At 68.9% G+C, this 454,230-nt stretch carries 418 protein-coding genes, 13 tRNA genes, 1 other RNA gene and 1 riboswitch (1 of these 433 only partly in view); of the genes, 157 read left to right on the forward strand and 275 right to left on the reverse strand.

The window, feature by feature from the left end:
* From AC4PMY_RS00005 to AC4PMY_RS00020, 4 genes are all read right to left on the reverse strand, one after another.
* Window positions 1–1,040, reverse strand: a 1,040-nt coding sequence (locus AC4PMY_RS00005; protein ID WP_491621697.1) for an alpha-amylase family glycosyl hydrolase, incomplete at its 3' end; no start/stop codon positions are given.
* Window positions 1,041–1,105: 65 nt separating this feature from the next.
* Complete coding sequence (locus tag AC4PMY_RS00010) at window positions 1,106–1,999, reverse strand: carbohydrate ABC transporter permease (protein ID WP_064293707.1); 894 nt, start codon at window positions 1,997–1,999, stop codon at window positions 1,106–1,108.
* On the reverse strand, window positions 1,999–2,910 hold the full coding sequence (locus AC4PMY_RS00015) for a carbohydrate ABC transporter permease (protein WP_079002413.1): 912 nt from the start codon (window positions 2,908–2,910) through the stop codon (window positions 1,999–2,001). The genes AC4PMY_RS00010 and AC4PMY_RS00015 overlap by 1 nt, the downstream gene beginning before the upstream one ends.
* Window positions 2,907–4,205, reverse strand: coding sequence for an extracellular solute-binding protein (locus AC4PMY_RS00020; protein WP_064293872.1), 1,299 nt, complete (start codon window positions 4,203–4,205; stop codon window positions 2,907–2,909). Before AC4PMY_RS00020 ends, AC4PMY_RS00015 begins: the two co-directional genes overlap by 4 nt.
* A gap of 226 nt (window positions 4,206–4,431) precedes the next feature.
* On the opposite strand from AC4PMY_RS00020, the gene AC4PMY_RS00025 reads away from it, so the two are divergent.
* The 3 genes from AC4PMY_RS00025 (at window position 4,432) to AC4PMY_RS00035 (ending at window position 7,138) form a co-directional block, all read left to right on the forward strand.
* The gene (locus AC4PMY_RS00025; protein ID WP_491621698.1) at window positions 4,432–5,637 is read left to right on the forward strand and encodes an ROK family protein; all 1,206 of its coding nucleotides are present in this window, start codon (window positions 4,432–4,434) and stop codon (window positions 5,635–5,637) included.
* Between the two features lie 26 nt (window positions 5,638–5,663).
* Window positions 5,664–6,560, forward strand: a complete 897-nt coding sequence (locus AC4PMY_RS00030) for an esterase/lipase family protein (RefSeq protein WP_491621699.1) — start codon at window positions 5,664–5,666, stop codon at window positions 6,558–6,560.
* Window positions 6,561–6,652: 92 nt separating this feature from the next.
* Entirely contained in the window at window positions 6,653–7,138 is a 486-nt protein-coding gene (locus tag AC4PMY_RS00035) for a DUF4396 domain-containing protein (protein WP_491621700.1), read from the forward strand.
* 21 nt (window positions 7,139–7,159) lie between these two features.
* On the opposite strand, the gene AC4PMY_RS00040 is transcribed toward AC4PMY_RS00035, so the two are convergent.
* From AC4PMY_RS00040 to AC4PMY_RS00055, 4 genes are all read right to left on the reverse strand, one after another.
* Window positions 7,160–8,392 (reverse strand): allantoate amidohydrolase, encoded by a 1,233-nt coding sequence (locus tag AC4PMY_RS00040; RefSeq protein WP_491621701.1) that lies wholly within the window; start codon window positions 8,390–8,392, stop codon window positions 7,160–7,162.
* Window positions 8,389–9,543, reverse strand: a complete 1,155-nt coding sequence (locus AC4PMY_RS00045; RefSeq protein WP_491621702.1) for an FAD-dependent oxidoreductase — start codon at window positions 9,541–9,543, stop codon at window positions 8,389–8,391. The genes AC4PMY_RS00040 and AC4PMY_RS00045 overlap by 4 nt, the downstream gene beginning before the upstream one ends.
* Window positions 9,540–10,799, reverse strand: a complete 1,260-nt coding sequence (locus AC4PMY_RS00050; RefSeq protein WP_491621703.1) for an ammonium transporter — start codon at window positions 10,797–10,799, stop codon at window positions 9,540–9,542. Before AC4PMY_RS00050 ends, AC4PMY_RS00045 begins: the two co-directional genes overlap by 4 nt.
* Window positions 10,800–10,885: 86 nt before the next feature.
* Window positions 10,886–12,040, reverse strand: a complete 1,155-nt coding sequence (locus tag AC4PMY_RS00055; RefSeq protein ID WP_491621704.1) for a tyramine oxidase subunit B — start codon at window positions 12,038–12,040, stop codon at window positions 10,886–10,888.
* A 149-nt stretch (window positions 12,041–12,189) separates the two neighbouring features.
* On the opposite strand from AC4PMY_RS00055, the gene AC4PMY_RS00060 reads away from it, so the two are divergent.
* Window positions 12,190–13,095 (forward strand): LysR family transcriptional regulator, encoded by a 906-nt coding sequence (locus tag AC4PMY_RS00060; RefSeq protein ID WP_491621705.1) that lies wholly within the window; start codon window positions 12,190–12,192, stop codon window positions 13,093–13,095.
* A 104-nt stretch (window positions 13,096–13,199) separates the two neighbouring features.
* Window positions 13,200–14,144, forward strand: coding sequence for a GNAT family N-acetyltransferase (locus AC4PMY_RS00065; RefSeq protein WP_491621706.1), 945 nt, complete (start codon window positions 13,200–13,202; stop codon window positions 14,142–14,144).
* 66 nt (window positions 14,145–14,210) lie between these two features.
* Here AC4PMY_RS00065 and AC4PMY_RS00070 read toward each other — a convergent pair whose 3' ends face one another.
* The 10 genes from AC4PMY_RS00070 to AC4PMY_RS00115 form a co-directional block, all read right to left on the reverse strand.
* Window positions 14,211–14,909, reverse strand: a complete 699-nt coding sequence (locus tag AC4PMY_RS00070) for a hypothetical protein (RefSeq protein WP_491621707.1) — start codon at window positions 14,907–14,909, stop codon at window positions 14,211–14,213.
* Between the two features lie 175 nt (window positions 14,910–15,084).
* Window positions 15,085–16,632: a GMC oxidoreductase gene (locus AC4PMY_RS00075; protein ID WP_491621708.1), complete on the reverse strand. Its 1,548-nt coding sequence runs from the start codon at window positions 16,630–16,632 to the stop codon at window positions 15,085–15,087.
* The gene (locus AC4PMY_RS00080; RefSeq protein ID WP_491621709.1) at window positions 16,629–18,023 is read right to left on the reverse strand and encodes an alpha/beta fold hydrolase; all 1,395 of its coding nucleotides are present in this window, start codon (window positions 18,021–18,023) and stop codon (window positions 16,629–16,631) included. Before AC4PMY_RS00080 ends, AC4PMY_RS00075 begins: the two co-directional genes overlap by 4 nt.
* On the reverse strand, window positions 18,020–18,919 hold the full coding sequence (locus tag AC4PMY_RS00085) for an SDR family oxidoreductase (RefSeq protein ID WP_491621710.1): 900 nt from the start codon (window positions 18,917–18,919) through the stop codon (window positions 18,020–18,022). The genes AC4PMY_RS00080 and AC4PMY_RS00085 overlap by 4 nt, the downstream gene beginning before the upstream one ends.
* A gap of 111 nt (window positions 18,920–19,030) precedes the next feature.
* On the reverse strand, window positions 19,031–20,341 hold the full coding sequence (locus tag AC4PMY_RS00090; protein WP_491621711.1) for a glycosyltransferase family 2 protein: 1,311 nt from the start codon (window positions 20,339–20,341) through the stop codon (window positions 19,031–19,033).
* Window positions 20,338–21,267, reverse strand: a complete 930-nt coding sequence (locus tag AC4PMY_RS00095) for a WcbI family polysaccharide biosynthesis putative acetyltransferase (protein ID WP_491621712.1) — start codon at window positions 21,265–21,267, stop codon at window positions 20,338–20,340. The genes AC4PMY_RS00090 and AC4PMY_RS00095 overlap by 4 nt, the downstream gene beginning before the upstream one ends.
* 37 nt (window positions 21,268–21,304) lie before the next feature.
* Complete coding sequence (locus AC4PMY_RS00100) at window positions 21,305–22,333, reverse strand: Gfo/Idh/MocA family protein (RefSeq protein ID WP_491621713.1); 1,029 nt, start codon at window positions 22,331–22,333, stop codon at window positions 21,305–21,307.
* Complete coding sequence (locus AC4PMY_RS00105) at window positions 22,330–23,352, reverse strand: Gfo/Idh/MocA family protein (RefSeq protein ID WP_491621714.1); 1,023 nt, start codon at window positions 23,350–23,352, stop codon at window positions 22,330–22,332. The genes AC4PMY_RS00100 and AC4PMY_RS00105 overlap by 4 nt, the downstream gene beginning before the upstream one ends.
* Window positions 23,349–25,370: a beta-N-acetylglucosaminidase domain-containing protein gene (locus AC4PMY_RS00110; RefSeq protein ID WP_491621715.1), complete on the reverse strand. Its 2,022-nt coding sequence runs from the start codon at window positions 25,368–25,370 to the stop codon at window positions 23,349–23,351. The genes AC4PMY_RS00105 and AC4PMY_RS00110 overlap by 4 nt, the downstream gene beginning before the upstream one ends.
* Window positions 25,371–25,426: 56 nt before the next feature.
* On the reverse strand, window positions 25,427–26,212 hold the full coding sequence (locus AC4PMY_RS00115) for a DeoR/GlpR family DNA-binding transcription regulator (protein ID WP_491621716.1): 786 nt from the start codon (window positions 26,210–26,212) through the stop codon (window positions 25,427–25,429).
* 86 nt (window positions 26,213–26,298) lie between these two features.
* Here AC4PMY_RS00115 and AC4PMY_RS00120 point away from each other — a divergent pair, with 86 nt between their 5' ends.
* The 8 genes from AC4PMY_RS00120 to AC4PMY_RS00155 all read left to right on the forward strand — a co-directional run bounded on the left by AC4PMY_RS00120 (window position 26,299) and on the right by AC4PMY_RS00155 (window position 37,448).
* Window positions 26,299–27,819: an FGGY family carbohydrate kinase gene (locus AC4PMY_RS00120; RefSeq protein WP_491621717.1), complete on the forward strand. Its 1,521-nt coding sequence runs from the start codon at window positions 26,299–26,301 to the stop codon at window positions 27,817–27,819.
* A complete protein-coding gene (locus AC4PMY_RS00125; RefSeq protein ID WP_491621718.1) occupies window positions 27,816–28,730 on the forward strand; it encodes a hypothetical protein in 915 nt (304 codons plus the stop codon). Before AC4PMY_RS00120 ends, AC4PMY_RS00125 begins: the two co-directional genes overlap by 4 nt.
* Window positions 28,730–29,398: an aspartate/glutamate racemase family protein gene (locus AC4PMY_RS00130; RefSeq protein WP_491621719.1), complete on the forward strand. Its 669-nt coding sequence runs from the start codon at window positions 28,730–28,732 to the stop codon at window positions 29,396–29,398. The genes AC4PMY_RS00125 and AC4PMY_RS00130 overlap by 1 nt, the downstream gene beginning before the upstream one ends.
* An 8-nt stretch (window positions 29,399–29,406) precedes the next feature.
* Window positions 29,407–31,290 (forward strand): alpha-galactosidase, encoded by a 1,884-nt coding sequence (locus AC4PMY_RS00135; RefSeq protein ID WP_491621720.1) that lies wholly within the window; start codon window positions 29,407–29,409, stop codon window positions 31,288–31,290.
* Window positions 31,287–33,167 carry an MBL fold metallo-hydrolase gene (locus AC4PMY_RS00140; RefSeq protein WP_491621721.1) on the forward strand — a complete coding sequence of 627 codons (1,881 nt, stop codon included), beginning with the start codon at window positions 31,287–31,289 and terminating at the stop codon, window positions 33,165–33,167. Before AC4PMY_RS00135 ends, AC4PMY_RS00140 begins: the two co-directional genes overlap by 4 nt.
* 93 nt (window positions 33,168–33,260) lie before the next feature.
* Window positions 33,261–34,253, forward strand: coding sequence for an ROK family protein (locus tag AC4PMY_RS00145; RefSeq protein WP_491621722.1), 993 nt, complete (start codon window positions 33,261–33,263; stop codon window positions 34,251–34,253).
* Window positions 34,246–34,827: a D-sedoheptulose-7-phosphate isomerase gene (locus AC4PMY_RS00150; RefSeq protein ID WP_491621723.1), complete on the forward strand. Its 582-nt coding sequence runs from the start codon at window positions 34,246–34,248 to the stop codon at window positions 34,825–34,827. Before AC4PMY_RS00145 ends, AC4PMY_RS00150 begins: the two co-directional genes overlap by 8 nt.
* Window positions 34,824–37,448 carry an alpha-mannosidase gene (locus AC4PMY_RS00155; protein ID WP_491621724.1) on the forward strand — a complete coding sequence of 875 codons (2,625 nt, stop codon included), beginning with the start codon at window positions 34,824–34,826 and terminating at the stop codon, window positions 37,446–37,448. The genes AC4PMY_RS00150 and AC4PMY_RS00155 overlap by 4 nt, the downstream gene beginning before the upstream one ends.
* Before the next feature lie 52 nt (window positions 37,449–37,500).
* Here the strand turns inward: AC4PMY_RS00155 and AC4PMY_RS00160 are convergent, their stop codons facing one another.
* Window positions 37,501–40,020 (reverse strand): glycoside hydrolase family 38 N-terminal domain-containing protein, encoded by a 2,520-nt coding sequence (locus AC4PMY_RS00160; RefSeq protein WP_491621725.1) that lies wholly within the window; start codon window positions 40,018–40,020, stop codon window positions 37,501–37,503.
* Between the two features lie 239 nt (window positions 40,021–40,259).
* Between AC4PMY_RS00160 and AC4PMY_RS00165 the strand changes: the two genes are divergently transcribed.
* Window positions 40,260–41,633 carry an ABC transporter substrate-binding protein gene (locus AC4PMY_RS00165; RefSeq protein ID WP_491621726.1) on the forward strand — a complete coding sequence of 458 codons (1,374 nt, stop codon included), beginning with the start codon at window positions 40,260–40,262 and terminating at the stop codon, window positions 41,631–41,633.
* 269 nt (window positions 41,634–41,902) lie between these two features.
* Here AC4PMY_RS00165 and AC4PMY_RS00170 read toward each other — a convergent pair whose 3' ends face one another.
* Window positions 41,903–42,850 (reverse strand): carbohydrate ABC transporter permease, encoded by a 948-nt coding sequence (locus AC4PMY_RS00170; protein ID WP_491621727.1) that lies wholly within the window; start codon window positions 42,848–42,850, stop codon window positions 41,903–41,905.
* Window positions 42,850–43,815 (reverse strand): carbohydrate ABC transporter permease, encoded by a 966-nt coding sequence (locus tag AC4PMY_RS00175; RefSeq protein ID WP_491621728.1) that lies wholly within the window; start codon window positions 43,813–43,815, stop codon window positions 42,850–42,852. The genes AC4PMY_RS00170 and AC4PMY_RS00175 overlap by 1 nt, the downstream gene beginning before the upstream one ends.
* 244 nt (window positions 43,816–44,059) lie before the next feature.
* On the opposite strand from AC4PMY_RS00175, the gene AC4PMY_RS00180 reads away from it, so the two are divergent.
* From AC4PMY_RS00180 to AC4PMY_RS00190, 3 genes are all read left to right on the forward strand, one after another.
* Window positions 44,060–45,100 carry a LacI family DNA-binding transcriptional regulator gene (locus AC4PMY_RS00180; protein ID WP_491621729.1) on the forward strand — a complete coding sequence of 347 codons (1,041 nt, stop codon included), beginning with the start codon at window positions 44,060–44,062 and terminating at the stop codon, window positions 45,098–45,100.
* Window positions 45,101–45,219: 119 nt separating this feature from the next.
* Window positions 45,220–46,401: an ROK family transcriptional regulator gene (locus AC4PMY_RS00185; protein ID WP_491621730.1), complete on the forward strand. Its 1,182-nt coding sequence runs from the start codon at window positions 45,220–45,222 to the stop codon at window positions 46,399–46,401.
* Between the two features lie 68 nt (window positions 46,402–46,469).
* On the forward strand, window positions 46,470–47,471 hold the full coding sequence (locus AC4PMY_RS00190; RefSeq protein ID WP_491621731.1) for a glycosyl hydrolase family 18 protein: 1,002 nt from the start codon (window positions 46,470–46,472) through the stop codon (window positions 47,469–47,471).
* Window positions 47,472–47,640: 169 nt separating this feature from the next.
* Here the strand turns inward: AC4PMY_RS00190 and AC4PMY_RS00195 are convergent, their stop codons facing one another.
* Entirely contained in the window at window positions 47,641–48,459 is an 819-nt protein-coding gene (locus tag AC4PMY_RS00195; RefSeq protein WP_491621732.1) for a helix-turn-helix domain-containing protein, read from the reverse strand.
* 111 nt (window positions 48,460–48,570) lie between these two features.
* On the opposite strand from AC4PMY_RS00195, the gene AC4PMY_RS00200 reads away from it, so the two are divergent.
* The 5 genes from AC4PMY_RS00200 to AC4PMY_RS00220 all read left to right on the forward strand — a co-directional run bounded on the left by AC4PMY_RS00200 (window position 48,571) and on the right by AC4PMY_RS00220 (window position 54,125).
* Window positions 48,571–49,638, forward strand: a complete 1,068-nt coding sequence (locus tag AC4PMY_RS00200) for an ABC transporter substrate-binding protein (protein WP_491621733.1) — start codon at window positions 48,571–48,573, stop codon at window positions 49,636–49,638.
* A gap of 7 nt (window positions 49,639–49,645) precedes the next feature.
* Window positions 49,646–50,653: an iron chelate uptake ABC transporter family permease subunit gene (locus tag AC4PMY_RS00205; protein ID WP_491621734.1), complete on the forward strand. Its 1,008-nt coding sequence runs from the start codon at window positions 49,646–49,648 to the stop codon at window positions 50,651–50,653.
* Complete coding sequence (locus tag AC4PMY_RS00210) at window positions 50,650–51,702, forward strand: FecCD family ABC transporter permease (RefSeq protein ID WP_491621735.1); 1,053 nt, start codon at window positions 50,650–50,652, stop codon at window positions 51,700–51,702. Before AC4PMY_RS00205 ends, AC4PMY_RS00210 begins: the two co-directional genes overlap by 4 nt.
* A gap of 109 nt (window positions 51,703–51,811) precedes the next feature.
* Window positions 51,812–52,036 carry a hypothetical protein gene (locus tag AC4PMY_RS00215; RefSeq protein ID WP_071259931.1) on the forward strand — a complete coding sequence of 75 codons (225 nt, stop codon included), beginning with the start codon at window positions 51,812–51,814 and terminating at the stop codon, window positions 52,034–52,036.
* 187 nt (window positions 52,037–52,223) lie between these two features.
* Entirely contained in the window at window positions 52,224–54,125 is a 1,902-nt protein-coding gene (locus AC4PMY_RS00220; protein ID WP_491621736.1) for an ABC transporter ATP-binding protein, read from the forward strand.
* Between the two features lie 36 nt (window positions 54,126–54,161).
* Here the strand turns inward: AC4PMY_RS00220 and AC4PMY_RS00225 are convergent, their stop codons facing one another.
* The gene (locus AC4PMY_RS00225; RefSeq protein WP_491621737.1) at window positions 54,162–54,893 is read right to left on the reverse strand and encodes a hypothetical protein; all 732 of its coding nucleotides are present in this window, start codon (window positions 54,891–54,893) and stop codon (window positions 54,162–54,164) included.
* A 178-nt stretch (window positions 54,894–55,071) separates the two neighbouring features.
* Between AC4PMY_RS00225 and AC4PMY_RS00230 the strand changes: the two genes are divergently transcribed.
* Window positions 55,072–56,811: a PHP domain-containing protein gene (locus AC4PMY_RS00230; RefSeq protein WP_491621738.1), complete on the forward strand. Its 1,740-nt coding sequence runs from the start codon at window positions 55,072–55,074 to the stop codon at window positions 56,809–56,811.
* A 395-nt stretch (window positions 56,812–57,206) separates the two neighbouring features.
* Here AC4PMY_RS00230 and AC4PMY_RS00235 read toward each other — a convergent pair whose 3' ends face one another.
* Entirely contained in the window at window positions 57,207–58,064 is an 858-nt protein-coding gene (locus tag AC4PMY_RS00235; protein WP_064293671.1) for an alpha/beta fold hydrolase, read from the reverse strand.
* A 52-nt stretch (window positions 58,065–58,116) separates the two neighbouring features.
* On the opposite strand from AC4PMY_RS00235, the gene AC4PMY_RS00240 reads away from it, so the two are divergent.
* Window positions 58,117–58,536, forward strand: a complete 420-nt coding sequence (locus AC4PMY_RS00240) for a winged helix-turn-helix transcriptional regulator (RefSeq protein ID WP_491621739.1) — start codon at window positions 58,117–58,119, stop codon at window positions 58,534–58,536.
* A 283-nt stretch (window positions 58,537–58,819) separates the two neighbouring features.
* Here the strand turns inward: AC4PMY_RS00240 and AC4PMY_RS00245 are convergent, their stop codons facing one another.
* Entirely contained in the window at window positions 58,820–60,229 is a 1,410-nt protein-coding gene (locus AC4PMY_RS00245) for a cation:proton antiporter domain-containing protein (protein ID WP_491622673.1), read from the reverse strand.
* Here AC4PMY_RS00245 and AC4PMY_RS00250 point away from each other — a divergent pair.
* A complete protein-coding gene (locus AC4PMY_RS00250; RefSeq protein WP_491621740.1) occupies window positions 60,117–61,097 on the forward strand; it encodes an IS481 family transposase in 981 nt (326 codons plus the stop codon). The two genes, AC4PMY_RS00245 and AC4PMY_RS00250, sit on opposite strands and share 113 nt — an antisense overlap.
* Here the strand turns inward: AC4PMY_RS00250 and AC4PMY_RS00255 are convergent.
* From AC4PMY_RS00255 to AC4PMY_RS00275, 5 genes are all read right to left on the reverse strand, one after another.
* Window positions 61,043–61,201, reverse strand: a complete 159-nt coding sequence (locus AC4PMY_RS00255; RefSeq protein ID WP_491621741.1) for a Pycsar system effector family protein — start codon at window positions 61,199–61,201, stop codon at window positions 61,043–61,045. The two genes, AC4PMY_RS00250 and AC4PMY_RS00255, sit on opposite strands and share 55 nt — an antisense overlap.
* A gap of 435 nt (window positions 61,202–61,636) precedes the next feature.
* On the reverse strand, window positions 61,637–62,677 hold the full coding sequence (locus AC4PMY_RS00260; protein WP_491621742.1) for an ankyrin repeat domain-containing protein: 1,041 nt from the start codon (window positions 62,675–62,677) through the stop codon (window positions 61,637–61,639).
* On the reverse strand, window positions 62,677–63,678 hold the full coding sequence (locus tag AC4PMY_RS00265) for an alpha/beta fold hydrolase (RefSeq protein ID WP_491621743.1): 1,002 nt from the start codon (window positions 63,676–63,678) through the stop codon (window positions 62,677–62,679). The genes AC4PMY_RS00260 and AC4PMY_RS00265 overlap by 1 nt, the downstream gene beginning before the upstream one ends.
* Before the next feature lie 256 nt (window positions 63,679–63,934).
* The gene (locus AC4PMY_RS00270; RefSeq protein ID WP_491621744.1) at window positions 63,935–64,594 is read right to left on the reverse strand and encodes a hypothetical protein; all 660 of its coding nucleotides are present in this window, start codon (window positions 64,592–64,594) and stop codon (window positions 63,935–63,937) included.
* A gap of 85 nt (window positions 64,595–64,679) precedes the next feature.
* Window positions 64,680–64,925, reverse strand: a complete 246-nt coding sequence (locus tag AC4PMY_RS00275; RefSeq protein ID WP_491621745.1) for a hypothetical protein — start codon at window positions 64,923–64,925, stop codon at window positions 64,680–64,682.
* A 107-nt stretch (window positions 64,926–65,032) separates the two neighbouring features.
* On the opposite strand from AC4PMY_RS00275, the gene AC4PMY_RS00280 reads away from it, so the two are divergent.
* The 5 genes from AC4PMY_RS00280 to AC4PMY_RS00300 all read left to right on the forward strand — a co-directional run bounded on the left by AC4PMY_RS00280 (window position 65,033) and on the right by AC4PMY_RS00300 (window position 69,729).
* Window positions 65,033–65,770: a MerR family transcriptional regulator gene (locus AC4PMY_RS00280; protein ID WP_491621746.1), complete on the forward strand. Its 738-nt coding sequence runs from the start codon at window positions 65,033–65,035 to the stop codon at window positions 65,768–65,770.
* Window positions 65,771–65,833: 63 nt separating this feature from the next.
* Window positions 65,834–66,532: a CPBP family intramembrane glutamic endopeptidase gene (locus AC4PMY_RS00285; protein ID WP_491621747.1), complete on the forward strand. Its 699-nt coding sequence runs from the start codon at window positions 65,834–65,836 to the stop codon at window positions 66,530–66,532.
* 101 nt (window positions 66,533–66,633) lie between these two features.
* Complete coding sequence (gene bla / locus AC4PMY_RS00290) at window positions 66,634–67,560, forward strand: class A beta-lactamase (protein WP_491621748.1); 927 nt, start codon at window positions 66,634–66,636, stop codon at window positions 67,558–67,560.
* A 107-nt stretch (window positions 67,561–67,667) separates the two neighbouring features.
* On the forward strand, window positions 67,668–68,705 hold the full coding sequence (locus AC4PMY_RS00295) for a DUF418 domain-containing protein (protein ID WP_491621749.1): 1,038 nt from the start codon (window positions 67,668–67,670) through the stop codon (window positions 68,703–68,705).
* Between the two features lie 232 nt (window positions 68,706–68,937).
* Window positions 68,938–69,729 (forward strand): CPBP family intramembrane glutamic endopeptidase, encoded by a 792-nt coding sequence (locus tag AC4PMY_RS00300; protein WP_491621750.1) that lies wholly within the window; start codon window positions 68,938–68,940, stop codon window positions 69,727–69,729.
* Between the two features lie 638 nt (window positions 69,730–70,367).
* On the opposite strand, the gene AC4PMY_RS00305 is transcribed toward AC4PMY_RS00300, so the two are convergent.
* Window positions 70,368–70,443, reverse strand: a tRNA-Val gene (locus tag AC4PMY_RS00305).
* Between the two features lie 153 nt (window positions 70,444–70,596).
* Here AC4PMY_RS00305 and AC4PMY_RS00310 point away from each other — a divergent pair.
* Both AC4PMY_RS00310 and AC4PMY_RS00315 read left to right on the forward strand, forming a co-directional pair.
* Window positions 70,597–71,406: a thymidylate synthase gene (locus AC4PMY_RS00310; RefSeq protein ID WP_064293658.1), complete on the forward strand. Its 810-nt coding sequence runs from the start codon at window positions 70,597–70,599 to the stop codon at window positions 71,404–71,406.
* Window positions 71,403–71,927, forward strand: a complete 525-nt coding sequence (locus tag AC4PMY_RS00315; protein ID WP_071260775.1) for a dihydrofolate reductase — start codon at window positions 71,403–71,405, stop codon at window positions 71,925–71,927. Before AC4PMY_RS00310 ends, AC4PMY_RS00315 begins: the two co-directional genes overlap by 4 nt.
* A 39-nt stretch (window positions 71,928–71,966) precedes the next feature.
* Here the strand turns inward: AC4PMY_RS00315 and AC4PMY_RS00320 are convergent, their stop codons facing one another.
* Entirely contained in the window at window positions 71,967–72,437 is a 471-nt protein-coding gene (locus AC4PMY_RS00320) for a peroxiredoxin (RefSeq protein ID WP_064293656.1), read from the reverse strand.
* 241 nt (window positions 72,438–72,678) lie between these two features.
* Between AC4PMY_RS00320 and aceE the strand changes: the two genes are divergently transcribed.
* The 6 genes from aceE to AC4PMY_RS00350 all read left to right on the forward strand — a co-directional run bounded on the left by aceE (window position 72,679) and on the right by AC4PMY_RS00350 (window position 80,413).
* Window positions 72,679–75,405, forward strand: a complete 2,727-nt coding sequence (aceE, locus tag AC4PMY_RS00325; RefSeq protein ID WP_491621751.1) for a pyruvate dehydrogenase (acetyl-transferring), homodimeric type — start codon at window positions 72,679–72,681, stop codon at window positions 75,403–75,405.
* Window positions 75,406–75,421: 16 nt separating this feature from the next.
* Window positions 75,422–76,666, forward strand: a complete 1,245-nt coding sequence (locus AC4PMY_RS00330) for a PucR family transcriptional regulator (protein WP_197478985.1) — start codon at window positions 75,422–75,424, stop codon at window positions 76,664–76,666.
* 112 nt (window positions 76,667–76,778) lie between these two features.
* The gene (locus AC4PMY_RS00335) at window positions 76,779–77,702 is read left to right on the forward strand and encodes an ACP S-malonyltransferase (RefSeq protein WP_491621752.1); all 924 of its coding nucleotides are present in this window, start codon (window positions 76,779–76,781) and stop codon (window positions 77,700–77,702) included.
* Between the two features lie 20 nt (window positions 77,703–77,722).
* Window positions 77,723–78,727 carry a beta-ketoacyl-ACP synthase III gene (locus AC4PMY_RS00340; RefSeq protein WP_064293652.1) on the forward strand — a complete coding sequence of 335 codons (1,005 nt, stop codon included), beginning with the start codon at window positions 77,723–77,725 and terminating at the stop codon, window positions 78,725–78,727.
* Window positions 78,728–78,786: 59 nt separating this feature from the next.
* Window positions 78,787–79,035 (forward strand): acyl carrier protein, encoded by a 249-nt coding sequence (locus tag AC4PMY_RS00345; protein ID WP_056006457.1) that lies wholly within the window; start codon window positions 78,787–78,789, stop codon window positions 79,033–79,035.
* Window positions 79,036–79,174: 139 nt separating this feature from the next.
* Window positions 79,175–80,413 carry a beta-ketoacyl-[acyl-carrier-protein] synthase family protein gene (locus AC4PMY_RS00350; protein ID WP_491621753.1) on the forward strand — a complete coding sequence of 413 codons (1,239 nt, stop codon included), beginning with the start codon at window positions 79,175–79,177 and terminating at the stop codon, window positions 80,411–80,413.
* A gap of 199 nt (window positions 80,414–80,612) precedes the next feature.
* Here AC4PMY_RS00350 and AC4PMY_RS00355 read toward each other — a convergent pair whose 3' ends face one another.
* Entirely contained in the window at window positions 80,613–81,116 is a 504-nt protein-coding gene (locus AC4PMY_RS00355; RefSeq protein ID WP_491621754.1) for a DUF3145 domain-containing protein, read from the reverse strand.
* Between the two features lie 216 nt (window positions 81,117–81,332).
* Here AC4PMY_RS00355 and AC4PMY_RS00360 point away from each other — a divergent pair, with 216 nt between their 5' ends.
* Window positions 81,333–82,235, forward strand: a complete 903-nt coding sequence (locus tag AC4PMY_RS00360) for an ROK family protein (protein ID WP_491622674.1) — start codon at window positions 81,333–81,335, stop codon at window positions 82,233–82,235.
* A gap of 149 nt (window positions 82,236–82,384) precedes the next feature.
* Here AC4PMY_RS00360 and AC4PMY_RS00365 read toward each other — a convergent pair.
* The 3 genes from AC4PMY_RS00365 to AC4PMY_RS00375 form a co-directional block, all read right to left on the reverse strand.
* Window positions 82,385–82,459 (reverse strand) — tRNA-Ile (locus tag AC4PMY_RS00365).
* Window positions 82,460–82,499: 40 nt separating this feature from the next.
* Window positions 82,500–83,780: a glycosyltransferase gene (locus AC4PMY_RS00370; protein WP_491621755.1), complete on the reverse strand. Its 1,281-nt coding sequence runs from the start codon at window positions 83,778–83,780 to the stop codon at window positions 82,500–82,502.
* A 123-nt stretch (window positions 83,781–83,903) separates the two neighbouring features.
* Window positions 83,904–84,884, reverse strand: a complete 981-nt coding sequence (locus AC4PMY_RS00375; RefSeq protein WP_064293648.1) for a DMT family transporter — start codon at window positions 84,882–84,884, stop codon at window positions 83,904–83,906.
* 70 nt (window positions 84,885–84,954) lie between these two features.
* On the opposite strand from AC4PMY_RS00375, the gene def reads away from it, so the two are divergent.
* Window positions 84,955–85,521, forward strand: a complete 567-nt coding sequence (gene def / locus AC4PMY_RS00380; RefSeq protein ID WP_064293647.1) for a peptide deformylase — start codon at window positions 84,955–84,957, stop codon at window positions 85,519–85,521.
* Between the two features lie 201 nt (window positions 85,522–85,722).
* Here def and AC4PMY_RS00385 read toward each other — a convergent pair.
* The 5 genes from AC4PMY_RS00385 to dusB all read right to left on the reverse strand — a co-directional run bounded on the left by AC4PMY_RS00385 (window position 85,723) and on the right by dusB (window position 91,236).
* Window positions 85,723–85,795, reverse strand: a tRNA-Asn gene (locus AC4PMY_RS00385).
* Window positions 85,796–85,889: 94 nt separating this feature from the next.
* Complete coding sequence (locus tag AC4PMY_RS00390) at window positions 85,890–86,738, reverse strand: ATP-binding cassette domain-containing protein (protein ID WP_064293646.1); 849 nt, start codon at window positions 86,736–86,738, stop codon at window positions 85,890–85,892.
* 101 nt (window positions 86,739–86,839) lie between these two features.
* On the reverse strand, window positions 86,840–88,714 hold the full coding sequence (dnaG, locus tag AC4PMY_RS00395) for a DNA primase (protein ID WP_491621756.1): 1,875 nt from the start codon (window positions 88,712–88,714) through the stop codon (window positions 86,840–86,842).
* 88 nt (window positions 88,715–88,802) lie between these two features.
* The gene (locus AC4PMY_RS00400; protein ID WP_082915832.1) at window positions 88,803–90,050 is read right to left on the reverse strand and encodes a deoxyguanosinetriphosphate triphosphohydrolase; all 1,248 of its coding nucleotides are present in this window, start codon (window positions 90,048–90,050) and stop codon (window positions 88,803–88,805) included.
* Window positions 90,051–90,075: 25 nt separating this feature from the next.
* Complete coding sequence (gene dusB / locus AC4PMY_RS00405; RefSeq protein ID WP_071260799.1) at window positions 90,076–91,236, reverse strand: tRNA dihydrouridine synthase DusB; 1,161 nt, start codon at window positions 91,234–91,236, stop codon at window positions 90,076–90,078.
* A gap of 51 nt (window positions 91,237–91,287) precedes the next feature.
* On the opposite strand from dusB, the gene AC4PMY_RS00410 reads away from it, so the two are divergent.
* On the forward strand, window positions 91,288–91,806 hold the full coding sequence (locus tag AC4PMY_RS00410) for an aminoacyl-tRNA deacylase (protein WP_071261197.1): 519 nt from the start codon (window positions 91,288–91,290) through the stop codon (window positions 91,804–91,806).
* Here the strand turns inward: AC4PMY_RS00410 and AC4PMY_RS00415 are convergent.
* From AC4PMY_RS00415 to recO, 4 genes are read right to left on the reverse strand one after another with little or no spacing between them, the layout of a single operon-like run.
* The gene (locus AC4PMY_RS00415) at window positions 91,797–91,946 is read right to left on the reverse strand and encodes a hypothetical protein (RefSeq protein WP_157583269.1); all 150 of its coding nucleotides are present in this window, start codon (window positions 91,944–91,946) and stop codon (window positions 91,797–91,799) included. The genes AC4PMY_RS00410 and AC4PMY_RS00415 overlap by 10 nt on opposite strands.
* The gene (locus AC4PMY_RS00420) at window positions 91,943–92,623 is read right to left on the reverse strand and encodes a DsbA family oxidoreductase (RefSeq protein WP_085510728.1); all 681 of its coding nucleotides are present in this window, start codon (window positions 92,621–92,623) and stop codon (window positions 91,943–91,945) included. The genes AC4PMY_RS00415 and AC4PMY_RS00420 overlap by 4 nt, the downstream gene beginning before the upstream one ends.
* Before the next feature lie 28 nt (window positions 92,624–92,651).
* Window positions 92,652–93,473 (reverse strand): isoprenyl transferase, encoded by an 822-nt coding sequence (locus AC4PMY_RS00425; protein ID WP_064293641.1) that lies wholly within the window; start codon window positions 93,471–93,473, stop codon window positions 92,652–92,654.
* Complete coding sequence (gene recO / locus AC4PMY_RS00430) at window positions 93,470–94,207, reverse strand: DNA repair protein RecO (RefSeq protein WP_064293640.1); 738 nt, start codon at window positions 94,205–94,207, stop codon at window positions 93,470–93,472. Before recO ends, AC4PMY_RS00425 begins: the two co-directional genes overlap by 4 nt.
* Window positions 94,208–94,290: 83 nt before the next feature.
* Here recO and AC4PMY_RS00435 point away from each other — a divergent pair, with 83 nt between their 5' ends.
* On the forward strand, window positions 94,291–94,959 hold the full coding sequence (locus AC4PMY_RS00435; protein ID WP_064293639.1) for a trimeric intracellular cation channel family protein: 669 nt from the start codon (window positions 94,291–94,293) through the stop codon (window positions 94,957–94,959).
* 6 nt (window positions 94,960–94,965) lie between these two features.
* On the opposite strand, the gene AC4PMY_RS00440 is transcribed toward AC4PMY_RS00435, so the two are convergent.
* The 15 genes from AC4PMY_RS00440 to hrcA form a co-directional block, all read right to left on the reverse strand.
* Window positions 94,966–96,378: an ABC transporter permease gene (locus AC4PMY_RS00440; protein WP_064293638.1), complete on the reverse strand. Its 1,413-nt coding sequence runs from the start codon at window positions 96,376–96,378 to the stop codon at window positions 94,966–94,968.
* Window positions 96,375–97,133 (reverse strand): ABC transporter ATP-binding protein, encoded by a 759-nt coding sequence (locus tag AC4PMY_RS00445; RefSeq protein ID WP_064293637.1) that lies wholly within the window; start codon window positions 97,131–97,133, stop codon window positions 96,375–96,377. The genes AC4PMY_RS00440 and AC4PMY_RS00445 overlap by 4 nt, the downstream gene beginning before the upstream one ends.
* A gap of 109 nt (window positions 97,134–97,242) precedes the next feature.
* A complete protein-coding gene (locus tag AC4PMY_RS00450; RefSeq protein ID WP_071260804.1) occupies window positions 97,243–97,932 on the reverse strand; it encodes a response regulator in 690 nt (229 codons plus the stop codon).
* Complete coding sequence (locus AC4PMY_RS00455; protein WP_064293859.1) at window positions 97,929–99,113, reverse strand: sensor histidine kinase; 1,185 nt, start codon at window positions 99,111–99,113, stop codon at window positions 97,929–97,931. The genes AC4PMY_RS00450 and AC4PMY_RS00455 overlap by 4 nt, the downstream gene beginning before the upstream one ends.
* A 128-nt stretch (window positions 99,114–99,241) precedes the next feature.
* Complete coding sequence (gene leuA / locus AC4PMY_RS00460; RefSeq protein WP_071260806.1) at window positions 99,242–101,002, reverse strand: 2-isopropylmalate synthase; 1,761 nt, start codon at window positions 101,000–101,002, stop codon at window positions 99,242–99,244.
* 146 nt (window positions 101,003–101,148) lie between these two features.
* A complete protein-coding gene (locus tag AC4PMY_RS00465) occupies window positions 101,149–103,674 on the reverse strand; it encodes a bifunctional lysylphosphatidylglycerol flippase/synthetase MprF (protein ID WP_491621757.1) in 2,526 nt (841 codons plus the stop codon).
* A complete protein-coding gene (locus tag AC4PMY_RS00470; RefSeq protein ID WP_082915803.1) occupies window positions 103,674–104,945 on the reverse strand; it encodes an alpha/beta hydrolase in 1,272 nt (423 codons plus the stop codon). The genes AC4PMY_RS00465 and AC4PMY_RS00470 overlap by 1 nt, the downstream gene beginning before the upstream one ends.
* 176 nt (window positions 104,946–105,121) lie before the next feature.
* Window positions 105,122–106,030 carry a GTPase Era gene (gene era / locus AC4PMY_RS00475; RefSeq protein ID WP_064293633.1) on the reverse strand — a complete coding sequence of 303 codons (909 nt, stop codon included), beginning with the start codon at window positions 106,028–106,030 and terminating at the stop codon, window positions 105,122–105,124.
* Window positions 106,027–107,331: a hemolysin family protein gene (locus tag AC4PMY_RS00480; RefSeq protein WP_064293632.1), complete on the reverse strand. Its 1,305-nt coding sequence runs from the start codon at window positions 107,329–107,331 to the stop codon at window positions 106,027–106,029. The genes era and AC4PMY_RS00480 overlap by 4 nt, the downstream gene beginning before the upstream one ends.
* Window positions 107,331–107,798, reverse strand: a complete 468-nt coding sequence (gene ybeY / locus AC4PMY_RS00485; RefSeq protein ID WP_064293631.1) for an rRNA maturation RNase YbeY — start codon at window positions 107,796–107,798, stop codon at window positions 107,331–107,333. Before ybeY ends, AC4PMY_RS00480 begins: the two co-directional genes overlap by 1 nt.
* Window positions 107,795–108,808 carry a PhoH family protein gene (locus AC4PMY_RS00490; protein ID WP_354295170.1) on the reverse strand — a complete coding sequence of 338 codons (1,014 nt, stop codon included), beginning with the start codon at window positions 108,806–108,808 and terminating at the stop codon, window positions 107,795–107,797. Before AC4PMY_RS00490 ends, ybeY begins: the two co-directional genes overlap by 4 nt.
* Window positions 108,809–108,884: 76 nt before the next feature.
* Window positions 108,885–109,238: an HIT domain-containing protein gene (locus AC4PMY_RS00495; RefSeq protein WP_491621758.1), complete on the reverse strand. Its 354-nt coding sequence runs from the start codon at window positions 109,236–109,238 to the stop codon at window positions 108,885–108,887.
* Between the two features lie 50 nt (window positions 109,239–109,288).
* Window positions 109,289–110,026 carry a 16S rRNA (uracil(1498)-N(3))-methyltransferase gene (locus AC4PMY_RS00500; protein WP_491621759.1) on the reverse strand — a complete coding sequence of 246 codons (738 nt, stop codon included), beginning with the start codon at window positions 110,024–110,026 and terminating at the stop codon, window positions 109,289–109,291.
* A 1-nt stretch (window position 110,027) separates the two neighbouring features.
* On the reverse strand, window positions 110,028–111,149 hold the full coding sequence (gene dnaJ, locus AC4PMY_RS00505) for a molecular chaperone DnaJ (RefSeq protein WP_064293629.1): 1,122 nt from the start codon (window positions 111,147–111,149) through the stop codon (window positions 110,028–110,030).
* 54 nt (window positions 111,150–111,203) lie between these two features.
* A complete protein-coding gene (gene hrcA, locus AC4PMY_RS00510; RefSeq protein ID WP_064293628.1) occupies window positions 111,204–112,226 on the reverse strand; it encodes a heat-inducible transcriptional repressor HrcA in 1,023 nt (340 codons plus the stop codon).
* A 216-nt stretch (window positions 112,227–112,442) separates the two neighbouring features.
* Here hrcA and AC4PMY_RS00515 point away from each other — a divergent pair, with 216 nt between their 5' ends.
* Window positions 112,443–113,000: a DUF4870 domain-containing protein gene (locus AC4PMY_RS00515; protein WP_234993956.1), complete on the forward strand. Its 558-nt coding sequence runs from the start codon at window positions 112,443–112,445 to the stop codon at window positions 112,998–113,000.
* Between the two features lie 69 nt (window positions 113,001–113,069).
* Here AC4PMY_RS00515 and hemW read toward each other — a convergent pair whose 3' ends face one another.
* Genes hemW through lepA form a run of 3 tightly spaced genes read right to left on the reverse strand, consistent with a single transcriptional unit; the run spans window position 113,070 to window position 116,798 of the window.
* Window positions 113,070–114,296, reverse strand: coding sequence for a radical SAM family heme chaperone HemW (hemW, locus tag AC4PMY_RS00520; protein WP_064295568.1), 1,227 nt, complete (start codon window positions 114,294–114,296; stop codon window positions 113,070–113,072).
* A 10-nt stretch (window positions 114,297–114,306) separates the two neighbouring features.
* Window positions 114,307–114,951: a DUF1990 domain-containing protein gene (locus AC4PMY_RS00525; RefSeq protein ID WP_064295569.1), complete on the reverse strand. Its 645-nt coding sequence runs from the start codon at window positions 114,949–114,951 to the stop codon at window positions 114,307–114,309.
* Window positions 114,948–116,798, reverse strand: coding sequence for a translation elongation factor 4 (gene lepA, locus AC4PMY_RS00530; protein ID WP_064295570.1), 1,851 nt, complete (start codon window positions 116,796–116,798; stop codon window positions 114,948–114,950). The genes AC4PMY_RS00525 and lepA overlap by 4 nt, the downstream gene beginning before the upstream one ends.
* A gap of 219 nt (window positions 116,799–117,017) precedes the next feature.
* On the opposite strand from lepA, the gene rpsT reads away from it, so the two are divergent.
* Window positions 117,018–117,278, forward strand: coding sequence for a 30S ribosomal protein S20 (rpsT, locus tag AC4PMY_RS00535; protein WP_064295571.1), 261 nt, complete (start codon window positions 117,018–117,020; stop codon window positions 117,276–117,278).
* 208 nt (window positions 117,279–117,486) lie between these two features.
* On the opposite strand, the gene holA is transcribed toward rpsT, so the two are convergent.
* From holA to AC4PMY_RS00585, 10 genes are all read right to left on the reverse strand, one after another.
* Window positions 117,487–118,542 carry a DNA polymerase III subunit delta gene (gene holA, locus AC4PMY_RS00540; RefSeq protein WP_491621760.1) on the reverse strand — a complete coding sequence of 352 codons (1,056 nt, stop codon included), beginning with the start codon at window positions 118,540–118,542 and terminating at the stop codon, window positions 117,487–117,489.
* A gap of 65 nt (window positions 118,543–118,607) precedes the next feature.
* Complete coding sequence (locus AC4PMY_RS00545; protein ID WP_491621761.1) at window positions 118,608–121,025, reverse strand: ComEC/Rec2 family competence protein; 2,418 nt, start codon at window positions 121,023–121,025, stop codon at window positions 118,608–118,610.
* A gap of 2 nt (window positions 121,026–121,027) precedes the next feature.
* Window positions 121,028–121,729, reverse strand: coding sequence for a ComEA family DNA-binding protein (locus AC4PMY_RS00550; RefSeq protein ID WP_083397264.1), 702 nt, complete (start codon window positions 121,727–121,729; stop codon window positions 121,028–121,030).
* A gap of 165 nt (window positions 121,730–121,894) precedes the next feature.
* Window positions 121,895–122,314 carry a hypothetical protein gene (locus tag AC4PMY_RS00555; RefSeq protein WP_491621762.1) on the reverse strand — a complete coding sequence of 140 codons (420 nt, stop codon included), beginning with the start codon at window positions 122,312–122,314 and terminating at the stop codon, window positions 121,895–121,897.
* A 151-nt stretch (window positions 122,315–122,465) separates the two neighbouring features.
* Entirely contained in the window at window positions 122,466–125,027 is a 2,562-nt protein-coding gene (gene leuS, locus AC4PMY_RS00560; RefSeq protein WP_071260817.1) for a leucine--tRNA ligase, read from the reverse strand.
* A 116-nt stretch (window positions 125,028–125,143) separates the two neighbouring features.
* Window positions 125,144–126,496, reverse strand: a complete 1,353-nt coding sequence (locus AC4PMY_RS00565) for an anthranilate synthase component I family protein (protein WP_079002341.1) — start codon at window positions 126,494–126,496, stop codon at window positions 125,144–125,146.
* The gene (gene cydC / locus AC4PMY_RS00570) at window positions 126,496–128,166 is read right to left on the reverse strand and encodes a thiol reductant ABC exporter subunit CydC (RefSeq protein WP_079002340.1); all 1,671 of its coding nucleotides are present in this window, start codon (window positions 128,164–128,166) and stop codon (window positions 126,496–126,498) included. The genes AC4PMY_RS00565 and cydC overlap by 1 nt, the downstream gene beginning before the upstream one ends.
* A complete protein-coding gene (cydD, locus tag AC4PMY_RS00575; RefSeq protein WP_079002339.1) occupies window positions 128,159–129,865 on the reverse strand; it encodes a thiol reductant ABC exporter subunit CydD in 1,707 nt (568 codons plus the stop codon). Before cydD ends, cydC begins: the two co-directional genes overlap by 8 nt.
* Before the next feature lie 9 nt (window positions 129,866–129,874).
* Window positions 129,875–130,879 (reverse strand): cytochrome d ubiquinol oxidase subunit II, encoded by a 1,005-nt coding sequence (gene cydB / locus AC4PMY_RS00580; RefSeq protein ID WP_064295578.1) that lies wholly within the window; start codon window positions 130,877–130,879, stop codon window positions 129,875–129,877.
* A 9-nt stretch (window positions 130,880–130,888) separates the two neighbouring features.
* On the reverse strand, window positions 130,889–132,310 hold the full coding sequence (locus AC4PMY_RS00585; RefSeq protein ID WP_079003899.1) for a cytochrome ubiquinol oxidase subunit I: 1,422 nt from the start codon (window positions 132,308–132,310) through the stop codon (window positions 130,889–130,891).
* Window positions 132,311–132,511: 201 nt separating this feature from the next.
* On the opposite strand from AC4PMY_RS00585, the gene AC4PMY_RS00590 reads away from it, so the two are divergent.
* The 3 genes from AC4PMY_RS00590 (at window position 132,512) to AC4PMY_RS00600 (ending at window position 135,340) form a co-directional block, all read left to right on the forward strand.
* On the forward strand, window positions 132,512–133,192 hold the full coding sequence (locus AC4PMY_RS00590) for a DedA family protein (RefSeq protein ID WP_079002338.1): 681 nt from the start codon (window positions 132,512–132,514) through the stop codon (window positions 133,190–133,192).
* A 133-nt stretch (window positions 133,193–133,325) separates the two neighbouring features.
* Window positions 133,326–134,291, forward strand: coding sequence for an App1 family protein phosphatidate phosphatase (locus tag AC4PMY_RS00595; RefSeq protein WP_079003898.1), 966 nt, complete (start codon window positions 133,326–133,328; stop codon window positions 134,289–134,291).
* A gap of 8 nt (window positions 134,292–134,299) precedes the next feature.
* Window positions 134,300–135,340 carry an FUSC family protein gene (locus AC4PMY_RS00600; protein ID WP_491621763.1) on the forward strand — a complete coding sequence of 347 codons (1,041 nt, stop codon included), beginning with the start codon at window positions 134,300–134,302 and terminating at the stop codon, window positions 135,338–135,340.
* A 62-nt stretch (window positions 135,341–135,402) separates the two neighbouring features.
* On the opposite strand, the gene AC4PMY_RS00605 is transcribed toward AC4PMY_RS00600, so the two are convergent.
* Together AC4PMY_RS00605 and AC4PMY_RS00610 are read right to left on the reverse strand one after the other, a co-directional pair.
* On the reverse strand, window positions 135,403–135,957 hold the full coding sequence (locus AC4PMY_RS00605) for a YceI family protein (RefSeq protein WP_064295582.1): 555 nt from the start codon (window positions 135,955–135,957) through the stop codon (window positions 135,403–135,405).
* 104 nt (window positions 135,958–136,061) lie between these two features.
* Entirely contained in the window at window positions 136,062–137,234 is a 1,173-nt protein-coding gene (locus AC4PMY_RS00610; RefSeq protein ID WP_491621764.1) for a glycoside hydrolase family 3 N-terminal domain-containing protein, read from the reverse strand.
* A gap of 116 nt (window positions 137,235–137,350) precedes the next feature.
* Between AC4PMY_RS00610 and AC4PMY_RS00615 the strand changes: the two genes are divergently transcribed.
* The gene (locus tag AC4PMY_RS00615; protein WP_491621765.1) at window positions 137,351–138,520 is read left to right on the forward strand and encodes an aggregation-promoting factor C-terminal-like domain-containing protein; all 1,170 of its coding nucleotides are present in this window, start codon (window positions 137,351–137,353) and stop codon (window positions 138,518–138,520) included.
* 9 nt (window positions 138,521–138,529) lie between these two features.
* Here AC4PMY_RS00615 and AC4PMY_RS00620 read toward each other — a convergent pair whose 3' ends face one another.
* On the reverse strand, window positions 138,530–139,387 hold the full coding sequence (locus AC4PMY_RS00620) for a UbiA family prenyltransferase (RefSeq protein ID WP_491622675.1): 858 nt from the start codon (window positions 139,385–139,387) through the stop codon (window positions 138,530–138,532).
* Window positions 139,388–139,442: 55 nt separating this feature from the next.
* On the opposite strand from AC4PMY_RS00620, the gene AC4PMY_RS00625 reads away from it, so the two are divergent.
* Genes AC4PMY_RS00625 through AC4PMY_RS00635 form a run of 3 tightly spaced genes read left to right on the forward strand, consistent with a single transcriptional unit; the run spans window position 139,443 to window position 142,440 of the window.
* Complete coding sequence (locus AC4PMY_RS00625) at window positions 139,443–140,570, forward strand: type III polyketide synthase (protein ID WP_491621766.1); 1,128 nt, start codon at window positions 139,443–139,445, stop codon at window positions 140,568–140,570.
* The gene (locus AC4PMY_RS00630) at window positions 140,570–141,286 is read left to right on the forward strand and encodes a class I SAM-dependent methyltransferase (protein WP_491621767.1); all 717 of its coding nucleotides are present in this window, start codon (window positions 140,570–140,572) and stop codon (window positions 141,284–141,286) included. The genes AC4PMY_RS00625 and AC4PMY_RS00630 overlap by 1 nt, the downstream gene beginning before the upstream one ends.
* Window positions 141,283–142,440, forward strand: a complete 1,158-nt coding sequence (locus AC4PMY_RS00635; protein ID WP_491621768.1) for an FAD-dependent oxidoreductase — start codon at window positions 141,283–141,285, stop codon at window positions 142,438–142,440. The genes AC4PMY_RS00630 and AC4PMY_RS00635 overlap by 4 nt, the downstream gene beginning before the upstream one ends.
* 21 nt (window positions 142,441–142,461) lie before the next feature.
* Here AC4PMY_RS00635 and AC4PMY_RS00640 read toward each other — a convergent pair whose 3' ends face one another.
* The gene (locus tag AC4PMY_RS00640) at window positions 142,462–143,952 is read right to left on the reverse strand and encodes a DHA2 family efflux MFS transporter permease subunit (protein WP_064295589.1); all 1,491 of its coding nucleotides are present in this window, start codon (window positions 143,950–143,952) and stop codon (window positions 142,462–142,464) included.
* Window positions 143,953–144,114: 162 nt separating this feature from the next.
* Between AC4PMY_RS00640 and AC4PMY_RS00645 the strand changes: the two genes are divergently transcribed.
* Window positions 144,115–144,942: an aldo/keto reductase gene (locus tag AC4PMY_RS00645; RefSeq protein WP_491621769.1), complete on the forward strand. Its 828-nt coding sequence runs from the start codon at window positions 144,115–144,117 to the stop codon at window positions 144,940–144,942.
* Window positions 144,943–145,028: 86 nt separating this feature from the next.
* Here AC4PMY_RS00645 and AC4PMY_RS00650 read toward each other — a convergent pair.
* From AC4PMY_RS00650 to rplU, 10 genes are all read right to left on the reverse strand, one after another.
* Window positions 145,029–145,101, reverse strand: a tRNA-Ala gene (locus tag AC4PMY_RS00650).
* Between the two features lie 107 nt (window positions 145,102–145,208).
* Window positions 145,209–145,586: a ribosome silencing factor gene (gene rsfS / locus AC4PMY_RS00655; protein WP_064295591.1), complete on the reverse strand. Its 378-nt coding sequence runs from the start codon at window positions 145,584–145,586 to the stop codon at window positions 145,209–145,211.
* Between the two features lie 55 nt (window positions 145,587–145,641).
* Window positions 145,642–146,934, reverse strand: coding sequence for a hypothetical protein (locus AC4PMY_RS00660; protein WP_491621770.1), 1,293 nt, complete (start codon window positions 146,932–146,934; stop codon window positions 145,642–145,644).
* A complete protein-coding gene (gene nadD / locus AC4PMY_RS00665) occupies window positions 146,931–147,548 on the reverse strand; it encodes a nicotinate-nucleotide adenylyltransferase (RefSeq protein WP_491621771.1) in 618 nt (205 codons plus the stop codon). Before nadD ends, AC4PMY_RS00660 begins: the two co-directional genes overlap by 4 nt.
* A gap of 10 nt (window positions 147,549–147,558) precedes the next feature.
* Window positions 147,559–147,768 carry a hypothetical protein gene (locus AC4PMY_RS00670; RefSeq protein ID WP_064295593.1) on the reverse strand — a complete coding sequence of 70 codons (210 nt, stop codon included), beginning with the start codon at window positions 147,766–147,768 and terminating at the stop codon, window positions 147,559–147,561.
* 49 nt (window positions 147,769–147,817) lie between these two features.
* Complete coding sequence (locus AC4PMY_RS00675) at window positions 147,818–149,086, reverse strand: glutamate-5-semialdehyde dehydrogenase (RefSeq protein ID WP_064295594.1); 1,269 nt, start codon at window positions 149,084–149,086, stop codon at window positions 147,818–147,820.
* Window positions 149,087–149,128: 42 nt separating this feature from the next.
* The gene (proB, locus tag AC4PMY_RS00680; protein WP_079002325.1) at window positions 149,129–149,908 is read right to left on the reverse strand and encodes a glutamate 5-kinase; all 780 of its coding nucleotides are present in this window, start codon (window positions 149,906–149,908) and stop codon (window positions 149,129–149,131) included.
* Entirely contained in the window at window positions 149,905–151,479 is a 1,575-nt protein-coding gene (obgE, locus tag AC4PMY_RS00685; RefSeq protein ID WP_071260832.1) for a GTPase ObgE, read from the reverse strand. The genes proB and obgE overlap by 4 nt, the downstream gene beginning before the upstream one ends.
* Window positions 151,480–151,570: 91 nt before the next feature.
* Complete coding sequence (rpmA, locus tag AC4PMY_RS00690; RefSeq protein ID WP_056006626.1) at window positions 151,571–151,828, reverse strand: 50S ribosomal protein L27; 258 nt, start codon at window positions 151,826–151,828, stop codon at window positions 151,571–151,573.
* A gap of 20 nt (window positions 151,829–151,848) precedes the next feature.
* A complete protein-coding gene (rplU, locus tag AC4PMY_RS00695; protein WP_079002324.1) occupies window positions 151,849–152,157 on the reverse strand; it encodes a 50S ribosomal protein L21 in 309 nt (102 codons plus the stop codon).
* Between the two features lie 335 nt (window positions 152,158–152,492).
* Between rplU and AC4PMY_RS00700 the strand changes: the two genes are divergently transcribed.
* Entirely contained in the window at window positions 152,493–152,783 is a 291-nt protein-coding gene (locus AC4PMY_RS00700) for a DUF4031 domain-containing protein (protein WP_071260834.1), read from the forward strand.
* 10 nt (window positions 152,784–152,793) lie between these two features.
* Here AC4PMY_RS00700 and AC4PMY_RS00705 read toward each other — a convergent pair whose 3' ends face one another.
* Window positions 152,794–155,208, reverse strand: a complete 2,415-nt coding sequence (locus AC4PMY_RS00705) for an Rne/Rng family ribonuclease (RefSeq protein ID WP_491621772.1) — start codon at window positions 155,206–155,208, stop codon at window positions 152,794–152,796.
* Between the two features lie 312 nt (window positions 155,209–155,520).
* Here AC4PMY_RS00705 and AC4PMY_RS00710 point away from each other — a divergent pair, with 312 nt between their 5' ends.
* Complete coding sequence (locus tag AC4PMY_RS00710) at window positions 155,521–156,120, forward strand: vitamin K epoxide reductase family protein (protein ID WP_064295599.1); 600 nt, start codon at window positions 155,521–155,523, stop codon at window positions 156,118–156,120.
* 87 nt (window positions 156,121–156,207) lie between these two features.
* Here the strand turns inward: AC4PMY_RS00710 and ndk are convergent, their stop codons facing one another.
* The 5 genes from ndk to AC4PMY_RS00735 all read right to left on the reverse strand — a co-directional run bounded on the left by ndk (window position 156,208) and on the right by AC4PMY_RS00735 (window position 162,626).
* Entirely contained in the window at window positions 156,208–156,624 is a 417-nt protein-coding gene (gene ndk / locus AC4PMY_RS00715; protein ID WP_064295600.1) for a nucleoside-diphosphate kinase, read from the reverse strand.
* A 2-nt stretch (window positions 156,625–156,626) separates the two neighbouring features.
* Window positions 156,627–157,001, reverse strand: coding sequence for a DUF4233 domain-containing protein (locus tag AC4PMY_RS00720; protein ID WP_064295611.1), 375 nt, complete (start codon window positions 156,999–157,001; stop codon window positions 156,627–156,629).
* Entirely contained in the window at window positions 156,998–158,377 is a 1,380-nt protein-coding gene (locus tag AC4PMY_RS00725; protein WP_491621773.1) for a bifunctional folylpolyglutamate synthase/dihydrofolate synthase, read from the reverse strand. The genes AC4PMY_RS00720 and AC4PMY_RS00725 overlap by 4 nt, the downstream gene beginning before the upstream one ends.
* Window positions 158,367–161,735 carry an isoleucine--tRNA ligase gene (ileS, locus tag AC4PMY_RS00730; protein WP_064295602.1) on the reverse strand — a complete coding sequence of 1,123 codons (3,369 nt, stop codon included), beginning with the start codon at window positions 161,733–161,735 and terminating at the stop codon, window positions 158,367–158,369. Before ileS ends, AC4PMY_RS00725 begins: the two co-directional genes overlap by 11 nt.
* 240 nt (window positions 161,736–161,975) lie before the next feature.
* The gene (locus AC4PMY_RS00735) at window positions 161,976–162,626 is read right to left on the reverse strand and encodes a TetR/AcrR family transcriptional regulator (RefSeq protein ID WP_064295603.1); all 651 of its coding nucleotides are present in this window, start codon (window positions 162,624–162,626) and stop codon (window positions 161,976–161,978) included.
* A 208-nt stretch (window positions 162,627–162,834) separates the two neighbouring features.
* Here AC4PMY_RS00735 and AC4PMY_RS00740 point away from each other — a divergent pair, with 208 nt between their 5' ends.
* The 4 genes from AC4PMY_RS00740 to AC4PMY_RS00755 are packed head-to-tail and all read left to right on the forward strand — an operon-like array spanning window position 162,835 to window position 167,973.
* Window positions 162,835–164,454, forward strand: coding sequence for an ABC transporter substrate-binding protein (locus AC4PMY_RS00740; RefSeq protein ID WP_491621774.1), 1,620 nt, complete (start codon window positions 162,835–162,837; stop codon window positions 164,452–164,454).
* Complete coding sequence (locus AC4PMY_RS00745; RefSeq protein ID WP_491621775.1) at window positions 164,451–165,425, forward strand: ABC transporter permease; 975 nt, start codon at window positions 164,451–164,453, stop codon at window positions 165,423–165,425. Before AC4PMY_RS00740 ends, AC4PMY_RS00745 begins: the two co-directional genes overlap by 4 nt.
* Window positions 165,425–166,303 carry an ABC transporter permease gene (locus AC4PMY_RS00750; protein ID WP_064295605.1) on the forward strand — a complete coding sequence of 293 codons (879 nt, stop codon included), beginning with the start codon at window positions 165,425–165,427 and terminating at the stop codon, window positions 166,301–166,303. The genes AC4PMY_RS00745 and AC4PMY_RS00750 overlap by 1 nt, the downstream gene beginning before the upstream one ends.
* Window positions 166,300–167,973 (forward strand): dipeptide ABC transporter ATP-binding protein, encoded by a 1,674-nt coding sequence (locus AC4PMY_RS00755; protein ID WP_071260841.1) that lies wholly within the window; start codon window positions 166,300–166,302, stop codon window positions 167,971–167,973. The genes AC4PMY_RS00750 and AC4PMY_RS00755 overlap by 4 nt, the downstream gene beginning before the upstream one ends.
* Here AC4PMY_RS00755 and AC4PMY_RS00760 read toward each other — a convergent pair.
* Window positions 167,953–170,157, reverse strand: a complete 2,205-nt coding sequence (locus tag AC4PMY_RS00760) for an acyltransferase family protein (RefSeq protein WP_491621776.1) — start codon at window positions 170,155–170,157, stop codon at window positions 167,953–167,955. The genes AC4PMY_RS00755 and AC4PMY_RS00760 overlap by 21 nt on opposite strands.
* 132 nt (window positions 170,158–170,289) lie before the next feature.
* Here AC4PMY_RS00760 and valS point away from each other — a divergent pair, with 132 nt between their 5' ends.
* From valS to AC4PMY_RS00780, 4 genes are read left to right on the forward strand one after another with little or no spacing between them, the layout of a single operon-like run.
* Complete coding sequence (gene valS, locus AC4PMY_RS00765) at window positions 170,290–172,887, forward strand: valine--tRNA ligase (protein ID WP_491621777.1); 2,598 nt, start codon at window positions 170,290–170,292, stop codon at window positions 172,885–172,887.
* Window positions 172,884–173,330: a GNAT family N-acetyltransferase gene (locus AC4PMY_RS00770; RefSeq protein ID WP_064295157.1), complete on the forward strand. Its 447-nt coding sequence runs from the start codon at window positions 172,884–172,886 to the stop codon at window positions 173,328–173,330. Before valS ends, AC4PMY_RS00770 begins: the two co-directional genes overlap by 4 nt.
* Complete coding sequence (locus AC4PMY_RS00775) at window positions 173,330–173,587, forward strand: hypothetical protein (RefSeq protein ID WP_064295156.1); 258 nt, start codon at window positions 173,330–173,332, stop codon at window positions 173,585–173,587. Before AC4PMY_RS00770 ends, AC4PMY_RS00775 begins: the two co-directional genes overlap by 1 nt.
* A gap of 33 nt (window positions 173,588–173,620) precedes the next feature.
* On the forward strand, window positions 173,621–175,654 hold the full coding sequence (locus AC4PMY_RS00780) for a M3 family metallopeptidase (RefSeq protein WP_491621778.1): 2,034 nt from the start codon (window positions 173,621–173,623) through the stop codon (window positions 175,652–175,654).
* 72 nt (window positions 175,655–175,726) lie between these two features.
* On the opposite strand, the gene clpX is transcribed toward AC4PMY_RS00780, so the two are convergent.
* The 6 genes from clpX to AC4PMY_RS00810 all read right to left on the reverse strand — a co-directional run bounded on the left by clpX (window position 175,727) and on the right by AC4PMY_RS00810 (window position 180,740).
* A complete protein-coding gene (gene clpX / locus AC4PMY_RS00785; protein ID WP_064295154.1) occupies window positions 175,727–177,004 on the reverse strand; it encodes an ATP-dependent Clp protease ATP-binding subunit ClpX in 1,278 nt (425 codons plus the stop codon).
* Between the two features lie 111 nt (window positions 177,005–177,115).
* The gene (locus AC4PMY_RS00790; protein ID WP_071260849.1) at window positions 177,116–177,784 is read right to left on the reverse strand and encodes an ATP-dependent Clp protease proteolytic subunit; all 669 of its coding nucleotides are present in this window, start codon (window positions 177,782–177,784) and stop codon (window positions 177,116–177,118) included.
* A gap of 30 nt (window positions 177,785–177,814) precedes the next feature.
* The gene (locus tag AC4PMY_RS00795; RefSeq protein WP_056006680.1) at window positions 177,815–178,408 is read right to left on the reverse strand and encodes an ATP-dependent Clp protease proteolytic subunit; all 594 of its coding nucleotides are present in this window, start codon (window positions 178,406–178,408) and stop codon (window positions 177,815–177,817) included.
* A gap of 144 nt (window positions 178,409–178,552) precedes the next feature.
* The gene (locus AC4PMY_RS00800; protein ID WP_314138654.1) at window positions 178,553–179,059 is read right to left on the reverse strand and encodes a tetratricopeptide repeat protein; all 507 of its coding nucleotides are present in this window, start codon (window positions 179,057–179,059) and stop codon (window positions 178,553–178,555) included.
* A gap of 85 nt (window positions 179,060–179,144) precedes the next feature.
* Window positions 179,145–180,611, reverse strand: a complete 1,467-nt coding sequence (tig, locus tag AC4PMY_RS00805; protein ID WP_491621779.1) for a trigger factor — start codon at window positions 180,609–180,611, stop codon at window positions 179,145–179,147.
* Window positions 180,612–180,666: 55 nt separating this feature from the next.
* Window positions 180,667–180,740: transfer RNA gene (locus tag AC4PMY_RS00810), tRNA-Pro, on the reverse strand.
* A 193-nt stretch (window positions 180,741–180,933) separates the two neighbouring features.
* On the opposite strand from AC4PMY_RS00810, the gene AC4PMY_RS00815 reads away from it, so the two are divergent.
* Window positions 180,934–181,004 (forward strand) — tRNA-Gly (locus AC4PMY_RS00815).
* 198 nt (window positions 181,005–181,202) lie between these two features.
* On the opposite strand, the gene AC4PMY_RS00820 is transcribed toward AC4PMY_RS00815, so the two are convergent.
* On the reverse strand, window positions 181,203–182,474 hold the full coding sequence (locus tag AC4PMY_RS00820; RefSeq protein ID WP_491621780.1) for an HNH endonuclease signature motif containing protein: 1,272 nt from the start codon (window positions 182,472–182,474) through the stop codon (window positions 181,203–181,205).
* Window positions 182,475–182,820: 346 nt separating this feature from the next.
* Between AC4PMY_RS00820 and AC4PMY_RS00825 the strand changes: the two genes are divergently transcribed.
* A complete protein-coding gene (locus tag AC4PMY_RS00825; RefSeq protein WP_064295151.1) occupies window positions 182,821–183,012 on the forward strand; it encodes a hypothetical protein in 192 nt (63 codons plus the stop codon).
* Here AC4PMY_RS00825 and AC4PMY_RS00830 read toward each other — a convergent pair.
* Window positions 183,009–183,545, reverse strand: a complete 537-nt coding sequence (locus AC4PMY_RS00830; RefSeq protein ID WP_071260853.1) for a gamma carbonic anhydrase family protein — start codon at window positions 183,543–183,545, stop codon at window positions 183,009–183,011. The two genes, AC4PMY_RS00825 and AC4PMY_RS00830, sit on opposite strands and share 4 nt — an antisense overlap.
* A 215-nt stretch (window positions 183,546–183,760) precedes the next feature.
* Between AC4PMY_RS00830 and AC4PMY_RS00835 the strand changes: the two genes are divergently transcribed.
* Window positions 183,761–184,249, forward strand: a complete 489-nt coding sequence (locus AC4PMY_RS00835; protein ID WP_064295149.1) for a Dps family protein — start codon at window positions 183,761–183,763, stop codon at window positions 184,247–184,249.
* A 90-nt stretch (window positions 184,250–184,339) separates the two neighbouring features.
* On the opposite strand, the gene AC4PMY_RS00840 is transcribed toward AC4PMY_RS00835, so the two are convergent.
* From AC4PMY_RS00840 to AC4PMY_RS00855, 4 genes are all read right to left on the reverse strand, one after another.
* Window positions 184,340–185,890, reverse strand: a complete 1,551-nt coding sequence (locus AC4PMY_RS00840) for an amidohydrolase (RefSeq protein WP_491621781.1) — start codon at window positions 185,888–185,890, stop codon at window positions 184,340–184,342.
* Between the two features lie 37 nt (window positions 185,891–185,927).
* Window positions 185,928–186,929, reverse strand: a complete 1,002-nt coding sequence (locus tag AC4PMY_RS00845; RefSeq protein WP_064295148.1) for an Fpg/Nei family DNA glycosylase — start codon at window positions 186,927–186,929, stop codon at window positions 185,928–185,930.
* A 62-nt stretch (window positions 186,930–186,991) separates the two neighbouring features.
* Window positions 186,992–187,480: a ribose-5-phosphate isomerase gene (locus tag AC4PMY_RS00850; protein WP_064295147.1), complete on the reverse strand. Its 489-nt coding sequence runs from the start codon at window positions 187,478–187,480 to the stop codon at window positions 186,992–186,994.
* A gap of 35 nt (window positions 187,481–187,515) precedes the next feature.
* The gene (locus AC4PMY_RS00855; RefSeq protein ID WP_491621782.1) at window positions 187,516–188,139 is read right to left on the reverse strand and encodes a mycothiol-dependent nitroreductase Rv2466c family protein; all 624 of its coding nucleotides are present in this window, start codon (window positions 188,137–188,139) and stop codon (window positions 187,516–187,518) included.
* Between the two features lie 142 nt (window positions 188,140–188,281).
* Here AC4PMY_RS00855 and pepN point away from each other — a divergent pair, with 142 nt between their 5' ends.
* From pepN to AC4PMY_RS00885, 6 genes are all read left to right on the forward strand, one after another.
* Window positions 188,282–190,825: an aminopeptidase N gene (gene pepN / locus AC4PMY_RS00860; protein WP_491621783.1), complete on the forward strand. Its 2,544-nt coding sequence runs from the start codon at window positions 188,282–188,284 to the stop codon at window positions 190,823–190,825.
* 144 nt (window positions 190,826–190,969) lie between these two features.
* A complete protein-coding gene (locus AC4PMY_RS00865; RefSeq protein WP_491621784.1) occupies window positions 190,970–192,259 on the forward strand; it encodes a sensor histidine kinase in 1,290 nt (429 codons plus the stop codon).
* Window positions 192,256–192,930, forward strand: a complete 675-nt coding sequence (locus AC4PMY_RS00870) for a response regulator (RefSeq protein ID WP_064295144.1) — start codon at window positions 192,256–192,258, stop codon at window positions 192,928–192,930. The genes AC4PMY_RS00865 and AC4PMY_RS00870 overlap by 4 nt, the downstream gene beginning before the upstream one ends.
* Window positions 192,931–193,011: 81 nt before the next feature.
* A complete protein-coding gene (locus AC4PMY_RS00875) occupies window positions 193,012–194,019 on the forward strand; it encodes a mechanosensitive ion channel family protein (RefSeq protein ID WP_491621785.1) in 1,008 nt (335 codons plus the stop codon).
* Complete coding sequence (locus AC4PMY_RS00880) at window positions 194,016–194,444, forward strand: globin (protein WP_491621786.1); 429 nt, start codon at window positions 194,016–194,018, stop codon at window positions 194,442–194,444. The genes AC4PMY_RS00875 and AC4PMY_RS00880 overlap by 4 nt, the downstream gene beginning before the upstream one ends.
* A gap of 55 nt (window positions 194,445–194,499) precedes the next feature.
* Window positions 194,500–196,182, forward strand: coding sequence for an FAD-binding dehydrogenase (locus AC4PMY_RS00885; protein WP_491621787.1), 1,683 nt, complete (start codon window positions 194,500–194,502; stop codon window positions 196,180–196,182).
* A gap of 3 nt (window positions 196,183–196,185) precedes the next feature.
* On the opposite strand, the gene AC4PMY_RS00890 is transcribed toward AC4PMY_RS00885, so the two are convergent.
* Window positions 196,186–196,866 carry a DUF8185 domain-containing protein gene (locus tag AC4PMY_RS00890; RefSeq protein WP_064295140.1) on the reverse strand — a complete coding sequence of 227 codons (681 nt, stop codon included), beginning with the start codon at window positions 196,864–196,866 and terminating at the stop codon, window positions 196,186–196,188.
* A gap of 125 nt (window positions 196,867–196,991) precedes the next feature.
* Here AC4PMY_RS00890 and AC4PMY_RS00895 point away from each other — a divergent pair, with 125 nt between their 5' ends.
* On the forward strand, window positions 196,992–197,864 hold the full coding sequence (locus tag AC4PMY_RS00895; RefSeq protein WP_064295139.1) for an acyl-CoA thioesterase: 873 nt from the start codon (window positions 196,992–196,994) through the stop codon (window positions 197,862–197,864).
* Window positions 197,865–197,874: 10 nt separating this feature from the next.
* Here the strand turns inward: AC4PMY_RS00895 and AC4PMY_RS00900 are convergent, their stop codons facing one another.
* From AC4PMY_RS00900 to AC4PMY_RS00920, 5 genes are all read right to left on the reverse strand, one after another.
* On the reverse strand, window positions 197,875–198,348 hold the full coding sequence (locus AC4PMY_RS00900) for an acyl-CoA thioesterase (RefSeq protein WP_064295138.1): 474 nt from the start codon (window positions 198,346–198,348) through the stop codon (window positions 197,875–197,877).
* 87 nt (window positions 198,349–198,435) lie between these two features.
* Window positions 198,436–200,118, reverse strand: coding sequence for an energy-dependent translational throttle protein EttA (gene ettA / locus AC4PMY_RS00905; protein ID WP_064295137.1), 1,683 nt, complete (start codon window positions 200,116–200,118; stop codon window positions 198,436–198,438).
* Window positions 200,119–200,131: 13 nt separating this feature from the next.
* Entirely contained in the window at window positions 200,132–201,577 is a 1,446-nt protein-coding gene (locus AC4PMY_RS00910; RefSeq protein WP_082916015.1) for an amino acid permease, read from the reverse strand.
* Window positions 201,578–201,682: 105 nt separating this feature from the next.
* Window positions 201,683–202,207 carry a DUF6993 domain-containing protein gene (locus AC4PMY_RS00915; protein WP_231884329.1) on the reverse strand — a complete coding sequence of 175 codons (525 nt, stop codon included), beginning with the start codon at window positions 202,205–202,207 and terminating at the stop codon, window positions 201,683–201,685.
* A 22-nt stretch (window positions 202,208–202,229) separates the two neighbouring features.
* Window positions 202,230–202,682, reverse strand: a complete 453-nt coding sequence (locus AC4PMY_RS00920) for a single-stranded DNA-binding protein (protein WP_064295163.1) — start codon at window positions 202,680–202,682, stop codon at window positions 202,230–202,232.
* A gap of 282 nt (window positions 202,683–202,964) precedes the next feature.
* On the opposite strand from AC4PMY_RS00920, the gene AC4PMY_RS00925 reads away from it, so the two are divergent.
* Together AC4PMY_RS00925 and AC4PMY_RS00930 are read left to right on the forward strand one after the other, a co-directional pair.
* Window positions 202,965–203,165: a hypothetical protein gene (locus AC4PMY_RS00925; protein WP_064295136.1), complete on the forward strand. Its 201-nt coding sequence runs from the start codon at window positions 202,965–202,967 to the stop codon at window positions 203,163–203,165.
* Window positions 203,166–203,244: 79 nt separating this feature from the next.
* A complete protein-coding gene (locus AC4PMY_RS00930; RefSeq protein ID WP_121290279.1) occupies window positions 203,245–203,961 on the forward strand; it encodes a hypothetical protein in 717 nt (238 codons plus the stop codon).
* Window positions 203,962–204,029: 68 nt separating this feature from the next.
* Here the strand turns inward: AC4PMY_RS00930 and nadE are convergent, their stop codons facing one another.
* From nadE to orn, 4 genes are all read right to left on the reverse strand, one after another.
* Window positions 204,030–204,851 carry an NAD(+) synthase gene (gene nadE, locus AC4PMY_RS00935; protein WP_064295134.1) on the reverse strand — a complete coding sequence of 274 codons (822 nt, stop codon included), beginning with the start codon at window positions 204,849–204,851 and terminating at the stop codon, window positions 204,030–204,032.
* Window positions 204,852–204,942: 91 nt separating this feature from the next.
* Window positions 204,943–205,293 carry a metallopeptidase family protein gene (locus AC4PMY_RS00940; protein WP_064295133.1) on the reverse strand — a complete coding sequence of 117 codons (351 nt, stop codon included), beginning with the start codon at window positions 205,291–205,293 and terminating at the stop codon, window positions 204,943–204,945.
* A 55-nt stretch (window positions 205,294–205,348) separates the two neighbouring features.
* Window positions 205,349–205,424: transfer RNA gene (locus AC4PMY_RS00945), tRNA-His, on the reverse strand.
* A 50-nt stretch (window positions 205,425–205,474) separates the two neighbouring features.
* Entirely contained in the window at window positions 205,475–206,095 is a 621-nt protein-coding gene (gene orn, locus AC4PMY_RS00950) for an oligoribonuclease (RefSeq protein ID WP_064295132.1), read from the reverse strand.
* A 52-nt stretch (window positions 206,096–206,147) separates the two neighbouring features.
* Between orn and AC4PMY_RS00955 the strand changes: the two genes are divergently transcribed.
* Together AC4PMY_RS00955 and AC4PMY_RS00960 are read left to right on the forward strand one after the other, a co-directional pair.
* On the forward strand, window positions 206,148–206,372 hold the full coding sequence (locus AC4PMY_RS00955; RefSeq protein ID WP_064295131.1) for an SCO4848 family membrane protein: 225 nt from the start codon (window positions 206,148–206,150) through the stop codon (window positions 206,370–206,372).
* Between the two features lie 30 nt (window positions 206,373–206,402).
* A tRNA-Arg gene (locus AC4PMY_RS00960) sits at window positions 206,403–206,475 on the forward strand.
* A gap of 209 nt (window positions 206,476–206,684) precedes the next feature.
* Here AC4PMY_RS00960 and AC4PMY_RS00965 read toward each other — a convergent pair.
* From AC4PMY_RS00965 to dinB, 6 genes are all read right to left on the reverse strand, one after another.
* Window positions 206,685–207,257: a nucleoside/nucleotide kinase family protein gene (locus tag AC4PMY_RS00965; protein WP_354294729.1), complete on the reverse strand. Its 573-nt coding sequence runs from the start codon at window positions 207,255–207,257 to the stop codon at window positions 206,685–206,687.
* Window positions 207,254–208,054: an energy-coupling factor transporter transmembrane component T family protein gene (locus AC4PMY_RS00970; RefSeq protein ID WP_491621788.1), complete on the reverse strand. Its 801-nt coding sequence runs from the start codon at window positions 208,052–208,054 to the stop codon at window positions 207,254–207,256. The genes AC4PMY_RS00965 and AC4PMY_RS00970 overlap by 4 nt, the downstream gene beginning before the upstream one ends.
* Window positions 208,051–209,448 (reverse strand): ABC transporter ATP-binding protein, encoded by a 1,398-nt coding sequence (locus AC4PMY_RS00975; protein WP_491621789.1) that lies wholly within the window; start codon window positions 209,446–209,448, stop codon window positions 208,051–208,053. Before AC4PMY_RS00975 ends, AC4PMY_RS00970 begins: the two co-directional genes overlap by 4 nt.
* A gap of 86 nt (window positions 209,449–209,534) precedes the next feature.
* Window positions 209,535–210,125 carry an ECF transporter S component gene (locus tag AC4PMY_RS00980; protein ID WP_064295127.1) on the reverse strand — a complete coding sequence of 197 codons (591 nt, stop codon included), beginning with the start codon at window positions 210,123–210,125 and terminating at the stop codon, window positions 209,535–209,537.
* 75 nt (window positions 210,126–210,200) lie between these two features.
* A riboswitch (TPP riboswitch) is annotated at window positions 210,201–210,309 on the reverse strand.
* Between the two features lie 50 nt (window positions 210,310–210,359).
* Window positions 210,360–210,689: a hypothetical protein gene (locus AC4PMY_RS00985; RefSeq protein WP_064295126.1), complete on the reverse strand. Its 330-nt coding sequence runs from the start codon at window positions 210,687–210,689 to the stop codon at window positions 210,360–210,362.
* Between the two features lie 9 nt (window positions 210,690–210,698).
* Entirely contained in the window at window positions 210,699–211,997 is a 1,299-nt protein-coding gene (gene dinB / locus AC4PMY_RS00990) for a DNA polymerase IV (protein WP_064295125.1), read from the reverse strand.
* Between the two features lie 82 nt (window positions 211,998–212,079).
* Here dinB and AC4PMY_RS00995 point away from each other — a divergent pair, with 82 nt between their 5' ends.
* On the forward strand, window positions 212,080–213,405 hold the full coding sequence (locus tag AC4PMY_RS00995; RefSeq protein WP_064295124.1) for an acyltransferase family protein: 1,326 nt from the start codon (window positions 212,080–212,082) through the stop codon (window positions 213,403–213,405).
* Here the strand turns inward: AC4PMY_RS00995 and AC4PMY_RS01000 are convergent.
* The 4 genes from AC4PMY_RS01000 to gatC form a co-directional block, all read right to left on the reverse strand.
* The gene (locus AC4PMY_RS01000; protein WP_064295123.1) at window positions 213,376–213,972 is read right to left on the reverse strand and encodes a hypothetical protein; all 597 of its coding nucleotides are present in this window, start codon (window positions 213,970–213,972) and stop codon (window positions 213,376–213,378) included. The genes AC4PMY_RS00995 and AC4PMY_RS01000 overlap by 30 nt on opposite strands.
* 115 nt (window positions 213,973–214,087) lie before the next feature.
* A complete protein-coding gene (gatB, locus tag AC4PMY_RS01005) occupies window positions 214,088–215,587 on the reverse strand; it encodes an Asp-tRNA(Asn)/Glu-tRNA(Gln) amidotransferase subunit GatB (protein ID WP_064295122.1) in 1,500 nt (499 codons plus the stop codon).
* A 3-nt stretch (window positions 215,588–215,590) separates the two neighbouring features.
* Window positions 215,591–217,102, reverse strand: coding sequence for an Asp-tRNA(Asn)/Glu-tRNA(Gln) amidotransferase subunit GatA (gatA, locus tag AC4PMY_RS01010; RefSeq protein ID WP_491621790.1), 1,512 nt, complete (start codon window positions 217,100–217,102; stop codon window positions 215,591–215,593).
* Complete coding sequence (gatC, locus tag AC4PMY_RS01015; protein WP_064295120.1) at window positions 217,099–217,398, reverse strand: Asp-tRNA(Asn)/Glu-tRNA(Gln) amidotransferase subunit GatC; 300 nt, start codon at window positions 217,396–217,398, stop codon at window positions 217,099–217,101. Before gatC ends, gatA begins: the two co-directional genes overlap by 4 nt.
* A gap of 90 nt (window positions 217,399–217,488) precedes the next feature.
* On the opposite strand from gatC, the gene AC4PMY_RS01020 reads away from it, so the two are divergent.
* Window positions 217,489–219,210 carry a long-chain-fatty-acid--CoA ligase gene (locus AC4PMY_RS01020; protein ID WP_064295119.1) on the forward strand — a complete coding sequence of 574 codons (1,722 nt, stop codon included), beginning with the start codon at window positions 217,489–217,491 and terminating at the stop codon, window positions 219,208–219,210.
* A gap of 2 nt (window positions 219,211–219,212) precedes the next feature.
* On the opposite strand, the gene ligA is transcribed toward AC4PMY_RS01020, so the two are convergent.
* A complete protein-coding gene (gene ligA, locus AC4PMY_RS01025; RefSeq protein ID WP_157583391.1) occupies window positions 219,213–221,540 on the reverse strand; it encodes an NAD-dependent DNA ligase LigA in 2,328 nt (775 codons plus the stop codon).
* Window positions 221,541–221,691: 151 nt separating this feature from the next.
* On the opposite strand from ligA, the gene AC4PMY_RS01030 reads away from it, so the two are divergent.
* On the forward strand, window positions 221,692–223,170 hold the full coding sequence (locus AC4PMY_RS01030; protein ID WP_064295118.1) for a sugar porter family MFS transporter: 1,479 nt from the start codon (window positions 221,692–221,694) through the stop codon (window positions 223,168–223,170).
* A 59-nt stretch (window positions 223,171–223,229) separates the two neighbouring features.
* Here AC4PMY_RS01030 and mnmA read toward each other — a convergent pair whose 3' ends face one another.
* Window positions 223,230–224,348, reverse strand: coding sequence for a tRNA 2-thiouridine(34) synthase MnmA (mnmA, locus tag AC4PMY_RS01035; protein ID WP_231884327.1), 1,119 nt, complete (start codon window positions 224,346–224,348; stop codon window positions 223,230–223,232).
* Window positions 224,349–224,408: 60 nt separating this feature from the next.
* The gene (locus AC4PMY_RS01040; protein WP_064295116.1) at window positions 224,409–225,632 is read right to left on the reverse strand and encodes a cysteine desulfurase family protein; all 1,224 of its coding nucleotides are present in this window, start codon (window positions 225,630–225,632) and stop codon (window positions 224,409–224,411) included.
* 68 nt (window positions 225,633–225,700) lie between these two features.
* Between AC4PMY_RS01040 and glgX the strand changes: the two genes are divergently transcribed.
* Complete coding sequence (gene glgX, locus AC4PMY_RS01045; RefSeq protein ID WP_064295115.1) at window positions 225,701–227,743, forward strand: glycogen debranching protein GlgX; 2,043 nt, start codon at window positions 225,701–225,703, stop codon at window positions 227,741–227,743.
* 2 nt (window positions 227,744–227,745) lie between these two features.
* Window positions 227,746–228,237 (forward strand): Cys-tRNA(Pro) deacylase, encoded by a 492-nt coding sequence (ybaK, locus tag AC4PMY_RS01050; protein ID WP_071260869.1) that lies wholly within the window; start codon window positions 227,746–227,748, stop codon window positions 228,235–228,237.
* A 57-nt stretch (window positions 228,238–228,294) separates the two neighbouring features.
* Here ybaK and glgP read toward each other — a convergent pair whose 3' ends face one another.
* Window positions 228,295–230,868 carry an alpha-glucan family phosphorylase gene (gene glgP / locus AC4PMY_RS01055; RefSeq protein WP_064295113.1) on the reverse strand — a complete coding sequence of 858 codons (2,574 nt, stop codon included), beginning with the start codon at window positions 230,866–230,868 and terminating at the stop codon, window positions 228,295–228,297.
* 149 nt (window positions 230,869–231,017) lie between these two features.
* Between glgP and AC4PMY_RS01060 the strand changes: the two genes are divergently transcribed.
* Together AC4PMY_RS01060 and glgB are read left to right on the forward strand one after the other, a co-directional pair.
* Entirely contained in the window at window positions 231,018–233,072 is a 2,055-nt protein-coding gene (locus tag AC4PMY_RS01060) for an alpha-1,4-glucan--maltose-1-phosphate maltosyltransferase (RefSeq protein WP_083397272.1), read from the forward strand.
* 65 nt (window positions 233,073–233,137) lie between these two features.
* Window positions 233,138–235,360 (forward strand): 1,4-alpha-glucan branching protein GlgB, encoded by a 2,223-nt coding sequence (gene glgB / locus AC4PMY_RS01065; protein WP_491622676.1) that lies wholly within the window; start codon window positions 233,138–233,140, stop codon window positions 235,358–235,360.
* Window positions 235,361–235,438: 78 nt separating this feature from the next.
* Here glgB and AC4PMY_RS01070 read toward each other — a convergent pair whose 3' ends face one another.
* The 11 genes from AC4PMY_RS01070 to rpsB form a co-directional block, all read right to left on the reverse strand.
* Window positions 235,439–236,419 (reverse strand): tetratricopeptide repeat protein, encoded by a 981-nt coding sequence (locus AC4PMY_RS01070; protein ID WP_071260873.1) that lies wholly within the window; start codon window positions 236,417–236,419, stop codon window positions 235,439–235,441.
* Window positions 236,416–238,281: a DUF8094 domain-containing protein gene (locus AC4PMY_RS01075; RefSeq protein WP_491621791.1), complete on the reverse strand. Its 1,866-nt coding sequence runs from the start codon at window positions 238,279–238,281 to the stop codon at window positions 236,416–236,418. Before AC4PMY_RS01075 ends, AC4PMY_RS01070 begins: the two co-directional genes overlap by 4 nt.
* Before the next feature lie 118 nt (window positions 238,282–238,399).
* Entirely contained in the window at window positions 238,400–239,143 is a 744-nt protein-coding gene (locus AC4PMY_RS01080; RefSeq protein ID WP_071260876.1) for an alpha/beta hydrolase, read from the reverse strand.
* Window positions 239,144–239,195: 52 nt separating this feature from the next.
* The gene (locus AC4PMY_RS01085) at window positions 239,196–239,486 is read right to left on the reverse strand and encodes an Rv1322 family protein (RefSeq protein WP_071260877.1); all 291 of its coding nucleotides are present in this window, start codon (window positions 239,484–239,486) and stop codon (window positions 239,196–239,198) included.
* 50 nt (window positions 239,487–239,536) lie between these two features.
* Complete coding sequence (locus AC4PMY_RS01090; protein WP_240043904.1) at window positions 239,537–240,205, reverse strand: aggregation-promoting factor C-terminal-like domain-containing protein; 669 nt, start codon at window positions 240,203–240,205, stop codon at window positions 239,537–239,539.
* A gap of 75 nt (window positions 240,206–240,280) precedes the next feature.
* Complete coding sequence (locus tag AC4PMY_RS01095; RefSeq protein ID WP_491621792.1) at window positions 240,281–240,838, reverse strand: DivIVA domain-containing protein; 558 nt, start codon at window positions 240,836–240,838, stop codon at window positions 240,281–240,283.
* Window positions 240,839–240,893: 55 nt separating this feature from the next.
* Window positions 240,894–241,940 carry a phosphatidate cytidylyltransferase gene (locus AC4PMY_RS01100; protein ID WP_491621793.1) on the reverse strand — a complete coding sequence of 349 codons (1,047 nt, stop codon included), beginning with the start codon at window positions 241,938–241,940 and terminating at the stop codon, window positions 240,894–240,896.
* A gap of 71 nt (window positions 241,941–242,011) precedes the next feature.
* The gene (gene frr, locus AC4PMY_RS01105) at window positions 242,012–242,566 is read right to left on the reverse strand and encodes a ribosome recycling factor (RefSeq protein WP_064295107.1); all 555 of its coding nucleotides are present in this window, start codon (window positions 242,564–242,566) and stop codon (window positions 242,012–242,014) included.
* A gap of 72 nt (window positions 242,567–242,638) precedes the next feature.
* Window positions 242,639–243,352 carry a UMP kinase gene (gene pyrH / locus AC4PMY_RS01110; protein WP_056006822.1) on the reverse strand — a complete coding sequence of 238 codons (714 nt, stop codon included), beginning with the start codon at window positions 243,350–243,352 and terminating at the stop codon, window positions 242,639–242,641.
* Window positions 243,353–243,521: 169 nt separating this feature from the next.
* Window positions 243,522–244,349: a translation elongation factor Ts gene (tsf, locus tag AC4PMY_RS01115; protein WP_064295106.1), complete on the reverse strand. Its 828-nt coding sequence runs from the start codon at window positions 244,347–244,349 to the stop codon at window positions 243,522–243,524.
* 18 nt (window positions 244,350–244,367) lie between these two features.
* Window positions 244,368–245,291 (reverse strand): 30S ribosomal protein S2, encoded by a 924-nt coding sequence (gene rpsB, locus AC4PMY_RS01120; protein WP_064295105.1) that lies wholly within the window; start codon window positions 245,289–245,291, stop codon window positions 244,368–244,370.
* A gap of 313 nt (window positions 245,292–245,604) precedes the next feature.
* Between rpsB and AC4PMY_RS01125 the strand changes: the two genes are divergently transcribed.
* Complete coding sequence (locus AC4PMY_RS01125) at window positions 245,605–246,129, forward strand: murein hydrolase activator EnvC family protein (protein ID WP_083397273.1); 525 nt, start codon at window positions 245,605–245,607, stop codon at window positions 246,127–246,129.
* On the opposite strand, the gene AC4PMY_RS01130 is transcribed toward AC4PMY_RS01125, so the two are convergent.
* Together AC4PMY_RS01130 and AC4PMY_RS01135 are read right to left on the reverse strand one after the other, a co-directional pair.
* On the reverse strand, window positions 246,102–247,031 hold the full coding sequence (locus AC4PMY_RS01130) for a tyrosine recombinase XerC (protein ID WP_491621794.1): 930 nt from the start codon (window positions 247,029–247,031) through the stop codon (window positions 246,102–246,104). The genes AC4PMY_RS01125 and AC4PMY_RS01130 overlap by 28 nt on opposite strands.
* Before the next feature lie 57 nt (window positions 247,032–247,088).
* Window positions 247,089–247,370, reverse strand: a complete 282-nt coding sequence (locus AC4PMY_RS01135) for a DprA-like winged helix domain-containing protein (protein WP_491621795.1) — start codon at window positions 247,368–247,370, stop codon at window positions 247,089–247,091.
* Between the two features lie 82 nt (window positions 247,371–247,452).
* Between AC4PMY_RS01135 and AC4PMY_RS01140 the strand changes: the two genes are divergently transcribed.
* Both AC4PMY_RS01140 and AC4PMY_RS01145 read left to right on the forward strand, forming a co-directional pair.
* Window positions 247,453–247,800: a hypothetical protein gene (locus tag AC4PMY_RS01140; protein ID WP_491621796.1), complete on the forward strand. Its 348-nt coding sequence runs from the start codon at window positions 247,453–247,455 to the stop codon at window positions 247,798–247,800.
* Between the two features lie 206 nt (window positions 247,801–248,006).
* Entirely contained in the window at window positions 248,007–248,516 is a 510-nt protein-coding gene (locus AC4PMY_RS01145; RefSeq protein WP_491621797.1) for a hypothetical protein, read from the forward strand.
* Between the two features lie 79 nt (window positions 248,517–248,595).
* On the opposite strand, the gene AC4PMY_RS01150 is transcribed toward AC4PMY_RS01145, so the two are convergent.
* The 3 genes from AC4PMY_RS01150 to AC4PMY_RS01160 all read right to left on the reverse strand — a co-directional run bounded on the left by AC4PMY_RS01150 (window position 248,596) and on the right by AC4PMY_RS01160 (window position 250,325).
* A complete protein-coding gene (locus tag AC4PMY_RS01150; protein WP_491621798.1) occupies window positions 248,596–249,060 on the reverse strand; it encodes a hypothetical protein in 465 nt (154 codons plus the stop codon).
* Between the two features lie 56 nt (window positions 249,061–249,116).
* Window positions 249,117–249,686 carry a hypothetical protein gene (locus AC4PMY_RS01155; RefSeq protein ID WP_491621799.1) on the reverse strand — a complete coding sequence of 190 codons (570 nt, stop codon included), beginning with the start codon at window positions 249,684–249,686 and terminating at the stop codon, window positions 249,117–249,119.
* Between the two features lie 87 nt (window positions 249,687–249,773).
* On the reverse strand, window positions 249,774–250,325 hold the full coding sequence (locus tag AC4PMY_RS01160) for a hypothetical protein (RefSeq protein WP_491621800.1): 552 nt from the start codon (window positions 250,323–250,325) through the stop codon (window positions 249,774–249,776).
* A gap of 39 nt (window positions 250,326–250,364) precedes the next feature.
* On the opposite strand from AC4PMY_RS01160, the gene AC4PMY_RS01165 reads away from it, so the two are divergent.
* Both AC4PMY_RS01165 and AC4PMY_RS01170 read left to right on the forward strand, forming a co-directional pair.
* A complete protein-coding gene (locus tag AC4PMY_RS01165) occupies window positions 250,365–250,790 on the forward strand; it encodes a hypothetical protein (RefSeq protein WP_491621801.1) in 426 nt (141 codons plus the stop codon).
* A 2,355-nt stretch (window positions 250,791–253,145) separates the two neighbouring features.
* Entirely contained in the window at window positions 253,146–253,886 is a 741-nt protein-coding gene (locus AC4PMY_RS01170; protein ID WP_491621802.1) for an SDR family oxidoreductase, read from the forward strand.
* A 58-nt stretch (window positions 253,887–253,944) separates the two neighbouring features.
* On the opposite strand, the gene AC4PMY_RS01175 is transcribed toward AC4PMY_RS01170, so the two are convergent.
* Both AC4PMY_RS01175 and AC4PMY_RS01180 read right to left on the reverse strand, forming a co-directional pair.
* Window positions 253,945–254,487 carry a sigma-70 family RNA polymerase sigma factor family protein gene (locus tag AC4PMY_RS01175; protein ID WP_491621803.1) on the reverse strand — a complete coding sequence of 181 codons (543 nt, stop codon included), beginning with the start codon at window positions 254,485–254,487 and terminating at the stop codon, window positions 253,945–253,947.
* A 151-nt stretch (window positions 254,488–254,638) separates the two neighbouring features.
* Window positions 254,639–255,541, reverse strand: a complete 903-nt coding sequence (locus AC4PMY_RS01180; protein WP_491621804.1) for a sigma-70 family RNA polymerase sigma factor — start codon at window positions 255,539–255,541, stop codon at window positions 254,639–254,641.
* Window positions 255,542–255,729: 188 nt separating this feature from the next.
* Between AC4PMY_RS01180 and AC4PMY_RS01185 the strand changes: the two genes are divergently transcribed.
* The 4 genes from AC4PMY_RS01185 (at window position 255,730) to AC4PMY_RS01200 (ending at window position 261,594) form a co-directional block, all read left to right on the forward strand.
* On the forward strand, window positions 255,730–257,196 hold the full coding sequence (locus AC4PMY_RS01185; protein ID WP_491621805.1) for an NAD(P)/FAD-dependent oxidoreductase: 1,467 nt from the start codon (window positions 255,730–255,732) through the stop codon (window positions 257,194–257,196).
* Window positions 257,193–258,809: a peptide ABC transporter substrate-binding protein gene (locus AC4PMY_RS01190; RefSeq protein ID WP_491621806.1), complete on the forward strand. Its 1,617-nt coding sequence runs from the start codon at window positions 257,193–257,195 to the stop codon at window positions 258,807–258,809. The genes AC4PMY_RS01185 and AC4PMY_RS01190 overlap by 4 nt, the downstream gene beginning before the upstream one ends.
* A gap of 112 nt (window positions 258,810–258,921) precedes the next feature.
* Window positions 258,922–260,568 (forward strand): cytochrome bc1 complex cytochrome b subunit, encoded by a 1,647-nt coding sequence (qcrB, locus tag AC4PMY_RS01195; RefSeq protein ID WP_491621807.1) that lies wholly within the window; start codon window positions 258,922–258,924, stop codon window positions 260,566–260,568.
* A gap of 126 nt (window positions 260,569–260,694) precedes the next feature.
* Window positions 260,695–261,594, forward strand: a complete 900-nt coding sequence (locus AC4PMY_RS01200) for an RNA polymerase sigma-70 factor (protein ID WP_491621808.1) — start codon at window positions 260,695–260,697, stop codon at window positions 261,592–261,594.
* 99 nt (window positions 261,595–261,693) lie between these two features.
* Here AC4PMY_RS01200 and AC4PMY_RS01205 read toward each other — a convergent pair whose 3' ends face one another.
* Window positions 261,694–262,443 carry an SDR family oxidoreductase gene (locus tag AC4PMY_RS01205; protein WP_491621809.1) on the reverse strand — a complete coding sequence of 250 codons (750 nt, stop codon included), beginning with the start codon at window positions 262,441–262,443 and terminating at the stop codon, window positions 261,694–261,696.
* Between the two features lie 259 nt (window positions 262,444–262,702).
* On the opposite strand from AC4PMY_RS01205, the gene AC4PMY_RS01210 reads away from it, so the two are divergent.
* On the forward strand, window positions 262,703–263,143 hold the full coding sequence (locus AC4PMY_RS01210; RefSeq protein WP_491621810.1) for a GNAT family N-acetyltransferase: 441 nt from the start codon (window positions 262,703–262,705) through the stop codon (window positions 263,141–263,143).
* Window positions 263,140–264,144, forward strand: a complete 1,005-nt coding sequence (locus tag AC4PMY_RS01215) for a type I glyceraldehyde-3-phosphate dehydrogenase (protein WP_491621811.1) — start codon at window positions 263,140–263,142, stop codon at window positions 264,142–264,144. The genes AC4PMY_RS01210 and AC4PMY_RS01215 overlap by 4 nt, the downstream gene beginning before the upstream one ends.
* 57 nt (window positions 264,145–264,201) lie before the next feature.
* On the opposite strand, the gene AC4PMY_RS01220 is transcribed toward AC4PMY_RS01215, so the two are convergent.
* From AC4PMY_RS01220 to AC4PMY_RS01245, 6 genes are all read right to left on the reverse strand, one after another.
* Window positions 264,202–264,921 (reverse strand): flavodoxin family protein, encoded by a 720-nt coding sequence (locus tag AC4PMY_RS01220; RefSeq protein WP_491621812.1) that lies wholly within the window; start codon window positions 264,919–264,921, stop codon window positions 264,202–264,204.
* Window positions 264,918–265,652 carry a sigma-70 family RNA polymerase sigma factor gene (locus AC4PMY_RS01225; protein ID WP_491621813.1) on the reverse strand — a complete coding sequence of 245 codons (735 nt, stop codon included), beginning with the start codon at window positions 265,650–265,652 and terminating at the stop codon, window positions 264,918–264,920. Before AC4PMY_RS01225 ends, AC4PMY_RS01220 begins: the two co-directional genes overlap by 4 nt.
* A 108-nt stretch (window positions 265,653–265,760) precedes the next feature.
* Window positions 265,761–266,582, reverse strand: a complete 822-nt coding sequence (locus tag AC4PMY_RS01230) for an alpha/beta fold hydrolase (RefSeq protein WP_491621814.1) — start codon at window positions 266,580–266,582, stop codon at window positions 265,761–265,763.
* Between the two features lie 37 nt (window positions 266,583–266,619).
* Window positions 266,620–267,474: an alpha/beta fold hydrolase gene (locus tag AC4PMY_RS01235; RefSeq protein WP_491621815.1), complete on the reverse strand. Its 855-nt coding sequence runs from the start codon at window positions 267,472–267,474 to the stop codon at window positions 266,620–266,622.
* A 201-nt stretch (window positions 267,475–267,675) separates the two neighbouring features.
* Window positions 267,676–269,982 carry a helix-turn-helix domain-containing protein gene (locus AC4PMY_RS01240; RefSeq protein WP_491621816.1) on the reverse strand — a complete coding sequence of 769 codons (2,307 nt, stop codon included), beginning with the start codon at window positions 269,980–269,982 and terminating at the stop codon, window positions 267,676–267,678.
* Window positions 269,979–270,794 (reverse strand): SDR family oxidoreductase, encoded by an 816-nt coding sequence (locus AC4PMY_RS01245; protein WP_491621817.1) that lies wholly within the window; start codon window positions 270,792–270,794, stop codon window positions 269,979–269,981. Before AC4PMY_RS01245 ends, AC4PMY_RS01240 begins: the two co-directional genes overlap by 4 nt.
* Window positions 270,795–270,978: 184 nt before the next feature.
* Between AC4PMY_RS01245 and AC4PMY_RS01250 the strand changes: the two genes are divergently transcribed.
* From AC4PMY_RS01250 to AC4PMY_RS01285, 8 genes are all read left to right on the forward strand, one after another.
* A complete protein-coding gene (locus AC4PMY_RS01250) occupies window positions 270,979–271,737 on the forward strand; it encodes an SDR family oxidoreductase (RefSeq protein WP_491621818.1) in 759 nt (252 codons plus the stop codon).
* 17 nt (window positions 271,738–271,754) lie between these two features.
* A complete protein-coding gene (locus AC4PMY_RS01255; protein WP_491622677.1) occupies window positions 271,755–272,096 on the forward strand; it encodes a hypothetical protein in 342 nt (113 codons plus the stop codon).
* 4 nt (window positions 272,097–272,100) lie between these two features.
* Window positions 272,101–272,535: a MerR family transcriptional regulator gene (locus AC4PMY_RS01260; RefSeq protein WP_491621819.1), complete on the forward strand. Its 435-nt coding sequence runs from the start codon at window positions 272,101–272,103 to the stop codon at window positions 272,533–272,535.
* Between the two features lie 11 nt (window positions 272,536–272,546).
* Window positions 272,547–273,545 carry an aldo/keto reductase gene (locus tag AC4PMY_RS01265; protein ID WP_491621820.1) on the forward strand — a complete coding sequence of 333 codons (999 nt, stop codon included), beginning with the start codon at window positions 272,547–272,549 and terminating at the stop codon, window positions 273,543–273,545.
* An 87-nt stretch (window positions 273,546–273,632) separates the two neighbouring features.
* Window positions 273,633–273,887: a hexameric tyrosine-coordinated heme protein gene (locus tag AC4PMY_RS01270; protein WP_491621821.1), complete on the forward strand. Its 255-nt coding sequence runs from the start codon at window positions 273,633–273,635 to the stop codon at window positions 273,885–273,887.
* Between the two features lie 216 nt (window positions 273,888–274,103).
* The gene (locus tag AC4PMY_RS01275; protein ID WP_491621822.1) at window positions 274,104–274,868 is read left to right on the forward strand and encodes an SDR family oxidoreductase; all 765 of its coding nucleotides are present in this window, start codon (window positions 274,104–274,106) and stop codon (window positions 274,866–274,868) included.
* Window positions 274,869–274,876: 8 nt separating this feature from the next.
* The gene (locus tag AC4PMY_RS01280; protein WP_491621823.1) at window positions 274,877–275,341 is read left to right on the forward strand and encodes a carboxymuconolactone decarboxylase family protein; all 465 of its coding nucleotides are present in this window, start codon (window positions 274,877–274,879) and stop codon (window positions 275,339–275,341) included.
* Between the two features lie 52 nt (window positions 275,342–275,393).
* On the forward strand, window positions 275,394–276,647 hold the full coding sequence (locus AC4PMY_RS01285; protein ID WP_491621824.1) for an NAD(P)/FAD-dependent oxidoreductase: 1,254 nt from the start codon (window positions 275,394–275,396) through the stop codon (window positions 276,645–276,647).
* 250 nt (window positions 276,648–276,897) lie between these two features.
* Here AC4PMY_RS01285 and AC4PMY_RS01290 read toward each other — a convergent pair whose 3' ends face one another.
* The 12 genes from AC4PMY_RS01290 to AC4PMY_RS01345 all read right to left on the reverse strand — a co-directional run bounded on the left by AC4PMY_RS01290 (window position 276,898) and on the right by AC4PMY_RS01345 (window position 286,833).
* Window positions 276,898–277,608: a hypothetical protein gene (locus AC4PMY_RS01290; protein WP_491621825.1), complete on the reverse strand. Its 711-nt coding sequence runs from the start codon at window positions 277,606–277,608 to the stop codon at window positions 276,898–276,900.
* Window positions 277,609–278,367: 759 nt separating this feature from the next.
* On the reverse strand, window positions 278,368–278,628 hold the full coding sequence (locus AC4PMY_RS01295; protein WP_491621826.1) for a hypothetical protein: 261 nt from the start codon (window positions 278,626–278,628) through the stop codon (window positions 278,368–278,370).
* 1 nt (window position 278,629) lies between these two features.
* Window positions 278,630–279,970 (reverse strand): DNA-processing protein DprA, encoded by a 1,341-nt coding sequence (dprA, locus tag AC4PMY_RS01300; protein WP_491621827.1) that lies wholly within the window; start codon window positions 279,968–279,970, stop codon window positions 278,630–278,632.
* Entirely contained in the window at window positions 279,967–281,496 is a 1,530-nt protein-coding gene (locus tag AC4PMY_RS01305; protein WP_491621828.1) for a YifB family Mg chelatase-like AAA ATPase, read from the reverse strand. The genes dprA and AC4PMY_RS01305 overlap by 4 nt, the downstream gene beginning before the upstream one ends.
* Complete coding sequence (locus AC4PMY_RS01310; protein WP_138946827.1) at window positions 281,496–281,852, reverse strand: YraN family protein; 357 nt, start codon at window positions 281,850–281,852, stop codon at window positions 281,496–281,498. The genes AC4PMY_RS01305 and AC4PMY_RS01310 overlap by 1 nt, the downstream gene beginning before the upstream one ends.
* 122 nt (window positions 281,853–281,974) lie before the next feature.
* Complete coding sequence (locus tag AC4PMY_RS01315; protein ID WP_071260887.1) at window positions 281,975–282,298, reverse strand: DUF2469 domain-containing protein; 324 nt, start codon at window positions 282,296–282,298, stop codon at window positions 281,975–281,977.
* A gap of 12 nt (window positions 282,299–282,310) precedes the next feature.
* Window positions 282,311–282,955, reverse strand: coding sequence for a ribonuclease HII (gene rnhB / locus AC4PMY_RS01320; protein WP_071260888.1), 645 nt, complete (start codon window positions 282,953–282,955; stop codon window positions 282,311–282,313).
* Window positions 282,955–283,704 (reverse strand): signal peptidase I, encoded by a 750-nt coding sequence (lepB, locus tag AC4PMY_RS01325; RefSeq protein ID WP_064296320.1) that lies wholly within the window; start codon window positions 283,702–283,704, stop codon window positions 282,955–282,957. Before lepB ends, rnhB begins: the two co-directional genes overlap by 1 nt.
* Window positions 283,705–283,780: 76 nt before the next feature.
* Entirely contained in the window at window positions 283,781–284,128 is a 348-nt protein-coding gene (gene rplS / locus AC4PMY_RS01330) for a 50S ribosomal protein L19 (protein ID WP_056006851.1), read from the reverse strand.
* 186 nt (window positions 284,129–284,314) lie between these two features.
* Window positions 284,315–284,845: a hypothetical protein gene (locus AC4PMY_RS01335; RefSeq protein WP_121290224.1), complete on the reverse strand. Its 531-nt coding sequence runs from the start codon at window positions 284,843–284,845 to the stop codon at window positions 284,315–284,317.
* 78 nt (window positions 284,846–284,923) lie between these two features.
* Window positions 284,924–285,583, reverse strand: a complete 660-nt coding sequence (locus AC4PMY_RS01340) for a LuxR C-terminal-related transcriptional regulator (protein ID WP_491621829.1) — start codon at window positions 285,581–285,583, stop codon at window positions 284,924–284,926.
* On the reverse strand, window positions 285,580–286,833 hold the full coding sequence (locus AC4PMY_RS01345; protein ID WP_491621830.1) for an ATP-binding protein: 1,254 nt from the start codon (window positions 286,831–286,833) through the stop codon (window positions 285,580–285,582). The genes AC4PMY_RS01340 and AC4PMY_RS01345 overlap by 4 nt, the downstream gene beginning before the upstream one ends.
* A gap of 112 nt (window positions 286,834–286,945) precedes the next feature.
* Between AC4PMY_RS01345 and AC4PMY_RS01350 the strand changes: the two genes are divergently transcribed.
* Entirely contained in the window at window positions 286,946–288,451 is a 1,506-nt protein-coding gene (locus AC4PMY_RS01350; RefSeq protein WP_491621831.1) for a PspC domain-containing protein, read from the forward strand.
* Window positions 288,448–288,831: a hypothetical protein gene (locus AC4PMY_RS01355; RefSeq protein ID WP_491621832.1), complete on the forward strand. Its 384-nt coding sequence runs from the start codon at window positions 288,448–288,450 to the stop codon at window positions 288,829–288,831. Before AC4PMY_RS01350 ends, AC4PMY_RS01355 begins: the two co-directional genes overlap by 4 nt.
* A 29-nt stretch (window positions 288,832–288,860) precedes the next feature.
* Here the strand turns inward: AC4PMY_RS01355 and trmD are convergent, their stop codons facing one another.
* The 4 genes from trmD to rpsP all read right to left on the reverse strand — a co-directional run bounded on the left by trmD (window position 288,861) and on the right by rpsP (window position 291,037).
* Entirely contained in the window at window positions 288,861–289,568 is a 708-nt protein-coding gene (gene trmD, locus AC4PMY_RS01360; protein WP_285027701.1) for a tRNA (guanosine(37)-N1)-methyltransferase TrmD, read from the reverse strand.
* A 141-nt stretch (window positions 289,569–289,709) separates the two neighbouring features.
* Complete coding sequence (rimM, locus tag AC4PMY_RS01365) at window positions 289,710–290,357, reverse strand: ribosome maturation factor RimM (protein WP_071260900.1); 648 nt, start codon at window positions 290,355–290,357, stop codon at window positions 289,710–289,712.
* Complete coding sequence (locus AC4PMY_RS01370) at window positions 290,358–290,609, reverse strand: RNA-binding protein (RefSeq protein WP_064296312.1); 252 nt, start codon at window positions 290,607–290,609, stop codon at window positions 290,358–290,360. It abuts the gene before it with no gap.
* A gap of 2 nt (window positions 290,610–290,611) precedes the next feature.
* Window positions 290,612–291,037 (reverse strand): 30S ribosomal protein S16, encoded by a 426-nt coding sequence (rpsP, locus tag AC4PMY_RS01375; RefSeq protein WP_064296311.1) that lies wholly within the window; start codon window positions 291,035–291,037, stop codon window positions 290,612–290,614.
* A gap of 251 nt (window positions 291,038–291,288) precedes the next feature.
* Between rpsP and AC4PMY_RS01380 the strand changes: the two genes are divergently transcribed.
* On the forward strand, window positions 291,289–292,431 hold the full coding sequence (locus AC4PMY_RS01380; RefSeq protein ID WP_064296310.1) for a glutamate--cysteine ligase: 1,143 nt from the start codon (window positions 291,289–291,291) through the stop codon (window positions 292,429–292,431).
* Window positions 292,432–292,441: 10 nt separating this feature from the next.
* Here the strand turns inward: AC4PMY_RS01380 and AC4PMY_RS01385 are convergent, their stop codons facing one another.
* Both AC4PMY_RS01385 and ffh read right to left on the reverse strand, forming a co-directional pair.
* Window positions 292,442–292,822: an META domain-containing protein gene (locus tag AC4PMY_RS01385; protein ID WP_491621833.1), complete on the reverse strand. Its 381-nt coding sequence runs from the start codon at window positions 292,820–292,822 to the stop codon at window positions 292,442–292,444.
* A 16-nt stretch (window positions 292,823–292,838) separates the two neighbouring features.
* Entirely contained in the window at window positions 292,839–294,392 is a 1,554-nt protein-coding gene (gene ffh, locus AC4PMY_RS01390; protein WP_491621834.1) for a signal recognition particle protein, read from the reverse strand.
* A 103-nt stretch (window positions 294,393–294,495) separates the two neighbouring features.
* Here ffh and lipB point away from each other — a divergent pair, with 103 nt between their 5' ends.
* Together lipB and lipA are read left to right on the forward strand one after the other, a co-directional pair.
* A complete protein-coding gene (gene lipB, locus AC4PMY_RS01395; RefSeq protein ID WP_079002240.1) occupies window positions 294,496–295,170 on the forward strand; it encodes a lipoyl(octanoyl) transferase LipB in 675 nt (224 codons plus the stop codon).
* Window positions 295,167–296,183 carry a lipoyl synthase gene (gene lipA / locus AC4PMY_RS01400; RefSeq protein ID WP_491621835.1) on the forward strand — a complete coding sequence of 339 codons (1,017 nt, stop codon included), beginning with the start codon at window positions 295,167–295,169 and terminating at the stop codon, window positions 296,181–296,183. The genes lipB and lipA overlap by 4 nt, the downstream gene beginning before the upstream one ends.
* Window positions 296,184–296,207: 24 nt before the next feature.
* Here the strand turns inward: lipA and AC4PMY_RS01405 are convergent, their stop codons facing one another.
* Genes AC4PMY_RS01405 through AC4PMY_RS01415 form a run of 3 tightly spaced genes read right to left on the reverse strand, consistent with a single transcriptional unit; the run spans window position 296,208 to window position 301,312 of the window.
* Window positions 296,208–296,708, reverse strand: a complete 501-nt coding sequence (locus tag AC4PMY_RS01405; protein ID WP_491621836.1) for a DUF2004 domain-containing protein — start codon at window positions 296,706–296,708, stop codon at window positions 296,208–296,210.
* Window positions 296,708–297,586: a signal recognition particle-docking protein FtsY gene (gene ftsY / locus AC4PMY_RS01410; protein WP_064296361.1), complete on the reverse strand. Its 879-nt coding sequence runs from the start codon at window positions 297,584–297,586 to the stop codon at window positions 296,708–296,710. The genes AC4PMY_RS01405 and ftsY overlap by 1 nt, the downstream gene beginning before the upstream one ends.
* Window positions 297,587–297,640: 54 nt before the next feature.
* Window positions 297,641–301,312 carry a chromosome segregation SMC family protein gene (locus tag AC4PMY_RS01415; protein ID WP_491621837.1) on the reverse strand — a complete coding sequence of 1,224 codons (3,672 nt, stop codon included), beginning with the start codon at window positions 301,310–301,312 and terminating at the stop codon, window positions 297,641–297,643.
* A gap of 149 nt (window positions 301,313–301,461) precedes the next feature.
* On the opposite strand from AC4PMY_RS01415, the gene AC4PMY_RS01420 reads away from it, so the two are divergent.
* Window positions 301,462–302,544, forward strand: coding sequence for a GNAT family N-acetyltransferase (locus AC4PMY_RS01420; RefSeq protein ID WP_491621838.1), 1,083 nt, complete (start codon window positions 301,462–301,464; stop codon window positions 302,542–302,544).
* 3 nt (window positions 302,545–302,547) lie between these two features.
* On the opposite strand, the gene mutM is transcribed toward AC4PMY_RS01420, so the two are convergent.
* The 6 genes from mutM to AC4PMY_RS01450 all read right to left on the reverse strand — a co-directional run bounded on the left by mutM (window position 302,548) and on the right by AC4PMY_RS01450 (window position 307,698).
* Window positions 302,548–303,438: a bifunctional DNA-formamidopyrimidine glycosylase/DNA-(apurinic or apyrimidinic site) lyase gene (gene mutM / locus AC4PMY_RS01425; protein WP_491621839.1), complete on the reverse strand. Its 891-nt coding sequence runs from the start codon at window positions 303,436–303,438 to the stop codon at window positions 302,548–302,550.
* Window positions 303,422–304,099, reverse strand: coding sequence for a ribonuclease III (gene rnc, locus AC4PMY_RS01430; protein WP_491621840.1), 678 nt, complete (start codon window positions 304,097–304,099; stop codon window positions 303,422–303,424). Before rnc ends, mutM begins: the two co-directional genes overlap by 17 nt.
* A gap of 91 nt (window positions 304,100–304,190) precedes the next feature.
* Window positions 304,191–304,400, reverse strand: a complete 210-nt coding sequence (rpmF, locus tag AC4PMY_RS01435; RefSeq protein ID WP_056006932.1) for a 50S ribosomal protein L32 — start codon at window positions 304,398–304,400, stop codon at window positions 304,191–304,193.
* A gap of 3 nt (window positions 304,401–304,403) precedes the next feature.
* Window positions 304,404–304,916, reverse strand: a complete 513-nt coding sequence (locus AC4PMY_RS01440) for a YceD family protein (protein WP_071261222.1) — start codon at window positions 304,914–304,916, stop codon at window positions 304,404–304,406.
* Between the two features lie 111 nt (window positions 304,917–305,027).
* Window positions 305,028–305,510: a pantetheine-phosphate adenylyltransferase gene (coaD, locus tag AC4PMY_RS01445; RefSeq protein ID WP_064296302.1), complete on the reverse strand. Its 483-nt coding sequence runs from the start codon at window positions 305,508–305,510 to the stop codon at window positions 305,028–305,030.
* A gap of 19 nt (window positions 305,511–305,529) precedes the next feature.
* On the reverse strand, window positions 305,530–307,698 hold the full coding sequence (locus AC4PMY_RS01450) for an ATP-dependent DNA helicase RecG (protein ID WP_064296301.1): 2,169 nt from the start codon (window positions 307,696–307,698) through the stop codon (window positions 305,530–305,532).
* Between the two features lie 71 nt (window positions 307,699–307,769).
* On the opposite strand from AC4PMY_RS01450, the gene AC4PMY_RS01455 reads away from it, so the two are divergent.
* Window positions 307,770–308,342, forward strand: coding sequence for an RsmD family RNA methyltransferase (locus tag AC4PMY_RS01455; protein WP_491621841.1), 573 nt, complete (start codon window positions 307,770–307,772; stop codon window positions 308,340–308,342).
* 64 nt (window positions 308,343–308,406) lie between these two features.
* On the opposite strand, the gene thiL is transcribed toward AC4PMY_RS01455, so the two are convergent.
* The gene (gene thiL / locus AC4PMY_RS01460; protein WP_491621842.1) at window positions 308,407–309,423 is read right to left on the reverse strand and encodes a thiamine-phosphate kinase; all 1,017 of its coding nucleotides are present in this window, start codon (window positions 309,421–309,423) and stop codon (window positions 308,407–308,409) included.
* A 25-nt stretch (window positions 309,424–309,448) separates the two neighbouring features.
* Between thiL and AC4PMY_RS01465 the strand changes: the two genes are divergently transcribed.
* The gene (locus tag AC4PMY_RS01465) at window positions 309,449–309,940 is read left to right on the forward strand and encodes a DUF3515 family protein (RefSeq protein WP_079002232.1); all 492 of its coding nucleotides are present in this window, start codon (window positions 309,449–309,451) and stop codon (window positions 309,938–309,940) included.
* Window positions 309,941–309,961: 21 nt separating this feature from the next.
* Here AC4PMY_RS01465 and AC4PMY_RS01470 read toward each other — a convergent pair whose 3' ends face one another.
* From AC4PMY_RS01470 to AC4PMY_RS01520, 11 genes are all read right to left on the reverse strand, one after another.
* Entirely contained in the window at window positions 309,962–311,053 is a 1,092-nt protein-coding gene (locus tag AC4PMY_RS01470) for a D-alanine--D-alanine ligase family protein (RefSeq protein WP_314139468.1), read from the reverse strand.
* The gene (locus AC4PMY_RS01475) at window positions 310,956–312,047 is read right to left on the reverse strand and encodes an NAD(P)H-dependent glycerol-3-phosphate dehydrogenase (protein ID WP_491621843.1); all 1,092 of its coding nucleotides are present in this window, start codon (window positions 312,045–312,047) and stop codon (window positions 310,956–310,958) included. Before AC4PMY_RS01475 ends, AC4PMY_RS01470 begins: the two co-directional genes overlap by 98 nt.
* Before the next feature lie 37 nt (window positions 312,048–312,084).
* Window positions 312,085–312,825, reverse strand: a complete 741-nt coding sequence (locus AC4PMY_RS01480; protein WP_491621844.1) for a lysophospholipid acyltransferase family protein — start codon at window positions 312,823–312,825, stop codon at window positions 312,085–312,087.
* 6 nt (window positions 312,826–312,831) lie between these two features.
* Window positions 312,832–314,202, reverse strand: coding sequence for a UDP-N-acetylglucosamine 1-carboxyvinyltransferase (gene murA / locus AC4PMY_RS01485; RefSeq protein WP_491621845.1), 1,371 nt, complete (start codon window positions 314,200–314,202; stop codon window positions 312,832–312,834).
* Between the two features lie 19 nt (window positions 314,203–314,221).
* The gene (leuD, locus tag AC4PMY_RS01490) at window positions 314,222–314,818 is read right to left on the reverse strand and encodes a 3-isopropylmalate dehydratase small subunit (protein WP_064296293.1); all 597 of its coding nucleotides are present in this window, start codon (window positions 314,816–314,818) and stop codon (window positions 314,222–314,224) included.
* Window positions 314,818–316,314: a 3-isopropylmalate dehydratase large subunit gene (gene leuC, locus AC4PMY_RS01495; RefSeq protein ID WP_491621846.1), complete on the reverse strand. Its 1,497-nt coding sequence runs from the start codon at window positions 316,312–316,314 to the stop codon at window positions 314,818–314,820. The genes leuD and leuC overlap by 1 nt, the downstream gene beginning before the upstream one ends.
* Window positions 316,315–316,504: 190 nt before the next feature.
* Window positions 316,505–316,804 carry a DUF4333 domain-containing protein gene (locus tag AC4PMY_RS01500; RefSeq protein WP_079705634.1) on the reverse strand — a complete coding sequence of 100 codons (300 nt, stop codon included), beginning with the start codon at window positions 316,802–316,804 and terminating at the stop codon, window positions 316,505–316,507.
* Between the two features lie 818 nt (window positions 316,805–317,622).
* The gene (locus tag AC4PMY_RS01505; protein ID WP_064296291.1) at window positions 317,623–318,549 is read right to left on the reverse strand and encodes a hypothetical protein; all 927 of its coding nucleotides are present in this window, start codon (window positions 318,547–318,549) and stop codon (window positions 317,623–317,625) included.
* Window positions 318,546–319,601, reverse strand: coding sequence for a trypsin-like serine peptidase (locus AC4PMY_RS01510; protein WP_064296290.1), 1,056 nt, complete (start codon window positions 319,599–319,601; stop codon window positions 318,546–318,548). The genes AC4PMY_RS01505 and AC4PMY_RS01510 overlap by 4 nt, the downstream gene beginning before the upstream one ends.
* 164 nt (window positions 319,602–319,765) lie before the next feature.
* A tRNA-Glu gene (locus AC4PMY_RS01515) sits at window positions 319,766–319,838 on the reverse strand.
* A 108-nt stretch (window positions 319,839–319,946) separates the two neighbouring features.
* On the reverse strand, window positions 319,947–320,849 hold the full coding sequence (locus tag AC4PMY_RS01520) for a diacylglycerol/lipid kinase family protein (protein WP_491621847.1): 903 nt from the start codon (window positions 320,847–320,849) through the stop codon (window positions 319,947–319,949).
* A gap of 83 nt (window positions 320,850–320,932) precedes the next feature.
* Between AC4PMY_RS01520 and AC4PMY_RS01525 the strand changes: the two genes are divergently transcribed.
* Window positions 320,933–321,571 carry an MBL fold metallo-hydrolase gene (locus AC4PMY_RS01525; RefSeq protein WP_491621848.1) on the forward strand — a complete coding sequence of 213 codons (639 nt, stop codon included), beginning with the start codon at window positions 320,933–320,935 and terminating at the stop codon, window positions 321,569–321,571.
* Between the two features lie 10 nt (window positions 321,572–321,581).
* Here the strand turns inward: AC4PMY_RS01525 and AC4PMY_RS01530 are convergent, their stop codons facing one another.
* On the reverse strand, window positions 321,582–322,676 hold the full coding sequence (locus AC4PMY_RS01530) for a fatty acid desaturase family protein (protein ID WP_064296287.1): 1,095 nt from the start codon (window positions 322,674–322,676) through the stop codon (window positions 321,582–321,584).
* Window positions 322,677–323,048: 372 nt separating this feature from the next.
* Between AC4PMY_RS01530 and AC4PMY_RS01535 the strand changes: the two genes are divergently transcribed.
* Window positions 323,049–323,252: a cold-shock protein gene (locus AC4PMY_RS01535; protein ID WP_056006986.1), complete on the forward strand. Its 204-nt coding sequence runs from the start codon at window positions 323,049–323,051 to the stop codon at window positions 323,250–323,252.
* Window positions 323,253–323,424: 172 nt separating this feature from the next.
* Here the strand turns inward: AC4PMY_RS01535 and AC4PMY_RS01540 are convergent, their stop codons facing one another.
* Entirely contained in the window at window positions 323,425–324,126 is a 702-nt protein-coding gene (locus tag AC4PMY_RS01540) for an SOS response-associated peptidase (protein ID WP_064296286.1), read from the reverse strand.
* Window positions 324,127–324,267: 141 nt separating this feature from the next.
* Here AC4PMY_RS01540 and imuA' point away from each other — a divergent pair, with 141 nt between their 5' ends.
* The 6 genes from imuA' (at window position 324,268) to AC4PMY_RS01570 (ending at window position 332,817) form a co-directional block, all read left to right on the forward strand.
* Window positions 324,268–325,005, forward strand: coding sequence for a DnaE2-dependent mutagenesis accessory factor ImuA' (imuA', locus tag AC4PMY_RS01545; protein WP_064296285.1), 738 nt, complete (start codon window positions 324,268–324,270; stop codon window positions 325,003–325,005).
* Window positions 325,002–326,597, forward strand: a complete 1,596-nt coding sequence (locus tag AC4PMY_RS01550; RefSeq protein ID WP_064296284.1) for a DNA polymerase Y family protein — start codon at window positions 325,002–325,004, stop codon at window positions 326,595–326,597. Before imuA' ends, AC4PMY_RS01550 begins: the two co-directional genes overlap by 4 nt.
* 44 nt (window positions 326,598–326,641) lie before the next feature.
* Complete coding sequence (locus AC4PMY_RS01555) at window positions 326,642–330,064, forward strand: error-prone DNA polymerase (protein WP_491621849.1); 3,423 nt, start codon at window positions 326,642–326,644, stop codon at window positions 330,062–330,064.
* 154 nt (window positions 330,065–330,218) lie between these two features.
* The gene (locus tag AC4PMY_RS01560) at window positions 330,219–330,695 is read left to right on the forward strand and encodes a DapH/DapD/GlmU-related protein (protein ID WP_079002213.1); all 477 of its coding nucleotides are present in this window, start codon (window positions 330,219–330,221) and stop codon (window positions 330,693–330,695) included.
* A 107-nt stretch (window positions 330,696–330,802) separates the two neighbouring features.
* The gene (locus AC4PMY_RS01565) at window positions 330,803–332,209 is read left to right on the forward strand and encodes a tyrosine-protein kinase domain-containing protein (protein WP_491621850.1); all 1,407 of its coding nucleotides are present in this window, start codon (window positions 330,803–330,805) and stop codon (window positions 332,207–332,209) included.
* The gene (locus AC4PMY_RS01570; protein ID WP_491621851.1) at window positions 332,206–332,817 is read left to right on the forward strand and encodes an arsenate reductase/protein-tyrosine-phosphatase family protein; all 612 of its coding nucleotides are present in this window, start codon (window positions 332,206–332,208) and stop codon (window positions 332,815–332,817) included. Before AC4PMY_RS01565 ends, AC4PMY_RS01570 begins: the two co-directional genes overlap by 4 nt.
* Window positions 332,818–332,922: 105 nt before the next feature.
* On the opposite strand, the gene AC4PMY_RS01575 is transcribed toward AC4PMY_RS01570, so the two are convergent.
* The 4 genes from AC4PMY_RS01575 to AC4PMY_RS01590 form a co-directional block, all read right to left on the reverse strand.
* Window positions 332,923–332,997, reverse strand: a tRNA-Gln gene (locus tag AC4PMY_RS01575).
* A 91-nt stretch (window positions 332,998–333,088) separates the two neighbouring features.
* The gene (locus AC4PMY_RS01580) at window positions 333,089–334,009 is read right to left on the reverse strand and encodes an NAD(P)/FAD-dependent oxidoreductase (RefSeq protein WP_071260917.1); all 921 of its coding nucleotides are present in this window, start codon (window positions 334,007–334,009) and stop codon (window positions 333,089–333,091) included.
* A complete protein-coding gene (gene gltX, locus AC4PMY_RS01585; protein WP_064296263.1) occupies window positions 334,006–335,526 on the reverse strand; it encodes a glutamate--tRNA ligase in 1,521 nt (506 codons plus the stop codon). Before gltX ends, AC4PMY_RS01580 begins: the two co-directional genes overlap by 4 nt.
* Window positions 335,519–336,481 (reverse strand): LysR family transcriptional regulator, encoded by a 963-nt coding sequence (locus tag AC4PMY_RS01590; protein WP_491621852.1) that lies wholly within the window; start codon window positions 336,479–336,481, stop codon window positions 335,519–335,521. Before AC4PMY_RS01590 ends, gltX begins: the two co-directional genes overlap by 8 nt.
* A gap of 81 nt (window positions 336,482–336,562) precedes the next feature.
* Between AC4PMY_RS01590 and AC4PMY_RS01595 the strand changes: the two genes are divergently transcribed.
* On the forward strand, window positions 336,563–337,636 hold the full coding sequence (locus AC4PMY_RS01595) for an aminotransferase class V-fold PLP-dependent enzyme (protein ID WP_491621853.1): 1,074 nt from the start codon (window positions 336,563–336,565) through the stop codon (window positions 337,634–337,636).
* Between the two features lie 6 nt (window positions 337,637–337,642).
* On the opposite strand, the gene AC4PMY_RS01600 is transcribed toward AC4PMY_RS01595, so the two are convergent.
* The 4 genes from AC4PMY_RS01600 to AC4PMY_RS01615 form a co-directional block, all read right to left on the reverse strand.
* Window positions 337,643–338,407: a fumarylacetoacetate hydrolase family protein gene (locus tag AC4PMY_RS01600; RefSeq protein WP_491621854.1), complete on the reverse strand. Its 765-nt coding sequence runs from the start codon at window positions 338,405–338,407 to the stop codon at window positions 337,643–337,645.
* 78 nt (window positions 338,408–338,485) lie between these two features.
* Complete coding sequence (locus AC4PMY_RS01605; protein ID WP_079002206.1) at window positions 338,486–339,601, reverse strand: branched-chain amino acid aminotransferase; 1,116 nt, start codon at window positions 339,599–339,601, stop codon at window positions 338,486–338,488.
* Window positions 339,602–339,641: 40 nt separating this feature from the next.
* Window positions 339,642–340,697 carry a 3-isopropylmalate dehydrogenase gene (locus tag AC4PMY_RS01610; RefSeq protein ID WP_121290153.1) on the reverse strand — a complete coding sequence of 352 codons (1,056 nt, stop codon included), beginning with the start codon at window positions 340,695–340,697 and terminating at the stop codon, window positions 339,642–339,644.
* A gap of 100 nt (window positions 340,698–340,797) precedes the next feature.
* A complete protein-coding gene (locus tag AC4PMY_RS01615; protein WP_491621855.1) occupies window positions 340,798–342,321 on the reverse strand; it encodes an MFS transporter in 1,524 nt (507 codons plus the stop codon).
* A 114-nt stretch (window positions 342,322–342,435) separates the two neighbouring features.
* Between AC4PMY_RS01615 and AC4PMY_RS01620 the strand changes: the two genes are divergently transcribed.
* Window positions 342,436–342,993, forward strand: coding sequence for a TetR/AcrR family transcriptional regulator (locus tag AC4PMY_RS01620; RefSeq protein WP_194601452.1), 558 nt, complete (start codon window positions 342,436–342,438; stop codon window positions 342,991–342,993).
* Between the two features lie 114 nt (window positions 342,994–343,107).
* Here the strand turns inward: AC4PMY_RS01620 and serA are convergent, their stop codons facing one another.
* The 3 genes from serA to AC4PMY_RS01635 all read right to left on the reverse strand — a co-directional run bounded on the left by serA (window position 343,108) and on the right by AC4PMY_RS01635 (window position 345,741).
* Complete coding sequence (gene serA, locus AC4PMY_RS01625) at window positions 343,108–344,700, reverse strand: phosphoglycerate dehydrogenase (protein ID WP_071260923.1); 1,593 nt, start codon at window positions 344,698–344,700, stop codon at window positions 343,108–343,110.
* Window positions 344,701–344,815: 115 nt separating this feature from the next.
* Entirely contained in the window at window positions 344,816–345,187 is a 372-nt protein-coding gene (locus tag AC4PMY_RS01630; RefSeq protein WP_491621856.1) for a bacitracin resistance protein, read from the reverse strand.
* Window positions 345,188–345,192: 5 nt separating this feature from the next.
* Window positions 345,193–345,741: a hypothetical protein gene (locus tag AC4PMY_RS01635; protein ID WP_491621857.1), complete on the reverse strand. Its 549-nt coding sequence runs from the start codon at window positions 345,739–345,741 to the stop codon at window positions 345,193–345,195.
* Window positions 345,742–345,812: 71 nt separating this feature from the next.
* On the opposite strand from AC4PMY_RS01635, the gene AC4PMY_RS01640 reads away from it, so the two are divergent.
* Window positions 345,813–346,199: a DoxX family protein gene (locus AC4PMY_RS01640; RefSeq protein WP_491621858.1), complete on the forward strand. Its 387-nt coding sequence runs from the start codon at window positions 345,813–345,815 to the stop codon at window positions 346,197–346,199.
* Between the two features lie 45 nt (window positions 346,200–346,244).
* Here AC4PMY_RS01640 and AC4PMY_RS01645 read toward each other — a convergent pair whose 3' ends face one another.
* The 6 genes from AC4PMY_RS01645 to AC4PMY_RS01670 form a co-directional block, all read right to left on the reverse strand.
* The gene (locus AC4PMY_RS01645) at window positions 346,245–347,000 is read right to left on the reverse strand and encodes a copper homeostasis protein CutC (RefSeq protein WP_491621859.1); all 756 of its coding nucleotides are present in this window, start codon (window positions 346,998–347,000) and stop codon (window positions 346,245–346,247) included.
* Between the two features lie 53 nt (window positions 347,001–347,053).
* Window positions 347,054–347,965: a carbohydrate ABC transporter permease gene (locus AC4PMY_RS01650; protein WP_064296254.1), complete on the reverse strand. Its 912-nt coding sequence runs from the start codon at window positions 347,963–347,965 to the stop codon at window positions 347,054–347,056.
* Window positions 347,962–348,966, reverse strand: coding sequence for a carbohydrate ABC transporter permease (locus AC4PMY_RS01655; protein ID WP_491621860.1), 1,005 nt, complete (start codon window positions 348,964–348,966; stop codon window positions 347,962–347,964). The genes AC4PMY_RS01650 and AC4PMY_RS01655 overlap by 4 nt, the downstream gene beginning before the upstream one ends.
* Entirely contained in the window at window positions 348,963–350,369 is a 1,407-nt protein-coding gene (ngcE, locus tag AC4PMY_RS01660; protein ID WP_064296252.1) for an N-acetylglucosamine/diacetylchitobiose ABC transporter substrate-binding protein, read from the reverse strand. The genes AC4PMY_RS01655 and ngcE overlap by 4 nt, the downstream gene beginning before the upstream one ends.
* A gap of 95 nt (window positions 350,370–350,464) precedes the next feature.
* Entirely contained in the window at window positions 350,465–351,244 is a 780-nt protein-coding gene (locus AC4PMY_RS01665; RefSeq protein WP_491621861.1) for a sugar isomerase domain-containing protein, read from the reverse strand.
* A gap of 10 nt (window positions 351,245–351,254) precedes the next feature.
* A complete protein-coding gene (locus tag AC4PMY_RS01670) occupies window positions 351,255–352,202 on the reverse strand; it encodes a MurR/RpiR family transcriptional regulator (RefSeq protein ID WP_079002196.1) in 948 nt (315 codons plus the stop codon).
* 93 nt (window positions 352,203–352,295) lie between these two features.
* On the opposite strand from AC4PMY_RS01670, the gene AC4PMY_RS01675 reads away from it, so the two are divergent.
* The 3 genes from AC4PMY_RS01675 to AC4PMY_RS01685 all read left to right on the forward strand — a co-directional run bounded on the left by AC4PMY_RS01675 (window position 352,296) and on the right by AC4PMY_RS01685 (window position 355,766).
* Window positions 352,296–353,321, forward strand: a complete 1,026-nt coding sequence (locus AC4PMY_RS01675) for an N-acetylglucosamine kinase (protein ID WP_491621862.1) — start codon at window positions 352,296–352,298, stop codon at window positions 353,319–353,321.
* Entirely contained in the window at window positions 353,318–354,319 is a 1,002-nt protein-coding gene (locus AC4PMY_RS01680; protein WP_491621863.1) for a Gfo/Idh/MocA family protein, read from the forward strand. Before AC4PMY_RS01675 ends, AC4PMY_RS01680 begins: the two co-directional genes overlap by 4 nt.
* Window positions 354,320–354,443: 124 nt before the next feature.
* On the forward strand, window positions 354,444–355,766 hold the full coding sequence (locus AC4PMY_RS01685) for an alpha-L-fucosidase (RefSeq protein WP_254773604.1): 1,323 nt from the start codon (window positions 354,444–354,446) through the stop codon (window positions 355,764–355,766).
* A gap of 88 nt (window positions 355,767–355,854) precedes the next feature.
* Here AC4PMY_RS01685 and ilvC read toward each other — a convergent pair whose 3' ends face one another.
* Genes ilvC through otsA form a run of 6 tightly spaced genes read right to left on the reverse strand, consistent with a single transcriptional unit; the run spans window position 355,855 to window position 363,389 of the window.
* Window positions 355,855–356,883, reverse strand: coding sequence for a ketol-acid reductoisomerase (gene ilvC, locus AC4PMY_RS01690; RefSeq protein WP_064296249.1), 1,029 nt, complete (start codon window positions 356,881–356,883; stop codon window positions 355,855–355,857).
* Window positions 356,884–356,931: 48 nt separating this feature from the next.
* A complete protein-coding gene (ilvN, locus tag AC4PMY_RS01695; RefSeq protein ID WP_064296248.1) occupies window positions 356,932–357,441 on the reverse strand; it encodes an acetolactate synthase small subunit in 510 nt (169 codons plus the stop codon).
* A 2-nt stretch (window positions 357,442–357,443) separates the two neighbouring features.
* Window positions 357,444–359,249: an acetolactate synthase large subunit gene (locus AC4PMY_RS01700; RefSeq protein WP_064296247.1), complete on the reverse strand. Its 1,806-nt coding sequence runs from the start codon at window positions 359,247–359,249 to the stop codon at window positions 357,444–357,446.
* Between the two features lie 42 nt (window positions 359,250–359,291).
* Window positions 359,292–360,986, reverse strand: coding sequence for a dihydroxy-acid dehydratase (gene ilvD / locus AC4PMY_RS01705; RefSeq protein ID WP_064296246.1), 1,695 nt, complete (start codon window positions 360,984–360,986; stop codon window positions 359,292–359,294).
* A 1-nt stretch (window position 360,987) separates the two neighbouring features.
* Window positions 360,988–361,809: a trehalose-phosphatase gene (gene otsB / locus AC4PMY_RS01710; RefSeq protein WP_064296245.1), complete on the reverse strand. Its 822-nt coding sequence runs from the start codon at window positions 361,807–361,809 to the stop codon at window positions 360,988–360,990.
* On the reverse strand, window positions 361,806–363,389 hold the full coding sequence (otsA, locus tag AC4PMY_RS01715; RefSeq protein ID WP_079002193.1) for an alpha,alpha-trehalose-phosphate synthase (UDP-forming): 1,584 nt from the start codon (window positions 363,387–363,389) through the stop codon (window positions 361,806–361,808). The genes otsB and otsA overlap by 4 nt, the downstream gene beginning before the upstream one ends.
* 57 nt (window positions 363,390–363,446) lie before the next feature.
* On the opposite strand from otsA, the gene AC4PMY_RS01720 reads away from it, so the two are divergent.
* The 3 genes from AC4PMY_RS01720 (at window position 363,447) to AC4PMY_RS01730 (ending at window position 365,191) form a co-directional block, all read left to right on the forward strand.
* Window positions 363,447–364,280 carry a TIM barrel protein gene (locus AC4PMY_RS01720; RefSeq protein WP_083397282.1) on the forward strand — a complete coding sequence of 278 codons (834 nt, stop codon included), beginning with the start codon at window positions 363,447–363,449 and terminating at the stop codon, window positions 364,278–364,280.
* Between the two features lie 4 nt (window positions 364,281–364,284).
* The gene (locus AC4PMY_RS01725) at window positions 364,285–364,473 is read left to right on the forward strand and encodes a hypothetical protein (protein WP_071260933.1); all 189 of its coding nucleotides are present in this window, start codon (window positions 364,285–364,287) and stop codon (window positions 364,471–364,473) included.
* Between the two features lie 148 nt (window positions 364,474–364,621).
* Window positions 364,622–365,191: a hypothetical protein gene (locus AC4PMY_RS01730; RefSeq protein ID WP_491621864.1), complete on the forward strand. Its 570-nt coding sequence runs from the start codon at window positions 364,622–364,624 to the stop codon at window positions 365,189–365,191.
* 383 nt (window positions 365,192–365,574) lie between these two features.
* Here the strand turns inward: AC4PMY_RS01730 and AC4PMY_RS01735 are convergent.
* Window positions 365,575–365,650 (reverse strand) — tRNA-Lys (locus AC4PMY_RS01735).
* A gap of 147 nt (window positions 365,651–365,797) precedes the next feature.
* Here AC4PMY_RS01735 and AC4PMY_RS01740 point away from each other — a divergent pair.
* A complete protein-coding gene (locus tag AC4PMY_RS01740) occupies window positions 365,798–366,601 on the forward strand; it encodes an inositol monophosphatase family protein (RefSeq protein ID WP_491621865.1) in 804 nt (267 codons plus the stop codon).
* Between the two features lie 63 nt (window positions 366,602–366,664).
* Window positions 366,665–367,648: a DNA topoisomerase IB gene (locus tag AC4PMY_RS01745; protein ID WP_079002190.1), complete on the forward strand. Its 984-nt coding sequence runs from the start codon at window positions 366,665–366,667 to the stop codon at window positions 367,646–367,648.
* Here AC4PMY_RS01745 and AC4PMY_RS01750 read toward each other — a convergent pair.
* The 12 genes from AC4PMY_RS01750 to prfB form a co-directional block, all read right to left on the reverse strand.
* The gene (locus AC4PMY_RS01750; RefSeq protein ID WP_079002189.1) at window positions 367,645–368,013 is read right to left on the reverse strand and encodes a DUF7882 family protein; all 369 of its coding nucleotides are present in this window, start codon (window positions 368,011–368,013) and stop codon (window positions 367,645–367,647) included. The two genes, AC4PMY_RS01745 and AC4PMY_RS01750, sit on opposite strands and share 4 nt — an antisense overlap.
* A 15-nt stretch (window positions 368,014–368,028) precedes the next feature.
* On the reverse strand, window positions 368,029–368,406 hold the full coding sequence (mnhG, locus tag AC4PMY_RS01755; protein ID WP_064296238.1) for a monovalent cation/H(+) antiporter subunit G: 378 nt from the start codon (window positions 368,404–368,406) through the stop codon (window positions 368,029–368,031).
* Entirely contained in the window at window positions 368,403–368,666 is a 264-nt protein-coding gene (locus AC4PMY_RS01760) for an MrpF/PhaF family protein (protein WP_064296237.1), read from the reverse strand. The genes mnhG and AC4PMY_RS01760 overlap by 4 nt, the downstream gene beginning before the upstream one ends.
* Window positions 368,666–369,235, reverse strand: a complete 570-nt coding sequence (locus AC4PMY_RS01765; RefSeq protein WP_064296236.1) for a Na+/H+ antiporter subunit E — start codon at window positions 369,233–369,235, stop codon at window positions 368,666–368,668. Before AC4PMY_RS01765 ends, AC4PMY_RS01760 begins: the two co-directional genes overlap by 1 nt.
* Window positions 369,235–370,803, reverse strand: a complete 1,569-nt coding sequence (locus tag AC4PMY_RS01770) for a Na+/H+ antiporter subunit D (RefSeq protein WP_079002188.1) — start codon at window positions 370,801–370,803, stop codon at window positions 369,235–369,237. The genes AC4PMY_RS01765 and AC4PMY_RS01770 overlap by 1 nt, the downstream gene beginning before the upstream one ends.
* Window positions 370,800–371,279, reverse strand: coding sequence for an NADH-quinone oxidoreductase subunit K (locus tag AC4PMY_RS01775; protein WP_137241919.1), 480 nt, complete (start codon window positions 371,277–371,279; stop codon window positions 370,800–370,802). The genes AC4PMY_RS01770 and AC4PMY_RS01775 overlap by 4 nt, the downstream gene beginning before the upstream one ends.
* The gene (locus AC4PMY_RS01780) at window positions 371,276–374,206 is read right to left on the reverse strand and encodes a Na+/H+ antiporter subunit A (RefSeq protein ID WP_491621866.1); all 2,931 of its coding nucleotides are present in this window, start codon (window positions 374,204–374,206) and stop codon (window positions 371,276–371,278) included. The genes AC4PMY_RS01775 and AC4PMY_RS01780 overlap by 4 nt, the downstream gene beginning before the upstream one ends.
* 137 nt (window positions 374,207–374,343) lie before the next feature.
* Window positions 374,344–374,712, reverse strand: a transfer-messenger RNA (tmRNA) gene (ssrA, locus tag AC4PMY_RS01785).
* Window positions 374,713–374,849: 137 nt separating this feature from the next.
* Window positions 374,850–375,326 carry an SsrA-binding protein SmpB gene (smpB, locus tag AC4PMY_RS01790; protein WP_056007115.1) on the reverse strand — a complete coding sequence of 159 codons (477 nt, stop codon included), beginning with the start codon at window positions 375,324–375,326 and terminating at the stop codon, window positions 374,850–374,852.
* Window positions 375,327–375,437: 111 nt separating this feature from the next.
* Entirely contained in the window at window positions 375,438–376,352 is a 915-nt protein-coding gene (ftsX, locus tag AC4PMY_RS01795; protein WP_064296231.1) for a permease-like cell division protein FtsX, read from the reverse strand.
* Complete coding sequence (gene ftsE / locus AC4PMY_RS01800; RefSeq protein WP_079002186.1) at window positions 376,349–377,659, reverse strand: cell division ATP-binding protein FtsE; 1,311 nt, start codon at window positions 377,657–377,659, stop codon at window positions 376,349–376,351. The genes ftsX and ftsE overlap by 4 nt, the downstream gene beginning before the upstream one ends.
* 99 nt (window positions 377,660–377,758) lie before the next feature.
* Window positions 377,759–378,868: a peptide chain release factor 2 gene (gene prfB, locus AC4PMY_RS01805; RefSeq protein WP_079002185.1), complete on the reverse strand. Its 1,110-nt coding sequence runs from the start codon at window positions 378,866–378,868 to the stop codon at window positions 377,759–377,761.
* 46 nt (window positions 378,869–378,914) lie between these two features.
* Between prfB and AC4PMY_RS01810 the strand changes: the two genes are divergently transcribed.
* On the forward strand, window positions 378,915–380,183 hold the full coding sequence (locus AC4PMY_RS01810; protein ID WP_314139436.1) for an MFS transporter: 1,269 nt from the start codon (window positions 378,915–378,917) through the stop codon (window positions 380,181–380,183).
* A 22-nt stretch (window positions 380,184–380,205) separates the two neighbouring features.
* Here AC4PMY_RS01810 and AC4PMY_RS01815 read toward each other — a convergent pair whose 3' ends face one another.
* From AC4PMY_RS01815 to AC4PMY_RS01845, 7 genes are read right to left on the reverse strand one after another with little or no spacing between them, the layout of a single operon-like run.
* On the reverse strand, window positions 380,206–380,610 hold the full coding sequence (locus AC4PMY_RS01815) for a hypothetical protein (RefSeq protein ID WP_071260948.1): 405 nt from the start codon (window positions 380,608–380,610) through the stop codon (window positions 380,206–380,208).
* A 53-nt stretch (window positions 380,611–380,663) separates the two neighbouring features.
* Window positions 380,664–381,152: a hypothetical protein gene (locus AC4PMY_RS01820; RefSeq protein WP_071260951.1), complete on the reverse strand. Its 489-nt coding sequence runs from the start codon at window positions 381,150–381,152 to the stop codon at window positions 380,664–380,666.
* Window positions 381,127–381,552 (reverse strand): TadE family protein, encoded by a 426-nt coding sequence (locus AC4PMY_RS01825; protein ID WP_254773605.1) that lies wholly within the window; start codon window positions 381,550–381,552, stop codon window positions 381,127–381,129. The genes AC4PMY_RS01820 and AC4PMY_RS01825 overlap by 26 nt, the downstream gene beginning before the upstream one ends.
* Window positions 381,536–381,730, reverse strand: a complete 195-nt coding sequence (locus AC4PMY_RS01830) for a hypothetical protein (protein WP_071260955.1) — start codon at window positions 381,728–381,730, stop codon at window positions 381,536–381,538. Before AC4PMY_RS01830 ends, AC4PMY_RS01825 begins: the two co-directional genes overlap by 17 nt.
* 13 nt (window positions 381,731–381,743) lie before the next feature.
* Window positions 381,744–382,682: a type II secretion system F family protein gene (locus tag AC4PMY_RS01835; RefSeq protein WP_071260957.1), complete on the reverse strand. Its 939-nt coding sequence runs from the start codon at window positions 382,680–382,682 to the stop codon at window positions 381,744–381,746.
* The gene (locus AC4PMY_RS01840; RefSeq protein WP_064296212.1) at window positions 382,679–383,548 is read right to left on the reverse strand and encodes a type II secretion system F family protein; all 870 of its coding nucleotides are present in this window, start codon (window positions 383,546–383,548) and stop codon (window positions 382,679–382,681) included. The genes AC4PMY_RS01835 and AC4PMY_RS01840 overlap by 4 nt, the downstream gene beginning before the upstream one ends.
* The gene (locus AC4PMY_RS01845) at window positions 383,545–384,774 is read right to left on the reverse strand and encodes a TadA family conjugal transfer-associated ATPase (RefSeq protein ID WP_491621867.1); all 1,230 of its coding nucleotides are present in this window, start codon (window positions 384,772–384,774) and stop codon (window positions 383,545–383,547) included. The genes AC4PMY_RS01840 and AC4PMY_RS01845 overlap by 4 nt, the downstream gene beginning before the upstream one ends.
* Before the next feature lie 96 nt (window positions 384,775–384,870).
* Between AC4PMY_RS01845 and AC4PMY_RS01850 the strand changes: the two genes are divergently transcribed.
* Both AC4PMY_RS01850 and AC4PMY_RS01855 read left to right on the forward strand, forming a co-directional pair.
* A complete protein-coding gene (locus tag AC4PMY_RS01850) occupies window positions 384,871–385,080 on the forward strand; it encodes a barstar family protein (RefSeq protein WP_071260960.1) in 210 nt (69 codons plus the stop codon).
* Window positions 385,081–385,227: 147 nt separating this feature from the next.
* A complete protein-coding gene (locus AC4PMY_RS01855) occupies window positions 385,228–386,040 on the forward strand; it encodes a hypothetical protein (RefSeq protein WP_491621868.1) in 813 nt (270 codons plus the stop codon).
* Between the two features lie 558 nt (window positions 386,041–386,598).
* On the opposite strand, the gene AC4PMY_RS01860 is transcribed toward AC4PMY_RS01855, so the two are convergent.
* The 3 genes from AC4PMY_RS01860 to AC4PMY_RS01870 all read right to left on the reverse strand — a co-directional run bounded on the left by AC4PMY_RS01860 (window position 386,599) and on the right by AC4PMY_RS01870 (window position 389,022).
* A complete protein-coding gene (locus AC4PMY_RS01860) occupies window positions 386,599–386,802 on the reverse strand; it encodes a hypothetical protein (RefSeq protein WP_071260963.1) in 204 nt (67 codons plus the stop codon).
* Between the two features lie 44 nt (window positions 386,803–386,846).
* Window positions 386,847–387,551: a hypothetical protein gene (locus tag AC4PMY_RS01865; protein WP_491621869.1), complete on the reverse strand. Its 705-nt coding sequence runs from the start codon at window positions 387,549–387,551 to the stop codon at window positions 386,847–386,849.
* 139 nt (window positions 387,552–387,690) lie between these two features.
* On the reverse strand, window positions 387,691–389,022 hold the full coding sequence (locus AC4PMY_RS01870) for an AAA family ATPase (protein ID WP_083397283.1): 1,332 nt from the start codon (window positions 389,020–389,022) through the stop codon (window positions 387,691–387,693).
* Window positions 389,023–389,263: 241 nt separating this feature from the next.
* Between AC4PMY_RS01870 and AC4PMY_RS01875 the strand changes: the two genes are divergently transcribed.
* Window positions 389,264–389,656 (forward strand): barstar family protein, encoded by a 393-nt coding sequence (locus AC4PMY_RS01875; RefSeq protein ID WP_175484376.1) that lies wholly within the window; start codon window positions 389,264–389,266, stop codon window positions 389,654–389,656.
* Window positions 389,657–389,741: 85 nt separating this feature from the next.
* Entirely contained in the window at window positions 389,742–390,485 is a 744-nt protein-coding gene (locus AC4PMY_RS01880; RefSeq protein WP_254773606.1) for an NAD(P)H-hydrate epimerase, read from the forward strand.
* Between the two features lie 68 nt (window positions 390,486–390,553).
* On the opposite strand, the gene AC4PMY_RS01885 is transcribed toward AC4PMY_RS01880, so the two are convergent.
* A complete protein-coding gene (locus AC4PMY_RS01885; protein ID WP_071260969.1) occupies window positions 390,554–392,467 on the reverse strand; it encodes an anthranilate synthase family protein in 1,914 nt (637 codons plus the stop codon).
* A 242-nt stretch (window positions 392,468–392,709) separates the two neighbouring features.
* Between AC4PMY_RS01885 and AC4PMY_RS01890 the strand changes: the two genes are divergently transcribed.
* Both AC4PMY_RS01890 and AC4PMY_RS01895 read left to right on the forward strand, forming a co-directional pair.
* Window positions 392,710–392,791, forward strand: a tRNA-Leu gene (locus AC4PMY_RS01890).
* 52 nt (window positions 392,792–392,843) lie between these two features.
* Window positions 392,844–393,590: a DedA family protein gene (locus tag AC4PMY_RS01895; protein ID WP_071260971.1), complete on the forward strand. Its 747-nt coding sequence runs from the start codon at window positions 392,844–392,846 to the stop codon at window positions 393,588–393,590.
* 54 nt (window positions 393,591–393,644) lie between these two features.
* Here AC4PMY_RS01895 and AC4PMY_RS01900 read toward each other — a convergent pair whose 3' ends face one another.
* The 4 genes from AC4PMY_RS01900 to murI all read right to left on the reverse strand — a co-directional run bounded on the left by AC4PMY_RS01900 (window position 393,645) and on the right by murI (window position 396,841).
* Window positions 393,645–394,556 (reverse strand): cation diffusion facilitator family transporter, encoded by a 912-nt coding sequence (locus tag AC4PMY_RS01900; RefSeq protein WP_071260973.1) that lies wholly within the window; start codon window positions 394,554–394,556, stop codon window positions 393,645–393,647.
* Window positions 394,557–394,633: 77 nt separating this feature from the next.
* Window positions 394,634–395,269, reverse strand: coding sequence for an RdgB/HAM1 family non-canonical purine NTP pyrophosphatase (rdgB, locus tag AC4PMY_RS01905; protein ID WP_071260975.1), 636 nt, complete (start codon window positions 395,267–395,269; stop codon window positions 394,634–394,636).
* On the reverse strand, window positions 395,269–396,003 hold the full coding sequence (gene rph, locus AC4PMY_RS01910) for a ribonuclease PH (protein WP_064296204.1): 735 nt from the start codon (window positions 396,001–396,003) through the stop codon (window positions 395,269–395,271). Before rph ends, rdgB begins: the two co-directional genes overlap by 1 nt.
* Window positions 395,996–396,841 (reverse strand): glutamate racemase, encoded by an 846-nt coding sequence (gene murI, locus AC4PMY_RS01915; RefSeq protein ID WP_071260977.1) that lies wholly within the window; start codon window positions 396,839–396,841, stop codon window positions 395,996–395,998. The genes rph and murI overlap by 8 nt, the downstream gene beginning before the upstream one ends.
* Before the next feature lie 87 nt (window positions 396,842–396,928).
* On the opposite strand from murI, the gene AC4PMY_RS01920 reads away from it, so the two are divergent.
* Window positions 396,929–398,257, forward strand: coding sequence for a nicotinate phosphoribosyltransferase (locus AC4PMY_RS01920; RefSeq protein WP_083397284.1), 1,329 nt, complete (start codon window positions 396,929–396,931; stop codon window positions 398,255–398,257).
* A gap of 43 nt (window positions 398,258–398,300) precedes the next feature.
* Here AC4PMY_RS01920 and AC4PMY_RS01925 read toward each other — a convergent pair whose 3' ends face one another.
* The 3 genes from AC4PMY_RS01925 to AC4PMY_RS01935 form a co-directional block, all read right to left on the reverse strand.
* Window positions 398,301–398,576, reverse strand: coding sequence for a DUF3039 domain-containing protein (locus AC4PMY_RS01925; RefSeq protein ID WP_064296346.1), 276 nt, complete (start codon window positions 398,574–398,576; stop codon window positions 398,301–398,303).
* A gap of 95 nt (window positions 398,577–398,671) precedes the next feature.
* Complete coding sequence (locus AC4PMY_RS01930) at window positions 398,672–400,243, reverse strand: hypothetical protein (protein ID WP_071260979.1); 1,572 nt, start codon at window positions 400,241–400,243, stop codon at window positions 398,672–398,674.
* Entirely contained in the window at window positions 400,219–401,991 is a 1,773-nt protein-coding gene (locus AC4PMY_RS01935) for an ABC transporter ATP-binding protein (protein WP_491621870.1), read from the reverse strand. The genes AC4PMY_RS01930 and AC4PMY_RS01935 overlap by 25 nt, the downstream gene beginning before the upstream one ends.
* 271 nt (window positions 401,992–402,262) lie before the next feature.
* On the opposite strand from AC4PMY_RS01935, the gene AC4PMY_RS01940 reads away from it, so the two are divergent.
* From AC4PMY_RS01940 to AC4PMY_RS01960, 5 genes are all read left to right on the forward strand, one after another.
* On the forward strand, window positions 402,263–402,955 hold the full coding sequence (locus AC4PMY_RS01940; protein WP_064296200.1) for a phosphocholine cytidylyltransferase family protein: 693 nt from the start codon (window positions 402,263–402,265) through the stop codon (window positions 402,953–402,955).
* A 117-nt stretch (window positions 402,956–403,072) separates the two neighbouring features.
* Window positions 403,073–403,840, forward strand: coding sequence for an ABC transporter permease (locus AC4PMY_RS01945; RefSeq protein WP_064296199.1), 768 nt, complete (start codon window positions 403,073–403,075; stop codon window positions 403,838–403,840).
* Window positions 403,840–404,598 (forward strand): ABC transporter ATP-binding protein, encoded by a 759-nt coding sequence (locus tag AC4PMY_RS01950; RefSeq protein WP_064296198.1) that lies wholly within the window; start codon window positions 403,840–403,842, stop codon window positions 404,596–404,598. The genes AC4PMY_RS01945 and AC4PMY_RS01950 overlap by 1 nt, the downstream gene beginning before the upstream one ends.
* A 74-nt stretch (window positions 404,599–404,672) precedes the next feature.
* The gene (locus AC4PMY_RS01955) at window positions 404,673–405,554 is read left to right on the forward strand and encodes a hypothetical protein (protein WP_491621871.1); all 882 of its coding nucleotides are present in this window, start codon (window positions 404,673–404,675) and stop codon (window positions 405,552–405,554) included.
* A gap of 84 nt (window positions 405,555–405,638) precedes the next feature.
* Window positions 405,639–407,114 carry a glycosyltransferase gene (locus AC4PMY_RS01960; protein ID WP_491621872.1) on the forward strand — a complete coding sequence of 492 codons (1,476 nt, stop codon included), beginning with the start codon at window positions 405,639–405,641 and terminating at the stop codon, window positions 407,112–407,114.
* On the opposite strand, the gene AC4PMY_RS01965 is transcribed toward AC4PMY_RS01960, so the two are convergent.
* From AC4PMY_RS01965 to AC4PMY_RS01990, 6 genes are all read right to left on the reverse strand, one after another.
* A complete protein-coding gene (locus AC4PMY_RS01965; RefSeq protein WP_064296195.1) occupies window positions 407,035–408,243 on the reverse strand; it encodes an acyltransferase family protein in 1,209 nt (402 codons plus the stop codon). The genes AC4PMY_RS01960 and AC4PMY_RS01965 overlap by 80 nt on opposite strands.
* A gap of 53 nt (window positions 408,244–408,296) precedes the next feature.
* Complete coding sequence (locus AC4PMY_RS01970) at window positions 408,297–409,598, reverse strand: CDP-glycerol glycerophosphotransferase family protein (protein ID WP_491621873.1); 1,302 nt, start codon at window positions 409,596–409,598, stop codon at window positions 408,297–408,299.
* A gap of 68 nt (window positions 409,599–409,666) precedes the next feature.
* Window positions 409,667–410,551: a glycosyltransferase family 2 protein gene (locus tag AC4PMY_RS01975; protein WP_491621874.1), complete on the reverse strand. Its 885-nt coding sequence runs from the start codon at window positions 410,549–410,551 to the stop codon at window positions 409,667–409,669.
* Window positions 410,551–411,378, reverse strand: coding sequence for a CDP-alcohol phosphatidyltransferase family protein (locus AC4PMY_RS01980; protein ID WP_491621875.1), 828 nt, complete (start codon window positions 411,376–411,378; stop codon window positions 410,551–410,553). The genes AC4PMY_RS01975 and AC4PMY_RS01980 overlap by 1 nt, the downstream gene beginning before the upstream one ends.
* Window positions 411,379–412,446, reverse strand: a complete 1,068-nt coding sequence (locus tag AC4PMY_RS01985) for a glycosyltransferase family 2 protein (RefSeq protein WP_079002155.1) — start codon at window positions 412,444–412,446, stop codon at window positions 411,379–411,381.
* A gap of 121 nt (window positions 412,447–412,567) precedes the next feature.
* On the reverse strand, window positions 412,568–414,229 hold the full coding sequence (locus AC4PMY_RS01990; protein WP_064296190.1) for a trypsin-like peptidase domain-containing protein: 1,662 nt from the start codon (window positions 414,227–414,229) through the stop codon (window positions 412,568–412,570).
* Window positions 414,230–414,387: 158 nt separating this feature from the next.
* Between AC4PMY_RS01990 and AC4PMY_RS01995 the strand changes: the two genes are divergently transcribed.
* Entirely contained in the window at window positions 414,388–415,584 is a 1,197-nt protein-coding gene (locus tag AC4PMY_RS01995) for an aminotransferase class I/II-fold pyridoxal phosphate-dependent enzyme (RefSeq protein WP_491621876.1), read from the forward strand.
* A 62-nt stretch (window positions 415,585–415,646) separates the two neighbouring features.
* Here the strand turns inward: AC4PMY_RS01995 and AC4PMY_RS02000 are convergent, their stop codons facing one another.
* The 4 genes from AC4PMY_RS02000 to AC4PMY_RS02015 all read right to left on the reverse strand — a co-directional run bounded on the left by AC4PMY_RS02000 (window position 415,647) and on the right by AC4PMY_RS02015 (window position 419,861).
* Window positions 415,647–416,543: a glycine betaine ABC transporter substrate-binding protein gene (locus AC4PMY_RS02000; RefSeq protein WP_064296188.1), complete on the reverse strand. Its 897-nt coding sequence runs from the start codon at window positions 416,541–416,543 to the stop codon at window positions 415,647–415,649.
* Window positions 416,544–416,615: 72 nt separating this feature from the next.
* Entirely contained in the window at window positions 416,616–417,623 is a 1,008-nt protein-coding gene (locus AC4PMY_RS02005) for an ABC transporter permease (RefSeq protein WP_064296187.1), read from the reverse strand.
* On the reverse strand, window positions 417,620–418,981 hold the full coding sequence (locus AC4PMY_RS02010) for a quaternary amine ABC transporter ATP-binding protein (protein WP_083397285.1): 1,362 nt from the start codon (window positions 418,979–418,981) through the stop codon (window positions 417,620–417,622). Before AC4PMY_RS02010 ends, AC4PMY_RS02005 begins: the two co-directional genes overlap by 4 nt.
* A gap of 397 nt (window positions 418,982–419,378) precedes the next feature.
* Entirely contained in the window at window positions 419,379–419,861 is a 483-nt protein-coding gene (locus tag AC4PMY_RS02015; RefSeq protein WP_064296186.1) for an Lrp/AsnC family transcriptional regulator, read from the reverse strand.
* A gap of 169 nt (window positions 419,862–420,030) precedes the next feature.
* Between AC4PMY_RS02015 and ald the strand changes: the two genes are divergently transcribed.
* Entirely contained in the window at window positions 420,031–421,134 is a 1,104-nt protein-coding gene (gene ald, locus AC4PMY_RS02020; RefSeq protein WP_491621877.1) for an alanine dehydrogenase, read from the forward strand.
* Window positions 421,135–421,293: 159 nt separating this feature from the next.
* Here the strand turns inward: ald and AC4PMY_RS02025 are convergent.
* The 3 genes from AC4PMY_RS02025 to AC4PMY_RS02035 form a co-directional block, all read right to left on the reverse strand.
* Window positions 421,294–421,367, reverse strand: a tRNA-Met gene (locus tag AC4PMY_RS02025).
* 144 nt (window positions 421,368–421,511) lie between these two features.
* Window positions 421,512–424,436, reverse strand: a complete 2,925-nt coding sequence (locus AC4PMY_RS02030; RefSeq protein ID WP_254773608.1) for a UPF0182 family membrane protein — start codon at window positions 424,434–424,436, stop codon at window positions 421,512–421,514.
* A 71-nt stretch (window positions 424,437–424,507) separates the two neighbouring features.
* Window positions 424,508–425,638, reverse strand: a complete 1,131-nt coding sequence (locus AC4PMY_RS02035; RefSeq protein WP_491621878.1) for a YlbL family protein — start codon at window positions 425,636–425,638, stop codon at window positions 424,508–424,510.
* 165 nt (window positions 425,639–425,803) lie between these two features.
* Between AC4PMY_RS02035 and AC4PMY_RS02040 the strand changes: the two genes are divergently transcribed.
* Together AC4PMY_RS02040 and AC4PMY_RS02045 are read left to right on the forward strand one after the other, a co-directional pair.
* Window positions 425,804–427,156: a zinc-dependent metalloprotease gene (locus AC4PMY_RS02040; protein ID WP_082916189.1), complete on the forward strand. Its 1,353-nt coding sequence runs from the start codon at window positions 425,804–425,806 to the stop codon at window positions 427,154–427,156.
* A gap of 87 nt (window positions 427,157–427,243) precedes the next feature.
* Window positions 427,244–428,113, forward strand: a complete 870-nt coding sequence (locus AC4PMY_RS02045; RefSeq protein WP_491621879.1) for a TOMM precursor leader peptide-binding protein — start codon at window positions 427,244–427,246, stop codon at window positions 428,111–428,113.
* Here the strand turns inward: AC4PMY_RS02045 and AC4PMY_RS02050 are convergent.
* On the reverse strand, window positions 428,001–429,734 hold the full coding sequence (locus AC4PMY_RS02050; RefSeq protein WP_491621880.1) for an ATP-dependent helicase: 1,734 nt from the start codon (window positions 429,732–429,734) through the stop codon (window positions 428,001–428,003). The genes AC4PMY_RS02045 and AC4PMY_RS02050 overlap by 113 nt on opposite strands.
* Before the next feature lie 25 nt (window positions 429,735–429,759).
* The gene (gene nudC, locus AC4PMY_RS02055; protein ID WP_491621881.1) at window positions 429,760–430,698 is read right to left on the reverse strand and encodes an NAD(+) diphosphatase; all 939 of its coding nucleotides are present in this window, start codon (window positions 430,696–430,698) and stop codon (window positions 429,760–429,762) included.
* A 63-nt stretch (window positions 430,699–430,761) separates the two neighbouring features.
* Here nudC and AC4PMY_RS02060 point away from each other — a divergent pair, with 63 nt between their 5' ends.
* Window positions 430,762–432,021 (forward strand): phosphotransferase, encoded by a 1,260-nt coding sequence (locus tag AC4PMY_RS02060; protein WP_079002135.1) that lies wholly within the window; start codon window positions 430,762–430,764, stop codon window positions 432,019–432,021.
* Here AC4PMY_RS02060 and AC4PMY_RS02065 read toward each other — a convergent pair.
* On the reverse strand, window positions 431,931–435,206 hold the full coding sequence (locus AC4PMY_RS02065; RefSeq protein ID WP_491621882.1) for an ATP-dependent helicase: 3,276 nt from the start codon (window positions 435,204–435,206) through the stop codon (window positions 431,931–431,933). The two genes, AC4PMY_RS02060 and AC4PMY_RS02065, sit on opposite strands and share 91 nt — an antisense overlap.
* Complete coding sequence (locus AC4PMY_RS02070; protein WP_491621883.1) at window positions 435,203–438,388, reverse strand: PD-(D/E)XK nuclease family protein; 3,186 nt, start codon at window positions 438,386–438,388, stop codon at window positions 435,203–435,205. The genes AC4PMY_RS02065 and AC4PMY_RS02070 overlap by 4 nt, the downstream gene beginning before the upstream one ends.
* 141 nt (window positions 438,389–438,529) lie before the next feature.
* Here AC4PMY_RS02070 and AC4PMY_RS02075 point away from each other — a divergent pair, with 141 nt between their 5' ends.
* Both AC4PMY_RS02075 and AC4PMY_RS02080 read left to right on the forward strand, forming a co-directional pair.
* Entirely contained in the window at window positions 438,530–438,754 is a 225-nt protein-coding gene (locus tag AC4PMY_RS02075; protein ID WP_491621884.1) for a DUF3107 domain-containing protein, read from the forward strand.
* Window positions 438,755–438,756: 2 nt separating this feature from the next.
* Window positions 438,757–439,056 (forward strand): hypothetical protein, encoded by a 300-nt coding sequence (locus tag AC4PMY_RS02080; RefSeq protein ID WP_079705552.1) that lies wholly within the window; start codon window positions 438,757–438,759, stop codon window positions 439,054–439,056.
* 75 nt (window positions 439,057–439,131) lie between these two features.
* On the opposite strand, the gene AC4PMY_RS02085 is transcribed toward AC4PMY_RS02080, so the two are convergent.
* Window positions 439,132–439,851: a ferritin-like fold-containing protein gene (locus tag AC4PMY_RS02085; RefSeq protein ID WP_491621885.1), complete on the reverse strand. Its 720-nt coding sequence runs from the start codon at window positions 439,849–439,851 to the stop codon at window positions 439,132–439,134.
* Between the two features lie 136 nt (window positions 439,852–439,987).
* Between AC4PMY_RS02085 and AC4PMY_RS02090 the strand changes: the two genes are divergently transcribed.
* Window positions 439,988–441,547 (forward strand): DEAD/DEAH box helicase, encoded by a 1,560-nt coding sequence (locus AC4PMY_RS02090; protein WP_399542920.1) that lies wholly within the window; start codon window positions 439,988–439,990, stop codon window positions 441,545–441,547.
* Between the two features lie 146 nt (window positions 441,548–441,693).
* Here the strand turns inward: AC4PMY_RS02090 and AC4PMY_RS02095 are convergent, their stop codons facing one another.
* Window positions 441,694–442,548, reverse strand: coding sequence for a PHP domain-containing protein (locus AC4PMY_RS02095; RefSeq protein WP_314139490.1), 855 nt, complete (start codon window positions 442,546–442,548; stop codon window positions 441,694–441,696).
* Window positions 442,549–442,630: 82 nt separating this feature from the next.
* Between AC4PMY_RS02095 and AC4PMY_RS02100 the strand changes: the two genes are divergently transcribed.
* On the forward strand, window positions 442,631–443,668 hold the full coding sequence (locus AC4PMY_RS02100; RefSeq protein ID WP_071261019.1) for an endonuclease/exonuclease/phosphatase family protein: 1,038 nt from the start codon (window positions 442,631–442,633) through the stop codon (window positions 443,666–443,668).
* A gap of 41 nt (window positions 443,669–443,709) precedes the next feature.
* Window positions 443,710–445,107 (forward strand): aminopeptidase P family protein, encoded by a 1,398-nt coding sequence (locus AC4PMY_RS02105; RefSeq protein WP_064296173.1) that lies wholly within the window; start codon window positions 443,710–443,712, stop codon window positions 445,105–445,107.
* A gap of 42 nt (window positions 445,108–445,149) precedes the next feature.
* Here the strand turns inward: AC4PMY_RS02105 and AC4PMY_RS02110 are convergent, their stop codons facing one another.
* Window positions 445,150–445,653, reverse strand: a complete 504-nt coding sequence (locus tag AC4PMY_RS02110) for a YflT domain-containing protein (protein ID WP_079705546.1) — start codon at window positions 445,651–445,653, stop codon at window positions 445,150–445,152.
* A 68-nt stretch (window positions 445,654–445,721) separates the two neighbouring features.
* Between AC4PMY_RS02110 and AC4PMY_RS02115 the strand changes: the two genes are divergently transcribed.
* Genes AC4PMY_RS02115 through AC4PMY_RS02125 form a run of 3 tightly spaced genes read left to right on the forward strand, consistent with a single transcriptional unit; the run spans window position 445,722 to window position 448,723 of the window.
* Entirely contained in the window at window positions 445,722–447,035 is a 1,314-nt protein-coding gene (locus tag AC4PMY_RS02115) for a magnesium transporter MgtE N-terminal domain-containing protein (RefSeq protein ID WP_064296171.1), read from the forward strand.
* Complete coding sequence (locus tag AC4PMY_RS02120; protein ID WP_121290016.1) at window positions 447,013–447,555, forward strand: DUF1003 domain-containing protein; 543 nt, start codon at window positions 447,013–447,015, stop codon at window positions 447,553–447,555. The genes AC4PMY_RS02115 and AC4PMY_RS02120 overlap by 23 nt, the downstream gene beginning before the upstream one ends.
* Complete coding sequence (locus tag AC4PMY_RS02125) at window positions 447,548–448,723, forward strand: Mrp/NBP35 family ATP-binding protein (protein WP_491621886.1); 1,176 nt, start codon at window positions 447,548–447,550, stop codon at window positions 448,721–448,723. The genes AC4PMY_RS02120 and AC4PMY_RS02125 overlap by 8 nt, the downstream gene beginning before the upstream one ends.
* 35 nt (window positions 448,724–448,758) lie before the next feature.
* Here the strand turns inward: AC4PMY_RS02125 and AC4PMY_RS02130 are convergent, their stop codons facing one another.
* A complete protein-coding gene (locus tag AC4PMY_RS02130) occupies window positions 448,759–449,193 on the reverse strand; it encodes a twin-arginine translocase TatA/TatE family subunit (RefSeq protein ID WP_064296168.1) in 435 nt (144 codons plus the stop codon).
* A gap of 71 nt (window positions 449,194–449,264) precedes the next feature.
* Between AC4PMY_RS02130 and AC4PMY_RS02135 the strand changes: the two genes are divergently transcribed.
* Window positions 449,265–449,897 (forward strand): O-methyltransferase, encoded by a 633-nt coding sequence (locus AC4PMY_RS02135; RefSeq protein WP_064296167.1) that lies wholly within the window; start codon window positions 449,265–449,267, stop codon window positions 449,895–449,897.
* Window positions 449,898–449,992: 95 nt separating this feature from the next.
* Here AC4PMY_RS02135 and AC4PMY_RS02140 read toward each other — a convergent pair whose 3' ends face one another.
* From AC4PMY_RS02140 to dapE, 3 genes are all read right to left on the reverse strand, one after another.
* A complete protein-coding gene (locus AC4PMY_RS02140) occupies window positions 449,993–450,166 on the reverse strand; it encodes a DUF3117 domain-containing protein (RefSeq protein WP_079002123.1) in 174 nt (57 codons plus the stop codon).
* A gap of 103 nt (window positions 450,167–450,269) precedes the next feature.
* The gene (locus AC4PMY_RS02145; RefSeq protein ID WP_254773609.1) at window positions 450,270–451,493 is read right to left on the reverse strand and encodes a hypothetical protein; all 1,224 of its coding nucleotides are present in this window, start codon (window positions 451,491–451,493) and stop codon (window positions 450,270–450,272) included.
* On the reverse strand, window positions 451,483–452,580 hold the full coding sequence (gene dapE, locus AC4PMY_RS02150) for a succinyl-diaminopimelate desuccinylase (protein ID WP_491621887.1): 1,098 nt from the start codon (window positions 452,578–452,580) through the stop codon (window positions 451,483–451,485). The genes AC4PMY_RS02145 and dapE overlap by 11 nt, the downstream gene beginning before the upstream one ends.
* Before the next feature lie 51 nt (window positions 452,581–452,631).
* On the opposite strand from dapE, the gene dapD reads away from it, so the two are divergent.
* On the forward strand, window positions 452,632–453,609 hold the full coding sequence (gene dapD, locus AC4PMY_RS02155) for a 2,3,4,5-tetrahydropyridine-2,6-dicarboxylate N-succinyltransferase (RefSeq protein WP_491621888.1): 978 nt from the start codon (window positions 452,632–452,634) through the stop codon (window positions 453,607–453,609).
* Between the two features lie 105 nt (window positions 453,610–453,714).
* Here the strand turns inward: dapD and AC4PMY_RS02160 are convergent, their stop codons facing one another.
* Window positions 453,715–454,230, reverse strand: the final stretch of a protein-coding gene (locus AC4PMY_RS02160) for a citrate synthase (RefSeq protein ID WP_064296340.1). It continues 744 nt past the right edge of the window; 516 of the gene's 1,260 nt are visible here — the last part of the coding sequence; the start codon falls outside the window, past its right edge; it ends in the stop codon at window positions 453,715–453,717.

Here is a 454,230-nt window from a genome sequence, read left to right on the forward strand (position 1 = left end):
GGGATGAAGCCGGCCTCGGCGACACCCAGGAGGAAGCGCATGAGGTAGAACATCCCCTGCGCCAGGTTGTCGGTGATGACCGTGCGGAACTCGGCGGCTTCGAAGTCCGCCTCGAGCAGGTCGAAGTTGAAGGCCTGGCCGAGCCCGTCCGCCGATGCGTACTTCGCCCGACGCTCGGGCGAACCCACCCACGCTTCGGCGACGGCGGTGCGCGGCGGGTCGTACTCCTCGAACACCCGCCGCCACTCGGCGTACACCTCGTGCACGTCGTCGCGGTCGAGCAGCGGATGATTGCCGTCCTGTGGCATGAGATCCAGTTCAGCACGACTCGGCAGCGGCTCGGAGAGATCCTTCGTGAGCATGTGTGCGACGTCGATCCGGAAACCGTCCACGCCGCGATCCGACCAGAACCGCAGGGTCTTCAGGAAGTCGGCGCGGACCTCGGGGTGGTCCCAGTTGAGGTCCGGCTGCTCGGTGGCGAAGTTGTGGAAATACCACTGGCCGTCCTCGACCCGCTCCCAGGCGGGGCCGCCGAAGACCGACTCCCAGTCGGTGGGCGGTTCCTCGCCTGATGCGCCCTTCCCCTCGCGGAAGACGTACCGGTCGCGAGCCACCGACCCGCGACCGGCGGTGAGCGCCTCCTGGAACCACGCGTGCAGATCCGAGGTGTGGTTCGGCACGATGTCGACGATGACCCGGATACCGCGCTCGTGCAGTGCGGCGATGAGTTCGTCGAAGTCCTCCAGTGTGCCGAGCCGCGGGTCGACGTCGCGGTAGTCCGCGACGTCGTACCCGCCGTCGGACAGCGCCGAGGGATAGAACGGACTGAGCCAGATCGCGTCGATCCCGAGCTCGGCGAGGTAGTCGACCCGGGAGCGGATGCCCGGCAGGTCGCCGAGACCGTCCCCGTCCGCGTCGGCGAAGCTCCGCGGGTAGATCTGGTACACGGCGGCCTGACGCCACCAGGTGGCGTCGGCCGTCCGCCGGGCGTCGGCGGACTCGGTGTCGGTGTCGGTGTCGACGAGTAGTGCGTTGGTCATGACGGCGTGGTCCTCGGGCTTTCTCGTGGTGGATGGGTCCGGTGTCTGTCGGTCGGTCGGACGGGTCACCCCTTGACGGCACCCTGGGTGACGCCCGACATCACCCAACGCTGCGCGAACAGGTAGGCGATGATCGCGGGGGCCATCGCCATCAGGTACGAGGCGAAGGCGACGTTGTAGTTGCTGCTGAACTGGGTCTGGAAGAGGTTCTGTCGCACCGGGAGGGTCTGGAGTCCCGCGTCCGAGATGATGAGCGACGGCATCATGAAATCGTTCCAGGCGTAGAGGAACGCGAAGATGCCGACCGTGGCACTCATGGGAGCCAGGAGCGGGAAGATCAGCTTCCAGAACGTCTGCCAGGTGCTCGCACCGTCGATGCGCGCACTCTCCTCGAGTTCGATCGGGATCGACCGCAGGAACGCCGTGAAGAGCAGCACGCTGAAACTCAGCTGGAACATCGTGGCGAGGATGATCACCCCGAACGGGTTGTCGAGTCCGACACGACCGGTCAGCTGGATCTGCGGTAGGGCGACGACCGGGAACGGGATGAACATCGCGGCGAGCAGGTAGAAGAACGAGAAGCGGAACAGTCGGCGATCCCAGTTGCGCACGATCGCGTACGCGGCGAAGGAGGCCAGGATGATCGTCGCGACCACGGTCCCTGCGGTGACGAGGAGCGACATCGCGAAGCCGACCGGGAACTTCGTGAGCGTCCACGCCTGGACGAAGCCGTCGATGCTGAACGGTGCCGGGAGCGAGAAGGCGTTGCCGTCGACCGACTGGGTGTCGGTCTTGAACGCCATCGAGATCGTCACGTAGAGCGGCAGCAGGACGGTCACAGCGCAGAGCAGCAGGATGATCGTCGTCGACCAGCTCACCCGCTCTCCCCTGGTCCGCTGCTTCGGGGTGGCGTTCGCCGTGGTGATGGACTGGGTGCTGAGCACGGTTGGCGTGGCCATCAGAGTGCGTTCCTTCCGCGCGTCGCCGAGAGTTGCACGAGGGCGATGATGATCGTGATGATGAAGAACAGGGTGGCCGTGGCCATCTGGTAGGCGTAATCACCGGTCTGGAACCCGCGGATGATCGTCATCGAGATGCTCCGTGTGGAGGTGCCCGGGCCACCGTTGGTCAGGCCGACGATGATGTCGTAGGCGTTCAGGTAGTTCTTGAAGCCGAGGATCACGTTGATCACGACGTATCCCATCACCAGCGGCAGGGTGATCCGCAGCAGCTGCTGGCGCTTGTTCGCGCCGTCGAGCGACGCCGCCTCGTAGACGTCACCGGGGACCGCGAGCAGACCTGCGATGTAGATGAGCAGCGTGCCGGGGATCGACTGCCAGGCGGTCACGATCACGATGCCGAGCCAAGCGAGGTCCGGGTTCGAGAGGATGCTCGTCTCGAGGAACGGGATCCCGAGCGCCGAGCCGGCGGCCGGCACCGAGTTCATGAAGAGGAACTGGAACACGTAGGCGATGATGATGCCCGAGATGACCATCGGGATGACGAAGATCCCGCGAAGTCCCATCTTGAAGCGGATCTTCGCGGTCAGGCCGACCGCGAGCAGGAACGCGATGACGTTCACCGCGATGACCGTCACGAGCGAGAACCCGAAGGTGAAGAGGAAGCTCGTGAGGATGGCCGGATCGCTGAACGCGGCGATGTAGTTCGTGAAGCCGATGAACTCCCAGTCGCCGATCCCGATGGAGTCGGTGAAGCTGAAAAAGATGCCGACGACGCCGGGCAGCGTGATCGCGAGCGTGAACAGGATGACGGCTGGGAACAGGAAGAAGTAGTAGATCGGTTCGACCCGTTTGGTGCTGCGTCGGACCTTCGGGTTGCCCCCGGTCACGATCGATGTGGTGGCGCTCATTCGGAACCCTCCTTGCTCGCGACGGGCGGCTGTCGGAACGCGAGTCGCGCCCAGTCCGCGTCCATGGTGCGGAGCATCGACGCCGCGTTGGTGCCGAGGACCAGCGACTGCGCGTAGTTCTCGGTCGGGATGGCGCGGGGGTTGAGCACGCCCGGGCCCTGGTAGAACGCGCCGGCGTCGTAGTACGGGATCATGCCTGCGACTCGCGGGTCGTCGGGAGCCTTGCCGTCGTCCGTCGGGACGAACCCGAGCTGCGATTCGTTGTAGGCCTGGATGACCTCCGGCTGGAAGAGGTACTCGAGGAAGTCGCGGGCACCCTCGGGGTTCTTCGCCTCCTCGGGGATGATGGTGACGAGGTCGAGGTTCACCCGGACCTTGAGGTCCTTCGGGTCTTCGGTCATCGGCAGCGGGAAGGTCCCGAGGTCGAGGTCCGGTGCGGTGAGTGCGATCTGGCTGAACGCCCACGGGCCCTGCAGGTACATGGCGCCCTTGCCCTCGGCGAAGGCGACGTTACCGGCGTCGTAGGTGCGACTCGGCGCATCGGCCTGCGTGTACTCCTTGGCCAGCAACTGCATCTTCTCGACGGGCTCCAGGAAGTCCTTTTCGAAGGAGACCGGAGCATCCGGTCCGACCTCGGTGCCTTCCTCCGCGAGCCGGTCGTAGAAGTCCGGGATGTCGACGGCGCCGCCGACCGAGTAGTCGAACCAGCCCTGGTTGGCGGTCCAGGCATCGGCGAACGTCGCGTAGAACGGCGCAACGCCGGCCGCCTTCAGCGTGTCGGAAACGGCGATCAGTTCACTCCACGTCGTCGGCACCTCGAGGCCGTACTCGGCGAAGATCGTCTTGTTGTAGATGACGGAGGCGGCCATCACCGAGTAGGGCAACGCGCTCGTGCGTCCCTCGCAGACGCCGTACTGGTCGAGCAACGGCTGGAGGTCGTCGCGGATGGACGCTGCCGCCGTGGTGTCGGACAGGTCGGAGAGCGCGCACCGTTCGACGAAACGCGACACCTCGTGGTTGTAGTTCGAGAGCATGAGGTCCGGCGGGTTGCCACGGACGAAGCTCGCCGCGAGCGGATCGGGCCCCGAGGTGTCCATGACGACCTCGTACTGCTGCTGCGAGGCGTTGTAGTCCGCGACGGCCTGATTCATGAAGGTGAACGCCTCACGCTTGCTGAACGTGAAATGGATGGTCTCCCGGCCATCACTCGAGCAACCGACGAGGACGCTGGCCAGGAGCGCCACACCCGCCACTCCGGCCGTGGCGCGTATCGCGCGTTTCAGTGGGTTCGACATCATTGTCCTTCCGCGGAGCCCTCGATGGATCCGCTGACTAAATACAGAGAGTAAATCAACTGATGACGGAAACTCTGCCATCCGTTCGACGTCTGGTCAAGCACCGGTTCCGTCACGACAGCCACGGGTCCGACACCGTGATCGTTCACGGTTCTGCGCGCCGTGCCGCTCTCCCCCGGCTCGGCATCCGCGCGCGACCGGCGGATCGTGGATATCGTTGTCGGTCATGGAAGCGACGACGACGGAGCGGGCAGTGGAGCCGCGCTCCTCCAGCATCACCGCCGTCCTCGATCACGCCTGGGCGTCGTCCGCGTTCACCGCAGCCGACGTCATCTCCGCCACCGGCTTGTCACGATCGACGGCGATCACGCTCTCCGACGAACTCATCGGACTGGGTTGGCTGACGGAGCTCGATGACGCGCGTCAGGCCGGTGCCGCCTATCGGAAAGGTCGACCCGCCCGTCGCTACGAGCTGCGCATCGATGCCGGGATCGTCGTCGGTGTCGACGCCGGAGCCCACTCCATCACCGCCATCGCCGCAGACCTGCGCGGTCGGGAACTCGCGAGGTCGCACCACACCGTCGATCCGGCGGCCACCGCTGAGGCCCGGGTCGACGCCGTCGACGCGGCGATCGATGAGGCCGTGCGGCAGTGCGGCACGAAGCCGCCGCTCTGCATCGTGCTCGGCGTCCCGGCCCCCATCGACGCGCTCGGGCGGTCCCCCGAGGGCAACGTCTTCTGGGATCGGATGAACCCTCGGCTCGGTGAGCGCATCCGCGACCGTGGCTGCGCGGTCGTCACCGACAACGACGCGAACCTCGCCGCCGTCGCCGAGGGCGCGATCGGTGCCGGCGTCGGCGTCGACTCCTACATCACGGTGGTCACGGGCGAGCGGCTCGGCGCCGGATACGTCGTCGACGGTCGCCTCGTCCGCGGTCGCGGCCGGGCGGGCGAGCTGCACCTCCTCGATCTCGTCGACGGCGTCGGCTCATCGCGAGGCATCGCCGCGCTCCTGCGCGATTGGGGTCGCGAGTACCGCGAGAGCGGCGGGCTTCCGGAGAGCAGCCCACTCAGCCGCATACCGGTCGCGCAGGTGGATGCGCAGTCGGTCCTCGCTGCGGCGGACCAGGGCGACACGGTCGCGCTCGAGCTGGTGCGCCGGATGGGTGATCGCATCGCGCGGATGAGCGCCATCCTGGGCGGATTGCTCGACGTGGAGCGCATCGTGTTCGCCGGTGGGATCTCCCCGTCGATGTCGCAGCTGCTCGCGGTCGCGTCGGAGCGTATCCCCGGCTACATGAGCGCTGAACCACCCCAGCTCGTCGCGTCGGAACTCGGCGCCGACATGGTGGCGCAGGGCGCGGTCGCGACCGCGATCGACGACGTGCGTCGCAACGCACTGCGGATCGACCTCGCCCGACCAGTACGCTGACGTCGTAGCCAGCCGGAAGGAGCACCATGGCCGATGCGATCGTCCTCGTGTCAGGGGGTGCGGCCGTGACCCCGTTCACGAGTCCGGACCATGCCGCCGGCTCCGGCCTCGCCGCCGGGAACACCCTCACCGCGCTGCGTGCCCACCTGCTCGGGCGGGAGGTTCCGGTCTTCACCGCACCGGCACGTATCGGTGCCGGGGAGGTGCACGAGGACACGGGTTGGCAGGGGTTCGCCGACGTCCCGATCGTACTTCCCGCCGCGGTGACCGTCAACGCCGTCGGTGGGATCGACGCCGGCGGGACGAGCCTGGGCGCGTTCCTGCGGTGGCTGTCCGAGGAACACGGCTTCGCGAGCGTCGACCTCGTCGCCCACTCCATGGGCGGTCTCTTCTCTCGTGCCGCGATCCGCGAGCTGCGCGACTCCGGCCCGTCGATCGGCCGGCTCGTCACCCTCGGCACCCCCTGGGAGGGATCGCTCCTCGGCGACGTGCTCACCGGCGAGGTCTCGGTCCACGACGCCCACGGCGATGCGGGGACCACGACGATCCTCGAGCGGTCGAGGGACTATGCCGCCGAGAATTCACAGGGCGCTGCCGACGAGGTCTCACGCCGGTTCCTGCGCGATTGGAACACGACGCAGCTCGGGTTCCTCGACGACGTCGCCGTCACGGCAGTCGGTGCGGGTCACTTCCACACGGCAGCCGAACCGCGACAGCTGTGGCCACACGACGGTCTGGTGGCCCTGCGAAGCGCTCGAGCCGACGACGTCCCGGTCGACGTCCTCCCCCGCGTGGTCCGCCGTTCCTTCGAGGACGACGTCCACAGCATCTTCTTCGCCGACGCCTTCGACCTCCCATGGGAGCGCGCGCTCACCTGGGATCCCGAGGTCTTCGCCGTGGTCGACGAGGCGCTCGCGTCCTGAGCCGGCATCGACGTCCTCGCAGTGAGTCAGACGTCGGGAATATACCCCGGAGGGGTACTGTTCAGGCTGATGAACGAACCGGAGGAGTGCTCATGAGCGACCAGGCCCACCACCACCACCACGGCCAAGCATCCGACAATGCGACCTCCTGGCGGATGGCGGCCACCGCCACCCTCCACTGCCTCACCGGTTGTGCCATCGGCGAGGTGCTGGGCATGGTGATCGGCACCGGCCTCGGACTGCACAATCTCGGGACCGTGGTGCTCTCGATCGCACTGGCGTTCGTCTTCGGTTACGCGCTCACGATGCGCGGCGTGCTCCGCGCGGGCCTGTCCTGGCGCGCCGCCATCGGTGTCGCCCTGGCGGCGGACACCGTGTCGATCGCGGTCATGGAGATCATCGACAACACCGCGATGCTCGCCATCCCCGGAGCGATGGACGCCGGCCTCACCAGCGGCCTCTTCTGGAGCTCCCTGGTCGCCGCTCTCGCCCTGGCCTTCGTCGTCACCACACCGGTCAACCGTTGGTTGATCAGCCGCGGCAAGGGGCACGCCGTCGTCCACGAACTCCACCACTGACGTCCCTCGGCTTGTCGGCCATCAGGTGGTCCCGACGCCGACCGCCAGTCCCTCCAGGACGTCCGCGAGTGCCACGGCACCGGCCTCGGCGTCGGCGTCCTCGGCGTACTCCTCCGGCGAATGGGAGACGCCGGTCGGGTTCCGGACGAAGAGCATCGCGGACGGTGCGTGGGACGCGAGCACTCCGGCGTCGTGCCCCGCGCCGGTACCGAGCACGGGCGCCTCCGGCAGCATCCGTTCGAGGCGCCCGCGGAGGAACGGGTCGAAGTCGGTCGTGGCGCTGAACGACTCCTCGGTGATCGCGGCCATGCATCCTTCCTCCGCTGCGATGAGCGACAGGCGATCGGTGATCGCCGCCACGATCGCGGCGGTCACGGTGTCGTCGGGATTGCGGACGTCGATCCAGAAGTCCACGCTCGACGCGATCACGTTCGTGCCTCCCGGCAACGGGAGCACCCGGCCGACGGTCGCCCGAGCGTCAGGCGTCGCCAGTCCGATCGTGCGGATCTCGGTGATCATCCGCGCAGCCGCGAGGAGCGGGTCCCGTCGATCCTGCATGAGCGTCGTCCCCGCATGATTTCCTTCACCGCGGATCGACACCCGCCACCGTCCATGCCCCAGGATGCTCGAGCCGATCGCGACCGGGCGATCGAGGTCGACCAGTGCCCGCCCCTGCTCGACGTGGAGCTCGACGAACGCGTCGATCGCTCCGAGCCCGGCCGGATCGGGCCCCACACCCCGCGGATCGACACCATTGCGTGCGAGGACCTCGGCGAACGTGTCGCCCTCCACGTCGCGCAGGGCCAGGGCCCGCTCCGGACTGATCGCACCGGTGAGGAGCCGCGAGCCGAGGCAAGCGACGCCGAAGCGCGAGCCTTCCTCCTCCGGGAAGACCGTGACGACGATCGGCTTGGCCGGCTCGAAGCCACGCGAGCGCAGGTGATCGATCGCGACCAACGCCGATGCGACCCCGAGTGGTCCGTCGTAGGCGCCACCGCCGGGGACCGAGTCGAGATGGCTCCCGGTGACCACCGCACCCGCCGTCGAACGGGACGGCACATGCCACCAGGCGCGGACGACCCCGTTCCCGTCGATGTCCACGTCGAGGCCACGGCGCTCGGCCTGACCGACGAACCACTCCCGCAGCTCGAGTTCGGCCGTGGAGTAGACGGGCCGCGAGTAGCCTCCCCGACGCGCATCCAGACCGATCCCCGCGATCTCGTCCAGGAGGGAGACCACGGTGTCGCGGTTCACCGGACCGCTGCCAGGCTCGGTCGGAACATCGCCGGCACAGTGTCTCGGCCCTCGACCAGAGCGAGGGCGTATTCGCCGATGAGCGGGGCGAACTTGGCACCGTGGCCGGAGCAGGGCGCCAGGACCGTGATCCCGTCGACCCGGTCGATGACGAAGTCCTCCGTCGGGGTGTTCGTGAACAGGCAGGTCGTCTCCGCATACGGTTCCGGGACGAGGCTCGGGAGGAACTCGCGGACGTAGGCGACGACCCGTCGGCGGTTCGCGTCGTCGACGACGCCGTCATGATCGGCGGCCGAGGGGATGCGCCTGCCGCCGTTGTACTCGGCGACCTTCTGTCCACGCCACTCGGCGTCGCGGCCTCCGGGGAGCCCGTAGACCTGCGTCCGCTCGGACTTGTGGATGAAGGTGGGCCACACGGCTCCGGATCGTGCCGGGCCTTCCGCGTCGACGCCGATCCGGTCCCGATACGGGAAGTGATACGCCTGCTCCTGACGGACCTCGAGGGCCGGGAACGCGTCGAGGAACCCTCCCGGCAGCGCGAGGTCGCCGAGCAGGTCCAGAAGCCAGCCCCCGGCTGCGACCACCACCTGCTCCGCATCGAACGCCCTCCCCCCATACCCGAGCACCCGATACCCGGTGGCAGTCCGCTCGACCCGCTCGACCGGCCAGTCGTTCAGGACCGTGGCCCCGGCGCGGACGGCGGATTCGAGCATCGCCATCACCGCCTGCTCCGCGTCGATCACGCCGGCTCCCGGATGCCACAGGGTGGGCGTGTCGAAGCCGATGTCCCAACGGGCACTGGCCTCGTCTCGGGAGACCAGCTCATGATCGATGCCGTGCTCCGCCAGCACCGACGCGAGGTGCTCCGGGCGACGGGTCGTCCCGAAGTCGAGCGCACCCGTCCGCGTGATCAGTGGACGCCCGTGCTCCAGGCCGAGCTCGTCCCACCCTGATGCCGCCGCGAGGACGAGACGGGTGTAGGACGCCTCCGGGTAGGCGTAGCGGAAGATCCGGGCCGATCCGTGGGACGATCCCCACTCGTTGGCCGGACGACTCCGCTCGAGGACGGTGACGTCGTGCCCGGCCTGGGCGAGGCGCCAGGCCGCCGCAGCACCGGCGAGCCCGGCTCCGACGACGATGACGCTGGTCATGCGCGTGCTTCCAGGTCTTCGTCCTCGTAGGCGCGCTCGGCGTGGGCGTGCTCGTCGATCCCGGCGACCTCGTGCTCCTCGGGGATCCGCAGACCGATGGTGATCTGGATCAGCTTCGCGATCACCCAGGTGACGATGAACGAGTAGGCGAGGACCGAGACGGTCGCGATCGTCTGCACGCCGAGCAGTTCGAACCCGCCGCCGTAGAGCAGACCGGAGCGTCCGTTCGGAGCCGCATCCGTCGCGAACACCCCGATGAGGAGCGTCCCGATGATGCCCCCGACGAGGTGGACCCCGACGACGTCGAGGGAGTCGTCGAACCCGAGCCGGAACTTCCACTCGATGGCGAGGCAGCAGACGACGCCCGCGATGGCCCCGATGATGATCGCACCGATGGGCGAGACGGCGCCGCAGGCGGGGGTGATCGCCACGAGGGCGGCGATGATCCCCGATGCGCTGCCGAGGCTCGTGACCGCTCCGTGGCGGAGTCGGTCGACGATGGACCAGCCGATGAGGCCGGCACAGGCCGCGACGGTGGTGTTGAGGAACACGACGCTCGCCGCATTGCCGGCTGCCAGCGCCGAGCCGGCGTTGAAGCCGTACCAACCGATCCAGAGCAACCCGGCGCCGACGAGGACGAGCGGGCGGTTGTGCGGGCGGAGTTTGCCACCCCAGTCCTTGCTCTTGCCGAGCACCAGGGCCAGTGCGAGCGCCGCGACGCCGGCGTTCATGTGCACGGCCGTCCCACCGGCGAAGTCGACGGCACCGAGGGTGTTCGCGATCCATCCACCGGTCGCCGTGTCGTTCGAGAAGGCGAACACCCAGTGCGCGACCGGGAAGTACACGAGCGTCGCCCAGAGCCCGGCGAACAACAACCACGCGCCGTACTTCATGCGGCCGGCGGCGGCACCCGCGACGAGTGCCGTCGTCACCCCCGCGAACAGCAGTTGGAACGCCGCGAAGAGTGCGAGCGGGATGCCGGCATCGGGGTCGTCGGCGAGTGCCTGGTCGAGCCCCGCGAACTCGAACGGGTTCCCGATGAGTCCGAGCCCGCCGACGGAGTCACCGAAGACGAGCGAGTACCCGAAGGCCACCCAGAGCAACGCGACGAGGCTGGCCCCGCCGAAGCACATGATCATCATGTTGAGGATGCGGCGGGACGAGACCATCCCGCCGTAGAACAGAGCCAGGGCCGGGATCATGAGGGCGACGAGCGCCGAGCTCGTCAGGATCCAGGCGACGTTTCCAGCGTCCACAAATCACTCCATCGTTCGAGGTGCACAGCGGCCGGGCGGCCACAGCGTCGGGTTCGGGCGGAACAGGTGTCGGTGCCGGTCGGCGGTCAGGCCAGATCGGGGGCTTCCCAGAGGTTGAGCTTCGTGCCGATCCCCTGCTCAACGGCGTTCTCGTAGATCGTCTTCGCCCACGCGACGTCCTCGACGCCCATCCCACCGACGCTGAAGAGGACCGGCTGCTCGGGGAACTCGCGCCCGACGGCGTTCCCGTCGAAGACGTCTCCGATGTTGACCACGCGGGACTCGTCGAGCTCGCCGGTCGCGATGAGGTCCTGCCAGTGGAGGCCGATCATCCCGAACGCGGTCTCGTGCGACGGCGCAGGGTACTCCTCGGCCCACGCCTCGTAGATCTTCTTCGCGTCGGCGATGAGGCGCGCCTTGCCGGAGAGGGTGTACTCCTTGTCCATGCGCAGATTGGCGGGCAGGCTGAGGAACGCGCCGGGCTTGATCCAGTCGCCGTCGATGAACGGGTAGTTCTCCGAGCCGACCAGGCCGGTGACGGCTTCGGAGACGATGTCCGAGTCACGCACGGCGGCCTCGACCGTCTCGGCGATCTCGATCGTGGTGAACTGCGGGTAGTGCGCGCGGACGTAGTCGGCGAACGCCTCGGAGGTCGACCGGCGGCGCCCGTGGATGCGGATGGTGTCGAGCGAGGGACGGGCGGTGGTCATGGCGTGCAGGGCGCTCTTGTTCATGGCGCCGGGCCCGATGACGCCGAGCGACTTCGCGTCCACCGGTGCCAGGAGCTTCGCGGCGGCTCCCGGCACAGCAGCGGTGCGGTAGGCGCTCTCGAGGTTGCCGGACATGATCGCGTAGGGCGCGCCGGTGTCCTTGTCGTTGAGCACGATGAGGTGGATGGAGCGCGGGAGGCCCCGCTCGCGGTTGTCGACGTTCGACCCGTACCATTTGACGCCGGCGGTGTCGAAGCGTCCGCCGAGGTAGGCGGGCATCGCCATGAACCGGCGGTCGGCGGCGTCGAGCGGCATGCCGGGGAACGTTGAGGTGGCGGGGAACCCGATCGGTGCTCCGTGCGAGTTGGCGGTCGGGCCGGCCATCCGGTAGTCACCCTTCGCGACGAGCACCAACACCTCCTCCATGACCTCCATGCAGTGGGCCATGTCCTTCATGCCGGCGGCGATGACCTCCGGTTCGCTCAGGTAGAGCATGTCGATCCGGGTGTTCGGGGAAGCGTCTGCGGTCACGGGTGGTCCTCCAGGTCGGGGTGTGTGGTCCTCAGCGAACACGGTCGCGATCGTCCTGGTCAAATACCGATTCGAACCTCGATTGAGAGCGTTTCGCTCGCAATCTAGACGAAACAGCGCGGTAATACGCGGGTCGTATCGTCGATGGGATGGAGCTCCGCCAGCTGCGCTACTTCCTCGCCATCGCCGAGGAGCTCCATTTCGGTCGTGCCGCCCGACGGCTGCACATGTCGCAGCCACCGCTGAGCGTCCAGGTCGCACGACTCGAGCAGGAGGTCGGCACCGCGCTGTTCGACCGTTCGACGAGGCGGGTGGCGCTGACCCCCGCCGGACGACACCTCCAGGCGCGGGCGCGACACATCGTCGAGGAGCTCGACACGGTCCGGAGTGAGATGCGCGACTTCGTCGACGGTCTCGCCGGGGAGCTCACCGCAGGGTTCGTGAGTTCGGCCAACTACACGGTCCTCCCCGGCGTCGTGCAGCTGTTCCGGGCGAGCCGCCCCGGGGTGACGCTGCGCCTGGTGCCGTTGACCTCAGGAGAGCAGTTCGACCGGCTCCGCGACGGCACCCTCGACGTCGGGATCGTCCGTGACGAGGTCCCGCAGGCGCCGTCCGACAGCTCCCCCGCGCTCACGACCGAGGTCGTCTTCGAGGAGCGTCTCGTGGCATGCCTCCCGGTCGGTCACCCGTTGGCAGGGCGACCCGAGGTCACCGCGGAGGAGCTCATGGAGGTCCCGATGATCTCCTACCCGCGGACGCTCATGCCGGGATTCGTGGACCGCGTCGCGGAGGTCCTCGGCACGTCGAGTCGGACCCAGGTGGTCGAGGAGGTCGTCCATCAGGAGACCGCCCTCGGATTCGTCGCGGCCGGCGTCGGTACGACGATCCTGCCCGAGTCGGTGCGGCAGCTGGTGCCGCCGTCGATCGTCGTCGTGCCGCTCGCCGGGTCGCCGACGACACGCCTGCTGGCCGCTCGTCAGGAACGGACGGACGACAGCCCGGTCCACGACGCGTTCATCGCCTGTCTCCGCGACGCGGCCGCACAGCTCGGGTGAAGGCCCACTCGAACACCGCGCGTCCGCTTCCCGTCTCGACGGCGTAGCCCCGGTGTTCCTGTCCGACCTGGACAAACGAGTCGACCCTGTCCAAGCTGGAACCGATGACCGACACCCGCGACGACTTCACCATCCGACGAGCCACTCCGGACGACGTCCCCCTCCTGCGAGCGTGGAGCTGCGACGAATCCGTCGCCTGGATCGACCCGGAACGGCTGACCGCCGAACTCGCGAGTCGGAACTATCGACCGGAGTGGTCGTGGATCGCCGAGCAGGACGGTCGACCGATGGCACGAGCACTCTGGTGGGGCCAGGCGGATGCGAACCGGCCCGCCACGCTCGACTGCCTCACCACCACGGTCGAAGTCGCGGAGCCCGAACGTGTCGGCGCTGCGCTCATCCGCGCCGGACTGGACGCCTTCGGCGCTGGACCGGCACTGGAGTTCAACGTCGACGTCTCCCCTGCCTGGGCGGATGACGCTGCGAGCGTGGAGGCGGTGCGGTGGCGCCACGAGGCTGCACGCGCCGGTGGGTTCTCGCGCACGACCGAGCGGGTCAGTTTCGCGAGGTCCACCTCCGATCCGGTGCCGGCACGATCACAGCGCCTTCGTTTCGTCGCCGCCGCGGACGACGCGTTCCACGAGCTGTTCGCCCTGGTCGCGACCGGCACCCTCGATGCGCACACGCAGGACATGGTCGCGCGCGGAGGACTCGAGGCGCTCGCGGACGACGACCTGGCGTTCTACCGATCGCTCCCCGGCGAACGGGACGCCTGGCGGGTCGCAGAGCTGCCTGATGGGACGACCGTCGGGTTCATCATCCCGACCAGGACGGCGTACGACGCGAGCATCAGCTATCTGGGCGTGTTGCCCGAGCACCGCGGACACGGGTACGTGCACGACCTCCTGGCGGAGATGGTCCACGTGCACCATGGGTCGGGGCAGGACCGGATCGTCGGCACCACGGACGCCGCGAACACCCCGATGCGCGGCGCCTTCGATCGAGCCGGTTTCTCGGTCAAGCGCGTTCGGATCGTTCACGAGCAGTAGGTTCGCCCCGGGCTCGGTTCCGACCGAGTCAGCTGAGCACCGCGACACGGTCGACCGTCGCGCTCGTCAGACCCGCGACGACCGCAGTACGCGGACGACCCCGGCGCAGACCGCGAGCCAGATGATCGCTTGCAGGACCGCAGCGACGACGAGTGGCAGCACGAACGACCCGCCTTCGGCGGAGGACAGCCAGAAGGCTTCACCGACCGTGCAGGCGATCCCGACCCCCGAGACCGTCAGGAAGAGGGCGCGCAACGCCACCGATTCCCGACGATCGACGGCGTCCGCCACTTTGGTAGGGGCCTCCGGCTTGCCGGCGGTCTGCGGTGTCGCACCGGACCACGCCGCGATGGAACGGGTCATTCGGTACCCGGAGACCTGCAGCAGGAGCAAAACGATGGCGCTCGGCAACACGAAGACCAGTCCGATGAAAAGCACGATACCCAGGCTGCCAGCCCCTGCCTCCGCCGAGTACGAATTCAAGACCGTCACGGTCGCCACGGACAGGGTGGCGGAAACGACGAACGTCACGGCGGCGGCGAGGCCGAGGAGCAAGCGCGCAGGTCGCTCGTACTCCCGGAGCAGGACCTCCAGTGCGACGTCGGAGACTTCGGGCTGTCGTCGTCCTTGTTCCGAGGCACCGATCCACGCCCTCGCCTCGGCTCGAAGCAGGGAGGCGTTCCAGGCTGCCGCCGTGGATGACGCGGCCGGCGGCCTCGATGGTGCTCGCCGCCCGGCCGGCTGGCGGCTTCGCTCGGGGTGCATAAGCCGACCTTACGCCGACCGCGGGCCAGGGGAAGGCGACACGGCCGCCCAGAACCGTCCGCACGGCCTCATCTCACTGCGCATCGATGAAGGTGCGAAGCGCCTCGGCCCACTGCTGCTGTGCGTCACGGCGCCACAGCACGGTCCGACTCCTCGCCGAGCCGTGCTGTGGCCGTCACCGTGCCGCGAGCATCCGGTCGGCGGTGCGCAGCGACAACGCCATCTGTGCAAGACCCGGGTTCGCGGAGAGCGCGCTCGGGAACGTGGAGTTGTCACAGATCCACAGGTTGTCGATGTCGTGCGATCGCCCATCCCCGTCGACCACGCCGTCACTCGGATCGTCGCTCATCCGGCACGTGCCGAGCGTGTGCGCCGTCCGCGCGAGCACCCTGGTGCTCCGCGCCCCGGCCGCCGTGAGGATGTCCGTCATCGTGCGGATGGCGTGCTGGTCGATGGCCTGCTCGTTGTCGCCGGGCGAGAACGAGATGGTCGCGCGCGGGAGACCCCACTCGTCCTCCTCCGACGACAGCTCGAGCCGGTTGCCGTCGGCGGGCAGACACTCGGCGTTCATCCCGATGCCGGCGTTGTACCGAGACGCGTCGAGTTCGTCGACCAGCTCGGAGCCCCAGAGGCCGCCGCCGCGGACGAGGGTCGTCGCATAGTTGAAGGGCATGACGCCGAGGCTCTGCAACAGGTAGCCTCCGGCGAAGTCCGCGCCCTCAGGGCGGACGAAGTCCTCGGTGATGAGCGCCGACGGGTAGCCGCGGTAGCCGCGGATCTGCTCGTCGAACCGTCCCCACACCTGCACCGCGCCATGGGCCAGGAAGTTGCGTCCGACCTGCCCGCTCGCGTTCGCGAGGTCGTTGTGCAGCAGGAGCCGAGGGGTCTCCACCCCGCCACCGGCCAGGACGAGCACCTCGCAGCGCTGCCGACGGTCGACTCCGTCCTGGCGGTAGACGACGCCGGTCACCCGACCGTGGACATCACGCTCGATGGTGTGCACGACGGCGTCCGGGCGGATCTCCGCCCCCGCCGCGACCGCAGCCGGCAGGTAGGTGATGGCGGTCGTCGCCTTCGCACCGTGGCGCTCCCCCTGGTGGATCGAGCCGACGTTCGTCGTGGCGCGCCGCAGCCCGTGGTGCGGTTGATCGCGGTCCCGCGTGATGATCGCCGCCGGAGCGTCGGTCGCCCGGATGCCGAGTGCCTCGGCGCCCTTCGCCATGAGGTCCGCCGGAGCGTTGCGCTTCGGCGGCGCGTACAGATAGGTGCGCGCCGGGTCCCAGGGGTACGGCGTCGGGCCGGAGACGCCGATGGTCGCCTCGACCTCCTCGACGTAGCGGATGAACTCCGCATGGTCGACGGGCCAGTCGCGGCCGAGCCCGGTCTCACTGCGCAGACGCAGATCACGGGCGTCCGGACGGGGGGTGAACGCGCCCCAGTGGACGGTGCCACCGCCGACGCCGAAACCGCTGTTGTTCGGGCCGAACGCCGTCGGAGCATCCCCACCACTGAACCGGCTGGACATCCAGTTGATCGTCGTCGCGTCGACCTCGTCCGGCGTGGACTCGGCAGGATCGTGGTTCGGCCCCGCTTCGAGGGCGACGACGCGCAGTCCCGCCGCAGCGAGTCGCGCGAGCAGTGGTGCACCGCCCGCGCCGGTACCGACCACGACGACGTCGACGCTGTCGTCGAGGTCGTAGGTCTTCATGGTGTCCAGGTTCACGCAGCATCCTCCTGCTTCTCAGCGGGTGCGGCGCCGACGCCGAGGTCGGAGGGCTCCCAATCATCTCGGGTGCCGGCACCCAGTTCGTGGTAGCCGGCGAAGTCGACGTCCTCGGCCCCGGTCGCGAATCCGTCGTACCCGACTCGCGCCAACGACGCGGGATGGATGAGCCACTCGCGGGCGACGTCCACGCGGAGGTCCTCGAACCAGCGGCGCAGATCGTCCGGGTCGATGCTGCCTCCGGCGACGCCTCGCCCGTCGATCACGGCGCCGATGAACGCATCCTGGTCGTCGGGCGACTGCGGCCAGGCGGTTCCGAGGTCGTCCAGTCCGACGCGGTAGGCCTCGTCGTCCGTGAGCCCTCCCACCGGGCGCCACCCGTCGCCACCGCCCGCGGCGAGGTCGGCGTCGACCCGTGCAGCGAGGTCGATCCGCCCGCCTGCGGGCTGCGGGACGAGGCGGTCCGCGACGGCGCGGAGCAGGTTCAGCTGGTCCTCGTTCAGCACGCGGGGTCGGTACCGCGGGTCGTCTGGCAGTGCGCGTCGTGCCAACGCACTCCGCACCCGCGGCGTGGTCCGCGGGGACGCGATGACGCGCCCCCACTCGGCCGGGACGATCGCGCTGTGCGCGACGATCTCGTCCCACAGCTCGGAGAGCGCCCGAGCGACCTCGACGGGGCGCTCGAAGGAGAGCAGATGCCCCGCGCCGGCGAGCGGCACGAATCGTGCGCGGGGGTAGACGCCCGAGAGTAACTCGGGCTGCGCAGCGGCTCCGAGCGCCTCGTCCTCCTCCCCTACCAGCACGACGCACGGCAGGTCGAGGGTCCCGATCGACGAGGAGAGGTCCTCCAGACTGCCCTGCTCCAGCCATCGTCGCCACGCGACGGGCGACATCGTCTGCACGGACGCCACCGCGACCGCCTGCAGTTCGGCCGGAAGGGGCGCGCCCACGTTGTCGTCGACGAAGGTCCGAGCGTCCGCCTCGGAGATGAGTCCGTCCTCGACCCAGCCGAGCATCTGGTGGCGCTTCGCGTCGGGCATCGGCTCAGGGGTGGCCGGCGACGGCGCCAGGAGCACGACTCCGAGGAGGCCGAAGACCGGCACGTCGCCGTCGCGGATCCGGGCGGCGATCCCGGCCGCGACCTTGCCGCCCATGCTGTGCGCACACAGCATCCAGGGCCCGCCGTCGGCCTGCTCCGCGATCACGGCGAGTGCCGCGTCGACTTGGGACGCGACCGATCCGTCCGTCGCATCGACCGTGTCACCCTGGCCGGGCAACTCGACCGGGATCACCCGGAACCGCTCGTCGAGTGCTCGGGCCACGGGTGCGACCGCGGTCGCGTCGAGGCCCAGCCCGGGGAGGAAGAAGACCGTGCAGTCAGCCGCCGTCACGGGGTGACCATGCCGCCGTTGACGTTCAACGTGGCTCCGGAGACGTAGCCGGACTCGGCCGATGCGAGGTAGACGTAGGCCGGAGCGAGCTCGGCGGGCTGGCCAGCGCGCTGGTAGGTGTTCTCGTCGTCGAAGTTCGTCATCTGCTCGTCGGAGACGCCGTCGGAGACCTGCAACGCGGTCCACACCGGGCCGGGGGCGACGACGTTCACGCGGATGCCCCGGGAGGCGAGCTGCAGCGCGAGCCCCTTCGAGAGGTTGTTGATCGCGGCCTTCGTCGCTGCGTAGTCGAGGCGGTCCGGTGACGGCTTGTACGCCTCGAGCGACGCGGTGTTGACGATGCTCGACCCCTCGCCCAGGTGAGCGAGTGCCGCCTTGGTGATCCAGAAGTTCGCGAAGACGTTCGTGCGGAACGTCTCCTCGAACTGTTCGTCGCTGAGGTCCTCCACCCGGTCGACGGCGATCTGCTTGCCGGCGTTGTTGACCAGGATGTCGAGGCCGCCGAGGAACTCGGCGGCCTCTGACACGAGCCGGCGGCACTGGTCGGGCTGCGAGACGTCGGCGACGACCGCCTTGCCCCGGCGCCCGGCGTCGGCGATGAGCGAGAGGACGTGCTCGGCGTCCTCCTCTTCGCCGGGGAGATGGACGATGACGACGTCCGCGCCCTCGCGGGCGAACGCGATCGCGGTGGCCGCGCCGATGCCGGAGTCGCCCCCGGTGATCAGCGCCTTGCGGCCGGTGAGGCGTCCACTCCCCCGGTAGCTCGCCTCTCCGAGGTCGGGCACGGGGGTCATCTTGGCTTGCACGCCGGGCTCCGGCTGATGCTGCAGCGGTGGCTCGACCCGGTCGTACTGGGTCACGGGGTTGGTCACTTCATACTGGTCGCGCGGAGACATGACGACCACGCTAAACGAGACGCAGGCCGGAACCGGTGGGGTTGCACTCAGCACGGCAGGTGGTGCAGTGGTTGGGCGGAAACCGGTCCGGACCGTAACGACGCGACCGCTTCAGCTGAAGGACGTGGGTCCGCCCCAGCCGCCGACCCACGCCGCGACCCGGGGATCGGGCCGGAGGGGGAGGATGCCGTCGGCGACGACCCGCTGCGTCTCGAAGGCGTCGGGCGTGCCCCAGCGCGATGCTCGACGCATGGCACGCCGAGCACGCAGGCGGCCGAGCGAGGAGCCATCGCTGTCGACGAGGTCGACGGTGCCGACGTCGCCGCTGCCGAGCCGGTCGACGAGGTCGACGATCCACGTCGAGTCCAGGATCACGACCGGGTGGTCGAGCTCCCAGATCACGCGGGAGTCCACGACGCTCCCCCGTCCGAGCAGCCGTGGATCTCCACCGAACTCGTCCGCCCCGCCCTCCTCGAGCACGACCCGAGCCCGAGGGAAGGCGGTGAGGATCGAGTCCGCAGCCACGAACCGCGCTGCCGCGGGGTGGGTCCCCCGCAGGCTCACGACGAGATCGACCGCGTCCGTCCAGAGTGCCCGCGGCGCGGAACCCGATACCGGGATCGACGAGAGCAACCGCATGGTCTGGGCGTTCGCCCGCTCCATACCCGAACCGTCGCGCTCCGCCCACTCGGGACCGTCGTGCCAGGCCACAGCCGCCGGCACGTGCGCGAAGACCGCACCCGCCTGCCACATGCGGTGCGCCCACTCCCAGTCCTCGCCGCCGTACGAGGTGAAGGACTCGTCGAACCCGCCGGCCTCGTCGAACAGCTTCCGCGAGCACGCGATGACCGCGCCGATCATCAGCCGGTAGGAGCGGTCGTCGGCATCCCGCAGGTCACGGCTCCGCTCGTACTCCTCGGCCAGCCACGCCGGCTCGGCCAGTCCACGTCCGAAGGCGGCCTCCGCGACCGGCGTCTCCGGCGAGGTCCCGGAGAAGTCGGCGTGGCGCCGACGTCCCACCGTGACGGCATCCGGGAGCAGGGCGGGGAGGCGGGTGAGTTCGCGCACGTACCCGGGCTCCGGCGAGGTGTCCGCGTCCAGGAAGCACAACACGTCGCCGGTGCTCGCCCGCACACCGAGGTTGCGGACGGCGGCCAGCCGGAAGCCGTGGTCCTCCTGGCGGACGAGGACCACGTCCTCAGGCACCGAGACGTCGCCCGGTGACCCGTCGTCGGCGACGATCACCTCGAGGAGTTCGCGCGGGTAGTCCTGCGCGGCGAGGGCGTGCAGGGTCCGTCGGAGCTCGCCAGGCTGGTCGTAGTGCGCGACGATCACGGACACGCGCGGCAACGGGTCGGGCCGGACGCCGTCGAGGGTGTCCCATCGGTTCCCGACGACCCAGGGGCGAGGTGCGGCGGTCACGATTGGCGCCAGACGGCGAGGAGGGGCGCGAGCCGCTCCACGGCGGCGGCGACGAATTCGGGGTGGGACCGGTACCAGCGGGAGTGCGCTGCTCGGACCTCATCATCGGCGACCTCGAAACCGTCCACGATCCACTGGTCGCGAGGCACCGCGGTGAGCGACCACGCCTCGACGACCTCCGGCAGCAGCGGCGCGTGCACCCCGTTGAGCAGCGGGCGCCCGGGATCGCTCACACCACCGGTGGCACCCAGGAGGTCGAGGACCCGGGCACCGAGCGGGAGCCAGATCGCGTTCCCCGGATGGTTGACGGTCCGTGCGTGGTCGGCGGTGACCGAGTCGAAGAGGTCGGACACGGGGATGTCCGTGGCCGCCTCACGCCTGCGCAACTCGTCGACGGAGGCGCCGCCGACCGCCCGGACCGCGTCCGGGGACAGCGCCGAGGCGATCGGAAGCCCGGCAGCGGCTGCGAGTGTCCGAACGTCGTGATAGTCGACGATCGGCAGGTTCACCTCGAACGCCGGTAGGCGGATGGCTGCCTGGTACGGATGCAGACCGCCGAAGCGCACCGGAGTCACCGTGAGCACACGCCCGCTCGTGGACGCCGTCACCTGACGCGTGCCGAGCGGCAGACCGTGGTAGTCGTCCCGGATCGGCTGTGACACCACGGTGTGGGCGGCACCGACCACCTCGTGCAGTCGCTCCGCGTCCTCGGCGGTCATCTCGTGCACGGCCGGGACGCGCACGAACCGGCGATCCGGAGCATCCATCACCGTCCGGAGCGATTCCGCCTGGCAGTTGCCGAGCACCACACCGAACGCCGTCGGCAGGGGTGCGAGGCCGTAGAACTCCGCGTAGTGCCTGCGGCGTGCCTCGATCGGCGACCCGGCGGGCGCAGCGGTCGTGCCCGGTTCCAGGGTGTGGGTCATGCTTCGACCGTATACCGTCCCCGGTATGCACGAGCGCTCAGGCGCTGCTGCCGGCCCCCGATCGCGCCAGGGTCGGGACCTCCGCGGTCGTCCCCGTCGCCGCGGACTCGTACGCCGACAGGATGAGGGCCAGCACCTCCGTCCCCTCCTGTTCCGTCTGGATCGGGCGGGTCCCCTCGAGCACACTCCTCGCGAAGTGGGCGACCTCCGCCTGGAACTCGTGGACGGGTTCGAACGCGAGGACCGTGTCCTCGGCGTCCCCGCGCCGTCGGTAGCTGAGGGTCGTCCCGTCACTCGTCAGTGAGCCGAGCTCGCCGACGACCGAGAACCGTTCGGTCCCCGCCGCCGGCTCGTACGCCCAGCTCGTCGTCAGACTCCCGACCACCCCGTTGTCGAAACGCACGAGGACGTTCGCGGAATCCTCTCCCTGCATGAAGGAGAGGCGATGGGTCGAGAGCATGGCGGTGACCTCCGCCGGGGATCCTCCGGCCAGGTGCAGCATGAGGTAGCTCGGGTGGTAGCCCGTGTCGATCAACTCCCCGCCTCCGCTCGTGCGGGCGACCCCGCGCCAGCCCATGGACTCCGGATCGAAGTCGTTGAAGAACGAATCTGTGGTGCGCACTTCGAACAGCCGGCCGAGGACGCCCTCGTCGATGAGCTCCCGCGCCTTCGCGACGGCCGGCAGGAAGAGCTGGTTGTGGGCGCACATCAGCGTGATGCCGGACTCGCGGACGGCTCGGTCGACATCGGCGGCCTCCTCCATGGTCAGGCACAGGGGCTTCTCGCACAGCACGTGTTTGCCCGCACGGGCCGCCGCGACGATCGCGTCGCGATGGAGGTGGTGCGGGAGGCAGATGTCCACCGCGTCGACGTCGTCCTGGCGGAGGAGCTCGTCGTAGTCGGCGTAGATGCGGGCCGACGTCCCCTCCGCGCGCTTCAGGGCGTTGGCGGCGACGGGGTCCGCGACGGCGACGAATTCGACGAGGTCCGGATTGCGGCGATAGCCCGCCACGTGGGCTCCGGCGATGCCGCCGGCTCCGATGAGACCGATCCTGAGCTTGGTCATGCGAGTGCTCCTTCTGTGGTGAGAACGGTCTCGAGCGGGACGGAGACGCCCGTCGAGGCCGAACGGTTGGCGGCTTCGACCACGCGGGTCACTGCCGTCGCGGTGGTGAGATGCTCCGGATCGCGTGTCCCGAGTCGGATCTGCTCGACCCAGGCCGCGAACGGTGTCGGCTCATCGGGTGGCAGGACCACCTCGGTCCAGGCCTCCGGGTCGTATCCGGTGCCCTTCGCGAGGAGACCGCCACCCCCGAAGCCGAAGACGAGCGAGCCCTCGGTCCCGCGCAGTTCGAACGCGTAGGCACCCGGCGTCGTGACGAAACTCGACTCCATCACGCCGATCGCTCCGTCACCGTAATCGGCGGTCACGACCGCGTTGTCCTCGAGGGCTCGTCCGGTGAACCGCTGGTAGGTGGCCTGCACGCTGACGGGGTCGGCACCGTGGAAGAGACGCGTGAGGTAGACGGCGTGGCACCCGAGGTCGGCGAGGGCGCCTCCGACGGCGTCCTCCGCCACGGCGAACCGTTCGGGCAAGAACCCGCTGATCCATCCGTCGTGGGCGAGCCGGACCCGGGAGTACGTCAGTGAGCCGAGCGCGCCTGAGGCGAGCTCGCGTTCGGCGGCGAGCGTCGCGGCCTCGTTCAGCCGTGGGAGGGACACGACGAGGGCCACTCCGGCGGCCTCGGCGGCGGCGATGAGCCGCTCGCACTCCTCGACCGTCGGCGCCAGGAGCTTCTCGGTGAAGACGTGCTTGCCCGCGGCGATGGCTCGGGAGATCACGTCGACATGCGCCGTCGTCGCGGTGGTCACCGTGATGCCGTCGAGGTCGTCTCTCGCCAGGAGGGCGTCGAGGTCGGTGACGGCCTCGACGGCCCAGCGTTCCGCGGCCGCCTCCGCCACCTCGGGATCCGGGTCGTAGACCGCCGTGATCGTCGTCTGCGGATGCGCGACGATCTCGGCGGCGTAATCGTCGGCGTGCACATGCCAGAAGCCGACGACGGCGATGGAGAGGGGTGTACTCATGCTCGTTCTTTCTCTGGAGGATGGACCGGGTTGGAAGGGTGGGCGAGGTGTGAGACGGCAGCGTCCACGAGCGCTCTCGTCTGCGGGGAGACGAGCCACGGCGCGAACCCGTCGGCGCCGAGGAAGAACGAGACCCGGGCCGCAGGGGCCGGGCGTCCGTCGGAACGGGGTTCGCCGGCCGCCAACCGGCTGATGACGGGGTGACCCCCGCCCGCCTCGCGCGCGACCACCACCGCGGAGCCTTCGGGCTCGCACCAGGTGAGTTTGGCCGGCCCGCGATAGACCGCGACCCGCCCCTCCAGGCCCGCCGCGAGCGGATCGTCGGCGTCGACGATGTCGATCGATTCCGCGGCGAGGAGGACGGCGGAATCGGAGCCCAGACCGAGGGCGACGAGGTGGCCCCACGCGATGAGGGGGACCGGAGCCTCACGGAGTGACGCGGCGGCGGACTCCGAGGCGGTTCTGGCGACGACGACCACGTCGGCCGCGGCGACCTCGGTGCCGTCGGGATCCGCCAACACCGTCACGGCGTGACCTCGGGCTCCGAGATGCTCGGCGAGCTCGCGGTCCCCGGGCGTCGGGCCGGCTCCGGAGACGAGGAGGACACGCAGCCCGTCGACCGCGCCGGAGCAGGCCGGTTCGGTGAGGCCGACCGTCCGTCGAGCCGTCTCCACGAGGGCGCCGATGGACGAGCGCAGTACGTCCGGGTAGTGCGAGGTCGCCCGGGACCACAGCGTCGAAAGCCGCCCGGCCGACGCACTGCGGCGCCGCTCCGTCGCGCCGTCGTCGCTGTTCCTCGTCGACTGGACGAGGTCGAGGAGATCGCACGCAGCGAGCCCGGCCGCGGCGCCGTCACGTGCGGCGATGGTCCAGGGTCGGAGTGCCGCCGCCAGGTCGTCTGGCGCGTCGGCCGTGTCGGTCGCGGCCAGCGCGGACAGGACCTCCCGGATCACGGTGCGCGACGCAGGATCGTCCGCTGTGTCGACTGCACGGGAAAGCCGCGGGTGGCGGTCGGCGGATGGTGGCCAGGTCGAGCACGCTTCGACGAACGCTCGGAGACCGTCGGTAGCGCCTCCCGCGACGCGGTGAAGGGCCCGTTCCGCCGAACGGTCCGGATCGTAGCCGAGGGGGTCCGAACCCCAGTCGGCGACCGAGGCGAGCGAGAACCGGGAGGCGGCCGCCTCCACAAGCGGGTTGGACAGCAGTCCGACGAGTCGGTCGGAGCCGGTCGCGCGTGGGCGGTTCCGCAGCGGGCCGAGGAAGAGTCTGGAGCGATCGAAGTCGTTCACGGGGAAGTTGTCCCAGATCATGACGGGACGACCGTAACTCCGCGACGCCGCTTCCGTCTCCGCTTCCGTGATGGAGCCGACGACGATGTCGGATCCCGTCCAGAGGACGACGGCGTCGCCGGGGAGGGTCTTCCGCAGCGCGTCGCGGTAGGCACTGTCGGCCGTTCCGGCGTAATCCGTCGGGCAGACCAACACCGACCCGGTGGCGTGCTCGCGGATCACCGCCGAACCGGCGAATCGACGAACCGTCGAGCCGTGCGCTGCACCCAACCCGCCACCCCCGGTGCCGAACTCGATCGCGTCGTCCGCATCGTCGATCCCCATGGGGACGTCGTCGAAGAGGAGCGCGACGTCTTGAACGCCGCAGGCGATGAGCGACGACGCCTTCGCGACGAGCGCACGATGCTCGCCGTCGTCGGAGTACCGCATGTCCAGTCCCGGCGATAGTCCGTAGACGAACCGCACCCCGACGGACCGGGCGCGGTCCGCGAGGAGCCCGAGACGGGCGGCCGCCTCGGGTGGGTACGGCTCACGCCAGCGATCACGATGGAACGGATCGGATTTGGGTGCATAGAGGTACAGTCGGCCACCGGTCGATGCGAGGAAGTCGATCGCCGCAAGCCGCTCGTCGTGCGTCCACTGGTCGCCGTAGAAGCCCTCGACGATCCCGGTCGGGAGGTCAGGGTCCGACGCGTCGGTCTGCTCGGCCGACCTGGTGCTTCGTGACACGATGGACCTTCGTCTCCTGATTGATGATGACGGTTGACGCGGGACGGAGGACCCCGTCAGGCGAGCACGCCGCCGGCGTCGAGTTCGGCGAGGACGACGCGCACACCCGTGTCCTGCAGCATCCGGACGGCATCCGAGGACGCGGGTGAATCGGTGATGACGACGTCGATCATGTCCAGGGGGCCGACCCGGATCGGGGCCCGCGCGCCGAGCTTCGTGTGGTCGACGACCAGCACCGTCGTGCCGGCGATGGACGCCATGGCCTGCTTGATCTCGGCGTCGAAGGTGTTGGCGCAGAGCACCCCCGATCCGTCGACGGCCGTGGCGGACAGGACGGCGACATCGACGGACAGGGAGGCGAAGGCCGAGCGGGCGATGCTCCCCGCGAAGCTCCGGGTGTCACGCCGGTAGCTTCCGCCGATGGCGATCAGGTCGACGTCCTCGCGAGTGGTGCAGTCGGTGATCACCGGCGCCGAATGACTGACGATCGTGACGCCGGCGGGGAGGAGCGGCAGGATCGCCGCCACGCTCGTGCCGGCGTCGAGGGCGATCGTGGAGGCCCCGGCCAGCTCGGCGGCACAGGCACGAGCGATGGCGAGCTTCTCGGCGACGCCGGCTCGGTCACGTTCCTCGAAGGGCGCGCCGGTGCTTCCGACGGGAGCGGTCGCCCCGCCGGGCACCCGACGGGCGAGCCCTTCGAGCGTGAGCTGGCGGAGGTCGCGGCGGACCGTCATCTCGGACACGCCCAGCTCGTCGGCGACGGCCGCGGAGGACACGTAGCCTTCGTCGGCGAGGCGGCGGAGGAGTTCGACCCGACGGGCGGGGGCTTCGGTGTATCGCACGGGACAATCCAATCTTCTGCTCCCCTACAATGTCAACATTCAAACAAATCTTGACGATGATGTCCGAAAGCGGACAGACTTGCCCCGTGACCTCACGTCCCGTCTTCCTCGGCATCGACGTCGGAACGAGCAACACCAAGCTCGCGACGGTGGCCGTCGACGACGGTGTCGTACGCGAACTCGCTGTGACGTCGACGCCGACCCCCGATACGGGCGATGAGCTCCTCGACCGCCTCACCGAGTCGATCGCCCGCATCCGGTCGGATGCGGATCACGTCGCCGCTGTCGGTATCGCCTCGATGGCGGAGACCGGGGTGCTGCAACGCTCCGACGGCGCGACGCTCGGCGCCCTGTTGCGCTGGGACGCCGCGACGGAACCCGCCCACCGTGCGGATGCCGAGCTGGTCGCGTCCGAACTCGACGCGTCGGGACTGCGCGAACGCACCGGGGCCCCCCACACGCACAAGGCCCCCCTCTCGACGTGGGCCGTCCTCCAGTGCGGCCGCGACGAACGGTGGCTGGAGTCCGCGTCCTGGAACGGTGTCGCGGATTTCGTCGGGCGGGCGCTCACCGGGCGGAACGCCATGGATCACACCCTCGCCGCCCGGACCATGGCCTTCGTCCTCGATCCGACCGGGCCGCCGGAAGGGCGGCTCGACCCGGACATCCTCGCCGGCTGGGGTCTCGACGCCTCCAGATTCCCTCGGGTGCTTCCGCCGGGTGCGCCGCTCGGCGTGGTGCATGCGGCGGCGGCACGCCGATTCGGCCTGCCGGCAGGGGCGTCGGTGTCCGTCGCCGGCCACGACCATGCCGTCGCCGCGTGGGCTGCCGGGCTACGGACACCCGGCCGCAGTGTCGACTCGGTCGGCACCGCGGAGGCGGTCGTCGGCCTCGTCCGGTCGGATCGCGTCGACACCGACCTCCGGAGACGCGCGATCGACGCGGGCGTCGGGCTGTCGCTCGCCGTCGACGGCACGGAGGTCGCGGTCACGGCCGGTTCCGCTGCGTCAGGCGGTCTCGTCCGCCTGCTCCTGTCTGAGTCCCCCGCAGAGCGGCGTGCAGCAATCCTCGAGGAGGCCTCCCGCCTGGCGGTCGAGCCGGGTCCGATCGCCCGTCCGTACCCACGCGGCCGACAGTCGCCGGCACCGGACCGGTACGCCGTGCTGGACATCCCCGGTTCGCTCGGTGGCGATGTCGACCGGCTCGCGGCGGTGCTCCGCGGGCTCGCCCATCACGCACGGTGGATGTTCGACACCGTCGACGCGCTCGCACCGGCCACCCGGGCCACGGTCGTCGCCGGAGGTCCGGCGGTGGCCTCCCCGTCCTGGCGGTCGCTCCGGGCCCAGGTGTTCGAACACGAGCTCGAGCGGCTGACGGTGCGCGAACCGGTCGCGGTCGGCGCGGCGGTCCTCGCAGCGGTGCGTTCCGGCTCGACCGCTCCCCCGCCAGCGCTCCCGACCGTGCCGATCGACGCCGCATCGGCGGCCGCCCGCGGATCGACGGCGCAGCACCGACGCCGACACGACGACTTCGTCCGCAGCGCCTCCCTGCGCTCCGGACACCCCCAGGGCGGTTCGACGACGCCAGCAGAGACCGGAGGATCATGACCGACCGAACCGATTCGTCCATCCGGACGCCGAGCCTCGACGCGATCGCGCGACCAGGCGGTGGTTTCGCGATGGTCGCCATGGACCAACGCGAGAGCCTGCGGGCCATGTTCGACCTCGCCGGGGCCGGCCGCCCCGCCGACGACGTCCTGACCGCCTTCAAGCTGGACGTGGCGCGGGAACTCGCCCCGGCGGCCTCCGGGTTCCTCATCGACCGCCAGTACGGGTTCGACGCCGTCCGGGACGCCGGGTCGGTCCCCCCGACGACGGGACTGATCCTGGCGGTGGACGCGCTCACCCAGGAGGACGGAGAGCCGGTCGAGGAGACGGCGCTCGACCTGGACGTCCTCAGCGACGAACGAGGCCTCGCCTCCGTCGCCGGGATCAAGTTGCTCATCATCTGGCGCCGCGATGCCCGCCGGGAAGACCGGGTGGCCCTCGCACACGAGTTCACGGCGACCGCCAGGCGGCTCGGGGTGCTCTCGGTCCTGGAACCGGTCGTCAGGGCGACGCCCGAAGAACTGCAGGACGGCAGCTGGGACATGGACGAGGCGATCCTCGAAGCCGCTGCCGAGCTCTCGACCGTCGGTCAGAGCCTCTACAAGGCACAGGTCCCGCTCGCAGGCGAGGGAACGCCGGACGAGCAACGGCGCGCGAGCGCAGCGCTCGACGCCGCGACCACCGGGCCGTGGGTCGTCCTCTCCCAGGGGGTGCGACACGAGCGCTTCCTCCCCGCCGTCGAGGCCGCGTGTCGCGAGGGGGCCAGCGGGTTCCTCGCCGGTCGCGCACTGTGGAGCGACGTCGTCGGCGACGACGACGTCGCGACCCGCCTCCGCGACGTGGCACGGCCTCGGCTCGACGCGCTCGTCGAGGTCGTCGACCGTCACGCTCGACCGTGGAGGGACGCCTGATGCTCGCCGGATTCCTGCACACCGTCCCCGCGCTCACACCGGTCTTCGACGCCGCGGTCGTCGACCGCGGGGTGGGACGACTGCACATCGCCGATCCCTGGCTCCTCGAGGAGGCCCGACGCGTCGGTCCGACGACGGAGATGGCCGAGCGGATCGCCGCACACCTGTTGAGCCTCGAAGTCGCCGGGGCGGGAGCCGTCCTGGTGACCTGCTCGTCCATCGGCGAGGTCGTCGACGCGGTCGCCGACCGCGTCGCCATCCCCGTCGTGCGGGTGGATGCCCCGATGGCGGCTGCAGCCGTGCGACTCGCCACGGAACCCGGAGCCCAGGGCAGGATCGTGGTCCTCGCCACCCTCGAGGCCACGCTCGGGCCCACGTCTCGACTGATCCGCGGGTCGCTCGACACGAGCCGGGGACGGACGATCGTGGTCGACGCCCAGATCGTGGACGGCGCGGCGGCGGCGCGGGAAGCCGGGGACACGGCGGAACACGATGCACTCGTCCGGGCGGCTGTCGCGGCTCTGGAACCGTGCGACGTCGTGGTCCTCGCGCAGGCGTCGATGGCCGCGGCCCTCGAGGACGTCGGGACGGGCACCCCGGTCTTGACCTCGCCGGCCGGAGGGACCGCCGCCCTGCTGGCGGCCCTCGGCGCGGCACCTGCGGAGTGAGACCGTCCATGACCGCTCCACGGCAGACCCAGGGTGGACCGCGCCTTCGAGTGGAGCGCGACGGCGCCGCCGCCGTCATCCGGACGGACGCCTACCGGCTCGCGTTCACAGACCACCAACCACGTGCCCTCCTGTCCGCCGCGGACGGAACCCGCTGGTCCGAGCTGTCCCTGCTGACGAGCGTCGACCGCCTCGGCGAGCCTGACGAGTCCGCAGGTCCGACGGTCGTGCACATCGCGGAGCAGCACGGTGACCGCGTCGTCGTCACGGTGACGACCGCGTCGAGTGCGTGGGAGCACCGGACGCTGCGCTTGGACTGCCGAGCGGGCGAGATCCGCGCGACCGTGCGGGTCACCGGGGCGGGTCGACTCGGCGACGTCACGATCCTCGGAGGTCGTGCCGTGCTGGAATCCGGTGCCGCCGGCGTCTTCCGGTCGTCGATCGACTTCGCATCGGTGTTCGTGCCGACGCCGACCGAGCCCGTGGCCGTCGTGCGGAGTTCGGCGATCCCGGCTCAGCTGGGCGTCGTCGGGGACGCCGAACCCGGGAGGTTGCACGCGGTCTTCTCTCCCCCACCCCTCGCCTTCGGATTCGGTCGCGCGCCCGCGACCTCGGCGACCGACACCCCGGACGGTGCCTGGTTCGGGGTGTCGGTCGTCGGGCCCGTCGAGACGCTCGGCTTCACGAGCTGTTCCTACGAACCGCTCGACGGCGGCTTCCTGCTGCGTCTGGCCTACGAGGGTCACACCACGGTCGAGGCGGACGGATGGACGTCGCCCGAGGTCGTGCTGCGGCCGGCCGACTCGGCGCTCGACGTCGTCCGCCAGTACCGCACGGATCTCCAGACCTCGGGCTGGGCCCCCGACCCGGCTCCGTCCCCCTCGTGGCATCGGGAACCGATCTTCTGCGGGTGGGGCGCGCAGTGCGCCCTCGCCGTCGCCTCACGAGACGAGACCGTCGACGACGGCGGCCCCGAGGGCCCGGACGGCCCCGACGGCTTCGTGCTCCCTGCTGGCGCGGCCCGGGCGCCGGAGCTGGCGCGGCAGGACCTCTACGACCACTGGTTGCGGCGTCTGGGCGAAGCCGACATCGTCCCCGGGACGATCGTCATCGATGATCGTTGGCAGCTCGACTACGGGACGAACACGGTGGACGAGTCGAAATGGCCGGATCTGCGGACCTGGATCGCGGACCGCCATCGTGACGGGCAGCGTGTCCTGCTCTGGTTCAAAGCCTGGGACCCATCCGGCCTCCCGGCGGACTGGTGCGTCACCACCCGCACGGGCTCCGTGGTGTCGGTCGATCCCTCCCATCCCGACTACCGGGCCGATCTGGCGCGCCGCATCGCGTTCCTGTTGTCACCCGACGGCCTCGACGCCGACGGGCTGAAGGTCGACTTCACCCAGCGCGCACCGTCCGGCGCCTCGTTGACGGCGCACGCGGACGGCGTGTGGGGCATCGCCGCCCTCCACCTCCTCCTCGCCGAGGTGCACGCGGCGGCACGGCGGGCCAAGCCCGACGCACTCATCGTCACGCACACCGTCCATCCGTCGTTCGGTGATGTGAGCGACATGATCCGGCTGAACGACGTCCTCGAGCGCGGCGTCGACGGCGAACGCGTGCCCGTCACCGAACAGTTGCGATTCCGGGCCGCGGTCGCCGGCGCAGCCCTCCCGCTGCACCTGATCGACACCGATCAGTGGCCCATGCCGGACCGGGCCGCGTGGCTCGACTACACCGAGGCGCAACCGGACGTCGGTGTACCGGCGCTGTACTACGTGGAATCGATCGACAACAGCGGCGAACGCATCGGCGCTGAACACCTGTCCGTCGTCGCCCGGGAGTGGGGGCGCTACCGGGCGGGCATCGCCGGACGAGGCGCGCCCGCGTGAGTGCGGTGACGACGATCGCCCCCGGGGTGTTCCGCATCGAGGACACCTGCGCCGTATACGTCGTCACGGCGGAGCACGGTGCCTCCGATCGAGGGATCGCCATCGACTTCGGCTCGGGTCGTGTCCTGGACCACCTGCAGGAGATGGGCCTGACCGGGCTCGACGCCGTCCTCATGACCCATCACCACCGCGATCAGGGCGAAGGCCTCCCGAGGGCGGTGGCGGCCGGCATCCCGATCATCGTGCCGCCCGTCGAGCGTGAGCTGTTCGACGACGTCGAGGAGATGTGGGCGACGAGGACCCTGGCCAACGACTACAACCTCCGACAGGACCGGTTCTCCCTGCTGTCGTCCGTCCCGGTCGATCATGTGGCCGCGGAGTACCGGACCGAGGTCATCGCCGGGATCGGGGTGTACACGATGCCGACCCCCGGCCACACGATGGGTTCCGTCAGCTACCTCGTCCACCGCGGCGACCGCACCTTCGCCTTCACCGGCGATCTGATCCATTCGCCCGGTCGGGTGTGGTCCCTGGCCGCGACACAGTGGTCGTACACCGAGAGCGAGGGTCCCGCCATGGTCATCCTCAGCTGTCTGATCCTCGGACAGGCGGGTGTCGACGTGCTGCTGCCGTCGCACGGGGAGGTTATCGCCGACGCTCCTGCCGCACTCGCCCTCCTGGCCGAACGCATGCAGGCCTACGTGGACTCGCGACGGATCGAGCCGTGGGACCTCCGCGACCGGTTGGAACGACCGTACGTGCGGCTCACCGAGCATCTGCTCGTCAACCGTACGTCGAACGCCTGCAGCTACGTCCTCTTGTCCGGAACCGGCGAGGCCCTCGTGATCGACTACGGGTACGACCTCTCGACCGGGTGGCCGAGCGGGACGGACCGCGCGGCGAGGCGACCCTGGCTCGCCTCGCTCCCCGCACTCCGGCGCGACTTCGGGGTGCGGAGCATCGAGGTCGCGCTCGCCACGCACTACCACGACGACCACGTCGCGGGTCTGCCGCTGCTCCGCGAGGTGGAGGGAACGGAGATCTGGGTCCCCGAACACGTGGCCCGCATCATGGAGGATCCGCTCCGGACGGACCTCCCCTGCCAATGGTTCGACCCGATCACGGCGGATCGGGAACTGGTGCTCGGCGGGACGGTCGAATGGCGTGGCCATGCGATCACCACCCACGACCTCCCGGGCCACACGCTCTACGCGGCGGCGTTCGAGTTCGAGGTCGACGGCGTGCGCGTCCTCGTCACGGGCGACCAACAGACCGCAGGAGCGAGCGACGACGGCAGGGAGGTGCTCAACTACCAGTACCGGAACCGGTTCCGCCGGGCCGACTATCGCGCCAGTGCAGCCCTCTACCGGCGCATCGCTCCGCAGCTCCTGCTCACCGGCCACTGGCAGGGTGCCTGGGTGGACGACCGGACGTTCGACGTCCTCGCCGAGCAGGGTCGGCGCCTGGAGGAGTTGCACGACGACCTCCTCCCGTACGGCTCGGACGCCCCACCGACGGATGGGAACCTTCTCCTACTGGAGCCGTTCCACCGACGACTCCGGCCGGGCGAGCACGTCACGTACACGGCCCGCGTCAGCAATCCGAGCCTGAGCCCGCGCGACGTCCGGGTCACCGTCGTGGTGCCCGACGGCTGGGCCTGTCTGACACCCACCCACGGTGTCGTCGTCTATCCCGGTGCCGAGGCGGTACTCCGGTTCCGCGTGATCACGGGTGACGACCCGGGTCGACGGCAGGTGGTCGGGGCCTCGCTGATGATCGACGGGCACGACTACGGGATGCAGGCCGACGCCGTCGTCGATGTCGTCGAACCTCGCTCCTCTCGGAGGGTCCCGGCGGTTGACCCTGCAGGAAGCTGACCCCTAGGATTTGTGGGAACGATGCCACATCCGCGTGCTCAGCGACGAGTTCCCGCGCCGTCTCGAGCCGTGATCATCCGCGAAAGGGTCACCATGCCGCACGATCGCAGCCCCGTCCTGTCCCTCGACATCGGCGGCACGAAGCTCGCCGTCGCCGTCGCGACCCGTGATGGTCGCACCGCGGGCCGTCTCGTCGAGCCGACCCGTCGTGAGGAAGGTCCCGATCGCATCCTCGCCCGACTGTTCGAGATGGGTCACCGCTCCATCCGGGCGGCGGGCCTCGGCGAGGTGATGGCCGTCGGGATCTCCTGCGGCGGACCGCTCGACGCCGACGCAGGGGTGCTCATCGGCCCCCTGCACCTCCCCGGCTGGATCGACCTGCCGATCGTCTCGCTCGTCGAGCGGGAGTTCGGCGTACCGGCCGTCCTCGAGAACGACGCGACAGCGGGGGCACTGGGCGAGTTCCGCTACGGAGCGGCCAGAGGCACCCGGACCATGGTCTACCTGACGCTCTCCACCGGCGTCGGGGGCGGCGCGGTCGTCGACGGCCGTCTGAACCGCGGAGCCGCCGGCAACGGTGGGGAGTTCGGTCACCTCCTGGTGCGGACGGATGGCCGGCCCTGTCTCTGCGGTCGGCGCGGCTGCCTCGAGGGGTACGCCTCCGGGACCTCCATCGCGCTGCGGGCCCGGGAGGCCGTCGGGTCAGGGGCGATCTCGACCCTGGCCGGGCTCGAACCCATCAGGGCCGAGGACGTCGTCGCCGCAGCACGTGCCGGTGACGACGTCGCCTCCTCGATCTGGGAGGAGACGCTGGACGTCCTCGCCACCGCCGTCACGGACCTCGTGAACGTCTTCGAACCGGACGCGATCGTCCTGGGCGGTGGGGTGACCAGAGCGGGAGGCGCACTCCTGCTCCCGATCCGCGAACGGGTCGGCCTCGACGCAATGCCACCGGCCGCCGAGGCCGCCCGGATCATGCTGGCCGGCCTCGGGGACGAGGTCTGCGTCGTCGGCGCGGCGGCGGCCGCATTCGACCACGTCGATGCGAGACGCGAGACCGTCGACTCGGAGGCGAGCCATGTCTGACGGCATGCGGGGACAGCTCGACGATCACGTCCGCACCGCCCTCGCCGCGGACGTCCTCCTGCCCGAGATCGGACGGGTGGGAGCGCTGCTGTGCGAGCGGTTCGCACAGGGCCACATCCTGTACACCTTCGGCAACGGCGGCAGCGCGGCGGACGCCCAGCACTTCACCGGCGAGGTGATCGGGCACTACAAGCGCGACCGGCGACCGCTCGGCGCGGTCACCCTCAGCACGGATCCGACGACGATGACCTGCATCGCCAACGACTACTCCTTCGACGACGTCTTCGCCCGCCAGGTCACCGGCCTCGCGCGGCCAGGCGACGTGGTCGCCGCCTTCACGACGAGCGGTCGTTCCGCCAACGTCGTCACCGCACTGGCGGCTGCTCGAGACGCCGGTGCGACCACGGTGCTGTTCGGTGGCGGTGACGGAGGCCCGGCCCGCGCGCACGCCGACTACGCGCTCCTCGCTCCGTCGACCGCCACCCCGCGCATTCAGGAGCTGCACACCTTCATGCTCCACGCGATCTCTGAGATGGTTGACGCCTGGGCGGCGGACGAGGAGGTCGAAGCATGACCACGCATGGACGACACGAGGACACGAATCCGATGCGGCGGGCTCCCGTGTCGAACGCGCCGGCCGGCCCACAACCGCCCGGGCTTCCCACCGAGGACCGTCCGGTCGCGGCACCCGGCCGGACCGTCCACATGATCGGGAACGCCCACCTCGACCCCGTGTGGCTCTGGCCGTGGCAGGAGGGGTATCAGGAGGCTCGAGCGACGTTCTGGTCCGCCATCCACCGGATGGACGAGTACGAGGACTTCGTCTTCACCTGCGATCAGGTGGTCCTGCTCAGCTGGGTGGAGGAGCACGATCGTGAGCTCTTCGACCGGATCCGTGAACGCGTGGAGGAAGGCCGCTGGGTCAACACCGGAGGGTGGTGGGTCGAGCCCGACTGCAACATGCCGATGGGCGAGAGTTTCGCACGCCAGGGCCTCTACGGCCAACGGTTCCTCGAGAGCCGTTTCGGCCGTCCGGCCACGGTCGGCATGAACGTCGACCCCTTCGGGCACAACGTGATGCTGCCGCAGATCCTCCGACTGCAGGGGATGGACTCCTACACCTTCCTGCGTCCGGGCCCGCACGAGAGCGATCTGGACCACTCCCTCTTCTGGTGGGAGTCGCCCGACGGCAGCCGGGTCCTGGCCTATCGCATCCCCTTCGAGTACTGCAGCCCCGCCGGCTCGGTGGACGGGCAGACCGAGAAGTCGTTGGCGGCGCTGGATCGCGGCGTCGGGGACCTCATGGTGTTCTACGGGGTCGGCAACCACGGCGGTGGGCCGACCAGAGCCAACATCGAGTCGATCCACCGCTACGACCGCATGGGTTCCTTCGGGAGGATGACGATGTCGTCACCACGACGCTACTTCGACGAGGTCCTCGCCGGCGGGCAGGAGGCGTTGACCGCACTGCCCGTCCGCACCGACGACCTCCAGCATCACGCTCCCGGTTGCTACTCCGCGCATTCCGGCATCAAGGCCTGGCAACGGCGCGCGCAGCACGCGCTCCTCTCCGCGGAACGCTGGGCGGCGGTCGTCGCCGTGCGTGACGGCGTCGCGTACCCGAGGGAGGCGCTCGAGACCGCGTGGAAGCAGGTGCTGTTCAACCAGTTCCACGACATCCTCCCGGGGAGCGCGATCGAATCGGCCTACGAGGACGCGCGCGACCAGCTCGGAGAGGCCGTGTCCATCTCCAAGCGGATCATCACGACGGCCCAGAACGTGATCGCGCGACAGGTCGACGTACCCTTCGAAACGGACACCCAACCCGTCCTCGTCTTCAATCCACACCCGTGGCCCGTCGTCACCGACGTGCCCTTCCACCTCGGCGCGCAGCGCGGCGGGGTCCACGTCGTCGACGAGGACGGCCGGGTCGTGCGGTCACAGTCGACCCAGTCGACCGCCACGACCGACGACCAGAGCCGCGGGGCGCTGCTGTTCCGAGCCGAAGTCCCCGCGCTCGGATACCGGCTCTACCGGCTCCGGCCGGGCCGCATCGCAGCCGAGCCGTCGGAGCTCTCCGTCAGCGAGGAGGCCGACGGAGGCGTGGTGCTCGAGAACGCGTCCGTGCGCGTGCACCTCGACCCACGGACCGGCTGGATCGACTCCTACCGGCTCGCAGGGACCGGTGTCGACATCATGGCGGACGTCGACGGGACACGACACACGCAGGTGTGCGAGGATCCGACCGACACCTGGGGACACCGCGTCGTCTCCTATGCCTGGCCTGGCGATCCGATGGAACTCGTCCGCATCGTCGTCCGCGAACGTGGACCGGTCCGGACGCGGGTGCGGGTCGAACGCCGGTGGAACCGGTCGCTCCTCGTCGAGGAGTTCCTGCTCGACCACGACTCGACCACGCTGCGTGTCGACGTCACCCTCGACTGGCGCGAGGAGGCGCATCTCCTCAAGCTGCGGTTCCCGACGGTCCTCGACGATCCGGAGGCCCGGTACGAGGTGCCGTACGGATCGATCGAGCGACCTGTCGACGGCGCTGAGGAACCGGCCCAGTCCTGGGTCGATCTGAGCGGCACCGTCGACGGGACGCGGGCCGGATTGACCGTCGTCACGACGACCAAGCACGGCTTCGACGTCTCTCCGGGTGAGGAGCCGAGTATCGGGATCACCGCCGTCCGCAGCCCCGTGTACTCCTGGCACGATCCACGACTCCTCGACCCGTCCGGGGTCTACAGCTACCAGGATCAGGGCACGCAACGGTTCAGCTACGAGCTCATCCCCCACGCCGGCGACTGGAGGAGGGCGGCACCCACGAGGCGCGCGGCTCTGCTCGGCTCCCCCGTGCGAGCGATGCAGGAGTCGTCCCACGCCGGTGTGCTGCCGGCGGCCCACTCCTTCGCCGACGACGGAGGCGGGTCCGTCATCGTCACGGCGATCAAGGGGTCGGAGGACGTGGTCGACGCCGCGGGCGGAGCCGAGGTGATCGTCCGCGCGGTCGAGTCCCAGCACCGGGCGACGAACGCGCGGATCGAGCTGCCCTTCCTCGACCGGGTGGTCGAAGCCCACTTCGCGCCCTCGCAGATCCGGACCTTCCGCGTCCCGCTCGACCCGGAGGCGCCGGTGGTCGAGGTCGACCTCGTCGAGCGCGATCTGGAGCCCGGTCCGACCGGTCCGAGCTGAGCGACGGCAGCGGTCCGAGTCTTGCGTGGGACCACGGCGGCTCCGCCGGCGCTCAGCGGCCCGGGCGGTCCAGCACGAGGTCGGTGACGGCGAGCGACCCGAGCGTCACGGCGTGTCGCGTGTCGGCCAGTGTGACGCCGACGTCGACCGTCCGCTCCCGGGTGTTCCGCAGTCTGGCGCGGATCCGGCGTCCGGGCATCGGGCGCAACTCGACCAGCACGTCGTCGGCCGGCTCCACTCGGAACCCGGCCGGCCCGGGCAGCTCACCGGCCCAGCGTCGGGCCTGGAGGGGCAGCGCGAGCTCCTCGCCGAACCGGCGCACGTCCTCCCGGAGCACGCGCCGGCCGAGCGGTCGGAACCGATAACGGAACCGGCTGGTACCACCCTGACTCGCCTGGAAGTTCGTGAAGTGCAGGTTGTTCATCAGCCAGCTGTTGACCTGCCCGCCGTCGGCCACGAGGTCTCGAGCCCACCGGCCGGTGTGGAACCCGCCGAGCTGCACGAGCGGCGCGTCGAAGGTGCCCCACAGCAGGCCGTGCTCGTCGTCCGTGACCGCCGTGGCGTGCTGGATGGAGAACCAGTCCTTGCTGGTGTCGGGGAGCTGCTCGGTTCCGGCTGCGTACACGGCGCCCGCGGTCTCGAGGAGGAACTCCGGTTCGGCGACGGCGAAGGGGAAGGCGACGAAGACGCTCTCCGGTTCGAGGACCGCCGGCTTGGCGACCGTCACGGTGAGGTCGACGTCGTCGCCGTCCTCGTCGACCACCAGCGTGTGCTTGGCGGTGAGCCCGCCGTCGGTCGCCGACGTCCACGTGATCGACGACCAGCCGGCGGTACGGACGACCCGGGGTGGCTCCTCGTCGACCGCGATCCGCTGGACGAAGACGGGGCCGGGGTGCTCCGGGCTGAAGGCTTTCGGATCGTCGACGATCATCGGATGCCGAGACCCCACCTCGACCTCCTCGCTGACCACCGCACCGAGACCGTGTCCGTGCCGTGGATCGACGAGTTCGCGTCCGCTCTCGCGGTGGACCAGCGACACCACACCCCCGCGCGACGGGTCGACCTCCACGCGGTAGCGTCGGGTCTCGAGGACGGCGCCCGGTGTCGACGGGGGCTCCGCTTCTGGCACCGGCACGAGGACGGCACCGAAGCCGGGCACGGTCGCCCGCACCCGGGAGCGCTGCGTCTTGGTGATCTCGACCTCGACCGACTCCGTCCGTTCCCGCGGCGTCGGGTTGAGGAGGAGCACCTCGTCCGCCGAGTCCGACCCGCTCCCCGCGGTGACCGCGACGGGGACGCCGGTGTCGGCCTCGACCGCGGCACGGCGATGGAACGCCTCCACCGCGAGGTCACGGGCGTGGTCGTACGCGGCGTACGCGAACCCCGCCTTCGCGTTCCAGTGCGAATGGCTCAGCATCGAGTGCGGCTTCGAGTAGCTCTCCCAGGATCCCCAGGTGTGCTCCGCGAACAGCAGGGACTGCTCGTCCACCTCGCGGATGGTGTCGACGACGTCCTGGTCGCTGCGCAGGAAGGCCGGACCTCGACGGTACCCGAGGACGGTGGCCGGACGTGGCGTCGGGTCGCCCGCGAGCAGGGCCAGCGACAGGAGGTTCTCACCGGCGCGCGCGAACGTCCGGGCCTCCCGATAGGCGGCGACCTCGCGTGCCGTCGAGCCGTGCCCGTGCGCCCACCAGTCGGACCACTCCCCCCGGTACACGGGCAGGTCGCCCGGCGACGAGGCGCCGTCGACCGCCGGGGCGGTCACCTGCTCCATGAGCCGATCGAGCGCATCGTCCATCGTCGCCGTCCGCATGGGGACCTCGGGGTGCCGGTGGTTCCAGTACCGCACGACGTCCAGGAAGTCGGCCGTCGGCCACCGGTTGTCGTTGGCGGCGTGCACGACCGCGGTGTCGAACGGGTAGTCGTCGCGGGATCCGAGTCGGCTCACGAACTCGGCGATCCGCCGTTCCGCCAACTCCACGTCCCCGTCGACGATCCCCCACTCCTCCCCGAAGCCGTAGTGCGTCGACAACCAGACGAACGCGCGTCTCCCGCTCGGCGACTCCCAGGCGAAGGCGCTCGGCTGTTCGAACGGTGGTCGACCGTGGTCCGGGTTCAGCGCCATGACCAGCCGGTCGAGTCCCGCGCGCGCCATGGCGTCGATGTTGCCCCAGGCGATGCCGTTCACATCGCCGTGTTGCACCGACCGGACCGTGAGGCCGGCGTCCCGCAGCGTCGCTACGGCGTCGTACGCCGTGTCCACTTCGAAGGCCGACGGCAATTGGGTGAGGTTGAGTGGCCCGCCCGTCACCGAGATGCGGCCCGACGCGTTGGCCGACCGCAGTCGCTCCCGGTCACGAGGCGATGCGTGCTCGAGGAAGGCGAGGACAGGACGACTCACCTCGAACGTCCATCGGAAGTCGTCCGGCCCGGTCGAGGCGTGGCGATCGGCGAGGTCGAGCACCTCGGACACGATCCGCGCGTGCTGCGGGTCGATGATCCGAGGGCTGTTCGTGTACCCGACGTCGTGGTGAGTGTGTCCGACGAGCAGGATACGGTCGATGGTCGGCATGGGAACCCTTCGCAATGTGGCATCGTTGCCACACTGAGCCTAGCCAGGGTGCCATCACGACTCAAGCACCCTGGATGATTCCCACCGAAGATGCCCGAGATGCCGCGCGCTAGCCCTTGTGTGACGTGGGTAGCGTCGACTAGCTTCCCAGTGTGGTAAGGATTCCAGAGTTCTCAGGAGTTGTGGAACGAACGTGACCGGCAACGATGCCGCTCACGACGACACCGAAGGGAAGACACATGAAGAAGAGGCAGAGGACGCTGACCGTCGCGGCCCTCGCGGCGTCGACCGTGATGCTCGCGGGGTGCAGCTTCGGAGGCGGTGGTGGCACGGCCGCCACCACGTCCTTCACCGACAAGGCCACCGGTGCGCTGAGTGCCTGGGGGTTCGAGAACGCCGACGACGTGGGCACCTCGCGTCTGGACTACGCCGCGGCACAGTTGCCCGACGTCGACGTCAAGATCGACCAGACCGCGTTCGACGCGCAGAAGTTCACGACGAGAGTGGCAGGCGGGAACGCTCCGGACGTCGTCCAGATGGACCGCCGGTACATCGGCACCTACGCGGCACAGGGGCTCATCACGCCGCTGTCCGAGTGCTTCTCCGTGCACGACGTCGACCCGGCCTCGCAGTACTACCCGTCCGTGGTGGCGGACATCACGTACGACGGTGACGTGTACGCGGTGCCGCAGTTCTACCAGCCGCCGGCGATCATCCTCAACGATCGAGTGCTCGCGGCGGCCGGCGTCGACCCGTCCGAGATCGACACCTCGAAGCCCGACGTCCTCCTCGCCGCCATCAAGAAGGTCTACCAGGAGAGCGGCGGCAATCCGACCGTCCTGGGCTTCGACCCGGTGGCCGCAGGACAGGCGGGCCTGTGGGTGCTCGGCAACGGGGGTCAGATCATCGACAAGGACGGCGTGCCGACCTTGGACGACGAGTCGAACCGTGCCGGCCTCGACTACCTCAAGAAGATCTACGACGCACAGGGCGGCTACGCGAAGGTGAAGAGTTTCACCGACGCGTTCGACACCTTCGGCGACGGCAACCAGTACGTCACCGACAAGGTGGGCGCGCAGGTCAACATGCAGTGGTACGTCAACGTCCTCACGCCTTACGTCGACCAGGTGGACATCTCGGCCGTCCCCTTCCTCGACCAGGACGGCAAGCCGTTCACCGTCGCCAGTGGGACGGCCTTCGTCATCCCCGCCGGGGCGAAGAACAAGGACGCCGCGTGTGCGTGGGCGTTGGACCTGACGAGCATGGACGCGTGGAAGGCCGCCGGTGAGGCCCGGTCGAAGACCATCGCCGCCAAGCCCGGTGCGATCAACACCGGACTGTTCACGGGCTCCCCGGAGGCCGACACCGCCATCCGCGACGCGTACGTCAAGGAGAGTGGGAACGCCGGGTTCGACCAGACGATCGGGACGTACTACGACGCGGTCTCCGAGGGGCAGACCTTCGGGGTCTCGCCGGCAGGGCAGCAGATCGAGACCGAGTTGAACAACGCGGTGCAGTCGGTCCTCCTCGGCGACAAGACCGCTGAGGAGGCGCTCGCCGACGCCCAGAAGGCGGCTCAACTCGCCTACGACCAGGCGACGGCAGCCGGCTGATCGGATCCCACAACCGCTGACGACGACGGCCCCCTCCTCCGGGAGGGGGCCGTCGTCGTGCGTCCGCTGCTCCGCATCGTCGGTCGGCCGGAGACGACGCAGGGAGACGGAACTCCGTCCGGCGACCGGTGACCCTGGACGCCGGACGGCGGTGTCCTGGACAGCACCGGCGACCTGACTCGGGGTGGAAGACGGTACGACGAGAGCGGTGGTCTCCCAGGGAGACCACCGCTCTCGTCACTCGTCCCGGCGCACGACGCCGGGGCGGTTCAGCCCTTCCGCCCCTGGGTCGCGACGCCCTCGATGAAGTACTTCTGTCCGAACGCGAACAGGATGAGCATCGGGAGCGTCACGACGAGTGCGGCGACCATGACGAACTGGTAGTCGCCGTGCCCGCCGTTCGTCGGGCTGAAGGCGGTCATGGCGTAGGAGATCCCCAGCGGGACCGTGAACCCGTCCACGCTGCCGGCGTTCAGGTAGATCAGGCCCGCCTGCAGGTTGTTCCAACTCGCCTGGAACTCGAAGAGGAACACGATGATGAACGAGGGGATCGACAGGGGCATGGCGATGCGGCGGAACAGGCCGAAGTAGCTCGCGCCGTCGAGGCGAGCGGCCTCGAAGAGTTCGCGAGGGAGCCCGAGGAAGAACTGGCGCTGCAGGAAGATGTAGAACGCCGACCCGAACAGGTTGAGCGCGAAGAGCGGCAACCAGGTCCCGAGCACACCCAGGTTCTTCCAGATCAGGTACTGCGGCACCATGGTCACCGCGCCCGGCAACATCATCGTGGCCAGGACGAGCCCGAAGAGGAGATTGCGGCCGGGGAACTTGAAGTAGGCGAAGCCGAACGCCACGAGCGAGCTCGAGATCGCCACGAGGCCCGCGGCGAGCAGGGCGATCACGATGCTGTTGGTCATCCACGACAACAGCGGAAGCTGCTGCCACACGTCCGCATAGTTCTGCGGGGTGAATGTCTCCGGGATCAGCTTGTTGTCGAAGACCTCGCCTCGCGGTTTGAGACTCGCGGCGAGCAACCACACGAACGGGTAGAGGAACAACAGCGAGAAGCCGGTCAGGAGGATCCACAGGACGGTCTTCCCGATCACCCGGCGCACACGGTAGTCACGCTGACCGACCGCTCCACGCGGCGGGTTCGGCGACGCGGCGGCCCTCTCGTCGACCTCTCCGACCGGAGGGACCTGGTTCTGGACGGTCGTCATCAGTCGTCTCCTTCGTAGAACACGAATCGATTGCTGAGCTTCATCTGGATGAGGGTGATCACGAGGATGATCACGAACAGGAGCCAGGCCATGGCGGCCGCGAAGCCGAAGTTGAACTGGCGGAACGCCTGTTGGAACAGGTACACGCCGTAGAAGAGCGAGGACTCCGGCGAGGCGTTCGTCTGATCACGCCAGAACAGGAGGTACGCCTGGTCGAAGACCTGGAGGGCCGCGATCGTCAACACGATGACGTTGAAGAAGATCGCCCCCGAGATCATCGGGACGGTGATCGAGAAGAACTGGCGGACGGGACCGGCTCCGTCGAGCGACGCCACCTCGTAGAGTTCCCGCGGGACGTTCTTCAGGGCGGCCAGGAAGATCACCATCGTCCCGCTCACCCCCCACAGGGTCATCAGGACGATCGACGGCTTCACCCAGTTCGGGTCGATGAGCCACTGCGGGCCGTCGATGCCGAAGAGCCCGAGGAAACTGTTGACGGCGCCGGTGTTGCCGTTCAGCAGCAGGAGGAAGACGGAGGCCGTGGCGACCGCCGGAGTCATCTTCGGGAGGTAATACAGGGTGCGGAAGAAGCCGGCGCCGCGCCCGACCCGGTTCAGCAACGTCGCGAGGAAGAGCGCGAAGACGATCTCGAGCGGGACGGCGAGCACCGCGTAGAACAGGGTGTTCCCGAGCGACAGTGCGACCTTCGGGTCGGCGAAGAGGTTCTCGTAGTTCGTCAGTCCGACGGGCGTCGCGAGGTTGGTCGCCAGGTTGTAGTTGCTGAAGGAGATGACCAGGCTGTAGCCCATCGCGCCGGCGGTGAACACCAGGAACCCGATGATCCACGGGCTGATGAAGAGGTAGCCGGCGATGGCCTCGCGTCGGTTGTACTTGCGCACCTTGCGACCGCCGACCGATGGAGACGGCGTCCGGCGATCGCGCCGAGGACGGGTGGTCGTGGTCACGGGCGCCTCCCGATCGGTCCTTCGTCGCGTCCGGTGATCGTCTCCATGGCCACCCTCTGGCTTTCCGTCGATCCCAATCGGGATGTGGCATCGTTACCACATGCGACCGACTATAGGCGAGGTCGCGCGGCCCTGGCAAGAGGTGGCGGCGGGCGGCTGACTCGTGTCTGCGACACCCCGGGGGCTAGGGTGGAGGCGCCGAGCAGCGGGCGATGGCATCACCTGAGTGGAGGGACTGCAGACGATGGTCGACCGGTCAACGCGCCCCGAGCCACCCCGTCGTGCGACGCTCAAGGACGTCGCTCAGGCGGCCGGTGTCTCGCAGTCCACGACCTCGCGAGCCCTGAGTGGCGAGGGGTACGTCGCCGCGGCCGTGAAGGAACGGGTCGCCGCGGCGGCCGACGAGCTCGGGTACGTCCCGCACGCGATGGCCCGCAGCCTCCGCACCCAGCACAGCCACGCGATCGGCGTCCTCGTCTCGGATCTCCGGAACACCTTCTATGCCGATTTCGCCGCCGGGGTCGCAGCCCGCGCTCGTGAGCTCGGGTACACGATGATGCTCGTCGACGACCAGGGCTCGGTCGAGGCTGAGATGGACGCGGCCCGCGCCTTCGTCGCGACACGCGTGGCCGGCGTCATCGTGACCCCCCTGTCGAAGGATGTCTCCGACTACCTGGTGAAACAGCGGATCCCGGTCGTCGAGGCGGATCGGCAGTTCTCCGACGGTCGGTGCGACGGGGTCGCCATCGACAACGCCGACATCGCTCGACGGGTGACCGAGCATCTCCTCGAGCTCGGCCACCGACGCATCGCCCTGCTCACGGACGAGACCGTCTGGACGACCGGTTCCGAGCGACTGTCCGGCTACGAACGGGCGCTCCGGGAGGCGGGGATCGAGACCGACCCGTCCCTGCTCGTCACCGCGGGCTGGGAAGCGGACGCGGCTCGGAACGCCGCCGTCGACCTCCTCGCCCGACGCGGGCACCCGACCGCCGTCTTCGCCGCGAACAACCTCATCGCCGAGGGCGTCTGGAGGGCGGCATCGGACCTCGGGCTCCGCATCCCCGACGACCTGAGCATCGTCTCCTTCGACGATTCCCGGTGGATGAGCATGGTCTCCCCAGGCGTGACGGCCGTCGCACAGGATGCCGACGAACTCGGCGAGGCGGCACTCGATCGACTGGTCGGCCGCATCGCGAACCCCGACGCCGACACCGTGCTCACCACCATCGAGGCGCGGTTGCTCCCGCGCGGGTCCACCGCGGCCCCGCGTCCGGCCGCCTGAGCCCGAACGACGCCTGGCATCGCTCCCGCATCCCGACCGGATGACGCCCACATCGGTCTTGATAGTTAAGAGTCTTATCAGTTACGGTCTCCCCATCGGATCACCGGCGAGGAGGCACCATGACCGACACCGTCGCCGGCACGCCGGCCCTGATGCGGGCGATCAACGACCGCGCCGCCCTCGCCGTCCTCCTCGAGCGCCAGCCGCTGTCCCGCAACCAGCTGAGCGAGCTGTCTGACGTCTCGAAACCCACGGCCTCCCAGATCGTCCGACGCCTCGAGGGCGCCGGCCTCATCGAATCTGTCGGACACATCGCCGGGACGTCCGGGCCGGCGACCGCCCTGTACGGGGTCCGGGCTCGCCGCGTCCTCGGGGTCGCGATCGATGTGCAGTCCGACGGCGTGCGCTCCGTCCCGGTCGACGCCGTCGGTGGTGCGTACACGGTCGCCGAGACGCGTCGACCGAGCGGTGGCGGCGCCCGTACCGCCGCCGACGAGGTGCGACAGGCCGTCGAGCTCGCCTGCGCGACGAACGGGATCGAGGTCGGGGCGGTCGCCGCCGTCGTCGTCGGCCTCCAGGCCTCGGTCTCGCCCCGTACCGACGAACTCCTCCTCCCCTACGCCCTCCCCGGCTGGCCGACCCGCGGGACCCGTGCATCGCTCGAGACCCTGCTGCCGTGGAGTGTCGAGCTCGCCAACGACGCGAACCTCGCCGCCGTGGCCGAGCGGGTCACCGGAGCAGGCCGCTCGGCCCAGAGCTTCGCACTCCTGTGGCTGGGGATCGGTCTCGGCTTCGCGGTGGACGTCGACGGCGCCCTGCTCCACGGGGCCCGTGGTGCTGCGGGCGAGATCGGCACCCTGACCGTGTCCACCCACTCCCTCCTCGACGGTCCGTCCGTGGCACGGCTCGACGACCTCCTCGACTGGAACGTCCTCGAGGACCTCGCGGCACGCCACGGCATCACGGGGTTCTCGATCGACGACGCAGCCCGGACGCTCGCGACCCACCCGAGCCGCGACGCGTTCTTCGCCGATCTGGCTCCGCGCGTCGCCCTGGCCGTTCCGCCGGCGATCGCGATCCTGGACCCCGAACGCGTCATCCTCGGCGGGCCGATCGGGACCGCCGGAGGAGACCGGCTCGCGAGCCTCGTCCGCGACCTGCTCCCTGGGCGTGCGACGACCACCGAGATCGTCGGTGCGACCGTCACCGCGGAGCCGGTCCTCACCGGCGCACGGCACAGGCTCGCCACCACCATCCGATCACGACTTCTGGACGAAGCGTTCGCTTCCGCCCACCGCTAGCGGCGTCGAGGCCGTGGTCACCGCCGCCGCCTCGAGTGTTCCGCGATCGAATACAGAAGGAATCAGGCATGCACACACCACGGAACATCCGGAACGTCCTGGTCGCGATGGGGGTCGCCGCCGCCGCGGTCCCCCTGCTCGTCTCCTCCCCCGCCACCGCGGCGGGTCTCCCGATCGAGGGGTACCTCATGACCGGGTCCGGATCGCAGTACATCGCCCCGAGTGCCTCGGCACTCTCGCTCGTCGGCATCGACGGCGTCAACCTGACGTCCACCGGCGCGGCGGTCACGGCGACGCCGCCGGAGGCCGCGGGCATGGTGACCACGGCGAAGGGTCACGGCCTCAAGACCGAACTCCTCTTCGGCAACTTCGACGAATCGATCGGTGACTTCTCGCCGACCATCGCCACCAAGCTCCTGAGCAGCACCGCGAACCGGAAGGCCGTGGTCACCTCACTCGTCTCCAAGGTCGCGCAGGGTGGTTTCAACGGCGTGCAGGTCGACCTCGAGTCGCTGAACAGCACCCACAAGGCCGGTCTCACGAAGTTCCTCGCCGAACTGCGTGCCGCACTGCCGTCAGCGTCGACCATCTCGATAGCGCTCATGGCCACCGACAGCGCCGCGGGCTACGCCGACGAGGGGTACGACATGAGTGCGCTGAACACGTCCGTGGGGCGGTTCGTGTTGATGGCCTACGACCAGCACGGACCGACCTGGACCGATGCGGGCCCCGTCGGCGGCACGCCCTGGGTCAAGAGCGTGCTGACGGCATTCATTGCGACCGGTGTCCCGAAGAGCAAGATCGACCTCGGTGTCGCCGAATACGCGTACACCTGGCCGGGTGACGGGACCGACGGCGTGCAGCTGACCGTCGCCGAGGCGAGAGCGAAAGCAGGCAATCGTGCGACGTGGGACGCGACGCAGCAGGAGTGGACGGCGACACTCGCGGACGGCACGGTCATCTGGTGGTCCGACGCCAAGACCCTCGGTCTCCGGAAGACCTACGCCACCCGACAGGGTGTGCACGGCCTCGCCGTGTGGGAGCTGAGTCTCGGTGATCCGATCAGCTGAGTCGCGCCAGCCTCGAGCCCGTCGAACGCCGCGTCGGAATCGGTTCAGGCGGTGGGTGGGCGGATCCAGGCAGTGACGGCCCGCGAATGGCTCGGTTTCTCCGGGGCCGGCCAGACCGACGGAGACGGTCGGTCTGCTCAGAGCGCCTGAAGCCGCACCCGTCTTCGGATCAGATGAGGTCCGCCGTCCGACTGCGCGCGGCGTAGACAGCGGGGGTCACGGAGAACCGGGTGCGGAACGCCCCGATGAAGCTGCTCACCGACTCGTAACCGACCGCGGGTGCGACCTCCTGCACGGCGACACCCCGACCGAGCATTCCCGCCGCTGCATGCAGGCGCACGCGGACCCGCCACTCACGGAAGGTGCATCCCGTGCCGTCCACGAACGCCCGGCCGATCGTCTTCGAGCTGACGCCCGCCGCCGAGGCCCAATCGTCGAGCCCACGCGGGTCGGCGGGGTCGGCCATCAGGGCCGACGCGATGGCACGCGCGCGCGGTTCACGGGGCATGGCCAACGCCTCATCGTCGCGAGCCGCCGCCGACAGCAGGTCGATCAGGAGCGACCAGCATCGCCATCGCCGGCGCCCGGCCGGGTCGGCGTCGAGCAGGTGCGCCAGCAGCGCTCCCGAGAGGTCGTCGACCCGGACGGTCCGTGCACCGTTCCAACGGCCGCCCTGTGGGCGCAGCATCGGGTCGGCATAGACGCTGATGAGCTCTCCGGGCTCGCTGAAGCTCATCTCGTGCACCATCCCCGCGGGGATCCAGGCGAGGTGCTCTCGCCGCAGTCGCCGCCGATCGCCGAGGACCGACACCTCCATCGCGCCGGAGCTCATCCACGCGAGTTGGTCCTCGCGGTGCGAGTGCTCGTCGAACCGTGTCGTCGCATCGACCCGCGAGCGGGAGACCCGGAACTCGCCCGATGTCCCTTCGGCGTCATCCAGTGGGCCGAGGAGCTTGATCCCGCCGTCCGCGTGATCGCGACCAGACATCCAGCTGTCTCCATTCGACAAGTCCTGTCCACTCAGCGCGATAGCGCGAAGCGATTAGGCAAGGCTAACCTGACTGTCGCCATCCCGCCAGCCGAACCGATGAAGGACCCCATGATCGTTCCGAAGCACCACCGCGCCCCGAGCGCGAGGACCGCTCGCCTGCTTGCCGCGGTGAGCGCGCTCGCCCTCGTCGGTGTCGCGCTCTCCGCCTGCTCGAGCGCCTCCTCGACGACCGCCGAGAACCCGAACTACACGACCGAGCCGAGCGACTCGTTCCCGGTGACGATCGAGCACGAGTACGGCGAGACGGTCATCCCCTCGGAGCCACAGCGGATCGTCGTGGTCGGACTGACCGAGCAGGACATCCTCCTCGAACTCGGTGTCACACCGATCGCGACGACGGAATGGTACGGCGAGCAGCCGTATGCGGTGTGGCCGTGGGCGACGGAGCTCCTGGGCGATGCCGAGCCGACCGTCCTCACCACGACCGACGGGTTCGAGTACGAGAAGATCGCGTCGCTGCGGCCGGACCTGATCATCGGGACGAACGCCGGCATGACCGAGGAGAACTACGCGAAGCTCGCGGAGATCGCGCCGACCGTGACCAATGAGGAGGGTGCGGGACTCTACTTCGCGGATTGGCGGGACCAGACCAGGATGGTCGCCCAAGCCGTGGGTCGCTCAGCGGAGGGCGAGGCGCTCATCACGGGCGTCGACGAGGCCTACGCTGCGGCCGCGGCAGCGCACCCGGAGTTCGCGGGCCTCACGGCGACCTTCTCTCAGGGTGGGCCGTGGGACGGCAACCTGTGGGTCTACCCCGACGGCCTCAACACCGATTTTCTGACGGATCTCGGGTTCACGATCACGCCCGGGTTGCAGCAGTACGTCCCGAGCGAGGGCGGACAGGCGCAGATCGCCGCCGAGAACGTCGGTGTCATCGACGCTGACGTGATCGTCTTCGCGACGGAGTCCACGGATGCCGTTCAGGAGGTGCTGGGCTTCGGCACCACCTCGAGTCTGGACGCCGTGACCGGCGGACACGCGGTCTTCACCGACGGCGAGCTCGCCGGTGCGATCTACTTCCTCACCCCGCTCAGCCAGAAGTACGTCCTCGAACAGCTGGTGCCGCGCCTGGTCGACGCCGTCGCCGGCACAGCTCCGCAGAGCGTCGACGGCTGACCCGTCGGTGACCTCGCGCACCCCTCGCGGGCGCCGTTCGCTGGGGCTCGGGATCGCGGTCGCGGCACTCGTGACCGCGATCCTGCTCAGCATCCTCGTGGGGTCCCACCCCGTGGGCCCGACCGACGTCTGGCGGGCACTCACGAGGCCCGATGGCTCCGTCACCGATCTGGTCGTCCTCGATCTGCGGATCCCCCGCACCATGGCCGGACTCGTCGTCGGTGTCGGGCTCGGCGTCTCGGGCGCACTCATCCAGGGCCTCACCCGAAACCCCCTCGGTGATCCGGGGATCCTCGGTGTGGACGCGGGCGCGGCGCTCTTCGTCGCGATCGGTGTCCTGCTCGGCGCGCGCACGCCCGTGCAGTATCTGCCGTTCGCGTTCCTGGGAGCCCTGGTCGTGACAGCACTCGTCTACGTGATCGGCTCGGCAGGACGTGGTGGTGCGGATCCGGTCCGGCTGACCCTCGCCGGCGTCGCCCTTGCTGCGGTGCTCAGCGGCATCACGACCGCGATGATGCTCCTCGACCCGGTCACGTTCAGGCAGCTCCGCGGGTGGAACGCCGGGTCCTTCGTCGAGCGGGGCCTCGACGTCATCATGCCCGCACTCCCCTTCGTCCTCGCGGGCGTCGTCATCGCGCTGTTCAGTGCGCGATCGCTGAACGCCCTCGCGCTGGGCGACGATCTCGCCGCCTCACTCGGCACCCGCCTCGCGACCACCCGTGTGCTCGCCGTCGTCGCGATCACCCTGCTGGCGGGAGGGGCGACCGCGATCGCCGGACCGGTCGGCTTCGTGGGGCTCATGGTGCCGCACATCGCGCGGTGGATCGTCGGTCCCGACCAGCGGTGGATCTTGGCGTACTCGATCCTGATCGCGCCGGCTGTGCTGCTCACCTCTGACGTGATCGGTCGCGTGATCCTCTGGCCGAGTGACGTCCCTGTCGGGATCGTCACGGCGTTCATCGGTGCGCCCGTGTTGATCCACCTCGTGCGGCGCGCGAAGGCGAGCGCACTGTGAGTGGGGCCGAGACCGGACCGCGCACGGTCGTGTGGCGGAGGCGATCGCTCTCCGTCCGCGTCCGGCTGCGCACGATCGTGGTGTGCGGGGTGCTCGGTGTGGTCGCGCTCGCGTTGGTGTTGCTCGCGCTGTGTCTCGGCGACCTGCCGCTCTCGGTCGGTGAGGTCGCGTCGGCGTTCCTCGGCGGGCCAGGCGGTCTGGTGCAGACGGTGGTGCTCGAGTGGCGCCTCCCGCGAGTCCTCGCCGCGCTGCTCTTCGGCGCCGCCCTCGGACTCTCCGGCGCGATCTTCCAGTCCCTCACCCGGAACCCGCTCGCGAGCCCCGACATCATCGGGCTCACCGCGGGATCGTACGCGGGCGGTCTCATCGTGATCATCGTGATCGGTGCGGGCGCCGGCTCGGCCGCTGTCGCGGGCGGTGCCGTCGGTGGCGGGCTGATCGCCACGGCGCTGGTCTCCCTCCTCAGCTACCGTCGAGGCATCCAGGGCTTCCGCCTCATCGTCGTGGGCATCGGCGTCTCGGCCATGCTCGAGGCGCTCAGTTCCTACCTCGTGCTGCGCGCGAAGCTCGAGGTCGCGATGCTCGCCACGGTCTGGGGCGCAGGCTCGCTGAACGCCGTCGGATGGGCCCAGCTGCTCCCGGCCGCCGTCGTCATCCTGGCCGTCACCATCGTCCTCGGGCCACTCGGCGGCTCGCTCCGCCAAATCGAGCTCGGCGACGACGCGGCGAAGGCGCTGGGATCGCGGGTCGAACCCTCACGGCTCGGTCTCGTGGCGTGCGCCGTCGCGCTCACGGCTGTCGTCACGGGCGCAGCCGGACCCATCGCGTTCGTCGCCCTCGCCGCCCCGCAGATCGCGCAGCGGATCACCCGCACCGCCGGCATCGCGCTGGTGCCGTCCGCCCTGCTCGGGGCCCTCGTGTTGCTGGCATCCGATATCGTCGCGCAGCACCTGCTGCCGACGTCGCTCCCGGTGGGGGTCGTCACCGTGATCGTGGGTGGCGGCTACCTCGTCTGGCTCCTCGTCCACGAGATCCGCAGACGCTCGTGACCGTTCTGTCGTGAGGACCGGGGATACCCCCTCACCGCATCGATCGGCGGCCCTCTAGCCTGATGCCGAAGAGCCGAAGCAGACGACGCGACGGCGGAAACGAGACACGATGTCGCTCCCTCCCGCTCCCGATCCCACCAGGACCGCCAAGCGCTTCATCCTCGCCGTCTTCAGCTTCGTCGGGCTGATGGCGTCCGGTGTCGGGGTGGTCTCGTGCTCGATCGGGCTCGCCGACACCGGTCACCCCGCCATGATCGTCGGGCTCGCCGGAAGCGTACTCGGCATCGCCGCCGCCTTCGTCGTGATGTGGACGGCCCTGCGCTCCGAACGCTGATCACGCCAGGCACCTCGGCTGGTCTCCTCCGTTGGACGGCGGTCGCCCGGACCGACGGTGCCGCCGGAACGTTCAGGTCGGGAACAGCGAGGCTGATACGCTCTCGCAGGTCTGCGTTCGCGTCGCCACCCGGATCGTGACCGGGGTCAGGGACGTGCTCATGCGCAGCGGGGCGTGAGGAATCGCAATGAGCATGGAAAGCGCGGCCTGGAGCTCGCTGTACAAGATCTCGAGCGCCAAGGACGGCAAGCACGGGATCTCCCGCGCGTCCGTACGTCGGATCATGACCTTCGCGGTGCCCTACCGCGCCAAGCTGCTGGTCTTCATCGCACTCTCCGTCGCGGGAGCGTTCCTCGCGGTGGCGACGCCGGTCCTCGCCGGGCAGGTGGTCGACGTCATCGTCGCCCGGGGCGAGGTGGCCACGATCGTCCGGCTCGCGGTCGTCATCGCCCTCGTGGCCGTGGCGGACGCCGCCGTGTCCTTGCTGACGCGATGGTATTCGGCTCGGATCGGCGAGGGGGTGATCCTCGACCTGCGCACAGCCGTGTTCAACCACGTCCAGAAGATGCCGATCGCCTTCTTCACCCGGACCCGGACGGGCGCCCTCGTGAGTCGCCTCAACAACGACGTGATCGGCGCTCAGCAGGCCTTCAGCGGCACCCTGTCCGGCGTGATCACGAACCTCGTCGCCCTGATCCTCACCCTGATCGTCATGCTCAGCACCTCCTGGCTCGTGACGGTCCTCGCGGTGGTGATGCTCCCCGTCTTCCTGGTGCCCGCGCGCCGTATGGGTGGCCGCCTTGCAGCGCTGCGTCGCGAAGCCGCCGACCACAACTCGGCCATGAGCACGCAGATGACCGAGCGCTTCTCGGCTCCCGGCGCCACGCTCGTCAAGCTGTTCGGCCGACCGGATCAGGAGGCCGAGGAGTTCCGTGTCCGCGCCGCCCGCGTCCGCGACATCGGTGTCCGGACGGCGATGCTGCAGTTCGTCTTCTTCACCGCGCTGATGCTCGTCTCCGCCCTCGCGCTCGCCCTCGTCTACGGCCTCGGCGGCTCCCTCGCCCTCGCCGGGCAGCTGGACACCGGTGAGGTGGTCACCCTGGCGCTCCTGCTCACCCGCCTCTACGCACCGCTGACCGGCCTCGCGAACGCCCGGGTGGAGATCATGAGCGCGGTGGTCAGCTTCGAGCGCGTGTTCGAGGTGCTCGACCTCGAACCGCTCATCCGGGAGAAACCCGACGCCGTCACCGTCGCCGATGGTCCGGTGTCCGTCGAGTTCGACGACGTCCACTTCGCCTACCCGTCGGCGGACAAGGTGTCCCTCGCCTCTCTGGAAGAGGTTTCGATGCTGGACACCCGCGGCGGCGAGGAGGTGCTGCACGGCGTCTCCTTCCGGATCGAACCAGGGCAGACCGTCGCCCTCGTCGGCTCGTCAGGAGCGGGTAAGTCCACGATCGCGCAGCTGCTGTCGCGGCTGTATGACGTCGACGAGGGCGCCGTACGTCTCGCGGGGACGGACGTCCGCGATGTCGCCTTCGCCTCCATCCGGCACACCCTGGGCATGGTGACGCAGGACGGCCACCTGTTCCATGAGACCATCCGCTCCAATCTGCGCCTCGCGCGTCCGGAGGCGTCCGAGGACGAGGTGTGGGACGCCGTCCGCCGCGCGCGGCTCGAACCGCTCATCCGGTCCCTGCCGGACCAGCTGGACACCATGGTGGGCGAGCGTGGCTACCGACTCTCCGGTGGTGAGCGCCAACGGATGACCATCGCACGACTGCTCCTCGCCCAGCCGCGCGTCGTCATCCTCGATGAGGCGACAGCGGCGCTGGACTCGACCTCAGAGGCAGCGGTGCAGGCGGCGCTCAGCGAGGCGCTCGAGGGCCGGACGGCGATGGTCATCGCGCACCGGCTCTCGACCATCCGCAGTGCGGACCTGATCCTCGTGGTCGAGGACGGCTCGATCGTGGAGCGGGGCACGCACGACGAGCTGCTGGCTGCCGGCGGCCGGTACGAAGAGTTGCACCGCACGCAGTTCGCCGTCCAGAAGAACCTGGCAGCGGATGAGGAGACACCGAGCGCGACCTGACCGCGGTCGCTCCGTTGGAGCCTCCGTGCCGATGGGCTACCGCAGACGCCTGCGCAGGAGCAGGAAGGCTCCGCCCGCGAGCAGGCCGGCGGCGACGACGCCGACCCCGCCGAGCTGCCAGCCCGTCAACGCCAGGTCTCCGTCAGCGGAGGGTCGTGCTGCGACCGACGGGCTCGGCGACGCGATCGCCCCTGCTCCAGGACCTCCCGAAGGCGGCGCAGCGGTCGGCGTGGCCGTCGGAGGGACGGGCTCGACCTGGGCGCCGGGCACCGACCAGGTTCCCGCGGCGAACGTGACGGGCAGGGTCGCCGCCGTGACCACCGACGACGGGATGCCCGACTCGAGGACGAGGCACTCGAGCGCGAGGGTCGCATCTCCCTGTTCGACGCCGCCGTCCACGACCTCCTGGAACGAGATGGCCATCGGCACCTCGACCGGCTGCCCGGCGGCCACCGCGACGGTCGGAGAGGTGACGACGGTGCTCCCTCCCGCTGTCACGGAGAGTCGGGCGGCGTCGTCCGCATCGGCTGGGCAGCCCGCGGCGAGCACCGCGGAGCCGAACGACGGGACGGCGCGCGCGTCACCTGAGGTGACCGCGGCGCCGGCGGTGTCGCGCAGCGTGAGCGGTGCCGGTGCCGAGGCGGCGACGGCAGCACCGGCGCCGGCGAGGCAGAGGACCGCGCTGGCGCTGAGCGCTGCCGTGACGAGCAGGGCGCGCCCTGCGGCACGGAACGGAGAACGGTGGATGACGGGGACAGTGGAAGACATCGGGACCTTTGGTGGGTGCGGTGAGCCTCCGGGACGGGGATACCCGGCGACGCCAGGACTCTCGCCGACGCAGATTAATGGGTCGTGAACGCCGGGCGTCACTCATGGCACCGGCCGTTGGGCCGAGGTTCACCTCCGCTGCCTACGATCGGCGCGTCCGTCCGATGAAAGTGATGCCATGCCCTTCGATCCCCGCCCCGAGCAGCCCGCGCCCACCGGTGGCGCATCCTCCGTGCCTGAGGAGGAGCGGGGCGCATCGGCCCGGTACGGCCTCTCCCGCCGGTCCTTCCTGGGGGCATCCGTCGCTGCGACGGTCGCAGTGGGAGCGACCGCCCAAGGGCTCGGGAGCGCGGCCTCCGCCCAGGCCGCGCCGCTACCGTCCGCGTCGGCAGTCGTCGACCCGGACGCAATCTCCTGGCTGGTGTTCGACCACCACGTGCACTCGGTCTACTCGCACGACGCCAAGTACCCGATGACGACGATCCTCGACCAGGCGCAGCGTTTCGCGGTCGACGCGATCGCCTTCACCGAACACAGCAACAAAGGACATGCCAACGTTGGCGGGGTGTTCAACGCGGCACGCGAGATCGACACCGCGCGGGCGGCTCGCCCCGACATGCTCGTGCTGCAGGGGCTCGAGTGGTACATCCCGGGAGCCGAGCACGCGACCGTGCTGATCGCGCCCGGGCCCCAGACGACCCTCGTGTTACGCCGCTTCGAACTCGACCACGACGGCAAGCTCAACGGATGGGAGAAACCGCGCCCCGGCACCGAAGACGCCGCCGAGTGGCTCGTGCACGCGACCGACGGGATAGCCTGGCTCGGCGCCCAGAAGCGTGCCGGCGTCATCGACGACGTGATCGTCCTCGCGAACCACCCGAGCCGCCTCGGCATCGACTCGCCCGGAGAACTCCGTGCCTGGCAGGACGCCGACCCGGAGGTGTTCGTCGGTATGGAGGGCGCTCCCGGCGCTCAGGCCGGAGCGATCGCCGCGAACGCGACCGAACGCTCGCGGCGCGGCGAATACGAGAACGCCCCCAGCGAGTTCTCGTTCCCCGGCTACCCCGCGGAGGCCTATCTGACTCACGGCGGCTTCGACTGGACGACGGCTGTCGTCGGCGGTGTGTGGGACTCGCTGCTGAGCGAGGGGCGGCGCTGGTGGATCACCACGAACAGCGATCTGCACCTCAAGGAGTCCGACGCCACACGCGTCGGCGACTTCCCGACCGGGCCGGACTGGGAGGCCGGGGCAACCCTCGCGAACTTCAACCGCGCCGGCCGTCGACCCGACCCGATCGCCACGGACACACCCCAGAACGGCGCCGACTTCTGGCCGGGCGAGTTCAGTCGGACGCACGTCGGGGCCGTCGACCGGTCGTCCGCCTCCCTCCTCGACGCGATCCGCGCCGGCCGTGTCTGGGTCGACCACGGACACCTCGTCGCCGGACTCTCCGTCGTGCTCCGTGCCACCGACCAGCCGGAGACCGGCGTTACCCTGGGCGGGACCCTCACCGTCGCAAGCGGCACCGCCCTCGAGCTCGTGGTCGACGTCACGCCCACCACGACGCCCACCTCGCGGGGCACGACGCCGAGACTCGCGCACCTCGACCTGATCCGCGGGCGTGTCACCGGGCCCGTCGCCGACCGTGACGAACAGCGCGCACCCGGCACCCGAGTCGTCGAAATGCTCGACGTCACCGACCGTAGCGATTCCCCGTTCCGTGTCGTGGTGCCGCTCGAGCCGGCCGCTGAGGACGGCTATGTCCGCCTTCGTGGCAGCGATGGCCAGGTGCACGGGGTCGGTCCGCTCGGCGCCGAGATCGACTCGCGGGCACCCCAGCCGTACCCGGTCTCCCCAGCTGACCCCTGGGCCGACATCTGGCTGTACACGAATCCGATCTTCATCAGCGTGACCTGAGACCGGTCGGAACCCGCCTGTGCTGGCGGCGCTGGGTCGACGGGTCCGGTGCTCGGCGAATACGCGAACGAGCTGCACGGCTTCACGAGGCAGTCCGAGAAACCCCTGACGTCTGGGACACGGCTCTTCGGTGGGCTCGCCGGGGTCGAACCGACGACATCCACGGTGTAAAGACTCCTGGATCGGACGGTTCCCCGTGTTTCCGGCCCTCAGCGCTTGCCCTGCTGAGCGCATCCGCGCGGCCCGCCCGGTCCCCCTCGATGTCCTCCGCGGTGGCGTTGCTGGTGAGGTCGTCTTGGTCGAGATCCACGGTGAGGACACAGAGCCTGGCGAGCACCGCGCGGCGTACGTGCTGGGACAACGTTGTGCTCCTGCCGACGCTCGCCACGGTCGTCTCAGCCAGAACGACGCAGGTCGCCCTGTCCGCCCAGGAACGGATGCAGAAGCTCGAGCAGCTCGCGCGGGCGATCGAGCGGGATGATGTGGCCGCTGTCCGGAAGGAGCCGCGCCTCCAGGTGATCCGTCAGCGGCTCGAGCTGAGCAGCCGTCGCTCCGGCCACGGTCCTGCCCCCGATGGCAAGTGTCGGCACCCGGAGCCGACGCGTTCTGACGGCTTGGGCAACTTGCGCCGCGTTGGCGGCGAGAGCGCGGTAGTGCTCGAAGGCGCTGCGGAGGGAGTGGCGTCCGCGATAGGCCTCGATGAAGGCGTCGCGGATCTCAGGCTCCACTCCGCGACCGTCATGGGTCCCCGTGCGGAGGAAGTACTCGATGTACTCGGACTCGTGTCCTTCGAGAACCGTCTCGGCGAGATCCGGGACAGCGTGGAAGCCGAACCACCACGGAGGGCCGCCTGGCACGAAGGCCTCGGCTCCTGGTAGGGCGCCGATCATGCCCTCCATGAGCACAAGACGATCCACCCGATCGGGGTTCTCGAGCGCGAGCATGAACGCAGGAGTCACAGCCGCGTCGATCGCGACCACCGCCGCATGGTCGACGTCGAGGGCGTCGAGGATGCAGAGCGCATCTCCCGCGAGGCTCCGCGCATCGTATCCGGACACCGCTCGCTCACTGTCGCCGAGCCCGCGCAGGTCGGGAGCGATCACGCGGTGCGTCTCGGCCAGAGTCGGGATGACCGCGCTCCAGACACGCCAAGTGTGCGGGAACCCATGGAGCAGCAGTACAGCCGGTCCCTCGCCTTCCGTGATCACGTGGAGGCGCGCTCCATCGGACTCGACTGTGGTGGACGTAGTCATGACACCTCATCTAGGTTTCTGTTGGAGACCACTTCACGATAGGAACATCTTCATGTCACCGGAAGACGGCACTCTTCGCTCACCTGGTTCCCCCGAGGGAACCGACCCGCTCGGCAGCCGAGGGGATCTCTTCGACCCCGCATGCCCCACCCGTCGGCTCCTGGACCGGATCGGCAGCAAGTGGACTGCGATGATCGTGATCCAGCTCCACGACGCCTCGCCAGAGGAGCTGCGCTTCTCCGAGTTGAAACGCCGAGCCGCCGGTGTCTCGCAAAAGATGCTGGCCCAGACCCTTCGATCGCTCGAGCAGGACACACTCGTCTCACGTCGTGTTAAGGCAACCACTCCGCCGCGGGTCCACTACCGTTTGACCGAGCTCGGCGAGTCTCTCTACCCGCCGATCGCGGCGCTCCGCGAGTGGGCCGAGTCGAACATGAGAACTATCGACAGGCCTGACGTCCGAGATCGTTGAGACCGACTTCGGTGGGCCGTTCAGCTCTCCATGTTGGCGTCATAGTCTTCGCCAGGGTGTCGAGCTTCGGATGTGGATTCATCATGCTTCCAGTTGTCTGCCCCCAGCCAGTCCTCGCACGCTGCCCGCAACGGTTGGCACCAGGACCAGCCGTCGCCCGCGCACTGGTGAGGTTGGTCGCGGCGTGTGCCGAGTAGCGACCATGAGTGATCTGCAGGTACGGCAAGCCCGAGACGACGAACACCGGTGTTTGGCTTCCGAGAGCGGGTGGATGCTGCCAGCATCAGGGCCGGCGACGCAGTCGATTGTCGGTATTCCCGTAGAAGCGGCTGATCAGGAGCGTCCCACCGGCGCCGTGCACGATGATGCTCCCGAGCACGACCAGGCACGCGGCGGCCAGCACGGGATACCCCTGATCGAGTGGGAGAGCGTTGAAGGCGATCAGTCCGAACACAATCGACGCCGCACCCCGGGGGCCCATGGTCGCGATGAAGAGCCGGTCGCGGGGCCGCAGTCGCGTGCCGAGTAGTGATACCCATACCGGAATGAAACGGCCGACCGTCAACGCGAAGAACGCGAGGAGCAGCGTGGGCCACCAGGTGTACGTCGCGCTGACAAGGGTGACTGCGGCGACCCCGAACGCAAGCCAGAGGAAGAGGTTCACCGTGGACGTGAGATCCTCCACGAAAGAGAGTTCGGGTTCCTCCTTCCAGCCTTTCCCACGCGCGAACCGGAACGCGATCCCACACACGAACGCGGCGACGAACCCGTTCGCACCGACCAGAAGCGCCAGCCCGAAGGTCGCCATCGGTAGAGCAGCGATACCGATCCTGATGCTCTGCTGATCCGCCCATCCCGCGCGGAGCACGACGCCGAAGAGCTTGCCGACTGCGGTGCCCACGATGCTCCCGACGATGATCGCGAGCAGCCCGGCAGGAGCCGCGCTGAGGAGCGCAGCAACAGCGTCTGTTCCGGGAGTCGTGGTGCTCGAGGCAAGCGCGAGCGCTCCCAGGAGGAGCGGGGCGACCAGGCCGTCGTTGTATCCGCTCTCGACACTCAGCCACCGTCGAACCTGGTTCGGGATCCTCTTGTCTCGCACGATGGACAGCTCCGGGGAGAAGTCAGCCGGGACGGAGATGCAGGCGATGGCGAGCACCGCGGCGGTTGACAGACCGAGCGGGAGGCTGAGTCCGAGCGCGACGACCATCGCGACCGACAGTGGTAGCGCGATGAACAGCAACCGCAGTGGCACCGGGCCGAACTGAGCGCGAATCGAACCGCGGACGTCGACCGCATCGACGAACAGCAGGAGCGCGAGGGCGATCTCCGCGAGATTGAGCGCCAGATGCGAATCGAAGAACTCGACGGATCCGTCGCCGATGAACAAACCGATGACTGCGCCGATGACGACTGTGATGTCCAGGAACGTTGTTTCGGCGACACGGCCCTGACCTGCTGAAAGGCGAAGACCTCCGGTTGTGAAGTGGAGCTGTTCAAGGAACCGCTTCACGAACCAGGAGGTCTTCGTGTCCCACGCTAACGCTGCTCTGACTCCCCGTGCTCGCATCCGGTTGGCGCGTTTGATCGTTGACGACGGCTGGCCGCCCTCGGTGGCGGCCAAGATGTTCATGGTCTCGACCGTGACCGCCCGGATATGGGCGGCCCGATGGCGCTCTGAAGGAGTCGCCGGGATGCGGGACCGATCGAGTCGCCCGCGCTCAATGCCGGCCAAGACGCGCTTGCCTGTGGTCAAGAGAATTGTGAAGATGAGGTGGCGACGCCGGCTCGGACCCGTGCAGATCGCCGGGGAGCTCGGCTTAGCGCCATCCACCGTTCACGCGGTGCTCGTGCGCTGCCGTATCAACCGGCTGTCACGTATCGATCGGGTCACCGGAGAACCGATCCGCCGCTACGAGCACGACCATCCCGGCTCCTTGATCCACGTCGACGTCACAAAGTTCGGCAACATCCCCGACGGCGGCGGGCATCGTTTCCTCGGTCGCGCGCAGGGCACGAGGAATCGGCATGCGATGACGGGCGTGAACCGCAATGCTCACCATCAGCCCCGGCTCGGGATCGGCTACCTTCACACGGTCGTCGACGATCACTCCCGCGTCGCCTACGTCGAGATGCACGCCGACGAACGATCCGAGACCGCCATCGGCGTCCTGCGCCGCGCGACAGCCTGGTTCCACGATCGCGGAGTCACCATCGAACGCGTCCTCTCCGACAACGGCGCCTGCTACCGATCTCACGCCTGGCGAGACACCTGCGAAGACCTCGGCATCCGACACAAGCGCACCCGCCCCTACCGGCCGCAGACCAACGGCAAGATCGAGCGCTTCCACCGCACCCTCGCCGACGGCTGGGCCTACGCACGCTTCTACGGATCAGAAACCGAACGCCGCGCTGCCCTGCCTGACTGGATCCACTTCTACAATCACCACAGGCGACACTCCGCGATCAACGGCACACCAATCAGCAGGCTCAACAACCTCCCTGGACATCACAGCAGTGCGCCGCTGAAGGCCAGCGTGATGCCCGCCTTGGCATCCGAATGACGGATCCACCCGTTAACAAGCTCGAGAATCTTCCAAGCCTGATCAGGATTGGGGGTGGGAGCCTCATCTTTTCGAGGTTGAAGGCGAAAAGGGGACTTGCGCATGTGCACACCATACCGATTGCTGAAGAGCCTGGCAGTCGTCGAGCCCTACAGCAACACCAGATTCATCTAACATGTGGAGCTACCGCAGGTGATGGATGCAGTACGTCGCGACGCCCCACACCTGGAGGCCCCATCGTCCTAGCCCTGCTCATCCCCGGACGAAGTCCAACCGCGTCCGCCCGAAGCGGTGCACCTGACCCCCGCGCACGATTTCGCGGGGATCTGCTGCTCGTTTAGTCCCCACCGAATACGTCTACCGACACCGCTTACAGCGCAGGTTTATGGCCCTGATGCAGCACTGCACGAGCTTCTTCCTCCGAAAAGGATCGTTCACGGTGACTCGGTGGACGCGGAGAAACCTCAGGGCGACCAAGTCCGACCGCCTCTCGAAAAGACGCGATGCGTCTCGCGGTTGAGCACTGCGTGGTGGTGGGATCAGTTCTCTTCGTGTGTGCGGTCGCGGACGATGTCTCCGCGAGCCTCCTCGGCCTGTTCAAGCAGGTTCGCGATTTCCGTGTAGCCGTAGAGCGCGGCGAGCTCTCGCGGGGTGAGGCCGGTGTGCGTTCGGAGATGGAGGGCTGCGCCCGCGTCGACGAGCGCCTCCACGGCGGCGCGATGCCCGTGCCACACGGCGTCGTGCAGTGCGGTGAGGCCGTTGTACGCGCCCTGCGCGTCTAACTCGAGCGCGGCCTCCGACGTCGGCTCCACAAGGATGCGGATTACCCCACCGTGGCCGCCGTACGCCGCTTCGTGCGCGGGCGTGGCCCCCATGAGCCCGTTGACCTGCCGCACGTCGGCACCCGCGTCGAGGAGGAGTCGCACGATGTCCTCATGACCGTCGCGCGACGCGAGTCCGAGAGGCGTGTAGTCGTCGTCCGGGCCTCCGGCGAGGGGCAGACGCTCGTCCGGGTCGGCACCGCGCACGAGCAACTGCCGCACGTCCTCTGTCGCGCCGGCGAGGACTGCCGCGGCGAGGTCACGGGCGCGTCGTCGATCGATGATCCACTGCTCCCTCGCCCGGATCAGCCCGGCGATATCGGTGAGCCCGTCGCTCTCGGCCAGGTCGAGCGCCGTCTGCTGGAAGTGATTCAGCGGGGTGAGGCGGGCTCCGCGATCGAGAAGGACCGCGACGGCCGCGATGCCCTTGTGCTGGACGGCGTCCATGAGCGGCGTGTGGCCGAGGATCGGTGACTGCTGGTCGATGAAGGCGCCGTGATCGAGTAGCTGCGTGATGATCTCGCCGTCGCCCGATTGAGCGGCTTTGTGAAGGGCGGTCGCCCCCATGCCGGGCTCGACGATGTTGACGTTGGCGTCGGCGTCCAAGAGCGCTTTGACCGTCTCGCGTTGCCCGAGGCCCGCCGCCGCCATGAGTGGGGTGAATCCGTCCGCACCGGCACGATCTACTTCCACCCCGGCGGCGATCGCCCGCTCGACGCCCCGCCGGTCCCCCGTCCGGATCGCTCTGAGAAGCGTCATCATCGTCGTTCCTCCGCTCCGTCGAGATCTTCGAGGAACCTGAGGATCGCCGCGCTCACACGGTCCGGCGCCTCCTGGTGGATCCAATGCCCCACTCCCTCGAGTCGAATCTGCTCGACGAGTCCCGGTTGCGCCTGACGTAGGTCCTCGAGCGTCGGTACCTCCGGGTGGAAGAAGCGGCTGAGCCCGTCCTCCGCCCCCCATATGTAGAGCGAGGGTTGTCCGATGACGACGCCGCGAAACGCGGCGGTGAGGTCGAAGCTCGCCTGTGCAGCGCGGTAGTGGTTGAGACCACCCCGGAAGCCGCTCCGGCGAATCGAGTCGACGAGAAGGTCGAGGTATTGGGGATCGCCCCACGCCGGAGCCGTATCGGGCGCCGGGCGGAGCATCGAGCGGCCCGGGTCGATCGGGTCCCAACCCTCTCCGGAGGCCGGGCTCGCCGAAAGCCAATACAGGATGCTTGCGACGGTCTCGGCGGTCGGTGGGAAGTCCGAATCGGCGTCGTCGCGCAGCATGTCGAGCGCGTAATACCGGTCACCGAGGCCCTCCGCCCTCAGCGCATCCCAGTGACTCATCTCACTGCGAGGCGCGAACGGGATACTCATGCTCACGATGGCGCGGATCCTGTCGGGCCGCATCACGGCCGCGCGCTGCGCGTGGTCAGCCCCCCAGTCGTGCCCGACGACGACCGCCGTCGCGATGTCGAGCGAGTCGAGCACGGCGATCAGATCGCCGACGGTGTGGAGCGACGTGTAGAGGGCGGGGTCCGCCGGGGCTGAGCTCGAGCCGTGACCGCGCATGTCCAGCGCAATGGCACGGTAACCTGATCGCGCGACCGCGAGCATCTGTAATCGCCACGTGTCGGCGGTCTCCGGGAAGCCATGACAGAAAATCACGGCGGGTCCGCTGCCCTGCTCGATCACCCGGAGGGACACATCCCCGTTCCGGACCACAATCTCAGTGATGGGGAGCTCTTCGGTCTCGATATTGGTCGTTGGCACTTTCGTCCTCCTCCCCCCGGCGATCGGAGGATTGATGATATTCCACACAGCCGCAACGCCGATTCCCGAAAGGACGCGACGTGACGTCGAGTGTCCCGAGACCGCGTTTGCTAGGGAGTTCGGTCATTTCAAACAGCAATGTGGAAGAGAACCTTCCCCCACATCGCCTCGTCAACCACCACGTTCTGCGGACGCTCGTGACGAACGGCGCGACTGCAGGTCGGCGCTCTGCTAGTTCCCTGCACTCATGCACCGTTTACCACAGCGGTTGCTTCGGCAGGCGGTCCCAGTCCAGCTCCGCGGGCTTGACCACGGTCGGCTCGAGCTCGAGCGATGTGACCTGGCCGCCGCTCTCGAAGATGATGCGATGCGTGGGCCCTCCGAGGGCGACGGTTGCAACCGTGGTGTCTAGCGTGACGCGTAGAACTCGCACCAGAGCGCCGCTGACGTGCAAGATACCGTCGTCTTCCACCGCGAGAGGCGATTGCAACGCGCGGATCGCAGCCACGGGTCCGACCCGCCAAGACGCCGGAGCCTCGGCTACCGCCGAGACCTTCTTTCCCGGGCGGCCTCCCCACGCTCGCTCGTCAACCTCGATCAGTGAGAAACCCGGACGGTAACCAAGGGAGTGGTTTCGTTGGAGATCAAGGATCCCTCGCAACTCACCGCTGGTCACGCTCTCCCAGAGGCTCGCGGTCCAGGACTTCTTCTCTTCCGTCGCGACATCTGCAGGGTCTACACGGTCCATGGTCAACGTGTATCTGAAGGTCCCGCTGTCGCGCATCGCCTGCAGTTCAAACTCCAGGCTGTGATCGGGGGGCGAATCCGAGCGAGCTCCGGGATGATCGAGAGCGCGGGGCCTCTTGGGGGCCGTTGTGTCCGCAGAATTGTGGTTCGTGTCGCCAGTGTTGTGCATGTTATGAGTGTCGGACGTGCCCCAGGGGCAGGGTCAATCGGCGTCCCGATCTCAGCAGGCTTTCTCAGCCGAGCTGGCCGGCAGGCTACTGATCGGAAGGATGCGATTGCAAGTCTTTAATTCGACTTTCAACGAACAGCCGAGACAGAATCGCGATCGCGCCCACCGCGGTCCCGATCCAGGACACCCAACCGTGGTCCGTCATGAAGTTCGTGATCGGGTCGGGCAGGAACTGCAGCACGTGCGGGTTGCTGTTGTGCAAGGTGAAGGAGACGGCGACAAGGATTCCAAGACCCGCGAGGACGGCGAGGGCGGCACTCAATTTCTTCATGGGTCGAGAGGACACCGTGCCCTTGGGGCCGAGTCAAGTCGTCCGTTCGCTTGACTCAGCCCCTGGGTCATCTGCTGGTATTGAGATCGAAGACGGAGGAGAAACGCATGGCGTGGAGCACGCAACAGCTGGCCGACCTCGCCGGCACGACGGTGAAAACGGTCCGGCACTACCATCAGGTCGGGCTCCTCGATGAGCCAGAGCGTGCGGGCAACGGTTACAAGCAGTATCAGACCTCCCACCTGGTGCGACTCCTGCAGGTCAAGAGGATGAGCGATCTCGGTATCCCGCTCGCGCAGATCCGCGCGCTGGCCACGAGCACGGCCGATACCGACGCGTCGATCGCCATCCTTGATGCCGAACTCGAGGCGAGCATCGAACGGCTGCAGCGCGTGCGCGCGGAACTCGCCCTTCTCCTGCGATACCGCGCGCCCCTCGACACGCCCACACCGTTCGCGCACTCCGCCGACGGCCTCCCGGAGCAGTACCGCGGGCTGCTCACCGTCTACTCCCGCGTCCTGAACGAAACGGCGCTCCACGACACGAGCGATCTCCTGAACGAGCCGGATGAGGCGAGCGAACCGTTCGAAGCCCTCACTGACGAGTCGGACGACAGGGCCATCGACGATGTCGCACAGCTCCTCGCGGTGTCGATGGCGGCCCACCGCGAACGGTTCCCGTGGGCTTCTGATCTGCGATCGGCTCAGCGGACCAAGGGCAATCTCGCGCAGGAGGCACTCACCGCTGCGGTCGTCGATGCCTTCAACCACGGCCAGCTGCGGGCGCTCGCGCGCGCGCATGAGATCGTCCGAGAGGCTGACGCGGCAGACGATCAAGCGGTGTGATGGATCCGCGTCCGGCGCTGCGCGCTTGACCCTGCCCCGAGGGCACGGTGTCCAATGACGTTCATGAAGAACAACACCGTGAACATGGATGCCTCGCCAGACACAGAACGTCGACCGCAGTGGACCGAACTGATCATCGCGCTGGTAGTCGGAGTGCTGGTCTATGGCGTCGGCATCGTGCTGCTGGGGCTCTTCCCCGCGCCGACCCCGGCGCTGGAGGGCGTTGTCGGCCTCTTGTTCTCGGGTGCAGCGCCGATCTTCGTGTTCGCGATCGTCGTCCTCGCTCGCATTCGTGAGCTCCCCGCCTTCGGAGTTCGCCGGGTGAGCCCGCGATGGCTCCTGATCGCCGTACTTCTGGCGGCCGGTTGCTTCGCAGTCATCTTCACGTTCGACACGGTGATCCAGCATCTCTTCCCAGGTGTGGATGACTCTCAAGACATCCTGCGTGCGGCGGCGTCCGGCGGAATCCTCGCGCTCGTGGGAACCATCTTCTTTGGCGCTGTCCTGACGCCGTTGGGCGAGGAGCTTTTGTTCCGCGGAATCCTGACCCGTTTCTTCGAGCGTTGGGGCGCCTGGGTCGCCATCGTGGTGAGCGCGCTGATCTTCGCCGTATTCCACGGCATCAACCTCGTGTTCCCGTCGGCTCTCCTCGTCGGCTTGATAAACGGGTGGCTGATGGTTCGTACGAAGTCGGTCTGGCCCGGCGTCGTAATGCACATCGTCTACAACTCCGCCTTCCTGATCCTCTACTCGTTCAGCTGACCTCATTCCGCAGGAGATGTGCACGGTCCCGTCGACCGCCATCATGTGACGCGACGGGATGAGAGCACGCAAGGCTCGTGAGTGCCGCGAAAGGAACTACCATGACAAGTAGAGCGATGAAGAGGATGCCGGCATTCGCGGTGCTGGCGGTGACCGCGGTGCTAGCAACGGCGGGTTGCAGCGGCATCTCGGATGGGGGCGCTCCCCCGCAGAGCGATCGGACCGCCTCTCCGAGTCCCCAGACCAGCGCTGAAATCGCCGCCAAGATAGGCAGGATCGAAGCGGAGTTCGCCGTCACAGTCGGCGCCGTCGCCGTCGGAGAGAGCGGACAGGTCGTCAAATACAACGGCGAGGCGCGGATGCCCTACGCGTCGACGATGAAGGTTTTCGTCGCTGCTGCCATGCTGGCTTCCACGCCGGTCGATGAGCGCGAGACGATCGTCCGTTGGAAGCAGGCCCAGCTCGATGTAGCTGGATACTCGCCGATCACTTCCGAGCACCTCGACGACGGGCTCACCCTGGATGCGCTGGCGGAAGCTGCCGTGCGCGACAGCGACAACACAGCCGCCAACCTCGTGATGGAGTCGTTGAACGGCCCGTCGGGTGTCCAGGACTTCCTCCGCGCGCTGGGAGACCCGACGACCGTCGTCACTGCGTATGAGCCCGAGCTCAACGCCGTCGTCCCCGGAAGTGACCAGAACACCAGCACGCCATTGGCTCTCGCGACGAATCTGAAGACCATCTTCGAAGGTGACGCGCTCGAGCAGGGCTCTCGTGAGAAGCTCCTGGACTGGATGGGCGGCAATGCGACCGGGGACTCCCTCATCCGTGCTGCGGCGCCTTCGGGGTGGACCGTCGCCGACAAGTCCGGAGGGGCCGGAGGCGTACGCAACGACGTCGCCGTGGTGACCACCGAATCAGGTGAGCAGATCTACATCGCGATACTCACGGCCACGAAGGATCCCGCCGCTGCCTACACCGATGAGGTCGTCGAACACGTTGCACGCGACTTGCTCGCCGAGTTCTGAAGCGGTCCCGTCGCGCCCTTCGCGGACCTGAACGAAGACACCTCACGACCGAGCACGATCGTCCTCGAAAGGGATGAAGCGCGTGCGCGCAACAGATTGAATCGATCATGGAACAACAGCCCTCTCGACAGTCACTGACCTCGCCCCGCTGGGCTCTCATCGACAGCATCCGGGGGTTCGCGCTCGCGGGAATCCTGCTTGTGAACAGTGTCGATATCACCGAGGTGAGCTCCCGCCTGGCCACTGCGGCTCAGCTTCGTGAACCGGAGCCGGCACGCGTGATTCTCGATCTGTTCGTGCAGACACGATTCGTTCCGATCTTCGCGTTCTTGTTCGGGATGAGTTTCTGGTTCGTGCTGGATTCTGCCCGACGTCGCACCGGATCGCATCGCCCCTGGGCGGTAATGCTGCGGCGGATGCTCTGCCTGATTCTGATCGGCGCTGCCCTCGCGCTCATCTACCCCGGCAACATCCTGTTCGAGTACGGGATCATCGGCCTCCTCGCGCTGCCGGTGATCCTGCTGGCACCGCCTATCGCCGTGGCTGTTCTGGGTGGTGTGGCGACGATAGCGGCCCTCGCCTTCCTCGGAAGCGGCACCCCGACACTTCTCGGTCTGATCCTCCTCGGCTCCGGTTGCGCGGCGCTCGGGCTCCCACGAGCACTCGAGAAGGGCGGGCGTGCCATCGCCCTGCCCTTCGCCGTTCTGCTCGCACTGGCGGTGCCCGCACTGCTCTGGCAATCGACCGAGCCCGGGGATCCGCGCTTCACCATCGGCGGAGCCTTCGGCATCATCTTCGCGGGGCTCTACGTCACCGGATTCGCGCTGCTGTGGCGCACCCGGCTCCGGAGACCTCTGGCCGCTGTCTTCGATCCCCTCGGCAGGATGGCACTGAGCAACTACGTGGGTGCCGCAGCGCTCTTCTTCCTCCTCTCCCGCCTCATCGACTTCCCCGCCATGCCCATCATCCTGCCCGTGGTTCTCGTCAGTCTCGCCGTGATCGCACTTCAGTCGGTGCTCTCGCGCCTGTGGTTGCGAACGCACTCGTACGGACCCATCGAGTGGGTCTGGCGAGCCGGCACATGGTGGAAGCGCCCCGGAAACAGACGAGTGCAGGAAGGCATCACCGCACAGCCGGCGTCCTGAGCCACCGCCCCGAGATCCAGACAGCACCGATCAACACGCCCCACATCGAAGGAAAGACATGTCGTCCGATCCCACGCTCTCACCTACGTCAACGACCCCCGTGAAGCCACCCGCCCGGACACTTCGAGCGATTCCCCCCGGCGTGGAATACCAGAACGCCCTGAGCGACGATAAACGCCGAATCGGTCGCGGGCTCATTGCGATCGGGTTGCTTATCGGCGGCATGTTCGGCATGACCCTCGGCACGGTCCAGATCGCCTTCCACGTCGACGCCACCCTGGGATTGAGCGGGTACACAGGCACCATCCATATCGCAGCGATGCTACCCATCGCCCTGCTCATCCCATGGAGCATGCTGATCCAGCGATGGCTGTACGGGGTGCGTGCCGCCTCACTGACGTCGGTGTTCGGGGTCTTCCGCACCGCGCTGTTCGGCAAGGCGATGCTTGTCGTGGTCCCGCTCTGGGCGGTGAACCTCGTGGTGTCGAACCTCGTAATGGACAACGCCACCACCACCTGGACGACGACGGGCCTGGCCTACGTGTTCCTGATGACCCTGCTGCTGACGCCTCTGCAGGCCGCCGGGGAGGAGTACGGCTATCGCGGCCTCGTGTTCCGCGTCGCGACGAGCTGGGCAAGAGGACCCCGCCCCGCTCTGATCCTCGGCATCGCGGTCTCGAGCCTCGTCTTCGCGGTGGTCCACTTCTCCACGGACCCGTGGGTGAACCTGTACTACGTCGTGTTCGCTTCGACGCTCGCGATCATCACCTGGAGGAGTGGAGGGCTGGAGATCGGCATCGTCGTGCACGCGGTGAACAACACCATCGGCTTCCTCGTGCTGCTCGTCTTTCACGCGGACTTCACCGCGGCGAACGACCGCTCCGACGGAGCCGGGTCAGCCATCATGCTCCTCCCGTGCGCATTGCATCTCGTCATCACGGCGTGGGTGTGGTGGATGACCAGAAGAACGGGCCCGATCGTCTCCCCCGGGCAGGGCTCCAGGAATCAAGATCCTTCCGCGTAGACAGAGACGACCCGCTCTGATACGCCGACACGATGACAACTTTCACGAGAATCCGTCAAGTTTCATGAAATCCGACAGTTTCATGAGAAACGACAAGTGGCGCAACTGTCCGATCTCTCGAGAGTTGTCGTTTGGTGAGCCCGAGGATCCCTCAAAGACGGTTGAGTGGTGCGCTGCCGATCTGCCGGCTGTCTCACGGAACTTGTCGGTAATCGCGCTTCGATCCCACTCTGTCTAAAAGGTCGGGCGGACCATTTCGGCGCAACAGGTTGCGGCAGGGGGTTTCAGCAGGGTGCGCGACCGGCGTGTCGCGCAGTCAACCGGCAACCTCGCTGCGCCTGCCGGAAACGATCGTTTTCGGCTGAGAGGCCCCTTAGTCATCGCACCTAACCGAACGCGCCTCATCCGACGCGCTTCGTGAGATCGGGCTAGAAGCCACTCCAAGACGCCTGCGGGCCGCGACTATGCTCTCTGGACAGTGTTTAGACGTACACAAAGCACGGCAGACGAGAGCAAGCTCAGGTTGGCTCTGCGCGGGGACGCCACGGGGACGTATCCAACACAGAGTGTCCAGCCATGAGAGGCGCACGGCGTAACGAAAAAGCCCCGAGATGCCCATGATCCCGGGGAACTTCTTTTGGTGGGCCCTGCCGGGATCGAACCGACGACATCCACGGTGTAAACGTGGCGCTCTACCAGCTGAGCTAAAGGCCCGCGATCGGATGGAATCATCCGATGCGACTCGTCGAGTCTAGCCGGAGTCTCCGTCGAAGCCGGAACGCTCCACAACCCCGGTCTCATGGCTCCGACACGACACCGGACGATCGGTCGGGCGCGGTGACGGTTGCTGGCCGTACGATCGAGGGGATGGATACGACGATCCCCACCCCGTACGAAGACCTCCTGCGCGACACGCTCGAGCACGGCGCCGCCAAAGGCGACCGCACCGGAACCGGCACGCGCAGTGTGTTCGGCCGCCAGCTCCGCTTCGACCTCTCCCAGGGCTTCCCGCTCATCACCACCAAGCGGGTGCACTGGAAGTCCATCGCCTACGAACTCCTCTGGTTCCTCCGCGGCGACGGCAACGTCCGCTGGCTGCAGGAACACGGCGTGTCCATCTGGGACGAATGGGCCGACGACCAAGGCGAACTCGGCCCCGTGTACGGCGTGCAGTGGCGGTCCTGGCCGACCCCCGACGGCTCGCACATCGACCAGATCTCGCAGGTCATCGACCAGCTGCGCACCGACCCGAACTCGCGCCGGATCATCGTCTCCGCGTGGAACGTCGCCGACATCCCCAACATGGCGCTCGCCCCGTGCCACGCCTTCTTCCAGTTCTACGTCGCCGACGGCAAGCTCTCCTGCCAGCTCTACCAGCGCAGCGCAGACCTCTTCCTCGGCGTCCCCTTCAACATCGCCAGCTACGCGCTCCTCACCCACCTCGTCGCGGAGCAGGTCGGCCTCGAGGTCGGCGACTTCGTGTGGACCGGCGGCGACTGCCACATCTACGACAACCACGTCGAGCAGGTGACGGAGCAGCTCACGCGCGCACCGTTCCCCTACCCACAGCTGCGCATCAACACGAAGCGCGACAGCATCTTCGCCGTGGAGTACGACGACCTCGAGATCGTCGACTACCAGCACCACCCCGCCATCCGCGCGGCCGTCGCCGTATGAGCCTGGCGCTCATCTGGGCTCAGGCCCACAACGGCGTCATCGGAGCCGACGGCGACATGCCCTGGCACGTCCCCGAGGACCTCGCGCACTTCAAGGCGCTCACCGGCTCGGACGCGGTGATCATGGGACGTCGCACCTGGGATTCACTCCCCCCGCGGTTCCGTCCGCTCCCAGGACGCCCGAACATCGTCGTCACCCGCGATCACGCCTGGTCCGCCGACGGCGCCATCGTCGCGCACTCCCTCAAGGACGCGTTCGAAGCGGCGCAGCTTGCCGGAGACGGCCGAGCGTGGGTCACCGGCGGCGCCGGTCTCTTCGCCGAAGCGCTCGCGCTCGCCGACCGCCTCGAGGTGACCGAACTCGACCTCGACGTCGCGGGCGACACCTTCGCACCGACCATCGGCGAGGAGTGGGTGCCGGTCACGATCGACCCGGCACACGGCTGGTCGGAATCTCGGACCGGTGTCCCCTACCGGTTCATCCGATACGAGCGCGCGCCCGAGATCGCCATCACCGGCTGAGACGCCCGGCGAACCGGATCGACCGGCGCGGGAGACGGCTCAGGCCGGCTGACGCAGCTCTTCGAGCGCGGCGCGGTAGGCCGCGAGCGAGCGAGCCTCGCCCGGTGCCGTGATGAAGCTCTCACGGATGATGCCCTGCTGGTCGATGAGGAAGGTCGCGCGGTTCGCGAACCCCTTCTCCTGCAGGAACACCCCGTACTCCTTGGCGACCTGGCCGTGCGGCCAGAAGTCGGCGAGCAGCTGGAAGCCGTACTGCTCCTGCTCCGCCCACGCCCGCAGCGTGTGCTTGGAGTCGACGGAGATACCCACGAGCGTGACCTGGTCGTCCGTGAACAGGCTGAGGTTGTCGCGGAGCTCGCACAGCTCCCCCGTGCAGGTCCCCGAGAACGCCAGCGGGAAGAAGACGAGGGCGACAGCCGAACTGCCGCGGAACTGACTCAACCTGACGAGTTCGCCGAACTGGTTCGCCAGTTCGAAGTCGGGTGCCAGGGTGTCGTTCTCGAGTGCCATGAGGGTCCTTTCAGGCGGGTTCGCCTGCTCCGGATCGCCCGAGCGGTGGACGGGTCCGATCCGGTCACACATCCTAACCCCGCACCGCAGCTGCACAAACCCGGAGGGGTGCGCCGCTCGGTCACCGTTCCCTGGGGTGACCGGATAGGGTGAAAGGTGGCGCCCGCGTCCATACCCATCAGGACGCATGGAGTTCACCATCACAACCCAGGCACGATCTGCCACGAGAGAAAGGTCGACGGTGACTGTTCACGACCAGGATCCATACTCGTCCAACCACGTAGACGCCGATCCTGAGGAGACGTCCGAGTGGAATGAGTCCCTCGACGCCCTCGTCGACGAACGTGGCCGCGGGCGCGGCCGCGACATCGTGCTGAGCCTCCTCAAGCGCTCGAAGGAACTGCACCTCGGTGTGCCGATGGTGCCCACCACCGACTACATCAACACCATCGCCTCGGAGAACGAGCCCGACTTCCCGGGCGACGAGGACATCGAGCGCCGCTACCGTGCCTGGATCCGCTGGAACGCGGCCATGACCGTGCACCGCGCGCAGCGCCCCGGCATCGGTGTCGGCGGACACATCTCCACCTACGCGTCTTCGGCCGCGCTCTACGAGGTCGGCTTCAACCACTTCTTCCGCGGCCAGGACGCCCCGGGCGGTGGCGACCAGATCTACATCCAGGGCCACGCCTCCCCCGGCACCTACGCCCGCGCCTTCCTCGAGGGCCGCCTCAGCACCGACCAGCTCGACGGCTTCCGCCAGGAGAAGTCGCACGCGCCGCACGGGCTCTCCTCATACCCGCACCCGCGCCTCATGCCGGACTTCTGGCAGTTCCCGACGGTCTCAATGGGTCTCGGCCCGATCAACGCGATCTACCAGGCGCACCTCGCCAAGTACGTCACGAACCGTGGCATCAAGGACGCCAGCGACCAGCAGGTCTGGGCGTTCCTCGGCGACGGCGAGATGGACGAGGTCGAGAGCCGCGGTCAGCTCCAGGTCGCTGCGAACGAGGGCCTCGACAACCTCAACTTCGTGATCAACTGCAACCTGCAGCGTCTCGACGGCCCCGTCCGCGGGAACGGCAAGATCATCCAGGAGCTCGAGAGCTTCTTCCGCGGAGCCGGCTGGAACGTCATCAAGGTCATCTGGGGCCGCGAGTGGGACGACCTCCTCAACCGCGACACCGACGGCGCGCTCCTCAACCTCATGAACGTCACCCCCGACGGCGACTTCCAGACGTACAAGACGGAAGACGGCGCCTACGTCCGCGAGAACTTCTTCGGCCGCGACGAGCGCGCCCTGAAGCTCGTCGAGGGCTACACCGACGACGAGGTCTGGAACCTCAAGCGCGGCGGCCACGACTACCGCAAGGTCTACGCGGCGTTCAAGGCGGCCAGCGAGCACAAGGGCCAGCCGACGGTCATCCTCGCGCACACCATCAAGGGCTACGGCCTCGGCCCGAGCTTCGAGGGCCGCAACGCGACCCACCAGATGAAGAAGATGACGCTCGACAACCTGAAGACCTTCAGGGACACGATGCGCATCCCGATCACCGACTCGCAGCTCGAAGAGAACCCGTACCTCCCGCCGTACTACCACCCGGGCGAGGACGACGAGGCGATCCAGTACCTGCACGAGCGTCGCCGCGCGCTCGGCGGCTACGTCCCCGAGCGTCGCAGCAAGTACACGCAGCTGAACCTGCCCGACGACTCCGCCTACGCGGCGGCGAAGAAGGGCTCCGGCACGCAGGAGATCGCCACCACCATGGCGTTCGTCCGACTGCTGAAGGACCTCCTCCGCGCCAAGGACTTCGGCAACCGGATCGTCCCGATCATCCCCGACGAGGCACGCACCTTCGGCATGGACGCGTTCTTCCCGAGCGCGAAGATCTACAACCCGAACGGTCAGCACTACACCTCGGTGGACCGCGAACTGCTCCTCGCCTACAAGGAGAGCCCGCAGGGTCAGATCGTGCACGTCGGTATCAACGAGGCGGGTGCCATCGCGGCCTTCTCGGCGATCGGAACCTCGTACTCGGTGCAGGGCGAACCGCTCATCCCGGTCTACGTCTTCTACTCGATGTTCGGTTTCCAGCGCACCGCAGACGCCATCTGGGCAGCCGGCGACCAGATGACCCGCGGCTTCATGATCGGCGCGACCGCCGGTCGCACGACGCTCACGGGTGAGGGCCTCCAGCACGCCGACGGCCACTCGCTGCTCCTCTCCTCTTCGAACCCCGCGGTCGTGAGCTACGACCCGGCCTACGGCTACGAGATCGCGCACATCGTGCGGAGCGGTATCGAGCGCATGTACGGCGGCGAGCACCAGGACCCGAACGTCATGTACTACCTCACGGTGTACAACGAGCCGCTCGTCCAGCCGGTCGAGCCCGAGGGTGTCGACGTCGACGGCATCGTGCGCGGCATCCACCGCATCAGCACGAGCGACAAGCAGGGCCCGAAGGCCCAGCTCATGGCCTCCGGTGTCGCGGTCCCGTGGGCGATCGAGGCGCAGCAGCTGCTCGCCGACGACTGGGGCGTCTCCGCAGACGTCTGGAGCGTCACGAGCTGGACCGAGCTCCGTCGCGACGGTCTCGCCGCCGACCAGCACAACTTCCTGCACCCGCAGGAGGAGCGTCGTGTGCCCTACGTCACGGAGAAGCTGAGCGGTGCAGCAGGCCCGTTCGTCGCCGTGACCGACCACATGCACGCCGTGCCGGACCAGATCCGTCAGTTCGTGCCGGGCGACTTCGCGACGCTGGGGGCCGACGACTTCGGCTTCTCCGACACGCGCGCCGCTGCCCGTCGCTTCTTCAAGATCGACGGCCCGTCGCTCGTCGTCCGCACCCTCCAGCAGCTCGCTGCTCGGGGTGAGGTCGATGCGAGCCTCCCGCAGCAGGCGATCGACCGCTACCGCCTCCACGACGTGAACGCCGGCAACACCGGCAACGCGGGTGGCGAGAGCTGATTCCATCGCTACCACGGTGACGAAGACGAAGACGAAGGCCGAGACACTCGACTGGCTCCGCCGGATCTCGGGTGAGCTCGCGACCGCGACGCTCAAACGCCTCGAGGACACCCTTCCCTGGTACGCCGAGATGCCACCAGGCCGCCGCTCCGCGGTCGGCCTGGTGGCTCAGGCGGGCATCAGTTCGTTCATCTCGTGGTTCGACGATCCCCGGTCGACGCCGTGGATCGCCGCCGACGTGTTCGGGGCGGCTCCTCGCGAGCTGCTCCGTTCCGTCAGCCTGCAGCAGACGCTGCAACTCATCAAGGTCACCGTCGAGGTCGTCGAGGAACGCGTCGCATCCGGAAGCGTCGACCTCCGCGAGGCGATCCTCCTCTACTCGCGCGACATCGCGTTCGCCTCGGCCGATGTGTACGCCCGTGCGGCAGAAGCCCGCGGACTCTGGGACGCCCGCCTCGAGGCCCTCGTCGTCGACTCGATCCTCAGTGGCGAGGCCGACGACGAGTTGCCCAGCCGGATCGCCGCCCTCGGGTGGCACGGTCACGGGGAGGCCTGCGTCCTGGTCGGGACGACCCCACGGGTGCTCGATGTCGACATGCTCCGCCGGACCGCCCGACACCTCGACGCCGACGTCCTCATCGGCGTCCAGGGCAACCGGCTCGTGCTCGTCCTCGGTCGCGCCGAGCTGCCCAGCACCGATCCAGGAGACGGTGAGCCCGTCGACGAGGCGGAACAGGCGGCCGCAGACGCCCGCACGAGCTCACAACTCACCTTCCTCGACATCGCCGCCAAGCTCGAGCACGGGTTCGGTCCGGGGCACCTGGTGCTCGGTCACGCCGTGCCCTCCCTCATCGAGGCGTCACGGAGCGCGAAGGCCGCCCTCGCCGGGTTCGCCGTGGCGAAGTCCTGGCGTCACGCACCTCGACCGGTCGCGGCGGACGACCTCCTTCCGGAGCGCGCCCTCGCCGGCGACAACCTCGCGAAGACCACGCTCATCGAGCGGGTCTACCGCCCGCTCAAGGATTACTCCGGCGAGCTCGTGACGACGCTCTGGTGCTACCTCGACAACGGCCGCTCGCTCGAAGCGACGGCACGCGAGCTGTTCGTGCACCCCAACACGGTCCGGTACCGCCTCAAGCGGGTCTCCGAGGTCATCGGGTGGGACGCGACGGGTGCCCGCGAGTCGCTCATCCTGCAGGCGGCCCTCATCCTCGGTGCCATCGCTGAGCCTGAGCCGTCCCGACGTCGGCTGACCTCCTGACGCTCGCTGGGCCGGTCGACCGGTCCATGTTGTGGAGTCCACACAACACATTTTCCAAAGGTTCGTGGTGTTGCTCCACTGCTCGGCGTCCTCCGGTTGGCAGACTGGAGCGGTGATCGTCATCGCCTGCCCTGGACAGGGCTCCCAAACCCCCGGCTTCCTCGACCCCTGGTTGCAGGACGCCTCCGCGAAGGACGCGCTCGAGCGCTTCTCCGACGAAGCCGGACTCGACCTCGTCAAGCACGGCACCGTCTCCGACGCCGACACCATCCGCGACACCGCGGTGGCCCAGCCACTCATCGTCGCGGCCGGCATCGTCGCCTTGGACGCCCTGCGGAAGGCCCTCCCCACCGACGCCGCGCCGTTCGGCGGCATCGCCGGACACTCCGTCGGCGAGATCACCGCGGCCTATGGCGCCGGCATCCTCTCGGACAGCGACGCGATGAGCTTCGTGAGCGAACGCGCCGTGGCCATGGCCGAAGCCGCAGCCACCACCCCGACGGGCATGAGTGCCGTCCTCGGTGGCGACCAGGACGCCGTCGTCGCGCACGTCCGTTCCTTCGGGCTGGAGCCCGCCAACTACAACGGGGGCGGCCAGATCGTCGTCGCCGGCGCGCACGACGCCCTCGCCCGACTCGCCGACGAGCCGCTCAAGGGCACGCGGGTGATCCCGCTGCAGGTCGCAGGCGCCTTCCACACGAGCTACATGCAGTCGGCCCGGGACTGGCTGGCCGGCGCGAGCCGCACGGTCGAGCCCCAGGACCCGACGCTCCGCATCTGGACGAACCACGACGGCACCGAGGTCACCTCGGGTACGGCGTTCTTCGACCTCCTCATCGGCCAGGTCGCCTCCCCGGTACGCTGGGACCTGTGCATGGACGCGTTCAGCGCCGCAGGGATCACCGGACTCATCGAGCTCGCCCCCGCCGGGGCGCTCACCGGACTCGCACGTCGCGGCCTGAAGGGCGTGCCGACGGTCGCCATCAAGACCCCCGACGACCTGCCGGCAGCCCTCGACCTCATCGCCCAGCAGTAGCGCAGACGGAGAACCAGTCAATGACCACCCCCACCCTCAAGCAGTCGCGCGGTCCCGAGTTCACCCGCATCCTCGGCCTCGGCGCAGCTCGCGGAGACCTCAGCGTCCCGAACGACGACCTCGTCGGTCCGATCAACTCGTCCGACGAGTGGATCCAGCAGCGCACCGGCATCGTCACCCGCACGCGGGCGTCCGCGGACGTCAGCGCCGTCGACCTCGCAGCCGAAGCCGGTGCGGAGGCCATCGCAGCCGCGGGCATCTCGGCCGAGCAGGTCGACCTCGTCCTCATCGCGACGATCAGCAACGTCCAGCAGTCCCCGTCGATGGCGGCCGTCGTGGCCGACCGCGTCGGAGCGAACCCTGCGGCCGCCTACGACCTCAACGCCGCGTGTGCCGGATACGCCTACGCGATCGCCCAGGCCGACGCACTCATCCGATCGGGCGCGGCCCACTACGCGCTCGTCATCGGCGCCGAGAAGCTGTCCGACATCGTCGATCCGACCGACCGGTCGATCTCGTTCCTCCTCGGTGACGGAGCAGGCGCGGCCGTCGTCGGGCCGAGCGACTTCCCCGGCATCTCCCCCACGGTGTGGGGATCCGACGGCTCGAAGGCCGACGCCGTCGGCATGAGCGGCACGCTCACCGAGTTCCGCGACGGCACCGCCGCCTGGCCGACCCTGCGCCAGGAGGGCCAGACGGTCTTCCGATGGGCGGTCTGGGAGATGGCCAAGGTCGCCAAGCAGGCCCTGGAGGAAGCGGGCGTCGAGGCCTCCGACCTCGCGGCCTTCATCCCCCACCAGGCCAACATGCGCATCGTCGACGAGTTCGCCAAGCAGCTCAAGCTGCCGGAGACCGTCGTCATCGCGCGCGACATCGAGACCACCGGCAACACCTCGGCGGCGTCCATCCCGCTCGCCACCCACCGGCTCCTCCAGGGGCACCCCGAGCTCAGCGGCGGTCTCGCCCTGCAGATCGGGTTCGGTGCCGGACTGGTCTTCGGCGCTCAGGTCGTCGTCCTGCCGTAGCAGGACGCCCGACGCGACTACACTCGACTACGGTCAAACCTCACCCAAGGAGTAGAACAATGGCACTGTCCACCGAAGAAGTCCTCGCCGGCCTGGCCGAGCTGATCAACGACGAGACCGGCATCGCGACCGACACCGTCGAGCTGGACAAGTCGTTCACCGACGACCTCGACATCGACTCGATCTCCATGATGACCATCGTCGTCAACGCGGAGGAGAAGTTCGACGTGAAGATCCCGGACGAAGAGGTCAAGAACCTGAAGACCGTCGGCGACGCCGTCGACTTCATCGTCAAGGCTCAGGGCTAGTCCCAGCGCAGTGCTGAAGGGTCGGCCGGCAGTTGGCCGACCGGCCCTTCGGCGTTCGAGGCGGCTCGTCCGTCCGGACACGGGCTCGACCGCCGCAGGGCTCGGATCCCCTCGTCGTCTCCACAGAAGGTTTGACTGAATGACCACCAAACGCATCGTCATCACCGGCATCGGTGCCACCACTCCCCTCGGCGGCAACGCCACCGACTCCTGGGACAATCTCCTCGCCGGCAAGAGCGGCGCGAGCCGTCTCGAGCAGCCGTGGGCTGAGGAGCTCGAGCTGCCCGTACGCTTCGCCGCGCAGGCAGCTGTCCCCACCGCGGACATCCTCGATCGCCGTGAGGTCAAGCGCCTCGACCCGTCGAGCCAGTTCGCCCTGATCGCCGCGCGCGAAGCCTGGCAGGACGCCGGCTCTCCAGAGGTCGACCCGGAGCGACTCCTCGTCGACTGGGCCACCGGCATCGGCGGCGTGTGGACGCTCCTCGACGCCTGGGACACCCTGCGCGAGAAGGGCCCCCGCCGCGTCCTCCCCATGACCGTCCCGATGCTCATGCCGAACGGCCCCGCAGCGGCGATCGGCATGGACCTCGGTGCCCGAGGCGGGGAGCGCACCGTCGTCTCCGCCTGCGCTTCCAGCACCGAGTCGCTCGCCAACGCCTACGACCACCTCCAGGCCGGCCTCGCCGACATCGTCGTGGCCGGTGGCTCCGAAGCCGCCATCCACCCGCTCCCGCTCGCGTCCTTCGCTGCGATGCAGGCGTTGTCCAAGCGCAACGACGACCCCGCCATCGCCTCGCGTCCCTACGACGTCGACCGCGACGGCTTCGTCCTCGGTGAAGGTGCTGCGGCGCTCATCGTCGAGACCGAGGAGCACGCCAAGGCCCGTGGCGCCCGCATCTACGCCGAGCTCCTCGGTGGTGCGGTGACGAGCGACGCCTACCACATCACCGCTCCCGACCCCGAGGGTTCGGCTGCGGCCCGCGCCATGCGTGCGGCCGTCGAGAACGGCGGCGCGTCGCTCGACGACGTCGTGCACGTCAACGCACACGCCACGAGCACGCCTGTCGGCGACATCGCGGAGTACAACGCGCTGCGTCGGGTCTTCGGTGCCCACCTCGACGACATCGCCGTGACGGCGACCAAGGCCTCGACCGGCCACCTCCTCGGCGGCGCGGGTGCCATCGAAGCGGCCTACACGGCGCTCGCCCTGCACCACCGGGTCATCCCACCGACCATCAACCTCGACAACCAGGACCCGGAGATCCCGCTCGACGTCGTCACGACGCCGCGTGAGCTCGGGTCCGGCGACCTGCTCGCCATCAGCAACTCGTTCGGGTTCGGCGGCCACAACGCGGTCGTCGCGTTCCGGAGCTACTGAGCCGTCCGCGACGGAGACGACGACGGGTCGTGGTGCATGCACCACGACCCGTCGTCGTCTACTGACCAGGGTGCCGCCGTTTCGTCACCTCGTGTCTGCCGGGAGTGTCACCGACCTCGCACGGTCCACGCCACGTGGGCACCCTGTCGTCTGTGAAGTTGTCTCGCGTGCGCGGTGCCGCCGCGCCGGCGGGGCCGGATCAGCCCACGTTGTGCAGCCAGATGACGGAGGACCCGTCGCCGGCGTGACGGAACGGCTCGAGTTCGTCGTCCCACGGCTGTCCGAGCGCGACGCGGAGTTCGCGCTGGAGTTCGGCGGCGTTCCCGGCGCCGACCTCCATGGCGTACCGGATGCGATCCTCCGGGACGACGACGTTGCCGATGCTGTCGGTCTGTGCGTAGAAGATCCCGAGGTCGGGCGTGTGCATCCACCGGGCACCGTCGACGCCCTGGGTCGGGTCTTCGCTCACCTCGTAGCGGAGGTGCTCCCAGCCGCGCAGGGCTGAGGCGAGTGCGGCTCCGGTGCCGTGCGGGCCTTCCCAGAAGACCTCGGCACGCTGCGCACCGCGGAGGATCGGCTGGTCTTCCCAGTCGAAACTGATGGCACGACCAAGAGCGCGACCTGCCGCCCATTCGAGGTGCGGGCAGAGCGCGCGAGGCGACGAGTGCACGAACAGCACACCCTTCGTCATCGGTGTCGACATGATTCCTCCACTGCGTCCGGGTGCGTCTTCCCCAACGACCCATGCAGTGCGATCCATGTCGGTGTCCGGCTGACCGGACCTCCGTGTATGCAGTTGTTCGACTCGCGCCGATACGAGCATTATGCCCCATGACCTGGAGGAATGACAACCGTGTCGTTCCCAGTACGCTGGATCGGGAGCCGGCCCGGACCGACGGCCCTCCAGGATGGAGCGGTGATGCACGAGGCCCTCGCGATCGACATCGGCGGCACGAAGGTCGAAGCGGCCGTCGTCGACGCCGAGGGACGAATCATGCCCGGCACCCGGTTCCGCGGCCCGACGGGCGCCGCGGACACCCGCGCGGAGCTCGTGGCGTCGATCCTTCAGACCGCCGAACGGAGCGTCTCGGCCCATGGCGGGCCCATATCCGGAGTCGGGATCGGTTCTGCCGGCCCCATCGGCAGGACCGACGGCACCGTCTCGCCGATCAACCTCCCCCGACTCGCCGACTTCCCCGTCGTGGCGGAACTCCGGCGCTTCACGTCCGGTCCGGTGGAACTCCGCCTCGACGGCACCTGCATCGCCCTGGCCGAGCACTGGCAGGGCGCACTCCGCGGAACCGAGAACAGTATGGGCATCGTCGTCTCCACTGGGATCGGTGGAGGGATCATCCTCGGATCCCGACTCGTCCCCGGCACCTCGGGCAACGCCGGCCACCTCGGACAGATGCAGCTCCGCCGACGCGAACCGGATGCCGTCGGCACGCCCTGGACGTTGGAGGGCATCGCGTCAGGGACCGCGACGGTAGCCTGGGCGCGCGCCCAGGGATGGACCGGCGCGACGGGCGAACAGCTCGGGGCCGACTACGCGGCCGGAACGGAGATCGCGATCCGCGCCGTCCGGCGTTCCGCCGAGGCCGTCGGCGAAGCCCTTTGCAGCATCACCACCCTGCTCGACCTGGAACGCGTCGCGATCGGCGGCGGGTTCTCGCGGGTCTCCCCCGACTACCTCGACCTCGTCCAAGAGGCTGCGACCGCGGCTGCGCTGCACGCCTACGCCCGTGAGCTGCGCGTGGTCCCGGCCGGGCTCGACGCCGACGGGCCGCTCATCGGCGCCGCCGCCCTCGTCCTCGCGGACTGAACGCGCACGTCCCGATCCGGAACGCCACCGGTCCCCGAGCCGCCCCATCCCGGTCCCTGAGTAACCCCGCACCGATCCCTGAGCAACCCCGCACCGGTCCCTGAGCCTGTCGAAGGGCCCCTTCGACAAGCTCATGGACCGGATATCGGTAGGGCGGGTGGGACTTGAACCCACGCATCGTTCGGTTATGAGCCGAATGCCTTCACCAGCTTGGCTACCGCCCCGCGCGGAACCCAGTGTACCGAGTGGCCCGCCGGGCGGGAGTCAGTCCGCGGATTCCTGGCGGTCTGCGGTCGCCGTGTGACGCTCGGTCGTCGGGTCGACGACCTGCTCGCCGCGGTAGAGCGCTTCGAAGGTGTCGAGCGTGCGCTCGATGTCGTGTGCGGAGACGAGCTCCAACGATGCGTCCTGCATCCGGCGGTACTCCTCGGGCGAGGCGCTGAGTACCGTGGCGAGCCGCTCGGCCAGGGCGTCGACGTTGCCCGGCTCGAACAGGTACCCGTTGACCTGATCGTGCACGAGGTGGGGCAGCGCCATGGCGTCGGCCGCGACCACCGGGAGACCGGAGGCCATGGCCTCCATCGTCGCGATGCTCTGCAGCTCGGCGATGGACGGCATCGCGAAGACGGTGGCGTTCGTGTAGGCCTGCTTCACCTCATCGTCGGACACCTTGCCGAGGAAACGGACGCGGTCACCGATGCCGAGCTGCTGGGTCAGCTGCTCGAGGTTCTTCGCCTGGTCGCCGCCACCGATGACGTCGACGTGGGCGTCGAGTTCCTTCGGGAGTTTCGTGAGCGCACGCAGGAGCACGTCGATCTGCTTCTCGCTCGTGATGCGACCCACGAAGAGGATGGTGTTCCGCTTCCGCGGTTCGAACGACGGCGTGTACTGTCCGGCCTCGATCCCGCAGGAGATCGCGTGCACACCGGTCAGGCCCGTGAACTGCTCCAGGAAGTCGGCGGCCTTGCGCGTCGGGGTCGTCACGGCGAAGGCACGATCGAACACGCGACGGGCGGCAGCCCACTGCGTCCGGACGAGCCACTCCTGGGTGCGCTTGGGGATGACGGTGAAGTCGAGGATGTTGTCGGGCATGATGTGGTTCGTCGCCACCATGCGGATGCCGCGTTGCTCGGCCTCGATCGAGAGACCACGGCCGACCACGATGTGCGACTGCAGGTGCACGACGTCGGGCTTGACGCGGTCGAGGATCTTCCGGGCGTTCCGTCGCATCGACCACGGCATCGCGAAGCGCAGCCAGTCGTGCGGGTACCACCGGAGACTGAAGAGGCGGTGCGCCGTCATCGTCTGACCCTCGTGGGTCTCCCTCCACGTGCCGAACTTGCGCGAGCCCGCGGGCGCCACGATGTGGACGTCGTGGCCTCGGCGGACGAGTCCGGCCGCGAGGCGCTCGGCGAAGCGTGCGGCGCCGTTCACGTCGGGCGAGAAGGTGTCGGCGCCGATGACCACCCGCAGCGGCTTGTGGGTGTCGGGGGTCGGCGTCGTGCTGGACGCTTTCGCGAGGTGCTGGTCGTCGGGAGAAGTCAAGGTATCGGTGATTCCTCTGTGCTTGGCCAGTGATGTGAGGGGGTGCGGGCGGTCGCTCACGACCCTGATGCGGCGCGGAACGCCATGCTCAAGCATACCTGCAGCCCGTTCGGGCTCCAGGGCTCAGGCGGGCGCGTCGCCGGTCGCGAGGGCCTTCGCAGCTGCTGCGGCCGCCGGCGTCTGGCTCACCTGCGGGTGATGGCGAGCGAGCTGGAAGACGCCCCACACGGCGATCGCGCCGGCCACGACGAAGCCGAAGCCCGCCCAGAACGGTGCGTTGCTCGCCTCCCCCAGCACGATGATGCCGATGCCGACGGCGATCATCGGGTCGATGACCGTCAGACCCGCGATGACGAGGTCGGGAGGTCCCGAGGAGTAGGCGGTCTGCACGAAGTAGCCGCCGAGCGCACTCGCGGCGACGAGGCCGAGCCCGCAGAGGACCGTGAGCCAGTCGAACTCGCCCTGCTGCAGCCGTCCGATGATGACCTTGGCGAGCGTCGCGACGAAGCCGTAGAGCACGCCGGTCCCGACGATGTAGAAGATGGCCGTGAAGCGGGAGCGGAACACCATGAAGCCGAGCCCGAACACCAGGAGTACGACGCCGAGCATCACCAGGATCGTGACGAGCTCGGCCTCGGTGATCCGGTGCTCGCCAGTGAAGACCGCGGCGATCGTCACGAACAGGCCGACGCCGCCGACGCAGGCGACGATCGCGACGACCGATCGACGGTTCAACCGGACACCGCTGATCCTGCTGTTCACCACCGCCGTGATGACGAGCGCGACCGCGCCCAACGGCTGGACGAGGGTGATCGGCGCGAGGGACAGGCTGCCGAGCTGGAGCACGATCGCGAGCCCGAGCATCACCGTTCCGGTCACCCAGGACGGCCGACTGAGCAGCGCCAGGAGCTGGGCGACGTTGAGCCCTGAGGTCGCGTCGGTGCCGCTCGACGACTCGACCTTCGCCACGCCCCGGTGCTGCAATTGCGCCCCGAGCGAGAGGAAGACCGCGCCGAGGAGTGCGAACGGGATGCCGAGCAGCTGGGAGGGGTTCCGGGTGAAGTCGTCCGCGAGGTCGGCGATGTCGATGGCGGAGGGGATCACCCGTCGAGGGTACCCCGCAGCCCCGCCGATCCCGGCGCGGCAGGCCGAGCCCAGCGGATAGGCTCGAGCAATGGCAATTCTCGAGATCCACGTGACCGGTGACCCGGTGCTCCATTCCGTCGCCCGACCGGTCACCACCGTGGACGACGACCTCCGGCGCCTCGTCGCCGACATGTACGAGACCATGGATCTCGCTCCCGGGGTCGGACTCGCGGCTCCGCAGGTCGGGGTCCCGCTGCGCCTCTTCGTCTACAGCTACGAGGACGACGACGGCCAGCCGTGGCGTGGCGTCGCGATCAACCCGGTGCTGTGGATCAGTCCCCCGCCGGTGGGCGAGCTCGACGAGGAGGCCGAGTCGGAAGGCTGCCTCTCCGTCCCAGGCGAGCGGCACCCGCTCCGTCGCGCGGAAGCAGCCATGCTCATCGGGACCGACCTCGAGGGTGATCCGGTCGAGCTGCGGGTCGTCGGCTGGCGCGCACGCATCCTGCAGCACGAGTTCGACCACCTCAACGGCGTGCTCTACGTGGACCGCCTCGAACTGCCGCACTCGCGCCGAGCGGCGAAGGCGATCCGCAAGGCGGGCTGGGGCGTACCCGGGATCTCCTGGCTGCCGGGTCGCGACGACCTCGAGGGCTGAACCACCTCGACGGGGACACGACGCCGGCACGATCGATACGGCGTCACCTCGACAGGCGCAGGGTGTCCGGACATGCAACGAGGCCCGAAGAGTGGAGTCTTCGGGCCTCGTTGTCCAGTCTACGGCGTCCCCGTCGATTTCGTGAAACCGGCCTCGAACGACGAATCCCCCGGTCCGTATGGACCGGGGGACTCTGTGCAGCTCCTCGAGTTGGACTCGAACCAACAACCTATCGATTAACAGTCGATTGCTCTGCCAATTGAGCTATCGAGGAATACGTGCTTCGACCGGCCGGACGAATCCGGCCTCTGCGTTGCAGCGCGTATCTACTGTAGCAAAGGATTCGCAGACGCCAAATCGACACGCGATCAATCGATGCCGACGGCCTCGGGCGTCTCGTACTGGGTCTCGGTGCCGCCCGACTGGGCGAGCGCCGCGAGGAACTCGTGCGGCGGATCGGCGAGCATCGCGTCGATCGGGCCGTAGCCCACGACCCGCGACTGGTGGAGCGCCAGCACGTCATCGGTCACCTCGCGGAGCATGGCGAGGTCGTGTGTCACGACGATGACCGTACCGCCGTCGCGTCGGAACCCGTCGAGCAACTCGGTCACCGTATGCCGGACCGTGATGTCGATGCCGGCCGTCGGTTCGTCGGCGATGAACACCTTCGGGCCGAGGACGAGGGCGCGCGCGATGGCGATCCGCTGCCGCTGACCACCACTCAGCTCGTAAGGGTACTTGTCGAGACTGGAGAGCGGCATCTGCACGGCGTCCAGCAATGTGGCGACCCGGACGCCGAGCGCCTGCTCGCTGAACTTCTTGTCGCGCGCCAGGACCGGTTCCGAGATGAGCTCCGTGACGGTGAGCTCGGGCTTCAGGTGCGCACCGGCTTCCTGCTCGAGCAGCGACACCTCGAACGTGAGCTTCGTGAGTTCTCTGCGGCCCACCTTGCGCATGGAGCGACCGAGCGTGCTCACGTCGCCGCCGGACACGAACGGACGGGAGTCCGCTCCGGTCAGGTGGCGTCCGGACAGCACCCGCAGGAGCGTGCTCTTCCCCGATCCCGAGCTGCCGATGACCCCGAGCGAGCCGCCGACGGGCAGCTCGAAGCTGATGCCGTCCAGGGCTCGGTTGCTCGGACTCACGCCGTGAGCGGCGTAGTCGACGCTCAGATCACTCGCCCGGACCGCGGGTCCGTCCTGCTCTGGGTGCTTCATGAGACCTCTCCTTCCGGTGCACGGGAGCCACCGGATCGCCATCGAGTGTATCCGGCGATCCCGGCGGGGCCACGTGCCACGCTCGGTGGAGGCAGACCGCGTCAGGCCTCGGCGCGGAGCGCTCGCCGTTCCGCCTCGACGTCTGCAAGCTGCCGGGTGATCTCCCGATGGGACTCGTCGCGGGGGTCGGTGCGACGCAACGACCCGAGCAGCGCCGCCTTACGACCGAGGAGGTCGCGGTCGATCAACGCCCGCGCGATGTCCCGGACATAACTCGGCAGCTTCTCCTCGTTCGTCTCGGGTAATGGGGACACTCCGAGCTCGCGTACCAGTCCGTCGAAGCCGGGTGGGACCTGTGCGATGACGGTCTCGAGCCAGGCCTTGGTCCCGAGGTGGTCGAGGCTCACACTCATGGCGTCGCGCACCACGGCGAGGGAAGTGTTGGCGACCGAGCTCTGGACCGCGCGCTCCAGCATGGGACGTTCGAGGTGTTGGGGCAGCTGCAGGATCGCACGGAGGGCATCTTGCTCGAGCCGCGTCGACGGGTCCTTGGGCAGGTCGTTGAGCGAGGCCTGTCGCTCGCGCGGCGGCTCGGCAGCGAGTGCGCCAGGGCCCTGCTGGCGGGCGTCTCGTGCGGCGTTCTGCGAGCCTCCTGCGGCGGCACCGCCGGCGGCCCGCACGGCGCGGGCCACCTCGTCGAGTTCCATGCCGAGCTGCTTCGCGAGCACGCGGGTGTACCCGGGACGGAGCGAGGGGTCGCGGATCTCGGCGACGACCGGCGCGGCCGCACGGAGTGCGCCGACGCGGCCCTCGACCGTCTCGAGGTCGAAGCCCGCCAGCGTCCGCCGGATGATGAACTCGAACATCGGCTCTCGGCCGTCGACGAGTTTCCGGATGGCGCCGTCACCGCGGTTGAGGCGGAGGTCGCAGGGGTCGAGGCCGTCGGAGGACACCGCGACGTACGTCTGGGCGGAGAAGCGCTTTTCCTCACCGAACGCACGCGTCGCGGCCTTCTGCCCCGCCTCGTCAGGGTCGAAGGTGAAGATGACCTCGCCGGTGGCGGAGTCGTCGCCCATGACGCGGCGGATCATCTTGATGTGGTCGACCCCGAACGAGGTCCCGCAGGTCGCCACCGCGGTGGTCTCCCCTGCCAGGTGGCAGGCCATGACGTCGGTGTACCCCTCGACGACGACGACCCGCTTGCCGCGCGAGATGTCGCGTTTGGCGAGGTCGAGGCCGTAGAGGACCTGCGCCTTGTGGTAGATCGCCGTCTCCGGGGTGTTGAGGTATTTCGGCCCCTTGTCATCGTCGCGGAGGCGCCGGGCTCCGAAGCCGAGCACCTGCCCGGTCGTATCGCGGATCGGCCAGATGAGGCGTCCGCGGAACCGGTCGTAGACACCGCGGTCGCCGCTCGACACGAGACCGGCCGCGAGCATCTCCTCGTCGGAGAATCCGCGGGACCGCAGTGCCTTCATGAGGTGGTCCCAGCCGGCAGGCGCGAACCCGATCCCGAAGTGGTCGGCGGCGGCGGCGTCGAAGCCGCGTTCGCCGAGAAACCGCCGCCCGAGGTCGGCGTCGCCGTCGTGGAGCTGCTGCTGGAAGTACTCGGCGGCAGCCTGGTTGGCGGCGAAGAGCCGCGCCCGGTTGCCGTGGTCGACCTTGCCACCGCCCTCCTCGTAGCTGAGCGGGTACCCGATGCGCTGCGCGAGACGTTCCACCGACTCCGCGAACGTCACGTGGTCCATCTTCTGCAGGAAGCTGTAGACGTCGCCGCTCTCGCCACAGCCGAAGCAGTGGTACAGCCCGACCGTGGGGCGCACGTGGAAGCTCGGGCTGCGTTCGTCGTGGAAGGGGCACAAGCCCTTCAGCGAGCCGACACCGGCGGACTTCAGCGAGACGTAGTCGCCGACGACGTCGCCGATGTTGGTGCGTGCCTTGACCTCTTCAACATCGCTCTGTCGAATCCGTCCGGCCATGCTTCGATCCTAGTCTCGTGCGTCCATCGTCCATCCCTGAGGGCCTCCGCGCAGCGGAGTCCGAGTCCCGCTCCTGTGTGGAGGAGCGTCAGGCGCCGACATGCCGTTCGTGCCAGGAGAGGGCGCTCTGATCGGTCAGGCTCGCGATCTGATCCACGACGACGCGACGGCGTTCCGCGTCGGAACCGGCTGCGCGCCAGTCCGCCGCGAAGCCGACGTCGAGGGCCGACTCGCCGAGCGCGAACACCGCGTCCGACAGTTCGATGAGGATCTCCCGCTGCCGGACGTACAGCGGCTGGCGGGAGTCGCTGTACATCACGAACGCGGCGACGATCCCCTTGAGGAGGGCGATCTCGGCCTGGATGCCATGGGGCACCACGACGTCGGCCCCGAACCGCACGAGGCTGGCCTGCGGGAAGGCCTCCCGCGTCGCCGCGGTCGCCGCACCGGCGAACCGACCGATCATCTGGCTCGTGAAGTTCTTGAGCCGACCGAGGTCGCGCCGGGAGCCGTCCCAGGCGGTGATCCAGGTGTGCGAGGACTGCAGCCGGTCGAAGGCGGCGGCGAGGTCGTCGTGGGTGAAGTCGTCGCCGGCCCAGGACAGCGCTGTGTCGATCAGGCGGTCGTGACCTGCGCGGGCGTTCAGGAACGCCGGGTCGATGTACTCCCCGACGACGGCGTCCTCGAAGTCGTGCACGGAGTAGGCGATGTCGTCCGCGAGGTCCATGACCTGCGCCTCGACGCAGCGGACGCGCTCGGGAGCGCCGGCTCGCAACCAGCGGAAGGCCGCGGAGTCCTCGTCGAAGAACCCGAACTTGGCCCGGCCACCGGGATCCGGCACCGACTGGGCGGCCGGCCACGGGTACTTGCAGCTGGCGTCGAGACTCGCGCGGGTGAGGTTCAGACCGTACGGCTCACCGTCGGGACCGAAGACCTTGGATTCGAGGCGCGTGAGGATCCGCAGGGTCTGGGCGTTGCCCTCGAACCCGCCGATCGCGGCGGACCAGTCGTTGAGCGCTCGTTCGCCGTTGTGACCGAACGGCGGGTGACCGAGGTCGTGTGCGAGGCACGCCGTGTCGACGACGTCCGGAGCGAGGTCGAGGCTGGCTGCCAGCTCGCGACCGACCTGAGCAACCTCGAGCGAGTGCGTCAGCCGGTTCCGGGCGAAGTCGACGCCGCTCGTCGGGCTGAGCACCTGGGTCTTGGCGGCGAGTCGCCGGAGGGCACTGGAGTGCAACAGCCGTGCACGATCGCGCGCGAAGTCGGAGCGTCGCGTCGAGTGGTGCTCGGGCATCCAGCGTTCTTCGTCGTGCAGGCTGTAGCCGTCCCGATCCATGGAGACGCTCCCCTGCTCGATGATGCTATCCGCCACTGTGGTCCAGTTCCGCTCCCGCGATCTCGGTCTGCTCGTCGGCGCCCAGCGACTGCGAGTCGAGCCAGCCGTAGGGCAGTGCCGGTCGTTTCGGCGTGCCCGCGCGTCCGCGCTGGCCTTCGGCCGCGGCGCCCGGGTAGGGGGCCGTCCAGTCGAGGGTCGCGAGGAGGTCGTCGAGCTGGTCGAGCGACTCCACGGTCGCGAGGCTCGCGCGGAGGTCTCCTCCGACCGGGTAGCCCTTGAAGTACCAGGCGACGTGCTTCCGGATGTCGCGGCAGCCGCGCTCCTCGCTCTCGAAGAACTCGGCCAGGAGCTCGGCGTGACGCCGGAACGCGGCCGCGACGTCGCCGAGAGACGGCTCCGCCTTGCCGCCCTCGCCGGCGAACGCCGAGCTGAGGTCGCCGAAGAGCCAGGGGCGACCGAGGCAACCGCGGCCCACGACGACGCCGTCGCAACCCGTCTCGTCGACCATCCGGAGAGCGTCCTCGCCCGACCAGATGTCGCCGTTCCCGAGGACCGGCACCGAGGTGACCGTCTCCTTGAGCTTGGTGATCGCCGACCAGTCCGCGTGGCCGGAGTAGAACTCGGCGGCGGTCCGGGCGTGCAGCGCGATCGACGCCACACCGGCGCCCTCGGCGATCCGACCGGCCTCGAGGTAGGTGAGGTGGCCGGAGTCGATGCCCTTGCGCATCTTGATCGTGAGCGGGACGTCGCCTGCGGCACGGACCGCGCCCTCGACGATGTCGCGGAAGAGCCCGGTCTTCCAGGGCAGCGCCGCTCCCCCGCCCTTGCGGGTGACCTTGGGCACCGGGCAGCCGAAGTTGAGGTCGATGTGGTCGGCGCGATCCTCGGCGACGAGCATGGTGACGGCCTCTGAGACCGTCTTCGGGTCGACACCGTAGAGCTGGATGGAGCGGAGCGTCTCGCTCTCGTGGTGCTGGATGAGCCGCATGGTCTCCGGCGTGCGTTCGACGAGCGCGCGCGAGGTGATCATCTCGCTGACGTACAGGCCGGCACCGTATTCGCGGCACAGTCGACGAAACGCCGTGTTGGTGATCCCGGCCATGGGGGCGAGCACGACCGGCGAGTCGAGCACGATGGGCCCGATCGCGAGGCTCGGGCGCTGCGAGAGCGTGGTAGGAAGAGACATCACCCTCGATTCTCCCAGATGATCGGCGCTCCCGCGCCCAGTGAGGACCACATGTCAGACGCCGTCCCGCCCGCCGACCTCCAGCCGTCCGGCCGCGAGCGAGTCCGAGCAGCGGCCGCCGCACTCGGTCTCGATGTGGAGCTGATCGAGCGACCGCCCGCGCGCAGTCTCCACGAGGCGGCGGAGCTGCTCGGCATCGAGCCCGCAGACATCGTCAAGACGATCGTCGTGAAGCGTCGCAGCGGCGACTACCTCTTCGCCCTCGTGCCGGGCGGCCGCAAGATCTCCTGGCCGCCGTTCCGCACGCTGCTCGGCGTGAACAAGCTCGCGATGCCCGACGCGGCGACAGCCTTCCAGGAGACCGGCTACGAGCGCGGCACCATCACCGTCCTCGGCGCGAGTGCTCCACTCCCCGTCTACGCGGACGAGCGCATCCTCGAGCGCGGTGGGCGCATCTCGATCGGCGCCGGGGAGCACGGGTGGAGCGCCTTCGTCGATGCGGCGGAGTACCTCGCCGCCATCGGCGCCGTCACCGCCGACCTCACCGAGCCGGAGGACCCTCAGTCCTGAGCCGGCTCCGACGGGAGCACGAGGCAACTGTCGCCCTCGCAGACGACGGCGTCGCCCCCGAGGAGTCGGAGCGCCGGCCGGACCGTCGCCGGCTGTCGATCGCCGACGCTGCGCTCAGGCGACGTCGTCTCCGTGCTCACGCCTGCACCGGCTCGGTGCTCGCGCGTTCCGTCCAGACCTGCTCGAGGACCTGCGTGAACGCGGCCGCCTCCTGCGCCCCGGACACCCCGTAGGCACCGTCGATGACGAAGAACGGGACGCCCTGGATGCCGTACCCCTGTGCCGTCGCCTGGTCCTCGCGGACCGCCTGCGTGTACTGGCCGGATTCCAGCGCCGAGACCACGGCGGACCGGTCGAGCCCCACCTCGACGGCGAGGTCGGCGAGGTCCTCGATGCGACCGACATGACGGCCCTCGGTGAAGTAGGCACGCAGGAGGCGCTCGGTCATCTCGAGCTGCTTCCCCTCCGCCTTGGCGAGGTGCAGGAGCTCGTGCGCCTTCACCGTGTTCGTGTGCTGGAGGATGCCGAAATCGTACTCGAGACCGGCGTCCGAGGCGATCCCCGTCACCCGATCGAGCATCTGCTGCACCTGGTCGGCCGGCATGCCCTTGTGCTTCACGAGGAAGTCGATCTCGGTGCCGTCGAAGTCGACCGGGGTGTCGGGTGCCAGCTCGAAGGAGTGGTACTCGACCTCGACCTCGCGTCCGTCGCCGAGCTGTGCGAACTCCGCCGCACCCCGCTCGAACTTGCGCTTGCCGATGTAGCACCACGGGCAGGCGATGTCGGACCAGATGTCGATCTTGATGGGTTCACTCATGTCAGGGCCAACCACCGACACCCGTCGCTCATTCCCCCGGGGGCGCCGGGGCGTCTGGCACGTCGCGCGCCCCGCCGAAGCGACGGTCGCGTCCGGCGTACCGCTCGACGGCCTCCCAGAGCTGACGCCGACCGAAGTCGGGCCAGAGGGTGTCGAGGAAGACCATCTCCGCGTAGGCCGACTGCCACAGTTGGAAGTTGCTGGTGCGCTGCTCCCCGGAGCTCCGGACGAAGAGGTCGACGTCCGGCAGGTCGGGCAGGTAGAGCCGGCTCTGGACGAGACGCTCCGAGACGGCCGACGGCTTGATGCGGCCGGCGGCGACGTCGTCGGCGATGCTGCGGACCGCGTCGACGATCTCGTTGCGCCCGCCGTAGTTGACGCACATGGTGAGCGTCAGGCGGTCGTTGCCGCGCGTCAGCTCCTCCGCCGTCTGGAGCTCCTTGATGACGGAGGTCCACAACCGCGGCCGACGCCCCGACCAGCGCACGCGCACGCCCCACTCGTTCAGTTGGTCGCGCCGTCGATGGAGCACCTCGCGGTTGAACCCCATGAGGAAGCGGACCTCGTCGGGTGAGCGCTTCCAGTTCTCCGTCGAGAACGCGTACACCGACAGGTGCTTGATCCCGAGTTGCAGGGCACCGGCCACGACGTCGAGGAGTGCGGCCTCGCCCGCCTTGTGCCCTTCGACCCGTGTGAGCCCGCGTCGGTTCGCCCACCGGCCGTTGCCGTCCATGACGATCGCGACGTGCGACGGCACCTCACCCTTCGCGAACGATGGCGGGACCTCCCCCGTCCAATCGATCGGCTTGAACGGCACCGCGTCGCGGTGGGTGTAGGGCTTCGGGGTCACCCGCGGCTCCGATCCTGTTCGAGGTGCGCGAGCGACCGCAGGCCGCGCTCCAGATGCCATTGCGCGTAGGCGGCGGTGAACCCGCTCGCGCGTGAAGCCGTCTGCTCGGCGGCGGCCTCCGCGTACTCCCAGTCACCGGAGAGCAGTGCTCCGAGGAGCGAGAGGGTGTCGGCGTCCAGCCGAGGGCTGCCCGAGGGCGCGCAGTCGTCGCAGACGACCCCGCCGAGCTGCACGACCACGTGTGAGTACTCGCCCTCCGTGCCGCACCGCGAGCAGGCCCCGAAACTCGGTGCCCAACCGGCGAGCGAGAAGGCCCGGAGCAGGTAGGAGTCGAGCGTGAGCCGCGGACCGTGCTCGTGCTTCGAGAGCGACCGCAGGGCGCCGACGAGGAGCAGGTACTGCTGGAGGGAGCCCTCGGACTCGGTCAGGCGATCGGCCGTCTCCACCATCGCGCTCGCGGCCGTGTAGCTTCCGTAGTCGGCGCTGATCTCGGCGCCGTACGAACCGAGCGACTCGGCCTGGGTGATGGTGTCGAGACTACGGCCCTCGTAGAACTGCACGTCTGCGACCATGAACGGCTCGAGCCGGGACCCGAACTTCGAGCCCGTGCGACGGACACCCTTCGCGACCGCCCGGATCTTGCCCCTGCTGCGTGAGAGCATGGTGACGATGCGATCGGCCTCGCCGAGCTTGTGGGTCCGCAACACCACCACTTCGTCTCGATATACCGGCACGCATCGATTATCCCGCCTCGCACCGACAACGTGACCCGGGAACCGCCGTCGGGGATCGAAGGAGCGCCTGGAGAGATGAAGCCGTGAACGAGGTCCTCTTCGTCGTTCCGCTGTGGGTCGACCTCTCGGCGGTCGCGATCGGCGCCGTCCAGGGTGCCATGTTCGCGGCCAGGTTCCAGGATCGTCAGCTCGACTGGCTCGGCGTCGCCATCATCGGCGTCGTCGTCGGACTCGGTGGTGGTCTCATCCGCGACATCCTCCTCGGACAGGTGCCGGCGTCCCTCCAGAACAACTGGTACCTCCCCGTCGCCTCGGGGGCCGCACTGCTCGGCATGTTCCTCCTGCGCACCATCACGAGGCTCGGGCCCGTCATCATCGGGCTCGACGCTCTGACGATCGGCATGTTCGGAGCGATCGGCTCCACCAAGGCCCTGGCAGCCGGTCTGCCGGTCATCCCGGCGATCTTCGTCGGCACCGTCTCGGCCGTCGGTGGATCGGTCCTCCGCGACGTCATGCTCGGCGTCCCCGTCGCCCTCATGCACGTCGGGTCGCTCTACGCCGTGGCGGCCGCGGTCGGGACCGCCCTCCTCGTCCTCGCCGTGACCTTCGGTGCGCCACTCGGGGTCGCGGCGATCGTCGGTGTCTCCTCGACCGCGGTGATCCGCCTCCTGGCCGTCCGGTTCGGATGGACGTTGCCCGAGCAGCGCCAGATCGGCGGATGGCGGATCTGGCGCCGCTCGACGCGAGGCTGAGTCGGCTCAGTCGACCGCGAGTGCCGCGACGGGTGCGATGCGGGTCGCCCGACGTGACGGGGCCACCGAGGCCGCGGCCGTCAGGAGTGCGGCGAGCACGACGATCACCGCGACGATGGCCCACGGGATGACCGGGAAGATGAGGCCGGGCGAGCCGTTGATCGCGCCGAGCATCGACTGAGCGCCGGCCCACCCGTAGAACGTCCCGAGGACGAGTCCGACGACGACGGCCGCGATGGTCAGCTGCGCCGCCTCGATCACGATCATGCGACGGATCTGCGCCGCGGAGAACCCGAGGGCGCGGAGCAGTCCGAGTTCGCGAGTGCGCTGCAGGACGCTGAGCGAGAGGTTGTTGACCATCCCGACCGCGGCGATGAGCGCGCTCAGTCCGATGAGGGCGGAGAAGACGCCGACGGTCGTCGCGACCACGGCCTGCGTGCCCTCGTAGACCTCCGGATTCGCGGCCTGTGCGTTCAACACGAACTCCTGGAAGTTGGCCGCAGCGACCGCGAACATCGTCACGAGGGTCACGCCGATCACCAGTCCGATCGTCGTGCGTGAACTGCGCTCCGGGTAGCGGACGGCGTTCTCGGCGGCGAGTCGAGCCGTCGCGGAGGTGCCGAACAGGCGGCCGACCAGCCGCAGTGCCGGCGGCATCACGAGGTGCGCACCGAGCACGAGGCCGGAGAAGGAGACGATCCCGCCGACGATGCCGATGAGCACGCCGAGCGGCGACACGAGCCCGACACCGACCCCGGCGAGCAGGAGCAGGACACCGACCACGAAGAGACCGATCGCGACCGCGTTCCGGGCGGGCCGGGCGGTGGCCTCCTCCCGACTCAACTCCTGCGATCCGCCGATCGCCTGCATCGGGGTGACCGTCAGGACGCGACGCGCGCCGATCCAGGACGCGAGCCAGGTGGTCAGGACGACCGCGACGACCGGCAGGAGCACAGCCGGTTCGACGATCGCGTACGGCAACTCGGGCAGCACACCGGTCGCGACCCCGATCCGGACGAGCGCGAAGGTCGCGAGGAGCCCGACGAGCAACCCGGCTCCGCCACCGAGCAGGCCGACGACGACGCCCTCCCTCGCGACGGCGCGACGCTGCGATCGCGCCGTCGAACCGATCAGGCGGAGCAGCGCGATCGTCCTCGTCCGCCCGGCGACGATCGTGGCGAAGGTGTTCGCCGTGACGATCGCGCCGACGTACACCGCCAATGAGACGAACACGGCGGCCGCGAGGATGAGCATGATCACCACGGTGCCGCTGGACCCGGTCACATCGTCGGCCAGGATGAACGTCGAGAGCACACTCGTCACCATGAGCAACAGGACACCGAACGAGGCGCTGAGCGTCGCGACGAGAAGGCTCGCGCGATGCTCGCGGGCCCGGGGCCCGAGATCCGCCCGGCTCATGCCGCACGCTCCATGCCGAGCATGAGCGCCGAGATCTGCTCGGGGGTCGATCGGGGACGGTCCTCGACCACCCGGCCGTCCGCGAGGAACACGATCCGGTCCGCGTAGCTCGCGGCGATCGGGTCGTGCGTCACCATCGCGATGCTCTGCCCGTATTCGGTGCTGGCCGCCGCCAGCAGGGCCAGGACGCTCCGCCCGGTGCGGGAGTCGAGGTTGCCGGTCGGTTCGTCCGCGAAGAGCAGCTCGGGCCGCGTGGCCAGGGCACGCGCGATCGCGACGCGCTGCTGCTGTCCACCCGAGAGTTCGTGCGGACGGTGCCCGAGTCGGGACGCGAGTCCGAGCGTGCTCACGAGCACGTCGATCCAGCTCTGCTCCTCACCGGTCGGACGGCGGGCGTCGAGTTCGAAGGGCAGCCGGATGTTGGCCGCGACGTCGAGCGTCGGCACCAGGTTGAACGCCTGGAACACGAACCCGACACGACGCCGACGGAGGATCGTGAGCTGCCCGTCGTCGAGGTCCGTGATGTCCTGGTCGCCGAGACGCACCCGCCCCGCTGTGGCCTGATCGAGGCCCGCCATGATGTGCATGAGCGTCGACTTGCCCGAGCCGCTCGGGCCCATGATGGCGGTGAACCGGCCCCGTTCGATCTCGAGGTCGACGCCGTCGAGGGCGACGACCTGGTTGTCGGCGGGTCCGTAGCTCTTCCTGAGTCCGTGGACGCTGGCGACGACGGACGGCTGTGCTGAAGTGGTCATACTCCGAAGCTACGGAGCGAGGTGCCGGGTGCGCGTCGGGCGCACGAGCGACCCGGGTACATCCTGGGGATGATCCTGGATCACTCCGCGGTTGCCCGTTGGACCGCCGTCAGACCAGGCCGTGCTCGAAGGCGAACACGACGAGCTGGACCCGGTCGCGCACCTCGAGCTTCGCGAAGATCCGGCTGATGTGCGTCTTCACGGTCGCCTCGCTGAGGAACTCGGCGGCGGCGATCTCGGAGTTGCTCAATCCGCGCGCCGCGAGGAGGAAGATCTCGCGCTCGCGCGCCGTGAGCTCGGCATAGCGCTGCGGTGCGGCCGGAGCGGCCGGCGCCTGCTGGAAGTGCTCGAACAGCTCGCGGGTGGCCGACGCGGCGATGACCGCGTTCCCGGCATGGACGGTGCGGATCGCTGCGAGGAGGAATTCCGGCTCCGCGTCCTTGAGGAGGAATCCGCTGGCACCTGCTCGGATGGCCGTCGCGGCCGCCTCATCGAGGTCGAAGGTGGTCAGCACGACGATCCGAGGACGCTCGCTCCCGCGCGCATCCGCCTCCGCCAGGATCGTCTTCGTCGCCTCGATCCCGTCCATGACCGGCATCCGGACGTCCATGAGGATGACCTGCGGACGTGTCCGTGCGGCCAGTTCGACCGCTTGACGCCCGTCGGAGGCCTCGCCGACGACGCGCAGGTCCGGCTGCGAACCGATGAGCATCCGGATCCCGCCTCGGAAGAGCGCCTGGTCGTCGACCAGCGCGATCGTGATCGCCCCCGCTGCCGTCGCGTCACTCGGATCGGTCATCTCGTCACTCCCACCGTCGCGTACGGGATCGATGCGTAGACGGTGAAGAGACCGTCCACCAGGGTCGTCCCGAACCTGCCGCCTGCCAGCGTAGCGCGCTCGTTCATCCCGGCGAGGCCGTGCCCCGTGCCGGCCTTCGGCGGTTCGAGCTTCGCCCGGTTGACGACCCAGAGCTGCAGCTCGGGTCCGGTCCAGTCGAGATGGACGTCGATCGGCCCACGATGGTCGCCGTGTCGGAGCGCGTTCGTGAGTGCCTCCTGGATGATGCGGTACACGGCGAGCTGCGAACCGGTCGCCACCGGTCGTTCCTGACCGTGGTTCTGGACCACCACGTCGAGTCCGGCTCCGCGCAACTGCTCGTAGAGCCGCTCGAGGTCGGCCAGGACCGGCTGCGGGCCTTCGGTCTGCTGGAACCGCAACTGCGCGAGGAGCACCCGGACATCGGCGAGGGCTTCTCGGGAGATGCTCGAGATCGTCCGCAAGGCCTGGTCGGCCGAATCCGGGTCCGCGGCCAGCGCATAGCGGGCCCCGTCGGCCTGGGCGATGACGACGGCGAGGGAGTGCGCGACCACGTCGTGCATGTCGCGCGCGATCCGGTTGCGCTCCTGCTCCACGGCGACGTCGCGCTCGGCCAGGAGTTGCGCCTGGCGGCTTTCGCGGGCGAGCCGCCACGTGCGCATGAGGACGCCTGCGGTCCAAGCGAGGCCGAAGAAGGCGGCGAACGCGAGGAACATGAACAGTCCGACCGTCACCTGCGCGACCGGTGTCATGTCGTTCGCCAGACCGAAGGTACTGATCTCCGCGCCGATGCCCGTGGTCCAACTCGGGACGACGATCACGTAGAACGCGATGAGCGCGGCACCGACGAACGCGGATGCGAAGGAGACCCATCGCACCACCCGGCCGCCGTAACTCGCCGCGGCGTAGAGCACGACCGGGATCGCGAAGTTCGCGGGATCCGGCGCGAGCAGGAGGATGAGCTGCAGCAGCGCAGCGGCCCAGGCCACGGACAGCGCGATCGCCGGAGCGAGCCGGCGGAGCGCCAGTGCACCGCACATGCCGAGCAGGACGATGGTGTACCCGGCCGGGCGCGTCGTGTACGCAGCGGCGGTGAGGATGAACAGCACCGACGGCAGCGCGATGTCGAGGGCCAGCTGGCCGGGCCGGAGCGTGCGGAACATCCTCCAACCGTACGACCTGACCGCTGACGGATCGGTCGTCACCCGGAAAGATCATCCTCCCGGCGTACGCCGCGGAGCGGGACGCTGCGCCCGGCCGACCCGAAGGCCGACCCGGCGCAGCGGGATCGTCAGATGGAGGCCAGTTCCCGCGCCTCGACCTGCGTGCGCACGGCCCGGTTGACCGCCGAGACCACTGCCTTGAGCGAGGCCGTCGCGATGTCGCCGTCGATGCCGACGCCCCAGAGGCGCTGGTCGTTCACCTGGAGCTCGACGTAGGCGGCCGCCTCGGCGTCGCCCCCGGCGCTCAGCGTGTGCTCGACGTAGTCGTACAGCGTGACCTCGATGCCGCGCCCGGAGAGCAGGTTGAGGAAGGCCGCGATCGGTCCGTTGCCGGTCGAGGTGCGCTCCTCGACCTGCTCGCCGTCGCGAAGGGCGACCTCGAGGACCACGGTGCCGGTGAGGTCGCTCGACGTCTTCGTGGACTGCAGTTCGAACCGACCCCACTTCGCGTCCGCGACCGTTGCCGGCAGGTACTCGTCCTGGAAGATCGACCAGATCTGGCCGCTCGTCACCTCGCCGCCCTCGGCGTCGGTCTTCGCCTGGACGACGCCGGAGAACTCGATCTGCAGGCGACGCGGCAGGTCGATCGCGTGATCGGTCTTGAGGAGGTAGGCGACGCCGCCCTTGCCCGACTGGGAGTTCACGCGGATGACCGCCTCGTAGCTGCGCCCGAGGTCCTGCGGATCGACTGGCAGGTACGGCACGGCCCATTCGAGGTCGGCGACGTCCTTGCCCTGGGAGACGGCGTCGACGGACATCGCCTCGAAGCCCTTCTTGATCGCGTCCTGGTGAGAACCGCTGAAGGCCGTGAAGACGAGGTCGCCCGCCCACGGGCTCCGCTCGTGCACCGGGAGCTGGTTGCAGTGCTCGGCCGTCCGCTTGACCTCGTCGATGTCGCTGAAGTCGATCTGCGGGTCGACACCCTGCGTGAACATGTTGATGCCGAGCGCGACGAGGTCGACGTTGCCCGTGCGCTCACCGTTCCCGAAGAGGCACCCTTCGATCCGGTCGGCGCCGGCCAGGTAGCCGAGCTCGGCTGCCGCGATCGCGGTCCCGCGGTCGTTGTGCGGGTGCAGGGAGATGATGATGTTCTCGCGGTTGGCGAGGTTGCGGCTCATCCACTCGATCGAGTCGGCGTAGACGTTCGGCGAGGCCATCTCGACCGTCGACGGCAGGTTGATGATGACCTTGCGGTCGGGCGTCGCCTCGAGGACCTCGACCACCTGGTTGCAGATGTCGACGGCGAACTCGAGCTCGGTACCGGTGTAGCTCTCCGGCGAGTATTCGTAGTAGATCTGCGTTCCGGGGACCGTCGACTCCATCTCGCGACACTTCCGGGCACCGTGGAGGGCGAGGTCGATGATGCCCTGCTTGTCGCTGCGGAACACGACGTCGCGCTGCAGGACGCTCGTCGAGTTGTACAAGTGCACGATCGCCTGCTTCGCGCCGCGCAGCGACTCGTAGGTGCGTTCGATGAGGTGGTCGCGGGCCTGGGTCAGCACCTGGATGGTGACGTCCTCGGGGATCGCTCCTTCGTCGATGAGGCTGCGGACGAAGTCGAAGTCGGTCTGGCTCGCGCTCGGGAACCCGACCTCGATCTCCTTGTAGCCCATCTTCACGAGCAGGTCGAACATGATGCGCTTACGTTCCGGACTCATCGGGTCGATGAGGGCCTGGTTGCCGTCGCGGAGGTCGACGGCGCACCAGCGCGGGGCCTCGGTGATCCGACGGTCCGGCCACGTGCGGTCGGGCAGCGAGACGCTGAACTGGTCCTGGTAGGCGCGGTAGCGGTGGACCGGCATGCCTGATGGGGTCTGGGTGTTCTTCATGATCCTGGGATCTCCTCGTGGGATTGGGGGTGAGCCAACGACGAACTCCGCGACGAGGGAGGCCTGGAACTAGGACTCGTCGCGGCAGCTAAGGAGGAGCAGACCGGAGAACACGTCGTCAGCATAGCACTCCCCCGCGCCGCCGGTCAGGTGACCAGCGAGGCGAGGTCTCGCACGGACACGTCCGGGAGGTAGGCGCGCCCGACCGCGATGCCGATCGCCGGGAGGGTCAGCGGGTCCGCGTAGCCGAGCACGAGCGGACGCTCCTCCGGCTGGAACTTGCCCTTGAAGGCGAGGAGCGAGCGGAACCCGTAGACGGGTTCGAGCACGTTCCCGAGGTACGTCAGGACCCGGTCGATCCCGTCCGTCTCCGGTTGCTCGGTGCTCCTCGAGCGCGCGAGCGGAGCCCCGGAGAGGCTCATCTCCTCGATGTCGTCCTCCTTGAACCGAGCGGCGGCTTCGGCGATGAGGAACTCCATGACGCCGTTCATGCCGTCCGTCCGACGGCGCATGAAGTCGAGGGTCCAACCGACCAATTGACCGTCGCGCCGCACCGGGAGCCAACTCGTGACGCCGTGCAGCCGTCCTTGCTCGTCGACCGCGAGCAGGAGCCGGACCTCCTCGTCGACGAGCTCGTCGATCCCACCGAGGGTGAACCCCATCTCGGGCAGCTTCCGCTCGGCGACCCACTCCTCGGAGATCTCGGCGATCTGCGCCGCGAGCCCGACGCCGAGCGCCCCGTAGGTGGACCAGACGGCGGTGATCCCCGCGCGGTCGGCCCGGTTGACGGAGGATCTGATGTCCTGCCAGCGCTTGCCGACCATGCTCCAGCCCTGCGGGTGCAGGACCGTCTCCTCGGCGACCTGGACGGTGCGCCAACCGATCCGGTGGAGCGCTACTGCGGTCTCCTCGTCCACGCTGTACAACGCCACCGTCAGGCCCGAGTCCTCGCAGTGCTCGATGAACCGCTCGAGGACCCCCTGTTCGTGGCGGTCCCTCCCGAAGAAGCCGCCCGTGGTGACCGCGACCCCGGCGACGATCCGGTAGGCGACGCCCGCACTGCGCTGCGGGTCGAACCAGGTGAGGTTGCCCGGCCAGGTGGCCATGTGCCCGATGGAGTCGCTACCCTCGGCCAGGAGCTCGCGCAGCCGGCGCTCGTCGGCCGGCGCGATGGCGTTCGCGACCCGGCTCAGCGGCCAGACCGCGCCGAGCAGGATGATGCTCCACCAGACGGGTCCGACGGCGTGGAACACCACGCCGGTGAGCGGGGCGACCGGCACGAAGCCCGGAAGGACGTTCCGCAGGTACGCGGCGGGGACGAAGCGCTCCGGCGCCGCACGGAGGACCTCCCACACGTCGGGCCTCGGCGAGAATCCTCCAGGCTGGAGCAGGGCGACGACCACGAAGAGCGCGGCGAGCACGACCCACGACGCGCCGACCAGGGCGAGATACCCCAAGGCGCTGCGTCGGGTGGCCCGCACGGGGAACCCACGACGGAGCACGACCAGGAGCGCCGCCACGACGAGCGGCAGCAGGATCGCCGCCCACAGCGCGATCGCGATCTCGACGGACCGCTGCTGCGCGCCGTGCCCCGTCCCGAGCAACGAGGAGGGGTGTCCCGTCGGGTGGAGTCGCACCCCCGCTCCGAGCGACAGCGCACTCAGGACGGCGAAGGACACCATGATCGCCGTGGCGAACCAGACCGCGAAGCGTCTGCCGCGGAGCAGGCCCCACGCTGCGAAGAGCAGGGCGATCATGGGGACCACCGATAGGAGCACCGCTCCGAGGCCGTCGACGCGTACCAGCGTGAGGTCGCGCAGGCACTGTGCTGACACGCCGACCGTGCGGCATTGGCCGATGACCCGTCCGGCGTCCGGGATGTTCTGTTCGAGCAGGAGCACGAGCGGCGCGAGCGGACCGAGGTGCCGGCCGGAGAGGAAGGTGATGAGCGGTCCCACGCCCATCATCGCGACGACGGACGCCAGGAGCACCCGGGTCTCGTGGTGCGAGCTCCGCACGCGTCGCACCGACGGGCTGGCCCCGGCGAGCACAACCCCGAGCAGGACGCCGACCAGCGCTGCGAACAGTCGTGCGAGATCCTGCGGGAGTCCCGAGTACAGCAGCACGATCAGGGCACCGACGACGACGAACGCGCGGATCCGCCGACGCCAGAGCGGCCCGTGGAACGCACTCGACGCGGCAAGGGCGCCGAGCGCCCCGGCCACGGGGTCGAACGCCACGATGCGGGCGACCTCGCCGCTCCAGAACTCGCCGCCGAGCGTGCCGAGGAGTTGGAGCCCGATGGCGAGCGCGTTCCCGGCGACCGCGGTCACCAGCACCGCCAGGAGCGTCTTGGCGGCGCCGAACCGTCGCTCGGCGAGCACCAGCGCGGGGACGCCGATCAGCAGGAAGGCGAGGAGCCCGAGCACCCCGTCGGTTCCCAGGGCACCGGTCAGGAGCGCCCACCAGTGTCCGTCGACCACGACCTGCTCATACCCCACGCCGGCCGCCTCGCGGATCGCCGACCGCCAGGCGGGCGTCGCCGCCGGCGGCGTGCGCCACACGAACGCACTGACGACGAGCACCAGCGCCGTGATCCCGATACTCATCGGCACCGACCGGATCACGCCGGTCACGAGTCGGCCGAACGGCGTCGCCCTCCCCGCGCGCATCAGGCGAGCCCGAATCGTGCGGTGATGACGGGGAGCGCCCGCTCGAACACCGTGTGGACGGTATGCCAGTCGTGCGCGGTCCCGTCGGACACGAAGGTCGTCGTCCGCATGCCGGCGGCCGAGGCCATCGCGGCGACCCGCCGGACGCCGGGACCGTAGCGGCTGTCGTCGCTGCCGTAGCCGAAGACGCCGACGGTGTCCGCGTACGGGGTGTGTGCGGCGAGGATCGCGGAGGGGGCCGCAGCCTCGTACGCCGTCGCCGACCCGCTGAAGCCCTGTGCGATCGTCGTCGGTCCGATGGACGGGACGACCTCCCCCGAGATGTCGAGGATGCCGCCGTAGCGTCCAGGGTGCGCGGCACCGAGCTGGATGGAACAGGTCCCTCCCTGCGAGAACCCGGCGATGAACCAGTCCGTCCGCGATGCGGACACCGGGAGGTGCGCCGAGATCCACGCGGGCACGTCGACCGTGAGGTACGTCGCCGAGTTGCCGAGCGGCCCGTCGACACACATCGGGTTGCGGTCAGGAGCGCCGAGCTGGTCAGGCACGACCACGATCGGTGCGAGACCCGCATGCGAGGCGGCGAAGCGGTCGAGGATCCCGGCGATCCCAGCCGACGCGAACAGGTCGGCAGGCTCTCCCGGCTGACCGCTGAACGCCTCGATGACCGGCAGTGCCGGCGGGTGGGCGGTCAGGGCGGCCGGTGGCAGATAGACGAGCGCGTCCCGGTGGGCGAACCCCGAGGTCGTGGCCGGGATGTCGACATGTTCGACCCGGCCTTCGCTCGACAGGTCGGCGGGTCGCTGCCACGTCGTGGTCGTCCCCCGGGCGGCCGGCAGGGCCGAGAACGACTGGTACGGGCTGATCCCCAGCGCCGCCCGCACCGTCGCGAACTCACCGAAGTCCTGGTTCACGCCGACCGCCCCGATGAGCAGGAAGGCGGGGATGGCGAGGCTCGCCACGACGACCCGCCACGCGCGGGTCCGCACGATCGCCGCGATCGCGAGGGCGGCACCGGCGAACCCGACCGCCGCCCACGCACGGGTGACCGGCGTCAGTTCGATCCCGAAGACGTCGAACACGTCACCGAGCAACCAGGCAGTGGCATAGGCGAGGAGCGCTCCACCGCTCGCCACGAGCAGCATCGTCAGCCAGCCGCGAACCGTTCGGCGCCCGGTCAACAGGACGATCGCCAGGAGAACGGCGGCACCGCCGACCCAGACGAGGAGCTCCGGACGATCCAGCCTGATGGCCAGCAACCAGTCGAACACTCGGACTCCTTCTCGCGACCCCGAGGACCAGTATGTCCGCGGGCCCGCGAGCCTGTCGGCCAGACGACTGGTTCCACAGCGGGCCCAAAGCAGACACGCAAGTCACGTTCAGGTAACGGAGAACTCCCGCGCAGACCCGCGCGGGCGCACGGCGCCGATGGTCGACCGGATCCCGGTCAGAATCCCAGGCGACCGAGCAGTTTCGGGTCGCGCTGCCAGTCCTTCGCGACTTTGACGCGGATGGAGAGGAAGACCCGAGATCCGACGAGCGGCTCGATCCCGGCGCGGGCCCGGGCACCGACCTCTCGGAGCCTGGAACCGCCCTTCCCGATGATGATCGCCTTCTGGCTGTCGCGCTCCACGAACACGTTCGCGTAGATGTCGAGCAGGTCGGTCCCCTCGCGCGGGATCATGTCGTCGATGGTCACCGCGAGCGAGTGGGGCAGCTCGTCTTGGACGCCCTCGAGCGCGGCCTCGCGGATGAGCTCGGACACGCGGTCGATGACCGTCTCGTCGGTGGTGGCCTCGGTCGGGTAGAGGCGTTCCGACAGCGGCATGAGCTTCGTGACCTCGGTGACGAGGATGTCGAGCTGGTCGTCGGTCACCGCTGACAGCGGGATGACCGCGTCCCAGTCTCGGAGTTCCGAGATCGCGAGCAACTGCTCCGCGATCGTCGTCCGGCTGGCGGTGTCGGTCTTCGTGACGATCGCCACCTTCTTCGCGCGCGGGAAGCCGTCGAGCGACTCGTTGATGAAGCGGTCGCCCGGGCCGAGCTTCTCGTTGGCTGGGATGCAGAACCCGATGACGTCGACGTCGGAGAGCGTGGACTGCACGAGGTCGTTCAGCCGCTGGCCGAGCAGCGTGCGCGGGCGGTGGATGCCGGGGGTGTCGACGACGATGAGCTGGCCGTGGTCGCGGTGAACGACCCCGCGGATCGCGCGACGCGTGGTCTGCGGCTTCGAACTCGTGATCGCGACCTTCTCACCGACGAGGGCGTTGGTCAGCGTGGACTTGCCGACGTTCGGACGCCCGACGAAGGACACGAACCCCGCTCGGAAGTCGGACGGAGGGGTGGTGTCGTTCATGGGTGCTCCCGATGGTCGGTGGACGCCTGCTGGGCGTCCTGCAGCTGGTCGTCGCGCTGGGCGATGACGGTGAGGATGCGTCCCCGCCGCCCCTCGACCCGCTCGGCGGTGAGTTCGAGACCGTTGGTCGACACCGTCGATCCGACCACGGGCAACCTCCCGAGGGCCTTCGCGAGGAGCCCGCCGACGGAGTCGACGTCGTCGTCGTCGAGTTCGAGGCCGAACAACTCCCCCAGCTCGTCGACCGGCAGGCGGGCGTCGACCCGGAACCGTCCGTCGTGCAGATCGGTGATCTCGGGGGTGTCGGTGTCGTACTCGTCGGAGATGTCGCCGACGAGTTCCTCGATGAGGTCCTCGAGGGTGACGAGACCGGAGATGCCGCCGTACTCGTCGACGACCATCGCGATGTGGTTGGACTCCTTCTGCATCTGCTGCAGGAGCGAATCGGCCTTCTTGGACTCGGGTACGAAGCTCGCCGGCCGCAGGAGCGGCTCGATCGAACCCACCTCGGTGACGCCGTCGCCACCGAACATCGCGCGCACCAAGTCCTTCAGGTACAGGATGCCGACCAGATCGTCGATGTCGCCGTCACTGACGGGCGCCCGCGAGATCCCCGTCTCCAGGAACACCTCGAGCGCCTCGCGCACGCTGAGATCGCGCTGCAGACTCACGAGGTCGGTGCGCGGGATCATCACCTCGCGGACGAGCGTCTCATTGAACTCGAAGATCGAGTGGATGAGCTCGCGGTCGTCCTCCTCGAGGACCGAGTGCGCGGCGGCCTCGTCGACCATGCTCAGCAACTGCTCCTCCGAGGTGAAGGAGACCGAACGGGGCAACCCCGGGGTCACCCGGTTGCCCAGGGAGACGAGGACGTTCGCGACCGGGCCGAGGACCACGCGTGCGGCACGGATGGCGGGGGCACTGAAACGCAGCACTCCGCTCGCGTGGGTCCGGCCGACGCCTCGGGGGCTCGCACCGACGAGCACGAAGGAGGTGCCGGTCATGATGACGACCGCGAGGACGAGGACGAGCCACAACTCGTCGATCGACGAGGCCAGTGCGAGGGTGACGAGGACGGCGGCCGTGGTCTCGGCCAGGATCCGGATGAAGTTGATCGCGTTGACGTGCGCACCCGGATCGGCCGCGATGGCGCGGAGCGCGGATCCCGAGCGGGCGCCCTCTGCGAGGTCGAGGATGTCCGCACCCGACTGGACGCCGATCGCGGCGTCGGCTGCGGCCATGAGACCCGCGAACGCGACGAGCAGGAACGCGACGATGACGAAGACTGCGACGAGGGACATCAGCTGCTGCGTCGTCTCTCCTGGAGCGCGAAGGCGAGGAGGATGTCCCGCTGGATACCGAACATCTCCTTCTCCTCGTCGGGCTCCGCGTGGTCGTACCCGAGCAGGTGGAGCACACCGTGGCAGGTGAGGAGCTGGAGTTCGTCCATCGTCGAGTGCTTCGCGGCGGCCGCCTGCGTCTCGGCGACCTGCGGGCAGAGCACGATGTCGCCGAGCAGCCCGGGCGGCGTCGGGTTCTCCTCGGTGCCGGGACGGAGCTCGTCCATCGGGAAGCTCAGGACGTCGGTCGGTCCCGGCTCGTCCATCCACTGGACGTGCAACTGCTCCATGGCGCCCTCGTCGACCAGGACGATGGCGAGCTCGGCATCGGGGCTCACATGCATCGCGTCGAGCGCGAACGACGCCAGGGCGAGGATGCGCGATTCGTCGACGGCGACGCCGGACTCGTTGTTGATCTCGATGGTCATGAGCGTCCTCGCTTCGGCTGGTGGTCTCTGGCGGCGCCGCGACGCTCGGCGCGGTTGGCGAACTCGGCGGCCTGCTCGCGCTCGAACCGCTGCGCCTGTCGGACGGCGTCGTACTCGCCGTAGGCGTCGACGATCCGACCGACGAGGGTGTGGCGGACGACGTCCTCGCTCGTGAGCTGGGCGAAGTGGATGTCGTCGACGTCCTTGAGCACGCGGGTCACGAGTCGCAGACCGGACGCGCCGGTCGGCAGGTCGATCTGCGTGACGTCGCCGGTCACGACGATCTTGGACCCGAACCCGAGCCGGGTGAGGAACATCTTCATCTGCTCCGGCGTGGTGTTCTGCGCCTCGTCGAGGACGATGAACGAGTCGTTGAGGGTCCGGCCGCGCATGTAGGCGAGCGGTGCGACCTCGATCGTGCCGGCCGCGAGGAGCTTCGGGACGATCTCTGGGTCCATCATCTCGTTGAGCGCGTCGTAGAGCGGACGCAGGTACGGGTCGATCTTGTCCGTCAGGGTGCCCGGGAGGTACCCGAGTCGCTCGCCGGCCTCGACGGCCGGGCGCGTCAGGATGATCCGGTTGACCTCCTTGCGTTGCAGCGCCTGCACCGCCTTCGCCATCGCGAGATACGTCTTGCCGGTACCGGCCGGGCCGATGCCGAACACGATCGTGTTCTCGTCGATCGCGTCGACGTACGCCCGCTGCCCGACGGTCTTCGCCTTGATCGTCTTGCCACGCGAGGTGAGGATGACCTGCCCGAGCACCTCCGACGGGGAGGCCGAGCCGTTCTGCCCGAGCATGCGGGCGGAGGTGCTGACCTCCGCCGGCCCCGGGTCGTGTCCTTCTCGGACCATGGTGATGAGTTCCTCTACGAGTCGTCTGGCGGCGTCGGCCTGCGGCGCCGGGCCGGTGATGGTGATCTCATTGCCGCGCACGTGCACCGAGACACCGGGGTGTTCGCGCTCGACGGTCGTCAGGAGTCGGTCCTGTGGGCCGAGGAGACGGACCATGGCGAGCCCGTCCACCAGGAGGACGTGCTCGACCTCCTCCGGCCGAGCGGCGGTGGGGTGGTCTGGGTTCGAGGACTCAGGCTCCGCCAAGGGTGCCCTCCTGCAGGGAACCGCCGAGGACATGCGCGTGCACGTGGAAGACCGTCTGCCCGGCGGACTCGCCGGTGTTGAAGACGAGTCGGAACTCGCCACCGGTGTGCACCTTCGCGAGCGACGACGCCACCTCGACCATCTCAGCGAGCAAGGAGGGGTCGCCAGCGGCCAACTCCACGACGTCGCGGTACTCGGCGGTCTTCGGGACGACGAGGAGGTGCACGGGCGCCTGTGGTGCGATGTCGGCGAAGGCGATCACCCGATCGGTCTCGGCGAGGAGGGTCGTCGGGATCTCCCCCGACACGATGCGGCTGAATACCGACGGTGCTTCACTCATGTCCACCAGTCTAAGGTTCGTGGCGGCCTCGTGCGCGGGCTGGTGGATCGTCACCACCGACCGAGCAGCACGTTGAGCGCGGCGATCGCCGCAGGCCCTGCCGTCGAGGTGCGCAGGACGCCCGAGCCGATCCGGACCTCGATCGCGCCGGCCGCTTCGAGCCGCTCCCGCTCCGTCGGCGAGATGCCGCCCTCCGGACCGACGACGAGGACGAGTTCCTCGGCGAGCAGTGCCGACGGGTCGAGCTCCGAGAGCGCGAGTGCCGCGCTGGGTTCAAGGACGAGGACGGTCCGGCCGGCGACGATCGCCGCGAGTCCACGGGTGTCGACGACCTCGGCCACCTCGGGTACCCGGGCGCGGATCGACTGCTTCGACGCCTCGCGCACGATGAGCTGCCAGCGCGCACGGCCCTTGACCGCTTTGTCGCCCTGCCACCTGGAGATGCTGCGCTCGGCACCCCACGGGACGATGCGGTCGACACCCAGCTCGGTTGCCGCCTGGATGGCGAGTTCGTCGCGATCGCCCTTGGCCAGCGCCTGCACGAGGACGAGCCCGGGACGGTTCTCCGGATGCACCACGACCGATTCGACGCGGATCTCCAACTCGCCCTGCTCGCTGCGCACGACCGGTCCGGTCGCGATCAGGCCACGACCGTTGCCGATCGACGTCGTCTCGCCGACCCGCAGCCGACTCACGGCGACGGCGTGCTTCGCCTCGGGCCCACGGAGGGTCACCGAGTCGCCGACACCGGTCGATTCGAGGTCCTCGCGGAGGTACAGCGAACTCATCTCAACCGACGCCGTGGAAGCGGTCGCGGATCTTCGCGAACAGGCCCTGCTGGAACTGCGCGAGCGCCGGAGCACCCTGGCGTCGTCCCGAGGCGAAGCTCTTGATCAGCTCGCGTTCGCGGTGGTCGAGCTTCGTCGGGGTGACGACCTGGACGCCGATCTTGAGGTCACCCCGGCTGTTCCCGCGGAGGCGCGTGACGCCGCGGTCCTTGACCGTGATGACCTCCGAGCTCTGCACGCCCGGTCGCAGCTCGACCTCGACGTCGCCGTCGAGCGCGTGGACGGTGACCTGGCGGCCGAGGATGGCGTCGGTCATCGGGACTTCGAGCGTGCACAACAGGTCGTCGCCGTCGCGGCTGAAGACGTCGTGGTGCTTGACCTTCATCTCGAGGTAGAGGTCGCCGTTCGGGCCGCCTGCCGGGCCGACCTCGCCGCTCCCCGGCATCTGCAGACGCAGACCGGTGTCGACACCGGCCGGGATGTCGACCGAGACGGTGCGGCGGGCACGGAGCCGGCCCTGACCCTGGCAGGTGACGCACGGGGTCGCGATGATCGTGCCGTAGCCGCGGCAGGTGCCGCAGGGCGCCGAGGTCATGACGTTGCCGAGCAGCGAGCGGACGGCCCGCTGGATGGAGCCGGTGCCGTGACAGATGTCGCAGGTCACCGGTGAGGTGCCGGGCTGGCAGCAGGAGCCGTTGCAGGTGCTGCAGAGCACGGCGGTGTCGACCTCGAGGTCGCGGTGGGTGCCGAAGATGACCTCGTCGAGGTCGAGTTCGACGCGCAACAGGGCGTCCTCGCCGCGTGCGCGGCGGGACTTGGGTCCGCGCTGCTGGCCACCCCCGCCGAAGAAGGTGTCGAAGATGTCGCCGAAGCCGCCGAACCCGGCGTCACCTCCGCCGAACCCACCCGCCTGCGGACCGAGGTCGTACTGCTGGCGCTGCTTGGGGTCGCTCAGCACGTCGTAGGCGTGGGTGACCTCTTTGAACCGCTCTGAGGCGTCGGAACCCGGGTTCACATCGGGGTGCAGTTCGCGAGCGAGGCGGCGGTACGCCTTCTTGATCTCTTCGGGCGTCGCCTCCTTGGCGACACCGAGTGCTGCGTAGTGGTCGGGGTAGTCAGCCACTGAGGGCCTTTCGTTCGAGGTGCGGAAGGTGTTGGGGGACGCGACGAGGATGCGTCACTCGGCGTCGAGGATGCGCGAGAGGTACCTGGCGACGGCGCGGACCGCAGCCATGTTGCTCGCGTAGTCCATTCTCGTGGGGCCGAGGACGCCGAGCCGGGCGATTTCGCCACCAGAGGAACGGTAGTTCCCGGCGAGGACGCTTGTGGTCTCGAGGCCGAACGACGCGTTCTCGCGGCCGATGCTGGCGACCACGCCGTCGCGCTCGGACTCCATCTCGCCGAAGAGCCGGAGCAGCACGACCTGCTGCTCGATGGCGTCCAGGACCGGATAGATGCTGCCGGGGAAGTCGTCTTCGGTGCGGGCGAGGTTGGCGGCGCCGGCCATGACGAGGCGGTCCTGGCGCTGCGCCGAGAGCTGCTCACGCACCGCGTCGACGATGCGGACGGCCGCCGCGCGGTCGAGGTCGGCGATGTCGGCGGGGACGTCGCCGATCGCGTCGTGGGCGTCGAGGAGTGGACGACCCGCGACCGCCTCGTTGCACAACGAGCGGAGACGCGAGATGAGGTCGTCGTCGACCGGACTCTCCGTCTCGATGAGGCGCTGCTCGACGCGGCCGTTGTCGAGGATGATGACCGCGAGGACACGGTTCGGGGTGACGCTCACCAACTCGAGGTGCCTGACGCGCGCCCGCGAGAACATCGGGTACTGGACGAGCGCGACCTGGTTCGTCAGCTGTGAGAGCAGCCGCACCGTGCGGTGCAGGACCTCGTCGAGGTCGCCGGACGCACCGAGGAAGGTCTCGATCGCCGTCCGTTGGGCGTTGTTCAGCGGGCGGCGGTCGGCGAGGTGGTCGACGAACATCCGGTAGCCCTTGTCGGTCGGAACCCGACCGGAGGAGGTGTGCGGGGCGGCGATCAGTTCTTCGTCCTCGAGCTGTGCCATGTCGTTGCGGATGGTGGCTGCAGAGACCCCGAAGGAGTGGCGGTCGACGATCGTCTTGGACCCGACGGGCTCTCGCGAGGCGACGTAGTCCTGCACGATGACGCGGAGCACTTCGAGACCGCGATCCGACACCATCTCGATCTCCTCCCGTCATCCACCTCGGAGCGCCGACCATCAGCACTCGAAGACCCTGACTGCCAATCATATCGTGGCCTCCGCGCAGCCGTCCCTTGCGCGGCCCCGTGCCCCAGGAATACCGTTGGCCGCAGGCGTGGGTCCCTGATGAGCGACACCTGGTGCGATACGCTCAGCTGGACCAATTGAATATCACTCTCCGTGAAAGGTGCGAAGATGTCCGATCCGAACGCTCAGCCGCCCGTCGACCCAGCGAAGGGCGGGTCGGTTCCGCCTGCAGGAGACGGCGCGACGCCCCCTCCCGCAGCTCCGCAGCAGCCGCCTGCAGGCGCCTACCCGCCCCCGCCCGCCGGTGGCTACGCGCCGCCGCCGCCCGCTGCCGGCTCCTACCCGCCGCCGCCCGCAGGCGCCCCGCAGTACCAGCAGCCGTACGCCGCCGCTCAGCCCATGAGCCCGTCGGACGAGAAGCTCTGGTCGACGCTCATCCACATCGGTGGGATCTTCTTCGGATTCATCCCCCCGCTGATCGGCTACCTGGTCCTCAAGGACCGTGGCCCGTTCATCAAGGCGCACACGCTCACCGCGCTGAACTTCCAGCTGACGATGCTGATCGCGCTCGTGGTCGGCTCGATCCTGACGATCGTCGTCGTGGGTCTGTTCATCATCATCGCCGTCTACGTCGTCGTGATCGTGTTCAGCATCATCGCCGCGATCAAGGCGAACAAGGGCGAGCTGTACAGCTACCCGCTCACGATCCAGTTCATCAAGGCCTGATCCGTCGAGTCGCCTGAGAACAGCCCCGTCCGGTCCGCCGGGCGGGGCTGTTCTGCGTCTCGGGTGGCGTCAGTCGCCGACCAGACGGCGGACGACCGCGTCGGCGAGGAGCCGTCCGCGGCGCGTGAGCTCCAGCCGTCCGAGCAGGGCCTGGCGTGCGTCGACCAGTTCCTCGGCGATGAGCCCGGCGACCGCTGTGCGAGCCTCGGGGGCGAGCGTCCGGATGGGGATGCCGTCCCGCGTGCGGGTGAGCAGCAGGATGCGTTCGAGTTCACGGGTCTCGTCGTCCAGGGTCTCCCGCCCGGCGGCCGGCGACTCCCCCGCCGCGATCCGCTGGGCGTACGCCGCCGGATGCTTGACGTTCCACCAGCGCACCCCGCCGACGTGGCTGTGCGACCCCGGGCCCACACCCCACCAGTCCTCGCCGGTCCAGTAGGAGAGGTTGTGCCGGGAGCGGTGCGTGTCGTCCGTCGCCCAGTTGCTGACCTCGTACCAGCCGTAGCCGGCCTCGGTGAGGAGGTCGTCGGCGAGCTCGTACATGTCGGCCTGCAGGTCTTCGTCGGGGGTCCCCACCACGCCCGAGCGGATCTGGCGCGCCAGTTTCGTCCCGGGTTCGACGATGAGCGAATAGGCCGATACATGGTCCGGTGCGCAGGCGATCGCCGTCTCGAGTGAGACGCGCCAGTCGGCCAGGGTCTCCCCCGGCGTCCCGTAGATGAGGTCCAGGCTGACGCCGAGGCCGGCCTCGCGAGCCCACTGCACGACGAGCGGCACCCGAGCCGGATCGTGCGTGCGCTCGAGGGTGGCGAGCACGCTCGGCACCGCGGACTGCATCCCGAAGGAGACCCGGGTGAATCCGGCTTCGGCGAGCGTGCGGAGGTAGGCGGCGTCGACCGAGTCGGGGTTCGCCTCGGTCGTCACTTCGGCGCCGGGCGCGAGGTCGAAGTTGTCCGTCACGCCACGGAGCATCCGGACGAGGTCGTCAGCAGGCAGGAGGGTCGGCGTGCCGCCACCGAAGAACACGGTCGAGACCGGTCGGTCGGGGACGGTCGATGACGCCAGGACGGACTTGCCGAAGCGGAGTTCCGCGACCGCCTCGTCGGCGTAGTCAGACTGCTTCGCGCCGCGGAGCTCGGTCGCCGTGTAGGTGTTGAAGTCGCAGTAGCCGCATCGGACCCGGCAGAACGGGACGTGCAGGTAGACCCCGAAGTTGCGCTCGTGGGCTCCGACGGCCGCCGTCTCCGGGAGGAGTCCGTCGGACGGGGCCGGATCGGCGAGTGGGAGGGCGCTCGGCACGGTCCGTCGCTCAGACGCCGCGCGACGGCAGGAGTGCGCGGAGGTAGGCGTCGTTCATGGTCTTGCGACGACGCTTGGAGCCGACGAGCTTCGCTGCACCCTTCGTCGGGCGGAAGAACGAGCGCACGACGATCCAGACGGAGTCGTCCTCGCGCTGCTCGATCGTGAAGGACTGCTCGCCGCTCTCCGGATCGCCCTCCATCGTGCCGATGGCCAGGCTCACGTGACCCGGCTCCTCGGTGACGGAGATGACGCGATGCGGCCCGACGAGCGGTTCCCCGCCGACGGCGCCGGCGAAGACGACCGTCGTGCCCGGGGTGATGAACGGCGTGCCGTCCTCGGCGAAGCGCTGCTCCTCGTGCGTCTCGATGGGCTCCAGCGGCGTACCGTCCTCGGCGAAGGCGATGCCGCCGTACTGCACGCCCGTGCCGGGGTGCACCTCGGAGATCTCCACGCCGCTCGAGCGGTGCAGTCCCCAGGTGAGGAGGGCGCTGCTCGCGAGGGCGAACCGCTCATCACCGCTCCCGAGGCGGAACTCGTCCTCCGACGGCACGTAGCCCTCCGGCGGGTACTGCATGAGGTCGGTCCGCTGGGTGGCGCCGACGGCCGCGTAGTCGACCGCTTCGTCCTCGAATGAACTGCGTCGTGCGTTCACTTCTTGTCCTTCGTCTCCACGTCCCCGGAGAGCGCTGCGATGAACGCCTCCTGAGGCACCTCGACCTTGCCGACCATCTTCATCCGCTTCTTGCCCTCCTTCTGCTTCTCGAGGAGCTTGCGCTTGCGGGTGATGTCACCGCCGTAGCACTTGGCCAGGACGTCCTTGCGCATGGCACGGACCGACTCGCGGGCGATGATCCGCGCACCGATGGCGGCCTGGATCGGCACCTCGAACTGCTGGCGCGGGATGAGCTTCTTCAGCCGCTCGGTCATGAGCACACCGTAGGCGTACGCCTTCTCGCGGTGGACGATGGCGCTGAACGCGTCGACCTGGTCGCCCTGCAGCAGGATGTCGACCTTCACGAGATCCGCGGCCTGCTGGCCGGAGGGCTCGTAGTCGAGCGACGCGTACCCCTGCGTGCGGCTCTTCAGGTGGTCGAAGAAGTCGAACACGATCTCACCGAGCGGCATCGTGTACCGCAGCTCGACGCGGTCCTCGCCGAGGTACTCCATGCCGAGCAGGGCGCCGCGGCGGCTCTGGCAGAGCTCCATGATGGTGCCGACGTAGTCCTTGGGGGCGAGGATGCCCACCTTGACCATCGGCTCCGACACCTCGAGGATCTTGCCGGAGGGGAACTCGCTCGGGTTCGTGACGGTGACGACCTGCTTGTCCTCCGTCTTCACCTCGTAGGTGACCGACGGCGCGGTGGCGATGAGGTCGAGGTCGAACTCGCGCTGCAACCGCTCGGTCACGATCTCGAGGTGCAGGAGGCCGAGGAAGCCGACGCGGAACCCGAAGCCGAGGGCGACGGAGGTCTCCGGCTCGTAGTTGAGCGAGGCGTCGGAGAGCTTCAGCTTGTCGAGCGCGTCGCGCAGGATCGGGTAGTCGCTGCCGTCGATGGGGTACAGACCGGAGAAGACCATCGGCTTCGGGTCGGTGTAGCCCGGGAGGGCGTCGGTCGCCGGCTTCACCGCGGTCGTGACGGTGTCGCCGACCTTCGACTGCCGGACGTCCTTCACGCCGGTGATGAGGTAGCCCACCTCACCGACGCCGAGGCCCTTCGTGGGCGTCGGCTCAGGCGAGCTGACGCCGATCTCGAGAAGGTCGTGCACCGCGCGCGTCGACATCATCTGGATGCGCTCGCGCGGACTCAGCTGGCCGTCGATCATGCGGACGTAGGTGACGACGCCACGGTAGGTGTCGTAGACGGAGTCGAAGATCATGGCGCGCGTGGGTGCGTCCGGGTCGCCAACGGGGTTCGGGATGCGTCCGACGACGCGGTCGAGGAGGTCCTCGACACCCATGCCGGTCTTGCCGGACACCCGCAGGACGTCTTCGGGCTCGCCGCCGATGAGGCTCGCGAGCTCCTTCGCGTACTTGTCGGGGTCGGCCGCCGGGAGGTCGATCTTGTTGAGCACCGGGATGATCTCGAGGTCGTTCTCGAGAGCGAGGTAGAGGTTCGCGAGTGTCTGCGCCTCGATACCCTGTGCGGCGTCGACGAGGAGGATCGCGCCCTCGCACGCGGCGAGCGACCGCGAGACCTCGTAGGTGAAGTCGACGTGCCCGGGGGTGTCGATCATGTTGAGCGCGAAGGTCTCGCCGTTGAGCGACCACGGCATGCGCACGGCCTGGCTCTTGATGGTGATACCGCGCTCGCGCTCGATGTCCATGCGGTCGAGGTACTGCGCCCGCATGTCGCGGTCCGAGACGACCCCGGTGATCTGCAGCATACGGTCCGCGAGGGTCGACTTGCCGTGGTCGATGTGGGCGATGATGCAGAAGTTCCGGATGAACGCCGGGTCGGTCGATGCCGGCTCGAGGGCCTTCACTGCTTGGGGGCTCACGCGTTCCTCGGGGTCAGGGGTGGAATCGGGCAACCCTCATTGTCCCACGGCGGGGAGCACCCGCGCTGCGGTACCCTGGATTGCCAGAACTCTGCCCGACTGGTAATGTTGCCTGTTGGCTTGCGTGTGAGTTGAGACCACACGAGAACTCGCTTGAAGACGCCCTCTTCCGTCCGACGGCACCGAACATCATTTCCTCGAACCGAAAGTTGACCCAACGTGGCAAACATCAAGTCGCAGATCAAGCGCATCGGCACCAACAAGAAGGCCAACGAGCGCAACAAGGCCGTCAAGAGCCAGCTGAAGACCGCCATCCGCGCAACCCGTGAGGCCGTCGTCGCCGGTGACAAGGCTCAGGCCGAGTCCGCACTCAAGCTCGCCTCGAAGAAGCTCGACAAGGCCGTGAGCAAGGGCGTCATCCACGAGAACCAGGCAGCGAACCGCAAGTCGGCCATCGCCAAGCAGGTCAACGCGCTCTAAGCGACACCAGCTGCAAGGCCCCGGCGTTCCTCGGAACGTGCGGGGCCTTTCGCGTCCCCGGTGCATGCTCGTCTCTGAGCACACCGCAGTCCCTGAGCGCACACCCGTCCCTAAGCGCAGACGGGTCCCTGAGCGCACACGGGTCCCTGAGCTTGTCGAAGGGCCGCCCGCCACCACGGCCAGCTCGACGTTCTACCGCCTCGACGGGTTACCGCTCTGAGAGATCGACCCCGCGTGCCGCGATGACGCCGACGAGCCGCTCAAGCGCGAACACCGGGTCGCGGCTCGCGCCCTTCACGCCGGCGTCGGTTTCTGCGAGCATCTGCACCACGCGGCCGATGCCGGCGTCCGTCCAACCGGACAGGTCCCGACGGGCGCGGTCGACCTGCCACGGCGCGAGACCGAACTGCTGGGCGATCTGCCCGGACCCGCCGCGTGCCGACGACACCTTGGCCATCGTGCGGATCTTCATCGCGAACGCGGCGACGATCGGCACCGGGTCGGCACCCGAGTCGAGCGCCTGCCGCAGGGCGAGCAGCGCTTCCCCGTGGCGCCCGGCGATCGCGGCGTCGGCGACGTCGAACGCGCTCGTCTCGAGACGACCGCCGTAGTACTTGTTGACCGTCTGCTCGGTGATCTCCTCGGACGCGTCGGCCATGAGCTGACTGCACGCGGCTGCGAGCTCGGCGAGGTCGTCGGAGAAGGCGCCGACGAGTGCACGGAGCGCCTGGGGCGTGATCCGCCGACCGGCCGTCTTGAACTCAGCCGCGGCGAAGTCGGCCTTGTCGCTGTCCCGCTTGAGTTCGGTGCAGACGATCTCGACACCGCCACCGGTGCCCGCGCGGATGGCGTCGAGCAGCTTCTTGCCGCGCACGCCTCCGTTGTGCCGCAGCACGAGGTAAGCGCCCTCCGGCGGTGCTTCGAGGTACCGGATGGCTTCGATGAGGAACTGATCGGAGCACTTCTCGACCTGGCTGACGCGGACGAGCCGGGGCTCACCGAAGAGCGACGGGCTTGCCACCGTGAGCAGCTCGCCCGGGGCGTAGCTGTCGGCGGCGACGTCGTTGACCTCGAGCGAGGGGTCTTCGGAGATGAGGAAGTCGCGCAGCCGGCGGATCGCCCGGTCGGCCAGGAAGGACTCCGTGCCGGACACCAACACGATCGGCGCCGGGCGGATCTCCGACCAGCCGAGTTGCGGGATCGCCGCCGAGGCCTTGGCCGCCGTCTTCGCCTTCCCGCGACCGGCGGAACGTGGTGCAGCCACAGCGGCTCCTCTCGACCGTCCGAGTCTACCGGCGACCGCCGACGCCAGGTGGGGCGGTCGGCGGCTCACCCGCCGCGCTCCGACCACACGCGGAACCCGCCGCCGTCGCCTGGGCCGAGGACGATGGTCCCCGACTCGTCCGTGCGGAGGACCTCGGCCCCGGTGGCCTCGTAGAGCTCGAGCGCTGAGCGTGTCGGATGCCCGTAGCCGTTGTCGGCCCCGACGGAGACGAGCGCCACCGTCGCGCCCACCCGGCGCGCCAGGCGGTCGCTCTGATCGGCCGAACCGTGATGCGACACCTTGACGATGTCGACAGCATCCCCGAGTGCGTGCCGTCCGAGCAGTCGGTCCTGTGCCTCCTCACCGAGGTCGCCGAGCAGCAGCACCGATGTGGCGAGCAGGTCGAACCGGACCACCACGCTCGCGTCGTTCCCCGGTTCGACGCCGCCTGCCGCGGGGTCCGGCCACAGGACGCGCCATGGCGCCGCGCTCTCCGGATCCCCCAGCACCCCCTGGTCTCCGGCGCCGGCCTGTCGCACCTCGGCGCCGGCCGCTCGGAGCACTCGGGCGATGCGCTCGTCCTCCGGGTCGTCGACCGGCCCGAGCAGCACCTCGTCGACCCTCCCGACGACCGCGTCGAGGCCTCCGACGTGGTCGAGGTCGTAGTGGGTGAGGACGAGCATCTCGATGCGAGAGACCCCGAGCTCGTCCAAACACGCGCGGAGCGGTTCTGGGTCGGGCCCGACGTCGACGAGCGCGGTGGCGGTGCCCTGTCGCAGGAGGACCGCGTCGCCCTGACCGACGTCGCAGGCGGCGACGATCCAGTCGCCCGGCCGGTGCAGGGCCGGGCCGAGTCCGTCCCCGACCGCCCGACCGCACAGTGCCACGAGCGACACGACCACCGCCACCCCGATCGTCCTCGACCACCGCGGAGGCAGACCCCGACGGAACAGCAGGAGCGTGGCGATCAGGGCCGTCGGCACGGTGACGAGCACGACGCCCAGCGGCCCCTCCGGCCACGGCACCCGCGCAGCAGGGACGCCCTCGAACCACCGGGCCACCGCGGCGATCCAGGTCGCGGGCACCCACCCGAGCCACGCGACGAGCAATGCGAGTGGTGGTGCGAACGGGACCAGCAGGCAGGCGAGCAGCCCGAGCATGGTCGCGGGCGCGGCGGCCGGACCCGCGAGCAGGTTCGCGGGGACACCGCCGAGCTGGATCACTGGGTCGAGGAGGACGAGCATCGGCTGGCAGGCGAGCTGGGCGGCCGCCGGGATCGCGATGAGAGCCGCGATCCCCCGCGGCAGCCACCTACCGAGCAGGTCCGTCAGGGGTCCGCTCAGGAGCAGCAGACCGCTGGTGGCGAGCACCGAGAGCCCGAAGCCGTACTGCCCGGCCAGCCAAGGGTCGGCGACGAGGAGGACGACCACTGCCAACGACAGCGCGGCGAGGCCCCTGATCGGCCGCCCGAAGCCGCCCAGCACCAGCACGAAGGAGGCCATGAGTGCCGCCCGTTGCACGCTCGGTTGGGGCGTCACGAGGACGACGAAGGCGATGAGGCACAACAGGGCGCACGAGATCCTGAGCTTCCGCCCACCGCCGACCGCTGCGACCGCTGCGCTGACCAGCCACACGATGACCGCACAGTTCGCGCCCGACACGGCCGTCAGATGTGAGAGTGAACTGCGCTGCATCGACTCCGTGACCGCGTCGCTCACCTGGCTCACATCGCCGATCGCAAGGCCGGGCAGTAGTTCCCCGCCCGGGCCGGGCAAGGTGGACGCGAGCCCGACGAGGCCGGAACGGAGCGACGCCGACCAGTCGAGGATCGCCGGCGGCTCCCCCAGCAGCTCGGGTTCCTCCCGCGCGAAGAGCAGCGCTGCCCGCGCATCACCCGGTGCATTCCATCGGAGGGGGCCGTCGACGCGCCAGCGCTCACCGATCCTCGGCGCCCGATCCGCCGGCACCGGCGCGAAGACGAGGACCGGGACCGAGAGTCCCTCCAGGACTCCCCTGTCGTCCGAGACCGTCACCAGGTCGGCTGCGAACCGAACCGTGGGTGCAGCCGTGACCGACCCGGTAGGAACCGCGTCACCGGTCACCACGACCTCGGCATCCACGGGCGTGCTCCCGAGCGCTAGCAGCGCCTCCGGCTGCCGGTCAGGCGCGCGTGCGGCGATCGACGCGGCGACCATGCAGAACAGCGCCGCGGCGCAGGCGCAGAGCAAGAGTGTCGTGATGACGACAGCCCCTGTCCGACGCTCCCCGGGGCGATGCTCCGCACGGCGACGCCGGACGACCGTGCTGCACCCGAGGCAGGCGGAGGCGACGACGAACGCGACCAGTACCGCACCCCAGGCCAGCGTCGGAGCCGCGCTGCAGACGGCCGCACCGACCCAGGTGACCGCCGCCGGGATCAGCAGGCGTGGGAACCGCGTCGCGCTCCCACCTCGCCCGGATGTCGGTCCGGTGTCCGCGTCCACGGTCACACCGTCGCCGCCGCGCGAAGCCCCTCGAGGGTCTTCGCGCCGATGCCTTCGACGGCGCTCAGGTCGTCGAGGGTGGCGAACGGTCCATTCGCCTCCCGCCAGTCGACGATGCGTGCAGCGAGGGCCTCCCCGATCCGCGGGAGTGCGGTGAGTTCGGCCGCGGATGCCGTGTTCACGTTGACGAGCTGCGAGCCGGACGGACTCCCGGCAGCCGACCCGCTCGCGCCTCCGCCAGGTGGCACCTCGCCGACCACGGGGACATAGAGCTGCTCGCCATCGTTCACGAACCGTGCGAGGTTCACGGCACTGGTGTCCGCTTCCGGTAGGAGGCCGCCGGCGGACGCCACCGCATCGAACGCACGTGATCCGTCCGGCAGCCGATAGACACCAGGGGCCGCGACCGCTCCGAGTACATGGATGAACAGTTCGCCGGCCGCCGAGCCGGCGGGCGCGGTCGATCCCGGTGTGACGGCGGGCACGGCGCTCGCGTCAGCCGACAGCTCCACCCCACCGATCGTCCTGACCGCCCCGCCTGAGGTGAACAGCGAGACGAGGATGGCGACCACGAGCGCCGCGATCACCAGCACGACGACCGCCCCGGCGCGGAACTCCGGGCGCGGTAGCTCACCGAGCAAACGGCGCGTGGACGAACGCCTGGACGGCACCGGGTGGGACGTGGGTTCCGGTTCGATGGTCATCCTCGAACGCTACGAGCCCGGACGCCCCGCACCACACGCTCGCCGTCGCCATGGGCACCGACCGCACCGCGACGACCCCTGTGGAGCGCGTTCGCCTGGGATGCAGAATGCAGTCAGCTCACCGAGCGCCTCGGTGTTGACTGGTCGTCTTCCGACCGGGGGGGGTCAGGCCACTCTGGCTGGCTCAGCCCGCTCTCGCGTCGAAGACTGCCCGAACCAGATCCACAGCGGGCGAGCGGTCACGACGATGAGCACCGCGAACAGGCTCTGATTGATGACGCCGAACCACGAGAGTCCGCCGAGCAGAACGAAGACGGTCCAGTTCACGGCGATGTCGGCGACGATCACCGCGATACCGAGCACGATGCCGGAGCGCCGTCGAAGGACGATCAACACAGCGGTGATGGGGTCCAAGACCGTGAGTGTCACCCAGAACAGCCGGACGCCGGGCGGGAAGCCGCCGTAGACGTCCAACCCGCCGAGGATCAAATCCGCAGTGTGCGTGGTCGTTCCGATCAGGAAGCCGATCACCCACAGGATCTGGAACACGCGGAGCGCTTGTACTGATGGGGAGAGAGCGGTCACCCGGTCATGCTATCGAGGAGGCACAGGCAAGCGGTCGGGACGCGATCCGAGAACACCCTGCCGTGGATGGGACACGGGGTCCGACTCGATGGTCGTCCCCGAGCGCTCCGAGCGTGTTCGGGACGGGCCACAGGGCCCGCCCCGAACCGCATCAACCCTTCGTGGCGATGCTCACCACGCGCGGCGCACGCACTACGACGTTGACGATCTCGCGGTCGCCCACGGAACGCTGCACTGCCGCACTCGCGCGTGCGAGCTGCTCGAGCTCCTCGCCGGAGATCTTCGGCGACACCTCGAGCCGTTCGCGGACCTTGCCGTCGACCTGGACCACCGCGGTCACCTGGTCCTCGACCAACAGCGACCGGTCGGCCTTCCGCCACGGCACCAGCGAGACGGACGGCTGGTAGCCGAGCTTGGCCCACATGTCCTCGGCGGTGAACGGTGCGAAGAGGTCGAGCGCCATGGCCGTGACCTCGGCGGACTCGCGCACGGCTGGGTCGCCCGCGCCGGGCCCGGCGTCGATCGCCTTCCGCGTCGCGTTGACGAGCTCCATGAGCCGTGCCACGACGACGTTGAACTTGCCCGCCTCGATGAGCCCTGGAGCCTCCGCGAGGAAGTGATGCGTGACCTTCCGCAGCTTCTCGTCGCCGTCCTTCCAGGCGACGTCGGGCGAGCTGGTGACGTCGTGCGCGACCCGCCAGGCGCGTGCCAGGAACTTGGCCGAACCGGCCGGCGAGACGTCCGCCCAGTCGATGTCGTCCTCCGGAGGACCGGCGAACGCCATCGTGACGCGCAGGGCGTCGGCGCCGTACGACCGCAGCTCCTGGGCGAACTCCACCAGGTTGCCCTTGCTCTTGCTCATCTTCGAACCGTCGAGGATGACCATGCCCTGGTTGAGGAGCGCGCTGAAGGGCTCGGTGAAACCGACCTTGCCAAGGTCGAACAGGACCTTCGTGATGAACCGCGAGTAGAGCAGGTGCAGGATCGCGTGCTCGACACCACCGACGTACTGGTCGACCGGGGCCCACTTGTCGGCCTCCTTCGGGTCGAACGCGATCTCGTCGGAGGTCGGGTTCAGGAACCGGAGGAAGTACCACGAGCTGTCGACGAAGGTGTCCATGGTGTCGGAGTCGCGCTTCGCAGGCTTCCCGCACGACGGGCAGTCCACGTTGATCCAGTCCTCTGCCGCCGCGAGCGGGCTCATGCCCTTCGGACGCAGGTCGAGACCCGCGGCGTCCGGCAGCCGCACGGGGAGCTGATCCTCGGGGACCGGCACCTCGCCACAGGCGTCGCAGTGGATGATCGGGATCGGCGTGCCCCAGTAGCGCTGTCGCGAGATGAGCCAGTCGCGGAGACGGTAGTTCTTCGTCTTCGCGCCGAGACCGCTCGACGCGAGCGCCGCAGTGACCTTCGGGATCGCGTTCGCCTTGCTCAGGCCGTCGAACGGGCCGGAGTTCGTCAGGCGACCGTCGCCCGTCAGCGCGACACCCGTCTTGGCGGGATCGATCGACGGGAGGTCCTCCGGCAGCTCACCGTCGACGATGATCGGGATGGCACCGGTGACGGGCTGGGTGGTGTCCACCACAACACGCACGGGCAGGTCGAACGCCCGCGCGAAGTCGAGGTCGCGCTGGTCGTGCGCGGGAACCGCCATGATCGCCCCGTGACCGTAGTCGGCCAGGACGTAGTCGGCCGCCCAGATCGGCAGGCGCTCGCCACTCAGCGGGTTGATCGCGTAGCGCTCGAGGAACACGCCGGTCTTCTGGCGGTCGGTCGCGAGCCGAGCGATCTCGCTCTCACCCTTGACGCTGTCGAGGTAGGCCTGGAAGCGCCCCTTGACCTCGTCGGAGGTGTCGGCGACGAGCTCGGCTGCGAGCTCGGAGTCGGGCGCCACGACCATGAACGTCACGCCGTACAGCGTGTCGGGGCGGGTCGTGTACACGGAGACCGGCTCTGAACGACCCTCGATGGAGAACGAGACGTCCGCACCGTTGGATCGACCGATCCAGTTCCGCTGCATGCTGAGGACCTTGGCCGGCCAGGTGCCCTCGAGCTGGTTGAGGTCGTCGATCAGGCGGTCCGCGTAGTCGGTGATGCGGAAGTACCACTGCGTGAGCTTCTTCTTCGTCACCTCGGCGCCGCAGCGCTCGCAGTGTCCGTCGACGACCTGCTCGTTCGCGAGCACGGTCTGGTCGTTCGGGCACCAGTTGACGGGGCTCGCCTTCCGGTACGCGAGGCCCTTCTCGAACAGCTGGAGGAACAGCCACTGGTTCCACCGGTAGTACTCGGGGTCGCTCGTGTGGAGCTCGCGGTCCCAGTCGAACGAGGGGCCGTACTGACGGAAGCTGGCCTTCTGCTGCGCGATGTTCGCGTAGGTCCACTCGCGCGGGTCGACACCGCGCTGGATGGCCGCGTTCTCGGCGGGGAGACCGAACGAGTCCCAGCCGATCGGGTGCAGGACGTTGAAGCCCTGGTGACGCCAGTACCGCGCGACGATGTCGCCGAAACCGAACGCCTCGGCGTGACCCATGTGCAGGTCGCCCGAGGGGTACGGGAACATGTCGAGCACGTACTTGCGCGGACGTTTGTCGGCGGGATCGCCCGCTGCGAAGGGCTTCAGCTCGTCCCAGACGGGAAGCCACTTCTCCTGGATCGCCTGGAAGTCGTACCGCTCGCCGTCTCGGCGGTCGTCGGTGTTGCGCTCGTCTGACACGTCACTCTCAATCACTGCAGGTGCTGGGGGTGGAATCCCGTGGGTTGCTCGCACGGCGCTCGGCCGCAGGATGGACGGGCTGGAGCGCACGACGGCGCTCCGTCCAACGGTCAAGCCTACCGGGATTCGGCAGGCGGACGTCCGACGCCGAGTGCTGCCAGCGGGGCCGCCGCCTTGGTCCACGTCTCCTCGAGCTCCTCCCGGGCGTCGGACAGCGCCGTGATGCCACCACCCGTGCCGATCGACGCACCCTGCGGATCGATCACGATCGAGCGGATGACCATGGCGAGGTCCATCGATCCGTCCGCGGACAGCAGGCCGAAGGCACCGGCGTACACCCCGCGCGGCCCCGCTTCGAGGTCGTACAGCAGCTCCATCGCCCGGCGTTTCGGGGCCCCGGTCATCGATCCGGCCGGGAACGCGACCTCGACGACGTCGAGTGCATCCAGCCCTGCGCGCAACCGTCCCTCGACGGTGCTGACGAGTTGGTGCACCTGCGGGTAACTCTCGACGTGGTGGAGCGCCGTCACCGCCACGGAACCCAGCTCGCAGACTCTGGAGAGGTCGTTCCGCATCAGATCGACGATCATGAGGTTCTCAGCGCGCTCCTTGGGACTCGCGAGCAGATCGGCGCGCTGACGGGCGTCCTCCTCGGGATCGGCGCCTCTCGGCCGGGTCCCCTTGATCGGCTTCGTCCGGACGCGGCCGTCGGCCGAGACCTCGAGGAACTGCTCCGGAGACGCGCTCGCGAGACTGATCGAACCGAACCGGAGGAAGCCGCCGTGGTGCGTGGGGCTCGTCCTGCGCAGCAGCAGATAGGTCGCGAGCGGGTCATGGACCCCGTCGACGCGCAGGTGGTTCGTCAGGCACAGCTGGTAGGCGTCCCCACGGGTGATGTGTTCCTGGCACCGCTCGACGAGCCGCACGTATGCGGCGTCGCTGTGGCGAGGCGCGCAGACCCCGCCGGCAGCCTCGGCCACGGGAGGAGGCTCGGCCGCCGTGCTGAGCCGCTCGACGGTCGTCGCGATCCAGTCGGGATCGTCCGACGAGATCGTCACCGTCCGCGCCGCATGGTCGAACCGCACCTGATCGTCGAGGCGCAGGAAGAGCGCATCCGGGGTGGCGGCCGCGTGTGCAGGAACCCCGACGAGCCCTGCCCCCGACTCGTAGCCGAACCACCCGACCCAATCGCCCGGGTCGCCCTCCGCACGCACGGTGCGGAGGGCGTCGAGGATCGTCGTCCGGTCGACCGAGGCTGACACCTGGCTGACGCGCTCCACCGTGCCGAGCCGGACGTCCGCGACGAGGCGTTCGGTCCCGCGTCCGATGAGACTGACGCCGGTCCGGGCGCCCTGGCCCGAATCCAACCAGGCCGCCCAGGGCTCGTCAGCGAACACGCGGCGGTAGACGTCCTCCGGCTCGGACCAGGCCGGGAGGACGACCTGCCGGCGTGCTCCGGTGGATCGCATCAGCCGACGGCCGCGATCGGCGGCGCGACGATCCGGAGGCGACCGGTCACGAGCTCGTCGGGAACCGGCGTGTGCGAGATCACGATGACCGCACGACCCTCGGATCCCGCGACACCGAGCAGATCCTCGAGCAAGGCGGTCGCACGCTCGGGATCGACGTTGGCCGTCGGCTCGTCGAGCACGAGCACGGGGAACTCGCGGAGGAGCGCACGGGCGAGGGCGATGCGCTGCGCCTGCCCCCCGGAGACGAGCGCGCCGTGCTCCCCCACCGGGCGGTCGAGTCCACCACGCTCGGCGAGCCAGGACGAGAGCCCGACCCGCTCGAGTACGGCCTCGAGCTCCGCGTCGTCGGCCGTGTCCCTCGCGAAGAGGAGGTTCTGGCGGATGTCTGCGTCGAAGAGGAACGGACGCTGCTCGACGAGCCCGATCGACTCGCGCAGCGTGTCCGGACGGAGGTCGCGTGCCTCGACGCCGCCGACGCGGTACCCACCCTCGTACTCGAGGAAGCGGACGAGGGTGTGCGCCAGGGTGGTCTTCCCGGCTCCGCTGTCGCCTTCGACGAGCAGTCGGTCGCCGGCCGACAGCCGGAAGCTGATCGGTGCGAGCGCCGCCGCCGTACTCCCGGGCCAACGTGCGCTGAGGTGCTCCGCCTCGAGCATGACGCCGTCGAAGGTCGGCGTGAGGATGCTGCCGGAGTCCTCGTCCGGGATCTCGCGTGGGCGCTCGCTCGGGACCGCGTCCGCCACGCGCTCAGCACTCGCGACCGCTTCCCGCCAGGCCCCGAACGCGAGCGGCACCATCGCGCAGACCTCGAACACGGCGAGCGGGACGAGGACGATCACGGTGAGCGCCGGGCCGCCGATCGTTCCCAGTGCAGGCATGCCTGCCCAGAGCGCCGCGACGACGGACGCCCCGGAAGCCAGGGAAAGGACGGCGCCGGCCACCCCAGCGCCCGCGGCCCGCCGCACCATCGCGCGCGTGAGTGCCGCGTCGGCATGTTCGATCCGTGCCCGCGCGGCATCGACCGCGCCGTAGGCGGTCAGCACGTCGAGACCGGTCACGAGCTCGAGCAGGGCTTCCGACAGCGCACCGCGCAGCGGCGCGAGTTCGCGTTCGGCGCGCGCCGCCACCCGACTCACGAGCAACCACGAGACGAGGAATGCCGCGACGAGGCAGACCGCGAGCGCGATCCCGGCGGCCGGGAGCAGCGCGGTCGTGAGGATGACGGAGGCTCCGGCGACGACACCCGACACCACCAGTGGTTGGACGACCCGCAACGGCACGTTCTGCAGCTCGTCCACATCGGTCACCAGGCGGGTGAGGAGGTCGCCCCGCCCGGTGAGCTGCAGTCCGTCGGGAGCCACCGGGATGACGCGTTCGATGATGCCGGCGCGCAGCTGCGCCAACTGACGGAATGCAGCATCGTGGCTCAGCAGGCGTTCGAGGTACCGGAAGGACGCCCGGGCCAGCGCGAACGCGCGCACCCCGACGACGGCGACACCCAGCTCGACGATCGAGGGCTGCTCGGCGGCCTTCGTGATGAGGAACGCGCTCGAAGCGAGGAGCGCTACGGCGGCCCCCGCGGAGAGGATGCCGGCCAGGAGTCCAGGGACGAAGCGGCGAGCCGGTGGCTGCGCCAGTCGGATGATCTGTCGGACGCGCTCATCCATGGAGCATCACCTCGTCGTCCTGGACGCGTTCCGACCGCACGCGGATCTCGAGCACGGCATCCGCGTGTTCGACGATCGACGGTCGGTGGGTGATGACGATCACGACCGCCCCGGCCCGAGCGGCGTCGCGCGCGGCCTCGATGACGAGCGCCTCGGACGCGGCGTCGAGCGCCGAACTCGGTTCGTCGAGCAGCAGCACCGGCGTTCCGGCATCCGCCGGGGTGCGCCGCAGCCGGTAGAGGGCCCTCGCGATCGCGATCCGTTGCGCCTGCCCACCGCTCACGCCGTCGCCGACCGCGCCGATGGGGTGTCCGAGCGGCAGCGCGGACAGCCCGAGTGCCGACAACGCCTCGACGATGAGCGCCTCGTCAGGGGCGCCGTCGCCCAGCGCGACGTTGCTGCCGACCGTCCCGGCGATGAGGACCGGACGCTGCGGCGCCCACGACAGCCAGCGTCGTCCGCCGGGCGTGGGCGGCACGCGTCCGCCGTCGTGCAGGATCGATCCGGTGGCGTCCACGAATCCGAGGATCGCGGACGCCATGCTCGTCTTCCCGGCTCCGCTGGCGCCGACGACAGCCGTCAACACGCCGGCCGGGAACGTCGCGTCGAGGCCGTCCAGCACCCGCAGCTCGTCGTACTGCACGCCGAGACCGTCGAGTACCAGGCCAGACGTCGGGCGAGCGGAGTCGCCGACCGTTGCAGAATCGCCGACCTGATCAGGAGCCGACGGCGATTCGCGCACGGCCTTCGCTTCGTCGAGGATCTCGAAGACCTCGTCGGCGGCGGTGACGCCCTCCGCGGCCGCGTGGTAGTTCGCACCGACGTTCCGCAGTGGCAGGAAGGCCTCCGGGGCCAGGATCAGCACGAAGAGCCCGGTTCCGAGGAGGAGCGAGCCGTCGAGGAGCCGCAGGCCGATGCCGACCGCGACCACGGCGACCGCGAGACTCGACAGCAGCTCGAGGGCGAAGCCGCTCACGAACGAGAACCGCAGGACCTTCATCGTCTCGACGCGGTACTCCTCGGTGACGGTCCGGATCCGCTGCACCTGCCGGTGCTGCCGTCCGAACAGCTTGAGGGTCGCCATGCCCGCGACGAGCTCCAGGAACCCGCGCGACAGGTGGGCCAGGGTCTCCCACTGGCGCCGCTGCACCGCCTGGGTCGCGAATCCGATGAGGATCATGAAGACGGGGATGAGCGGGAGCGTCACGATCACCGTGATGCCGCTGAGCGGGTCCTGGACGAAGATCACCGCCGCGATGATCGGCATGGCGATCGCCGTGAGGATGAGCTGCGGGACATAGCGACCGAAGTACGCGTCCAGGGCGTCGAGCCCGCGGCCCGCCACGGTCGTCAGTGCGGCGGAGTTCCGACGCGAGACCCACCCCGGCCCGAGCGTCTCGAACGCACCCGCGAGGGCCCGCCGCAACTGACTGCGGACGATCGCGGAGCCACGGGCGTTCACCGAGTCGGATGCCAGGACGGTCCCGGCACGCAGCACCACGATGCCGATCAGCAGCCAGAGCGACGGCAGGAGCTCCTCGACCGGATCCCCCGCGATCGACCGGGACACGAGCTGGGCGACGAACCAGGCGAACCCGAGCGTGCAGGCGGTCTGGACGAGCGCGATGACCGCGCCGAGTCCGAGGACCGACCGGGCTCCGCGGGCATAGCGGAGCAGTCGCGGATCGAGGGGGCGCACGATGACAGGTTAGTGCGCGGCGGCTTCGATGTGCTTCCGCGTGATGCGCTTGCGGAACACCCAGTACGTCCATCCCTGGTAGGCGAGGATCAGCGGCAGGAAGATCAGGGCGGTCCACGACATCACCGTGAGGGTGTACTCGGTCGAGGAGGCGTTCGCGATCGTCAGGCTGTTCGCCGGGTCGTTGCTCGCCGGCATCACCGCTGGGAAGAGCGCGGTGAACAGGGTGAGCACGGCCGCCGCGACGGTCACGGCCATGAGCGCGAACGCACGGCCCTCCAGCCCTCGGCTGTTCGCGAACCAGGCGCTGATGAGCGAGACCGCGGCGATGGCGGCGAGGATCAGCACCGGGAGCGAGAAGTGCGCGAGGACGGTCCAGCCGAGGAACGACGCCGCGAGGAGGATCGCGACAAGCCCGGCACGGCTCGCGAGGCGGCGGGCGCGCTCGCGGATGTCGCCCTCGGTCTTCAGCGAGGCGAACACGGCTCCGTGGGCGAAGAAGAGCACGAGCGTCGTGAGACCACCGAGGATGCCGTACGGGTTGAGCAGGGTGAAGAGCGTGCCGGTGAAATTGTGGTCGGCGTCGAGCGGGACGCCCTGGACGATGTTCGCGAAGGCGACGCCCCAGAGGAAGGCCGGCAGGGCCGAGCCGACGATGATCATGAGGTCGAAGCGCCGTTTCCAGGAGGCTTCCGGCCGCTGGTGCCGGTACTCGAACGACACCCCTCTGATGATGAGCGCGAGCAGGATGAACAGCAGCGGGAGGTAGAAGCCGCTGAACAGGGTCGCGTACCACTCGGGGAAGGCGGCGAAGAGGCTCGCACCGGCGACGATCAGCCAGGTCTCGTTGAGGTCCCAGACCGGCCCGATGGTGTTGATGAGCATCCGGCGGTCGGTCTCGTCCTTCCCGAGGAAGGGGATCGTCATGCCGACGCCGAAGTCGAAGCCGTCGAGGACGAAGTAGCCGACGAACAGTGCGGCGATGATCCAGAACCAGAGAATCGTGAGGTCCATGATGCGCTCCTAGTAGACCGTGGTCGCGGGGGCGGCGGGCTTCTGCACGCCGTCCTCGTCGGGTTCGGACAGCTCGATCGGGTCGGGCCCGGCCTTGATCGTCTTCTTCAGGAGGCCGAACTCGACGACCAGCAGCGATCCGTAGACGACGGTGAAGGCGATCAACGAGATCAGGACGTCGAGGCCGGTGGTGTTCGGCGAGACCGCGTCCTCCGTCTTCAACAGGCTGAAGACGATCCACGGCTGGCGGCCCATCTCGGTGAAGACCCAACCCATGGTCATGGCGAGGAACGGCATCGGGACGGCCCAGACCGCAACGCGCCACATCCAGCGCTTCGGCTCGCGGCCCTTGCGGGTGAACCAGAGACCGGCGGCCGCGACGAGCATCGAGGCGAGGCCGAGACCGATCATCCAGCGGAACGCCCAGTAGGTGACCCAGATGACGGGCGAGTAGTCGCCCGGACCGTAGAGCTGGGTGTACTGCGCCTGCAGGTCGTTGATGCCCTCCACCGTGCCGTCGAAGGTGTGGGTCGAGAGGAACGACAGGAGGTACGGGATACGGATCGAGAAGAGCTCGTGGACGCCGTCGGGCGTGCCGAGGGTGAAGATCGAGAACGAGGCGTCGGCACCGCTCGCCGTGTTGTACATCGCCTCCGCAGCCGCCATCTTCATCGGCTGGGTCTCGACCATGGCGAGGCTGAGCTGGTCGCCGGCGAGCATGGTGGCACCGCCCGCGAGGAGCATGCTCCACGCTCCGACCTTGAGCGCCGGGCGCATCGCCTCGACGTGCTGGCCCCGGGCGAGGTGCCAGGCCGCAGCGGTGATGATGACGGCTGCGGAGACCATGAAGCACGCGAAGATCGTGTGCGGGAAGGCTGCCAGGGCGACCTTGTTGGTCAGCAGCTCCCAGATGTTCGTGAGCTCGGCGCGACCGCGCTCCTCGTTGATCCGGAAGGCGACCGGGTTCTGCATGAAGGCGTTCGCCGCGATGATGAAGTAGGCCGAGAGTACGGTGCCGAGCGCCACGATCCAGATGGTGGCGAGGTGGAGCTTCGGTGACAGCTTGTCCCAGCCGAAGATCCAGAGCCCGATGAACGTCGCCTCGAGGAAGAAGGCGAGCAGGCCCTCGAGTGCCAGCGGTGCGCCGAAGACGTCGCCGACGAACCTGGAGTAGGTGGACCAGTTCATGCCGAACTGGAACTCCTGGACGATGCCCGTCACGACGCCCATGGCGAAGTTGATGAGGAAGATCTTCCCGAAGAATCGGGTGAGCTGCAGGTAGTGCAGCTTGCCGGTCCGGACCCAGGCGGTCTGGAACCCTGCGACCGTCACCGCCATGCCGATGGTGAGCGGTACGAAGATGAAGTGGTAGACGGTGGTGAGGCCGAACTGCCATCGGGACAGCAGTAGCGGGTCGAGAAGGTCGTTCACGATGAACACTCCATTTTTCGCGGCATCCAGGGAAGGCGGCGCAGGTGCGGCCCGATCGGGGTGGTCATCCCCGTGGCTTCGATCCATGTCGTCGAGATCAATGGTACAGGACTTCACGCCTGTGGTCAGACCACACATCCAAGGGTGTCCTAACAGGCGTTTCCGAGCCGCTCCCACAACCGCGGCAGTAGGCTCTGAGCCGTGAACGACGTGCTCGGCTGGCTGCTCGACCTGGTGCAGAGCGTCGACCCCGTGACGCGCACGATCCTCGCCGGCGTCGGCATCATGCTCGAGACCTCGGTCCTCGTCGGCCTCGTCGTCCCGGGCGACACGGTCGTCATCGTCGCCAGCACCGCCGTCGTCGGACCCGTCCAGTGGATCTCGATGATCCTGGCCGTCATCACCGGCGCGCTCATCGGTGAGTCGGTGGGCTTCGCGCTCGGCCGCTGGTTCGGCCCGCGCATCCGTGCCAGCAGACTCGGCCGCCGGATCGGCGAGCGGCACTGGGCCCGGGCCGAGCGCTATCTCGACCGGCGGGGCGGCATCGCCGTCTTCATCTCGCGGTTCCTCCCGGTCCTGCACTCGCTGATCCCTCTCACGGTCGGGATGAGCACGATGAGCTACCGACGCTTCATCTCCTGGACGCTGCCCGCCTGCGTCATCTGGTCCTCGGCCTACGTCTCCGTCGGCGCACTGGCCGCGGGCAGCTATCGCGAGCTGTCGGACCGACTCCATTGGGCGGGCTACGTCTTCGTCGGCATCATCGTCGTCTTCGCCGTCGTGGTCCTCGTCGTGAAGCGACTCCTCCAGCGGAGCGAGGAGCGACACATGCTGGCCCAGGAGGACGCGACACCACCCGACGACGACTCGACGCCCCAGTAGCAGACGACCGTCATCGCCGCGAGACGGCGGGCCGGACGCACCGGCATGACAGACTGAACGGGTGAAGGCATCCGACGATCGTCCAACGGCCTCCTCCGACGCCGCCGAGCAGATCCGGCACTTCGCCGCACGGATGGAGGACGCCGTCCAGTTGCGCCGCCAGCGTCGTGCGAGGCGGCACGGACGCGAGGCGGCGGTCATCCCCTTCACCGGCTACGGATCGACGTCCTGGATCCGTGTCCTGGCCAGGGTCGTCCTGGCGGAACCGGGTAAGACCACCGTCCAACCGCAGCAGAAGGTGCGCGGCTGGAAGAGCTTCTTCGCGCTGAGCATCGCCGACCCGACGGTCGAGGTGGAGGTCGACGGGCAGCGTCACACGGTCACGGGCGATCGAGGCGGAGTGGTCGACGCGGTGGTCCAGGTGTCACTCACCCCCGGCTGGCACACCCTCAGACTGAGCTCGGAGGGCAGCGACCCGGTCGAAGCCCCGGTCTTCATCGTCGCCGACGACATCGAGTTCGGCATCGTTTCCGACATCGACGACACGGTGATGGTGACGGCACTCCCCCGCCCGCTCGTCGCGGCCTGGAACACCTTCGTCCTCGACGAGCACGCCAGGACACCGGTACCAGGTATGGCGGTCTTCCTCGAGCGCACGGCGCGTGAGCACCCCGGTTCGCCGATCATCTACCTCTCCACCGGCGCCTGGAACGTCGCGCCGACGCTCACCCGGTTCCTCTCCCGCAACCTCTACCCGGCCGGCGCCCTCCTCCTCACCGACTGGGGCCCGACGCACGACCGGTTCTTCCGCAGCGGTCGCGAGCACAAGCGCAACAACCTCGACCGGTTCGCCGAGGACTTCCCTCGTCTGCGGTGGCTGCTCGTGGGCGACGACGGACAGCACGACGAGGCCCTCTACCGGAGCTTCGAGGAACGCCACCCCGACCGCGTCGCCGCCGTGGCGATCCGTCAGCTCTCCCCCGGTGAAGCGGTGCTCGCCGGTGGACGCTCGAAGGTCGGCACCCAGCACGCGGGCGCCCCCTGGGTCTACGCGGGGAACGGCGCAGAACTGCTCGACCAGCTCCACGACAAGCTCTGACGGCACCGATGTCCGTCGTCCCCGTCCTGCGCACCAGATCGCGCCTGCCCCTGCTCCAGGTGCTGAAGACGGCGCTGGCAGCCATCGCGTCCTGGATCGTCGCGATCACGATCATCCCGGGCCAGCTCCCGGTCTTCGCCGCCATCGCAGCTATCCTCGTGGTGCAGCCGAGCGTCAACCAGTCGTTCGGGAAGGCGCTCGAGCGCAGCCTCGGGGTCATCACCGGCGTCATCCTCGCGACGGCCATCGGGATCGTCTTCGGACACTCCGCCTGGATCGTGCTCCTGGCCATCGTCATCTCCATCCTGCTCGGATGGGTCCTCCGCCTCGGGCCCGGATCCGCGAACCAGATCCCGATCAGCGCGATGCTCGTGCTGTCGATCGGCGCTGCGACCCCGGACTACGCGGTCGCGCGGATCGTCGAGACCGTGCTCGGTGCGGGCATCGGGCTCCTCGTCAACGTCGTCCTCGTCGCACCGGTCCTCCTCGCTCCCGCGAAGGCGGCGGTGACCGCCCTCGCGCTCGCGTGCGCCGACACCCTGGACCATCTCGCCACCTCACTCACGCGTGCGAACTCGGACGCGGATCTGGTGGCGCTGCTCCAGGAGGCCCGCGCGCTGAAGCCCCTGCGCGACCGGGCGATCGCCGCGGTGAAGGAAGGCGATGACAGCCTGCTGCTCAACCCGCGCCGATCGAGGCACCGTGACGAGCTCGACCGTCAACGCCTGCTGCTGCGTCGACTGGAGCCGGTGGTCACGAGGACCCTCGGCATGGCGCGATCGGTGCACGACCACGACGACCCGACCCTGCACGAGGAGCCGACGGTGGCGGACATCGCGGTCGAGCTCACGCGAGCGGCCCACGACCTCAGGCTGCTCGTCAACGATCGTGCCACGTCCGACGAGCCACCGACCGAGACCGCGGAGATCCCAGCACTGACCGCTCCCCTCGTGATCGCCCGCCCGCACCCCCAGCACTGGATCCTGATCGGGTCGCTCATGGAGGACCTCCGCCGCGTACGCGACGAGATCGTCGGCGAACCGACCTGAGTCGGCCGGATGCACGAAGGGCCGGCGGAGCGACGCTCCACCGGCCCTTCGACGTCCTGGGACTACGCCTGGTGCGCGGCCTGCAGTTCAATGGTGATCGTGACGTCGTTGCCGAGCAGCACGCCGCCGGTCTCGAGCGCCGCGTTGTAGGTGAGGCCGAAGTCCTCGCGGTTGATCTTGGTGGTCGCCGTGGCGCCGAACTTGTAGTTGCCGTAGGGGTCGGTCGCGAAGCCGCCGAACTCGACGGTGAAGGTGACGGGCTTGGTCACGCCCTTGATCGTGAGGTCGCCGTCCACGAGGAAGTCGTCGCCCTTGGCGCGGGCGCCGGTCGAGACGAAGTCGATCGTCGGGTAGGTCTCGGCGTCGAAGAAGTCACCGGTGCGGAGGTGACCGTCGCGGTCGGGCTGGTTCGTGTTGATCGATGCGACCTCGGCGGACGCGGTGACCTTCGTCTCGAGGGGGTTCTCCGGCGTGACGAACGTCGCGTTGAAGCGCTCGAACTTGCCCTTGACCTTCGAGACCATGATGTGGCGGATGCTGAAGCCGACCTCGCTGTGCGTGGTGTCGACCTCCCAGGTGCCAACCTTGTAGCCGGGAATCGTCAGGGTGTCGGTCATGCGGTACTCCTTGCGTCGATGTCGGCGCACTCGCGCCACGTTCTATTCAAACGCACGGACCTGGAAGCTATTCCCACATCCCCGAGAAATTCTCCTCACCGACATCAGCGCGACATCGGCCGGAGCGACGGCAGGCCGAGCCGGACGCGGAGCAGTCGGTGCGCCGCATCGGCGACCGTCGACTCCGGAATCCTGCCTGACCGGACCGCGGCGGCGATGTCGGCCACGAGTACGGCCGGGTCGACACCGTTCGACGACGGGTCAGCCCCGAGGACGAACAGCAGCATCGTGTTCCCGGCGGCCACGGCGCGGATCGCGTTCTCCGAGGGGTTCCGGTACTCCGCCAGGCCGGTGTGCTGCAGCATGAGCATGTCGTCGGTGATCGTGATGCCGGTGAAGCCGAGGTCGTTCCGGAGGCGCTCGTGCCACGCCGCCGACAGCGTCGCCGGCGCGGCGTCGACCGCCGAGTAGACCAGATGGCCGAACATCACGACCTCGGCCCCGGCCTCGATACCGGCGACGAACGGCAGGGCGTCGGTCGCAGCCCAGTCCGCGGCACCGATGGCCGTCGTCGGGACCGTCGAGTGCGAGTCTCCCGGCGCCTGCCCGTGGCCGGGGAAGTGCTTCAACGTGCTGAGCACTGCGCCCCGCTCACCACGGACGGCCGCGGCCACCCGCTCCGCCGAGGCATCCGGCGTCGTCCCGAGGGCACGGTCGAAGATGAAGGAGTTCGGATCGGCGGTCTCGTCCGCGACGATGCCGAAGTTGACGGAGCAACCCGTACCGGCGAGCATGGCCGCTCGCTGGCGGAACGCTTCCTCGCTCGCAGCGGGCGCTTGCGACTTCAGGGTGTCGGCAGCGGCGAAGACGTCCTCGTCGATGCGCCGGACATCGCCGCCCTCCTGGTCGATGCCGATGAGCAGCGGCATGGTCGGGTCGGGGCTGAGGGCACTCGTCACCGCAGGCAGCCCCGCGAGGCCCGGCACGTTGTCGCCCATGATGATGAAGCCGCCCGGCTGATACCGCTCGACGAACGCCCTGAGCATGCCCGGGTCGGTTCCTGGAGCGTGGAGCATCAGCATGGACGCGATCCGCTGTTCCAGGGTCATCGCTGCGAGTTCGGCGGCCGCACGCTGGTCGGCTGCAGCCGGAGTCGTGCTCGTGGGACGGTTCGTCGGCTTCGAGGATCCGGGCCCCGTGCACCCGGACAGGCCGAGGACGGCACCCGCCGCCATCGAGGCGCCGACTGCGAGAAACCCTCGTCGTCCCAGCTGCACCGGCCCACTCTAGGCTCGGATCTTCCATGCAGGCTGGGCGTCGCTCGCGGTGTGGCAGGAGTGACGAATGTGACATCGACGGCTACACTTGCGTGGGTGACCGCCAGGATGGACGCATGCGCAAGCCGCTGACAGCCCTCTCGCCCCGCTCGAGGGGCATCTCGCGAGCCGCAGCCCTCGGAGCCGCGCTCGTCATCGCGGTGTCGGTTGCGAGCCCGGCGGCCGCCGTGACCCCCACCTCGTTCCGGACCGCCGACTACCCGAGCTGGGACGACGTCCAGGCGGCCAAAGCGAACGAATCGACCGCTCAGGCCGAAGCCGACCGGATCGTCTCCCTCCTCGACGGTCTGCGCGACGAATCCGCCCGGCTCGGCGACGAAGCCGTCCGCCAGGGTGCGGCGGCAGGTGAAGCGAAGGCGGCGTTCGAGGCGCAAGCCGCCGTCGCCGACACCATTAGTGCGCAGGCGACGGCCGCGGCGTCGGCAGCGGCATCGAGCAAGCGTCAGGCCGGCGCGGTCATCGCCCAGATGACCCGCACCGGAGGCGTCGATCCGACGCTCTCCCTCGTCCTCTCCGGTGCGGCCGACGACGACCTCCTCTCCAAACTCAGTGCGATCAGCAAGCTGAGCGAGACCTCGGCGCAAGACCTCGCGTCCGCGACCGCCGCGAGCAACACGGCGACCGCGCTCGCTGAGCAGGCGACGGCGGCGGAGACCGAACGTCAGCGACTCTCGGAGGCGGCTGATGCCAGCTACGAGACGGCGCAGTCCGCGAGCGACGCCGCAGATGCGGCGGTCGCCGAGCAGCAGGCCAATCGCGACCGGTTGTACCAGCAGCTCGCCGTCCTCAAGAACACCACGGCGGCGGTCGAACAGGCCTACGCGCAGAGCCAGGAGGCGATCGCGGCGGAAGAGCAGCGGCGCAATGAGGCGACCGGTGGCGAGGGTTCCACGAGCGCTCCGCCGCCGGACCTCGCGGCCGACCCGGCCGGCGCGAAGGCGTACGCGCAGTCCGCGATCGGCGCCTACGGCTGGGGTAGCGGAGAATTCCAGTGCCTGCTGCAGCTCTGGACCCGGGAGTCGAGCTGGCGCGTCAACGCCTACAACGAGTCCAGCGGCGCCTACGGCATCCCGCAGTCCCTGCCCGGGAGCAAGATGGCCAGCTCCGGCGACGACTGGCGCACCAGTGCGGCGACGCAGATCAACTGGGGCCTGAGCTACATCGACAGCCGGTACGGCTCCCCCTGCGGCGCGTGGGCGCACTCCGAAGCGACCAACTGGTACTGACGCCTCGTCTCAACCGACCTGGGCCGCGCCGAGATTCGTCCCGGCCACCGCCAGCACCACGGTGACGAGCAGGGCGGCCCCGATGATCAGTCGGAACAGCAGACGGTCCGGCGCTCGGGTTCCGACGAGCACGAGCCCCCACACGACGAGCGCGAGGACGCCGACAGCGCCCAGCACCCCGACGATCGGCGGTGCGATGGGCCTGCCGACGAAGATCCCGCTCTGTCCGAGGACGGCGACCATACCTGAGACGCCGAGGGCCATGAAGGCCGTCCGACCGGCGGTCCGCGCGCCGAGCCGGTGCGGCAGACCGCGGACCCCGGTCCGCAGGTCGTCTTCGAGATCGGGCAGGGCGTTCGTGAAGTGGATCGCCACACCGAACAGTCCACCGACCGCGAGCGTCCACGCGGCCGGCGCGATCGGCGGGACAGCCGCGAAGGTGACCACGGCGGGCAACGCGCCGAACCCCACGATGAACGGGACGACCGACCAGGCCGTCGCCTTGAGACCCAGGTTGTACGCCCACCCGCAGACCAGGAAGAGCAGGTGCGAGGCAGCCGACGCCCAGCCGAGGGATGCCGAGAGCGGAATGCTCGCCGCACCGGCCAGCAGCGCCGCCGCCCGGACTGCCGAGACGCTGAGGTCGCCGCGTGCGACCGGTTTGTCCTGTCGTCCCGAGCGACGATCGCGTCTGGCGTCGAGCCAGTCGTTGGACCAGCCGATCGAGAGTTGTCCGACGAACACCACCACGGCGAGCAGGGCCGTCCGAAGGGGTGGCAGGCCGACGGCCGATCCGAGCATGACGGCGAGGACGGTCACCGCGACGGTCGGTCCGGGATGGGAGGACGCGAACAGACGACGGACCATGGAGAACACCGCCTCAGCTTAGGGTGACACCCATGCCACGGCGGTACACTGCAGCATGACCGTCTCCGTGAGGGCGATCGGCGTGGCCGTTCCTCAGACCATCCTTCATCAAGACGAGATCAGGGATGTGTTCCGCGACCAATCCGGGCGGACCCGGCTCGCCCAGCGTCTCATCGGCGCGGCGTTCGACGCGTCCGCGATCGACACCAGGCACACCGTCATCGACGCCTTCGACCACGAGGTCGAGACGACCACGGCCGCCTTCTACGACGCGGAGCAGCGGCAGGTGCTCTCCCCGCCCACCGGCGTGCGGAACGACGCCTACATCGAGCACGCTCCCCCGCTGCTCCTGGAGGCCGCACGGCGGGCGTTGGACGCCGCCCCCGGTCTGTCGGCGGCGGACGTCACCCACGTCGTGACCGCGTCCTGCACCGGGTTCTTCGCGCCCGGCCCGGAATACCTCCTCGTGCGCGACCTCGGGCTCGACCCGGGCACGGAGCGCTACCATCTGGGGTTCCAGGGGTGTTTCGCCGCGTTCCCCGCCCTTCGCGCCGCAGAGGCGTTCTGTACAGCAGACCCCGACGCCGTCGTCCTCGTGGTCTGCATCGAGCTCTGCTCCATCCACCTCCGTTCCTCCGACGACCCCGACGTGATCCTCGGTTCCTCGGTGTTCGCCGACGGTGCTGCGGCCGCCGTCGTGACCGGTCGGGACACCGGATCCTCCGCGCCCGTGCTCGAGTTCGACGGCTGGTCCACCGCGCTCGTGCCGGACGGCGAGACGGAGATGGCCTGGACGATCGGCGATCACGGGTTCGAGATGGTCCTGAGCGGCGCGGTGCCCAAGCTGATCGGCGAGCACCTCGAGATCGCCCTCCGCCCACTCCTCGCCGCAGCCGACGACGCCCCGGTCTCATCGATCGACCGCTGGGCGATCCATCCCGGTGGCCGGAGCATCCTCGACCGGGTCCAGCGCGGGTTCGGGCTCGACGACGAACTGCTGGCTCCATCACGCACGGTGCTCCGTGAGTACGGCAACATGTCGAGCGCCACCGTGCTCTTCATCCTCCAGCGTCTGCTCGACGGCGCGCCGGCCGACGCCGATGAACGGGTGTGCGCGCTCGCCTTCGGTCCGGGACTGACGATCGAGAGCGCGCTGCTCCGGCTCCGCGCCGGCCGAGTCTGATGCTGCCCGACCTCGGCCGCCGTGCGACGGATCTCCTCGAACTGATGGACGACCCCGACTGCGATCCCGCACTGCTGGACGCCACCTACGCCAGGTTCGAGACGGTGAACCGGCTCGTCTCGGGCTGGCGTGGCCTGTACCGGTCGCGCATCCGTCCACTCCTCCGCCCGTCCCGGACCACGACGATCCTCGACATCGGCTTCGGTGGCGGCGATGTCGCCGTGGCCATCGCCGACTGGGCGAGGGCCGACCACCTCCCCGTGCAGGTGGTGGGGATCGATCCCGACGAGCGGTCCGTGGCCTTCGCCCGTCGCCGGTACCCCGATGGCCCCGTCGCCTTCCGTCCGGCGCACAGCAGCGACCTCGTCGCCGCTGGCGAGGAGGCCGACATCGTCCTGTCCAACCATGTGCTCCACCACCTCGATCCCGCGGGACTGTCGAGCCTGCTCGCGGACAGTTCACGGATCGCCAGACGACTCGTCCTGCACAGCGACCTCGAGCGCAACCGACTCGCGTACGCGGTCTACGGAGTCGCCACCCGTGCAGGACGACGGCGCTCCTTCCTCCACGTCGACGGGCTGCGCTCGATCCGTCGCAGCTATCGCCAGGGGGAGCTGCAGCGCGTCGTGCCGAACGACTGGATCGTCGAGCGTCGGTTCCCCATGCGACTCCTACTGTCACAGAGCGTCCCATCAGTAGCGGACGAGCCCCGATGACCGAGGTGCTGGTCATCGGTGGCGGACCGGTCGGCCTCGTGTCCGCGATCCTCCTCGCTCAGGCCGGCGTCGACGTGACCGTCTGGGAACGACGGTCGGACTCCCCCTCCGGCACCCGGGCTATCGGGATCCACCCGCCGTCGCTCGACCTGTTCGAGCAGCTTGGCGTCCTGGACGAGATCCGCCGCGACGCGGTCCGGATCGATCAGGGCGAAGCCTGGAACGCCGGGCGATGCCTCGGGGCGGTCGTGTTCCGTGATCGGCCCGTACCGCACCCCTACGTCGCCGCGCTCGAGCAATGGCGGACCGAACGGGTCCTCCGTGCTCGACTCGACGCCGTCGCACCGGGATCGCTTCGGACTGGGACGAGCTGCACGCGGTTGACTCCGGCCGAGGACGGTGTCCTCGTGTCCGGGAACGACGCCGATGGAACGGTGAGCACCCGCGCAACCGTCGTGGTCGTCGCAGCAGGCGGACGCGCCGCCGTCGACGGGATGCAGGCTCCGGGCCCCGTGCACCGGTATCGGGACCGGTACCTCATGGGGGACGTCGCGGATCGGAGTGGGGCAGGTTCCATCGCCAGGGTGCACCTGCACCACCGAGGAGTCGTCGAGTCCTTCCCGCTCCCCCATGGCATGCGACGATACGTCGTCCACACCGGGTACTCGGACGGTCAGGACGCGGCCCGCCCGGAACCCACCGCGTCCGACCTCGCGTCCCTCGTCGCCGACCGCACCGGCGACGACGTCGACCCGGCGACGAACACCATGCTCAGCGCGTTCGGCGTGCTCCGTCGACGACGGAAGCGCGTCGTCGACGGTCGGGTCGTCTATCTGGGCGACGCCGCCCACGAGATCAGCCCGATCGGCGGCCAGGGCATGAACCTGGGCTGGTCCGACGCACGGGTCTTCGCGCCACTGATCGCCCGCATGACCGCCGGGCATCGCTCGACACAGCACGACGTGGCCGCGGCCGTCTCCCGCCAACAGCGCGCGATCCGTCGGGCCTCCTGGCAGGCGGAGATCAACATGCGCTTGGGACGTCCGCTGCCGGGCCCGCTCGTCGGGGTGCGGGACCTCGCGCTGCGAACCGCGCTCAACGGTCCCGCGATGCCGATCCTCGCCGACGCCTACACGATGCGCTGGCTGCGCTGACGCCGTCCGAGGTCTTCCGGTTCAGTGACCGACGTGCACGCCCGCGGAAGCCTGGTCCGTTCGCCGGATGAGGAACGACGCACCGATCGCGAGCAGCGAGAGCACGGCCCCGCACATGAACGCAGCCTGCACACCGGCCGCCGTCGCGTCGACCACGGCACTCCCGGCCGCCGCACGAGCCGCCGCCGTGGTCGACATCATGGTGATGAACAACGCCGTCCCCGCCGCTCCGGCGAGTTGCTGGACCGTGCCGACGATGGCACTGCCGTGCGGGTAGAGCTCGGGCCGCAGGGAACCGAGCGCCGAGGTGAGGAGCGGTGTGAACATGAACGCGAGGCCGGCGCTCAGCAGCACGTGGACGGCGATGATCATGACGATGGCGCTGCCGACGCCGAGCATCGTCAACAGCCAGAGCGCGGCACTCACGGCGAATGCCCCGGGGATCACGAGTGGACGCGGACCGAACCGGTCGAACAGCGACCCGACCAGCGGCGCGAGAGCGGCCATCGTCAAGCCGCCCGGCAGCAACATGAGGCCCGTGGTCAGGGTGTCGACCTGGAGCACGGTCTGCAGGTAGATCGGCAGGATGATCAGCGAGCCGAACAACGCCATCATGACGATGACGACCAGGATGATCGAGACGGAGAACGAGCGGTTCGCGAAGGTGCGGAGGTCCATGAACGCCCGGTCGTCGCGGGCGAGGGCACGCTGGCGGAGCACGAAGCCCAGGAGGGCGAGGACACCGACCGTGAGGGGGATCCAGACGGGCATGAGCGCGTGTCCCTCGGCGGACTCGCCGATGCTGCTCAGCCCGAAGATGAGACCGCCGAACGCGAACGCGGAGAGGACGAGCGACAGCACGTCGAAGCGGACCCGACGCGGCTCCGTCACGTTCCGCACGAGGACGGCACCGAGGACCAGCGAGGCGACGGCGATCGGGAGGACGATCCAGAACATCCAGCGCCAGTCGAGCACGCTGAGGATGAGGCCGGAGACGGTGGGCCCGACGGCCGGCGCGACCGAGATGACGATCGAGATCGCCCCCATCGTCCGGCCGCGTGCCGACACCGGCACGACGTTGAGCACGGTCGTCATGAGCAGCGGCATCATGATGGCGGTACCGCTGGCCTGGACGACACGACCGAGCAGGAGCGTGCCGAATCCCGGGGACAGCGCGGCGATGAGCGTACCGAGGCTGAACAGCACCATCGCGGTGATGAACATCGTCCGCAGGGAGAACCGCTCGAGGAGGAACCCGGTCGCGGGGATCACGACGGCCATGGTGAGCATGAAGCCGGTGGTCAGCCACTGTGCGGAACTCGCCGTGATGTCGAGGTCCTGCATGAGCCGCGGCAGGGCGACGCTCATGATCGTCTCGTTGAGGATGACGACGAACGCCGACACGAGGAGCAGCCCGATCAGGAGCTTGGACCCGGGTGGGAGGCGATCGTCCGAGGGCTTCCCGGTCGTCGGGACGGAACCGGTCGGATTCGGCACGGTTTCAGTCGTCATAGCGGTGTCATCCTTCTCAGGCCTCGGCCGTCGTGCGGGCAGACGCCTGCCCTCTCGAAAGACAAGCGCCGTGTCGTCGCGGGTATTCCCATGCGTGTCGACCGGTTACGCGCAGGGCGAAGACCTGTTCCGGCCGGACGGTTCCGGTGCCAGCATGAGGACATGACAGTTCCCACCATCACCCTGAACGACGGCCACACCATCCCTCAGCTCGGCTTCGGCGTCTTCCTCGTCGACCCGCAGGAGGCTGAGCGCATCGTCTCGGACGCGCTCGAGGTCGGCTACCGCCACATCGACACCGCGGCCATCTACAAGAACGAGGAGGGCGTCGGCGCCGCCATCGCGAAGTCGGGCATCCCCCGCGACGAACTCTTCATCACCACGAAGCTCTGGAACGACCGTCACCAGAAGGCGTCCGCTCACGCCGCCATCGACGAGAGTCTCGAGAAGCTCGGGCTCGACCACGTCGACCTGTACCTGACCCACTGGCCGACCCCGGCCAAGGACGACTACCTCGAAGCGTGGCTCGCCCTCGAGGAGGTCAAGGCGGCCGGCAAGGCACGTTCGATCGGCGTGTCGAACCACCAGGTCGAGCACCTCGAGAAGCTGATCGCCGGTTCCGAGACGGTCCCGGCGGTCAACCAGATCGAACTCCACCCGGCGTTCGCCCAGCGTGAGTTGCGCGCCTTCGGTGCCGAGCACGGCATCCACATCGAGTCCTGGGGCCCGCTCGGTCAGGGCAAGTACGACCTCTTCGGCGAGCAGGCCGTCTCCGCTGCAGCAGAGGCGCACGGCGTCACGCCGGCGCAGGTCGTCATCCGGTGGCACCTGCAGAACGGGCTCATCGTCTTCCCGAAGTCGAACTCGCGCGAGCGCATCGCCCAGAACTTCGACGTCTTCGGCTTCGAGCTGTCCGCCGACGAGATCGCGTCCATCGACGCCCTCGACTCGGGCAAGCGCGTCGGCAGCCACCCCGACGAGGTGAACTGACCTCAGGGTCCCGCCAAACCCAGGGTCTGACCAACGCAGAAGTCCCCGTCAGCTGTTCCGCTGACGGGGACTTCTCGGTGTTCGGGTGGATCTGAGGGGACTCGAACCCCTGACCCCCTGCATGCCATGCAGGTGCGCTACCAGCTGCGCCACAGACCCGTATTCAACTTGCTTGCCCCTGCTGTTTCAGCGGAAGCAACTTGAATAGGTTACTACATCTTGAGAGCGGTTGTGACCACTTTCGGTGCTCGGCACCGACGGGATGGTCAGTTCGCGGGCTGCGGTGCGGACGAGACCAGCGGAATCACCGGGCAGTCCTTCCACAGACGCTCCAGCGAGTAGTACATCCGCTCCTCCTCGTGGAAGACGTGGACGACGACCTCGCCGAAGTCGAGCAGGATCCACCGCCCCTCGGACTTGCCTTCGCGCCGCAGCGTCTTCACGCCGCTCGCGTTCAAGCGGTCCTCGACCTCGCCGGCGATGGCGACGACGTTGCGCTCGCTCCGGCCGGTGACGAGGAGGAAGGCGTCGACGAACGGCAACGGACCGGAGACGTCGAGCGCGACGAGATCCTCGCCGCCCTTGGACTCGGCTGCGGTCGCTGCGAGCTGGACGGCTTCCAGTGTGGTGTCGGACAGGGTCATGTGGTGTACTCCTCTGACGATCGCATGGAACGCGATCGGGTGAATGCCGGCAGGGCTAGAACGCTCCGCCGAAGAAACCGATGATGAGCACCGCGATCACGCCGGCGGCGAGCACCGCGGCGGCGATCGCGAGCGTCATCAACAGTTTGTTGCTCTGGTTGGTGGTGGCCGGGACGACGTCGCGGGTGGAACCGTGGCTGCTGACCGCACGGCTGGCCGCGACCGGAGATGCCGCGGTGACCGAGGCCGGCAGCTCATCGCCCTCGATGAGTCGGTCGATCCCTGCACCGTCGAAATGGTTCGGGTCCTGACCGGCGGAACCCAGTCCGCGGGGCAGATCGATGGTTCCGGTGATGAGGATCTCGCCCGTGGAGTTGGACGTGGCTCCCGCTTCAGCCTGGGCCGGAGCGACGGGGATGATGAGCGAACTCGTGGTGATCTGCCCCGTGCTCGTCATGCCGCTTCCGAGGAGGTCCTCGAACGCGACCTCGTTGTCCGCCTGCGAAGCCTTCTCGGCCTCGAGTGCCGCGACGAGCATGGAGTCGCGCCCGAACCCCTTGGACAGGGTCGACGCGGGGTCCTCGGAGATGTCGTCGCGATCCGAGACGTCGAAGAGTGAACCGGTGGCCACCGGCGCCGCAGCGGCGGGGGTCACGGAAGGCGTCGGCGCCTCGGCCGACCGGGCCTTGGCCGCGCGCTCGTCGGCGGCGGCCCGCTCAGCGGCCTTGCGTTCTGCCGCCTTGCGTTCGGCGGCCTTGCGTTCTGCAGCCTGCTGTTCTTCGGCCTTGCGCGCGGCGGCCTGGCGCTGCTCGGCCTGCTTGGTGGCCTCGGCTTCGCGACGTTCCTGCTCAGCAGCAGCGGCAGCCTTGGCGTCCGCTTCCTGCTGCGCGAGCTTCGCTGCCTGCTGACGGGCCGCCTTGTTCTGCTTCTGAGGCGGAGCGACCACCTGATCGGGCGTCCGCGGCGGCAGGGCGACCGAGGGGACCGGCTGCTCGACCGGAGGAGCGACCGGCGCTGCCGGGGAGCCCACCTGCTCGATCGAGCCGGTGCGCTCGAGTTCTCGCAACTGACGACGCGTGAGTCCACCGGTCGGGGCCGGAGCCGGCGCACCGGATGCCGGAGCGCTCGACGACGGCGCGGGTGACGTGGACGCTGGTGCCGGAGCGCTCTCGTCGCGCGACGGGGTCTGCTCGGGGATCGCTCCCCCGGCGACGGGTTCGGATGTCGACGCGCGTCGCGTCCGTGGCGCAGCAGTGTCGGGCGTCGCTTCGTCAGCGGACGTCGACGGCTGCTGGCTCGCTCGAGCCTGTCGCCTGGTCAGGGGCGCATCCTCTGGCAACGCGGTCATGTGGCTTCACTCCGATACAGGTGGTGCTTGGTGATGTACTGCACGACACCGTCGGGAACCAGATACCAGACCGGAAAGCCTTTGCTCACCCGGCTCCGGCAATCCGTCGACGATATCGCTAGGGCCGGAACTTCCAACAAGCTTACGTCGTGCTGTGGTAATCCGGAAACGTTCAAATCGTGTCCCGGTCTACTCACAGCGACGAAGTGAGCGAGGTCCCAGACCTCCCTGACGTCTTTCCAACTGAGGATCTGGGCGATCGCGTCGGCACCCGTGATGAAGAACAGCTCGGCATCGGGACGTTTGTGGCGCAGATCGCGCAGCGTGTCGATCGTGTACGTCGGTCCGGCTCGATCGATGTCGACCCGGCTGACGGTGAAGCGGGGGTTCGCTGCGGTGGCGATCACGGTCATGAGGTAGCGGTGCTCGCTGTCGCTCACGCCCGACTTCCGGTACGGCATGCCGGTCGGGACGAAGACGACCTCATCGAGATCGAAGTGCTGCGCGACCTCCGAGGCGGCGACGAGGTGCCCGTGGTGGATCGGATCGAACGTCCCACCCATGACCCCGATCCGAGGACGACGGGTCGTCGTCTCGGTGACGGGCGCGCTCACGCCGGACAGCCTAGTGGCCGTGCTCGCCGTGAGCGGAGGCCGACTCGCCCTTGTCGGCGTGACGGTTGGCGACGTCGCGGTAGCTGAAGGTCACAGCGCCGAGGATGGCGAACAGCACGAGGGCGACCGCACCGAACACCCAGGTCGGTGCGGCGAGTTCGACGGCGTGCTCCGATTCAGCCAGGACGGCGGTGGCCAAGACGGACGCGGCAATCGACATGATCTCTCCTTCTGTGCGACGCCTGGTGACGCCCGTACCAGTCTAGCGACTACCGACGGGTGTGGCCCGAACCACGCACGAGCCACTTCGTGCTCGTGAGTTCCGGCAGTCCCATCGGACCGCGGGCATGGAGTTTCTGCGTCGAAATGCCGACCTCCGCGCCGAATCCGAACTCGGCGCCGTCGGTGAAGCGGGTCGAGGCGTTGACCATGACGACGGCCGAATCGACCTCGGCGAGGAACCGATCGGCGTTCACCACGTCGTTCGTGATGATCGCGTCGGTGTGTCCGGTGGAGTATCGGTCGATGTGCTCGAGCGCGGCGTCGAGGTCGTCGACCACGCGCACCGAGAGCTCGAGCGACATGTGCTCGGTGGACCAGTCCTCCTCCACGGCGGGCACGACGTCGGCGAAGACCTCCCTGGCGCGTTCGTCCGCGTGGATCAGCACCCCGTGCTCGCGCAGGTCGCCGAGCACGGCGGGCAGCACGCGCGCGGCCGCAGCACGGTGGACGAGGATCGTCTCGAGCGCGTTGCAGACCGATGGGCGCTGCACCTTGGCGTTGCGGACGATGTCCACCGCCCAGTCGAGTTCGGCACTCTCGTCGAGGAACACGTGGACGACGCCGGCGCCGGTCTCGATCACGGGGACCGTCGACTCCCGGACGACCGTCTCGATGAGTGACGCGCTCCCCCGCGGGATGAGGACGTCGATCAGGCCTCTGGCGTTCATGAGCTGCTTCGCACCGTCGCGACCGAACTCGTCGATGGTCTGTACCGCATCCCCGGGAAGGCCGACGGACTCGAGTGCCGATCGCAGCAGCCCCACGAGGACCGCGTTCGAGTGTTCCGCCGCCGACCCGCCGCGGAGCACCACGGCGTTGCCGCTCTTGATCGCGAGGGCGGCGATGTCGACCGTGACGTTCGGGCGCGCCTCGTAGATCGCGCCGACCACGCCGAACGGGACGCGTACCTGCTCGAGCTTCACCCCGTCCGGAGTGTTGCTTCCGCGGACCACCTGGCCGACCGGGTCGACGATCGCGATGACGTCGCGGACCGCCACCGCGAGCCCGTCGATGCGGCCCCGGTCGAGGCGGAGACGGTCTTGCAGGCCGACACTGATGCCCTGCTCGCGTCCCGCGACGAGGTCGCGCTCGTTGGCGGCGATGACCGCATCCGCACCCTCGACGATCGCGACGGCGATGGCCTCGAGGGCCCGGTTCTTCTGCGCGGTGGTCGCCTGGGCGAGGACCCGGGAGGCACGCTTCGCAGCGGTGAGACGATCCGCGAGTGGCAGCACGGTGGTGGTTGGCGACGACATGCGTCGATTCTACTCAGCGGCGTCCGGTGGACGCTCTCCGCGTCACGCCGGTTGGAACCAGGTGCCGAGGTGCTCACCGCGGAGGGCTGACGCGACGTTCGTGGTCGACGTCACGAGGACGGACGTCCCCGCCTCGGCGGCCAACCGGGCGGCCGACACCTTCGTGCCCGCTCCCCCGGTACCGACGCCCGCGGAGCCGATGTCGCCGAAGGTGACGCCCGAGAGGGTGTCTCCGAACGGGACCTCCTCGATGCGCTCGGCACCCGCTTCGTGCGGAGGGCGGGTGTACAGCGCGTCGACGTCGCTCAGGAGGACGAGGACGTCGGCCGCGACGAGGACCGACACGAGGGCGGCCAGGCGGTCGTTGTCGCCGAACCGGATCTCGTGCGTGGCGACGGTGTCGTTCTCGTTGACGATCGGCAGGATGCGCAACCCGAGGAGCCGTTCCATCGCCCGCTGGGCATTGCTCCGGTGACTGGGGTTCTCGAGATCACCGGCAGTGAGCAGCACCTGGCCCGCGACGATGCCGAACCGGTCGAGGCTGTCCTGGTACCGGTAGATCAGCACGTTCTGCCCGACGGCGGCAGCCGCCTGCTGCGTCGCCAGGTCGCTCGGACGGGCGTCGAGGCGGAGGTAGGGCATCCCGGTCGCGATGGCGCCCGAGGACACGAGGATGACCTCGGTGCCTCGGGCGTGCGCCTCGGCCAGCGCCTCGACCAGCGCAGTGATCTGCCCGGCGTTGTCGCCACTGATCGAGGAGGACCCGACCTTCACGACGATGCGTCGCGCCGAGGGGATGCCACTGCGCTGGTGGATGGTCACCGGTCGTCGTCCTCCGTCGTGACACCCTCGTCCTGCGGTGCGTCGGCCGGCACGGAGCCGACCTCGAAGCCCTCGTCGTCGTTCCAGAGACCGGCCGCACGTTCACGGAGCAGCTCGGCACGGGCCTCGGCCTTGGCATCCATGCGCTCGAAGTACTCGTCGCGACGCTGGTTGCGCGTCGGGCGGTGGCTCGCGTCGAGACGCGGGTCCGTTCCACGCGGCTGCGTCAGCAGTTCCGCGGTGCTCGTGAGCGTGGGCTCCCAGTCGAAGACCACACCGCCACCCGCACCGATCATCACGGTCGCGCCGGCGACGGCACCGGCCTTGAAGAGCGCCTCTTCGACGCCGAGCTTCGCCAGGCGGTCCGCGAGGAACCCGACGGCCTCCTCGTTGTTGAAGTCCGTCTGCTGCACCCAGCGTTCCGGCTTCGCGCCGATGATGCGGTAGAGGTTGCCGTAGGTGCCACCCTCGACCGTGACGGTGAACTTGGAGTCGTCGACCGGCTTCGGGCGCAGCACGATCCGGGGCTTGGCGGCCTCGAGGGCTGCGCGGGCGCGGCTCTCCTCGACGAGCTCGCTCAACGCGAACGAAAGCTGTCGGAGGCCCTCGCGCGAGACCGTCGAGATCTCGAAGACCTTGTAGCCGCGCGCCTCGAGGTCGGGACGCAGGAACTCGGCGAGCTCCCTCGCCTCCGGGACGTCGATCTTGTTGAGGGCGATGAGCTGCGGGCGCTCGACCAGCGGCGTCTGCCCCTCCGGTACCGGGTAGGCGGCGAGCTCGGCCAGGATGATGTCGAGGTCGCTGATCGGGTCGCGTCCCGGTTCGAGCGTCGCGCAGTCCAGCACGTGCAGGAGCGCGGAGCAGCGCTCGACGTGACGCAGGAACTCGAGACCGAGGCCCTTGCCCTCACTGGCGCCCTCGATGAGCCCGGGGACGTCCGCCATGGTGTAGCGGACCTCGCCGGCCTCGACGACGCCGAGGTTCGGGTGCAGGGTGGTGAACGGGTAGTCCGCGATCTTGGGCTTTGCAGCGGACATCGCCGCGATGAGGCTGGACTTGCCGGCGGAGGGGTACCCGACGAGCGCGACGTCTGCGACGGTCTTCAGCTCGAGGAGGACGTCACCTTCCCAGCCGGGCGTGCCGAGCAGCGCGAACCCGGGGGCCTTGCGCTTGGTCGAGGACAGTGCCGCGTTCCCGAGGCCGCCCTGGCCGCCGGGAGCGACGACGAACTCCATGCCGGGCTCGACGAAGTCGACGAGTTCGACGCCGTCGACGTCCTTGACGACCGTCCCGACGGGGACGGGCAGGATCAGCGTCTCGCCCTGGAACCCGTTGCGGTGGTCGCCCATGCCGAAGCCGCCGGTGTCGGAGCTCCGGTGCGGTGACCGGTGGTACCCGAGCAGCGTCGTGATCTGAGGATCGGACACGAGCACGATGTCACCACCGTGTCCGCCGTTGCCGCCATCGGGGCCGGCCAGCGGCTTGAACTTCTCGCGCTTCACGGAGACGCAGCCGTTGCCGCCGCCGCCCGCTCGCAGGTGCAGTGTGACCCGGTCGACGAATGTGACCATGGACGCTCAGCCCCTCTCTGGATCATGGAACTCGGTTGTACGACAGCAGGGGGCGGGCCGAAGCCCGCCCCCTGCTGGAAAGACGTTGTTGCTACTCTGCAGCAGCGACGATGTTGACGACCTTGCGGCCGCCCTTGTTGCCGAACTGCACGGAGCCGGCCTCGAGGGCGAACAGCGTGTCGTCGCCGCCACGACCGACGTTGGCGCCGGGGTGGAAGTGCGTGCCGCGCTGACGGACGAGGATCTCGCCCGCGAGGACGACCTGGCCGCCGAAGCGCTTCACACCGAGACGCTGTGCGTTGGAGTCACGACCGTTGCGAGTGGAACTCGCACCCTTCTTGTGTGCCATCTCTTCTTCTCCTCGATGCCTTACTTGATGCCGGTGATCTTGACGCGCGTGAGCTCCTGACGGTGCCCCTGACGCTTCTTGTAACCGGTCTTGTTCTTGAACTTCTGGATGATGATCTTCGGACCGCGGAGGTTCTCGAGCACCTCGGCCGTCACCGTGATCTTCGCGAGCGACTTCGCGTCGGAGATGATCTTCTCACCGTCGACGTGGAGCACCGCGGGAAGCTCGATGTTGCCATCCTTGTCGGCCTTGACCCGGTCCATCGTGACGATGGTTCCGATCTCGACCTTCTCCTGCCGTCCTCCGGCGCGCACAACTGCGTAAACCACTACGTACCCGTTCTTTGGGGAGCGAAACGCTCCGACTGACTGTTGCTGGAAGTTACTGCTCGGAAAGGCTCGAACACGTGGGACACCTTGATGGCAGAAAACCGTTGGGCGTGGCAATGAAAACTCAATGCACACCAACGGTCGAGTTTACTTCATCGTGCAGTCCAGGTCAAACCAGCGGGCACAGAACCTCGTGACCGAGGCTGTTCCTCACGGCTCCCACACCGGACGCACTCGACAAGTGTACCCCGGGGGCTCCTGAACGCCGGCCGGGTGCCCGGCGCGTCCGAGCGCGGACGGGAATCGCGATGGACGCTCGATGGTTGGATGGTGGCATGACGGTGCTCATCGATCCCCCGCTGTGGCCGGCGCACGGCACGCTCTGGTCCCACGTGGTGAGTGACAGCTCCCTGGAGGAGTTGCACGCCTTCGCCGGACGCACCGGGCTCCCGCCGCGATCGTTCGACCTCGACCACTACGACGTCCCCGCCGAGCGCCACACCTCGCTCGTGGCGGCCGGCGCCGTCCCGGTGACCGGCGGCGAACTCGTCCGTCGACTCATCGCCAGCGGCTTGCGCATCACCGCACGCGAACGGCGCGCCTCCCGAGGAGACGCGCCGTCCTGATACGACCGGACTATTCGGTCTGACGCTGCGCGCCGTCCGACCCGACGGCCTGTCCGCCCGCGAGAGAAGCGGTGGACACCCGACGGCTGCGGCCGCGACCCTGGCCAGGCTGCTTCGGCTCGGGGAGCGCGTCGAGGACGGATTCGAGCAGGTGCTCGGGGTCCGCGACGGCTGCGCGACGCGGCTTGTCGGCGACCGGTGCGATCGGCAGGTCGAGCAAGGCCAACGTCGGGGCCGCGGATTCGCTCGGCGCCTCGGTGGGGCGTTCCTCCGAAGAACCCCGGCGGGATCCGTCACCGCCACGACGACGCGGTTCACGCTTCTCGCGCCGGCTCCGACGACCGTCGTGCGACCCGGACTGATCCTCCGGTGACGTCGTGGACTCGTCCGCGACCGGCCCCTCGGAACCCTGCGCCTCGGTGTGCTGGGACTGCGTGTGCTGCGCCTCGGCCACGACGGCGTCGGCCACGGCCTCGGCGGCGGCGAGCTCCTCGTGGTGTAGCGTGCGCGCCGCGATCAGGGCGAGCGCGTTCTTCGCGTCGTCGGTGATCCCGTGCGTCTGTCCGGCCGGCTTCTGCTGGGCGCCCTGGCCGTTCGAGGACGGCTGGCCGCCCTGTGACCCACCCTTGCCGCGCCGGCGCTGCTGCTCCGGCTGCGGCGTCTGGCGGTGCTTCACGACGGGGTCGTGGTGCACGACGACGCCGCGTCCGGCGCAGACCTCGCAGGGCTCGCTGAACGTCTCGAGCAGGCCGAGACCGAGCTTCTTGCGCGTCATCTGCACGAGACCGAGCGAGGTGACCTCGGCGACCTGGTGCTTCGTGCGGTCGCGGCTGAGGCACTCCACGAGGCGGCGCAGCACGAGGTCGCGGTTCGATTCGAGCACCATGTCGATGAAGTCGACGACGATGATCCCGCCGATGTCGCGCAGCCGCAGCTGACGCACGACCTCCTCAGCGGCCTCGAGGTTGTTCTTGGTGACCGTCTCCTCGAGGTTGCCGCCGGAACCGACGAACTTCCCCGTGTTGACGTCGACGACCGTCATGGCCTCGGTGCGGTCGATCACGAGGGATCCGCCGGACGGCAGCCAGACCTTGCGGTCGAGCGCCTTCTCGATCTGCTCGGCGATGCGGTAATCGACGAAGGAGTCGCCCGTGCCGTCGTACGGCTCGACCCGCTCGAGCAGGTCGGGGGCGACGCCGCGAAGGTAGCTCTGGATGTCCTGCAGCGCGTCCGAGCCCTGGATGACGAGCTTGTGGAAGTCCTCGTTGAAGACGTCGCGGATGATCTTGATGAGCAGGTCGGGCTCGCTGTGCAGCAGTGCCGGCGACTGGACCGTCTCGATCTGACGGGAGATCTCCGACCACTGCGACTTCAGCCGCGTGACGTCGAGCGTGAGCTGCTCCTCGGTCGCTCCCTCGGCGGCCGTGCGGACGATGACGCCGACGTTCTCCGGAAGGACCTCCTTGAGGATCTTCTTCAGGCGGGCGCGCTCCGTGTCGGGCAGCTTGCGCGAGATGCCGTTCATCGAGCCGTTCGGGACGTAGACGAGGTACCGACCGGGGAGCGAGACCTGACTCGTCAGGCGCGCGCCCTTGTGTCCGACCGGGTCCTTCGTGACCTGGACGAGGACCTTGTCGCCGCCCTTGAGCGCGAGCTCGATCCGGCGGGGCTGATTGCCCGTCTCCACGGAGTCCCAGTCGACCTCGCCGGAGTAGAGCACTGCGTTGCGTCCGCGACCGATGTCGACGAACGCCGCCTCCATGCTGGGCAGGACGTTCTGCACGCGACCGAGGTAGACGTTGCCGATGAGCGACGCCTCCTGGCTCCTGGCGACGTAGTGCTCCACGAGCACGCCGTCCTCCAGCACGCCGATCTGCGTCTTGCCGTTCTTGGAGCGGACGACCATGACACGGTCGACCGATTCGCGGCGGGCGAGGAACTCGGCCTCGGTGACGACCGGACGACGACGACCCGCGTCGCGTCCGTCACGGCGACGCTGCTTCTTGGCCTCGAGCCTCGTCGAGCCGCGCACCTTCTGCGGTTCGGTGATGAGTTCCGGCTCACGCGGCGTGCGGACCTTGACCACGTTGCGGGTGTCGGAGCGCGAGTCGCCACCCCGCTCGCCCTGCTCCGGTCCGTCCTCGCCGGCACGACGACGCGTGCGACGCCTCGACGAGCTGAGCTCGGCCTCGAGCGGTTCGTCGTCGCGGTGGACGATCGGCGGCAGGTCGGGTGCCTGGAACAGCAGCATGGTGGTCGGTGGACGCACCGGTGCCGCAGGTGCCGACTGCTCGCCGGGCCCGGCCGCCTGGGCGTCCGTCTCGGTGCTGGTCGACTCGTCCGCCGTCTCGGGCGTCGTGAGGTGCTGTTCGGTCGGTTCGTGCTCGGTGCCCGGCGTGGCCGGATCCTCGGTGTGCTCTTTCACCATTCCTGGTGTACTCCCCTATGCCGGGTCGGTGGCCGCGCCACCCTCCGGTTCTTCGTCTCGTGCGTGCGGCCGCGGGTGCAGCCGTTCGCAAATCCTGTGTGATCGCTGGCTCTCGGAGCTCTCACGATCGTGCCGGCACGTGCCGGCGGGTCCTGGGCTCTCATTGCCCAACAAGCCTGTTGTGTCGTGCGGTCGAGCGCGGCTCGGGCACCACCCCACGATTATCGCACGAACAGGGCCGACGGTCCTGAGTACGGACCACCCGGGCATGTCCCGCCGCCGTTCAGGCGGGCGTGCGAGAATCAGGGCGTGTCAACTCCGGTCATCGACGCGCGCCCCAGGGGCCTCGCGATCTTCCTCATCGTCGCAGGCGTCATCGGGTGGATCGCGGCGTTCGCGCTCACCCTCGACAAGTTCCAGCTCCTGCAGGATCCGAACGCCCAGCTCGGCTGCAATCTGAGCATCCTCGTGCAGTGCGGGGTCAACCTGAACTCCTGGCAGGGTGCCATCCTCGGGTTCCCGAATCCGATCATCGGTCTCGCCGCCTGGATCGCCCCGATCGCCGTCGGCGTCGCGGTCCTCGCCGGTGCGCAGTTCGCGCGGTGGTTCTGGATCGCCTTCAACATCGGGTTCCTCGGCGCGCTGGGATTCGTCATCTGGCTGATCTCGCAGAGCATCTTCGTCCTCGGCACGCTGTGCCCGTGGTGCATGGTCACCTGGTCGGTGACGATCCCCTCCTTCATCGCGGTCACCGCGTTCACCCTGCGGAACGGCATCATCCCGGCGTCCCCCGCCGTCCGCCGCGTCGCCGGGGTCGTGTCCTCCTGGATCGTGGTGGTGACGCTCGGGTGCTACCTCGTCGTGGCGGTCATCGCCCAGCTCCGCCTCGACGTCCTGTCCTACCTGTAGCCGGTGGCGGCCCGGACGGCCGCCTCACGCACACGACGAAGCCCGCCCCGGAATCGGAGGCGGGCTTCGTCGTGCGGAGTCGGTGCGTCAGGCGAACCAGAGCGCGAGCTCGCGGGAGGCGGACTCGGGGCTGTCCGAACCGTGCACGAGGTTCTGCTGGACCTTGAGGCCCCAGTCGCGGCCGAAGTCGCCGCGGATGGTCCCGGGCGCGGCGGTTGTCGGGTCGGTCGTGCCGGCGAGCGAGCGGAAGCCCTCGATGACGCGGTTGCCGGCGACGCGGATCGCGACGACGGGACCGCTCAGCATGAACTCGACGAGGGGCTCGTAGAACGGCTTGCCCTCGTGCTCGGCGTAGTGGGCGGCCAGCAGCTCGCGGTCCGGCTCGACCATGCGCAGGTCCACGAGCGAATAGCCCTTCGCCTCGATCCGACGGAGGATCTCGCCGGTCAGGTTGCGTGCGACGCCGTCAGGCTTCACGAGTACCAGGGTTTCTTCAACAGCCACGGTCAATCCTTCGCTTCTCGGTAGAGCGCCTGCTGACGCTCGATCTTGTCGCCTTGGACCATCGCATAGGTCCAGACGGCTGCGGCCATCCCGCCGACGAGGAACATCATCGGCACGAGCAGGCCGGTAGCCACGATAGCGGCTTGCACCGCCCAGCCCAGCCAATACCCCCAGCGGAATCGCAGGAGCGGGATCGTCGCGACGATGATCAGGCACAGCACCGCTCCGCCGATCAACGCGACCGGGGCCGGGAGGGCCTTCAGCCCGAAGATGACGAGCGCGCCGAGGAACATGACGATCATCTCGAAGCCCAGGATGATCGATCCGAGAGTCTGCTTGATGCTCCGTGGAGCCCGGCTCCGTGCCATGCCGCTCATGCGGTCGCCTTCCATTCCCGATCGTCGGCGATCTCGATCGCCTCGCCCACGAGGGTGATCGAGCCGGTGATCACGACCAGGCGGCGCGGCGCCTTCTCGGCCCAGCGCCGTGCGTCCTCCGCGGCCTCGTCGAGGGTGTCGGCGAAGGTCGACGCCGGCAGGTCGAGCGACGCCGCGAGGCGCGAGAGCTCCTCGGCGGGGATCGCCCGCTCCGACTCGGACTGGGTGAAGAAGAAGCCGGATGCGGCGGGCGCCAGGGTCGTCAGGATGCCGGCGGCGTCCTTGTCCTGGAGGATGCCGACCACGAAGGCGATCTCGTCGACGTCGAAGTAGCTGCCGAGCGCGGCGACCAGGGACGCGGCACCGTGCGGGTTGTGCGCCGCGTCGACGAGCACGGTCGGTTCGGTGCCGATCAGCTGCAGACGGCCCGGGGAGGCGACCTCGGTGAGGCCCTCCGCGAGGACGTCCTCCGCGACCGGCTGGGTCGCTCCGCCGAGGAACGCCTCGACCGCGGCGATCGCGAGCGTCGCGTTCCGTCCCTGGTGGTCCCCGTAGAGCGGGAGGTACAGCTCCGGGTAGGTGCCGGCGCGCCCTCGGACGGTGATGAGCTGTCCGCCCACCGCCACGGCGTCCTGCACGAGGGCGAACTCCTCACCCTCGAACACGGCCGGGTCGTCGACCGCGGCGGCGGCGTCGATGATCGCCTGACGCGCGTCAGGGTGCTGAGCGGCCGAGACCACCTGCGCTCCGGGCTTGATGATGCCGGCCTTGGTGCGCGCGATCTCGGCGATCGTCTTGCCGAGCCGCTGCACGTGGTCGAGGTCGATGGGCGTGAAGACGGCGACCTCGGCATCGGCGGCGTTCGTCGAGTCCCAGGCACCGCCCATCCCCACCTCGACGACGGCGACGTCGACGGGGGCGTCGCCGAAGCAGGCGAAGCCCAGGACGGTGAGCGCCTCGAAGAAGGTCAGCGCGGGCTCACCGGCCGCCGTGAGCTCGGCGTCGACCATCGCGAGATACGGCTTGATGTCGTCCCAGTTCCTGGCGACGGCCTCGTCCGAGATCCGCTCGCCGTCGATCCCGATGCGCTCGGTGAACCGGACGAGGTGCGGACTCGTGAAGAGACCGGTGCGGAGCCCGTGGGCACGGAGGATGCTCTCGATCATGCGCGCCGTACTCGTCTTGCCGTTCGTCCCGGCGATCTGGATGATCGCGAAGGACGACTCAGGGTTGCCGAGGAGGTCGAGCGCCCGCTTGGTCGCACCGAGCCGCGGCTGCGGCTGGGCCTCCCCCAGCCGCTCCAGGAGTTCGCGGTACACGGCGTCGGCGGCATCGGCCGCGGACAGCTCGTCTCCGGGGATCAGGTCATCGGACATCGGTGGTCTCCTCTGCACGCGCGACGGTCACGGTGAAGGCTCCGGCGTTGCCGAACTTCCCGGCAGCGAACGACTGGGCGAAGCCCGACGCCCCAGCCTGCGCCTCGACGTCCGACCAGGTCAGGGACGTCGCCAGGGTGTCGCCGGCGAGGTCGACCACGTCGAGGGCGCTGCGCACGGCACGTTCGTCGGCGTCGTCCTCGAATCGGAGCTGGAGCCGGATCCGGTCGCTCACCTGCAGATCCGCCGCCTTCCGGGTGTCCTGCACGGCGCGGATGACGTCGCGGGCGAGTCCCTCCGCTTCGAGTTCGGGCGTCAGCGTGGTCTCGAGCAGGGCGAATCCACCCGAGGGCAGGAGCGCGAGTGCGACACCACCGGCGGCGCCCGAGGAGGCCTCCATGACGAGTTCGTACTCACCGTCGACGAGCTCGATGCCGCCGGCCGTGACCGTGCCGTCGACCTCCGACCAGTCGCCGCTCCGAGCGCCCTTGATCGCCTGCTGCACCGTCTTGCCGAGGCGCGGACCCGCCGCGCGGGCGTTGATCGAGAGGCGCGAGGTGACACCGAACTCGGTGCCGCTGGTGTCGGTCAGCTCGGCGAAGGAGACGGCCTTGAGGTTGAGTTCCTCGCGGAGGATCGCCTCGAACGGTGCGAGCGACGCGGGGTCGGGTGTGACCACCGTGAGCGATGCCAGGGGCAACCGGACACGGAGACCGGCCTGCTTGCGGAGGGCGAGGGTGACGCCGGAGACCTCGCGGACCCGGTCCATCGCCTCGACGAGGGCCGCGTCCTCCGGGAACGCCTCGGGCTCCGGCCAGTCGGTGAGGTGCACGCTGCGGTCGCCCGTCAGGCCGGTCCAGACCTGCTCCGTGATGAGTGGCAGGAGCGGAGCGGCGACCCGGCAGTACGTCTCGAGGACGGTGTAGAGCGTGTCGAAGGCGTCGCGGTCGAAGGCGCCACCGTCGGTCGACCAGAAACGGTCACGGGAGCGACGGACGTACCAGTTGGTCAGGACGTCCGCGAAGTCCCGCAGCGAGGCCGCTGCGAGGGTCGCGTCGAACGCCTCGAGGTGGTCGGTCACGGTGACGACGAGCTCACGCGTCTTGGCGAGGATGTAGCGGTCGAGGACGTCGGTGGAGTCCGTGCGCCACACGGCGTCGTAGCCACCAGGCACCGCCGTGTTGGCGTACAGCGAGAAGAAGTACCAGGTGTTCCACAACGGCAACATCACCTGTCGGACGCCCTCACGGATGCCTTCCTCCGTGACGACGAGGTTGCCGCCGCGCAGCACCGAGCTCGACATGAGGAACCAGCGCATGGCGTCGGAACCGTCGCGGTCGAAGACCTCGTTGACGTCCGGGTAGTTGCGCAGCGACTTCGACATCTTCTGGCCGTCGCTGCCGAGGACGATGCCGTGGCTCACGACGCTCGTGAACGCCGGCCGGTCGAACAGCGCGGTCGACAGCACGTGCAGGAGGTAGAACCACCCGCGCGTCTGGCCGATGTACTCGACGATGAAGTCCGCCGGGCTGTGCGAGTCGAACCACTCGCGGTTCTCGAACGGGTAGTGCACCTGGGCGAACGGCATCGATCCGGAGTCGAACCAGACGTCGAGGACGTCGGTGATGCGGCGCATCGTCGACCGGCCGGTGGGGTCGTCGGGGTTCGGCCGCGTGAGCTCGTCGATGTACGGGCGGTGCAGATCGGTGGGGCGTACGCCGAAGTCGGCCTCGAGCTCGTCCAGCGAGCCGTACACGTCGATGCGCGGGTAGGCCGGGTCGTCGCTCTTCCACACCGGGATCGGCGAACCCCAGTACCGGTTGCGGCTGATCGACCAGTCGCGTGCACCCGCGAGCCACTTGCCGAACTGCCCGTCCTTGACGTTCTCCGGCACCCAGGTGATCTCCTGGTTGAGTTCCTCCATGCGGTCGCGGAACTCGGGCACGCGGACGAACCAGCTCGACACCGCCTTGTAGATGAGCGGCTGCTTGCAGCGCCAGCAGTGCGGGTAGGAGTGCTCGTAGCTCGCCTGACGCAGGAGGCGTCCCTGTGCCTTCAACAGCTGGGTGAGCGGCTTGTTGGCGTCGAAGACCTGGAGACCGGCGACGTCGGACACCTCGGGGAGGAACTTCCCGCCGTCGTCGACGGAGACGATCACCGGGATGCCGGCGGCCTCGCACACCTTCTGGTCCTCTTCACCGTAGGCGGGGGCCTGGTGCACGATGCCGGTGCCGTCCTCGGTCGACACGTAGTCGGCGACGAGGATGCGCCAGGCCTGCTCCATGCCCCACTCGGCGTCGGCGTAGTAGTCCCAGAGGCGGTCGTAGGAGACGCCTTCGAGCTCGCGCCCGACGACCGTCCGAGAGACGGCGGCCTGCGCCTCGGCCGCGGAGTCGTAGCCGAGGTCCTTCGCGTAGTTGCCGAGCAGCGCCGAGGCGATGAGGTACTCGCCGCCGAGCACCTCGGTGTCGGCGTGGGCGGAGCCCTCTTCGCGGAGCACCGTTGCGTCGGGGGTGCCGTTCGGGCCGGCCGGGACGACCGCGTACTCGATGTCGGGCCCGACGGCGAGCGCGGCGTTCGTCGGCAGGGTCCAGGGCGTGGTCGTCCAGGCGAGCGCGCGGACGGCGGTCAGGCCGAGGCTCTCGGCCTTCGGACCGACCAGCGGGAAGGTGACGGTGACGGTCTGGTCCTGGCGGGAGCGGTAGACGTCGTCGTCCATCCGCAGCTCGTGGTTGGAGAGCGGCGTCTGGTCGCGCCAGCAGTAGGGCAGCACCCGGTAGCCCTCGTAGGCGAGGCCCTTGTCGTGGAGCTGCTTGAAGGCCCAGATGACCGACTCCATGTAGGTCACGTCGAGGGTCTTGTAGTCGTGCTCGAAGTCGACCCAGCGCGCCTGGCGTGTCACGTAGTCCTGCCACTCCTCCGTGTAGCGGAGGACGGAGTCGCGTGCGACCTGGTTGAAGGCGGCGAGCCCCATCTCGTCGATCTGGCGCTTGTCGGTGATGCCGAGCTGTCGCTCCGCCTCGAGCTCGGCGGGGAGGCCGTGGGTGTCCCAGCCGAACCGGCGGTGCACCTGCTTGCCGCGCATCGTCTGGAACCGGGGGAAGAGGTCCTTGGCGTAGCCCGTGAGGAGGTGACCGTAGTGCGGGAGACCGTTCGCGAAGGGTGGGCCGTCGTAGAACACCCATTCCGGAGCGCCCTCGCGCTGGTCGATGGAGGCCTGGAAGGTGCCGTCGGCGGCCCAACGGGCGAGCACCCCCTCCTCGATCGAGGGGAAGCTGGGCGACGGCGTCACGCCGAACGCCGCGCCGTTCGACGCCGACTCGGTTGGGGTCGGTTCCTGGGACTTCGGGTAGCTCATCGTTCTCCTGGCAGGTCTCGTGGGTCCTGCGAGGACGCCGGCGTTGCCGACGCGGTACCACCCCGCTTGCCGCTCCACTGGAACGGCCGCTCTGCATCGGCTGTGACGGGCCTGACCCGCTCGGTTCTACTGGGCTCCCGCTGAGCGGTCGCTGTTCTGCCGAGGACTCCCCGGTGATGGCCGGATCGATGTCGATGGGTCCTATCGTACAGCCTGCGGAGCGGCTCCGAGGAGGGTCGGCTACGAGGAACTCGGCCCGTCGATCCGGGCGAGGGCGCAGCCGTACCCGTCCACCACCGGAGCGATCGCGCGGCGGAGGTAGTCGCCGAGCTCGCCCCGGCCGACGCCTGCGGCCGCCCAGGCCCCGGCTCCGGCGACGATCGCGCCGGCGAGCGCCGCTGCGGCGGACCGGATCGTCAGCTCGTCGGCGCGGACGGCGAGGCGCGCGAGCGAGACCCGGAGCACGGCTTGGAGACGCAGCAGCCGTTCGAGACCGGACGCCTGCAGCTCCCAGGCGGTGTCCATCAGTTCGATCTGCGTCAGCGCCCAGGGCACGGCGCCGTTCGAGCGCTCCTCGGCGATGCCCAGGAGGGCGGCCTGCAGTGACGGCATGGCGTCGGCGACATCCGTCGCGGGGGTTTCCCCGCCTGCGGCGAGCGCCCGTTCGAGTCCGGCGAGCGCGGCGTCGACGTCGACCCAGAGGACGTCGCTCTTGGAGCCGAAGTAGTTGAAGAAGGTGTTGCGGCTGACGCCGGCGCGGCTCGCGATCTGGTCGACGGTGGTGCCGGGGTATCCCTGTTCGAGGAAGAGTTCGGCGGCCGCCTCCTCGAGGACGCGTCGGGAGGATCGTCGGGGTCTGCCGACGGCGTTCCGTGCCGGTGGTCGTGCCATGGGGGCTCCTTCCGCCGCCTGTGAGCCTAGCCGTCGTGCGAGGGGTCGGGGCGTGGTGCTGAGGCTCTATGCTGGTTCCGAGACGGCGTCCAATAATTCGTCCGACGCCGCCACCGGGCCCTCAGCACCCGGTCGATCGTCTTCTGGAGTCCCTGTGCCCGCATCCCCCTCCCCTGCCCGTCGGCGCCTTGCGTCCTCGCGTCGTCCGTTGCGCATCGCCGCGGCGCTCGTTCCGCTCGCGGTCCTGCTCGCGGCGTGTGCACCGGGGACGCCGGCCGCGTCGAGCACGCCGAAGGCCGGTGGGACCCTCGTGTACGCCAGCGGGGACGCCGAGCCCACGTGTCTCGATCCGCATGTCGGCGGCAACTACCCACAGGCCCTGTTGAGTGCGCAGTTCCTCGAGCCGCTCGTCTCGCGAGACGCCAAGGGTGAGATCATCCCGTGGCTCGCCGAGTCCTGGACGACGTCGGAGGACGGTCTGACCTGGGAGTTCACCCTGCGGTCGGACGTGACGTTCACCGACGGCACCCCGTTCGACGCGGCGGCGGTCAAGGCGAACATCGAGCACCTGCAGGACCCGGCGACGAAGTCGTCCACGGGCTACCTCGCGGTCGGTAAGGTCGCGTCGGTCGAGGCGGTCGACGCCACGACGGCCCGGTTCACGCTCTCCGCTCCCGACAGCGCGCTCCTGGAGTCGTTGTCGCAGCCGTGGACGGCGATGGAGTCCCCGACGGGGATCGCCCGCGGTGAAGCGGCGAACTGCGACGCTCCGGTCGGTACCGGACCGTTCGTCGTCGACGAGTGGGTGAAGCAGGACCACGTCTCGCTCGTCCGGAACGACGCCTACGACTCGGCACCGGGTGATGCCGCGAACGACGGTCCGGCTTACCTCGACGGCATCACGTGGCGCTTCATCCCCGACTCCGCGTCGCGCTTCGCGGCGCTGCAGAGCGGCGACGTCGACATCATCGACAACGCGCAGCCCGACACGATCGCGCAGGCGAAGGACTCGAAGACGATCGTCGACCTGGACGCACCACGTCCCGGTGCCTCGAACCGCATCGAGCTCAACGCGGGACAGGCGCCGTTCGACGACCAGCGCGTGCGTGAGGCCTTCGTGCGGTCGACGGACGTGAACGCCGGCATCGAGTCCCTGTTCTTCGGCACGGCGAAGCGTTCCTACTCCCCGCTGTCGAGTGCGGAGGCGACCGCCTACTCCGACGAGAGCCTGTTCGGCTACGACCTCGATGCGGCCAACAAGCTCCTGGACGAGGCCGGCTGGACCGAGAAGGACGAGGACGGCGTCCGGACGAAGGACGGCGTCCGGCTGACCGTGCGCTTCCCGGTCAGCACGAACCAGTCGATCCCGGCCGAGCAGTCGCTCTTCGAGCAGATCCAGGCCGGAGCCGGTGACGCCGGCTTCGACGTGCAGCTGGAGCTGCTCGACCTGTCGAGCTGGTACGAGGCGCTCGGCTCCAACGCCTACGAGGCCGTCAGCGCTCCGTACACGAAGGTGGGACCGGACGTGCTCCGCGTGCTCTACGACTCCTCGGGCATCATCCCGGCGCCGAGCGGCTACTTCGCGAACCACGCCCAGCTGGACGACCCCGCGCTCGACGAGATCCTGAAGCAGGCGAGCGACACCCTCGATCCCGAGGAGCGGGCGTTCCTCTACGAGCAGGCGCAGCAGATCATCCTCGACGGCTACTACATCCTGCCGCTCTACGACCAGCAGAACCACTTCCTGCTGAGCACCTCGCTGCAGGGCGTCCGCGCGCTGCCGACGGTGTCGACGCCGGTCTTCGGGGACGCCTGGCTCGTGGAGTGAGCTCCATCGGCCGCTCGGGACGCGACCTCCGCCGCCTGGCCGGGCGGATCGGGGCGCGTCTGGCCGGTGCGGTGTTCGTGCTCTGGGCGGTCGCGACGGTCACCTTCTTCGCCGTCCGGCTGATCCCCGGAGATCCGGCGCAGGCCTATCTCGGTGGCCCCGGCTCCCAGGCCTCGGCTGAAGCGCTCGAGCGGGTGCGCGAGCAGTACGGCCTGGACCAGCCGCTCCTCGTGCAGTACCTGGCGCAACTGGTCCGACTGGTCCAGGGGGATCTCGGCGAGTCGGCGTCGCTCCGCACACCGGTGGCCCAGGTGCTCGCCGAACAGCTCGGCGGGACCCTGGTGCTGGCGACGGCGTCGCTCGCCGTCGCCTGGATCCTCGCGCTCGGCCTCGCGGTCTGGTCGACCCGGGGTGGGCGGATCTCCGCGGCCCTCGGATCGGCTGTCGAGCTCGTGGCGGCGTCGCTCCCCCAGTTCTGGCTCGCGACCGTCCTCATCACACTCTTCAGCACCTGGCTCGGATGGCTCCCTCCGGTGAGCACGGGTGATGCGGTCGGTCTCATCCTCCCGGTGCTGACCCTGGCCATCCCGGTCGCCGGGTTCCTGGCCCAGGTGATGCGGGAACCGTTACTCGACGCAGGGAGCGCACCGTTCGCCGTCTCCGCAGCCGCCCGTGGTGAATCGACCACCGGCCTCCTGCTGAGGCACGGCCTACGCCACGCCGCCGTGCCCGCGGTGAACCTGTCGGGATGGGCCTTCGGGTACCTCATCAGCGGAGCGGTGGTGGTGGAGACCATCTTCGCCCGGCCCGGTCTCGGACGGACACTGCTCCAAGCGGTGACCGTCCGTGATGTCCCGGTGGTCACCGGCGTGGTGTTGAGCTCGGCGGTGGCCTACGTCGTCGTCATGTTCCTCGCGGACCTCGCGGCAGAGCTGCTCGACCCACGCGACCGGATCCGGCGGTCCGGCTGATGAGCGGGCTCGCGATCACCCCGACATCCGGAAGCCCCGACCCCCGGGTCCGCCGCGGACGGCGCCGCTCGTCGGGATTCGGCGCACCCGAGATCGTCGCGGCCGTGGTGGTGCTGTTCCTGCTCGGCTGTGCGCTCGCCCCCCAGCTGTTCGCGACAGCATCACCGACGGCGGTCGACCCGCGGGCCGCGTTCTCGCCGCCCTCCCTCACCCATTGGTTCGGCACGGACGAGTCCGGTCGCGACGTCTGGAGCCGGGTCGTGCACGGCGCGGGGACCTCGCTCCTCATCGGCGTCGCCGCGACGGCCATCGGACTGATCCTCGGAGCGGTCCTCGCGACGATCGCCGCAGTCGGCGGCCGGATCGCGGACTTCGCCGTGGGACGCGTCCTCGAGGTGCTCTTCGCGTTCCCCGGCCTGTTGCTCGCGCTCCTCGTGATCGTCATCGCGGGGCCCGGTCCGGTCACGGCGACGATCGCGGTCGGCCTGTCGACTGCGCCGGGCTACGCGCGCCTCATCCGCGGTCAACTGCTCCAGGTCCGCTCCTCCGACTTCGTCGAGGCCGCGCGAGTGCTCGGGCACGGGCCGGCCCGGATCCTGTTCCGACACATCCTCCCGAACGCCGTCGCCCCGCTGTTCGTCCTCGCGACCCTCGGCATCGGACAGGCGGTCGTCTGGGCGTCCGCCCTGAGCTACCTCGGGCTCGGGGCGCAACCACCCGCGCCGGAGTGGGGTGCCATGCTCGCCGCAGCACGCACCTACCTCGCGACGGCGTGGTGGCTCACGGCGTTCCCGGGTCTGATGATCGTCGCGACCGCCCTGTCCACCACGGTCCTCGGCCGGGGTCTCCAGCGCCGATCTCGGGAGGACGGCCGATGAGCGACTCCACTCCACTGCTCCAGGTGGAAGCACTGACGGTCGGATTCGGCAGTGGGGACGCCGTCGTCTCCGACGTCTCCTTCCAGGTCGAGCGCGGCACCTGCGTCGCGATCGTCGGCGAGTCGGGCTCCGGCAAGAGCGTGACCGCCAGATCGCTCCTGGGCCTCGCCGGCGCGTCGGCGCGGGTGGCGGCCGCTCGACTCGACTTCGACGGCACCGATCTCCGCGGACTCGGAGCATCGGCCTGGCGACGCCTTCGCGGGCGTCGCATCGGACTCGTCCTCCAGGACGCGCTGGTGTCGCTCGACCCCCTGCGACCGATCGGCCGAGAGATCGACGACGCACTCCGACTCGGCACCGACCTCGACCGGACCGCCCGCACCCGGCGAGTGCTCGAACTCCTCGAATCCGTTGGCATGCCCGACCCGGCTTCCCGCATCGGCCAACGTTCCGGTGAACTCTCCGGCGGGCTCCGTCAGCGCGCGCTCATCGCGTCGGCGATCGCACTGGACCCCGACCTCCTCATCGCCGACGAACCGACGACCGCGCTCGACGTCACCGTCCAAGCACGTGTCATCGGCCTCCTCGACGACGTCAAGCGGCGCGGCGCGGGCCTCCTGCTGATCAGCCACGACCTCGCCGTCGTCTCGTCGATCGCCGACCACCTCGTCGTGATGCAGGACGGTGTCGTCGTCGAGCAGGGGCCGGCCGAACAGGTGCTGACCAGGCCGACACACCCGTACACCCGAGCCCTCATCGCCGCGGTCCCCACCGACCGCGCTCGAGGGACGCGCCTCAGCGCAGACCAGCCGGTCGACGCGGCCCCGGTGGCCGAACAGCCGACGACGCGCACCCGTCCGACGACGCAGACCGGATCGGATGCACCAGCGCTGGAGTTCCGATCCGTCACCCGGAGCTTCGAGCGTGGCCGGAGCGCCTCGCCGATCGTGGCGGTCGACGAGGTCTCGCTCCGCCTGGAACCGGGGACGACCCTGGGCGTGGTCGGCGAGTCCGGTTCGGGCAAGACCACCCTCGCCCGCATCGCACTCGGTCTCACCGCACCGCAGTCGGGAGCCGTGCTCTTCGAGGGCGAACCGTGGTCGGAGCTCCCCGAGCGAGCGCGTCGTCCACGACGGAACCGTCTGGGCTGGGTCTCGCAGGATCCGCTGAGCTCGTTCGACCCACGCTGGCGCGTCGACGCCATCCTCGCCGACGCCGTTCGTGGACGCGCGGCCGCACCTCGCGACATCAGCCGTCTCCTCGCGGACGTCGGCCTCGATCCCTCGCTGGCCCGCGCTCGCCCGCGGACGCTCTCCGGCGGGCAACGGCAACGCGTGGCGATCGCCCGGGCACTCGCGAGTCGACCGTCGACGCTCATCCTCGACGAACCCGTCTCCGCGCTCGACGTCACCGTCCAGGCCAGGATCCTGGACCTCCTCGACGAGCTGCAGCGACGCCACGGCCTCAGCTACCTGCTGATCTCCCACGACCTCGGCGTCATCCGCCACATGAGCGACCGCGTCGCCGTGATGCAGCACGGGCGGGTCGTCGAGCATGGCGACGCCGAGCAGGTCTTCACCGCCCCGGCCCACCCCTACACCGCCCGACTGGCAGCCGACGCTCCGCGCCTCATCGCACCGGGTGCGGCATCAGGGAGCGACGCGGTCTGAGTCCGGCGTCGGGATCCGGTCGAGCACCGCCTGGACGACGGGCGCGAGGGTCTCGGCGTACACCCAGCTCAGGTGGTGGTGATCGCGGTACGCGAGGACACCGCCGATCACCGGCGAGCACCGATCGGACGCGCACAGGGCGTCCGAGAGGTCGACAGCACGGACCCGTGGGTCGGTGCTCGCGAGGGCGGCCTCGTACTGCGGATCCTCCGTGAGCGCGTCGCTCCGGTCCCGGGCGCACCCGTCCTCCGGAGCAGCGTCGTCGCGGACGCACTCCAGCACGTCGTCCGCCATCGTCGGGGTGTCGCGCAGGACGACGATCTGCTCGATCGTCTCGGGCACGAGCGCCCAGCGCTCCGCATAGGCTTCCGCAGCCACCTCCCGCCAGTCGCGGTCCCCCTCGGCGACGACCGGGTTCCGGGCGCGCGCCGAGACGACGAGCGTGTCGATCCCCGGCTCGTGCCGCAGCAGCTCGAGGGCGTCGCGGTTCCAGCTCAGGCACCCGGCGCGCATCTCGGCGAGCACCGCCGCGCTCGTCCCGGGCTCCGTGCGCTCGGCGTCGCTGAACGGGCAGGAGCTCTTCGCCGCGACGAGGAGCCGCCACCCGTTCGTCTCGGCAGCCGTCGCGAACGCCGGCAACCACTGCTCGGCGTGCGAGTCCCCGATGAGCGCCACCGTCCTCGTCGCCTGCTCCGCGCCGGCGCCGTAAGCGCAGACCTCGAACGCGGCGGCTCGGATATCGGTGATGCAGCGGTCCGGCGGCAGGTCGGCGAGCGACGCGTCAGGAATGACGACCCCGCTGGTCTCATCCCCGGGAGACGCCGAGGAACCGTCGAGCGAGGTCTCACCACCAGAGCCCTCCGTGCCGTCCGATGACGCTCCCTCGTCCCGCGGACACGCTGCAGCATCGACGAGCTCCGCGGCACCGAGGCAGTTCGACGGGGTCGCGACCAAGGTCTCGATGCGTTGCTGTTCGGCGGCGATGCGCGCCTCGGCACCGGGGAGCACCCCGATCGAGGCGATCGACAGGACGCTCATCGCGAGGGCGGTCGCGCCGATGACCCGTCGTGGCCGCCAACCGGCCATCCGCCCGAACCGGATCGGGCGCTCCACGAACCGCGTCGTCACCTCCGCGAGGACGCCGGTGATGACGAGGACGACGAGCTGTTCGGGGAAAGTGGTCGACCGAGCGAGCACGATCCCGCCGAACACGATGAGGGGCCAGTGCCAGAGGTAGACCGCGTAAGAGCGGTCGCCGAGCCACTGGATCGGCGCCCGGGCGAGCAGCGTGGTCGGCGACCACCGGACGTCCGGGGCCCAGGCCGCCATCACGGCGATCGTCCCGCCCACCGGCAGCGCAGCGGTCAACGCCGGGAAGGGCGTCTCCCCCGAAAACCAGACGGCAGCCGCCCCGATTGCGGCGAACCCGAGCCAGGCGACGACCGTGCGCCCACCCGCCCGCAGCCCCCAGCCGCGCCCGGCCCCCTCGGCGACCATGATCGCCGTCAGTCCCCCGGCGGCGAACTCCCAGGCCCTCGTCGTCGTCGCGAAGTAGGCCGGAGACGGGTCCTGCACGGTGAAGACGACCGACCAGGCGGCCGACGCGATGCAGACGAGTCCGATCGCGATCGCGACGCCCCGACGCCGCACCGTCGGCGCAGCCGAGCGACGGGCGACCCGCACGGCGAGCCAGCCGGCGCCGAGGACCAGGATCGGCCAGATGAGGTAGAACTGCTCCTCGACTGACAGCGACCAGAAGTGCTGCACCGGCGACGGAGCGTCCTCCGCCGCGAGGTAGTCGATCGCGGATCCGGCGAGCGCCCAGTTCTCGATGTACAGGGCCGACCATGCGATCTCGCGCAGGAACCGGGGCAGGTCCCCGAGCGGCGCGAGGTACCAGCTCGCGACGAAGGTCGCGGTGAGGACGGTGAGTGCGGCGGGGAGCAGCCGTCGTGCGCGCCGGGCCCAGAACCGCCCGAGTCGGACCGAACCGGATCGCTCGACCTCGTCGAGGAGGTGCGCCGTGATGAGGAAACCGGAGATCGCGAAGAACACGTCGACGCCGACGAACCCGCCCGGTATGAGCCCCGGCCAGAGATGGAACACCACGACGAGCGAGACCGCCACGGCACGAAGGCCCTGGAGGTCGGCTCTGACGGGTCCGGTGACGGCTCTGGTCGACACGGTCCGATGCTATCGGCGGAGGATGGCGGTCGGCGGTCCGGCGACCTCCCGGTCCCCTGCGATAGCATGGGATGTTCCCACACACTCAGGCACGCAGACACGGTGCCGCACATATCAGCAGGAGATCGCCTCATGACCGCTGCCAGCATCCCGGACAAGCCGGCCCTCGAAGGTCTCGAGCAGAAGTGGGGCTCCTCCTGGGAGTCCGCGGGGACCTACCGGTTCGAGCGCGACGGCGCCACGCGTGAGAGCATCTACTCGATCGACACCCCGCCGCCGACCGCATCCGGCTCCCTGCACATCGGTCACGTCTTCAGCTACACGCACACCGACGTGATCGCCCGCTACCAGCGGATGACCGGCAAGCGCGTCTTCTACCCCATGGGCTGGGACGACAACGGCCTCCCGACCGAACGCCGCGTCCAGAACTACTACGGCGTCCGGTGCGACCCGACACTCCCCTACGACGCGGACTTCACCCCGCCGTTCGAGGGTGGCGACAACAAGAGCACGAAGGCCGCCGATCAGATCCCGATCTCGCGTCGCAACTTCATCGAGCTGTGCGAGCGCCTCACCGTCGAGGACGAGCAGCAGTTCGAGGCCGTCTGGCGTGCGCTCGGCCTCTCCGTGGACTGGACGCAGAGCTACCGCACCATCGGCGACGAGTCGATCACGGCGAGCCAGCTCGCGTTCCTGCGCAACCTGGACCGCGGCGAGGCCTACCAGGCGATGGCGCCGACCCTCTGGGACATCACCTTCCGAACGGCGGTCGCCCAGGCGGAGCTCGAGGACAAGGAGCAGCCGGGCACCTACCGTCGGCTGTCCTTCCACCGCCCGGACGGCGGCACCATCGAGATCGAGACCACACGGCCGGAGCTCCTCCCCGCCTGCGTCGCCCTCGTCGCCCACCCAGACGACGAGCGCTTCAAGCCGCTGTTCGGTACGACCGTGGCCACGCCGGTGTTCGGTGTCGAGGTACCCGTGCTCGCCCACCACCTCGCCCAGCCCGACAAGGGCGCCGGCATCGCGATGGTGTGCACCTTCGGTGACATCACCGACATCGTGTGGTGGCGCGAACTCGACCTCCCCAACCGCGCGATCCTCGGCTTCGACGGCCGCGTCATCTCGGAGGCCCCTGAGGCGATCACCTCCGAAGCCGGTCTCGAGGCGTACGCGCAGCTCGCCGGGAAGACCGTCTTCAGCGCCAAGCAGACCGTCGTCGACCTCCTCGCAGCCTCGGGCGACCTGATCGGTGAGCCGAAGCAGATCACCCACCCGGTGAAGTTCTTCGAGAAGGGCGACAAGCCGCTGGAGATCGTCTCGACCCGCCAGTGGTACATCCGCAACGGCGCCCGCGACGAACAGCTCCGCAGCCGCCTCCTCGAACTCGGCTCGGAGCTCGAGTGGCACCCCGACTTCATGCGCGTGCGCTACGAGAACTGGGTCGGTGGTCTGTCCGGCGACTGGCTGATCTCCCGCCAGCGCTTCTTCGGTGTGCCGATCCCCCTCTGGTACCCGCTCGACGCCGACGGCAACCCGGTCTACGACCAGCCGATCGCGCCGGACCACGCCGCTCTGCCCGTCGATCCCTCCAGCGATGCCGCACCCGGTTACGACGAGTCGCAGCGCGGCGTCCCCGGTGGGTTCATGGGCGAGGTCGACGTCATGGACACCTGGGCCACGTCGAGCCTCACCCCGCAGCTCGCGGGCGGCTGGGAGCGCGACCCCGAGCTCTGGGATCTCGTGTTCCCGTACTCGCTGCGCCCGCAGGGTCAGGACATCATCCGCACCTGGCTGTTCTCCACCATGCTCCGCAGCGTCCTCGAGTACGACCGGAAGCCGTGGGAGCACGCCTCCGTGTCCGGCTTCATCGTCGACCCCGACCGCAAGAAGATGTCGAAGTCGAAGGGCAACGTCGTCACGCCGGCGGCCATGCTCGAACAGCACGGTTCGGACGCCGTCCGGTACTGGGCGGCCTCGAGCCGTCTCGGCACCGACGCCGCCTTCGACCCGCAGAATCCGACGCAGATCAAGATCGGCCGACGCCTGGCGATCAAGGTGCTCAACGCCTCGAAGTTCATCCTCGGGTTCACCGGTCGTGAAGACGCCCCGGTGACGGAGGCCGTCGACCTCGCCATGCTGAGCGTCCTCCGCAAGACCGTCGCCGACGCCAGCAGTGCGCTGGCCGGTTACGACCACGCGCGCGCGCTCGAGCTCACCGAAGCGTTCTTCTGGACGTTCTGCGACGACTACCTCGAGCTCGTCAAGGAGCGGGCCTACGGCGAGGAGAGCCCTGAGCAGGCTTCGGCGGTGGCCGCGCTGCGGATCGCGCTCTCGACCCTGCTCCGCCTGTTCGCCCCGTTCATCCCGTTCGCGGCCGAGGAAGCCTGGTCTTGGACGCACGACGGCTCCGTGCACCGTGCCAGCTGGCCCACCGACGAGGAGTTCGCAGGACTCGCAGCGGGCGAACCGCAGGTGTTGCAGCTCGCGAGCGAGGCACTCACGGGCATCCGGCGCGCGAAGACGGATGCCAAGGCGTCCCAGAAGACCCCGGTGGACTCCGCGGTCATCGCCGGACCCGCCGCATCGATCGAGCTGCTCGCGCTCGTCGCAGACGACCTCCGCGCCGTCGGACGCATCGAGTCCCTCGAGTTCCGCACGGCCGATGTCCTGTCGGTAGGCGACATCGTCTTCGCCCCGGCGGCCGACGCCGAGGAGGCACGCGCATGAGCGTCACCATCCGTCCCGCCGTCGAGAGCGACCTGTTCGCGTGGCACGCGCTGTACTCCGGCTACGGGGAGTTCTACGGCAACCCCCTGACCGACGAGAAGGCCGTCCTCGTCTGGGGCTGGCTGAGCGACCCGACCCACCCGTTGACCGCGCTCGTCGCGGAGGACGCACAGGGCGCCCTCGTCGGGCTCGCCCACTATCGCGTGTTCCCCCGTGCCCTCGCCGGTGGGACCGGGCTCTACCTCGACGACCTCTTCGTCGCCGAGGACGCCCGCACCGGAGGAGTCGGGACCGCGCTGATCGAGCACGTCCGCGACCTCGCGAAGGCGGACGGCCACAGCGTCGTCCGGTGGATCACCGCCGCCGACAACGAGCGCGCCCAGGCCGTGTACGACAAGCTGGCGACCCGCACGAGCTGGGTCACCTACGACCTGGAGCCGTGATGCAACTCGGAACCCGCTGGGTCGTCGGCGCCAAGCCACCGGAGAACGTGCCGACGCCGGTGCAGACGGCCATCGCCGCTGAGGAGCAGGAGTTGCTCGCACAGGGCGTGGACGCATCCGCGTGGCGCTGGACCCTCACCTGGCTCGAACGCCGACCCGTCGTCGAGCTCGACGACGGTACGACCATCCGTCAGCACGCGGACGGTTCCGTCAGCCTCACCCGGCCGGACGACGACCACGCCGACGACGAGGACTGAGCCTCCTCCCCGGCACGCTGGATAGGGTGAGGTATGGAATCACACACGAATCCGTTCCTCCAGCCGAGCACACTCCCCTATCAGCTGCCGCCGTTCGGCGAGATCCGCGAGGAACACTTCCGCCCCGCCTTCACAGCCGGGTTCGCGCAGCAACTCGACGAGATCGCGGCGATCACCGCGCAGGACGACGCGCCGACCTTCGAGAACACGCTGATCCCGCTCGAACGGAGCGGCGCGATCCTCAGGCGGGTCGCAGCGGTCTTCTTCAATCAGAGTTCGGCGGACAGCTCCGCGTTCACCAATGCACTCGAGGAGGAGCTCGCGCCACAGCTGGCCGCCCACGAGGACGCGATCAGGCTCGACCCCGCGCTGTACGCGCGGATCGCGGCGGTCCACGCACGTCTCGACGACCTCCAGCTGTCGGCCGAGGCGGCCTACCTGGTCCGACGCGTGTACAGCGAACACACGCTCGCGGGCGCCGGTCTCGACGCCGAGGAGAAGCAGCGGCTCTCCGACCTCAATCTCCGCCTCTCGACGCTGACCACCCGGTTCGAGAAGCAGCTCCTGGCCGACACCAACGACCTCGCCGTCCACCTCACCGATGCCGCTGAGCTCGACGGGCTGAGTGCGGGCGAGATCTCCGCCGCGGCCCAGGCGGCCGCCGAACGAGGTCTCGACGGATGGCTCATCACCCTCGTCCTCCCGACCGGCCATCCGGCGCTGTCGTCGTTGACGCACCGCGGCGTCCGCGAGCGGATCATGACGGCCTCCCGTGCCCGCGGCACGCACGGCGGACCGAACGACAACCGTGACCTCGTGCTCGAGATCACCCGCCTCCGAGCCGAGCGCGCCGCGCTCCTGGGGTTCCCGTCGCACGCGGCGGTGGTCACCGCGGACCAGACCGCGGGGACCCCGGAGGCCGTCGCAGCGCTCCTCTCCCGTCTGGCGATCCCCGCCGCCCGCAACGCGGATCGGGAACAGCGCGAGCTCGAGCGGGTCACCGGCCTCGGGACCGTCGAAGCATGGGATTGGCCGTTCGCGACCGAACAGGTCAGGATCGACCGGTTCGACGTCGACACCAGCGTGATGCGCCCGTACTTCGAAGCGGAGCGGGTCCTGTTCGACGGGGTGTTCGCCGCAGCGACCAAGCTCTACGGCATCACCTTCGCCGAACGGACCGATCTCCAGGGCTACCACCCCGACGTCCGTGTCTTCGAGGTCTGGAACGAGGACGGCTCCGGCCTCGGCCTGTACCTCCTCGACCTGTACACCCGCGACAGCAAGCGCGGCGGCGCCTGGATGAACGCGCTCATCTCCCAGAACCGCCTGCTCGACCAGCCCACCGTCGTGGTCAACAACCTGAACGTCCCGAAGCCTGCCGACGGCGAACCCACCCTGCTGAGCCTCGACGAGGTCACGACCTTCTTCCACGAGTTCGGCCACGCGCTGCACGGTCTCTTCGCCGAGGTCGAGTACCCGCGGTTCTCCGGTACGAACGTCTTCCGGGACTTCGTCGAGTTCCCGAGCCAGGTGAACGAGATGTGGATGCTGTGGCCCGAGGTGCTCGCCGGCTACGCCAGGCACGTCGAGACCGGTGAGCCGATGCCGCAGGAACTGGTGGCGAAGCTCCAGGCGTCCGAGGGATTCAACGAGGGCTTCTCGACGAGCGAGTACCTCGCTGCGGCGATGCTCGACCAGGCCTGGCACAGCATCGGTGCGGATGACCGCGTCGACGATGTGGAGGCCTTCGAGGCGGCGGCGCTCCGATCCGCCGGACTCGACAATCCGGCCGTCCCGCCCCGGTACGCGAGCACGTACTTCGCCCACACCTTCTCGGGTGGATACGACGCCGGCTACTACTCCTACATCTGGAGCGAGGTGCTCGACGCCGACACCGTCGACTGGTTCACGGAGAACGGCGGACTGACGAGGGAGAACGGCGACCGCTTCCGCACCAAGCTCCTCGGGGTCGGCGGTTCGAAGGATCCGCTGGAGGCCTACCGCGACTTCCGTGGGCGCGACGCGGTCATCGAGCCGCTCCTCCGACGCCGCGGGCTCGAGGACTGAACGACGAAGCCCGCCGCAGCTACTCCGGAGGATCCGGGGCGCTGCGGCGGGCTGTCCACCGCTGGGTGTCGTCTAGGCCGACTTCTCCTGGCGGCGAGCCGCACGAGGGACGATCGTCGGGGCCGCGTTCTCGACGACGGACTCCCGGGTGATGACCACGCGAGCGACCTCGTCGGTGGAGGGCACCTCGAACATGATCGGCCCGAGCACCTCTTCCATGATGGCTCGGAGCCCTCGGGCACCGGTCTTGCGGAGGACGGCGAGGTCGGCGATCGCTTCGAGTGCCGCCTGGTCGAACTCCAGCTCGACGCCGTCGATCTCGAACATGCGCTGGTACTGACGCACGAGCGCGTTCTTCGGGACCGTGAGGATCTCCATGAGTGCGTGCTGGTCGAGCGGTGTGACCGTCGTGACGACCGGCAGGCGACCGATGAACTCGGGGATGAGACCGAACTTGTGGAGGTCTTCCGGCAGGACCTCGCCGAAGAGGTTCACGTCGTCGCCTTTGCTGTGCAGGGGTGCACCGAAACCGATGCCCTTCTTGCCCGCGCGGGAGGAGATGATCTCCTCCAGCCCGGCGAAGGCGCCGGCCACGATGAACAGGACGTTCGTCGTGTCGATCTGGATGAACTCCTGGTGCGGGTGCTTCCGGCCGCCCTGCGGGGGTACCGAGGCGACGGTGCCCTCGAGGATCTTGAGGAGCGCCTGCTGGACGCCCTCACCGGAGACGTCGCGCGTGATGGAGGGGTTCTCCGCCTTACGGGCGATCTTGTCGACCTCGTCGATGTAGATGATGCCGGTCTCCGCGCGCTTGACGTCGTAGTCGGCGGCCTGGATGAGCTTGAGGAGGATGTTCTCGACGTCCTCGCCGACGTAGCCGGCCTCGGTCAGTGCGGTCGCATCGGCGACGGCGAAGGGGACGTTGAGTCGCTTCGCGAGGGTCTGCGCGAGATAGGTCTTGCCGCAGCCCGTCGGGCCGATGAGGAGGATGTTGCTCTTCGCGATCTCGATGTCGTCGTGCACCGTCTCGGCGGGAGCGAGCGTGGCACGGGAGCGGACGCGCTTGTAGTGGTTGTACACCGCGACCGAGAGCGCCTTCTTCGCGGCCTCCTGGCCGATGACGTACTCCTCGAGGAAGGCGAAGATCTCCTTCGGCTTCGGGAGGTCGAACTCGCTCACCGTCTCCTCGCTCGCTTCGGCGAGTCGCTCGGCGATGATCTCGTTGCACAACTCGACGCACTCGTCGCAGATGTACACGCCGGGACCAGCGATCAGCTGCTGGACCTGCTTCTGGCTCTTGCCGCAGAACGAGCACTTGAGCAGATCGGCGCTTTCGCCTATCCGTGCCATGTCTTTCCCTCTCCCTGGAGATTCGGTGCTCCGAGCCTAACCTGTCCGTGCGACAACTCGGCGCGCCACCCCGCTGGGATGACGCGCCGAGTCGTGAGCACGGGAACCGGGTCAGGCCGTGATGGCCGCGATCGGGTTCTTCCGTGAGGTGAGCACCTGGTCGATGAGACCGTACTCGAGCGCCTCGGCGGCCGAGAGGATCTTGTCGCGGTCGATGTCCTTGTTGACCTGCTCCACCGAACGGTTGGAGTGGTGGGCCAGGGTCGACTCGAGCCAGCCGCGCATGCGGAGGATCTCGGCCGCCTGGATCTCGATGTCCGAAGCCTGTCCGTGGCCGGCCTCGCCGACGGCGGGCTGGTGGATCAGGATGCGGGCGTTCGGGAGCGCCAGGCGTTTACCCGGCGTACCGGCGGCGGTGAGCACGGCAGCGGCGGAGGCCGCCTGTCCGAGGACCACCGTCATGACGTGCGGACGGATGTACTGCATCGTGTCGTAGATCGCCGTCATCGCGGTGAACGAGCCACCGGGCGAGTTGATGTACATGACGATGTCGCGGTCGGGGTCCATGCTCTCGAGCACGAGCAGCTGGGCCATGATGTCGTCGGCCGATGCGTCGTCGACCTGCACGCCGAGGAAGATGATGCGGTCCTCGAAGAGCTTCGCGTACGGGTCCTGGCGCTTGTAGCCGTAGGCCGTGCGCTCTTCGAAGCTCGGGAGGATGTAGCGAGCACCCGGCATCTGCAGCGAGCGGCCCGCCGCACTGAACGTTGGAGTCTCCATGTGTTGCATTCCTGTCTGGTCGAAGCCGGGTTACTTGTCGCTGTCGACGGTTCCGCCGCCGCCGGCCACGTCGAGCGCGGACTCACGGAGGTGGTCGACGAAACCGTATTCGAGCGCCTCTTCGGCGTTGAACCAACGGTCGCGGTCGCCATCGGCGTTGATCTGCTCGACGCTCTTGCCGGTCTGTGCCGCGGTGATCTCGGCGAGACGGCGCTTCATGTCGAGGATGAGCTGCGCCTGGGTCTGGATGTCGCTCGACGTCCCGCCGAATCCGCCGTGCGGCTGGTGGAGGAGCACGCGGGCGTTCGGGGTGATGTAGCGCTTGCCCTTGGTGCCGGCCGTGAGGAGGAGCTGACCCATCGACGCGGCCATGCCGATACCGACCGTGACGATGTCGTTCGGCACGAACTGCATGGTGTCGTAGATGGCCATGCCGGCCGTGATGGAGCCACCGGGCGAGTTGATGTAGAGGTAGATGTCGCGCTTCGGGTCGTCCGCGGCGAGCAGCAGCAGCTTGGCCGCGATCTCGTTCGCGTTCTCGTCGCGGACCTCGGCGCCCAGCCAGATGATCCGGTCCTTCAGCAGGCGGTCAAAGACACTGGGCGAGAACTGTGGTTCGGCCATTATCGCTCCGTTTCGGTTGTGCAGTGGTTCGAATCTATCGGAGGCGACGCACCACCAACGCCCTGTTCGCCCTCGGCAGACTCCCGGGCCGCGGGGTTCGCCGGAGGCGGACGGCGAGCCGACGGACCGCGCGACCGCCGGGTCTCAGCGGAGCGGATCCGTCTCGAGTTCGTCGGCGTAGGCGCGGACGGACCGGTGGTAGCGCGGGAGGTGCGGCACAAGGGCACGGAGGGCGACCGCGGTCGCTCGGCGCGGGTCCCCCGAGCTGGCGAGCGCCAGTGCCAGGAAGGCCGCGGTCGCGTCCGCGTACGGACCGGTCGGATCGTCCGCGAGCTGCTGTTCGAGCAGATCGACGCTCTCAGCGGTCCGGCCGAGGTTACGGAGCGTGCTGGCCAGTTGGATGATCGCCTGCGGACGGTGCTCCTCGTCGAGCCCGGCTTCGAGGGCGGCGCGGTAGAAGACCTCGGCCTCGACCTCGTGGCCGGCGGAGTCGCGTGCACCGGCAGCCTGGAACGCGGCACGGGCGTCACCCGCCGGACGCTCCGCGACCAGCGCGTCGATGGCCGCGATGCGCTGCTCGTCGTCGATGGTCTCGTCGGCCCAGACGGCTGCGACCCGTTCGTCCCAGCCGGTTGGTTCGATCGTCGTCATCATTGCTCCCATTCGGCTGATGTGTCCGGAGACGACGACAGGGGCGGAATCGCTTCCGCCCCTGTCGTCACTGCTGGTTGCTGTCCTACTCGGCAGCGGCCTCGTCGGCAGCGGCCTTCTTGGCCGGTGCCTTCTTGGCGGGCGCCTTCTTCGCAGGTGCCTTCTTGGCGGCGGCCTTCTTCGGCTCGGCATCGACCGGAGCCTCGTCGGCGGCGTCCTCGGCCGGAGCCTCGGTCGTCTCGTCGGCTGCAGTCTCGGTGGCGGCGTCCTCGTCCTCGACCACGGCGACGAAGTCGCTCAGGTCGACGGGCTTGCCGTTGGAGTCGACGACCTCGGCCTTGCCGAGCGCGATGGCGATGGCCTTGTTGCGGGCGACCTCGCCGACCATGGCTGGGATCTGACCCTGCTGGCCGAGTGCCTCGATGAATTCACCGGGTTCCATGCCGTACTGCGACGCGCTCTGGATGAGGTATTCGGTGAGCTCGTTCTGGTTCACCTGGACGTTGAGCGACTCGGCGAGGGCGTCGAGGAGGAGCTGCGTGCGCAGTGCCTTCTCGCTGGACTCGGTGACCTCGGCGCGGTGCTCGTCGTCCTCGAGGCGGTTCTCGCCCTCGAGGTGACGGTGCACCTCGTCCTCGATGACGCTCTCGGGCACGGGGATCTGCGCGGCCTCGAGCATGGCGTCGACGAGCGCGGTGCGTGCGTCGCGGCCCTGGGTGATGACCTGCTGGCGCTCGACGACCTCACGCAGCTGCGCCTTGAACTCGTCGATGGTGTCGAACTCGCTCGCGATCTGAGCGAAGTCGTCGTCGGCCTCGGGGAGCTCGCGCTCCTTGACGGCGGTCAGGGTGACGGTGACCTCGGCGTCCTCGCCCTCGTGCTCGCCACCGAGCAGCGGCGAGGTGAAGGTGGTGGTCTCACCGGCGGTGAGGGAGTCGAGTGCCTCGTCGATGCCGGTGAGCAGCTCGCCCGAACCGATCTCGTAGGAGACGCCGCTCGCGCGGTCGACCTCGGCGTCGTTGATCTTGGCGACCAGGTCGAGCTGGGCGAAGTCGCCCGTCTTGGCCGGGCGGTCGACGGTCACGAGCGTGCCGAAGCGCGCGCGGATGCGGTCGAGCTCGTCCTGGACGTCGGCTTCGCCGGCTTCCTGGGCGTCGACGGTGAGCTTGAGGCCCTCGTAGTCGGGAAGCGTGATCTCGGGACGGACGTCGACCTCGATGTTCACGAGCAGGTCGCCGGAGAAGTCCTTCTCGTTCGGCCACTCGACGATGTCGGCCTGCGGGCGGCCGAGCGGACGGAGTTCGTTCTCCTCGAGTGCCTTGCGGAAGAAGCCGTCGAGGCCCTCGTTGACGGCGTGCTCGATCACGGCGCCCTTGCCGACGCGCTGGTCGATGATCGCCGGTGGCACCTTGCCCTTACGGAAGCCGGGGACGTTGATGTCCTCGGCGATGTGTCCGTAGGCGTGGGTGATGCTCGGCTTGAGCTCCTCGGGCGTCACCGCGATGGCGAGCTTGACGCGAGTGGGGCTCAGCTTCTCGACCGTGGTCTTCACGTGATTACTTCTCCTGTGTCGGGGATTCTGCCTCAGTTGAGGACGCAAAACGGAGTCGGGGCGACAGGATTCGAACCTGCGACCTCCCGGTCCCAAACCGGGCGCTCTACCAAGCTGAGCTACGCCCCGGATCGGCGACAATCCGGCCAGCCGGCCCGACCGACGAGCGGTGGGCGAAATGGCCTCGGTCAGTCTAGCCCAGAATCTGTGCGGCCCCTGTGCGGTTTCCGGGGCGGAACCGGCCTCGGCACACGTGGCTGCACGGATGGGCGCTCGGGATGCAGTAGCATTACCGGGTGAGTTCGTCGCAGTGCGGCGCCTCGGGGATGTAGCTCAATGGTAGAGCCTCAGTCTTCCAAACTGATTACGCGGGTTCGATTCCCGTCATCCCCTCTCAATACATCAGAACCAGGCGGCGGCGCGAAAGCAGGCGCGACGGTTCGGTCATCGCACAGGGCCTTCCTGACGTCACACCCTTCGACAGGCTCGTCGCACTCTTCGACAGGCTCCGGGGGCGAAGCGTCCCGAGCGAACCTCTCCCGGTCGCTGAGCCTGTCGAAGTGCCCACGAGGACGCCTTGTCGTTCCGAGGTCAGAACGGAGCAGGGTCCGGTTCTGTGCGGTGGTGCTTTCCGTCGGGCGTCGTCCACTCGAGGACTCCGCCCGGTCCGTGGTCGAGGTTCCACCCAGGGAGGTGCTTCATCCGATGGTGATGTCGACAGAGACAGGCGAGATTCCCGACATCCGTCGTCCCGCCGTCCTCCCACGCGACAGAATGATCGAGGTCGCAAGCCCGGGCCCGCCTCCCGCAACCGGGTGCCCGACAGGTGCCGTCCCGCAGGCGTACAGCGCGTTGGAGATCGGCCGGAACGCGGTACCGGTTCCGGCCGACGGAGAGGACCGCACCCGTTTCTGCCTGGACGAGGATCCGGGTGAAGCTTGGTGCGTTCACCGCGATCCGTGCCGCGGTCTCCGGGTCGATGGGACCGTACCCATCGAGGGTTGCCGGGGTGTCGGAGACACCGGCCATGCTGAGCGCCGGGACGGAGATCTGCACGATCGGTGTGATGTGTTCCTGGACCTCGATCGGGTGCGGGAGCACCGGGCTCGACATGACGTCCTCGGGCGTGACGCCGGTCAGGGCGACGGCCGCGAGGGCGTCCGCCTGCAGTTGTGCGCAGGTGCGGGTGTCGCCGGCTGAGCGTGACTCCGCTGCGGCGGCTTCGACGCGCTCGAGGACGCCTTGCGCGATGGGTGCCGTGGTGAAGAGGTGCACCCAAGCCATGCCGTCGGCTGCCGGCTCGAACTCAACCCGGCGGTCGGCCTCGGAGCGGACGGCTCGTGCCGTGATCGATTCCGGGTGGAGGCGCTCGCGGAGCACACGGGCACGGCTCTTGAGACCCGCAGCGGTCATGCGCTCCGCTTCAAGCAGGACCTTGTCGAGGAACACCGCCCGCCCGGCGGCAGGGACGTCGCAGAGCTGGTCGGTGATCACCTGCGCATGCCTCGCCGAGATGCGGCCTGCCTCGAGCGACGCCAGCACGGCCGGCGCTTCGTTGACGAGCCGTTCGGCGTCGTTGGTCGCACACTGGACCGTCCGCTCCGGGATCCGGGTCGCCATCGCGAGGGCCGCACACGTCGACCGACGAGACAGAGCCTTGCGTTCGGCCGGCGGGAAGACCGCAGGGACCGTGGCGTCGGCAAACGCGTCAGCATAGGCGGCGGAACGGGCCAGGAGGCGCGCCTTTCGTGCGTCCAAGACGGCCTGCTGACGGTGGAGGTCCGCCCACTCCTCCGAGAACTCCGCGAGCTGCGCGGCGTACTCGTCGCCGACGCGGGTCGCGGTGAGGGTGGTCTCGGTCATGGGACAAGTCCACCATGAACCACTGACATTCCAGATGCCGAGTGAGGGTGACTGTGGAAGTTGCTCGTGTGCCCTTCGACAGGCTCAGGGACCGGGAGGAGGAGCGCCGGTTCTCCGCGTGCCCTTCGACAAGCTCAGGGACCGGGAAGAGGAGCGCCGGATTCGTGAGGTTCTCCGCATGCCCTTCGACAGGCTCAGGGACCGGAGGAGGTCCCCCAGGGACCGGAGGTGGTCATCGGGGTCGGGAGGGAGACCACCGGAGCGGGGAGGTCGCTCGTGTGCCGTTCGAGGGGTCGAAGCGCGGGGAGGACGGAGCACGGGATGCGCGACGGCCTAGGCTGAGCGCATGCGACTCGACGCGATCTGGCCCCACATCTGGACGGTGGCCGGCGCGCTCGTCTTCTTCGTCGGGGTGTACGCGCTCGCGACCGGACGACTCGGCGTCGGCCTCATCTGCATGATCGGCTGCGTCGTCTGCCTGTCCGGCTCGCTCGCCGCGCAGCGTCGCCTCAAGAAGCGCGACGCACGCCGCCGCTAATCCTCGTCGACCGCTGCGGAGTGGACCGCTCTGAGCGCGACGTAGTGCGCGGCGTTCTGCCGGATCGCCTCCTGCTCGTCGGCCGTCAACTCCCGCCGCACCTTGGCCGGGACCCCCGCGACGAGCGAACCGGGCGGCACGATCATGCCCTCGAGGACCACGGCTCCCCCGGCGACGAGCGACCCGGCACCGATCACGGCTCCGCTCAGGACCACGGAACCCATACCGATGAGGCAGTCGTCCTCGACGGTGCAGCCGTGGACGACCGCGTTGTGTCCGACGGAGACGTTGCGCCCGATGACCGTCGGGTGGCCGCTGTCCGTGTGCACGGCGACCCCGTCCTGGATGTTGGACCCGGCGCCGAGCGTGATCGAGTCGGAGTCCGCACGCAGGACGGCGTTGTACCAGACGCTCGAATCCGCGGCGAGCGTGACGGCTCCCACCAGCACGGATCCCGGCGCCGTGTAGGCGCTCGGATCGATGCGGGGCGAGCGTCCGTCTGAGAGTTTCCTGACCGTACCGTGCAGCGTCATACCGGCCACGCTATCGCAGGCGGCCCCGACGGACGGGAACCCGCGTCGTTCCGGGGTGAATCGCCGGTACGGTCAGGCTTTCCTTGCTGAGTGCACCCTTCGTAAGCCGAGCCTCGACTTCCTTGCGGAATGTCTGCGGCTGAGTACCGTTGCATTCAAGCAGACCGACGAATCCGTCCGACCAGGGCCTCACTCGTCAACGAAGGGGAAACACCATGACCGACATCACCACCTCCATTCCGCAGGCCGTCGCCAACCCGGACGTCGCAGCAGGCACCGCGCAGTTCCTCAGCCCCGTCGTCGTCGACCTCACCGCCATCGTCGTCAACGGCAAGCAGGCCCACTGGCACGTGCGTGGTGCGAACTTCATCGGGGTCCACGAACTGCTCGACGACATCGTCGACCACGCGCAGGAGTGGGCCGACCTCGCCGCGGAGCGCATCGTCGCCCTCGGCCTCCCAGTCGACGCACGCCTCAGCACCGTCGCCGCGAAGACCAGCACGCCCGAGCTGAGCGAGGGCTTCCAGCAGTCCGACCGCACCATCGCCGAGGTCATCGCCCTCATCGACGCAGCGTCCGCCTCGGTCAACACCGCGGTCGACGAGCTCGACGAGCTCGACCAGACCAGCCAGGACATCGCGATCGAGATCGCCCGCGGCCTCGACAAGGACCGCTGGTTCCTCTTCGCGCACCTCAGCCGCTAGCACCCCGGCGGGGCGACCCGCGAGCATCACCTACGAAGGGGCAGTCCACCGTGGCTGCCCCTTCGTCGTGTTCCCGCGGGCCGCGCAGCGTCACGCCCCCGGGCCGGGCCTCCCGGCTGCCGTCAGGCGCCCACCCAGCATCGTCGCCAGGACCGGCATGGTGCGCAGGGCCTCCGGTGCGCAGGAGAACGGGTCGAACGGCACGACGACGAGGTCGGCGGGGCGGCCGACGGCCACCACGTCGTCGTCTCCTCTGGTCGACGCCGCCAGTGCTTCCTCGACCGTGATGGCCTGCTCGCCGTGCCAGGCCTCGCGTCCATCGCGGCTGCGCGTCACGGCGGCGGCGATGGAGACCCACGGGTCGAGCGGAGCGACCGGGGCGTCGGAACCGAGTCGGAGCGTGGCACCGGCGTCGAGGAGGCTGCGGAGCACGAAGGCACGGTCGGTGCGCCCGGCCCAGTGGACCTCGGCGATGTCCCGATCATCCATCGCGTGTTCCGGCTGGACACTCGCAGCCGTTCCGGTCCGCGCGAACCGCGCGAGGTCCGACGCCCGGAGGAGCTGCGCGTGCTCGATCGTGCCCTTCGCGCCGGTCGTCTCGATGGCGTCGAGCGCAAGGGTGTTGGCTCGGTCGCCGATGGCGTGCACCGCACAGTGGAGGCCGTTGGCGGTCGCAAGGGTGAGCAATGCGGTGAGTCGCTCCGGCGGGACGTTGAGCATCCCGTGCGCGTCGGTTCCGGGGGCCGAACCCGGATAGGGCGCGTCGCAGCAGGCCGTCCGGGTGTTGAGGGATCCGTCGGTGATGACCTTGAACGGCCCGACCTGCACCAGGCCGTCCGTTCCGGCGAGCACTCCCCCGGTCACGAGCCCGGCGTCGATCGCGCGCTCGAGGTGCTCGGCGTACACACCGAAGGAGATGCGGAGCGCGCGAGTCCCGTTCCCGACCCGACGGATCCAGTCCGCGGCGTTCCAGCGCATCTCCAGGTCGACGACACCGACGACGCCGCGGGATGCCGCCTGATCGGCTGCGGCGTCGACCCAGCGGTCGGAGAGCTCGTCGGCGACCTGGTCGAGCTGTTTGAGGACGGCGAACGACTCCTCCTCCCGCAACAGGCCGGTGGGGTGGTCGGCGAAGCCCGTGGCCCGGAGCGCCGCGCTGTTCAGCCAGCAGCAGTGCAAGTCGGCACTGACCAGCACGACCTCGCGGTCCGGGGCGATCGCGTCGAGCAGTGCGAACGTCGGCGTGTCCGGCCAGAGGGCGTCCCGGAACCTCGCGCCCTCGACCCAGCCGTCACCATCGGCCTCCTGAGCGATCCGCTCAGCGACCAACTCGACCGCCTCGGCGGCGGATGCGGCCGAGGACAGGTCGACGCGCCTGGCCGTGCGCGCCCACTGGGTGAAGTGCACGTGGTGGTCCCAGAGCCCGGGCAGGAGGAAGCCACCACCGCCGTCCAACACCCCGGGGTCGGAGCTGAGCAGGACCTCGGGATCGGCGGGTCGGATCGCCACGATCGAGCCGCCCTCCAGCAGGACGTCGACCCGTTCGGCATCGGACGAGCCTCCGCGGCGCGGTCCGGACAAGTGGACGTTGGCGATCGTCGTGACGAGGTCGCCGACGGGTCCAGGGCGGTGCTCGGTCATCACATCGGTCCTCGTCGGTTCGGCAGGCGGGTTCGGTTCAGCGCTGACAGTTCGGGCACCAGTACAGCTTGCGGGCGCCCATCTCCTCGAGGAGGATGTTCGTCCCGCAGACCCGGCACGGCAGTCCCTCCCGCTTGTAGACCCAGTGGCGATCAGCGCGGTTGGCCATCGCGAGGCGGTAGTCGGCCGCCGACAGGTCGTCCATCGTCATCATCTGTCCGGTCTCGACCCCGATCGCGAGCAACCGCGTCCAGTCGAGCCAGATCTCGCGAAGCGTCTCGACGGGGACCGTCTTCCCGGTGCGGTGCGGATCGAGACGGGCGCGGAACAGCAGTTCGGCGCGGTAGACGTTGCCGATCCCGCTGATGATCTGCTGATCCATGAGGAGCAGACCGATCGGGGAACCCTTGCGGTGCGCACGCGACACGAACCGCTCCCCCGCCTCCGCGCTCGGGTCGAGCAGTGGATCCGGTCCGAGCCGATCGATGACGGCCTGCACCCCGGCGGCGTCGATCACCTCGCAGGCGGTCGGCCCGCGGAGGTCCGCCACGGTCGCCTCGGTCAACAGCCGCACGCGCACCTGACCCACCGGTTCGGGTGGGAACCGCTCGTCGATCTCGGCGAGTGGACTCGACTGCTCGGACATCCGGACCCTGGCCCGGCGCGGTGCACCGATGCTGTGCAGGGAGTTCTCCCCGTCCGCATCGTGGATCGGCGCATCGTCGTCGTCGAGCACCGTGCCGCGCTGGTTCGTCTGCCCCATGCGGCCGTTCGAGGCGGCGATGGTCGGGTCCGACCGGATCTCACCGGCGAAGTCCCACGCGCCGTACAGACCGAGGTGCACCCGCAACCACAGTCCGTCGTCGAACTCGAGGAACATCTGCTTGCCCACGGCCTTGGCGTCGGTGACCGTCCGGCCGTCGAGCACGGCGGCACCCTCGGCGAAGCGCCCCTGGGGAGACGACACGGCGACCCGGTGTCCGACGAAGTTCTGAGCGAACTGTCGGGCGATGCGATGGACGGAGTGCCCCTCGGGCATGGTGACTCCTCACTCGGTGGGGGCGCGATCCGGCGCGCCGCGCGGTGGCGGTGGAGGACGCGTCAGGCGTCGACGTGCTTGCCGGCGATGGTGCCGGTCGCCTCGAACTCGGCGAGCTGGGCGATCCGACGGGCGTGACGTTCCTCGAGGCTGAACGGCTCGGCGATGAACGCGTCGATGAAGGACACCGCCTCGTCGGTGCTGTGCTGACGCGCACCGATCGAGATGACGTTGGCGTCGTTGTGCTGCCGAGCCAGCTGCGCCGTGCTGAGGTTCCAGACGAGCGCCGCACGGACACCGACGACCTTGTTCGCGGCGATCTGCTCGCCGTTACCCGAGCCACCGAACACCACGCCGAGGGCGTCAACACCGGCCTGCTGGTCGCGCACGACGCCCTTCGCCGCGTTGATGCAGAACGCCGGGTAGTCGTCCAACGCGTCGTACTCGGCCGGGCCGTGGTCGACGACGTCGTGACCGGCTGCGCGCAGGTGGTCCTGCAGGAACTGACTGAGCTCGAGACCGGCGTGATCGGTGGCGATGTGGATGCGCATGTGGAAAGTCTAGGGTTCCGGGCGCCGGCGTCGCGTCAGTCGAAGATCGGGTCCGCCGTGCGGCTGCGCTTCAGCTCGAAGAAGCCCGGGTAGGCGGCAGCGGCGACGACACCGTCCCACAGCGCGAGCGCCTGCTCGCCCTTCGGCGCCGGCGAGATGACGGGTCCGAAGAACGCCACGTCGTCGATCGCGATGACGGGGGTGCCGACGTCCTGGCCGACCCGTCCGATGCCGTCGAAGTGGCTCTCGCGCATGGGCCCGTCGTAGGCGTCCGTCGTCGACGCTTCGGCGAGCGCCGCCGGGAGCCCGGTCTCGGCGAGTACCTCGGCGATCACGGCGTCGACGTCCTCCGCGCGTCCGCCGGGATGGATCCGCGTCCCGAGCGCGTCGTAGAGCGGCTTGACGACCGCGTGTCCGTGTTCGGCTGCCGCAGCGGCGACGAGCCGCGTGTATCGGAGCGCCCGGGGGAAGAAGGCCCGGTAGTCGTCGCTGACGTCCTGGTCCTCGTTGAGGACGGCGAGGCTCATGATGTGCCAGTGGACGTCGAGGTTCCGGGCTTCGGTGACCTCGTCGACCCAGCGCGAGGTCATCCAGGCCCACGGGCAGGAGGGGTCGAACCAGAAGTCGACGCGGGTGTTGTCTGCAGCGGAAGTCGTCATGCTGTCACCCTACGCGCCGATCCCCGTCGACTCCCCCGAAACGGACGGACGGCGGGTCTAGGCTGGTTGACCGTGCCGCGGTCGTCACGAGCGACCACGTGCAGTTCACACGTCACGTGTCCATCAACACCAGGGAGCAGTTGTGCCAGGAGAGAACCTCACCCGAGTCGAAGCCCAGGAGCGCAGGGCGCTCGTCGACACGTCGAGCTACGAGGTCGTGCTCGACCTCACGACCGGTCCCGAGGTGTTCCGCAGCACCACGACGGTCCGCTTCACCGGTGAACCCGGTGCTTCGACCTTCATCGACGCCATGACGCGCACCGTCCACTCCGTCACGCTGAACGGCGTCGAGCTCGACCCGTCGACCGTCTCCGACGGCGTGCGCATCCAGCTCGACGGCCTCGCTGCGGAGAACGTGCTCGTCGTCGACGCGGACGCCGAGTACACCAACACCGGTGAGGGCCTCCACCGATTCGTCGACCCCGTCGACGGCGAGGTGTACCTGTACAGCCAGTTCGAGGTGCCGGACTCCCGTCGGGTGTTCGCGGTGTTCGAGCAGCCCGATCTGAAGGCGACGTTCACCTTCACGATCACGGCGCCCGCGGCCTGGCAGGTCGTCAGCAACTCGCCCACGCCCGAGCCGGCACCGGCGCACGACGGCGCGGCGACCTGGAGCTTCGCACCCACGCAGCGCATCTCCTCCTACATCACCGCGATCGTGGCCGGCCCGTACGACGTGGTGCGCAGCGAGCTCACCTCGAGCGACGGCCGGACCATCCCGCTGGGTGTCTTCGCGCGGAAGAGCCTGGCGGAGTACCTCGACGCCGACTACATCTTCGAGAAGACGCGTCAGGGCTTCGCGTACTACGAGGAGAAGTTCGCGTACCCCTACCCGTTCGAGAAGTACGACCAGCTCTTCGTCCCCGAGTTCAACGCGGGCGCGATGGAGAACGCCGGCGCGGTGACCTTCACCGAGACCTACGTGTTCCGCTCGAAGGTGACCGACGCGATCAAGGAGCGCCGGGTCGTCACGATCCTGCACGAGCTCGCCCACATGTGGTTCGGCGACCTCGTCACCATGAAGTGGTGGAACGACCTGTGGTTGAACGAGTCGTTCGCCGAATGGGCTTCGACGATCGCCACCGCAGAGGCCACCGAGTGGACCGAGGCGTGGACGACGTTCAACGCGATGGAGAAGACCTGGGCCTACCGCCAGGACCAGTTGCCGTCGACGCACCCCATCGTCGCGACCATCAACGACCTCGAGGACGTCCAGGTCAACTTCGACGGCATCACCTACGCCAAGGGCGGCTCCGTCCTGAAGCAGCTCGCCGCCTGGGTGGGCATCGAGGCGTTCTTCGCCGGCGTGGGCAACTACTTCCGCAAGCACGAGTTCGGCAACACGGTGCTCGACGACCTGCTCGTCGAGCTCGAGGCGACGAGCGGCCGTGACCTCCGCGAGTGGTCGAAGCTGTGGCTCGAGACCGCCGGGGTCGGGACGTTGAGCCCGGAGTTCACCGTCGACGCCGACGGCGCGTTCACCGCGTTCGCCGTCCGTCAGACGGTCCCCGCGGACTACGACACGCTGCGTCCGCACCGCCTCGCCATCGGCCTGTACCGACTGCAGGACGGCAAGCTCGTCCGCACCCGACGCGTCGAACTCGACGTCGACGGTGCACTCACCGAGGTGCCGGAGCTCCTCGGTGAGACGCAGCCCGACCTGGTGCTGCTGAACGACGACGACCTCGCCTACGCGAAGATCCGCCTCGACGAGCGGTCGCTCGCGACGGCGATCGGCCACCTCGCCTCGATCGAGGACCCGCTCGCACGCTCGCTGGTCTGGGGCGCCGCCTGGGACGCGACCCGCGACGCCGAGTCGAGCGCCTCCGACTACGTGGAGCTCGTCCTCGGGAACATCGCCACGGAGACCGAGTCGACGACCCTGCGCACGACGCTCGGCCAGCTCGGTCTGGCCGCGCGCAACTACGTCGCTCCGGAACGCCGCCTGGCGACCGTCTCACGGGTCGGCGACGCGCTCTGGACGCTCGCCCAGGAGGCTGAGGCCGGCTCGGACGCGCAGTTCCAGTTCGTGAAGTTCTTCGCCGCCCTCGCCTCGACCCCCGAGCACGGCGAGCACCTGCGTGCGCTGCGCGACGGCTCCGCGGCACTCCCGGGCCTGGAGATCGACACCGACCTCCGCTGGGAGCTCCTCGAGGGCCTGGTCCTCCTCGGTCTCGCGGACGGTTCGGACATCGACGCGGCGCTCGCCGAGGACAACACGGCGAACGGTGCGCAGGCGGCCGCTCGCGCACGGGCGACGATCCCCACCGTCGAGGGCAAGCGTGCAGCGTTCGACTCGGTCGTCGAGCACGACGACCAGCCGAACGCGATCGTCCGGAACGTCGGTCTCGGGTTCGGACATGTCATCGACCCGGCCGTCCTGCAGCCGCTCGTCGAGCCGTACTTCGCCGCGCTCACCTCGGTCTGGGAGTCGCGCAGCTACAAGATCGCCGAGTACATCGTCGAGGGGCTCTACCCGGCGGCGCTCGCCTCCACCGAGCTCCGCGACTGCACCCGCGCGTGGTTGGACGCCAACGCCGATGTCCCGGCACTCCGACGCATGCTCGTCGAAGCCCTCGCCGGGGTCGAGCGGGCACTCGCGGCACAGGCACGGGATGCCGCATGATCCACTCGGCCGGATAGCACTCCGGTACCAGGATCCTCTGGAGAGAACCCCTCCACGGCACGACCCGCTGTGGAGGGGTTCTCCGTATCCTGGAGGGATGCGCCGACCAGTGAACGACGACCGACCCTCAGGGTCGTCCTCGTCGTGACCACTCGGAAGCCCTCCTCCGCCCCGGACCGGGCCGCGACGGAAGCCGCACTGATGCTCCCGCGCCCGCCCGGGGTCGTCCGACGCTGGTGGTCGAGGCATCCGTGGACCGCCGACTCGCTCATCGCCGCCGGGTACCTGCTCGTCGCGCTCTCGGTCAGCACCGTCGAGTGGTTCGACGTCGACCTGGCGGCCCAGCCCGGTCGCATCGCCCTCGCCGTCGCGATCGTGGGCGTCACGACGCTCGCCGTCCTGCTCAGGCGACGGCGTCCGCTCGCGATGGCCGTGCTCGTCATCGTCGTCGGGCTCGTCTCGGTCGCGCAGACGGTGGGCGTCGACGCGTTCGCGGTGCCGATCCTGCTGTACTCCGTGGCCGTGTACCGGACCGTCGCACTGGGCTGGCAGGCCTTCGCCGCCGCCGCGATCGTCGCCGTCCTCGCACCCTTCCTGCCCTGGGCCGCGCCACACGCACCGGGAGAGCCGCAGCAGACCATCATCTCGGTCGTCCTCTTCGCGCTCTTCGGGCTGCTGATCGGGATCAACGTCGGCAATCGCAAACGGTACGTCGAAGCCCTCGTCGATCGGGCGGCGCAGCTGGCCCGCGAGCGCGACCAGCAGGCCCAGCTCGCCGCCGTCGCCGAGCGGACCCGCATCGCCCGCGAGATGCACGACATCGTCTCCCACAGTCTCACCGTCATCGTCGCACTGAGCGAGGGGGCCCTGGCGACGAAGGACCCGACGGCGTCCCGATCCGCCATGACCGCTGTCACCGACGCCGCCCGGAGCTCCCTCGTCGACATGCGACGCATGCTGGGGGTCCTCCGTGAGACGGGCAGCGCGCCCCTCGCTCCGCAACCCGACGCCGCGTCGATCCCCGCGCTCGTCGAGACCTTCCGCGGACTCGGTCTGCCGGTCGCCCTCACCGCCTCCGGGCCGTCGACGGACGACCCGTCGATCCTGCTCGCCGTGCACCGCATCACGCAGGAGGCCCTCACGAACGCGCTGCGGTACTCGGAGCGGCCGAAGCGCGTCGACGTCGTCATCACCACCGACGACGAGCACCTCGAGCTCATCGTCGAGAACGACGGGTCCATTCCGGACGCGCCGTCGCTCGGCGCCGGCCAGGGCTTGCTGGGCCTCCGCGAACGCGTCGCGTTCCAAGGGGGTCAGGTCACCGCCGGAGCCGTCGGCGATCGACTGTGGCGCGTCCATGCCGTCCTGCCACTGGAACCACGTCCGACGAGAACGGCTCCGCCGACCACCGAACCACGAGGAACCACACCATGACCGATCCCGTCCGCATCCTGCTCGTCGACGACCAACAGCTCATCCGGCTCGGATTCGGTCTCGTGCTCGGCGCGGAGGACGATCTGGACGTGGTCGGTGAGGCTTCGAACGGCGCCGAGGCGATCCTCCTCGCCGCCACCCTGCGGCCGGACGTGATACTCATGGACGTCCGGATGCCGGGACTCGACGGGATCGAGGCGACCAGGAGGATCGTCGCCGCGAACCCCGACAGCCGCATCATCATCCTGACGACCTTCGACCTCGACGAGTACGCCTTCGGAGCGCTGCGGGCCGGCGCGAGCGGCTTCCTCCTGAAGGACGCCCTGCCGAACGAGCTGACGTCCGCGATCCGCGCGGTCCACGCCGGCGACGCCGCCGTCTCGACCCGCATCACGAAGCGGATGCTCGAACTCTTCGCGACGGCCCTCCCCGGCACCCCCGCGGCCGCCGAGGACGGCTCGGCAGCAGAACTCGCCGAGCTGACACCGCGGGAGCACGACATCCTCGTCGCCATGGCGGAGGGGCTGAGCAACGCGGAGATCGCCGCCCACTTCGTCCTCTCCGAGTCGACGGTGAAGACGCACGTCGGTCGCGTGCTCATGAAGCTGCAGCTGCGCGACCGCGTGCAGGCCGTCATCTTCGCCTACAAGCACGGACTCGTGCGTCCATGACCGTCCACGCAGGCACCGTCCGGCTCGCACTCGGGCGGCTCACACGGTTCACTCCGAGTCGCTCGATACACTGAGGCCCATATGAACTGGGATGAGATCTGGCCTGACGTGACCGCCTTCCTCTGGACGGCGGGGTGGAAGATCATCGGCGTGGTGATCGTGATCGGCCTGGCGTTCGCCGCCGCATGGGTACTCCGATTCGTCATCCGACGCGTCGTCGGCCGCATCGTGAGCGGCGTCAAGAAGAGCGCCGACGTCACCGACACGCAATCGCTGCTCGCCTCGCCGCTCGCCGCCGTCCGACTCGTCCAACGCACACGGACCCTCGGCACCGTGCTCAGCAACATCGTCAACGTCACGATCGTCATCGTCGCGGCCATCCTCGTCGTCAACGTCATCGACCCGAGCATCATCGGCTCCTTCGCGCTGCTGACGGCCGCGGTGGGTGCCGGTCTCGGTTTCGGCGCGCAGAACATCGTCAAGGACATCCTGAACGGCCTGTTCATGGTGGTCGAGGACCAACTGGGCGTGGGCGACGTGGTCGACCTCGGACCCGCCACCGGCGTCGTCGAGACCGTCGGCATCCGCATCACCCAGGTACGCGACGTCAACGGCACGCTCTGGTTCGTCCGCAACGGCGAGATCCTGCGGGTCGGCAACATGTCGCAGGGCTGGTCGCGGGTCATCATCGACCTGGCGATCCCGTACGACACCGACGTCGAGGCCGTCCAGGAGCGCATGCTCGACACGGCGAACGAACTCGCACACGACCCCAAGTGGCGCTCCCGCATCCTCGAGAAGCCCGAGCTGTGGGGTCTCGAGTCGATCTCGGGCGACGCACTCGTCATACGCCTGGTCATCAAGACGCGCACGAGTGCCAAGGACGACGTGGCTCGCGAACTTCGGATGCGGTTGAAGCGGGCCGTCGACGAGATGGACGTCAAGCTGCCGTCGCTCAACAGCATCGTCCTCTCGGGTTTCGAGGGTGCCGCAAGCGTGACCGGTTCGCGTCCCCCGCGCACCCACCCGACCACGGTGGTCCCGCCACGGGCGCCGAAGACCAAGCGACCCCCGAGAGGGCAGCAGTGACCGACTCCCAGGCACCAGGCACGTCCTTCTACGAGCAGGTCGGTGGACACGCCACCTTCAAGGCCCTCGTGGACGAGTTCTACCGCGGCGTGGCCGGCGACCCCGTCCTGAAACCGATGTACCCCGAGGAGGACCTCGGTCCGGCGGCCGACCGGCTGATGCTCTTCCTCGAGCAGTACTGGGGTGGGCCGGGCACCTACAGCGCCGAACGCGGTCACCCGCGTCTCCGGCTCCGGCACCAGCCCTTCCACGTGAACCCCGACGCTCGCGACCGCTGGCTGTTGCACATGCGCGCCGCCGTCGACAGCCTCGACCTCGCGCCGGTGCACGAGACGACGCTCTGGGACTACCTCGAGCGGGCAGCCCACGCCATGGTCAACACCTTCGACGAGGATCCAGGGGCACCGCGCCGCAGTCTCCTCTGATTCCGGCCGCGCGGTCGTAGGATCGGACGCACGTCCGTGCCGAAGGAGTCAACAGATGCCAGCAGCCGTCCCTCCCAATCCGTCCGCTGATCGAACCGAGGCCGACGCGATCGTGATCGGCAGCGGGCTGGCCGGGCTCGTCGCCGCCGCAGAGCTCATCGACGCCGGTAAGCGGGTCATCCTGCTCGAACAGGAGCCGGAGTCGAACCTCGGAGGCCAGGCGCACTGGTCGTTCGGCGGCCTGTTCCTGGTCGACTCCCCAGAACAGCGCCACCTCGGCGTCCGTGATTCGCTCGAGCTCGCGACCCAGGACTGGTTCGGCGCAGCAGCGTTCGACCGCCCCGAGGACCACTGGCCCAGGCGCTGGGCAGAGGCCTACCTCGATTTCGCCGCGGGCGAGAAGCGCGCTTGGCTCCACGACCAGGGCGTGCGGTTCTTCCCGGTCGTCGGCTGGGCGGAACGGGGCGGTTACGGCGCCATCGGCCACGGCAACTCCGTTCCCCGCTTCCACATCACCTGGGGCACCGGACCCGGTGTCGTCGAGCCCTTCGTCCGACGGGTGAGCGCCGGCGTCGAGGACGGCACGGTGTCGGCTCACTTCCGGCACCGTGTGGACGAGCTGCTCACCGAAGACGGCGCGGTCGTCGGCGTACGCGGCTCCGTGCTCGCCCCGTCGCATGCCGAGCGTGGGGCTCCGAGCTCACGCGACGTCGTCGGCGAGTTCTCGTGCAGGGCGCCCGCGGTGCTCGTCGCGAGCGGTGGCATCGGAGGGAACCACGACCTCGTCCGCGAACAGTGGCCGGCCCGGCTCGGGACGCCGCCGACGACCATGCTCTCCGGTGTCCCTGCGCACGTCGACGGACGCATGCTGGCGATCAGCGAGCGCGCGGGCGGGCATCTCATCAACGGCGACCGGATGTGGCACTACGTCGAAGGCATCACCAACTGGGATCCGATCTGGCCGCAGCACGGCATCAGGATCCTGCCGGGGCCGTCGTCGCTCTGGTTCGACGCGACCGGGAAGCGGCTCCCGGTGCCGCTCTTCCCGGGCTTCGACACGCTCGGTACCCTCGCGCACCTGCGTGCCACCGGCCACGACCACAGCTGGTTCGTGCTGACCCAGCGGATCATCGAGAAGGAGTTCGCGCTGTCGGGGAGCGAGCAGAACCCCGACCTCACCGGGAAGGACCTCGGGCTGCTCGCGAAGCGCATCGGTCCGGGAGCGCCCGGCCCCGTCGAGGCGTTCAAGGAACACGGCGCTGACTTCGTCGTCGCAGACACGCTCACCGAGCTGGTCGCCGGCATGCAGGAGCTGAGCCCGGAGACGCCCATCGATGCGGCGAACGTCATCGCCGAGGTGGAGGCCCGCGATCGCGAGATCGACAACCCGTTCACGAAGGACCTGCAGATCACGGCGCTCCGCGGCGCCCGCTCCTACCGGGGCGACAAACTCATCCGCGTCGCCGCGCCGCATCGGCTCCTCGATCCGAAGGCCGGACCGCTCATCGCGGTGAAGCTGCATGTGCTGACCCGCAAGAGCCTCGGTGGGCTCGAGACCGACCTCGCGAGCCGGGTCCTCGGTCCCGACGGGAACCCGGTGCCCGGTCTCTACGCCGCCGGTGAGGCGGCCGGCTTCGGCGGTGGAGGGATCCACGGCTATCGCGCGCTCGAGGGGACCTTCCTCGGCGGCTGTCTGTTCAGCGGTCGGACCGCCGGCCGCGCGATGGCCGCCGGCTGAGGATCAGGACACGGCACCCGCGAGCACATGCCCGCGTCGGGTGCTCAAGCGGACCCATCCGCCTGAGCGGAAGACGGCCGCACGCTCCGGCTCGGCGATGAAGCCGAGGCCCACCGCGGCGAACGCGGCACCGGTCGGGAGTCCGTGGCCGTCGCCGAGGGGCCGGGACCAGACCTGCGACCGCACCTTCTGGACGATCTGATCGCCCACCGCCGTGGGGAGCGTCTCGGCGATCTCCGAGGCCCCGGTCCTGGCGACGAGTTCGAGCTCGATGGTGTCCACGTCGCCCGCGCGTTCCCAGCCGCCACGCGGCGGCGCCTGTCCGACCCACGGAGCCGTCCTCGTGGACGGCGGCAGCTCGAGCGGCACGGTCTCGCGAGCATCCGCGACCAGGTCCTCGGCAGCGACGCCGCCGAGCGTGCGGACGATGCGGTCGATGAGTTCACGCGGGGTCGCGAGGACGTCGGCCGTGGCGGGTTCGGCGAGTGCGAAGGTACGCATCCCGATGATCGTCGGACTCCGGTCGAGCAGACCCTGCGGGTGTAGCACCGGAGCGGAGACCGCCAAGACGTCCCCGGCGGCCAGGAGTCGCACGCCGGAGTCGTCGATCCGGGCGGCGCGTGCGAGGAAGGTGCGGAGGTCGGCGAGCGAGGTGGCGTCGAGGAGCTGCAAGGTGGTGGACATCTCCTCTCAATCTACGCCACCGCCGCGTGCGCTCCGGCACCGCGCCGCCGGGGCCTGGATAGACTCGGCGGGTCGGGTCGGGCATCGACGACCGAGCCTCGACCCCGGATGAAAGGCGTGTTCGCGTGAAGGAACCGATCCACTCCCTGCTGACCGCGCTGGACCTCAGTGCTCCCGGTGTCCGGACCGACGAGGACATCTTCACCGGTCCGTCGCAATGGATGCCACAGGGGCGGGTCTTCGGTGGTCAGGTGCTCGCCCAGTCCGTCGTCGCCGCGACCCGGACCGTCGACGCCGAGCGCATCATCCACTCGATGCACGGGTACTTCCTCCGACCGGGCGACGTCGACCTGCCGATCACCTTCGCGGTCGACCGCATCCACGATGGACGCTCGTTCGCCACCAGGCGCACCCAGGCCTACCAGAACGGGGTGCCGATCCTCTCGATGATCTCGTCCTTCCAGACCCAGGACGAGGGTCCGGAGCATCAGATCGAGCTGCCCGACGGGATCCCGGACCCGGAGACGCTCCCGTCAGCCGCCGAGCTCCTCAGCGGGATCGACCACCCGGCGGCCGAGGCGTGGGCGACGGGACGCCCCTTCGACCTCCGACACGTCGGCTCCCCCGTCTACCTCCGGGTGGAGGGCGAGCGGACCACCCGGCAAGCGGTGTGGTTCAAGACGATCGAAGACCTGCCCGACGACCCGGCGCTGCACCGTGCCGCGCTCGCCTACGCGAGTGACTACACGATCCTGGAGCCGGTGCTCCGTCGTCACGGCGTTCCGTGGGCCACGCCCGGCATCAAGATCGCCAGTCTCGACCACGCCATGTGGTGGCACCGTCCCGCGCGCGTGGACGAATGGCTGCTCTACCTGCAGGATTCCCCGAGCGCCACCGGCGGAAGAGGTCTGTCCCTCGGGCGCATCTACGATCGGGCGGGTCGCCTCGTCGCGAGCGTCGCCCAGGAGGGCATGGTGCGATTCCCGAAACCTCGGTGACCGGGGTCGCTCAGCGTCGCGAGAACTCGATCGGATCCTCGAGGAACGGCTCCCATGCGGCACGTTCGACGTCCGAGATCCGGCGCGGCTTGAGGGTCTTGGCGTCCACCATGACGACCGTCGTCGACGCTCGGGCGTACAGCGTCTGAGATGCCCCGCCCAGCGGCGAGTACACCTCGTACGCGACCTGCAGGCTGGCCCCGCCGATCTTGCCCATCCAGAGCTGGACGTCGAGCGGATCGCGCTGGTACGGGATCGGGGCCAGGTACTCGATCTCCTGGTGCGCCACGAGCGTCAGCGTCTCGGCCTCGAGGCTCGCGTCGATGACCGCGGTCGGCGGCACGTCCTCCGACGCCAACGTCGGGATCCAGAAGACGCGGACACGCGCCTCCTCCAGCAGCTTGAGCATCGAAGCGTTGTTGACGTGGTTGAAGGCGTCGAGGTCGCCCCACCGCAGTGGGATCGGCACGTGGAGTCTGGTCATTGCTGGGCCCTCCGTGGGTCGGGGACGTACGGGTCGTAAACGGACGACGGCCCACCGGCAGAAGCCGATGGGCCGTTCGCACGAGTCCTAGTCGCGCGTGAGCTTGCGGTACGCGGAGCGGTGCGGCTTGGCCGCGTCCGGTCCGAGGCGCTTGATCTTGTCTTCTTCGTAGGACTCGAAGTTGCCCTCGAACCAGTGCCAGTTCGACGGGTTCTCCTCGGTACCCTCGTACGCCAGGATGTGCGTCGCGATGCGGTCGAGGAACCACCGGTCGTGGGTGATGACCACGGCACAACCCGGGAACTCGAGGAGTGCGTTCTCGAGGCTCGAGAGCGTCTCGACGTCGAGGTCGTTGGTCGGTTCGTCGAGCAGCAGGAGGTTGCCGCCCTGCTTGAGCGTCAGCGCGAGGTTCAGGCGGTTGCGCTCACCACCGGAGAGGACACCCGCCTTCTTCTGCTGGTCCGGGCCCTTGAATCCGAACGTCGACACGTAGGCGCGGGACGGGATCTCCTGGTTGCCGACCTGGATGTAGTCGAGCCCCTCGGACACGACCTCCCAGAGCGTCTTGTTGGGGTCGATGCCCCCGCGGGACTGGTCGACATAGGAGAGCTTCACGGTCTCGCCGACCTTGAGCTCGCCGGCGTCGAGCGGCTCGATGCCGACGATGGTCTTGAACAGCGTGGTCTTACCGACACCGTTGGGGCCGATGATGCCGACGATGCCGTTGCGCGGGAGGCTGAAGGAGAGGTCGTTGATGAGGACGCGTCCGTCGAAGCCCTTCTCGAGCTTCTTGGCCTCGAGGACCGTCGAGCCGAGTCGCGGACCGGCGGGGATCTGGATCTCTTCGAAGTCGAGCTTCCTGGTGCGCTCGGCCTCCGTCGCCATCTCCTCGTAGCGAGCGAGACGCGCCTTCGACTTCGCCTGGCGGCCCTTCGCGTTGCTGCGGACCCACTCGAGTTCGCTCGCGAGGCGCTTGGCGAGCTTCGCGTCCTTCTTGCCCTGGACGTTGAGGCGCTCGCCCTTCTTCTCGAGGTAGGTGGAGTAGTTGCCCTCGTAGGGGTACAGGCGACCGCGGTCCACCTCACAGATCCACTCCGCGACGTGGTCGAGGAAGTACCGGTCGTGGGTGACGGCGAGCACGGCGCCCGCGTACTGGGCGAGGTGCTGTTCGAGCCAGAGCACGCTCTCGGCGTCGAGGTGGTTGGTGGGCTCGTCGAGGAGCAGGAGGTCGGGCTTCTGCAGGAGGAGCTTGCAGAGTGCGACACGACGCTTCTCACCACCGGAGAGGTGGGCGACCGTGGCGTCGGACGGCGGGCAGCGCAGGGCGTCCATCGCCTGCTCCAGCTGCGAGTCGAGGTCCCAGGCGTCAGCGGCGTCGATCGCCTCCTGCAGCACGCCCATCTCGGCGAGCAGGGCGTCGAAGTCGGCGTCGGGCTCGGCCATCGCGAGCGAGATCTCGTTGAAGCGGTCGATCTTGCCCTTGATCTCGCCGACGCCCTCCTGGACGTTCTCGAGCACCGTCTTGTCCTCGTCGAGTTCCGGCTCCTGCATGAGGATGCCGACGCTGAAGCCCGGCGTGAGCTTCGCCTCGCCGTTCGAGGGGGTGTCGATCCCCGCCATGATCTTCAGGATCGTGGACTTACCGGCACCGTTCGGGCCGACGACGCCGATCTTCGCTCCGGGCAGGAACGCCATCGTCACGTCGTCGAGGATGAGCTTGTCGCCGACCGCCTTGCGGGCGCGGACCATCGAGTAAATGTATTCAGCCATGTCGCCGTCCAGTCTACGGCCGGACCCGTCGTTTGCGCTGCACGACGACGCCCGCGACGACGGCCGCCGCCGCGATCGCGCAACTCGTCGTCACCTCGAGGAGCCGGGCGGGTCCGCCGAAGAACATCGACACCAGCAGCGCGACGAGCGCGACGACGACCATGACCGTGAGCCACGGGTGTCCCCACATGCGGATCCCGCCGACGCGGTCGCTGCTCTCCGACGCCGAGACCTGGTCGAACCGTCGGCTGCGCAGTTGGGCGATGGCGATCACGATCCACACGAAGATCGCGATCGCGCCGGTGGAGTTGACGAGGAACGTGAAGACCTCGTCCGGTGCGAGGTAGTTCAACAGGACGCATACGAGCCCGACGACGGCCGAGCACAGGATCGCGACCGCCGGCGTGCCGCGTCGCGTCGTCGCGCGGACCGCTCGCGGGGCCTCCCCGCGGCCCCCAAGCGAGAACAGCATGCGCGACGCTGTGTACAGCGACGCGTTGAGCGTCGACAACAGGGCTGTGAAGACGATGATGTCCATCGCCACCCCGGCACCGGGGATCCCGGCGGCGTGCAGCATGGTGACGAAGGGGCTGATCCCCGGCGTGATCTCCGTCCACGGCACCACGATGAGGACGACCAGGATCGAGCCGATGTAGAACAACAGGATCCGCCAGACGACCGAGTTCACCGCTCGCCGGACGGCACCCTTCGGGTCCACCGATTCTCCTGCCGCGATCGTGGCGACCTCGGCACCGAACATCGAGAAGATGATCGGCAGCAGGGCCGCCAGGACGCCGCCGATGCCGAACGGCAGGAAGCCCCCGTCGGTCGGAGCGAGGTTGGCGACGGTCGCCGTCTCGGTCGGGACGACGCCGACGATGATGAGCGATCCGAGCGCGATGAACAGGATCACGGCCGCGATCTTGATCGACGAGAACCAGAACTCGAACTCACCGAAGGACTTCACCGAGACGAGGTTGGCCGCGAGGAACGCGACGGTGATGACGAGCGCCGGGATCCATTGCGGGAGACCGGGCACCCACTGGCTCACGATCTGCGCTGCGGCGGTCGCCTCGATGCCGACGACCACGACCCAGAACCACCAGTAGAGCCATCCGATCGCGAGACCGGCCCAGGGTCCGATGAATCGCGAGGCGTAGGCGGAGAACGACCCGGTCTCGGGCGACGCGGAGGCCATCTCCCCCAGCATGCGCATGACGAGCACCACGACCACGCCGGCCAGGGCGTACGCGAGGATCACGCCGGGCCCCGCTGCGAGGATCGCCGTGCTCGACGCCACGAGGAGCCCGGCGCCGATCATGCCACCGAGGGCGATCAGCGCCAGGTGACGAGGCTTGAGTGTGTGCGCCAGCGCCGCAGGAGCGACGGCGAGACGTCCGTCGGCCAGGAAGACGGCCTCGGTGGCAGGTTCCCCGCCCGGTGATGGGTTGGCGGTCATGCGGGCCCTCGATTCCGGATCGAGCCACCCAGGAGGTGGCGATATCTGAAATGTCAGGTTATGGCATGCTCACAGCTCGCACCAGCCCGGGAGTGGTCAGCGGCTCTACCAGTCGATCGCGCGGGTGACCCCGACGAGGCATCGCCCGGTGTCGAGCTGCGACACCACCGACGAGTGGTATCCCGTCGCCGGCCCGTTCTGCCCGAGGATGCATTGTCCTTGCCACCGGATGGCGAACTGGATCGAGTCGGCCGGCTCGCCGATGCTCGTCGTGTCCGAGGAGACCTCCATCTCCGCCTTCGGGAAGCCGGCGGCGACGAGACCGTCGATGATCGCCTGGCCGCCAGCGGCGGGGTTTGCGGCGAGCGTGGCGGCGTTGACCGCGTCGAAGAACGGCAAGTTGTCGGTGGCGGTGCCCTCGGGGAGCAGCACCGGCGCCGCCGGAGTCGTCTCAGTGGCGGTCGGCGTCTGGCTCGGCGTGGCCGTCGGCTCGGGAGCGGGCTGGGTGCAACCCGTCACGACGATGCCGAGCAGGCCGAGCACCACGCCGGCCCGTACGCCGGCGATCGACGAGCGGCGACGGATCGAAGTGACGGCTGAGGCGGGGCGGTCGCGGAGGCTCTTCTGCACGTCGAGCAGTCTACGTGGCGCGTCAGAACGGCGTGTCCTGCGGCGGCGCCGACGCCCACTCCCCGGTTCCGGATCCGGTCGACTCGGATGCGGCGGACGCCGGACTCGCCCCAGCTCCGACCGGTGACTCGACGGCCCCCTTCGGCTGCCAGCCGATGTCGGGCCCGATGTGATCGGCTTCGATGTCGACCGACGTCCCTCGTCGCTCACCCTGCTCCCAGTCGCGGATCCGCAACCGACCGAGCACGATCACACGTTGTCCTTTGACGATCGATGTGGCGGAGGCGGTCGCCAATCCACGGAAGGCGCTCACCGTGTACCAGTTCGTCTCCTGCGCCACCCAGGAGCCCTGCTTCTGGTCGTACCGACGTTGCTGCGACGCCAGGCGGAAACTGGTGATGTCCAGCCCGGATGTCGTGCGATGGTGCTTGGGGTCTGTCGCGACGTGTCCGCAGACGGTGATCTGGTCGTTCATGGGTTCCTCTCCTGTCGGTTCGTCGATCCTGGCGGTGGATCGCCGAAGCGTCCGGGGCGGGTCCGTGCCGATCGCCACCCCGGACGCACTGCCAGCCTCACCGATCCCGTAGGCCCTGTGTCGAGCCGGGCAACCCTCGTCGATGTCCACAACCGCGCACCTCGCTGTGGAGGACCCTCGTTCCGCCCCGACCAGGGCCGATGTCGGTGGCCCCGCATACGCTGACGAGTACCAGCCGGCAGTCCCCGTCCGGCATCACCCCACCAGCGCAGGAGGAGTCCCATGCCCAACGCCCTGAGCATCCGTCCCGGCTACTGGCGCGTGACGACCCCCGACGGCCGCGTGCTCGGAAACATCGAGGCCGTCGGAGCGGACGGCGTTCCGGAGTACCGGGCCAACCGGTTCCGACCGGCGGTCCTCGGGTACGCCCCATTGGGCAGCTTCAGCGATCTCGCGGTCGCCATCGACGCCTTCCGCAACTGAGCGGCGACCCTCCCGCCGTTCCCGTCGAACCCGGTGCGTCGCCCGTGTTCACGCCCGAACGAGGGGTAGTCTGCGGCCCATGCAGTGGTGGAATGACTTCGTAGAGTGGGTGACCTCAGCTGAGGTCCGCCCCATGCTGTTCGCTGCGGCCCTCTTCATCGTGGCCGTCGTGGTGTCCTCCCTCGTCGCCGCCGGCGCAAGCCGTCGCGCGCTTCGGGCCATCGTGGACCAACGCGATCGAGAGCAGAAGAACGTCGCGATCCTGGCGCTCGTCGACGCCGCCACCGAGGCCAGCGTTTGGAACTCGCTCACCCCTCAGGAGCAGGTGCTCAGTGATCGGGCGGTCGCCCAGGCCGACACGCTCGTGCGACTCAGCCCGATCAAGGGTGCGGCCGTCGCCGCGGACTGGGCGAATCACCAGCTCCACGAGATGAAGCGCAACTCCGCGACGTTCGGGTACGAGTTGGACCCGGTGGTCGAGGACTTCCGCGACCGTCTCGTCGAGTGGTCGAAGAAGCCGGCACGGGCCCGGAAGGACTTCGACGGCGACCTCCGTCGCTGGCGCGCCGAGTCCAGCGGATCGGAACAGGCGCTCGTCGCTGAGCAGGAGTCCTGGGTCGCCAAGCAGCACCACGAGCAGTACGCCGAGGTGAAGCCCGCATCCACCGCGCCGGCTTCACGGCCCGGTGACATCACCCGCTCGACGGGCGGCACGATCAACACCAGCACGACGCAGCGCATCATCGACGACGTCGCGGTCCTGGAAGCCGAACGCAAGCAGTCCAGCGTCAGCTGACCGCGAGACCGACAGACGGCGGCCCGATCAACCGATCGGGCCGCCGTCTTCGTGTCAGGGGTTCGTGGTCAGCGCCACCAGGTGTCGAACTTGCTGACCGGGACCTGGCGCTTGTGCTCCGTCGCCGTATACCGGGCCTCGATCGCTTCGGCGGCCGCCAGATCGATCTCGCTCCCCTCGAGGAAGTCGTCGATCTGCTGGTAGCTGAGTCCGAGATTCTCCTCATCGGTCTGGCCGGGAGTGCCGTCGAGGAGATCGGCGGTCGGTGCCTTCAGGTAGAGCCGTTCCGGAGCGTCGAGCGACTCCAGGAGGGCTCGCCCCTGACGCTTCGTCAGGCCGCTGAGCGGGAGCACGTCGGCTCCGCCGTCGCCGAACTTCGTGAAGAAGCCGGTGACCGCCTCGGCCGCGTGGTCCGTCCCGACGACCAGGAGCCCCTGCTGACCGGCGATCGCGTACTGGGCGACCATCCGTGCCCGGGCCTTCGCGTTGCCCTTGACGAAGTCACTGAGGGGTTCACCGGTCGCATCCGCGTACTCGGCTTCGAACCCGTCGACCGCGCGCTGGATGTTGAACACGACGGAGTCGTCCGGGCGGATGAACGACAACGCCAACTGAGCGTCATCCTCGTCGTGCTGCACGGCGTACGGCAGACGGACGGCGACGAACCGGGCCTCGCCACCCTCGGCTCGGACCTCTTCCGCCGCCAGCTGGCACAGGCGCCCGGCGAGCGAGGAATCCTGCCCCCCGCTGATGCCGAGAACGAACCCCTTCGTGTGCGTCGCCCGCAGGTACGACTTCAGGAAGTCGATCCGGGAACGGACCTCGGCCGCCGGGTCGATCGTGGGGCTGACATGGAGTTCCGCAATGATGCGGGCCTGGATCTCGCGCATGTCCCCAGGCTACTCGCTCGCCGGAGGCGCACCCGGAACTCCGAGGCACTTGCAACACACCGGAAACACGACTCGGTGGGCGAGGCGGATCTCAGGCCCAGCCGAGCTCGTGCAGCCGCTCGTCGTCGATCCCGTAGAAGTGCGCGATCTCGTGGACCAGGGTGGTGTGGATCTCGTCGGCGAGCTCGTCGAGCGTCTCGCATGCCGCCAGATGCGGCTCGCGGTAGACGATGATCCGGTCGGGCATCTCGCCGAAGCCGTAGCGGTCACGCTCCGTCAAGGCGACACCGTCGTACAACCCGAGCGTGTCGAGCGTGCCGTTCTCAGGGCGATCCTCGACGACGAAGACGACATTGTCGAGACCGTCGACCATCTCGTCGGGTAAGCGGTCGAGTTCGTCCACCACGAGGGCTTCGAACGCCTCGGTGTCCAGCTCCAACATGCCCGCTCCCCGGATACGACAGAAGCCGGAGGGATCCTCCGGCTTCTGTACGACATGGGGTGAGTAACGGGGCTTGAACCCGCGACCTCCTGGACCACAACCAGGCGCTCTGCCAACTGAGCTATACCCACCATGCGACCTGCTCCGCGGAGACCGCGTCACAAGCGACTGGATGAGTCTATTACATGTTTGGGGCGTACCGTGACACGACCGCTTCCGAAACCTGCTTCGCGTCGTCGGAGGACGGGCCGGGGAGGTCGACGAACAACGCTCCGCGGTAGTAGGCGAGCTCACGGATCGACTCGAGGATGTCCGCCAGCGCGCGGTGACCGCCGTGCTTCGACGGGGCGTTGAAGTAGACCCGCGGGTACCACCGACGGGCGAGTTCCTTGATCGAGGAGACGTCGACGTTGCGGTAGTGCAGGTGGGCGTCGAGTCGTGGCATGTAGCGCGCGAGGAACCCTCGGTCGGTCCCGATGGTGTTCCCGGCCAGCGGAGCCTTCGACTCGTCGGGGACGAAGCGCTGGATGTACTCGATGACCTGGAACTCCGCGTCCGCGACGCTCACGCCGTTCGGGATCTCCTCGAGCAGCCCCGAGGTGCGGTGCATGTTCGTCACGAACTCACCCATGTTGTCGAGTGCCGACTGATCGGGCTTGATCACGACGGAATAACCCGGGTCGAGGATGTTCAGTTCGAAGTCGGTGATCACGACGGCGATCTCGACGAGTTCGTCGACCTCCAGCTCGAGTCCGGTCATCTCGCAGTCGATCCAGACCAGACGGTCCCCAGCTGTGCTCATGGGTCGAGTCTACTCAGCACGACCGACGCCGCCGGTTCCGTAGACTCGAGCGGTGATCATCGCCATCTCCGTCCTGCTGCTCGTCAACGGTGTCTACAACGTCGTCGTCTGGCCCCGCTTCCTCAAGCGGATCGTCGCCGACCCGCGTGCCCGCGACGATCAGGGACGTGCGACGACGTTCCTGCGCGTGCACGTCATCCTCATCAGCATCGCCCTCGTCCTCGCAGCCCTGTCGCTGGTCTTCGGTGTCCTCGGCCTCCTCGGCGTCGGCGCCTGAGACACCGCTGCGGTATCCTGGACGACGCCCGCCTCCGTAGCTCAGGGGATAGAGCAGGAGCCTTCTAATCTCTTGGTCGCAGGTTCGAATCCTGCCGGGGGCACACCAGAAGCTCTCGCGGACCCTTACTCATCTCTTGGTCGCAGGTTCGAATCCTGCCGGGGGCACCTCACACGACATCGCGGACCCTTCTCATCTCTTGGTCGCAGGTTCGAATCCTGCCGGGGGCACACCCCTTCGACAAGCTCAGGGACCGAAACCCGAGCCCTGACCCCTCGACAAGCTCAGGGACCGGAACCCGGACGCTCATCGTCACTCGCGCAACCAAGGATTCCAACGTCCACGACCGTCGTGAGCGAGGGCGTCGAGGACGAGTGCGGAGACCTGGTCCGCCGCGCCGGTCGCCTCGATGCGGAGCCCGGCATCGAGGTCGGGCCGCTCCCGCTCGATGAACGCGTCCTCCTGGAGGGTCCACCCCGCGAGCCAGTCCACACCGTCACCGCGCCCGATGAGGCGGTCCGTGCGCTGCACCACCGGCGCGTCGAGCCACAGCACCGTGTCGGCGAGCACCCGCGACGACCGCGACGACGAGCCGCAACCCTCGACGATGAGTGGACGGTCGCTCGGCACCAGGTGCGCCTCCGCACGGGCGGACCGTTCCCAGTCCCAGCGCCGCCACTCCCCCGCTCGCCGCTCGGCGAACGGTCTGAGGATCCACTCGACGAGGAGTCGAGCACCCTCGTCGAGCCCCTCCCACCCCGGATACAGGTCGTCCATGTGGACGACCGTACTGGCCGTCAACGCGGACGCGACCGAGGAGGCGAGCGTCGTCTTCCCCGTGCCCGACCGTCCGTCGATGAGCAGGACCGGCGGAACCGCGCTCACTGACCCACGACCCGGAACGTACCGGCGAGGACCGCCGTGGACAGCGCGAGGGCCATGATCACCATCGTCACCAGGACGGCCAGAAGATCGGCCCGGCCCAGGCGGGACGGTCTCGCCCAGGTGCGTTCGATCGGTGCCCCGAACCCCCGCGCCTCCATCGCCGTCGCGAGTTTGCTCCCGCGGCGGATGGCGAACACGAGCAGCACGAACGCCATGGACGCGAACCGCCGGACCACTCCCCGGTCCCCCAGCCCACGGGCACGACGGGCGAGCGCGAGACTGCGCCAGTCGTCGATGAAGAGTCCGAGCATCCGCGCGCCAGCGAGGATCCCGAGCACGAACCGCGACGGCAGCTTCGCGATCTGAGACAGCCCGTCGGCCAGATCGGTCGGATCCACCCGCGCGAAGAGCAGGATCGTCGGGAGACCGAGCGCCAACACGCGGATCGTCACGGCGACCGCCAGTTCGATCGAGTTGTCCGTCATGCGGACGAACCCGAGCGACAGGTACTCCGTCCCTCCCGGCTTCGCGTACAACAGCATGCTGATCCCGCCGATGGGCGCGAAGACGAGCACCGGCAGGGCCCGCTTCAGCAACGCGGTGAACCGCAGGCCGGAGAGCGGGAACAGCATCACTTCGAGCAGGACCGCCGTGCTCGCACTCACCCAGTCGATCGTCAGCAGCAACGGGACGGACAGGATCAGGACGGCCAGCACCTTCGTCACCGGATTCACCCGATCGAGCGGCGGTCGATGGTGCAGCACCGTCGAGCGCTCCGCTGCCGTGAGGCTCGTCATGCGGCCCGCCTCCGGAGCTCCGGCGGTTCGAGGAGGATGCGATGGTCGCCCAGATGCTCGACGACCCCCGCGTCATGCGTGACGGAGACGATCGTCGCGCCGCGTTCGCGCTCGTGCTGCAGCAGGCGGACGAGTGACAACCACGTGCGTCGATCCTGCCCGAACGTCGGTTCGTCGAGGACCATGACCGCCGGCCGGGCGGCGAGGACGGTGGCCACCGACAACCGGCGCTTCTGACCCCCCGAGAGACTGAACGGGTTCGCCTCGGCGAGACGACCGAGACCGAGCGCATCGAGGATCTCGGAGACCCGCTCGTCGATGGCGGTCCGGGACCAGCGGAGGGCCTGCAGGCCGACACCGAGCTCGTTCCGCACGGTCGATGAGACGAACTGGTGCTCGGGATCCTGGAAGACCGTCCCGATGCGCGCGAACAATTCGGTCGACTTCCAGCGGATAGGCCGGGATCCCAGCCTGCCGGCGAGCTGCGGAGCGGCGGTCACCGTCCCCGTGATCTCCGGCAGCAGTCCCGCCAGCGTGAGCGCGAGCGTGGACTTCCCCGCGCCGTTGGGGCCGACGATGACGGTCCCCGCGCCTTCGGGCACCGCGAGCCCCAGGTGCTCCTGCACCGGCTGCTTCCGCGTTCGACCGATCGCCAGGTCGTCGGTCGTGATGACCGCCGCTGATGGGCCGGACACCGGACGAGGGGCCAACCCCAGCGGGATGCCCGGCACCCAGACGCCCGCATCGGCCAGGCGCTGCCCGACGTCGTCGAGGACGAGGTCGGGTGGCCCGTCGGCGAGGACACCGCCGTCGGCGTCGAGCACGACGACCCTGGTCATCAGCTCGCGCCAGACGTCGACGCGGTGTTCGATGACGACCAGGGTGGACGAACCGTCATCGACCAGCCGAGCGACGGCGTCCCGCACCTCGGCCACCCCGGCCGGGTCGAGGTTCGCGGTCGGTTCGTCGAGCAGGAGGAGCGAGGGCTGCATGGCGAGTACGCCGGCGAGGGCCAGCCGCTGTTTCTGACCGCCGGACAGCGCCGAGGTCGAGTGGTCCAGCGGCAGGTCCAGTCCGACGGCCTCCAGCGAGGTGTCGACGCGGCGCCAGATCTCCTCGCGCTCGATGCCGAGGTTCTCGCAGCCGAAGGCGACGTCGTCGCCGACCTTGGACAGGATCACCTGCGAGTCGGGATCCTGCAGCACGAGCCCGATGCGACCCCTCGCTCGTTCAGGCGGAACGCCGTCCACGAGGAGCGAGCCGTGGGACTCCCCCTCGTCCGCTCCGCCGAGCACGCCGGCCAGTGCGTGGATCAGCGTCGACTTGCCGGCACCGGACGCCCCCAGCAGGAGGACCCGCTCGCCCGGTTCGATCACGAGGTCGAGGTCGCTCACCGCCCAGGCCTTCCGACCGGCATGCCGCCACCCCCAGTCCCGCGCGACGACGCGCGCCGGACCGGTCGCAGCCGCTCCCGGCACGATCAGACCTCGCGCCGAGCGTCCCGCCCCGACGCGAACCGACTGAGCGCTCCGGTCGACGCGAGTGCCCTGACGAGTGCCCAGCCGACGACACCGGCGAGGATTGCGCCCGAGACGAGCAGCGAACCGAGGTAGATCGCGTTGAACTCGACACCCTTCTCGAGGTTGCCCGACATGACGAGTTCGAGGAGCCACGCGCCGGCCCCGGCACCGGCACCGGCGAGGATCGCCGGAACGAGGCCGAAGCGCTTGTACGCGAACGCCGCGAACACCAGCTCGGCACCGAGGCCCTGAGCGAGCCCGGAGTACACCGTCGTGATGCCCCATGCGTTGCCGATGAGGGCGGAGACGATCGCCCCGATGGTCTCGACGAGGAGGGCGGCGCCGGGCTTCCGGATGATGAGTCCGCCGAGCACCCCGCCGAGGAGCCAGATCCCGACGGCGATCCCGCCGAAACCGGGCGTGACGGCGCTGGCACCCGCGTACCAGAGTGATCCGATCGTGTTCCACGCCCAGAAGATGAGGCCGGTCGCGACGCCGAGTACGGCGACCACGACGATGTCGACGACCCTCCAGCGCAAGGTCCGCGACACAGCGCGTTCAGAGGGTGAGATCTTGGTCGATGCTGACACGATACGTGCCCTTCCTGTAGACGGAAAAGAGCACGGGATAGCGAGAAATGGTCTCCCTGCGCTGGCATGATCCAGATCAGGTTCGACGGTCGAAGGCGAATACCTTCCTCTCAGCCCGGTTCACCGGACTCCCGTGGTGGCACGAGTCTAACCCCTGCCGTGCGCGGTCGCACGACAGGGGTTGGACGGAGGGGGCTACTTCTTGAGGGCCTTGATGAGGCCGGCGAGCGCCTTGCCGCTCACCCAGATGAACGGGATCGCGACGGCGATCAGCGAGATGAGGTTCGGGTCGAAACGGAGACCCTCGTCGGTCTTGATGTAGGCACCGACGGGGATGGAGACGCCACCGCCGCCACCGCCGCTCGGGGCGTCGTCGCCGTCGCCCTCGGAGCCGCCGCCGAAGCCGTAGTACGTCAGCGCGACGGGCACGAGCTTCGTCCCGTCGATGTCCTGCTGCTCCCCATAGGCCGCGGTCACGCCGAGCCCCTTCGCCTGTTCTGCCAGCTTCTCCACGAGATTCGTCATACGGCGAGGCTATCGCTCGGCATCTCCCGGTCCAAGGGGTTGATCCGTGCTCGCAGCACCCTGCGAGTCCCCGCGACTGCCGAGTCCGCGACGCCTCGGCTTCCCGAGGAGGGAGGCGGGGGCGATCGCGAGATCGCCGAACCGGCTTGCGACCCGGTCGATCGTCTGCTCGGCTTCACGCCACTCCTCGTCCGGGTCCCAGAGCCCGGCACCGGCCTCATCGGCCGGGACGAGCTGGTCGACCTTCACCCCCACGAGGCGCACGAGGCGTCCGCCACGATCGAGGTCGTCGAACAGCGAGGCCGCTTCGTCGTACACCCGCCGGCCCACGTTCGTGGCTTCGCCGATGGTGCGCGACCGGGTGACGACGCTGAAGTCCGCATAGCGCACGCGGATGCTGATCGTCCGGCCGGCGTAGCCGCCCTTCCGGAGTCGGATCGCGACGAGGCCGGCGAGGTTCAGCAACTCGCGCTTGAGGATGGTCGGGTCGGAGACGTCCGTCGGGAAGGTCACCTCGTGGCTGACGCTCTTCTCACGTCGTGCCAGCTCGATGCCGCGCGGATCGATCCCGTTCGCGAGCTCGAGGAGTCGGCGACCGGAGGCCTCACCGACCGCGCGTTGGAGCATCGACAGCGGGGTGGAGGCGAGCTGACCGATGGTCCGGATGCCACGGTTCGTCAGCTGCTCCTCCGTCCGACCACCGACGCCCCACAGTGCACCGACCGGCAACGGGTGGAGGAACGCCAGGGTCTCGTCGGCCGGCACGACCAGCAGACCGTCGGGCTTGGACAGGCCGGAGGCGAGCTTCGCGACGTACTTCGTCGCCGCCAGGCCCACCGAGCACGGCAGGCCGGTCGCGTCGAGGACCCGTTGCTTCACGAGCGCGGCGATCGTCCGCGGGCTCCCGAGCAACCGGACCGCGCCGGAGACGTCGAGGAAGGCCTCGTCGATGCTCAGGGGCTCGACGAGCGGCGTGACCGACTCGAACACCTCCATCACCCGGTCGGAGTACTCGCGGTACCGGCCGTGGTGGGGCGGCAGCACGACGGCGCTCGGACAGAGCCGCATCGCCTGGGACACCGGCATCGCCGCGCGCACGCCGTACCGGCGAGCCTCGTAACTGGCGGAGGTGACGACCGACCGCCCCTCCTTGTTGCCGACGATGATCGGCAGACCGCGCAGCTCGGGCCGTTCCAAGAGCTCGACCGAGACGAAGAACGCGTCCATGTCGACATGGAGGATGGGGGTACCGCTGTCGTCGGCATCGTGCGCCGAGACGCGACGAGACGCTCCATCCTGCCGACTCATGCCTCCATTGTCGCAGTCGCCTCCGACACGCTCTCCACAGGGGCCGAGGCGGGAGGGCCCGGCGACGCTAGGCTGTCCGGCGATGAGCACGCGAACGCGGACCGGGTCGGCCCCGGCGGTCCCAGACCTCTCCGGGCGGGACCTCGCCCTCGACCTCGTGCGCGTCGCCTGCGTCGTCACGGTGGTCGTCGTCCACCTCCTGATGGTCGCCGTGGCGGTCGAGCCGGACGGCGCGATCGGCATCTCCCGGGCGCTCGAGCAGCAGCCGTGGTTCGATACGGGCACCTGGTTCGGCCAGATCATGCCGATGTTCTTCATCGTGGGCGGCTTCGCGACGATCACCGGCTGGCGCAGCACCGTCCGACGTGGTGGCGGGACCAGCGACTTCCTCCGGTCCCGGGTCTTCCGACTCGCCCTGCCGACGATCCCGGTCCTGCTCTTCCTCGCCGCAGGGCTGTGGCTCGCCGGGGCGCTCGCTGTCGACCCCGCCATCATCGAGGCCGTCGCCGCCGGCGTCGGCTCCCCGCTCTGGTTCCTGGCCGCCTACCTGCTGTGCCAGGCGGTCGCGCCTTTCCTGGCCACCTGGCACGACCGCAACCCCGTCCTGACCTGTGCGGCCCTGCTGGCCGGCGTGATCCTCGTCGACGTCGTCCGGTACTCGACCGGCCTCCTCGGCATCGGTCTCGTCAACCTGGTGTTCGTCTGGCCGCTGCTGCAGCAGTTCGGGTTCTTCCTGGCCGATGGTCGTCTCCGCACCGTCCCTCGCCTCGTCCTCGTGGCCGTGGTGCTCGTCTCCTACGGTGCGCTCGTGCCGATCACGACCTGGCTGCCGTACTCGACCAGCATGCTCGGCAACCTCAACCCACCGACCCTCCCCCTCGTCGTCCTCGGCGTCGGGCAGCTCGCCCTGCTCGCCCTGGTGCACCCGCTGCTCACGGCGATCATGCGGACCCGCGCCGCGCGAGCCGTCGTCTTCCTCATCGGGTCCCGGCTGATGACGGTGTACCTCTGGCATCTCCCCCTGATCATCGCGGTCGCCGGTCTCCAGCTCGCCCTCGGCATCCCCTTCGCGGAACCGCTGAGCGCGGCATGGTGGTGGACCCGACCGGTCGTGCTGCTCGTCGTCGCGGTCCTGCTCGCGGGCGTCGGCACACTCCTCGGCCGCGTCGAGCACCCCCGCAAGCTGCGCCTCGACCCGGAGCGCAAGCCGACACACGTCGCCGTGTGGATCGCGCTCACGAGCGCCTTCATCATGCCCTTCGCGGAGATCTCCCACCCGCTCACCGCCGCGATGGCGGCTGCCGGCGCTGTCGGCTCGATCATCGCGGTCGTGCTTCTGAACCCGACCCGTCGGCCGGTCGAGCGCGTCGCGAGCGGATCAGACCAGGCCGTGGACCAGCGGCCGTAGCCATTCGCGGAAGGCCTCCCGGTCGTCCCGGAGCGACTCACTGACCACGATCGTGTCGGGCGCGACCACCCAGGCCCCCGGTCGGCAGATCGGAAGCACCTCGAGGTCCAACCGGAACGAGCTGGATTGCCGACGCAACTCGAACTGGCGCTCGCGGATGAGTTCGTAGACGTCGGTGAGACGGCTCGGCGATCGACCTGCGAGCGCGCGTTCGTACTCACGGATACGAGCCGACGCCCATCGGTGCGCCTCGTCGTACGCCCGGTAGGCGAGCTCCTGCAGGTCGAGGGCTCGATCGAACACCTCGAAGTGTGGTGGACGGACCTCGGCCATGAAGAGGCGCGTGTCGCGACGAGCGATCCCGGTCCACCAGCCGTCGAACTGGACCGCGAGCGCGTCGAGGTCGAGGCCGGCGACGTCGATCCGCTCCAGCCCCGGCGTGACGGCGGGAAGCTGCGCGACGCATCGCTCCCCGAGCCCTGCCATGTCGCGGAACGCGAGCGCCAGCATGAGAGCCATCGGAGCGTCTTCCGTGACCTGCCACCGCATGGTGCCTTCGACCAGCATGGCGGAAGTGTATGCCGGGCCAGCAGTCGGCACCAGGGCTTCCCCTGGCCGACGACATCGGGCCCGTGCCGCCGTCGTCGACGCTGGCACGGGCCCGATGGTGCAGCAGTGACCGCTACTGCGAGGCGCGTTCCAGGACGAGTTCGCGCACACGTGCCGCATCGGCCTGTCCGCGCATCGCCTTCATCACGGCGCCGATGACCGCGCCGGCCGCCTGGACCTTGCCGTCGCGGATCTTGGCGAGGACGTCAGGCTGAGCGGCCAGTGCCTCGTCGATGGCGGCGATCAGCGGACCGTCGTCGGACACGAGCGCGAGACCGCGAGCGTCGATGACCTCCTGAGGAGTGCCCTCCCCGTCGATGACGCCCTCGAGCACCTGGCGCGCGAGCTTGTCGTTGAGCGTTCCGTCCTCGACGAGCGCAGCGAGTGCCGCGACGTGCTCGGGCGACACGAGGCTCGTCGCCTCGACGTCGCGCTGGTTCGCGATCCGCGAGATCTCACCCGTCCACCACTTCCGTGCGGCTGCCGGAGCGGCGCCGGCCTCGACGGTGGCCGTGATCTCGTTCAGCAGACCACCGTTCACGACGTCCTGGAACTCCAGGTCGGTGAAGCCCCACTCGCTCTTCAGCCGACGGCGGCGGACCGCCGGCTGCTCGGGCAGGGCCGCTCGGAGTTCCTCGATGAGTTCGGGCGACGGCACGACCGGGAGCAGGTCGGGCTCCGGGAAGTACCGGTAGTCGTCGGCGTCACTCTTCGGCCGGCCGGCCGACGTGGCCCCGGTGTCCTCGTGCCAGTGCCGCGTCTCCTGGACGATGGACCCGCCGTCCTTAAGGATCGCCGCCTGCCGCTGGATCTCGTAGCGGACGGCGCGCTCGACGGAACGCAGGGAGTTCACGTTCTTCGTCTCCGTGCGCGTACCGAGCTTCTCCTGGCCGCGAGGGCGCAGCGAGATGTTCGCGTCGCAGCGGAGGTTCCCACGCTCCATCTTCGCGTCGGAGATACCGAGCGCCACGACGATGTCGCGGATCGCGGAGACGTAGGCCTTCGCGATCTCGGGCGCCCGGTGCTCGGTGCCGTAGATCGGCTTCGTGACGATCTCGACGAGCGGCACACCCGCGCGGTTGTAGTCGACGAGCGAGTACTCGGCACCCTGGATACGGCCGGTGGAACCGCCGATGTGCGTGAGCTTGCCGGCGTCCTCCTCCATGTGCGCGCGCTCGATCGGCACCGTCACGATGGTGCCGTCGGCCAGCTCGACGTCGACCGAGCCCTCGAAGGCGATCGGCTCGTCGAACTGCGAGATCTGGTAGTTCTTCGCGAGGTCGGGGTAGAAGTAGTTCTTCCGTGCGAACCGGCTCGAGGGTGCGATCGAGCAGCCGAGGGCGAGCCCGAGGCTGATCGAGTACCGCACCGCCTGCTCGTTCACGACCGGGAGCGACCCGGGCAGACCGAGGCAGACCGGCGAGATGTTCGTGTTCGGAGCGTCGCCGAAGCCGTTCGGTGCCGAAGAGAACATCTTCGTCTTGGTGTTCAGCTCGACGTGCACCTCGAAGCCGAGCACCGGCTCGTACAGTTCGAGGGCTTCTTCGTAGGAGAGGAGCTTGTCCTTGGCCATGGGTTACCGACCTCCGAGAGCGGGTGCCTGCGAGATGAGGGTGTGCCCCCACGTCGATTCGAGGAGCGCCTCGAGGGCGGCGCCGACCCGGTAGAGCCTGGCGTCCTCCCGTGCTGGCGCCATAAACTGGATGCCGACGGGCAGACCGTCTTCGGGCGCGAGACCGATCGGCACGCTGATGCCGGGCACGCCGGCGAGGTTCGCCGGGATGGTGGTGACGTCGTTCAGATACATCGCCAGCGGGTCGTCGATGCGCTCGCCCAGCTTGAACGCCGTCGTCGGGGCGCTCGGGCTCACGAGGACGTCGACCTGGTCGAACGCCGCCGCGAAGTCGCGCTGGATGAGCGTCCGGACCTTCTGGGCGCTGCCGTAGTAGGCGTCGTAGTAGCCCGCGCTGAGCGCGTAGGTGCCGAGGATGATCCGTCGCTTCACCTCGGGACCGAAACCGGCCTCGCGCGTCGCGGACATGACCTGCTCGACCGTGCCGCCACCCTCGGGCGTGACCCGCATCCCGAAGCGCACCGAGTCGAACTTCGCGAGGTTGCTCGACGCTTCGGCCGGGAGGATGAGGTAGTAGGCGGCGACGGCGTACTCGAAGTTCGGAGCGGAGACCTCGACGATCTCGGCACCGTTCGCCTCGAGGACCGCGAGCGCCTCCTGGAAGCGGCTCTTCACACCGGCCTGGAAGCCTTCACCGTTGAGCTCGGTGACGACGCCGACCCGCAGACCGCGCAGCACGTCGCCACGCGCGCCCTCGCGGGCCGCAGCGGCCATCGAGGGCCACGCGTCGCGGAGCGAGGTGGAGTCGAGGGCGTCGTGCCCGGCGATGACGTCGTGGAGGAGGCCCGAGTCGAGGACCGTGCGGCTGACCGGTCCGACCTGGTCGAGCGAGGAGGCGAGTGCGATCGCCCCGTAGCGGCTGACCGCGCCGTAGGTGGGCTTCACGCCGACCGTGCCGGTCACGTGCGCCGGCTGGCGGATGGACCCACCGGTGTCGCTGCCGAGGGCGATGGGCGCCTCGAACGCGGCGACCGCGGCAGCGGAGCCACCGCCGGAACCGCCGGGGATGCGGTCGAGGTCCCACGGGTTGTGGGTCGGGCCGTACGCCGAGTGCTCCGTGCTCGAGCCCATGGCGAACTCGTCCATGTTCGTCTTGCCGAGCGGCACGAGACCGGCGGCACGTGACCGCGCGACGACGGTCGCGTCGAAGGGCGACAGGTACCCATCGAGGATCTTGCTCCCCGAGGTGGACGGCATGTCCGTCGTCACCAGGACGTCCTTGATGGCGAGCGGGACGCCCGCCAGCTCGCCGAGGTCCTCGCCAGCGGCACGGCGTGCGTCGATGTCGGCGGCGACGTCGAGCGCGTGGTCCGACACGTGGAGGAAGGCGTGGACGTCGCCGTCGACCTGCGCGATGCGGTCGAGGTGCGCCTGGGTGGCTTCGACGCTGGAGACCTCGCCCGCGCGGAGCTTGCTCGACAGCTCCGCTGCCGTGAGACCGATCAACCCGCTCACTGCTCCTCCCCCAGGATCGCCGAGACCTTGAAGCGGCCGTCGGCCGATTCCGGCGCGTTCTGCAGCGCCTGTTCGCGCGTGAGCGTGTTGCCGACGACGTCGTCGCGGTACACGTTCTCGAGCGGGATCGGGTGGCTCGTCGCCGGGACGTCAGGCGTGGCCACCTGCTGCACCTTCTGGATGTTGTCCACGATGGAGTCGAGCTCCGTCGTGAGGTGGGCGATCTCGTCCTGGCTCAGGGCGATTCGAGCGAGGTTCGCGAGATGCGCGACCTGCTCGGTAGTGATTTCCGACATGCGTCTCCCGTACGTGTAGCGGTGGCGGTCGCTCCAGTCTATTCGCCAGGGACGTGGTCGTCCGTCGGGCTCCGCCCCTACAGTGGAACGGTGACCCAGAACGACTCGAGCAGCCGTCCCCGTCCCCCGCACGAGCGTCCGTGGCTCGCGAGCTACGCCGCCGACGTGCCGGACGACATCCCCGAGCAGACCGGCAGCCTCGGCGATCTCGTCGAGGCCTCGGCGGCGAGCTACCCGGACGCGGTCGCGCTGGAGTTCTTCGGGTCCACCACCACCTACACGGAGCTCGAGGCGCTGATCGCCCGTGCCGCCGCGGGCCTGCGCGCACTCGGTGTCCGGGCGGGCGACCCCGTCGCCCTCATGCTCCCGAACTGCCCGCAGCACATCGTCGCGTTCTACGCCGTCCTCAGGCTGGGCGCCGTCGTCATCGAGCACAATCCGCTCTACACCCCCAAAGAGCTCCGCCACCAGTTCGAGGACCACCGCGCGACGTTCGCGATCGTCTGGGACAAGGTCGCCGAGCACCTGCAGGACTTCCCGGCCGACCTGGCGGTGCACTCGCTCGTGACGATCGACGTGACCCGGGCGATGCCGCTCCACATGCGCGCCGCTCTCCGTCTGCCCATCCCGAAGGCGAGAGCCTCACGGGCCCAGCTCACCGCACCGGTCTCGGGCACGGTGCGGTGGGAGCAGCTCCTGACCTCGGCGCCGCTGCCGGCGAGCCACCCGAAGCCCGCGACCGACGCCCTCGCGCTCATCCAGTACACGAGCGGGACGACCGGCTCGCCCAAGGGGGCCGCACTCACCCACGGCAACCTGCTCGCGAACGCGGCGCAGTCCCGAGCCTGGGTGCCCACGGTGAAGCGCGGGGAGGCCGTCGTCTACGCGGTGCTCCCGATGTTCCACGCCTACGGCCTGACGCTCTGCCTGACCTTCGCCATGAGCATGGGCTCGCGCCTCGTCCTCTTCCCGAAGTTCGACCCGGCGCTCGTCCTCAAGGTCATGAAGAAGCGACCGCCGACCTTCCTGCCCGCCGTACCGCCCATCGCCGACCGGCTCCTGACCGCGGCGACCGAGCAGGGCGTGTCGCTGCAGGGCACCGAGATCGCCATCTCGGGCGCGATGCCACTGCCGCACGACCTCGTCGTCCCGTTCGAAGCCGCGTCCGGCGGCTTCCTCGTCGAGGGCTACGGGCTCTCCGAGTGCTCACCGGTCATCTCCGCGAACCCGGTCTCGACCGCACGGAAGCCCGGGACCATCGGCCTCCCGCTGCCGAGCACCGAGGTGCGCGTCGTGGATCCCGACGACCCGGAGACCGACCGTCCGGCCGGCGAGGCGGGCGAGCTGCTCGTCCGCGGCCCGCAGGTCTTCCACGGCTACTACAACAAGCCCGAGGAGACCGCCGCCGTCCTGCTCCCAGGCGGCTGGTTCCGCACCGGCGACATCGTGTCCATCGACGAGGAGGGGTTCATGACCGTCGTCGACCGGATCAAGGAGCTCATCATCACCGGCGGGTTCAACGTGTCGCCGAGCGAGGTCGAGCAGGTGCTCCGCGGACACGCGTCGGTCGCCGACGCCGCCGTCGTCGGTCTCCCCGATCCCCACTCCGGCGAGCAGGTCGTCGCGGCCGTCGTCGCGGCTCCCGGTGCCACCGTGGATCCGGATGCCCTCCGAGCCTGGGCGCGGGAGATCCTCACCCCGTACAAGGTGCCAAAGCGGGTCGTCGTCGTCGACGAACTCCCCAAGTCGCTCATCGGCAAGGTGCTGCGGCGCCAGGTCCGCGACGAGCTGCTGCAGGCCGACCAGGACTGAGCTCAGTCCGTGGGCGCCTCGTCGGCGGACGCTGCGCCCTCGGCCTCGTCCTCGGCCGGGACGTCCGGCTCGCCGAGCGCCGCCGGACCCTCGGAGACGAGCAGGGCGAACTGCTCGGCGTCGATGATCCGCAGACCGAGCGCTTCGGCCTTGGCGAGCTTCGACCCGGCACCCGGGCCGGCGGCGACGAAGTCGGTCTTCTTCGAGACGCTCGAGGCAGCCTTCCCTCCCGCCTGCACGATCGCTTCCAGCGCACCCTCCCGGGTGAAGCCCTCGAGCGAACCGGTGGCGACGACGGTGACACCCGACAGCACCCCGCCGGCCGCGACAGCGGCGCCCGGCCCCGGGTGTCCCGGAGTCGCCCACTGCACGCCCGCCGCAGTCCACTCCTCGACGATCTCGCGATGCCAGTCGACCTCGAACCAGGCGATGAGCGCATCGGCGATGATCCCGCCCACGCCGTCGACCTCCGCGAGCTCGTCGCGGGTGGCCGCACGGATGGCATCGAGCGAACCGAAGTACTCCGCGAGTGACCGGGCGGCGACCGGGCCGACGTGGCGGATGTTGAGTGCCACGAGCAACCGTGCGAGCGGGCGGGTCTTCGCGCCGTCGAGGTTGGCGAGGAGTTCGATCGCGTTCTTGGACGGCACCGAGGACTCGTCACCGTCGAACTCGGCCGCGGCGGGATCGTGCACGCCGTCCTTCTTGGCGCGTCGGCGGCGGAAGGGCGTGACGCGCTTCTCGGATCCGTCCTCGTTGAGCTTGGGCAGGCCGGTCTCGTTGTCGCGGACGATCACCGTGACCGGGAAGATGTCGGCCATCGTGAGCGAGAAGAGTCCGGCCTCGGTCGTCAGCGGTGGTTCCGCGGGCTCCACCGGCTGGGTGAGCGCCGCTGCCGCCACCTCGCCGAGCGCCTCGACGTCGAGCGCGCCACGGGAGCCGATGTGCTCGACGCGTCCGCGCACCTGCGCCGGGCAGCTCCGCGCGTTCGGGCAGCGCAGGTCGATGTCGCCCTCCTTCGCGGGGGCGAGGGTGGTACCGCACTCGGGGCAGTGCTCGGGCATGACGAACTCGCGCTCCGAACCGTCGCGGAGCTCGACCACCGGGCCGAGGACCTCGGGGATGACGTCGCCGGCCTTCCGGAGGACGACGGTGTCACCGATGAGCACCCCCTTCGCCTTCACGACGTCCTGGTTGTGCAGGGTCGCCTGACGCACCTCGCTGCCGGCGACGAGCACCTTCTCCATGACGGCGAACGGGGTGGCGCGACCGGTGCGCCCGACGCTCACGACGATGTCGAGCAGCTTCGTGTTCACCTGCTCGGGCGGGTACTTGTAGGCGATGGCCCATCGCGGAGCACGACTCGTCGCGCCGAGCTCGCCGTGGAGCGCGAGATCGTCGACCTTCACGACGACGCCGTCGATCTCGTGCTCGACGCTGTCGCGGTGGGCGCCGAAGTACTCGATGAACTCCGCCGCACCGGTCGCCTCGTCGTGGACCCGGTAGTGCGAGGAGGTCGGGAGCCCCCAGCTGTGCAGCAACTCGTAGACCTGTGACTGCCGAGCGACTGGTGGCTGTTCCCACGCGCCGATGCCGTGGACGAGCATCTGCAGGCGGCCGAGCCGGTCGTGCATGAGTGCGAGCTGGGCCGGGTTCTTGCTCTCCGCCTTCTGGCGCAGGGAACCGCTCGCCGCGTTGCGCGGGTTGGCGAAGACCCGTTCACCGGCCGCCGCCTGGTTGGCGTTCAGTTCGCGGAAGGCCTCGACCGGGAAGAAGATCTCGCCCCGGACCTCGACGACCTCCGGGAACTCGACCTCGGGGTCGGACGAGGTCAGTCGCTCGGGGATGGAACGGATGTACCGCACGTTCTCCGTAACGTCCTCGCCGACGACGCCGTCGCCTCGCGTGGCCGCGCTCACGAGGCGGCCGCGCTCGTACCGGAGGTTGATGGCGAGGCCGTCGATCTTCAGTTCGCAGAGGTACTGGACGGACCCTCCGGCGTCGCGCTCGACCTTGGCGGCCCAGGCGAGGAACTCCTCGATCGAGAAGACGTTGTCGAGGCTGAGCATGCGCTCGAGGTGCGTGACCGGGGCGAACAGCGTGGTCTCGGCGCGCCCGCCGACGGTCTGGGTGGGGCTGTCCTGGCTCTGCAGCTCGGGGAACAGACGCTCGAGCTCCTCGAGCCGCCGGAGCATCGCGTCGTACTCTTCGTCGGAGGCGAGCGACTCGTCTCGCTCGTAGTACGCGTCGCGGAGCTCGAGGATGCGCGAGGTGAGTTCCTCGGCCTCGGTCGATGCCTGCTGGAGGGTCTGTCCGGTGCTGTTCGCCACGGCGTCCAGTCTACGAGCGGCGTCCGACACCGGCGGGCGCTTGACACCCGGCACGTCCTCCCGGATGTGCGCAACGGGGTCGGGGCGGGTCTCATCGAGGAGTAGGGTGTCGCAGTGCCGCAGGAACCATGCGCGCGGAATCGGAGGAACCATGTCCCAGTCCAGCAGTCCGGGAACGGGGGCGGCTCCTACCAGCAAGCAGCTGACCGCGCGCGTCATCGGCATCTCCGTCTCGGCCGCGGTCGGTGGCTTCCTCTTCGGATTCGACTCATCCGTGGTGAACGGCGCGGTCGACGCGATGCAGGACCACTTCGCGCTCAGTGAGGCGCTCATCGGCTTCGCGGTCGCGTCAGCGCTGCTCGGTTGCGCGCTCGGCGCCTACCTCGCGGGCCGGATCGCCGACAGCCGCGGTCGCATCTTCACGATGCTGCTCGGTGCAGGCCTGTTCTTCGTCTCCTCCTTCGGAGCCGGCTTCGCCTTCTCCCCCTGGGACCTCGTCATCTGGCGCATCGTCGGCGGGCTCGGTATCGGCATCGCCTCGGTCGTGGCTCCGGCGTACATCGCGGAGATCGCACCGAGCGCCATCCGGGGCCGGCTCGCCTCGCTGCAGCAGCTCGCCATCACGCTCGGCATCTTCGCCGCGCTCCTGTCCGACTCCGTGCTGGCGGGCGCCGCCGGCGGCGCGTCGAACCCGCTGTGGTTCGGCGTCGAGGCCTGGCGCTGGATGTTCATCGCGTGCGCACTCCCGGCCGTGGTCTACGGCGTGCTGGCGATGCGGCTCCCCGAGTCGCCCCGGTTCCTCGTCCGCAAGGGCAAGTCGGACGAGGCCCGTCGGATCTTCGCGACCGTCTGGCCACAGGAAGAGGTGGATCGCGCCGTCAAGCTCGCCGAGCAGGCGGTGAAGGACGATGAGCAGCAGAAGAAGGCGACCCTCTGGGGCGGACGCTTCGGGCTCCTGCCGATCGTCTGGATCGGCATCATCCTGTCGATCTTCCAGCAGTTCGTCGGCATCAACGTGATCTTCTACTACTCGACGACGCTGTGGAAGGCCGTCGGGTTCCAGGAGTCCGATTCGCTCCTCATCTCGGTCATCACGTCGGTGACGAACGTCGCGGTCACCATCGTCGCCATCCTGCTCGTGGACCGCATCGGTCGACGGCCGATCCTCCTCGCGGGCTCCATCGGCATGACGGTCTCGCTCGGTGCGATGGCGATCGCGTTCACACAGTCGGTGACCGACAGCGCCGGCGAGGTGTCGTTGCCCCAGCCGTGGGGGACGATCGCCCTCGTGGCCGCCAACGTGTTCGTGGTCGCGTTCGGCGCGTCGTGGGGACCGCTCGTCTGGGTGCTCCTCGGCGAGATCTTCCCGAACCGCCTGCGCGCGAAGGCACTCGGTGTCGCGGCGATGGCGCAGTGGATCGCGAACTTCCTCATCACGGTCAGCTTCCCGGCCCTCGCCGCGTTCTCCCTGCCGGTGACCTACGGCATGTACGCGCTGTTCGCGCTCCTCTCGTTCGTCTTCGTCCTCGCGAAGATCCCTGAGACGAACGGCCTGACGCTCGAGGAGGCGGAGACCCTCTTCGTCAAGAAGCCCAAGAAGTCCAAGGCGGGCGCACCGTCCCGATCCTGAGACCGACGCGGAACGCCCGACGAGCCTGGCTCGTCGGGCGTTCCGTCGTTCCGGGGTCGTCAGGCGGAGGCGGCGGCTCCGACGGGTACCGCGCTGACGGTGCGGTCGATCGTGAACTGACCGAGGACGCGCGTCCCGCTGTACAGCACGGCGGTCTGTCCGGGAGCGACGCCGTCGAGCGGCGTCTCCGGGTGGACGACGAGTTCACCACCGACGAGCGTCAGCGCGGCGGGGACCGGGTCCGCGTGCGCACGGATCTGGACGTCGCACGGGATCGGTTCGGCACCGACCTCCGGAGCCCTCCCAGCCCAGGTGAAGCGCGAGCCGGCGATCTCGCCGATGGCGAGCGCCTCCTTCGGCCCGACGACGACCGTGTTGTCCTTCGGACGCACCTCGAGGACGAAGCGGGGACGTCCGTCCGGCGCCGGCACGCCGAGGTGCAGGCCCTTGCGCTGGCCGACGGTGAACGCGTGGGCACCCTCGTGCGAACCGACGACGGCTCCGTCGCGGTCGAGGACCTGGCCGGTCTCGGTACCGACCCGCTCCCCCAGCCAGCCCTTCGTGTCGCCGTCGGGGATGAAGCAGATGTCGTGGCTGTCGGGCTTGTTCGCCACCGTGAAGCCGCGCTCAGCGGCCTCGGCACGGACCTCGGCCTTCGACGGCGTCGCCCCGAGCGGGAACATCGAGTGCGCGAGCTGTTCGGCGGTGAGCACGCCCAGGACGTACGACTGGTCCTTCGCCCAGGCACTCGCCCGGTGCAGTTCTCGATCACCCTCGGGGCTCGTGACGATCGTGGCGTAATGGCCGGTCACGACCGCGTCGAACCCGAGGTCGAGCGCCTTCTCGAGCAATGCGGCGAACTTGATCTTCTCGTTGCATCGCATACACGGGTTCGGGGTCCGGCCGGCGCGGTACTCGGCGATGAAGTCGTCGACCACGTCGAGCTTGAAGCGCTCCGAGAAGTCCCACACGTAGTACGGGATGCCGATCAGGTTCGCCGCACGCTGGGCGTCCATCGAGTCCTCGATGGTGCAGCACCCGCGACTGCCGGTCCGGAGCGTACCCGGCATCCGGCTGAGCGCCAGGTGGACGCCGACCACCTCATGGCCCGCGTCGACGGCGCGTGCCGCTGCCACGGCGGAGTCGACTCCGCCACTCATCGCTGCCAGAACTTTCACCGGGCAAGTCTATGCGCCAGCCGCCGGACGGCCACCCGCAAGCAGCGACGGGAGGGCTGCTCAGGGACGAGCGCCCAGTGCCGTGTCGCGGTCGGCGGAACCGGCCCGACTCGCCTGCGCGTACGCGCGCGGCAGCGCCTGGAGGAAGTCGTCCACGTCGCCCTCGGTCGTCGTCCGGCCCAGCGTGATCCGGAGGACCGATCGGGCCTCGGTCTCCGGGCGTCCCATCGCGAGCAGGACATGCGACGGTTCCGGGACGCCGGCCTGGCAGGCGGAACCCGTCGAGACCGCCACCCCTGCGAGGTCGAGCAGGAAGAGCATCGAGTCCCCCTGTGCGCCGGGGAACACGAAGTTCGCGTTCGACGCGAGTCGCTCGCTGGGATCACCCGTCAGCTCGGCCTCCGGAACGGTCGCCCGCACGCCGGCCACGAGTCGGTCGCGCAAGGCGCTGAGACGCTCCTGTTCCGCGGTCCGCTCGAGCGCCATGAGCTCTGCGGCGACGGCGAATCCGACGGCTGCCGCGACGTCCTGCGTGCCGGAGCGGAGTCCGCGTTGCTGTCCGCCACCGTGCTGCAAGGGCTCGACCACGGCTGCGCGACTCACGACCAGGGCTCCGATCCCCACGGGACCACCGATCTTGTGCGCGGAGACGCTGAGCGCGACGAGACCACCGGCACCGACGGATCCGGATGCGGCGCGAAGGTCGGCGAGGTCGATGGGGAGGTGTCCGTAGGCCGAGACCGCGTCCAGGTGGAACGGCACCTCGGACGCTGCGGCGAGCGCCGCCAGCCGGACGACGGGCTGGATGGTGCCGACCTCGTTGTTCGCCCAGAGCGCCGTCGCCACGGCGATGTCGGGGCCGTGGTCGGCGAAGTGCGCGGCCGCCGTGTCGAGTGAGACCCGGCCGAGGTCGTCGAGCGGGATCCAGAGCGGGGATGCACCCTCGTGGCGCTCGAGCCACTCGACGGTGTCGAGCGTGGCGTGGTGCTCCCCCGCGGGTGCGAGCACGGCGGCGCGGCGTCGATCCTGCTGGCGGTGCCAGTAGAGACCCTTGAGGGCGAGGTTGATGGATTCGGTGCCGCCGGAGGTGAAGACGAGTTCGATGGGGTCGCATCCGAGGGTCGCCGCGACCCGCTCACGTGCCTCTTCGAGGAGGCGGCGGGCCTGTTGCCCGGGGCCGTGGATGGAGGCCGGGTTGCCGACGGTCGCCATCGCGGACGCGTAGGCCTCGATCACCTCGGATCGCACCGGGGTCGTCGCGGCGTGGTCCAGGTACACCACCATGCCGCTCCTCCCCTCGCCGCGTTGTCCGCGGATCTTCGCGCACTCCCGCACTCACTACTGTAGAACCCATGAACGCTGGTGACCCCTTCCACGATCTCGGCGTCCGCCTCGGCCCGTCCGGTGGTGAGCTCCGTGTGTGGTCCGAGCATGCGGATGCCCTCGAACTCGTGATCTTCGACGACAAGGATCTGAACTGGATCACCCACTCGGTCGAGATGACCCGCGACGACGACGGTGTCTGGAGTGGGAGTTCCGAGGAGCTGGTGCTCGGCCGACGCTATGCGGTCCGCGCCTCCGGGCCGTCCTCGCCGAACAACGCCTTCGACCCGAGCCTCCTGCTGCTCGACCCCTACGCCCGCGGCCTCGCCCGGGTGTCGGCAGAGCAGTGGCGGTCCGTCGTCGTCGACGACGCGTTCGACTGGGGCGGTGTGCAGAAACCCCGTGTCCCGCTCGACCGGACCGTCGTGTACGAGGCGCACGTCAAGGGGCTGAGCAAGCTGCACCCCGACGTGCCGGAGGAGCTGCGGGGCACGTACGCGGGCCTCGCCCACCCCGCGATGATCGCGCATCTGCACGACCTCGGGGTGACGAGCGTCGAACTGCTTCCGGTGCACGCGTTCACCTCTGAGCAGCGTCTCATCAAGCAGGGCCTCGTCAACTACTGGGGCTACAACACCCTGAACTTCTTCAGTCCACACGCCTCCTACGCGACGAAGACGGCGCAGGCGGGAGGCGCGGACGAGGTCCTCCGCGAGTTCAAGGGCATGGTGAAGCTGCTGCACGAGGCCGGCCTCGAGGTCATCCTCGACGTCGTCTACAACCACACCGCCGAAGAGGGGCCCGGCGGCCCCCGCACGAGCTTCCGCGGCATCGACAACGCGACCTACTACCGTCAGGACGCCACCGGCGCCTACATCGACGTGACGGGCTGCGGCAACACCGTGGACTTCGGCCACCCGGTCCCCCAACAGCTCGTGCTCGACTCGTTGCGGTACTGGGCGGACGAGGTGCAGATCGACGGCTTCCGGTTCGACCTCGCTGCGACGCTCGGTCGGAACGAGGCGGTCGAGTTCACGCCCGACCACCCCCTGCTCGAGGCGATCGTCCACGACCCGTCGCTCGTCGACGCGAAGATGATCGCCGAGCCCTGGGACGTCGGGATGGGCGGCTGGCAGACGGGGAACTTCCCCGCCGGGTGGCACGAGTGGAACGACCGGTACCGGGATCGCGTCCGCAACTTCTGGCTCTCCGACATCGACTACGCGAGACGGGCGGACGCCCCTGTCGGGATCGGTGGGTTCGCGACCCGTCTGGCCGGATCGAGCAACACCTTCTCCGCTGAGCGCGGTCCGCTGGCCTCCGTCAACTTCATCACGGCCCACGACGGGTTCACCCTGGCCGACCTCGTCTCGTACGACGTCAAGCACAACGTCGGGAACGGCGAATCCAACCGCGACGGGACGGACAACAACCGTTCCTTCAACCACGGTGCCGAGGGCCCGACGGACGACCCCGCGATCCTCGCCGCTCGTCGCAAGGCGATGCGGAACCTGCTCGGCACGCTCCTGCTGTCGGCGGGTGTCCCGATGCTCACGGCTGGCGACGAGTTCGGGCGGAGTCAGCGCGGCAACAACAACGCCTACTGTCACGACTCCGAACTGACGTGGGTCGGGTGGACGAGGGAGCCCTGGCAGGACCAGTTGCTCGCACACAGCCGCCGGCTCCTCGAACTGCGCCGCGAACACCCCGCCCTCCGACCGGAGCATTTCGCCGCCGCCGGGACGACGGTGCCCGGCGCGAGCGTCATGGACTGGTTCGACGCGTCTGGCGGGACCATGAGCACCGAGGACTGGACGAGTCCACGGAACCGGACGTTGCAGTTCTTTTCGACGAGCACGCCGGAGTCCGAGGAGCTCGACCGCGTGCTGCTCATCGTGCACGGCGTCGAGCAGCCGGTCGAGGTCACCTTGCCCCAGCACGAGGGCGTGACCGCGTTCGTGCGCATCTGGAACTCCGCAGACGACGCACCGACGTCCGAGGAGGAGCAGTTCGTCCCCGGCCAGACGGTCCCGGTCTCGGCCACGTCGATGCAGCTCTTCCGAGCCGTCTGACGATGGCGAAACGGAGGGCCGAGGGCGGTGGCACCCCGGCGACGGTGACGTTGACCTCGCTGGGCATCCCGTTCACCCCGCGCTCCTACCGACACGATCCGTCGGTGACGGCCTTCGGGCTCGAAGCAGCCGCAGCGCTCGGGGTCGACCCGCCCAGGGTGCTCAAGACCCTGCTGGCGGAGGTGGACGGGTCGCTCGTCGTCGCGATCGTCCCGGTCACCGACCAACTCGACCTCAAGGCGCTCGCGACGGCCCTCGGCGGGAAGCGGGCGACGATGGCGGACCCCGCCGTCGCCGAGCGCAAGACGGGCTACGTGGTCGGCGGCATCAGCCCGATCGGGCAACGCACCACGCTCCCGACGGTGCTCGACGAGAGCGCCTTCGAGCACGAGACGGTGTTGGTCTCGGGTGGTCGGCGCGGGTTCGACCTCGAACTCGCCCCATCGGACCTCGGATCGGCCGTGTCCGCCGTCGTCGCGCGGATCGCCAGATAGTCGGATCCCTCGGCGCGCCGGTCCGGGGGTCGTACCGGCGCGTCGGGAGAGATCGCCCTACTGGTCCGCCACGGCGACGAGCCCGAGTTCCGCGGGGGTGAGGAGCAGCTCGTGTCTCGGCACGATGCGCACCGTGTACCCGAACCCGCCGGCCCGATCGAGGGGAAGCGTCCCGGCGTACTCGAGTGTGTGCTCCGGCCGACTCGTCGACGGGGACTGCTGCTGCTCGAGCGGCTGCGTCCGGATGTCGAGCAGTTCACCCCCGGCACCGGGCACCCCGTAGACCACCTCGACGGTCACGTCCTCGGGTGACAGCGATCCCAGTTGGACGTAGGCGCGCAGCCGCAGCACGTCACCGACCTGCGGGACCGCGTCGACACCGCCGCTCTCGACATGGGCGACCGCCAGCTGTGGCCAGGCCTCGCGCACCCGCTGCTTGTAGGCTGCCAGCTCGCGTGCCCGCTGCTGATCGGACGCGTTCAGCTCGCGCTCCATCGCCGCCGCCGGGAGGTACATGCGCTCCGTGTACTCGCGGACCATGCGGTCGGCGCTGAGCGGTTCGGACAGCGTCGAGATCGTGTGTCGCACCATCTGCATCCAGCGCTGCGGCAGCCCGTCGTCCTCGCGCTCGTAGAACCGCGGTACCAGCTGGTGCTCGAGGATCTCGTACAGTGCCGTGGCCTCGAGGGCGTCGCGTTCCTCGTCGTCCGCCGCCCCGTCCGCCGACGGGATGACCCAACCGTTCTCGCCGTCCGCGTACTCGTTCCACCATCCGTCGAGGATCGACAGGTTCAGTGCTCCGTTGAGTGCGGCCTTCATACCGGAGGTCCCGCAGGCCTCGAGGGGACGCAGCGGGTTGTTCAACCACACGTCACAGCCGGGGTAGAGCGTCTTGGCCATCCCGATGCCGTAGTCCGGTAGGAAGACGATGCGCGATCGGAGCTCGGGATCCTGGGCGAACTGTACGAGGCGCTGGATGAGCCGCTTGCCGTCGTCGTCCGCCGGGTGTGCCTTGCCCGCGACGACGATCTGGACGGGCCGTTCGGGGTGGAGCAGGATCGCGCGCAGTCGGTCGGGATCGCGCAGCATGAGGGTGAGCCGCTTGTAGCTCGGCACCCGCCGGGCGAACCCGATCGTCAACACCTCGGGGTCGAGCAGTTCGTCGATCCAGGACGGGAGCACCGCTTGCGGGTTCTGGGTCCGATACCCGTCGGCGATCCGGCGCCGCACGTCGGCGACGAGGCGCTCCCGCATCCCGTGCTTGCGCGACCAGAGCTCGGCGTCCGGGAGCGACGGATCGGACCAGTCCGCCCGACTCGTGTCGGTCGTCCCCCACCGGTCCACGGCGAGGTCGACGAGCGACGGATCCGTCCAGCTCGGGGCGTGGACGCCGTTCGTGATGGACGTGATCGGCACGTCCGAGACGTCGAAGCCGGGCCAGAGCCCTCGGAACATCGCGCGGCTCACCTCACCGTGCAACCGACTGACGCCGTTCGCGCGCTGCGCCAGACGCAGGCCCATGATCGCCAGGTTGAAGACGTCGGCCGAGCCGCCGTTCGCCGTCTCGTCGCCGAGTGCGAGGGCGTCCTGTGCGGCGACGCCCGGGAGCAGGTCACCGCTGAAGTACCGCGTGATCACCTCGCGGTCGAACCGGTCGATCCCGGCCGGAACGGGGGTGTGCGTCGTGAAGACGGTCCCGCCCCGCACGAGCTGCAGCGCCTCGTCGAAGGAGAGCCCGTTGCCGACGAGGTCGCTGATCCGCTCGAGTCCCAGGAAACCGGCATGGCCTTCGTTGGAGTGGTAGACCTGCGGCAGCGCGTGGTCCGTGAGCTCGCTCCACTGCTTGATCGCTCGGACGCCGCCGATGCCGAGGAGGAGTTCCTGCAGGAGGCGGTGCTCGCCGCCACCGCCGTACAACCGGTCCGTCACGCCGCGCAGGTCGGCGACGTTCTCCGGGATGTCCGTGTCGAGCAGCAGCAGTGGCACCCGACCGACCTCGGCGATCCAGACCCGTGCCGACAGGCTCCGGTCGTCCGGGAGCGCCAGGGTGACGGTGACCGGTGTCCCGTCCGGCTCCCGGAGCACCGTGACCGGGAGTCCGTCGGGGTCCTGCACGGGATAGGACTCCTGCTGCCAGCCGTCGTTCGTGATCGACTGCGCGAAGTATCCGGAGCGGTAGAGGAGGCCCACGCCGACGAGCGGCACCCCCAGGTCGGAAGCGCTCTTCAGGTGGTCGCCGGCGAGGATGCCGAGTCCGCCCGAATACTGCGGCAGGGCCGCGGCGATACCGAACTCGGGCGAGAAGTAGGCGATCGTCTGCGGTTTCGGGTCCGGAAGACCCTGGTACCACCGCGGCTCCTCCAGGTACCGGCGGAGGTCGGCGTGCAAGGCGTCGGCGCGGCCGACGAAGTCCGCATCGGCGGCGAGTTCCGCCAGTCGCTCCGGTGTCACGAGTCCGAGGCCGCTGATCGGATCGTGGTCGGACTCGCGCCAGACGTCCGGTGCGATCTCGTCGAACAGGCGCTGCGTCGGCTCGTGCCACGACCACCGCAGGTTCGCAGCGAGGGCCGTGAGCGAGGTCAGGGACTCGGGGATGAGCGCGCGGACGGTAAACCTGCGGATAGCCTTCACGCGCTCACTCTATGGCAACCGCAGCGGCCGCTCAGGACACGGCCGCGCCCGAGGCCTTAGCATGACGCGCGACACCCCGCGCGCCCCTTCATCGGTGGTCGTTTCGCGGTACGGTCGGACCAGTGGCACCGAAGGAGATGGAACGCACTATGCCGAAGTCAGTACCGCAGTCCTCCACCGTCGACGACGCCGGACCGGTGTCGCTCACGCTGTCCCCGAGCATCGGGCGCATCCCGATCCTGGATCCGACGCCCTCGGTCGAAGGTGGCCGTTGGCCGGCCAAGGCGTTCTCGGGCGAGGTGGTGCCGTTCGGCGCGACCGCGTTCCGCGAAGGGCACGACCTCATCGGCGTCGAGCTCCTGTTGACCGACCCGCGCGGGAAGACGGTCGCGCATCGGATGTCCCCCGGCGCCCCGGGCACTGACCGATTCGAGGTCGAGGTCCAACTCGCGACGGAGGGCCCCTGGCGGTACCAGGTCCGCGCCTTCGCCGACGAGTTCGCGACCTGGGAGCACAACGCCCGGGTCAAGATCGAGGCCGGTGTCGACGTCGAGCTCATGTACCTCATCGGCGCCGAACTCCTCGAGCGCGCCGCTACGGACAAGCTCCGCCCGGCGAAGGACCGCCGCTTCCTCACCGCCGCCGCCAAGCTCCTCCGCGACACCGAGGCCGAGCCGGAAGCCCGGTTCGCGGTGCTCGACGATCCAGAACTCCTGGCCATCGCCGACCGTCGGCCGTTCGCCGGTCTCGCGAGCACGAGCGACGAGCGCGTGGTCCGCGTCGAGCGCACCCGGGCCGGCGTCGGTTCCTGGTACGAGTTCTTCCCGCGGTCGGAGGGTGCCGAGCGGAACCCGGACGGCTCCTGGACGTCGGGCACTTTCCGCAGCGCAGCCGGTCGGTTGCCGGCCGTCGCCGCGATGGGGTTCGACGTCCTCTACCTGCCGCCAATCCACCCCATCGGCGTGACGTTCCGCAAGGGACCGAACAACACCCTCACACCCGGCGAGCACGACCCGGGCTCCCCCTGGGCGATCGGTGGTGCCGCGGGCGGTCATGACGCGATCCATCCCGACCTCGGCACGGAGAAGGACTTCGTCGCCTTCGTCCGCCAGGCGAAGAAGGTCGGTCTGGAGGTCGCCCTCGATCTCGCCCTGCAAGCGTCGCCGGACCACCCCTGGGTGACCGAGCACCCCGAGTGGTTCACGACCCTCCCCGACGGCACGATCGCGTACGCCGAGAACCCGCCGAAGAAGTACCAGGACATCTACCCGGTCAACTTCGACAACGACCCCGAGGGCATCCGGGCCGAGGTGTTGCGCATCGTCCGCCACTGGATCTCGCTCGGCGTCCGCATCTTCCGCGTCGACAACCCCCACACCAAGCCGCTCGACTTCTGGGAGTGGTTGCTCGCGACCGTCAACCGGACGGACCCCGACGTCGTGTTCCTCGCGGAGGCCTTCACCCGTCCGGCCCTGCTGCAGGGTCTGGCGAAGGTCGGGTTCCAGCAGAGCTACACCTACTTCACCTGGCGCAACACGAAGGAGGAGCTCGAGGAGTTCCTCGGTGCGGCGGCGACCGAGACCGCCGACTTCCTCCGGCCCAACCTGTTCGTCAACACGCCGGACATCCTCACCGAGTACCTCCAGTTCGGTGGCCGGGCGGCGTACAAGGTGCGTGCGGCGATCGCCGCGACCGCCGCTCCGACGTGGGGGGTCTACGCCGGGTACGAGCTCATCGAGAACGTCGCCCGTCCCGGTGCCGAGGAGAACATCGACAGCGAGAAGTTCGAGTACCGTCCGCGGGACTGGGCCGCTGCGGAAGCCGCCGGCACCTCGCTGTCGCCGTACCTCACCCTGCTCAACCGGATCCGGCGTGCGCATCCCGCCCTCCGGCAGTTGCGCAACATCAGCTTCCACTGGAGCGACGACGACCAGATCCTCGTCTTCAGCAAGCATCTCGACCAGCGGTTCACCGGGACCGGTGAGCACGACACCCTGCTCGTCGTCGCCAACCTCGATCCGCACTCGGTCCGACAGACCATGGTGCACCTCGACCAGACCGTGTTCGGTGGTGTCCCGGGCGGCAGCTTCGACGTCACCGACCTCGTCACGGGAGCCGAGTGGATCTGGTCCGACAGCAACTTCGTGCGCCTCGACGCCTTCACCGAGCCCGTGCACATCCTGAGCGTGAGGATCCGACCATGACGACCAGCCCTGTGACCCCAGACGGAGCCGCTGCACCGAAGCGCTCCGGCCGTCGAGCCGCACCGATGCCGGTCGACGCCACACCGGCGCCCCGGGAGCTCCCGCTCCTCTCCGTCGAGGACTGGATCCTCGACGCCGTCGCGGAGGGCCGCTACCACGATCCGCACGAGATCCTCGGCCAGCACCTGGTCGACCTCGGCGGGGTGAGCGACCCCCTCGTGGTCGTCCGCGCCAGACGCCCGCTGGCAGAGCAGGTGACGGCGGTGCTCGCCAACGGTGCGCGCGTCGAGCTCGCGCACGTCCGCGCCGGCATCTGGCAGGGCTTCCACGTCGACGGCATCATCGACTACACGCTCGACGCCCGCTACAGCGACGGATCGATCTGGAACGCCGACGACCCGTACCGGTTCGCGCCGTCGATCGGCGAACTCGACCTGCACCTCATCGGCGAGGGTCGCCACGAACGACTCTGGGACGCCCTCGGCGCACACGTCACCGAGCTGCGTGGGGTCACCGAGTCGGTCGCCGGCACCGCGTTCGCCGTCTGGGCACCCCACGCACGCGCGGTCCGGGTCATCGGCGACCTCAACTCCTGGGACGGCACCGCGCACGCCATGCGCAACATGGGTGCGACGGGTGTCTGGGAGCTGTTCATCCCCACCATCGGCGCCGGCGAGCTGTACCGCTTCGAGATCCTGACCCAGCGCGGCGACTGGGTCCGTCGGTCCGACCCGATGGCCCGGTTCACCGAGCGCTCCCCCGCCACCGCATCCGTGACCGGTGTCAGCGACTACCGCTGGACCGACGAGGCGTGGCTCGATCGGCGAGCCGCGAGTGATCCGCACAACGGACCCATGAGCGTCTACGAGCTCCACGTCGGCTCGTGGCGTCCCGGGCTCGGCTACCGGGACCTCGCGGACCAGCTCATCGAGTACATCGCGGAGCTCGGCTACACGCACGTCGAGTTCATGCCGCTCGCCGAGCACCCCTTCGGCGGCTCCTGGGGCTACCAGGTCACCGGCTACTACGCGCCGACGAGCCGCTTCGGTTCGAGCGACGACCTCAAGTACCTGATCGACCGTCTCCACGGCGCGGGGATCGGCGTCCTCATGGACTGGGTGCCCGGCCACTTCCCCAAGGACGAGTGGGCCCTCGCGAACTTCGACGGTCAGCCCCTCTACGAGCACCCCGACCCGCGACGTGGCGAACAGCCGGACTGGGGCACCCTCGTCTTCGACTTCGGGCAGCCCCAGGTCAAGAACTTCCTGGTGGCCAACGCCCTCTACTGGCTTGAGGAGTTCCACGTCGACGGCCTGCGCGTCGACGCCGTCGCCTCGATGCTGTACCTCGACTATTCGCGGAAGGACGGCGAGTGGCTGCCGAACGTCCACGGCGGGCGCGAGAACCTCGAAGCGATCAGTCTCCTCCAGGAGGCGAACGCGACGGCCTACCGGCGGAACCCCGGGATCGTCATGATCGCCGAGGAGTCGACGAGTTGGCCCGGCGTCACGGCGCCGACGAGCGCGGGCGGTCTCGGGTTCGGTCTGAAGTGGAACATGGGCTGGATGCACGACTCGCTCCAGTACATCGAGCACGACCCGCTCTACCGGTCACATCACCACGGCGAGATCACCTTCTCGATGGTCTACGCCTTCAGCGAGAGCTTCCTCCTGCCGATCAGCCACGACGAGGTCGTCCACGGCAAAGGCTCCCTCCTCGCGAAGATGCCCGGTGACCACTGGCAGCAACTCGCGAACATGCGCGCCTACCTCGCGTTCATGTGGGCCCACCCCGGCAAGCAGTTGCTCTTCATGGGCCAAGAGTTCGGTCAGCCCTCCGAATGGTCTGAGGAACGCGGTCTCGACTGGTGGATCCTGGACCAGCCGAGCCACCGGGCGCTGCTCGGCCTCGTGTCCCGACTCAACGCCGTGTACACGGAGCACCCGGCGCTCTGGGCCCTGGACCACGACGCCGCCGGCTTCGAATGGCTCGACGCCGGGGACGCGCAGAACAGCGTGCTCTCATTCCTGCGCTGGGACGACGACGGCAACGTGATCGCCGCACTGGTCAACTTCTCCGGCGCCCCCGTCGGCCCGTACCGGGTCGGCCTGCCTCGCGCCGGTCGGTGGGAGGAACTCCTCAACACCGACGCCGTGGAGTACGGCGGATCCGGCGTGGGCAACTACGGATCGATCGAGGCGTCGGCGTCACCGTGGGCAGGACGCCCGGCTTCCGCCGAGCTCACGCTCCCCCCGCTCGGCATGATCTGGCTCAAGCACGTCGGCTGATCAGGCTTCCGCAGCACCCGGATGCACGACGAAGGCCCGCCTCCCGAGGGAGGCGGGCCTTCGTCGTGCATCGGTCGGTCAGTAGAGGAGGCCGGTCAACCGGGCCCTGGCCTTCATGACGCGCGGATCGGTGACGCCGGCGACCTGGAAGAGCTCGAGCAGGCGCGTCCGGACGGTGTCCTTACCCGACTGGTCGAGGTCGGGGAACAGCGTCAGCAGACGGTCGAAGGCGTCCTCGAGGTGTCCTCCGGAGAGGTCGAGGTCGGCGACGGCCAGCTGGGCGTCGAGGTCGTCGGGAGCAGCAGCGGCGCGTGCGCGGATCTCATCGAGGGTCTTCCCCGTGAGGCGGTGCAGCAGACGGACCTGAGCGAGGCCGGCCACGGCCATGTCGTCCTTCGGATTCTGCGCGATGGCCTTCTCGTACGCGGCGATGGCCGTCGGGTAGTCGGCACGCTCGATGGCCTCGTACGCCTCGGCGTGGAGGGGCGGCAGCGGCTCCTCCACGGGTTCGGCTGGAGCTGCGGCGTCCCCTTCGGCGACGACGGCCCGACCGGAGACCCCGTTCTGTTCGGCCAGCTGCAGCAACTGCTCGATCACATCGCGCACCTGCGACTCCGGGATGGCGCCGTTGAACATCGGCACCGGGCGTCCGCCGACGACGGCGACGACCATCGGGATCGACTGCGCCTGGAACGCCTGGGAGAGCTGCGGGTTCGCGTCGACGTCGACCTTGGCGAGCACGAAGCGGCCGGCGTATTCGGCGGCGAGGCGTTCGAGCACCGGGGAGAGCTGCTTGCACGGTCCGCACCACTCGGCCCAGAGGTCGATGACGACGGGGACGACGGAGGACAGCTCGACGACCTGACCGAACCCGTCGTCCGTCGCGTCGAAGACCAGGGACGGGACCTGGACGGTCTGGCCGGTCGTCGCGCCGGGCGCCTCTGCCGGTGCGCCCGCCTGCGTCGACGCGCCCGCGGGCGGCGTCTGGTGGCGACGAGCGAGACCGGAGAGGTCGACGGCGCCGCGCAGGTGTGCTGCGCTCGGCTCCGCGGCACTCACGGGAGCTCCGATGCGGCGATGAGGGTCTGGGTGAATCCGAGCAAGGTGATCTTCTCTCCGGAGTTGACGGCTGGCACGTAGAACAGGAGCTGGTCGCCGTAGGTGGCCTGCGTCCCCTTCGCGCTCTCGGTGATCCCGGAGAGCGCGGCGACCGCACCCGAAGGTTTCACGGTAGCACCGGCCGTGACGACCGAGACCACCTCGCCCTCCTGCACGTTGACGGCGACGATCGCACCCGAGTCGTTGGTCGCCAGTGCGACGTTCGGGCCGGTACCGGCGGCCGCCGAGAAGGCGATGCTCGCCGTCGTCGGCAGGTTCGCGGCCTTCGTGGCGCGGTCCGCAGCGACCTGGGTCCGGAAGACGTCACCATCGGCGTTGAACATGCCGGCGAAGGTGCTCGCATCGCCGTTGGTGATGATGTCGGCGTATGCCGCGGCGATCTCCTCCGGCGGCATGACGAGCAGCTTCGAGTCCGGCGGGACGCTCGCGGCACCGATGGTCGCGGGCGCGACGTTCTCGAGTCGGGCGCCCTCGAGGAGCTTCTCCGCGTAGACGACCTGGTAGTTCGACCGCGGGTCCTGCTGGGTCATCACGAGGACCGTTGGCGACACCGTCTCGTCGGCCTTGTCCTGGATGGCGGTCATGACCGTCCGAGGCCAGGCATCCGTCGCCTGGGGCAGGGTGAGCGTGACTGGCGACGCGGGGATGGGCGTCGCTCCGGCGGCATCGGCCACCTTGGAGCGGAGGGCGTAGTTCGCCGTGCGCTCCTCGAGAGCCGGCCCGGAGAACCGGACGGCTGCAGCGGTGCCGTCGAGCGCAGCATCGGCCTCGGACGCCGCCGTCGAGATCCGCGACACGATCCGCTCGACCTGTGGCACGGTGACGACGGGCGCGGCGAAGTCCTGGTCTTGGCTGTCGGCCGGCAGATCCGTCGCAGTGACGGTGGGCGTCGGTGACGGCGCTCCGATGGTCGGCCAGTAGTCCTGGGAGCAGCCACTCAGGCCCAGGGTCCCGATGAGGACGAGCGGTACGCCCACGACGAGTGAACGGCGCAGCGAAGAGCGCTTCGTCTTGCCGGCTCCGAGTTCACGGGGGCGGCGCGGCTTCGGTTGTCTCGACATCTTCGTGATGCCCTTCTGTCCTTGTCCCGGACCCTTGCGACGCGGGCCTCGCGAGCGACGCATGCGCTGGATCCCCGAGAGGTAGAGCACGATGCCGGCGAGGAGCACGAGGATGCCACCGGCGATCAGGGGACCGGCCCACGGGGTGGCGTTGTCGAGTGGCCAGGACAGTCGGAGGGAATCCGGAGCTGCGGCCGAGCCGTCGGTCGCGATGAGCACGTCGATGTCCTTCGGCAGGTTCATCGTCGCGATGACCGCGCCCGCCTCGTCGTACTCACCGAGCCAGAGGTCGGATCCGCGCGGGTCCGGGCCCTTCTCGGCGGTGGTGGTGTCGTCGCTGGCCTCGGGGGCCGGCGTCGCCGACGGCTCGGGACTCGGGGTCGCCCCATCGTCGTCGGTGGCGTCCGCCTCGGCCGTGACGGTCGTGGTCGTCAGTGCGGTACCGGCACTGTTGACGCCCACGCGGCTGTAGGGCTCGTCGCCGAGCCAGGCCGTGATGTCGTCGGAGCGCCCGTAGCTCATGAACACCTGCGTGTCGCCGCCCGCGCCCGCCACGATGGACTGCGCTCCCGGCTGCGACTGCAGCACGCTCCCGGGGATGACGATGAACCGGTCTCCGCTGTCGACCGTCGTCGACAGGCTGAAGGTGCCGGGCGAGAGGAACACGGTCCGTTGCGCGATTCCCGTCACGATCATGACGGCTGCCACGACGAACGCGGCGATGGCGAGAACGAAACGCACGGATTACTCTCCTCTGGCGTCGGAACGACGCGGGTGATCCTGCGTCCGACGGGATCCGGCGGGTCGGGCCGGCAGGAGACGCAGGTGGTTCAGGCTATCGGAAATGACTGAGAGGCGGCTAGACGGCCGCTGGGAGGCCGGGAGCCGGCCAGTGGGTCGGCAGCGGCAGCGCCTCGGGACGCACTGCAGCGACGATCTCGGTGAGCACGCGTCGGGTCTGGCTCTCCCCCACCCACAGGTGCTTGGCGCCGTCCACCGGGACGAGCGTGACCCCGGGGAGGACGCCGAACCGTTCCGCCGCTTCCGCGGGTCGGAGGTAGTCGTCGAACTCGGGCACGAGGACGACCATCGGCCGGTCGTCGCCGGCCCATGCCCGGAGCTCGTCCTCCGTCGTGCGGTGCAGCGGCGGAGACAGGAGGATCACTCCGTCGACGGCCGGGTCGCGCCCGTACTTCAGGGCCAGCTCGGTCCCGAACGACCATCCCACGATCCACGGGTGCGGAAGCCCGCGCTCGGCCACGAACGCGAGCGCGGCCTCGACGTCGGCCCGCTCCCCGACGCCGCCGTCGAAGGCGCCGTCGCTCGTCCCTCGAGGAGACGAGGTGCCGCGGGTGTTGAAGCGGAGCACCGCGATCCCCGTGAGCGCAGGCAGGCGCGCCGCGGCCTTCCGCAGCACATGGGAGTCCATGAACCCGCCGGCGGTCGGCAGCGGGTGGAGCGTCACCAGGGTCGCGACGATCTCGCCATCGGCCGGCACCGCGAGCTCGCCGACGAGGGTCAGGCCGTCGGCCGTGTGCAGCTCGATCTCCTCGCGGACGGCGGGGAGCTCGGCGCCACCACGGATCTCGATGGTGTCGGTCATGAGTCAGTCCTCCGGGGCAGTGTGGTCGGGTCGATTCGCGGCGTGCGGGCGTTCACCGGATCCGCCAGCAGTGGGAGTGCCAATGCCGCCGGGCAGCGATGTCGGCCTGGTCGCCCAGGACCCCGTCGGCGCGCCACGTCACCACATGTGCGGTGCCGGGCGGGATGGACTGTCCGCATCCCGGACACACGTAGGTCTTCTGCGCACTGGAACCGCTGACGGGCTGGACGAACCATGACCCGTCTCGATGGTCCTCGGTGCGTTTCCACCCTGCCATCAGCCGTTCGAGACCGTTACCCTCGTCGTCGCCGGGCCGTGGCCGGTGGCGGTGGTGTCGGGGCATGGGTCAAGTCTAGGCTCAGCCTCCACGACCGTGTCGGGAGGCGGTTCCGGTCAGTACCAGCCGTTGGACTCCGAGTGGGCCCACGCGCCACACGGCGTGCTGTACCGACTCGTGATGTATCCAAGACCCCAGGTGATCTGCGTCGCGGGGTTGGTGGCCCAGTCGGCTCCGGCCGAGGCCATCTTGGAGCCGGGAAGCGCCTGCGGGATGCCCGTGGCACCGGAGCTGGCGTTGTAGGCGTACACGTTCCAACCCGACTCGCGGTTCCACAGCGACACGAGGCAGCTGTACTCGCCCTCACCCCAGCCGTTGGCCATGACCATGTCGTAGGCGATGGCCTGGGCCGTACCCGGGTCGGGCGTGCCTGCCGCGGGAGCGCTACCCGTGGACGAGGAACCTCCGCCGGTGGCCGCCGGCGTCGCCACGGGAGGAGGCGGCGGCGGAGCGACGACCTCGTAGCTGTCGCGGGCGAAGGTGTACTGGTAGTTCGAGCTTGCGACGACGGACTGCGCGGCGTTACCACCGAACTGCGCCTGCTTCTCCGCGTAGGAGGATGCCACGACGCTCGAAGTCGGATCGACCATCGTCACGGCCACGAAGCCGAATGCAGCCGTCGCGGCGAAGATCCCGAGGACCTTCTTGCCGCGAGAGCGCGGACGACGGTACGACTGAACCGCCTTACCGGTGTTCGGCTGGGCTGATGGTTTCCATGGGGTCACGTCAGTTGAGTCTTGAGGCACGATGCATCGATGGTAGCCGAGAATGCCTGATCAGGCCACCTGGTCGACCGACGCTCAGCGAACCGCCAGCATGACGTCCACGACGCTGTCGAGCAGTGCGTCGACCTGCGACTCGCGGTATCCGGCCCATTCGTTGCGGAAGACGGCCGTGCGGACGCGGTCGACATTGAGCGGTGTGCCGTCGTGGAAGTAGGCGACGAGGCGGTCCGCGAGGGCGTCCACGTCCTTCCGGCTGTAGCCGCGGGCGAGCAGGCTCACGCGCTGGAACCGTTGGCCCTCCGGCCTCGTCAGCCGGTTGAGGATGACCTGCGCGGTGCCGCGGGCGTCGCGCAGCCACTCCTTGGCGCCGCGCTCCTCGACCGACCGTTCCCGCTCGCGGAGCGAGAAGGCGTCCTCGAGTCGCTCGAGCGCCGCGTCGACGTGCTCGGTGCTGTAGCCACCCCGGACGAGCCGGAACGCCACGTGCCGGATGTCCTCCGCGCTCAGGATCGCGTCGGCGTCGGCGTCGGTGTCCTGCCCGTAGGCGGCGCGAGCGCGGTTGAGGAACTCGTCGACCTCGGCCGGATCGTAGCCACGCTTCGAACGTTTTGAGGTGGGGAAGATCGTGCTCACCGGACCATTCTCCCCCATGAGGGGCTGATCGGGCGAAATCGGACCGAGCCGGGACTCAGACCGCGAGTCCGCCGAACAGCAGGTAGACCACGTAGGCGACGACCGCCGACGGCAGGATCGAATCCAGGCGGTCGAGGAATCCCCCGTGTCCCGGCAGCCACGAGCTCATGTCCTTCACGCCGATGTCGCGCTTGATGAGCGACTCGGCGAGGTCGCCGACCGTGGCACTGCCGAGGAGCAGCAGGCCGAGCAGGAGACCGACCCACCACGGCACACCGAGCATGAGGATCGCGAGCAGCACACCGGCCACGACCGCGACGACACCCGCCCCGGCGAAGCCCTCCCAGGTCTTGTTCGGGCTGATCACCGGCGCCATCTTGTGCTTGCCGAACGACAGGCCGCTCACGTAGGCGCCGACATCGACGCAGATGACGAGGATCAAGAACGCCAGCGTCCACCACTCGCCCTCGGGCTGGGCGACCAGGAACACGGCGAAGGAGGCGAGGAAGGGGACGTAGACTTGGATGAACGTCCCGGACGCGAGGTCGCGGACGAGCGTGGGAAGGTCGGTCCGCTTCGAAGCGATGGCCTGCTCGGCCACGCGCCAGACGATGACGAGCAGGATGCCGAGCAGGACGACGGACCAACGCCAGACGTCGTGGAGGAAGAACGCCGCCGGCTGCATCGCGACGGCCGAGATGACGGTCGGGATCGCCGGCACCCGGCGCCCGGTCTGCTCGAGGGCCTTCCGCAGCTCCAGCGTGGCGAACGCCACCACGGCCGAGGCCAGGACGACGAAGATCACCTTGAAGATGATCAGACTCACGAGCATGATGCCGCCCGCGGCCACCCCGATGAGGATGGCGTTCACGAGATTGCGGCCGACCCGCGCCTCGATGCGTTCGTTCGTCGCGTCGAACTGCGCCTTCGTCGCCTGGACCTGCCGTTCGATGTCGGCACGTTTGGCGTCGACCTGCCGCTCGAACTTCGCGCGGCGGTCCTTCAGCTGGGACCGCAACTCCTGCGAACCCGACTTGCCGGACCGGCCGGGTTCGGGCTTCGACGGATCGCTCGATCGCCCGGGAGCGACATCGTCTTCCACAGGTACCTCCAGCGGGCGTGCCGTCGGTCGAGGGACCGGTCGGCGAACGGAATCAGCGGTGGGACAGCAGCTCAGATGGAGAGCAGCTCGGTCTCCTTGGCCTTCAGCGCGGCGTCGACGGCGTCGATGTGCGACTTCGTGACGGCCTCGAGCTCCTTCTCGCCGCGTGCGACGTCGTCGTCGCCGACCTCGCTCTTGAGCGCCTCGAGGTCGTCCTTGCCCTTGCGACGGATGTTGCGGATGGACACCTTCGCGTCTTCACCCTTGCCGCGGACGATCTTCACGTATTCCTTGCGACGCTCAGCGGTCAGCTCGGGCATGGTGACCCGGATGACGGTGCCGTCGTTCGTCGGGTTGGCGCCGAGGTTCGGGATGTCGCGGATCGCCTGCTCGATGTCGCGCAGTGCGGACTTGTCGTAGGGCGTCACGACGATCGTGCGCGCTTCCTGGTTCTGCAGGGAGGCGAGCTGCGCCAGCGGCGTCGGCGTGCCGTAGTAGCTCACCAGGACTTTCTGGAACAGCTGGGGGTTGGCGCGACCCGTACGCACCGTGGCGAAGTCATCCTTCGCGGCCTCGACGGCCTTCGACATCCGGGTACCAACATCCGAGAGGACATCCGCGATCACGAGCACTCCTTTGATTGCATTACTGGGTTCAGTCTAGTCGGGCGGCGGGCCTCGGCCTGGCCGCCCTGCCGCCTACGCGGAGGTGACGAGGGTGCCGATCGCGGCACCGCGGATGGCCGCCGTGACGTTGCCGGCCGGCTCCATGCCGAAGACGCGCATCGGCATGCCGTTGTCCATGCAGAGGCTGAAGGCCGTCGAGTCGACGACCTTGAGGCCGCGCTGGAGCGCCTCCTGATAGGAGATGGTGTCGATCTTCGTCGCCGTCGGGTCGACGCGGGGGTCGGCGGTGTAGACGCCGTCGACGCCGTTCTTAGCGACGAGGACCTCGACGGCTCCGATCTCGAGCGCGCGCTGTGCCGAGACGGTGTCGGTCGAGAAGTACGGGAGTCCGGCGCCCGCTCCGAAGATGACGACGCGACCCTTCTCGAGGTGTCGCTCGGCACGGAGCGGGATGTAGGGCTCGGCGACCTGCGTCATGGCGATGGCCGACTGCACGCGCGTGGCGGCGCCGGCCTGTTCCAGGAAGTCCTGGAGCGCCAGGGCGTTCATGACCGTTCCGAGCATGCCCATGTAGTCGGCTCGGCCGCGGTCCATGCCGCGCTGGCTGAGCTCGGCTCCGCGGAAGAAGTTGCCGCCTCCGACGACCACTGCGACCTCGACCTCGGCGGTCGCTTCAGCGATCTCGCGGGCGATCGACCCGACCACGTCGGGGTTGACGCCCAACTGGCCGCCTCCGAACGCCTCACCTGACAGCTTGAGCAGTACCCTGCGCTTCTTCTCCGGCATCCGCCTGTCCTTCCTCGTCCCTCACACAACTTAGCGTCAGGAGCCGCCCGCTGTCCGCGACAGTGGTCGACTCACTGACCGGATCGTCACCGATCCCACGTGCACGGGTATGCCCGCGCACGCAAAGGGGTCCGGATCGCCACTGGCGATCCGGACCCCGTCACAACTGCTACGCGCCGACCTTGAAGCGGGCGAACCCGGTCACGGTGAGGCCCGCGTCAGCGAGCACCTTCTGCACGGACAGCTTGTTGTCCTTGGCGTAGTCCTGCTCGAGGAGCGCGACCTGCTTGAAGTACGAGGTCACGCGGCCCTCGACGATCTTCGGCAGCGCAGCCTCGGGCTTGCCCTCGTTCTTCGAGATCTCGGTGACGATCTCGCGCTCCTTCTCGACCTCGTCGGCCGGGACGTCGTCGCGGCTGAGGTAGGACGGGTTGGCGAACGAGATGTGCTGCGCGATGCTGCGAGCCGTCTCCGCGTCGTCGCCCGTGTAGCCGACGACCACGCCGACCTGCGCGGGCAGGTCCTTGTTGGTCTTGTGGAGGTAGACGGCGAAGTGCTCACCGTGCACCACCGCGAGGCGGCGGAGCTCGAACTTCTCACCGATGATCGCAGCGGAGTCCGCGATGACCTCGGCGACGGTCTTGCCGTCGGCCGGAGCCGCGTTCCCCTCTTCGACGGTGGTCGCGCCGGCGGCGACGACTGCGTCGAGGACGAGGTCGGCCAGAGCGAGGAACTTCTCACCCTTCGCGACGAAGTCGGTCTCGCAGGCGAGCTCGATGAGCGTGGCGGTGTCGCCGTTCTCCTTCGCGGCGACGAGGCCCTCGCTCGTGGAGCGGTCGGCACGCTTCGCGTTGCCCTTCGCACCCTTGAGACGCAGGATCTCGGTCGCCTTCTCGACGTCGCCATCGGCTTCGACGAGTGCGTTCTTGGTGTCGACCATGCCGGTGCCGAGCTGCTCGCGCAGCACCTTCAGGTCAGCGAGAGAAAAGTTGGCCATTGCTGGTGTCCTCCTTGATTACTTCTCGTCGGCGACGACGGCGGCAGCTGCACCCTCGGCGTCGGCGGCGGACTCGGTTGCAGCGACCTCGACGTCTTCGACAGCCGGGGCTGCCTCGACGGCGTCGGTTGCGGCGATCGCCTCATCGGCGACCTTCTCGGTCTCGGCGGAACCCTGCTCGCCGCCCTGGAGCAGCTCCTGCTCCCACTCGGCGAGCGGCTCGGCCGGGGCGTCGCCCTCGGTCGGCTTCTGGTGGCGCTGGATGAGACCCTCGGCGGCGGCGTCGGCGATGATGCGCGTCAGCAGGCCGACGGAACGGATCGCGTCGTCGTTACCCGGGATCGGGTAGGTGACCTCGTCGGGGTCGCAGTTGGTGTCGAGGATGCCGATGACCGGAATGCCGAGCTTGCGCGCCTCGTCGATCGCGAGGTGCTCCTTCTTGGTGTCGACGACCCAGAGCGCCGACGGCGTCTTCGAGAGGTTGCGGATACCACCGAGCGACTTGTGGAGCTTGTCCAGCTCGCGCTTCTTGATGAGGAGTTCCTTCTTGGTGAAGCCGCTCTTGGAGGCGTCTTCGAAGTCGAGCTCCTCGAGCTCCTTCATGCGGGCGAGTCGCTTCGACACCGTCTGGAAGTTGGTGAGGAGGCCACCGAGCCAACGCTGGTTGACGTAGGGCTGGCCGACGCGCGTCGCCTGCTCGGCGATGACTTCCTGCGCCTGCTTCTTCGTGCCGACGAAGAGGATGGTGCCGCCGTGGGCGACCGTCTCCTTGACGAAGTCGAAGGCCTGGTCGATGTAGCCGAGCGACTGCTGCAGGTCGATGATGTAGATGCCGGAACGCTCGGTGAAGATGAAGCGCTTCATCTTCGGGTTCCAACGGCGGGTCTGGTGCCCGAAGTGCACGCCGCTGTCGAGCAGCTGGCGGATGGTTACGACGGCCATGAGCCGTTCTCCTGTTCTGCGCTCGCCACCGCACCGCTGACGCGGACGGGTGGGAGTGCCTCGGTTGTCTGACGGACCGGATGGCCTCGTCCCTGGTGCCCGGCGCACGTCCGCCACGCTCCGGAGAGCGAGGACCGATTGGAAGTGGTGGCCGAAATGGCACGCGTAGTCACCCCGACGAGCGAGGTGCTCCGTTCAGCATAGCATCAGGCCACCGTGATGACGGCGCTCCACAGCCCGTCCGGCCACGTCCGTCTCCCCGCTCCGAGGCGCCCACCCGCCCTCGCTTTCCCCAGCCCGTCAGGCTCGGATCATGATGACCTCGATCGCCAGTTGGTTCCTCATCTCCTGTCTGGTGCTCCTCGCACCCGTGAGCACGTCTGGGGCGGCGCCGGCCTGGAGCTGGCCGATCGCTCCCCCGCACGTCGTCACCGAGCCGTTCGTCGCGCCGCCCGACCCGTACAGCGCCGGCCACCGGGGTGTCGACATCGCCGCATCGCCCGGTCAACCGGTCGTTGCAGCAGCCGCCGGCGTCGTGACGTTCAGCGGGACGGTGGTCGACCGACCGCTCGTCGTGATCCGGCACGACGACGGACACGTCTCGAGCATCGAGCCGGTGGTGGGTTCGGTCGAGGTCGGCAGTCCGGTGACCCGCGGGGCATCGATCGGGACCGTCGGCGTCGGCGGACACTGCGCCGACGGCTGCGTGCACTTCGGGGTGCGGCGCGACGGCGTCTACGTCAATCCGATGCTGCTGCTCGGCGAGGTGCCACCGGCCGTCCTGCTCCCGCTGACCGCGACGGCGGGGGCTCAGGCCCGCGGGTGGGCGTTGCGGTAGCTCTCCTTGATGCGTTCGACGGAGACGTGCGTGTAGATCTGCGTCGTCGCGAGACTCGCGTGGCCGAGCAGTTCCTGGACCGCGCGGAGGTCCGCTCCTCCGTCGAGCAGGTGCGTCGCGGCGGTGTGCCTCAGGGCGTGAGGCCCTGCCGGACCGCCGCCGGGCACGGCGTCGAGGAGCCGGGCGACGAGTGTGTAGACGGAGCGCGGGCCGAGCCGCCCTCCGCGCGTGCCGAGGAAGAGGGCTGCGCCGGGCGTCGGTCCGCGGTCGTTCGCGGCTGCACGGGCGACCAGCTGCGGGCGGGCGCTCGTGAGGTAGTCGACGATCGCCGACTGAGCGGGGACGCCGAACGGCACGACCCGCTCCTTGTCGCCTTTGCCCGTGACCCGGACGGTGAGTCGGTCGAGGTCGAGGTCGTCCCGGTCGAGTCCGCACAGCTCGGACACGCGAAGGGCCGAGGCGTAGAGCAGTTCGACGACGGCGAGGTCGCGGAGGGCGTTCGGCTCCCCCGATGCGGCGCGGTCCTCGAGCCCCGCGAGGAGGTCGTCGAACGGGCCCCGGCCGACGACGCGTGGCAGGGTCCGACCCGTCTTCGGACTCCGGAGACGTGCTGCGACGTCCGAATCGACCCTGCCGGTGCGGAGGAGCCAGGCGCTCCAGGCCTTCGCCGTGGCGGTGCGTCGCGCGAGCGTCGCCTTGGACGAGCCGGCCTCGGAAGCGGCCCAGAGCCAGTCGCGGAGGAGGTCCAGCGTCACGCCGTCGACGAGCTCGACGTCGCGTCCGGTGGCGAAGTCGGCGAGCTGCCGAAGATCGGAGGCGTAGGCGCGAACGGTCTGCGGCGACAGCCGACGCTCGGAAGCGAGGTGCTCCGAGAACCCGTCGATGCTGCTCCAGATGTCCACGTGGACAGCATGCCCCACGCGTCCGACGCCGTGGCCTTCCCCCGCCGAGCGATCACCTCACGCCCGTCCCCCGACGAGCACCCACCCGCGCTCCCGTTCCTCGACGGCCCCGGCGAGATCGAGCGCACCGAGCACGCCGGTGACCTCGCGAGGACTCAGACCACTCGCTGTCGCGAGCGCCTCGACGGTGCGTGGCGAGCGCGCACTCATCACATCACGGACCCGGCGTTCCTCCGGGGAGGCGAACGCCTGCGCGTCCGCATCGACCGCGGTCCACCCGGCGAGCTCCGCCATCTGCGCGGCGTTCGTCACGCACGTGGCGGCGTACTCACGGATCAACCGGTGACAGCCAGCCGACGACGGACTCGTGACCGGGCCGGATTCAACGCCGGATGCTGTGCGCCGGATACCCTGAGGACCAATGACTGACTCCTGTGTCCTCATCCTGATCCCGATCGGCATCGTTCTCGCGATCTGGGCAGCGATGCAGTTCCTCGTGGGCAGCAGGCGAGTCGCCATCGGAGTCCTCGTCACCATGGTCCTGGTCTACATGCTCGGCGTCTGCGTCATGCTGTTCAACGCACCGTTGCTGGCGCAGCTCGAGCCACCAGCGGATGAGCTGACGGCACCGTCTATCGGCGGCGGCATTTTCTTAGCGTTCGTCGGTCTCTACGCCGCCGGGGCGGGTATCGTCACGGCGCTCGTTCTTCTTGCCGGGTACTGGGTCATGGCCAAGCTCCCGCGCCGAGCCGGTCGAAGCCGCGAGTAAGAGGGCCGGCTCCGCGCCCGTTCGCTAGGCTTCCCGCTATGTCCGCAGCTCCTCCGCCCCCGCCGCCTGCTGACTGGTACCCTGATCCAGAGGAGGCTAACTCCGAGCGTTGGTGGGTCGGCGCGGCCTGGGAGCCCAGAAAGTACACCCCTCGACTCGAGGCTGGTCAGCGCAACCCCAACCTGCCGTCTGCTTCCGAGCGACGGATGCAGGCTTCGATCGAGCGCGAGCTCGATGCTGAGGATGCTGCGGCGGCGGCTTCGACCGCGGCAGTCGCAGTGCGTTGGGACCGTCGCTTGAAGATCGGGGCAGGCCTGACGGTGCTCGGCGTGATTGCCCTCAGCATCACCGTGCAGTCGATCGCAGCGAATAATCGTGCGTCGTCCTCCGCGGAGGACGCAGCCGGGCCCCGTCTCTCTGGCGCATGCAGCAACGCGATGATCGCCGCAGAGAACGAACCATCCGAGAGCGAGGTGGCCCTCCTCGCGACGTTCGACGAATGTGGCACGGCCGAACAGTGGATCCTCGGCATCCAGGAGCACCCGACGGCTGGGTCGTTCACCTCGTACTCGAGGGCGGAGGCGATAGACCTCCTCGACCTGGGCTGCATCCGACGCACGGACGCCGTCGTCTGCATCGACGCCGCGGCGCACGGGCACTTGACGTATGAGCTCGATGACCCGCGGCTCGTCGAGCTGCAGGTCCCGCGCGGCTGATCGCGCCTTCGAAAAGCGAAGCGTCCCATCAGACGATCACGTCTGATGGGGCGCGGTGGTGCGGTGATCGAGGCGCGAGTTATTCGCGCTCGAGGCGGACGGTCATGGTGGTGCCGAGCGCGGTGACCTCGTAGGACATCTCGCCGTTCTCGTAGGTGAACGTCTTCGTTGCGTCACCGGCGGCCATGATGGCGCTCTCGGTCTTCGAGGTGTCGTTGGCCGAGTCCCAGGTGAACGACTGCGACGCGTCGGCCGGCGCGCCAACGGTTCCTGCCCAGTAGAGCGACTTCGTGTCGGTCGCGACCCAGTAGACCTCGATGGTGTCGCCGGTGATGGTCGCGGTCTGGAAGCTGTCGGGGCTGTTGGAGTTCGTCTGCTTCCACTCGCCGGTCAGGTCGACGGGCCTCGGAGCCTCGGTGGTTGCCTGCGCGGCAGGGGTCCCCGGCTCGTTGGTGTTGGCGCCGGAGGAGCACGCGGCCGAGCCGAAGGCGACGGCGGTGAGCAGTGTGAGCGCGGCGACGCGCTTGGTGATGGTGCTGTGCATGTCGCTCAGCATAGTGATCGCCTGACTTCGGACAGATCGTCTGCGCGCGACGTGCCTCAGGGGCCAGCTGGCGGCCACGGCTGAACGATGAGCACGTAGGCGCTCCAGATCGCTGCAAGAGCAGAACCGGCGATGATCCAGCGCATGAGCGAGGGCTTCGTGCCTGCCGGGTTGACCAGTTGAGTGACGAGCAGCGACAGCAAGGGCAGATATAGCGCGAGTCCGATGAGGTCGTCCTGTGACGTGCCACAGTCGATGCGAGCGGCGGCGACGTAGGGCGTTATCGGACTGACCACAAGAAGAGCGATGGGCACCAAGCCAATCGCGAAGAACCCGGCCATCAGGACGACAAACCTCCGGGAACGGGTCTTCACGTGTTTGGTCGAGCGGTGCTGCACCCAGAGCCAGCAAACGATGGCGATCACGGTCAAGCCGATGGAGTACAGCGGTTGCGCATCCCCCTGGTAGGCCGAAGCCCGACAGTTCAACCGGCGCAGTACCGAGCCCACGAGAGGAAACCAGGCTAGGGCGACGATGACGTACGCCAGGACGACTATCCCGGTCGGCCGGGGAATCTGTGGCGTCCACCGCGACGCGGTCAGCGATTCAAAGTCAGGATCGGTCATGTCATCACTCATTCCCGGCACGGTTGCTGAGCCGTTCGGCCGCTTCAACATCATCGGCGCACGGCTCGACCGTCCAAGCAGTCGCGATCACCGCAGCCCACTTAGTCCCAACGGTGCAACCGCCTCACGCACCTCTGCGGCGAAGCGCGCCCTGAAGTTCCCCAGCGGGAACGGGATCGCCTCGTCGTGCAGCAGCGGAGCCCCTGCTGCGACGAGGGCCGGCGCCAGCGCCCGGAACGTGGGCGCGTGGCAGATCACGATCCCGTCAGGGGCGAGGTCGAGGATCTCGCGGGTGCGCACCGGCGCGTGCTCAAGGAGAGCCCGTCGGCGATCGCCGGACGAGAGCTTGTTCACCGGGTACGGTGCGAGGTCGATCAACCAGACCCCGTCATCGCGCAACCGCGTGAGCCACGGCGTGCGGTCGTCACCGGTGGCGACCTTCGCTCCGTACAGGGCGAGGACTACGCCGCGGAACAGGTTGTCGGCACGGGAGACGGTCGGCGCGTAGAAGAAGCGGCGCTCCGTTGCCGCGGCAGCTCCGGAGTCGGGTGCCGACTCGGCGACCAGGAGGAGCTTCATGTGGTCCGGCTTCCACTGCATGCGGAGCTGCTGGTACCAGGGGTCTTCGGCGAGCGTCACGGCCTCAGCGTATCGACGCCTCTCGGCATAATGGGGCTCATGCCCAAGTTCGTCACGCCCGTCGCTGTGCTCGCTGCAGCGCTCCTCCTGCTCACTGGCTGCTCCGGTGGCAACGCCGGCGACGGCCGCCCGTGCGAGACCGTTCCGCCAGAGCTGCTGAGCGCGATCGCGGACGGCGCCAACGATGGTCCCGCGATCACCCCGATCAGCGCCGGCGCCGTGAAGTCCATCGAGCGCGGCGACGTCTACATCGTCGCGATGAGCTTCACGACGCCGGGGTTCGAGGACGAACCCGCGGTCGGCGTCTGGGGCATCGGCAGCTCGCTCACTCCCGGTTCCGGGCCCTTGGTCGCCATCGACAGCTTCGCGGCCGAGTTCACCGTGTGGCCGCACCAGATGAACGGCGAGGAGTTCTCGGTGGCCGAGGACGGCGTCGACGAGGCGAAGGCCTGCCTCGAGGGCTGAGCGAGCCTGGCGAAGAATCGTCGGGCACGACGGACAGCCGCTGCGGCCGACCTCGATCTGCGCTGTGATCGAATTCGAAGTGGCCACCGAGGTGGGCTACAGGGCATACGGTTTCGATCGAACACTCGCCGAGCCTGGCAAGACCGAGCCTCCTGGTGGAGCGAAGTCCCTGGACTGCCGTAGCCGGACAGTGGGGCTGCACGTCGGGAGCTGTGAGCGTCACCTTTAACCCGCCTCGCGCGGACGGCGTCGTGACGGCAGGCTTCGGCGGCTCAGGCGACTGCGGCGGTGTCTACGTTCAGGGCGACGCATCCATGTTCTCGGATCCACGCACGAGGGCCGAGATCCTCGTGGAGCGATCTGAGCTCAGCACGCCCTGATCGTCACGGACCTCTACCGAACCGGCCAGGTGTACCAGACGATCCCCACGATCACTATCACGACGATCAGGAACCCGATCGCGGCGCGGATGACTCGACGGCGGCTGAAGGTACCCTTTCGAAGAGACTCCCGCGAAACCCGATCAAGGTTTGGAAACACTCCTTGGGAGAGCGGTCCAGCGTCGCCAGGCGAGGGCGGCGGCGCTGCCTCACCGGTTGGAAGCTGCGGATCCCGGTCGCGTTCCTCATTGAAGTTCCCCATACTCGAACCTACCAAGAAGGCAATTTCGCCGCGCCAGCCGAACCGGGTTGGTCCAGCGGAGGACCCTCCGAACGTGCTCGGCGACATCATCGCCGGCGCAAGAGGCGCCTAGCCGCGAAGGGCGGAGGCGACGGCGCCTGAGGTAGCCCGTTGCTTGCGGGTCGGCCGCAGCGCGGCCAGCAAACAGACCACGCCGCCGCCGACGCCTGCAGCCAGTTGGTGAACCGGTGCTGGCATTTTCCTTGGTGTGACTGGCGGCCGACAGCGAGCTCTGACTCGCCTGTGCATTGATCCAATGCCACAACAAACTTGGCATGAAAGACGGTGACACCCAGCCGAGCGATGGTGATCCACGTGGGCGAACCAGCGTTGGTCGGCTTGTTCGGCGTGTTCGCCAGCAACCGACCCTCCTCCGCGATCGTGACCGGTTCTGCGGCCGAAGACAGCAACCGGTCCAACACTGAGAACCTGTCCGCTAGAGCTACGACCAGCGATTGGGACTAGCACGGCGCCGGCCTCCGGCGCCGTGACTGTTCGACCCCGCGTCCATCCTTCGTCGCGCCAATCAGTTCGACAATCAAGTACAAAAATCGCGATTTAGGCGTCGTCCGCTGAGCTCCATCTCCGGCCCTAACATGCAAGTCGAGTTCCATGCCCTGCACGGCGCAGCAGGCGCCGACGTTGACGGCCCAGCACGTTGCCTGAGACCACTTCCATACTGGCTACCGCGACCTGACTAACATCCCTATTGAAATTCTGAACTCATGTCACGATGCGTATGCCCGAGTGAACGACCGGCGGCGCGAAACTATGTAGTACGCCAATGGTGAAGGCGGGTCGGTTGCAATCGGATGTACACAATGGTCACGAGACCTGCCGAATAGTCCAGGTACACGGATGCGAACGGCCCGTTGTCATCTTCAAGGATGAGGCCGGCTTGCCCGTCGACGGGCCTCTCCATGATGGTCAGGCCGTCTCTGCGCCCCATCCCATGCAGCAGCAACGTCACAGCATCGTCGAGTCCGCGGACGACTCGGACGCGATGTCCAGCTGAGTCCGCGGACTGCACCGCGACGAGAACGGACGGGTCGAGCAAACCTCTGAGAGCGGATGGATCCTGCTCGAACGCCGCGCGACGGAAAGAACGAACAGCTCCCCCATGATTCGGACGCGACAACCAGTCCCAGAGAACGGTTGTCACTCGACGCAGCGACGTGCCGGACGGCGAAGGCGCTCGACCATGCGAGGCGATCGCAAGCGGTGTTCGTGGAGAGGACATGATTTCCTCGAACGTCTCAAGGCTCGGATCAGTCGTCTCTGGAATCACCGTCCGAGGACACTGCGCGCTGAGTGCCATCGATTTCGCGGTCGTCTTCGTCAGTTCCCTCATACAGCGTCCCAGTGCCGTCTGGATATCCGGCTGCGTCCGGGTACTCGAATTCGATCTTGCGGTGGGTCGAGAATCCTTGTGACATGATGCCCCTGTTCCTTGCGTCGGTCCCGACCCTGCTTGTGCCTGCGGTCGGGAGTGGAGGTGTCTTACAACAGCTATGACCCCGCCCGGTGTGCCGATGTGACTCCATCGCGGAAAGTCGCCGCGGGCAGGATCCCCGTCACAGGCGCACGCGCCTCCTGGTCAGAGCTGATGACCTCCGTTCGGCGAATGATGGACGGTCCTTGCTCAGCATTCGCTCGATGAAGGGAAGGTCTGACATGAAGATCGCCGTCATCGGGAACACCGGAAACCTCGGTGTCATCGGCTCGAAAGTCATAGCTCTGCTGCACGCACACGGGCACGAGGCCATCTCTCCTGCGCTTCCGCCCCACCTCGACTCCCACGCTGCGTCTGAGCTGGTCAGAACATTGCGGGACACCGAAGTGCTCGTGGACACGTCATGGTCCGGACGCGCTACTGCATCCGACCTGGCGACGCCACTCGAACATTCCCTTCCCAGCCTGCTGCAGCGCTCCGAGGCTGGGATCGGTCGCCGCGTGGCACTCTCCGTCGTGGGCGCGGACCGGCACAGTGGGCCACTGCCGAGATACCTCGCCGCAAGGCGCCATCGGGAGGAGTTGGTTCAGGAGTCTGGCCAGCCCTTCACGATCGTCCGCGCGACCCAGTGCTTCGAACAGCTGGTCGACATCGCCGAATCGCTGCGTCACGGAGGAGAGATCAGGGTGCCAAGCGTGCTCGCACAGCCGATGGCTGCGGACGACGTGTCCGCTGAGTTGGTTGCAGCGGCCCTGGCCCCACCGCTAGATCGCATCGTGGAGGTGGCCGGGCCCGAGACGTTCCGTCTCGACGCGTTGCTCCGACGAGTCGTCGGTCGCGAAGACACCGTCCTCCGACCCTCGAGCGCGATACCAGGGGATGAAGCTGGACGAGAGGGCGCTCCTGCCAACGCGAGCTTCGTGCACGTTCTCCATACGATTCGGCGTTTGGAAGTCCAGTGAGCTCTCTCGACTCGCCTCACTCGCGTGAGCCCGTCCGACGTCACGGCACAGGTTCACTTCAGGCCCCTCCGGCGTTCCACTGCCGGAGCTTGTCCGGGTTGACGACGAGCCAGACCTCGGTGATCTTCCCACGATGCACAGCCAAGGCGAGGACCCCCACAACCTCGTCATGCCGACGCAACAGCAGCCCGGACTCACCGTTCACTGATTGCTCAGCGGATCGGAGTGGGGGCCTTTGTGCGTACAGGTCGATGAGGAGCCGCGCTGCACCGATGACGCCGCTCGCCGTGCCGAGCGGCCTACCTGCCCGGCCCCCACCGTCGGTCACCACGGTCACCTCCGAGTCGAGGAGGGACATCAACCGTTCCTCGTCGCCATCCGCGCACGCTCGGTCGAGGGCGGACAGCAAGCGACGCTGGTCGGAGGCATCGGCCGTCGACCCGGAGTGATGATGGACGCGCCGTCGTGCCGAACGGGTGAGCGCGCGGGTCTCGTCCGCCGTCCTGCCGACCACGTCGGCGACCGTCCCGTACCGGACACCGAAGACATCGTGGAGGACGAACGCCATGCGTTCAGCCGGCGAGAGGGTGGCGAGTGTCACGGTCAGCAGCCGTTGGAGTGACTCATCGAGGGTGACGCGATCTGCAGGGTCCCCGACACGGTCGTCCCTGCCGCCGCCGTCCAGGGAGTGATCGTCGGGTCGTGTCATCTTCGCCGCTCGATTCCGCTGGTGGTGGTCGAAGGTGGGACGATCAGCCACGCGCGGAGAGTCGTCCGAGTTTGGCGGGGCTCATGACCCACTGCAACTGACGGACGCCCTCTGCCGACGAGACGAGCACGATCGACGTCGTGACCACACCGTCCTGCACGAGCTGAGCCGCAGGCTGGCCGTTCAGCTCGACGACCTCGATGACCTTGCCGGTCCAGAAGTGGGAGGAGAATGCCGCGATAAAGGACGCCACGCGTTGACGCCCGACCACCGGGATCCGGGCTGCGAGCGGCGTTCCGTCGCCGTCGGTGTAGCTCACGACCTCTGCGGTGAACAGTTCCTCCAGTGCGACGACGTCTCCGGCCTGAGCGGCGGCGAGGAAGGCGTTCAGAAGGCGACGCTGCGCACCGGTCTCCACTCTCGCCCGACGCTCCTGCTGCAGGTGCTTCCGGGCACGGCTCACGAGTTGGCGGGACGCACCTTCACTGACTTGGACGATCTCCGCGATCTGCGAGTACGGGTAGTCGAACGCCTCACGGAGCACGTACGCGGCGCGTTCGGTCGGCGTGAGCTTCTCGAGCAGCAGGACGATCGCGAGATTCAAGGCCTCCCCGCGTTCGGCACCGAGCGCCGGATCCTGGCTCGTGTCGACCGGCTCCGGGAGCCACGGACCGACGTAGGTCTCGTGCCGGGCTCGAGCGGTTTTCAGATGATTGATCGAGAGGCGCGTGGTGGTCTTCGCGAGGAGTGCGGCCGGTTCGAGAACAGTGCTCCGGTCGTACGCCTGCCAGCGGATCCAGACCTCCTGGACGACGTCCTCGGCGTCGGAGCCGCTCCCGAGCATGCGGTAGGCGATGCCGAAGAGTCGACGACGGACACGATCGAACTGGGAAGCCGCGGTCGCGAGGTCCTTCGCACCGGCGCCCGTCGACGTCTGATCGGACACCGACCCATCGTCCGTCGTACCCATTGATATCCGCTCACCTTCTTGGCGCTGCACTCGGCGATACAGGGCCCACCACTCTGACAACGTCGAGCCCACGGGTGTGACAACGGTCTTGAGCGAAGCGAGGCGCGGTGACGTCACACCCGGGGGCGATGCGCGGTCAGTACTGATGAGACGAAAGGGACATCATGCAACGGATCCTCATCATCGGGGGCGGCTACGCCGGTTTCTACACCGCCTGGAGACTCGAGAAGCGGCTCCGTCGGGGCGAGGCCGAGGTGACGATCGTCGATCCGCGTCCGTACATGACGTACCAACCGTTCCTCCCCGAGGTCGCATCCGGGTCCATCGAGCCGCGACACGTGGCGATCTCGCTGCGGAGTGAGCTGCGACGGACCAGGATCATCGCCGGGAGCGTGCTCGAACTCCACCACGATCGTCGATCGGCGACCGTGCGACCGGCAGAGGGCCCGGACCGTGCGCTCGACTACGACATTGTCGTCGTCACGGCAGGCGCAGTCACGCGGACCTTCCCGATCCCGGGTGTCCGCGACGACGCGATCGGACTCAAGTACGTGGAGGAGGCGGTGGCGATCCGCGACCGGCTTCTCACCGCCTTCGACCGCGCGGCCACCCTCCCGGCCGGGCCCGAGCGCGCTGCCCTGCTCTCCATGACGTTCGTCGGCGGTGGATTCTCCGGGATCGAGGGGTTCGGCGAGCTGCTCTCCCTCGCCACCGCGCTGTTCAAGCACTACCCGGAATTGTCCTTCCCCGAACTCCGCTTCCACCTCGTCGAGGCGGCGAGCCGGATCCTGCCGGAGGTGACCGACGGACCGGGACGCTGGGTGGTTCGTCATCTCGAAGAACGAGGAGCGCTGATCCATCTCGGGACGCAGTTGCTGTCCGCGCGCGACGGACACGTGGTGCTCTCGAACGGCGAGGAGTTCGACACCGGTCTGCTCGTCTGGACGGCCGGAAACGCCTCGACACCGATCGTCGCGAAGCACACGGACCTGCCGATCGATGCTCGCGGACGACTCCTCGTCCGCTCCGACCTCCGCGTCGGCACCGAGGACGACCCGGTGGAGGACGCGTGGGGCGCGGGCGACGACGCAGCCGTCCCGGACCTGGCCGGTCCTGCAGGTTCGACGACCGTCCCGAACGCGCAGCACGCGGTCCGCCAGGGCAAGCGGCTCGCGAAGAACCTCCTGGCGTCGATCCGGGGGCGGCGAACGAAACCCTACGTGCACCACAGCCTGGGCGTCGTCGCGACTCTGGGCCTCGGGCGTGGCATCTTCCAGTACCGGCGTCTCGTGATCACGGGGGGTCGTCGCCTGGTTGATGCACCGTGGGTATCACGTCCTGGCGGTGCCGACCTGGCAGCGGAAGGTGCGGGTCCTGTTGATCTGGGCGACAGCGGTGCTGTTCGGTCGGGACGTCGTGTCGCTGCGCTCAACCGAGCACCCCCGCGCCGCGTTCGAGGCCAGCGGAGAACCGGCTCCGGCGGCAGCGTCGCGGGGCGACTGAGTCACGCCCCAGTGGCACGTCACAGATCCGGTGCCGGCCTTGTCGTTATGGAGATCAAGGGTTTCGACCGGCCGAGGGCACGTGCCCGGTCGGTCGGTGCCCGCATTTCCATCAAGGAGTTCCTGTGATATTCAGACGTCTCGGTATCGTCTCTGCCCTCGTCACGATCGGTGCGCTGGCCCTGTCCGGCTGCGTCGGAGGTGGTTCGAGCAGTGACAGCGATGGCGCCAGTACGAAGTCCATCATCACGACCAACGGCTCCGAGCCGGAGTCTGGCCTCATCCCCAGCGACACCAACGAGGTCGGCGGCGGCAAGATCCTCGACGAGCTCTTCGCCGGTCTCGTGTACTACGACGCCGACGGCAAGCCGGTCGACGACCTGGCCGAGTCCATCAAGACGGATGACTCGATCACCTTCACCATCACGATCAAGCCCGACCAGACCTTCACGAACGGCGAGCCGGTCGTCGCGGCGTCGTTCGTGAACGCGTGGCAGGACGCGGTGGTCAACCTCAGGAAAAGCGCCAGCTTCTTCAGCGACATCGCCGGCTTCGACCCGGCGGGTGGTGCTCCGCTCACGGGACTCCAGGTGCTCGACGACCAGACCTTCTCCGTGACGCTGAGCAGCGCGGTGTCCGACTTCCCGCTGCGTCTCGGCTACTCCTCGTTCTACCCGCTGCCGAGGTCCGCGTTCGACGAGGCCGGCAAGGTCACCGAGGAGTTCGGTCAGAACCCTGTCGGCAACGGCCCGTACATGCTCGACGGCGAGGGTGCCTGGAAGCACAACGAGTCGATCGCCCTCGTAACCAACGACGAGTACACCGGTGGCCGCACGCCGAAGAACGGTGGCGTGACCATCAACTTCTACGCGTCCTTCGACGCTGCCTACGCCGACCTGCTCGGTGGCAACCTCGACGTCCTCGACCAGATCCCCGACTCCGCGATCTCGACCTTCCAGGACGACCTCGGCGACCGCGCTGTGAACCAGCCCGCCGCGATCTTCCAGTCGTTCACGATCCCGGCTCGCCTCCCGCACTTCAGCGGTGAGGAAGGCCAGCTGCGTCGCCAGGCGATCTCCTACGCGATCAACCGCGAGCAGATCACCGACGTGATCTTCGAGGGCACCCGCACCCCGGCGACCGACTTCACGTCTCCGGTGCTCGACGGGTACTCGAGCGAGGTAGACGGCAATGAGGTCGCGGTCTTCGACGAGCATCAGGCCAAGGAATTCTGGGCTCAGGCTGACGCGATCTCTCCGTGGGACGGTTCTTTCCAGATCGCCTACAACGCCGACGGCCCGCACCAGGCCTGGGTCGACGCGGTCACCAACTCCATCAAGAACACGCTCGGCATCGAGTCCTCCGGTGTTCCGGTCGCCGTCTTCGGTGACTTCCGCGCCAGCGTGACGGGTCGCACGATCGAGACCGGGTTCCGTTCGGGTTGGCAGGCGGACTACCCCGGGCTCTACAACTTCCTGGCGCCGCTGTATGCGACGGGCGGGTCCTCGAACGACGGCGACTACTCCAGCACCGAGTTCGACGAGCTCCTCGCCGAGGGAGCCGGAGCATCCGACCTCGACGCCGCGAACGCGAAGTTCCAGGCCGCCCAGGAGATCCTCTTCGCCGACCTCCCCGCCATCCCGCTCTGGTACCAGAACGTCATCGGCGGCTACGGCGAGGGCGTCGAGAACGTCCGGTTCGGGTGGAACTCCGTGCCGCTCTACAGCGAGATCACCAAGTAGCACTGCGGCAGGGTGCCCGTGACGCCCAGCACACGGGACACCCTGCCGGTCCGTCACAACGGCGTGCCGCGTTCGGTCAGAGCTGATGAGCCGACCCGGACAGGAGCACGACGTGAGCAGAGGACCAAGCAGACCCCACAGCAGGCGGGCCTCATGGACCGACCGAGCCGCGGTCGCGTTCCGAACCCGGACGGCGCCCGGCCGTGCACTCAGCGCGACGCTCGAGGAGCTCCGTCACCGTCGGATCCCACTCCACGCGACGAGTCTGTTCGCCGTCGTCTCGGCGGCCGCCCTCGCCGTGCTCCTCGTGAGCGGTGTCGTGCTCATGTTCTTCTACACTCCGTCGAGCGACCCGGTCATCTACCGGGGCGGATATCCGCTGCTCGCCGGCGTCGAGGTGTCCAAGGCGTTCGCCTCGACCATGGCCATCAGTTACGAGGTCGGCGGCGGTCTCCTCATCCGCCAGGTCCATCACTGGGCCGCACTCCTGCTGCCGGCCTCGCTCATCCTGCAGGTTCTCGTCATGTTCTTCACCGGCGGGTTCCGTCGGCCCCGCCAGTGGAGTTGGGTCCTGCTGTTCCTGCTGCTCATCGTCGCGCTCGTCGGCGGGTGGAGCGGCTACGCCCTGCCAGACGACATGCTGTCGGGTTCAGGGCTGCGGATCGTGCAGGGCATCGTGCTGGCCATCCCGGTCGTGGGGACGTGGGTGTCCGCCCTGTTGTTCGGTGGCGAGTTCCCGGGCACCATCATCGAGAACCTGTATCCGATCCATGTCGCGATCGTGCCCGTGCTGCTCATCGCGCTCGTGCTCGCCCTCGTACGCCTGTGGTACGTGCATCAACCCGCGCAGTTCGCCGGCCCGGGACGCACCGAGGAAAACGTCGTCGGTGTCCCGTTCGCGAACGCCGCGGTCCGGGCGGCAGGGTTGTTCGCGATCGTCTGCGGCATCCTGCTGCTCGTCTCCGCGACCGTCACCATCAGCCCGATCTGGCTGTACGGCCCGTCGTCACCCGGAGACGCCTCCGCGGGGAGCCAGCCCGACTGGTACACCGGCTTCCTCGACGGCGCCCTCCGCCTCGTGCCGCCCGGCTGGGAGGTCGAACTCCTCGGACACACATGGTCGATCGCCCTCCTCGGACCCCTGGTCGTCGTCAGCGTCTTCCTGCTCGCAGTCGCCGTGTACCCGTTCGTTGAGAACTGGGCAAGCAGTGACCACCGCGACCACCATCTCCTCGACCGCCCTCGCAACGCGCCGACTCGCACCGCTCTCGGCGTCGCGGGCATCGTCTTCTACGGCGTGCTCTGGGTGTCGGCCAGTGCCGACCTCGTCGCCACCCACTTCCACCTCACGATCGAAGGGGTGATCCACGTGTTGCAGATCACCCTCCTCATCGGCCCCGCGATCGGCTTAGGGATCACGCGGAGCGTCTGCGTCGCGCTGCAACGACGCGACCGGGAAATGGCGCTGCACGGCTTCGAGACCGGCCAGATCCTGCGGCTCCCGGGCGGCGAGTACGTGGAAGTCCACCAGCAACTGGATCGATATACCCGCTGGGCGCTGCTTCAGCAGGATCATCCGGCGGCATACGCCCCGCGGCCCGACGACCGCGGTCGCCTGCACGTCACGAGTCGCATCCGCGGCGCGATCTCCCGCTGGATGCTCGAAGACCGCATCGAACTGATCGCCCGCGACCCGCACGAGCCGATCCGAGAACTCGGAGGCGGACACGAGGATGCCCCAGGGCTTCGGCCTGGCTGAGCTTTGTCGATCCAAGACACACTCACGCTCCTGAACACCCGGTTGTCACACATCGCCCGTCTGCACGGTCTCAGTTCATGGGACCATCGTGACGGGCCCGCAGCGAGCTGACGGATGGAGACAGGAATGACCACGGAGGACGACCACCCAGCGCACAACCTCGACGAGGCGGCTCGGCAGTTCGGCGACTGCCGGCGCCGGTTATTCGGCATCGCCTATCGGATGGTCGGCACCGCATCCGACGCCGAAGACATCGTCCAGGACGTGTGGATCCGCTGGCAGGCGTACGACCGCAGCGTCGTCCGCGAGCCCGCCGCCTTCCTCGCGACGACGACGACCCGCATGGCGATCAACTTCCTGCAGTCGGCGCGCGCCCGTCACGAGACCTACATCGGTCCGTGGCTGCCGGAACCCGTGGACACGAGCAACGACCCGACTCTTGGCGCCGAACGGGGTGAGGCGCTCAGCTTCGCCATTCTGCTGTTGCTCGAGAAGCTGACGCCGACCGAACGCGCCGCTTACGTCCTTCGCGAGGCGTTTGACTACTCATACGCGGAGATCGCGGACGTCGTGCAACGCGGCGAAACGGCGACCCGGCAGCTGGTGAGCCGTGCGCGCAAGCATCTGCGGGCCGAACGACGAACGCAGGTGCCGGACGAGGACCAGCGGCGCCTGCTCGACGCGTTCCTCGTGGCTGCGCAGCACGGGGATGTCGCCGGCCTCGAGCGGATCCTCGCGGCGGACGTCGTCAGTTACTCGGACGGCAACGGCGTGAAGCTCGCAGCGCGCATACCGGTCATCGGCCGCGGCCGTGTGGCGTCCTTCGTCGCCGCGTTCTCGAGCCACTTCTGGATCGGAAAGATCCTCGAGCCGATTCGCCTCAACGGTCAGCCTGCGATGGCACTTGTCGAGGACGGCCGCATCACGACGGCGGTGACGATCACGGCGTCCCCATCGGGGATCGAGCAACTGCTGTGGCTTATGAGCCCCGACAAGCTGCGTCGGCTCACGTCGGCGGACGCCTGACGCGTTCCGGCGCTCGGGGCGTTCCCGAGCGCCGGAACACCGACGACCTGAATCGGGATTCGAGACTTCGTCCCTCCCGATCCCGAAGGTCGGGCGCCGCTATCGCGGCGTCGAATCGAGCCACTGTTGCAGGGAGACCGCTCCGACCCGGTGTCCCGCGGTCGGCACCAGCGTCGTCTCCTCCACGGGCGCTCCGAAGTAGGGAGCGCTCGGGTCTGCGACGACGGTGCGCTGGTCGCCGCGCGCTGTGAGGACCTGCGCGACGATGTCGGAGAACCGGCCGCGATCGGGTCCGGCGATGTCGACGACACCGTTGATGGGCGCTTCGACGGCCACCTCGGTGATAAGTGTTGCGACGTCGACGGCCGCGACCGGCTGGAACTGCACGGGCGGGAGGGTGACCGCGCCACCGTCAGTCGCCGTGGCGGCGATCGCCTCGATGAACTCGAAGAACTGCGTCGCGTGCACGATCGAGTACGGGACGCCGGAGTCGCGGATGAGTGCCTCCTGGGCGGCCTTCGCACGGAAGTAGCCGCCTTCAGACGGGTGCTCGACACCCACGATGGACAGCGCAACGTGGTGCGCGACGCCGGCGAGCTGTTCCGCTTCGAGCTGCCGTCTGGTCGACTCAGTGAAGAACTGCAGCACCGGGCCGTCCTCGAACGACGGCGAGTTGGTGACGTCGACGACGACGTCGGCCCCGGCGACGGCCTCGGCGAGTCCCGCACCGGTGATGGTGTCGACGCCCGTCGACGGAGACGCGGCGACCGCCACATGCCCGAGTGCTTCGAGCTGCTTGACGACTGTCGAGCCGATGAGACCCGTACCGCCCACGACGACGAACTTCATGATGAACCTCCAGAGAACCCTCTGCGGCCGCGGCAGGGCGCCGTCGGCTCACACTCAAGATGACAACCCACAGCTCCGAGCTGTGACAGCTCGGCGTCTTCGGCGTCTTCCGATCTCCCTCCGGACGACTGAGCGTGATCGGCGAGAGCCGTCACAGATCCGACCGAAGCGCGGTCAGAGCTGGTGAACGATGGGGCGGCTGCACCAGACCACGGGGCCATCGCCACATCGCCACATCGCAGCATTGCCGAACTCGGGCGTGGACATACCACTGGAGAAAGGGAAGCGAACCATGAGGACACATCAACAAATCGGCAGCGTCGGGGACTCCGACCCCGCCGATGTTCCGTCCGCGGACGCAGAATCAGAGATCGTCGTCTATCGCGATGACGCTCGGCGTTCCTACGCTGCCAGCCTCGGAAAGGACGAGGTGGCGACCATCGAGTTCAAGCAGATCCACAACCGTGTCGTCGTCCTGTCGACCCATGTCGTCCCGGAGTTCCGGGGGCGTGGAATCGCTGGGGAACTCATCGCCTACGCCCTCGACGATGTGCGCGATCGTGATCTGCACGTTACCGTGTACTGCCCCCTCGTGTCTGCGTTCATCAACCAGAACTCGGAGTACGCGGACCTCGTCGACGTCGAGCATCCGGGACGAGCGTTCAGCGAAGGACACTTCATCGAAGGGAAGACCTCATGACCAACATCGCCGTCTACGGATTCGGACGAATCGGCCGCCAGCTGGTGCGCAGCGCGGTGCAGAACGATCTGTTCTTCCCTACGGTCATCTGCGACATCGCCCCAGCCGGCGCCCTCGCCGCGCTCCTCGAAGTCGACACGAACTACGGGCGGTGGGAAGGCGTCGCGTCGGACGACGACACCTCCATCTCCATCGACGGCAGACGGATCACCTACGTGAACTCCATCGACGGCGTGCCGGACTGGAAAGCGCTCGGCATCGACCTGGTCGTGGATTGCACCGGTCGCGGTGTCACTCGGGAAGCAGCAGAACGGCATCTCACGAACGGCGCAGAGCGGGTGCTCATCAGCGGACCGAGCAAAACCGCCGAGGATTGCGACGCCGTCCTGCTGCCGGGCATCAACCTCGACGACTACGACAGCGATGCGCACAAGATCATCAGCATGGCCAGCTGCACCACCAACGCTCTCGCGGCTGTCGTCAAGGTGCTCCTCGACAGCATCGGCATTCGGTTCGGCGTCTTCTCAACGGTCCACGCCTACACGAACACACAGTCGCTGACCGACCAGCCAATGACGTCCAGGCGGGACTCGTGGGCCGGCGCGGAGAACATCATCCCGTCCTCTTCAGGTGCGGCGAAAGCGCTGGGATTCATCTGGCCAGACCTGAAGATCACCGGGAAGGCCTACCGGGTCCCTGTGCGCACGGGCAGCATCGTCGAGCTCAACGTCATGCCGGAACGAGATATCTCGACCGATGATCTCCGCGAAGTCTTCCGACAGGCAGCGGCCTCGGGACCCCTCGAGGGCATCCTCGACGTGTTCGACGAAGAGTGGACCTCGGCTCGCATCGTCGGGGATCCGCACTCCTCCATCGTGGATCTTCCGCTGACGCAGGTGTTCAACGGCATGGTCTCGGTGGCGGCCTGGTACGACAATGAAGCCGGCTTCTCGATGCGACTCGCTGAGACGGCCGCACGCCTGGCGTCCGCAGACCACTGAACCACGTGTACCGATGCCATGAACGCATGGCATCGGTACACGATGGCGTCGGCAACCCTACCGATACTCGGGATTCGCGTCGAGGCCGAAGTGTTCGCCGCTGTCCCACGCCTGTCGAAGATTCCCCCAAGCCGGAAAACCGCCGGCTGCGCGGAGCATGCCGGCCATGTGCATCAAGTTCCACGTCATGAACGTGACGTTCCGGCGGGTGAAGTCGTTCTCCGGCCCCCCTGAGCCTGGATCCAGATAACTCGGCCCGGGACCGATCTCTCCGATCCAGCCGGCATCAGCTCCCGGCGGAATGACGTAGCCGATGTGTTGCAGGCTGTACAGAATCGACGCCGAGGCGTGCTTGACCCCGTCTTCGTTCCCCGTGATGATCGCGCCAGCGGTCTTGCCGTAGTAGACGTACTGCCCTTTGCTGTTGACCTCGCCGCTCATTGCATAGAGCCGTTCGATGAGCTTGCGGGTGACCGACGCATTGTCTCCGAGCCACAGGGGCCCGCCGACGACGAGGATGTCTGCGTCGTTGATCGCAGGCCACACCTCGGTCAGCCACGCATCGGTCGCCCAGCCTTGCTCGCGCATGTCGGGGTACACCCCGGGCGGCACGTCGTGGTCGACGAAACGGAGTGTCTGCACGTCGACGCCACGGGATCTCATGAGCTCGATGCTGAGCTCCATCAGCCCCTGCGTGTTACTCACCTGAGGACTCGGCTTGAGCGTGCAGTTGACGAAGACTGCTCGAATACCGGCGAAATCGGGAATATCACTCATCGTGGTTCTCCTGTCTGCGCGAAGGTTCGGACGAGGCCAGGGACGACCGACGGCCCGCGATGGTGATGACACGGGATCCTCCGCATCGGATGCGGCGCGCGAGATGGCTCGGGTGGCGAAATCGGGGCGGGCGTCCACGCGAGTGCGAGAAGTGCCTCCAGCTGGGCGAGGTCGCCGTGCTGGGCTGCACGTCGGAATGCCTGCGCCAGCTGGTGTTGCGCGTGCGTCGACGCCGTCGCGCGCGGCCGCGAAGCGAGGTGCCTGCGGGCACGACTGACCAACTGACGAGTATTGACAGGCGTCGTTCCCACGATCTCGGCGATCTGTTCGTACGGGTAGGCAAACGCCTCTCGAAGGATGAACGACGCGAGCTCTGGCGGGGTCAAGGTCCCCAGCAGAGTTCGTATCACGCGCTGGAGGGCTTCGGTCCGTTCCCACGTGAGTGAGGGATCGTCGTCGCCGCTGGCCATCTCCAGCATTCCCTGATCGATGCTCACCTCGTGTCGCGAGTGCGCCGACTGGAGCGCATTGATGGACAAGCGCGTCGCGACCGTCGCGAGGAACGCCGCGGGCTCGCGGATCTCGTCATGCCGCGTGCGCTGCCATCGAATCCATGCTTCTTGAACGATGTCCTCGGCATCCATGACATTGCCGGTCATGCGGTAGGCGATCCCGAAGAGTCGCCCGCGGCACTGCTCGAATGCGGTGACGGCATCCGTCGATTGGTTCACCGCCCGCGATGGTCGGGTGACAGTCGTCTGACTCATGGGCTTTCATCTCTCTGCGACGTCATCGCGTGGGCGGCAGTGACGTGGTGAAGCGCTCTCACGGGTGGTTCATCACTTCGCGATGAAAGCGAGGATGTCGGCATCGAGTTGCTTCTGGTACTCCCCGGAGATGCCATGTGGGGCGCCGGGGTACACCTTGAGTGTCCCGTTCCTCACGAGAGCGGCCGACTTGAGCGCGGCATCATGGATGGGAACGATCTGGTCGTCGCTGCCGTGGGCGATCATGATTGGCACGGTGAGCGCTTCCAGGTCTTCGGTGAAGTCGGTTTCCGAGAAGGCCGCGACACAGTCGTAGGCAGCGGCGAGGTTCACCAGCATTCCCTGACGCCAAAACTCGCGCTTGGCTCCCTCCGACACATGCGAGTCCGCATGGTTCGCGCCGAAGAACGCTTCGGCCAGCTCGATGTAGAACTGCGACGAATCGGCGAGCACACCGGCGCGGATGCCGTCGAAGACTTCGGCCGGCAGACCCTCCGGGTTCGACTCGGACAGGATCATCAGTGGAGCCACACCACCGGCGGTGATGACCTTGACGACCCGTCCTCGGCGATGTTGAGCGGCGTACCGCACGACCTCACCGCCGCCTGTCGAGTGGCCGATGAGCACCAGATCTCTCAGGTCGAGGTGCTCGATGAGCTCGGCGAGGTCTCGAGCGTATGTGTCCATATCGTTGCCGGTGAATGTCTTGGCTGATCTGCCGTGGCCGCGACGGTCGTGCGCGATCGCCCGATAGCCGGAATCGGCAAGCAGTTTGATCTCCACCTGCCAGGCGTCAGACGACAGCGGCCAACCATGGCTCAGGAGGACCGGCTGGCCGGATCCCTGATCCGTGTAGAAGATTTCTGTGCCATCCGAAGTGATGAAGTACGGCATGATGCTCTCTTTTCGTCAGTACTGGTGCGGCGCGGGGTCAGGACAGGTGGGCGACAGCTTCTGCGATGAGATCGGCGACGGCTCCGGGGTTGGAGACCATCACGGAGTGCGAAGCGTTGGGGAGTTCGACGGTCTCCAGCGAGCCCGCGCGTTCCGCCATGAAACGCAGCCCCTCGACAGGGATGTTCTTGTCACCCGACCCGAACACGAACCAGGACGGCAGCGTCTTCCAGGCCGGAGTCGAAGCCGGTTGCGGCTCAGCGAGCGCCGCGTCACGGATCGCGCGCTGCGTGGCGCCGCCGATCTGCGCCTCGCTCAGCGACAGATCGCCGGCGAACTGTGCCGGGAAGAGATCGCGGTCGACGATGAGATCGTTCGACCCGTCTCCCAACGGAATACTGCGCAGGGTCCCGGCGAGGCTGGAGCCGGGGAATCTGCCGGTCAAGCTGAGCGAGGTCTCGCCGTGATCCGGGGCGAACGCCGACACGTAGACGAGGCCTTTTACGGGATCGCTGCCGACGGCCGCCTCTGAGATGACTGCTCCGCCGTAGGAGTGGCCGACGAGGACGACCGGTCCTCCGACGGCTTCGGCGGCACGACGGACGTTGTCAGCATCGGTTGTGACGCTCCGAAGTGGATTCGGGGTGGCGATCGTGTCGATGCGCTTAGCTTGAAGCGCGGTGATGACACCCCTCCAGCTCGCGGATTCGGCGAAGGCGCCGTGAACGAGAACGACGGTGATGGGTTTCGGCATATTCTGCTCCTCTATCGGTTCCTCCAGTTCAACGGTGAAGCGCGGAGGAGCCCAGGCAGAGCGCATGCAGAAACAGGCGGGTTGGTCCCCCGACGATTTGCCAATCCTCACCGAGGACGAGGGACTCGGCCGGTGCACGAGAGGCGCCCCGGATGCTCTCCGGGGCGCCTCTCTCGGTGGCGGGTGGGACCAGCCGTGTCTGCTTGGCGCAATCGATAGACCGCCTGAAACCCAGTCTCCCGCTCTTACCTTCGGCCGACCGGAGACCTCGCTGGCTCTCGCCAGCTGGCCTCATCAACTCTGACCGGACAGCTCAGCGTCGTGTGACGGTGGGTACGTTCAGGGTGCCGGGCGCTCACGGACGACGACGGGATCGACGTCGTCTCCCCGTACGACGTCGCCTCCCGGTACGACGTCACCGGCATGGGCTTCCTTGAGCAGGGCGTCGATATCGACCCGGAGAGCGCTTCCGTGGCCGACGTTCGGATAGGGCGCGACGATGGATCTGACGGCGTCCAGGGCACTCAGGGCGTCGTCTCGACGCTCGGCTGCCAGGAGCGCTCGTGCGCGCACGACGTGGGCCCGGGCCGTGACGAGATCGACGTCGTAGATCACGGTCGATCGCATCAGCTCGTCGGCGGTTGCAAGAGCGGCTTCCGCGTCTCCGTGGTCGACGTAGCTGTTGGCCAGCTCCTCCAGCGTGACAGACCGGGCGAATGCGTCAGCGTACGCCTCCGTCTCGGGATCGATGATCTGCGGCAATGCCGCCTGCACGGCCGAGAGTTCGACGATCGCCCGCTCGGTGCGACCCATCCGTCGCTGCAACATGCCCATGACCGCCTGGGCCTGCCGCTGGTCCGACAGCGCGCCGACGGTGCCGAACCCCTCGATCGCTGCTCGGAGGTTGTCCTCGACGCCGTCGATCTGCCCGCCATAGCCACCTGCCCAGCCCAGGAGGAACCTCGAGCGAGCAATTCCGTAGACGTCCGCAGCCCGCTCTGCGACCGCGAGGGTTTCCCGAGCGGTCTTCAGCGCCAGCGGAAGGTCTCCCCGCTCCGTCATGGCGAGCTGCGCGACGACGCCACCGCGCAGTGCCTCCGCGCGAGGATCACCGAGTGCCTTGGTCGAGCGGAGAGCGAGCTCATTGAGCTCGTACCAATGGCCCCACTCGGGCCAGAGGACAAGCTTCCACCCCACGGCATCGGCCACGGCGATCACCCGATCGTGGTCCGCGACGCTCGACGCGCGTTGCACGGCTGGCCACCAATGCTCGGCGTTGGCGAGGATCCAAGCACGCGCAGCGACACGGTCGAACGCGCCCACTCTGCTCGGTGCCGCGCCAGCACCAGAAGATGCGGTGCCGCCGACCACGCCGACCATCGCGGCGATGAGCCAGGACATCAGACGGTCTCGTGCCATTGTGATCTCCTGCTCCGACTTCGACAGTCGCAGACGTGTGCTCGCGAAGACGCGCAAGAGGTCATGCAGCCGATAGCGGTTCCCACCCCGCGACTCGAGCAGCCCGAGGTCGACCAGATGTTCGAGCTCATCCTCGGTCTGTTGCTCCGGGAGTCCAGCCGCAGCGGCCGCGATGGCCGCGTCGAACGTGATGCCGTCGATGACCGACAGGAGGCAGAACACTTCTGCCGTTCTGTCATCGAGAGCGTCATAGGACAGCGCGAAGACAGCCTCGACCGACATGTCGCCTGCCACGAGGAGGGGCAAGCGACGCGCCTCAGAGCGCATGCGCTCGACGGAGTCGCCGACGGTGGTCGCGGGTCTACTGGCGATGCGATTCGCCGCGATCCTCAGCGCCAAGGGCATGCCGTGGCACAACGCCGCCAGCTCGTCGACGGACTGTCCGTCTTGCTGCCGCGTCGGGATGATTCGTGCGAGCAGTCGGACGCTGTCGGCCGCGCGGAGAGAATCAAGCACGATGCGCCATGTCGCGGTGATGCCGGCGAGGGTCCGCCGAGAGGTGATCAAGACAGGTCCTCTGTCTTCAGCGGCGAGAATGGTCCGCACCTGATCTTCGCTCGTCGCGTTGTCGAGCAGCACCGTCGGGTGCCGCAGTGCCGCCACTGCCTCCCACCGCGCGACGGCCTCCTCCAATCCGATCGGCGGTTCGGACAGGTCTTCGTCGGTCTGGCGGAGGACCAGCTGCACGACTTCCAGGGGCGTGAGCGGGGGCCGTCCGTTCCCCGCGAGGTCGACGAACGCGAGCCCACCGACGGGCGTGAATCGCGATACGGCCTCAAGGGCCAGGGAGGTCTTGCCGAAACCACCGGGCCCCGTGATGGCCACCACAGCTCCCGGTGTATTCAACGGCGCATCGAGCGATTCGAGCTCCGATTCGCGTCCGGTGAAGTCGCTGAGGCGATGCGGCCTCAAGGTCGCGGGGAGCGTCGAGTCGACGGTCCGCGCGCGACGGGCGGCGAACAGCAGATCACGACGCCCGCGCTCGTCCAGACCGAGGCCGCCTGCCAACGCGTTCAGGGTGCCGCTTCGCGGAGCCGTCGTCACTCCACGTTCGATATCGCTGATGCCCCGAACGCTGACCCCGGATCGCTCCGAGAGTGTTTCGATGGTGAGGGCACGCTCGATGCGCGAGTCACGGAGCATGGCCGCGATCGTGTCTGACGTCATGACGCCGGCATTGTCGAGAGCGGTTTCACGGCACCCTTCGTGTCGGGCGATGCAGCGCCGACACGGTTGCTCCGGAGCCATTGCTCGAAGCGGGTCGTGTAGTGGAATGCGTCCGGGCCTGGCAGCAGTTCCGTCCGGCTGAGCGTATGTCCGAAGTACCGGGCGAGCGGATCGGCATCGATCTCCCGTGGATCACGGCGAGACAGGAGTTCTCGTTGGACGAGCTCGTGGAGGGTGAAGACCTCGGGCCCGGCGAACTCCACAATCGAGTTCGTGGGTTCGCCGAGTGCGGTGTCCGCCACAGCGGCCGCGACGTCGTCGCCGGCGATGGGCTGCACGGAGGTTTGCGCGATGCGCACGCGGTCGCCGTCGGTGGCCGCATCGGCGATGCTGCGGACGAACTCGAAGAACTGGGTTGTATGGACGAGGGAGTACGGCACGGATGAGCGGCGGATGAGCGTCTCCTGTGCATCCTTCGCGAAGAAGTAGCCGCGTTCAGTTTGTGCCAGACGATCCGTTCCGACGACCGAGAGAGCGACATGGTGGGTGACGCCCGCCGCGCGACCGAAGGTGAGCAGATTGAGCGTCGACGTGTAGAAGAACTCCAAAGCCCCCTCCTGGTCGGTGTAGGACGAGTTCGACACGTCGATCACCACCTCGACGCCCTCGAGTGCGGCCGCGAGGCCCTCCCCGGTGTACGAGTTGACTCCGGTCGAGCGCGCGGCTGCGGTCACCTGATGTCCTGCTCGGTGCAGACGCTCGACGACCTTCGCGCCGATCAGGCCGGTCCCTCCGACAACGACGATGTTCATGATTGACCTCTCGCTCTGCGCCGATCGGTGGACGGCGTCTTGACGCTTAAGACCGCCCTGGGCATCGATCTGTGACGGCTCGCCACACGTCCGAAGCGCTGTGTCGGGAGATCGTTGTCACGACTCGGCTGTTCTCCCGGTCAACGCTGAGTGAGAAGTCACTCATCGAAACAAGGAGAACGTCATGCGAGTAGTTATCGCCGGAGGAACCGGCTACGTGGGAAGGCGGGTTGTCGAGGCGGTCCAGCGCCTCGGACATGCTGTGGTGTCCGCTTCCCCGAGCAATGGTGTCGACACGATCACTGGTCGAGGTCTTGATCGTGCACTGGAGAGCGCGGATGTCGTCATCGACGTCACGAACCCGGCGAGCACCGATGCGGCCGCGGCGCGGGACTTTTTCCAGGCGTCGACCGGGCGACTGCTCGAGACCGAGCGTGAGGTCGGGGTGAAGCATCATGTGGTGCTCTCCCTGGTGGGCGCGGACTCGTCGGCCAACGACGGGTACTTCTCAGCGAAGGCCGTGCAGGAGTCGATGGTGGAAGCGGGCGGCATCCCGTTCTCAATCTTGCGCGCGACGCAGTTCTTCGAGTTCGCGCGCACGATCGCCGAGTGGAACACTCGCGAGGACACCGTGCGCCTGCCCGGCACCGAGGTGGAGCCCATAGCTGTCCATGACGTCGTCTCCACCCTCGTGGAGTTCGCCACGTCGCCCGCGCGCAACACCGCGGTCGACATCGCCGGGCCCGAACGGATGTCTTTGGATACCTTCGTGAGGCAAGTGCTTCTGCAGGACCACGACACTCGGTACGTCGTGCAAGATGCCAGCGCTTTCCCTCGTGGGTTCAACGTGGAGGGACGACTTCTCGTCCCCGAGGGCTCCGACAGGATCATCGCTCCCACCACCCTCGGCCGGTGGCTTGAGATGCCGAGCGGGAGCCGCTGATCCCGGCGATCACCGTTATCGGCGCTGGCCCGGGCATCAGCATTTCCGTTGCACGACGCTTCGCCGACCTCGGATACTCGATCAGTCTCATCGCCGGATCCGAGGCGCACCTGAGACCTCTGGCCGCTGAGGTCACGAACGGCGGGGAGAGCGTGCAGGTCTTCGCTGCTGACATCACCGATTCCGACGCCTCCCGGACGGTCCTCTCGACGAAATCTCGGACAGGGATCCTGAACCGACGCTCGGAGCAGGACGCCTGCCGAACCGGCTCATTTCCGCCGAGAAACGGAATGACGTCACGTTCAGCGTCTCAGCGCATGCGGAGCTTGACCTGGAGCGCGCTCCACGAGGCACGATAAGCACATGGCAACCGTGACCCTCCCCACGATCGACGCCGAGGTACCCGCCGGCGGTCTCTCGATCGGTGCCGTCGCCGAGGCGACCGGTCTCTCCATCGACACGCTCCGCTACTACGAGAAAGCGGGACTGCTCCTCGACCCAACCCCGCGCGACCCAGGCGGCCGACGCCGATACGGCCAGGACGACCTCGACTGGATCGCCGGTCTAATCATGCTGCGCAAGACCGGCATGAGCATCGCAGACGCGCGCCGCATGGCCGAACTCAGCCGCGTGCCCGAGACCGAAGCCGAACGCCTCGTCGTGCTCGAGGCACACCGGGAGCGGGTGCTCTCCGAGTTGGAGCGCACGCGCGCGCACCTCGCGGCACTGGAGAAGAAGATCGCCGCCTACACCGCCGTCGTCGGCCGCACCGCCGACGACGACGCCTCCACCACCTGAAAGGACACACCATGACCTCCCCCACCCCGCTTCGGACCACCCGCCTCGGCGACAGCCTCACCGTCTCCGCGATCGGCCTCGGCGCCATGGGCATGAGCGCCTACTACGGCGCGAGCGACGAACAAGAATCAATCGCCACGCTCCGACACGCCGTCGACACCGGCGTCACCTTCATCGACACCGCCGAGGCGTACGGACCGTTCGAGAACGAGAAGCTCATCGCCCGCGCCCTCGGCGACCGCCGCGACGAGATCACGCTCGCCACCAAGGCCTCCGCCGAAACAGATGACGACGGCACGGTCCACGGCCGCAACGGCACCCCCGCCTACATCCGCAAGGCCGCCGAACGCTCCCTCCGCCATCTCGGCACCGACGTCATCGACCTGTACTACCTGCACCGCGTCGACCCCGACGTGCCGATCGAGGAGAGCGTGGGGGCGATGTCGGAGCTCGTCGCCGAGGGCAAGGTGCGTCACATCGGACTCTCGGAGGCCTCCGCCGCGACCATCCGGCGGGCGCACGCCGTCCATCCCCTCGCCGCCGTGCAATCTGAGTTCTCGCTGTTCGCCCGCGACGTGCTGCACAACGAGGAGAAGGCGACCCTGGATGAGCTCGGCATCGGCCTGGTCGCGTTCTCGCCACTCGGCCGAGGTTTCCTCACCGGCGCCATCCGCTCGATCGACGATCTCGACCCAGAAGACGCACGTCTCGGTCTGCCCCGTTTCCAGCCGGAGGCGATCGCCGCCAACCTCGCGCTGGTCGACCGGGTGAATACGATCGCGGCCGAGAAGGGCGTCACGAACGCGCAGATCGCCCTCGCCTGGCTCCTCGCCCAGGGTGTCGTGCCCATCCCGGGCACCCGCCGCCGCACCCGGCTCGACGAGAACACCGCGGCTAGCGGGGTGCGACTGGACGCAGCCGACCTCGTCCGCCTGTCCGAAGCCCTCCCCGACGACGAGATCGTGGGCACCCGGGACTACGTCCACCACACGGTCGGCGTCGACCGCTGATCGACCGGCAACACGTCACAGGGCCCGGTGCCGGTCGGTCGTAGCTAGGGAACGCTCGGATTGTCCGGGCCGATGAACGGAGCAGCCATGAACCGCGTCCCCGATTCCGAACTCGTCCTCGTGCCGGGCGGAAGCCTGATCACCCCGACACCCGAAGAAGGGCGGGCCCTCGCCATTACCATGGCCAGGCACAGCATCCACAACATCCAACCCGACCTCGATGTGCTGAAAGGCGGCCGCCCGAACTACTCGACCTCCCCGGACAGCCTGATCGCCGTCAGTCAGGTCATCGCCATCGAGTTCCAGACCGTGGCCGCCGCGAACGACTACTGGAGGAAGTGAACGTACCGCCGGCTCAGCCTGACGGTGCACAGATCAACGTGGGCACTGGCACCGCGCTCGACGCGAGCGGAGCCGTCGTCATCGACGTCGGCTCCGCATCGTCGTCCTCCGCGCCGAACGCTCACGACGAGTGTCACAGACCGGCAGGAAGCCCGGTCTTAGCTTGTGACGGCCGCGGAACACACCGTACGGCCGCACGGAGCGGAAGAAGCACTCATGTCCAAAATCATCGTCATCGGAGGCACCGGCCTCATCGGCTCCAAAGTCGTCACCAAGCTCACCGAGCACGGCCACACCGCCATCTCAGCCTCTCCCAACTCAGGAGTAAACACCCTGACCGGCGAAGGCCTCGCCGACGTGCTCGCGGGCGCCGACACTGTGCTCGACGTCTCGAACTCACCCTCATTCGCCGACGACGACGTGATGAACTTCTTCACCACCGCCACCACGAACACCCTCGCCGCCGCGAAAGCCGCCGGCCTCACCCACTACGCCGCCCTCTCCGTGGTCGGTTCCGAACGGATGATCGACAGCGGCTACATGCGCGCCAAGGTCGCGCAGGAGAACCTCATCAAGGACAGCGGCATCCCCTACTCACTCGTGCACGCCACCCAGTTCTTCGAGTTCGTCACCGCCATCGCCGGCAGCGCCACCGTCGGCGACGAGGTACGCCTCTCGCACGCCCTCATCCAGCCAATCGCCGCAGACGACGTCGCCACCGCCGTCGCCCGCACCACCGCCGGCGCACCCCTGAACGCCACCATCGAGGTCGCCGGCCCCGAAGAGCTCGGCCTCGACGACCTCGTCCGGACCGGCCTCGCCTTCCGCGGCGACCCGCGCACCGTCGTGGCCGAACCCGAGGCAACGTACTTCGGCGAGAAGCTCACCGAGCGGATGCTCCTCCCCGGCCCGGACGCGACCGTCTTCCCCACCCGGTTCGAGGAGTGGCTGCCGGCCAACCCGGCGCCGGCCGCGAGGTAGTACCAGCGATGTCCCACCTCGCGCACCTCGACTCTGCGGTCCCCGCCGCCTACCAGTCGCTTCTCGCGGCAGGCAAGGCGGCGGGTGTCGCCGCCCTCGACTCCGGCCTCGACATGTTGCTCATCGAACTCGTGAGGATTCGCTCGTCCCAGCTGAACGGTTGCGCGTTCTGCCTCAGGATGCACACCCGCGACGCGATCGCCCACGGCGAGACCGCCGACCGCCTTGCCGTGCTCCCAGCCTGGCGGGACAGCGGCTACTTCTCCCCCACGGAGCGCGCGGCCCTCGCCGTGGCAGAGGAGATCACCCTCATCGCAGACGGGCAGAACGGTCGCCGGCTGGCCGCCACCGATGCGGCCGACGCGTCGGGAGCCTTGACTCCGGAGCAGCTCGCCGCGGTGCGCTGGCTCACCATCGTTATCAACGCCTTCAACCGCATCTCGATCGCCAGCCACTACAACGTCTCACCCTGACCGGCCGCTGGCCAGGCCACCGCCACTCGACGCACTGAAGAGAGAACAGATCATGACCGAACCCCTCGTCATCATCGGCGGTGGCCTGGCCTCGGCCGGCGCCGCGCGCGCCATCCGAGACGGCGGCCACGACGGGGACGTCGTCCTCATCTGCACCGAACCGCACCACCCCTACGAACGCCCACCACTGTCGAAGGACTACCTCCGACGCGAAGCGACCCGGTCCAGCGTCTTCACCCTCGCGCCCGACTGGTACGCCGAGAACCACGTCGACGTGCGCACAGCATCGACCGTTGTCGCACTCGATCCCGGCACCCACCACCTGGCCACGGCAGACGGACGGGACCTGAAGTACTCGAAGCTCCTGCTGGCGACCGGCTCCTCACCGCGCTCCGCCGGATTACCAGGTGAAGACCTCCTCGGCGTGCTCTCGCTTCGAACGCTGGAGAGCTCGGACCTGTTGCGCGCGACGCTTCAGGAGGCGGTCCGCGACGGCGACGGTCGGCTCGTGGTGATCGGTGACGGGTGGATCGGATTGGAAGTCGCCGCCTCAGCCCGCACGATGGGCCTGGACGTGACCGTGCTCGGGCACGGCAGCCAACCTCTCGGCAAGGTCCTCGGCGAGAAGATAGGCGCGTTCTACGCCGACGTCCACACCGCGCACGGTGTCGCCCTCCGCCGCCAGGTGGAAGTGGCGTCGATCAACGGGACCGACGGACGAGTCACCGGCGTCACCCTGGGTGACGGCAGCGTCATCGCCGCGGATGCGGTACTCGTCGCCGTCGGCGCCGCCCCGAACATCGGCCTGGCCGTCGCCGCCGGCATCGCCGTGCGCGCTCGGGAGCTCGGCGGTGGCATCGCCGTCGACGCGCGCCTCGCCACCAGCGCACCCGACGTCTACGCCGCGGGAGACGTCGCCAGCATCCCCTCCATCGCCTACGACCGACCGCTTCGGGTCGAGCACTGGGACACCGCCCTCCGCTCCGGACCCCACGCAGGGGCGTCAATGATCGGTGCCGATGCCCCCTACGACCATCTCCCCTACTTCTACAGCGACCAGTACGACGTCGGGATGGAGTACACCGGCTTCTTCGCGGGCCCCGGCGACTACGACGACGTCGTTATCAGCGGTTCCATCCAGTCACGCGAGTTCGTGGCGTTCTGGGTCTCCCAGGGACGCGTGCGCGCCGGGATGGCGGTCAACAGCTGGGACCGTATCCCCGAGATCGACGCCCTCATCAGATCAAACGCCCGCATCGCGTCCGCCGAACTCGAACACTTCCGCGGATCGTCCGCCCACGGCTAAGGCTGATTTACGCCCTGCCTCGACACGAAGCCGCTCGCTTCAACCCCACCGTAAGTTGCCCCCGATATATTCGGTTATCAGAGCTATGGGGTCGGTAGGAGCGGCTCACTCCCTCGCAGGTCATCGACCCGGGCAATCTCGAGGCGATCATGACACTTAGCCTGAGCTGCAGCAAAGTCCGCCGCGAAAGATGGCGCGTCCGGCCACGACGTGAAAAGCAAGAACACCAGCCGCAGCACCGACAGCACGTTTAGGCTCTTTCCATCGATGGAGGCGCATCCCCCTCGACTTGGCGTGCGAACTCCAGCTCCAAGTCGCTTACCCAATTGTTGTAGGCAACTGGGTCGATTTTCATTTCGGGGCGCTCTTCCCAGTCTGCGCTGAGTGCTGCCCGAACTGGTACTGGCCCGAATCCATCCCAACGAATGAGTGCTCTACCGGCAGCACTCATATTTGCGATGAGGCTAATCATGAGATCGAAGTAGGCGTTCGAAGCTGCCTCGGATAGCCGGGTCGAGGTTCTCAGCTGAAATCCAGCCGCCACACGCCAGCGGGCGTCTAGTTCGCGCGAGAGGGAGTGTAGTTCAACACTGCGCGGCAACACGAGTTCGGCCTCGCTGATCGCATGCTGCAGCGCCTCGTACCCGGGCGCACGCCAAGTAATAGCGTTGACCATGTCGATGTTGTCTCGGTCGTTGCGGTCGCGCGCGGAAAACTCTTCTGCGAAGTGGAGCAACGCCCGCCCGAGATCATCGGCCGCCCGAGCATGCCGCTCCGCCAGCGCTGATTCGCGATCGGCTTCTCGCTGCTGGGCTGCGAGTTTTCGATCGTGCGCGAGCTGGCGCCTGACAAGCCAGAACGCCCCGAGGAAGGCGAGCATCGCGCCCGACGTAACTTGAATGAGGCCGGCCCACCAGCCAGGCGTAAGCAGGTGCGTCCCGAGCGTTTCCAACCAGTCCAAACGACCCTCCGCCCGCCAGACCGACGACTTGTACCCTCTGACTCGGGCTCTGTTCCGATTCGATGAGTGCGCTGGGCCGACGATGTTACGTATTCTGCTGGACGCAACCGTAGCGCACACTGGAGTCTCGGTCACGCTCCGCTAGCCTCGACATCGTCTGGGGACGGGCTGGAGCTGGATGCCGGCCGCGCCTTCGCCCATGATGTGAAGCACCGAGGTCTGGCGGACGGCACGACGACCGATCCAATCCTTGCCGGACGCTACCGACAAGGCCGAGCGAAAGGGCAGCGGTCGACTTGCCGAGGCCGCTCTGGCCTCACAGGCAAGCGAGGGTTCCTCGATCGAGGACATCGTCGACCAGCGGCTCGATCGGCGGTAGCGCGGCGATCTGAGACGGCGAGAGGAAACGCTCGGCGAAGCGTCCGCGGTCGGCCCCGTCCAGCTCTCGGAGCCGCTGGCGGGCGGCTCGTCGATCGAGCGCCTTCACCATCTCCCGCTCGGCGCCCTCGCTCAGGCAGAGGAAGCGATCGTCGCCCTCGAAGAACTCCGGTCCGTCCTCTTCGAGTATCGGGATGAGGTGGAGTCTGTCCGCCGGCTCCGGGAACTCGGCCGACTACCCGGCGACCTTTCCGAGCGTGCTCTCCCAGATACGACGGACGTCCCGGTCGGTGAAGCCGGAGTCGCGCGTCGCGTAGAACAGGAGATCCCGGTACGCCTCCTCCTGCCGGTAGGGGGTCCATCGGGCGTTGGCGAGTTCTATCAGCCGGCACGCGATCCGGAGGTCGTCTCATTCCAGGGGGCGCTGCGGTATCCCTTCCCATCGGGCGTGGCGGCGTCCTTCATGCCTCGGAGGTCGTCACGGAGGCCAGCACGAGCCGACTTCAGCCAGACCGACACGCGGTCGTACTCCTCATCGCTCAGCGTCCCGAGGGTGATCTCCTCGGCCGGCGCTGGTGCGTCGCTCTTCGCCTTTGATGCCAGCCCGTCGGGCACGGTGGCGAGCTGAGCGTCGCCCTTCACCTTACGCTCGTCCCCCGACGAGCACCCACCCTCGTTCGCGTTCCTCGACGGCCCCGGCGAGATCGAGCGCACCGAGCACGCCGCTGACCTCGCGAGGACTCAGCCCACTCGCTTTCGCAAGCGCCTCGACGGTGCGCGGCGAGCGGGCACTCATCACATCACGGACCCGGCGTTCCTCTGGCGAGGCGAACGCCTGCGCGTCCGCGTCGACCGCGGTCCATCCGGCGAGTTCCGCCATCTGCTCGGCGTTCGTCACGCAGGTGGCGGCGTACTCACGTATCAGGCGGTGACAGCCCGCCGACGACGGACTCGTGACCGGGCCGGGCACGGCTCCGAGCGGACGCCCGAGGGACGCGGCGTGACCCGCCGTGTTGATCGAACCGGAGCGGTCTCCGGCCTCCATGACCACCGTCGCCGCCGAGGCTGCGGCGATGAGTCGGTTCCGCTGCAGGAACCGCCATTTCGAGGGTGTGGACCCGCACGGCGATTCGCTGATGACGGCTCCGCCGGCCTCGCGGATCCGACGGATGAGCGCGTCGTGACCGGCAGGGTACGGCCGATCGACCCCACCTGCGAGGTAGGCCACGGTCGCCCCTCCGCTCCCGAGGGCGGCTCGGTGCGCCGCGCCGTCGATGCCGTAGGCGGCACCCGACACGATCACGAAGCCCCGATCGACGAGCCCGGCCGCCGCCTCAAGGGTGACGTGCTCGCCGTAACCGGACGCGGCCCGGGCACCGACCAACGCGATGGCACGTTCTCCCGCGGGGGCGTTGGGAGAGCCGCGGAGCCAGAGGGCGTGCGGCGCGTGCACACCGAGGTGGTCGAACCCCCCATGCCAGCCCGGAGCGCCGGGCAGGAGGAGTCGGACGCCGACCTCGATCGCCGTCTCACACGCGGCGACGAGGTCAGCCGAGACGAGCCGGGGCCGCCAGCGTTCCAGCGCACTTCCGAGCACACGGGAGGCGGGCACCGCGGAGGGATCCTCGGACTCGGCATCGGCCGACGTCGAGCCCGAGCCACTGGACCACTCGCTGCCGAGGATGCGGCGCTGCAGTTCGGTCGGCCCCACCCGTTGCAGGACCGCTGACAGTGCGCCCGCAGGGCCGAGCGCACCGACCACGAGCCCGGCGACGCCGTCGCCCGGTTCGGCGATCATCGTCCAGGCCGCCCGAGCGAACGCCGCCCGGATCCCGGCGGTGCCGACGTCATCATCGGCCTCCGAGACGGGCTCGGCACCTCCATCTGCGCCAGGGCTGCCCGCGGCCTCGACCGGTTCCAGGCCGCCGAGGCCTCGGACGAGGCGTTCGACCAACCCGCGGTCCAAACCGAACCACGCACTCATGAGATGCCCTTCCGCAGGAAGAGGGCGCGCCCCAAGTGCTCGGCTGTGGGGCTATTGGCGCCGTCGAGGTCGGCGAGCGTCCAGCTCAATCGGAGGATCCGGTCGTAGCCACGCATGGTGATGCCTCCCCGCTCGAGGGAGCGGTCCAACGCGCTGGTGACGGATCTGGACAGCCGCATCCGCGGGCTCCTGAGCCAGGTGCCGCTCGCCTGTGCGTTCGTGGTCCAGCCGGTGCCGGCCAACCGCTCGGCACTCGCGGCCCGCACCGCCTCGACGCGGGAACGAGCCTCGGCGGTGGAGACCTCACCCTCCCGCGAGAGACTCGTCAGTGCCGAGGTGATCCGGTGCACCCGCACGCGGATGTCGATCCGGTCGAGGAGCGGCCCCGAGATCCGCCCGAGATAGCGTCGACGGGCCTGCGGTGGACAGGTGCAGACGCCGTCCGCCGTGCCGTACTGACCGCACGGGCAGGGGTTCGCGGCGAGGACCAGTTGGAAGGCGGCCGGGAACGTCGCGCTGCCGTGCGCACGATGCACGGTGACCACGCCGGCTTCGAGTGGCTGACGCAGCGAGTCGAGGACGTCGGCGCGGAACTCCGGCGCTTCGTCGAGGAAGAGCACGCCGTGCGCCGCGCGCGCGGCTGCCCCAGGGCGGATCTGGCGCGAACCGCCACCGATGATCGCCGCCGCCGAGGACGAGTGGTGCGGGCTCTCCCACGGTGGTCGTCGGGCGAGCGCGCCGTCCGGCGGCAGACCGATGAGCGAGCGGAGGCAGCTGACCTCGACCGCGGCCTCGGCGTCGAGGTCGGGAAGGATCTCGGGGAGCCGGGCGGCCAGCATGGTCTTGCCGGCCCCGGGAGGTCCGACCATCATGACGTGGTGCCCGCCGGCCGCCGCAGCGACCATCGCGTCGACCGCCTCCGGTTGTCCGACCACGTCCGCGAGATCGAGTGGGTCGGGCGTGGGCAACCGATCGACCCGCTGTCGGACGGGTTCGAGGTCGATCACGGACAGTTCTGCACCGTGCCAGATCGCCGCATCGCGCAGCGAGGTCGCCCCGATCACCGTGACGCCGGGCACGAGCTGCGCCTCCTCCACGTTGGCGGTCGGCACCATCACCGCGTCGTAGCCGGCGCGGGCGACGGCGAGGACGGCCGGCAGCACGCCGACGAGCGGACGGAGCCGACCGTCGAGCCCGAGCTCACCAAGATGGACGACCCGCTCGGCGGACTCCCGGCGGACGAGGCCGCCCACGGCGAGGCAGGCGATCGCCATGGAGAGGTCGAATGCGCTCCCCTGCTTGGGCAGCGACGCGGGAGACAGGTTGATCGTGAGCTTGCCACCGGGCAGCTCGCAGCCGGAGTTCGCCGTCGCACTCTTGATGCGGTGCGCGGCCTCACCGAGCGACTTGTCGGGAAGCCCGACGATCGCCATGCCCGGTACGGTCGCGGCGGCCGACGCCTCGACCTCCACGATCGCGCCAGTGAGGCCGGCGAGTGCGACCGACCAGGTGCGTGCGACGGCCATCAGGAGACTCCCCGCAGGTGCTGGAGTCGCATGTCCCCTTCGGACGGCAGCACGATGCCGACGACGTCGACGCGCATCCGCCTCGAACGCGGTCGGTGCTCAGCACACCAGGCTCCGGCGAGGCGACCGATCCGGGCCAGCTTGCTCGGCGTGACCGCCTCCGCGGGATCACCGAAGCCGACGCCCGAACGGGTCTTCACCTCGATGAAGACCAGCGTGCCGTCGTCGTCCGCGACGAGATCGAGTTCGCCCTGCGGGCATCGCCAATTGCGGTCGAGGATGCGGTATCCGCACGCCTCGAGATGATCCGCCGCCACCTGCTCGCCGCGTCGGCCGAGCTCGTCCTTCCGTGCCATGTGCACCTCCTGGCATCCAGCCAAGCGTGCAGACGCGGCTCGTCACCCAGAGTTGGGTCTGTCGTCGACGAGCGCGCGGCGAAGCGCGCCTGTGGAGCGCTGTCGGTCGCGGGGGCCTCGCCCTACTCGTCGAGCGTGAGTTCCTTCGGGAGCTCGAAGTCGCGCGAGGACAACTGCTCGACGTTGACGTCCTTGAACGTGAGCACTCGGACGCTCTTGACGAACCGGTCGGACCGGTAGACGTCCCACACCCAGACGTCGGTCATGGAGAGCTCGAAGTAGAAGTCGTTCGCCGTGTCGCGTCGCACGAGGTCGACCTCGTTGGCGAGGTAGAACCGGCGCTCGGTCTCGATCACGTACTTGAACTGCCCCACGACATCGCGATACTCGCGGTAGAGGGCCAGTTCGACCTCGCGGTCGTAGTCTTCGAACTCGTCTTCGTCCATGGTCTCTCCAGTCTACGTGTAGGCGGGCAGCCAGCTGCTCCGGTGGTGGAGGGTCAGGCCGTGCTCGGAGAGGGCCGACAGATGCTGCGCCGAGCCGTATCCCTTGTTGCCCTCCCACCCGTACTCCGGCAGTGCCTCGTGCAACTCGATCATCAGTCGGTCGCGGTGCACCTTGGCGAGTACGGACGCTGCGGCGACCGACGCGCAGTCCCGATCCGCTTTGACCCTCGTGGTGATGGTGAGCGGTCGCTGGAGCGCCCGGCTCAGCCAGTCACTGTTGCCGTCGAGCAGGACGGTGGACCCGGCGACATCCGCGCCGACGGCGTGCAGTTCGAGCAGCGCCCGACGGCCGGCGAGTCCGAGGCACGCGGTGATGCCGAGCTCGTCGACCTCCGCCGGACTCGCGAGCCCGACGGCCCCGTGCAACACCCACTCGCGGGCCAGCGGTTCCAGGCGGGTCCTCGCTCGCTCGCTCAACAGCTTCGAGTCACGGAGTCCCGCAGGGAACGCCCCGCACGCCGGGGCGACGACCGCAGCGCCGACGGCCACCGGGCCGGCGATGGCTCCGCGACCCACCTCGTCCATGCCGATGACCGACGGGACACCCGCAGCGAACAGTTCGTACTCGACCTCGAGGGTCGGTTCGCTGACGGCCATCACTCCTCTTCTGGGGCGGGGATGCCCTGGAAGACGGACGGGTAGTTGTCGAGCCAGGCCCAGTTGCTGGACGGCCAGGTGATGACGAACGCGCGCCCCACGACGTTGTCGATCGGGACGAAGCCCCCACCGGGGGTGTCGCCGTTGTACCGGGAGTCCTTCGAGTTGTACCGGTTGTCGCCCATGACCCAGAGCGAGCCCTCCGGGACGACGATGTCGAACGGGTCTCCGGACACCTTCTCGGTGCCGGCCGGGAGCTTCACGTACGGTTCGTTCAGCGGCACCCCGTTGACCGTCATCTGCCCGAGGGGGTTGCAGCACGACACGTGGTCGCCGGGCAGGCCGATGACGCGCTTGATGAGGTGGTCGTCGCTGTCGGGAGCGACGAGGCCGAAGATCGACAGCACCCATTCGACGGCTGCGGTGACGGGAGGCTGCGGAGCCTCGACCGTCTGCGGGAGCCAGCCGCCCGGATCCTGGAAGACGACCACGTCGCCACGGTTCAGCGAGACCACGTCGGGGACGAGCTCGTTCACCAGGATGCGGTCCTGGATCTGCAGCGTGTTCTCCATCGACCCGGACGGGATGTAGAACGACCGCACGAGGAAGGTCTTGATGAGGAAGGAGACCAGCAGCGCGACCACGAAGATGATCAGGAGGTCGCGAAGGAAGAGCAGCGCTCCGCGTTTGCCGCGGGGGCGCTGCTGGTGGTCGGGCGACGCGTCTGCCGCCAGGGAATTGTCTGTCATTTAACCGCCTGAGCTCCCCACCAGCTTATCCGGTGGGGAGCTCAGGAATGATCGCGGAGGGCGACCGGGAGGACGACTAGTTGTCGCGCTTCTCCTTGATCTTCGCCTTCTTGCCACGGAGCTCGCGGAGGTAGTACAGCTTCGCGCGACGGACGTCACCGCGGGTGACGACCTCGATGTGGTCGATGTTCGGGGAGTGCACCGGGAAGGTACGCTCGACGCCGACCTGGTAGCTCACCTTGCGGACCGTGAAGGTCTCGCGGACACCCTCGTTGGAGCGGCCGATGACGACACCCTGGAAGACCTGGATACGGGACTTGTTGCCCTCGATGATGTTCACGTGCACCTTGACGTTGTCGCCGGCGCGGAAGTCGGGGATGTCCGACTTGAGGGATGCTGCATCGACTGAGTCGAGAATGTGCATGATGATTCCATCTCTGCGACCGCCACAGGTCGACCGCTGAATACGTTCGGAAGGAAGGGTGTGCCCGATGCCGGCGTTCCCCTGTGGCAGAACTGCGGAGGCACAAACAGCAATTGTGTCATGAAAGGGCCCCGGATGGGAAACCGGGCCCCGGACGGCGCGGGCGACAGCGGTGGAGACGACCGCTCAGCGGCGCTCGTCGGGCTTCGACTCCTCGATGACGATGAACTCGCCGCCGTCGATCGGGCCGGGATCGAACCGAGGCTGCGGCGGGATCGCCGATCCGGGCATCGTGCCTGGCCCGGCTGCAGCGGCCATGCGCTCGAACTCGGCCATCGTCTCCCGAGCCCGGCGTGCCGTCTCGGAGATGAGTTGCGCGATGACGCCCCAGAAGGCGGCGAGGCCGGCGACGACGCCGAGGACCGCCCAGAGGGCGACGCCCGAGCTGAAGGAGCCGAAGCAGATGATCGTGACGTGCCAGAGCGTGAGCAGGCCGACGTCCGTCCAGGACACGAGCTTCGTCGTCCGGACGCTGGCCCGGGCGGAGATGAGGAACGCGATCGCAGCGAGCGCGATGGCGAGGATCGGCATGGCGATGAAGAGCCCGAAGAGGCTCCAGCCGCTCTCACCGAAGAGTCCCCATCCGACGAACGGCCAGGCGGGCAGCACGAAGATCGCGGCGAATCGCCAGTAGTAGAACGCCCGACGGATGATCATGTCCCTCAGGCTACCGCCGGGCTCCTGAGCGTGCACTGGTCGTTCGCTGACGGCCGATGTCGGTCCCGGCCCGCGTGGTCAGAGGAGCTTGCGCTGCAGAGCCCAGGCGGCGAGTTCGTGGCGCGAGGACAGCTGCAGCTTGCGCAGCACGCTCGACACGTGGGTCTCCACGGTCTTCACGGAGATGAACAGCTCCGTCGCGACCTCCTTGTAGGCGTAACCGCGGGCGATGAGGCGCATGACCTCCTGCTCGCGGGCGGACAGCCGGTCGAGCTCGTCGACGGACTCCGCGGTCTCCCCCGTCACGGCTCCGAAGGCGTCCAGGACGAAGCCCGCGAGGCGAGGCGAGAAGACCGCGTCGCCGTCGTCGACCCGTCGTGCCGCCTCCGCGACCTCGGCCCCCGAGGAACTCTTGGTGATGTAGCCGCGTGCACCGGCCCTGATGACCCGGACGACGTCCTCGGCGGCGTCCGAGACGCTGAGCGCGAGGAACCGGGTGGCGGGCGCGGTGGTCACCGAGCCGGCGATCACGTCCGCGCCACCGCCGCCGGCGTCACCCGGCAGGTGGACGTCGAGCAGCACGACCTGCGGGCGGGTCTCCCCGATCACCCGGATCGCCTCCTCCACGTCGCCGGCCTCGCCCAGCACCTCGATGCCGGGATCGAGCTCGCTGCGCAGACCGGAACGGAAGATTGAGTGGTCGTCGACGATCACGACGGTCAGTGGTCGGTCGCTCATGGTCTGCTCCTCGGAACGGTCGGGACGGTGTCGGGCTGCGGCGCAGTCGGCGCGGCGTCGTGGACGGGCAGGACGAGACGGACCTCGGTACCTCGTCCGCCGGGCCCCGATCGGATGGTCGCCTCGCCGCCGATGCGCTGCATCCGGCCGATGATCGACTCCCGGACCCCGAGGCGGTCCCGCGGGACCTGTTCCAGGTCGAACCCGGGGCCGCGGTCGGAGATCGACACCTCGATCCGCTGCGGTGCCGTCTCCAGGTAGACGGAGACGTCGCCGCCGGCGTGACGTGCCGCGTTGAGCACGGCCTCCCGTGCGGCGGCGAGGAGCGGCTCCGGGGCGTCGTCGATCGCACGCCCGACCGCGACGACGTCGACGCGCACCGCGTGGTCGGCCTCCACCGCGGCCGCGATGGTCCGCAGCTCGGTCGCGAGGTCGCCAGTCGGTGCGGTCCCGCCGGAGAAGAGCCAGTTCCGCAGCTCGCGCTCCTGCGCCCGCGCGAGACGGGACGCCTCACTCCCCGGACCGGCCTGCTGCTGAATGAGCGCGAGCGTCTGGAGCACGGAGTCGTGCAGGTGCGCTGCGATCTCGGCGCGGTCGGCCTCGCGCATCCGCGCGGCGCGCTCGTCGGCGAGGTCGCGGTTGAGCTGGAGCGCCCACGGGGCGATGACCACGGCCACCCCGAGGAGCACGGCGATCGCTGCGACGATGACCGTCCACATGTTCGGACGGTCACCGGTGACGAAGAACAGGAGGATGCCGAGGACGACGAGGACGAGCGCTCCGAGCACGCGGATCAGGAGGGCACGTGAGCCCTCACCGCGACCACGCTCGCCGAACTGCCGCCACGCGAGTGCGGCTCCCGCGAGGACGACGATGACGGGGATGACGGCCTCGAGCGGGATGTCCAGCCCGGTCCGGGTCGCGATCAGCGCGGTCCCCGCCGCGAGCAGGGCGATCCCGAGCAGCACCTCCGTGATCGGCGCATGACGGGGGCCGTCGAGGTCGCCTCCGTCATCGGTCGAGGCCGGCCGGAGCAGGTGCTCCCGGGGATCGAGCGGTGCGTCCGCGCCCTGCGTCGGCGTCATGACCCACAGCCACACGTAGAGGAGCAGGCCCGCTCCACCGCAGCACGCGAGGATGACCGTCGCCGTCCGCACCGCAGCGACGGGGAGACCGGTGTGCTCGGCGAAGCCGGCGCACACACCGCCGAGCAGGCGGCGCCTCGGCCGGATCATCACCTCGGTTCCCATGGAGCCATCCAAGCAGTTCGGGGTGCGGTCGGCACCCTGGGACAGCAGGATCAGGGTGCACTCAGGGTCATGCCGGATGGGCCCGACCCGGACGCTTCGCCAGAATCGGACCATGACGAACCACAGCACGCCGCCCACCGGAGCAGAACCGGGGGCACCCGCCCCGCAGGATCCGACGACCCGCTTCTTCGACTGGTGGCGGTCCACCGGTCTCCGTCGCTCGAGCGACTCGTGGCTCGGCGGTGTCGCCGGGGGTGTCGCGGCCCGGCTCGGCCTCGATCCGATGATCGTGCGCGGAGCCCTCATCGTCATCGCGATCCTGGGCGGGCCGGTCCTCTTCGTCTACGCCGCGGGCTGGGCGCTCATCCCCGACCAGCAGGGTCGGATCCACCTCGAGCGTGCGATCCGGGGCGTCTTCGACCCGGCGATCGTCGCGATCGGCATCCTCGCGGTCCTCACCGCCGTGCCGTTCATGCGCGGCCTCTGGTGGGACGGCGTGCCGCAGGCGTGGAACCTGCCGGGGTGGCTGGAGTCGACCATGACCGCCGGTTGGGTGATCGCCTTGGTCGCCGCGGCGGTCTGGCTGATCGTGATGTTCTCCCGCCGCGACCCTGGGCGGGAGACTCCGCCTGAGACACCGCCGCAGCGCGACCCGTGGACCAGCGACGCCTCGATCCCGAAGCCGACGGCACCATCGCCCACGGCCTCTCCCTCGGGCCCTGCCGGCTCGGCCCCGGCCTCCCCCGGTGCCGCGAACCCGGTGTCGCTCGCGAAGGTCGACGGTTCGCCAGGTGTTACGGGCGCGACCGTCCCGCTCCCTGGAGCCACCACCACCACCGCGTGGGACGGGGCTCCGAGCCAGCAGCGCGGCTGGACGAGTCAGGAGTTCCGGGACGAGATGAGCCGCCAGCGAGCCGAGCAGCAGGCCGAGCGCGAGACGAAGGCTCGAGAGCGTCGTGCGCAGCACCCGGGAGCGGCCTTCGTGGCGATCACCCTCGGACTGGCGCTACTCGCCGGTGCCGGCGCGGCCGTCATAGCAGCGAGCGCCGGGTTCTCGGTCCCGGTCGTCGTGGTCATCGGGCTCGCCGCAGCGCTCGGTGCGCTCGCCGTCGCGACGATCATCGCGGGCATCAGCGGACGGGAGAGCGGCTGGCTCGGGCTCTTCACGTGGGCCGCTGTGATCTCCTTGCTCGCCACCGGCGTGTTCCCACTCGGCTCCTCCTTCCTGCCGGTCGGACGCACGACCTGGACCGTGACGTCGACGGATGCGGACGACCGACGCGGCTACGTGATGATCGCCGGCCAACCCACGCTCGACCTCGGTGAACTCGCCGACGACGACGCGTTGCGCGGTGGCACGATCGACGTGTGGATCCTCGCAGGCGAGGTCGACGTGCTCATCCCCGAGGACGTGCCGGTGATCGTCGAGTTCTCAGCGATCGCGGGCACCCTGGAGACGGGACGCGATGGTCGGGACCGGACGGACCGACGCGGCGGAGCCCTGTTCCAGGATGAAGCACGGTACGGACGAACGGCGTCAGGAGACACGACACGGGTACGGGTGTGGACGGTCGCCGGCAGCGCTGTCGTGACCGAGGAAGCGGAGGCGGGACGATGAGCGAGCAGGACGACCGGACCGGAGCGGCGGACATGTCGTCCCCAACCGACGCGGAGACGGGATCGGCTCCGTCGGAGACCGATCAGACGGCCACCACGGAGTCGGACGCCACGCGGCCGACCACTGCGCAGCCGGCCACAGCGCAGACGGCCGATGAGCCGAGGACCGATGTCGGCCCGACGGATCGAGGCGGTCGACCACCGCGCTTCGGCACGATCCTCTGGGGCGTGCTCCTGCTCGTCTTCGCCGGCGCCATGCTCGTCACCAACCTCACCGAGGTGCGCATCGACCCCCTGGGGTGGATCACCGGGGCGATCATCGCGACCGGGGCCGTCCTCGTCATCGCCGGCATCGCCGCCGCCGTGCGACGTCGGCCCTGACAGCCGTCACGCACAGGACCCCGGCGCGCTCAGGCGCCCGGCTCGTCAGCGGGCAGCAGATCCGGGCGGACCTCGCGGGTCCGCTCGATCTGCTGCTGACGACGCCAGGTGGCGATCGCACCGTGGTTGCCGCTCAGCAGCACCGGCGGTACCGGCAGTCCTCGCCACTCCGCAGGCTTCGTGTAGCTCGGGTACTCGAGCAGCCCGTCTTCGTGCGACTCCTCGACGAGACTCTCGGGGTTGCCGACGACCCCCGGGACGAGCCGACCGATCGCCTCGATCATCGCCATCACGGCGACCTCGCCCCCATTGAGGACGTAGTCGCCGAGGCTCACCAGCCGGACCCGCGCTCGGCTGGCCGTGTGGTCGAAGACGCGGTGGTCGATGCCCTCGTACCGGCCGCAGCCGAAGACGAGGTGTGGCTCGGCCGCGAGCTCGCGGGCCATCGCCTGCGTGAACACCTCGCCCGCCGGAGACGGGAAGATGACCAGCGGCTCCTCCTCGGTGTCGTCGCCCAGAATGCCGTCGAGCGCCTCGCCCCAGGGTTCCGGCTTCATGACCATGCCGGCTCCCCCGCCGTACGGGGTGTCGTCGACGGTGCGGTGACGGTCGTGCGTCGAATCCCGCAGGTCGTGCACGTCCAGTTCGATGAGCCCGCTCTGCTTCGCCTTGCCGAGCAGCGAGAGGTCCAGGGCATCGAAGAAGGTCGGGAAGATCGTGACGATGTCGATGCGCATGAGGAGCAGTCTATTCGCGCGACGGTCGTCGTCCCGGTCACGTCGGTCAGCCGATACGACGACGACGGAGGCGCCGGTTGCACGCAACCGACGCCTCCGTCGTGGGTGTTCCGAGCCGGGAGGACCGACTCGGAACAGGTTCTACTGCTCCGGCTGCGACGCTCCGGTGTCGTCCTGAGCCTCATCGGAGGCCTCGGACTCGACTGGACCGGCCGTCGACGTCTCGGGGGCATCGTCGGCCTCCGGGAGTTCCTCGAACAAACCGGTGGGCGGCGTGACCGTGACGATCCCGGCAGCGATGTCGACCGTGGGGACGATCGCCTTCACGAACGGGACCATGACCTCGCCGTCGCCGGTCTTCACGATCAGGAGGTCCTGAGCCGGGAAGTGGTCGACGCGGGCGACGGTACCGACAGCGACGCCGTCTCGGTGCACGGCCAACCCGACGAGCTGGTGGTCGTACCACGCGTCGTCGTCGACCGGCAGCTCGGTGGGGTCCTGCTCGACCCAGAGGATCGCCTTCACGAGGGTCTCCGCCTCACTGCGATCGGAGATGCCGACGAAGAAGGCGACCGGCTGACTGTTGTACCAGCGCAGTTCGATGAGCTCGAGTGTCTTGCCGCGCCACTTCGATCCTGCAGGGACCTGGAGCGTGAACGTCGCGCCCGGGGTGAACCGGTGCTCCGGCTCATCCGTGTAGAGCTCGACCTTCAGGGCGCCCTTCAGACCATGGGCTTTCGTGAGCCGACCGACCCGCAACTGGGTCTTCGGCTCCGTCTCGTCCGCCACCTACGCGCTGGCGCCGGAGGCGTCCGTGTCGACCACGTCGACTCGGACCCGCCGACCGTCTGCCAGCGCTGCCACGAGGGTGCGCAGGGCTTTGGCCGTCCGGCCGGCACGACCGATGACCCGGCCGAGGTCCTCGGGGTTCACACGAACCTCGAGGACCTCGCCACGGGCGGAGTTCTGTGCCGTGACGCGAACGTCATCCGGGTGATCGACGATCCCCTTGACGAGATGTTCGAGCGCGGGAGCGAGCAAGACTACGCCTGCTCTGCTTCAGCGGCGTCGGCAGCGGGCGCCTCGGCCTCGGCCGGAGCGGCCTTGGCCGCGGGGGCCTCGGCCTTCGGCTTGAGGACGGGCTTCTTCTTCTCGTCGGCGACGAAGGCGGCCTTCGGCTCCTTGACGCGGACGGTGCTCACGGCGTCCTTGTCGCCCTTGAACTTGCCCCAGTCACCGGTGAGCTTGAGGAGTGCTGCGACCTGCTCGGTCGGCTGGGCGCCGACGCTGAGCCAGTACTGCGCACGCTCGGAGTCGACCTCGATGAACGAGGGCTCCTCGGTGGGGTGGTACTTGCCGATCTCCTCGATGACACGACCGTCGCGCTTCGTGCGCGAGTCTGCGACGACGATGCGGTAGTACGGCGCACGGATCTTGCCGAGACGCTTGAGACGGATTTTGACAGCCACGATTCTCCTGAATGATGTGATGTTTGATGTGCTCGCTGCCGAAAGGTGGGGCCACACGCTCGACGCGAAAACTGTGGTTGCTGCGGGCGTCGGATAGAGGGTCGAACTCCGCGCAGACTCAACTCTCTATTCTGCCAGACATCGGGCGATCTGGGTAATCCGGCGACACCGATACCGGATGACCCCTCCACCCCGTGTGAAGATGGGCTGGCGCGCGGCATCCGGCCGCGCCCTGCGGGAGGTCGACGCCAATGCCCATCGAGTTCGCCAGATCCGAGCGTTCGACCGTCGGCCTCGAATGGGAGGTCGCCCTCGTCGACCGCGACACCGGCGATCTCGTCGGCGCAGCGGACACCGTCCTGTCGGAACTCCGCCCGAGCGACGGTTCCGATCATCCGCAGATCACCAACGAGCTGCTGCTCAACACCGTCGAACTCGTCTCGGGAGTGCACCACACGGTCCCCGAGGCGATCGCGGACCTCGAAGGCCAGCTGGCCGAGGTGCGGGCGATCACGGATCCGATGGGCGTTGAACTCATCTGCAGCGGTTCGCACCCGTTCGGCCAGTGGTACGACCAGCAGGTCACCGACAAGCCCCGCTACCACAAGCTCATCGACCGCACCCAGTGGTGGGGTCGCAACATGATGATCTGGGGCGTGCACGCGCACGTCGGCGTCGAGACGGTCGACAAGGTCCTCCCGATCATGAACGGGCTGCTCACCTATCTGCCCCACCTCCAGGCGCTCTCGGCGTCCAGCCCGTACTGGGGTGGGGTCGACACCGGGTACGCGTCGAACCGCGCGCTCATGTTCCAGCAGCTCCCGACGGCGGGCCTCCCCTACCAGCTCTCCGACTGGGAGCAGTTCGAGGCCTACGTCGACGACATGACGGTGACCGGCATCATCGAGGACCACACCGAGGTCCGCTGGGACGTGCGACCGTCGCCGCAGTGGGGCACGGTGGAGATGCGCGCGTGCGACGGAGCGTCGACCGTCGCGGAGTTCGGCGCCCTCGCCTCGCTCATCCACTGCCTCACCGAGCACCTGTCCGACCGCCTCGACGCCGGAGAGCGCCTGCAGACCCTGCAGCCGTGGTACGTCCGCGAGAACAAGTGGCGTGCGGCCCGGTACGGCCTGGACGCCGAGATCATCCTCGACTCCTCTGGCCACGAGCGCCTCGTGACCGACGACCTGCACGACCTGCTCGACACCCTCGCGCCGGTCGCCCGTCGGCTCGGCTGTGCGGACGAACTGGCGAGCATCGCCACGATCATCGAGCACGGCGCGAGCTACCAGCGACAGCTCGCCGTCGCCCACGCGAACGGCGGCAGCCTGCAGGCGGTCGTGAGCTCCCTCGCGAAGGAGCTGCGACACGGGGTCCAGCCCTCCGCCTGACGAGGCGGCGTCACTCAGCGCGGTCGAGCGTCCCGATCCGTGTGCCGGCGTCGTCGGTCACGGTCAAGCGCCCTCCGTCGTCCGAGAGCGTCGCCTGTGCGATCCCCCGCAGCCAGGTGTCGACGCCCGGGCACGCCATCAGGGTGCTTGCGACGTCAGAGACGACGACCGCGTCGTCTTCGGCGCGCCAGGAGCCGGAGAGGCTGTTGCAGCCGTCCGAACCACTCACGCGACCGTCCTCGGTGAACACCAGGTGCGGGTCGGCAGCGCCGGTGCCCTCTCCCCAGGTGCCCAGGACGCGTTCGCCCGGAGACGGAGCGGAGCACCCGGCGAGCATGCCCGCGGCCAAGACGACTGCGATGACCGAAGCCACTGCCCTCAGCGCGCGCATACCGCCTCCGCTCGACTCAGCGACCCAGGAACTTCTGCAGCTCGGCGAGCTCCGCCTCGGTCGGGGCTGCCGATCCCGACGACGAACCGCCGCCGAGGCCGAATCCAGCGCCCGTAGCGGCAGCCTGCGTCTCGACGGCGCCGGCGTTCTCCGCCGCGCGCTTGGCCGGGTTGCCTGAGCGGGAGCCCTTCTTCTTGGCCGGCGGCTTCGGTCGGTTCGTCCGTGCACCGGGGACCGGGCCCATCCCGGGGATGTTCGGCACGCCACCCTTGGCGACGGTCTTCATCATCTTGGCCGCCTGCTCGAAGCGGTTGACGAGGGCGTTGACCTCGGTGACGGTCATGCCGGAACCCTTGGCGATGCGCAGGCGACGGGACCCGTTGAGGATCTTCGGGTTCGTGCGCTCGGCCTTGGTCATCGACTGGATGATGGCCTCGGTCCGGACGATCTCGCGCTCGTCGAAGTTCTGGAGCTGCTCCTTCATCTGCCCCATGCCGGGGAGCATGCCCATCATCTTCTTGATGGAACCCATGCCGCGCAGCTGCTGCATCTGCTTGAGGAAGTCGTCGAGCGTGAAGGAGTCGGTCGCGAACTTCTCCGCGACCTTGCGCGCCTCCTCCTCGTCGAAGTTCTGCTGCGCCTGCTCGATGAGGGTGAGGATGTCACCGAGGTCGAGGATCCGGCTCGCCATGCGGTCGGGGTGGAACGGCTCGAAGTCGTCGAGACCCTCACCGGTCGACGCGAACATGATGGGGCGTCCGGTGACCGAGGCGATGGAGAGTGCCGCACCACCGCGGGCGTCGCCGTCGAGCTTGGAGAGCACCACGCCGGTGAAGTCGACGCCGTCGAGGAAGGCCTTGGCCGTCGCGACCGCGTCCTGACCGATCATCGCGTCGATGACGAAGAGGACCTCGTCGGGATCGACCGCCTTGCGGATGTTCGACGCCTGCTTCATGAGCTCGGCGTCGACGCCGAGTCGTCCGGCGGTGTCGACGATGACGGTGTCGTAGAGCTTCTGCTCGGCGAACCGGACGCCGTCGCGGGCGACCTTGACCGGATCGCCGACCCCGTTGCCGGGCTCGGGAGCGTAGACGGGGACGCCCGCCTGCTCGCCGACGACCTGGAGCTGGTTGACGGCGTTGGGGCGCTGGAGGTCGGACGCGACGAGGAGCGGCGTGTGGCCGTCCTTCTTGAGCCACTTGGCGAGCTTGCCGGCGAGCGTCGTCTTTCCGGCACCCTGGAGTCCGGCGAGCATGATGACGGTCGGCGGCTTCTTCGCGAACTCGAGACGCCGCTGCTGTCCGCCGAGGATCGTGACGAGCTCGTCGTTGACGATCTGGACGACCTGCTGCGCCGGGTTGAGGGCCTTGCTCACCTCGTCGCCGAGGGCGCGTTCGCGCACGCGACCCGTGAAGTCCTTGACGACGTCGAGTGCGACGTCCGCGTCGAGGAGGGCGCGACGGATCTCGCGGACGGTGCCGTCGACATCGGCCGCGGAGAGCTTGCCCTTGGTGCGGAGGTTCTTGAACGTATCCGCGAGGCGGTCAGAGAGTGTGCCGAACGTTGCCATGATCCCTCCAGTTTAGGGCAGACCGCGGGGCGACCCGGTCGAGAGCCGCCACGGTCGGAAGATGAGTATTTGGACGGCGTCCAACAATGCTATCGTGGCGGCCATGACACAGCTCCTCATCGCCGGGCTCGCGCCCACGTTCGTCCCGTACCGCGAGGGTTGGGCGCTGCAGCGTCGGGTCCATGAGACGGTCGTCAACGATGACGGGCCGGAGCATCTCATCCTGTGCGAACACGAGCCCGTGTACACGGCGGGCAAGCTGACCCGCCCGCACGAGCGCCCCGACGACGGCACACCGGTCGTCGAGGTCGACCGCGGCGGCCGCATCACCTGGCACGGGCCCGGACAGCTCACCGGCTACCCGATCGTCCGCCTCCCTGAGCCGGTCGACGTCGTCGCGCACGTCCGCCTGCTCGAGGAGGTCATGCTGCAGACGATCACGGAGCTCGGCGTCACCGGCCGCCGCATCGACGGACGGTCGGGTGTCTGGGTCGACCCCGTCGCCGGCGGACCGGCCGCGAAGATCGGCGCCGTCGGTGTCCGGGTGCAGGCCGGGGTCACGCTCCACGGCTTCGCGCTCAACTGCGACAACTCCCTCGAGCCCTTCGGCCACATCGTCGCGTGCGGCATCGCCGATGCCGGCGTCACCACCATCAGCACCGAGCTCGGTCGGCGGATCACGCCGAGCGACGTCGCCGAGCGCGTCTCCGAGATCTTCGAAGCACTCCGGCCCGGCTGGACGGCCGCGTCCGCGACCACGATCGGAGCGGCCGCGTGAGCGGCTGCGGCGCACCGGCACCCGCGCCCGCGGCGGACACCGGCGGACGGAAGCTCCTGCGGCTCGAGGTCCGGAACGCGCAGACCCCCATCGAGCGGAAGCCCGACTGGATCAAGACCCGCGCGACGATGGGACCCGAGTACCGACAGCTCCAGGCGCTCGTGCAGGAGGAGGGTCTGCACACGGTCTGCCAGGAAGCCGGCTGCCCGAACATCTTCGAATGCTGGGAGGATCGCGAGGCGACCTTCCTCATCGGCGGATCGCAGTGCACGAGGCGCTGCGACTTCTGCCAGATCGACACCGGCAAGCCGGCGGAATACGACCGCGACGAGCCACGGCGGGTGGCCGACTCGGTGCAGCGGATGCGGCTGCGCTACGCGACCGTCACCGGTGTGGCACGTGACGACCTCCCCGACGAGGGGGCGTGGCTGCACGCCGAGACCGTCCGGCGCATCCACGAGACGAACCCGGGGACGGGGGTCGAGATCCTCGCGACCGACTTCTCCGGCGACCCCGACCTCCTCGGCGAGGTGTTCGCCTCCCGACCGGAGGTGTTCGCACACAACGTCGAGACGGTCCCACGCATCTTCAAGCGGATCAGGCCCGCCTTCCGCTACGAGCGCTCCCTCGACGTCCTGACCCAGGCACGTGCGGCCGGCCTCATCACGAAGTCCAACCTCATCCTCGGGATGGGCGAGGACCGGAGCGAGATCAGTCAGGCGCTTGAGGATCTGCACCAGGCCGGCACCGACATCATCACCGTCACCCAGTACCTCCGGCCGACGCCTCGACACCTCCCCGTGGACCGCTGGGTCAAGCCGCAGGAGTTCCTCGAGATCAAAGAGGAGGCCGAGGAGATCGGGTTCCTCGGTGTGCTCGCAGGCCCGCTCGTCAGATCGTCCTACCGTGCCGGACGCCTGTGGGCGCAGTCGATGACCGCGAAGGGCCGCGAGGTCCCCGAGGGACTGCAGCACCTCGCAGACGCCTCACTCGGCTTCGCCCAGGCGGTCTGAGGCCGACGCCCCGACCGGTCGGGCTCAGTCCTCGCTCGTGACCCCGGTGACCTCGCCGTCGGAGCTGTACGCGACCATGAGCACGCCGTCGAGCTGGTCCGCGTCGAGCGAGTACTCGAAGATCGCGAACGCCTCGTCGCCGTTGTGCTGGTGCGGCGCAAATCCGACGCTCAGCAGCGTCATCGAACGGATGACGTCGACGTCGCGGTCTCCGGACTCGTCGACCAGGACGTCCGGCAAGGACTCCCCCAGCTCCTCGACGGCCTGGATGATGTACTCCGTCACCTCGGAAGTTCGGTCGTCGACCTCGCTCAGCATCGCCTCACGCGAGCGCAGGTCGAAGCCCTCGAGGGCGAGGATCATCGCCGCCGCCAGGTCGAGCGCATCGGCCGGGATGTCGTCCTCGTCGGGGGCGCTCAACGAGATGGAGACGGACTGCTCGCCGACGTCGATGTTGTCGGACCAGTAGACGCCACCACCAGGCTCGGTCGCGATGACACCGAAGTAGTCGTGTTCGATCGCCATCAGCTGCCCACCAGGTTCTGTGCGAAGACGTGCGGCGTGAAGCCGGTGAGGTCGCCGATGCCCTCGCCTTGACCGACGAGCTTGATCGGAATGCCGGTCTTCTCCTGCACGGCGAGGACGAACCCGCCCTTCGCGGAGCCGTCGAGCTTCGTCAGGACGAGCCCGGTCACCCCGGCGTGCTCGATGAACGCCTGCGCCTGCGACAGACCGTTCTGACCGGTCGTCGCGTCGAGCACGAGGAGGACCTCGGCGATGGGCGCCTGCTTCTCGACGACGCGACGGATCTTGGACAGTTCGTCCATGAGCCCGCCCTTCGTCTGGAGCCGACCAGCGGTGTCGATGATGACGATCTCGGTGCCGGTCTGCTTGGCGTACTCGATCGTCTGGAAGGCGACGGAGGCCGGGTCCTGCCCCTGCTGCTGGGGGCGGACGATCTGTGCGCCCGCGCGCTCGGCCCAGGTCGCCAGCTGCTCCACGGCAGCGGCACGGAAAGTGTCCGCGGCCCCCACGACGACGGTGCGGTCGTAGTTGCGGAGGAACTTCGCGAACTTGCCGATGGTGGTCGTCTTGCCGACCCCGTTGACGCCGACGACGAGGACGACCGCCGGACGCTCGCTGAGCTTCAGCGTCGTGTCGAACTTCGACAGCCGCTCCTCGACCTCCTCGCGCAGCATGCGCTGGAGGTCGCGCGGGTCGGTGGTGCGGTAGCGGTCGACGGAGGCGTGCAGGCCCGTGACGATCGACTCGGTGACGTCGGGACCGAAGTCGGCGCCGATGAGCGCGTCCTCGAGGTCCTCCCAGGTGGTCTCGTCGATCGTCGGACGTTGGAACATGCCTTTGAGGGCACCGGAGAGTGACCAGGGTGTGCGTGCAGCCATGGTCTCAGCGTAGCCGTCGGCGACGCGGTCCCGTCGCGTGGGGACGAGACCGGATCAGCTCGCGCGTTCCGCAGCCACGCGCTGACCGACGACGGCCGACACCCCGTCCTGGCGCATCGAGACGCCGTAGAGGGCGTCGGCGATCTCCATGGTGCGCTTCTGGTGCGTGATGACGATGAGCTGGCTCGTCTGACGGAGGTCCTCGAAGATGGTGAGGAGCCGCCCGAGGTTCGCGTCGTCGAGGGCCGCCTCCACCTCGTCCATGATGTAGAACGGGCTCGGTCGGGCTTTGAAGATGGCGATGAGGAGGGCGACCGCGGCGAGCGATCGCTCCCCGCCCGACAGCAGCGACAGGCGCTCGATCTTCTTGCCGGCGGGCTTGACCGACACCTCGATGCCCGTGGTGAGCATGTGCTCGGGGTCGGTGAGCGAGATGCTACCCGTGCCGCCCGGGAACAGGATCGGGAACACCTCGGTGAAGGCGGCTTCGGTGTCGGCGAACGCCGAGGCGAAGATGACCTCCATCTTCCCGTCGATGTCCTCGATGATCGACAGCAGGTCGGCGCGGGTGCTGGTGAGGTCGGCGAGCTGTTCGGTGAGGAAGCGGTGGCGCTGTTCGAGTGCCGCGAACTCCTCGAGCGCGAGCGGGTTGACCCGTCCGAGTTGGGCGTAGGTGCGCTCCGCTGCTGCGAGACGCTTCTGCTGCTCGGCGCGGACGTAGGGCGTCGTCGGCACGTCGTCCGACTCCTCGGCGGGTTCCTCCACCAGCTCGGCGTCCGGCGTCGCGGGTCCGTCGGCACGTGCCTCGGGCGCCTCGTCCGAGTCGGGCATCGTCGTCTCGGGCCAGACCTCCGGACCGGTCTCGTCGGCCGTTCGCACAGCCGAGCGGGCGGTCGCGCGGGGTGTCGGAGGGTCGACGGGCACCGGAACCTCGGGCCCGTACTCGGCGACGAGCACGTCCTCGACGAGTCCCAGCTCCGACCCGGCGCGCTCGAGCAGACCGGACAGGTGGAGCTTCTTCTCGTAGATCTGGAGTTCGAGACCATGGACGCTCTCGGTGACGACCTGCAGCCGCTGCCGGAGCGTGTGCTCCTCGCCGCGCAGTCGTACGAGCTCGGCGTTCCGGCTGGCCCGCGTCGCCTCGGCTGCCGCGAGCGCGACGCGGGCCTCGGTGACCGACCGGTCGACCGAGTCGAGGACGGGCGGGAGCGCCTCCGTCACAGCGGTGGCGGCCGCGGCCTGGCGCGCACGGATGACCGCACGCCGAGCCGCTTCCTCAGCCGCGGCCTGGTCGGCCTGCCGCTGCCGCTCGAGGTTCGCGACCGCGAGCTCCTCCGCCCGCACGCGTTCGCGCGCGGTCTCGAGGAGGAGGCGGTGCTGCACTTCGGCCTCGCGCGCCGCGTCCAGTTCGGCGGAGAGCCCGTCGCGTGCCGACACGTCGAGGAGCGGTCGTGGACGCGCGCGAGCGGTGTCGTGGTCCAGCTTGGCCCGCTCCACGGCGGCAGCGGCGTCGGCGACGGCCGCCTCCGCCGTCCCGGCAGCTGCGAGGAGGCGGTCGTGTTCGGCCTGTGCGGATTCGTACCGGACCGTGACCCGGTTCACGCGCTCGGCCTGTGACGCACGGTTGGCGTCGAACTCGCGGAGGGCGCTGAGCGCTGCCTGCGCGGTCTGCTTCGCCTCCTGCAGGATCGTGCGCTGCTCGGCCAGGGCGAAGCGCGCCCGTTCGATGAGCGACACGACCTCGCCGTGTCGATCGGCTGCCGCATCGCGTTCGGCCAGCAGTTCGATGCGGCTCTGCGCTCCGCCGCTCCCCCCGCGGACGATGCTGTCCGTGACGACCGCGCCGTCACGGGTCACGAGGGTGAACGCGCTGAGTGACGAGCCGAGTCGGTCGTACGCCGCGATCGCGTCGTCGAGCGAGTCGACGACGAGGACCGAGGCGAGGATCCCCAGCACGCCAGGAGGGGCCTCCACCAGCTCGGCAGCCGAGGTGAACCCGGCGGGCGCGTCCGGGACGTCTCGCGCACCGTCGGCGATGACGATCTCGACCCGGCCGAGATCCTGGTCGGCCGCGTGATCGAGCGCCCGCCGGGCAGCGTGCCGGTCGACGGCGACGGCGGCCTCCGCGAGCGTGCCGAGCGCTGCGGCCACAGCCGACTCGTGGCCGGGTCGGACCTGCACCCGGTCCGCGACGATCCCCTCGATCCCGTCGATCCCGCTCGCAGCGAGTTCGGCCGAACCGGTCTTGAGGTCGAGGGCGCGCGAGAGTGCACTGGTCTTGGCACCGAGCGAATCGCGTTCACGTTCGAGGGTGTGGAGCTGCTCGCGCAGGCCCTCGATCTCCCCTTCGGCCTCCGCCGCGCCGCGTTGGGCCGCCTCGTAGGCGTCGTCGAGCCCGGAGTCGGCGGCGTCCGCCACGGTCGGGTCCTCCTCGAGCGCCTCGTACTCCAGCCGCGCAGCGTCCAGACGGAGGGCAGCGGCGTCGATCGCGTTCTGCTGGCGCAACGCCTCGCCACGGACCGCGGCGAGTTTGGACCCTGCGGCGTCGACGGCGCCCGCGAGCTTGGAGAGCTCCAGGTCGTGTCGTGACACGAGCGCGCTCTGCGCCGCGATCTCGACGTCCACCGCGTCGAGTGCGGCGCGCTTCGCGCGGGTGTCCGCCTGCGCCTCCTGCAACGCGCGCTCCGCGTCGGCGACCGCCACCCGAAGTCCGTCGATCTCCGCGGTCGCGTCGGCGACCATCTGCTTCGTGATCCGGGGTTCGGCGGCCGTCGTGTCCGTCGATGATCCGAGGAGCGCGAGCCGCTGGTTGGCGAGCGTGTACAGGTTCCGGAGGCGCTCCTGCACGCTCTCGAGCTCGAAGGTGATCCGGCGGGCGTCGTCGACCGCGTCGCCGAGTTGTGCCTGCTCGATCCGGTTGATCCGCAGTTCCGCCTGTTCCAGCTGCTCCTGCAGGACGAGGCGCTCACTGTGGCGCTCACTCTCCGAGCGGTTGTGCTCGTCGAGGGAGCGCCGGAGGCCCACGACGTCGTCTGCGAGGATCCGGGCGCGGGCATCGCGGACGACCGCGGCGATCGTCTGCGCCTCCCGGGCGATCTCCGCCTGACGACCGAGCGGCTTCAGCTGCCGGCGGATCTCTCCGGCGAGGTCGCTCAACCGTGTGAGGTTGGTCTGCATCGCCTCGAGCTTCCGGAGCGTCTTCTCCTTGCGTCGGCGGTGCTTCAGGATGCCGGCCGCCTCCTCGATGAAGCCGCGGCGCTCCTCGGGCGTCGCCCGCAGCACCGCGTCGAGCTGCCCCTGCCCGACGATGACGTGCATCTCGCGGCCCAGACCGGAGTCGCTGAGGAGCTCCTGGACGTCCAGCAACCGACACGTGTCGCCGTTGATGGCGTACTCGCTCCCGCCGTTGCGGAACAGGGTGCGACTGATCGTCACCTCGGTGTACTCGATGGGCAGCGCGCCGTCGCTGTTGTCGATGGTGAGCGTGACCTCGGCTCGACCGAGCGGTCCCCTGGTCGACGTTCCCGCGAAGATGACGTCCTCCATCTTGCCGCCGCGGAGAGTCTTCGCCCCCTGCTCGCCCATCACCCAGGCGAGCGCGTCGACGACGTTCGACTTGCCGGAGCCGTTGGGACCCACGACGCAGGTGACGCCCTGCTCGAACGCGAAGGTGGTGGGGTGCGCGAAGGACTTGAACCCTTTGAGCGTCAGGCTCTTCAGGTACACGCGCACCTCCTCTCCCGCGTCGCGGATGCTGTGCACTACGGTAGCGAATCCGCGGACGGACGAGGGACACCACGCTGTGCCGGCCCGCCGCGGCGGTCGTAGCATGGACCGCATCACCCAGGACGGTCTGGTGTGGGAGGGAGGCGACGATGCGCGTCACGATCGACGAGGTCGAGATCCCGGCGACCGGGAGCTCAGCGGTGTTCGACGAGGTCCAGGACGTCGCGAACACGCTCGAAGCCGAGATCTGGTCCACCGACGACTTCGCCTTGACCTCCGCGATGGCCCTTCCCGAGTACCGCGACCAGCGGTTCCAGCGACGCGTCCTGCTCGCCGCCGTCCTCGACGGGCGTGTGGTCGGTCGCGGCTGGCTCGGATACGGCACCGAGGCCGACGCGGTGACGGCCTCCCTGAACGTCGGCGTTCTCGCAGAGGAGCGGCGTCGAGGGATCGGCACGGCGCTCCTGCAGGAGTTGGAGCGACGGGCCCTCGCGGCCGGCCGCCCGACGGTGACCGCCTTCACCCAGCACGCCGTCGACGACATCCCGACCGACGAACCACTCCTCGGTGCGAGCGTCGGCGAACGGGCGATCCCCGCGAACGCCGCGGCCAGCCGGTTCATGCTCGATCGTGGATACGCCCTCGCGCAGGTCGAGCGGACCAACCGCTGCGACCTCGCCTCGATGCTCGGGGAGCTGCCTGACATCGTCGAGACGTCGACCGCCCGTGCCGGACACGCGTACCGCCTCGTGCAGTGGGTGGATCACACCCCCGACGAGCTGCTCGGCTCGCTCGCGACGGCCCGCGAACACATGGCGACCGACATCCCGGCCGCCGATCTGGAACTCGACCCCGAGGTCTGGACGCCCGAGCGGGTCCGCGCGCGCGAGGACCAGCTGGCCGCGTCTGGCGACCACGCGATCGTCGCCGCCGCCGTCCACCGCGACAGCGGCGCGGTCGCCGGGTACAGCGAGCTCGTCCTCGGCGAGGGCAAGGAACACGCGGAGCAGTGGGACACGCTCGTGCTCGCCGACCACCGGGGACACGGCCTCGGACTCTGGATGAAGGCGGCGAACCTCATCGCACTCGCCGATCAGGCACCCGAGCGGTCCCGGATCTACACCTGGAACGCCGACGAGAACGCGCACATGCTCGCGATCAACGACCGACTCAGGTTCCGCATCGTCGGCTACTCCGGAGAATGGCAGCGCCGACTCCCCCGTAGCGACTGATCGTCAGGTGCGGCGCTGGCAGACCGGACAGCGGTGCGAGCCGCGGTTCATGAACTGCTCGCGGACGATGAACGTGCCGCAGCGCGCACACGGCTTACCCTGCCGACCGTAGGCGTTCAGACTGTGCGCGAAGTACCCCGCCTGACCGTTGACGTTCACATACTGGGCGTCGAAGCTCGTCCCGCCCTCCGCCAGGGCCTTCGCGAGCACGGCACGCACCTCATCGAGCAGCCGGCCGGCGCGACCGAGCCCGAGACGGGCGGTCTCCTGCTCGGGGTGGATGCGCGCCGCCCAGAGCGACTCGTCCGCGTAGATGTTGCCGATCCCGCTGACCAGGGTCTGATCGAGGAGCGCCCGCTTCACACCGGTGCGTTTCTCGCGCAGTCGTCGGAGGAAGCCGGCGTCGTCGAAGGCCGGGTCCATCGGGTCGCGGGCGATGTGCGCGACCTGGTCGGGCACCATCGCGACCTCGTCGCCGAACCCACCTGCGGCTCCGTCCGTCGTCGGGACGAGCACGGTCACCGCCATGGACCCGAAGATCCGCTGGTCGACGAAGTGGAGCCAGAGCTCGCCGTGCTCGGGATGCTCCAACTGCAAGCGGATGCGCAGGAGTCGGTCGGCGTCGTCGCCGGGCGACCGGAGCAGCATCTGCCCGCTCATGCCCAGGTGACCGACGATCGCCTCATCGTCGTCGAGGGGGAACCAGAGGAACTTCCCGCGTCGGACGGCCGATCGGATGGTCCGCCCCGTCAGCCGTGCGGTGAAGTCGGCGACACCACTCGCGTGGCGGCGCAGGGAGCGTTCGTCGAAGACCTCGACGCCGGCGATGGTCGCGCCGCTGACGGCGGGCTCCAAGCCGGCGCGGACGACCTCGACCTCAGGGAGTTCCGGCACTGATCCTCGACCAGGCTTCCAGGGCCGCCGCCATCTCGGCGTGCTTCTTGCTCGTACCGGAGCCCGTCGCCGTGACCGCGGTTCCCACGGTCACCGTCGCGACGAACCGTCGGTTGTGGTCGGGGCCGGAGCTGGCGATCTCGTAGACGGGCGCCGGCGCCCCGATGGCCGCAGCGGCCTCCTGGAGGCTCGTCTTCGGGTCCATCGCCGCGCCGAAGCGCTCAGGATTCTCGAGCAGGGGGTTCACCAGTCGCAGGACGAGTGCCGTCGCCGCGTCGGGGCCGGCCGACAGGTACGTCGCGCCGATGACGGCCTCCATCGTGTCGGCCAGGATGGACGCCTTCTCGCGCCCACCGGTCTGGTCCTCACCCTTACCGAGCTTGATCCGCTCGCCCAGCCCGATCGAACGTGCGACCTCGGCGAGCGCGATCGTCGAGACGAGGCTCGCACGTCGCTTCGCCAGCTGGCCTTCGTCGAGGTGCGGGAAGTCGCGGTAGAGCATGACGGTGACGGCCTGCCCGAGGATCGAGTCGCCGAGGAACTCGAGGCGCTCGTTGTGCGGGAGCCCGCCATGCTCGTACGCGTACGAGCGGTGCGTCAGCGCCAGGTCGAGCAGCTCGTACGAGACGTCGACACCCAGTTGCCGTGCGAAAACGACCACACCGGGATCGGTCTCCGATACGGAGCCGATTCCGGTGTGGTCGGAATGATTCGTGTTCACGCTGTTCGAACGCGGACGTTCAACGCGCGGATCAGACGTCTGCGACCTTGCGGCCCTTGTACTCGAGGTACAGGGCGGTGCCCTGCGAGTCCTCGACGACCTTGGCGCGGTGCGGCAGGCTGTACGTGACGCGGCCGTTCTCCACCGTCTTCACGAGCGTCGGCACGGCGGCCTTCCACTGCGAGCGACGCGAGCGGGTGTTCGAGCGCGAGACCTTCCGCTTCGGGGGGTTTCCAGCCATGATCTATCTCTCTTCTGTGTCTGCAGCGGCGCGCTGGGCGCTGCTGGCGTCTGTGTCAAGTACGGAGTCTGAGGACAAGCCCGCGAGCGCAGACCAGCGAGGATCTGCGACGTCGTGAGGGTGTCGTTCCGGACGTTCGGCCAGCCGCTCGCCGGTCTCGGGGTCGAGTCCGGGGCAATCCGGCTGGCACACCGGCTGAAACGGTAATGCGAGAACTACCGCATCTCTGACCAGAGGTTCAAGATCCACGTGGTCGTCGTGAACCTCGAAGTCAGACGCTTCCGAATCAGGATACGCGAAAAGTTCCTGAATCTCGACTTCGACAGGCAGTTCGATGTCACGGAGGCAGCGTCCGCACTCGCCGGTCGCCAGTGCGTCGACGTCGACGGTCACGAGGATCCCCTCGTGCACGGACTCGAGACGCACCTGCTCGGAGAGCGTCGTGCCCTCCTGGACGGCGACCAGACCCTCGCCCCAGCGCTCGGCGAGCACCACCTCGAGGTCGTGCTCGCGCATCTCCCCGGGACGGTTCACCAGATCGCGCACGTTGACGCTGAACGGCGAATTGTTCGTTCTCTTCCTAGTCACGATCGACGATTCTACGCCGAACCCGACCGGGAGGACGCCCTAGCCCTCCTGGAGGAAGGTCGCCACCACCTGCGGGACGTACGGGCTGACATCGCCACCGAGCGCGGCCACCTGCCGGACGAGTGAACTGGACACGTGCGCGTGCGCCGGATCGGGCAGGAGGAAGACCGTCTCCACGCCGGCGAGGCTGCGGTTCATGATGGCCATGGGCGTCTCGTACGCGACGTCGACCTGCGAGCGGATGCCCTTCACGAGCACGCTCGCGCCGACGTCCGTGCAGTAGTCGACGAGCAGGCCGACGTTCCACTGCGCGACGACGATGTTGTCGGGCAACCCGCCGTCGGCGATGGAGCGCTCGAGCAAGGACACCCGCTGCGGCATCGGCAGCAGCGCGGACTTGTCGGGGTTGTGCACGACCAGCACGTGCAGTTCGTCGAAGATGCGCGCCGCCCGCTCGATGACATCCAGGTGACCGAGGGTGACTGGGTCGAACGATCCGGGGACGACGGCGATCCGCTTCATGCCGCCAGCCTATCGGTGCTCAGTTCTTGGCGAGCGCGGCGCGGTCGGATTCGTCGAGGCGCCGGCGGAGCGCTTCGGCAAGCACCGGGTGGTCGGCGAGGTCGGGGTCGGTCTCGAGGAGCTCGGCGGCATCCGCCCGCGCCTCGATGATGACCTCGCTGTCGTGCACGACCCGGAGCAGCTTGAGCGAGGACCGCCCGCCCGACTGCATGCTGCCGAGGACGTCGCCCTCGCGCCGCAGCTCGAGGTCGACCTGCGCGAGGTCGAAGCCGTCGAGGGTCGCGGCCACCGCGTCGACGCGCTCGCGTGCGGTGCTCTCCGCCTCCGCCGCGGTGACGAGCAGACACAGCCCGGGGACGCCCCCTCGACCGACGCGTCCGCGGAGCTGGTGGAGCTGCGACACCCCGAAGCGTTCCGCGTCGAGCACGACCATCGTCGAGGCGTTGGGGACGTCGACGCCCACCTCGATGACCGTCGTCGCCACGAGCACGTCGATCTCACCGGCGGCGAAGGCCCGCATCGTCCGGTCCTTCTCCTCCGCGCTCATCCGGCCGTGGAGGACGTCGATGCGTCGGGACGCGAGCAGCGGGTGGGTACGCAGCTGCTCCACCGTGGCGAGCACGGACGCGATCGGCCGCGCCGGATCGACGTCCTCCTCGAGCGCCTCGCCGGGCTCGACCTCCTTGGCGTCGATCGCCGGGCACACCACGAACCCCTGCCGCCCCTGCGCGAGTTCCTCGGCGAGTCGCTCCCAGACGCGGGAGATCCACCGCGGGTGATCGGCCAGGGCGACCACGAAGCTCTCGATCCCCTGCCGCCCGCGTGGCAGCTCCTTGATGATGCTGACGTCGAGGTCGCCGAAGACGGTCATCGCCACGGTCCGTGGGATCGGCGTCGCGGTCAGCACGAGGACGTGCGGCGGCGTGCGTCCCTTCTGACGGAGCTGGTCGCGCTGCTCCACGCCGAAGCGGTGCTGTTCGTCGACGACGACCATCCCCAGATCGGCGAAGGTCACGGCGTCACCCAGCAGCGCGTGCGTCCCGATCACGATCCGGGCCTGGCCGGCGACGATCCGCAGCAGCGCCCGTTTGCGATCGGAGGTCGGCAGCTGGCCGGTGAGCAGCGTCGGCATGAGCTCGGCCGAAAGGTCTGGCCCCAACGAACGGACGATCGACCGCAGGTGCTGCGCCGCGAGGACCTCGGTGGGCGCCAGCAGCACCGACTGTCCCCCGCTGTCGGCGACGGCCGCCATGGCCCGGAGGGCGACGAGCGTCTTGCCCGAGCCGACCTCACCCTGGACGAGTCGGTTCATCGGATTGGGCTGCGCGAGGTCGGCCGCGATCTCCGTGCCGACCGTCTGCTGGTCGCCGGTCAGCTCGAACGGGAGCGCGGCATCGAGGCGCTCGAGGTAGCCGCCGGCCTTCGGCACGCGGGGTTCGGCCGCCAGGGCACGGGTGGCCGCTCGCTGTTGGAGCAGGGCCGTCTGGAGGAGGTACGCCTCCTGATACCGCAGGCTGCGGCGACCACGCTGCCAGTCGCGGTCGACCGTCGGGCGGTGGACGGCCCGGATGGCGGCGTCGAAGGAGAGTTCACCCCTCGCCGCCCGGACCGACCTCGGGACCGGGTCCTCCTGCGGCGGCAGGGCGTCGAGGACCAGCTCCACGGACTGCTTGAGGTTCCAGCTCGTGATCGTGCTCGTCGCCGGGTAGATCGGGATGGGCGCCTCCGACCACGCCTTCGCCTGGGCGTCCGCGAGCGCCGGAGCGTCGGCGTCGTCGGGGAAGAGCTGATACTGCGGGTGCGCGAGCTGATAGCTGCCGCGGTAATCGCCGACCTTGCCTGCGAAGATGCCGCGCAAGCCCGGCCGGAGTTCGTTCGCCCGCCAGGGCTGATTGAAGAAGGTGAGGTTGAGTCGACCCTGACCGTCGGAGATGACGACCTCGAGGATGGAGCCCTTGCGTTGCTTCATCTGGCGGTCGCGGACCTCGAGGACGTCGGCGACGATCGTCACGTCCTCGCCGAGCGGCAGCTGGCCGATGACCGTCAGCTCGCCGCGCTTCGCGTAGCGACGCGGGTAGTGCTCGAGGAGGTCGCCGACGGTCTCGACGCCGAACGCCTTCTGGAGTGCCGTCGCGGTTCGTCCGCCGAGGACACCGCCGAGCTTCGTGCCCAGCTCGATCCCCGTCATGCCGTCGATTCTATTCGGGACCTCGGACACCGCGGTTCGCTCGGCTTCGCCCAGCCTGCGAGGATGGGACCATGGCCGGCATCAGGATCATCTCGGGTTTCGCCGGATCACGCACGATCCGGGTTCCGGGCAGCGGTACACGACCGACGAGCGATCGCGTCCGCGAGGCCCTCTTCTCCGCGTTGGAGGCCCGCGACGTGATCGCCGGCGCCGAGGTGCTCGACCTGTACGCAGGCTCGGGGTCGCTGGGGCTCGAGTGCGCCAGCCGGGGTGCCGCCGTGATCACCCTCGTCGACCGAGGGTCGGAGGCCGCGAAGCTGTGTCGTGACAACGCGAGGATCGTGACCTCGGCAGCGCCTCGCGGAGCGGCACCGCGCATCACGGTGCACGCCAAGTCGGTCGGCGCCTACCTGTCCCGGGCGACGGTACCGTCCGACCTCGTCTTCATCGATCCCCCGTACGACCTCCCCGAGGCGGAGCTCACGGCCAACCTCGCCGCGCTCGTCGGTCTGGTCACCGACGACGGGCTCGTGCTCGTCGAGCGGAGCTCCCGCTCACCCGAACCGACCCTTCCCGCGGCGCTCGAGGTCCTGCGGAAGAGCACCTACGGCGAGACCGTCGTCTGGTGGATCACGCCGGTCTGAGTCAGCGCGTCACGGTCACCGCGTCACCGCACGGTCCTCGCGCCACGGCGGCCGGGAACACCGCTCAACCGGACGCGTCGTCCCAGTCGCGGTAGGGGTCCCAGCCGGCGCGACCGTCGTAGGCCACACCGTCGACGAGGACCCCGGCACCGGGCCGGGCCGTGCCGATGGTCCGGAAGCCGGCGGGGATCGTCGTGGCGGACGGGAACGTCGCCAGGAGGGAGTGGTCCTCGCCACCGGCGAGGGCGAGCGCCACGTCGGCACCCAGTTCATCGGCCCGCAGGTCGATCGCGACCCCACTCGCCCGCGCGAGGCGACCGGCGTCGAGCGCGAGCCCGTCCGACAGGTCGAGCATCGCCGTGGCACCGGCGACGGCGGCGACGACCCCGGCCGCGATCGGTGGCCGTGGCGCGAGTTGTGCCTCCACCTCGACCCGGTGATCGCGTCGTAGGACGGATGCTGCCTCGGCCGAAGGCACGCCGTCGGCGTCGACCCCACGCGAGAAGAGGAGTCGTAGACCTGCCGCAGCCGAACCCAACTCCCCCGCGACCGCGACCACGTCGCCGGGTCGCGCCCCGTCACGACGGACGGGGGCACGACCCTCGAGGTCGCCGAACGCCGTCACCGCGATCATGAAGACGTCGGACACGGCCAGATCGCCGCCGACGACACCGCAGCCGGGCGCGAGCTCGGCGCAGGCGTCGCGCAGTCCGTCTGCGAACCCGTCGAGCACGGCGACCGGCAGGTGCTTGGGCATGGCGAGTGCGACGACGAGTGCCGTCGGACGCGCCCCCATCGCCGCGACGTCCGCCAGGTTGCTGGCCGCAGCCTTCCACCCCAGGTCGTGGGCGCTCGACCACGCCAGCCGGAAGTCCGGCCCGTGGATCATCGTGTCCGTCGTGACGACGAACCGACCGTCCGGCGCAAGGACGACCGCGGCATCGTCACCCGGCCCGAGGAGTTCGGCGTCGGCGTGCGGCAGGCGAGGGAAGATGCGCTCGAGCAGCTCCCCCTCCGCGAGGTCTCCGACACAGGCCCCGACCGTTCCGTGATCGTCGGACGCGCTCCCAGACTCGTTCATGGGATCAACGGTAGCCTGGTGGGCGATGTCCCCGATTCGTGTGCTCCTCGCCACCGCCCTCGCCGCAGCCGCAACCCTGGCCCTGGCCGGGTGCGCGCCCGCCGTCGCGCTCGAACCCGCCGCCGATGCGAACAACCCGCAGTGCGCGGAGGTCACGGTGCGTCTGCCCGACGCGGTCGCCGAACTGCCCGAGCGAGGGACCGACGCCCAGGCCACCGGCGCCTGGGGCGATCCTGCGACGGTCCTCCTGCACTGCGGCGTCGCGATCCCAGGCCCGACCACGCAGCAATGCCAGTCGGTGAACGGCGTCGACTGGATCATCGACGACACCGACGCGCCGAACTACCGGTTCACGACCTTCGGGCGCACGCCTGCGGTCGAGATCGTGCTCGACGGCGACGCCGTCGCCAGCAGCACCGTCCTGGCCGATCTGGCGCCTGCCGTGTCCGTGCTCCCTGTCACCGGGAAGTGCACCGCCCTCGGCGACGCCGAGCTCCCGATCCCCACCGACGGCTGACCGTTCCCGGCGCCACACCCTTCAGGAGCGGGCGCGCGCGACCTCGATCAGCTCGGTGATGAGCTCGGGGTAGCTGAGACCCGAGGCCAACCAGCAGCTCGGGAACATCGAGATCGGGGTGAACCCCGGCATGGTGTTGACCTCGTTGACGACGAAGCCGTCCGCGGTCAGGAAGAAGTCGACCCGGGCGAGCCCTGCGCAGCCCAACGCCTCGAACGCCCGACGAGAGAGGTCCTGCATCTCCGACAACTGCTCGGGACGAAGGTCGGCGGGGCAGACGAGCTCGATACCGGGGGCGTCGAGGTACTTCGCCTCGAAGTCGTAGAAGTCGCGTCCGGTCACGACGACCTCGCCGGCAACCGAGACCCGAGGTGCTTCGCCGGGGAGGGACTCGAGGACCGCACACTCGACCTCTCGGCCCACCAGACCGGTCTCGACGAGCACGGTCGAGTCCTCGGCGAGTGCCAGTTCGATCGCCGCACGGAACGCGTCCGGCGTCGACACCTTCGACACCCCGACGCTCGAACCGGCTCGCGCCGGCTTCACGAACGCCGGTGACCCGAGCGACCCGAGCGATGCGAGCACCTCCTCGGGTGCCGTGGCCCAGTCGTGGGCGGTGAACCGCACCCACGGGGCGACGGCGATCCCGGCGGCCTGGAGCACCGTCTTCGTGAAGTGCTTGTCCATGCCGAGCGAGGACGCGAGGACGCCGGAGCCGACGTACGGGAGGTCGACGAGCTCGAGCATGCCCTGCACGGTGCCGTCCTCGCCGAACCGACCGTGGAGGATCGGGAGGACGATGTCGACGGGGCCGAGGGTGAACGGGACGCCGTCCTCCCCGACGACGGTCAACTCGCGGCTGCCGACGCGTTCAGGCCAGCGCACGGCCGGCCGCGAGGGGTCGACCTCCGGCAGGTGGGCGGGGTCGAGCGCGTACCGGCTCGGGTCGTCGACCTCGAGGACGTACGAGCCGTCGTGGGCGATCCCGACCGGGTAGACGTCGTACCGTTCGCGGTCAATCGCGGCGAGGACGCCGCCCGCCGTTGCGCAGCTGATCGAGTGCTCGCTTGAACGGCCTCCAAAGAGCACCACCACTCCGGTCTTGTGCGTCATCGTTGCTTCTCTCCCCCTGGGGTTCGTCGTCGTCGGTCGTGAGGTGCGGTGCGATGTCCTTGGGGTCGAGCGTGCCGTCGAGCACCTGCTTGACCTGTTCGACGATGGGCATCGCGACCCCCTTCGCCATGGCCAGCTCGAGCACCGGCGCCACGGACGCGAGCCCCTCCGCGGTCTGCTGCATCTGTTTGACGACGTCGTCGAACTGATACCCCTGGCCGAGCAGACGCCCCGCCGTGTTGTTGCGGGACAGCGGCGACTGGCACGTCGCGATGAGGTCGCCGAGCCCGGCCAGGCCCGAGAGGGTCTCCGGCTGCGCACCGTGGGCCACCGCGAAGTCGGTCATCTCGACCAGCCCGCGGGTGATGATGGAGGCCTTCGTGTTCTCGCCGTAGCCGACGCCGTCGACGATCCCGATCGCGACGGCGATGAGGTTCTTGAGCACACCGCCGAACTCGGTGCCGATGACGTCGGTGTTCACGAAACTGCGGAAGTACCGGTTGCGCGCGAGGAGCGCGACCGTCTGCGCCGTCTCGAGGCTCTCCGAGGAGATCACGGCGGCCGTCGGCTGCTCGCGGGCGATCTCGAGCGCGAGGTTGGGGCCCGAGGCGACGGCGATACGGGACGGGTCGATGTCGAGGGTCTCGCGGATGACCTCGCTCATCCGGGATCCGCTGCGACGCTCGACGCCTTTCATGAGCGAGACGACGAGGGTGCCGTCCTCGAGGTGCGGACGGAGCGCGATGAGGTTGTCGCGCAGGGACTGGCTCGGCACGGACAGGAACACGACCGAGGCACCGCGCACGGCGTCGACCATGCTCGCGGTCGCGGTCATCCGCATCGGCAGATTGATCCCGGGCAGGTAGTCGCTGTTGCGCTTGGCTTCGGTGATCTCGCGAGCGAGCTCGGGTCGTCTGGCCCACATGACCACGTCGGAGCCACCGTCCGCGAGGATCTTGCCGAACGTCGTGCCCCAGCTGCCCGCTCCGAGCACGGCGACCCTCGTGGCGGCCGGTGGTTGCGGAACGTTCCTAGGACTCAAAGCGGCCTGTCTCCTTCTGCTGGTGTTTCGAGGGATCCCAACGCTCCGCGGGAGCTTGGGCACCGCGCAGCTCCTCACAGAGGGCGGTGATGGCCTGCATGACGACCTCGGTCGCCTCGTTCAGCGTCTTCGAGTCTAGCTGCCGCCCGATGAACGCCGAGAGGTCCACCGGCTCGCCGATGGCGACCTCGACGCGCTTCCGCAAGGGGAACACCCGCAGCCTGCCGTACCGAGGCATGACCTCCTGTGTGCCCCAGTGCGCGGCGGGGATGATCGGCAGGCCGTGCGTGAGGGCGATCCGGACCGCGCCGGTGCGCCCGCGCATCGGCCACAGACCCGGGTCGCGGGTGAGCGAACCCTCCGGGTACACGATGACGCCCTGACCGCGTTCGGTCAGGTGCGCTGCAGCGCTGACCGGGTCCATGCCGCGGGCGGAACCCTCGCGCTCGACGGGGATCTGTCCGGACTTCCGCAACAACCACCCGACCACCGGGACCGTGAACAGACTGCCCTTCGCCATGAAGCGGGGCTGTCGCCCGAGTCGCCAGACGGCCACGCCCATGATCAGCGGGTCGAACTCGCTGTCGTGGTTGGGCGACAGGATGAACGGTCCCTCCTGCGGCAGGCGTTCGCCGTGCCGCACGCGGAGCTTGACGAGAGCACTGAACGGCGGGATCGCGATCGACGACAGCAACCAGTAGATCGACGGCCTCGACCGTTCCACCCCCACGGCGGACTACTTCGTTTCGAGGACGAAGTCAGCACCGAGCTGCTGGAGCTTCGCGATGAAGTTCTCGTACCCACGGCTGATGATGCCGACGTTGCTGACCGTCGACTTGCCCTCGGCGGTGAGCGCCGCGATGAGGTGGCTGAAGCCACCGCGGAGGTCGGGTACCTCGATGTCGGCACCGTGCAACGGCGTCGGGCCGTTGATCACGGCGGCCTGCTCGAGGTTGCGCCGCGGCACCCGACGAGGCGTACCCGACAGCCCGTTGGGGTGCACGACGATGTTCGCGCCCATGGTGTTGAGCGCGTCCGTGAAGCCGAACCGGTTCTCGTAGACGGTCTCGTGGACGATCGACTCGCCCGTCGCCTGCGTCAGCGCGACGATGAGGGGCTGCTGCCAGTCCGTCATGAAGCCGGGGTGCACGTCGGTCTCGATGACCACGGGCTTCAGCTCCTCCTTGCGGTAGAACCGGATGCCGTCGTCGGTGATGTCGAACCCGCCACCGGCCTTGCGGAAGATGTTGAGGAACGTCATCATGTCCTGCTGCTTCGCGCCGCCGACGAAGACGTCGCCGTCGGTCGCGAGCGCGGCCGACGCCCAGCTCGCGGCCTCGTTGCGGTCGCCGATGGCCGTGTGGTCGTACCCCTCGAGCTTGTCCACGCCCTCGATGAGGATCACGCGGTTCGGCTCGTAGGAGATGATCGCGCCCATCTTCTGGAGGACGGCGATGAGATCCATGATCTCCGGCTCGATCGCCGCACCCTTGAGCTCCGTGGTGCCCTTGGCACGGACCGCCGTGAGCAGGACCTGCTCCGTGGCGCCGACGCTCGGGTACGGGAGGTGCACCGTCGTCCCGTGGAGACCGTTCGGAGCTGAGAGACGGATGCCTTGCGGGAGCTTCTCCACGACCGCGCCGAACTTGCGGAGCGCGTCGAGGTGGAAGTCGATGGGACGGTCGCCGATGCGGCACCCTCCGAGGTCGGGGATGAACGCCGCCCCGAGGCGGTGGAGCAGCGGCCCGCAGAACAGGATCGGGATCCGGGAGAAGCCGGCGTGCGCGTCGATCTCCTCCATGTGGGCGGACTCGACGTTGGTCGGGTCGAGGCGGAGCTCGTTCGGGTTCTCGCCCTCCGTCACGTCCACGCCGTGGATCTCGAGCAGGGAGCGGACGACCCGGACATCGCTGATGTTCGGCACGTTGCGCAGGACGCTGACGTTCTCGCCGAGCAGCGACGCCACCATCGCCTTGGTCACGAGGTTCTTGGCACCCTTGACCTCGATGCGGCCCCGGAGCGGGATACCGCCGTTGATCGTGATGCGGTCGACATCGAGTCCGACCGACGAGCCTGCCGCCTGTGACGCCTGGACGAGTGAATTCAAACCGGTACCTACTGCCTTGCTACTTGACGGGAATGGTGCGGGGCAGCCAGTTCGGCCGCCGGGCTTCGAACGCGGTGATCTGCTCTTCGCTACGGAGCGTCAGCCCGATGTCATCGAGTCCTTCGATGAGCCGCCACCGAGTGTAATCGTCGACCTGGAACGAAACCGTGAGATCGCCGACCGTGATGGTCCGGGAGATGAGGTCGACGACGGAATCGGCGCCGGGGGCGGCCTCGATCGCAGCCCAGAGCTGCTCGAGCTCCTCCTCGGTGACCTGAGCGGCGAGGAGACCCTGCTTCCCGGAGTTCCCGCGGAAGATGTCGCCGAAACGGGACGACACGACGACCTTGAACCCGAAGTCCCGCAAGGCCCACACGGCGTGCTCACGCGACGAGCCGGTGCCGAAGTCGTGCCCCGCGACGAGGATGCTGGCACCCTCGTAGACGGGCTGGTTCAGGACGAAGTCGGGGTCCTGACGCCACCCCGCGAAGAGCGCGTCCTCGAAGCCCGTCTTCGTGACCCGCTTCAGGTAGACGGCGGGGATGATCTGGTCGGTGTCGACGTTGGAGCGCCGCATCGGAGCGGCGATGCCGGTGACGGTCGTGAACTTGTCCATCAGGCGTGCACGCCTTCCTGCTCGGTGGCGGCGTGTCTGCCGGGCTCGACCTCGAGGTCGCCCGGGCTGGAGAGCGTTCCACGGATGGCGGTCGCCGCGGCGACGAGCGGCGAGACGAGGTGCGTGCGGCCACCCTTGCCCTGACGGCCCTCGAAGTTCCGGTTCGACGTCGAGGCGCAGCGCTCGCCCGGAGCGAGCTGGTCGGGGTTCATCCCGAGGCACATGGAGCATCCGGCGAACCGCCACTCCGCACCGAAGTCGGTGATGATCTTGTCGAGCCCCTCGGCCTCCGCCTCGATCCGAACCCGGGCGGAACCCGGGACCACCATGACCCGCACCCCCTCGGCCTTCGTGCGGCCCTCGATGATGGACGCGAACGCCCGCAGGTCTTCGATCCGGCTGTTCGTGCAGGAGCCCATGAAGACCGCGTCCACCGGGATCTCCTTCATCGGAGTACCGGCCTCCAGCGCCATGTACTCCAGGGCGCGCTCTGCGGCGGACCGCTCGTTCGGGTCGTCGATGGCCGCCGGGTCGGGCACGTTCTCGCTCAGCGAGACTCCCTGTCCGGGGTTGGTGCCCCACGTGACGAAGGGCTCCAGCGTGTCGGCGTCGAGGAAGACCTCGGCGTCGAAGGCGGCGCCCTCGTCGGTCGCAAGCGTGTCCCAGTAGGCGACGGCCTCGTCCCAGTCGGCTCCGGTCGGTGCGTGCGGACGACCCTGCAGGTAGTCGTAGGTGATCTGGTCCGGGGCGACCATGCCGGCGCGGGCTCCGGCCTCGATCGACATGTTGCAGATCGTCATGCGGCCCTCCATGGAGAGCGCACGGATCGCCGAGCCGCGGTATTCGAGGACGTAGCCCTGCCCGCCGCCGGTGCCGATCTTCGCGATGACGGCGAGGATGATGTCCTTCGCGGTCACCCCCGGCCGCAGCGTGCCCTCGACGGTGATCGCCATGGTCTTGAACGGCTTCAGCGGCAGCGTCTGCGTGGCCATGACGTGCTCGACCTCGCTGGTGCCGATACCGAAGGCCATGGCCCCGAAGGCGCCGTGGGTCGAGGTGTGCGAGTCGCCGCAGACGACCGTGATCCCGGGCATCGTGAGGCCGAGCTGCGGCCCGACGACGTGCACGATCCCCTGGTCGAGATCGCCGAGGGAGTGGATCCGCACCCCGAACTCCGCGGCGTTGCGACGGAGGGTCTCGATCTGCGTACGGCTGGTGAGGTCGGCGATCGGCTTGTCGATCGCGAGCGTCGGGGTGTTGTGGTCCTCGGTCGCGATCGTGAGGTCGACGCGACGCAGCGGCCGGTCGGCCAGGCGGAGGCCGTCGAAGGCCTGCGGGCTCGTCACCTCGTGGACGAGGTGCAGGTCGATGTAGATGAGGTCCGGCGTGCCGTCCTCGCCCTTCACGACGAGGTGGTCGTCCCAGACCTTCTCGGCGAGCGTGCGTGGATGCTCGGGAATGCTCGGGACGGACGGATCGGCGTTCAGCTGCGACATGTCGTGGAATTCCTTCAAACGATGAGTGGTCAGGCGTCAGCGACCTCCGCGACGAGGGAGCCTGGAACTAGGCCTCGTCGCGGCTGGGAAGGAGGAGCAGCCCGGACAACATTCGCCCAGCGTACCACCCGGTCCGTGGCGAAACCGTCGGCACCGTCGTCGCTCCAGGGGACGCCGGGCCGACACACTGCTACTTCGGCGCGTCGATCCCGACGCGGTACTGCCCCTGGTCGTTGATGACCTCGACGGCCACCGGGTAGCTCTTCGCGTTGTACGAGAACGTGCACTCGAACTGCGTCCCGGTCGTGGCCGGCTGGTCACTCGGGCATTCGACCTTCTCGACGTCCGCGAGGCCGAAGTCCTGCTTGAGCACCTCGGCCACACCGGTCTGCACCGAGCCGCGGTCGAGCATCGGCGTGAACAGGCGACCGACCGAGAGGAGGGTGAGCGGGACGGCGATGAGCGATGCGGCGACCGCACCGATGAGCACGCCGATCCAGAGCTTGCGCCCGAGCGGTTTCCGGGCGGGTTTGCGGCTCGCAGCAGGCTGCTGGCCCGCGACTCCGTACTCGGGGCCGGGACGGAACGGACCGTTCTGCTGTGGACCGGACTGCGATCCTTGCTGTTGCGGACCTGGCTGGAACGGGCCGGTCGGGTGCTGCGCCTGTCCCGGACCGAAGGGCTGTGGCGCGGTCGGGCGTGCCTGACCGTAGGGCGGCTGACCCTGTGGCCCCTGAGGCTGACCCTGCGGCTGGCCCTGAGGCGCGCCGAACGGACGTCCCTGTGGAGCCTGGCCGGGGGCCTGACCCTGCTGAGGACCCCCGGGCACGTGACCGGGCTGACCAGTCGATGTCCAGGGCCGGAACCCGTCCGGACCGCCTGGCCGCCCGTGCTGCTGCGGCTGCTGGTTCGGGCCTGCGTTCGAGGGCCGCTGCTGCTGCACCCACGGCTGCCCACCGGGCGCGCCGGCGAACGGCGCTCCAGGCTGGGTGGGCGGCTGCGGCGCTGGACCGTTGGACTGCTGCCCTGGGGCGCCTCCCTGCGGACGGGGCCCTCCACCGGTCTGACCAGGCGCGGACGCCTGAGACGGGCCGTTCTGCGACGGGACGCCCTGCGGTGGTCTGTTCTGACCCTGCGGCGCACCGTTCTGCGGTGCACCGTTCTGCGGCGGCGTCTGAAGCTGCGGGCTTCCCGGTCCGAACTCCAGGCGGGGTGCGTTCGGGTCGGGGAATCCCGGCGGCTGCTGGTCGGGGCGCAGGGGGCCGCCGACCGGAGGCTTTCCGAGGTCCTCGGGTTTCTGGTCGTCGGTCATTTCCTCAACTCCTCGATCCGATCCCAGAACGCGGCCTGATCGGCCGCCGGGATCACCGTCACGTCGAATCCTGATGGTGCGGTCGGCAGGTCTTCGAGCGTCGACGTACCCGACACCTCGAAGCCGGCCTGCAGTTGCAGCTTGGTCTCGCTCTCGACCGTCCCGCTCAACTCCATCTTCACGAGGCCGCCCTCGGCGTTCTGGAAGATCGTCACCGGGAGGAGCGTCGCGAGGTCGTCCTCGCTGAACGACGAGACGAGGTCGTCCGGGAGGTCGAAGAGCGTCCCGACGGCCAGCACGCTCTCGAGGCTCGCGCTCGTCGAGATCTGCGAGGAGCCGTCGTTGCGCATCGAGACGACGACGCTGCTGAGCGCGCCGTCCCCCGAGCTGCGAGTGGTTTCGACCGCGCTGTAGATGTCGCACGCGATGGAGATACCGGGGTAGACGCAGGCCGGCCCGAGCGAACCCTCGGCGTCCTCGTCAGCCACGTACTGCGTCTGGACGGCCACCCACTCCGTGGGCGCGAGCTCCTTGAGTTCACCGCCGAGCAGCAGGAGGTCGTAGTCGACTCCCGCCTGGTGATAGATGTCGACGGTGTCGCCGTCGGCCGAGCCCTTGTCCTGGCTGAACGACGCGGTCGGGTCGCCGAAGAGCACGACCGAGTCGTTCTCGTGCGACTCGAGGTCTCCCGAGACGGCGTGGACGTATGCCGACCCGATCACGTCCGGCGCCTGGCCGATCTGGGCTGACAGCAACTCCAACCTCGCCTCGGCGAGATCCTGCATATAGCTCTGCTGGGCGGCGGCGTCGGGGAACGCCGATCCGGGCGTCGTGCACGCGCTCAAGGCGAGCGCGGCGGTCCCGGCCAGAGCCAGGACGCCGATCCGCCGCCGGCGTCGCGTCATACTCGCGCTGGCGGTCATGACCCCTCCGCCAGAGCATCGTTGTACAGGGTGAGCGCCCGCTGTCCGAGGACGGGGCCCTCGAGCCAGGAACCGTCGCCGCGTGAAGTGACCGAGGTGACGTACCCGGCGCCGGTGGCGGGATCCAGGCGGGTGAGCCAGCCCCCGCCCGAGCAACCCGGGGTCATGAGGCAGTCGACCCGGTAGCCGGCATAGCCCTTGGTGGCGGCCTGGCTCGCGCAGTAGCGCTGCGACTGACCGTCGAACGGTGCGGCGGACGGATACCCGATCACCGTGATGCCCTCGGGCGGCGTACCGAACGAGATGCCCTGACCGCCGGTCACCTCCTGGATCTTCTGGCCTGCAGCGTTCGGGGCGAGCCGGATGAAGGCGAAGTCGTAGGCCCAGCCGTTGCCGCTCGTCGCACCGCTGGCGTCCGAGGTCGCCTCACTCGTGAACTCGTCGGGGACGTAGGTGCTGACCCCGGCCCACTGCCCATAGGGCTGGGTCTGGCCGTTGGCCGCGTCGGCCGGGATGAAGATGATGTTCTCGGCGAGCTGTTTGCCGTACGTGTCCCAGACGCAGTGGCCCGCCGTCAGGACGAGGTCCATGGTCGGGGCGTTGACGACGCTCGCGGAACAGACGTACGTGGCACCGCCGATGGAGAAGTACAGACGTCCCTGCGTCGCCGCCGCCAAGCCGGTCGCCGGGTAGGGGTCGCCGGCTGCTGTCGGGGTGATGGCCTTGACGTCGACGTCGGGACCGACCCCGGTACTCGGGTGCACGACCACGCCGGTGGCCTGGTCGCCCGTGAGCGTGTCCTCGCCCGGCTTCAGATCCGGAGCCGTCGCTCCGCCGAACTTGTCGTCGGTCCAGTAGTCGTTGACCTCCTGGGGGCTCGCGTCGAAGTCCTTGCGCAGGGTGTCGTCGGTGCCGCCGGCCACGTCGACGACCGGGCCCGCACCGCCGGCCACGGCCTCCCCCGTCACCGGGATGGAACACCCCGTCAGCAGCGCGGCGAGGATCAGGACTGCGGCTGTCGCCGGAGCGCGGCGCTTCTGCTTCACGGTCACCCGGCCAAGCTAGCACGCAGCGGCGCTCGGCGAGATCGGTGCGGGCCCTGCCATCCGCGCATCCTGGAGGGCCTGCGTGGACATCCCGGGGCAGGCTCGAGCCGCCGAATGAACGAAGCCCCGCTTCCTGATGACTCAGGAGAGCGAGGCTTCGTTCGGTGTTGTGACCCCAACGGGATTTGAACCCGTGCTGCCGCCGTGAGAGGGCGGTGTCCTAGGCCGCTAAACGATGGGGCCGTAAGCAACGGATATGAGTATGCCATACGATTTCGAGCCGTACAAATCGAGGCCACCAGCGGCATCCGACGGGCGTGTCGCGCGGTGCTCGCGGTCGGGTGAACAGGCTCAGGCGAGCACGCGGAGGGCTCCGGGGACCACGTCGATCGTGACCGGCAGCGGACCGATGCGCTCCCCGTCGGCATAGGCCGTGATGCCGTCCGCGGCGATCGAGACGGAACGGACCCGCGACAGGCGCACGATGTCGAGGCCGGTGTGGGCACCCGAGAAGACCTTGGGGAACAGCCGGAGGAACCGGAACCGGGACACGGGTGCGACGACGAACAGGTCGAATCGGCCGTCGGCGAGGTCCGCCTGCGGCGCGATGAGCATGCCACCACCGATCGAGGTGTTGTTCGCCACGGCGAGGAGGACGGCGTCGACCGTCTCCGGCGTCCCGTCCACGGTCAGCTCGTACCGGCGGGGTCGCAGGGCCAGGAGCTCTCGGAGGATCGCGATCGTGTACCGACTGCGACCGCGCGGCCGTCGCATGCGGTTCGCCCGTTCGTTGACGAGGGCGTCGAACCCTGCGGACACCGCACCGACGAACCAGGTCGTCCGCTCGCCGTCCGTCACCGTGCCGGCGTCGATCACGCGCGGCCCACCCTCGAGCGCACGGAGCAGGGACGCGATCGCGGCTGCGGGATCCCCCAGCGGGATCCCGAGTCCCCTGGCGATGTCGTTGCCCGTGCCGGACGGGACCACGCCGAACGGCAGGCCCGAGTCACGCACCGCCTCGACGGCCAGACTCACCATGCCGTCGCCACCGACGACGACGAGCGCGTCCAACCCAGCCTCGATGGCAGTCTGCACCGCGCTCCGGAGCTGCCCGACGGTCTGCTCCTGCAGGCGGACGGCGCGGTGCCCGGCTTGCTCGAGGGCGTCGAGCACCATCGGGCCGACGGCTCGGGTCGAGCCGAACGACGCGGTCGGGTTGATGGCGACGCCGATGCGTCGGGGCTGCGTGGTCACCTGCCGATTCTGACAGGCCCACGGCGGCCGGATACCCGGATGACCGGGTTGCCCCCGGCGCTCCCACGGTATTCACTCGTCCTATGAGACTCACGAAGTTCGAACATGCAGCATTCCTCCTCGAGACGGACGGCGCCAAGCTGATCGTCGACCCGGGCGCGTTCACGTCCCCGATCGCCGATGTGGAGCACACCGCGGCGGTCCTGATCACGCACCTGCACCCCGACCACTGGACCGCGGAGCACCTCGACCGCATCCTCGCCGCGAGCCCGGAGGCGGTCCTCTACGGACCGGCCGGTGTCGCCGCCGCCGCGGACGGGTACGACATCACCGTCGTCGCCCCGGGAGACGTGGTCGAAGCGGGGCCGTTCACGCTCCGGTTCTTCGGCGGGACCCACGCGGTCATCCATTCGTCGATCCCGGTGATCGACAACGTCGGCGTCCTCATCAACGACCTCGTGTACTACCCCGGCGATTCCTTCGCCGTCCCCGAGGGCGTCGACGTCGACGTCCTGGCCGCGCCGGCCGGTGCACCGTGGATGAAGATCTCCGAGGGCATGGACTTCGTCACCGCCGTCGCCCCGAAGCGCGCGTTCGGGACGCACGAGATGGTGCTCTCAGGGCCGGGACAGAGCATGTCGCACGACCGCCTGCAGTGGGCGACCGAACAGGGCGGCGGGACCTACTACCCGCTCGCCCCGCTCGACACGCTCGAGGTCTGAGACCGGACGACTACCGGCGGCGGAAGTTCGCCGCCGCCGGGCAGTCGAACGGGTCGCGGGCTGAGAGTCCGACCCGGTTGAGGTACTCGATGACGATGGCGTAGGACTGCAGCAGGGTCGTCTCCGTGTACGGCACCTGCTGGGTCTCGCAGTGCTCTCGAACGATGACGCGAGCACGGGCCAGAGCCGGACGAGGCATGCTCGGGAACAGGTGGTGCTCGATCTGGTAGTTCAGGCCGCCCATGAAGGTGGCCATGCCGAAGCCGCGGACGTTGCGCGAGGTCAGCACCTGCTTGCGGAGGAAGTCGAGCTTCATGTCGGCCGGGATGATCGGCATGCCCTTGTGGTTCGGCGCGAAGGACGCACCCATGTAGACGCCGAAGACCGCGAGCTGGACGCCGAGGAACGCGAACGCCATGCCGACGGGCAGGAAGAGGAAGATCGCGGCCAGGTACAGACCGACGCGGGCGACGATCATGCTGATCTCGGCGGCGCGGCCGTCGACCTTGCCCGGACCGAAGAGGGTCTTGAAGGACAGCGCGTGGAGGTTGATGCCCTCCAGCATGAGGAGGGGGAAGAAGAGGTAGCCCTGCTTCCGGGTGATCAGCGCCTGCAGGCCCTTGGCCTTCGCCGCGTCCTCCTCGATGAAGGAGATCGTGTCGATCTCGATGTCGGGGTCCTTGGTGACCTGGTTCGGGTTCGCGTGGTGGCGCGTGTGCTTCGTCATCCACCACGAGTAGCTGATGCCGACGATGCCCGCCGCGAGGAAGCGACCGGCGCGGTCGTTCGCCCGGCCCGAATCGAAGACCTGACGGTGCGATGCCTCGTGGGCGAGGAAGGCGAACTGGGTGAGGATGATGCCGAGCGCGCCGGCGATGAGCAACTGGAACCACGACTCGCGGAGCAGGACGAAGCCGGTGACGCAGCCGAGGAGCGCGATCACGAGGAACGAGAACGTGAGGATGTAGAACGTGCGGTGGCGGCGGAGGAGTCCTGCTTCGCGAACCGTCTTCAACAGCGACGAGTAGGAGCTGGTGATGTTCGCAGCGCCGCGCTTGCGGGGGCTCGTGGCACGAACCGGGCCGAGGATGGCTTCAGTTGACATGGGCACTCCGGAGGAATCGTGTCGACTTCCCAGCCGGGATGGTGAGCGGACGCTCGGGCGAGCATGAGCTCTGCAGATGGCCTCAGCCTACGGTCGACGGCTGGGGAATCACCGCACACCGCGAGATCCGCTGGAGATACCCAGGCATCACGACGAATGTCGGAAAAAGATGCGGAATTGGCCAATCCGTTACATGATCGGCTGCCGTTTCGAGCCGAGATGGGCTAACGTGGATCGAAGTTGTTGTGTTGCGCAGGTATTTCAAGCCGCGTTTCCACCGATGGATACGCTGCTTTTCTGAGGAGCGAGCAAAGAACACCGCGACGAACGGGCCCGAAAGTCGGGAACGGTCACTCATGAAAGAGGAAATACATGTCAACTGGAACTGTGAAGTGGTTCAACGCCGAAAAGGGCTTCGGATTCATCACTCCTGACGACGGCAGCGCCGACGTCTTCGCACACTTCTCCGCCATCGCGACGAGCGGCTACCGCTCGCTCGAGGAGAACCAGAAGGTCGAGTTCGAGACCAACCAGGGCCCCAAGGGCCTGCAGGCCGAGAACATCCGCCCCCTCTGATTCTCTGATCAGTCGGAGCTGACGATCCGAGCGGCAGGTCATTCCAGCCCTCGCGTCTGAGACACCGGGAACCGCCCCTGACGTTCGCGTCAGGGGCGGTTCTGTGTGTCCGGGGTAGATTTCGTGTCTCCGGGGCGATTCCGTTCCGTGCATCCGGCCGACTCTCCTGCGGCTACTCCTGGACGGGGAGGATGAGCTCCGGTCCATCGCCCTGCAACGGCGCCACCCGGTGGAAGACGAGCTGCTCGGCGACGTCGGTCGCTGCGGACACCATCTCGTCGACCTCGTCCTGGTCGGCCTCGTGGTGCGGGTCAAGCCAGGCGTCCCAGCATTCCGGAGGCAGCGTCACGGGCGTCCGTGGGTGCAGCTCCTGCAAGGGACCGACCGCCGGCCGCGTGAGGATGGTCGCGCTCAGCACCCAACGCCGCGGGTCGTCGTCCGGTCGCGAGCGGTCGCGCCACCACGAGTAGAGGGCCGCGAAGACGATCGGTTCACCACCAGCGGTCTGCACGTAGTACGGGGTCTTCGTCGCGCCCTCGGTGTGCCACTCGTAGTACCCGGCGGCGGGGACCAATGCGCGCTTCTGTTTGACCGATGGCGCGAACGTGGGCTTGGTGGTGACCTCCTCCGCGCGAGCGTTGAAGGTCGGGTACTGACTCTTCAGCTCGGTGGCGAACGACGGCACGAGTGACCACCGCGCCGATTCGAGCCGGCGGACCGCCGGCCCCGTCTTCACCGAGTCGAGGATGATCGGGATCTGCTCGGTCGGGCGCACGTTGTACGAGGGCCCGGGCAGCTCGGCAGCCGCGTGGTCGATGTCGAAGAGCTCGATGAGCTCCTCGGTGGATTCGGTCACGACGAAACGTCCGCACATGGGCCCAGCGTACCGGGCGCCGCTGACACCGCGGACCGCGTGTCGGTGGGATGCCGGACCATGGTCGAGTCATCCATCAGTCGTCGTCGTGACCGGATCGAGCCGGTTGACTTGTTCGAAGATATGTTCGAATATTGAGCCATGGCCCTCCGCGCACTCGTCGACTCCCCCGTCAGGGCGGACACCGCGACCGAGCTGCACGAACTCCAGGGGCGCATCAAGCGGATGCAGGGGACGCGCCTCGACACCCGATCCCTGCCGACCGCTCCTGAGCTCTCCCGGCTCCTGCCCGGTGGCGCCCTCCAGGCCGGAGGCAGCTACTCCGTGCTCGGCTCCACGGCGCTCGCCATGTCGCTCATGGCCGGGCCGTCAGCAGCCGGGACCTGGTGCGCCGTCATCGGTCTCCCGTCGTTCGGCGTGGAGGCGGCGGCCTCCATGGGCATCGACCTCGAACGACTCGTCCTCGTCCCCCAGCCCGGTCCGGACTGGCTCACGGTCACCGCGGCCATGGCCGACGTCGCCGGCGTGCTCATCACAGCGCCTCCCGGACGGATCGCCCCGAGCGACGCCGCCAGACTCGCGGCTCGCCTCCGGCAGCGCGAGGCCGCACTGATCGTCCTCGGTTCCTGGCCGCAGAGCGATGCGACGTTGCGCGTGACCGAGAGCTCCTGGAGCGGCCTCGGGGCGGGGCACGGACATCTCCGGCATCGGCGACTCACCGTCAGCTCGATGCTCGGCCAAGGGGCTTCGGGCCGGCCCAGGACCGCGCACCTGACGCTGCCCCTGGGATCGACCGAGGGTCGCACCGCGCCGCTCGCCGGCTCCGGCCTCCTCGACGACGACACGGTCGTCCGGCTCCCGATGGTCGTGAACCGATGACGACCGAACCGCCTGCGGGACAGGTCGAGCGCACCATGGTCCTCTGGTGTCCCGACTGGCCGATCGTGGCGGCACGACTCTCTGGAACGCTGTCCGAGGACACGGCCGACGCTCCGCTGGCCCTGGTGGAGCATGGTGAGGTCCTGGCCTGCGACGCCAGCGCACGTCGAGCAGGAGTGCGGCGTGGACTCCGTGTCCGCGAGGCCGAGGCCCGCTGTCCGGAACTGGCGACCGCCGACTACGACCCGGTCGTCGACACCCGCGCCTTCGAGCCGGTCCTCCTCGGCATCGAGGAGCTCATGCCGGGCGTCCAGCCCTTCCGGGCCGGGCTCTGCGCCATCCGATCCCGAGGACCGAGCAGATACTACGGCGGCGAGTCGGCTGCGGCAGAGGTCCTCCTGGCCCGCCTCGACGAACTCGGTGTCCCCGATGCACGGATCGGCATCGCCGACGGCCCCTTCGCCGCGGAGCAGGCCGCGAGGTCCACCGCGTTCCAGCAGGACGGTTCCCGGATCATCGCCATCCCCTCCGGGGCCTCTCCCGCCTTCCTGGCCCCACTCCCCCTGTCCACCCTCGGGCGCCCCGAACTCAGCTCACTGCTGCACCGGCTCGGGATCAGCACCCTGGGGGCGTTCGGCGCACTGCCCGCGACCGAGGTCCGCGACCGCTTCGGCCCCGACGGCGCCCGAGCGCACCGCCTCGCAGCCGGCGCGGACGCCCGAAGCGTCGTCCCCCGCGTGCCACCCACCGAGCTGGCCGTGTCGATCGCCTTCGAGCCCCCGCTCGACCGCATCGACCAGCTGACCTTCGGGTTCCGGCAGTCCGCGGAACGGTTCATCACCGGCCTGGCGGAGGCCGGCCTCGTGACCACCGCGATCACGATCAGCATGCGGAGCGAGCGCGGGGAGCGCTCCACCCGCACCTGGCTCCACCCACGCTGGTTCACCGCCGGCGACGTCCTCGATCGCGTGCGCTGGCAGTTGCAGGGCGCGTCCGACATCGATCACGGACTCGCCTCCCCCGTCGAACTCGTCGAGGTCGTCCCGGAGACCCTCGACGACGCCGCGGAACACGAGGAAGGACTCTGGGGCAGCGGACCGGACGAACGCATCCACAGCGGACTCGCCCGTGTCCAGAGCATGCTCGGCCACGACGGCGTCGTGACCGCGGTGCCGTCCGGCGGCCGCCTCCTCCTCGACCGCCGCATCCTCGTCCCCTGGGGCAGCGTTCCGCCGGGTGGTGAGGCGGCCGTGGCCGAACGTCGGAACCGGCCGTGGCCCGGGACCATCCCGGGAGCGGCTCCGTCGACCGTCTTCGACACCGCCGTGCCGGTCGAGGTCGTCGACGCGACGGGTCAGACTGTGGCCGTCGACGAGCGCAGCACCGTGAGTGCAGCACCAGCACGGTTCTTCGCCCTCTCGGACTGGCACGTCATCCACGGTTGGGCCGGCCCCTGGAGCATCGACGAACGCTGGTGGGACGACGACGGCCACCATCGCGTCCACCGTCTCCAGGTCCTCGACGATGCGGGTGACGCCTGGCTGCTCCTGTTGGAGGAGCAGCACTGGAGGGCCGAGGCCCGCTACGACTGAACCGCATCGCGTCCGCACCACACCGCATGACGAAGGAGCCCAGCATGGGATGGAACAACCCCCCGGTCTCATGGTCGGAGTTCGAGCGCCGTCTGTCCGACGCGAGCCGTCCGGCCACCCTGCCGCTGGGAGCCGACGGTGGGGACAGCCCGGCCTGGTCGCGGAAGCGTCAACCGTACGTCCCCGAACCACCGGAGCAGCGCCCGTCGACGACGCGGGTCCCCTATGCGGAACTCCACGCGCACTCGAGCTTCAGCTTCCTCGACGGCGCGAGCCCGCCGGAGCGGCTCGTCGAAGAGGCTGCGGCACTCGGCCTGCACGCGCTCGCGCTCACCGACCACGACGGTTTCTACGGTGTCGTCCGGATGGCCGAGGCGGCGGAACGGTTCCCCGACCTCCGGACGGTCTACGGTGCCGAACTGTCCATCGGCCTGGACCGGCCGCAGAACGGCGTCCCCGACCCCGTCGGGCATCATCTGCTCCTGCTCGCCCGTCGAGCAGAGGGGTATCACCGCCTGGCCGGCGCGATCACGGACGCACAACTCGCCGACGGAGCCGAGAAGGGCCACCCGATCTACGACCTCGAGCGGCTCGCCGCCTCCGTCGCCGGCCACGTGACCGTGCTCACCGGGTGCCGTAAGGGGTTCGTCCGCACCGCGCTCCGTGAGCACGGTCCGGAGGCCGCCGCCGCCGCGGTCGACCGACTCGTCGCCCTGTTCGGTCCGGAGCACGTCGTCGTCGAGTTGAGCGACCACGGCCACCCGGAGGACTCGGCGGAGAACGATGCACTCGCCGAGATCGCGGCGTTGCTCGACCTCACCGTCGTCGCGACCGGCAACGTCCATTACGCCACGCCCGAGCAGCATAGACTCCAGACCGCGCTGGCGGCCGTCCGAGCACGACGCAGCCTCGACGAACTCGACGGATGGCTTCCCGCGGCCGGAACCGCGCACCTGCGGAGCGGAGCCGAGATGGCGGACCGGTTCGCAAGATACCCCGGAGCGGTGGCACGGAGCGTCGAGCTGGCGGATGAACTCGCCTTCAGCCTGCGGGCGGTCCGCCCGAAGCTCCCGCGACAGCGCGTCCCGGAGGGCCATACGCCCATGAGCTGGCTCCGGCATCTGGTGCTCGAAGCCGTCCCCGTCAAATACCCCGACGCCACTCCCGAACACCTCCGACGCATCGAACGGGAACTCGAGGTCATCGAGCAGAAGGACTTCCCCGGGTACTTCCTGATCGTGCACGACATCGTCAGTTTCGCCCGCGGCCGTGGCATCCTCTGCCAGGGACGCGGTTCCGCCGCGAACTCGGCCGTCTGCTACCTGCTCGGGATCACCGCGGTCGACTCGATCTTCTACGAGCTGCCGTTCGAACGGTTCCTCTCCAGTATGCGGGAGGAGGAGCCCGACATCGACGTCGACTTCGACTCGGACCGGCGCGAGGAGGCCATCCAGTACGTCTACGAGACCTACGGACGCCGCAACGCCGCTCAGGTCGCGAACATCATCAGCTATCGGCCGAAGTTCGCCGTCCGCGACACCGCCAAGGCGCTCGGGTACAGCCCCGGTCAGCAGGACGCCTGGTCGAAACAGGTCGAGCGTTGGGGCGGGGTCATGTCGAGCACCGACCACGACATCCCCGAGCGCGTCGTCGGCCTCGCGCAGCAGATGCTCGCCCTGCCCCGGCACCTGGGCATCCACTCGGGTGGCATGGTCCTGACCGATCGCCCGGTCGGCGAGGTCTGCCCGATCGAGCACGGGCGCATGGACGGTCGCACGGTCCTCCAGTGGGACAAGGACGACTGCGCCTGGATGGGTCTGGTCAAGTTCGACCTCCTGGGTCTCGGCATGCTCTCGGCCATCCAGTACTGCTTCGACCTCGTGGCCGAGCACACCGGAGAGCGCTGGACCCTCGAGACCATCCCGAAGGACGAAGCAGGGGTCTACGACCAGCTCTGCCGGGCCGACACCATCGGGGTCTTCCAGGTGGAGAGCCGCGCGCAGATGGGCATGCTGCCGCGTCTGCTCCCCCGCCGGTTCTACGATCTCGTCATCGAGGTCGCCATGATCCGCCCGGGGCCCATCCAGGGCGGCGCGGTACACCCCTACCTGCGCCGGAAGACCGGCCAGGAGCCCATCACCTACCTCCACCCGAGCCTCGAACCGGTCCTCGAACGCACGCTCGGCGTGCCGTTGTTCCAGGAGCAGCTCATGCAGATGGCGATGGCCGTCGGTGGGTGCTCGGCTGAGGATGCGGACCTCCTGCGCCGGGCGATGGGATCGAAGCGTGGCGAGGAGAAGATCGAGAGCCTCAAGGACACGCTGTACCTCGGCATGGCCGGCAACGGCATCGTCGGTGCGGACGCCGATGCCGTGTACGCCAAGATCCAGGCCTTCGCCAACTTCGGCTTCGCCGAGAGCCACTCCCTGAGCTTCGCCCTCCTCGTCTACGTGAGCGCCTGGCTGCGCCTGCACTACCCGGGGGCCTTCCTCGCGGCCCTGCTCCGGGCGCAGCCCATGGGGTTCTACTCGCCGATGACCCTCGTCGCCGACGCCCGCCGACACGGCGTCTCCGTCCTGCGTCCCGATCTGCATCGCTCCGGCGCACAGGCCGGCCTCGAAGCGCTCGACCCGGAGGCCGCCCCAGGCGCCCCGGTCGCTCCCGGCGGGCGCACGCGCTGCCTCGAACACGAGCAGGGGCCGACCGGGCTCTTCGATCCGCTCCTTCCCGACGATTCGGCAGGACACCGGCGCGACGGCGCACTCGCCGTCCGGCTGGGTCTCTCCTCCGTCCAGGGGATCGGTGAGGAGCTCGCGAAGCGGATCGTCGCCGAACGGGAGTCCGGAGGGCTGTTCACCAGCCAGGCCGACCTGGCCAGGCGGATCGGCCTGAGCTCCTCGCAGTTGGAGTCGCTGTCGGCGGCGGGCGCCTTCGACGGATTCGGCCTCACCCGTCGTGAGGCGATGTGGGGCGCAGCGCAGGCCAGTCGGCATCGTCCCGACCAGCTCGAGGGGACGTTCACGACCGTGCAGCCGCCGTTGCTCCCGGTTCCGACGGCCGCCGAACAACTCATCTCCGACATCTGGTCGACCGGGATGTCGACCGATGACCACCCCATCCGCCACGTCCGTGCCGAACTCACACGACGAGGTGCGCTGCGGTCCGACGAACTCCTGACGGCGCAGACGGATCGTCGCGTGGAGGTCGGGGGTGTCGTGACGCATCGACAACGGCCGGCGACGGCGAGCGGCATCACCTTCATGAACCTCGAGGACGAAGCGGGACTCGTCAACGTGATCTGCAGTGTCGGCGTCTGGAACCGGTATCGCCGCGTGGCCAGGGAAGCCCCGGCGATGGTGGTCCGCGGCATGCTGGAGCGATCACCGGAAGGCATCGTCAATCTGGTGGCGGATCGGTTGGAAGCGCTCCGGATCGGGGCGAACACCCGTTCGCGCGACTTCCAATGACCGGTCACGACCAAACCGCGGCGGCCTCCTCCTCCGAACACCCTCTACAGCACAGCACGAGACTCATGGGATTCCCAGGCAGGCCCCGGGAAGGAATGACCGGGAGCCACCCGGCGTTGTCCCCAGTGTTGAGTAGACCAGAAGGGGGTCACCCATGGCGAGAGTGTACGAAGAGATCGAAGGCCGGACCGGCGAGGTGGAACGGTACCGTCACCACCCGAACGGCAAGGGCATGGTCGCAGCTCGTGCACTGATCGATCCGTCGGCGTTCATCGAACGCACCACCTTCGTGGAGGCTGACGCGGACATCCGTGCCAACGCCTGGATCGGTGCCGGAACCTGGATCGACCGGTCCGCGGTGATCGGCGAAGGCGCCTTCATCGGCGCGAACGTCCACATCGGGGAGCGCTGTGTCATCGGACGCGGAGCAAGAGTCGGAAGCGACGCCCGTCTCGGCGCCGACGTCCAGGTCGCCCACGGCGCGAGCGTCGATCGGGACGCCAGGGTCGCAGACCGCACCGTGGTCGGCAGCGAACGACCGGTCATGACCGAACCGACGGTCCGTCAGACGAACCGCGCCCCGCGCCGACCTCGTGCGAACGGCACCGACCGGTTCGGGAAAGCCGCCTGACCGGCAGACCGCCCCACCACCGCCACGCAGGGCCCGGACTCGTGAGTCCGGGCCCTGCGTCGTCTCCGCTGCGCGAGAGGCACATGCCAGACGACTAACATATCAGGATGGACCTGAAGGACTACCTGCGCATCCTCCGCCATCGCTGGCTGCTCATCGTCGCGATCACCGCAGGAGCAGCGGCGCTCGCCCACGGGTACACCCTCATCACCCAGCCCGTGTACCAGTCGACGGGCCAGCTGTTCGTCGCCGTCACCGGCGGCGACTCCGTGGGCGATCTCAATCAGGGCAACGCGTTCGCCCAGAGCCGCGTCGCCTCGTATGTGATCCTCGCCACCGGTTCGACCGTGCGGTCCACGGTGGCGGAGCGCCTCGACCTCGACCCCGCGTCGCTCGTCGGGACGATCTCAGCGTCCAATCCTGCACAGTCGGTCCTGATCGACATCTCCGCCGTCGACAGCGATCCGGTCGCGGCAGCCCGCATCGCGAACACCGCAGCCCAGGTGCTCGTCGACCTCGTCGACGACGTCGAGAGCGCCAACGAGGTGGACGCCGCCGGTGCACCGGGCGATCCGACCCCGGTCGGGCTGACGATCGTCGAACAAGCGTCTCCACCCCGATCCCCTGTCGCACCCAACGCGCTGCAGAACCTCACGGTGGGTGTCCTCATCGGCCTCGCCCTGGGCGTCGGGATCACACTGCTCATCGAGGTCCTCGACACCCGTCTCCGCGGACGCGCGGCGATCGAGAAGCTCACGGACACGAGCATCCTCGGCGCCTTCCACACGGAACCCGCCGACACGGCCCAACTCATCCTCGGATCGACGGAGAGCTACAGCCGTCGCGCCGAGAGCTTCCGGCAGCTTCGGACGCACCTCCAGTTCGCCTCCATCGACGGCGGACTCCGCAGTGTGATGGTCACGTCCTCGGTCCCGGGCGAGGGGAAGAGCACCACCTCGGCGAACCTCGCGCTCGTCCTCGCGGAGGCGGGGAACTCCGTCCTCCTCGTCGATGCGGATCTGCGCCGACCCCGCCAGCACGAGATGTTCGGTCTCGAGGACGCGGTCGGGCTCACGACCGTGCTCACCGGCAGGATCAGCCTCGGCGATGCGGCGCAAGCGGTCGACGGGGCGGGACGTCTCGCCGTCCTCACCTCCGGCGAACTGCCGCCGAATCCGAGCGAACTCCTCGGATCAGCGGCGATGGAGCGCGCGCTCTCGGAGATGGAACGCACGTACGACGTGGTGATCATCGACACGCCCCCACTCATCAACGTCTCGGACCCGACAGCGCTGTCGACCCTTGCGAGCGGCGTCCTGCTCGTGGCGTCAGCCGACGGGCGACTGCACCGCGACCAGCTCCGGCAGTCACTCGAGAACCTCAGCTTCGTCCAGGCCAAGCTCCTCGGAGTCGTGCTCAACCGTGTCGAGGTGGCTCGGGGAGAGCAGACGTCGTCCTACGCGTACTACCACCGGACCGACCCGACGCGTCGACCAGGGCGGACCACGGTATGAACACCCCGCTCGATCCGTCTCCGACCCGGATCCTGATCGTCTGTAGCGGCAACATCTGTCGATCCCCGTATGCCGAGGTCCTGCTCACGAGCGGGCTGGCGGAGGTCGAGGCGTGCGGCTTCGAGGTGCGGAGCGCCGGGACCGGCGCGCTGCGTGGACACCCGATCGACGCTTCGAGCGCGGCGCTGCTCGGTCCACTCGCCGCGACGGCAGCCGGCTTCGCCGCGACGCAGCTCACCGCGGGCCTCGTCACTCGACAGGACGTCGTCCTGACCATGACGCGGGAGCATCGCGGCGCCGTCCTCAGACTGTGCCCGGAGGCGCTGCGTCGAACCTTCTCCCTGCGTGAGTTCGCCCGACTCCTCGACACCGTCGAGTCGGGACGGCTCCCCCGTTCGCGAGCAGGGCGCTGGAAGCGTCTTGGCCCCGAACTGGCGGCCAACCGGACGGGCGCACGACTCCCGGATCCGGCGCAGGACGACGTCGTCGACCCGTTCGGCCAGGGACCAGAGGTCTTCCGTCGGATGGCCTCGCAGATCATCCCGGCCGTCGAGCGCATCATCGCGTTCGAGCGCACTGCCGTCCAAGAGGATTCCGGACCGCGGTGAGGACGTTGGCGTGCCTCTGCGTCCACCGGCCAACGGATGGGCTGATCACGCCGGAAACGAAGAAGGCCCGCGATGATCGCGAGCCTTCGTCGTGATGTTGCTGTCTGGCTGGGGTACCTGGACTCGAACCAAGAACAACTGAACCAGAATCAGTCGTGTTGCCAATTACACCATACCCCACTGTCAGAACCGAAGCCCCGACCGAAGAACAACACTAGCCTACGGAGGCGGCCGTCTCAAATCGAAGCGTCCCGGGCGCGTCGCGGGTCCCTCAGCTGGGGACGCCCGCGAGGTCCCGGTTGAGTGCGCGGGATACCCGAGCGCCGTTCCCGGCCGCCACGATGAGCTGCTGCGGACCGGGAGGCGTGATGTCGCCGGCGGCGTACACACCCGGCACGGACGTGCGACCCCAGGCGTCGACCACGACGTACCCGTCGGTGTCGCGATCGAGGGCGAGCCGTTCCAGATATCCGAGGGGCACGGCCCACTGCGGCCGCACGAAGCCGCCGGAGCGTGGGATGAGCACACCGTCGCCGAGGCGGACACCGGTGAAGCCGTCGCGACCGCCCTCGAGCTCCGCGATCACACCGCGCTCGACCCGGATGCCCGCGGAGGCGAGCGCGGCCTCCTCCGGGCCGGTCACGGTGTCGGTCCCGTTCGTGAAGACGATGAGGTCCGACGACCACTGTGCGACGAGGATCGCCCATTCCGCGAGGTCCGCCGTCTCGCCGATGAGCGCGAGCGGCGCGTCGGCCTTCTCGTACCCGTCGCACTCGACGCAGCTGTGCAGATCCGTTCCGTAGAAGGCCCGCAGGTTCGTGACCTTCGGCAACGTCTCCGTGAGACCACTCGCGACGACGACCGTCCGGGTCACGACGTCGCGATCCGGCTCGCCGCGGACCCCCTGGGCGACGACGTGGAAGCCGTCAGCAGTCGGCTCGATCGACTGCACGGACGCGAACTGGACCTCCGCGTTCGCGTACGCCGCGACCTCCTCGCGCCCCATTCGCCGGAGATCCAGCGGAGCGATGCCGTCGCGGGTGAGGAAGCCGTGCGAGCGCAGCGTCGCAGCGTGCCGTGGGCGATTGCCGTCGAGCACGAGGATGCGCCGACGCGCGCGCGCCAGGTTCAGCGCGGCCGAGAGCCCCGCGGGTCCCGCGCCGACGACGACGACGTCGTACGAGTCGCTCATGACGCGAGGTGCGCGGAGAGCCGATCGAGTCGCGTGATCGATTCCGTCTTCCCGAGGATCTCGAGCGACTCGAAGAGCGGCGGGGAGATCCGACGCCCGGACGCGGCGACACGCAGCGGGCCGTAGGCGATACGGGGCTTCAATCCGAGGCCCTCGATGAGCGCGCCGGCGAGCGCGTCCTGGATCGAACCGGCCGCCCACTCCGACTCGGGGACGAGCTCGAGGGCACCGATGGACGCGGCGAGCACCTCGCCGGCGTTCGCCGGAAGACCCTTGAGCGCGTCCTCCTGGTACTCGAGCTCCGCGGCACCGCGGAACAGGAAGCCGAGGAGCGCGGGGACCTCGCCGAGCAGCGCGATGCGCTCCTGGACGAGCGGGGCGGCCTGCTCGAGCACGGCCTGCTGCGCCTCGGTGACGGGCTCGCTCACCACACCGGCCTCGACGAGGTACGGCGTGATGCGGCCGAGGAAGTCGGCCGGCTCCAGCAGTCGGATGTGGTCGCCGTTGATCGACTCCGCCTTCTTGAGGTCGAAGCGCGCCGGGTTCGGGTTGACGTCGACGACGTCGAACGCGGCGATCATCTCGTCGATGGAGAAGACGTCGCGGTCGCCGCTCAGCGACCATCCGAGCAGCGCGAGGTAGTTGATGAGCCCTTCCGGCACGAAGCCGCGGTCGCGGTGGTGGAAGAGGTTCGCCTCCGGGTCGCGCTTGGAGAGCTTCTTGTTGCCCTCACCCATGACGTACGGCAGGTGACCGAACCGTGGGACGAAGGTCGTGAGACCGATGTCGATGAGCGCGTGGTACAGCGCGATCTGTCGCGGCGTCGACGGCAGCAGATCCTCGCCGCGGAGGACGTGGGTGATCTGCATGATGGCGTCGTCGACGGGGTTCACGAGCGTGTAGAGCGGCTTGCCGTTCGGGCGCACGAGGACGAAGTCCGTGAACGACCCGGCGGGGAAGGTGATCTCGCCGCGCACGAGATCGTCGAAGCTGAGGTCGTCGTCCGGGACCCGGAGACGGAGCGCCGGTTCGCGGCCCTCGGCTCGGAACGCTGCGCGCTGCTCGTCGGTGAGGTCGCGGTCGAAGTTGTCGTACCCGAACTGCTTCGGCCGGCCGGCCGCCTCGTTGCGGGCGTCGATCTCGTCGGCGTTCGAGAAGCTCTCGTAGAGGTGCCCGGCAGCCGTCAGCCGCGCGATCACGTCGGCGTAGATGTCGCTCCGCTCGGACTGCCGGTACGGCGCGTGTGGTCCGCCGACGCCGACGCCCTCGTCCCAGTCGAGCCGCAGCCACGTGAGCGCGTCGACGAGCTGCTCGTAGCTCTCCTCGCTGTCGCGAGCGGCATCGGTGTCCTCGATCCGGAAGACGAGCTTGCCCCCCGTGTGCCGGGCGTACGCCCAGTTGAACAGCGCCGTGCGGACGAGACCGACGTGCGGCGTGCCGGTCGGCGACGGGCAGAACCGGACGCGGACGTCGGTGCCGGAAGCCGTGGAGAAGGGGTGCGTAATCGTGTCAGACATCGCCTGTCATCTTAGTCGCGCCGCCCAGGGACGCGGCGATCCGCAGGAGTGCAGCGACGGCGGGGATGCGGTCCGCGTGCTCGGCGCTGACGAGGTGGAGCGCCCGGTCGTCGTCGTTGCGCGTCGGCAGCATGACCACCTCGGTCGGCAGCTGCGCGGCCGCGAGCGCGAGCGTTGGTAGCAGGGCGACGCCGAGCCCGGCCGCCACCAGGGCGGTGACCGCGATCGCATTGTCGGTCTCGTGCGCGATGACGGGCTCGAAGCCGCTCGACCGGCAGAGGCCGAGGAGATGACCTCGGCAGCGCGGACAACCCGCGATCCAGCGCTCACCGGCGAGCGCCGCGAGGTCGACCTGTCGGTCACCGGCTCGAGCGTGGCCGACCGGGAGCACGAGACGCATCGGGTCGGTTCCGAACCGGCGCACCCGGAGCCCGGCCGCGCTCTCCCGATGCGGGTCGTCCGGGTCGTCCGGGTAGCTGAAGGTGATCGCGACGTCGGCTTCACCGGCACGGACCGCGGCGACGGCCTCCGGCGGTTCGGCCTCGACGAAGGAGACCCCGATCCCCGGATGCTCGTCGGCCAGGCGAGCGAGGAGCTGCGGTACGAGCATCGACGACGCAGAAGGGAAGGCGACGAGGCGCACCCGCCCCCTCCGCAACCCCGCGAGTGCCGCGACCTCCTCGGACGCCGCGCGCACCGCTCGGTCCACCGCCACCGCGTGTCCGGCGAGGATCGCACCGGCCTCGGTGAGGCGGACGCCCCGACCGACGCGCTCGACGACCGGCATGCCGAGCCGCCGCTCGAGCCGGCGGAGATGCTGGCTCACCGCGGGTTGGCTCGAGCCGAGCGCGTGCGCGGCGGCCGTGATCGACCCGGTCGAGGCGATGGCGCCGACGACGAGGAGGGAAGCGGCGTCGAGGGTCGATGACGAGGGATGCGGTGAGAGGGTGGACACCCTCGAAGCATAATCCACGGTTATAGTTCTCATCGAGAGCCAGTCCTTGTCGCATGGATGCCGGGCGAAGAGACTGGATGCATGAGCACCCTCAGCCTGCAGGAAGCCAGCGGATCCTTCCCATCCGCACCCGGCTACCTGGCCGCCTGCACGCTGGGACTGCCGACGATCGGCACGACGGACGCCGTCATGGCCGACCTCTCCGCCTGGCAGGCTGCTCGAACCGATGCAGCCGCCTACGGCGCGGTCGTCGAGCGCGTGCGCGGTTCCTTCGCCGAGCTGGTCAACGTGCCCCTCCGCTCGGTCGCGATCGGATCCCAGACCTCCGCCATGGTCGCCATGGTCGCGGCGTCGGTGCCGGACGGCGCCGAGATCCTGTGCGTCGAGGGCGACTTCAGCTCGCTCGTCGCCCCGTTCCTCATGCAGGCGCACCGCGGCGTGCGTGTCCGCCACGCACCGCTCACCGATCTCGCCGCCCACATCGACGCCTCGACCTGGCTCGTCGCCTACTCCGCGGTGCAGTCCGCGACCGGCGCGGTCGCCGACGTGGTCGCCATCCGTGAGGCGGCGGCCGTCCACGGCGCGCTGACGCTCAACGACCTCACCCAGGCCGCGGGGTGGCTCCCCGTCGACGCCTCGGCCGATGACATCACCGTGTGCCACGCCTACAAGTGGCTCTGTGCGCCGCGAGGTGTGGCGTTCATGACGGTGCGCGACGAGGTGTCGGACCGCCTCCGGCCGAGCCAGGCCGGTTGGTACTCGGGCGACGACGTCTGGTCGTCCTGTTACGGACCGTCGTTGCATCTCGCCGAGAGCGCTCGACGGTTCGACGTCTCCCCCGCGTGGCAGGCCTGGGTCGGCGCCGAGCCCGCCATCGCCCTCTTCGCGGCGGTCGACGCCGTCGCCGTGTACGAGCACGACACCCGGCTCGCAGCATCGCTCCGGGCGGGCATCGGCGAGAGCCGGTCGCTCCTGACGGGAACGGCCTCGGCGATCGTGACGTGGACGGACCCCGATGGACACGACCTCCGGGCGCTGCAGTCGGCCGGGATCACCGCATCGGGTCGCGCGGGCCGTGCGAGGGTCGCGTTCCATCTCTGGAACACCGACGACGACGTCGCCGCTGCGCTGACCGCTCTCGGCCAGCGCAGCTGACGCGGGTCAGGGCCGGCGGCCGGTGTTCCGGAGGATGCCGATGCCCGAGACCTCGACCTCGACGACCTGCCCGTCGGTGAAGGGTCCGACGCCGGCCGGGGTCCCGGTCAGGATGACGTCGCCCGGGAGGAGCGTCCAGACGGCGGACGCGTACTCGACGATCGCACCGATGGAGTGCACCATGTCGGAGAGCGGGGCGTGCTGGCGGACCTCACCGTCGACTCGGGTCTCGATCGTCGCGCCGTCGAAGGAGAACTCCGTCTCGATGTAGGGGCCGAGCGGGCAGAACGTGTCGAAGCCCTTCGCCCGGGCCCACTGACCGTCGGACTCCTGGAGGTCGCGGGCCGTGACGTCGTTCGCGATCGTGTAGCCGAAGATGACCTCGTCGGCACGCTCCGCGCTGACGTTCTTGGCGACGCCGCCGATCACGATGGCGAGCTCACCCTCGAAGTCGATGCGCTCGGACTGCTTGGGGAAGACGACGGCGTCTCCCGGCCCGACCACGGAGGTGTTGGGCTTCAGGAAGAGCAGCGGCTCGGTGGGAGCCTCCCCGCCCATCTCGGCTGCGTGGTCGTGGTAGTTCTTACCGATGGCGACGACCTTGGAGCGAGGGATGACCGGCGCGAGCAGGACCGCATCCGCGAGCGGGACACGCTCCCCCGTCGGTTCGAAGCCCGAGTAGAGCGGATCGCCGTCGAGGACGACGAGATCCGCATCGTCGATGATGCCGTAGCGGATGGCCTGATCGTGACTGAAGCGAGCGATTTTCACCACTCCAGCCTATCCCGAGGTGCCCCGGCGACACGGAAGCCCCGCACGAGGTGCGGGGCTTCCCAGGCTGCTCGGAGGCTACTCCGCGTCGAGCCGCGTCATCCACCCGTGACGGTCGGGCAGGCGGCCGTACTGGATGTCGGTCAGTTCCTGACGCAGCGACATCGTGAGTTCGCCCGCCGGAGCGTCGGCGTCACCCACGGTGAAGTCCTTGGCCTTCAGCTGCGCGATCGGTGTGACGACCGCAGCCGTCCCGCAGGCGAACACCTCGACGATGTCGCCGCTCTCGACGCCTTCGCGCCACTCGTCGATCGTGACCCGACGGCGCTCCACCCGGTGTCCACGGTCCTCCGCGAGCTGCAGGATGCTGTCGCGGGTGATGCCCTCGAGGATCGAGTCCGACTCCGGCGTGACGAGCGTGCCGTCGCGCTTGACGAGGACGACGTTCATCCCGCCGAGCTCTTCGATGTAGGTCGCCTCCTGTGCGTCCAGGAAGAGCACCTGGGCGCACCCGTGCTCGTACGCCTCGGCCTGCGGGAGCAGGGAGGACGCGTAGTTGCCGCCGGTCTTCGCCGCCCCGGTGCCGCCCTTGCCCGCACGGCTGTAGTCGGTGGACAGCCAGATGGACACGGGGGTGACGCCGCCCGTGAAGTACGCGCCGGCCGGGCTGGCGATGACGTAGTAGTTGACCTTCTTCGCCGGGCGGACGCCGAGGAAGGCCTCCTTGGCGAACATGAACGGTCGCAGGTACAGGCTGGTCTCCGGCGCGGACGGCACCCAGGCGCCGTCGACGGCGATGAGCTGCTTGATCGACTCGACGAAGTACTCGACCGGGAGCTCAGGCAGCGCGAGCCGCTTGGCCGAGCGCTGCAGGCGGCGGCCGTTGGCGTCGGGGCGGAACGACCAGATGGAGCCGTCGGCGTGACGGTACGCCTTCAGTCCTTCGAAGATCTCCTGGGCGTAGTGGAGGACGGCGGCGGCCGGGTCGAGCGAGATCGGACCGTACGCCTGGACCCGTGGGCGGTGCCATCCACCGCGCTCGGACCAGCAGATGTCGACCATGTGGTCGGTGAAGTGCTGCCCGAAGCCCGGATCGGCGAGGATCACGTCGCGCTCGGCGTCGGGGACGGGCTGCTCGTTGGGGGTCACGGTGAAGGCGAGCTCGCGCTGCGCCATGGGGAGGTTGATCGTCATGATGGTGTCTTCCGTCGTGATCTGCGTGTCTGGTGGGCGTCTACCGGTTCGCCGCGAGGGCTGCGATCGCATCGCCGACCTCGGTCGTCGTGCGTGCTGCGCCGGTGCGGGCGGCGATGTCGGCGGTGACGGCAGTGGCGACTCGCGCCGCCTCCGTCTCGAGCCCGAGATGCGACAGCATCAAGGAGACGGAGAGGATGGCGGCGGTCGGGTCGGCCAGCTGCTTCCCGGCGATGTCGGGCGCCGATCCGTGGACGGGCTCGAACATGCTCGGGTACGTGCCGTCCGGGTTGATGTTTCCCGAGGCCGCGAGTCCGATGCCGCCGCTGATCGCGCCGGCCAGATCGGTGAGGATGTCGCCGAAGAGGTTGTCCGTGACGATGACGTCAAATCTAGCAGGATCCGTGACGAGGAAGATGGTGGCCGCGTCGACGTGCAGGTAGTCGACCGCGACGTCGGGGAACTCCGCGGACACCGCGTCGACGACGCGCTTCCAGAGCGACCCGGCGAAGACGAGGACGTTGGTCTTGTGGACGAGGGTGAGCTTCCCCCGACGCGCGGCCGCGGCGGCGAACGCATAGCGCACGACCCGCTCCACCCCGTACGCGGTGTTGACCGACACCTCGTTCGCGATCTCGTGCGGCGTGCCCTGGCGGATCGCTCCGCCGTTGCCGACGTACGGCCCCTCCGTGCCCTCACGGACGACGACGAAGTCCACGTCGCCGGGCTCGCTCAGCGGGCTCGGGACGCCCGGGTACACGACGGTCGGGCGCAGGTTGACGTAGTGGTCGAGGCTGAACCGGAGCTTGAGGAGCAGCCCTCGCTCGATGTTCGCGTTCACGAGCCGGGGGTCGCCGGGCACGCCGCCGACCGCTCCGAGGAGGATGGCGTCGTGCGAGGCGATCGCGGCGAGGTCCGCGTCGGTCAGCACGTCGCCCGTCTCGAGGAACCGGGCGGCGCCGAGCGAGAAGGGCGTCTGCTCGAACCGGACGTCGCCACCCTGCACCGCCGCATCGAGGACCTTGAGCGCCTCGCCGACGACCTCGGGACCGATCCCGTCGCCGGGGATGACTGCGAGCTTGACGGTGCGGGACATGCGACTCCTGAGGATGCGACGACGGTGTGCGCCCAGCTTAACGCCTCCGACCTCGGGTGGATCGTGCCACCCGTCTCCGGGTGGCACGATCGACGGAGCGCTACCGGACCCGGCGCAGACCGATCGCCGCGACGAGCATGGCGGCCACGATGAGGCCGACGCCGATCCACGCTGCGACACCGACACCGCTGTCGAAGGCGTGCCGCGCGGAGTCCATGAGTGCGCCCGCGAGGTCACCGGGCAGCTGCTCGCCGACCGTCGCCGCACCACCCAGGGTCTCCCCCGCCGCCTGCTGCTGGGCGGCGGTCAGTCCGTCCGGCAGGACGACCGAGGAACGGTAGGACGCGGTGAGCACCGTACCGAGCGTCGCCGTGCCGAGCACCGCGCCCAGCTCGTAGGCGGTCTCGGAGACACCGGACGCCGCACCGGCCTTCTCCGGCGGCGCACTCGCGATCACGAGCTCGTTCGACACCGTCTCGGCGGAGCCGATGCCGAGCCCGAGCGCGACGAACGCGAGGCCGATCCCGAGGGCCGAAACGTCTCCTCCGGTGATCGCGATGGAGGCGTAGCCGACGGCGGAGACGACGAGTGCGATCGGGACCACGATGCCCGGACGGACCCGCTTGGAGATGGGCACGATCACGAGGCCGGCGATGATCATCACGATGAGGCCGGGGAGCAGGACGAGCCCGGCGTCGAGCGGCTGCAGGCCCAGCACCAGCTGCAGGTGCTGCGACACGAAGAACAACCCACCGACGAGCGCCGTCACGCTCAGCAGGTTGATGACCACGGCGCCGCTGAACGAGGCCCGCCGGAACAGGCTCAGGTCGAGCAGCGGGTGCTCGAGGCGGAGCTGACGGCGGATGAACAGGACGCCACTGACCACACCGACGACCATCGAGACGACCGTGAGCAGGTCGAAGCCGGCTTCCGCCAGGTGCTTGATGCTGAACACGAGTGGCGTCATCGTCAGGAGGATGAGGAGGATGCTCGGGACGTCGATGCGTCCGGGGTTCGGGTCCTTCGACTCCGGGATGAGGAAGGGCGCGAGGACGACGAGCGGCAGGAGCACCGGGACGGCGAGCAGGAACACCGCGCCCCAGGCGAAGTGCTCGAGGATGATCCCACCGACGATCGGCCCGAGCGCGCTGCCGGCGGCGAACCCGCTGGCCCAGACGGCGATGGCGAACCGTCGCTGGTCGCGGTCGAGGAAGATGTTCCGCAGCAGCGAGAGCGTCGACGGCATGAGCATCGCTCCGAAGAACCCGAGTGCCGCCCGAGCCGCGATCAGGAGCTCGGCGCTGGGCGCGAACGCCGCGGCGACGGAGACGACGCCGAACCCGATGGAACCGATGAGCAGGAGGCGACGACGACCGATGCGGTCACCGAGGCTGCCCATCGACACGAGCAGGCCGGCGAGCACCAGCGGGTAGATGTCGACGATCCAGAGCAGCTGCGTCCCGGTCGGGGTGAGCGCGCTCGAGATCGCGGGCAACGCGAAGTTGAGGACCGTGTTGTCGACCGACACCAGCAGGACGGGGAGCATGAGGACGGCGAGCGCGAACCAGGCTCGCCGACCGGCACGGGGAGCGGCGACGGCGGTGGGTTCGGTGGCGGTGGACACGATGACCTCTTTCACAGCGTGGAGAACGGCGCCGGTCGGGCGCCGCCCGCTCGACTATACCGTCCAGCCGGTATAGTATCAATCCGAATCCGACGAGCCGAATACGATGGAGCCATGGCGAAGCAGACCGCAGCCCGAGAACGCGTCCTCGACGCCTTCGCCGAACTCCTCATCGAAGAGGGCGAACGCGCCGCCACCCTCGACGCCGTCGCCGCGGCTGCCGGCGTCTCCAAGGGCGGACTGCTCTACCACTTCGGCAGCAAGGAGGCGCTCGTCGACGGCCTCATCGACCGGCTCTCGGAGATGAGCGAGGCCGACACGGCGCGGATGCTCGCGGCCCCGGAGGGCGTCGTCGAGTACTTCGTGCGCACCTCCGTCGACTGCGGCACCCCGTTCGACCGGACGATCATCGCCGTCGCGCGGCTGGCACAGGGGCAGCACGCCCAGGCGAGCGGCGCGATGGCGGACATCCGCCGGAGCTGGTTGCGCACGGTGGAGGATGCCGTCGGCGACCCGGACACCGCCCGCGCCATCGTGCTGATGTGCGACGGTCTCTACGCCAACACGGGGCAGCTCGGCATGGGGGTCAGCGATCCCGATGAGGGCAGCGACGAGGCGATCGAGCGGCTCCTGGCCGTCATCGCGCGGCTGCTTCCCGCCGGCGGGCACTGAGCCGGGACACCCCGACGGCCACACCGGAACGGCCTCGGCGCCAGCGTCTCGGCCTACGGACGACGATGCCCCGCACCGGTCGGCGCGGGGCATCGGGTCGGAGCAGTGGTCGGGTTACTGCTCGGTGATGTCGATCTCGCGGAGCAGCGTCGCGTCGATCGTCTCGCGGATGACCTCGAGGACGTCGTCGGCGACGGGCGAGTCGACCGTCAGGACGCTGAGCGCCGGGCCACCGGCCTCGTGACGGGCGATCTGCATGCCCGCGATGTTGATGCCCGCCTCGCCGAACCGCTGACCGTAGACGGCCACGATGCCGGGCCGGTCGGTGTAGACCATCACGATGTGGTGCTTCGCGAACGGCACCTCGACGTCGTAGCCGTTGATCTCGACGATCTTCTCGGTCTGCTTCGTGCCCGTCAGCGTGCCCGACACCGAGATCTGCGATCCGTCGCTGAGAGCTCCGCGGAGCGTGATGACGTTGCGGTACTCCTCGCTCACCTCGTCGGTGAGCAGGCGCGTGACGACACCGCGCTGCTCGGCGAGCAGCGGGGCGTTCACGTACGAGACCGTCTCGCTGACGATGTTCGTGAAGATCCCCTTGAGCGCGGCCAGCTTCAGCACGCTGACGTCGTACCCGCTCAGCTCGCCGTGGACCTCGACGTCGACGCTCGTGAGCGACGAGGTCGACAGCGCGGCGAACACCTGCCCGAGCTTCTCGACGAGCGGGATGCCGGGACGGACGTACGGGTCGATCACGCCGCCGGCGACGTTGACCGCGTCCGGGACGAGTTCGCCGCCGAGCGCGAGGCGCACGGACTTGGCGACCGAGACGCCGGCCTTCTCCTGTGCCTCATCCGTCGACGCACCGAGGTGCGGCGTCACGATGACGTTCTCGAGCCCGAGCAGCTTCGTGTCGGTGGGCGGCTCGCTGACGAAGACGTCGAGGCCGGCACCGGCGATGACGTTGTTGGACAGCGCCTCGTACAGCGCGTCCTCGTCGATCAGGCCACCGCGGGCGACGTTGACGACGTAGGCCGTCGGCTTCATGAGCGCGAACTGCGGGCCGGCGATCATGCCCGTCGTCTCCGGCGTCTTCGGCATGTGGATGGTGATGAAGTCGGACTGCGCCAGCAGCTCGTCGAGCGTGACCAGCTGCACCCCGAGCTGCTGTGCACGGGCGGACGTGATGTAGGGGTCGTACGCGATGACATTCGTGCCGAACGCCTGCAGACGGGCCGTGATGAGGGCACCGATACGACCGAGGCCGATGATGCCGATGGTCTTCTCGTACAGCTCGGTACCGGTGTACTTGGAGCGCTTCCACTGCCCCTGGGCGAGCGCGGCGTGCGCGGCCGGGATGTGGCGGGCGAGGCTCAGGATGTGCCCGACGGTGAGCTCGGCCGCGGAGATGATGTTCGACGTGGGCGCGTTGACGACCATGACCCCGGCCGTCGTTGCCGCCTTGATGTCGACGTTGTCGAGACCGACACCCGCGCGCGCGACGACCTTCAACCGGGTGGCCGCCTGGATGGCCTCCTCGTCGACCTTGGTCGCGGATCGGACCAGGATGGCGTCGGCGTCGGCGATCGCCGCGAGCAGAGCCGGGCGGTCCGTCCCGTCGACGGAGCGCACGTCGAAGTCGGGCCCGAGGGCGTCGACGGTTGCTGGTGAGAGTTCTTCGGCGATCAGTACGACCGGTTTCGACACGGAACGGTTCCTTCGCAGTAGCAGTGGGGTGGGCAGCGCGTCGGTGTCCGGCGGCCATCGCAAGCCTATCGGAGGCGCACCGGGCGGTTCGTCGTGTGACGGGGCGACGGCCGGGTCACACGGAGAGGTCGATCAGCTGCTGCGCGCCGAACATCGCGAGGACCGACAGCGAGATCGCCGCGACGACGCACAGGGCGACGAGGTAGCGCACGGCCTGCTCGCCGAGCGACCGGTCGCGACCGGTCCCGAAGGCGATCGCGAAGGCCACGATCGGCAGGAGCAGGCCGCCGATGAGGACGACCCAGCCGAGCGGCAGGACCGGCACGGCAAGGCCGTTCGCCGTCCCGACGATGCCGACGAGGTTGCCGACGGCTTCGAAGACGTCATAGGCGAAGAACAGGCCGAACAGGACGGCGACGGACCAGCTGATCCAGCCGGGTCGCTCGGCGGCGGATTTCGACACGGGGTCCGCGGTGGTGGAGGGCATCAGGGTCACACTCCTCGGAGGAACGGCCAGGGCAGGATGAGCACGACACCGAGCAGGAGCATCGCGATCCTGACGACGGGTCTGCCGCCCCGCGTCAACCAGAGCGTCGCGGCCATCCACACGGGTCCCGCGGCGACCGCGAGTCCCTGTCCGAGATCGAACATGAACCGGCCGACCGCGTCGCTCGGCACGGCCGCGTCAGGACGGAATGCCGAGATCAGCCAACCGACGCTGTACAGCAGGAAGACCCCGCCGAAGATGCCGAGCGTGACGAGCATGACCGAACTCATCTGCTCGCGCTCACCGGCGGCAGCCTCGTCCGTGACCCTGTCGGTCGGCTTCGCGACGTCGACCTCGACAGGAGGGGCGACCGGTTCCGCGACCGGACCGGCCGACTCCGAGGCCGGCGGGACCGCCGCGGTCGCCCGAGCACGCGTGAGCGGCTCCTGCGGAGAGGGCTCGCGTGTGGTCCGGTCGCCGGAAGCCGAGGTGTCGAGCGTCGGATCGTCGTCGCCCGCCCAGCTCAGCGCGTCTTCGTCCCGCGGCTCAGTCATACCGCCAGCCTATCGCCGCCGGGCCGACCGTCGAGTGCGGCGATCTGCACTCGACGGAGCAGAATTGCCTGGTGAACCCGTTCCCGCTCCTGCAGTCCGTCCTGACCATCGTCCTCGCGATCATGTTCATCGGCATGGGAGTCCTCCACTTCCTCCCGGGACCGGCGAAGACCATGGCCGCGATGATCCCGGGACCGCTGCGGAACAGCACCATCACACCGCGGATGCTCGTCGTCTTCACCGGTGTGTGCGAGATCGCGGGCGGCGTCGGCCTGCTCGTCCCACCCACCAGGCTCGCCGCAGTGGTCTGCCTGATCGTGTTCCTCATCGCGGTGTTCCCGGCGAACGCCGCGGCCGCGCGGCAGCCGGAGCGGTTCGGTCGCCTCGCCGTGCCGTTCGTCCCACGACTCATCGGTCAGCTCGTGCTGATCCTCGCCCTGGTGGTCGTGGCGCTCTGATCGCTCGACCGGATGGATCGACGGTCCCGTCGGTCCCGGTGGACCTCAGACGGCGACGGCAGCGCGCCTGGCCGCGGCCACCGCGCGAGCGACGGTCGTCGCGTCCGTGATGTCGTAGCTCGGCGACCCTCCGCCGGGGCCGGTCTCGGTGACCCGGCCGGCACGACGACGGGCGGACAGGTGGACCGCGTCCACACCCGCCCGGGCGAGCGCGGGGATCGCATCGATCGTGACACCGCCACCGGCCATGATCTGCATCGAGCTGTCACCCTTCGAGGCCATCTGCGCGAGCTTCTCCGCGCCGTCGATACTCGCGCGCGCGCCGCCGGAGGTCAACAGACGGTCCACACCGGCGTCGCGCAGCTGGTCGGCGGACCGGACGGGGTCGGTCGTGGCGTCGACGGCCCGGTGGAACGTCACCGCGAGCGAGCCCGCAGCCTGACGCAGCTGAGCCAGCGCCTCCAGGTCGATCGTCCGGTCGGACCGGAGGGCGCCGACCACGATGCCCGCAGCACCCGCGGCCTCGAGCGCGAGGATGTCGCCGGACATGACGTCGATCTCCGCGGGCGAGTAGACGAAACCACCCTCTCGCGGACGCACGAGCACGTGCACGAAGTCGCTGAGCCCGGCTTCGTCCGCAGCACGGACCGCCGCCATGACCAGTCCGATGGAGGGGGTGAGCCCACCGGTGCCGAGGGCCTGGCACAACTCGACCCGCTGGGCTCCCTCGCGGATGGCGATGCGGACCCCCTCCACGTCCTGGACGGCGATCTCGACGGCGATTGGCGACTGGAGGCTCATTGGACCCATTGTTCCAGTGATCCGCTCGAGCCGAGGACGCGCACGCCGCTGCGCTACTTGTCCGTGCCCTGCGACACCGAACCCTGCAGCTGTCGCTGGAAAATCAGGTACACGATGAGCACGGGGACCACGGTGATCACGGACGCCGCGAAGAGCGCACCGAAGTCCACCGAGTACCCGGCCTGGGCGGCGAACGACGCCATCCCCTGCGTCAGGACGTAGTTCTGCGGGTTCGAGTTGAGCGCCACCGGCAGGAGGAACTGGTTCCACAGCCCGACGAAGTTGAGGATCGCGACGGTCGCGAGCCCCGGCCTCGCCATGGGCAGCATCACCTGGAAGAAGGTCCGCCACTCCCCTGCTCCGTCGATCGCGGCTGCCTCCGCGATGGAGACCGGCAGCGACTTGAAGAACGAGAACAGGAAGAACACCGTGAACGGGAAGGCGAACGCAGCGTAGGTGAGGATGAGTCCCGGGAGCGAGTTGAGCAACCCGAGGCTCTGCAGCACGAAGAACAACGGCACGATCGCGAGGAACACCGGGAAGGTGAGACCGGCGAGCATCAGGTAGTAGATGGCCCGGCTCCCGAAGAAGCGGAACCGCGCCAGGACGTACGCACACATCGAGCCGAACAGCATGGTCACGATGAGGGCGCCGAACACCACCACGATCGAGTTCAGGAAGAAGCTCCCGATACCGGCCGTCGTCCACGCGTTCACGTAGTTGTCGAAGCTCCACGTCGACGGCAGTGAGAACGGCGAGGCGAAGATCTCGGAGCTCGTCTTGAACGACGACATGACCGTCCAGAGCAGCGGGACGACGACCACGATCGACCAGATGATGAGCACCGTGTGCGATGCCGTCCCGACGACGCGGTCGCCCGTGGTCGGCTTGCGGCTGGCCGGTGTACGCGTGCCGGTTCCGACGACCGCCGGGTTCGCGGTCGTCGCCGTGGTCTGGACGGTCATTCCGCCACCCCTTCATCGTTGCCGCCGGTGAGCCGGCTGACCAGGAAGACGACGCCGGCGAACATCAGGGTGACGAGCGCGAGCACGACCCCCATCGCACAGGCGTAGCCGAACTGGCCCTTGGTGAACGCCGTCGTGAACAGTTGCTGCGACATCACGAGCGTCGTGTTGGAGGGGCCACCGCCGGGGTTCAGTGCGGCCATGTACACGAACGCGTCGAGGGCGAGGATGCCCATGTAGATGTACGCCGTCTGGATGTTGTCCCGGATCAGCGGGATCGTGATCGTGAGCGCGGTCCGCAGGCGCCCCGCGCCGTCGATCCGTGCCGCCTCGTAGACCTCGGCCGGCACGCCCTTGATCGCGGCGATGAAAAGCACCGTGTAGAACCCGATGAGTCCCCAGACGATGACGAACATGGTCGCGATCATCGCCGTGTCCGGCGAACCGAGCCAGGCGAAGGACGTGAACTGGTCGAGCCCGATGCCGGTCAGGAAGCCGTTCAGCAGGCCGGACGACGGGTCGTAGATCTGCTGCCAGATGAGGCCGATGACGATGGCCGGCACGACGTACGGGAAGAAGGTGATCACGCGGTACACGCTCGAGTTGCGGAGGCCGCGGATCGGACCGTTGCTCGGTCCACCGATCGTGATGAGGGAGGCGAAGAGGAACGCGATCCCGAGGGTCACGAGCGGCAGGACGATCGCGAGCGCGACGCTGTTGCCCATGGACTGGAGGAAGGTCTGGTCCTGGAAGAGCTTCGTGTAGTTCGAGAACCCGACGAAGTCCATCCCCGGGGAGAACCCGGACCAGTTCGTCAACGAGTAGTACGCCGCTTGCGCGAACGGCGACACCACGAAGACGACGTACCCCACCACCGGCACGATCAGGAAGACCAGGAAGAACGTGACCCGGTCGAACGTGAAGTCCCGGCGGCGCAGCCGCCGGGCGGCGGGAGGGGTAGCCCCTCCCACCTTCCCGAGCGGTGTGCCGACAGCCGTCATTTGACGGTGACCTTGTCCACGGAGTCGTCGTTGCGGACCTTGTCGGAGATGTCCTGCATGCCCTTGGTGAGCGTGGCGACGTCGGAACCGCCCTGCAGGAACGTGTTCCACAGGACGAGGAGGTCCGTGTTGAGCCCGTAGAGGTCGATGAAGTTCCAAGAGAACACATCGGAGCCGGCGTCGTTCAGCATCTTCACCTGGGACACGAGCGCCGTCGAGCCGAAGCCGTCCTCGGGGATCGTGTCCTTGACGATCGTCGACGAGAAGGTCGTCTTGGCGAAGTTCACCGCGGCGTCGTTCGACAGCATGGCCCGCAGGAACTCCTTGCCGCCGCCGACGTTCTTGCCCTGCGACGGGACGATGAAGCCTTCACCCGCGGTGCTGTGGAGCGCCGTGTACGGCAGGGCCGAGTTCGCGGTGACGGTCGGCTCCGGGGCCCCCGTCATCTTGAACCCGTCCTTCGTCTGGGTCTTCATCTCGTTCTCGATCCAGCCGCCCGAGGGGTAGAGGATGAAGTCCTCCGAGTTGCTCCACTGGGCCTGGGCCGCGGTGAACTGCGTCCCCGCACCGCCGGGCTTGATGTAACCGGCGTCGACGATCTGCTTCATCGCGGTGAGCACGTCCTGCACGGCCGGCTTCGACCAGCAATCGGCTTCGAGGTTCTCGAGCGCGAGACGGACTTCGTCGCCACCTTCCTTGATCGCCGAGGCGATCGCCATCGTGAGGTAGTAGGTGGCCGCCTCGGTGCCCCAACCGAACAGGTACTTGCCCTGCGCTTTGGCCTTCGCACCGAGGTCGAGCGCCTCGGCCCAGGTCTTCGGGGGCGTCCAGCCGTTGGCCTCGAAGAGTGCCGCCGAGTACCAGATCGCGTAGACCGTCAGCACGTAGTTCAACTGCACGAACTTGCCGTCGAAGGTGCCCGGCTCGACGACACCCGGGTAGAGGGTGTCCTTGATGACCTTGCCCTCGTAGTTCTTCGCCTCGATGACGTCCGTCAGGTCGGCGAGCTGCTCGCGGATGGTGTTGATGCCGATGAGGCCGGCACCGCTGTTGTCGATGACGTCCGGCGGGTTGCCTGCGACGAACCGCGGCTGGAGGGTCTGCGCGATGTTCGTGGCGGCCGTGACCTTGACGGTCGAGCCCGCCTGCTGCTTCTCGACGAGCTTCCCGGCGAACTCGGTGTACTCGATGCCGTACCCGCCCTTGAAGATGACGGCGTCGACGGTCGAGTTGGCGGCCATGCCGAACGGGTTGTCGGCCGAGACCGGTCCGCCGGTGGTGGTCGCCCCGCCTCCGCCGCCGACACAGGACGCGAGCGTCCCGCCCAGCGGGAGGAGGATCGCGGTCGCGAGTGCTCCTCGCAGGAAATCGCGGCGTTGGAGCGTTGCTGGCTGCTTGTCCATCGGTCTACCTTCCAGTGATTCGAGTGTTGCCCGGGTGTGGTGCTGTCGGGGTGGTGTTGTCGGGTGTGTGGTGCGGGTGCAGCGACGCCTCGGGTTCAGGCGTCACGTCTGATCCGGCCTCGGTAGCGGTCCTCGAGCACACTGTTGTGCTCGTCGCCGCCCGGGATGTTGGCCGAGATGTAGAGCGGTGGGGTCTCGCCGGTGTCCGCGATCCTCGCCGCGACGCCGATGGTGAGGAGCTGCGCGAGGTAGGCCGCCGTGATCGAGGACACCGCGCCGACCGGGACGCCGTCCCGGACCTCGATGGTCGCGTCGCCGAACGGAGCGCGGTTGTCGAGCACCACGTCGGCCACCTCGGAGAGCCGCAGCCCGCTCGGGTGCTTCGGCTCGACGCGCGAGGTGTGCTCGAGCGAGGTCACGGCGATGACGGGGTGGCCGTGTTCCTTGGCGATCAGGGCGAGTCCCACGATCGACCCGTTGACGCCGGAGTTCGACGCGATGATGAACACGTCACCCTCCCCCACCGGGGAGATCGCGAAGAGCTCCGCTGCGACATCGCCGCTGCGCTCCAGCGCGGCACCACCGAGGTCGTCGACGGACCGTGCGCCGCGGAGGACGACGTCCCGCAGCGCGATCTTGTTCGTCGGGATCAGTCCACCGGCGCGTCCGGCGATCTCCATCGCGAACGCCTCCGAGTGGCCGGTGCCGAACGCTTGGATGACCGCTCCGCGCTCGAGGGCCGCGACCAGGAGGTCGATCGCGGGATCGAGTTCGCCGGACCGTGCCGCCCGGGTGATGTCCGCGAGGCGCGAGGTCACCTCGTCGGTGTAGCGATCGAGGTGATCGGTCCAGCTCGTGGTGGATGTGGTGCTCATTCGGTTCCTCTCAGACGCCCACGGGCGAGGCGGTCTCGGACAGGGCGCCGGCCTTGGTCGGTCGGCGGTGCGGGGCGACCGCGAGGGCGGAGGCCGCGAGGCGCTTCGTCGTGCGCTCGAAGTTCTGCTGCGCGACGAACAGGTACAACAGATCCAGGACGAACAGCTGTCCGTGCTTGGCGGAGAGGTCGTCGGGCTGCAGGAACCGTTCGTGGGCCGAGGTGATGATGGCCAGGGTCGACGCGGCGACGAGCGGGGAGTCCGGGTTGTTGCTGATCGCCACGGTGAGCGCGCCCGCGCGACCCGCCTGGCGGAGCATCTGGATGGTCTCCTCGGTGCGCCCGGTGTTGCTGATCCCCAGGGCGACCGAGTCGGGGCCCTGGATCGCAGCGCTCGTGAGGCCCGCGTGGACCTCCGACCAGGCGTGCGTGCTGATGCCGATCCGGTACAGCCTGGCCTGCATCTCGTCGGCGAGCATCGCGCTGCCGCCCACACCGTAGATGTCGACGTTCCGGCTGCGCGCGATGGCTGCGGCGATCTCGAGCATGACCTCGAGGTCGATCACGTCGGCGGTCTCCCGCAGCGTCCGCGTGTGCGCGTTCAGCAGCGTGCTCAGGACGTCCGGGGCCGAGTCGTCGGGACCGAACGCCCGGCCGATGTCGGTCTGCCAGGAGTCGCGAGCGGTGCTGCGACCGAAGTCCTTGGCGAGGTCGACCCGGAACGGCGCGTAGCCGGTGTATCCGATGATCCGGCAGAAGCGGGTGATGGTCGCCGCGGAGACGCCCGAATCGGCGGCGAGTTCACCGATCGTGAGGGTCAGGGGGGCGTCGGGGTTCTCCAACAGATAGTCCGCGATACGCAGCATGACCCCGGACATCTCCGGCATCCGCGACCGAATCCGGTTGGTCACGCCGGTGGCGTGCTCGACCGGTGGGTCGGTGCGGATGGAAACAGTCATGGAAATTCCTTTTCTCCTTCGTTGGAGTGACGCGAAACTGATTCTTACAGTACGTTGTGGCCCACGGCAACATGTTTCGAGATGATGACGATGATGAAAACAACTCTGGCGGTCGACGCCGGCGGCACCTCGTCCCGGGCGGTGCTCGTCGACGCCTCCGGACGTCGCCTCGGTTCCGGTCGGGCGGGCGGCGGGAATCCGACCTCGTCCGGCGTGGACAGCGCCGCCACGCAGATCGCGCTCGCAGCTCGTGCCGCGCTCGACCTGGCCAGGACGACGACGTCCGTGTCGCCTCACCCGTCCGGGTCGCCCGTGGTGATCACGCAGGCGGGGCAGGTGTCCGACGCCTATCGCCGCGCCCTGGACGCGCACCTCGTACCGCTCGGACTCGGACCGGTCGTCATCGAGCCGGATCTACTCGGCATGTACGGCTCCGGCTCGGCGGCGCCCGACGGCGTCGTACTCGTCGCGGGGACCGGGAGCGTCGCGGGACGGATCAGGGACCGTCTGGTCGTCCGAGAGGTGGGCGGCGCCGGCTGGCTCCTCGGTGATGGCGGCTCCGGATTCTGGATCGCCCGACGCGTGATCCGCGCGGTCGCCGCCGATCTCGACGGCATCGGACCCCGCACGGGCCTCACCCCGCTGCTCTCCCAGGCGATCGGGTCCACTCCGGACCCGTCCTCATCCGGTGGCGCCGACCACCGCCGGTCCCCGGTACTCGACACACTCATCCGCTCGGTGAACGACGGTCCCCCCATCGCCATCGCCCGCCTGGCGCCGCTCGCCTTCCAAGCCGCGGACGACGAGGTCGCGCGGTCCATCCTCGACGCTGCCGTGGACCGTTTGGCCGTCCTCGTCGAACGGGTGCTGGCTCCGGATCCGGACCACCGAGAGCGCACGCTCGTCGTCGGCGGCAGCGTGCTCGTCGACGGACTCCTCCCGTCCGTCCCCTCCGCCGCGGAGCGCCTGTCATCGGCTGCCGCCGGGGCCCGACTCGTCCCGGTCGCCGACGGCCTCGTCGGAGCCGCCGCCCTGGGCATCAGGATGCTGGGCGGGGACGTCGACGACGCGACCCTCAGCCGCCTGCGCGAGGACCTGGCCGCAGGGGCGACGCGGTGACGGCGGACCGGATCGCCGTCATCGGCACCGGTGCCATGGGACTGGCGCACGTCCGCGCGCTCGCCGGACTCGGTGCAGCGGACCGGATCGTCTTCCTGTGCTCGGCCCGGTCGCCGAGAGCCATGCCGGAGGCACCGGCCGCACGACTCACCACCTCGGTCGACGAGGTGCTCCTGGATGCCTCCGTGGGCATCGTCGTCATCTGCACGCCGACCGACACCCATCGGGACCTCGCCGTCAGCGCGCTCCGTGCCGGCAAACACGTCCTGCTGGAGAAACCGATCGCCCTGACGCTCGCCGACGCATACGCGATCCTGCGCACCGCCGACGCGTCCGACCGGATATTCATGGTCGCGCACGTCGTCCGGTTCTTCGGCGGGTACGAGGCGATCGACGACGCGGTGCGCGCCGGCGCCGTCGGCACACCCCTCGCCGTCACGGCCGAACGGCTGAGCTCCCCTGCCGCCCCGTCACCGTGGTGGCAGGACGAGCGACGCTCCGGCGGCCCCCTCGTCGACTTCGCGATCCACGACTTCGACCAACTGAACCAGCTCCTCGGCCAGCCGCGATCTGTGTCAGCACGCCGCACCGGCACCGGTCGCCCGATCGAGACGACGGTCGACTACGCCGACGGCGGCATCGGGCGTGTCCTCACCTCCATGGAGCTCCCGCCGGCCTTCGGCTTCAGCTCGGCCATCGAGGTGCTGGGCAGCACCGGGCTCATCGCCCACCGATTCGTCGGCGCGTCCCCGACCCACACACCGCCACTCGCGGTCGACGCGCTCGGGTCGGCCGCCGCGCACGGCCTCGTCGACCTCGACGAGGCCGATCCCTACCGACGGCAGATGGCCTCCTTCCTCGACTGCGTCGATCGAGACGTCCAACCGTTCCGGGTGACCGGCCGGAGCGCCCTCGCGGCCCTGACCGTCGCGTTGGCGGCGAAGGCGTCATTGGACACCGGCATGCCCGTGCAGGTCTCCGAATCCCACGACGTCTGATTCACCGACGCGCGCCACCCCCGTCGACCCCGCCCACGCCGGCCACCAGACGGCAGACATCCGACCTTTCGTGTTAGCCTGCCCCCGCACCGCCGTGAACCCACTCGACGATCGAAGGGCCGCCGTGACCGAGACCACCATCCCCAGACCCGACACCGCCTGGTTCGACGAGGCGAGATTCGGACTGTTCCTGCACTGGGGCCTCTACGCCCTCCCCGCCCGCCACGAGTGGGTGCAGACGCGGGAGCGCCTCTCGGCCGAACACTACGAGCGCTACCGCGAACACTTCGATCCCGACCGGTTCGACCCCCGCGCCTGGGCCAAGCAGGCCAAGGCGGCCGGCTTCCGGTACGCGGTCCTCACGACGAAGCACCACGACGGCTTCTGCCTGTGGGACTCGGCGCTCACCGACTTCACGTCCACGCACACGCCCGCCGGCCGCGACCTCGTGGCGGAGTTCGTGGAGGCCTTCCGCGCCGAGGGGCTCCGGATCGGCTTCTACCACTCGCTCATCGACTGGCATCACCCCGACTTCACGGTCGACGGCATCCACCCGCGACGAGAGGACGCCGAGGCGCTCGCCGCGAACGCCGACCGGGACTGGTCCCGCTATCGCGATTATCTGCACGGCCAGGTACGCGAGCTGCTCACCGGCTACGGCCCGATCGACTACCTCTTCTTCGACTTCAGCTACTCGCAGGGCATCGAGGGCCTGCCGGGGAAGGGCGCCGCCGATTGGGGCTCCGAGGAACTCGTCGAGATGATCCGCGGGCTGCAGCCGGAGATCCTCATCAACGACCGCCTCGAACTCCCGGGCGACGTCACCACCCCGGAGCAGTACCAGCCCGTGGTGACGCCGGTCGGTCCCGACGGCGAACCCGTCCGGTGGGAGGCCTGCCAGACCCTGAACGGCAGCTGGGGGTACGACCGTGACAACCTCGACTACAAGTCGCCGGAGCTGCTCCTGCGGATGCTCATCGATTCGGTCTCGAAGAACGGCAACATCCTGCTGAACATCGGACCGACCGCGCGCGGGACGATCGATCCGCGCGCGATCGAACGACTCGAGGTCCTCGCCGACTGGTTCGCGCTCCACGAGCGGGCGATCCGAGGATGCGGCCCGTCGGAGTTCAGCAGTCCGACCGACGTCCGGTACACGCAACGGGGCGACCGGCTGTACGTGCACGTCTTCGCCTGGCCGTTCGTACACCTGCACCTGCCCGGTCTCGGCGGCCGGGTGCGCTACGCCCAGCTGTTGTCGGACGGCTCCGAGGTGCCCTTCCAGGTGCATCGCCCGGAGCACGACCTGCCGAACCAGCACACCCAACCGAAGGGACTCGGTCCCGACACGGTGACCCTGCACCTGCCGATCGGTGAACCCGACACCCCGATCCCGGTCATCGAGATCTTCCTCGAGCCCGGCACGAACGGAGCGACGACGGCCTGAGGTCTTCCGCAGACGACGGAACGCCCGCCCCGACGGATCGGGGCGGGCGTTCCGGCTCGGTGCCGCTGAGCGGCTGGACGAGCGGAGACTAGCGGGCGACGCTGCCGTCGACGTAGTCGTCATCGTTCGAGGCGTTCCACGCGAAGAGCTTGCGCAGCTCGCGACCGGTGGCCTCGATCGGGTGGTCCTCACCCTTCTTGCGCAGCTCGAGGAACTCGGGCGCGCCGGCGTCCTGGTCGTCGATGAAGCGCTTGGCGAAGGTGCCGTCCTGGATGTCCTTGAGGACCGCCTGCATGTTGGTCTTGACGCTCGGGTCGATGACGCGCGGGCCGGAGACGTAGTCGCCGTACTCGGCCGTGTCGGAGACGCTCCAACGCTGCTTGGCGATGCCACCCTCCCAGATGAGGTCGACGATGAGCTTCAGCTCGTGGAGCACCTCGAAGTAGGCGATCTGCGGCTGGTACCCGGCCTCGGTGAGGGTCTCGAAGCCGTACTGGATCAGCTGCGAGACACCACCGCACAGGACGGCCTGCTCGCCGAAGAGGTCGGTCTCGGTCTCCTCGGTGAAGGTGGTCTTGATGCCGCCGGCACGGAGGCCGCCGATCGCCTTGGCGTAGGACCAGGCGAGCGCCCAGGCGCCACCGGTCTCGTCCTTCTCGACGGCGACGATGACGGGGACGCCACGGCCGGCCTCGTACTCGCGACGGACGGTGTGGCCCGGTCCCTTCGGGGCGACCATGAAGATGTCGACGCCCTCGGGAGCCTCGATGTAGCCGAAGCGGATGTTGAAGCCGTGGCCGAAGACGAGCGCCTTGCCCGGAGCGAGCTGGTCCTTGATGGACTCGGCGAAGATCGTGCGCTGGTGCTGGTCCGGAGCGAGGATGACGATGACGTCGGCCCATGCGGAGGCGTCGGCGACGTTCTTGACGGTGAAGCCCTGCTCCTCGGCCTTGGCGATCGACTTCGAGCCGTCCTTCAGGCCGACGACGACCTCGACACCGGAGTCGCGGAGGTTGAGCGCGTGTGCGTGGCCCTGCGAGCCGTAGCCGATAACGGCAACCTTCTTGCCCTGGATGAGCGACAGGTCTGCGTCCTGGTCGTAGAAAATCTCAGTCACTGGTGGTTCTCTCCTTGGTTGTGGTTTCGCAATACGTCGCAGATGCGACTAGTTCTTGAAGACGCGTTCGGTGATGGACTTCGAGCCGCGCCCGATGGCGAGGAGACCCGATTGGGCGATCTCCTTGATGCCGTAGGGCTCGAGCACCTTGAGGAGCGCGGTCGTCTTCCCGGAGTCGCCCGTGACCTCGATCACGAGGGCGTCGGTCGCCACGTCGACGACGCGGGCCCGGAACAGGTTGACGGCTTCCAGCACCTGGGAACGGGTGGAGTTGTCGACGCGGACCTTGATGAGCAGGTGCTCGCGCTGGACGGACTGCGCCGGATCCAGCTCGACGATCTTGATGACGTTGATGAGCTTGTTCAGCTGCTTCGTCACCTGCTCGAGCGGAAGCTCCTCGACGTCGACGACGACCGTGATCCGGGACAGGCCCTCGATCTCGCTGTGGCCGACCGCGAGGCTCTCGATGTTGAAGCCCCGGCGGGCGAACAACCCGGCGACGCGGGTCAACAGACCGGGCTTGTCCTCGACGAGGAGGCTCAGGACGTGGCTGCTCATGCTCAGGCCTCCTCATCGAACGACGGACTGTGGTCCTTGGCGTACTGGACGTAGCTGTTGCTGACACCCTGCGGCACCATCGGCCACACCATCGCGTCCGCACTCACCACGAAGTCGATGACGACCGGACGGTCGTTCGTCTCCAGGGCGAGCTTGATGGCGGCGTCGACCTCCTCCTCCTTCGTCACGCGGATCGCGAGGCAACCGTAGGCCTCGGCCAGCTTGACGAAGTCGGGGACGCGGATGGTGTCGTGCCCGGTGTTCAGGTCGGTGTTCGAGTACCGACCGTCGTAGAAGAGCGTCTGCCACTGTCGGACCATGCCCAGTGAGGAGTTGTTGATGATCGCGACCTTGATCGGGATGTTGTTGATCGTGCAGGTCGCGAGCTCCTGGTTGGTCATCTGGAAACAGCCGTCGCCGTCGATCGCCCACACGTGGCGATCGGGCTGGGCCACCTTGGCGCCCATGGCCGCTGGGACCGAGTAGCCCATGGTCCCGGCACCACCGGAGTTCAACCAGGAGTTCGGACGCTCGTACTTGATGAACTGCGCCGCCCACATCTGGTGCTGGCCGACGCCCGAGGCGAAGACGCCCTCCGGACCGGTGATCTCGCCGATGCGGGAGATGACGTGCTGTGGCGAGAGCAGACCGTCGGTCGGCTCGGCGTAGCCCAGCGGGAACTCCTCGCGGAGGCCGTCGAGGTAGGACCACCACTCGGCGATGTCGGGGGTGACCTCGCGGGCGGCCGACTCGAACGCCGACTGGAGGTCGACGATGACGTCCTTCGCGTCGCCCACGATGGGGACGTCCGCGATGCGGATCTTCGAGATCTCTGCCGGGTCGACGTCAACGTGGACGACCTTGGCGTTCGGCGCGAAGAGCGAGGCCTTGCCGGTCACGCGGTCGTCGAACCGCGCTCCGAGCGACACGAGCAGGTCGGCCTCCTGCAGCGCGAGCACTGCCGGGACGGTGCCGTGCATGCCGGGCATGCCGAGGTGCTGCGTGTGCGAGTCGGGGAACGCCCCGCGAGCCATGAGCGTCGTCACCACCGGAGCCCCGGTCGCCTCCGCCAGCGCGAGCAGTTCCTCGGAGGCCTTGGAGCGGATCACGCCGCCACCGACGTACAGCACCGGCTTCTTGGCGTTGACGAGCAGCTGCGCAGCGGCCTGGATCTGCTTGCCGTGCGCCTTCGTCACCGGGCGGTAGCCGGGCAGGTCGACCTTCGGCGGCCAGATGAACGGCGCCTCGGCCTGCTGGGCGTCCTTCGTGATGTCGACCAGCACCGGTCCGGGACGGCCGGTACCCGCGATCTCGTAGGCCGCGGCGATGGCCGCCGGGACCTCCTCCGGGGTCTTGACGAGGAAGGAGTGCTTCGTGATCGGCATGGTGATGCCGACGATGTCCGCCTCCTGGAACGCGTCAGTGCCCATGAGGGTCGAGAACACCTGACCGGTGATCGCGACCATCGGCACCGAGTCCATGTAGGCGTCGGCGATGGCGGTGACGAGGTTCGTCGCGCCGGGGCCCGACGTCGCGATGCACACGCCGATCCCGCCACCGGCGGCGGCGTATCCTTCCGCCGCGTGGCCGGCGCCCTGCTCGTGTCGGACCAGGATGTGACGGAGCTTCGTCGAGTCCATCAGCGGGTCGTAGGTCGGCAGGATCGCGCCGCCGGGCAGACCGAAGATGTCGGTGACCCCGAGGAGCTCGAGCGATCGGACGATCGCCTGGGCTCCCGTCAGGATCTCCGGTGCGGCCGGGGCCGCAGGTGTTCTGGGATGAGGCACGGGTTGGGATTCCGTGGGCATGATGATTCCTTCAGCGATGAGATGCACGAACGAGATGCTCGGTTATCCCGTGATCGCGCCCTCCGCTGCGGAGTGCACGAGACGAGAGTACTTTGCGAGAACGCCACGGGTATAGCGCGGGGGAAGAGGCGCCCAGCCGTCGCGGCGGGCTTCCAGCTCTGCTTCGTCGACGAGTAGGTCGAGCGAGCGGCCAGCGATATCGACCCGTATCAGATCACCATCGCGCACGAAGGCGATCGGACCTGCGTCCACCGCTTCGGGTGCTATGTGGCCGATGCACAGTCCGGTTGTGCCGCCTGAGAATCGACCGTCCGTCAACAGTAGTACATCCTTGCCGAGTCCGGCGCCCTTGATGGCGGCCGTGATCGCGAGCATCTCGCGCATCCCCGGTCCGCCCTTCGGGCCCTCGTAGCGGATGATGACGACGTCGCCCTTGTTGATCTTGCCCTCGGTGAGTGCGTCCATGGCACCGCGCTCACGTTCGAAGACCCGCGCGGGTCCTTCGAAGACCTCGGCGTCGAATCCGGCCGTCTTCACGACGGCGCCCTCGGGCGCGAACGACCCCTTGAGGATCGTGATGCCGCCGGTCGCGTGGATCGGGTTGTCGAGCGTGCGGATGACCGTGCCGTCGATCGGGTCGGGGTTGATGTCGGCGAGGTTCTCGGCGACGGTCTTGCCGGTGACGGTGAGGCAGTCGCCGTGCAGCAGACCGGCGTCGAGCAGCGCCTTCATGACGACGGGGACGCCGCCGTGACGGTCGACGTCGTTCATGACGTACTGGCCGAACGGCTTCAGGTCGCCGATGTGCGGCACCTTGTCGCCGATGCGGTTGAAGTCGTCGAGCGTGAGGTCGACCTCGGCCTCGCGGGCGATCGCGAGCAGATGCAGGACCACGTTCGTCGATCCGCCGAAGGCCATCGCGACGGCGATGGCGTTCTCGAACGCCTCCTTCGTCAGGATGTCTCGCGCGGTGATGCCGAGTCGGAGCATGTTGACCACGGCTTCGCCCGAACGGTGCGCGAAGTAGTCGCGACGGCGATCGGCCGAGGGCGGCGAAGCCGAACCCGGGAGGCTCATCCCGAGCGCCTCGGCGACGGACGCCATCGTGTTGGCCGTGTACATCCCGCCGCACGCACCCTCGCCAGGGGCGATGGCGCACTCGATGCGCTTGAGGTCCTCTTCGCTCATGTTGCCGGCCTTGCAGGCCCCGACCGCTTCGAAGGAGTCGATGATCGTGACCTCCTTCTCGGTGCCGTCGGAGAGCTTGACCCAACCCGGCGCGATCGATCCGGCGTAGAGGAAGACCGAGGAGAGGTCGAGTCGTGCGGCCGCCATGAGCATGCCCGGCAGCGACTTGTCGCAGCCGGCGAGCAGAACCGTGCCGTCGAGGCGCTCGGCCATGACCACGGTCTCGACGCTGTCGGCGATGACCTCGCGTGAGACGAGCGAGAAGTGCATGCCCTCGTGGCCCATCGAGATGCCGTCGGAGACGGAGATGGTGCCGAACTGCAGCGGGTATCCCCCGCCCGAGTGCACGCCCTCCTTGGCCCCCTGTGCAAGGCGGTCGAGCGAGAGGTTGCAGGGGGTGATCTCGTTCCACGAGCTCGCGATGCCGATCTGGGGCTTGTCCCAGTCCTCGTCGCCCATGCCGACGGCGCGGAGCATGCCGCGCGAAGTGGTCGCCTCGATCCCGTCGGTGACGGCACGACTGCGTGGTTTGATGTCGATCTCTGGCATTTTAAGAGTCTACGGCTTCCTTGTTGCTTCGATATTCCGCGAGCATGCCGAGGACGCGCGCGATCTCCGAGGGTCCTTCGACCCTGAAGTCGGCGGCGGTCACGCCGGCACCGCTCTTCACCCCGAGGTCGCCGGGGCCGAGTGCGCCGAACGCGTCCTCGTCCGTGACGTCGTCGCCCGCGTAGAACACGGCATCTGCTTTGGTGTACCGCCGGAGGTGTTCGACGGCTTCGCCCTTGGTCGCGCTCCTGAGCGAGAACTCGAGGACGTTCTTGCCCTCTCGAACCGTCAGGGCGCCGAACTCGTCCTTGGTGTGGGCGAGTGCTTCGAGGTGGGCGATCCTGGAGTCTTCTTCACTGGCGAGCCTCGTGTGCAGGGCGAACCCTGCCGGCTTCCGCTCGATCCAGACATTATCGTAGCCCTCCGCGACGTCCTGGAGGATCCGTTGGAGGGTCTCCCGCTGTTCGCGTTCCTCGTCGTCGAGGGCGAGGGCGTCGTCGGGGTTGTCGAGCCGGATCTCGACGCCGTGCGAGCCGGCGAACAGGGCGTGGTCGGGCAGCTCGGCCACCGCCACGAGACTGTCGATCGCGCGCCCGGACACGAGTGCGACACGCGTCCCGGGCAGGTCCATCAGCGCCAACACGGCCTTGCGGGCCGCGGGCAGCGCGCGCGCCTGGTCCGGGTCGTCGACCTCGGGGGCCAGGGTGCCGTCGAAGTCCAGGGCCACCAGGAGCTTCGGGACGTCGGCCAGGCGGCGGAGTTCCGCGCGCAGTCCGAGGGGAAGCCCCCCGAGGGTGTCGGTGGGCTCGTCGGTGGTGCTCATGACTGGGTGGTGCTCCCCTGCTCGATGGTCGGTGACTGGTCGCGCACGCGCTGCAACTCGTCGAGGAACGACGCCGACCACCGCGCGACGTCGTACTCCATGACGCGCTTGCGCAGCGCTCGCATGCGACGACCACGCTCGGCCTTCGTCATGTGCACGGCCTGGAGGATCGCCGACTTCATCCCCTCGATGTCGTGCGGGTTGATCTTGAGCGCCTGCTTCAGTTCGTCGGACGCGCCGGCGAACTCGCTCAGGACGAGGACGCCGTCGTTGTCGTAGCGAGCGGCGACGTACTCCTTCGCGACGAGGTTCATGCCGTCGCGCAGGGCCGTGACGAGCATGACGTCGGCGGCGAGGTAGAGCGCGGCCATCTCCTCGCGGGGGTACCCGTGGTGCAGATACTGGATCGCGGTGTGGCCGATGGTGCCGAAGTCGCCGTTGATCCGGCCGACCGTCTGTTCGATGTCGTCGCGGAGCTGGCGGTACGTCTCGACGCGTTCGCGGCTGGGGCTCGCGACCTGGACGAGCGTGACGTCCTCGACCGCGAGCTTGCCCTGTGCGAGGAGTTCGCCGAAGGCCTTGAGTCGGTGCCCGATACCCTTCGTGTAGTCGAGACGGTCGACGCCGAGCATGATCGTCTCCGGGTTGCCGAGCTCCTCGCGGATCTGCTTGGCACGGGCGATGATGTCGGGGCGCTGCGCGAGGGCCTGGTACCCCTTGCTGTCGATCGAGATCGGGAAGTGCCGGGCGATCACCGTGCGGTACGGGGCGCCGCGCTTCGAGGCGGCCGGTGCGGCGTCCGTCGTGACCGACACGAGTGCCGCGTCGAGTGGGACCTGGATCGCGGCCCCCTTCGTCTCGTACCCGAACAGGCGGCGGACCGCCCGGGAGAAGTTGCCCGCGTCCGCGACGCGCTGGAAGCCGATGACGTCGGCGCCGAGCAGTCCCTCGATGATCTGGCGTCGCCACGGGAGCTGTGAGTAGATGCCGTAGGCGGGGAACGGGATGTGGTTGAAGAACCCGATCGTGAGGTCGGGTCGCAGTTCACGCAGGATCTTGGGCACGAGCTGCAGCTGGTAGTCCTGCACCCACACCGTGGCACCGTCGGACGCGGCCGCCGCGGCCGCCTCAGCGAACCGTCGGTTCACGGCAACGTAGGAGTCCCACCACTCGCGGTGGTAGCTCGGCGGAGCGATGACGTCGTGGTAGAGCGGCCAGATGGTGTCGTTCGAGAAGCCCTCGTAGTAGCGGGCGATCTCGTCCTCGGACAGCGGGACCGGGATGATCCACATCTCGTCGTTGTCGAAGGGTTCTATCTCGAGGTCGGCCGAGCCGGCCCATCCGATCCATGCGCCGTCGGCACCGCGCATGACGGGTTCGAGGGCGGTCACGAGTCCACCGGGTGAAGTCCGCCAGCTCTCGGCACCGTCTGCGTCGACGACGCGGTCGACCGGCAGCCGGTTGGATACCACGATGAAGTCGAAGGTCGACGCTGATCCGCCGTCAGGCGCGGAATATCTGGTGATGATGGCCCTCCCGGGGTACTCGGGTTCGCTGTTCAGGCTAGCAGCGTTCCGCATGGCGAAACCGCGTGTTCAGACGGCGAGCATATGCTTGCGCTGATGATCCGCCATGGCATGAGCACCTCCTGCGTCTACCCGCTGGGAACCCGGCGCGCGTTCGAGTTGGCCGCCGAAGCCGGCTACGACGGCGTCGAGGTCATGGTCACCCAGGACCGCGTGACGCAGGACGCCGACGCGCTCCGCGGCCTCGCCGCCGAGACCGGGCTGGACATCCTCTCCATCCACGCGCCGGTCCTGACCCGGACCGCGTTCGTCTGGGGCCGCGACCATCGGGAGAAGCTCCGGCGCTCGGCGGAGCTCGCCGCCGCCGTCGGCGCGTCGACCGTGGTCGTGCACCCGCCGTTCCGCTGGCAGCGGCGCTACGCGCACGCCTTCGTCGACCTCGTCGCGGAGTTGACCGAGACGCACGGACTCGAGCTGGCCGTCGAGAACATGGCGTGCTTCCAGAGCCGCGGGCTCCGGGTGCAGCCGTTCGCGTTCGGGTACGACCCGGCCCCACTCGCCTGCGCCGCCCTGACGCTCGACTTCTCCCACGCGGCCCTCGCGGGTGAGGACTCGCTCGAGATCGCGACCCGCTACGGCGACCGCCTCCGACACGTGCACCTGTGCGACGGGACCGCGCCGTCGCCGCGTGGTGCCTTCCTCGACGAACACCTCCTCCCGGGTGCCGGTGAGCAGCCGGTCGCCGAGGTCCTCGAGCTGCTGCGCGCGGCGGACTGGTCGGGGAGTATCGTGGCGGAGGTGCACCTGCCCGCGACCGGCGGCGACACGCTCCGCCTCGCCCAGCTGCGGGCCTCACTGGCCTTCGCGAAGCGTGCGTTCGCTAGCACAGGCGAGAACCCGAAGGAAAGCCCGGATGCGGGGGGCCTCCCCTACCGGCTAGCGTGAAGACATGCGCAAATTCCTCTTCAACGGCAGCATGATCTCCACAGTCTTCGGCGGCATCTCCGCCCTCCAGGCGACCCGCCAGGGACCGCGGGACTGGAAGCTCGCCCTCCTCTGGGTGAGCTGGGGCATCTCGCTCGCCCTCGCGATCAGCTCGGTGCTCGAGGACAGCAAGCAGGCTGAGATCGGCCGCTGAGGTCGCGCCGGACGCGTTACCACGACCGCGCGGGAAACCCGAGAATTGGGGCGGTCATCCGCGTGTCTCCGCGTCGTTCCGCGCCTCGTGATCGACAATGAAGCCAGTCCAGCCTCACGGATGATCCGCTTTCGATGAAGGGCCCGCCATGTTCGGTCGCCGACGCCACGCAGCACCAGTCTCCGCATCGAAGCTGTCCGAGAAGCAGCTGTTCGACCTCGTCCACGCACGACTGGCGAGCGAACTCGGTGCCAACGGCGCCTGGGTGCTGTCGCGCCGCACCCCGAGCTCCGGCGACGAGATCTTCCACGAGGTCTACGCCCAGCAGCTCGCCCACGAGATCGCGACGGACATCGACCTCGAGCAGGCAGCGGTGACGGTCCGTGCCGAGGCCGCTCCGGCGCGTGGATGGCGCCTCTGGTCACGCGGTCAGGAGGAGTCCGCGGTCGACGCCGCCGACGAGGTCGGGTCCCTCGAGGTCGTCGAGCCGCCCGTCGCCGAGGAACCCGCCGCCGTCACCGAGACGGTCGACGCGCCGTCCGAGGCGCAGGCTGGTGACGACCACCCCGAGGCCGCGGCTGTCGACACTGAGCCGACGCTCGTCGAGCGGACCCTCCTCGAGCCGCAGCACTACCCCATCACCGTCTGGGCCGAGCCCGAGTTCATCGACGCGAGCCTCGTCAACCCGGTGCCGGCGCGCCGCAGCTCGGTCGCCTGAGCAACGAAGCACGTCGACAACGGCCGTCCACTCCGGTGGGCGGCCGTTTCGTCGTACCGGACCCCCGAGCGGGCATGACGCCTCATCGAACCCGAATCGATGAGGCGTCACGGCGCTGGTGGGCACGAATGCCCGACCGTCGCTCTGCTCCGCACGGTGGGGTGACCACGCGAAGGCTTCCGTCGCCAACGGCAGGACCCGATCCCGCCATGCTGCCGACCCTTCCAGGGTCTCATGCCTGAGCCCCACCCTGGCCCGATGACGCGAATCGGACGGGAGCTGTCGCGAAACGCTACCGGAGCGCTTCGTCGAGCCGGAGGGGCGAATACGAGCCGAGCCGCAACGTAGAACGGCCCCGTCCGAAGACGAGGCCGTTGCTGGTGTGGTGCACCCCCCCGGACTTGAACCGGGAACCCACTGATTAAGAGTCAGTTGCTCTGCCAATTGAGCTAGAGGTGCGTGGTTTCGGAGTGTTCCGAACCGAGATATGACACTAGCACCCAACTGGCCCGGGTGCGAAATCGAGCCCGTCGGCGTGTCGCGGAGGCACGCCTGCGGCCCTTCGGGCGTCGTCCGATCAGGCCCGCGCGACCCTATCCTGGAGGGGTGACCGAACCCGTGACCGTCTCCCCCGCCGACCTCGATCTCGCGCTCCGGCTCGCCGACGCGGCCGACCGCATCGCCATGGGCCGCTTCGAGGCACGCGACCTCGACGTCTCCACCAAGCCGGACCGCTCGCACGTCACCGACGCCGACCTCGCCGTCGAACGCGCCATCCGCGGCATCCTCGAGACCGAGCGCCCGGACGACGGCGTGTTCGGCGAGGAGTACGGCGCGCAGGGCCCGACGGATCGACAGTGGATCATCGACCCGATCGACGGGACGGCGAACTTCCTCCGCGGCGTCTCGAACTGGGCGACGCTCATCTCCCTCGCCGTCGACGGCGTCCCGGTCGTCGGCGTCGTCAGCGCACCCGCCATGCACGCTCGCTGGTGGGGCGCCATCGGACACGGCGCGTGGGGCGTCCGGTTCGGCGAGACCACCCCTCGCCGACTGTCCGTCTCGGGGGTCTCCGACCTCGGCGACGCGTCCTTCAGTTTCCAGAGCATCGCGCAGTGGGCCTCGGTCGGGCGGATCCCGCAGCTGCTGGCCCTGTGCGGCTCCCTGTGGCGCGATCGGGCCATCGGCGACATGTGGCCCTACATGCTGCTCGCCGAAGGCTCGATCGACGCCGTGGCCGAATTCGGCGTGCAGGAGTACGACCTGGGCGCCCACGTGCCGATCGTCCTCGAGGCCGGCGGTCGCTTCACGGACATCGACGGCATCGAGACCATCTCCACACGGAGCTCCCTCGCGACGAACGGGCGCCTGCACGACGCCTTCCTCGCCGAGCTGCCGCCAGTCGGCTGACATGAGCGCACGGCGCGGCGCAAGCCCGCCGACCGGGATCCGAGGGCGTCGTACGCTGGGCGGATGGTACGACTGAGGCGCAGCGACGTGAACGGCCAGGGCATCCGACGGGTTCGGTCCGGGCGCGGCTTCAGCTACCGGTTGCCGGACGGTTCGCTCCTCGACGATCAGGAGATCCGAGCCCGGATCGACGGTCTGGTGGTCCCTCCAGCCTGGAACGACGTCTGGATCACTCCTTATGCCAACGGGCACATCCAGGCGACCGGTATCGACGCGGCCGGGCGGCGGCAGTACCTCTACCACCCGTCGTGGCGCGAGCGTCAGGACCGGAGTAAGTTCGACCGCGCCCTGGCCCTCGCCGAGGCCCTCCCGGCCGCGCGAGGTCGGGTCACCCGGGACCTTCGGCTCGAGGGGTACCCGCTCGCACGGGTGTCGGCCGGCGCCTTCCGCATGCTCGACACGGGCTCCCTCCGCGTGGGCGGAGAGCAGTACGCGGAGGCGAACGGGAGTCACGGCCTGTCGACCCTGGAGGGTGCGCATGCTCGCGTGAGCGGCGACATCGTCGCACTGAAGTTCCCGGCGAAGAGTGGGCAGCCCTGGGAGTCCGACATCGTCGACGCCGACCTGGCCTCACTCATCCGCTCCCTGAAGCGCCGTGGACCGCACGCCCGCCTCCTGGCCTGGAAGGACGGGAACCGGTGGCGGCACCTCCAGGCGAGCCAGATCAACGACTACGTCCGGGCGCAGACGAACGGCGAGTTCACCGCGAAGGACTTCCGGACCTTGCACGGCACCGTCGCGGCTGCGGAGAGCCTGGCGAAGACCGGACCCGTGCAGACCAAGACGGCACGCTCGAAGGCACTCGCGCAGGCCATGCGTGACGCAGCAGCGGTCCTCGGCAACACCCCGGCGATCGCGAAGTCCAGCTACGTCGACCCGCGGGTCGTCGATCGCTACACGCACGGCGAGACGATCCCACCGGACGGTCGCGGCTCACCGGAGACGGCGCTGCGCGTCCTGCTCGTGGGGACGGACGACCCGTCCTAGCCGTGATCCTGGTCGTGGGACTCGGCGCCCGCGTCGCGCGGCGCTCCGTTCCCCGCGAGGTATCCCTCGACCTCGGACTCAGGGATGAGCTGCAGCCCTCGCGGGGTGTGCGATGAATCCGAGAGGACCTCGAGCCACGCACGGTTGAGTTCCGGCGGGCGGCTCCCGAAGAAGCGGAACTGCAGCGGGATGCTCGGGGACAACCACAGCGAGCGTCGTCCGGAACCGTGCTCGGGATCGTTCGCCCAGCTGAGGAAGAAGCTCTCCTGGCGGCGCAGCTTCGCCCCGATGACGGCTTTCAGGTGCGCGAGCGCGCGGTCTTCGATCTCGTACTCGTCGCCGGACCCGTAGATGAGCATTCCCATGGGGATATTGTGCCGCTATTCGGGCGTGTGGCCGGGATGTCGTTCCTCGCCGAGTTCTTCGCGTCCCGCGAGCTCGTCGCGGACGAGGACGGCCTCGTCGAAGTTGCCGCTGCGGTAGGCCGCCCGGGCGACCATGTGCGCGGAGATCGGCGCGGTGAGGCTCTGGAACACGATGATCGCGATCGCGATCGTGATGGTCCCGACCGTCGGGCTCGAGACGGCGACGTCCGCCATGATCGCGATGAGCCCGAGGATCTGCGGTTTGGTCGCCGCGTGCAGACGGGACAACACGTCGGGGAAGCGCAGCAGGCCGACACCGGCGGCGAAGCACATGATCGCCCCGACGAGCACGAGTGCCCCGGTGACGATGTCGCGGATCAGCTCGCCGGTCATGCGTCGTCCTGCTTCGACATGAACCGTGCGACGCTGACCGAGCCGACGATCGCGAACATCGCGAGCGCCAGGAGGACCGGCAGGCCGTCCGTGTGACGGTTGATCGCCATCTCGGCCCCGATCGCGCACATGACGGTGGCGACGAGCACGTCGGAGGCGATCACGCGGTCGAGGAGGCTCGGCCCGCGGATGATCCGATAGACCGCCGCGAGGGCCGCGGCACCGAACAGCACGGAGACGATGATGATCACGACGAGCATCACTGCCCCCTTCCGATCGAGACGTGGTCATGGTCGTGGCGGAGGGCGTCCGCCTCGGCGCGGGAACCGATCGCGAGGATGAGCCGTCGCTCCGTCCCGAGGACCTCGGCGACGACCGCGTCGATGTCGGCGTCGTCATGCACGTTGAGCGCGTGCAGGTAGAGCGTCGAGGCCGTGCGGTCGAGGTCGACCACGATCGAGCCCGGGACGATCGAGACCGCCTCGGCCGTCCAGCTCATGATGAGGTCGGAGGTCGTCCGCAGGCGGACCGCGATCACCGCGTTGCTGGACCGGAACCTCGGCTTGAGGACGAGCCACGCGATCTCCGCACTCGCCCGCACGATGTCGACGAGGAGCTTGCCCAGGAAGATCGCGGTCCGCCAGAGGTTGATGCGGCCGCTCAGCTCGACGGCCGGCAGGTAGAACAGGAACGACACCAGCAACGCGACCCCGAGGCCGGTCACGAGGGTGAGCAGGTCGAACATCCCCCAGAGGAGACACCAGAGCAGGATGAGTCCGGCCAGGAGGAGGGCCTGGCTGAACAGTGCGCGACGGCGTGACGGTTGCATTACTTCAGGTGCTCCGTTCCGTCGGGGAAGACCGCGGTGATGTAGTTGTCCGGGTCCTCGATGTTCTCCGCCGCGCGCGTGGCCAGTCCGAAGAGCGGCCCCGCGAAGACCGTGAGGGCGAGGGTCAACGCGACCATGCCGGTCGTGGCACCGATCATCGGGCGCGAGATGGTCTTGGTGTCGACCGAGCCTGAGTCCTCGGGGCTCTCCGCGAGCTGGTCGAGCAACGGCGAGGAGTATCCGGCGACCTCGTCCTTCCCGCGCCAGAAGCCCATGTTCCACACGCGTGCCAGGGCGTACAGGGTCAGGAGCGAGGTCGCGGCTCCGGCGGCGATGAGGATGTACGACAGCGGGTCGCCCAGGGCGACACCCGCCTGGAACAGCCCGATCTTGCCGAGGAAGCCCGAGAACGGCGGGATGCCGCCGAGGTTCATCGCTCCGATGAAGAACAGCACGCCGACGATCGGGGAGGCCTTCAGGATGCCGCCGAGCCGGGAGATGGAGGTCGTCCCACCGATCCGCTCGACGAGACCGGTGGTGAGGAACAGCGTGGTCTGGACGACGATGTGGTGGACGATGTAGTAGATCGTCGCGGCGGTCCCGGCGACCCCGCCGACGGCGATGCCGAAGATCATGTAGCCGATGTGACTCACGAGCGTGAACGACAACAATCGTTTGATATCGGCCTGGGCGACCGCGCCGAAGATGCCGATGAGCAGGGTCAGGAAGGCGATGACCATCAAGGGTGTCGCGAGCGGCACGTCCTTGAAGATGAGCGTGTCGGTCCGGATGATCGCGTACACACCCACCTTCGTCAGCAGGCCCGCGAACACCGCCGTGACCGGCGCCGGCGCGGTCGGGTAGGAGTCGGGAAGCCAGAACGACAGCGGGAACACCGCAGCCTTCACCGCGAACCCGAGCAGGAGTGCGGCGCAGAGGATCGCCTGCACCTCCATCGGCAGGTCGCGCACGCGGTCCGCCACGAGGGCGATCGTCACCGTGCCCGTCGCGCCGTAGATGAGGGCGATCGCGGCGACGAAGAGCAGCGACGACATGAGGCTGATGACGATGTACGTGACGCCGGCGCGGATCCGCGCTCCGGTGCCGCCCAGGGTGAGGAGGACGTAGCTGGATGCGAGGAGCATCTCGAAGCCGACGTACATGTTGAAGAGGTCGCCCGCGACGAAGGCGTCGAACAGCCCGGCCGCCAGGACCAGGTAGGTCGGGTGGAAGATCGACACCGGCGTCTCGCGGTCGCCGTCGACGATGCCCTGACCGATGGCGAAGATGAGGACGCCCAGCAGCATCAGGGCCGCGACGAGCAGCATGATCGCCGACAGCCGGTCGACGACGAGCACGATCCCCCACGGCGGGGACCAGCCGCCGAGCTCGACGACGATCGTACCGCTCTGGTCGACGGCCGCGAGCAGGATCGCGCTGATCACGGTCACCGCGGTGAGCGCGATGACGCTGATCGCCACCTGCGTCTTGCGGCGGTTGCGGAACATGAGCGCGATCGCCGAACCGATCAGCGGGATCATGACCACGAGCGGGACGAGTGCGTTCATTCGCCTGCCCCCTTCCTGGTCGTCTTGCGATCATCGCCGTGCTCGTTGCTCTCGTCGAGGACCCGTTGGATGGCCTCGTCGTCCAGGTCGACCTGGTTGAAGACCGCCTCCGTCGCCGCCTCGGTGTCGTCGGCGTGCTCGTCGCTGAGGGTGTCGCCCTCGTCGCCGAGCTGCGCCAACCACCAGGTCCGGTAGATGAGCGCCAGGATGAAGGCGGTCACGCCGAAGTTGATGACGATGGCCGTGAGCATGAGCACCTGCGGCACCGGGTCGACCATGCGGTCGTCGGAGGCGGTGCCCGTGACGAGCGGTGCGGTGCCGCTCGGGCCGCTCATGATCAGGATGAGCAGGTTCGTCGCGTTACCGACGAGCACGAACCCGATGAGGAACCTGGTGAGGCTCCGCTCGAGCATGACGTACACCCCGGTGCCGTACATGACGGCCATCAGGACGACGAGGGTCAGTGAGGCGCTCATTGCTCGACCTCACTCGCCGAGAACTCGTCCGTACTCTGCTCGTCGATGTCGGCTTCCTCCTGTTGACGGTCGACTTCGGCCCCGAGACTGCGCAGGATGTCGAGTGCCAGTCCGACGACGACGAGGTAGACGCCGATGTCGAAGATGCTGGATGTGCCGAACGAGAGGTGTCCGAGGATCGGGACGTCGGCCGAGAAGTACGCGGACTGGAGCGCCTCGCCGCCGAAGAACAGGGACCCGACGGCCGTCCCCACCGCGAGCAGCAGCCCGACGCCGAGCACCTTGCCCGCGTCGATCGGCACGGCTTCGCCGAGCTCGTAGCGTCCGCCGGCGAGATACCGCATCACGAGCGCGAGGCCGGCGAGCAGACCACCGGCGAAGCCGCCGCCCGGCTCGTTGTGGCCGACGAAGAGGAGGAAGACGGAGACGACGATCGCCGGGTGGAAGAGGAGCCGCACGAGGACCTCGAGGAGGATCGAACGGTTCGCCTCGGCGATCGCCCGGCCACCGATGAGCCATGAGTGCCGCCCCACCGCGTCGCGAGGCGCCTCCATCTCGCTGTCCGCGAGGTGGGGGTCCGACACGACCTGGGATCGGAGGCCCGGGATACGTCGGCGCCGCGCACCGCTGAGGCGCGGGACCTCGGCGCCCCGCTGTGAGACGAAGAGCAGGCTCGCGATACCGGTGGCCACCACGACGAGCACGGAGATCTCCCCCATGGTGTCCCAGGCCCGGATGTCGACGAGCATGACGTTCACGATGTTCTTGCCGTGGCCCTCCTCGACGGCGAGCCGTGGCAGCTCGGTCGCGATGCTCTCGGCCTGCCGCGCGCCGAGGGCGATGACCCCGATGAGCCCCATGACCAGGCCGGTCAGCGTCCCGATGACGACCCGACGGACGCGGTGGACCGGGGCGTTGCGCTGGGCGATCTTGGCCGGCAGTCGGCGGAGCACGAGGACGAACACCACGATCGTGATCGTCTCGACGAGGGCCTGGGTGAGCGCGAGGTCGGGAGCGCCGTGCAGGGCGAACAGTGCGACGAGCCCGAACCCGGTGACGCCGACGAGGAGCACAGCGGCCATGCGCTGCTTCGCCCGGGCGGCCGCGATCGCCGCGGTCGCCATGATGAAGGCGATGGCCACCTGGGCGGGATAGTCCCACAGCCGGATCTCGCTCGGCCAGGCGCGCCCGAGGAGGGCGATCGTGCCGAGGGTGAGGACGAAGACCACGAGGATGGTCGAGAGGTACTGGACGAGCCCGCCGCGCTGGGCGAACAGGGTGACCTTCGCGGAGAGCCGGTCGATGCCCTGGGTCGCCGCCCAATACCCCTTCGAGGAGTCGATGAGCGGTGGCAGGCGGTCCTGCAGACGCGCGACCGGGAGCCTCCAACGGAAGAGCAGCAGACCGAGCAGCACCACGACGGCCGAGATGCCGAGCGCCGGCTCGAGGCCGTGCCAGAGCGCGAGGTGGTAGTCGCCCTCCCCCACGGAGTCCGCGTAGGGCGCGAGCACCGTGTCGATGGGCTTCGTCGCGAAGCCGAGAGCGATGGTCGCGACGGCGAGGATGCCCGGCGCGATCATGATCGTTCCGGATTCGGCATGCAGTTCGGTCGGCGCGGCGCCGCGCCGGTCTCCGAAGGCGCCCCAGAGGAATCGGGCGCTGTACGCGACGGTCAGCACGGAACCGACGGCGGTCCCGATGATCGCGACCCAACCCCACACGTCGCCCTCGAGCGCGCCCTCCAGCAGTGAGGTGAGGACGGCCTCCTTCGCGACGAACCCGAAGAGTGGTGGGATGCCGGCCATCGACGCGACCGCGATCGCCGCGATGACGGCGAGCACCGGCGTCTGACGCCCGAGACCGGAGAGGTGCCGCCAGTCACGCGTCCCAGCACGGTGGTCGATGATGCCGACGACGAGGAAGAGCGCCGCCTTGTAGATGGCGTGGGCGAGCAGGAGCGCGACGGCGGCCAGGGCCGAATCGCGGGTGCCGTACCCCGAGATGACCATGAGGAATCCGAGCTGGCTCACCGTCCCGTAGGCCAGGACCAGCTTGAGGTCGTACTGACGCAGCGACCGCCAGGCTCCGGCGACCATGGTGAGGACCCCCAGGCCGACGAGCATCGCGTCCCAACCCGGGGTGTCGGCGTAACCGGGAGCGAGCCTCGCGACGAGGTAGATCCCGGCCTTCACCATGGCCGCAGCATGCAGGTATGCGCTCACGGGCGTCGGTGCGGCCATCGCGGCGGGCAGCCAGAAGTGGAACGGCACGAGCGCGGACTTCGAGATCGCCCCGACGAGGATGAGGAGGATGGCGACGGTGGTCGCGGGGCCGGTCAGGCCCTGCTCGACGATCGAGGCGAGCGAGGTGCTCTGCGCCTGCACGGAGATCATGATGACGCCGACGAGCATGACGAGCCCGCCGAAAGTCGTCACCAGGAGCGCCTGGAGCGCGGCACCGCGACTCTCCTTGCGATCGGTGTAGTGCCCGATGAGCAGGTAGGAGAGCACACTCGTGATCTCCCAGAACATGAACATGACGATGATGTCGTCGGCGGTCACGAGGCCGAACATCGTGCCGGCGAAGGCGAACAGGAGCGCGGCGAAGCGACCGAGGCCGGGCTCGGTCGACGAGAAGTAGCGGCCGCAGTAGAGCAATACGAGGGCACCGACGCCGGTGACGACGAGGGACAGCAGCCAGGCGAGCGTGTCCATCCGGAACGAGAGCGCGATGCTCAGTTGCGGGATCCACTCGATCGTCTCGACGACCGTGCCGCCGGCCGTGATCGTGCCGGCCTGGAAGAGCGTCCAGACGAATGCCGCCGCGGGCATACACGCGATGACGTAGAAGACCTTCGTCGACAGCACTCGAGTGAGTGTGGGCGTGGCGACGGCGATCGCAGCAAAAACAAGCAGGATTGTCGCCATGCAGGTCTCCCGGGTGGTGGCGGCCTCTGGACTCCCAGGTTAGCAGCCCGTCGGTACCCGTCCGACCCCAGGAACGACGACAGGCCCCCGCCGAAGCGGGGGCCTGTCGTCGACTCGGCAGCGTGTGACAACGTCCGGAGTGGAGATGGGGGGAATTGAACCCCCGTCCACTGCTGTGATTCTGCGCCTTCTACGGGCGTATCCCTTAATGCGTTCTACTCGGCCCCGACCATTGACAAGGGCATCTTGGTCGACGGGCCCAGCCGAAGAAAAGTCCCGGATGACGTCGCGGCTCCGTCATCCAGCAAGTCCCCTAGATGACGCCAGGATCCGAGACGGGGACACGCTCGGTCTGACGGACTATCGGGCTCGCTTAAGCAGCGAGGGCGAAGTCAGTGCGCTTAGAGTTGGCACTTGTTGTTTTGCAGAGATCGTTAACGAGATAACCCTGCATCCTCGACCCGCTTCTCGCAGTTTCGCAGGCAATGTCGAAACCGATCATCCCCATGGACTCAGCGCCTCGGAGAACGAGGCGAAGAGGGTCGTTGTCACACGCTGTCGAGTTGTCAATCCACCGCGAGCGGTGGACGAGCACCTTGCGGTGCAGCTTTCAAGTGTACCGCGCCGGGGTGGCGCCTGTCACCTATTCGCCGAGCCGGTTCCTGGTGGCCATCGCACGCGCGGCCTCACGGGTGTCCTGCTTCTCGCGCAGGGCATGCCGCTTGTCGTATTCCTTCTTACCCTTCGCCACGGCGATCTCCACCTTGGCCTTGCCGTCCTTGAAGTAGATCTTCAACGGCACGAGGGTGAACCCACCGGGGGCGATCTTGTGGGCGATCTTGTCGATCTGCTCGCGGTGCAGCAGCAGTTTGCGCTTGCGCCGCGGCGGGTGGTTCGTCCACGTGCCCTGGCCGTACTCGGGGATGTGCACCGCGTCGAGCCACGCCTCACGGCGGTCGATGAAGGCGTACCCGTCGACGAGCGACGCCCGCCCGGCTCGCAGCGACTTCACCTCGGTACCCGTCAAGACCATGCCGGCCTCGTAGGTGTCCTCGATCGTGTAGTCGTGGCGGGCCTTGCGATTCGTGGCCACGACGTTCTCGCCCCGTTCCCTCGGCACGGTGTACTCCTGACGTTCTGGTTCGGATCCATCGGAACGGACCGGCCGCGATCGCGGCAGCCTGTCAGTCTAACGCAGAGCGAGCGGTGCGGTGGCCGCACTGCCTCCCCGCTAGACCTTGAGGTACCGCGAGATCGCGAAGTTGGCCGAGATCGCCGCCAACAGCACGCCGACGAGCAGCAGGATCGGGAGGACCACGAAGGCGTCACCGAGATCGACGAAGTTGACGTACCGCATGCGGTCCGCCAGGTATCCCTGGACGAACACCTGGACGATGGTGATCACCGCCCCGGCCGCGAGGATGGAGCCGATGAGCGCGGCGAACACACCCTCGAGGATGAACGGTGTCTGGATGAACCGGTTCGATGCACCGACCAGTCGCATGATGCCGAGTTCCCGGCGTCTCGAGTACGCCGACAAGCGGATGGTCGTCGCGATCAGCAGGGCCGCGGCGACCAGCATGAGTGCCGCGATCCCGATAGCCGTGTAACTGGCGATGTTCAGGACCGAGAAGATCTGGTCGAGGTACTGGCGTTGATCCGTCACCTGCTCCACGCCCGCGACGCCGGAGAACGCCTCGACGAGGACGTCGGACTGCGAGGCGTCCTTCATGTTCACCCAGAAGGTCTCGGGCAGCTGGTCCGCCGTGACAAACTGTGCGATGTCGTTGCCCTTGAACTGCTCTTGGAAGTTCGTGAACGCCTGCGCCTGGTCCTCGAAGTAGAACTTGTCCACGAAGGGGGCGAGGGTCGACGACTCGAGGGCGCTCTGGACAGCGGCGCGCTGCTCTTCGGTCGCGGCGCCGGCGGCGCAGGTGTCGCCCGCACTGTCGGCGGTGCAGAGGTAGATCGCGACCTGTGCGCGGTCGTACCAGTAGTTCTTCATCTGGCCGATCTGCATCTGCAGTAGGACGGCCGTACCGACGAAGGTCAGCGAGATGAACGTCACGAGCACGACGGAGACGACCATCGAGACGTTGCGACGCAGGCCGTTCCAGACCTCGGACCAGATCAGTGCGAGTCTCACTTGGTCGGCCCCACGTTCTGCTCTCCGTCTTCAGTGCCGCGCGCCGCGGCACGCAGGCCGAGTCGCTCTGCGAGCGACAGGTGTTCGACCTCGATCGGGTCGATCTCGTTGCGTGCCGGGAGCCCGATGGGGCCCGTGGCGTTGCTCAGGCGTTGCGGAGGCGCGACCTCCGGGACCGCAGCCGCCGGTGGTACGGCGGGCTCCGCATCCGGCGTCGTCGGCTCGGCCTCGGGCGCTTCCGGTGTCGATTCCTCGGATCGCGTCGCCGGCGACTCAGGCTCGGCGACGGGTGCTACGGCCGGTTCCTGGATCGGCGTCGAGCCGGACACCCGGGTGACGACCTCGTCGGTGTCGGCCTGCGGTGTGGTCTCGCGCGAGACCGCGGCGGGCGCGGTCGGTGCGGCTGGAGCGATCGGCGTGGCCGCGGTGGCTGCGACCGCGGCTGCGGCCACGGCACTCGTCGTGGGCTCGGAGCTGGCAGCGACGGACGAGGTCGTGGTCGTCACCGGAACCGAGGAGGTCTCGACGACGGGTGCGACCGGAGTCGAGGCCGTTGCGGGAGCTGACTGTGCCGCCGGAGCGGCAGCCTTGGAGGATCCTCTGACGAGACCCGGGATGGCCGCGGTCGTGCCGTATCCACCGTGGCGTTCGTCACGGACGATCTGACCGTCCTGCAGCTCGATCACCCGGCGCTGCATCTGGTCGACGAAGCCGGCCTCGTGCGTGGCCATGACGACCGTCGTCCCACCCGCGTTGATGCGCTCCAGCAACTGCATGATGCCGGCGCTGGTGGCGGGGTCGAGGTTACCGGTCGGTTCGTCGGCCAGCAGGATCTGCGGCTTGTTGACGATGGCGCGGGCGATGGCGACGCGCTGCTGCTCACCACCGGACAGCTCGTGCGGCAGGCGCTGCGCCTTGCCGTCGAGTCCGACCATTTTGAGGACGTCGGGGACGGCCTCCTGGACGAAGCCGCGCGACTTGCCGATCACCTGGAGGGTGAAGGCGACGTTCTGGTAGACCGTCTTGCTCGGCAGTAGACGGAAGTCCTGGAACACGACCCCGAGGCTGCGCCGGAAGTATGGCACCTTGCGGTTCGAGATGGAACCGAGGTCGTGGCCGAGCACATGGATCTTGCCCTTGCTCGGCTTGTCCTCCTTGAGCATCAGGCGGAGGCAGCTCGACTTCCCCGACCCCGAGGCGCCGACGAGGAAGATGAACTCTCCCCGGAGGATCTCGAAATCGACGTCGTTGAGCGCGGGACGCGAGGTTCCCGGATACTTCTTGGAGATGTGATCAAACCGAATCATGGCTCCTTGAGCTTAAGGAGCGACCTGCCGATTACGGGCAGGACACGCCCGCGATCCGTACCCTGTACGAGGGCTGGGCGAACACTATGCCGCCCCGCGCTACTCCGCCTTCGACATCGACCGCCAGCGGATGCCCGCGGCGATGAACCCGTCGAGATCGCCGTCGAACACCGCTGCGGGGTTCCCCTGCTCGTGCTCCGTCCGCAGGTCCTTGACCATCTGGTACGGCGCGAGCACGTAGGAGCGCATCTGGTCGCCCCAGCTCGCCGTGATGGTGCCGGCCAGCTCCTTCTTCGTCGCGGCCTCCTGCTCCTTCTGGATGAGGAGGAGTCGCGACTGGAGCACGCGCATGGCTGCGGCGCGGTTCTGGATCTGGCTCTTCTCGTTCTGCATCGAGACGACCGTGCCGGTCGGCAGGTGGGTGATGCGCACGGCGGAGTCGGTGGTGTTGACCGACTGGCCGCCAGGGCCGCTGGACCGGAAGACGTCGACACGGATGTCCGACTCGGGGATCTCGACGATCTCCGTCTCCTCCATGAGCGGGATGACCTCGACGGCGGCGAAGCTCGTCTGCCGCTTGCCGGCGGCACCGAAGGGGCTCATGCGCACCAGGCGGTGCGTGCCCGCCTCGACGCTCAAGGTGCCGAAGGCGTACGGTGCGTCGACCTCGAAGGTCGCCGACTTGATGCCGGCCTCCTCCGCGTAGCTCGTGTCCATGACGGTGACCGGGTACTTGTGCTGCTCGGCCCACCGCAGGTACATGCGGAACAGCATGTCGGCGAAGTCGGCGGCGTCCACACCGCCGGCACCGGCGCGGATGGTGACGACGGCGGGGCGCGGGTCGTACTCGCCGCTCAGCAGCGTCTGCACCTCGAGTTCGCCGAGCACCTTCTGCAGGCTGATGAGCTCCTGGCGGGCCTCTTCGGCCGACTCCTCGTCCTGGGCGTCGGTCGCGAGTTCGATGAGCACCTCGAGGTCGTCGAGCCGGTTCGCGATGCTGGTGATGCGGGCCAGCTCGGACTGACGGTGGCTCAGGGCGCTCGTCACCTTCTGCGCGTTCGTCGTGTCGTCCCAGAGATCCTGGGCACCCGCCTGCTCGCTCAGCGTCGCGATCTCGGCTTCGAGACGGTCGACGTCGACGACGGTGCGGATGTCGTCGAAGGTCGAACGGAGGGTACTGATCTGTGTGGAGAGGTCCAAGTCAAACATTTGGCTTCAGCCTACCGCGCAGGGCCGCGGGCGTACGATCGAGGGGATGACTTCCGACGAACGCCCGTTCCAGCTGCGCTCCGTGGCCGTCTCGGTCTTCCTCCCCACACTGTTGTTCTCGATCGGTGAAGGCGCCATCATCCCGATCATCCCGGCCGTCGCCGGGAACCTGGGGGCGACGCTCGCCGTCGCCGGCGTCATCTCGTCGCTCATCATGCTCGGCGAACTCGTCGGCGACGTCCCGTCAGGGTGGATCGTCAGTCGGATCGGCGAACGCTTCGCGATGATGTGGGCGGCGCTGCTCGCGGTCGTCGGGGTCGCGACGGCGGCCATCTCCCCCAATCCGTTCGTCCTCGCCGTGGGCATCTTCTGCATCGGGCTCGCGACCGCCGTGTTCGGTCTGGCACGGCACGCGTTCATGACGACGTACGTGCCGATGCGGTTCCGGGCGAGGGCGCTCTCCTCCCTCGGCGGCGTCTTCCGCGCCGGCACGTTCATCGGCCCGTTCCTGGCTGCGGGCGTCATCCACCTCACCGGGACGTCTCAGGCGGCGTTCTGGGTGATGGTCGTCTGCTGCGCCGGCTCCGCGATCACCCTGCTCGTCCTCCCCGACCCTGCGGAGATGTTCGGGCGACCGCCGTCGACACGCACCGCCGACGGCGAGGAGCGCACCGAGGGTGAGGAGCTCGCGTCCGAGGAGTCGAGCGGTCTCATCGCGTCGATCCGAGCCCATGGCGCGGTGCTCACGAGGATGGGGACGACCGCTGCACTTGTCGGCGCCCTGCGGTCGTGCCGCGCGGTCCTGCTCCCCCTGTGGGCCGTGAGCATCGGCGTTTCGGAGACGGACACGGCGCTCATCATCGGCGTCGTCGGCGCGGTGGAGTTCGCCCTCTTCTATGCCAGCGGTCAGGTCATGGACCGCTGGGGGCGGATCTGGACCGCCGTCCCGTCGATGATCGGGCTGGGCTCCGGGTTCATCGTCCTGGCCTTCACGCACGACCTCGATGAGGCGCGGGTCTGGTTCATCGCCGTCGCCCTCGTGCTGGCACTGTCCAACGGGCTCGGCAGCGGTATACTCATGACCCTCGGCTCCGACCTCGCGCCACCGGACCGTCCCGCGCCGTTCCTCGGCGCCTATCGCTTCCTGGGCGACGCGGGCACCGCCGCCGCTCCACTGGCGATGTCCGGGATCACCGCGGCTGCGTCGATCTCCCTCGCCGCCGGCACCATCGGCGGTGTCGGGCTCATCGGCGCGTTCCTCCTCTTCCGGTTCATCCCCCGCTACATCGATCGCGGAACGCGCCCCTTCCCCTGATCGTCGGCAGGCTCGTGCTCCCTCACCAGAACACACTGCGAGCACTCGCGGTCGCCTCGATCCGGAGGCCCTGCGGGACGAACAGCGTCAGCATCGGTGGCCGCCAATCCGACGCCAGCGAGACCTCCGCGCTCCGGCCGTCCGGCGTCCGCGCCGCGACGATCTCGACGCCGGTGAGCGCACCCGCACCACCGGTGACGAGATCGTCGCGTGCACTCGAACGGACCGAGTCGTCATCGAGGACGGGTCGGAAGGTCCCCTCGGACTGGATCGTGACGTCGTCGATGGAGAAGGACTCCGCAGCGGTCGCGGCCAGGCGGTCGGCGAGGTCGAGGAGCCGCTTGTGCTCCACGTACAGGGACGTGGCGGCGCTCCCGACAAGGACCACGGCGAGCGCCACCACGGCGAATCCGATGGTCAGGAGCATGGTGGACCCGTCCTCTTCGCCGACGTCCAGATGTCGTCGTCTGCCCGGCACTCTTATTCCGCCTCGCCGAACCGGTCATCGAACCGGGAGATCGGTGCCGTGGCGGCGCCGGTCACGGGGACCGCGGCCTGGACGCCGACGATCTCGGGCATCAGCGGCAGGACCACGAGGATGTCGACAGTGACCGTGACGGCACCGCCGCGCTGCCCGCACGGGAGACCGGCTGGTGCACAGTCGAGGGTGACGGACGACTGGGACCGATCGAGCCCGAAGTCGTCCAGTGCGAGTGCGAGCGCGTCCTCGACGCGGTCGCGACCTGTGGCGTCGTCGTCGGCCCGCGCGTAGAGTTTCGCCGCCTGCGCCGCGGCCCCGCCGGCTGCGAGCACTGCCGCCTGCACTTCGGCGAGCGCGACGATGAGATAGACGATCGGCACGAGGAGGACCAGACCGACGGTGATGAACTCGAGGGAGGCCGATCCGTCGTCGTCCAGTGGGGTCGGTCGGTGACGCAGCTCATCATTCGAGTGTCTCGAGGACCGCATGACCCTCCACCTCCAGGACGCCGGGCAGTCCGATCAAGCCCACGACCGGAAGCGGTGCGCGGACGGTCACGGTGACGATGCCGACTCCGCGCTGTTCGGCCAGTGTGGTGCTGACGTCACCGGTGTAGCCCTCCCCCACGGCGACGGCGATGAGCTGTCGTGCTCGTTCGGCGCCATCGAGCAGCTCGGTGTCGGCCAGTGCGCCGAACCGAGCACCCTCCGCCGCCGCGTCGATGAGCGTGTTCCGGACGTGGAGGGCGAGCGCGAGCTGGACCACGGACATCATCAGGACGGTGAGGATCGCTCCGACGAACACGAACTCGGCGACGGCTGATCCGTCCTCGCCGTGCACGAGCCGCGTCCGCCATCCGCCGATCTCGGGCTCAGATGCCGGAGACACGGTCGATGGCCTGTTCGAACACCTGCGTGAGCGCCGGGCCCGCGACACCCCAGATGAGGAGGACGAGCCCGGCCGTCATGAGCGTGATGAGGACCCAGCCGGGGACGTCGCCGCGCTCCTCGGCGAGGACGGAGCGACTCCGGTGGAGCGTGCGGTCGAGGATTGAGGAGGAGGACATGTGGAACCTTTCGTCAGAAGCCGGTCCGGAGCACGAACACTCCGGGGAAGACGGCGATGATGATGGACAGGGGCAGGATGAGGAAGACAAGGGGCACGAGCATCGCGACCTCCTTCTTCCCGGCGGATTCGAGGAGACGGCGTTTGGCGATGTCGCGTCCGTCGTGTGCGTGATCGAGGAGCACGGCTGCGACCGGTGTCCCTCGTTCGAGCGCACCGAGGATCTGGTCGACGCATCGCGACAGCATCGGCATCGCGAGTCGTGCCTCGAACTGCCGGAGTGCGGTGGCGAACGGGATACCGGTGGAGACGTCCGCCATCACCCGGCGGAACTCCCTGCCGAGCTCCCCGCTGGACCCGATGCGCGCCACGCGGTCCATGGCGTCCGTGATCGCTTCGCCGGCCGCGAGACTCAGACTGAGGAACTCGAGCACCGTCGGCAGCTCCTCCTCGATCCGCGCGAGGCGGCGACCGGCGGCGAGTGCCAGCAGCTGGTCGCGGACGACGATTCCGGCCACCGCCCCGACCGCGGGGAGCGGTGCGGCGAACGGGAGCGCCAGTCGTCCGTTGCTGAAGGAGAACACGGCGAGCGCCGCGGCGACCGCGAAGCCGCCGAGCCCCCACAGGAGTTGCAGCAGTCGGTACCGCTCGAGCGTCGGTCCCCCGGCTTGACCCAATCGACGGATGACGAGTTCCTGATCGGCGCCGACCAGGCCGAGCGACCATCGAAGGGCGCGGAGGACCGGCACCAGCAGGGTCCCGAGGACCGGTAGCGGGTCGGTTGAGCGGCGCGCGGCTTGTGACCGGGCGTCGCTGGAGAGGTCGGCGACGTAGGGGGCGATGCGGTCCGCGAGCCGCGGTCGTCCGAGTGCCGGCAGGAGCATCGCGAGCGCCCAGAGGCCGACCCCGAGCACGGCTCCGAGGCTGAGCGCCCACGCTCCGTCGGCACTCACCGGAACCACCGTCGTTCGGGCTGGAGGCGTCCGACGCGGAGCATCGCCTGGTAGGCGAGGGCGGAGACCACGACGCCGGCGATGATCAGGACCGCTCCTTCCCGGGAGTTGTAGGCGGCGGACGCCTCCGGCCGGGACGACAGGAGCAGGAGAATCGCCCATGGCGCTGCGACGCCCAGCCTCGCGGCGTTCACCACCCAGGACTGTCGCGCCTCGGCCTCGGCTCGGATGGCCGACTCCTCGCGCAGCCCCGCGGACAGCGCTCGGAGCACCGCCGGCAGTTCCGTGCCTCCGACGTCGCGGGCCATGCGCACCGTCTCGAGGATGCGGTCCGCGACAGGGTCGGCGAGCGCGGTCTTCAGGTCGTCGATGCCGTCGGCGAAGCGGCCGGCAGCCCGGTAGTCGGCGCTGAACGCGGCGAACGCCGGGCGGAGCGGTGCGGGTCCGACGGTGTCGAGCGCGGCCACCGCATCCGGGAGCGAGAGCCCTGACCGGATCGCGGACAACAGGTGGTCCACGACATCCGGCCACAGTCCCCGCTGCAGGCGACGTCGCGAGATGGCGCGGGCTCGGAGCACGATGACCGGTGCGACGAGTCCGGCGACGGCGACGACGGCGGTCAGCGGCAGGACACGGCAGAGCGCCTGGACCACCGCGCCGGAGACGAGTCCGGCGAGGACGGAGACCACGATGGCGGCCGCCCAGTACCGACCGGGCAGACCGGCCAGGATCAGGAGTTCGCGGAGCGCAGCGACCGGCCGCCATCGCTCCAGGGTGTCGCGCAGCGGCTCCGGATCCGGCCACCACCAGGGTGCGACGGTGAGGAGCAGGCCTGCGGCGAGGACCGCTCCGACGACGAGACTCATCGCTCGCCGACGGCGAGGATCGAGGCGAGCGAGATCCCGGCCGCACGGTACTTCGCGTCGTTCAGCGGGAAGCGACCGGTCGCGCGGAGCTCTCCGTCGCGCTGCTCGAAGAGGGTGGAAGCCTCGATCGTGTGGGACTCCCCGCTCCCGCCGACCGCGATGATCTCCGCCACCCGTCGACGTCCGGACCGGTCGAGCTCGCAATGCACGACGAGGTCGACACAGGACGCGACGGCCGGGCGTACGAACCCCGAGTCGATGTTCCGACCCGCGAGCAGTGGCAGCGTGCAGAGTTTGCCGATCGCGTCGCGCGCGGAGTTCGCGTGGATACTGCAGAGCCCGGGCAGTCCGCTGTTGAGGGCGATCAGGAGGTCGAGGCTCTCCGCCTCCCGGACCTCACCGACGACGATGCGGTCCGGCCGCATCCGGAGCGCTTCCTTGATGAGCCGACGCAGCGTGATCTCTCCCGTGCCCTCGAGACTGGCCTGCCGGCACTGCATCGCGACGACGTCGCGGTTGCCCGGCGCGAGTTCGAAGGTCTCCTCCACGGTGACGATGCGGAGGGCTGGGTCCAGCGCCGCGATGAGGGCGCCGAGCATCGTGGTCTTACCGGCCTGGGTCGCGCCGGACACGAGCAGGTTCGCCCCCGCGGTCATGCTGGCGCGGAGGAACTCGGCGGCCTGATAGCTGATCGAACCTGCGGCCACCAGCTGACCGAGATCGCGGATCCTTGTGGAGAACTTGCGGATGTTGATGGACATGTGCCGACGCGTGACGTCGGGGATGACGACGTGCAACCGCGAGCCGTCCGGGAGCGAGGCGTCGACGAACGGGTTCGCGAGGTCGACCCGTCGACCGGTGGCGCGCAGCATCCGCTCCACGAGATCGCGGACGTCACCTTCCCCGAGGACCACGTCCGTGAGCTCCGACACCCCACCACGGGCGACGAACACCTTCGTCGGCTCGTTGATCCAGATCTCCTCGACACCCGGATCATCCGGCAACGGCTGGATCGCACCGAACCCCGTCACCGCGGCGAGCACCTCGCTCGTCATCCTGTGCTCATCGTCGATCAGCGGCGTCGTGTCGTTCAACGCCCGCTCGTTGTAGCGACGCACCTCCTCGCGAGCGATCCGCCCCGCTCCCCCACGCCGACCCGGCTCCCCGAACTCCTCACGCACCCGGTCGCGCACGCGCGCCGTGATGATCTCCGCCGCTGTCCCCATGCGGCCATCCTGACGAACACCGACCACACCCCGCAGAAGTTATCCACAGCACCAGCCGCTCGACGCCCCGTGAACCGGTCACTAGGCTCGGGAACCGTGCCGACCACCTTCCGCATCGACGGCTCCCGCATCCACGACATCTCCTCGTTCTACGAGGTGATGAACGAGCTCGTGATGCAGGACGAGGAGTGGGATCTCGGCCCGAGCCTCGACGCTCTCGACGATGTCCTGTACGGCGGGATCGGCTCGCTCCGCGATCTCGACGACGTGCACAAGGCCGACGTCAGGCTGACCGACGCGACGTAAGGCGCTCCGCTCCGCGACTTCAATACAGGCCCCCACGCTCACCCCAAGGGGAAGCTCACAGCGAAGACCCATCCTCGGTTCAACGCCCCTCTGGGCGGTCCGGCTCGACGAGTGAGCACCAGTACGTCCTCGGCTATATTGACCGGTATGACAGATCTGCCAGGCGATAGTCCAATAACGGAGGGCGCGGCCTCCCAGGCTGACTACGACGCCTACGTCGAGAGACTTGCAGGTCTGATCGGCTTCGGAAATAGGCAAGGTGTGGTGATGCAGGACGGCGCGCCAGACGCCGTTAATACTCACCTAACATCCCCCGGGACCGTGGACAAGAGGCGCGACTTGCATGCACTGATTGGTGAGCTAATAAGCGTCACGGCTCATCTAGAGCAAGCCATAAACATCCCCTTGACCTACCTGCTTGATCCTAACGACCAAGCGAGCAGGATTGCTACCGTACGTGGCAAAACCGCCGCAGAGCGTGTAAAGATTCTAAAGAAGATATTCCCGATCGGCTGGCGCGACGGGAACACGCTCATCACCGAAATTCAGCGCATTATTGAGATGCGCAACGTCGCCGCTCATTCGACGATATGGATGTATAGGATTGGAGCAAACGGCAGAGTTTCGTACGGTAGCTGGTTTGGCTTCCTGAATAAGGACGATTTCAGCGAGACCTTTAAATCGGTCAGCGCCGGTCAACTGCGGCACGCTGTGAACAAAGCAAAATTCCTGTCTACCGCTCTGCTCGCGGTCGTGGACCTCCTCGCGGTGCACGAAGGCCGCCCCTTGCAAGCCGACGATGAACTGGGCATGCACATCTGGATACTCTTGGAAGACAGGGGAAGGACGCCGCAGGCGCTGAAGTATCTGCGGACGACATTCCCCGCCCCACGCTCGCAGCGATTTCTGGATGACCTCAAGGCAAACGGGGAAGAGCACGGAATTGGGCGCCTCGTGTAGATATCCTGGATGCTCTATGGATTTCGGCCTGCCACGCCAAAATACCTGGTGAATACTGTGGGCCATAAGCCCGAGTGCGAACCATGCAGCAACCGCTCTCTGCTTCGCTAAGCGCTGGTCTCCCTCGATGATCCGATCGCTTCGCTAGCGGTCCGACAGTTTCCTCAAAGGGCTGCAACAGGAATGTATGCGGAGAGCTCCCGCTGCCGCATGTTCCGCCGACGATGGGGTACTAAAGGAAGCTTGACGCCAGCGGTAATATCTCGCCCACAAGAACCTCGGTCCCTGATCTTCCGGCAAGGTGCCCGCAAGCTGGAACAGAACCGTGCTCCGGCTGATACCCAATTTGAGGGAAGCACTCCGAGCGATTCAGTTCTTCATCCGGTCATGGCACGGATCGTTGGGAAGGAGCGCGACCTCCCACATTTTTCGGCTCGTCGCGGATTCGTTCCAGCGCTCGGGGTGGATACGATTCTTCCAGCAGGTTCCGGCAATCGGTTCAACCCAGACAGAGTCGAACTTGCATGGATTGACGGGGGCGGCGGAGGATCGTGGCCCTCATTCGCCACTCACCCCGATCAGCCGGGCGAGCGCACAATGCTCTCGCCATGGTTCCGACAGATCCATATTCGGCCGAGCCGTCACGTCGTACTGCGGAACATCCTCCACCCGGTAGTCGCCAAGTATGTCTCGATAAGTCTGCCGAACAGCCCCTAGCGCGAAGTCGAGCTCGTCCATCCTGAAATCAAGCTCGTACTCCATGCCAGATCCATGCCACGTCGACTATCGCTTCCCATGTCCGGATACTAGGCATGAACAGGCGAGTGGCCCACCCAGGCCAACAGCCTAGAGGCTAAAGCCTCATCGTCGAAGGTTCCCTCGGCCAGAAGCGCCAGTCGAAACACCAGCTCCAAATTGTCCCTACCCGGAATTCCTGCCTGCGTCTTTATCTGATTACCATACAGATGCAAGAGGACATCCGCCACATCGTGCCCATATGCATAGGACCGATGATTACCAACTTCAGGCTTAGCGTATCCATCAAGCTTGTCGGCGATTGCAGGACTCACCGTCTTTTTTACATCGAAGTGATCAAACCGCTTGACCTTTCCAGATCCCCTTTGAATATTTGGGCTAGGAAGACTATCGTTGTGAAGTCTGACGGTATACAACTCCAGCAAAATTGGCGCTATCTCCTCAACGAGCTGGGCACCTGGTGGAAGGCGATCTCCAAGCGCCGCTTCATTGACGTAGTCCATAAGTTTCGGCGTGAAGAGATAGCTCTCAAGAGCCGGGTAGTCTGTCCAGACAAGAGTGTCTAGTTTGTAGCGTTCAAGGTGATGGCCGCAATCCCGATCCGCAATACAAAGCACGTCAGCACCACTGCCTAGAGCCCCCTTGGCCGCGAGAACGACGGCGCTGCGGTTTCCAATATTCAGACCCTCGTGCTCGAATTCTTCAGGATCAAATTTCAAGGCCTCAACCGACTCAACAACCAGATTCTCCAGCACCTGCTCGCCTCGTCGCTGCTTGATGAATGTTCGATAGAATGATTTGTCAGTTGGGCCTTCAACTATCAAGCGTCGCCCGCTAGTCAATTCGGCCTCGAGCAAAAACTCCCGCAGCGTCTCCCTCGGCTTTTGAGGCATATCAGCTGGCCATCGTGGGGCGAATGATGTCAGGAACGTCAGCCATGATCTGCGTCGAGTGTGAGGCGACGAGAAATTGAACGCCGCTACCCTCCGTGCACCTCAAGAGTTCACTCAGTAGCTTGCGTTGCCAACGAAGGCCCAACGAGAGTTCAGGTTCGTCAATGATCATGAGCGCGCCATTGGATCTAGCAAGAACAGCGCTACTGAGCAAGAGCAGGAGGTGCTTTTCGCCACTCGACAGGTTGTCTGAGTCAAGATCTTCGCCGTTTCTGCCTACGAGCTTGATTCCATCAGACATGCTGAACGTCAGATGCTTACGCTCGAGAAAACCATTCACGGAAGCCACAAAGGTATCAATCAACCTCTGGGCCGGTTGTAGATTTTCCACTCTATCCGTGAGGTTCGATAGATACGGGCCAAGTATTCCCAGTAGCGCGCCAAAGTGCGTATTGTTCTTCCGCGCCCCCAAAATCTGGTCCGCTATATTGCGCACCTCTTGGAATGGCATGATACCGTATTTCTCGAAATCTGTCGAATGACTTAAGAGGAGTTCAACTTGCTCGTTCAGTTGGTCGCGGGGCGGGGTCGTTCCTTCAATTTGACTTGTCCCGGCAAGCACGCGCCTGGTGATTTCGCTGTATACCCCTTCCCCTGAAGAAGCCGAATCTTTCGAAATACCCGCGAGCACGGTCCTAGTAAAAAAGCGCTCGACCCTATCCAACGACTCCCTCACACTCTGAGTCGGCCTGGCGCGCCCCCGGGAGAGCTCGCGCTCCGCTTCATAAGCCGACCGTCCAGCTTGGAAGGCTGGCACATCTGTTCCGGAATACACGAGACGATCATCGCCGACATACACTGTCGGATTAACCAGTGAACTAAGTTCATCCAAGAACATTGCGATCTCTCGACGGGGAGCACTTCTCCTGAATGCGCGAGGTTCGATATCTTCACTTCGTATCGAGGCCACAACCGCGGATGTACCCTTGGCCGGATATTCGATCGAACACTCCATTAGCACGTCAAGGTCGTGTCCTTTATCTAGTCGAATCGTAACTCCCGAATCTAACGTGATCGACAAGTCGTCGACGAATAGCTCTGCGAGAGATTGCAGGCTCTCGAGCCTGGGGGTCAAAAGATAGTGAACCGACTTGAGAAAATTGGTCTTACCCATTCCGTTCTCGGCGTAGATAACCACGACGCGCTCGTTCTTGAGCGCTTCGTCGTCAAAATCGATCCTGTACTCGAACTCACCGAGCACACCGGCGCTGCGTATACGGCGCACTTTTGGAGCAACTCGAACACCTGTCAGCTGAGTCGTTTGCGTAGACATGTGGTTTACACTAGCGCCCGAGCGAGCATTTCGCCGTGGCGTGCAGAATAATGTGCCCCGTCTCGAAACAATGAGTTGCGAGAAGTCTCGTGATCGCAATCGAATGCGCGCCTCAGAGCCCGCAGTCTTGTCATGCAACCGTGTCCCGCCCACGAAGCGAAAGTGGGATCTAAGTGCGACGCTCGCCGAAGAATGGTGCCCGGCCCGCCGTGAAGCTCACGCCGGTCACTAGGCTCGGACCGTGCCGACCACCTTCCGCATCGACGGCTCCCGCATCCACGACATCTCCTCGTTCTACGAGGTAATGAACGAGCTCGTGATGCAGGACGAGGACTGGGATCTCGGCCCGAGCCTCGACGCCCTCGACGACATCCTCTACGGCGGGATCGGCTCGCTCCGCGATCTCAACGACGTGCACTTCGTCTGGACGGATCACGACGCGAGCCGCACCGCACTCGGCGTCACAACGACCCGTGCCTGGTTGCAGGAGAAGCTCGAGCGGGGTGCTCCGTTCGACACGGCGCGGATCACCACGCAGCTCGACGACCTGGACGCCGGCCGCGGCAAAACCTACTTCGACCTGCTCCTCGAGGTCTTCGCCGGCCACCCGGACATCCGACTCGAACTCGCCTGAACCGGCCGATCCGCCGGCTGTTCCTATGCCGGTCCCCGACCGCAACCGCTTGCGGGGGTCGACACGAGCCGGAAGAGTGGGCTCCATGATGAACGGCTACACCGCAGACCAGGTCCGAGCCGCAGAGGCACCGCTGTTGGACGCCGGGGAACCGCTCATGGCACGGGCCGCACACGGCCTCGCCGAGGAGCTGCGGGCGGTGCTCGCCGACCGCGCGGAGGGCCTCGAGGGCGAGGCACCCGACATCTGGAAGATCCTGCTGCTCGTCGGATCAGGCGACAACGGCGGTGACGCCCTCTTCGCAGCGGCGGAACTCGCCGGCACGACCGGTCCGGACGACGTCCCACTCGACCTCGTCGTGGCCAGGACCGGTGACCACGCCCATGAGGCGGGTTACGCCGCCGCCGTCGAGGCCGGCGTCCGCTTCCTCATGAACTCCCCCGCCGAGCCGGACGACACCGCTGACGAGGCCAAGGGCGCCGCGCTCGTCGTCGACGCCGTCTTCGGGATCGGGGCCAGCCGGAACCCCACCCTGCGCGGTGCGCCGAAGGCGATCGTCGAGGCGGTCCTCCCGGTCGTGCAGAGCGCGGGCGGGCCGACCGTCGTCGCCGTGGACGTCCCGAGCGGCATCGATCCCGACGAGGGAAGCGTCCCCGAGGGTGCCGTCCTGCCGGCGGAGGTCACGGTCACCTTCGGCGCGGTGAAGGCCGGGCTGCTCATCCCACCCGGCTCGGCCTACGCCGGCGACGTCCGCCTCATCGACATCGGCCTCGGACCGCAGCTGGCCGACGTCACGCCGTTCACGACGCTGGACCAGGCGGACGCCTGACGAGCAGCGACGCACGGTTCGCCTCCCGGGCGGTCGGCATCACCGACCGTCCAGGCGGCGCATGACGCTCAGGAACCGACGGCGGCAGCCGATCGCCCGGACGCGACACCCGCGAGCGCATGGCCCGCGAGCGACCCGAGGGTGCGGAGCCCGTCGCGCGACAGCACCGACTCGAGGTGCCCCTGGACCGATGCGAACCCACGACCGCGCATCGCGAACACGTCGCCCGACGCCGCATCGGCGGCAATCTCGACCCCACCGACCGGAGCCTCACCCGCCAGCCGTGCGGTGAAGGTGTTGTAGAACCCGATCAGCGACTGCTCACCGAAGAGGTCGAGGTCGAGCTGCAGTCCCTGTCGGGGCGCGTCGAGGCGTTCGATCGGCAGCCCGAGCTGGATCGCCAGCACCTGATGGCTCAGGCAGACGGCGAGCAGTGGCGCTCCGGCGGCGAGGCGCGCCGACACGATCTCGTGCATCCGGCGGACACGCGGATCGGCGAGGTCGAGCGGATCGCCCGGACCCGGGCCGGCGACGAGGAGGTCGACGTCCACGAGGGCGTCGGTCACCGCCGACCAGTGCTCCACGCTGACGGTCATCCCGAAGTGGCGCAGCTGGTGGGCCAGCATCGCGGTGAACTCGTCCTCGGCGTCGACGATGACCGCGGTACGGCCTGACAGTGAACCGACCGGTGCCGGGTGCTGCGGCTGCAACCAGAAGGACGCCAACCGCTCGTTCCGCGCTCGGAGCGCGTCCTGTACGCCCGGCTCCGCCGCGAGGTCGACGGTCGGGCCGAGCCCGGCGGGTGCCATGACGCCCAGAGCGGTCAACACGCCAGCGGCCTTCGCCGCCGTCTCGGCCACCTCCGACTCGGGATCCGAATGACGGACGAGCGTCGCACCGGCGGGCACGCGGACGAGGCCGGCGTCGTCGACGTAGGCGGTGCGGATGAGGATCGGTGCGTCGAGTTCGTAGTCGCCGTCGCCCACCGGGGTGAACAGCGCGAGCACGCCGGAGTAGTAGCCGCGCGCGTTCCGCTCATGGCGGGCGATGACCGAGCACGCGTTCTGCATGGGCGAGCCCGTGACCGTCGGTGCGAACATCGTCAACCGCAGGACCTCGCGGACGTCGAGCTCGCTCGTCCCGGCGAGCAGGTACTCGGTGTGGGTGAGGCGCGACATCTGCTTGACGTAGGGGCCGAGGATGCGTCCACCGGAGGCGCACACCCGGCTCATCATCTTCATCTCCTCGTCGACGACCATGAAGAGCTCTTCCGTCTCCTTGACGTCGCCGAGGAACGCGCGGAAGTCGTCGCCGGTCGCGCCGGAGCGCGGGTGGCGGAAGGTGCCGCTGATGGGGTTCATGGTGACGGTGCGTTCACCGGTCGAAGCGTCGCGGGCGACCGCGACGTGGCGCTCGGGCGTCGCACCGGCCATCGAGACGCCCGGGGTGTGCACGGCGAACGTCCAGTAGGCGCCGGTCTCCCCCGACAGGAGCGCCCGCAACCAGGCGAGGACCGCGCGCTCGGCCGGCACCTCGGTCGTCGCGGTGAACTCGCGTCGGATGACGAAGTTGGCGCCCTCGCCGCGTCCGATCTCGTCCTCGATGACGCGGCGCACGATCGACGCGTAGTCCTCGTCCGAGACGTCGAACCCGCCGTCGACCAGCGGGACAGCGTCGGCGGGGAGTCGCTCGAGCATGTCGTCGAGCGTCACCGTCTCACGCTCGCTCACCACGAGGCAGCGCAGCGGAGCGCCGTCATCCATCGCCGCGAAACCGCGCTCGCGCACCTGGCGATAAGGCACGAGCGTGAGGACCTCGGGCTGGTGGTCGTCGCCGGTGGCTCCGAGCGGGATGTCGGCGAGCGACTCGACGTCGACGACCTCACCCGTGTAGAGGTCGACGGTGTCGCTGCCGTGTCGGCGGAGCACCGCGAACGGGAAATCGGGGCCGGCGTGCAGCACGCGGTGGAGCAGGGTGGTCATGGTGGTGTCCTCAGGCTGGGACCGATCCGACAGGGCCTCCGAACGAGAACGACCGCCCTGTCAGGCGGTCGAGTCGTCGTGTGTGCACGTGCGCGGTCCGCCTAGGAGGCGGGCCACCAGCTCGTTGCACACGTCGTTCGCATGGAGCCGAGCATACACGGGCCGACCCGGGCTCCGCTGTCCGTGGCTCCTCCCCGAAGCTCAGGACGTTCCCGACCTCGCTCCCGTAGACTGAGCGGGCCGCGGGAGTGGTGGAATTGGCAGACACGCAGGATTTAGGTTCCTGTGCTTTCGAGCGTGAGGGTTCAAGTCCCTTCTCCCGCACGCGACATCGTCGTACGCCGTTCCATCCCTCCCCCGACAGCAGGAGCTCCGCATGGTCCACACCGCCCTCATCCCCTGGCTCGACCCGGAGGGCATCATCACCGCCGTCGGTCCCTGGGCCCTCGTCGTGGTCTGCGCGATCGTCTTCGCCGAAACCGGCCTCCTCGTCGGATTCCTTCTGCCCGGCGACACCCTGCTCGTCATCACCGGTCTCCTCGCGTTTGGGTCCGCCCGCGTCATCGAGATCGACATCTGGTGGGTCTGCCTCGCGATCGGGTTCTCGGCGTTCCTCGGCGGCGAGGTCGGGTACCTCATCGGGCACAAACTCGGGCCGAAGGTGTTCGAACGCAAGGAGTCCGGTCTCTTCAGCATCAAGAACGTCGAGCGGACGAACGCCTTCTTCGAGCGCTTCGGTGCCCTCGCGGTCATCCTGGCGCGCTTCGTCCCGATCGTCCGGACCTTCGCGCCGGTCGCTGCCGGCATCGGCCACATGAACTACAAGAAGTACTCGCTCTACAACCTCATCGGAGCGCTCATCTGGGGCGCAGGGCTCACCTTCTTCGGCTACCTGCTCGGATACATCCCCCCGGTCGCCACCTTCGTGCAGAACTACATCGACGTCATCCTCATCGGAGCCGTCGTCCTCACCCTCATCCCGACCACCTGGCACTACATCCAGTCGAGCCGGAAAGCGAAGGCGCTGCAGGGCACCATCACCGAGGAGGAGCGTCGGGCCGCGGCTTCGAAGCTCGCCGACCAGGACGTCTTCAAGCGCGACCGCGGGAACAACACGGTCTGATCGCCGGTGGCGCCGCTCGCGCGAGTGGCGCAACAACCGGACCCGCCCCGCGCGTCAGCGGTGGTGCGACTCCTCGTGTGAGGCGTGTTCCTCGGGCTCCAGCTGGAACGTCGAGTGCTCGACGTCGAAGTGGTCGTGGAGGCACGAACCGAGACGGTCGAGCAGCTCCCCCGTGCCACCGTCGGCGAACACCTCCTGCCGGGCGACGACGTGGGCCGAGAAGACCGGCTGGCCGGACGTGATCTGCCAGACGTGGACGTCGTGGACGGCGACGACCCCCTCGGTGCCGAGCAGGTGGTCCCTGATCTCCTGCACGTCCGTGTCGGACGGCGCGGACTCGCTGAGGACGTGGACGACGTCGCGGAGCAACGACCACGCCCGCGGCACGATCATCGCGGCGATCGCGAGTGAAGCGATGGCGTCGGCCTGAGCGAAGCCCGTCAGCATGATGACCACCGCGGCGATGATCACGGCGATCGATCCGAGGAGGTCGCCGAGGACCTCGAGGTACGCGCCGCGCATGTTGATCGACGTATCGCGGCCGCCGCGCAGCACCTGGAGGGCGACGAGGTTCGCGACGAGACCGATGACGGCGACGATCAACATCGGAAGGCTCCTGACCTCCGCGTCCGCCGAGTCGACGAGGCGGGACACCCCCTCGATGAGGACCGACACCGCGACGGCGATCAGGATGAGCGCGTTGATGAGCGCGCCGAACACCTCCGCGCGCTGATACCCGAAGGTCTGCCGGTCGGTGGCCGGGCGCGCGGCCACGATCGTGGCGACGAGCGCGATGATCAGCCCGGTGAGGTCCGACAGCATGTGCCCGGCGTCGGCGAGGAGGGACAGCGAACCGCTCACCCAGGCACCGACGAGTTCGACCACGAGGACGGTCGCGATGATGGCGATCGCCACCGCGAGTCTCCTGCGGTTGGCGGTGCCGGCGTGTGCGTGATCGTGACCCATGATGCATCAACCGTAGGAGCTTCCCAGCGCCCGCGGAAGGGTTCATGCCGAGATAGGAATGGTCCTGAGTATCATGCTCAGCTGGCGGTCGACGCGGGCCCCTCGGGCACGAGCCGCTGCAGCACCGGGACGAGCGCCCGGAAGGCGAGCGCGCGGTGACTCAGCTCGTTCTTCTCAGCCGGTGACAGTTCCGCGGCCGTCCGTCGCTCACCGTCCGGGATGAACGCCGGGTCGTAGCCGAAGCCGTTCGTCCCGCTCGGCTCCGTCGCGAGGGCTCCACGCCACGTGCCGACGGCGACGTGCTCGAACGGGGCCGTCCCGTCGATCCCCGGCGGCACCACGAGGGCGAGGTGGCAGGCGAACCAGGCGGCTCGATGCTCCTCGTGCACGTCCCGCAGCTGATCGAGGAGGAGGGCGAGGTTCGCGGTCGAGTCGTGCTGCGAGCCGGCCCAGCGCGCCGAGAAGATACCCGGCGATCCACCCAGGATCTCGACGCCGATGCCGGAGTCGTCGGCGAGCGCGATGGAGCCGGTGTGGGCTGCGGCGACCCGCGCCTTGATCAACGCGTTCTCGCTGAAGGTCGTGCCGTCCTCGACAGGCTCCGGACCGTCGTAGGCGAGGACCGTGATCCCGGGGACGTCGCGGCTGACGAGCCGCTGGAACTCCTCGACCTTGTGCTGGTTGTGCGTCGCGAGGACGATCTCGACGCCCATCAGCGTCCGAGGGCCTCGAACTGGATGGCCTTGAGCGACGCCGCGCCACCGACGGCGAGGTCGAGCAGGGAGTCGAGCTCGCGACGGTCGAACGGCGCACCCTCGGCCGTCCCCTGTACCTCGACGAACGATCCGCCGCCGGTGACGACGACGTTCATGTCGGTCTCGGCGCGCACGTCCTCGACGTAGGCGAGGTCGAGCATGGGCACGCCGTCGATGATGCCGACCGAGACGGCCGAGACGCTGTCGGTGAGGGGCGACGCCTTCTGCGAGATGAACTTCTTGCCGCGCGCCCACTCGATCGCATCGGCGAGGGCGACGTAGGCGCCGGTGATCGCCGCGGTGCGGGTGCCACCGTCCGCCTGCAGGACGTCGCAGTCGATGACGATCGTGTTCTCGCCGAGGGCCTTGGTGTCGATCACGGCGCGGAGGCTCCGACCGATGAGTCGCGAGATCTCGTGGGTACGACCGCCGATCTTGCCCTTGACCGCTTCACGGTCCATCCGCTCGTTGGTCGAACGGGGCAGCATCGCGTACTCCGCGGTGACCCAGCCGCGACCCTTGCCGTTCAGCCAGCGCGGCACGCCGTTGGTGAAGGAGGCCGTGCAGAGGACCTTCGTCCGGCCGAAGCTGATGAGTGCCGACCCCTCGGCCTGCTCGCTCCAGCCGCGCTCGATCGTGATGGGACGCAGCTGGTCGTTGGTGCGGCCGTCGGCGCGCGCGATGTCACTCATGGATGTGCTCCTCGAACTGGTGGGATGGAAGGTCGATGACGCCGGTCTGGACGAGCGAGACGGTGGAGATCTCCCGGCCCATCAGACGGTTGGCGAGGGCGATGAAGTCGTCGGCGCTGCTCCCGGTCGCCTCGTACCGGTGGGTGGCGGGTTCGCTGCTGTCGCGCAGCAGGTCGCGGGTGACGAGCACGCGGTAGACGTCGTTCGCGGTCTCGGTGTCGCTCGAGACGAGCGACACCTGCGGACCCATCACGTAGCTGATCGCGCCCTTGAGGAAGGGGTAGTGGGTGCATCCGAGGACGACGGTGTCGACGCCGGCGTGCCGGAGCGGGGCCAGGTACTCCTCCGCCGCCTCGAGGAGGTCGGGGCCGGTCGTGACGCCGGCCTCCACGAACTCGACGAACCGAGGGCAGGCCTGGCCGAACACCGTGAGCTCGGGATTGACCTCGAACAGGTCCTGATACGCCCGCGAGTTGATCGTCCCCTCGGTCCCGATGACGCCGATGCGCCCGTTCCTCGTGCTCCGGACCGCGGTCCGCACAGCGGGCTGGATCACCTCGACCACTGGGACCGAATAGCGCTCGCGGGCATCGCGGAGCATCGCAGCCGATGCGGTGTTGCAGGCGATCACCAGCATCTTCACGCCCTGGTCGACGAGCGAGTCGAGGACCTCGAGCGAGTAGCGCCGCACGTCGGCGATGGGCTTCGGACCGTAGGGCGAGTGGGCCGTGTCGCCGATGTAGATCACGGACTCGGCGGGGAGCTGGTCGCTGACCGCTCTCGCCACCGTGAGTCCGCCGACGCCGGAGTCGAAGATGCCGATGGGTGCGTCGTTCACGATGACCCAGCCTACCGCCCCTGCCGATGGACGTCGCTGACCGACCGATCACCACGTTCCGAGCACGCTCGCGGCTAGGCTGAACAGGTGCACGAGTCCTCAGCTCTCCTCACCGACCGATACGAACTCACGATGCTGGACGCCGCCCTCCACCGCGGTACCGCGGATCGGGAGTGCCTGTTCGAGCTCTTCGCCAGACGCCTCTCCGGCGGCCGCCGCTACGGCGTCGTGGCCGGCACGGGCCGCTTCCTCGAACTGCTCAAGCACTTCCGCTTCGGTGAATCGGAACTCGAGTGGCTGCGCGAGGAGCGCGTCGTCAGCACGACGGCGCTCGACTGGCTCGCCGACTACCGTTTCTCGGGATCGATCTGGGGCTACCGCGAGGGCGAGGTCTTCTTCCCCGGTTCGCCGATCCTGGTCGTGGAGGGCACGTTCGCCGAGGCCGTCATCCTCGAGACGCTGGCGCTCAGCGTGTTCAACTACGACAGCGCCGTCGCCACGGCTGCCGCCCGCATGACCTCTGCGGCTGGCAGCCGTCCCCTGGCCGAGATGGGCTCCCGTCGGACGGGCGAACGGTCGGCCATCGCCGCAGCCCGGGCGGCGTACATCGCCGGCTTCAGCGCCACCTCGAACCTCGAGGCCGGACGCAGCTGGGGCATCCCGACGATGGGGACGGCCGCGCACTCCTTCACGCTCCTGCACGACTCCGAGGAGGACGCCTTCCGAGCCCAGATCGACACGATGGGCGCCGGGACCACGCTGCTCGTCGACACCTACGACATCGAGGAGGCCGTGCGACTCGGCGTGCGCCTCGCGGGCCCGGAGCTCGGAGCCGTGCGCATCGACTCCGGCGACCTGCCGATCGTCGTCGACCAGGTCCGCCGCCTCCTCGACGGACTCGGCGCCACGTCGACCCGCATCACGGTCACCAACGACCTCGACGAGCACGCCGTCGCCGCCCTGGCCGCATCCCCGGTCGACTCCTACGGCGTCGGCACCTCCGTGGTCACCGGCTCCGGCTCCCCCGCCATGGGCATGGTCTACAAGCTCGTGGCGCACCGCGACGACCAGGGCGACTGGATCAGTGTCGCGAAGAAGTCGGCCGAGAAGGCGACCGTCGGCGGCCGCAAGACGGCTGCGCGGGCCTACGACCGGCACGGGGTCGCCCGCGAGGAGCGCATCTACCTCGGCGACGGTCCGGCCGGCGAACACGAGGGTGCGGCCAACGCCGCCTCGGAACGTCCCTTGATGGTCCAGCTCGTCGAAGGCGGACTCGTGGACGAGCGGTACCTCGGCGCCGCGGGGACGCGCCAGGCGAGGGAACACCGGGCACAGGCGGTGGGGGAACTGCCACCCCGGGCCGTCAGCCTCACCCGCGGCGACCCCGTGCTCCCGACCGTGTACCTCGAGGACTGACCGCGGCGACGCGTCTCAGCGTCGGCCGCGGTGCGCTCCAGCGTCAGTCGCGGAGGAGCTTCTCGTAGATCTCCTTGCAGGCCGGGCAGATCGGGAACTTCTCGGGGTCGCGACCCGGCGTCCACTTCTTGCCGCAGAGCGCCTTCACCGGCTTGCCGCTCAACGCCGATTCGAGGATCTTCTCCTTCTTGACGTAGTGCGAGAAGCGCTCGTGATCGCCGGGCTCGATGTTCTCGCTCTCGATCAGCTCCTCGAGCTCACGATCCATGATCGCCGTGCTCCCACCGTCGGGCGTGCCACCGGGATCGATCGTGCTCATCTGCTGCTTCGTGCTGTCATGCTGCGCCATGGCTCCATGGTACCGCCGGACGGCACCCGGGTCTCCTGCGGGCCGATCCGGTCGCCGACGTCGGGTCAGTGCGAGCTGGCGAAGCCGACGATCTCGGGGCTGCGGCGATCGAAGACGCGACCGCCGGCGAAGATCCCGATCACGAGGACCAGGATGCCCGTGCCCGCACCGACCGCGAGAGCCCCGAAGTTCCAGTTCGGCTCACCGGTGAGCCCGAGCACGGCCAACCAGCCGGCGGGAATCGTGAGCAGGACCGTACCGAGCAGGCTCAGGAACTGCGCGGACATGCCGCTGCTGCCCGGCACCTGCGGCTGCTGGAACGGGCTGTCGCCGGGAAGCGACGTCGGGTACGGGAACCGCGCGGACACAAAGCTCGCGATACCGGCGCCGCTGAACAACAGGCACGTGCTCACACCGATCATCGACGGCAGGGCGTCCCAGTCGCCGTAGAACAGGATGCTCAGCGTCGACCCGACCGCGATGAGCGGGATGCCGATGAGGAGCACCGGGAAGAGCCGGCCGATCCGGTCCGATCGTCCGCGGACCCCCGAGGCGACGTGCAGCCAGACCGCGGTCGAATCGAAGGCGAGGTCGTTGTGCAGGAGCCAGCCGAGGAACCAGCACACGACCGGGAGTGGGACGAGTGCGAGGACGTTCATCGGGATGCCGGCGACGAGCATGGGCACGAAGAAGATGAAGGGCGCGATCGGGATGATGACGAGGGAGACGAGGTACCGCGGGTCGCGCAGCCAGTAGGTCATGCTCCGAGCGGCGATGGCTCCGGACGGGGAACCGGGGAGCAGGTCGAACCAGCCCAGACCGGTGCTGTCGCGGCCCGTCCCGAGGCGTTCCGGCGTCACGAGCAGTCGGGCGACGAACGACTGCCAGGCGAACCAGAGCAGCGCGATGGTCGCCGCGGTGAGCAGCAGCTTGACGATCGCCGGCGCGATGCCGCCGAGTGCGGCATCACCGGGGAACGACCAGACGGCGCCGAGCGGGGTCCAACTGAGAATGTCAGCGACCCGGCCGAGGACGGCGAACCCGTCGCGCTGCCAGTCCACGGTGGTGAGGGCGATGATCGCCGGCGCCACGGCGATGATGAGCACCAGCCCGAGGACACCCATGACCTCCTTGGCGCGACGCGTCGCGAGGAGGCTCGCGGAGATCGAGGTGGCGATCCGGGCCAGGAGCGCGCAGAGCAGCACGCCGAGGACCGCGGAGACCACGGCGAGGACGGCGGGCAGCGGCGACCGCGACCAGGTGACCACCGACGAGGCCGCGAGGACGGCGAGGACGAGTGACGGCACCGACACGAGCGCTGTCACGAGTAGGCCGGCCGACAGGGTGCGGTTGGGCAGCCCGAAGAGCGAGAACGCCCGAGGATCCAGCTGGTCGTCGACACCGAAGACGAGCGGCAGGATGATGAAGCCCAGGACGACGGCCGACCCGGCCAGCACGAGCAGGTTGCGCGTGACCTCCGGGTCGCCACCACGCAGCGCGACGAGACCGGTGCTCGCGAGCACGACGATCCACACGCCGACCGCGATCGCGAGGACGAGCCCGACCAGTCGCCAGGGGCTGCGGCGGAACGCGTTGAGCGTCAGCTGCAGTTTCAGTCGGAGAAGCTGTGCAACCATTCCATTCCCTCTGCCGACTTGCGGCCCCCGGCGAGCTCGACGAACCGCTCCTCGAGCGTGCCCGTTCCGCGCACCTCGTCGACGGACCCGGCGGCCAGCACCTTGCCCTGCACGATGATGGCCACGTGATCGCACACGCGCTGGATGAAGTCCATGCCGTGGCTCGAGAGCACGACGGTCCCGCCGTTGGCGACGTACCGCTGGAGAATCTCGATGACGTTCGCCGCGGAGACCGGATCGACCGATTCGAACGGCTCGTCGAGGATGAGGACACGCGGCGAATGGATGAGTGCGGCTGCCAACGCGATCTTCTTCGTCATGCCCGCCGAGTAGTCGGAGACGAGACGGCCGAGCGCGTCGTCGAGACCGAAGGCACGAGCCAGATCGGTGGTCCGTGACTTGACGGTCGCGGGGTCGAGCCCCCGCAGGACGCCGGAGTAGTACAGGAGCTGGCTGCCGGTCAGGCGGTCGAAGAGCCGCAGCCGGTCGGGCAGCACGCCGATCGCACGCTTGGCCTCGGCGGGATCCTGCCAGACGTCGACGCCCTGGACCGTGATGGACCCTGCGTCGGGACGGAGGAGACCCGTGACCATGGACAGGGTGGTCGTCTTGCCGGCGCCGTTCGGCCCGACGATGCCGTAGAACGAGCCACGTCGGACCTCGAGGTCGACGCCGTCCACCGCGACCGTGTCGCCGAACTGCTTGACGAGTCCCGAGATCGACAGGACGACGGGATGGGCGCCATCGCCGTCGGCCTCGCTGCGCTGCGACGTCGCGGCGGGTGACGAGTTGGCGCCGGACGACGGTGTCGGCGCGGGACGGCCGGCAGGACGCTTCGGTGCTGCAACCGGAGTGACGGCCTCCTCCCGCGGAGGCGCCACCGATACGGACCCCGACGGTGCCGGCGTCGCCTGCCGGGCCGTGTCGTCCACAGCCTCCCCGGCGATGGATGACGCGGTCGGCGGGGTCTCGGTCTGCGTGGCGTCGGCCCGAGTCTCCTCGACGGCGATCCGGTCGACGACCTCAGGGGAAGGCTGCTCGGAGGGCGTCGACGTCGTCGGCCGTTCGACCGATCCCGGTGCGCTGACCTCGTCGAGCACGCCGGCGGCTGCGGCGGCCGTCTGTTCGGGCTGCTTCGCGACGCTGGTGCGCGCCGGCGTGCGCTTGGCCGGCGTCCGGGCCGTTGTGGACTTGGTCGTCGAGGTGCGGGCGGTGGTCGTCTTGGCGCCGGCGGCCTTGGTCGCCGGCTTCGCGGCGGTGGTGCGCGCGGTCGTCGACCGGGGCGTCTTCGGGGTGGTGCTCGTCTCGGCCGACGCAGTGGCCTCCGGAGCATCGGCAGCTGCAGCAGCCGACTTCGCGGGCGTGCGCTTCGCGGCGGTGGTGCGCGCCGTCGTCGACTTGGTGGCCGTGGTCTTCGCCGTCGAGGTCCGAGCGGTCGTCGAGCGTGCCGTGGTCGTCTTGGGTGCCGGCTTCGTGGCGTCCCCGGGCTCGCCCGAGGTCTCGCTCGCCGACGTGGCGCGGGTGCGGGGCGTGCTCGGCCGCTTCGCCGGGGCCTTCGCCGTTCCGGCAGCCCGAGGCGTCGTCGAGCGGGGTGCGCGCTTCGGTGCCGCAGCGGCCTGATCGTCGGAAGCGGTCGACGGCGCAGGTGCGCCGGCGGCATCGGCGGTGTTCGGCGTGCCCGGACTCGTCGGCGTGCCGTCGGCAGGCGCCGGCTGCTGAGCGGGATCTGGCGGAGTCGTGGAAGTCACCAAGCAAACCTACCAACAGCGGCGGCCGGAGCGGACAGCGGAGTCTCAGGATGAACGGTTGACACATCTCCCCCAAGCTGTGTAAACGCCGGGTGGTCGATCACAAAACGACAACGGACCCTGGGAACCCCTGACAGACGGAGTTCACCGCGGCTAGCCTGTATTTTGGCATAACGGAGTGTCTTTCAATGCACGTCTTGGTTAATCCTCGGTGAATCGTCCACAGCATCGTGGCACCGCGTGATTCCATACCCACACTGAGGAGAACAACGTGACCACCCAGGTAGTGATCCTTGCCGCAGGGATGGGCAGCCGTCTCGGCCGCTCGCTTCCCAAGCCCCTGACCGAGCTCAGCGACGGCCGCACCATCATGCAGCAGCAGTTCGACAACATCCACCACGCGTTCGGAGCGAGCGCCAAGGTGACGATCGTCGTCGGCTACAAGCTCGAGCACATCATCGAAGCGTTCCCCGACGCCTCCTTCGTCTACAACGAGCAGTACGACCAGACCAACACCTCGAAGAGCCTCATGCGCGCCCTCGCGGCGTCTCAGGCCGGCGGCGTGCTCTGGATGAACGGCGACGTCGTCTTCGACCCGGCCGTCCTCGACCGCGCTGCCGCGATGATCGCCAAGGACCGTTCGTTCGTGACCGTCAACACCTCCAAGGTGTCCGACGAGGAGGTCAAGTACACGACGAGCGCCGAGGGCTACATCAAGGAGCTCTCGAAGACCGTCGTCGGCGGGCTGGGCGAGGCCGTGGGCATCAACTACATCTCGTCGCAGGACAAGACGATGCTCCACCGCTACCTGACCAAGGTCGGCGACCAGGACTACTTCGAGCGCGGCATCGAGCTCGCCATCGAGCGCGAGGGCATGCTCGTCGAGCCGGTCGACATCTCCGACCTCTACGCGGTCGAGGTCGACTTCGCCGAGGACCTCGAGCGCGCGAACCTCTTCGTCTGAGGTCCCCGTCCACATCGCACACGAACGCCGTCCCGACGCTGAGCGTCGCGGGCGGCGTTCCTGCGTCACCTCGATAAGGTTGGTCACGTGAGTTCTTCAGCTGAGACGCGGCCAAGGATGTCGCGATCGGCGAGGTACCGCCACGCGCTCTGGATCCTGACGGTCCGAGACCTGCGCGTGCGCTACTCGACGAGCGCGCTCGGCTACGTGTGGTCCATCCTCGACCCCCTCGTCATGAGCGGGATCTACTGGTTCGTCTTCACGCAGGTGTTCCGGCGCGACGTCGGCGAGGAACCCTACATCGTGTTCCTCCTCGCGGCACTGCTGCCGTGGATGTGGTTCACCGGATCGGTGTCCGACAGCACCCGCGCCTTCCTGCGCGAGGCGAAACTCGTGCGTTCGACGACGATCCCCCGGACCATCTGGGTGAACCGGATCGTGCTGTCGAAGGGCATCGAGTTCCTCGCTGCGCTCCCGGTCCTTGCAGCGTTCGCGATCTTCAGCGGCGCGCAGGTCAACCTCGACATCGTGCTGTTCCCGCTCGCCATCGTCATCCAAGCCGTCCTGACGATCGGGCTCTGCCTGATCGTCGCTCCGCTCGTCGTGTTCTTCCGCGATCTCGAGCGCGCCGTCAAGCTCGTCCTGCGGTTCATGTTCTACGCGACGCCGATCATCTACAGCACGACGGCGCTGCCCGACAGGATCGAGCCCTTCGCGGCGTTCAACCCGCTCAGCGGGATCTTCGCGCTCTACCGTTCCGCGTTCTTCCCACAGGAGCTCAACTGGCACCTCGTGGGTGTGTCCGCCGCCATGTCCACGGTCATCCTCGCGGTCGGTCTCCTCGTCTTCAAGCGCTGCGAGCGCTCCGTGCTGAAGGAGATCTGATGCCCACAGGCAACGCAACCGCCGCTCGGCCGGCGATCTCGGTGGCCGACGCAGGGATCCGGTTCCGGCGCAACCGTGGCGGTCGGCGGAGTTTCAAGGACCTCTTCGCCGGTCGCGACCGACGCTCGAAGCCGGGTGAGTTCTGGCCCCTGCGCCACGTCTCCTTCGATGTCGCCCCCGGAGAGGCCATCGGCGTCGTCGGTCGGAACGGTCAGGGCAAGTCGACGCTGCTCAAGCTCGTCGCGGGCGTCGTCCTGCCCGATGAGGGCACCATCGGCGTGCACGAGGGTGTCGCGCCGCTCATCGAGATCACCGGCGGCTTCGTCAACGACCTGACGGTCCGCGACAACGTGTACCTGACGGCCGGCCTCCACGGCATGTCCCGGCGCGAGATCGACGGACGGTTCGACGACATCATCGCCTTCGCCGAGATCGCCGACTTCGTGGACACCCCGTACAAGCATCTCTCGAGCGGCATGAAGGTCCGCATCGCCTTCGCGGTGATCGCACAGCTCGAGGAGCCGATCATCCTCGTCGACGAGGTCCTCGCCGTCGGCGACCGCGCGTTCCGCGAGAAGTGCTACCGGCGCATCGAGGAACTCCTCGATGGCGGGCGCACCCTGTTCTTCGTCTCGCACAATGAGAAGGACCTCCGACGCTTCTGCACGAGGGGGCTCTACCTCGACAAGGGGGCGCTCGTGCTCGACGCGCCGATCGACGACGTGCTCGACCGCTACAACGCCGACTACAACAGCTGAGGCCTGCCAGCAAGCGTCAGTCGACCTGCAGTGGGTCGACGTAGACTGGCCGCCCCGCCCACGAGGAGGCCGTCATGACCGGACCGCAGCAGGGACCCGTTCCGGGTCCCGCCCAGTTCCCCACCGCCGCAGCACAGCAGCCCGTGCTGCCTGAGCCGGGATGGGTGCGGGCGCTCGACCGTCTGCTCTGGGTCCAGCGACCGGTGGTCGTGGCACACATCCGGTCGATCCGGCGGATGTACCCGAACGCGACGGCGGACCAGCTCATCCGTGTCCTGGAGCGTCGGTACCTCACGACGGTGACGACAACGGGAGCCGCCGTGGGCGCGACCGCCGTCGTCCCGGCGATCGGGACGGCGACGACCCTTGCGCTCTCCGGTGTCGAGACGGCGGGGTTCCTCGAGGCGACCGCCCTGTTCGCCCAGTCGGTCACCGAGGTCCACGGCATCGCCCTGGCCGATCCGATGCGATCCCGCGCGCTCGTCATGACCATGATGCTCGGCAAGGCCGGAACCGACCTCCTGCGGAACTTCGGATCCCAGGCGGCCGGGAAGGGTATCCCCCGGCAGGCGTTCTGGGGCCAGACGATCACCCAGGGTCTGCCGTCCATGATCGTGGGCCCCGTCGCCGACCAGTTGCGGGTGCGCTTCGTGAAGCACTTCGCGGCGAGCGGCAGCGCCGGCGTCATCGGCAAAGCACTGCCCCTCGGTGTCGGAGCTGCCGTCGGCGGCATCGGCAATCACATGCTCGGCCGACAGGTCGTCCGTGCCGCTCGCCAGGCGTTCGGACCGGCGCCGTTCGTCGTCCCCCTCGACCTCGAGCCACGGATGCGGGCCGTCTCCGGCCGGTCCGGCCTCGGGAAGGTCCGCGACCAGGTGTTCCGTCGCCGGAAGAACCTGGCCATCGAGGCCGGCAGCGAGACGGTCGGCCCGGACGGGCCCGAACAGCGTCCCTGACCACCCTCGGCGCGCTCGGGCTCAGCGCCGACCGGGCCGGTCCGGATGCGGCATCCCTCCAGGTCCATCGCGTACCGTCGGAGGGTGAGACTTCCATTCCTGCGCCGTCCCCAGAAGCCCTTCCCGGAAGGCCGCCACTTCGCGGTGACCTGGGGTCTGTCGGACGACTTCGGCGGCATGACGGAGGCGATGCTCCAGCGCTCGCGCGCGTTCATCCGATTGGCCGACACCCCCGTCGACGTCCTCACCTTCGACCACCGCGCGGACTACCCCGAGTTGGAGGCACGGCTGCGCACGCGAGGAGACCTGATCGACGGCCTGCGGGTCGTCAACCTCTGGGACTGGCTGCGCGACAACCCCCTGCCGGGTGGGTCCCTCGACCTGGCCCGCCACGGGTTCACCCCGCTCCCCCTGGAGGACGGCAGCACGGAACGACGCCGCGGCGACGTGGTCCTCAGCCGCGAGCGTCACGATGAGTCCGGTCAGATCCTGCAGGTGGACGTCTACCGGACCGACGGCACCCTGCTCCTGTCCGACCGCCGCGACACGCGCGAGCGGGGTGTCAAGGGCGGCCGGTCCGTGGTCCTCTGCGACGACCAGGGCCGTCCCGTACGATCCTGGGGGCGCATCTGGTCCCTGTACCGCGCCTGGTTCGACACGCTCACCGCGGGCGCTCCGGCCTGGATGATCGTCGACAGCAAGACCATCGCCCCGTTCGTCCTGAGCTACCGGAAACGCAACGTCGTCACCGCGCATGTCGTGCACGCCTCGCACCTCCAGGGCACGGAACGACCACACGGTCGGCTGCGGGAGTCACGGCGAGCGGTGTTCGAGGCGCTCGACGACTTCGACCTCGTCGCCCTGCTCAGCGACCGCCAGCTCGCGGACGTGACGACCATGCTCGGCGAGCACGCCTCGCTCGGGGTCATCCCGAACTCGCGCGAACTCGTCGCACCGGCCGTCGCGCGTGCACCTCGGCCTCGCAGCCGCGGCATGTTCCTCGGTTCGCTCACGGCCCGGAAACGGCCGGCGAACGCGATCCGCGCCGTCCTCGCCACCACCCCGGTGGACGGGCCTCCCCCGACGCTCGACGTCTACGGCGGCGGGGAACTGCTCGACGAGTTGCAGACGCTCCTCGCCGCCGAGGACCCGGACCACCGCGTCGTCCTCCACGGTTACGACCGCTCGGCCCGGCAGCAGCTCGGCTCGGGTTCGTTCCTCGTCATGACCTCGACCTCCGAGGGCTTCCCACTCGTGCTCATCGAGGCGATGGCGGCCGGGTGTCTCCCCATCGTCGTCGACGTACCGTACGGGCCGGCCGACATCGTCCGCGACGGTTGGAACGGGTTCCTCGTGCCGTCCGCGGAACCGGCCGTCGTGTCAGCCGCCATCGAACGCCTCCTGTCGCTCCCCGAGGGCGAGGTCGATGCGATGCGTCAGCACGCCAGGGCGACCGCGGAGCAGTACGACGACGAGGCCGTCACCCGTCGGTGGGCTCAGGAGTTGCACGCGGCCGCTCGCCGGAAGAAGCGGAACGCGCTCGTCCCTCGCGTCGGCTGAGCATCCGGGAACGCACCGCAGCGACCCCCGCCTGTACCCCCCGACCGACGCTGCGCGCCAGGCCGTGGGACGGACGCTCGACGAGCTGGAAGAACCCGGCGGCGACCAGCAGGCTCAGTGGGACACCGACGATCCCGACCAGCCACCAACGCTCATCTCCGAACGAGAAGGCGAGTGTGGCCAGGATCGGGGCGTGCACGAGGTACAGGCTGAAGGACACCTTCCCGAGCCAGAGGACCGGCGGCGCCTCGAGGAGCCGACGGGCGAACGGGCTTCCGATGGCGACGACGATGAGGCCGGCCGCGCCCACACCCGACAGGCCCCAGAGCGCCTGACCGAGCGTCGATGAGGATTCGACGAACGGTCGGGAGAGCCAGCTCGCGACGAGCAGGAGCGCGGACCCGCCCGTGAGCAACGCCCATTGCAGCGGGCGGGACCGATCCGCAGCCCAGGCTCGGAGGTCGTCGAGCCGGACGGCGATCAGCGTACCGATGAAGAACGCCGGCAGGTACACGGCGGCGTCCAGTCCCGCGACCCGTCCGAGCACCATGATCACGGACATCAGTGCGGCGACCGGCCACGCCCAGCGGCGCAGCAACCGAGCGAGTAGGACGGCGATCGGGAGGAGGAGCGTGAAGATCAGCTCCCAGCGCAGCGACCACAGGGTGTTCACCAGGGTGTAGCTCGCCGGCGTCAGGGTGGCCTCCCTCAGGAGGTGCAGCGGGTCGACGCTCGTCGCGTTCGCGTTCGCGATCCACTCACCGGTGGTCACCGACGCCGGGTCCCTCGGGATGAGGAGGATGAGGGCGGCGGCGAACAGCAGCGATCCCCACACGGGGAGGTAGAGCCGCACGAATCGGGCGGCGAAGAACCCCGGCCAGCTCGCGCCGCCTCGCAACAGCGGGAGCGCGACGACGAGACCGCTGAGGACGAAGAACACCTGCACGGCCTCGGTGCCGGCGAAGAGCAGCTTGAGCGGCGTCTCGGTCGCGATGTCCCAGGCGGGCTCCGAGATCCGGCCCGTCGCGAAGGGTCGTGCGAGCAACGACACGTGGTAGAGCACCACGACGACGCTGGCGACACCACGGACTCCGTCGAGGGAGGCCAGTCGCCCGGAGGACGGATTCACCTGCCCGACCCTACGCGGTTCTCCTGGGCGCGGACTCAACGGCTCAGGGCGCCTCAGGCGCGTCCTCTGTCGTCGTCATCCTCGTCTTCGTCCTCATCGTCCTCATGCTCGTCGAGCTTCGGCCCGCCATCGGCGTGCGCGAGGGCGAACCGTTCCCATTCCGACATCAGATGCTCGATGGCGCTGTGGAACCTCGCCGTCGTCACTCCGGGCGTCGTGTCGCCGAAGTAGTACTCGACCCAGTGCTGCAGTCGAGCGACCGTCTCGGGATCACCGAGGAGTCGGTCGACGCCGTCGACGATGTCCGCGGCGTCCGACGCATCCAACCACTCGCACGCCGAGAGGTACCCTCCGGTGTCGATCTCCGCCTCCGGGTTCACGGGACGGGTGATCATGAGCGGCTTCCCGCTCGCGAGGCGGTCGTAGACCATCGCGGAGATGTCGACGATGGCCGCGTCCGCCGCCGCCAGCTGCCAACCGAGGTCGGCACCCGTGTCGACGACGTGCTGGGCCGAGGCGTCCGCACGGTTCGCCTCCTGAAGCGCGGCCATGATCTCGCGGTTCGCGCTCGCGTAGGCCGGATCGACGACACCGCTCCTCGGGTGCGGACGGTACACGACGCGGTGCCGCCCGGTCGCGATGAGTGCTCGGACGAGGGCAACGCCGTGGCTCGCGATCGAGCCGTACGCCGCGGCCGCGCGGTCGCCCTCCCAAGTGGGCGCGTACAGGACGACGGTCCGCTCATCGGGCGTGTAGGGCAGTTCGCCCGAATAGTGGTCGGCCTGGGGGCGGCCGATCATGATCGCGCGCTTGTCGAAGTCGTAGTCCCAGAGCACCCGCTCCAGCCGGTTCCTCGCCGCTTGGCCCGCGATGAGGCTGTAGTCGTAGGCTTTGAACTGGTTCGTCGTCATGTACATCTTGTCGCTCTCGCCGTGGTTGACGAAGACGTGCCAGCGGGAGCCGTAGCGGAACATCTGGAAGTTCTTGGCGTTCTGGTTGACGTACAGCACGACGCGGATGTCCTGTTCGGCAAGCGTGCGCTCGAGGGCGACGACCGTCCGGACGTAGGCCGTCGGGATCGGCGACTCCTCGAACAGCTTCGCCGCCGCCGTCGCACCGCGGCTGAGGATGAGGACGGGCCACCTCTTCGACAGTTCGGCGAGCGGCCGGTACCACTGGCGGATCTGGTACATGTTGACGGCGCCGTCCGCGAAGTACACGGCCACCTTGTAGCGCCCCGGCTCGATCACGGGAGCCGCCTGCATCTGCGCCGCGAGGACGGCTCTGGCCCGGCGGTTGGCGAGCAGGTCCTTGGCGAGCGTGATGGCACGACGACCGTCTCTGATCAGGCCCATGTCAGCTCCAGCATCCGTCAAGCGTAACGACGCCAGGTCACGGTGGGATCACGACGGGCGCCCGCCGCTCAGATGACCGGAGGTCGCCCTGCGCGCGTCATCCGCCAGACCGTCCGCCAGCGCAGTGGGCGACGTTCGCCGGGGTCCGTCCGCCAGCCCTCACGCCAGCCGCCGAACCAGGGGCGGAGGGCCTCCGGCTTCCGCCACCACCGGATCACCTGGATCGCGGTCCAGGAGCCCACGTACAGCGGAATGAGCGGTACGGGGAGGTTCCGCCGTGCGAGCCAGACCCGGTTCCGCGCGTTGAGCCGGTAGTAGGCGGTGTGCCTCGTCGGTTCGGTCACCGGGTGGTTCGCTTCGAGGGAGGACTCGTACCAGGCTCGCCTCCCCTGGTCCCAGACCCGCCAGGCGAGCTCGATGCCCTCATGCGCGTAGAAGAACGGGTCGGCCCACCCACCGACGGCGTCGAACACCGACCGCGGCAGCAGGACGGCCGCTTCGAGGCAGGAGAACACGGCGCTCGAATGCCTGGGGTCCTTGTCGCGGGTTCGCGGCACCCAGCGGGACGGCGTCGCTGCACCGTCCGCGTCGGCGAGCCGGGGCTGGATGAGGCCGATGGACCGGTCCGCGTCGAGCATCGCGATGGCGTCGCGGAGGAACGTGGTGGACGGGATGGTCGCGTCGTCGTCGAGGAAGAAGACGAACTCCCCCTGCACCGCCGCGACACCACGGTTGCGTCCGGCGGGGATCCCGAGGTTCTCGGACAGGGCCAGGCCTCGAGCGCCGTCCGGAAGTCCGGTCGGCTGCCAGCCGTTACCGACCACGACCACGTCGAGCTCCACCGCTTGCTGGGCGAGCACGCTCTCCACGGCTGCGGTGAGCTCGACCGGGCGGGTCCCCTGCGTCAGGACCACGACGCCGACGGAGCGCGTGACCGGGATCGGACCGGACATCACGCGTGGAGCCGTTTCGACGAGACGATCGCGACGAAATGACCGACGAGCGTCAGGAGCGCAAGCGGTACGAGGATCGCGAGCACCCAGCGCATCGCCTCGACGTCGCCGACGAACAGACCGACCACGGAAGCGGCGAAGATCACCATGGTGAGTTCGACCGAGTGGAAGAGCCGGTGGAACGGGAGGAACCGCGCCACCGTCCGCGCCGTCGCGAGCAGTCCCCCGCGCGGCGCCGACTCCTCGGTCGAGTAGGTGAGCTTCGGCGCCCCGAAGCCGGCGCGGGCGACCCGCACCATGTCGTTCAGCGCCTTGTTGAGCACGACGAACAGCGCGAGCGCGAATCCGAGGGTGATCCAGACCAGGTCCTCGGGCGCATCCACCGGCCACGCGGCGGCACGGACACCGAGCGCGATCGCGATGAGTGACTCGGTGGAGTAGTGGCCGACGGAGTCCAGGAACGCACCTGCCGGACTCGACGTCCGCCGCCAACGCGCGACCTCGCCGTCGCAGCAGTCGACGAGCATCTGCGTCTGCCCGAGCACGAGTGCGAGGGCCGGACCGCCGAATCCGGGGATGAGGAGCGCGGCGGCCGTCGCCCACCCGGTCAGGATCATCAGACCCGTCACGCCGTTCGCGCTGATGCTCGTGCGCAGCAGCAACCACGTGATGTACGGCGACAGGTCTCGCAGGTAGAGGTCGGCGGTCCAGTGCTCGGCGTTCTTCCGCGCACGGACCTCCGGCGGTTGCGCCACGGCACGGAGTTCGGCGATCGTCCGCGGGGGCGTGAGCCTCGGCCCGGTTCCGGCCGTGCTGGGATCCGACATCTAGACCGCCTTCGGTGGATTGCGCAGCGCGGAGATGCCCTTCGCGAGCGAGCCGTAGCCGAGCACGAACCCGGTGCCCCAGCAGAAGTGGATGCACGGCAGGACGGCGAGCATCCAGAGGCTCGTGCGTATCCCGTCCCGCCCGGTGACGACGATGCTCGCGAGCAGCACGATGGCCGCATAGGCGATGGGGGCCGCGAACCCGAGGAGCAGCCACGGTGTCGCACCCGCCCCCAGCTGGACCAGGCCTCCGAGCCCGAGCAGCGTGCCGAGCACGATGCCGAGCACCAGGACCGGTGGCGCGAAGTAGCGGAGCGTGCCGCGGGTGGGGAAACTCCGGCTGAGTTCGCCGCGCCAGAGTCCGGTGGAGAAGAACTGTCGCGCCAGGGCGCGCATGCTCGCACGCGGGCGGTAGACGACGCGCAACGCGGGCGTGAACCAGACGAGGCCGCCGGCCTGCTTGATCCGGCGGTTGAGCTCCCAGTCCTGTCCGCGTTTGATGCGCTCGTCGAACATGCCCACCCGCATGAGCATCTCGCGGTCGAAGACGCCGAGGTAGACCGTGTCGGCGGGCCCCTCTCGACCGCCGACGTGGTGGGGTGTGCCACCGAGTCCGACACGCGAGCCGTACGCCCGCGCCACCGCCGTCTCGAAGCTCGTGCGTCCCTGGGCGTCCATGATGCCGCCCACGTTCTGCGCCCCCGTGCGGAGCATGGTCTCGACCGCGAGACGCGCGTAGTCGTCGGGCAGCTCCGAGTGGGCGTCGACCCGGATGACGATCGGATGCGTCGACGCGGCGATCGCCAGGTTGAGCCCGGCCGGGGTCGACCCGACGCGGTTCTCCAGCACGTGGATGCGGGGGTCGGCCGCCTGGAGCTCTCGGACGAGCTCGGTCGTGCCGTCGATGCTCGGCCCGACGGCGATCGTGATCTCCACGTCGCCGGCGTAGTCCTGCGCCAGGAGGCTGTCGACAGCTGCTCTGACGTGTCGGACGTCGTTCAACACCGGCATCACGTAGGAGACTCCGGGCGACGACGGTGCGTCGGCCTGGCCTGTGTCGTTCGACATGGGGGTTCACTCCGTGTTTCGTTCGATCGAGCCTAGCAGCCGGTCGTCGGGGTGGCCCGGACGCGGAGGACGCCCGCACGGAGGCCGTGCGGGCGTCCTCCGGGGCGTGACGCCCCGGGTGTCAGAGCGCGAGCTCGCCGAGCGTGACCTCGGCGGTCTGCGAGTCGTTGCCGCGGGTGAAGGTGAGCTTCGCCGTCGCCCCCGCCGCGAGCGCCCGCACCTGAGCGGTCAGGTCGTTCGCACCGGTGACCGGGACGCCGTTGAACTCGGTGACGATGTCCCCGGACTTCAGACCCGCGGCCTGCGCGGCGCCGTTGTCGGTGACCTTGTCGATGAGCGCGCCGGCGACCGTGCTCTTGGCGTCGCTCGAGGCGTCCTTCACGGTCGCACCGAGCAGGCCGTGGGTCGCCTTGCCCGTCTTGATGATCTCGTCCGAGACGCGCTTGGCGATGTTCGCCGGGATGGCGAAGCCGACACCGATGCTGCCGCTCTGCGACGACGAGTCGGTGCTTCCGGCGCTCGCGATCGCGACGTTGACCCCGATGAGCTTGCCGGTGCCGTCGACGAGCGCGCCACCCGAGTTGCCGGGGTTGATCGCCGCGTCGGTCTGGATGACCGCGATGGAGATCGAGGAGGTCGGCGCGGTCGGGGTGGTCTGCCCCGGCACGTCGAAGTTCCAGGGGCTCTGGTTGTCGCCGTTCGAGTCGCCGGACCCGCCGTCGTCGCTCGATCCGGAGTCCGGAACGGCAGAGGAGGCGACGGTGATGCTCCGGTTGAGGGCGCTGACGATGCCGTCGGTGACGGTTCCTGCCAGTCCGAGCGGCGCACCGATCGCGACGGCCGTCTCGCCGACGTTGAGCTTGTCGGAGTTCGCGAACTCCATCGGGCTGAGACCCGAGGCGTCCTCGAGCTTGATGACCGCCAGGTCGTAGATCGGGTCCGTGCCGACGATCTTGGCGTTGTACAGCTTGCCGTTCGCATCGGTGACCCGGATGGTCGGGTCGGCGACCTGGCCGTCCAGGGTGACCACGTGCGTGTTCGTCAGGACGTAACCGTCCTTGCTGAGGATGATCCCCGAGCCGGTGCCGGCGCTCTGCCCGCCCTGGACCGAGAGGGTCACGACGCTCGGTCCGGCCGTCGCGGCGATGGCCGTGGTCAGGCTGACGTCGGCGTCGTCGTTGATGGTGAACGCCTTCGAGCCCGCCTCGTTGCTCGAGACACTCGACTTCGTCGCGTTCGTGACCCAGAGCGTCGCCCCGGCGCCGGACGCTCCTCCGATGAGGGCGCCGACGGCGAGCATCGCGACCATGCCCGCCAGCGGGCGGTTGGTCTTCTTCGTGCGCGCTGCCGGAGGCGTCGGGACACCGGGGTGCTGCCCGGTCGGCTGCTGGGCGTACGGGGACGCACCGTAGGGACCGTGCTGCTGACCAGGCTGCGGCTGTGCCGTGGGCTGCTGACCGGTGGGCTGCTGGTACGCGGCGTACGGGTTCGGCTGCTGCTGACGGGAGAAGGCTGCGGACGGGTGCTGCGGCGCCTGCTGGTACGGCGAGCCCTGCTGGGCCGCGCCGTACGGCTGCTGCGTCGGCTGACCGGCGGGCGGTGCGATCGGTGGCATCGCGGTCGGGGGCGGGAAGTACGCTCCTGAGGTCGACGGCCGTGCCTCGCCCGCGGGAGGCACGGTGCCGCCCGCCTGCTCAGCGGGCGCGGACTGCGGCGCGGTCTCACCGTTCGGGGTGGACTGGGGGTGTTCGGCGGGGTGCTGTCCGTCTGCGGTGTCGGTCATGGCGATTCTGCTCCTTCCAAGCGCAGTCAGCTTCCCGTGCTGAGCTGAGTGTTTCATTCGCGCCCGCTGTGCGCCGGCTAGGGCTTCGCCGTAAGGACCTGCGCACGGTGTCCTAGATTGGGAGCGGCCCGCGCCCGCGGCCACGGAAGGATATCGACATGGTGGTTGACGGACCCTGGCGGCGCACCGCCGAAGGCGCCGGCCTCGTCGACGAGGACGGACACGTCTCGTCGACGATCTTCGCGGAGATGAGCGCGCTCGCGCTGCAGACCGGAGCCGTCAACCTCGGCCAGGGGTTCCCCGACGAGGACGGACCCGAGGCAGTCCTCGCCGAGGCGGTCGCGGCCATCGAGCGCGGCGAGAACCAGTACCCGCCCGGCCCGGGCACCCTCGACCTCCGCACCGCGATCAGCGAGCACCAGCGACGGTTCTACGGTCTCCAGCCAGACCCGCAGGGAGAGGTGCTCGTCACCGCCGGAGCGACCGAGGCGCTCGCCGCGACCCTGCTCGCCCTCGTCGAGCACGGCGACGAAGTCGTGACCTTCGAGCCGTTCTACGACGCGTACGGCGGACTCATCGCCCTCGCCGGTGGGCGGCACCGGACGGTCAAGCTGCGCGCACCCGACTTCCAGGCGGACCCGGACGAGCTCCGCGCCGCCGTCACCGACCGGACCAGGGTCATTCTGGTCAACACACCGCACAACCCGACCGGCACCGTCCTCGACCACGCGACGCTCGACCTGGTCGCCGAGTTGGCGGAGCGCCACGATGCGATCATCGTGACCGACGAGGTCTACGAGCACCTGACCTTCGACGTCCGGCACGTTCCGATCGCGACCTTGCCGGGTGCCGCCGGACGCACACTCACGATCTCATCCGGTGGCAAGACCTTCAGCACGACCGGGTGGAAGATCGGCTGGTTGACCGGACCCCGCGAACTCGTCTCGGCCGTCTCGACGGTCAAGCAGTACCTCAGTTACGTCAACGGCGCACCGTTCCAGCCGGCGATGGCGACCGGACTCCGACTGCCCGACGCCTCGTTCACGGCCATCGCCGACGGCCTGCGCGGCAAGCGGGACCTCCTGAGCGCGGGCCTCTCAGCCGCCGGTTTCGACACCTTCCGGCCGGACGGCACCTACTTCATCGTGGCCGATGCGGCACCGTTGGGCTTCGACGATGCTGCGGCGTTCTGCCGGGCGCTGCCCGCGCTCGCCGGCGTCGTGGCGGTGCCGCTGTCGGCGTTCTGCCTCGACCGGCACGACCCGGACTACGCGTCACTGGTCCGGTTCGCGTTCTGCAAACGCGTCGAGGTCCTGGAGCGGGCAGTCGAGGGTCTCGCCCGACTCCGCGGCTGAGGCTCCGACGCACGAGACGACGGGCACCGGATCGCTCCGGTGCCCGTCGTCTCATCGATCCGCTACTTGGTGAGCGAGTCCACGTACTCCTGGTTGTCGCTGATCCACTGCTTGACGACCGGCGCGTAGTCCTTCGAGTCACCCTCGTTGAACATCGCGTTCTCGAGCGAGAACAGTCGCTCCGAGTCGAAGTCGAAGTCCTTCAGCCACCCGGCGAGCGTCGGGTACTCGTCCGCGAAGTCGGCCTTGCCGAAGCTGTGGATGCCTTCGGCGTCCCCGAGCGCGCCCTTCGGGTCCTCGAGGTCCTTGATCGGGAACGCGTCGTAGGCCCAGTGCGGACGCCACAGCGTGACGGCGATGTTCTCACCGGCGTCGGTCGCGGCCTTCAGCTCCGACAGCATCGCCGGGGTGCCCGAAGTCAGGAACTCCCAGTCGTCGAGGCCGTACTCGGGGATGACCTTGTCCTGGGTCGCCTCCGTGAGTCCGGCACCGGGGTCGATGCCGACGAGGCGGCTGTCGAAGAGGTCCGCGTTGGCCGCGAGGTCCTCGAGCGAGTCGACAGGGGCGTCCTCGTTGACGGCGATCGTGAGCTTGGCGTCGGTGTTCCAGGCGCCGAGGTCGACGACGTCGTCACCGAACTTCTCGATGTAGCTCGCGTGGGTCGTCGGCAGCCAGACGTCGAGCGTCAGGTCGTAGTCACCGGTGCTGAGGCCGGAGAACACCGGGGCGGGCTCCGCCTCCTCGAGGGTGACGTCGTAGCCCTGCTCCTCGAGCACGGCCTTCCACAGCTCGGAGGCCGCGATGCCCTCGTCCCAGCCGCTGAACACGGCGATGGTCACCGCCTGCTTGTCGCCGTTCTCGAGCGTCTCATCAGCGGCGCCGGCGGAGCAGCCGGAGATGGCGAGCGTCGCCGCCGCCCCCGCTGCGATGGTGGTTGCGATCTTGGTGCGGTACTGCATGTTCGATGATTCCTTTCGTCCCGCGTGACGCGGGGATCGGTGTCGTCGGATGGAAAGCTGTGTGCCGGTGGGTCACCGCACGGCGGTCGGCGACTCGGCGGGGGTGCGCTGCTCCTCGCCTGAGGCGGTGCTGTCGGTCGTCGTGGTGCTTGCGGCCGGTGCCGGGCGGATCCCGGCGGGCGAGGCCGGGGCAGCCTTCGTACGCTTGCCGCGCTGCTTGCGACCGCCGCCGAGGGAGGCGGTGAGACGGTCCAGGAAGATCGCCAGGATGACGACCGACAAGCCCGCTTCGGAACCGAGCTGGATGTCGATCCGGGAGAGGCTCTTGACGACGTCGCCTCCCAGGCCGCCGGCGCCGACCATTCCGGCGATGACGACCATCGAGAGCGAGAGCATGATGACCTGGTTGACTCCGGCCATGATGTTCGGCATCGCGAGCGGCAGCTGGATCTGGCGCAGGATCCGCCAGGAGGAAGCACCGAACGCGTTGCCGGCCTCGACGACCTCGCGGTCGACGTTGCGGATCCCGAGTTCCGTGAGCCGGACTGCCGGGGCCAGCGCGAAGACGATCGTCGCGACGATGCCCGGGACGACGCCGATGCGGAACAGGATGAGCGCGGGGATGAGGTACACGAACGCAGGAGTCGTCTGCATGAAGTCGAGCAACGGGCGGATGATCGACGATGCGACCTTTGAGCGGGCCGCCAGGATGCCGAGTGGGATCCCGATCACGATGGCGATGAGACCGGCCACGAGCACGAGCGAGAGCGAGTCCATCGCGTTGTCCCACTGCTCGACGCCGACGATGATCAGCAGCCCGACCGCGGAGCCGACGGCGAACACCGGGCCCCGTGCGACGAAGGCCAGCAGCGCGGCGACGATGATGATCACCCAGAACGGCGGACCGCTGAGCACGAGGTCGACGCCGTCGTACAGCCCCTGGAAAACGCTCCGGATGACGTCGAAGACGGGCTGGAAGACGTCGGTGATGAAGTCGACGAAGGCTTCGACCCACGCACCGATCTCTGGGCGGGTGATGGCGTCCAGGAACCCGGACGACTGGAGACGGATGCCGTTCATCGGACACTCCCTTCCGGCAGGCTCGCTGCCGGTTCGGCGGCGCTGGTCTCGATCGACGAGGTCACGTCGTCGGGGTGCTGCGGGTCCTCCGCGGTCGACCGGAGGGTCGCCGTGATGAGCTCGACGGGCACCGTCGCCGGCGGCCCGACGAGGCTGATCTCGTCCGTGTTGGTCGGGACGTTGCCGACGGCGGCGAGCAGGGTCACCCGCGGGACGACGCCGAGCAGGCGCGTCCGCTCGTCCACGACGGCGACGGGCAGGGCACTCTCGACGGCGGACTCGAAGAGGTCGACGAGTGCCGCCTCCGGCGAGACCGTGGCGAGGTCGGCGGTGATGACGCTCCCGAGCTGGTGGTCGCCCGCCCGGACGAGACGCAGCACGTCCTTGTCGCGGACGACGCCGAGGAGCTGCCGGCCCGGACCGACCACGAAGGCGGTCGAGGTCTGCAGGTCGCGCATGATGCGCAGGGCAGCCCGGGGTCCGGCGGACGCGGAGACGACGGAGCGCGCGGGTTCCATCACGCCACCGGCGGTCAGGACGCGGGCGCGGTCGACGTCCTGGACGAACTGGGCGACGTAGTCGTTCGCCGGGTCGGTCAGGATGTCGTTCGGGGTGCCGACCTGGACGATCCGGCCGTCACGCATGACGGCGATCCGGTCGCCGAGGAACATCGCCTCGTTGAGGTCGTGGGTGATGAACACGATGGTCTTACCGAGCTCGGCCTGCAGCTCGACGAGCTGCTCCTGCATCTCGCGGCGGATGAGGGGATCGAGCGCGGAGAACGCCTCGTCCATGAGGAGGATGTCGGTGTCCGAGGCGAGTGCGCGGGCGAGGCCGACGCGCTGCTGCATCCCGCCGGAGAGCTGGCCCGGGAGCTTGTCCTCCCAGCCTGCGAGCCCGACGCGCTCGACGACGGACTGGGCCCGCTCGCGTCGTTCAGCGGCCGGCACACCCTTCACCTCGAGTCCATAGGCGGCGTTCTCGAGCACTGTGCGGTGCGGCAGCAGGGCGAAGTGCTGGAAGACCATCGAGATGTCGTCCTGTCGGACCGCACGCAGCTGCTTCGAGGACACCCCCGAGATCGGCTTCCCGGCGATGGTCACGGTGCCCGCCGTCGGCTCGAGCAGGCCGTTGAGCATCCGGATCAGCGTCGACTTGCCCGAGCCGGAGAGGCCCATCACGACGAAGATCTCGCCCCGCTTCACCTCGAACGAGGCGTCGATGACGGCTGCGGTGGTCCCGCCGGAGGCGAGTTCGTCACGCGAGGCACCGGCCTGCAGGCGTTTCACGGCTTCCTTCGGCTTCCTGCCGAAGACCTTGTACAGTCCCGTCGCGGAGACGGCAATCGTTTCGGTCATGTGTTCTCCTGGAAGCGCACGCGGAACCGCGGTGCGCTCTTCCTGTCGATCGTCAGGCCGGGTCGAACGGCTCTCGATCCGCCCCATCGGCGCACTGATGGACAGCGCGCGGGCTCGGATCACGTGGGGCGACAACGGCTACCGCGTGGCGTTCGACCGTACGTCCAGCACGCCGTCACGGGGCGACAGGGGGCGGGACGCGGTTACGTGGGTCAGCCCTTGCGGGCCGTCGACAACGCTAACGAAACTCACAGCTGCTGGCTAATCGACGATCCCCCAAAAGGCGGACATCACGCACGGCCTCCGTGGCAAAACCGAACATGGTCAGGGTTTTCCGTTCGAGTCCTTCGTTATGCGTTCGTGACCTTCACCCGGCCGGTACAGCCGCGGATCACCGTCACTCCCCCACCGCGACGCCGATAAACGAGTGATCGAACACCAGACTCGTGCGCGTCGAGGCGACCGTCGGATCCGCCGACAGGTGCTCGACGACGAAGTCGCGGATGTGGGCGCTGTCCCGCGCCGCGAGATGGATGACGAAGTCCTCGGAGCCACCGAGGAAGAACACCTGCACGACTTCCGGGAGCTGTCGGATGCCGGCGCTGAACTCGGCGATACGGGCTCGAGCTCCTGCCCTGATGTTGACGCTGATGAGCGCCTCGAGACCGAGCCCGACCGCGACCGGATCGATACGCGCCGAGAACCCCGTGATCACGCCGCGATCGACGAGCGACCGCACCCGGGCGACGCACGTCGAGGGCGCGATGCCGACGAGCTCCGCCATGCGGGCGTTCGTCATGCGCGCGTTCTCCTGGAGGAGCCGCAGGAGTGCGTGATCGACGTCGTCGAGGTCCGCACTGCTATGCAGATTGTTCGTCATGCTGCGCCTGCTCTCGATCTTGTCCGAATCATCGGCGATTTTTGGGGAAGATTCCGTGAAAGCTGCGGTGTTCATGAGCCTGAAACGCAGCAACCTCAGAATAGTCGCACACCGTCCACCGACGAGCGGGAGAGCCGAGCCTTGGCCCAGCCTGCGAGAGGAACCAGCCATGCGAATCGGCATCCCCACGGAGATCAAGAACAACGAGAACCGGGTGGCGGCGACGCCCGGCGGCGTCCACGAACTCGTCCGACACGGCCATGAGGTCGTCGTCCAGGCGGGCGCCGGCCTCGGGTCCGGCAATCCCGACGAAGCGTATCGCGCCGCCGGCGCGACCATCGCCGCCGATGCGGCCTCCGTATGGGCGGCGGGCGACCTCCTGCTCAAGGTGAAGGAGCCCGTCGCCGCCGAGTACGGCTTCCTGCGGGCCGACCAGACGCTCTTCACCTACCTGCACCTCGCAGCGGACCGACCCCTCACCGACGCCCTGCTCGCCTCTGGGACCACCGCGATCGCCTATGAGACCGTCCAACTCCCCAATCGCTCCCTGCCGCTCCTGCAGCCGATGAGCGAGGTCGCGGGACGACTGTCGACGCAGGTCGGCGCGTACCACCTCATGCGAGCCACCGGCGGACGCGGAATCCTCCTGGGCGGCGTGCCCGGAACCCCCAAGGCGAAGGTCGTCGTCATCGGCGGCGGGGTCGCGGGCGAGCACGCCGCGGCCAACGCGCTCGGCATGCAGGCGGACGTCACGATCATCGACATCTCCATCCCTCGCCTGCGCGAGCTGGAGAACCGTTTCAGCGGGCAGATCCAGACCAGACCGTCATCGGCGTACGAGATCGCGGAGCAGCTCCGCGACGCCGACCTCGTCATCGGCTCGGTCCTCATCCCCGGGGCTCAGGCCCCGAAGCTCGTCACCGACGCCATGGTGGCGGACATGAAACCCGGCTCGGTACTCGTCGACATCGCGATCGACCAGGGCGGCTGCTTCGAGGGCTCCCGGCCGACGACGCACGACGACCCGACGTTCCGGGTCCACGACAGCCTGTACTACTGCGTGGCCAACATGCCCGGCGCCGTCCCGGAGACCTCGACACGCGCGCTGACCAACGCCACCCTCCGGTACGCACTCGCCATCGCCGACCAGGGCACGGGAGAAGCGGTGGGCGCCGACGCAGCGCTCCGCGCGGGCGTCAACGTCCACGCGGGTGCGGTCACCAACGCCGGCGTGGCAGCAGCGTTCGGCCTCCCGGTTGCAGCGCTCGACTGACCCTCGAGCCCGGGCCACCCACACCCGGTCACTGAGCCTGTCGAAGTGCCCCGACCCGACCGCCCTTCGACAAGCTCAGGGACCGAGTCGTTCCAGACCATACTTCTCCGCAAACGACGAAATCCCGGTCTCGAGGAGACCGGGATTTCATCTTTTCTGTTGCAGGGGCAGGATTTGAACCTACGACCTCTGGGTTATGAGCCCAGCGAGCTACCGAACTGCTCCACCCTGCGGCACAAGAGATAAACCTAGCATGCATTCTGGGGCCGTGCAAATCGCGTACGGCCAAGGACCCCGTCGCCGGCAGAATCCCTCCCCCTGGAACGCCGAACGGCGTCGCCCGTCAGGGCGACGCCGTTCAGATCGTGGGCTCGGAATCAGCCGTTCAGCAGCGCGAGAGCCTGCGCGAGAGCGTCCGACACCTTCTTGTCCGCCACCCCGTAAGCAGCCCAGTCGCCGCTCGCCATCGCGGCGTCCTTCTCGACCATCGCAGCCTTCGCCTGGTCGAGGAGCGTCTTGATCTGAGCGTCGACCGTCGGGTCGCCCGTGCTCGGGGTCGTTCCACCGTCGGTGCCGCCTCCGGTGTCCGTGCCGTCCGTCGGGGGTGTGGTGCTGTCTCCCGGCACGTTCGTGTCACCGGCGTCGGCACCCGAGTCTCCACCGAACAGGACGTCGAGCGCTTCGTCGAGGGTGTCCTCGAACGCGATCTTGTCGCCGAAGGCCACGAGCACCTTCTGCAACAGCGGGAAGCTCGTGTCGCCCGTGGACTTCACGTACACCGGTTGGACGTACAGCAGCCCACCTCCGACGGGCACCGTCAGCAGGTTGCCGTTCAGCACCTCGGTCTGACCCTGCTTCAGGATGTTGATCTGGCTCGACACGCTCGGGTCGGAGTCGAAGGTGTTCTGCACCTGACCAGGGCCCGGCACGGTGTCGTCCTTCGGGAGGGTCAGCAGTCGGATCTTGCCGTAGTCGGAACTCCGCTTACCGTCCTCGGCGCCGGCGTTCGCGTCGACCGCGAGGTAGCCGGTGAGCACGTTCCGCGACTGTTCACCGCCCTGACGAGGGATGAACGTCGAGTACAGCGAGAAGGAGGGAGACTCCTGGCCAGGCAACTGCATCGTCAGGTAGTAGGGCGGCTGATAGGTCTTGTTCGTGTCGGTCGACTGCGGATCGTTGGGGGTGACCCAGGCGTCCTCACTCGAGTAGAACGAACCGGCGTTGGTGACGTGGTACTGACCGAGCACCGAGCGCTGGACCTTGAAGAGGTCGGCCGGGTACCGCACGTGGCTCATCAGCTCGCCGGACATGTCCGACATCGGCTTGACCGTCGACGGGAACACCTTCTGCCAGGTCTTGAGGATCGGGTCCTGGTCGTCCCAGCTGTAGAGCGTGACCTTGCCGTCGTACGCGTTGACGGTCGCCTTCACCGAGTTCCGGATGTAGTTGACGTCGTCGAGTGCGTAGTTCTGCGCCGGCGTGACCGAGTCGGAGATGGTGTCCGACAGGCTCACGGTCTTCGAGTACGGGTAGCTGGCGCTCGTCGTGTATCCGTCGACGATCCAGACGATCTGACCGTCCACCACCGACGGGTAGGGGTCGGAGTCGAGCGTCAGGTAGGGAGCGACCTTCTGGACCCGGGTGAGCGGGTCGCGGTCGTAGAGGATCTGCGACTTGCTGTTCACGGAGTCCGACAGGAAGATCTGCTCGGACTGGAACTTCAGGGCGTAGACGAGCTTCTTGAAGACGTTGTCGAGCTTGGGCCCGCCGTCGCCGTCGAAGGTGGTGTAGGTCTGCGACTCGCCCTGGGTGCCCGACGGATAGTCGAGTTCCACCGGGTCGGAGCCCTTGGGGGCACCGACGATGGAGTAGTCGGGCGACTGCTCGCCGAAGTACACGCGCGGCTCGAAATCGCCGAGCGAGCCGGTGGTGGGGATGCCGGACTCGAGGAAGACCGGCTCGCCGGAGGCCGAGCGCTGGTTGCCGTAGGCGGCGACCAGCCCGTACCCGTGGGTGTACACCACCGTGTTGTTGATCCACGACTGCGAGTTGTCGAGACCGGCGACGTTGAGTTCGCGGACCGCGACGACGGCGTCCTGCGTCTTGCCGTCGATGTTGTAGCGGTCGACGTCGAGCTGCTTGTCGAAGGAGTAGAACTGCTTGAACTGCTCCAGCTGGGCCACGGAGGCGCTCACGAGCGACGGGTCGATGATCCGGATGTTCGCCGTGGTCTCGGCGTCCTGACGGAGCGCACCGGGGGTCGCGTCGGTGGTCGCCGCATACTCCTCCTCCTCGACACCGGCGATCCCGTAGGCGTCGCGCGTCATGTCGATGTTCCGCTTGATGTACGGCGTCTCGAGGCTCTTGGCGTTCGGCTCCACCTGGAAGCGCTGGACGATCCACGGGTAGAGGCTGCCGACGATGAGCGACGCGACGATGAGCAGCGCGGTGCCGACGAGCGGCAGACGCCAGCGGCCGGTGAACGCGGTGACGACGAACAGGACGGCGACCATGAGCGCGATCCCGGCGAGGATCACCCGACCGGGGATGGTCGCGGCGACATCGGTGTACGAGGCTCCGGTGATGAGCGTGCCGGTGTCGTTCAGGGTCGTGTACTGGTCAAGCCAGAGGCTGACGGCCTGCAGGATGAGGTACAGCGCGGCGAGCACCGAGATCTGTACGCGGGCCGCCATCGAGATCCAGACCTCGCGGCTGACCACCCGGATGCCTCCGTAGAGGTAGGTGACGACGGCGGTGGCGATCAGGGCGATCAGGACGACCGCCGAGGAGAAGGCGACCACGGCCTGGAAGAACGGCAGGTCGAAGAGATAGAACGAGACGTCGAGGTTGAACTGCGGGTCCTTGGTGCCTGCGGGCGTGCCGTTCATCCAGAGCAGGACCAGCTGCCAGCGCGAAGCGGCGGCGACACCCCCGAAGAGGCCGAACAGCGCGGGGATACCGTAGGTCGCGAGTCGGCGCAGCGGCTCCACGACCTGCTGGTAGCGGTCGACCTGGGAGCTGAGCTTCGCGTACACCGGGCGTGTCCGGTAGGCGATCTCGATCGCGAGCCACACGGGCAGGGCCATACCCACGAACCCGACGAGGAACATGGCGATCGCCGCGATCCACTGCGTGGTCAGGACCTCGGTGAAGCCGAGCTGTTGGAACCACAGCAGGTCGGCGTAGAACCCCGAGAACACGAAGAACCCGATCAGGAGCGCGGCGATGATCGCCACCGTGATCGCGATCGGGGCGCGTCGGCGCTGAGTGGACAGGGGCTTCTCTGCTGCTGCGGATGTCACGTGTGGCCTCTTCAGATAGGGGTCGTCACACCCATCCTAAAGCGGCCGGGCTGGGAGAGCGCCCGAAGCGTTCAACCGGCCGAGCAGGTGGGCAGCTTGCTCGTGTCGGCTCCGTCGGCGATGGCCTTGAGCGCTGCGAGCGAATCGTCGAGGGTCTTCACGGCGAAGACCGTCAACCCGTCGGGAACGTGTCCGACGACCTCGTCGCAGTTGCTCTCCGGCGCGAGGAACCACTCGGCCCCGGCGTCCTTCGCGCCGAACAGCTTCTGCCGGATGCCGCCGATCGCGCCGACGTTGCCGTCGGCGTCGATCGTCCCGGTCCCGGCGACGTCCTTGCCTCCGTTCAGCTCACCCGGAGTGAGCAGGTCGATCATGCCGAGCGCGAACATCATCCCGGCGCTCGGGCCGCCGACGTTGTCGAGCTGGATGGTGATGTCGACGGGGAGGTCGTAGGTGGTCTTGGTACCGATGCCGATCACGGTCGAGGTCGTCCCGTCGGACGCGGTCGCGGTCGTCGGCGTGATCTCGACGGAGCTCGCCGCTCCCCCGCGCACGATGTCGAGCGTGACCGGCTTGTCCGTGCCGTTGGCGTTGATCGCGTCCCGCAGACCGGCCAGGCCGGTCACCGGCGTACCGTCGACCGCGACGATCTCGTCGTCGAGCTGCAGCACACCCTGCGCGGGGGCGCCCTCCGCGATCTGTGCCACCACGATGTGCTCGGGGACCTCGTATCCGAGCTCGCGCAACGCCGCCGCGACCGAGTCCTGCTGCGAATCGACCATGAGGGTCGCGTTCTGCTCGTCGCGCTGCTCGGTCGTGACGCCGGGCGGGAAGTAGAGGTCCATCGGCACGACGGCGCGGCTCGGGTCGAACCAGGCCGAGACGATGTCGAGCCAGCCCGGGCTCCGTTGCGGATTCCCGACCAGCTGGACCGTCAGCATGTCGAGCGTGCCGCCGGTGTCGTAAGTCTGCTCGTCGTGGACCTCGATGAGCGGGACGTCGCCGTCGTCGCCCTCGGTCGTACCCAGCACGTTGAACACGGGACCCGGCTGTTCGATGACGTACGGCGCGGGTACCGCCGACAGCACTCCGAGGAGGACGAGCGAGAGGCTGAGCACGATCCACCCGAACCGGGCGCGACGATTGCGACCCTGACCGGTCGGCGCCGAAGCGGTGGGAGCCTCATCGGCGAAGAGCGACATGCAAGCCTTCCGGAGTGTTCGCGGTGGGCGGAAACCCGACCAACCATACCCCGGCGATTCTTCAGCGAGGTGCGACTAGCGTAGAAGGCCCAGCACCGAGCTATCTGAGAGGCGGCTGACGTGCCAGAGGATTCCGACAAGAGTCCGGAGGACGAGTTCCGCGACATGCTCCGCGAGCTCCTCTCCGGCAACGGTTCGTTCGACCCGAGCCAGCTCGCCGGCGCCGCCGGCCTCCCCAGCGATCCGGCCAGTCTCGCTGCGCTCATGTCGCAGCTCCAGGGCGCACTCCGCTCCGGCGGGGACGGCATCAACTGGGACACCTCGCTCCAGCAGGCGAAGACCATCGCCGGGGACGGCTCCCAGGACACGACGCCCGAGCAGCGTGCGGCGTTCGAGCAGGCGTTCCACATCGCCTCCCTGTGGCTCGCCGACGTCACCGACGTGGCCGAGCTGTCGAGCGAACCGGCCCTGTACACGAGGACCCGCTGGGCCACGAAGACCATGCCGTTCTGGACGCAGCTCGCCGAGCCGGTGGCCACGAACATCGCGAACGCCCTGACCGGCGTGCTCACGGAACGCGCGCCCGAGGAGCTGTCGAGCATGATCGCGAACGCCGGACAGCTCGTCCGCGGCATCGGCGGCACGCTCTTCGCGATGCAGCTCGGACAGGTCGTCGGTCAGCTCTCCAAGGAGGTCGTCTCCGGCGGCGACATCGGCATCCCACTGCTCGACGACAACGAGGCAGCCCTGGTGCCCCAGAACGTCGCCGACTTCGGCGAGGGTCTCGACATCCCGGCGGATCAGGTCCAGATCTACCTCGCGGTCCGTGAACTCGCGCACGCACGACTCTTCCGCCACGCCCGCTGGCTCCGCCTGCACCTCATCTCCTCGATCACCGACTTCGCGCGCGGCATCCGGATCGACACCGAGCGACTCGAGGAACTCGCCGAGAGCTTCGACCCGTCGAACCCCGAGGAACTCCGCGAGGCCATGACGAGCGGAGCGCTCATCCCCGCCCGAACCGAAGCGCAGGACGCGAGCCTCGCTCGACTCGAGACGACGCTCGCCCTCATCGAGGGCTGGGTCGACGTGGTCACCGCGGCAGCCACCGAGCGTCTCCCCCGCTCCGCGGCCATCGCGGAGACCGTCCGCCGACGCCGCGCCGCCGGTGGGCCGGCCGAACAGGCCCTGGGTGCACTCGTGGGACTCGAACTGCGCCCCCGTCGGCTGCGTGAGGCTGCGCAGATGTGGCAGCAGGTCACCGACGCCGTCGGTACCGCACAGCGCGACGCCCTGTGGTCGCACCCCGACCTCGTGCCCACCGCAGCCGACATCGACGCCCCGGAGGCCCTCATCGCGCGCCTCGAAGCCGAGGCCAGGGGTGAGCGTCCGGAGCAGGACGAGATGGATCTCGCGCTCGAAGACCTCCTCCGTGGCGAGGAACGCGGCGACCAGCACGACGACGAGCCCGGTTCGGAGCCCTCCGGCCCGAACGGTGCCGGCGGCCCCCCGGTCTGACCCACGGCGACGCTCCACAGCTCGTCCTACCGGGCGGGCTGTGGACAGTGCCGACGCGACCGGTCGTCGACCCGCCATCATCGATGGATGACGACGCGCCTCGATCCCAGGAGACCACTGCTCTGGCGGACCCCGCACAGCCTGCAGGTGGGCGTCGATGAAGCGGTCGTGCTCGAGAGCGTCCGGACCGAGACCGAGCAGGTCGTCGCGGCACTGCGTGCCGGCTTCCCTGACCTGGTCGAACGACGACTGCCGGACGCGTTCGACATCCCGGCCCAGGAGTTCGATCGCGTCCTCTCGACACTCGACCCGGTGATCGAGCACCGCGGCCCCACCTCCGGAACCGCCATGACGCACCGGGTCGTCGTGGACGGCGCGAGCCCGGCGGCCGAGCTCGTCCGACGCCTCCTCTCCGAGCAGGAGGCGGTCGGACTCCTGCCGCCGGAGTCCGTGTCGACGGAACCCGGGCCGCAGCCCGACCACGTCGACGTCGCCGTCCTCTTCGCCGACTTCGTCATCCCGCCGAGTCGGTACACGCGCTGGCTGCGCGACGACGTCCCGCACCTGCCGGTCGTCTTCAGTGATCGTGTCGTCAGGATCGGGCCGTTCGTGACACCCGGTTCAGGGCCGTGCCTGCACTGCGTGGAGCTGCACCGCACCGACGACGATCCGACCTGGCCGGCCGTCGCATCCCAGCTCCTCGGCCGCCGTTCGCCGCTCGACACCCAGCTCCTCGGCGCGGAGGTCGCGACCCGCGTGACCCGCCTGGTGATCCGCCATCTCGACGCTTCCCAGCCCATCCTCGCGAGCACCCAGCTGGTGGTCGACGCCGCTACCGGTGGGGTCAGGCGCCGCGTCGTCCGGGAACACTCGAGGTGCGCATGCCGAGCTCTGCCAGGAATCGCGACGGCTCGCGTCGACCACCGCGTTGCTGCGTCTCGGACCAGGACAGGTTGAGCAGCCGCTTGGCACGCGTGATACCGACGTAGAGGAGCCTCCGTTCCTCGTCCGCCTGCTCGAACTGCTTCGCGTAGGAGATCGGCAGGTATCCCTCGGAGAGCCCGATGAGGTGCACCGCCTCCCACTCGAGGCCCTTCGCCGAGTGCAACGTCGCCAGCGTGACCGCCTCGACCGTCGGTTCGTGCTGAGCGGCCTGCCGCAGTTGCAGCTCATCCGTGAAGGCGCGGAACGAGGTGCCTTCCGGCGCCTGGTCGACGAGCCCCATGATCGCGTTGAGCGACTCCCAGCGGTCGCGCACCGCACCGCCGCCGTCGGGCGGGTCCTGGCTCCAGCCGAGCGACCGGAGCACGTCGCTCACGGACTTGAACAGGGGCTCGCCGCTGATCGAGACGGAGGCCGCGCGGAGCTGGAGCAGGGCCTGCCGCACCTCGGGCAGCTCGAAGAAGCGCTTGGAGCCGTGCATGACGTAGGGGATGCCGGCTTCGCCGAGGGCCGTCTCCAACGCCGCCGCCTGGACGTTGATCCGGTAGAGCACGGCGATCTCCGAGGCCGGGACGCCCGCCTGCAGCTGCACGAGGATCTCCGAGGCCACGCCTCTCGCCTCGGACAGCTCGTTCGGATACTGCCGCAGGCCGACCGCCGGCGTCTCGGGCCGTGCGGTCTGGGTGCCCTCGTCGTCGCGTGCGGTGGCCGCTGAGAGGTGCAGTGCCCCCGGACGACCCCGCATGAGCGTGTTCGCCGCGGCCACGACGGGCGGGGCGGAGCGGTAGTTGCGCTCGAGCCGGACGACCGTGGCGTCGTGATACCTGGTCGGGAAGTCGAGCAGATAGTCGGACCGGGCACCGGCGAAGGAGTAGATGGTCTGGCTCGCGTCGCCGACGACGCACACGTCCCGTCGACCGCCCAACCAGAGTTCGAGGAGACGGTGCTGCAGCGGCGAGACGTCCTGGTACTCGTCCACGACGAAGAACCGGTACTGCTCGTGCACCTGCATGGCGACGGCGGGCTCGGTCTCGATCATGCCGGCGCAGGCGAGCAGGACGTCCTCGAAGTCGATGCGCCGACGCTCGTCCTTCAACTGCTCGTAGGTCTCCTGGAGCGAGACGAGCTGCTCGAGGGACAGCTTGGCCGGCAGCGGCCGGTTCGACGCCGCGTACTGCTCGAGGGTCAGGCCGGACACCTTGCGCCATTCGATCTCGCCCGCCACGTCGCGCAGGGTCGCCGTGTCGACCCGCAACCGGAGTCGCTCCGCCGCGTGCCCGAGGACCCTGCCCTTGCTCTCGACGAGCGCGGGAACCTGTCCGCCGACGACCTGGGGCCAGAAGAAGTTCAGCTGCGAGAGCGCGGAGGCGTGGAAGGTCCGGGCCGAGACCCCCTCGGCGCCGAGGGCCCGGAGCCGGCCACGCAGTTCCGCAGCCGCGCGACTGGTGAAGGTGAGCGCCATGACGCGCGACGCCGTGTACGTCCCGGTCGCGACGCCGTAGGCGATGCGATGGGTGATCGCCCGGGTCTTGCCGGTGCCTGCGCCGGCGAGCATGCACACGGGGCCCCGGAGCGCCTCCGCCGCGACGGCCTGGTCGGGGTCGAGTCCGGCCAGCAGTTCGGCCGGGCTGCTCATCGTCGACCCTCGGAGGTCCCGCGCCTCATCGAGACCAGGATCCGCGGAGCCATTCGTCGATCACGGCTCGTGCGATCGACGACGGTCCGGGGAGGATGACGTCGGTGGCCGGGTCCTCGAGTTCCTCCCGCGTGAACCACCGCAGGTCGAGGATCTCCTGGCCGTCCGGGACGAGTGCCTCCGGATCCTGATCCGCCGCGAGCGGGGCGACGAAGCCGAGCATGAGCGAACGCGGGAACGGCCACGGCTGCGAACCGAGGTAGACGGGCGTGCCGAGACGCATCCCCGACTCCTCGAAGATCTCGCGGGCGACGGCCTGCTCGAGGGACTCGCCGGCATCGACGTACCCGGCCAGCAGCGAATACCGGTTGTGCTCCCACATCGCGTTCGACCCGAGCAGGATCCGTCCCTGAGGATCGACGACGGCGACGATGACCGCGGGGTCCATGCGCGGGAAGAGCTCGTTGCCGTCGACCGGGCAGTGCCGCGCCCAGCCGGCGTTGCGGACCGTGGTCGGCGAGCCGCAGTGCGCACAGAACGGCTCGGCACGATGCCAACCGGCGATGGCGAGCGACGTCGCCAGGATCCCGACATCGCGGTCCGACAGGCGATGTCCGCTCCGACGGAGGTCGAACCAGCGGTCCTCATCCTCGGTGATCGCGTCGGCGTCGGCGTCGGCGAGGACCCAGAGCAGGATGTCCGTGCCCGGTGGCGTCCCCGGGCTGTCCTCGACGGTGCTTCCGAGGTAGACCATGAGCTCCGGCTCGGGCAGATCCGAGGGAACCAGGAGGTCGAGCGCGTCGCCGGTCACGAGTGCGCGCCGACCGCGGAGGACGACGGCTCGGGCGTTCGGGTCGACCCGCAGCCCGTCGAGCACGTCCGGTCGGGAACGGAGCTCGCCGTGACGGTCGAGTCCGCCCCTCGCGAGCGGTAGACCGGCGAGTGCGCGAACCTGAATCGTCATGGACAACCTCTCTGAGGGCGTGGCGAGCGCGGCTCACCGGGACGGCCCCGTACCCTGGATGTCATGGCCAGATCCCATCTCACTCTAGCCGCGTTGGCCACCTCGGCCGTCGCCGACCTCCAGGTCCGCGGGTCCGGCGCGCACACCGCCGGCGGCGAGGGGAACTACGACGCGGCCCGTCTCGTGACGGGCGACGGGCGCGAGCTCATCGTGCGCATCCCGACCTCGCAGCAGGCCGAGACGGAGCAGTCCGCGGACCTCATCGCCCTGCGCGCACTCACGCCCGGTATCCGCAGCAGGTTGCCCTTCGACGCCCCGACCGTCGTGGGCCAACTGCCCGTCGACGGCACTCGCGCCGTCGTGCTCGACTTCGTGGCCGGCAGTCACCTCGACCCGACCGCGCTCGGCCGCGACGAGGTCCTCTCGGACTCGCTCGGTGCCGCGGTCGCCGCGATCCACTCCCTCCCGACGGCGTTCATCGCGGAAGCGGGCCTCCCGTTGCTGTCCACCGAGCTCATCCGGGCGGACGCGCACCGCATCGTGTCCCGCGCCGCCGAGACGCGGCTCCTCCCGACCGCCGTCCGGGAGCGCTGGCAGGCGGCCGTCGAGGACCACTCGCTCTGGCAGTTCCAGCCCACCGTCATCCACGGATCCCTCGCCGCGGACCGCGTGCTCGTCATCCGTCAGGACGGCCATGGCCTCGTCAACGGCGTCATCGAGTGGGGCTCACTGCGGGTCGGCGACCCGGCCCTCGACCTCCACTGGATCGCGACGCTCGGCGCGACCGGCGAGCAGGCCCTGTCCGCCTACGCCGCCTCGTGCTCTCGCGGACCCGACCGGTTCGTCACCCTCCGCGCCCGGCTCTACGCGGAACTCGAGATCGCGCGCTGGCTCCTGCACGGTCGCGACAGCCACGACGAGACCATCGTCGAGGACGCCGTCGCGATGCTCGACGGGCTCGTCGACCGCGTGCTCGGCGACGTGACGGACCCCCTCGGCACCACGACCGGACCCGTCCTCGACGTCGACGAGGTCGAGGACATGCTCGACCGCACACCGATCGGCTCGTCCTCCCCCGGCATCGCCATGCAGACCGACACCTACGACCGCTCAGAGCTCGAGCGCGCCCTCGGCCGCGATCCCGGCGGCTCGGACGTCGACGACACGGACGACGCTGAGACCGACGACGATCGCGACCACGCCGGAACCGATGCGGACCCGAACGCCACGGATCAGATCGACACCTCGTCGTTCGAGCTCTGGGACTCGGCCGCCTCCCCGAAGGACCGCTCCCACTCCGACAGGAGCTCCTCCTCCGAGTAGAGGCGTTCCGGCCGGAGCTGCACGTCGTGGCTCACGTAGTAGAGCACGGCGTCGATGCGCTCGGGGTCGACCTCCCGGTGGTGCGCGTACGCCAGACGGTAGAGCGCGAGCTGGAACGAGGCGTTCCGTACGTCCTCCGGCGTCGTGGGTACCGCGCCGGTCTTCCAGTCGACGATCTCGAACCGGTCCCCGCGTTCGAACACCGCGTCGAGCTTGCAGACCACCACTCGTCCGGTGTCGCCGAGCGGCACGTGGATCTCGGTCTCGACCTCGACCGGCCGGACGTCGGCCCATTCCGAGGCGAGGAACCGTTCGGTGAGTTCCTCGAACCCGATCCCCTCCGACGCGTCCGGCCCCGGGCGTTCGACGTCGAGCTCCTCGGGGAGCGCGTCGACCAGCTCCTGCAATCCGAAGCGTCCGTAGTGCGCCTCGACCCACGAGTGGAACCGGGTTCCGAGGCGGGTCTGCCGGTATGGCCGTTGCGGGACGGGGCGACGCAGTCGTTCGAGTGCGGCCTCCGGTTCCGTGACGAACTCCTTGAACTTGGACGCGGGGATGCGCACCGGGAGTTCACCGCGCGCGGTCGTCGTCGCGGCACGGCGTCGTTCCTCGAGGAGCAGCGTCAGCTCGTTCTCGAGGGGGCCGAGGGTCGCCAGCAGCTCGGACTCAGGTCGCCCGCGCCGCTGCTCGACCTCGGCCGCCGCCCGTTCGACGACGCTCCGACGCGCTCCGAGCGGATCGAGTGGCCAGTCGAGGACCGCGGCACCGGAGTCGACCGGGTTCTCCTCGAAGGCGGATGCGGCGGGGAGCGGTGCGATGACGCCCGCCGACGCCAGCTCCAGAAGATAGGTGCTCGCAGCACGGGGCCGCTTCCGATCGCCCGACCAGAACGAGCCGGTGAGCAGGAGGTCGTGCTTGGCGCGGGTCACCGCCACATACGCGAGGCGACGTTCCTCGTCGAGCGCGCGTTCGCCGAGCGCCTCCGAGAAGGCGAGCTGAGCGTCGACGACCTCCTTCCGCGTCTCGGCCGTCCGCCAGGCGAACTCCGGCAGCTCCGCCGCGTCGCCTCGGAAGTCGTACGGCAGCGTCCCGAGACGCACCCAACCCTTGCCGTCCTTCGGTTTGGCGGGTAGTTCGTCGACCACGAGCCGCGGGATCGCGACATGGTCCCACTCGAGGCCCTTCGAACCGTGGATGGTGAGCAGTTGGACCGCACCCTGGTCGGGTGCGTCGCTCGCCGGTCCGAGGTCGTCTCGGGCGAGCGAGCGGTCGATCCAGGCCAGCAGGCTGCCGAGCGTCACCTGCTCCTCCGCCTGGATGAACGAGATGACCTCGTCGTGGAACGCCTGCAGTCTGGCCGGAGCGCGCGCCGCGGATCCGGTCGACTCGTTCGCGACGACCTCGATGTCGAGTCGCAACTCGCGCTCGACCGCTCTGACGAGATCGGGGAGGCCGCTGCCCGCACGACGCCGCAGGGAGGCGAACACCAGACCGGCCTCCCGGAGACGCGAACGCGCCTCGTCGGTGAACCCGGCGGCGAGGCCGGCCGGCACGCGGTCGGCGGCGATGAAGTCGAGCGCGTCGATGATCGACCGCCCGTCGTCGTCGGCGACCGACTCGCGGAGCCGGGCGGCCAGTTCGGCGTCGTACCGCTTCGTCTTCCAGTCGATGGCCTGCAGGTACCGGGCCACCTCCACGAGGTGACCGAGGTCGTGGACGCCGATCCGCCAGCGTGGTCCGCTCAACAGCCTGATGAGCGAGGACCCGGCACCGGGATCGTGGATGACGCGCAGTGCCGCCGTCACGTCGACGATCTCCGGCGAGGAGAGCAGACCGCCGAGGCCGAGGATGTGGTGCGGGACGCCGAGGGCGGCGAGGCCGTCGGCGAACTCCTGCATCGGTCGACGCGCCCGGAACAGGATCGCTGCCGAACCGGCCGGATCTCCCCCGCGTTCGGCGAGCAACCGGTCGGCGCACCACTCGGCGACCATCCGGATCTCCTCGGCACCGGTCTCGGGGAACTCGACGGCGAGGGAGCCCGCCCCGGCGCCGGGCTTCGGCTCGAGGTCGAGGACGCGCAGCTTCCCCGCCGTCTGCGCCTGCTGCTGCAACGGGCGGACGAGGACGTTCGCGGCTTCGAGGACCGTATGGTCGTTCCGCCAACTCGTGGACAGGTTGAACTGGGTGGCGGCGACCTCGCGACCGAAGTCGCGGGAGAACCGTGCGAGGTTCGCCGCGCTCGCGCCGCGCCAGCCGTAGATGGACTGGTGCGGGTCGCCGACCGCCATGACGGGGTGGTCGGCGAACAGGGTCGACAGCAGTCTGGTCTGCACGACCGAGGTGTCCTGGTACTCGTCGAGCAGGACGACGCCCGCGCGATCGCGCGCGACGGCGGCGACCTTCGGCGAACGTTCGCAGGCGGCGAGCGCGAGGGCGACCTGGTCGGAGAACTCGACGAGTCCCTGCCGGCGCTTCTCGTCGGCGTACCGGTGCGCGAGGTCGAGCAGGACCGGCAGGGCACCCACGACCTCGACGGCCTGGTCGATCTGCGCGTACGCCCCGCGACCGCCGTCGGGGAGCTCGCCGATGTCGACGAACCGTTCCACGAAGCCGAGCAGCTCCTCGGTGGTGCCGTCGATCTCGGCGAGCTCATGGCTCAGCGAGAGGACGAGCTCGGCGACCTGGTCGACGGACTTGCCGAGGGTGGCGAGCCGTTCGTCTCCGTGCCGGACCACGACGCGTCGCGCGAGTCGCCAGGCGGACGCCTCGGACAACAGGACCGACTCGGGCTCACGGCCCACCAGGAGGGCGTTGTCGCGGAACAGGGCGTTCGCATAGGCGTTGTAGGTGGACACCTCGGGACGGTCGAAGAGGGTGTCTGCCGCGGGATCCAGGATCCCGATGTCCTGGAGGGCGGCGATCCGCTTGCCGATCCGTGCCGCCAGCTCACCCGCGGCCTTCCTCGTGAAGGTGAGCCCCAGGATCCCGTCGACGCTCACGTGCCGGTTGGCGAGCAGCCACACGACGCGTGAGGCCATGGTCTCGGTCTTCCCGCTGCCGGCACCGGCGACGACGAGGACCGGGGCCATGGGTGCCTCGATGACCTCGACCTGCTGCGTCGTCGGTTGTGGGAGGCCGAGCAGGCCGGCGAGCATCTCGGCCGAGTAGGTCTCCTCTGTGCTCATGAGCTCACCGCCGGGACGACGTGGATGGCGCACTCGCCGAACGCGAACGGGTCATGACAGTGGGTCCCGACACGGGCCTCGAACACCGCTCCCGCCATGCCGACCGCGTCCGCCAGGACACGCTCGCGGAAGCGCTCGAGGGCTTCGTCGTCGAAGGCGGGCTGGGCCGGGTCGTAGTACTCCTTGCGCTTCGTGCCGGCCGACACGACGATGAGCTTCGCGCCACCGCTCAGCAGCCCCTCCGTACCGGTGATCGCGCCGGACGCCAGCGCGAGCTGGTAGGCGCCGAGCTGCGCCATGTCGGCGACCTCCCGGTCCTGTCTGGGCGCCGAGCCGCCGGTCTTGAGGTCGGCGATCACGACGCGTCGTGTCCCGTCGGTGTCGGGCACGAGCTCGACGCGGTCGATCGAGCCGCCGAGCACGGCCGCGCCGCCCAGCTCACCGATGGGGATGCGGAGGCTGAACCGGCTCTCGTTGCCGATCGAGGTCACGCCCGCCCGCTCCGCGTCGTGGAGGTACGCCGACAGCCGGTGGACGAGTTCCGCCGCACGCCGTTTCGTCGCCGCGCCCTCCCAGTCCGCTTCGAAGTGGAGTTCGTCCCAGCGGTCCTCCACCGCTGCCCAGAGCGCGGCCTCGTCGGAGGACTCCGCGTGCTCGAGCGCGGCGTGCACGATCGTGCCGAGACCGGAGGCGAACCCGGAGGCACCGCCGCCCAGTCGGGCGATCGCCCAGTGCAGCGGGCATTCCTCGAAGGCCTCCATGCGGGACGGGGAGACCGGCAGCTCCTCGACGGCGGGGTCGTGCAGCGGTGCCGTCGAGCTCGGTGCGGCCACGCCGTACCACTCCTCGGTCGGGGCGCCGGGGACTCCCGCTGTCGCGAGGATGGCCAGGGCCGAGGCGGACGCGGCACGCTCGGCAGGGTCCGCGGGGCGGATCCGGCGGGTGAGCGAGCGACGCAGGGTGCCGACGAGGCCGCGGAGCGACAGGGGCGACAGGGATGCCCGGTGCGGATCGGGTTCCGGGAGCAGCGTGAGGAACGGGCTCGCCTGGTGGTCGTCGTCGACGACCGCGACCACCATGAGCGACCGGTGCGCACGGGAGGTCGCCTGGGCGAAGAGTCGGAGCTCGTCGTGGAGGACCGCGCGTCGTGCGTCCGCCGTCGCCGTGGCCGTGCCCTCCAGCAGCTCCACGAGCTCCGAGGCGCCGAGCAGTGAGTCGCGGACCCGCAGGTTGGGCCACACGCCGTCCTGCATGCCGGCGACGACGACCGTGTCGAACGCGGTCCCGACCAGGGCGGCGGGCGTCGCGATCGTGACCGCCTCCCTGAGGCCCGTCGGCGCGAGGGAGTCGTCGCCGACCGTCTGTTCGAGCAGGCGGTCGAGGAAGACGGAGGCCGGGGTGTCGGGCTCCGCCTCGACGAAGGTCCGTGCCGCATCGGCCAGCTGGGTGATCGCGTCGAGGTCGCGGTTCGCCTCCTCGGCGGCCTGACCGCTGCCCTTCGACAGTGAGACCCAAGACCGCTCGAGCCTGCTCCGCGACCAGAGGCCGTAGACGAGTTCCTCGGCCGACGCGCCCGCCGCGGCCTGCGCGCTCGCCTCGGCGAGGCTGTCGGCGAGTGAGCGGGCGCGGGCGGCGGAGGGCGTCTCGAGGCCGATGAGTGCACCGGGGACGGCGAACGCCTCCTCCAGCAGGCGGTCCGCACTGCGGTCGAGGCCCTCAGCGAGATCGGCGTGGCGGAGCGCGGCCCGGAGTCGTCTGACCCCGATCGAGTCCAGTCCGCCGAGCGCACTGTGGAGGAGTTCGGTCACGACATCGGCGTCGAGCGGCGTCCGTCCGAGCGCCACCGACATGGCGAGGAGGACCGACCTGACGAACGGGTGGTCGCGCAGCGGTGCTCCGCCCGTGCTCGCCCGGGTGGGCACCTCGAGGGAGGACAGGCCCCGTTCGATCGCCGGGATCAGCCCGCCGCTGCGGACGACCACCGCCATGTCGGCCCACGCGACGCCGTCGAGGACGTGGCGCTCGCGGAGGAAGCGTGCGACGACCGCGATCTGCTCGGCCGGGGAACCGGCCGCCACCGTGACGACGGAATGCTCAGGGGCCCCCGCGTCGTCGACCGGTGATGCTGCTGTGCGGTGGAGTCCGGCGCCGGCCGTGCCGATGCGCTCGGCGACGCCGCGGACCGTCGCCCGGATGTCCGGTGTCCCGCGGTGGACCTGCTCGAGCACGAGCGTGTCCACCGGGCGGCCGAGCACCTCGGCGAACCGCCCGAGGGCGTCGGCACGGGCACCGTGGAAGGCACCCGTCGTGAGGTCGGGGTCGCCGAACGCGACGATCGCGACCCCGTGTCGGGCGAGCGCGGCGAACAGCTGCAGGACGCCGTGGGTCGCCTCCTGGGCGTCGTCCACGAAGACCACCCGCAGGCTGCCGAGCACACCCGTCCCCGGTTCCTGGTCGTCGAGGAGCCGGACGGCGCGGGCGAGGGCCGCCGCGGGCGTGAGGTGTCCGCGCCAGTCGTCGGCGAGGAACCCCTCGATGAAGCCCGCGGACGCGACCCACTCGGGACGCCCGTGCTCCGCACCGAGCCGGCGCAACTCGGCCGGCGCGACGTCGTGCTCGACGCTGCGTTCCATGAGGTTCCGGAGCTCGGTGCGGAACCCCTGCAGGCGCCTGACCTCGGGACCGAGCTCGGCGGGCCACAGCGGGCCGGTCGCGTCCTGCTCGTCGCCGAGGAGTCGCTCGGCGATGGTCTGATCCTGCTCGCCGCCCGTCAGCAACCGCGGTCGTCCTGAACCGGCGAACGCCCCGGAGCCCGCGATGACCTCGAGGGCGAGGGAGATGGCCGTGCGCGCCAGGGATCCGGGTGTGGCGCGCGCCACCCGGGCCTCGAGGCGGTCGCGGAGGACCTGCGCCGACGACCGGGAGGAGGCGACGACGAGCACCTCGTCCGTGCGCAGACCGCGCGAGTGCACGCGTTCCGCCACCGCTTCGATGAGCGTCGTGGTCTTGCCCGTGCCGGGAGCCCCCAGTACGACGGCGGACCGGCCGTCCGCGAGCCGCAGCACGGCGTCCTGCGAGTCGTCGAGCCGGACACCCGTGCCGACAGCCGGGTCGCCGGCGGGCGCGCGGCCCGCGTCACGGACCGCACCCGTCGGATCGTCGGAGGCGTCGGGAACGGTCATGGTCCGCACGTTACCGGAGGCTCCCGACATCACCGCGACGGCCGACCGGCGTTCCGCTGTTCGCTGACAGCAGCCGGCCCGCGCCGGTCGGAGGACCACGACTCCCGTAGTCTTGCCCTACGCAACCGAAAGGCACTCAAGGTGGAAATTCGCATCGGAATCCTCAACAGCGCTCGCGAGATCGGCTTCGAGACCTCGCAGCCCGCGTCGGAGATCGAGCAGGCGGTCAAGACCGCGCTCGAGACGGACGCCAAGCTGCTCGCACTCAAGGACGACAAGGGCACCAGCTACCTCATCCCGACCGCGGGCATCGGCTACGTCGAGCTCGGAACCGAGGAGTCCCGCCGCATCGGATTCGTCGGCTGACCATGGAACTCCTCTTCGTCGTGCTCGGCGGCGCCATCCTCGGTCTCGCCGTCCGCTACCTCCTGCCCGGCCGCGACCAGCACGGCGCAGCCCTCATCCCGGCGGTCGCGACGCTCGTCGCCGCCGTCGTCTGGGTCGCGGCGACGTGGGCCGGCATGGCGTGGGACGGCGGCTGGATCTGGGTGCTCGCCTTCGGCGCGTCCGTCGTCGTGAGTGTGGTGGTCGACCTCGTGCTCGTCCGCGTCCGCACCTCGTCGGACGAGGCGATGCTGACCCGCTTGCAGCAGGGCGTCGCCGCCTGACCCGAGGCGCTCGATCGATCGACGCCGTCGCTCCAGCCGGAGCGGCGGCGTCGTCGTGTCGGAGTGGACGACCGGTCAGGCCGTGAGCCCGAGCGCGTCCATCCGTCTGGTGTGGTTCGCGATGAGCTCCGTGTAGACCGGTTCGACCCGGGCGTCGTCCGGCAGCGCCTTGCTCTCGGTGACGAGGGCCGACCTGGCGACGAGCATGGTGTCGCCGAGCAACCGGCGGCCCCACATCGCGAGCGTCGAAGCGCGCTCCGGGTGCGATGCGATCACCCGGTGCAGGATCCCGACGAGCGGGTCCTCCTCGGGACCGGGGGCGACGATCGCAGCCAGATCGCGGGCGTCCGCTCCGTCCAGGCCGCGCGCGAGCTGCGCGAAGAACTCGTCGAGGAAGCCCCGCGCCACGAGGACGCCCAGCAGGAGTTCGTCCCAGGTGCCGGTTCGCAGGATCGCCTGGAACTGGTCCCGCGTGCGTGCGTAGGGTTCGAGCACGGCGCCCGGGTCGTCGCTCGTCCTCCGGAGCCACGCGAGCAGCGCCTGGTGCTTGCGCAGCGCCGTGGCGGCGGCCTCGGCGACTGTCTCCCGATCGGCGTCGTTCGGAGCGTGCTCGACCGCGAACGACAGCGTCATGAAGAACCCGAGCTGCAGTTGCGCCACCTGACCGAGGTAGTCCGCGGTGCTGGGCGCGAGCTCGTGGAGGTCGACGCGGGTCGCCTGGACGGCGTCCTCCCGCGAGCGCAGACGAGGCGTCTGCGTGCCGGGACGCCGACGTCGTGCAAACCAACGAGCCATGCGACCACCCTATCCGCAGCACGCCGATCGCCGTGTTCCGCGCGCCCAGCGGCCTCTCGGGACGTCCCGGGTAGAATAGCCGTGCCCCGGCGTCGGATCGGGGCCCTACACCTGTGTGCAATCGAAGGTGTAGACCATGACTGCACTGACAGGTATCTCCGTGACTTTCTCTGATCTCGGTGTCGACCAGGACATCGTCGACGCCCTCACGTCCAAGGGCATCATCGAACCATTCCCCATCCAGGAGCAGACGATCCCCCTCGGGCTCGCCGGCCAGGACATCATCGGCCAGGCCAAGACGGGCACGGGCAAGACCTTCGGGTTCGGCATCCCGATCGTCCAGCGCCTCGGCCTCGACCCGGCTCCCGGCGTCAAGACCCTCGTCGTCGTCCCGACCCGTGAGCTCGCCGTCCAGGTGTCCGAGGACATCGAGATCCTCATCTCGAACCGGTCCACGACGCTCGTCTCCATCTACGGCGGCAAGGCCTACGAGGGGCAGATCGAGCAGCTGAAGGCCGGCGCCCAGATCGTCGTCGGCACGCCCGGCCGTCTCATCGACCTCAACAACCAGCGTCTCCTCGACCTCTCGGGCATCACCGAGATGGTGCTCGACGAGGCCGACAAGATGCTCGACCTCGGCTTCCTCGCCGACATCGAGAAGCTCTTCTCCAAGACCCCCGCCGCGCGTCACACGATGCTGTTCTCGGCGACCATGCCCGGTCCGATCGTGGCCCTGGCCCGCCGCTTCATGAGCAAGCCGATCCACATCCGGGCGAGCGACCCCGACGAGGGGCTCACGCAGGCCAACATCAAGCACCTCATCTACCGCGCGCACTCGCTCGACAAGGACGAGGTGATCTCGCGCATCCTGCAGGCCGAGGGTCGCGGCAAGACCGTGATCTTCACGCGGACCAAGCGTGCCGCCGCGAAGCTCGTCGAGGAACTGACCGACCGCGGGTTCAACGCCGCGGCGGTGCACGGCGACCTGAACCAGGAGCAGCGCGAGCGGGCGATGGCGTCGTTCAAGGCCGGCAAACGCGACGTCCTGATCGCCACCGACGTCGCCGCCCGTGGCATCGACGTCGACGACGTCACCCACGTCATCAACCACACGATCCCCGAGGACGAGAAGACGTACCTCCACCGCGTCGGCCGTACCGGTCGTGCCGGGAAGACGGGTATCGCCGTCACGTTCGTCGACTGGGACGACCTCCACAAGTGGGCGCTCATCAACCGCGCCCTCGAGTTCGGCCAGCCGGAGCCGACGGAGACCTACTCCTCGAGCCCGCACCTGTTCACCGACCTCGGGATCGCCGAAGGCACGAAGGGCCGACTGAAGCCCGCCAAGGCCGTCGAGCCCGCTCCGCGACGCGAGGGTTCGCGGAGCGCAGGCGGACGCGACGGTTCCCGGACCGGCGGCGGACGCGACGGTTCGCGGACCGGCGGCGGTCGCGGTGGTGAGCGCGGCGGACGCGGAGGCGACCGCACCCAGCCGACCAGCACCCGGCTCGAGTCCCAGCCGAGCACCCGCGCCCACTCGCGGACGCACGACGCCGCCTCGACCGACACCGTCGACCGCAGCGCGCCTGCGGCAGGCACACACGACGGCCACGGTCCGGAGCACCGCGACGGCAACAGCGCTCCCCGCCGTCGGAGCCGGACGCGCCGCACCGCACCCCCGGCACCGACGGCCTAGATCCACCGCGCAGAACGCCCGCACCCTTCCGGATGCGGGCGTTCCGCATGTCGCGAGCGCTGCGCTCGGAGCCGGACGCCCCGTGGGCACTTCGACAGGCTCAGTGACCGGAAGAGGTCCGACGGGAGCTCCCGGCGCGCCGCGGGTCAGTCGGGCAGGACGGGCGCCGAGCCGGTGGCCTCGGCCACGATGCGTCGGACCACGTCGATGTCCGTGGTGTTCTCGCCGAGGCGGTTCGGCTTACCGGTGCCGTGATAATCGCTCGAGCCGGTAGCCACGAGGCCCAGCTCGGAGGCGATCCGGCGCACGACGACCTTGCCCTCCTCGGTGTTCTCGCGGTGCTCGATCTCGAGCCCGAACAGACCCGCATCGGCGAGCTCGCGGAAGTACGGCTCCGGCAGCATCCGGTCGCGACCGGCCGGGACCGGGTGGGCGATCACCGGGACACCACCGGCGGCGCGGACGAGCTTGACCGCCGTGAGCGGGTCGGGCGCGTAGTGCGGCGCATAGTACCCGGTGCGCGGATGCAGGATGCCGTCGAAGGCTTCACCACGGTCGGCCACGATCCCGAGGGCGACGAGGGCGTCGGCGATGTGGGGCCGGCCGACTGTCGCGCCCTCGCGGGTCTGCGCGAGGACGTCCGACCAGGACAGCGGGTAGTCGTCACCGATGCGTGCCACGATGCCTTCGGCCCGCCGGAGCCGGGACTCCCGGATCTTCGCGGTCTCCTGGAGCAGGTCGCCGTTCAGCGGATCGATGAGGTACGCGAGCAGGTGCACGCTCCGCCACTCGTAGCGGGTGCTCAGTTCCATTCCGGGGAGCAGGGTGATGCCCTGGCGACGCGACTCGACGGCCGCCTCGGCCCAACCGGCGGTGGAGTCGTGGTCGGTGAGGGCGATCGTGCCGAGCCCTGCGGCACCGGCAGCGCGCATCAGCTGCGTCGGCGTCTCCGTGCCGTCCGAGACGCTCGAGTGCGTGTGCAGATCGGCGGGGCCGTGCATGTCTCGAGCGCTCACCACGCTTCCACCCTAGTCGCAGGTCCCGCCCCGAGGACTCCCAGACCGCTCGCCTACGCTGACGCGGGTGCTGAAGACCGTCGGTGGCGTCATCGCGGCCGTGCTCGCGATCGCGACCACGGCCCTGCTGGTCGTGGCCGTCCTCCCCGGCCTGTTCGGTCTCGAACAGGCCCAGGTCGTCGTCCAACTGAGCGCGTTCCGCCTCGTCGTGGCGATCGCCGCCGCCGGCGGCGCCCTCCTCTGCCTCGTGACGACGATCCTGGTCCGGGGATCCCGCCGCGTGCTCCCCGCCATCCTGGCGGTCGTCCTCGCCGCGGTCTCGGTCACCGGCGCCGTCGTCACCGCCAACCGCGGGGTCGACGATCAGATGGTCGCCGGTGAGGCGACCGATCTCGCGGATCAGGTCACGGTCCTCGCCTGGAACACCCTCGGCGACGCCGTCGACCCCGGGACGATCGCGGCGATCGCGGTGCGTGAGGGCGCCGACGTCGTCGCCCTCCCGGAGACCTCGTCCGACACCGCGGCGGTCGTCGCCGCCACGATGACCGCCGCCGGACGGCCGATGGTGGCGCATTCGACCGCCGCCGACGCAGGAGGGACGAGCCTCCTCATCAGCACCGGACTCGGCGAGTACGCGGTCCGTGCACCGACGGCGACCGGGCCGACCGCCATCGAACGCTCAGAGACCCTCATCGCCGATCCGGTCCTCGGTCGCGGACCGACCCTCGTCGCCGTCCACACCACGGCCCCACTACCGAGTCGGCTCGACGACTGGCGTTCGGAACTCGCCGATCTCGCCGACCGCTGCACCGACGACGCGGACATGATCATGGCCGGTGACTTCAACGCGACGCTCGACCACCTCGCCGGATTGCGCGGCGTCGGCGACCTGGGCGCATGCCACGACGCCGCCGCGGCCGACGCGGCAGCCGGGCTCGGTACCTGGCCGACCGAGCTCCCGGCGGTCCTCGGCGCGCCGATCGACCATGTCATGGCGTCACCGGGATGGGTCACCGTGTCGGCTCGCGTCCTCACCGACGTCGACGGCACCGGCAGCGATCACCGGCCCGTGGTCGCGACGCTGCTCCCCCGCACGGCGGGCTGAGCGACGGGCACCTGTCGCCACCGCAGTGCGACAATGGAGGCATGGCGACTTCCGCAGACACATCCAGTTCGAACACCGTCCAGACCGAGGCGACCTCCAACCGGGCGGCCGCCTGGTCCGAGGGCTTCCGTGCCTTCATCGGCACCGGGTGGGCGGACCGCCCCGAGGTCCTGCCGGAGCCGCGGGAGACCGCCGGCCTGGCAGCGGCTCGTCGTGAACGCCTGTCCGCTCAGTTCCCCGGTCAGCGTCTCGTCCTCCCCGCGGGCGGGATGAAGCAGCGGTCGAACGACACCGACTACCTGTACCGGGCGCACTCCGCCTTCTCGTACTACACCGGCTGGGCGGCCGACACCGAACCAGACAGCGTCCTCGTGCTCGATCCCGAGGGGTCCGGCCACACCGCGACCCTGTACTTCCGAGAGCGAGCGGGCCGCGACACCGACGAGTTCTACACGAACGCCGCGATCGGCGAGTTCTGGATCGGTGCACGTCCGTCGCTCGCCCAGGTGGCAGCCGACCTCGCGGTCACGACCGCCGACCTCTCGGCGTTCACGGCCGACGCCGCCGATCTCACGGTCGACGTCGACGACGAGCTGACGCGCGCCGTGTCGGAGATGCGCCTCGTGAAGGACGCCTACGAGATCGCGCAGATGCGTCTCGCCGTCGACGCGACCGCGCGCGGCTTCGACGACGTCATCGCCGAACTCCCGAAGATCCTCGCTCACGAGCGCGGCGAGCGCATCGTCGAGGGCGTCTTCGCCGGGCGGGCTCGCGCCGATGGGAACGGCGTCGGTTACGAGACCATCGCCGCCGCAGGACCGCACGCCTGCATCCTCCACTGGACACGCAACGACGGACGGGTCGTCCCGGGCGACCTCATCCTCATCGACGCCGGCGTCGAGCTCGACAGCTACTACACCGCCGACATCACCCGCACGCTCCCGGTGTCCGGCACGTTCACCGAGGTCCAGCGCCGGGTCTACGAGGCCGTCCGCGAGGCGGCCGACGAGGCCTTCGCCATCGTCCGCCCCGGCATCCGGTTCCGCGAGGTGCACGCGGCCGCGATGGCGGTCATCGCACGCAAGACCGCCGAGTGGGGCCTGCTCCCCGTCACCGCTGAGGAAGCCCTCCTGAAGGAGAACGAGCAGCACCGGCGGTACATGGTGCACGGGACGAGCCACCACCTCGGCACCGACGTGCACGACTGCGCCCAGGCACGTCGCGAGATGTACGCCGACGCCGTGATCGAGCCAGGCATGGTCTTCACCATCGAGCCCGGCCTCTACTTCCAGGTCGACGACCTCACGGTCCCCGAGGAGTACCGCGGCATCGGCGTCCGGATCGAAGACGACATCCTCGTCACCGAGGACGGCGCGGAGAACCTCTCCGCCGGCATCCCGCGCACCGCGGACGAGGTCGAGGCCTGGCTCGCGCGCTGAGCCCGTCCGTCGGGCGACGGCTCGGAGCCTGGCGCGGCTGGATCAACCCGCGTCGGTCTCCGGGCCGCGCTCCAGGAGGTTGCGTGCACGGTTCGCGAGCTCACCGCCGACGATGAGGTCGTAGCGCGTCGCGACGACGAGCGTGGCCGAGGTGTACTCCTGCCGCTTGCGGGTCACCGAGTACGACACGATGCCGAACAGCATGCCGAACGCGGCACCCATGAGCACTGCGGCACCGAGCAGCATGAGGTTCGTCTCGGGGTTGAAGATGACGAGGACGAGCCCGAGGAACAGTCCGAGCCAGGCACCGCTGACCGCACCGGCTCCCGCAGCACGGCCGTAGCTGAGGCGACCGGTGACGCGTTCGACGCTCTTGAGATCGCTGCCGACGATCGAGATCTCCTTGACCGGGAAATCGGTGTGGGCGAGCGACGAGATCGCGGCCTGCGCGGACTCGTAGCTCTCGTAGCTGGCCACCGTCTCGCCTCGCGGGATGACGCCGAGCGCCGGGGCGCCCTTCCGGCCGAACTGTCGCGGATCACTCATACCTCCATCCTCTCACCCCGCCCGGAGCGGGCACTCCAGGCCGACCACCGGCGGGTAGGTTAGTAGTCGTGAGTGCAACCAGAGTGTTCGTCGCCAGGCTCGCCGGGTGCACCGTCTTCGACCCCGCGGGCGATCGTGTCGGCAAGGTCAGGGACGTGCTCGTCGTCTACCGCACCGGCAAACCACCGCGGGTCGTCGGCCTCATCGTCGAGATCCCCGGCAAGCGCCGCGTGTTCGTCTCGATCGGCCGCGTGACGAGCATCGGTGCCGGGCAGATCATCACCACGGGACTCATCAACGTCCGCCGGTTCGAGCAGCGCGGTGGCGAGGTACGCGTGATCGCCGAACTCTTCGGCCGACGTGTCGTCTTCCGGACCACCGGCGAGGAGGCGACGATCGAGGATGTCGCCATCGAGGAGCAGGGGCCCGGCGAGTGGCAGGTGTCGCAGCTGTTCGTCCGCCGCCCGAAGACCACCGCCTCCCCCTTCGTGAAGGGCCCGACGACCTTCGCCACCTGGAACGAGCTGCGCGAGGAGCAGGAACTCGGCGAGGCGCAGTCCGCCGAGCAGCTCATCGCGACCTACGCCGACCTGAAACCGGCCGACCTCGCGAACACGCTCCTCGACCTCCCGCGCGACCGGATGATCGAGGTTGCTGAGGAGCTGTCCGACGACCGACTCGCGGACGTGCTCGAGGAGATGCCCGAGACCGACCAGGTGCAGATCCTCGGCCAGCTCGACGACGACCGCGCGGCTGACGTCCTCGACCAGATGCAGCCCGACGACGCCGCCGACCTCATCGCCCAGCTCCCCGAGGATCGCGGAGAGCACCTCCTCGAGCTCATGGAACCGGAGGAGGCGGAGGACGTCCGCATGCTGCTCCGGTTCGACCCGGAGACCGCGGGTGGTCTCATGACGACCGAGCCGATCATCCTCTCCGCCGACGCCACCGTCGCGGAGGCCCTCGCGTCGATCCGCCGCTCCGAGCTGGCTCCCGCGCTGGCCGCAGGCGTGTGCATCACCCTGCCGCCGTACGAGTCGCCCACCGGACGCTTCCTCGGGATGGTGCACTTCCAGCGGATGCTCCGTTACCCGCCGCACGAGCGCCTCGGCACGCTGCTCGATCAGAGCCTCGACCCGGTGGGCGTCCGTACCTCCGCCGCCGAGGTCTCGCGGATCCTCGCCAGCTACAACCTCGTCCAGGTGCCCGTCGTCGACGAACAGCACCGCCTGCTCGGGGTCGTGACGATCGACGACGTGCTCGACTACCTGCTCCCCGACGACTGGCGCAGCATCGACGAGAACGACGAACTCCCGCCGTCGGAACAGCGGCTCGGATCGAACGGAAGGAGGGCAGGTCGTGGCACGAGCTCCCCGCAATGAGATCAGGCTCGACGCTCCGAAGGGACTTCGCAGTTCCGTGCGGTCCATCCGCCGCGCGCCGGCCTCGCGCGACCGCTTCGGCCGCTTCACGGAGTGGATCGCGCGGGCGATGGGCACCCCGTGGTTCCTGCTCGGCCTCACGCTCTTCGTCATCCTCTGGATCGGCTGGAACACCTACGGACCGCTCGCCCTCCGGTTCGACTCCGTCGACATCGGTTTCGTCGCCCTGACGCTCGTGCTCTCCCTCCAGGCCTCCTACGCGGCGCCGCTCATCCTGCTCGCCCAGAACCGCCAGGACGACCGCGACCGCGTGCAGATCGAGCAGGACCGGCAGCGGTCCGAGAGGAACCTCGCCGACACCGAGTACCTCGCCCGTGAGGTCGTCGCGCTGCGCCTGGCCCTCAAGGACATGGCGTCGAAGGACTTCATCCGCGCCGAACTGCGCTCCCTGCTCGAGGAACTCGATCGGGATCGCACCGACCAGCCCGAACACGACGGGCCCGAGCGTCGGCGTGGCTGACGTCGGCGCGGCTGACACCGGCCTCGCCGAGCGGATCAGGACTGCTCTCGCCCGCGTCATCGACCCCGAGATCCGCAAACCGATCACCGAACTCGACATGCTCGGCCCGATCACGGTGGACGATGACGGTGCGGCCGACGTCACGATCAAGCTCACGATCGTCGGCTGCCCGGCAGCGGCGAGCATCGAGCGCGACGTGCGTGAGGCCACCGCGGCGACCCCCGGGGTCACGAGCGTCGCGGTCGACGTCCAGGTGATGTCGACCGCGGAGCGTCAAGCGCTCACGGAGCGCCTGCGAGGCGGCCGCAGCGCCCGCGGCATCCCGTTCGGCCCGGACTCACTGACCCGCGTGTACGCCGTCACGAGCGGCAAAGGCGGTGTCGGGAAGTCGACGGTGACCGCGAACCTGGCCGTCGCACTCGCCGCCAGTGGTCTGCGGGTCGGCCTGGTCGACGCGGACGTCCACGGGTTCTCCATCCCGGGGCTCCTCGGCCTGGTCGAGGACGGCGTGGCCGTCAAACCGACGCAGGTCGGCGACATGATCCTGCCACCGGTCGCCCACGGCGTGAAGGTCGTCTCGATCGGCATGTTCATCGACGCACCGACGGACGGCACCACCGCCGTCGCCGTCGCCTGGCGCGGACCGATGCTCCACCGCACCATCCAGCAGTTCCTGACCGACGTGTTCTTCGGCGACCTCGACGTCCTGCTCCTCGACCTCCCGCCCGGCACCGGGGACGTCGCCATCTCCATCGGCCAGCTGCTCCCCCACGCCGAGGTGCTCGTCGTCACGACACCGCAGCCGGCCGCCGCCGAGGTGGCCGAGCGCAGCGGCGTGGTGGCTCGCCAGACCGGGCAGCGCGTCCACGGCGTCATCGAGAACATGGCGGGTCTCCCCCAGCCCGACGGCAGCGTCCTGCAGCTGTTCGGCTCCGGAGGTGGCGAGGCGCTCGCAGCGCGGTTGTCGATCGGCCAGGACGCACCGGTACCGCTCCTCGCCTCGGTCCCGCTCAGCGTCCCGCTTCGGGAAGGTGGAGACGCCGGGCTGCCGATCGTGCTCTCGGATCCGACGGATCCCGCGGCCGCCGAGATCCTCCGGCTGGCCGGACAGCTCGCTGCGAGACCGCGTGGCCTCGCCGGTCGTCGTCTCGGCGTCAGCACGAACTGAGCCGTCCGGGTCGGACGCGTGCGACCGAAGCGGACTCAGGTGGCTTCGAGGTCGAACGGCGGCGCGGCGGTCTCTCCGGCGGCCAGCCTGCGCAGGCGCTCATCGGTCGCCGCCTGGATCGACTTCGGCTTCTCGAGCGACGGAACGGCTGCAGCGGCGGCTGCGGGAGCCGCGTCGAGCGGAGCGGTCGTCGCGACCGTCGGCGTCACCGGGGGCTCGTCGTCGAGGAGCGCCTCGCGGATGATGCGTCTCGGATCGTACTGACGTGGGTCGAGCTTCTTCCAGTCGACCTCGTCGAACTCCGGCCCCATCTCCTCGCGCATCCGGTCCTTGGCGCCGGAGGCGAGGTCGCGGAGGGTGCGGACGAGTCGCGCCAGTTGCGAGGCGTAGTACGGCAGCCGTTCCGGACCCAGCAGGAACACGGCGATGACCCCGATGATGAGGAGTTTGTCGAAGGTCAGACCGAACACGACATCAGACTACCGCGCGAGCCTCAGCTGTCGGAGCAGTTCCAGGCCATACGCTGGGATCCGGAGGCAAGGTGTCAGAACACAATCTCAACTGGAAGTACGCGGGCGACGTGGTCGTCGAGAGCGCGGCGATGCTCACGGCCCGCGCTCACGCGCACGAACTGGGTGTCGAACCGATCTCCCCGGCGATCGGCGCGCAGATCGCGGTGGTGGCCGCGGCCACCCGCGCGGAGTCCATCGTCGAGGTGGGGACCGGCACCGGCGTCTCCGGGCTCTGGCTGCTCCGCGGTGCCACGAGCGCGGTGCTGACGTCCATCGACACCGAGATCGTGCACCAGCAGCAAGCACGCGCGGCGTTCACGGAGGCCGGCATCACGACCAACCGCATCCGCCTCATCACCGGCAGCGCGCTCGACGTCCTGCCGCGGATGAACGAGAACTCCTACGACCTCGTCCTCGTCGACGGCGACCCAGGATCGGTCATCGAGTACGTCGAGCACGGACTCCGACTGGTGCGTCCCGGCGGCACCGTGCTCGTCCCGCATGCGCTCTGGCGAGGTCGCGTGGCCGATCCGGCTCAGCGGGACGAGACCACAGGACTCTTCCGTTCGCTCGTCCAGGAGATCTCCGCGTCCGACGCGGTTGTCAGCGCCCTGTCCCCCGCCGGCGACGGCCTCCTGCAGATCACCAAACCGAACCTCTGAGCCCTCCTCCGCACGACGACGAACCGGCCGCCATCCTGACTCTGAGAGCAGTGATGACGGCCGGTTCTCGACTCATGCGGCGTCGGTGACGGGGATCAGCCCGCGCTCACCACACCCGCGAGTGCATCATGCAGTTCTTGAGCCTCTGCGTCGTTGACCGACACGACGAGACGCCCTCCCCCTTCAAGAGGCACTCGCACGATGATGAGCCGACCCTCCTTCACGGCCTCCATTGGCCCGTCTCCGGTGCGTGGCTTCATTGCGGCCATGCGAGTCCCCTCTCGTTGTTCGACTGACCCCTATTATCTCGTATCACGGGGGCTCGTGATAATCCTGAGCGCGGCGAGGCGCAGGATGACGCCCGATCCGCGCTCAGGGAATGGTCCAATACGCGTTCGCGAGGCCGTACATGACGAAGATCCAACACCACTGCAGCGCCAGCGAGACGATGACGACGCCGCCGCGGTACCAGCGGTTCCGTGGGACGGCGACCGCACCGAGGAGCGGGAAGACCGGGACGAGCAGCCGGAAGACACTCGTCTGCGGGAAGAACACCGCGAAGAGGTAGAGGAGGTACGACCCCACCCACAACCGGAGGTCGGCTCCGAGCCGACGCACCGGCGGGAGGAACAGGAGCACGACGGAGCCGACGAAGACCGCTACGACGACGGCGATGCCCGGGCCATCCCCGAACCAGAACTGGCCGCCTTGGATCCAGGCGGAGAACGGGACGAGGGGTTGCTCCCCGATGAAGGCGGCCCGCCACGCCAGCTCCGTCTCGAGGTAGGCCTCCGGCGTCCCGGTGACGAGGCCGGCGATGACCATCCACGCGAATCCGGCGACGGCGGCGAGTGCCCCGCCCGCGAGGATGAGGACGACCTCCCGGCGCGCGAGCGGGTCGCGGTGTCGCGTGACGATCCGCACGATGAGATGGAGGCCCAGCAGGAGCGAGAAGGCCAGGACTCCGGGGCGGGTGAACGCCATGACCGGGATGACCGCGAGGAGCCAGCCGTACCGGCGCGTCACGAGCAGGAGCAGCGCGAGCGTCAGCAGCAGCAGGAACATCGATTCGGCGTAGGCGACCTGGAACAGGGCGCTGAGCGGGGCGATGCAGAACAGCACGACGGCGAACATCGCCCGTTCATCGCCGAGGCGGATGCGCAGGAGCCGGTGGAACAGCAGGGCCGCCCCCAAGCCACAGCACAGCGAGACGATCACGGCCATGACCGGCCACGGCAGGAAGGTGACGACCGAGAGCGCCTTGACGACCCCTGGATACACCGGCATGAACGCCCACGCGTTCTCCGCGACCCGGCCGGCGTCGTCGAGCGGCAGCTGGGTCGGGTAGCCGTACGTCGCGATCCACCAGTACCACTGTCCGTCCCAGCCGGCGGCGAGCGTCCCCAGCGAGGGGAACGCGCCGAACCGGGAGTCCGGCGCCTGCAGCAGACTCGCGACCGCGAACATCACGGTCGTCACCAGGCGGGACAACACGTACACGATGACGATCCGCCCCCACCAGGGCAGGCGGGCCCAGCGCCGGAGCATCGACGGCCGCTCCTCGACCTCGGTCGAGTGGGCCGTGTCAGCGACCATCGGGCCCGGTCAGCCAGGCGCGGAGCCCGCGCTCGCAGTCCTCGATGTGCGCGAGCGGGACGCGCTCGTCGTCGGCATGGGCGAGGAGCGGGTCACCCGGTCCGTAGTTGACGGCGGGGACGCCGAGTGCGGAGAAGCGTGCGACGTCCGTCCAGCCGTACTTCGGGGCGGGTGTGCCGCCGACCGCGGCCAGGAAGTCCTGCGCGATCGGCGCGTCGAGCCCGGGACGAGCGCCCTCCGCGACGTCCGTCTGCACGACCTCGAAGCCCGAGAAGAGCTCCTCGAGGTGGGCGAGCGCCTCGGCACCCGTCCGGCTCGGAGCGAAGCGGTAGTTCACCTCGACGGTGACGAGGTCGGGGATCACGTTCCCGGCGACGCCGCCGGTAATCCCGACCGCGTTGACGCCCTCGCGATAGACGAGCCCGTCGACCTCGACCTCCCGTGGCGTGTACGAGGCGAGTGTCGCGAGGACCGGGGAGATCGCGTGGATGGCGTTGACGCCGACCCAGCTCCTGGCCGCGTGCGACCGCTTGCCGTGGGCACTCACGTGGACGCGGAGCGTTCCGTTGCAGCCGCCCTCGACGCCGGCGTTGCTCGGCTCGCCGAGGATCGCGAAGTCGCCGACGAACAGGTCGGGACGGTTCCGCGCGAGACGACCGAGGCCGTTGAGGTCGGATGCGACCTCCTCGTTGTCGTACCACATCCAGGTGATGTCGACGACGGGATCGGTGAGCTCAGCCGCGAGCTTCAGCTGGACCGCGACGCCGCCCTTCATGTCGACCGTCCCCCGACCCCAGAGCACCGCCTCGCCGTCGCGCTCCTCGAACCGGGTCGGGACGTTGCCGTTGATCGGGACGGTGTCGATGTGTCCGGCGATGATGACCCGCTGGGCACGTCCGAGCGAGGTGGAAGCGACGACCGTGTCGCCGTCGCGCACGATCGTCAGGTGCTCGAGATCCTCGAGCGACGCCTCGATCGCGTCGGCGATGCGGGCCTCGTCCCCCGAGACGGAGGCGATGTCGCACAGCTGCTGGGTGAGTTCCACCGAGGAGACGGACAGGTCGAGTACGGGGACTTCGGCTGGCATGGCACCAGTGTATTGGCCGTCGGCCTGAGTGTTGGCCGGTACCCTGGAGCCATGACCGCTGCGCCTGCCGACACCCCCGTTCCGACTCACGCCTGGGGCTCCGGCCTCGCGACCATCGCCGCCGACGGCACCGTGCTCGACACCTGGTTCCCCGAGCCCTCGCTCGGACGGATCCCCGAGGGCCGCGACCGCTGGATCGCCCCCGCAGACCTCGAGGCCCTCGCGACCGACGACGAGCGCCGGGCCGTCCGCATCGACATCGTCACCGTCGAGATCGAGCTGCAGGCCGCTCCGCAGAGCACCCCGGACGCCTACCTGCGGCTACACCTGCTCAGCCACCTGCTCGTCCAGCCGAACACGATCTCGCTCGACGGTGTCTTCGCGCACCTCCCGATCGTCGTCTGGACCAACGCCGGCCCCGTGCACCCCGCGGACTTCGACCGTCTCCGACCGTCACTCCTCCGCGCCGGCATCCACGCGACCGGCATCGACAAGTTCCCGAGACTCCTCGACTACGTGACGCCCGACAAGGTTCGGATCGCCGACGCCTCGCGCGTCCGGCTCGGCGCCCATCTAGCACCGGGTACCACCGTCATGCACGAGGGCTTCGTCAACTTCAACGCCGGAACTTTCGGCGCGTCGATGGTCGAAGGCCGCATCTCGCAGGGCGTCGTCGTCGGCGACGGCAGCGACATCGGCGGTGGTGCGTCGATCATGGGGACGCTCTCCGGCGGTGGTACGCAGCGGGTGGCGATCGGTCAGCGCGCCCTCCTCGGTGCCAACTCCGGCATCGGCATCTCGATCGGCGACGACTCCGTGGTCGAGGCCGGTCTCTACGTGACCGCGGGCACCAAGGTCGTCCTCGCGGGTGCTGCGGCCACGGCCGAGGGCGCGCCGCGCACGGTCAAGGCGGTCGAGCTGTCGGGTGTCCCCAACCTCCTGTTCCGTCGGAACTCGCTCACCGGGGCCGTCGAGGTGCTCCCCCGCTCGGGCTCGGGCGTCGAGCTGAACGCGGCACTGCACGCCTGACCCGGCGTCCCCGAACACAGAACGGCCCCGCATCCGAGGTGGATGCGGGGCCGCCCTTCGACAGGTTCAGGAACCGCCCTTCGACAGGCTCAGGAACCACCGGGACTAGCGCGTCGGGAAGGGCCGCTCGGGCGAGCCCGTGTACAGCTGCTGCGGGCGACCGATCTTCGTCTGGGGGTCGAGGTTCATCTCACGCCAGTGGGCGATCCACCCGGGCAGGCGTCCGATGGCGAAGAGCACCGTGAACATCCGCGTCGGGAAGCCCATCGCCTTGTAGATGACACCGGTGTAGAAGTCGACGTTCGGGTAGAGCTTGCGCTCCTTGAAGTAGTCGTCCTCGAGGGCGATCTGCTCGAGCTCCTGAGCGAGGTCGAGCAGCGGGTCGTTGATACCGAGGGCACGGAGCACCTCGCCGGCGCTCTCCTTGACGAGCTTGGCGCGCGGGTCGTAGTTCTTGTAGACGCGGTGCCCGAAGCCCATGAGCTTCACGCCGTCTTCCTTGTTCTTCACGCGGTCGACGAAGCGCTGCACGCCCTCGCCGGACTCCTGGATCCGGCCGAGCATCTGCAGGACAGCCTCGTTCGCGCCACCGTGCAGCGGACCCGACAGGGCGTTGATACC

It is taken from the genome of Plantibacter sp. MDV22-iso1, from assembly GCF_058408345.1.

What these genes read in the sequence shown, in the direction of transcription:
- AC4PMY_RS00085 (WP_491621710.1), bottom strand. Translation starts at nt 18,919, where the DNA reads ATGTCTCCGCGCGACCAGTATGAAGTGACCAACCCCGTGACCCAGTAC.
- AC4PMY_RS02140 (WP_079002123.1), bottom strand. Translation starts at nt 450,166, where the DNA reads ATGGCCGCAATGAAGCCACGCACCGGAGACGGGCCAATGGAGGCCGTG.
- rnhB (WP_071260888.1), bottom strand. Translation starts at nt 282,955, where the DNA reads ATGGCCGTCAGCGAACCGACCCTCGAGGTCGAGTACGAACTGTTCGCT.
- AC4PMY_RS01350 (WP_491621831.1), top strand. Translation starts at nt 286,946, where the DNA reads ATGACGAACCACAGCACGCCGCCCACCGGAGCAGAACCGGGGGCACCC.
- bla (WP_491621748.1), top strand. Translation starts at nt 66,634, where the DNA reads ATGACAAGTAGAGCGATGAAGAGGATGCCGGCATTCGCGGTGCTGGCG.
- AC4PMY_RS01505 (WP_064296291.1), bottom strand. Translation starts at nt 318,549, where the DNA reads ATGACCGCCAGCGCGAGTATGACGCGACGCCGGCGGCGGATCGGCGTC.
- mnhG (WP_064296238.1), bottom strand. Translation starts at nt 368,406, where the DNA reads ATGACCGGCGAGCTGATCCGCGACATCGTCACCGGGGCACTCGTGCTC.
- AC4PMY_RS01580 (WP_071260917.1), bottom strand. Translation starts at nt 334,009, where the DNA reads ATGAGCGACTCGTACGACGTCGTCGTCGTCGGCGCGGGACCCGCGGGG.
- AC4PMY_RS00630 (WP_491621767.1), top strand. Translation starts at nt 140,570, where the DNA reads ATGCTGCCCGACCTCGGCCGCCGTGCGACGGATCTCCTCGAACTGATG.
- AC4PMY_RS00985 (WP_064295126.1), bottom strand. Translation starts at nt 210,689, where the DNA reads ATGACGAATCTCGTGGAGAAGCTGGCAGAACAGGCGAAGGGGCTCGGC.
- otsB (WP_064296245.1), bottom strand. Translation starts at nt 361,809, where the DNA reads ATGAGCACCACCGACGAGCCCACCGACACCCTCGGGGGGCTTCCCCTC.
- AC4PMY_RS00310 (WP_064293658.1), top strand. Translation starts at nt 70,597, where the DNA reads ATGGATACGACGATCCCCACCCCGTACGAAGACCTCCTGCGCGACACG.
- dapD (WP_491621888.1), top strand. Translation starts at nt 452,632, where the DNA reads ATGACCGCTGCGCCTGCCGACACCCCCGTTCCGACTCACGCCTGGGGC.
- AC4PMY_RS01040 (WP_064295116.1), bottom strand. Translation starts at nt 225,632, where the DNA reads ATGGTGGTGTACCTGGACCACGCCGCGACGACCCCGGTGCGATCCGAG.
- leuC (WP_491621846.1), bottom strand. Translation starts at nt 316,314, where the DNA reads ATGTCGCAGCTGAACGCCGATCCGTCCGTCCCGAGCATTCCCGAGCAT.
- AC4PMY_RS01645 (WP_491621859.1), bottom strand. Translation starts at nt 347,000, where the DNA reads ATGAGCCTCCAGTCGCCAATCGCCGTCGAGATCGCCGTCCAGGACGTG.
- AC4PMY_RS01745 (WP_079002190.1), top strand. Translation starts at nt 366,665, where the DNA reads ATGGTACGACTGAGGCGCAGCGACGTGAACGGCCAGGGCATCCGACGG.
- AC4PMY_RS00320 (WP_064293656.1), bottom strand. Translation starts at nt 72,437, where the DNA reads ATGGCACTCGAGAACGACACCCTGGCACCCGACTTCGAACTGGCGAAC.
- AC4PMY_RS02085 (WP_491621885.1), bottom strand. Translation starts at nt 439,851, where the DNA reads ATGGCTCGTTGGTTTGCACGACGTCGGCGTCCCGGCACGCAGACGCCT.
- prfB (WP_079002185.1), bottom strand. Translation starts at nt 378,868, where the DNA reads ATGTTTGACTTGGACCTCTCCACACAGATCAGTACCCTCCGTTCGACC.
- AC4PMY_RS00025 (WP_491621698.1), top strand. Translation starts at nt 4,432, where the DNA reads ATGGAAGCGACGACGACGGAGCGGGCAGTGGAGCCGCGCTCCTCCAGC.
- AC4PMY_RS01860 (WP_071260963.1), bottom strand. Translation starts at nt 386,802, where the DNA reads ATGGAGTACGAGCTTGATTTCAGGATGGACGAGCTCGACTTCGCGCTA.
- AC4PMY_RS01315 (WP_071260887.1), bottom strand. Translation starts at nt 282,298, where the DNA reads ATGGACGAAGACGAGTTCGAAGACTACGACCGCGAGGTCGAACTGGCC.
- AC4PMY_RS00455 (WP_064293859.1), bottom strand. Translation starts at nt 99,113, where the DNA reads ATGTTCCGCACGCTCCGGCCCGGCCAGCTGGCCCTCGACATCGCGCTG.
- AC4PMY_RS02105 (WP_064296173.1), top strand. Translation starts at nt 443,710, where the DNA reads ATGGCGACTTCCGCAGACACATCCAGTTCGAACACCGTCCAGACCGAG.
- AC4PMY_RS00770 (WP_064295157.1), top strand. Translation starts at nt 172,884, where the DNA reads ATGAGCGTCACCATCCGTCCCGCCGTCGAGAGCGACCTGTTCGCGTGG.
- AC4PMY_RS02040 (WP_082916189.1), top strand. Translation starts at nt 425,804, where the DNA reads ATGCTCCGCGAGCTCCTCTCCGGCAACGGTTCGTTCGACCCGAGCCAG.
- AC4PMY_RS00940 (WP_064295133.1), bottom strand. Translation starts at nt 205,293, where the DNA reads ATGTTGGAGCTGGACACCGAGGCGTTCGAAGCCCTCGTGGTGGACGAA.
- AC4PMY_RS00285 (WP_491621747.1), top strand. Translation starts at nt 65,834, where the DNA reads ATGAAGAACAACACCGTGAACATGGATGCCTCGCCAGACACAGAACGT.
- AC4PMY_RS00360 (WP_491622674.1), top strand. Translation starts at nt 81,333, where the DNA reads ATGCACGAGGCCCTCGCGATCGACATCGGCGGCACGAAGGTCGAAGCG.
- AC4PMY_RS00640 (WP_064295589.1), bottom strand. Translation starts at nt 143,952, where the DNA reads ATGACGACTGAAACCGTGCCGAATCCGACCGGTTCCGTCCCGACGACC.
- AC4PMY_RS00660 (WP_491621770.1), bottom strand. Translation starts at nt 146,934, where the DNA reads ATGACCGCGTTGCCAGAGGATGCGCCCCTGACCAGGCGACAGGCTCGA.
- AC4PMY_RS01165 (WP_491621801.1), top strand. Translation starts at nt 250,365, where the DNA reads ATGCCCAAGTTCGTCACGCCCGTCGCTGTGCTCGCTGCAGCGCTCCTC.
- AC4PMY_RS00200 (WP_491621733.1), top strand. Translation starts at nt 48,571, where the DNA reads ATGATCGTTCCGAAGCACCACCGCGCCCCGAGCGCGAGGACCGCTCGC.
- AC4PMY_RS02045 (WP_491621879.1), top strand. Translation starts at nt 427,244, where the DNA reads ATGACGACGCGCCTCGATCCCAGGAGACCACTGCTCTGGCGGACCCCG.
- ffh (WP_491621834.1), bottom strand. Translation starts at nt 294,392, where the DNA reads ATGGCAACGTTCGGCACACTCTCTGACCGCCTCGCGGATACGTTCAAG.
- AC4PMY_RS00275 (WP_491621745.1), bottom strand. Translation starts at nt 64,925, where the DNA reads ATGAAGAAATTGAGTGCCGCCCTCGCCGTCCTCGCGGGTCTTGGAATC.
- AC4PMY_RS01970 (WP_491621873.1), bottom strand. Translation starts at nt 409,598, where the DNA reads ATGGGCCTGATCAGAGACGGTCGTCGTGCCATCACGCTCGCCAAGGAC.
- AC4PMY_RS00495 (WP_491621758.1), bottom strand. Translation starts at nt 109,238, where the DNA reads ATGAGTGAAGCACCGTCGGTATTCAGCCGCATCGTGTCGGGGGAGATC.
- AC4PMY_RS00445 (WP_064293637.1), bottom strand. Translation starts at nt 97,133, where the DNA reads ATGACCACTTCAGCACAGCCGTCCGTCGTCGCCAGCGTCCACGGACTC.
- AC4PMY_RS01620 (WP_194601452.1), top strand. Translation starts at nt 342,436, where the DNA reads ATGGCGAAGCAGACCGCAGCCCGAGAACGCGTCCTCGACGCCTTCGCC.
- AC4PMY_RS00190 (WP_491621731.1), top strand. Translation starts at nt 46,470, where the DNA reads ATGCACACACCACGGAACATCCGGAACGTCCTGGTCGCGATGGGGGTC.
- AC4PMY_RS01530 (WP_064296287.1), bottom strand. Translation starts at nt 322,676, where the DNA reads ATGTCAACTGAAGCCATCCTCGGCCCGGTTCGTGCCACGAGCCCCCGC.
- AC4PMY_RS00825 (WP_064295151.1), top strand. Translation starts at nt 182,821, where the DNA reads ATGCGACTCGACGCGATCTGGCCCCACATCTGGACGGTGGCCGGCGCG.
- AC4PMY_RS00820 (WP_491621780.1), bottom strand. Translation starts at nt 182,474, where the DNA reads ATGACCGAGACCACCCTCACCGCGACCCGCGTCGGCGACGAGTACGCC.
- gatC (WP_064295120.1), bottom strand. Translation starts at nt 217,398, where the DNA reads ATGTCGGAAATCACTACCGAGCAGGTCGCGCATCTCGCGAACCTCGCT.
- AC4PMY_RS01220 (WP_491621812.1), bottom strand. Translation starts at nt 264,921, where the DNA reads ATGAGTGATATTCCCGATTTCGCCGGTATTCGAGCAGTCTTCGTCAAC.
- AC4PMY_RS01550 (WP_064296284.1), top strand. Translation starts at nt 325,002, where the DNA reads ATGACGACCGAACCGCCTGCGGGACAGGTCGAGCGCACCATGGTCCTC.
- AC4PMY_RS01355 (WP_491621832.1), top strand. Translation starts at nt 288,448, where the DNA reads ATGAGCGAGCAGGACGACCGGACCGGAGCGGCGGACATGTCGTCCCCA.
- AC4PMY_RS01230 (WP_491621814.1), bottom strand. Translation starts at nt 266,582, where the DNA reads ATGCCGTACTTCATCACTTCGGATGGCACAGAAATCTTCTACACGGAT.
- AC4PMY_RS01570 (WP_491621851.1), top strand. Translation starts at nt 332,206, where the DNA reads ATGAACACCCCGCTCGATCCGTCTCCGACCCGGATCCTGATCGTCTGT.
- AC4PMY_RS01630 (WP_491621856.1), bottom strand. Translation starts at nt 345,187, where the DNA reads ATGCCCTCCACCACCGCGGACCCCGTGTCGAAATCCGCCGCCGAGCGA.
- AC4PMY_RS00230 (WP_491621738.1), top strand. Translation starts at nt 55,072, where the DNA reads ATGCCCTTCGATCCCCGCCCCGAGCAGCCCGCGCCCACCGGTGGCGCA.
- AC4PMY_RS00725 (WP_491621773.1), bottom strand. Translation starts at nt 158,377, where the DNA reads ATGTCCGATGACCTGATCCCCGGAGACGAGCTGTCCGCGGCCGATGCC.
- AC4PMY_RS00010 (WP_064293707.1), bottom strand. Translation starts at nt 1,999, where the DNA reads ATGGCCACGCCAACCGTGCTCAGCACCCAGTCCATCACCACGGCGAAC.
- dnaG (WP_491621756.1), bottom strand. Translation starts at nt 88,714, where the DNA reads ATGGCCGGACGGATTCGACAGAGCGATGTTGAAGAGGTCAAGGCACGC.
- gltX (WP_064296263.1), bottom strand. Translation starts at nt 335,526, where the DNA reads ATGTCTGACACGATTACGCACCCCTTCTCCACGGCTTCCGGCACCGAC.
- gatB (WP_064295122.1), bottom strand. Translation starts at nt 215,587, where the DNA reads ATGGCCAAGGACAAGCTCCTCTCCTACGAAGAAGCCCTCGAACTGTAC.
- AC4PMY_RS00840 (WP_491621781.1), bottom strand. Translation starts at nt 185,890, where the DNA reads ATGACCGAGCACCGCCCTGGACCCGTCGGCGACCTCGTCACGACGATC.
- AC4PMY_RS00830 (WP_071260853.1), bottom strand. Translation starts at nt 183,545, where the DNA reads ATGACGCTGCACGGTACGGTCAGGAAACTCTCAGACGGACGCTCGCCC.
- AC4PMY_RS00890 (WP_064295140.1), bottom strand. Translation starts at nt 196,866, where the DNA reads ATGTCCACCACCTTGCAGCTCCTCGACGCCACCTCGCTCGCCGACCTC.
- AC4PMY_RS00280 (WP_491621746.1), top strand. Translation starts at nt 65,033, where the DNA reads ATGGCGTGGAGCACGCAACAGCTGGCCGACCTCGCCGGCACGACGGTG.
- AC4PMY_RS01470 (WP_314139468.1), bottom strand. Translation starts at nt 311,053, where the DNA reads ATGACGCACAAGACCGGAGTGGTGGTGCTCTTTGGAGGCCGTTCAAGC.
- AC4PMY_RS01855 (WP_491621868.1), top strand. Translation starts at nt 385,228, where the DNA reads ATGACAGATCTGCCAGGCGATAGTCCAATAACGGAGGGCGCGGCCTCC.
- AC4PMY_RS01260 (WP_491621819.1), top strand. Translation starts at nt 272,101, where the DNA reads ATGGCAACCGTGACCCTCCCCACGATCGACGCCGAGGTACCCGCCGGC.
- coaD (WP_064296302.1), bottom strand. Translation starts at nt 305,510, where the DNA reads ATGAAGCGGATCGCCGTCGTCCCCGGATCGTTCGACCCAGTCACCCTC.
- AC4PMY_RS01405 (WP_491621836.1), bottom strand. Translation starts at nt 296,708, where the DNA reads ATGGCGATCGAACACGACTACTTCGGTGTCATCGCGACCGAGCCTGGT.
- AC4PMY_RS01760 (WP_064296237.1), bottom strand. Translation starts at nt 368,666, where the DNA reads ATGCTCGTCGTGATCATCATCGTCTCCGTGCTGTTCGGTGCCGCGGCC.
- AC4PMY_RS02000 (WP_064296188.1), bottom strand. Translation starts at nt 416,543, where the DNA reads ATGCAGTACCGCACCAAGATCGCAACCACCATCGCAGCGGGGGCGGCG.
- AC4PMY_RS01060 (WP_083397272.1), top strand. Translation starts at nt 231,018, where the DNA reads ATGCCGAAGTCAGTACCGCAGTCCTCCACCGTCGACGACGCCGGACCG.
- AC4PMY_RS01605 (WP_079002206.1), bottom strand. Translation starts at nt 339,601, where the DNA reads ATGACGATCAACCTCCCCATGGCGCAGCGCGAGCTCGCCTTCACCGTG.
- hrcA (WP_064293628.1), bottom strand. Translation starts at nt 112,226, where the DNA reads ATGGTGTCGGATCGCGGTCTCGAAGTGCTCCGCGTCATCGTGCAGGAC.
- AC4PMY_RS01655 (WP_491621860.1), bottom strand. Translation starts at nt 348,966, where the DNA reads ATGACGGCTGTCGGCACACCGCTCGGGAAGGTGGGAGGGGCTACCCCT.
- AC4PMY_RS00625 (WP_491621766.1), top strand. Translation starts at nt 139,443, where the DNA reads ATGACCGTCTCCGTGAGGGCGATCGGCGTGGCCGTTCCTCAGACCATC.
- ybeY (WP_064293631.1), bottom strand. Translation starts at nt 107,798, where the DNA reads ATGACCATCGAGATCAACAACGAGTCCGGCGTCGCCGTCGACGAATCG.
- AC4PMY_RS00835 (WP_064295149.1), top strand. Translation starts at nt 183,761, where the DNA reads ATGACCGACATCACCACCTCCATTCCGCAGGCCGTCGCCAACCCGGAC.
- AC4PMY_RS01305 (WP_491621828.1), bottom strand. Translation starts at nt 281,496, where the DNA reads ATGGCCGTCGCACGCACCTGGTCGGTCGCACTCGCCGGCCTCACTGGC.
- AC4PMY_RS00145 (WP_491621722.1), top strand. Translation starts at nt 33,261, where the DNA reads ATGCCGCACGATCGCAGCCCCGTCCTGTCCCTCGACATCGGCGGCACG.
- lepB (WP_064296320.1), bottom strand. Translation starts at nt 283,704, where the DNA reads ATGACAGACAATTCCCTGGCGGCAGACGCGTCGCCCGACCACCAGCAG.
- AC4PMY_RS00345 (WP_056006457.1), top strand. Translation starts at nt 78,787, where the DNA reads ATGGCACTGTCCACCGAAGAAGTCCTCGCCGGCCTGGCCGAGCTGATC.
- AC4PMY_RS01815 (WP_071260948.1), bottom strand. Translation starts at nt 380,610, where the DNA reads ATGCTCCTGACCATCGGATTCGCCGTGGTGGCGCTCGCCGTGGTCCTT.
- AC4PMY_RS00595 (WP_079003898.1), top strand. Translation starts at nt 133,326, where the DNA reads ATGGAGGACGCCGTCCAGTTGCGCCGCCAGCGTCGTGCGAGGCGGCAC.
- dinB (WP_064295125.1), bottom strand. Translation starts at nt 211,997, where the DNA reads ATGAGTCGGCAGGATGGAGCGTCTCGTCGCGTCTCGGCGCACGATGCC.
- AC4PMY_RS01880 (WP_254773606.1), top strand. Translation starts at nt 389,742, where the DNA reads ATGATGAACGGCTACACCGCAGACCAGGTCCGAGCCGCAGAGGCACCG.
- AC4PMY_RS01250 (WP_491621818.1), top strand. Translation starts at nt 270,979, where the DNA reads ATGCGAGTAGTTATCGCCGGAGGAACCGGCTACGTGGGAAGGCGGGTT.
- AC4PMY_RS01215 (WP_491621811.1), top strand. Translation starts at nt 263,140, where the DNA reads ATGACCAACATCGCCGTCTACGGATTCGGACGAATCGGCCGCCAGCTG.
- AC4PMY_RS00130 (WP_491621719.1), top strand. Translation starts at nt 28,730, where the DNA reads ATGCTCGCCGGATTCCTGCACACCGTCCCCGCGCTCACACCGGTCTTC.
- dapE (WP_491621887.1), bottom strand. Translation starts at nt 452,580, where the DNA reads ATGCCAGCCGAAGTCCCCGTACTCGACCTGTCCGTCTCCTCGGTGGAA.
- AC4PMY_RS00450 (WP_071260804.1), bottom strand. Translation starts at nt 97,932, where the DNA reads ATGACCGATCCGAGTGACGCGACGGCAGCGGGGGCGATCACGATCGCG.
- AC4PMY_RS00790 (WP_071260849.1), bottom strand. Translation starts at nt 177,784, where the DNA reads ATGGAGACTCCAACGTTCAGTGCGGCGGGCCGCTCGCTGCAGATGCCG.
- AC4PMY_RS00500 (WP_491621759.1), bottom strand. Translation starts at nt 110,026, where the DNA reads ATGAGTTCGCTGTACCTCCGCGAGGACCTCGAATCGACCGGTGTCGGC.
- AC4PMY_RS01205 (WP_491621809.1), bottom strand. Translation starts at nt 262,443, where the DNA reads ATGAAGTTCGTCGTCGTGGGCGGTACGGGTCTCATCGGCTCGACAGTC.
- AC4PMY_RS01670 (WP_079002196.1), bottom strand. Translation starts at nt 352,202, where the DNA reads ATGACTGTTTCCATCCGCACCGACCCACCGGTCGAGCACGCCACCGGC.
- AC4PMY_RS00095 (WP_491621712.1), bottom strand. Translation starts at nt 21,267, where the DNA reads ATGACCCACACCCTGGAACCGGGCACGACCGCTGCGCCCGCCGGGTCG.
- AC4PMY_RS00060 (WP_491621705.1), top strand. Translation starts at nt 12,190, where the DNA reads ATGGAGCTCCGCCAGCTGCGCTACTTCCTCGCCATCGCCGAGGAGCTC.
- nadE (WP_064295134.1), bottom strand. Translation starts at nt 204,851, where the DNA reads ATGCGCGAGATCCAGGCCCGCATCATTGCGGAACTCCATGTCAGCCCC.
- AC4PMY_RS02080 (WP_079705552.1), top strand. Translation starts at nt 438,757, where the DNA reads ATGGAACTCCTCTTCGTCGTGCTCGGCGGCGCCATCCTCGGTCTCGCC.
- AC4PMY_RS01650 (WP_064296254.1), bottom strand. Translation starts at nt 347,965, where the DNA reads ATGACCGTCCAGACCACGGCGACGACCGCGAACCCGGCGGTCGTCGGA.
- AC4PMY_RS01775 (WP_137241919.1), bottom strand. Translation starts at nt 371,279, where the DNA reads ATGAGCGCCTCACTGACCCTCGTCGTCCTGATGGCCGTCATGTACGGC.
- AC4PMY_RS00030 (WP_491621699.1), top strand. Translation starts at nt 5,664, where the DNA reads ATGGCCGATGCGATCGTCCTCGTGTCAGGGGGTGCGGCCGTGACCCCG.
- rpmF (WP_056006932.1), bottom strand. Translation starts at nt 304,400, where the DNA reads ATGGCTGGAAACCCCCCGAAGCGGAAGGTCTCGCGCTCGAACACCCGC.
- AC4PMY_RS01555 (WP_491621849.1), top strand. Translation starts at nt 326,642, where the DNA reads ATGGGATGGAACAACCCCCCGGTCTCATGGTCGGAGTTCGAGCGCCGT.
- AC4PMY_RS00550 (WP_083397264.1), bottom strand. Translation starts at nt 121,729, where the DNA reads ATGACCATCGAACCGGAACCCACGTCCCACCCGGTGCCGTCCAGGCGT.
- AC4PMY_RS01595 (WP_491621853.1), top strand. Translation starts at nt 336,563, where the DNA reads ATGAGCACCCTCAGCCTGCAGGAAGCCAGCGGATCCTTCCCATCCGCA.
- AC4PMY_RS01440 (WP_071261222.1), bottom strand. Translation starts at nt 304,916, where the DNA reads ATGCGCGAGCACGACCTCGAGGTGGTGCTCGCCGAGCGCTGGGGCGAG.
- AC4PMY_RS01665 (WP_491621861.1), bottom strand. Translation starts at nt 351,244, where the DNA reads ATGAGCACCACATCCACCACGAGCTGGACCGATCACCTCGATCGCTAC.
- AC4PMY_RS01885 (WP_071260969.1), bottom strand. Translation starts at nt 392,467, where the DNA reads ATGACCACCCTGCTCCACCGCGTGCTGCACGCCGGCCCCGATTTCCCG.
- ybaK (WP_071260869.1), top strand. Translation starts at nt 227,746, where the DNA reads ATGGCGAAACGGAGGGCCGAGGGCGGTGGCACCCCGGCGACGGTGACG.
- AC4PMY_RS01335 (WP_121290224.1), bottom strand. Translation starts at nt 284,845, where the DNA reads ATGATCATCCGTCGGGCGTTCTACTACTGGCGATTCGCCGCGATCTTC.
- ald (WP_491621877.1), top strand. Translation starts at nt 420,031, where the DNA reads ATGCGAATCGGCATCCCCACGGAGATCAAGAACAACGAGAACCGGGTG.
- AC4PMY_RS00635 (WP_491621768.1), top strand. Translation starts at nt 141,283, where the DNA reads ATGACCGAGGTGCTGGTCATCGGTGGCGGACCGGTCGGCCTCGTGTCC.
- AC4PMY_RS00515 (WP_234993956.1), top strand. Translation starts at nt 112,443, where the DNA reads ATGTCCGATCCGAACGCTCAGCCGCCCGTCGACCCAGCGAAGGGCGGG.
- AC4PMY_RS01535 (WP_056006986.1), top strand. Translation starts at nt 323,049, where the DNA reads ATGTCAACTGGAACTGTGAAGTGGTTCAACGCCGAAAAGGGCTTCGGA.
- rplS (WP_056006851.1), bottom strand. Translation starts at nt 284,128, where the DNA reads ATGCACATTCTCGACTCAGTCGATGCAGCATCCCTCAAGTCGGACATC.
- AC4PMY_RS00755 (WP_071260841.1), top strand. Translation starts at nt 166,300, where the DNA reads ATGAGCGACTCCACTCCACTGCTCCAGGTGGAAGCACTGACGGTCGGA.
- rdgB (WP_071260975.1), bottom strand. Translation starts at nt 395,269, where the DNA reads ATGGGCGTCGAGATCGTCCTCGCGACGCACAACCAGCACAAGGTCGAG.
- ngcE (WP_064296252.1), bottom strand. Translation starts at nt 350,369, where the DNA reads ATGGACAAGCAGCCAGCAACGCTCCAACGCCGCGATTTCCTGCGAGGA.
- AC4PMY_RS01990 (WP_064296190.1), bottom strand. Translation starts at nt 414,229, where the DNA reads ATGACCGACACCGCAGACGGACAGCACCCCGCCGAACACCCCCAGTCC.
- AC4PMY_RS00795 (WP_056006680.1), bottom strand. Translation starts at nt 178,408, where the DNA reads ATGGCCGAACCACAGTTCTCGCCCAGTGTCTTTGACCGCCTGCTGAAG.
- AC4PMY_RS01945 (WP_064296199.1), top strand. Translation starts at nt 403,073, where the DNA reads ATGTCGCGATCGGCGAGGTACCGCCACGCGCTCTGGATCCTGACGGTC.
- AC4PMY_RS00240 (WP_491621739.1), top strand. Translation starts at nt 58,117, where the DNA reads ATGTCACCGGAAGACGGCACTCTTCGCTCACCTGGTTCCCCCGAGGGA.
- AC4PMY_RS00015 (WP_079002413.1), bottom strand. Translation starts at nt 2,910, where the DNA reads ATGAGCGCCACCACATCGATCGTGACCGGGGGCAACCCGAAGGTCCGA.
- AC4PMY_RS01385 (WP_491621833.1), bottom strand. Translation starts at nt 292,822, where the DNA reads ATGCGCGCGCTGAGGGCAGTGGCTTCGGTCATCGCAGTCGTCTTGGCC.
- rsfS (WP_064295591.1), bottom strand. Translation starts at nt 145,586, where the DNA reads ATGACCCTGTCCGACACCACACTGGAAGCCGTCCAGCTCGCAGCGACC.
- ileS (WP_064295602.1), bottom strand. Translation starts at nt 161,735, where the DNA reads ATGAGCTACCCGAAGTCCCAGGAACCGACCCCAACCGAGTCGGCGTCG.
- AC4PMY_RS01270 (WP_491621821.1), top strand. Translation starts at nt 273,633, where the DNA reads ATGAACCGCGTCCCCGATTCCGAACTCGTCCTCGTGCCGGGCGGAAGC.
- AC4PMY_RS00355 (WP_491621754.1), bottom strand. Translation starts at nt 81,116, where the DNA reads ATGTCGACACCGATGACGAAGGGTGTGCTGTTCGTGCACTCGTCGCCT.
- AC4PMY_RS01925 (WP_064296346.1), bottom strand. Translation starts at nt 398,576, where the DNA reads ATGAGCACGATCGATCCCGGTGGCACGCCCGACGGTGGGAGCACGGCG.
- AC4PMY_RS01675 (WP_491621862.1), top strand. Translation starts at nt 352,296, where the DNA reads ATGAAAACAACTCTGGCGGTCGACGCCGGCGGCACCTCGTCCCGGGCG.
- dusB (WP_071260799.1), bottom strand. Translation starts at nt 91,236, where the DNA reads ATGTCTCTTCCTACCACGCTCTCGCAGCGCCCGAGCCTCGCGATCGGG.
- AC4PMY_RS00400 (WP_082915832.1), bottom strand. Translation starts at nt 90,050, where the DNA reads ATGGATCGGGACGGCTACAGCCTGCACGACGAAGAACGCTGGATGCCC.
- AC4PMY_RS02015 (WP_064296186.1), bottom strand. Translation starts at nt 419,861, where the DNA reads ATGACGAACAATCTGCATAGCAGTGCGGACCTCGACGACGTCGATCAC.
- AC4PMY_RS01030 (WP_064295118.1), top strand. Translation starts at nt 221,692, where the DNA reads ATGTCCCAGTCCAGCAGTCCGGGAACGGGGGCGGCTCCTACCAGCAAG.
- imuA' (WP_064296285.1), top strand. Translation starts at nt 324,268, where the DNA reads ATGGCCCTCCGCGCACTCGTCGACTCCCCCGTCAGGGCGGACACCGCG.
- AC4PMY_RS01285 (WP_491621824.1), top strand. Translation starts at nt 275,394, where the DNA reads ATGACCGAACCCCTCGTCATCATCGGCGGTGGCCTGGCCTCGGCCGGC.
- AC4PMY_RS01140 (WP_491621796.1), top strand. Translation starts at nt 247,453, where the DNA reads ATGACTGACTCCTGTGTCCTCATCCTGATCCCGATCGGCATCGTTCTC.
- AC4PMY_RS01150 (WP_491621798.1), bottom strand. Translation starts at nt 249,060, where the DNA reads ATGCACAGCACCATCACCAAGCGCGTCGCCGCGCTCACACTGCTCACC.
- def (WP_064293647.1), top strand. Translation starts at nt 84,955, where the DNA reads ATGGCAATTCTCGAGATCCACGTGACCGGTGACCCGGTGCTCCATTCC.
- cydC (WP_079002340.1), bottom strand. Translation starts at nt 128,166, where the DNA reads ATGGATGAGCGCGTCCGACAGATCATCCGACTGGCGCAGCCACCGGCT.
- AC4PMY_RS01950 (WP_064296198.1), top strand. Translation starts at nt 403,840, where the DNA reads ATGCCCACAGGCAACGCAACCGCCGCTCGGCCGGCGATCTCGGTGGCC.
- AC4PMY_RS02095 (WP_314139490.1), bottom strand. Translation starts at nt 442,548, where the DNA reads ATGCACGGCCCCGCCGATCTGCACACGCACTCGAGCGTCTCGGACGGC.
- AC4PMY_RS01275 (WP_491621822.1), top strand. Translation starts at nt 274,104, where the DNA reads ATGTCCAAAATCATCGTCATCGGAGGCACCGGCCTCATCGGCTCCAAA.
- AC4PMY_RS01765 (WP_064296236.1), bottom strand. Translation starts at nt 369,235, where the DNA reads ATGCAACCGTCACGCCGTCGCGCACTGTTCAGCCAGGCCCTCCTCCTG.
- AC4PMY_RS00315 (WP_071260775.1), top strand. Translation starts at nt 71,403, where the DNA reads ATGAGCCTGGCGCTCATCTGGGCTCAGGCCCACAACGGCGTCATCGGA.
- AC4PMY_RS01730 (WP_491621864.1), top strand. Translation starts at nt 364,622, where the DNA reads ATGTTCGGTCGCCGACGCCACGCAGCACCAGTCTCCGCATCGAAGCTG.
- AC4PMY_RS01985 (WP_079002155.1), bottom strand. Translation starts at nt 412,446, where the DNA reads ATGTCGAACGACACAGGCCAGGCCGACGCACCGTCGTCGCCCGGAGTC.
- AC4PMY_RS00100 (WP_491621713.1), bottom strand. Translation starts at nt 22,333, where the DNA reads ATGACCAAGCTCAGGATCGGTCTCATCGGAGCCGGCGGCATCGCCGGA.
- AC4PMY_RS00750 (WP_064295605.1), top strand. Translation starts at nt 165,425, where the DNA reads ATGAGCGGGCTCGCGATCACCCCGACATCCGGAAGCCCCGACCCCCGG.
- AC4PMY_RS02065 (WP_491621882.1), bottom strand. Translation starts at nt 435,206, where the DNA reads ATGAGCACAGAGGAGACCTACTCGGCCGAGATGCTCGCCGGCCTGCTC.
- AC4PMY_RS02090 (WP_399542920.1), top strand. Translation starts at nt 439,988, where the DNA reads ATGACTGCACTGACAGGTATCTCCGTGACTTTCTCTGATCTCGGTGTC.
- AC4PMY_RS00720 (WP_064295611.1), bottom strand. Translation starts at nt 157,001, where the DNA reads ATGAGCGGCATGGCACGGAGCCGGGCTCCACGGAGCATCAAGCAGACT.
- AC4PMY_RS01610 (WP_121290153.1), bottom strand. Translation starts at nt 340,697, where the DNA reads ATGTCCCGCACCGTCAAGCTCGCAGTCATCCCCGGCGACGGGATCGGT.
- AC4PMY_RS00300 (WP_491621750.1), top strand. Translation starts at nt 68,938, where the DNA reads ATGACCCTCGGCACGGTCCAGATCGCCTTCCACGTCGACGCCACCCTG.
- rph (WP_064296204.1), bottom strand. Translation starts at nt 396,003, where the DNA reads ATGAGTGACATCGCGCGCGCCGACGGCCGCACCAACGACCAGCTGCGT.
- AC4PMY_RS01770 (WP_079002188.1), bottom strand. Translation starts at nt 370,803, where the DNA reads ATGAACGCACTCGTCCCGCTCGTGGTCATGATCCCGCTGATCGGTTCG.
- AC4PMY_RS00670 (WP_064295593.1), bottom strand. Translation starts at nt 147,768, where the DNA reads ATGTCGATTGCCGCGTCCGTCTTGGCCACCGCCGTCCTGGCTGAATCG.
- AC4PMY_RS00600 (WP_491621763.1), top strand. Translation starts at nt 134,300, where the DNA reads ATGTCCGTCGTCCCCGTCCTGCGCACCAGATCGCGCCTGCCCCTGCTC.
- AC4PMY_RS02010 (WP_083397285.1), bottom strand. Translation starts at nt 418,981, where the DNA reads ATGACCGAAACGATTGCCGTCTCCGCGACGGGACTGTACAAGGTCTTC.
- glgB (WP_491622676.1), top strand. Translation starts at nt 233,138, where the DNA reads ATGCCGGTCGACGCCACACCGGCGCCCCGGGAGCTCCCGCTCCTCTCC.
- AC4PMY_RS00105 (WP_491621714.1), bottom strand. Translation starts at nt 23,352, where the DNA reads ATGAGTACACCCCTCTCCATCGCCGTCGTCGGCTTCTGGCATGTGCAC.
- AC4PMY_RS00170 (WP_491621727.1), bottom strand. Translation starts at nt 42,850, where the DNA reads ATGACGACCGTCCAGAACCAGGTCCCTCCGGTCGGAGAGGTCGACGAG.
- AC4PMY_RS00910 (WP_082916015.1), bottom strand. Translation starts at nt 201,577, where the DNA reads ATGACCGCCAACCCATCACCGGGCGGGGAACCTGCCACCGAGGCCGTC.
- era (WP_064293633.1), bottom strand. Translation starts at nt 106,030, where the DNA reads ATGAACGACACCACCCCTCCGTCCGACTTCCGAGCGGGGTTCGTGTCC.
- ettA (WP_064295137.1), bottom strand. Translation starts at nt 200,118, where the DNA reads ATGGCTGAATACATTTACTCGATGGTCCGCGCCCGCAAGGCGGTCGGC.
- ftsE (WP_079002186.1), bottom strand. Translation starts at nt 377,659, where the DNA reads ATGATTCGGTTTGATCACATCTCCAAGAAGTATCCGGGAACCTCGCGT.
- AC4PMY_RS00035 (WP_491621700.1), top strand. Translation starts at nt 6,653, where the DNA reads ATGAGCGACCAGGCCCACCACCACCACCACGGCCAAGCATCCGACAAT.
- AC4PMY_RS01345 (WP_491621830.1), bottom strand. Translation starts at nt 286,833, where the DNA reads ATGGGAACCGAGGTGATGATCCGGCCGAGGCGCCGCCTGCTCGGCGGT.
- AC4PMY_RS01560 (WP_079002213.1), top strand. Translation starts at nt 330,219, where the DNA reads ATGGCGAGAGTGTACGAAGAGATCGAAGGCCGGACCGGCGAGGTGGAA.
- otsA (WP_079002193.1), bottom strand. Translation starts at nt 363,389, where the DNA reads ATGCGGAACGCTGCTAGCCTGAACAGCGAACCCGAGTACCCCGGGAGG.
- AC4PMY_RS01635 (WP_491621857.1), bottom strand. Translation starts at nt 345,741, where the DNA reads ATGACTGAGCCGCGGGACGAAGACGCGCTGAGCTGGGCGGGCGACGAC.
- ilvN (WP_064296248.1), bottom strand. Translation starts at nt 357,441, where the DNA reads ATGAGCAGCCACGTCCTGAGCCTCCTCGTCGAGGACAAGCCCGGTCTG.
- AC4PMY_RS00270 (WP_491621744.1), bottom strand. Translation starts at nt 64,594, where the DNA reads ATGCACAACACTGGCGACACGAACCACAATTCTGCGGACACAACGGCC.
- leuD (WP_064296293.1), bottom strand. Translation starts at nt 314,818, where the DNA reads ATGGACAAGTTCACGACCGTCACCGGCATCGCCGCTCCGATGCGGCGC.
- AC4PMY_RS01465 (WP_079002232.1), top strand. Translation starts at nt 309,449, where the DNA reads ATGTCCCCGATTCGTGTGCTCCTCGCCACCGCCCTCGCCGCAGCCGCA.
- AC4PMY_RS02070 (WP_491621883.1), bottom strand. Translation starts at nt 438,388, where the DNA reads ATGACCGTTCCCGACGCCTCCGACGATCCGACGGGTGCGGTCCGTGAC.
- AC4PMY_RS01265 (WP_491621820.1), top strand. Translation starts at nt 272,547, where the DNA reads ATGACCTCCCCCACCCCGCTTCGGACCACCCGCCTCGGCGACAGCCTC.
- AC4PMY_RS00970 (WP_491621788.1), bottom strand. Translation starts at nt 208,054, where the DNA reads ATGACGAGCCTCACGGCAGCGGAGCGCTCGACGGTGCTGCACCATCGA.
- AC4PMY_RS00490 (WP_354295170.1), bottom strand. Translation starts at nt 108,808, where the DNA reads ATGGTCCGTCTCCTCGGCCCACAGGACCGACTCCTGACGACCGTCGAG.
- AC4PMY_RS00020 (WP_064293872.1), bottom strand. Translation starts at nt 4,205, where the DNA reads ATGTCGAACCCACTGAAACGCGCGATACGCGCCACGGCCGGAGTGGCG.
- AC4PMY_RS01125 (WP_083397273.1), top strand. Translation starts at nt 245,605, where the DNA reads ATGATGACCTCGATCGCCAGTTGGTTCCTCATCTCCTGTCTGGTGCTC.
- AC4PMY_RS01720 (WP_083397282.1), top strand. Translation starts at nt 363,447, where the DNA reads ATGAGCACCTCCTGCGTCTACCCGCTGGGAACCCGGCGCGCGTTCGAG.
- glgX (WP_064295115.1), top strand. Translation starts at nt 225,701, where the DNA reads ATGAACGCTGGTGACCCCTTCCACGATCTCGGCGTCCGCCTCGGCCCG.
- AC4PMY_RS00295 (WP_491621749.1), top strand. Translation starts at nt 67,668, where the DNA reads ATGGAACAACAGCCCTCTCGACAGTCACTGACCTCGCCCCGCTGGGCT.
- AC4PMY_RS00920 (WP_064295163.1), bottom strand. Translation starts at nt 202,682, where the DNA reads ATGAACGACCAGATCACCGTCTGCGGACACGTCGCGACAGACCCCAAG.
- AC4PMY_RS00255 (WP_491621741.1), bottom strand. Translation starts at nt 61,201, where the DNA reads ATGCGCAAGTCCCCTTTTCGCCTTCAACCTCGAAAAGATGAGGCTCCC.
- AC4PMY_RS02035 (WP_491621878.1), bottom strand. Translation starts at nt 425,638, where the DNA reads ATGTCGCTCTTCGCCGATGAGGCTCCCACCGCTTCGGCGCCGACCGGT.
- AC4PMY_RS01085 (WP_071260877.1), bottom strand. Translation starts at nt 239,486, where the DNA reads ATGCCCCGACACCACCGCCACCGGCCACGGCCCGGCGACGACGAGGGT.
- AC4PMY_RS00045 (WP_491621702.1), bottom strand. Translation starts at nt 9,543, where the DNA reads ATGACCAGCGTCATCGTCGTCGGAGCCGGGCTCGCCGGTGCTGCGGCG.
- AC4PMY_RS02060 (WP_079002135.1), top strand. Translation starts at nt 430,762, where the DNA reads ATGGCCAGATCCCATCTCACTCTAGCCGCGTTGGCCACCTCGGCCGTC.
- AC4PMY_RS00135 (WP_491621720.1), top strand. Translation starts at nt 29,407, where the DNA reads ATGACCGCTCCACGGCAGACCCAGGGTGGACCGCGCCTTCGAGTGGAG.
- orn (WP_064295132.1), bottom strand. Translation starts at nt 206,095, where the DNA reads ATGAGCACAGCTGGGGACCGTCTGGTCTGGATCGACTGCGAGATGACC.
- AC4PMY_RS00220 (WP_491621736.1), top strand. Translation starts at nt 52,224, where the DNA reads ATGAGCATGGAAAGCGCGGCCTGGAGCTCGCTGTACAAGATCTCGAGC.
- valS (WP_491621777.1), top strand. Translation starts at nt 170,290, where the DNA reads ATGACCGCTGCCAGCATCCCGGACAAGCCGGCCCTCGAAGGTCTCGAG.
- AC4PMY_RS00195 (WP_491621732.1), bottom strand. Translation starts at nt 48,459, where the DNA reads ATGTCTGGTCGCGATCACGCGGACGGCGGGATCAAGCTCCTCGGCCCA.
- AC4PMY_RS01145 (WP_491621797.1), top strand. Translation starts at nt 248,007, where the DNA reads ATGCAGGCTTCGATCGAGCGCGAGCTCGATGCTGAGGATGCTGCGGCG.
- AC4PMY_RS00150 (WP_491621723.1), top strand. Translation starts at nt 34,246, where the DNA reads ATGTCTGACGGCATGCGGGGACAGCTCGACGATCACGTCCGCACCGCC.
- AC4PMY_RS01975 (WP_491621874.1), bottom strand. Translation starts at nt 410,551, where the DNA reads ATGTCCGGTCCGATCCCGGTCACGCGCTCCGTCGGCGTCGTGGTCCTG.
- AC4PMY_RS02145 (WP_254773609.1), bottom strand. Translation starts at nt 451,493, where the DNA reads ATGGTCGCTGACACGGCCCACTCGACCGAGGTCGAGGAGCGGCCGTCG.
- AC4PMY_RS01845 (WP_491621867.1), bottom strand. Translation starts at nt 384,774, where the DNA reads ATGGGGACAGCGGCGGAGATCATCACGGCGCGCGTGCGCGACCGGGTG.
- AC4PMY_RS01700 (WP_064296247.1), bottom strand. Translation starts at nt 359,249, where the DNA reads ATGCCCACGGAATCCCAACCCGTGCCTCATCCCAGAACACCTGCGGCC.
- AC4PMY_RS01810 (WP_314139436.1), top strand. Translation starts at nt 378,915, where the DNA reads ATGACTTCCGACGAACGCCCGTTCCAGCTGCGCTCCGTGGCCGTCTCG.
- AC4PMY_RS01840 (WP_064296212.1), bottom strand. Translation starts at nt 383,548, where the DNA reads ATGAGTCTCGTCGTCGGAGCGGTCCTCGCCGCAGGCCTGCTCCTCACC.
- AC4PMY_RS01310 (WP_138946827.1), bottom strand. Translation starts at nt 281,852, where the DNA reads ATGGCACGGAAGGACGAGCTCGGCCGACGCGGCGAGCAGGTGGCGGCG.
- AC4PMY_RS00930 (WP_121290279.1), top strand. Translation starts at nt 203,245, where the DNA reads ATGCAGTGGTGGAATGACTTCGTAGAGTGGGTGACCTCAGCTGAGGTC.
- AC4PMY_RS00700 (WP_071260834.1), top strand. Translation starts at nt 152,493, where the DNA reads ATGACGGTGCTCATCGATCCCCCGCTGTGGCCGGCGCACGGCACGCTC.
- AC4PMY_RS00780 (WP_491621778.1), top strand. Translation starts at nt 173,621, where the DNA reads ATGGAATCACACACGAATCCGTTCCTCCAGCCGAGCACACTCCCCTAT.
- AC4PMY_RS00850 (WP_064295147.1), bottom strand. Translation starts at nt 187,480, where the DNA reads ATGCGCATCCACATCGCCACCGATCACGCCGGTCTCGAGCTCAGTCAG.
- AC4PMY_RS00885 (WP_491621787.1), top strand. Translation starts at nt 194,500, where the DNA reads ATGCCAGCAGCCGTCCCTCCCAATCCGTCCGCTGATCGAACCGAGGCC.
- obgE (WP_071260832.1), bottom strand. Translation starts at nt 151,479, where the DNA reads ATGGTCACATTCGTCGACCGGGTCACACTGCACCTGCGAGCGGGCGGC.
- AC4PMY_RS01725 (WP_071260933.1), top strand. Translation starts at nt 364,285, where the DNA reads ATGCGCAAATTCCTCTTCAACGGCAGCATGATCTCCACAGTCTTCGGC.
- AC4PMY_RS01525 (WP_491621848.1), top strand. Translation starts at nt 320,933, where the DNA reads ATGAGACTCACGAAGTTCGAACATGCAGCATTCCTCCTCGAGACGGAC.
- AC4PMY_RS01170 (WP_491621802.1), top strand. Translation starts at nt 253,146, where the DNA reads ATGAAGATCGCCGTCATCGGGAACACCGGAAACCTCGGTGTCATCGGC.
- AC4PMY_RS00775 (WP_064295156.1), top strand. Translation starts at nt 173,330, where the DNA reads ATGCAACTCGGAACCCGCTGGGTCGTCGGCGCCAAGCCACCGGAGAAC.
- AC4PMY_RS00675 (WP_064295594.1), bottom strand. Translation starts at nt 149,086, where the DNA reads ATGTCGTCGCCAACCACCACCGTGCTGCCACTCGCGGATCGTCTCACC.
- AC4PMY_RS01930 (WP_071260979.1), bottom strand. Translation starts at nt 400,243, where the DNA reads ATGGTTGCACAGCTTCTCCGACTGAAACTGCAGCTGACGCTCAACGCG.
- pyrH (WP_056006822.1), bottom strand. Translation starts at nt 243,352, where the DNA reads ATGCCGGAGAAGAAGCGCAGGGTACTGCTCAAGCTGTCAGGTGAGGCG.
- AC4PMY_RS01080 (WP_071260876.1), bottom strand. Translation starts at nt 239,143, where the DNA reads ATGACCGACACCATCGAGATCCGTGGTGGCGCCGAGCTCCCCGCCGTC.
- leuA (WP_071260806.1), bottom strand. Translation starts at nt 101,002, where the DNA reads ATGAAGAACACCCAGACCCCATCAGGCATGCCGGTCCACCGCTACCGC.
- AC4PMY_RS00995 (WP_064295124.1), top strand. Translation starts at nt 212,080, where the DNA reads ATGAGCACGCGAACGCGGACCGGGTCGGCCCCGGCGGTCCCAGACCTC.
- AC4PMY_RS01995 (WP_491621876.1), top strand. Translation starts at nt 414,388, where the DNA reads ATGGTGGTTGACGGACCCTGGCGGCGCACCGCCGAAGGCGCCGGCCTC.
- AC4PMY_RS00900 (WP_064295138.1), bottom strand. Translation starts at nt 198,348, where the DNA reads ATGACCAGACTCCACGTGCCGATCCCACTGCGGTGGGGCGACCTCGAC.
- AC4PMY_RS01830 (WP_071260955.1), bottom strand. Translation starts at nt 381,730, where the DNA reads ATGTCCTCCTCCTCAATCCTCGACCGCACGCTCCACCGGAGTCGCTCC.
- AC4PMY_RS00925 (WP_064295136.1), top strand. Translation starts at nt 202,965, where the DNA reads ATGCCCAACGCCCTGAGCATCCGTCCCGGCTACTGGCGCGTGACGACC.
- AC4PMY_RS00185 (WP_491621730.1), top strand. Translation starts at nt 45,220, where the DNA reads ATGACCGACACCGTCGCCGGCACGCCGGCCCTGATGCGGGCGATCAAC.
- AC4PMY_RS00155 (WP_491621724.1), top strand. Translation starts at nt 34,824, where the DNA reads ATGACCACGCATGGACGACACGAGGACACGAATCCGATGCGGCGGGCT.
- AC4PMY_RS00855 (WP_491621782.1), bottom strand. Translation starts at nt 188,139, where the DNA reads ATGACGACTTCCGCTGCAGACAACACCCGCGTCGACTTCTGGTTCGAC.
- dprA (WP_491621827.1), bottom strand. Translation starts at nt 279,970, where the DNA reads ATGAGTGCGTGGTTCGGTTTGGACCGCGGGTTGGTCGAACGCCTCGTC.
- AC4PMY_RS00125 (WP_491621718.1), top strand. Translation starts at nt 27,816, where the DNA reads ATGACCGACCGAACCGATTCGTCCATCCGGACGCCGAGCCTCGACGCG.
- AC4PMY_RS00390 (WP_064293646.1), bottom strand. Translation starts at nt 86,738, where the DNA reads ATGAAGCACCCAGAGCAGGACGGACCCGCGGTCCGGGCGAGTGATCTG.
- AC4PMY_RS00440 (WP_064293638.1), bottom strand. Translation starts at nt 96,378, where the DNA reads ATGAGCCGGGCGGATCTCGGGCCCCGGGCCCGCGAGCATCGCGCGAGC.
- AC4PMY_RS00225 (WP_491621737.1), bottom strand. Translation starts at nt 54,893, where the DNA reads ATGTCTTCCACTGTCCCCGTCATCCACCGTTCTCCGTTCCGTGCCGCA.
- AC4PMY_RS00215 (WP_071259931.1), top strand. Translation starts at nt 51,812, where the DNA reads ATGTCGCTCCCTCCCGCTCCCGATCCCACCAGGACCGCCAAGCGCTTC.
- AC4PMY_RS01340 (WP_491621829.1), bottom strand. Translation starts at nt 285,583, where the DNA reads ATGAGCGACCGACCACTGACCGTCGTGATCGTCGACGACCACTCAATC.
- AC4PMY_RS01420 (WP_491621838.1), top strand. Translation starts at nt 301,462, where the DNA reads ATGCGCGTCACGATCGACGAGGTCGAGATCCCGGCGACCGGGAGCTCA.
- AC4PMY_RS01980 (WP_491621875.1), bottom strand. Translation starts at nt 411,378, where the DNA reads ATGTCGGATCCCAGCACGGCCGGAACCGGGCCGAGGCTCACGCCCCCG.
- AC4PMY_RS02005 (WP_064296187.1), bottom strand. Translation starts at nt 417,623, where the DNA reads ATGAACGGCATCCGTCTCCAGTCGTCCGGGTTCCTGGACGCCATCACC.
- AC4PMY_RS00735 (WP_064295603.1), bottom strand. Translation starts at nt 162,626, where the DNA reads ATGGCACGACCACCGGCACGGAACGCCGTCGGCAGACCCCGACGATCC.
- AC4PMY_RS00065 (WP_491621706.1), top strand. Translation starts at nt 13,200, where the DNA reads ATGACCGACACCCGCGACGACTTCACCATCCGACGAGCCACTCCGGAC.
- AC4PMY_RS01200 (WP_491621808.1), top strand. Translation starts at nt 260,695, where the DNA reads ATGACCACGGAGGACGACCACCCAGCGCACAACCTCGACGAGGCGGCT.
- AC4PMY_RS00605 (WP_064295582.1), bottom strand. Translation starts at nt 135,957, where the DNA reads ATGACCGACACCCTGACGATTCCCGGCTACAAGGTTGGCACCTGGGAG.
- AC4PMY_RS00870 (WP_064295144.1), top strand. Translation starts at nt 192,256, where the DNA reads ATGACCGATCCCGTCCGCATCCTGCTCGTCGACGACCAACAGCTCATC.
- AC4PMY_RS01895 (WP_071260971.1), top strand. Translation starts at nt 392,844, where the DNA reads ATGGTCCACACCGCCCTCATCCCCTGGCTCGACCCGGAGGGCATCATC.
- tsf (WP_064295106.1), bottom strand. Translation starts at nt 244,349, where the DNA reads ATGGCCAACTTTTCTCTCGCTGACCTGAAGGTGCTGCGCGAGCAGCTC.
- clpX (WP_064295154.1), bottom strand. Translation starts at nt 177,004, where the DNA reads ATGGCACGGATAGGCGAAAGCGCCGATCTGCTCAAGTGCTCGTTCTGC.
- nudC (WP_491621881.1), bottom strand. Translation starts at nt 430,698, where the DNA reads ATGACGATTCAGGTTCGCGCACTCGCCGGTCTACCGCTCGCGAGGGGC.
- AC4PMY_RS00165 (WP_491621726.1), top strand. Translation starts at nt 40,260, where the DNA reads ATGAAGAAGAGGCAGAGGACGCTGACCGTCGCGGCCCTCGCGGCGTCG.
- AC4PMY_RS00180 (WP_491621729.1), top strand. Translation starts at nt 44,060, where the DNA reads ATGGTCGACCGGTCAACGCGCCCCGAGCCACCCCGTCGTGCGACGCTC.
- AC4PMY_RS01450 (WP_064296301.1), bottom strand. Translation starts at nt 307,698, where the DNA reads ATGACGGGGATCGAGCTGGGCACGAAGCTCGGCGGTGTCCTCGGCGGA.
- AC4PMY_RS01820 (WP_071260951.1), bottom strand. Translation starts at nt 381,152, where the DNA reads ATGCGGTCCTCGAGACACTCGAATGATGAGCTGCGTCACCGACCGACC.
- AC4PMY_RS00845 (WP_064295148.1), bottom strand. Translation starts at nt 186,929, where the DNA reads ATGCCCGAGGGGCACTCCGTCCATCGCATCGCCCGACAGTTCGCTCAG.
- AC4PMY_RS01240 (WP_491621816.1), bottom strand. Translation starts at nt 269,982, where the DNA reads ATGACGTCAGACACGATCGCGGCCATGCTCCGTGACTCGCGCATCGAG.
- AC4PMY_RS02050 (WP_491621880.1), bottom strand. Translation starts at nt 429,734, where the DNA reads ATGAGCAGCCCGGCCGAACTGCTGGCCGGACTCGACCCCGACCAGGCC.
- AC4PMY_RS00800 (WP_314138654.1), bottom strand. Translation starts at nt 179,059, where the DNA reads ATGACGACGATCGAACCAACCGGCTGGGACGAACGGGTCGCAGCCGTC.
- AC4PMY_RS01000 (WP_064295123.1), bottom strand. Translation starts at nt 213,972, where the DNA reads ATGCTGGTCGAAGGCACCATGCGGTGGCAGGTCACGGAAGACGCTCCG.
- AC4PMY_RS01455 (WP_491621841.1), top strand. Translation starts at nt 307,770, where the DNA reads ATGGCCGGCATCAGGATCATCTCGGGTTTCGCCGGATCACGCACGATC.
- AC4PMY_RS00465 (WP_491621757.1), bottom strand. Translation starts at nt 103,674, where the DNA reads ATGCGCGCGGGGAGGGCGACGCCGTTCGGCCGACTCGTGACCGGCGTG.
- lipB (WP_079002240.1), top strand. Translation starts at nt 294,496, where the DNA reads ATGACACAGCTCCTCATCGCCGGGCTCGCGCCCACGTTCGTCCCGTAC.
- AC4PMY_RS01155 (WP_491621799.1), bottom strand. Translation starts at nt 249,686, where the DNA reads ATGACCGATCCTGACTTTGAATCGCTGACCGCGTCGCGGTGGACGCCA.
- AC4PMY_RS01870 (WP_083397283.1), bottom strand. Translation starts at nt 389,022, where the DNA reads ATGTCTACGCAAACGACTCAGCTGACAGGTGTTCGAGTTGCTCCAAAA.
- trmD (WP_285027701.1), bottom strand. Translation starts at nt 289,568, where the DNA reads ATGCGCATCGACATCGTCACGATCTTCCCGACCTTCTTCGATGCCCTG.
- AC4PMY_RS01565 (WP_491621850.1), top strand. Translation starts at nt 330,803, where the DNA reads ATGGACCTGAAGGACTACCTGCGCATCCTCCGCCATCGCTGGCTGCTC.
- AC4PMY_RS01280 (WP_491621823.1), top strand. Translation starts at nt 274,877, where the DNA reads ATGTCCCACCTCGCGCACCTCGACTCTGCGGTCCCCGCCGCCTACCAG.
- AC4PMY_RS00615 (WP_491621765.1), top strand. Translation starts at nt 137,351, where the DNA reads ATGCGCAAGCCGCTGACAGCCCTCTCGCCCCGCTCGAGGGGCATCTCG.
- AC4PMY_RS00160 (WP_491621725.1), bottom strand. Translation starts at nt 40,020, where the DNA reads ATGCCGACCATCGACCGTATCCTGCTCGTCGGACACACTCACCACGAC.
- AC4PMY_RS01955 (WP_491621871.1), top strand. Translation starts at nt 404,673, where the DNA reads ATGACCGGACCGCAGCAGGGACCCGTTCCGGGTCCCGCCCAGTTCCCC.
- AC4PMY_RS00565 (WP_079002341.1), bottom strand. Translation starts at nt 126,496, where the DNA reads ATGCGATCCACCGGAGCACGCCGGCAGGTCGTCCTCCCGGCCTGGTCC.
- AC4PMY_RS01245 (WP_491621817.1), bottom strand. Translation starts at nt 270,794, where the DNA reads ATGAACATCGTCGTTGTCGGAGGGACCGGCCTGATCGGCGCGAAGGTC.
- AC4PMY_RS00410 (WP_071261197.1), top strand. Translation starts at nt 91,288, where the DNA reads ATGTCAGACGCCGTCCCGCCCGCCGACCTCCAGCCGTCCGGCCGCGAG.
- AC4PMY_RS00620 (WP_491622675.1), bottom strand. Translation starts at nt 139,387, where the DNA reads ATGGTCCGTCGTCTGTTCGCGTCCTCCCATCCCGGACCGACCGTCGCG.
- AC4PMY_RS00645 (WP_491621769.1), top strand. Translation starts at nt 144,115, where the DNA reads ATGACAGTTCCCACCATCACCCTGAACGACGGCCACACCATCCCTCAG.
- AC4PMY_RS00235 (WP_064293671.1), bottom strand. Translation starts at nt 58,064, where the DNA reads ATGACTACGTCCACCACAGTCGAGTCCGATGGAGCGCGCCTCCACGTG.
- AC4PMY_RS01380 (WP_064296310.1), top strand. Translation starts at nt 291,289, where the DNA reads ATGCCCATCGAGTTCGCCAGATCCGAGCGTTCGACCGTCGGCCTCGAA.
- AC4PMY_RS00480 (WP_064293632.1), bottom strand. Translation starts at nt 107,331, where the DNA reads ATGTCCCTCGTCGCAGTCTTCGTCATCGTCGCGTTCCTGCTCGTCGCG.
- cydB (WP_064295578.1), bottom strand. Translation starts at nt 130,879, where the DNA reads ATGGACCTCACGATTCTCTGGTTCTGGATCATCGCCGCACTGTTCGTC.
- rpsB (WP_064295105.1), bottom strand. Translation starts at nt 245,291, where the DNA reads ATGGCCGTCGTAACCATCCGCCAGCTGCTCGACAGCGGCGTGCACTTC.
- AC4PMY_RS01900 (WP_071260973.1), bottom strand. Translation starts at nt 394,556, where the DNA reads ATGGGTCACGATCACGCACACGCCGGCACCGCCAACCGCAGGAGACTC.
- AC4PMY_RS01780 (WP_491621866.1), bottom strand. Translation starts at nt 374,206, where the DNA reads ATGGCGACAATCCTGCTTGTTTTTGCTGCGATCGCCGTCGCCACGCCC.
- AC4PMY_RS00340 (WP_064293652.1), top strand. Translation starts at nt 77,723, where the DNA reads ATGACCACCCCCACCCTCAAGCAGTCGCGCGGTCCCGAGTTCACCCGC.
- AC4PMY_RS01750 (WP_079002189.1), bottom strand. Translation starts at nt 368,013, where the DNA reads ATGGGAATGCTCATCTACGGGTCCGGCGACGAGTACGAGATCGAAGAC.
- AC4PMY_RS00070 (WP_491621707.1), bottom strand. Translation starts at nt 14,909, where the DNA reads ATGCACCCCGAGCGAAGCCGCCAGCCGGCCGGGCGGCGAGCACCATCG.
- AC4PMY_RS01185 (WP_491621805.1), top strand. Translation starts at nt 255,730, where the DNA reads ATGCAACGGATCCTCATCATCGGGGGCGGCTACGCCGGTTTCTACACC.
- rpmA (WP_056006626.1), bottom strand. Translation starts at nt 151,828, where the DNA reads ATGGCACACAAGAAGGGTGCGAGTTCCACTCGCAACGGTCGTGACTCC.
- AC4PMY_RS00420 (WP_085510728.1), bottom strand. Translation starts at nt 92,623, where the DNA reads ATGAGTGAACCCATCAAGATCGACATCTGGTCCGACATCGCCTGCCCG.
- AC4PMY_RS00350 (WP_491621753.1), top strand. Translation starts at nt 79,175, where the DNA reads ATGACCACCAAACGCATCGTCATCACCGGCATCGGTGCCACCACTCCC.
- AC4PMY_RS02110 (WP_079705546.1), bottom strand. Translation starts at nt 445,653, where the DNA reads ATGAGTGATCCGCGACAGTTCGGCCGGAAGGGCGCCCCGGCGCTCGGC.
- thiL (WP_491621842.1), bottom strand. Translation starts at nt 309,423, where the DNA reads ATGAACGAGTCTGGGAGCGCGTCCGACGATCACGGAACGGTCGGGGCC.
- AC4PMY_RS00875 (WP_491621785.1), top strand. Translation starts at nt 193,012, where the DNA reads ATGAACTGGGATGAGATCTGGCCTGACGTGACCGCCTTCCTCTGGACG.
- AC4PMY_RS00260 (WP_491621742.1), bottom strand. Translation starts at nt 62,677, where the DNA reads ATGACGCTTCTCAGAGCGATCCGGACGGGGGACCGGCGGGGCGTCGAG.
- ilvD (WP_064296246.1), bottom strand. Translation starts at nt 360,986, where the DNA reads ATGCCAGAGATCGACATCAAACCACGCAGTCGTGCCGTCACCGACGGG.
- ftsY (WP_064296361.1), bottom strand. Translation starts at nt 297,586, where the DNA reads ATGGCTGCACGCACACCCTGGTCACTCTCCGGTGCCCTCAAAGGCATG.
- AC4PMY_RS01540 (WP_064296286.1), bottom strand. Translation starts at nt 324,126, where the DNA reads ATGTGCGGACGTTTCGTCGTGACCGAATCCACCGAGGAGCTCATCGAG.